Source organism: Salinarimonas sp. (assembly GCF_040111675.1).
Taxonomy (GTDB): Bacteria; Pseudomonadota; Alphaproteobacteria; order Rhizobiales; family Beijerinckiaceae; genus Salinarimonas.
In genome coordinates this window covers 1,892,233-2,347,080 of record NZ_CP157794.1, presented here as the reverse complement: position 1 = coordinate 2,347,080, position 454,848 = coordinate 1,892,233, and the positions used below count along the sequence as shown (strand labels likewise).

Here is a 454,848-nt window from a genome sequence, read left to right as displayed (position 1 = left end):
AGGCGCTGCGCGACATCGCGCTCGAGGTGCGCGCGGGCGAGGTCGTCGGCATCGCCGGCGTCGCGGGCGAGGGCCAGAGCGAGCTCTTCGCCGCGCTCTCGGGCGAGCGGCTCGCGCCCAACGCGGGGGACGTCGTCGTCGCGGGCACGGGCGCCGGGCGGCTGGGCATCGACGCGCGCCGGCGGCTCGGCGCGGCCTTCGTGCCGGAGGAGCGGCTCGGCCACGCGGCGGCGCCGAGCCACGGGCTCGCCGAGAACACCGTGCTCTCGCACCACGCCACGAGCGGGCTCGTGAAGGCGGGCTTCGTCGCCTTCGACGCGGCCGGGCGTCTCGCGCGCTCGGTGATCGGGCATTTCGACGTGCGCGCGCCGGGGGGCGACCCCGCGGCGCGCAAGCTCTCGGGCGGAAACCTGCAGAAATTCGTCGTCGGCCGCGAGATCCTGCGCGGGCCCAAGCTCCTCGTCGTCGACCAGCCCACCTGGGGCGTCGACGCGGGCGCGGCGCGGCTCATCCGCCAGGCGCTGGTCGACCTCGCGGCGAAGGGGGCCGCCGTGCTCGTGGTCAGCCAGGATCTCGACGAATTGTTCGAGATCGCCGACCGGATGGCGGTGATCTCCGACGGGCGGCTCTCGCGTCTCAGGCCGGTGTCGGAGTGGAGCCGCGAGGCGATCGGCCTCGAGATGATGGGCGTCGCCGGGGCCGAGACGGCGCACGGCGCGCCCGCCGAGACCGAGCGGGAGGGCGTGTGATGCGCATGGAGCTGATCCCCCGGCAGGACCCCTCCCCCGTCGCCCGCGCGCTCGCCCCGCTGGCGGCGCTCCTCGTCGCCTTCCTGGTGGCGGGGCTGGTGGTGGCGCTGATCGGGCGCTCGCCGGTCTCGGCCTTCGAGGTCTACATCCTCCAGCCGCTGACGGATCCGTGGTCCCTGCGCGCCATGCTGGTCAAGGCGACGCCGCTGATCCTCATCGCCATCGGCCTGTCCTACTGCTTCCGCGCGGGGCTGTGGAACATCGGCGCGGAGGGGCAATTCATCATGGGCGGCGTCGCCGGGGCGGCGCTCGCGCTCGGCACGCACGGGACCGATCCCGGCCCCTGGCTCCTGCCGGCGATGATGCTCGCGGGCATCGTCGGCGGGGCGGCCTGGGGCGCGGTGCCGGCCTTCCTGAAGACCCGCTTCGGAGTGAGCGAGATCCTCACCTCGCTCTTCCTCGTCTACATCGCCGAGCTCTTCCTCGACTGGCTCGCCCGCGGGCCCTGGCGCGATCCCGGCGGCTTCAACTTTCCCCAGTCCGTCGTCTTCGAGAGCGCCGCGCGGCTGCCCGAGATCCCCGGCCTCGACCGGGTGCATGTCGGCGTCGTCTTCGCCGTGATCGCGGTTCTGGTGACGGCGATCGTGCTCGGGCGCACGCTGTTCGGCTACCGGCTCAAGCTCACCGGCGACGCCCCGCGGGCGGCGCGCTTCGCGGGCTTCGAGGCCAAGCGCACGACGCTGATCGTGTTCCTGATCTCGGGCGGCCTCGCCGGGCTCGCGGGCATCGCCGAGGTATCCGGGCAGATCGGGCGGGTGATCCCGGACATCTCGCCGGGCTACGGCTTCACGGCGATCACGGTCGCCTTTCTCGGCCGGCTCAACCCCTTCGGCATCCTCGCCGCGGGTCTGGTGCTGGCGCTCACCTTCATCGGCGGCGAGAACGCGCAGATCCTGTTGCGCCTGCCCTTCGACCTCACGGTCGCCTTCCAGGGCCTCGTCCTCCTCTGCGTGCTCACGGCGGACGCGCTGGTGAGCTATCGGGTGCGGCTCGTGAAGCCGGCGGGGGCGCGCGCATGACGACGTTCGAGGCGATCCTCTTCACCATCGTGACGGCCTCGACGCCGCTCCTGATCGCGGCGATCGGCGAGCTGGTCGCCGAGCGGGCGGGCGTGCTCAATCTCGGCGTCGAGGGCATGATGGCGATGGGCGCGGTCTGCGCCTTCGCCGCCGCCTTCAGCTTCGATTCGACCCTGATCGGAATCCTGATGGGCATGGCCGCGGGCGGGCTGATGGCGGCTTTGTTCGCGCTGGCGGTGCTCGGCTTCGCCGCGAACCAGGTCGGCGCGGGGCTCGCGCTCACCATCTTCGGGCTCGGCCTTTCCGGCCTGATCGGCGCGCCCTTCGTCGGGCAGACGCGCCCGCGCGTCGAGGAATGGCCGATCCCCGTCCTCTCCGACCTGCCGCTGGTCGGCCACGCGCTGTTCTCGCAGGACCCGCTCGTCTACGTGGCCTTCGGCCTCGTGCTCGGCGTCGCGTACTTCCTCGCGCGCACCCGCTCGGGCCTGCGCCTGCGCTCGATCGGCGAGAACCACGCCTCAGCCCATGCGCTGGGCCTGCCCGTCCTGAAGATGCGCGTCTACGCCGTGATCTTCGGCGGGCTTTGCGCCGGGCTCGCGGGGGCCTATCTCTCGCTCGTCTACACCCGCTTCTGGTCGCCGAACATGACCGCCGGCCGCGGCTGGATCGCGGTGGCCCTCGTCGTCTTCGCCGCCTGGCGGCCGACCTGGGCGCTCGTCGGCGCGCTCGTCTTCGGCGCGGCGACGGTGCTCCAGCTCCACGCCCAGGCGGCCCAGGTCGCGCTGCCCTCCCAGCTCCTGGCCGCCGCGCCCTATCTCGCGACGATCCTCGCGCTCGTGCTGCTGTCGATCAGGCGTGGGAGGGCCGTCGGCGCGCCGGGGTCGCTGGGGACGCCGTTCGTGCCGGATCGGTAGCAGGGAGAGGGACGCCCGCTCCGGACTGCTTGACGAGCGCCGCGGCGAGACTACTCTCTCGCGCAGACGAAAGCTGTCGCAACCTGAGTGGAGCTGAACCGTGCCGGGCGCGATCGATCCGAACGGGCTCCTTCTCCTCGCCGCGATCGCGCGCGCCGGCAGCCTCAGCCGGGCCGCCGCCGCGCTGAACACCGTCCAGCCGAACGTCACGAGCCGGCTGCGCGCCTTCGAGGACGCGGTCGGCGCGCCGCTCTTCGAGCGCCACAGCCGAGGGGTCACGCCGACCCGGACGGGCCGGCTCCTCCTGCCCTTCGCCCATCGGGTCGAGGCCGCCCTGCGGGAGGCCGGGCAGGCTCTCGACGATGCCGAGACGCCGGGCGGGGCGTTGCGGATCGGCTCGATGGAGACCACGGCGGCGTTGCGCCTGCCCGCCATCCTCCCCGACTTCACCCGCGCCTTCCCCGAGGTCGAGCTCGTGCTGCGCACCGGCCCGACCGCCGACCTCGTCGCGGCCGTCCTCGCGGGCGAGCTCGACGCCGCCCTGGTCAGCGGACCCTGCTCGGACACGCGGCTCGTCCAGGAGGTGGTCTTCCGCGAGGAGCTCGTCCTCGTGACCAGCCCCGGCGCCGCGGGAGCGGAGCCCCCGGGGAGCGCGGAGGGCGTGCGGATCGTCGTCTTCAAGGAGGGCTGCTCCTATCGGGACCGCCTGGAGCGGCTGCTGGCCGAGCGGGGCGTCGCCGTGCTGCGCCGGCACGAGCTCGGCACCCTGGAGGGCGTCCTCGCCTGCATCGGGGCCGGTCTCGGGATCGGGCTCCTGCCCAAGGGCGCCGTCGAGACGGCCCGCCGCGCGGGGCTCGTCGCCACGCACGCGCTGGCGCCCGAGATCGCCAGGGTCGAGACGCTCTTCATCCGCCGCGCCGGCGCCTTCGAGCCGCGCACGCTGCGCGCCTTCCTGATGCGGCTGCGGAACGGGTCGACGACGATCCGCGCCGCCGAATAGCGGCCGCGCGATCCCACGCCATCGCTCGGGCCGATGCCCCCTCGCGCTTTCCTATTTCTCGAACCGGGCACGCGACACCTAAGATCGTACGACATCGCCACGCCGGAGATCTCGTGCGTCTTCCCGCTCCAGCACGCCACGTCGCGCCGATCCCCCTGCGGCCCGTCCTCGCCGGCGTCGCCGCGAGTCTCGTCGGCATCGGGCTCGCGCGCTTCGCCTATACCCCGCTCATCCCGGTGCTGATCGAGCGGGGCTGGTTCGCGGCGGAGGACGCGTTCTATCTCGGGGCGGCCAATCTCGCCGGCTATCTCGCCGGCGCGCTGCTGGCGCCGCGGGGCGTCCGAACGATCGGCGCGCGCGCGATGCTGCGCGGCATGATGGCGCTCGCCGCCCTCTCCTTCTTCGCCTGCGCCGCGCCGCTCTCCTTCGCCTGGTACTTCCTCTGGCGCTTCGCCGCGGGCCTTTCCGGCGGGGCGCTGATGGCGATCGCCGCGCCGTCGATCCTGCCGGGCGTCCCTGCCGAAAGCCGGGGCCGTGCCAGCGGGATCATCTTCACCGGAGTCGGGCTCGGCGCCGCTCTCTCCGGCACGCTGATCCCCTGGCTGCTCGGCGCGGGTCTCGCGACGACCTGGATCGCGCTCGGCGCGGCGGCGACGCTCCTCGCGCTCGTCACCTGGCGCAGCTGGCCCGCGAACGCGCCGCCGGCCCCCGCCGACGCCCGGGCGCCGCAGGACCAGGGCCGGGCGTTGCGGCTGCTCTATGCGCAATACGGGCTCAACGCCGCCGGGCTCGTACCGCACATGGTCTTCCTCGTCGATTTCGTGGCGCGGGGATCCGCCGGGGGCTTCGCCGCGGGGGCGATGGCCTGGATCGCCTTCGGTCTCGGAGCGGTCGCGGGGCCTTTCACGCTCGGCGCCGTCGCGGACCGAATCGGGTTCTCCGCGACGCTGAGGGCCTCTCTCGCCGTGCAGCTCCTCGCCATCGGCGCGCTGGCCGTCACGGAGATCTACGCCGTGGTGATCGTCTCGGCGACCCTCGCCGGCGCTTTCACGCCGGGCATCGTCCCCCTCGTCCTCGGCCGCGTCCGGGAGATCCTCGCCGCGGCGCCGGATCGCCAGCAAGCCGCCTGGAGCCGCGCCACCGCCTCCTTCGCGCTGATGCAGGCGGCGGGCGCATACGGCTTCTCCTTCCTCTTCGCCGCCACCGGCGACTACGCCCTGCTCTTCCTCGTCGCCGCCGGCTGCCTGGCGCTCGCGCTGGCGCTGGAGGGCGTGCGGGGCGGGGCGCAGAGGCCTGCATCACGAGAGACCCGCCGATGACGATCCGAGATACAGTCAACGCATTGACGCAGATCGCCATCGTCGGCCTCGGGCCGCGCGGCCTGAGCGTGCTCGAGCGCATCGTCGCTCACCTCCGCGCGGCGCCTCTCGTGCGGCCCGCCGTCGTTCATGTCATCGACCCCAAGGAGCACGGGCTCGGCACGCATCATGTGCGCCAACCCGATCACCTCCTGATCAACACGGTCGCCTCCCAGATCACGATGTTCGCTGACGCGTCGGTCGCCATGGACGGGCCGCTGATCGAGGGCCCCGACCTCGCCAGCTGGGCTCGCGCGCAGGGCTACCGGCGCGTCGGTAGCCGGTTCCTGCGCCTCGGCACCGTGGAGGCCGGGGAGCCTATCGACGACAACGACTACGTTCCCCGGCGTCTGCTGGGGGAGTATCTCGCCTGGGTCTGCGACGGCCTCGTCCGCAGCGCACCGCCCTCTTTGTCGATCCGTTTCCATCGCCAGCTGGCGGTGGACATCGAGCCCCGCCCCGACGGCCGCAGCCGCGTCGTCCTCGACAGCGGATTCCCGCTCGATTGCGACTGGGTTTTCCTGACCATCGGCCACGGCTCGAACCGCCCGAGCGCCGAGGAGCGCGAATTCGTGGAATTCGTGAAGCGAAACGAGGCGCGCAACCCGCACCTCGCCTTCTTTCGATCCTGCTACCCCCTCGCCGACCTCGAAGCGATCGCGCCAGCCACGCGTGTCGCGGTTCAGGGCCTCGGGCTCTCGGCGCACGACGTCATCGCCGAGCTGACGGTCGGACGCAATGGCGAGTTCAGCGAGGAGGACGGTCGGCTCGTGTATCACACCTCGGGGCGAGAGCCGAAGCTGCTGCTCTTCTCGAGGCAATCGCTCCCCTTCGCGGCGCGAGGCGTCAACCAGAAGGGACCGAGCGGTCAGTACAAAGCCGCTTTTCTCACGGACGAGGTCGTCGCAAGCCTGGAGGGCGGCGGGCGGCAGCTCGACTTCATGGAGGAGGTCTGGCCGATCCTCAAGAAGGAGATGGCCTTCGCGTACCGGATCGCTGCGACCGGGGTCGCGGTCGAGCCGGCGGCGTTCGTGCCGACAGCCGAAGAGCGAACCGCCATTGACCGGCTCTTCCAGCCGCTGCCGGAAGGATTCGCGGACTTGGGCACGTTTCGCGACTTCGTGCGCCGCTTCCTGGCCGAGGACCTGAGCGCTGCCGCCGGAGGAAACGTCTCGAATCCTTTGAAGGCGGCGAGCGATGTGCTGCGCGACATCCGCGACACGTTGCGCCTGTGCGTGGACTGGGGCGGGCTCACGCCGCAGTCGCACCGCGATTTCATGGAACAGCTCGTGCCGGTCATGAACCGGATCGCGGTCGGTCCGCCGCTGCGGCGCAACCGAGAGCTGGCGGCGCTCATGGATGCCGGGGTCGTGGTCGTCGGCGGAGCGCCCGGCGCCCGCCTTCGCGCCAACGAACGCGATGCGCGCTTCGAGATCGTATCGTCGCGTCCCGGATGCTCCGACGCCGACATCGAGCCCGCGGACGTCCTGGTGAAAGCGCGGATCGACCATTTCTGGCCTGAGGAGGACGATTCGCCGCTCGTGCGGTCTCTGCTCGCCAGAGGCCTCGTCCGGCCGTACCGCAACGGCTCCTATCATCCGGGCGGCATCGAGATCGACCGAGACTACCACCCGGTGGATGGGTCCGGCTGCGGTCTCGGACGCGTCTTCGCGCTCGGCAATCTCACCGAGGGGCCCAACTTCTACACCTACGTGCTTCCCCGCCCGGGCGTGAACTCGCGCTTCCTGCGGGATTCCGACCGCTGCGTGGCGCAAACGCTGGCGGCGGTCCGCGTGAGCGATGCGGCCAGAGCAACAAAGAGAGGAACCGATCCATGCCCTACGTGAACATCAAGGTCACCCGCGAGGGGGTGACGCCTGCGCAGAAGAAGGCGCTCGTCGAAGGGGCGACGCGGCTTCTCGTCGACGTTCTGGGCAAGAACCCCGCGACCACCGTCGTCGTCATCGACGAGGTCGACACCGACAATTGGGGCGTCGGGGGCGTGGTCGTCACGGAGCGACGCAGGCAGGGGAAGTAGCCGCGCTGTTTAGGGTCGGACAGAAGTGAGACGCTGAGGCCTTGAACGGGATCGGGGATCCCGGAAGCTTGGGTTTGCGACAACACGAGCTTCAGGAGATCCCCGATGCAGGTTTTCGGCCTGCCCCGTCAGGTTATCAGAAACGGTCGGGTCGCGTCGCGTCTCATCGGCGCGAAGACCTTCGATATCGCAGCGACGATGAGACGCGACGCGGTGATGCGCTGGCGTCGTGCGATGCGCGCCGGGCTCGGGGCCGAGGAGGCCGCGCAGGCCGTCGGCGTGCCGCGCTCGACGCTGTATCGCTGGGAGAAGGACCCTCGGCCGCGCAGCCGTCGCCCGCACCGGATGCGAGCCAAGTCCTGGACGTCCGAGCTGGTCCGCGCCGTCGAGCGCCTGCGCGACGACTACCCGATGTGGGGACGCGCCAAGATCGGGCCGCTCGTGCGCCTCGAAGGCTTCGCCGTCTCCGACACGACGGTGGGGCGCATCATCGCCCACCTGGTCGCACGCGGACGCGCCCAGCCCGTCCCGATCGCCCGCAAGGCCGCCAAGACCAAGCGCTGGACCGCCAGGCGCCGTCATGCCCTGCGACTGCCCAAGGGACTGAAGGCCGACGCGCCCGGCGCCATCGTCCAGATCGACACCGTCTACGTCCAGATCGCGCCAGAGTGCCACGTCAAGCACTTCACCGCCTATTGCCCCGTCGCCAAATGGACCGTCGCAAAGGCTTTCCGGCGCGCCACCGCCAAGGCCGCCGCCCTCTTCCTCGACAAGGTCCTCGCCGAGATGCCCTTCCCGGTGAAGGCGATCCAGGTCGACGGCGGCTCCGAGTTCAAGGCCGAGTTCGAGCAGGCCTGCGCCGACAAGAACCTCGTCCTCTACGAGCTCCCGCCCAAGAGCCCCAAGCTCAACGGCGGCGTCGAGCGCTGCAACGCCGCCTGGCGCTACGAATTCTACGCCGTCTACGACCTCCCCGCCGGCGTCGAGGCCCTCAATCCCCATATCGACGCCTTCCAGCACCTCTACAACCACCACAGACCGCATGGAGCCCTTGCCGGACGACCACCCGCCGCGTACCTCTCCAAACCAGCTGCCGGGAGCCCCGCCGCGTCTCATATGTGCTGACCCCGGACACGCGCTTGCGCGGCGGCGGGCCGCGGGCGAACATGGCCCCACGAAGAGGCCCGCCATGCTCCTCCAAGCCGCCCTCAACGGCGCCCGCACCCCCGCCGAGCACCCCGCGGTTCCGCTCACGCCGGACGCGCTCGCCGCCGATGCGGCGGCCGTCGTCGCGGCGGGAGTGGGGGCGCTGCACGTGCATCCGCGGGACGCGTCGGGCGCGGAGACGCTGGAGGGCGCGGCCGTCGCGGCGGCGCTCGCGGCGATCCGGGCGGCCTGCCCGGGCGTGCCCGTCGGCGTCTCGACGGGGGCGTGGATCGCGCCCGGGGGCGCGGCGCGGCGCGAGGCCATGCGGGGCTGGCGGGTGTTGCCGGATTACGTCTCGATCAACCTCGTGGAGGAGGACGCGCCCGAGGTCGCGGCACTTGCCCTCGAAATGGGCATCGGGGTCGAGGCCGGGCTGTGGTCGCGCGGCGACGTCGCGCGCTTCCTGCACGAGCCGTGGGCGGCGCGCGTCCTGCGCGTGCTGGTGGAGATCAACGAGCAGGGCGAGGACGCGGCGCTCGGCGGCTTCGAGGGGGTGCTCGCGGAGCTGGACGAGGGCGGCTATGCCGGCCCCGTGCTCAGCCACGGGCTCGACAGCGGTTTCTGGCCCGTCTTCCGGGCGGCGCGGCGCGCCGGGCACGATCTTCGCATAGGGCTGGAGGACGTGCTCGTCCTGCCGGACGGGTCGCGCGCGGCCGGCAACGCCGCCCTCGCCGCCGCAGCGGCGGCGGAGATGGCGCGGGGCTAGCCGGGCGTTGCGCGGGCGCGGGATGAGTGCCACAGTTCGGGTTCCCATAGAACAAGAGGTCGTCATGAGGACAGGGACTTCGCTGATCGCCGCCGTCGCGGCGCTCGCTTTCGGCGCGACGGGGGCGTTCGCGCAGCAGGAAACCGCCAAGGTGGGCTTCATCTACGTGGGCCCGGTGGGCGACCACGGCTGGTCCTACCAGCACGACCAGGGCCGTCAGGCCGTCGAGGCCGCCTTCGGCGACAAGGTCGAGACCACCTTCGTCGAGAGCGTGCCCGAGTCGGACGCCGAGCGCGCCATCGAGCAGCTGGCCCGCACCGGCCACGACATCATCTTCACCACCTCCTTCGGCTTCATGGAGCCGACGCTGGCGGTGGCCGAGCGCTACCCGGACGTGAAGTTCGAGCACGCCACCGGCTACAAGCGCGCCGACAACGTCGCGACCTACGCCGGCAAGTTCCACGAGGGCCGCTACATCATCGGCCAGATCGCGGCGCGCATGTCGGAGAGCGGCGTGATCGGCTATGTCGGCGCCTTCCCGATTCCGGAAGTGATCGCCGGCATCAACGCCTTCATGCTGGGCGCGCAGTCCGTCGATCCCGACATCGAGCTGCGGGTCGTGTGGGTGAATTCCTGGTACGACCCGGCGCGCGAGGCCGACGCGGCGACGGCGCTCCTCGACCAGGGCGTCGACGTCATCACCCAGCACACCGACTCACCGGCCCCGCTCCAGGCCGCCGCCGACCGCGGCGCGCTCGGCTTCGGCCAGGCCTCCGACATGGAGCGCTTCGCCCCCGAGGCGCAGCTCACCGCCATCATCGACGACTGGGCGCCCTACTACGTGGAGCGCGTGGGCATGGTGCTCGACGGCACCTGGGGATCCACCGACACCTGGGGCGGCCTCGCCGACGGCATGGTGGTGATGGCCGACTACGCGAACATGCCCGAGGACGTCGCGGCGCTGGCCGAGACGACCGAGGCGGCGATCGCGTCGGGCGAGCTGCACCCGTTCGCCTGCCCGGTCTTCATGCAGGACGGGACGGAAGTCCCCTGCGAGGGCGGCACACATCTCTCCGACCCGCAGATCCTCGGCATGAACTTCTACGTCCAGGGCATCGACGCCCAGCTGCCGAACTGAGCCGAAGCCGGCCGGGACACAGCGCGCGCGGCCGCGACGCCGCGCGCGCCCTTTCTCAACGACAAGATTCGAGGGAGGCGCGGCCATGGACACGACGCCGACGGAAGCCGACGTTCTCGTCGTCACCGACGTGCAATACGATTTCCTGCCGGGCGGCGCGCTCGCCGTGCCGGACGGCGATGCGGTGATCGCGCCGATCGACGCTCTCGCGAAGCGCTTCGCCGCCCATCGCGGGCACATCCTGCTGACGCAGGACTGGCATCCGCCGCACCATTCCTCCTTCGCCTCGAGCCATACGGGCAAGGCGCCCTTCGAGACGATCGAGATGCCCTACGGGACGCAGATCCTGTGGCCGGACCATTGCGTCCAGGGCTCGCGCGGCGCCGAGATCTCGCGCGGCCTCGAATGCGCGTATCTCGCCGAGCTCGTCATCCGCAAGGGCTACAACAAGGACGTGGACAGCTATTCCGCCTTCCGCGAGGCGGACCGGCACACGCATACGGGCCTCGCCGGCTATTTGCGCGAGCGCGGCCTGAAGCGCCTCTTCTTCGCGGGGCTGGCCACGGATTTCTGCGTCGCCTGGAGCGCGCTCGACGCCCAGGCCGAGGGCTTCGACACCTACGTGATCCTCGACGCCTGCCGCGCCATCGACACGGACGGCTCGCTGGCCAAGGCGCTCGGCGACATGGAACGCGCCGGGGTGCGGTTCTGCGAGACGGGGGACCTGCTGGCGTGAGGCGCCGTCCCGGGTGATCTGTCATCCCGGGCGCCGAACGACGACCCGGGACCCATACGCGCCGACGCCTGTTTCGCGGCCTTCAGGCCGCGTTTCGCGACATCGCCATGCCGGTTCGTCGTGCAACGAGCGCGCCATGCGCGCTCGGACCGTCGTCGAGCGTATGGGTCCCGGGTCCGCTTCGCGGCCCGGGATGACAGGGCTTCGCTCCGTGCGCCGGGTTCGCGAACTCTCAGGCGTCCGCCATCACCTTCATCGAGACGATCTTGTCGGGCTCGCGCACGGGCTCGCCGCGCTTGATCTGGTCGATGGTCTCCATGCCCTCGGTGACCTTGCCCCAGACGGTGTACTGCTTGTCGAGGAAGCGGGCGTCGCCGAAGCAGATGAAGAACTGGCTGTTGGCCGAGTGCGGGGCCGAGGTGCGCGCCATCGAGCAGGTGCCGCGCACGTGCGGCTCGGCGTTGAACTCGGCCTTGAGGTCCGGCAGGTCGGAGCCGCCGGTGCCGGTGCCCGTGGGGTCGCCGGTCTGGGCCATGAAGCCCTCGATCACGCGGTGGAACGGCACGCCGTCGTAGAAGCCCTGGCGCGAGAGCGTCTTGATGCGCTCGACGTGGTTCGGCGCGACGTCCGGGCGCAGCTCGATGACGACGCGGCCCTTGGTCGTCTCCATGACGATGGTGTTCTCGGGATCGGCCATCGGGCCCTCCTGTCTGTGGTGGATCTGGCTGAGACTACTCGCCGACGCGCATATCGACGATGCGGTCGGGATCGGGAACCATGCCGGAACGGCCGACGCCCTTGGCGAGGCGGTCGATCGCCTCCATCCCGGAGACGACGTCGCCGACATAGGTGTACTGGTTGTCGAGCCATTCGGCCCGGTCGTAGACGATGAAGAACTGGCTGTTGGCCGAGTTCGGGTCCTGCGTGCGGGCCATGCCGATGGAGCCGCGCCGGAAGGGCGTGTTGGTGAATTCCGCCTCGAGGTCCGGCAGGTCGGAGCCGCCGGTGCCGGTGCCCGTCGGGTCGCCGGTCTGGGCCATGAAGCCCTCGATGACGCGGTGGAACGGAACGCCGTCGTAGAAGCCCTGTTCCGTCAGCGTGCGCAGGCGCTCGGCGTGCCGGGGCGCGAGGTCGGGGCGCAGCTCGATCACGACCTCGCCGTGGGGCGTCTCCATGACGAGGGTGTTCTCCTGAGCGGCGGCCGGCAGGACGGCCGCGAGCATCAGGGCGAAGGCGGCGATGAGGCTCTTCATCCTTGTCTCCGGAAAAGGGCCGCAGAAATGTGCGGCGTCACGCGAATTTCGCACTCAAGGGACCGACGACGGGCGCCGGCACGAAGGGGGCGACGTCGCCGCCCATCTTCGCGATCTGCCGCACCAACGTGCCGGAGATGTGGCGGGTCGGGCCCGAGGCGGGGAGGAACACGGTACGGATCTCGGGCGCCATGGCGGCGTTCATGCCGGCCATCTGCATCTCGTAGTCGAAATCCGTGGCGTCGCGCAGGCCACGCAGGATCAGCGTCGCGCCCACCCGGCGCGCGGCGTCCACCGCGAGGCCGTCGAAGGTGACGATCTCGATCTCGGCCGCGACCTTCAGGTCGGCGCAGACGGCGCGCAGCAGGTCGGCCTTCTCGTCGGGCGCGAACAGCGGCGTCTTGCCGGGATGCACGCCGATGGCGAGCACGATCCGGTCGGCCAGAGCCGCGCCCTGGACGATGATTTCGGCGTGCCCGTTGGTCACGGGATCGAAGGAGCCGGTATAGAGGGCGGTGCGCGGCGTCGGCATGGCCGCAAGGGTTAGCGGCTCGCGGCCCGGCCCGCAAGGGCGACGCCCGCTGCGGGGGCCCGGCCGGGATCGCGGTCGCCGGCACGCCGGCGTCCCCGCCGACGACGCGCTTGACCCCCGTGCCGAACCCTCACAGGCTCGCGCCCGGCTGGGGGATGGAGAATCGAATGCGAATCACGGTCCCCGCCGCCTTTGCGGCGTTCCTCGCCCTCACCCTCGCGCTTCCAGCCGGCGCGCAGGAAACAGCTACGGAGTTCAATCTCGCCGACGCGAAAGGCAAAGGCCTGATCGCGCTCTTCGGCATCACCGGCCTGGGCGAGACGACGGACACCCCCGGCGACGATCCCGGAGGGGTCGCGAGCATTACCGGGCGCGATTTCGGCGCCGCCGTTTCGCAAGCGGCGCGCGAAGGCGGCCTCGGGCGCGCAGTATCCGAGGTGGTGTCCGCCGAGGCGAGCGCGGGCGCCGACGCCGGGCCCGCCGGAGACGGGCCCGCCGGAGACGGGCCCGGCAATTCCGGCGGCCGCGGTCGCTGAGGGGCGACGCTCCCGACGCCGGCGGATCGAGGCCGGCGTCGGGCGAGCGGCGCTCACCCGCCGAGCCGCTCACGGACGGTGCGGCCTGCCGTGCTCAGCCCCGCGGCGCGGGGGCTCGGAGCCGCTCCGCCCGCCACCGTGCGAGCGCCTCGGGCCCGCCGAACGCATAGAGATGGATGCCGGCGAGCGGCAGATCCGGGGCGGCGAGGCGGCCCGCGGCGAGATCGGCGAGCACCCCGTCGGGGGACCATCCGCCGACGAGCCGCGCCGCGTCGGGCCGCGCCGTCAGCACGCGCGCGGAGGCGCCGACGCCGCATTGGCGGGCGTAGGAGACGAGCGTGGCGAGCTTCGCCGGGCCCGGCAGTCCGACGCGGACCGGAACGGCGAGATCGCGCACGCGCAGCCGCTCCATCCAGGCGAGGACGGGGGCGGCGTCGAAGACGAACTGCGTCAACAGCCGCATGCGCGCCCCGCTCTCGCGCGCCCAGGCGATCTTGTCGGCGAGCGCGGCGTCCAGCTCCACCGCATCGGCGTGGCGCAGCCCCTCGGGATGGCCCGCGAAGGCGACGTCCGAGAAGCCGTGGCGCGCGAGGAGGCCCGTGGCCAGCACGTCGCGCGTGTCGCGGAAGGGCCCGGCCGGACGCTCGACGTCGCCGGCGACGAGGAGGAGCCCCGCCGCCCCGGCCTCGGCGAGAAGCCGAAGCGCGCGGTCGAGCTCGTCGCGGCTCGCAAGCGTGCGCGCCGGGAGATGCGCGAGAGGCCGCATGCCGTCCGCCGCGAGCCGGGCGCAGGCGGCCGCGCTCGCCTCGACGCCCGCGCCCGGCAGGCGCGGGACGGAGACTTCGGTTCCCGCAGGCAGGCCGAGGCGGGCCAGCGAGGCGCTCGCGATCTGCCGCGGCGTCGCCTCGAGCGAGAGCTCCTCGACGAGGCGCCGCGCTTCGCCGGCGACGGCCTCGCCGGAGCCCGCGGGATCGCCGCGCGCCGCGGCGCGCGGACGGGTGAGGAAGTCGAACATCGCGCGCGCTCCGGTCTCGGGGGGCGTCGGACGGACGCGGCGTGCGCCCGTCCGGGGAGCGAGGGTCAGTACGCGCAGTCGCGCCCGCTCAGCTTCGCCCGTTCGCGGGCGTTCGGGTTGACCGAGGGCCGGAACGGCACCTCGACCACCCGCGCCGCCACCGGCGCGCCGGAGGTCTCGGCATACTCGTCCGGCAGCCACACCGACAGCGGCGTGCCGACCTCCTTCATCCCGACCGGCACGTAGCCCAGCGCGATGTTGGTCTCGAGCTCCGGCGAGTACCAGGGCGAGGTGACGTAGCCGACGGGGTCGCCTCCGTCCTCCCCGGAGATCAGCCAGAAATCCGGCGCGTAGTCGGTGATCGGCCTGCCGCCGAGCGCCATGCCGACCATGGTGAGCGCGAAGGGCGGCCGCCCGGCCTCGATCTCGGCGCGCACCGCCTCGAGCCGCGCCTTGCCGATGTAGTCGGCCGTCTTGTTGCGCGGCACCTGGTAGGCCAGGTTGCACTGGAACGGCAGCGTCTCGCTGTCGACGTCCTGCCCGTAGGACAGGATGCCCGCCGCGATGCGCCGGTGATGCGCCGGGGCGATGACCATCAGGCTGTGCTTGTGGCCGGCGTCCAGGATCGCGTCCCACATGTCCTCGGCGTGGAGCGTCGCGTCCTTCAGGTAGATCTCGTAGCCCTTCTCGCCGGTGAAGCCGGTCTGCGAGACGATCACCTCGTGTCCGGCGACCCGTCCTTCCATCAGCCCGTAATAGGGGATGGCGCGCACCGCCTCGCCGAACAGGTCGACCATCAGGGCTTCCGATTTCGGGCCCTGGATCTGCACCGGGCAGACGTCGATCTCGCCGATGGAGACGTCGAAGCGTTTCGTGGCATTGACCCCGCGCAGCCACAGCTCGATGTCGGAATCCGACAGCGAGAACCAGAACTCGTCCTGGGCGACGCGCAGGAGAACCGGGTCGTTGAGGATGCCGCCCTCCTCGTTGCAGAGGATGACGTACTTGCCCGCCATCGGCTGGATCTTCGTGGCGTCGCGCGTGATCACGTGGTTCACGAAGGCTTCGGCGTCCGGGCCCTTCACCCGGATCTGCCGCTCGACGGCGACGTTCCACAGGGTCACGTGGTTGACGAGCGCGTCGTACTCCACCATCGCGCCCCCGTCCTCGGGACGGACGTAGCCGCGGGGATGGTAGACGCGGTTGTAGACGGTCGCGCGCCAGCAGCCCGCTTCCATGGACAGATGCCAGTAGGGCGACTTGCGCACCCGGGTCGAGATCAGCATCTCGACGGGCGTGCGGCCGGACTGGCGCAGGTTGATCGGCACCCGCCGATCGGACTGGTCGACGGTGAGGCACTGCCCTCCGACGACGTGCCGCGGCCCCTGCGGCATGGTCTGCGGCGCGATGCTTTCGGCGGTCTTCTCGGCGTGTTCTGCGGTGATCATCTGAGACACCCACTCGTTCGATGACCTGCCCCCGTTCGACCAGCCTGCGACCGCCGCGCAGCCGCCGATATCCGCGGATCGACGCGCGCTTGCTGAAATTCGACAGAAAGGCGGCCGCCCGAGCGCGCGGATGAATAAAACCACCGTCGTTCGTACTGTTCGCGCGAAATCGAGCTCGAACCGACGGCAGCTTTACGCTGCGCTGCGGCATAAGGATGATCGCATGTCTTCGGCTCTGCTCGACGCGCGGCGGGTCCGTTACTGAAATGGCCGCGCTTCCTCATGCGCGCCGGCGCGTCAAGCGAGCCATTGCTTGCGGATCGAGGCCGCGAGGGAGAATTTCGGGTCGACCATGTTGCCGACCCGCAGCCGGCCCGCCTGGGTGCACAGCAGATAGGCCTCGATCTCGTCGAAGCCGTAATCCTCCGCCATCCAGCGGATCAGGTCGCGATAGGCCATGCGCGCCGCGTCCTCCATGGGCCGCGCGCTGCCCACCGCCATGATCGCCTCCTCGGTCTCGAGGCGCACGCCCGGGATCGGCCAGCCGCGGATCAGGTCCACCTGCAGGACGACCGTCGCCGGCATCTCGATGGCGACGCCGCCGAGCTCGCCGTCGCCCTGGCGCGCGTGGCAATCGCCCAGGAACAGGTGCGCGCCCGCGCGCTGGACCGGAAAGTAGAGGACGGCGCCCGGCGCCACGTCCGGCAGGTCCATGTTGCCGCCCCAATAGTCCGGCTGGAGCGAGGTCACGGCCTCGATCTCGGGGCTGACCCCGATCGTGCCCACGAAGGGCTCGTAGGGCAGCGTGACCCGGTCCGAGAGGACGACGCCCTCCTCCGTGACGGGGACCTTGCGCACGATCTCCGGCAGGGGCGCGTGCAGCATCGCCGTCTCGCGGGTGGCGACGAGGCCGCCGAAGCCGGGGATCAGCGCCGTCGTGCCGACGGGCTGCGGCCCGCGGGGCGCGACCGAGATCAGGCGCACGCACAAAACGTCGCCCTTCTCGGCGCCCTCGACGGCGATGGGGCCGTTCTGCGGATTGACGAAGGGCGGCGTCGCCACCTGCGAGGGCCGGTCCGCCTCGGTCTTCACCGCGCCGCCGAACGCGTCCAGCGTCTCGACCTCGATCACGGCGCCCGGCGCGACGCGCAGCACGGGCTCGGCATAGGGGCCGTAGACGTACTGGAACGCGCCCTGGTCGGCCTCGCTCAGCCGGTGGCGCGCGGTCTCGGCGCCGCGGGCGAGCCCGCGGCGGGCCATGTGAGATCCGGACAGCCAGGACATGCGATACCCTCCCTCGTGACGCGCGAAGGCTAGGCGCGCAGCGCGGCGGCGTAAACCGCCGGCGTCGGGGCACGAAAACCGCACCGCAGGTGCGGAACCGGGGCCCGACGCGGCGGTCGCCGGCCGGCGCCGCGCCCGCAAGCCGTTGCCCGCCATGGGGAAATCGTCTTTCGCGAACCGTACCGCGCGTTTTCTAGAACGCGCGCCGCATCGGGGTCATGGTCCTGCCCGAACGCGCCACGCGGGCTCCGCCCCGGGCGCCGAACCCCTCTTGCAGCGAGATCGACCATGACCATGAAGACCACCGCCTCGCGCGTGGCGCTCCTCACCTGCGCCGCGCTCTTCCTCGGAACCGCCCCCGCGCTCGCTCACGATGCGGGCGCGAGCCGCCCGAGCGAGCTGTTCGAGCCGGGCGCCGCCTATGTCGGGCAGGACGTCGACACCAGCGCCACGCGCCCGGCCCTGATCGAGGGCCTCGGCGAATACGGCCTGCCGGTGACGACGGCCGAGCCGCTGGCGCGCGCCTATTTCAACCAGGGCGTCGGCATGCTCTGGGGCTTCAATCACGCGGAGGCCGTGCGCGCCTTCCGGGCCGCGCAGGAGATCGACCCGACCTGCGCCATGTGCTTCTGGGGCGAGGCCTACGCACTCGGCCCCAACATCAACGACGGCATGCGCCAGGCGGCCGTCGAGCGCGCCTGGTACGCGGCGAGCCTCGCCCGGATCCTCGCGACGACGGAGAAGGAGCGCGCCCTCGCCGAGGCCATGGCGGCGCGCTACGCGCCGGGCGAGGACCGCGCCGCGCTGAACGAGGCCTTCGCCGACGGCATGACGGCCGTCTCGCAACGCTGGCCGGACGACCCGGACGTCCTGGTCGTGCGCGCCGACGCGGTGATGAACCTGCAGCCCTGGGACTATTGGGAGGCCGACGGGCGCACGCCCAAGGGCCGGGCCGGCGAGATCGTCGAGGCGCTCGAGCGGGCGATGGCGCTCTCCCCGAAGCATCCGGCGGCGCTCCACCTCTACATCCATGCGGTGGAGGCCTCGGCCGATCCGGGCCGCGCCGAGGAAGCGGCCGACCGGCTGCGCGACCTCGCTCCGGCCGCCGGGCACCTCACCCACATGCCGGCGCACATCTACATGCGCATCGGCCGCCACGCGGACTCGATCGCGGTCAACGAGGCGGCGATCGCGGCCGACGAGCGCTACCTCGCCGAGGCGGGCGCGGAGGCGAGCGACGTCTACCGTTTCGGGTATTATCCGCACAACGTGCACTTCAAGCTCGTCTCGGCCCAGATGGCCGGGCTCGCGGAGAAGGGGATCGAGGCCGCCCGCAAGCTCGCGGGGATCACCTCCGACGAGGTCTCCACCGAGGTCGCCTGGGTGCAGGCGATCCAGACCGCGCCCTACACGGCCCACGCCCAGCTCGCCGATCCGGAGGCGACGCTGGCCCTGCCGCCGCCCGCCGAGGACCTGCCCTTCGTCGCCGGCTTTCGGCACTACGCCCGCGGCGTCGCCCACGCGGCGCGGGGCGATCTCGCCGCGGCGGAAGCCGAGCGGCAGGCGATCGCGGCGCTGATCGAGACCACGGACCTCTCCGGGCTCGAGGCGCAGTACCTGCCGGCGAGCGATCTCCTGGCGATCGCCGAGGCCGTGGTCGCCGCCCGCATCGCCCGCGCCGAGGGCGATGCGGAGGAGGCCCTGCGCCTTCTGGAGGAGGCCATCGCGCTGGAGGACGGGATTTCCTACATGGAGCCGCCCTACTGGTACTATCCGGTGCGCCAGACGCTCGGCGCCGTCCTGCTCGAGCAGGACCGCGCCGACGAGGCGGCCGAGGCCTTCCGCGCCGCGCTGGAGCAGTTCCCCGACAACGGCTGGGCCCTGTGGGGCCTCTGGCAGGCCGAGCAGGCGCGCGGCGACGCCGAGGCCGCATCGCAGGCCGAACGCGCCTTCCGCGCCGCCTGGCTGGGCGACGAGGGCATGCCGACCCTCGAGCGGCTGTGAGCCGGAGCGCGCCGGGGCCGCGGGGAGCGCGCCCCCCCTACCCCCGCCGCCCCTCGCGCACGGTCGCCAGCGCCGAGCGCGCCGCGGCTTCGAGCATCATCAGGTCGGGCGTGATGGTGACGAGATCGAAGCCCTCTTCCAGCTTGGCGCGGCCGAAGGCGGGGGCGGCGGTGAAGATGCCGACCTTCTTGCCTGCCGCATGCGCCCGCTCGCGAATGTCGGCGATGGTGGCGACGACCTCCGGGTCGTCGTGGTCGGCGCGGGGGGCGCGGCCCAGCGCCAGCGCCAGGTCGGCGGGGCCGATGAAGATCCCGTCGAGGCCGTCGACGGCGAGGATGGCGTCGAGATGGTCGAGGCCCTTGCGGGTCTCGATCATGGCGAGGGAGACGACGCTCGCGCTCGCGCTCGCCGCATAGTCCTTGCCGTAGCGGATCAGCGGCCGGCGCGGGCCCCAGGAGCGCTTGCCGCGCGGGGGATAGTGCAGGCAATCGGCGAAGGCGCGGGCCTCCTCGGCGGTCTCGATCATCGGCGCGACGATGCCGTAGGCGCCGGCGTCGAGCAGCTTCATGATGGCGGCCGGCTCGTTCCAGTGCATGCGCACGATCGGCTCGACGCCCTGCTTCTCGACGGCGAGCAGCATGGCCGCGCAGGTCGAGAAGTCGATGAGGCTGTGCTGGAGGTCGATCACCACCGTGTCGAAGCCGCAGCCCGCGATGGTCTCGGCCGAGAGCGCGCCGCCGATCTGCAGCCAGGCGCCCACGGCCTGCCCGCCCCCGTCCCAGATCTCCCGCACGCGGTTCATCGACGTCTCCTCCCCGTCTTCGTCTTCGTGGTTCAGGCAGTCTCGCGCATCAGCCAGCCCGGGTCGACCTCGGGCAGCGGGATCGCGTCCATGAGCATGCGGGTATAGGCCTCCCGCGGGGCGGCGAAGACGGCCTCGCACGGCCCCTCCTCCACGATCCGGCCCTCGCGCATGACGACGACCCGGTCGCAGAAGGCGCGGATGACGGAGAGGTCGTGGCTGATGAAGCCGATGGCGAGGCCCATCTCGCGCGAGAGCGAGAACAGGAGATCGAGCACCTGCGCCTGGGTCGAGACGTCGAGGCCGGAGACGACCTCGTCGGCGAGCACGAAATCGGGCTCCAGCACCACGGCGCGGGCGATGCCGACGCGCTGGCGCTGCCCGCCGGAGAGCGCGTGCGGGTTCCGGTCCAGCGCGGTGGCGGGGAGCCCGACGCGGTCGAGCGTGCGCCGCACCCGCCGCTCCGCCGCCGCGCGGTCCGGCTCGAGCCCGTGCAGCAGGACCGGCTCGACCAGGATGCGCCGGATCGTGTGGCGCGGGTTGAGGGAGGACATCGGGTCCTGGAAGATCATCTGCATGCGTCGGCGCAGGCGCCGCAAAGCCTCGTCGGAGAGGCGCGCGAGATCGACGCCGTCGAAGCGCACCGCGCCGGCGCTCGGCGGAACGAGGCCGAGGAGCGCGCGCCCGAGCGTGGTCTTGCCCGAGCCCGATTCGCCGACGATGCCGACGATCTCCCCCTCCCCGATCGTCACGTCGATCCCGTGCAGCACCCGCACGCCCGGCCGCACGCCGCCGAGGAGCGAGCGCCCCGCGCCGTAGGCGACCTCGAGCCGTTCGGCCTCGACCAGCGCATTCATGCCGCCCTCCCCTCGTCGTGGCGCGCGATCTCCGCCTCGAGCCCGGCGATCACGCCCGGCGGCACCGGGTCGAAGCCGTGCTCGGGCCGGTCGTAGCGCGGGCTCGCGGCCAGCAGCGCCCGCGTATAGGGGTGGGCCGGCCCCTCGATCATGTCGCGCACCGGGCCGGCCTCGATCACCTTGCCCTGGTAGAGCAGCGTGACCCGGTCGCAGATCTTGGCGACGACGCCGAGATCGTGGGTGACGAAGATCACGCCGGTGCCGTGGCGCTCCTGCATGCCGCGGACGAGACGCAGGATCTGCTTCTGGACCGTGACGTCGAGCGCCGTCGTCGGCTCGTCGGCGACGACGAGCTTCGGCTCCAGCGCGAAGGCGGCGGCGATGAGCACGCGCTGGCGCATGCCGCCCGAGAGCTCGTGCGGATAGGCGCGGAGCGTGCGCTCCGGATCGCGGATATGGACCTCCTCCAGGAGGCGGAGCGCCCGCGCCCGCGCCTCGGCGCGGCTCATGCCGGCGACGAGGCGCATGCCGTCGGTGAGCTGGGCCTCGATCCGACGGGTGGGGTTGAGCCCGGTCATCGGATCCTGGGGGATCAGCGCGATCTCGCGGGCGACCAGCGCCCGCAGGCTGCGGTGATCCATGGTGGTGAGGTCGCGCCCGCGAAAGGCGATGTGCCCGCCGGTGATGCGGATCGTGGCGGGGAGGATGTCCAGCACCGCTTTCGCGATGGTCGACTTGCCCGCCCCGCTCTCGCCGACGAGGCCGTGCACCTCCCCCTCCCCGACGCGAAGCTCGACGTCGCGCAGCACGCGGGCGCCCTCGCGGGTGGAGACGGCCGAGAGGCCGGCGATCTCGAGGAGAGGCGCGCTCATCGCTTGGCCACCGGGTCGAGGGCGCGGCGCAGGCCGTCGCCGAGCTGGTTGAAGGCCAGCACCGTGAGGAAGAGCATCGCGAGCGGCGCCGCGAGCACCCACCAGGCGTGATGGATGATCTGTCGTCCCTGAGCGATCATCCCGCCCCAGGTCGGCATGTCGGAGGAGACCGAGAGGCCGACGAAGGAGAGGATCGCCTCGACGATGACGGCGATGCCCATCTCGAGGCTGACCAGCGCCACCAGCACCGGCGCGACGTTGGGCAGGATCTCGCGAAACAGGATCGCGCCCTTCGAGAAGCCGATGGTGCGCGCGGCGGTGACGTAGTCCTGCGCCGCCTGCTGCATCGTCTCGGCGCGCACGACGCGGCAGAAGCGGGTCCAGTCGATGATGACGATGGCGATGATCACCGCGGGCAGCCCCGCGCCGATGATGGCGACGAGCAGGATCGAGAGCAGGACCGGCGGGAACGCCATCCAGATGTCGACGAGCCGCGAGACGGCGCCGTCCACGAGCCCGCGGTACCAGCCGGCGAGGAGGCCGAGCGCCGAGCCGAGGATCGCGGCGAGCGTCGCGGCGACGAGCGCGACGGTGAGCGCCACGCGCGCGCCGTAGATCAGCCGCGAGAGCACGTCGCGGCCGAGATCGTCGGTGCCGAGCCAGTAGCCGGGCTCCGAGCCCGCGACGCCGACGGGCGGCAGGAGCGACATCAGGAGGTCCTGCTCCAGCGGGTCGCGCGGGGCGATCCAGGGGGCGAGGATCGCGACGAGGGCGAGGAGGATGAGGTATCCGCCGGCGATCGCGACGCGCGGCTCGGCCGCGAGGTCGCGCCACAGACGCCGCTTCGTGGGTGCCGGGCTCTCGGACGCGACCGGCGCCGGCTCGAGCGCGGCGGCCTCCACGGGCGGAGCGGACGGGGTGGGCCGGGGCATCGCGTCAGCCATGGCGCAACCTCGGGTTCAGGGCGGCCACCGCGAGGTCGACGGCGAGGTTGATGGCGATGAAGAGCGCCCCGAAGGCGAGCACGATGCCTTGGATCAGCGGCAGGTCGCGGTTGATGACGGCGTCGATCGCCATGTTGCCGATGCCGGGATAGGCGAAGATGCGCTCGATGATCACGGTCCCGCCGACGAGGAAGGTGAACTGCACGCCGGTGAGCGCCAGCGTCGCCGGCAGCGCGTTGCGCAGCGCCTCCTGCAGGACGAGACGCAGCTCCGACTTTCCTTTCAGCCGTGCGAGCAGCACGTAGTCCTGCCCCATCGCCTCGATCAGCGCGCCCTTGAGCACGCGCGCGACGATGGCCGCGAGCGGCAGCGCCAGCGCCAGGACCGGCATCGTCATGTGCGAGACGATGTTCGCGAAGACGGCGACTTCCCCGCGCAAAAGGCTCTCCACGAGGAAGAAGCGCGTGGCGAAATCGACGTCGATCGTCGGGTCCATGCGCCCGGTGAGCGGGAAGACGGGGATGAAGACCGCGAAGATCAGCACGAAGGCGAGCGCCCAGATGAAATCCGGCACGGCGAGCAGGAGCCCGTTCGCGCCGTCGACCACCGCCTCGCCCGGGGAGCGACGCGCCAGCGTGCCGAGGATCGCGATCGCGCCGCCGACGAGGAGCGCGACGACGAGCGCCGCGCCCGCGAGCTCGAGCGTCGCCGGAAGTCGCTGGCCGAGGAGGCCAAGAACGTCCGAGCGCAGCGAGATCGAGGTGCCGAGATCGCCGACGACGAGCCCCTGGAGCCAGATGCCGAACTGGGCGAGCAGGCCCTGGTCGAGCCCGTAGCGGGCGCGCAAGGCCGCGATGTCGGCCTCGCTCGCGCCGGGGCCGATCATCATGGCGATCGGGTCCCCCGGCGCGACGCGCAGGAGCACGAAGACGACCACCGCGACGCCGAACAGCGTCACGGCGGCCGTCGCGAGCCGTCTCAGGACCGCGCCGAGGCTCACGCCGCCGGCTCGACCAGGGTCGGCTGCAGCGCGCCGGAGACGTTCGGCGTCACCTTCAGCGTGTCCTTGAAGACGATCGGCTGGACGTATTGCAGCACCGGGATGACGTAGCCCTGCTCGGCGACGTAGGCCGACACGTCCTTCCAGCCCTGGATGCGCTTCTCCTCGTCCGCCTCGCCCCAGAGCGGGCCGATCCTGGCGTCGACGTCGTCCGTCTTCCAGGAGGAATGCGGCGAGGGGCCGAACATGGCGAAGCCGGTGGAGGTCGTCGGGTCGGCGATCGCGTTGCCCCAATTGTAGAAGGCGGCGGGCGCGAGCGCGTGGCCGGCGCGCAGCTCGAAGTGCTTGGCGACCTCGTAGACCTCGATCTCGGCCTCGATGCCGATGCGCCGCCACATCCCGACGATCGCCTGGATCATCTCGTAATCCTTCGGCTTCAAGCCGCGGGTCGTCTGGATGGTGAAGCGCACCGGGTTGTCCGGTCCGTAGCCGCTCTCGGCGAGGAGCGCCTTGGCCTTGTCGGGGTCGTGCGGAACCTCGATCGACGGATCGAAGGCGTCGTATTCGGGCGCCTCCAGCGTGTCGATCGGCACGCCGTAGCCGCGCAGCAGGCGGTCGACGATGGCCTGCTTGTCGATCGCGTGGTGGGCGGCGAGGCGCACGTTCTTGTCGAGCATCGGGTCGGTGTTGCGGATGAAGATCATCCCGATGTCGGAGATCGGCGTCGCGACGCCCTCGAGCCCGTCCTTGGCGACGAGGCGGTCGTATTCCTCGTAGGGCACTTCCAGCGTGATGTCGGAGGCGCCGCTCTCGATCTCGGCGACGCGGCTCGTCGCGTCGGTGACGAACTTGAAGACCACGGTCTCGAAGGCGGGCTTGCCGCCCCAATAATCGGCGTTGGCCTTGAGCCGCAGGAAGGAATTCCCCTCGTAGGCGTCGACCATGTAGGGCCCGGTGCCGATGGGCGCGGCCTCGAAGCCCTCGGGACCGACGCGCTCGTAATAGTCCTTCGGCAGCACGTAGCCGGTGAGGAAGGCCATCCACTTGAAGAGCGTCGGCTCGAAGGAGAGCACGTCCGCGGTGATGCGGTTGCCGTCGACGGAGAAGTTGCCGATCTTCGACCAGACGAACTGGATCGGGTTGCCGGTCTCCGGCTTCGCCGCGCGCTCCAGCGACCAGACGACGTCGGCGGGGGTGAAGGGCGAGCCGTCGTGCCAGGTGACGCCCTCGCGCACCTCCATCCAGACCTGGCTCTTGTCCTCGTTCCAGCCCCAGCCGGTGAGCAGGCCGGGCTCGAAGGAGAGGTCGGGCTTCTGGCCGACGAACTGGTCGAAGATCGAGCGATAGATCGCCTGGATCGTCGGGTTCACCGCCGAGGTCCCCACCGTCGGGTCGAAGGACGGCAGGTTGACGTTGAAGGCGATGGTCAGGGTGTCGGTCTGGGCCTGGACGGGCACGCGCCCGGCCAGCATCGCGGCGACGAAAGCGCCCGCGCCCATGGCCAGCGTCTGCCGGCGGGTGACGGTCGGCATGGAAGTCTCTCCTCGTTCCCCTCGGTCGCCTCCTCCTGGGGAAGCGCCTGCCCTATCGGGCTTGGAAGTACTTCAACCCTAAAATTATGCATTTGCAAGAGTGGGCGCGCACTTTTCCGGATGGGTTCGGGCGCTGCCGCCGAGATGGGCGCGATGCCCGTCCCGTGTGCGCGGCGCCGCTCGCATGGTGGGCAGGAGCCGCGTTATTGCAGTGCAAAACAAGTGCCGGACGCATGCGATCGCGGCGGAGCGGGACCGCCGCGCGCCCGCCGGCTTTGCGCCGCCGCCCGTGCGCGCATCGGCTTTTCAGCCCCCGTGACATTTCCCTCCCGATCCCCTAGGAATATGCAATCGCATCTATTCCAGGGGTGACGCGCCGACGATCGAAGAGGGGACGCGGCGCGGTCTCACGGGAGGCACGAGGACATGGCGGAACGGTCGTTCGCGCGCGAGGTCGAGGATCTCAAGCTCGGAGACGGCGAGGTCTTCCGCGGGGAAGGCATTCTCGCGATCACCAAGGCGCTGCTGCAGGCGGGCGTCTCCTATGTCGGCGGCTACCAGGGCGCGCCGATCTCGCATCTGATGGACGTGCTCGCCGACGCCAAGGACGTGCTCGACGAGCTCGGCGTGCACTTCGAGAGCTCGGCCTCGGAGGCCACGGCCGCGGCGACGCTCTCGGCCTCGGTGATGTACCCGATCCGGGGCGCCGTCACCTTCAAGTCGACGGTGGGCACCAACGTCGCCTCCGACGCGCTCGCCAACCTCGCCTCCGGCGGTGTCACCGGCGGGGCGATGATCATCGTCGGCGAGGATTACGGCGAGGGCTCCTCCATCATGCAGGAGCGCTCGCACGCCTTCGCGATGAAGTCGCAGATCTGGCTGCTCGACCCGCGCCCGAATCTCGAGACCATCGTGAAGATGGTCGAGGAGGGCTTCGAGCTCTCCGAGGCCTCGAACACGCCGGTGATGCTCGAGGTGCGCATCCGCACCTGCCACGTCCACGGCCACTTCAAGACGAAGACCAACAAGAAGCCGGACTTCACGCTGCGCCAGGCGCTGGAGAACCCCAAGCGCGACGTCAACCGAATCGTGCTGCCGCCGGCCTCCTATCTCCACGAGAAGGAAAAGATCGAGAAGCGCTGGCCCGCGGCCGTCCAGTTCGTCAAGGACCGCAAGCTCAACGAGCATTTCGGCCCGGAGGAGGGCGAGACCGGGATCATCGTCCAGGGCGGCATGTTCAACAACACCATGCGCGCCCTCCAGATCCTCGGCCTCGCCGACGTCTACGGCAATTCCGCGGTTCCCGTGCACGTCCTCAACGTCACCTATCCGCTCATCGACGACGAGCTCGCCGCCTTCTGCGCCGGCAAGAAGGCCGTGCTGATGGTCGAGGAGGGCCAGCCCGAGTTCCTCGAGCAGGCGCTCTCCCACATCCTGCGCAAGCGCGACATCCAGACGAAGCTGTCCGGCAAGGACGTGCTGCCCATGGCGGGCGAGTACACGACGCAGGTGCTCCTGAAGGGGCTGAAAGCCTTCTTCGCCGAGCACGACCGCCCGGTTCTGGGCAACGAGCCGCCGATCCCGGACCCGGAGCCCGTCCTCACCGACCCGTCCGTGAAGGCCCTCGCCGACGTCGTGCCGCCGCGCCCGCCGGGCTTCTGCACAGGCTGCCCCGAGCGGCCGATCTTCGCGGCGATGAAGCTCGTCGAGAAGGAGCTCGGCCAGCACCACGTCTCGGCCGACATCGGCTGCCACCTGTTCTCGATCCTGCCGCCCTTCAACATCGGCGCGACGACGATGGGCTACGGGCTCGGGCCCGCCTCGGCCTCCGCCTTCAACGTCGAGGCGGACAAGCGGCCGATCTCGATCATGGGCGACGGCGGGTTCTGGCACAACGGCCTGAGCTCGTCCGTCGGCAACGCCGTGTACAACAAGCACGACGGCGTGATCATGATCGTCGACAACTACTATTCCGCCGCCACCGGCGGGCAGGACATCCTCTCCTCCCGCGCCGAGAGCAAGCGCCGGTCGACGAACAACTCCATCACCGATGCGGTGAAGGGGGTCGGCGTCAAGTGGGTGCGCCAGATCGACCATACCTACGACGTCACGAAGATGCGCGACACCTTGCGCGAGGCGCTCACCACGCAGGAGAAGGGCCCGAAGGTCATCGTGGCCTCCTCCGAATGCATGCTCAACAAGCAGCGCCGGGTGAAGCCGCTCGTCGCCAAGGCCGCGAAGGAAGGCAAGCGCCTCGTACGCGAGCGCTTCGGCGTCGACGAGGACGTCTGCACGGGCGATCACGCCTGCATCCGCCTCTCGGGCTGCCCGTCGCTGTCGATGAAGCACCTCGACGACCCGCTGCGGGACGACCCCGTGGCCTCGATCGACCACACCTGCGTCGGCTGCGGCAATTGCGGCGAGGTGGCCGAGGCCGCCGTGCTCTGCCCGTCCTTCTACCGGGCGGACGTCATCGTGAACCCGACGGGGCTCGACCGCTTCCTCGCGCGGATGCGCCGCTCGGTCATCTCCTGGCTCGCCGCGCGCCGCGACCGGCGCCGCATCGCCTTCCCGGCCTGAGGACGCGCACGATGACCCGTCACGAGACCTTCACGACCGCGCTCTCCACCGACCGGCCGATCACGCTCGCGATCCTCGCCATGGGCGGCCAGGGCGGCGGCGTCCTCGCCGACTGGATCGTCGGCATGGCCGAGGCGCAGGGCTGGACGGCGCAGTCCACCTCCGTCCCCGGCGTCGCCCAGCGTACGGGTGCGACGATCTACTACATCGAGATGGTGAAGGCCCCCGAGGGCGCCGAGCCGATCCTCGCGCTGATGCCGACGCCGGGCGACGTCGACGTGGTGCTCGCCGCCGAGTTCATGGAGGCCGGCCGCTCGATCCTGCGCGGGCTCGTCACGCCCGACCGCACGACGCTGATCGCCTCGACCCACCGCGCCTATGCGGTCGCCGAGAAGCAGAAGCCCGGGGACGGCGCGGCCGATCCGCAGGCGGTGGTGACGGCGTCGGGCGTCGCGGCCAAGCGCGTCATCGCCTCCGACCTCGACAGGCTCGCCGCGCAGCACGGCAGCGTGATCTCCGCCTCGCTCTTCGGCTCGCTCGCCGGCTCGGGCGCCCTGCCCTTCCCGCGCGAGGCCTTCGAGGCCGCGATCGAGGCCGGCGGCAAGGGCGTGAAGGCGAGCCTCGCCGCCTTCGCCGCCGCCTACGCGCGCGCGCAGAGCCCGGACGAGGCAGCGGCCGAGCCGGCCGAGGCGACGCCGGCGAAGGCGGATCCGCTCGCGCCCGTCGGCCATGCCGGCTTCGACGCGCTGTTGGCGCAGGTGAGGGAGAATCTCCCCTCCGAGGTACGGCTTCTCGCGGCGGCGGGCCTGCGCAAGGTCGTCGACTTCCAGGATCTCGCCTATGGCGAGGCCTATCTCGCGCGCCTCTCCGACCTCCTCGCGGCCGACCGCGCCGCCGGGGGCGAGGCGCAGGGCCACGCCTTCACCGCGGCCTGCGCCAAGTATCTCGCGGTCGCCATGGCCTACGACGACGTCATCCGCGTCGCCGATCTCAAGACCCGCGGCAGCCGCCACGAGCGCGTCGTGCGCGAGGTCGGGGTGAAGGAGAGCGAGATCCTCTACACGACCGAGTTCATGCATCCGCGCATGGAGGAGGTGATCGGCACCATGCCCGCCGGCCTGGGCCGCTGGCTCGAGGACCGCCCCGCCCTGGTGAAGCGCCTCGACCGCTTCGTCTCGCGCGGGCGGCGGGTGCGCACGGGCACGATCCGCTGGTATCTCGCGCTCTACGTCGTGGCGGGCTTCAAGCGCATGCGGCTGCGGACCCTGCGGCACGCCCGCGAGGCGGCGCATGTCGACGCCTGGCTCGGGAAGGCGCTCGAGGTGCTGCCGCGCAACTACGCGCTCGCCGTCGAGATCGTCGGCGCGCGGCGCCTGGTGAAGGGCTATTCGGACACCCACGCCCGCGGCGAGGCGAAGTTCGACCGCGTCCTCTCCGCCGTGCCGATGCTGATCGAGCGCCCCGACGGCGGCGATTGGCTGCGGCGCCTGAAGCAGGCGGCCCTGATGGACGAGGACGGCGTCGCGCTCGACGGCGCGCTCAAGACGGTGGCCTCCCTCGACGAGCAGGCGGCGGCCTGAGGGCGCTCACAGCCCGAAGGGCCAGGTCTCCGGCGCGCCGGGGCGCGGCTCCTCCGGGAGCGGAGTGACGGCGCGGGTCTCGGCGAACCAGATGTAGGCGTCGAACTGGTCGGCGAGCGCCGCGTCCATGTAGTGGCTCGTCAGCTCCGTCTCGGGGCGGTAGATCACGCCGATGAAGCGCTCCAGCCGCTCCCGGCGCAGGGCCTCGGCAAGGTCCTCGGGGAGCCGCTCGCCCAGGTCGAGGAGGAGCCGGTCGGCGCCCGAATCGGCGAAGAGCCGCTCGACGCTGTCGGGATGCGAGCCGCGCACCGGCTTCACTTCCATCGGCTCGTCCCAGTTCGACGCGGCGGCGACCGTGCCGCGATCGGTGCCGAATCCGATCAGCACGGCGTCGTCGCCGTAGCGCTCGCGGCAGACCTGGCCGAGCGAGATCTCGTGCTGGACGCGCCCCATGTCGGCGGCGCGGGCGTCGTGGATGTGGGAATTGTGGGCCCATACCACGCCCTTGGCGCCCGGGCCCTTGGCCCGGAGGAGGTTGTCCAGCGTGTCCGCCATGTGCTGGTCGCGCAGGTTCCAGGACTGCGCCCCGCCGTAATACATGATGCGGTAGTAGCGCTCGGCCGACTGGACGAGCCGGGCGTTCTGCTCGGCGTCGAGGAAGGCCTCGCCGTCGGCCCGCAGATAGGCGAGCCGCTTGTCGAGGAGATCCCTCAGCATGGCGGCCACCGCGTCCTCGCAGAGCGGATAGCCGGCGGAAAGCGCCGCGCGGCCGTAGGTCGCCGGATCGTTGCGCCAGCGCATCAGGCAGCCGTAGCGCTCCCGCGCGACGCCCGCGGCCTCCGGGTCGACGTCGTCGAGATAGTCGATCACGGCGCGCATGGAGGCGTCGAGGCTGTAGATGTCGAGGCCGTGGAAGGCGGCGCGCTTCTCGGGCGCGCGGTCGCGATTGAAGGCGTGCAGCCAGTCGACGAAGCCGGACACCGTCTCGTTGCGCCACATCCAGAGCGGAAAGCGCCGGAAGGCGCCGCCGTCGCGCCGGGCGCCGGGGCCGTCCCGGACATGCGCGTCGACCTGCGCGGCGTCCGGCCAGTCGCCCTCGATGGCGACGAAGGAGAAGCCGTGCTCCTCGATCAGCCGCTTCGTGATCGCCGCGCGCGTCTCGTAGAACTCCGCCGTGCCGTGGCTCGCCTCGCCGAGCAGCACGACCCGCGCGTCGCCGTAGCGGTCGAAGACGCGGCCGAAGGCGGCCTCGTCCGTCGGCGGCGGCAGCGTCTCGCCGGCCGCGCGGATGCGGGCGGGCAGATCCTCGCGGCTCGCGGTGAAGAGGGCCATGATGCGTCCTTTGCGGGGTCTGGTGGGCCTTTCCCCGGCAAAGCGTGGCGCGCCGCGCGGTTCCTCAGCGCAGGCGCGGCGCCGCCCACGGCCTGCGCTCGAGGTCCGCCGCGGCGAAGGCGGCGATCTCGTCCCGTCGGGCGAGGGTCAGGTCGAGGTCGTCCCAGCCGTTGAGGAGCTTCTCGCGGAAGACCGGGTCGATCTCGAAGGGGATCGGCTCGCCGGCCTCGGTGATGGTCTGCGTCTCGAGATCCACCGTGAGATGGTCGAGCCCGGCGTCGAGGGCGACGAGAAGGCGCTCGGCGTCCTCCTCGCTCACGATCGCCGGCAGGAGACCGTTGTTCACGGCGTTGCCGGCGAAGATGTCGCCGAAGCTCGGCGCGATCACGCAGCGAAAGCCCGCGTCGACGAGGGCGTAGACGGCGGCCTCGCGCGAGGAGCCCGCCCCGAAATTGCGGCGGGCGACGAGGATCCGCGCGCCCGCCCGCGCCGGATCGTCGAGGGCGAGCGCGCCGGTCGGCGCGCCGTCGGCCCCGAAGCGTAGGTCGTGCAGCAGGAAGCGGCCGTAGCCCTCCGCCCGCGGCGTCTTCATGAAGCGCGCGGGGATCAGCTGGTCGGTGTCGACCGAGGCGAGCGGCAGCGGGCAGGCGACGCCCTCGAGGCGGCGGAACGGCTCCATGGTCAGACCCTCCCCTGGAGCAACGGCCGCGCATCGGCGAGCCGGCCGGCGACGGCCGCGGCGGCGACCATGGCGGGCGACATCAGGTGCGTGCGCGCGCCGGGGCCCTGCCGGCCCTTGAAGTTGCGGTTCGTGGTGGAGGCGCAGCGCTCGCCCGGCGCGACGAGGTCGCCGTTCATGCCCACGCACATCGAGCAGCCGGAGGCGACCCAGTCGAGCCCGGCCTCGACGAAGATCCGGTCGAGCCCCTCCTCCTCGGCCTGGCGCTTCACCAGCGAGGAGCCGGGCGAGACGAGCCCCGGCACGGCGGCCTTGCGCCCGGCGAGCACGGCGGCGGCGGCGCGCAGGTCCTCGATGCGGGCGTTGGTGCACGAGCCGATGAAGACGCGGTCGACGCGGATGTCGGTGAGCTTCTGGCCGGGCGCCAGGCCCATGTAGCGAAGCGCCTCGCGGGCATGGGCGGCGCGGGCGGGATCGGCCATGCGCTCGGGGTCCGGCGCCGCGCCGGTGATCGGCGCCGCGTCCTCCGGGCTCGTGCCCCAGGTGACGATCGGCGCGATCTCGCCCGCCGCGATGACGACCTCGCGGTCGCAGGCCGCGTCCGGATCGCTCGCGAGCGCCAGCCAATCCTCCGCCGCACGGTCGAACAGTGCGCCCTCGGGCGCGAACGGGCGGCCGCGGACATAGGACAGCGTCATTGGATCGGGCGCGATCATGCCGAGGCGCCCGCCGCCCTCGATGGAGAGATTGCAGAGCGTCAGCCGGCCTTCCATCGACAGCGCCGACACGGCCGAGCCCGCATATTCGATGGCGTGGCCGCGCGCCCCGTCGGCGCCGAGCTTGGCGATCCAGGCGAGGGCCATGTCCTTGGCGCCGACGCCCGGCGCCAGCTCGCCCTCGAAGGCGATGCGCATGCGCTTGGGCTTCTTCTGCCAGAGGGTCTGCGTCGCGAGCACGTGCGCCACCTCCGAGGCGCCGATGCCGAAGGCGAGCGCGCCGAAGGCGCCGTGGGTCGAGGTGTGGCTGTCGCCGCAGACCATGGTGAGGCCCGGCAGGGTGAGCCCCTGCTCCGGCCCGACGACGTGGACGATGCCCTGGCGCGGATCGTCGAGGCCGAACAGCAGGATGCCGTGCGCCCGCGTGTTGGCCGAGAGCTTCTCCACCATCGACCGGACGCCCTCGTCGGCGATGGCCGCCTCGCGCCGGCGCGTGGGCACGTAATGGTCCGCGACGCCGAAGGTGAGGTCCGGCCGCGCCACCGCGAGGCCCTTCTCGGCGAGCTTGCCGAAGGCGTGATGCGAGCCCTCGTGCACGAAATGGCGATCGATGAAGAGAAGGCTGGTCCCGTCCCCGCGCGTCGCGACGACGTGCTGGTCCCAGACCTTCTCGAACAGGGTGCGCGGCCTTCCGGCTGACGGCGACATGGACGGCGTCCCCTCGGAATTCGCTCTTGACGGACGGTGCTTGTCTTATACTCTCACCAGTAAGCTGTCTCATTTATAGCGCAAACTCCTCCCCTGAGGAAAGCGCTGCTTTCGGAGGATGCCGGCGCAATGGAGACGGGGGCCAAGGCGACGGCGGATGGGAAGGCGGAGGGGAAGACCTCGGTCGAGCCGTCGAAGACGCGCCGGCTCTATCTCCTCCTGCGGGACCGCATCGTCGGCGGCGCGCTCGCCGCCGGCGCGCGCCTGCCGAGCGAGCCCGAGCTCTCCGCCGCGCACGGCGTCTCGCGGGTCACCGTGCGCCGGGCCCTCGACGGGCTCGAGCAGGACGGCCTGATCCGTCGCCAGCCCGGCGCCGGCACCTTCGTGATCGGCAAGCCCGGGCGCGAGGCGATCGTCGCGGATTTCTCGAACATGCTCGCCCATCTCGTCGAGATGGGCCGCTCGACCAGCGTGCGCCTGCTCTCCTTCGGCTACGAGACGCCCGCCCCCGCGGTCGCGGACGCGCTCAAGCTCGAGGACGGAGCGCGCACGCAGCGCTCCGTGCGGGTGCGCTACATCGACGGCGCGCCCTTCTCGCATCTCACGACGTGGGTCCCCGAGCGGATCGGCGTCACCTATTCCGAGGCCGACCTCGCCACGACGCCGCTCCTCGCGCTGCTGGAGCGCTCCGGCGTCACCACCGAGCGCGCGAGCCAGACCATCGGGGCGACGCTCGCCGGCCCCGAGGCCGCCGAGGCGCTCGAGGTGGACGTCGGCTCCGCCCTGCTTTCGCTCGCCCGCACGGTCTTCGACGAGGCCGGACGCGGGGTCGAGCACCTTCATGCGCTCTATCGGCCGGACCGTTACGCGTTCCGGATGGAGCTCATGCGCATCGGCCGGGACGGCGCGCGCCGCTGGAGCCCGGTCGCAACGACGAACGACGAAAAGACCAGAGAGAACGAGACCGGAAGGGACGACAGAGCCCCGCAACGAGGAGACCTCCAGCCGTGACTACCTCCAGCTTCACGCTCACCCGCCGCACGCTCCTCCAGGGGGCGACGGCGGCCGCCGCGCTGATCGGCGCGCCCGCTTATCTCCGCGCCCAATCCGCGCCGATCAAAATCGGCATCCTGCAGCCGATGACCGGCGCGCTCGCCTTCGACGGCCAGCAGGGCCGCATCGGCGCCGAGCTCGCCATCGAGATGATCAATGCCGGCGGCGGCATCGGCGGCCAGCCGATCGAGCCGGTCTTCGGCGACGCGCGCTCGACGCCCGAGGGCGGCACCGCCGAGGTCGAGAAGATGCAGGCCGAGGGCGTCGTCGCCATCGTCGGCGGCTTCGCCTCGCCGATCTGCCTCGCCTCCTCGCAGGCCGCGGCGCGCTACGAGCTGCCCTATCTCGTCGACGTCGGCGTCTCCGACCAGATCGTCTCGCGCGGGCTCACCAACACGTTCCGCTTCGGCCCGGGCTTCGGCAAGGTGACGCAGCAGGCGCTGGAGAACCTCGTCAAGATCAACGAGGCCGCCGGCAACCCGGCGAAGACCGTGGTGCTCGTCCACGAGGACGGCCTGTTCGGCTCCGGCCTCGCCAAGCTGCTCGAGACCGAGCTGCCCAAGCGCGGCTTCGAGGTGCTGCAGACGCTCTCGCACCCGACGCCGGCGCGCGACATGTCGAACATCGCGCTCCAGATCCGCGCCGCCGAGCCCGATCTCGTCATCCCGTCGAGCTATTACGGCGAGTTCGTGCTGCTCGCGCGCACGATGCAGCAGCAGCGCATCCGGCCCAAGGGCATCTACGCCGTCCTCAACGGCGCGGCCTCGAACTTCCGCTTCGTCAAGGAATTCCCGGACGCGGCCGAGAACGTGATGGACTGCAACCACTGGCACGACCCGCGCAAGGACGAGGCGCTCGCGCTGCGCGAGCGCGTCGAGAGCGACGGGCAGGTGTGGACCTACAACATCCCGCTCAACTACTCGAACGTGAAGCTCTTGGCCGACGCCATCGCCCGGGCGGGCTCCACCGAGCGCACCGCGATCCGCGACGCGCTCGCGGCCTCGACCTTCGAGGATCACGTCATGCCCTACGGCCCGACCGAGTTCGTCGAGGGCCAGAACCAGGGCGCGGCGCCGGTCAACACCCAGGTCCAGGGCGGCGACATCAAGGTGATCTTCCCCGAGGAGTTCGCCGACGCCGACGCGATCTTCCCGGTGACGTGAGGCGCGTTTCCAGGTTCCGCTCGCGGCGTCGAAGGCCGCGAGCGGATCTCTTTCCTTCCCTGTAGGGGAAGGTGGCCCGACGCGAAGCGGCGGGACGGATGGGGCACGCCGGAGGCGTGTTCCGCGAAGCGGAAATCGGGCGTCCCGGCACCCCTTCGGCTTCGCCGAACGCGCGTGCCGCGCGCCCCATCCGTCTCGGCTTCGCCGAGACACCTTCCCCTACAGGGAAGGAGATGAATCCGAACGCCCCACGACCCCGGCCCCTCACCACGAGGGAGCGGGAGACACGAGGCTCCGAGAGAGGCTTGCGCATGTTCTCGCCCGAGATCGTCCTGACCGCCGCGCTCAACGGCCTGATGACGGGCGCCGTCTACGCGCTGATCGCGCTCGGGCTCACGCTCGTCTACGGCGTCCTGCACATCATCAACTTCGCCCACGGCGCGACGCTCACCGCCGCCATGTTCGGCGTGCTGGTGCTGAACCAGGCGCTCGGGCTCGACCCCTATCTCGCCATCCTCGCGCTGGCGCCGCTGTTCTTCGCCGTCGGCTACGCGGTGCAGCGGCTCGTCATCGGGCCGGCGAGCCACGGCGAGGACGTCAACATCCTGCTGGTGACGCTCGGCCTCGCCATCATCATCGAGAACGCGCTGCTGGCGATCTTCCGCTCGGACACGCGCAGCGTCGACACGGCCTACGCCTTTTCGGTGGTGGAGGTGGGCGACCTCTTCCTGTCGACGCCCCGCGTGATCGCCTTCTTCGCCTCGATCGGCGTCGCCGTGCTGCTCTGGCTCGTGCTGGCGCGCACCGACACCGGCAAGGCCATCCGCGCGGTGGCGAAGGAGAAGACCGGGGCGGCGCTGGTGGGCATCGACGTCTCCCACGTCTACGCCATCACCTTCGGGCTCGGCGCGGCCTGCGTCGCCATCGCCGCCTGCCTGCTGATGCCGACCTTCTACGTCAATCCGCGGGTGGGCGGCGCCTTCGTGCTCGTCGCCTTCACCATCGTGGTGCTCGGCGGCATGGGCTCGATCCCCGGCGCGCTCGTCGGCGGGCTCTTCATCGGCGTCGTCGAGAGCCTGTCGGGCCTCTATCTCGGCGAGAGCCTGGGCCAGATCGGCATCTTCCTGATCTTCATCCTGGTGCTGCTGTTTCGCCCGACCGGCCTGTTCGGAGCCAAGGCATGAGCGCGCGCGATCTCGCCTCGGGCTTCGGCCCCATCCTCGCCGTCGTCGCGCTGCTCGCGCTGGTGCCGCTCTTCGTCACCGCCAACACGGTGCTGAACTTCCTCGTCTTCACGCTGATCATCGCGCTCGCCGCCCAGGGCTGGAACCTGCTCGCGGGCTATGGCGGGCAGTTCTCCTTCGGCCACGCCGCCTTCTTCGGGACGGGCGCCTACGCCGCCGCGATCCTGCAGGTGACTCTGGGGATCAACGCCTACGCCGCCTTCGTCGCGGGCGTGGGGCTCGGCGCGCTGGTCGGCTTCGGCATCGGCTTCCTCTCCTTCCGCTCCGGGCTGAGGGGCTCCTATTTCGCCCTCGTGACGCTCGCCTTCGCGGAGGTGTTCCGCATCCTCGCCAACGCGGCGACCTTCACCGGCGGGGCGGCGGGCGTGCTGATCCCGCTCGAGGTCTCCGCGGCGAACTTCCAGTTCGAGAGCCGCGCGGCCTATTACTGGATCGCGCTCGCCCTCGTCGGCACGGTGCTCGTCCTCAATCGCGGCATCGAGCGCGCCCGCTTCGGCGCGCAGCTCGTCGCCGTGCGCGAGAACGAGGCCGCCGCCCGGGCGCTCGGCGTCGACGCGCTGGCGGTGAAGCTCAAGGCCATCGCGCTGTCGGGCGGCATCACCGCCGCGGCGGGCTGCCTCTACGCGCAGTACTTCCTCTATCTCGACGCCACCATCGCCTACGGGCCGTGGATCTCGATCGAGGCGCTGCTCGCGCCCATCGTCGGCGGGCTCGGGACGGTGTTCGGGCCGCTCGTCGGCGCGCTCGCGCTGCACGGGCTCTCGGAGGGCTCGAAGATGTTCACCGGCGAGATCCCCGGCATCGACCTCGTCGTCTTCGGCGTGGTGCTGATCGTGATGGTGGCCTTCGCGCCGGACGGCGTGATGGGGCTCGTCGGCCGAGCGCGTCGGCGGCTCGCCGGCAAGGCCGCCACGGCGAAGGTCCCCTCCCCGGCCGCGGCGCCGGCCCGCGAGGAGACGGCGGCATGAGCCTGCTTCGCGTCGAGCACGTCACCAAGCGCTTCGGCGGCCTCGTCGCCGTCGACGACGCCTCGCTCGAGGTCGCGCCGGGCTCGATCACCGGGCTCATCGGGCCGAACGGCGCGGGCAAGACGACGCTCTTCACCGTCATCTCCGGCTTCGAGCCGGCGACGCAGGGCCGCGTCCTCTACGAGGAGCGCGACGTCACCGCCGTTCCGGCGCACGAGCGGGCGCGGATGGGGATCGCGCGCACCTTTCAGATCGTCCAGCCCTTCGCCGCGCTCTCGGTGGTCGAGAACGTCGCGGTCGGCGCCTTCCTGCACCATGCCCGGCGCGCCGACGCCCTCGCCGAGGCGCGGCGGGTCGCCGCCGAGGTCGGGCTCACGCCGATGCTCGATCAGCCGGCGAAGTCGCTGACGGTGGCCGGCCGCAAGCGGCTCGAGCTCGCCCGCGCGCTCGCCACGAGCCCGCGGCTTCTCCTGCTCGACGAGGTGCTCGCCGGCCTCAACCCCTCCGAGATCCGCGACATGATCCCCGTCATCCGCGGCATCCGCGAGCGGGGGATCACCATCCTCATCGTCGAGCACGTGATGCAGGCGGTGATGAGCCTGTGCGACGACATCTACGTGCTGGCCCAGGGCCGGATGATCGCGCAGGGACCGCCCGCGCGCATCGCCCGCGATCCGGCCGTGGTGGAGGCCTATCTCGGCCACGGCGCTGCGCAGCGGCTGCAGGCGAAGGGCGGGCTTTCGGCAGATGTGGAGGCGGCCCATGCTCGCGGTGCGTGATCTCGTCTCCGGCTACGGCGGCGTCCCCGTCCTGCGCGGCGTCTCGCTGGACGTCGGGGCGGGCGAGGTGGTGGCCGTGCTCGGCGCGAACGGCGTCGGCAAGACCACGCTCAACGCGACGATCTCGGGCCTGGTGCGGGCGTCCGCCGGCGAGGTCGTCTTCGACGGCGCGCGGATCGACGGCCTGAAGCCGCCGGAGATCGTCCGGCGCGGGCTGATCCACGTACCCGAGGGCCGCAAGATCTTCCCCAACCTCACAGTGCGCGAGAACCTCGAGCTCGGCTCCTACGCCCGCGCCCGCGCGGCCCGTGCGGCGAATCTGGAGCGCGCCTTCGACACCTTCCCGCGCCTGCGCGAGCGCGCGGGCCAAGCGGCGGGGACGCTGTCGGGCGGCGAGCAGCAGATGCTCGCGATCGGCCGCGGGCTGATGGGCGAGCCCAGGCTCCTCGTCCTCGACGAGCCCTCGCTCGGCCTCTCGCCGCTCCTCGTCGACGAGCTGTTCCGGCTGATCGCCGACATCGCCAAGGGCGGGCTCGCGGTGATGCTGGTGGAGCAGAACGTGGTGCAGTCCCTCGAGCTCGCCGATCGGGCCTACGTGCTGGAGAACGGCGCGGTGACGATGGCGGGCGCGGCGCGCGACCTCGCCGCGAACCCCGAGCTCGAGAAAGCGTATCTGGGGATGTGATGGCATGCGCGTGATCGCCGAACCCGTCCTGAAGCGCCCCGAGACGCCGGCCTGGGCCGTGCAATGGGGCCGCTTCGCCGAGCGCCTGCGCTACGAGGATCTGCCGGCGGAGGTCGTCGCGCGCACCCGGCTCGTGCTGGCCGATTCGGTCGCCGCCATCGCCGCCGGCGCGCAGGAGCCAGAGACGAAGGCGCTCGCCGAGACGCTGCTGGCGACGAGCGGCATCGGCCCGCATCCGCTGATCGGCGCGCGCATGCGCGGGTCCGCCGCGGCGGCCGCCCTGTTCAACGGCACGGCGGGCACGATGCTCGAGCTCGACGAGGGCAACCAGTACGCCCGCGGCCATCCCGGCATCCACGTCGTCCCGGCGGCGCTCGTCGCCGCCGCGCGGACCGGCGCCGCCGGGCGCGACCTGATCCTCGCGATCGCGCTGGGCTACGAGGTCGGCGCGCGCATCGGCATCGCCTCGAAGCTGCGGGTGAGCATGCATCCGCACGGCACCTGGGGGACGATCGGCGCGGCCGTCGCGGTGGCGAAGCTGCACGGCGCGAGCGCGGCGCAGATCGTCGAGGCGATGAGCGTCGCCTCCTCGCTCGGCCTCACCACGAGCCGGCGGACGATGCTCGAGGGCGGCACGGTCCGCAATTCCTTCGCCGGCTTCGCGAACCAGATCGGGCTCACCGTCTGGGATCTCGTCGCCTCGGGCTTCACCGGGGAGGCGGACGGCGTCGGCACGGTCTACGGCACGATCGCCGCCGAGGATTGGCGCCCGCAGGAGATGGTGGCCGAGCTCGGCCAGCGCTGGGAGATCGCGCGCAACTACTTCAAGCGCCACGCCTGCTGCCGCTACAACCACGCGGCCCTCGACGCGCTGTCGCAGATCACCGCGCGCGAGCGGATCGCGCAGGAGGACGTGCGCGCGATCGAGGTCGAGACCTACGTCTGGGCCGCCCAGCTCGCGAGCCAGGAGCCGCACAACATGCTGGCGGCGAAGTTCTCGCTGCCCTTCTCGATCGCCACGACCCTCGTCCACGGCGCGGCGACCGTGGAGGCCTTCCGCGAGGGCGCGCGTCGGGACGAGCGCGTCCGCGACCTCGCCCGCCGGGTGAGCGTGCGCGAGGACCCCGCCCTCACCGACCGGCTTCCGGCGCAACGGCCCGCGCGCGTGCGCGTCACGCTCGCCGACGGCCGCACGCTCACGGCGGAAGCCTTCACCAATCGGGGCGACACCGAGGATCCCTACGGCCCGGCGGAGATCGAGGAGAAGTTCCTCGAGCTCACGAGCCCCGTCTGGGGCGTGAGCCAGGCGCGCGCCCTCTACGACATGCTGAGCCGGCTCGAGACCGCGTCGGGCCTGGACGAGATCACCGCGCTTCTCGCGCGTTGACCGGAGATCGGAATGGGTTACCCCGCAAGCTTGAAACACCGCCTGAACGAACGCTCGATCGTCGTCGCGCCCGGCGTCTACGACGCGCTCACCGCGCTGCTCGCCGTCGAGGCCGGCTTCGGGACGCTCTACGTCTCCGGCGCGGCCCTCGCCTACACCCGCCTCGGGCGCCCCGACATCGGCCTCGTCTCGATGAGCGAGGTGGCCGAGCAGGTGACGATGATTCACGACCGGGTCGGCGCCGACCTGATCGTGGACGCCGACACCGGCTACGGCAACGCGCTCAACGTCCAGCGCACCGTGCGGCTGCTGGAGCGCGCCGGGGCGCGCGCTCTGCAGCTCGAGGACCAGACCTTCCCGAAGCGCTGCGGCCACCTCTCCGACAAGAGCGTGGTGTCCACGATGGAGATGGTCGGCAAGATCAAGGCCGCGGTCGACGCGCGGGCGAGCGAGGACACGCTGATCATCGCCCGCACCGACGCCGTCGCGGTCGAGGGCTTCGAGGCGGCGATCGAGCGCGCCCACGCCTATGCCGAGGCGGGGGCGGACGTGCTGTTCGTCGAGGCGCCGCGCACCCGCGCGCAGCTGGAGGGCGTCGTCTCCGCGCTCTACGGCGTCGCGCCGCTGATGGCGAACATGGTCGAGGGCGGGCACACGCCGCTCACCGAGGCGGGCACGCTGGAGGAGATCGGCTTCTCGCTCGTGATCTTCCCCGGCGCCATCGTTCGGGTTCTCGCCAAGACCGCACAGGCCTTCTACGGCGCCCTCGCGGCCGAGGGCGCGTCGACGGCGTGGTCGCAGCGGATGTTCACCTTCGACGAGCTCAACGCCGTGATCGGCACCCCGGAGATGCTGGCGCTCGGTCGCGGCTACGAGGGCGGCGGCTCGGATGGAGACGCGTCGTGAGCGCGCTCGATCCCGTCACCTTCGCCGTGCTCAAAGGCCGGCTCGAGCAGATCGCCGACGAGATGGACGCGACGCTCTACCGCTCGGCCTTCAACCCGATCATCGCGGAGGCCCGCGACGCCTGCCATGGGCTCTATCACCGCGAGACCGGCGACACGCTGGTCCAGGGCGCCAAGGGCCTGCCGATCTTCGTCGGCGCCATGGCCTTCGCCGTGCGCGCCGTGATCGAGCACGTGAACCGCACCGGCGACCTCTCGCCGGGCGACGTGTTCCTGTTCAACGATCCCTATGCCGGCGGCACGCATCTCAACGACTTCCGGCTGGTGCGCCCGATCTTCCGCGACGGCGCGCTGTTCTGCTGGCTCGCCTCGGTGGGCCACTGGCTCGACATCGGCGGCAACGTGCCCGGCGGCTACAATCCCCGCGCGGTCGAGTGCTTCCAGGAGGGCGTCTTGATCCCGCCGGTGCGGCTCTACCGGGCGGGCGTCCTGCAGGAGGACATCGTCGCCATCCTGCGCGCCAATTCCCGCGTGCCCGATTCGAACTGGGGCGATCTCAACGGCCAGCTCAACGCGCTCGATCTCGGCGAGCGGCGTCTCCACGCGCTCGTCGACGAATACGGCGAGGCGACGATCGAGACGGCCTTCGAGGCCTTCTCCGCCCGCGCCGAGGCCTTGATGCGCGAGGCGATCCGCTCGCTGCCGGACGGCGTCTACGCCTACGAGGACTATCTCGACAACGACGGCATCGTCGACGAGCGCCTCACCATCGCACTCGAGGTGACGATCGACGGCGACGCGATGCGGCTCGACTTCTCGCGCTCGTCGCCGCCCTGCCAGGGGCCGGTGAACATCGCCCGCTCGACGGCGGTGGCCGCCTGCTACGTGGCGCTCAAGCACGTCTTCACCGAGGTGCCGGCGAACGCCGGCTGCCTGCGGCCGATCGCGTTCGACATCCCCGAGACGACCTTCCTCGGGGTCTCGGCGCCCAGGCCGGTCGCCGGCTACACCGAGACGATCCTGCGCATGATCGGCGTCGTCTTCGGCGCGCTCGCCAAGGCCGATCCGGCGCGAGCGACGGCGGGGCCGTTCGGGACCATCAACGCGCTCTCGCTCTCGGGCCACCGCCCGGACGGCAAGCGCTGGGTGATGTTCTCGTTCTTCGGCGGCGGGCTCGGCGGCAATCCCGCGAGCGACGGGCTCAACCACGCCAACAACCCGATCTCGACGGCGACCATGCCCCCCGCCGAGATCCTGGAGGCGTCCTACCCCGTGATGTTCACGCAATGGGCGCTGCGGCCCGATTCGGCCGGCGCGGGCGCGCATCGCGGCGGCGTCGGCGCGGTCTACGAGGTCGAGGCGCTCTCCGAGGGCGGGGCGGAGGTGTCGCTGCTCGGGGAGCGCGGCAAGTACCCGCCGCTCGGCGTCGCCGGCGGCGCGCCCGCGGCCGCGAACCGCTTCGTCTGGGACGGGCCGGAGGGGCCGCAGGAGCCCCCCTTCGTCTCGAAGGTCACCGGCGTGCGCATCGCGCGAGGCGGGCGCGTGCGGCTGGAGAGCCCCGGCGGCGGCGGCTGGGGCGACCCGATGCGTCGCGCGCCGTCGGCGATCGCGCGCGACGTCGCCAACGGGCTCGTGAGCGTGGCCGCCGCACGGCGGGATTACGGGGTGGCGGTGGACGCGCGCGGGGCGGTGGACGAAGCCGAGACCGCGCGGTTGCGGGAGGGCGCGCGATGACGGACGCAACGCTGTCATCCCGGATTGCGAAGCAAGTCCGGGACCCAGAACCTCCGCCCTCCGGTCGAGCGCGCATGCCGCGCTCGCTGCTCCGCCCCGAACACCGCGGTGGGTCGCGATGCGGCGTATACGCCGCAAGACGCGCGTCGGCGGTTCTGGGTCCCGGGTCCGCTTCGCGGCCCGGGATGACATCACCTCGCACGTCTGACGCTCCCGCGCAGGGCCCCCGTCCATGACCCCCTCCCGCACCCTGGTCGGCGTCGATGTCGGCGGGACCTTCACCGATCTCGCCTGCTTCGACGAGGCGACGCGGACCTTCCGCACCGCCAAGGTGCCGTCCAACCGCGGCGACGAGGCCTCGGGCTTCCTCGACGGGCTGTCCGTCTTCGGAGACGTCGCCGATCTCGGCGCCATCGTGCACGGCACGACGGTGGGCACCAACGCGCTGCTCGAGCGCAAGGGCGCGCGGATCGGCGTGATCACCACGGCGGGCTTTCGCGACGTGCTGGAGATGCGCCGGCGCGACCGGCTGCACACCTGGGGCCTGTGGGGCGACTTCACCCCGGTGGCCGAGCGCCGCTTCCGGCTCGAGGTCGCCGAGCGCACGCTGTCGGACGGGACGATCCGGCAGGCGGTGGACCCCGCGGAGGTCGCCCGCGCCGCGCGCGCGCTGCTGGCGGAGGGCGCGGAGGCGCTCGCCATCGTCTTCGTCAATTCCTACGCCAACCCGGAAAACGAGCGCGCGGCGATGGAGGCGGCGCGCGCCGTGTGGCCGAACCCTCATGTCTGCGCGTCCTCCGAGATCCTGCCGGAGATCCGCGAGTTCGAGCGCGCCTCGACCACGGCGCTCAACGCCTACCTGATGCCGGTCGTCGCCACCTACCTCGCGAAGCTCGAGGAGGCGCTCGCCTCCGCCGCCTTCCCCGGCTCGTTCCACATCGTCCAGTCGAACGGCGGCGTGATGTCGACGGGGACCGCGCGGCGCCTGCCGGTGCGCACGGCGCTCTCCGGCCCGGCGGCCGGGGTCATCGCGGCCGCGGCGATCGCGCGGGCGGCGGGATTCGAGAACGTCATCACGGCGGATCTCGGAGGCACCTCCTTCGACGTGTCGCTGGTCGCCGGCGGCGAGGCGGCGCTGGCGGCGCAGACGACGATCGATTTCGGCCTCGTCGTCCGCACGCCGATGATCGAAATCGCGACGATCGGCGCCGGCGGCGGCTCGATCGCCTCGGTCGACGCAGGGGGGCTGATCGCAGTGGGGCCGGAGAGCGCCGGCTCGCGCCCGGGCCCCGTCGCCTACGGCCAGGGCAACGAGCGCCCCACCCTCACCGACGCCAACGTCGTTCTCGGCCGGATCAACGCCGAGCGCCCGATCGGCGGCAAGCTCGCCCGGCTCGACGTCGAGGCGGCGAAGGCGGCGATCGCGCGCACCGTCGGCGCGCCGCTCGGGCTCTCGGCCATGGAGGCGGCGGAGGCGATCGTGAAGGTCGCCAACGCCAAGATGGCGGGCGCGATCCGCCTCGTCTCGATCGAGCGCGGGCACGATCCGGCGAAGTTCGCCGCGGTGCCGTTCGGCGGCGGCGGGGCGCTGCACGTCGGCGCGCTCCTGACGGACGTCGGGCTCAAGTCCGCGCTCGTGCCCCGCTATCCGGGCGTGACCTCGGCCCTCGGCTGCATCATCGCGGACATCCGCCACGACCAGGTGCAGACCCTCAACCTGATGCTCGACGGGCTCGACGCCGCCGCGCTGCAGGAGCGGGTCGCCGCCGCCGGGCGGGAAGCGCGGGCCGTCGTCGAGAAGGCGGGGCTCGCGACGGAGGCGATCGAGACCGTGACCGAGCTCGACATGCACTATCTCGGGCAGACGCACACGGTGACGGCGCGCCTGCCGGCGGGCGTCGGCGAGGCGCGGCCGGTGACGGCCGAGATCGTGCGCGCGGCCTTCGAGGCCGCCTACGGCGCCGCCTTCAGCCGGCTCCTGCCGGGCATCCCCGTCAAGATCGTCTCGCTGCGAACCGCCGCGATCGGCCGGCGCCCGACCTTCGACCTGAAGGCGCTCGCGCCCGCGTCGGACGCCACGGTCGAGGCCGCCGCGCGGGGCACGCGTCCCGTCTGGTTCGAGGGCGCCTGGCGGGAGGCGGCGATCTACGACCGCCTGGCGCTGCCCGTCGGCGCCGCCATCCCCGGCCCCGCCATCCTCGAGCAGCCCGACGCCACCACCGTCGTCGACCCCGGCCTCGTCGCCCGGGTGGACGATTTCGGCAATTTGATCGTGGAGCCCGAGCAATCCCGATGATCGACCCCCTGCGCACCGCCCTTCTCGTCGTCGACCTCCAGAACGACTTCCTCCATCCGAAGGGCGCGTACGCCCGCGGCGGGCAGACGTCGGAGGCGATCGCCGCCCTTCCCGCAAAGGTGGCGCCGCTCGCGAACGCGATGCGGGAAGCGGGCGGGCTCGTGGTCTCGACGCAATTCACGCTGCAGCCGGGACGGGGCGGCGAGCCGATCGTCTCGCCGCATCTGCGCCAGCTCCGCCCCTTCCTGGGTCGCGGCGACTTCGCCCCGGGCTCCTGGGGCCACGCCCTCGTCGAGGAGCTGCAGCCGGCGGACGTCGTCATCGAGAAGGTGGCCTATTCCGCCTTCTACATGACCCGGCTCGAATGGGTGCTGCGCAAGCTCGGCATCGACCGGCTGCTCGTCTGCGGCATCGTCACCAATGGCGGCGTCGCCTCCACCGTGCGCGACGCCCATGTGCGCGACATCGAGCCGATCGTGCTGACCGACGGCTGCGCCGCCTTCTCGGCGGAGGTGCACGAGACGGCGCTCGCCGCCCTCGCCCCCGTGGCGCGGCTCGCCACCATCGCCGAGGCGATCGCCGCCGTGGAGGGCGCATGAGCCCGGTCGCGTTCGAGACGCCGGCCTACGACGTCGAGACCCCGGTCCTGGTGATCGGCGCCGGCGCGGCGGGGCTCGTCGCGGCGCTGGCGGCGCGGGACACCGGCGCGGAGGTGGTCGTGCTGGAGCGCGACCTCCTGCCCCGCGGCTCGACCGCGCTGTCCGCCGGCCTGATCCCGGCCGCCGGAACGCGCTGGCAGACGGCCGCAGGCGTCGTCGACGATCCGGACCTCTTCGCCCGCGACATCCTGGCCAAGGCCGAGAACGAGCCCGACCCGGGCGCCGTCGCCACCCTCGCGGGCCTGTCGGCGCCGGTGCTCGAATGGCTCGCCGACCGGCACGGGCTCGCCGTCTCGCTCGTCGAGAACTTCCGCTATCCCGGCCATTCCGCCTATCGCATGCACGGGCTGCCCAGCCGCTCCGGGGAGGAGCTGGTCGACCGGCTGCGCGAGGCGGCGGAGGCGGCGGGGGTGGCGCTCGTCTGCGGGGCGCATGTCACGACGCTCTTCGCCGACGCGGAGCGGCGCGTCACCGGCGTCGAGATCGCCCGTCCGGACGGGGCGCGCGAACGGATCGGCTGCGGCGCGCTGGTGCTGGCCTGCAACGGCTACGGCGGCAACAAGGAGCTGGTCGGCAAGCACATCCCGGAGCTCGCGGACGCCCTCTATTTCGGCCATCCCGGCAACCAGGGCGAGGCGGTGCTCTGGGGCGAGGCGCTCGGCGCCGCGACACGCCACCTGTCCGGCCACCAGGGCCACGGCTCGGTGGCGCATCCGCACGGCATCCTGATCACCTGGGCCTGCGTCATGGAGGGCGGCTTCCAGGTGAACGCCGAGGGCCGGCGCTTCGCGGACGAATCGCACGGCTATTCGGAAGCGGCGGCGGGCGTCATCGCCCAGCCGGGCGGGATCGCCTGGACGATGTTCGACGCCCGCATCGCGGGAATCGCCCGCCAGTTCGAGGACTTTCGCAACGCCGAAGCGCAAGGCGCGGTGATCACCGGTGATTCGCCCGAGGATCTGGCCGCCCGCCTCGGCCTGCCGACGGGCGCCCTGGCGCAGACCTTCGCCGAAATCGACCGGCTGAAGGCCGAGGGCGCGACGGACGGCTTCGGCCGCGCCTTCGCCGGCGTCGCGCCCCTCGCGCCGCCCTTCCACGCGGTGAAGGTGACGGGCGCGCTGTTCCACACCCAGGGCGGCCTCCTGGTCGACGGGACCGCGCGCGTGCTCGATACGACCGGCGCGCCGCTGCCGAACCTCACCGCCGCCGGCGGCGCCGCCTGCGGCGTCTCCGGATCGAAGGCCTCGGGCTACCTCTCCGGCAACGGCCTGCTCTCGGCGATCGGCTACGGCTACGCCGCGGGGCGGGCGGCGGCGGCAACAGTCTAGCGGGAGGTCGCCGCCGACGACCTCCCCTCTCCACGAGGGCTACTCGATACACACATCGTCCCGCGCCGTTGGTCGCGATCTGCGAGCGGCGCCAGCCGCTCGTCCTTCTCCCTTGTGGAGAAGGTGCCCCCGAAGGGGGCGGATGTGGGTCGCGGTGCAGCCCGAGACGTCTCGGGACGAGATCGACGTTCCCGGTTCGAGCGGCATCGAGGTCGCGACAGTTCTGCACGACCCACACCCCCGGCCCCTCGCCACAAGGGCGAGGGGAGTCCGGCGGCGCTCTACGCTTCAGGTCGCGACTGCCTGGCGGAACGCCTTCGCCGAGCGAGATGTGTGCATCAGCTAGCCACGAGGGAGAGGGGAACTCAACGACCGAGCGCCGCCAGCACCTGCTCCACCCGCCCCCACGCCTCCGCGTCGCACGGGAGGCCGAAGCGGAGGCGGCGGGGGTCGTCCTGGAAGCGCCTCACCCAGATTCCCGCGCGCCCGAGCGCGGCGAAGATCTCCGGCGCGCGGTCGGTCTCGATCGTGCGGAACAGCGTCGTGCCGACCGCCTCCCCGGCGAGCGGGGCGAGCAGCGCGTCGAGCCGCGCGGCGTCGGCGCGTCGCGCCGGCGCCGCCTTATCCAGCCAGGCCGCGTCGTCGAGCGCGGCGCGGCCGATGGCGAGCGCGGGGCCGGAGACCGCCCACGGCCCGAGCGCCGCGCGCAGCCGCGTTCCGAGATCGCCACGCACGAGGGCGAAGCCGAGGCGCACCCCCGCGAGCCCGTAGGTCTTGCCGAAGGAGCGCAGCACGAGCGCGCCCTCCGGCAGGTCCGCGGCGAGGCTCTGGGCGGCGTCGAAGTCCGCGAAGGCCTCGTCGACGACGAGGAGCCCGCCGCGCGCGGCGAGCCCTCCCGCGAGGTCGCGCAGGGTCGCGCGGGGCCAGAGGCGGCCGTCGGGATTGTTCGGCGAGACGAGGACGAGCGCGTCGGCGTCGCCCGCCGCCTCCGGCCCGCAGACCTCCCGGACCCGCGCCCCCGCCGCGCGCCAGGACCGGGCGTGCTCGCCGTAGGTCGGCGTGACGACGGCGACCTCGCGCGCGTCGACGAGGAACGGCAGGAGGCTGATCAGGACCTGCGTCCCCGGCGCGGCGATCACGCAGGCCGGGTCGGCGACGCCGTAGGCCCGCGCCGCGGCCGCCTCCAGCGCGGCGTGGTCGGCGGGTTCGGGCAGGCGCGTGAAGGCGGAGGCTGGCAGGGCGGGCGGCGGATAGGCTATGGGATTGATGCCCGTCGAGAGGTCGATCCACGGCTCGGGCGCGCCCGGGAACAGCCGGCGCGCCTCGCCGAGATCGCCTCCGTGCCAGATCCGCTCGTCCGCCATCCCGGTCTCCGATGCTCGTCGAATCGCTCGCCCTCGTCACGCTCGCCCTCGTCGTCGAGGCGGCGATCGGCTATCCGGGGCGTGTGTACACGGCCATCGGCCATCCCGTCACCTGGATCGGCGCGCTGATCGCCGCCCTCGATCGCGACCTGAACCGCGAGGACGCCTCCCCCGCCGCCCGGCGCATGGCGGGACTGCTCGCGCTCGTCGCGATCCTCGCCGTTCCCGGCGCGCTCGCGCTGGCGGTCCAGGTCGTGCTCTCCGGGCTCGGGCTCTTCGGCCTTCTGATCGCCGCCGTGCTCGCCTCGAGCCTGCTGGCGCAGCGCTCGCTGTTCGAGCATGTCGCCGCCGTGCGCGACGGGCTGCGGGAGGGCGGCCTCGCCGGGGGGCGAAAGGCGGTCTCGATGATCGTCGGGCGCAACCCCGAGAGCCTCGACGAGGCGGGGGTGAGCCGCGCCGCGATCGAGAGCCTCGCCGAGAACTTCTCCGACGGGATCGTCGCGCCGGCCTTCTGGATCGGGCTCGGCGGGCTGCCGGGCGGCGTGCTCTACAAGGCGGCGAACACGGCCGACAGCATGATCGGCCACCGCACGGCGCGCCACGGCGCCTTCGGCTGGGCGGCGGCGCGGTTCGACGACGTGATCAACCTCCCCGCCTCGCGGCTGACCGCGGTGCTCCTGATCATCGCGGCGGCGCTCCACCCGCAGGCCTCGGCGCGCAAGGCGTGGGCCGCCGTGCGGCGGGACGCCGGCAAGCACCGCTCGCCCAACGCCGGCTGGCCGGAAGCCGCGATGGCGGGCGCGCTCGGGCTGCGGCTCGCGGGACCGCGGACCTACGGCGATGCGGTCGTCGCCGACGCCTGGATGGGGGACGGCCGCGCAGAGGCTGATGCCGAGGACGTCGACCGGGCGCTCGCCCTCTACCGCACCGCCTGCGCGCTTCTGATCGGCCTCGCGGCGCTCCTCGCCGTCACGGCGCTCGCGCTGTCTCGCTGATGGCGAGGAGCCGGTCGCAATCGACATGCGCCGCGAGGTGGTCGGCGAAGCGGTCGAGAACGTCCTCCACCAGCGCCTCGTAGGCGAGAGCGCTCGTACGCGCGCCGAGCCTCGCGAGCCAGGCGGCGCGCTGCGAATCGTCGGCGAAGAGGCCGTGGACGTAGGTGCCGACGACGAGACCGTCCCGCGAGACGGCGCCGTCGGGACGTCCGTCGGCGAGGCGGGCGAACGGGCGCTCGGCGTCGGGGCCCGCGGTCTCGCCGACATGCATCTCGTAGCCGGAGAACGGTGCGTCGTCGGCGAGGGCGGTCCCCGAGACCGCCTCCAGCTTTTTCACGCCGGTGAGCCGGGTCTCGAGGTCGAGGAGGCCGAGCCCCGGCACCACCCGCCCCGCCGGACCCTCGATCCCGTCGGGATCGGCGATGGTGCGCCCCAACATCTGGAAGCCGCCGCACAGGCCGAGCACCCGCCCGCCGCGGCGCACGTGAGCGGCGATGTCGACGTCCCAGCCCTGGGCGCGCAGGAAGGCGAGGTCGTCGATCGTGGTCTTCGAGCCCGGCAAGAGCACGAGCGCCGTCTCCGCCGGGATCGGCGTTCCCGGCTCGACCAGGACGAGCCGCACGCCGGGCTCCTCGCGCAGGGGGTCGAGATCGTCGAAGTTCGAGATGCGCGGCATCACGGGGACGGCGATGGTCACGCCCTGCCCCTCCGAAGCGCGGGGCTCGCGCTCGAGCCCCAGCCGATCCTCCGCCGGCAGGCGCGCGGCGTCGGCGAAATGCGGCACGAGGCCGAGCGCCTCCCAGCCGGTATGCGCGGCGACGATCCGCATGCCCTCGTCGAACAGCGAGGGGTCGCCCCGGAAGCGGTTGACGACGAAGCCGGCGACCATCGCCGCATCGTCCGGATCGATCACCGCCCTGGTGCCCACCAGGCTCGCGATCACCCCGCCGCGGTCGATGTCGCCGACGAGGATCACGGGCGTGCCGGTGGCGCGAGCGAAGCCCATGTTGGCGATATCGCCGGCGCGCAGGTTGACCTCGGACGCCGATCCCGCGCCCTCGACGACGACGAGATCGGCCTCGTCCCGCAGGCGCCCGAACGAGTCGAGCACGGCCTCCATCAGGCGGGGCTTCCAGGCCTGGTATTCCCGCGCCTTGGCCGTGCCCACCATGCGCCCCTGCACCACGATCTGCGAGCCGATCTCGCTCTGGGGCTTCAGCAGCACCGGGTTCATGTGCACCGACGGCGCGACCCCGGCGGCGCGGGCCTGGAGCGCCTGGGCGCGCCCGATCTCCCCGCCGTCGACGGTGACGGCGGCGTTGTTCGACATGTTCTGCGGCTTGAACGGCCGCACGACGAGCCCACGGCGCGCGAAACGACGGCACAGGCCGGCGACGAGCAGCGACTTGCCGACGTTGGAGCCCGTCCCCTGCACCATCAGCGCGCGCGCCATCAGAACTCGATCCCTTCCTGCGCCTTCACGCCGGCCGCGAAATGGTGCTTGACCAGCGTCATCTCGGTGACGAGGTCGGCGGCCTCGATCAGCTCCGGCTTGGCGTTGCGGCCGGTGACGACGACGTGGAGGTCGGGCCGGCGGGCGGCGAGCGTGGCGACCACCTCGTCGAGCGGCAGGTAGGCGTAGCGCAGCGCGATATTGAGCTCGTCGAGGATCACGAGGCGGATCGCGGGGTCGTCCATCAGCTCCTTCGCCTTGGCCCAGGCGCGCTCGGCGGCGGCGATGTCGCGCGCCTTGTCCTGCGTCTCCCAGGTGAAGCCCTCGCCCATCGTGTGCCAGGAGATCTGGTCGTCGAAGCGCGCGAGCGCGAGCTTCTCGCCGGTCTCCCAGGCGCCCTTGACGAACTGCACCACGCCGACCCGGAAGCCGCGGCCGAGCGCGCGCAGCATCAGCCCGAAGGCCGCCGTCGACTTGCCCTTGCCGGGGCCCGTGTTGACGATGAGAAGCCCCTTCTCGAGCGTCTTGCCCGCCACTTCCGCGTCCTGCACAGCCTTGCGCTTGGCCATCTTCTCGCGATGGCGGCGGGCCTCGGCGTCGTCGTCGGTCGTCATGTCGTCCTCACTTCACGCTCATCGGCAGCCCGGCCACCATGAAAATCACCGCGTCCGCCCGCGCCGCGAGCCGCTGATGCAGCCGCCCGGCCTCGTCGCGGAAGCGGCGGGCGAGGGCGTTGTCGGGCACGATGCCGAGCCCGACCTCGTTCGACACGAGCACGACCGGCCCCGGCGCGTCCAGGCATGCGGCTTCCAGCGCCGCGCCGGCCTCGGCGACGTCGCGCTCGGCCAGGATCAGGTTCGTCACCCATAGGGTGAGGCAATCGACCAGGATCGGCGCCCCGGCCGGTCCCTCGCGAATCGCCTCCGGCAGGTCCAGGGGCGCGTCGCGGGTGATCCAGCCCTCGGGACGCCGCGCGCGATGCTCGGCGATTCGCGCCTCCATCTCCGCATCGAACGCCTGCGCCGTCGCCACGTAGATCCACGGCGAGGCCTGCGCCTCGACGAGCGCCTCCGCGTGCCGGCTCTTGCCGGAGCGTGCGCCGCCGAGGACGAAGGTGAGGCGAGGTAGGGGTTTCACCGAGGGCATGAGGAAGGTCGTTGAAGTTCGGGCACGCGGCGGCTAATCATGGTCGCGACGGTGCCCCGGAGACGGGGTGAAAAGGGAATGCGGTGCGATACCGCAGCTGCCCCCGCAACTGTGAGCGGAGAGCCCGTCGCTCTCATAGTCCACTGGGCGCGTCCCGGGAAGGCTGAGCGACAAGAGGGGCGTGGACCCGCGAGCCAGGAGACCTGCCGTCGACCGCTTTCATGGGCTTTCCGGCCGGGGTGCGCCGGGAGGTTTGCCGGCCGATCGGCTTTCGCCGTCGGTCGTCCCTCTCCGTGAAAGCTCGAGAACTGGAGCGCCGAGGGCGCCCGACGGAGAGCGACATGACCGGATCGAACACCCTGAAGACCCGTTTCCTCCTCGCCGCGGGCGGCCTCCTGGCCGCGACGCCCGCGCTCGCCCACCATCCCCTGGGCGGCGCGACGCCCGGCACCCTCGTCGAGGGCCTGCTGTCGGGCCTCGGACATCCGATCGTCGGCGTCGACCATCTCGCCGCGCTCGTCGCGGTCGGGCTGATCGCGGCGCGCTTCGGGCGCGCCTTCACCCTGCCGGGCGCCTGGCTCGCCGCCATGGTCGCGGGCGTCGCGATCCATCTCGCCGCCATCGACCTGCCGCTCGGCGAGACCCTCGTCGCGCTCTCCGTCGTCGCGCTGGGCGTCGTCGCGGCGATCCGCCCGAACCTGCCGCTCGCCGCCGCCGCCGGGCTGTTCGCCGTGGCGGGCCTGATCCACGGCCACGTCCTGGCGGAGATGATCATCGGCGCGGAGACGACCCCGCTCGCGGCCTATCTCGCCGGCCTCGTGGCGGTCCAGGGCGCGATCATGGCCGCCATCGCGCTCGCCGCGCAGCGCCTGTGGGCGGGCGTGACGACCGCCGCCCCCGCGCAGCTGCGGCTCGCCGGCGTCGCGGTGGCCGCGATCGGCCTCGCCTTCCTCACCATCGGCCTGCCGGACCTGATCTGACCATGAGCGCTTCCCCCGCGGAGATCGTGCTGCACGTGTGCACCACCTGTCGTCCGGCCGGCGGGCCGGACGCCAAGGAGGACCGGCCCGGCTCGATCCTCCTGCGCGCGCTGGACGACGCGCTCGCCGCCCGCGCGGCGGCGGGCGCACCCCTCCCCGTGCGCCTCGCGCCGGTCGAATGCCTGTCCGTCTGCAAGCGGCCCTGCACGGTCGCCGCGACGGCGCCCGACCGCTGGACCTACGTCTGGGGCGACCTCGACCCGGCGACTCATGTCGAGGAGATCCTCGAGGGCGTGGCCAAGTACGCCGCCAGCGCCGACGGGATCGTGCCCTGGCGCGAGCGCCCGCAGATCTTCAAGAAGGGCGTCGTCGCCCGCATCCCCCCGTTCCCGCTCCCGACGGCCGACGCCGCCGAGTAGGAGCCGTCAATCAGGAGCCCATGATGGCGAGCCTGTCGAAAATTCCCTGCACGGTCCTCACCGGCTTCCTCGGCGCGGGCAAGACCACCCTCGTGCGCCATCTCGTCGAGAACGCGGGGGGGCGCCGCATCGCCGTCCTCGTCAACGAGTTCGGCGATCTCGGCTTCGACGGCTCCTTCCTCGAGGGCTGTGGCATCGAGGGCTGCACGGCCGAGGACATCGTGGAGCTGCCCAACGGCTGTATCTGCTGCACGGTGGCCGACGATTTCGTGCCGGCGCTGACGAAGCTCCTCGACCGGGAGAACCCGCCCGAGCACATCCTCATCGAGACCTCGGGCCTCGCGCTGCCCAAGCCGCTGGTCAACGCCTTCAACTGGCCCGCCATCCGCTCGCGCGTGACGGTCGACGGCGTCGTCGCAGTGGTGGACGGGCCGGCCGTCGCGTCCGGGCTGTTCGCGCACGATCACGACAAGCTCGCCGCCCAGCGCGCGGCGGACGCCTCCGTCGAGCACGAGAGCCCGCTCGAGGAGGTGTTCGAGGACCAGCTCCTGTGTGCCGACGTGGTCGTCCTCAACAAGGTCGACGCCATGTCGGTCGACGAGCGCCGGCGCGTCGCCGCCGACATCCGCGAGCACCTGCCGCGCGCGGTCGAGATCCTCGAGGTCGCCCACGGCAAGGCGGAGCCGGCGGCCCTGATCGGGCTGGGCGCTGCCGCGGAAGCCGATCTCGCCGCAAGGCCCTCCCACCACGACGACGCCGGCGAGCACGATCACGACGACTTCGAGAGCGTCGCCATCCCGGTCCCCGCGGTGGAGAGCCCCGACGTCCTGCTGCGGCGCGTCGCGAAGGCCGCCGAGGTGGCGGGCGTGCTGCGCATCAAGGGCTTCGTCGAGGTGACCGGCAAGCCGATGCGCCTCGTCGTGCAGGGCGTCGGCACCCGCGTCTCGCAGAGCTACGACCGGCCCTGGAAGCCGGGCGAGCCGCGCGCGGGGTCTCTCGTCGTCATCGGCCTGCACGACTTCGACCGCGACGCCGTCGCGCGCGCGCTCGCAGGCTGAGGGACGCGGGCCGCCCGCCATGCACCTCCTGCCCGCGAGCACGGTCTCCCTCGACGAGGGCGAGAGCGCCGTCGACCTGGCCCAGCCGCCGGGGGACGTCGTCGTTCTCTCCTTCGCCGATTCGGACCTCTCCGCGCTCGCCGCCGCGCGGGCCGCGGCGCCGGACGGGCTCGCGGTGCGGCTCGCCTCGCTCAGGCGGCTGAAGCACCCGCTCTCGGTCGACCTCTACGTCGAGAGCACCGCGGCGAAGGCGCGCTTCGTGCTGGTGCGCTGCCTCGGCGGGCTCGACTATTGGCGCTACGGCGTGGAGCGGCTCGCCGAGACGGCGCGGGCGAACGGCATCGCGCTCGCGGTGATCCCCGGCGACGACCGGCCGGACCCGCGGCTCGCGGATGTCTCCACGGTTCCAGCGGCCTGCTGCGACGCGCTGGAGGCCTACTTCACCGCCGGCGGGGCCGAGAACATGGGCCGGCTGCTGGCGGGCATCGACGCCTGGCTCGGCGGCCGGCGCGCGGCGATCGCGCCGCCGATCCCGACGCCGCGAGGGTTCGCCTGGTCGCCGGAGCACGGGCCGGAGGCGCCCGAGGCGGCGCTGGCCCGGTTGCCGGCGGATCGTCCTCTCGCGCCGATCCTGGTCTACCGCTCGGCCGTGCTCGCGGGCGAGACCGGGCCGGCGAGAGCGCTGTCGGAGGCGCTCGCCGCGCGCGGGCTCGCGCCGCTGGTGCTCGCGGTGTCGAGCCTGAAGGACCCCGAGGCGGTCGATGTGGTCCGCCGGGCGCTGGCCGCCCGAAAGCCGGCCGTGATCCTCGCCACCACCGCCTTCTCCGCCCGCGAGGGCGCCGGCTTCGTCCTCGACGGCGCCGATTGCCCCGTCCTGCAGGCGATCCCGGTCGGGACGACGCGGGAGGCCTGGGCCGCCTCCGAGCGCGGGCTCTCGGCCGCCGACCTCGCCATGCAGATCGCCCTGCCCGAGTTCGACGGACGCATCGTCGCCGGGCCGATCTCGTTCAAGGCCGAGGCCGCGCCGGACCCGGCGCTCGCCTTCGCCCGGCGCGAGAGCGCGCCCGATCCGGCGGGCATCGCCTCGGTGGCGGACCAGGCCGCCGCCTGGGCGCGGCTTTCCGCGACGCCGCGGGCCGAGCGGCGGCTCGCGCTGATCCTGTCCGACTACCCCGCCCGCGGGGGGCGGACCGGCTTCGCGGTGGGGCTCGACACGCCGGAAAGCGCGGTGGCGATCCTCGATTTCCTGACGCAGGCCGGCTACGACGCCGCGCGAGGCATCGACGCCAAGGCCCTGATCCCGCGGCTCCTCTCCGGCCCGGAGACGCTGCGCGTGCCCCTCGACGCCTACGAGGCCTGGCTCGCCCGGCTCCCCGCCGCCCGACGCGCCGAGCTCGCCGAGACCTGGGGCGCGCCAGCGGACGATCCGGCCTGCGAGGGCGACGCCTTCGTCTTCCGCGGGATCCGCGCCGGGAAGGTGCTCGTCGCCCTCCAGCCCGATCGCGGTCGCGGCGACCGCAAGGCCTCCTACCACGACCCGAACCTGCCCCCGACCCACGCCTATTGCGCCTTCTACGCGGCCCTGCAGGACCCGGCGCGGATCGACGCGCTGATCCATCTCGGCACCCACGGCACCACCGAATGGCTCCCCGGCAAGGCGGTCGCGCTCGCCCCCGACGACTGGCCGCGGCTCCTCACCGGCGCGACGCCGGTGATCTATCCCTTCGTCGTCGACGATCCCGGCGAGGCGGCGCCCGCCAAGCGCCGGATCGGGGCGGTGACGATCGGGCACCTCACGCCGGAGGTCGCCGAGGCCGGCCTCGACGGCGAGACCGCGGCGCTGAAGGAACGGGTGGAGGAGTTCTCCTCCGCCCAGGTGCTCGACCCGCGCCGCGCCGACCTCGTCGCCGCCGACATCCTCGAGCGCGCCCGGGCGAGCGGCCTCGCGGCGGGCTGCGGCGTCGACGCCGACACGCCCATGGACGAGGCGCTCACGCGGCTGGACGCGCATCTGTGCGACCTCGCCGAGACCGGCTTCCGCGACGGGCTGCACGTCTTCGGCGTCTCCGGCGATCCCGCCAGCGCCGCCGGCGAGCGGGAAGGCCTGCTCGCCGCCCTCGACGGCCGCTTCGTCGCGCCCGGTCCCGCCGGCTCGCCCTCGCGGGGGCGCGTCGACGTGATGCCGACCGGCCGCAACCTCACGACCCTCGACCCGCGCGCCATCCCCACCCGCGCCGCCGCGGAGCTGGGAGGGCGCGCCGCCGCCGAGATCGTCCGCCGGCATCTGCAGGAGGAGGGCGATCATCCGCGCCGGATCGTCATGGACCTCTGGGCCTCGCCGACGCTGCGGACGGGGGGCGAGGACATCGCCCAGGCGCTCGCCCTGATGGGCGTCGCGCCGGTCTGGGACCACGCCACGACCCGGGTCACCGGCTTCGAGATCCTGCCCATCGCGAGGCTCGACCAGCCCCGTGCGGACGTGACGGTGCGCGTCTCCGGCGCCTTCCGCGACACCTTTCCCGACCAGCTCGCCCTCCTCGACCAGGCCGCCCGCGCCGTCGCGGCGCTGGAGGAGGAGGACGACTGGAACGCCCTCGCCGCCGCCCGCCGCGCAGGCGCCTCGCTCGCGCGCGTCTTCGGCCCGGCGCCGGGGGACAACGGCGCGGGCGTCGCGAGCCTCGCCCTCGACGGCACCTGGGAGACCCGCGCCGACCTCGGCCGCGCCTATCTCGCCAACACCTCCCACGCCTACGGCGCCGGCGGCGTCGGGACGGCGGAGGCGTCCTTCGACGCGCGCGTCGCGGCCGCCGACGCCTTCGTCCACACGACGGACGTCGCCGAGCGCGACCTGCTCGACGGCGACGCCATTCCCGACGCGGTGGGCGGCTTCGCGGCGGCCGCCGAGGCGCTGGGCGCCGCGCCTGCGCTCTACAGCCTCGACACGACCCGCGCCGCCCCGAAGGCCCGCACCCTCGCCGAGGACGTCGACCGGATCGTGCGCGGGCGGCTGACCAACGCGCGCTTCATCGAGGGCTGCCTGCGCCACGGCTGGCGCGGGGCGGCGGAGCTGGCGCAGGGGGTCGATGCGCTCTACGCCTACGGGGCGACGACGGACGCGGTCTCCGCGCACGCCTTCGAGGCCGTGTTCGCGGCGCTGATCGCCGACGAGCGGGTGAACGCGAAGCTGCGCGAGGCGAACGCGCCGGCGGAAGCCGCGATCCGGGAGCGTCTCGCGGACGCGCTGCGGCGGGGCCTGTGGGTCACGCGCTCGAACTCGGTCGCGGCGGCGCTCGCCGGCGAATCCCGGGAGGCCGCGGAATGAGCGCAGCCTCGATGCGACGCGGCTGGTGCCCCGGGGCGCGCCGCCCGATGGAGACGGGCGACGGGCTGCTGGTGCGCGTCCACCCGCCGCGCGGGGCTCTCTCGGCGACGCAGGCCTCCGCGCTCGCGGATGCGGCGGAGGCCTGCGGCAACGGTCTGCTCGATGTGACGGCGCGCGGAAACCTGCAGATACGCGGCGTGAGCGAGGCGACGCATCCTGCTGTTCTCGAACGCCTTTCCGCAGCCGGCCTGCTGGAGGCGGCCGGGGACGGGCCTTATCGCCTGACGCTCGTCTCGCCGCTCGCCGGGATCGATCCGGAGGAGGAGGCGTTCGACGCGGCGGCGCTGGCGGCGGAGATCGAGGCGCGGGTCGGGGATGCGGCCGCTGATTTGCCGGCGAAGTTCCATGTTGCCGTGGACGGCGGCGGAACGCTGCCGCTCCCGCCCGGGGCGGACGTCCGGGTCGCGCCGGCGCAGGGCGGGGTCGCGATCGGGCTCGCGGCGGGGGACGGGTATGTGTGGTATGGGCCCGTTCCGTTGGAGACGGCGGCGGAGACCGTGGCAACCGTCCTCGCCGCCTTCCGCGACAAGCGCGGCGACGCCCGCCGGCTGCGCGACATCTCGCCCGACGCCGCTGAGACGTTCGCCACAGCGATGGCACACGCGACACCTCTCTCCTTCCCTGTAGGGGAAGGTGGCTCGGCGGAGCCGAGACGGATGGGGCGCGCGGGACGCGCGTTCGGCGAAGCCGAAACCGACAGCGCGAACCCGGACACGGCGGTTTCCGCTTCGCGGAACGCGGCGCCGGTGCGCCGCGCCCCATCCGTCACGCCGCTTCGCGGCGCGCCACCTTCCCCTACAGGGAAGGACAGAGGCGTCGCGGGCTTCATCTGCGACGGAGCGCTTCTCCTCGCCCTGCCCTTCGGGCGCGCCACCGCCGCGCAGCTACGTGCGGCGGCCGACTGGGCGCAGGCCCACGGCGGCGGCGAGATCCGCCTCTCCTTTACCCGCGGCGTGCTGATCCCGCACCTCTCCCCTGCCGCCGCCGAGACCATCGGCGGCGAGGCCGAGGCCGCCGGCTTCGTCACGGACCCCGCCGATCCGCGCCTCGCCCTAATCGCCTGCCCGGGCGCTCCCGCCTGCGGACGGGGGAACACTGTCGCGCCGCGGGACGCGCTCGCCCTCGCGGACGCCGTGGGCGCCCTCGCGGCGGCCGGCGCGCGCATCCACGTCTCCGCCTGCCCGAAAGGCTGCGCGCATCCGCGCGCGGCGGATCTCACCCTGGTCGGCCGGCCGGACGGACGCTACGACGTCGTCCCCGGCGGCGCGGCGGGGGATGCGCCCGTGGCCGCCCTGCCCTCGTCCACCATCGCCGCGATCCTGCGGCGAACGCACGACCCGCGCGGCCTCGCCGCCGCCTTCGAAGGACAGACCTGTTGAGCGGCTACGACTACATCCGCGACGGCGGCGCGATCTACGCGCGCTCCTTCGCCATCATTCGCGAAGAGGCCGACCTCGCCCGGTTCGAGGGTGCGGCCGAGCGGGTCGTCGTGCGCATGATCCACGCCTGCGGCATGACCGACCTGCCGAAGGATGTGGAGATGTCCCCCGATTTCACCGAGGCCGGCGTCGCGGCCCTCCAGCGCGGCGCGCCGATCCTGTGCGACGCCAAGATGGTGGCGAACGGCGTCACCCGCGCGCGTCTGCCCGCGGGCAACGAGGTGATCTGCACCCTCGACGACCCGCGCACCCCCGATCTCGCGAAGGCGATCGGCAACACCCGCTCGGCCGGGGCGATGGAGCTGTGGCGCGAGCACATGGAGGGCGCGCTCGTCGCCATCGGCAACGCGCCGACGGCCCTGTTCCGGCTGCTCGAGCTCCTCGACGCCGGCTGGCCCAAGCCGGCGGCGGTGATCGGAATTCCCGTCGGTTTCGTCGGCGCGGCGGAATCGAAGGAGGCGCTCGCTGGTGACGGGCGGGTGCCCTTCGTCGTGGTTCACGGTCGCCGCGGCGGCTCGGCGATGACGGCGGCGGCGATCAACGCGCTCGCGAGCGCGGTCGAATGAGCGCGAATCCCTCCATCGTCGGCATCGGCCTCGGGCCGGGCGACCCGGACCTGATGAGCGTACGGGCCCGCGCGGCGCTCGAAGGGGCCGACCGGCTCGCCCATTTCTGCAAGGCGGGCCGGCGCGGCAATGCGCGGACCATCGCCGACGCGGTGGTCGGCGCCGATCCGGCGCGGGAGATCGCCATGGTCTACCCCGTCACGACCGAGATCCCGGTGGAGGACCCGGCCTATGCGGAGGCTCTGGCCGGCTTCTACGAGGCGTGCGTCGCGCGGCTCCTGGACGAAGTCGCCGCAGGGCGCAGCGTCGGCGTCCTCTGCGAGGGCGACCCCTTCTTCTACGGCTCGTGGATGCATCTGTGGCGGCGGCTGAAGGACCGCACCCCGGTGGAGACCATCCCCGCGATCACCGCCATGTCCGGCGCCTGGACGGCCGTCGAGGCGCCGATCACCTGGGGCGACGACGTGCTCACCGTCCTGCCCGGCACGCTCCCCGCGGCCGCGCTCGCGCGTCGGCTGGCGGACACCGACGCCGCCGTGATCATGAAGCTCGGCCGGAACTGGCCCAAGGTCCGCGACGCGCTCGCCGAAGCCGGGCTTTCGGCGCGGGCGGTCTACGTCGAACGCGCGACCATGGCGGGCGAGCGGGCGATCCCCGTCACGGAGGTGCCGGAGGACCACGTCGCGCCGTATTTCTCGCTCGTGATCGTCCCCGGCGACGGGAGGCGGCCGTGACCGATCCTCTCGTCGGGCGTCTCACCGTCGTCGGTCTCGGCCCGGGCGATCCCGACTGGATCACGCCCGCCGCCCGGCGTGCGCTCGACGAGGCGAGCGACGTGATCGGCTACGGCCCCTACGTCGACCGCCTGCCGGACCGTCCCGGGCGGACGAAGCACGCCTCCGACAACCGCGTCGAGATCGACCGCTCCCGTCACGCCCTCACGCTGGCGGCCGAGGGCCGGCGCGTGGCGGTCGTCTCCGGCGGCGATCCCGGAATCTTCGCCATGGCGGCGGCCGTCTTCGAGGCGCTGGAGGCGGGCGATCCGGCTTGGCGGGCCCTCAACATTCGCGTCGAGCCCGGGATCTCGGCGATGCTCGCGGCCGCCGCGCGGCTCGGCGCGCCCCTCGGCGGGGATTTCTGCGCGGTGTCGCTCTCCGACAACCTGAAGCCTTGGGACGTCGTCGAAAAGCGGCTGCGGCTCGCGCTCGAGGCCGATCTCGCCATCTGCCTCTACAACCCGATCTCCAAGGCCCGCCCCTGGCAGCTCGGCCGCGCCTTCGAGATCGTGCGGGAGGTGCGCGCGCCGGAGCATCTGATCCTCCTGGCCCGCGCCGTCGGCCGGCCCGACGAGCGGCTGACGATCCGCACGGTCGCCGACGCGCGGGCGGAGGAGGCCGACATGGCGACGCTCGTGATCGTCGGCGCCTCGACCACGCGGCTGATCGCGCGCCCCGGCGACACGCGGCCGTGGGTCCTCACGCCGCGCAGCTACGGAGCGGGCGCATGACCGCGCTCCAGCCACGCGAGCGCCTCCTGCGGGGTGGCGACCGTCTCGACGCCCTCCGGGCGCGCCGGGCGCGCGACCACGATCACCGGCAGGGAGAGCGCGCGGGCCGCGTCGAGCTTCGGGCGGGTCGCGGCGGCGCCGGAATTCTTGGTGACGAGCACGTCGATGCGCTCGGCTTCCATCAGCGCGCGCTCGGCCGCCTCGTCGAAGGGCGGGCGGTGGCGGATCTCGACCAGGTCCGGCAGGGCGACCTCGCCCACGGGGTCGATGGTGCGCACGAGATAGGCGTGCTGCGGGGCGGCCTCGAAGGCGGCGAGCTCGAGCCGCCCCACGGTGAGGAACACGCGCTTGGGCGCCACGCCGAGCGCCGCGACCGCGCCGGCCATGTCCGGCACGATCGTCCAGCGATCGCCGGGGCCGGGCGTCCATTCCGGGCGCACGAGGGCGAGGAGCGGCACGCCGGCGCTGCGGCAGGCCTCGGCCGCGTTGCGGGACATGCGCGCGGCGAAGGGATGCGTCGCGTCCACCACGGCGCGGACGCCCTCGCTCCGCAGGAACGCGACGAGCCCCTCAACGCCGCCGAATCCGCCGATGCGCGTCGGCAGCGGCGCAGCCCGCGGGGCGCTGGTGCGGCCGGCGAGCGAGAGGGTCGCGGGCAGGTCCGGGCGCGCGGCGAGGCGATGGGCGAGCGCGGTCGCTTCCGTGGTGCCGCCGAGGAGGAGGATCGTCATGCCTGACGTATCCCCCGCGCGGCGCTGGCTGTCCATCGTCGGCATCGGCGAGGACGGGCGCGACGGCCTCTCCCCCGCCGCCGCGGCTGCGCTCGATGCGGCGGAGCTGGTCGTCGGCGGCGCGCGCCATCTCGCGCTCGCGGCGCCGCTCCGCGCCGAGACCACGACCTGGCCGAGCCCGATCGCGGACGGCTACGCCGCGATCGAGGCCCGCCGCGGCCGGCCGACCTGCGTGCTCGCCACCGGCGACCCGTTCCATTACGGCGTCGGCGCGGAGCTGGCGCGCCGCATCCCGGCCGACGAGATCGCGGCCTATCCGCAGCCCTCGGCCTTCTCCCTCGCGGCGGCGCGGCTCGGCTGGTCCCTGCCGGAGGTCGCCTGCGTGAGCCTGCACGGGAGGAGCTTCGAGCGGATCGCGCCGTATTTCCAGCCGGGCGCGCGCATCCTCGCGCTGTCGTGGGACGAGACCACCCCCGCCCGGCTCGCGGCGCTGCTCGCGGAGCGCGGCATGGGCGGCTCGGAGATCGTCGTGCTGGAGGCCATGGGCGGGCCGCGCGAGCGGGTGCGCTCGGCCCACGCCGAGGGGTTCGCGCTCGAGGGCGTCGACCCGCTCAACACCGTCGCGATCGCGATCGCGGCCGGTCCCGATGCGCGTGTGGTGCCCCTCGCCCCCGGCCGCGACGACGCCTGGTACGAGACCGACGGCCAGCTCACCAAGGCCGAGATCCGCGCCGTCACCCTCGCCGCGCTCGCGCCCAGGGCCGGCGGGCTGCTGTGGGACGTCGGCGCGGGATCGGGCTCGATCGGCATCGAATGGATGCTCGCCCACCCCGCGAACCGCGCCATCGCCGTCGAGGCGCGGGCGGACCGCGCCGCGCGCATCGCCGCGAACGCCGCGCGGCTGGGCACGCCCGACCTGCGCATCGTGGAAGGCCGCGCGCCCGACGCGCTCGCTGGCCTGCCGGCGCCGGACGCGGTCTTCATCGGCGGCGGCGCGACCGTGCCCGGCGTCGTCGAGGCGGCCTGGGCGGCGCTGCCTGCGGGGGGACGGATCGTCGCGAATGCGGTGACGATCGAGACCGAGGCGCGGCTCGCCGCGTTGCACGGGGAGCTCGGCGGAGCCATGCGCCGCATCGCCGTCTCCCGGCTCGAGCCGGTGGGCGGCATGCACGGCTGGCGGCCCGCCATGCCCGTCACCCAATGGATCGGAGTGAAGCCATGATCGTCGCCGGCGTCGGATTGTCGAGCGCAGCGCGCGCGCAGGATATCATCGCCCTCGTGGGCGCGGCCGGGGTGCAAGCCGGCGTGCGCCCCACCCTGCTCGCGAGCGTGGTGGACCGCGCGACGCTGCCCGCGTTCGAGGAGGCCGCCCGCGCCCTGAAGCTGCCCGTGATGAAGGTCTCGGCCGAGACGCTCGCGGCCGCAGCCGAACGGGTCGAGACGCAGTCGCCGCGCGCGCAGGAGGCCCACGGGGTCGGCTCGGTCGCGGAGGCGGCCGCGCTCGCCGCCGCGGGCGCGGACTCGACGCTGCTTCTGGCCCGCATCACGGGCGAGAAGGTCACCTGCGCGATCGCGCGGGGCGAGGAGGCGGCGTCGTGACCGTCCACTTCATCGGCGCCGGGCCCGGCGCGGCGGACCTCATCACCGTGCGCGGCCGCGCCCTCGTCGAGCGCTGCCCGGTCTGCCTGTTCGCCGGCTCGATCGTGCCCCCCGAGATCCTCGCCTGGTGCCCCGCGGGCGCGCGTGTCGTCGATACGGCGCCCCTCGACCTCGACGCCATCCTGGCCGAGATCGAGGCGGCGCACGGCGCGGGGCACGACGTCGCGCGGCTGCATTCCGGGGACCTCTCGGTGTGGAGCGCCATGGGCGAGCAGATCGCGGGTCTCGAGGCGCGCGGCATCCCCTATACGGTGACGCCCGGCGTCCCGTCCTTCGCCGCCGCCGCCGCGGCGCTCGGGCGGGAACTGACCGTTCCGGAAGTGGCCCAGTCCGTGGTGCTCACCCGCACACCCGGGCGCGCGTCGAGGATGCCCGAGACGGAGCGGCTCTCGGCCTTCGCGGAGACGCGCGCCACGCTCGCCATCCATCTCTCGATCCACCGCATCGAGGACGTCGTCGACGACCTCCTCCCCGCCTACGGGCCGGACTGCCCCGCGGCAGTGGTCTGGCGCGCGTCCTGGCCGGACGAGCGGGTGATCCGCGCGCCGCTCTCGGGTCTCGCCGCGGCGGTGCGCGACGCGCGGCTCGAACGCACGGCGCTGATTCTGGTCGGCCCGGCGTTGGCCGGCGCCGGGGCTGCACGTTCGCGGCTGTATGCGGCGGACTACGACCGGCGCTTCCGGCCCGGCTGGGAGGGCGGGGCATGAGGCGCAGCCGTGTCGTCCCCGGCCGGAGCGCCGTCGGGCCCTGCGCCGCTTCGCGGCTCCGGCCGGGGATGCCAGCGCTCCCCCTACATCACCGGGTGGAAGGGCATGCGCCCGACCAGCGCGCCGTTGCGGTCGAAGACCACGATCTCGAGCGCGATCGGCGCGCCGCGCAGCGCCTTGGCGGCTGTCTTCCAGGCGTGGGCGGCGACGATATCGCCGAACGGAAGGCCGAGCGCCTGGGCCGCGCGCAGCACCTCGAGGGCGGTGTTGGCCTCGCGGGCGCGCGCCACGGCGTCAGCCGGCGCGCCGGCCTCCGCCAGGCGCTCGGCGAGCCAGGCGAGATCGACCGGCCCGGCGCGGGAATGCAGGTCGAGCATGCCCTGCCCGAGCTTCGCCATCTTGGCGATGCCGCCCGCGACCGTGACCTGCGGCACGGGATTCTTGCGCAGGTATTTCAGCATGCCGCCGGCGAAGTCGCCCATGTCGATCAGCGCCTGGTCGGTGAGCCCGTGGAGGCGCTTGACCGCCTCCTCGGAGGTCGAGCCCGTCGCGCCGGCGACGTGGACGAGACCGCCCGCACGGGCGACGTCGACGCCGCGGTGGATCGAGTGGATCCAGGCCGCGCAGGAATAGGGCACGACGATCCCCGTCGTGCCGAGCACCGAGAGGCCGCCCACGACCCCGAGCCGCGGGTTGAGCGTCTTGAGCGCGACCCGCTCGCCGCCGGGAATGGCGATCGCGACCTCGACGTCCGGCGGCCCCTCCCCGAGGGCCGCGGCGGCCTCGGCGAGGTTGTCGCGGATCATCTGCCGGGGCATGGGGTTGATGGCCGGCTCGCCGGGCGGGATCGGCAGGCCCTCGCGCGTGACCGTGCCGACGCCCTCGCCCGCGCGGAACGTCACGCCGCTGCCGGGCGCGCCCGGACGGATCGTGGCGCGCACCTCGAGCCCGTGCGTGACGTCCGGATCGTCGCCCGCGTCCTTGATCACGCCGACCGTCGCGGCGCCCTCCCCCAGCGCATGGCGGGCGAGGGCGAATTCCGGCCGCTGGCCCTGCGGGAGGACGATCTCCACGGGATCGGGAAAGGCGCCGGTGCGCAGCGCGACGAAGGCGGCCTTCGCCGCGGCCGTGGCGCAGGCGCCCGTGGTCCAGCCGCGCCGGAGCGCGCCGGCGGGCTTGTCCCCGAGCTCGATGTCGGGATCGGACGGGCTCGCCCCGGTCTCGCGGGATGGATCGCTCATGCGCGGTCCTGTACACGAAGCACAGCTCGAAATCACCGTTCTCACGAAAACCGGAGGCCCGCATGACCGACCTCTCGCGCCTGTCGCCCGTCTTCTCGCCGGGAGAGGTCTGGCTCGTGGGCGCGGGGCCCGGCGATCCGGGCCTGCTGACGGTGCACGCGCTCAACGCGCTGGCCCAGGCCGACGCCGTCGTGCACGACGCCCTGATCGGCGAGGGCGTGCTCTCGCTCGCCCGCGACGGGGCGGTGCTCGAATACGCCGGCAAGCGCGGCGGGCGCCCCTCGGCCCAGCAGGACGCCATCTGCGAGCGGCTGATCGCGCTGGCGCGGGCCGGCAAGCGCGTGCTGCGGCTGAAAGGGGGCGACCCGTTCGTCTTCGGGCGCGGCGGGGAGGAGGCGCTGGCGCTCGCCCGCGCCGGCATCCGCTTCCGCATCGTGCCGGGGGTGTCGTCGGGCCTCGCGGCGCTCGCCCAGCACGGCGTGCCGGCGACGACGCGCGACACGAACCACGCCGTGATCCTCGCCACCGGCCATTGCGCGGCGGACGGCGAGAGCGTCGACTGGGAGGCGCTCGCCCGCGCCGGCGCGCCGATCGTGCTCTACATGGCGGTCGCCAATCTCGGCGGGATCGCCGAGGCGCTGATCCGCGGCGGCCTCGCGCCCACGACGCCGACGCTCGTCGTCCACGGCGCCACGACCGCGCGCGAGACGCTGCTCGAGGCGCCCCTCGCGCAATTGCCGAGCCTCGCGGACGGGGGGGCCATCGCCTCCCCCGCCATCGTCGCGGTGGGCGCCATCGCGGCCTTCCGGCAGGCGATCGCCGAGCACGTCCAGGCCTTTCGGCAGGCGGTGGGGTCATGAGCGGCGCGCCGCGCGGCATCCTCGTCTCGGCGGTGCGCTCCGGCGCAGGCAAGACCACGATCACGCTGGGCCTGCAGCGCGCGCTCGCGCGGCGCGGGATCGCCGTGCGCGGCGTCAAGAACGGGCCCGATTACATCGATCCGGCCTTTCACGCCGGCGCGACGGGCGCGCCGAGCGTCAACCTCGATTCGTTCGCCATGTCCGATACGACGATCGCCGCGATCGCGGCGCGCTCCCTGGCGAGCGCCGAGCTCGTCGTGGCCGAGGGCTCGATGGGCCTCTTCGACGGCGTGCGCGGCGAGACCGGCCGCACGGGCGCGAGCGCGGATCTCGCGGCGCTCTTCGGCTGGCCGGTCGTGCTCGTGCTCGACGTCTCGGGCCACGCGCAATCGGCCGCGGCGGTGGCGCTCGGCTGCGCCTCGCTCGACCCGCGCATCCGCCTCGCGGGCGTGATCCTCAACCAGGTGGCGAGCCCGCGCCACCGGCGGCTCGTCGAGGACGGGCTCGCGCGCATCGGCCTTCCGTTGCTCGGCGCGCTCGCCCGCAACGCCGATCTAAAGCTGCCGGAGCGCCATCTGGGCCTCGTCCAGGCGCACGAGACCGCCGATCTCGAGGCCCGGCTCGAGGCGCTCGCCGACGCGGTGGAGGCGGCGGTCGATCTCGACGCGCTCCTCGCCGCCGCCGCGCCGATCGTCGGCCTCGCGGAGGCGCCGGACGCCGCCGCCCTGCCCCCGCCAGGGCAGCGCATCGCGCTCGCGCGGGACGCGGCCTTCTCCTTCGTCTATCCGCACCACCTCGCCGCCTGGCGCGAGGCGGGGGCCGAGATCGTCCCGTTCTCGCCGCTGGCCGACGAGCCGCCGCCTTCGGACTGCGACGTCTGCTGGCTGCCGGGCGGCTATCCCGAGCTCCATGCCGGACGCCTCGCCGCCGCCGAGCGCTTCCGCGCGGGCGTGCGCGCCTTCGCCGAGACGCGCCCGGTCCATGGCGAGTGCGGCGGCTACATGGCGCTCGGCCGCACGCTGACCGACGCGGAGGGCGCCACCCATCCGATGCTCGATCTCCTCCCCGTCGAGACGAGCTTCGCCAAGCGCAAGTTCAACCTCGGCTACCGGATCGCGACCCTGATCCACGACGGCCCGCTCGGCCCCGCCGGAGCGCGCCTCGTCGGGCACGAGTTCCACTACGCCGCCGTGGTCGCCCGCGAGGAGGCGCGCGAGACCGCCTTCGCCGACCTCGTCGACGCCGAGGGAGCGAGCCTCGGCGCGGCCGGGCACCGCGTCGGGCATGCGAGCGGGACCTTCTTCCACGCCATCGCGCGGCGCTGAGGCGCAGAGCCCGCAGGCGGATTGCGCATTTCCGCCCGGCCGAGCCCCGTCGCGCTGCGGCGGGGCCGTTAACGCAGAAGGTCGGCTGCCGCAGAGGCTTGTCGCGTCGCAGCTAAAACATCCCTAATGCACATGAAATTTCGACTTGCTACATCTCAGTATCGATAAACATAGCCTCGATTGAAATAAGTAAACGCCTCTGCAATAGTCACGCTCCGCGAAAAAAGGCGACCGTCTCCCAACGGCCTCGCGGACGGGGGCAGCATCCGAGGAGGACACGATGAGGCGTCTCAAAGCCTGTCTCGTCGCCGGAGCCGCGCTGCTCGCGCCGTTCGCGGCCCAGACCCACGCCCATGCCCAAGCGACGCCGCCGAGCGACGCGCTCGAGCGGCTCAGCGACTTCAAGACGACCGGCACGACCGAGTTCACCTATATCGACCAGGACACGGAGATGGCGGACAACGTCCGCAAGGTGCTGGAGCGGATCGAGCTGCCGCCGGGCTTCGAGATCTCGCTCTACGCGCTCGTGCCGGACGCGCGCCACATCGCGGTGGGTCCGCAGGGCGTCGCGACCTTCGTCGGCACGCGCAAGACCGACGTCTGGGCCGTGACCGACCGCGACATGAACCGCGTCGCGGACGAGGTGAAGCGCTTCGCGCCCTCCCTCGCCTTCGACATCCCCAACGGCCCGTGCTTCTCGGATGACGGGATGCTCTACATCGCCGAGCGCAACCGCGTGCTCGTGTTCCCGGCGGCGGAGTTCTTCTACGAGAGCCCGGACGTCGCGGCGTTCAACGTCATCCCCCAGGGCGAGCTGATCCCGCCGGAGGAGGAGAGCTTCAACCATTCCGCCCGCGTCTGCCGCATCGGGCCGGACGGCAAGATCTACATCTCGCTCGGCCAGCCCTTCAACGTCTACCCCGAGGAGAAGCACGAGCTCTACCTCGACACCGGCATCGGCGGCATGATCCGCCTGAACCAGGACGGCACCGGGCGCGAGGTCTACACGACCGGCATCCGCAACTCGGTCGGACACGACTTCCACCCGGGCACGGGCGAGCTCTGGTTCACGGACAACCAGGTCGACGGCATGGGCGACGACATCCCACCCGGCGAGATCAACCGCCAGACCGCCGCCGGGCAGAATTTCGGCTTCCCCTGGTACGGCGGCGGCGACGTGCGCACGAACGAGTGGAAGGGCGCGGAAGTCCCGGCCGACGTGATCTTCCCCGTGGTCGAGACCATCGCCCACGCGGCCGATCTCGGCATGACCTTCTACACGGGCGACATGTTCCCGAACGAGTACCGCAACGCCATCTTCTCGGCGCAGCACGGCTCGTGGAACCGCACGACCCCGGTCGGCGCGCGGGTGATGGTCACCGTCATCGACGAGGAGGGAAACGCCACGACCGAGCCCTTCGCGGAGGGCTGGATCAACGAGAACGGCGAGTATCTCGGACGGCCCGTGGACGTGGCGCAGCTGCGCGACGGCTCGCTGCTCGTCTCCGACGACCTCGTCGGCGCGCTCTACCGCATCTCCTACACCGCGCCCACGCAGCAATGAGGCTCCCCGCCGCCGGCGCCTCCGCGCGCCGGCGGCGGATGTCGGTTCATCCAGCGAGGCATCATGATCCGCGTTCTCCCGGCGGCGCTCGTCGCCTTCGCGCTCGCCCTCCCCGCCTCCGCCCAGACCGTCTCCGGCGACCGCGACGCCGGACGCGCCAAGGCGGGCCAGTGCCGCACCTGCCACGGGATCGACGGGATCGCGACGATCCCCATCGCCCCGCACATCGCGGGGGAGAATTTCGTCTACCTGCAGACCCAGCTCCGCGCCTTCCGCTCCGGCAAGCGCGAGCACGAGATCATGTCCGTCGTGGCGAAGACGCTGTCCGACCAGGACATCGACGATCTCTCCGCCTGGTACTCGGCGATCGAGATCACGGCGACGATCCCGGAGTGACGGCCGGGATCAGCGCCCCCCACGCTGGACCAGCACGACGCCCGTGATCGCCAGGGCGATGGCGGCGAGGACCATCGGCGAGGGCAGCGTCGCGAAGGCGATCGCCGTCATGGCCGCGCCCCAGATCGGGACGAGGTTGAGGAAGACGGAGGCCCGCGCCGGCCCGATGGCGGCGACGCCCCGCGACCAGAGCCAGAAGGCGCCGAGGGTCGCGAGCACGCCCATGTAGAGCACGGCCGCGACGTCGAAGGGCCGCATCGCGGCGATCTCCGCCGGCACGTCGGTGGCCAGGGCCGCCGCGGGCGCGAGCATCAGCGCGCCGAGAACGAGGCTCCATCCGGTGACCACGGACGCCGGATGCGCGGCCAGCGCCCGCTTCACCTCGATCGTGTAGACCGACCAGACGATCGCCGCCGCGACGAAGAGGAGGTCGCCGAGGAGCGTTCCCGCCTCCACGCGCCAGCCGCTCGCCCGGGCTTCCGGGACGACGGTGACGAGAACCGCGGCGAAGGCGCAGGCGAAGCCGGCGATCTGCGCCGGCGTCACGCGCGCCCGCAGCATCGCGAGCGAGAGCGCCGCCGTCCAGGCGGGCGTGGTCGCGATGATCACGAGCCCGTGCAGCGGCGTCGACAGGTCGAGGGCGATGGTGAAGAGCACGTTGTAGGCGAAGACGCCGAGAAAGCCGATCCGCGCGAACAGCGCGATCTCGCCGAGGCTCGCCGCGGCGAAGCGCCGGGTCAGCGCCACGACCACGCCCACCGCGAGCGCGCCCACCGCGAAGCGCGCGGCGGCCAGGAAGACGGGGTCGAGGACCTCGAGCGAGATCTTCCCCGCGACGAAGACGCCCGCCCAGAACAGCGTCGCGAGCGAGAGCCGGACATAGGTGGCGAGGTGCGAGGCGGCGCCGGCGACGGCAGGATCGGGCTTCACGGTTGCGTTCTCGTCGGGCATGCTCTCCTCCAGCAAGAACGGGATCGGAGCCTCGCCCATGCCGCACCCCGCCGGGCCGCGTCTTGAACGATCGTGCGCCGCCGCCGCGCCGGACGTGATCCGAACGGGCGCCGGCGCGCCCGGCGTCGAGCGGATCGCCGCGCGTTTCTCGGGGCACGCCTACGATCCGCACCGGCACGACACCTATGCGATCGGGCTGACCCTGGCCGGCGTTCAGAGCTTCGACTATCGCGGCTCGCGGGCGGACGGCCTTTCGGGCTGCGCCCTCGTCATCCACCCCGACGAGCGCCACGACGGCCGCGCCGGCGCCCAGGGCGGGTTCGCCTACCGGATGGCCTATGTCGAGCCGCGCCTCGTCGCCGAGGCGGCGGGGGCGCGGCTCGGCGCCCTGCCCTTCCTGCGCGACCCGGTCTCCCGCGACCCGCGCCTCGTCGCCGCCGTGCGGGCGCTGTTGTGCGATCTCGAGGGTCCGCTCGAGCCGCTGGCCATGGACGCCGCGCTCGCCGAGCTCGCGGAGGCGCTCGTCGCGCTCGACCCGGGCGCCGTGCGCCGGCCGGAGCGGCCCGGGATCGCCGCCGCCGTTGAGAGAGCCCGCAGGCATCTCGCGGCTGATACCGGGGACATCGTCCGGTCGGAGGATCTGGAGGCGCTCACCGGCCTCGATCGCTTCACCCTCGCCCGGCACTTCCGCCGCCGCCTCGGTACGAGCCCCTACCGCTATCTCGTCATGCGCAGGCTCGACGCCGCCCGCATCATGATCCGCGCCGGCGCCGCCCTCGCGGACACCGCCTTCGCCGTCGGCTTCGCCGACCAGAGCCACCTCACGCGGCAGTTCAAGCGGGCGTTCGGGGTCACGCCCGAGCGGTGGCGCCGCCTCGGCATCGCAGCCTGATCCCTCTTCCCCGCCACCTCGCGCCGTGGCATCACCCGCTCCCGTTCGCTCGCCGGAGCCCTCCATGCCCGCCCGCACGAACCACGCCGCGCCCGCCGGCGCCCTCCCGCGCGCGATCCGCGACGCGGTGCTCGGCATCGGGTTTCTCTCCGCCATGGACGCCGCCGTGAAGCTCGCGACCGTCTCGCTGCCGGTGACGCAGGTGACGTTCCTGCGCTTCGCCTTCGGGCTGATCGCGGTAGCGGCGGCGATCGCGTGGACCCGCCCGCGGGTCCCCACCGCCCAGGCGCTGCGGATCAATTTCGTGCGCGCCCTCCTCGTCGTGGCGACGGGGCTCGCCTTCTTCACGGCGCTCTCGCGCCTGCCGCTCGCGGAGGCGACGGCGCTGACCTTCCTCGCGCCGGGCTTCATGGCGCTGTTCGGCGCGCTCTTCCTGAAGGAGCGCGTGAGCGGGCGCATCGTCGCGGCGCTGGCCATCGGCTTCGCCGGCATGCTGGTGATCGTGTTCGGGCAAGGCGGCTTCTCGTCCGGCGTCACCCTCGATCCGCTGGGCGTCGCGGCGGGGCTGTCGGCGGCCGTGTTCTACGCCCTCGCCATGGTCCTGGTGCGCGCCCGCGCGCATCTCGACGGCGTGGTCGTCATCGTGGCGTTGCAGCACCTGTTTCCGGCCCTCGTGCTGGCCGGGCCCGCGGCCTATGTGTGGGAGCCGCTGACGGGCGATCTCGTCTGGCTGTTCTGCCTCGTCGGCACGCTCGGCGTCTGCGGCCACCTGCTGCTCGCCCGCGCCTTCCGCTCGGCCGAGGCCGCCCGCATCGCGCCGATCGACTATACGGCGCTGGTCTGGGCGGCGCTGCTGGGGCTCGTTCTGTTCGGCGAGATCCCCGGCTGGGCGACGCTCGCCGGCGCGGCGCTGATCGTGGCGGGGGCGGTGGTGGCGTCGCGGCGGTGAGGCGGCGGCTCAGGCGACCCGGGATACCGGACCGGGCAGGACCCGCGGCTTCGGCCGCAGCGGCGGCCAGGGATTGAGGTAGATCGCCTCCTCCGGCACCGGAAAGCCGTAGACTTGGCCGAAATCCTCGTGCTCGGGCCCGAGCGGCGCGTCCGTGATGTATCCGAACTCCAGGTTCGGCCAGATCTCGGGCGCGCGCTCCGCGTCGCGCGTGACCTCGGTCGGGACCAGGACGTCGGTGTGGTAGACGGCGCTGTAGAAATCCTGGGAATGATCCTCCGGCACGGTACGCGGCAGGGCGCCGACGGGCGCCCGTCGGGGGCGCAGGGGCGCGAGCCCGCGATTGTGCCAGGTGCAGCTCGCCGCGCCGTCGAGGCCGGTGCCGCCGTTGCCGATCGAGCGCAACGCCAGGTCCATCACCTGGTCGACGGCGTCGGGCAGGCTCGCCGCCTCGCCTTTCGCCACCATCTTGTTCGCCCAGTGGCCGGCCGAGTTGATCGAGATGAGGAGGCCGCCGGGGATACGCCGGTCGTGGTTCCAGGTGCCGTGAGCCGAGCTGTAGAAGAGGTTGGCGCCGGCCTTGTAGAGGCGCACGCGATCCGTGCGCAGCGGCACGGCCTCGGTGTAGAGGATGTCGGCCTCGACCGGTGCGAACTCGACGAAATAGAGGTCGGCGACGTGCCGGCAGATCTCGACGAGCGCGTCCGACGGCGGGCATTCGGCCAGGCGCCGGCTGTTGAGCATGACGAGGAACCCGCTCGGGCCCCCGTCGAGCGCCTGCGCCTTCCAGGCGCGCCGCGCCGCCTGGATGCGGGCGCGCAGGTGCTCGTCGCCCGCGGCGATGTCGACGTCGTCCAGCCAGCAGACCGCGAGGCCGATTCCGCGCAGGCCCCTGGACGCCATCCGTCCGAACAGGCAGGGCTGATGGCGCGCCGCCCAGGCGAGGAAGGCCGCGCAGCGCTCCTCGTGCGACCGCGCGGGGTCGAGGATCGTCTCGTGCGCCGCATCGATGTCGGGGCCGAACGCAGGTGGACCCGCCGCCGGCTCCAGCGCCCGGAGCCGTTCCTCGAGCGAGGGCCGTCTCGGGATGTTTTCATGCAGAAGCATGTTCCAGCAATCTCCGGGTTGATCGACCCGAGATTGCGTCGAGGCGACGCATCCGTCAAGTGCATCCGGCACGCTACGCATTTCTAAGATTGCTAAACGAACGGCGATGCCTTAGAGGCGGTGGATCGAGATCGCGAGAGGCCACACGCATGCAGCCCGGAACGCGGGAGCCCGATGTCCCGGCGCAGGCCGCGTCGCAGCACGGCGATCGGCGGCGGCAGCGCGCCGTGGCGGTCATGGCGATGATCGGCTCGGCGGCGTGCTGGGGCTCGGCCACGGTGATGTCCCGCGACCTTCTCTACGACATCCCGCCGGTGACGCTGCTCGTCCTGCAGCTCTCCGCCAGCGTCGCCTTCCTGGTCCTGCTCGCGGGCCCGCGGGCGCTGCGACGCCATCGCACCCGCGCCTTCGCGCGCGCCTCGTCGATCGGGCTGCTCGAGCCCGGAGCCACCTATGCGATCGGGCTCGTCGGGCTCGCGCTGACGACCGCGGGCAGCGCCTCGGTGATCGGCGCGTCGGAGCCCGTGCTGATACCGCTCGTCGCCTTCCTGCTGTTCGGCCATCGGCCGACGCGGCGTCTCGTCGTGTGCATCGCCGTCGCGACCGCCGGGCTGCTCCTCGTCTCCAGCGCCTCGACGAGCCTGCCTGGGGCGAGCCCGCTCGGCGACGTGCTGATCGTCGTCGCCACGATGACGGCGGCGACCTACGTCGTCCTGTCGGCCCGGATCGCCGCGGACTTTCCGCCCGCGACCCTCGCGTCCGGGCAGCAGGCCGTCGGGCTCGCCTTCGCGCTGGCGATCTTCGCCGCGGTGGTCGCCACGGGAGCGGACGCGAGCGGCTTCGAGGTACTCACGCCCGGGCTGCTGGCCTATGCGGCGGCGTCCGGCGTCGTTCAGTACGCGCTCGCCTTCTGGCTCTACCTGATCGGCCTCAGCCGGGTGTCGGCAGGCGCGGCCGGGTTGTGGCTGACGCTGATCCCGGTCTTCGGGCTGCTCGGGGCCTATCTCGTCCTCGGCGAAGTGCCGACGACGCCCATGCTGCTCGGGGCGACGATGATCCTGGCCGCGGTGACGCTGGGGCGCAACGAGGCGTGACGCCGGAGCGCGCCATCCTTGACACGCCGGCCGCGTCCATCTATCTCGCAGGCACGCTTTGGCACTCTCTCGCATCGAGTGCCAACAGCCCTGAGCAACCCGGACGGCGGGCGTGTTCTAGCCGAGCGCGCCCCGCCTGCATAGAGGACGCCACCCCATGAACTTCCGTCCCCTGCACGACCGCGTCGTCGTCCGCCGTATCGAGGCGGAGGAGAAGACGAAGGGCGGGATCATCATCCCGGACACCGCCAAGGAGAAGCCCCAGGAGGGCGAGGTCGTCGCCGTCGGGCCCGGCGCCCGCGACGAGACCGGTAAGGTCCAGCCGCTCGACGTCAAGGCCGGCGACCGTGTCCTGTTCGGCAAGTGGTCGGGCACCGAGGTGCGCATCGACGGCCAGGATCTCCTCATCATGAAGGAGAGCGACATCATGGGCGTCGTCTCCGCGTAAGCGGGCGGGTCCCATCGTCGACCTCATCCGAGCAAACCCGCCCCCGTCGCGCGCCGGCTCCGCGCCGGTCCCGGGGGCCACGAGACCCGAAGGAACGAACACATGGCTGCCAAGGACGTGAAATTCTCGTCCGACGCCCGCGAGCGCATGCTCCGCGGCGTCGACATCCTCGCCGACGCGGTGAAGGTGACGCTCGGCCCGAAGGGCCGCAACGTCGTCATCGAGAAGTCGTTCGGCGCGCCCCGCATCACCAAGGACGGCGTCACCGTCGCCAAGGAGATCGAGCTCTCGGACAAGTTCGAGAACATGGGCGCCCAGATGGTCCGCGAGGTCGCCTCCAAGACCAACGACCTCGCCGGCGACGGCACCACCACCGCCACCGTGCTCGCCCAGTCGATCGTGAAGGAGGGCGCCAAGGCGGTCGCCGCCGGCATGAACCCGATGGACCTCAAGCGCGGCGTCGACATGGCGACCGCGGCCGCCGTCGCGGACATCCAGTCCCGCGCCCGCAAGGTCGAGGCCTCCTCGGAGGTCGCGCAGGTCGGCACCATCTCCGCCAACGGCGACCAGCTCATCGGCGAGATGATCGCCAACGCGATGCAGAAGGTCGGCAACGAGGGCGTCATCACGGTCGAGGAGGCGAAGACCGCCGAGACCGAGGTCGACATCGTCGAGGGCATGCAGTTCGACCGCGGCTATCTCTCCCCGTACTTCATCACGAACGCGGAGAAGATGATCGCCGAGCTCGACGATCCCTACATCCTCATCCACGAGAAGAAGCTCTCCTCGCTTCAGGCGATGCTGCCGATCCTCGAGGCGGTCGTGCAGTCGGGCAAGCCGCTGCTGATCGTCGCCGAGGACATCGAGGGCGAGGCGCTCGCCACCCTCGTCGTCAACAAGCTGCGCGGCGGCCTCAAGGTCGCGGCCGTCAAGGCTCCGGGCTTCGGCGATCGCCGCAAGGCCATGCTCGAGGACATCGCCATCCTCACCGGCGGCACCGCCGTCTCCGAGGACCTCGGCATCAAGCTCGAGAACGTGACGCTCGACATGCTCGGCCGCGCCAAGCGCGTGCGCATCGAGAAGGAGAACACCACGATCATCGACGGCGCCGGCTCGAAGGACGACATCGAGGCCCGCGTCCAGCAGATCAAGGCGCAGATCGAGGAGACCACCTCGGACTACGACCGTGAGAAGCTGCAGGAGCGTCTCGCCAAGCTCGCGGGCGGCGTGGCCGTCATCCGCGTCGGCGGCGCCACCGAGGTCGAGGTCAAGGAGAAGAAGGACCGCGTCGACGACGCCCTCAACGCCACCCGCGCGGCGGTCGAGGAAGGCATCGTCCCCGGCGGCGGCACCGCTCTGCTGCGCGCCAAGAAGGCGGTCGCGAAGCTCGAGTCCGACAACCCGGACATCCGCGCCGGCATCAAGATCGTGCTGCGCGCGCTCGAGCAGCCGCTGCGTCAGATCGCCGAGAACTCGGGCGTCGAGGGCTCGATCGTGGTCGGCAAGATCAACGAGAACTCCTCGGAGACCTTCGGCTTCAACGCCCAGACCGAGGAATACGTCGACATGATCCAGGCCGGCATCGTCGATCCGGCCAAGGTCGTGCGCACGGCGCTCCAGGACGCCGCCTCGGTGGCGGGCCTGCTGATCACCACCGAGGCCATGGTCGCCGAGGCTCCGAAGAAGGAGTCGGCCGGCGGCGGCGGCGGCGGCGGCATGCCCGACATGGGCGGCATGGGCGGCATGGGCTTCTGAGGCCCGCCGCTCGCGCCAGACGCGAGACGCGAATCGGAGGCCCCCGGGGAGACCCGGGGGCCTCTTTCGTTTCTCCGCTAGCGGCACCCCGTCGAAGGCCGGTGCGGTCGCCGCCGACGTCGAACCGCCGTGCGCCCCTGCCGAGTATTGCCGACCGCTCTGTTGCCTCGAAGCCACGTTGCGAGGAAAGCTGCCGGGAAGCCCTGGATGGTGCTTCGTGATGACGTAGGGTATCGCGAGAAGTCTGTCGTCGCGAGGATGGTGGACGCTGCGGGTGATCGATGGTTTTTCGGCTGCGACAAGAACGGCAAGACGGCAGGCGAGGAATTACGCTGGTCGCTAGCGCCGTACTCATGTCGGTCACCGCGCCCGCATACGCGCAGGTCTCCTGGGACGGCAGCCTTTCGACGGATTGGTTCACAGCCGGCAATTGGACGACCAACACGGTGCCCGGCACGTCCGACGCGGTCTTGCTGAACACGGTCTCACCGAGGCCCACCGTGATCGCCGGCGGCTCGGCGCAGACGGCCGACTTGACCGTCGGGCAGTTCGGCACCGGCCAGCTGAGCGTCGAGACCGGCGGCGCCATCTCCACCACCCGAGGCTATGTCGGTCGAAACTTCGGCGGCTCCGGCACGGTGACGGTCGTCGGCGCGGGCTCCATCTGGAACAGCGGCAACCTCCTGGTCATCGGCGGGTCCGGAACGGGCAGCCTGAGCATCGAGGCCGGCGGCAGCGTCACGAACGCACTGAGCGTCCTCGGCGACAATTTCGGCGGCGCCGGCGTCGGCACCGGCACGGTGACGGTCACCGGGACGGGCTCGACGTGGAACAGCACCGGCAACCTGACGATCGGTGCGTCCGGCACAGGCACGCTGCGCATCGAGGCCGGCGGCAGGGTCTCGAACACGACCGCCCTTCTCGGACTGGCCTCGACCGGCGTCGGAGCGGTGACCGTCACCGGCCCGACCTCGACCTGGGAGAACAGCTCGGATCTGTACGTCGGCTATGCCGGCGCCGGCGAGATGAGCGTCGAGGCAGGCGGCAGCGTGTCGAACGCGGCCGGCTATATCGGCCGCTCGTTCAACGGCGCCGGTGTTGTGACGGTCGCCGACGGCTCGACCTGGACCAGCAGAGACGGGCTGTATGTCGGCTTCTTCGGCAGGGGCACACTGAGCGTGGCGAGCGGCGGCACGGTGTCGAGCGCGGCCGGCTACGTCGGTATGAACCCCAACGGCGTCGGAACGGCGAGGGTTACCGGCGCGGGTTCCACCTGGGTGAACGATACGGATCTGTACGTCGGCTTCGCGGGCGCCGGCGAGCTGATCGTGGAAGCCGGCGGCCGCGTTGCGAGCACGGCCGGCTATCTCGGCGGAACTCTCATCGCCAGCGGCTCGGTGACCGTCACAGGTCCGGGCTCGGCCTGGACCAGCAGCGGCTCCCTGCTGGTCGGTGACTCGGGAAGAGGGTCGCTGACCATCGTGGACGGGGGCACGGTTTCCGTGGCCGCGGGCTCGGGACAGCTCGGCATCGCCGCGAACCCGACCGCCTCGGGAACGGTCTCGATCGGCGGCGCAATCGGCGATCCGGCGGGGGCGCCGGGCGTGCTCGAGGCCGCGCAGGTGATCTTCGGCGCTGGACGGGGCAGCCTCGTGTTCAACCACACGTCGGCGCGCCACACATTCCCGTCTGCGATCTCCGGACCCGGCGCCATCTCGATCCTGGCCGGCGTGACGGAGCTGACCGGCGATTCGAGCGGCTTTACCGGCACGACCACGATGTCGAACGGCACGCTGCTCGTGAACGGCAGGCTGGGCGGGACGCTGAACGTCGCGAGCGGTCGCCTCGGTGGGTCCGGCACGATCGGGTCGACGACGATCGCGGCAGGCGCGACGATCGCGCCCGGCAACTCGATCGGGACGATGACCGTCGACGGCGACCTCGACCTGCTGTCCGGCTCCGTCTTCGAGGTCGAGACCGATCCGGCGAGCGGCGCCAGCGACCGCATCGTCGTGACCGGGACGGCGAACCTCGCCGGAACGGTCTTGCATATCGGCCAGACGGGCGCCTATGCGCCCTATTCAGACTACGTGATCCTGACAGCGTCGAGCCTGAACGGAAGCTTCGCCGGGGCGAGCTCGACCTTCACCTTTCTCCAGCCGCTGCTCGTCTATTCGCCGACGAACGTGACGCTTCGGCTCGTGCGCAACGGCATCTCGCTTGCGAGCGTCGCCCGCACGGACAACCAGATCGCCGTCGCCCGAGCGCTCGACGGCGTGGGGATCGGAAGCGACCTGTACAGAGCGCTCATTCTGCTCGACGCGCCGACCGCGCGAGCGGGCCTGACGCAGCTCGCCGGCGATTTTCATCCCAGCGTGCAGGGCGCCCTCGTCGATGGCGCCGGAACGGTGCGCTCCGTTATGCTGAACCGGTTCCACGGGGGTGCCTATCGCGGGGTTGCGGAGAGCGGGCCCTTCGCCGCCTACAGCGCCTTCGAGAGCGCCGCCGAGGTCCCGGCGGGTCGGGGCCTCGCGGCATGGGGAGAGGTTTTCGGGTCTTGGAGCCGCGTCGGAGGCACGGTGGGAACGCCGAGCATCGAGCGCGACGAAGGCGGGTTCCTCGTCGGCCTCGACGGGATGGTCGGGGAGAGCATCCGCGTCGGCCTGTTCGGCGGCTACGGCCGCTCGACCATCGCGGCGGACTCGCTCAACGCCTCCGGCGAGAGCGACGATGTCCATCTCGGCGCTTATGCCACGGGGGAGCTCGGTCCCTTCCGTATCGGCGCCGGGGCGATCCACACCTGGCACCGAATCGAAACGCGGCGCACGATCGCGTTCCCCGGCTACGCCGACGCGCTCTCGGCCGACTACGATGCGCGCAGGACGCAATTCGCCGGCGAGGTCGGCTATCGCCTCGGAACTGGCGGCTTCGCGCTCGAGCCCTTCGCTGGCCTCGCCTATGTGCATCTCGATACCGACGGCTTCAGCGAGTCCGGCGCCAGTGCAGCGCTTACCGCCCAGGGCAGCACGCTCGCGACCGCCTATTCCACGCTCGGCCTGCGCCTGTCCACGGCCTTCACCCTTCGAGGCTGGCAGGCGACCGCGCGCGCGATGGTCGGATGGCGGCACGCCTTCGGTGACACGCAGCCGACCACGACCTTCCGCATCGCCGGCTCGGACGCGTTCGTCGTGGCGGCTACGCCGATCGAGGAGGACGCCGCCGTCGTCGAGGCCGCGCTCGACTTCGAATTGCGGGAGCAGGTGACGCTCGGTATCGCCTACGGCGGCAGCTTCGGCGACCGCGGTGCGGCGCATGGGGCGACCGGGCGTTTACGGATCGAGTTCTGATCATGCGGCCTGCTCTCGCCTCGATCCTCGTTGTGGTTGGGCTGACCGTTTCTCCGCTCCCGGTGAAAGCGCAGGCGCCCGCGGCGCCGTCGTCCCTGCAGGAAACCTACGGCGACTGGACCGTCGCTTGTGCGACGCGCGCGGGCGCGAGACGCTGCGTCATGGCGCAGCGTCTCGTCCAGCAGGACGGCCGCCAGATCGCCGGCATCGAGCTCGCCGAAACCGACGTAGGCCTGTCCGGCATGCTCGTCATGCCCTTCGGGTTGCTTCTGGATGAAGGGACGGCGCTCTCGGTCGACGGCGCCCTTCTGACGCAGGCGCGCTTCAGCACCTGCCTGCCCGGCGGGTGCCTCGTTCCCCTCGTCCTCGATCCCGTCGCGGTATCGCGTCTCGCCGGAGGCGAACGCCTCGAGATCGCGGCCACCGCGAACGAGACGCGCGAGCCGTTCGGCCTCGGCATGTCGCTCGAAGGCTTCAGCGCCGCGCGCGAGCGCCTGTCGGAGCTGGCGCGATGACGTGACGCTGCCCGGGGGCTCCTCCCGAAGGTCCGCAGCGCCGCGGGTGCTGATGCGCGTTTCCGGCTCCGCGTCAGCGCTCCCGTCCCGCGTCCTCCTCGCGCCGAAAGGCGACTTCGGGCTCGTGCTCCGAATGCGCCATGCCGGAACGGTCGCGCACGCGCAGGCGCGCGAGCAGCGCGCGCCGCCAGCGGCGGATGGGCTTCGCCACGCGCCGGTGCGCGCCGATGATGCCGGGCGGCTGGGCGTAGGTCTCGCGCTCCTCCGGCGTGAACGCCTCGGGGTAGAGGCGGACGTGGTGCTTGCGCACGTGGTAGCTGTCCGTCTCCTGCAGGAGCGCGACGAAGCGGCGGAACAGGCGGCCGTTCCAGGGCCAGCGCGCGCCGATGCCGAGGCTGACCTGGAAATCGATCAGGTTCGGCCGCCCCTCGCCGTCCACGATGACGTTCTCGCGCTTGTGCAGGTCGACATAGGCGATGCCGCGGGCGTGGACCTCGGCGAGCAGGCCCTCGAGCTGACGGGTGAAATCGGGCGCGATGCCGTTGCGGTCCTTGAAGGGCCGGCCGGCGATATAGACCCGCGCCACCGCGTTGTCGGCAACGCGTCCCCCGACCTCGACCGGGCCGAGCACCTCCGGCACGAGCGGCACGTCGGCGAGGCGCGCCAGGAAGCCGGCCTCGCGCCGCGCCAGGGTACGGCCGAGCCAGCGCATCGGCACGATGAAGATCGGCTGGATACGGTTGAACTTTACGGTGATGAAGCGCTCGTCCGCCGCGTAGAGCGCCGTCGCCGCCCAGGAATCGTGCTTGAACACCGTCACGCGCGCGTAGTCGACGCCGTCGACGCGCACCATGGCGGGCGGCTCGGCCGCGCCCAACGCCCGGAAGAGCGGCGGCCTCGGCCGGACCTCGCCGGCGCCGGTTGTCGTCATCGAAGCCCCCTGCCCCCCACGAGCCGTGAGATGCCAAAATGCGGCCAAAGGACGGCTCGCGCAAGGTGAATGCCGCGGACGCGGCGGCGAACCAACGCCGCCCTTCACGGTTGCCCTCGCGGCGTGCGATGCCCTATGCGGGCGGCGAACGAAACGCGACGACACGAAGGCCTGCTCGATGACCGAACTCAAGCGCGACGAGGCGACCTGGTGGCGACACGCGGTCGTCTATCAGATCTATCCGCGCTCCTTCCAGGATTCGAACGGGGACGGCATCGGGGATCTCGCCGGCATCGCCCGCCGGCTCGACCATCTCGTGACGCTCGGCGTCGACGCCGTCTGGATCTCGCCGATCTATCCCTCGCCGATGAAGGACTTCGGCTACGACGTGTCGGATTATCGCGGCGTGGACCCGCTGTTCGGCACGCTCGCCGACTTCGACGCCCTCGTGGCCGCGGCGCACGGGCGGGGGCTGAAGGTGCTGATGGACTTCGTGCCGAGCCACACGTCCGACGAGCACCCCTGGTTCCGCGAGAGCCGTTCCTCGCGCGAGAGCCCGAAGCGGGACTGGTACGTCTGGGCCGATCCGGGGACCGACGGCGGGCCGCCCAACAATTGGCTCTCCGAGTTCGGCGGGCCGGCCTGGAGCCTCGATGCGGCGACCGGCCAGTACTGGCTCCACATCTATCTGCGCGAGCAGCCGGCGCTCAACTGGCGCAACCCGGCCGTCCAGGAGGCGATGCTCGACGTCATGCGCTTCTGGTTCGACCGCGGCGTCGACGGCTTCCGGGTCGACGCGGTGGAGCATCTCGTCCCGGACGCGCGCCTGCGGAGCAACCCGCCGGACCCGCATTGGCGCCCGCCCATGCAGGAGGCCCGCGCGCTCCACCGCGCCTTCACCGCCCACCAGCCGGAAGTCTTCGACGCCGCCCGCGCCATGCGGCGGGTCGCCCGAGAGTACGAGCCCGAGCGGCTGCTGATCGGCGAGGCCTACGGCACGCTGCCCGAGGTGATGGCCTATTACGGCGGCGAGGGCCTCGACGGCTTCCAGCTGCCCTTCAACTTCCAGCTGATCTTCGCCGATTGGCGGGCCGAGACCATCGCGGGCCTGGTCGACGCCTACGAGGCGGCGCTGCCGGAGGGCGCCTGGCCGAACTGGGTGCTGGGCAACCACGACCGGCCGCGCATCGCAGGCCGCGTCGGCCCGGCGCAGGCACGCGTCGCGGCCATGCTGCTGCTCACGCTGCGCGGCACGCCGACGATCTACCAGGGCGACGAGCTCGGCATGGTCGACGTGCCGATCCCGCCGGAGCTGGTCCACGACCCGATGGAGAAGAACGCGCCGGGCCAGGGGTTCGGCCGCGACCCGGTGCGCACGCCGATCCCTTGGGAGGAAGGCCCGACCGCCGGCTTCACGACGGGCGCGCCGTGGCTCCCGATCGGCGGCGCGGCGCCGGTCGCGGCCCAGGCGCGGGACCCCGGCTCCATGCTCGCCCTCATCCGCCGGCTGGCCGCGCTGCGCCGCGCCGAGCCCGCCCTCGCGCTCGGCGCCTACCGCACGCTTTCGGCCGCGGACGACGTTCTCGTCTTCGAGCGCCGGCACGGCGCGCGGCGGATCGTGGTCGCGCTCAACTTCGCCGACGCGCCGCGGCCGCTGGCCGAAGGCGGGCGCGTGCTGCTCTCGACCCACGAAGGCGCGCGGGAGACCGGGCGGCTCGCGCCGAACGAGGGGCGCGTGACGGAGGGGTGAGGCCGCGTCGCGACCTCAGCCGAGGGCGCGCCTCGCCTGGGGAAAGCGCTGGAGGAAGCGCGGCTCCTTCTCGGCGGCGATGCGCACGAGGAAGTCGACGCGATCCTCGGCGTCCGTGCGCCCGAAGATCTCCGCCTGCTCGTAGAGCCAATGCGCGCCCGCCCCGTCGGCCGGGTCGAGCGTCACGGCGTAGGTCGGGCGGCCGCGGGCGATGCGGTCCTCGACCACGCGCAGGAGCTCGTCGATCCCCTCCCCCGTCACGGCGGAAACGAGCGCGGGACGTTCGGCCGGGTCCATGCGCGCGATGATCGCCTCGAGCCGCGCCCGCTCGTCGGCGTCGATCAGGTCCGCCTTGTTCCAGACCTCGACGATGCGCGCACGGTCGTCGGGGTCGATGTCGAGATCGCGCAGCACCTGCCGGACATCCTCGGCCTGGGCCTGCGTCTCGCCGTGCGAGACGTCGCGCACGTGGAGCAGCACGTCGGCCTCGATCACGTCCTCGAGCGTGGCCCGGAAGGCGGCGACGAGCATGGTCGGCAGGTCGGAGATGAAGCCCACCGTGTCCGACAGGATCGCCTTCTCGCCGTGCGGCAGCGCGATGGCCCGCGAGGTGGGGTCGAGGGTGGCGAAGAGCATGTTTTCCGCCATGACCTCGGCGCGGGTCATGCGGTTGAAGAGCGTCGACTTGCCGGCATTGGTGTAGCCGACGAGCGCGATGATCGGGTACGGCACGCGGCGGCGCGAGGTGCGGTGGAGCGCGCGGGTGCGCGTCACCGTCTCGAGGTCGCGCTCGATGCGGGTCATCCGCTCCTGGATCTGCCGGCGATCCGCCTCGATCTGCGTCTCGCCCGGGCCGCCGAGGAAGCCGTAGCCGCCGCGCTGGCGCTCGAGATGCGTCCAGGAGCGCACGAGCCGGCTCTTCTGGTAGTTCAGGTGCGCCAGCTCGACCTGAAGCCGGCCTTCGCGGGTGCGCGCGCGGCGCCCGAAGATCTCGAGAATGAGCCCCGTGCGGTCGATGACCTTGGCGCCGAGCTCCTTCTCGAGGTTGCGCTGCTGCACCGGGGAGAGCGCGCAGTCCATCACCACGAGACGGATCTCGTGGGCGGTGACCACGCCCTTGAGCTCCTCGACCTTGCCCTTGCCCAGGTACGTCGCCGGCCTGAGCGCCGAGAGCGGCGTGACCAGCGCCTCGACCACGGCGAGATCGATGGCGCCGGCCAGGCCCACGGCCTCCTCCAGCCGCGCCTCGAAGGCGCGCGGGTTGACCGGCGCGCTCTCGCCCTCCCCGCCCGCGCGACGGCGCGTCAGGTAGGGGCCGACCACGAGCGTCGGGGTCCCCGAGGCGACCTCCTTCTCGGGCTCGGCCAGCCGCTGGAGCCTCTCCTCGACGGGCGGCTTCGGCTCGCTCACGGCTCAGCCTTTCTCGCCGCCCTCGTCCCCCTGCTCGAACAGCTGGATCGGATGCCCCGGCATGACCGTGGAGATCGCGTGCTTGTAGACGAGCTGTGAGTGTCCATCGCGGCGCAACAGGACGCAGAAATTATCGAACCACGTGACAACGCCTTGGAGCTTCACGCCGTTCACCAGGAAGATGGTCAGGGGGACCTTGTTCTTCCGCACGTGATTGAGAAACGTGTCTTGCAGATTCTGCGCACGCTCGCCCGCCATGAGTTTGCCTCGCCACCCTGCCGCCGCCGGTCTTGGAAGTCAGGAGCCATGGAACTTAGATCGACCGCCTGCTGGCGGCCCTGAACCGGCACGCCCATTACAGATGGGTCCTATCGCCAAGGCAAGTCCCCTTGTCGCCGTCACGCGCGCTTTTTCGCGCGCGACCATGGTCAGGCGTTCACGCCGAGCGACTTCAGCTTGCGGTGGAGCGCCGAGCGCTCCATGCCGATGAACTCGGCCGTGCGCGAGATGTTGCCGGAAAAACGTGCGATCTGGGCCATCAGGTACTCGCGCTCGAAGATCTCGCGCGCCTCGCGCAGCGGCAGGCTCATCAGCTTCTCTCCGCCCGCCCCGCTCGGCGTCGCCGGCACGAGCGCGCCGACCTCGGCGGGGAGCATGTCGGCGGTGATCTCGATCTCGGGATCGCCGCTCGCCAGAATCATCAGGCGCTCGACGTTGTTGCGCAACTGGCGCACGTTTCCGGGCCAGTCGTGCGACTGGAGCACCGCGAGCGCGTCCGAGCCGATGCGACGCGGCGGCAGGCCGGTCGCCCGCGAGATCTGCTCCATGAAGAAGCCGATCAGCTCCGGCACGTCCTCCCGCCGCTCGGCGAGGGACGGCACGCGGATCGGCACGACGCTGAGGCGGTGGAAGAGGTCCTCGCGCAGGCGCCCCGCCGCGATCTCGGCCTTCAGGTCGCGGCTGGAGGACGAGACGATGCGCACGTCGACGTGAACGCGCGTCGAGCCGCCGACGCGCTGGAAATTCTGCTCGACGAGAACCCGCAGGATGCGGGCCTGGGTCTCCTTTGGGAAATCGGCGATCTCGTCGATGTAGAGCGTGCCGCCGTGCGCCTCCTCGAGGGCGCCGACGCGGCGGTCGCGGCTCTCGCCCGATTCGACGCCGAAGAGCTCGGCCTCCATGGTCTCGGGCGTGATCGTCGCCGCGTTGATCACCACGAAGGGGCCGTTGGCCCGGCTGGAGAGCGCGTGCATGGTGCGTGCGACGAGCTCCTTGCCGCAGCCCGGCGCGCCGGTGACGAGAACGCGCGCGTTGGTCGGCGCGACGCGCTCGACCGTCTGGCGCAGCTGGTTCATGACCGGCGACTTGCCGCAGATCCGGCTCGCCTCGGCCGAGCGGGCGCGCAGCTCGCGCACCTCGCGCTTGAGCCGCGAGGCCTCCAGCGCGCGCTCGGCGACGAGCACCAGCCGGTCGGCCTTGAACGGCTTCTCGATGAAGTCGTAGGCGCCGAGCTTGATCGCGGAGACGGCGGTCTCGATGTTGCCGTGGCCGGAGATCATCACCACCGGCAGCTCCGGATGGCTCGCCTTGATCTGCTCGAGGACCTGCAGCCCGTCGAGCCGCGAGCCCTGGAGCCAGATGTCGAGGAAGACGAGGTGCGGGCGCCGGCTCTCGATGGCGGCGAGCGCCTCGTCCGAGCCGCCGGCGGTGCGGCTGCGGTGGCCCTCGTCCTCCAGGATTCCCGCGACCAGATCGCGGATGTCGGCCTCGTCGTCGACGATGAGGATATCGGCGCTCATGGCGTGGTCGCCCCCGAGATGCGCGCCGCGTCGGCGCTTGGTGTGGTCTCGCCCGCCTCGCGGGCGGGCTCGGCCGGGAACCAGAGGCGCACCCAGGCGCCCCGCCCGGCGGGATTGTCGCGAAGCTCGACGCCGCCGCCGTGCTCCTCGAAGATCTTGGCGACGATCGGCAGGCCGAGTCCGGTGCCCTTGTCGCGCGTGGTCATGTAGGGCTCGAGCAGCCGCTGGCGGTTCTCGGTGGGGAAGCCGCGGCCCGTGTCGACGACGTCGATGGCGACGACGCCCTCCTCGAGGCCGACCGCGACCGTGATGCGACCCTCGCCGGGCGTCGCATCCGGCGATTCGGCGATGGATTCCGCCGCGTTCTTCAGGATGTTCGCCACCGCCTGTGACACGAGCCGCCGGTCGAACCGGGCGAGAAGCGGCTCCTGGGGCAGCTCGTCCTCGAAGGCGATGTCGGGGTGGGCGATGCGCATCATGAAGAGCGCCTGGCGCACCGTGTCGGACAGGTCCTCGCGCTCGACGATCTTCGGCTTGGGCATCCGGGCGAAGGACGAGAACTCGTCGACCATGCGCTTGATGTCGTCGACCTGACGCACGATCGTGTCCGTGCACTGGTCGAACACGGCGCGGTCCTCGGTGATGACCTTGCCGTACTTGCGCCGGATCCGCTCGGCCGAGAGCTGGATCGGGGTGAGCGGGTTCTTGATCTCGTGGGCGATGCGGCGCGCGACGTCGGCCCAGGCGGAGGTGCGCTGGGCGGAGACGAGATCGGTGATGTCGTCGAGGGTGACGACGAAGCCCTTCTCGTCGCCGCGCGCCTGCTCGGAGGTGACGCGCACGTCGACGGTGCGCTCGCGCCCGCCGCGCTGGATGGCGATCTGGGCCTGCGTCAGCCGCGTGCGCGCGCTGCGCGCCGTCTCGACGAGGCCCGCGAGCTCCGGCAGGACGTCGGCGGCGGGACGGCCGACGGCGTTCGTTTCGGAGAGGCCGAACAGCCGCTCGGCCGAGGGGTTCATGATGGTGACCGCCCCGTGCGCGTCGAGGCCGACCACGCCCGCGGAGACGCCCGAGAGCACCGCCTCGGTGAAGCGCCGGCGCCGGTCGATCAGGTCGCTCGCGGCGGTGAGCCCGTCGTGCTGGCGGCGCAGCTCCGACGTCATGGCGTTGAAGGTCTGGCCGAGGAAGGCGAGGTCGCCTTCCGTCCGGCGCACCGGTACCTGGACGTAGAAGTTCCCTTCCGCCACCTGCTGCGTCGCGCGGATGAGCCGACGGATGGGAGCGACCAGCCGGTCGGCGGAGCCGAGCCCGAACCAGATCGCCGCGAGCAGGATGATCAACGTGATCACCGCGAGCATGGAGGCGAAGGCGATCTGGATGCCCGAGGAGAGCTGGGCGAGGAGGTTGTAGTAGTTCATGCCCGCTTCCGCTTCCGCCGGGAAGTCGAGGGCGCGCCGGTCGACGAAGCGCGTGACGAAGAGGATGCGGCCGTCGTGCTCCTGAAGCTTGAGGATCGAGCGCAGCACCGAATCCTCGCGCGGCACGAGGCACAGCGCGTCCTCCTCGTCGGCGTCCGCGAGGTCGCGCGGGCCCGGCACCTCGAGGCCCGGGATCGGGACGTTGACGATCTCCTCGACGACGCGCCCGTCCGGCTCCACCACCATGGCGACCGGAAAGCCGAGGAAGGTCGCGCGCGAGCGCATGAACTCGCGAAACAGGTTCGGATCGGCGTCGTAGAGCACCTTGGCGCGGTCGAGATCCGCGGCCATGAGCGTCGTCTCGCGCGCGAGCGTCCGGCACTGCAGCTCGCGGTATTCGTGGGCGATCTCCACCGTGTTCTGCAGGAGCGTGCCGACCCAGCCCGAAAACCAGGGCTCGAGCCCACGCGCCAGCGTGATCGAGGCGACGACGGCGACCACGACGACGGGGACCGTCGCGATCCCGCTGAAGAGGGCGACGAAGCGCAGATGCAGACGCGCGCCGGCCGCGCCGGCCCGGCGCGCCCGGACCAGCCGCTTCGCCTGCACGGCCATGATCGCGCCGAGCGCGAGGATGAAGCCGAGATTCACCGCGAGCGCGTTGACCGTGACCGATTCGGTCGGCTCGATCGGCGTGAGGCCGGACAGGATCAGGAAGGACGCCAGCGCCGAGACGAGCGCGGCCACGACCACGACGAGGCCGACCCAGCCCGGCCCCGTGGCGGCGATCTCGTCGTCCGCGCTCGTCTTGCCCCGCATCTGTTTCACGTCGGCCTCGCCGCGGGGCCCCCGCCCCGATTCGCCCGTTTGCGCTGATGCGTTCACACAACAGTGTGGCGAAACTAATACACTGCCGACGGGGAAGCGAAAGGGGGGCGTGGCGAGCCGCCGCCGTCAGCGGCTCGTGCGGATCACCGGCAGGTCGAGGTCGCGGACCTTCTTGCGCAAGGTGTTGCGATTGAGGCCGAGGAGCTCGGCGGCGCGGATCTGGTTGCCGCGGGTGGCGGTGAGCGCGGCGGCGATGAGCGGCCCCTCCACCTCGCGCAGGATGCGGTGATAGAGCCCCGGCGGCGGCAGCGTATCGCGGAAGTTCGAGAAATAGCGGGTGAGGTGGCGCTCCACCGACCCGGAGAGCGTCTCCGGCGCCTCCGCGCCGTCGCCCCCCGCGGCCACGGGCGACTCGATCGGGCGCACGTCGAGCTCGCCCTCGATGATCGGCGCGGTGATCGTGTCCTGCGGATAGAGCGCGGCGAGGCGGCGGATCAGGTTCTCGAGCTCGCGCACGTTCCCCGGCCAGCGGTAGCGCTTGAGACGGTCCATCGCCTCGGAATCCATCTGCTTGCGGGCGAGGCCTTCCTTCTCGATCTGGGCGAAGAAGTGCCTGGCGAGGTCGGGAATGTCCTCGACGCGCTCGCGCAGCGGCGGCAGGCGCAGGGGCACGACGTTGAGGCGGAAGAACAGGTCCTCGCGGAAGAGCCCCTGCTGGATCGAGATGCGCAGGTCCTTGTTGGTGGCGGCGACGATGCGCACGTTGGTCTTGATCGGCGTGCGCCCGCCCACCGTCGTGTACTCGCCCTGCTGGAGCACGCGCAGGAGCCGCGTCTGCGCCTCCATCGGCATGTCGCCGATCTCGTCGAGGAAGAGCGTGCCCCCCTCGGCCTGCTCGAAGCGCCCGGCCGAGCGGGCGGTGGCGCCGGTGAAGGCGCCCTTCTCGTGGCCGAAGAGCTCCGATTCGATCAGGTCCCGCGGGATCGCCGCCATGTTGACCGCGACGAAGGGGCCGGAGCGGCGCTTGCCGTAATCGTGCAGCGCGCGGGCGACGAGCTCCTTGCCGGTGCCGCTCTCGCCCGTGATCATCACGGTGAGGTCGGTCGGCATCAGCCGCGCCAGCGCCCGGTAGATCTCCTGCATGGCCGGCGAGCGGCCCACCAGCGGGATGTCCTCCCCCTCCCCGTCGGCCGAGGAGACGGGCCCGCGCGGACGCGAGAGCGCGCGGCCGACGACGGCCACGAGCTCCTTCAGGTCGAAGGGCTTGGGCAGGTACTCGTAGGCGCCGCGCTCGGAGGCCTTGATCGCGGTCATGAACGTGTTCTGGGCGCTCATGACGATGATCGGCAATTCCGGCCGCAGCCGCTTGATCCGCGGCAGCAGGTCGAAGGCGTTCTCGTCGGGCATCACCACGTCGGTGATGATGATGTCGCCGTCCCCCTGCGCCACCCAGCGCCACAGCGTCGCCGCGTTGGAGGTGGAGCGCACCTCGTAGCCGGCCCGGGACAGCGCCTGGTTCAGCACGGTGCGGATGGCGGCGTCGTCGTCGGCGAGGAGGATGTGTCCGCTGGGCATGGATCGCACTCTCGGGGATGGGTCGTTAACGCGTCACGAGCCGCGCCCGTCCTCGGCGGCGTGCATCGGCAGGAGCATGCGGAACGTGGTCTTGCGCGGCGCGGGATCGCACTCGACGATCCCGCCGTGGTCGCCCACGATCTTGGCCACCAATGCAAGTCCGAGGCCAGAGCCGTTGGCCTTGGTGGTCACGAACGGGTCGAACAGGTCGGAGACGAGCTCCTGGGGAATGCCCGGCCCATTGTCGCGCACCGCGATCTCGATGGGGAGCGAGACGCGCTCCGCCGAGCCCGGCACGGCGAGGCGCACGCCGGTGCGGAAGGCGGTCGAGAGCACGATCTCGCCCTCGAGCGCGTCCGGGCCGATGGCCTCGGCCGCGTTCTTCACGAGATTGAGCACCACCTGGATGAGCTGGTCGCGGTTGGCGAGCACATGCGGGATCGAGGGGTCGTAGCTCTCGATGATCCGCAAATGGCGCGCGAAGCTCATCTGCGCGAGGCGCTTCACGTGGTCGAGCACGCTGTGCACGTTGACCGGCGCACGCTCGACGGGGCGCTGGTCCCCGAACAACTCGACGCGCTCGACGAGCTTCACGATTCGGTCCGCCTCGTCGCAGATGAGGCGCGTGAGCAGCCGGTCGTCGTCGGCGGCGGATTGCTCGAGCAGCTGCGCCGCGCCGCGGATCCCGGAGAGCGGGTTCTTGATCTCGTGGGCCAGCATGGCGCCGAGCGCGGTCACCGAGCGCGCCGCGGTGCGGTGGGTGAGCTGGCGGTTCATCTTGTCGGCGATGGTGCGCTCCTGGATCATCAGCACCACGACCTCGGGCGCTTCCGCCATCGGCGAGGCGAACACGTCGACGATGCGCTCGAGGCCGAGCCGCGGGCCGCCGATGTCGACCCGGTACTCGCTGACCGAGACGCCGCGGCGGCGCACCTCCTCGATCAGGCTCAGGACCGGCGACCCGAAGGGGATGAAATCGCTCAGCTTCTGGCGCTGGAGGACGCGCTGGCTCGCCTCCAGGAAGGCTTCCGCCGCCGCGTTGACGGCGAGGATGACTTGATCCGGGCCGACGGTGAGGACCGGCAGCGGCAGGGCGTTCATCACCGCCTCGGACGTGGGGGTTCTCATGCGGCGTCTCGGAGGGGATGGGCGTAGGTGGCCTCGATCAGGCGGACGACCTCGGCGGGGTCCTCGCTCGTGACGAGACGGGACCGGAGCGGATCGGGCAGCGCGAAGCCGTCCGTGCGGGCGTGATCGGCGAAGGCGGCGAGGTGCTTGCGGGCGTGGCGCACGGCCATGGCGCGGCCGTAGAGGGCGAGGAGCCCCTGGTAATGGGCGCGCATGGCGGCGACCTTCTCCGCCGGCGCGGGCTCCTCCGCGGGCAGGCCCGCGAGGGCCGCGCCGATCGTGGCGACGAGCCAGGGCCGGCCGAGCGCGGCGCGGCCCACCATCACGGCGTCGGCGCCGGAACGGGCGAGGCAGGCGCGCGCGTTGTCCAGGCTCGCGACGTCGCCGTTGGCGACCAGCGGCAGGCGCGTCGCCTCGCGCACGGGCCGGATCGCATCCCAATCGGCGACGCCCTTGTAGAATTGCCGGCGCGTGCGGCCGTGAACGGTGATCGCCCGCGCGCCCGCGGCCTCCGCCCGGCGGGCGAGCTCCGGGGCGTTCATCGAGGCCTCGTCCCAGCCGAGCCGCATCTTGACGGTCACCGGCACGGCCACCGCGGCGACGGTGGCCTCGATCAGCGTGGTCGCGTGGTCGAGGTCGCGCATCAGCGCCGAGCCCGCCCAGCCGCCGGTGACGCGCTTGGCCGGGCAGCCCATGTTGATGTCGACGATACCCGCCCCGTTCGCCTCGGCGAGGCGCGCGGCCTCCGCCATCCAGCGCGCGTCGCAGCCGGCGAGCTGGACCACGTGGGGCGAGACGCCCTCCCCTTCGGCGCGCAGCCGCGTCTCCTCGTCGCCGTTCACGAAGTCGTCCGAGGCGACCATCTCGGAGACGACGAGGCCCGCGCCGAAGCCGGCCGCGATCCGGCGCAGGTGCACGTCGGTGACACCGGACATGGGCGCGAGCACGGCGCGACGGGGGATCGGCACGGGACCGATACGCCAGGCGGCGGCATTCGCGGGAGAGATCGAAGCGGGGCTCATGGTCGGGCGACTCGTCATTCTGCTCAACAATTAGACAAGCCCGCCAAATTGGCAAGCCTGGGCATGCGCGATCGGACGGGACGGCGCCGATTGCCTCTCGCGGCGGCATTCTCTATCACCGCGATCGTGACAGCCGATCGAGGAAACCGCGTGTCCCAGAGGCCCCGCATCGCCGCCCTGATCGTCGCCGCGGGTCGCGGCTCGCGCGCCGGAGCGGGCGATCCGAAGCAGTACCGGCTCGTCGGCGGCGAGAGCGTGCTCGGCCGGGTGCTCGCGCTCTTCGGCGCGCATGAGACGATCGACCGCATCCTGACGGTGACGCACGCCGACGATTCGGACTTCTACGCCCGAATCGTCGCCGGGCTCGCTCCCGCGGCGCGGGCGAAGCTCGTCGCGCCGGCGCAGGGCGGCGCGACGCGGCAGATCTCGGTGGCGAACGGCCTCGCCCGCCTGGCCGAGGTCGGGGCGCCGGACATCGTCCTCGTCCACGACGCGGCGCGCCCCTTCCTGACGCCGGCCCTGATCGACCGCGCGATCGCCGCCGCCCGCGAGACCGGCGCGGCGATCCCCGGCGTCGCCGTGGTCGATACGATCAAGCGCGTCGACGAGAGCGGACGCGTCGTCGAGACGCCGCCGCGCGCCAGCCTGCGCGCCGTGCAGACGCCCCAGGCCTTCGCCTTCGCGGCGCTGCGGGACGCGCACGAGGCGGCGCGGGCGGCGGGGCGCGACGACTTCACCGACGACGGCGCGCTGATGGAATGGGCGCACCACCCCGTTCACGTCTTCGACGGCGAGCCGGGCAACCTGAAGCTCACCCGGCCGGAGGATTTCGCCGCCGGGACCGGCACGGAGAGCGGCATGATCACGCGCATGGGCACGGGCTTCGACGTCCACGCCTTCACGCAAGGCGACCACGTCTGGCTGGGCGGCGTGCGCATCGCCCACGAGCGGGGCGTGCTCGCCCATTCGGACGGAGACGTCGCGCTGCACGCCCTGACCGACGCCCTGCTCGGCGCTCTCGCGGAGGGCGACATCGGCACCCATTTCCCGCCCTCCGATCCCCGCTGGAAGAGCGCCTCCTCCGACCGGTTTCTCGCTTTCGCCGCCGAGCGCGTGCGCGCCCGCGGCGGCGTGATCGACCTCCTCGACGTGACGATCCTGGCGGAAGCGCCGAAGGTCGGCGCGCATCGCGAGGCCATGCGCGAGGCGATCGCGCGCGCCGCCGACGTTCCGGTCTCGCGCGTCTCGATCAAGGCCACGACGACGGAGAAGCTCGGCTTCACCGGCCGCCAGGAGGGGCTCGCGGCGCAGGCGGCGGCGACCATACGGCTTCCGGAGGACGCGGCGTGATCTTTCCCGACGAGATGCGCGATCGCGCCACCGCGCTGCTCGACGCCTACAAGACCGCGGGGCTGACGATCGCGACCGCCGAAAGCTGCACGGGCGGGCTGATCGCAGGGCTGCTCACCGATATCCCGGGCTCGTCCTCGGTGGTGGAGCGCGGCTTCGTGACCTATTCCAACGAGGCGAAGAGCGAATGCCTCGGCGTGTCGGCCGACACCCTCCTCGCGCACGGCGCCGTGAGCGAGGCGACGGCGCGCGCCATGGCCGAGGGTGCGCTCGCGGCCTCGCGCGCCGACGTCGCGGTGTCCGTCACGGGGATCGCCGGACCCGGCGGCGGCTCGGCCGAGAAGCCGGTGGGCCTCGTCCACCTCGCCTGCGCGAGGCGCGGCGGCGAGACGCGTCACCGCGTCGTGCGCTACGGCGACCTCGGCCGCTCCATGGTGCGCCTGCGCACGGTGGCCGATGCGCTCGACCTGCTCGAGGACGCGTTGCCCGGAAGCTGACCGGCGACCGGCGGCGGGCGACCGGCAGGGCCGACCGAGCGGCCTCACGCAGCGGCCTCAGGCCGTCGCGGCCGACGCGCCCGCTCCGGATGCCCCGGCCGCGCGCTCCGCCCTGGAGCGCGCGCCGCGATCAGGCCTCGCCCTCGTCGAGATCCTCCGCCGTCGGCGTCGCCTCGTCCAGGATGCGATCGGCGAGCACGCCGGAATTCTGGCGGATGGCGGTCTCGATGCGCTGGGCGACGTCGGGATTGTCCTTCAGGAAGGTCTTGGCGTTCTCCCGGCCCTGACCGAGCCGCTGGCTGTCGTAGGAGAACCAGGCGCCGGACTTCTCGACGATGCCGCCCTTCACCCCGAGATCGAGCAGCTCGCCGACCTTGGAGATCCCCTCGCCGTACATGATGTCGAACTCGACCTGCTTGAACGGCGGGGCGACCTTGTTCTTGACGACCTTGACGCGCACCTGGTTGCCGATCGCCTCGTCGCGGTCCTTGAGCGTCGAGGTGCGGCGGATGTCGAGGCGCACCGAGGCGTAGAACTTGAGCGCGTTGCCGCCCGTCGTGGTCTCGGGCGAGCCGTACATGACGCCGATCTTCATGCGGATCTGGTTGATGAAGATCACCATGGTCTTCGAGCGCGAGATCGAGCCCGTGAGCTTGCGCAGGGCCTGCGACATCAGGCGCGCCTGCAGCCCCGGCTGCACCTCGCCCATCTCGCCCTCGATCTCCGCGCGCGGCGTGAGCGCCGCCACCGAATCGACCACGAGCACGTCCACCGCGCCGGAGCGCACCAGCGTGTCGGTGATCTCGAGCGCCTGCTCGCCGGTGTCCGGCTGGGAGATCAGCAGGTCGTCGAGATTGACGCCGAGCTTCCTCGCATAGACCGGATCGAGCGCGTGCTCGGCGTCGACGAAGGCGCACACGCCGCCCTTCTTCTGCGCCTCGGCGATCGTGTGGAGCGCGAGCGTCGTCTTGCCCGAGGATTCGGGCCCGTAGATCTCGACGATCCGCCCGCGCGGCAGGCCGCCGACGCCGAGCGCGACGTCGAGCCCGAGCGAGCCCGTGGAGACGGTCTCGATCTCGACGGGCTGCTGGTTCTTGCCCATCCGCATGATCGAGCCCTTGCCGAAGGCGCGCTCGATCTGGGAGAGCGCCGCGTCGAGCGCCTTCGTCTTGTCCTTGTCCATGGAGGAACCTTCCACCAGCCTCAGCGAGGTCTGAGCCATATCGCGAATCCCTTATTGCACGGGGTGGAGACGAATCTCAACGCGGCGTCGACACCACCAAAGTACCCGATTTGTTCCCCCATGCAAGCACTAAAACGAAATGAGAACGAGAAAGGCCCGTTCATGCGCGGGCGCGCTCCGCGCCGGCGCGAGGCCGGGCCCGCGCGCGCGTTTCGGGCTCGCCGCTTGCGCACAGGCAAGGTCCGGGAGGGCGGGGCGCGACGCGGTCCCGCGCGTCTCGCCGCCTCCCGCATCCACAGGAAAGGCGTCCGCCGCGACGCTTGCGCGCAGGCCGCCGCCGGGAGCCCGCCGGCCGCCCGTCAGCGCGCCATCGTCTCCTTCACCGTCTCGACCAGCTGCTTCAAGGTGAAGGGCTTGGGCAGGAAGGCGAAGTCCTCGCCCTCGGGCAGGTTCTTCTTGAAGGCGTCCTCGGCGTAGCCGGAGACGAACACGACCTTGAGGTCGGGACGGGTCTTGCGCAATTCGCGCAGGAGCGAGGGCCCGTCCATCTCGGGCATCACCACGTCGGAGACGACGAGGTCGACCGGCGTCTCCGCCTCCTCGATCACCTCGAGCGCCTCGACGCCCGAGGCCGCCTCGAGCACGGTGTAGCCGCGGGCGGTGAGGGCGCGGGCGTTGACGGCCCGCACGGGGTCCTCGTCCTCGACGAGGAGGACGACGCCCTGGCCCGTGAGGTCGGCGGCGGGGCGCTTGTAGACGTCCAGGCGCTCGGCGGCGACCTCGGCGGAGGTCTGCACGTGGCGCGGCAGGTAGACCTTGAAGGACGCGCCCTCCCCCGGCTTCGAATCGACGTAGACGAAGCCGTTCGACTGCTTGACGATGCCGAACACGGTCGAGAGGCCGAGCCCGGTGCCCTTGCCGATCTCCTTGGTGGTGAAGAAGGGCTCGAAGATCTTGTCGATCACCGCGGGCGGGATGCCGGTGCCGGTGTCGGCGACCTCGATGAGCACGTAGTCCGCCGCCGGCATGCCTCGGCGCTCGAGCCGGCCGGCCTCCTCGGCGGCGACGTTGGCCGTGCGGATGGTGAGCCGGCCGCCGTCGGGCATGGCGTCGCGGGCGTTGACGGCGAGGTTGATGACCACCTGCTCGAGCTGGTGCACGTCCGCCTTGATCGGCCACAGGTCGCGCCCGTGGCGCAGGTCGAGCTCCACGCGCTCGCCCAAGAGGCGCTTGAGCAGCATCGTCAGGTCGGACATGGTCTCGCCGAGATCGAGCACCTCCGGCCGCAGCGTCTGGCGCCGCGAGAAGGCGAGCAGCTGCCGCACCAGGCTCGCGGCCCGGTTCGCGTTCTGCTTGATCTGCATGATGTCCTGGAAGGCGGGATCGGTCGGCCGATGGTTCGCCAGAAGCAGGTCCGAGTAGCCGATGATGGCCTGGAGCACGTTGTTGAAGTCGTGCGCGACGCCGCCGGCGAGCTGGCCCACGGCCTGCATCTTCTGCGCCTGGGCGAACTGCGTCTCGAGCTGGCGCTGCTCGGTGGTCTCGAGCGCGTAGACGATCGCCGCCTCGCCCTCCCCGTCGCTCTCGCTCACGGGGCTCGTCCAGATCCGGGCGGACCGCTCGCTCGGACCGGCGACCGTGATCTCCACGGGCTCGGCCGCGCGGGATTCGCCGGCCGCGTCGAGAGCGCCGGCGAGCGCCTCGCGGTCGCGCTCGAGCACGCGGTCGAGCAGGCTCGGCTCCTCGCCCCCGGGCTCGGCGCGGGGCATCGTCCCGAACAGCCGCACGAAGGGGGCGTTGGCGCGCAGGATGCGCCCGTCGCGCCCGAGCGTCGCGATCGCGATGGGGGTATTGTTGAAGAAGCGCGCGAAGCGCACCTCCGCCGCCCGCTGGGCGTCGGCCGAGCTCTCCTCGCCGGCGGAGCGGTTCAGCACGAGGGTGCGGGAGGCGCCGCGCTCGCCGTCCATGCCGAAGGCGACCCGGTGGTAGAGGCGCGCCGGCAGCGCCTGCCCGCCGCGCCGCAGCATGTCGATGTCGAAGCTCTCGGTGCGCACCTCGCCCGGCGCGCCGTCGACGGACGCGAGCAGCGTCGCCACGTCGCCGGGCACCATGTCGTCGAGCGCGAGGCCGCCGGAGCCGACCTTGGCGAGGTCGTGATCGAGCCAGGCGGCGAGCGTCGCGTTCATGTAGGCGACGGAGCCGTCGGGCTCGACGGAGAAGAAGCCGGCGGGCGCGTGATCCAGGTAGTCGATGGCGTGCTGGAGCTCCTGGAAGACGTTCTCGTGGCGCTCGCGCTCGTGCGTCACGTCGGCGATGGACCAGAGCACGGCGGGCTTGCCGCCGGGACGCGGCAGCGGGCGCACGCGCACGCGGTACCAGCCGTAATCGGCGCGCCCGCCGAGCGCCGGCGAGAGGCGGATCTCCTCGGCGAGCGCCCGCTCCTCGCGGGCGGCCTGGGCGAGCCGGTAGATCGCCTCGGACACTTCCGGCGCGCCGACGAAGAGCCGCTCGACGGTGCGCACGTCCGAGAGGTCCCCCGCGCCCGCGAACGAGAGATAGGCCTCGTTGGCGTAGGCGATGCGCCCGTCGGCCTCCACGGCGACGAGGCCCTCCGAGGAGGTGTCCGCCATGGCCTTGGTCAGGTCGTTGCGCGCGCCCTGCCCCGCGAAGTGCAGCGCGCCGATGGCGTAGGCGGTGACGAAGAACACGCCGGCCATGGCGAGCAGCGCGAGCAGCGCCGTGATCAGCGGCTGGGCCTGCTCGCTCGTGAAGAAGGAGAGGCCGAAGAACGCCGCCGGCAGGACGAGCGCGAGCGCGACCAGGAGCCAGATGCTCCCCGGCCTGTCGGTGCGCTCCACCGCGCGGAGGGGCTTGTCGCTCGTCTGAGCCATGGCAGTCATCGCCTGTCAACTCTCTCGCTTATGCCCGACGGCGCTTGAGCCGCAAGACGTAACCGATCACTTCCGCCACGGCGGCGTAATGTTCCACGGGGATTTCACGGTCGATCTCCACGGTCGCGTGGAGGGCGCGGGCCAGCGGCGGGTTCTCGACGATGGGAACGTCGTGCTCGCGCGCCTTCTCGCGAATCTTGAGGGCGAGGGCGTCGACGCCCTTCGCCACGCAGACGGGCGCCGGCATGCCGCGCTCGTATCTCAGCGCGACCGCGTAGTGCGTCGGGTTGGTGACGATCACCGTCGCCTCCGGCACGGCGGCCATCATCCGTCGGCGGGCGCGCTCGATGCGGATCTGGCGGACCTTCGCCTTCACCTCCGGCGAGCCTTCGGTCTGCTTGAACTCCTCCTTGATCTCCCGCCGCGTCATGCGCTGGCGCTTGAGCCAGGAGAAGCGCTGGTAGAGCGCGTCGCCGATCGCGACGAAGAAGAACAGCGCCAGGACGCCGCCCAGCAGCTTCACCGAGAGGTCCTTGACCTCGACGAACAGCAGCGAGGGCTCCATCTGCACGAGCGTGTCGATGCGCGCGCGCTCGGCCCAGAGGATCGCGGCCACCAGCGCGCCGATGATGGCGATCTTGAGCAGGCCCTTGGCGAAGTTGACGAGCGCCTCCATGCCGAAGACGCGCTTGAAGCCCGAGACCGGGTTGATGCGCTCGAGCTTCGGGGTGAGCGGCTCGACGGTCCACAGCGGCCGGTGCTGGATGCCGCCGCCGATCAGGCCGGCGACGAGGAAGATGCCGAAGGGCGCCGCGAGCGCGATCAGGATCATCACCAAGGCCTCGCGCATGACGAAGAGGTGGCCCGCGCCCTCGCTCACCTGGTGCGCGTTGGCGAAGAAGCCGGTCATGCCCTCGAGCAGGCGCTCGGCGGTGAAGCCGGACGTCATCATCGCCGCGAGCGCGAAGCCGCCGAGCACGAACAGCGTCGTGATCTCCTGGCTCTTGGCGACCTCGCCCTTCTCGATGGCCTGATCCAGCTTTCGCTGGGTCGGCTCTTCCGTGCGATCGTCCTGCTCGGTGCTCTCGTCGGCCACGGGCGCGCTCCTAGAGGCCGGAGATGAGGGAGAGGAAGGCGCGCAGGTCGCCGAGGAAGACGCTCATCATCACGCCGACCACGACGAGCAGCACGAGGAAGCCGCCGAGGATGGTCGCCGGCAGCGCCAGGAAGAAGACCTGCAGCTGCGGCATCAGCCGCGAGAGCACGCCGAGCCCGAGATTGAACAGGATGGCGAAGACGATGAAGGGCGCCGAGATCTGCACGGCGAGCGCGAATCCGCGGCCCACGGCCTCGATGCCGAGCCGCGCGACGTCTCCGGCCTCGGGCAGCCCGCCGGGCGGAAGCATGTCGTAGCTCGCCCGCACGGCGGCGATGGCGAGGTGATGCAGGTCGGTGGCGAAGATCAGCGTGATGCCGAGCAGCGAGAGAAAGTTGCCGACCGCCGTCTGCTGGCCGCCCATGGTGGGGTCGACGGTCATGGCGAAGCCGAGGCCCATCTGCTGGGCGATGATGGTGCCGGCCGTCTGCAGGGCGCCGATCACCATGCGCACCGCGAGCCCGAGAATGAGCCCGACCAGGATCTCGGAGAGGAGCAGCGCCACGGTGGGGGCGCCCGGCAGGCCGTTCTCGGACGCGACGAGCGGTCTCACCGCGGGATAGACCACGATGGTGAGCAGAACCGCGAAGGCGAGGCGCACGCGCGGCGAGATCAGCTGCTCGCCGATGCCCGGCAGGAGCATGACGAGCGTGCCCACCCGCGCGAAGGCGAGGAGGAAGGTCGAGGCCGTCTCGGGCGAAAGCAGCTCCATGCGCGGCGACGGTATGCGATTCGCGCGTCCCGCGCGCGCCGCGACGAGAGCCCCCGCGCCGGCCATCATCCGCCCGCGACGATGCGTTCGGCGACGCGGGTCATGTAGCCGGCGAGCGCGTCGCTCATCAGGGGGAGCATGATCAGCAGCGACGCGAAGACCGCGATGATCTTCGGCACGAAGACCAGGGTCTGCTCCTGGAGCTGGGTGAGCGCCTGCAGCAGCGAGATCGCGAGGCCCACGGCCAGCGCGATCAGCATCACCGGCGCCCCCACCTTGAAGAAGGTCATGATGCCGTCGCGGGCGATGTCGAGGATGGCCATGCCGGTCATGGGGCGTCGTTTCTCTCGTTGCTGTGACGTGCGGGCGCGCCGATCTCAGATCGGCATGCGCATGATTTCCTCGTAGGCCTGGATCACGCGGTCGCGCACGGCGACGAGCGTGTTGAGCGCGGCCTCGCTCTCGGCGACGGCGGTGACGACGTCGACGACGTCGGCGCGGCCCGCGGCGGCGGCCGCAGCCTGCGCCTCGGCGGCCTGGCCCGCCTCGGCCACGGAGCCGACCGCGCCCTGGAGCATGGCCGAGAAATCCGGGCGCTCGCCCCCGGCGCCGCCGAGGCGGCCGGCGGCGTTGGGCTGCCCGAGCCCCTGCGAGAGGCCCTGGACCGAGGCGTAGGCGTTTGCGGCGAAGAGGTTGCTGGACATGGTTCGCCCTCCGTCTCAGGCGTCACGCGCGCAGGATGTCGATGGTGCGCGAGAGCATGCGGCGCGTCGCGTTCACGAGGTTCAGGTTCGCCTCGTAGCTGCGCTGCGCCTCGCGCATGTCCATCGATTCGACCAGCGAGGAGACGTTGGGCAGCTGCACCTGCCCCTCCTCGTCGGCGGCGGGATGGCCCGGGTCGAACCGGGTGCGGAACTCGCTCTGGTCTTCAACGACCCGACCGAGCGCGACCGTTCGCACGCCCAGCTCGCGGTCGAGCTTCTCGACGAAGGTCGGGACGCGGCGGCGATACGGGTCGACCCCGGGCTGGGACGCGGTGGAATCGGCGTTGGCGAGGTTCTCGGCGATGATCCGCATGCGGCCGGACTGGGCCTTGAGGCCCGACGCCGCGACCGCGATCGTCTTCAGGAAGTCCATGGTCGCGCTCCTTCACTCAGCGCCGGCCGACGGCCGTGCGCAGCATCGCCAGGCTCTTCTCGTAGAGCGAGGCGGCGAGCTGGTAGTCCGCCTGGTTCTGGGCGACCTTCAGCATCTCCTCCTCGAGATTGACCGCGTTGCCCGAGGGCCGCGTCTCGAAGCGCAGGGCGTCCGTCTCGGACACGCCGCGGGCGGGCCCGCCCGCGGCGGCGAGATGCATCGGGCTCGTGCGCGCGGGCTCGAGCCGCTGCGCCACGGCGCGGCCGTCCGCGCCGAAGCGGGGCTCGGCGACGTCGCGGGGCGCGAAGCCCGGCGTGTCGGCGTTGGCGACGTTCTCCGCGAGCAGCTTCTGGCGCGCCTGATGCCAGTGCAGGCGCGTCTTCAGCATCTCGATGAGCGGTAGCCCGGCTGCGCTCATGTCTCGCTCCTTCGACGGTCGGCGTGTCGGCGCTCGGCCCGATTCCGGCCGCGCCTTGGGCAAAAATTGCCGCCAGGATGGTTAACGGCGCGTTAAGGGGAGGACCGTCATCGGTGGTTCCCTGTTAACCGCTCGATGGTTATGGTGCGACCCGCGCTCGCGGGCGCGAAACGGTAGACGCGCCTCCGGCCGGCGCGCGGCGGCTTTCCGGCCGGCGCGCAGCACCGCCGGCGACGCCGTTCAGTAGAGAGCGCGAAGACCTGCCATGCTCGGCTTCGAGAACACGTCCCTCATCCAGTACCTGATCGCCTTCGCCGTCGTGATGGGGCTCCTCGCCCTGTTCGCCTGGCTCGCGCCGCGCCTTCTCGGGCGCCGGGTCGGCGGCCAGGGGCTCGCTTCCGGCAAGGCCAAGCAGCCGCGCCTCGGCATCGTCGACGTCTACGATCTCGACCGCCAGCGTCAGCTCGTCCTCCTGCGCCGCGACGGCGTCGAGCACCTGCTGCTGATCGGTGGGCCCAACGACGTCGTGGTCGAGACCGGCATCGGCCGCGCCCCGCCGCGCCCGATGCAGCGTCCAGGCGGCGCCCAGGCCCCGGCAGGCCCGGCCCAGGCCCCGGCAGGCCCGGCCCAGGCCCCGGCAGGCGCCGCCCAGGCCCCGGCAGGCGCGCCGGCTCCGGCTCCCCTCGCGGCGGCGCCCCCCGCGACGCCGGTTCCGCCGCAGCCTCCGCAGCCGGCCGTGGCCGGGCCGATCGGCGAGCCCGTCCGGGCCGCCGAAGCGCGCGCCGCCTACGTGCCGACGCCCGAGGAGGCGCGGGACCGCAGCCGTGTCTCGGACGCGGCCGTCGCCGCGCAGGCGCCCGAGGTGGTGCTGCCGGAGGCGCCCGAGGCGGCCGCGCCGACACCGCCGCCCGCACCGGAAGCGCCTCGCCCCCTCACCGAGCGTCCTTCTCTCGAGCGGCCTCCGCTGGAGCGGCCTTCGCCCGCCGCCCCGGCGCGGGCCGCGCCTCCCGCACCGCCGACGCCCCCCGCTCCCCAACCCGCCGTCGCGCCCGAGCCGCCGCCTCCGCCGCCCCGCCGGGGGCTGATGGATCTCGCCCGGGCCGCGACGGGCGTCGCGACGCCGTCGCGCTCGCGCGCCACTCCCACCCTGCCGCCGGAGCCGGCGCCGGATGCGCCCACGCGCCGCGAGCCGCGCTTCGAGGGGCCGCCCCAGCGCCCCGCCGCGCCCCCGTCGCCGCCGACGCCGACGCCTCCGGCTCCGCCGCCGCGAGCGACGCCCGAGCCCGCCGCGCCCGAGGACGCGGCGGTCCTCTCCGACATGGCGCGCCAGCTCGAGGAGGCGCTGAAGCGGCCGCTGCCGCCCGGCGCGCAGCCGCGCCGCCCGGCGTCCGAGGCCACGCCCGCCGAGGCGAAATCGACGGCGCGCGCGGCGCAGCGGGAGGGGGCCGGCTCGGAATTCGATTTCGCGAGCCTCCTGCGCCGTCCCGCCGAGGCGCGCGGCCCGCAGGCGGGCGAGACGCAGCCCGCCGAGCCGCCCCCGCGCGCGGCCGGGCCGATCGCGCCGGCGCCGCCGATCCCGCCCGCGCCGCCGCCGCCCGTCGAGGCGCCGGCTGGTCCGGAGCCGAGCCCGGAGCCGACGCCGGAGACGCCCCGCGAGCCTCCCGCGCCGGAGCCGGCGCGCAACGAGCGCGTCGAGGCGGAGCGGATCGCGGCCGACGCCGCCCTGGCGCGCTTCGGGGCCGACGAGCCGTCGGGCGAGCCGGTCCGGACCGAGCCGCCGCGCTTCAGCATGGAGCCCGAGGAGAGCCTGGACACCGGGCCCGAGTCGCCGGCCGATGCGGAGATCGTGCCCCAGGCCGAGCCCTCCGCCGCCGAGCCCGAGCCGGTGGAGGTCGAGCCGGTGGAGGCCGCCGAGCCGGAGGCCGCCGAGCCGGAGCCCGTCGAGCCCGAGCCCGTCGAGCCCGAGCCGGAGCCCGAGCCGGAGCCCGTCGAGCCCGAACGCGAGCCCGAGCCGGAACCGGCGGAGCCGCCGGCGCTGCGTCGCGCGCAGGAGACGGCGGCGGCTCCGCCGCCGGCTCCGGAGGAAGCCGGCGCCGCCGAGGCGGAACCCGACCCGGAGCCGGAGCCCGAACCCGAGACCGCGCGCGAGCCGGAGAAGCCGGCGGCGAAGCCCATCGACCCGTTCTCGGTGGAGGAGATCGAGGCCGAGTTCGCCCGCCTGCTCGGCCGGGCGCCGGGGAGCGACAACAAGACCTGATCTTGTCCAGAGCCTAGGCGGCGGCGCGGCTTGCGTCGCCGCCGTCGATTGCGCAGCGTCGCGAACGTGGCGGCAATCGGCGAATCACCAGGGACATGACAGGCTTCGACCTCGGCGCGACGGTGCGCACCCTGCGTCGCAGGGCTCGGCCCCGCCTTGCGGCGGCCGGCCTCGCTGCGGCGCTCGCGCTCGTTTTGGCGCTCGTGGCCGAGCCGGCGCTCGCGCAGTCGATCACCCTCGATCTCGGCGAGGGCGACGGCGTCACCGAGCGCGCGCTGCAGCTCGTCGCGCTGATCACGGTCCTCGCGCTCGCGCCCTCAATCCTGGTGATGATCACCTCGTTCACCCGGATCGTCGTCGTGCTCTCGCTGCTGCGTTCGGCCATCGGCACGCAGACGGCGCCGCCCAACGGCGTGATCATCTCGCTCGCCCTGTTCCTCACCGCCTTCGTGATGGCGCCGACGCTGCGCGAATCCTATCAGGCGGGGATCGAACCTCTGCTGGCGAACGAGATCGCGGCGGAGGAGGCGTTCGAGCGCGGCATCGCGCCGTTCCGGACCTTCATGCTCGCCCATGTCCGCGAGCGGGATCTCGAGCTCTTCGTGCGGCTCTCGAACGAGCCCGTTCCCGCCACGCCCGAGGAGCTCGGGCTGCACGTGCTGGTGCCCGCCTTCATGATCTCGGAGCTGCGCCGGGCCTTCGAGATCGGCTTCCTGCTCTTCGTGCCCTTCCTCATCATCGACCTCGTGGTCGCGTCGATCCTGATGTCGGTGGGCATGATGATGCTGCCGCCGATCACGGTCTCGCTGCCGTTCAAGCTGATCTTCTTCGTGCTGGTGGACGGCTGGAGCCTGGTGGCGGGCTCGCTCGTGCAGAGCTACGGCGGCGGATAGCCGCGGTCAGAGCACGCTGCGGCCGTCGTCGAGGCGCGCTTCCGGAGCGGGCGCCTCGGCGGGCGGCTCGGCGGCGGGCGGCTCGGGCTCCGGCGCGGGATCGACCACGATCGCCGGCGCCACCGAGAGCGCCTCGTCCGGGTAGCGCGCCTCGAGCGCGGCGAGGAAGTCGGCGAGCGTGTCCTCGTTGGAGATCGCGCGCGCCGCGTCGCGGAAGGCGGCCGTCGCGAGCGCGTCCGGGTCGCCCAGGAGGGCGAAGGCGTCGGCGGAGGCGGAGGCCATCATCTTGTCGGCGAACTTGGCCTTGAGCCGGTCGAGACCGATCTCGTCCTGGCCGAGCGTGAAGGCGAGCGCCGCGCGCAGGACGTCGGTACGCTCGCGCGCCGTCAGCTCGCGATCGTCCTGCCAGCTGGTGCCGGCGAGCGCCTCGTGGGCCTCCCCCGCCTCGCGCCAGCGCCGGCCGGTCCACCAGATGTCGGCGCGCAGCCGATCGATCTCGGGCCCCCGCTCCGCCGCGATCACCTCGAGCGCGAGATCCGTGCGCGAGAGATCGGACAGCGCCCGGGCCTCGATGAGGTTGCGCATCCGGCGCACCGACCGCGGCAGCTCGGCGATCCGGGTGCCCTCGATCGTGCGCAGGGCGTCGGCGGGATGGCGGTTCATGAGGTGGATGGTCGCGAGCCGCGCGGCCACGGCGGCGCGCCCGGCGCCCTCGAGCCGGTTCTCGACCTGGTGGGCCAGGAGCTCGGCCGCCTTGTCGAGGAGGCCGAGCGCCACCAGCCGGTCGGCGAGGCGTCGCACGATCTCGTCGCCGCGCCGCCCGACGGGCAGGAATTCCTTGAAGTCGAAGAACAACGCCAGCGTCTCGACCTCGTCGAGATCGCCGTCGCGCCCCTCGAGAAAGAGCTGGTCGAAGGCGCGCGCCGTCTCCTCGTGCAGCGCGAGCGTGGTCGGGTGGTCGGGGTAGATCAGGTTGGCGGAATGCGCGGTGAAGAAGGCCTCGCGCCACCGGTTCTCCGCGGCGTAGAGACGCCCGAGCAGGCCCATTGCGGCGATCTCGACATCGCCTCCGCGCCAGGCGATGCCGAGCCGCTCGAGCGCCGCGATGGCGTCGGACGGCGTGATCTCGCCCAGCGCGAGGCCCAGCTCGATGCGGGCGAGCTCCGCCTCGGCGGCGATGGGACGGGACGCCTCCTCGGCGAGGCGCGTGAGCTCGGCATACGCGAAATCGGTGCGCCCGGTCTCCTTGTCGACGAGCGCGCGCAGGAGATCCACCTCCTCGGTGGGGACGGCGCCCGGATGCAGCATGGCGATGTCCGAGAGCTGATCGTCGGCATAGCCGAAATCGCGCATGCCGATGGCGGCCCGCGTCGCCGCGAGGCGCATGCGGCCCTGCAGGTCGTCGGCGTAGAGGTCCATCATCCGCCCGGCCCGGCGGAAGCCCGCATGCGCCGCCTGCCAGCGCTCGCGCTTCGCATCGACGTAGGCCTGCCAGAGAACGGCCTCCGGCTTGTCCGCGAGCGCCACGCTCGAGAGCAGCGCCTCCGCTTCCTCGTAGCGCCGGCGGCTCGCGGCGAGGATCGCGTCCAGCAGCTGCACGCGGGTGCTCTCGGCGAGCTCGGGATCTTCCTGGAGGGCGTAGCGGAACACGCCCGCGGCCTCCACCGCGAGGCCGTTGGCGAGAAGCGCCACCGTCATGTCGAGGCGTTCGGCGCTGCGCTCGCGGGCGGGGGCGTCGACGACGGCCGTGAGCCGCTCGCGGTAGCTGTGCAGCACCGAGCCGCGCTGAGCCTCCATCCACGCCTCGCGCGGCAGGACCGGATCGATCGGGGGCTGCCCGCCTCGTTCGCTCTCGAGATCGGGCAAGGCGATCGAGAGCCCGTCGCCACGGGTGACGTGGACGCCGTCGAGATCGGCGCGCACGACGACGTCGTCGGCGAGCGCCGCGACGACGATGCCGTGCGCCGTCGGCAGCAGCTCCAGCTCGGCGAACCGGCGGGTCGCGGGCGTGTTGCGCGCGGGCGCCGGCGCGGTGACGACGGCGAGCCGCTCGCCGCCCTCGTGCAGGCGCATCCAGTGCACGCCGGTGGCGTCGAGGAGGTCGAGCGCGAGCGCGCTGCGGCCCGCGTCATCGACGACCGAGCCGACCGCGACGGGTTCGGGCGCGGCCGCGGCCGGGGCGCCGATGGACAGCGCCCAGCGACCGTTCTCGGGCGCCAGACGCGCGACGCGCGCCTCCGGAAGGCGCAGGCGCGCGGTGACGAAGGGTCCCTCGCGCACGATCTCCTCGACCACGGCGTAGTCGCCGGCGGGGCCGGCGAGATCCGGCCGGTGCAGCGTCCGAGGGGTCTGGAAGACGACGATCACGGAGCCGGCGCGGGCGAAGGCGGCGGCGGGGGTCGTCGCCTCGAACGGAAAGGCGATGCGCAGGCCGTCCTCGTCGACGCCGACCGTGGGAGGGAGATCGCCGGCCGGCGCCGGCGCGGGGTCTGCGCTGGGCTCCTCGGCGGTGGGCTCTTCGGCGCGCGCGACCGCAGGGGTTGGCGCCGGAACGGGCGCGGTCGCGGTGTCCGGCGCCGGAGAGGCGGCCTCCGATGCGCTCGAATCGCGGCGCGGGGGCGGCGTCGGCGCGGTCGGCGGCGGGGCGGCCCGGTCGTTGCCGGGCAGGAACGGCACGAGGCCGAGCGCCGCGCGCACCGGGTCCGCGCCGCCGGCCGCCGCGGTCTCGCCGCGCGGCTCGATGTCGAGCACGAAGCCGTCCGCCTCCTGGAAGCCGCGGGCGCCGTAGCCCTCCTCCAGCACCACGCGCACGTAGAGCGCCTCGCCGGTGTCGTCCTCCTCGACGGCCGCGATCCCGGGGACGGCGGCGAGCGGACGCTCGGGATCGAGGGCGAGGCGCGCGTCGAACAGGAGCGCGATGCGACGGTCCTCGCTGCGCGCCTCGACGGGCACGCCGGCGGGCGTCGCGAAGACCAGTCGCGAGAGGCCCGGAAGCTCGGCGACGCGCACCGGCATCGCGACCGGCTCGCCGGCGCGGCGCTGGGCCTGCTCGGCGGCGAAGCGCGCCTCCGCCTCGCGGGCGCGCCGGGCGAGCTCGGCGACGACGTCCTCCGGCAGGCCCGGCGGCAGGCCGCGCCAGGCCTCGGGCAGGAGATCGATGAAGACGATCTCGCCGGCGGGCAGGACGCTCGCCGTGAAGTTCTGCGACAGCGCCATGCGCAGGCCCGTCCCGTCCGGGTCGCGGCGCACGATGGAGACGTAGGAGGGGATCTCCTCCGCGATCCGCTCGCGGGCGATCGAGACGGGCTCGTCGAAGCCGATCACCAGGACGCCGTTCTCGGACCGGGCGGAGACCGCGACGGGCCGCTGGAAATCGAGGCGGATGCGGCCGTAGCCCGGCTCCTGGCTCGCGCGGGCCTGCGCCCAGGGGCGCTCCGACGGCCTCTCCTGGCCGAAAGCCGGCTGCGGGAGCGCCAGAGCGAGTGCGAGCGGGGAGACGCCCGCGAGGGCGAGCGCGAGCGCCACGCTCGGGCCGGACAGCCTCGCCCGGCGGAATCGCGATTCGGATCGATGCACGCGCAAAACGCCGACGCCTCCGCGGCGCAAACCGCGCGCCGCGCGATCTTTGTAAAGCGTCGCGGTTAACGACCCGGTTAAGGACGTGGCGTCAGCTCTCGGCGAGCAGCGTCGCGTTCAGCGCCGCGCCGTAGAGGAGCGCGGCGGCGCCGACGAAGAAGAACAGCAGCGTCGCGAAGGCGGCCGCGAAGGGGCCGTAGAGCGTCTGCGGCGGAGCGACGTGGGTCTGGTAGAGGGCGAGCAGGTTGACGCTCGCGATCCAGGCGACGACCGAGACCGCGATCCCCGGCGCCGCGGCGCGCGCCGACAGCCGGCCCCGCGCGAGCCGCGTATGGGCGACGAGGAGGCTCGCCGTGACGAGGAGGAGGCCGCCGAGCGTCTGGGCGGCGAAGAGCAGCGGCCCCGCGCCGGGCGGCGGCGTCGCGGGCTCGACCGCCGGCGCGGTCGGCGGCAGATCGACCATCGCGGCGACGAGCAGCGCGGCCCCGAAGGCCGCCGCGGCTGCGACGCCGGCATAGCCGAAGGCGCGAAACCGCTGGCGCAGCGCGTCTTTCGCTGGCGCGTGCGAGGGCGCGTAGAAGCGCTCGAGCCCGCGCCGCAGCACGTCGAGGGCGTTGCCGGCGAGGACGAGGAAGGCGAGCGCCATCAGGGGAAGCGCCGCGACGGAGAGGTCCTCCGAGGCCTGCTCGATCGCCTGCGCGACGGGCCGCGCGATCAGCTTCGGCCACAGCGCGAAGACGCCGCGCTCGGCGGCGTAGAGCACGTCCGGCTCCTCCAGCCAGCGGGCGGCCAGCGCGATCGTGACGAAGAGCGGCAGCACGGCGAAGGTGGCGCTCATGGCGAGGAGCGCGGCATAGGCGGCGCCGTCCCGCGCGCCGAACAGGGCCGCGGCGCGCCCGAGCGGGGCGAGGCGGGCGCGACGAGCGGTCATCCGCCGCCCGCCTCCAGGGTCGCGACCTCCAGGAGCGCGGCGCGGGCCTCCTTGCCCATGGGGCAGCCCCGGGCGAGCCACGAGGCCCGCGCCCGCGCCATGGCGGCGCTGACCGCCGGGCCCTTCGGCACGCCGGCGGCGATCAGGTCGGAGCCGCGCAGCGGCAGGGTCGGCACGCGCCCGGGCTCGGCCTCGTAGGGCGCGAGCGCATCGAGCGCGTCGGGCGCGATCACGGGGCGCGGCTCGCCGGCTAGAGCCGCGAGGGCGTCGCCGACGGCGGCGGGGGGATGGTCGGCGACGAGGCGGCGGATCTCCACCGGGTCGACGGGCGCGGCCGCGTCGTGCAGGCGCTCGATCAGGCGCGCATAGGCGTCGAGGCGCTTGCGCTCGGCGTTCGAGAGCCGCAGCGTCTCACCGATGCGCTCGGCGTCGTCGCGCGAGAAGACCGCCAGCGCGCCGAGGCGGCCGATGGCGTCGCGCTCCGCCGCCGCCGCGCGGGCGAGGCGGGCCGTGTCGCCGATGCCCCCGACGAGGCGCCCGAGGACGCCCGCCTGCGACAGGGTCGCGACCACCTCCGCCGCGCGCCGCGCCGTGAGGAGGCGCAGGAGCTCCGCGCGCACCCGCTCGCGCGAGAGGATGGCGAGGCCCTCGCGCTCGACGATGGCGGCGTGGAAGCCCTCCGCGTCGAGATCGCCGCGGGCGAAATCCGCCGAGAAGCGGAAGAAGCGCAGGATCCGCAGGTAGTCCTCGCGGATGCGCTGGCGCGCGTCGCCGATGAAGCGCACGCGCCCGGCGGCGAGGTCGGCGACGCCGCCCGCATAGTCGTGGAGCTTGCCGCCGGCGTCGAGCGAGAGCGCGTTGATGGTGAAGTCGCGCCGCAGGGCGTCCGCCGCGAAGTCGCGCCCGAAGCGCACGACCGCGTGGCGCCCGAAGGTCTCGACGTCCTCGCGCAGCGTCGTCACCTCGTAGGGCTCGCCCTTGACGACGACGGTGAGCGTGCCGTGGGCGAGGCCCGTCGGCACGACCTTGAAGCCCGCCGCCTCGGCGCGGGCGCGGGTCACGTCGGGGGGCGCGGTCGTGGTGAGGTCGACCTCGTGGACATGGCGCCCGACGAGGGCGTTGCGCACCGCCCCGCCGACGATGCGGGTCTCCTCCCCGTCCCCGTCGAGGACGCCCAGCAGCAGCGAGAGCCGCGCGTCCTCCAGCAGCGCCAGCATCCGCCCGTGGTCGAGGCTCATTCGAAGCTGCCCGGATTGATCACCCCGTCCTCGTAGGACGGCGGCGTGTAGACCCCCGTCGAGCGCGGCGCGACGACGCCGGTATAGATCAGCGCGCCCACCACCATGAGCAGGCCGATGATGGCCAGCGGCGGGATCGACTTCTCCCAATGCTCGAAGGCCAGCGGGTTGCGCTGGCGCAGCAGCAGGTAGACGAAAAAGATCGCGAAAGGCACGAAGAAGAACAGCGCCTGCCCCAGAAGCCCGCGGGTCATCGATCCTCCATCCTTTCGGGCGTCGCACCCCGCACCCGCTCCACGAAATGGCGCAGGATGCCGGCCGTCACACCCCAGACGTACCGACTTTCGTGAGGAAGAGCATAATACCGGCGCAGCCGGCCGTTCCAGTTGCGCACGTGCAGCTCGAACCGATCGTCGTCGCAGACGACGGCGAGCGGGATCTCGAAGGCCTCCTCCACCTCGGCCGGGTTGAGGCGCAGGCGCAAGCCCTCCCCGACGAGCCCGACCGCGGGCGTGACCAGGTAGCCCGAGGTGGAGAGATAGGTGTCCGAATAGCCGAGCGGCTCGACGAGGCGCTCGTCGAGCCCGATCTCCTCGCGCGCCTCGCGGAGCGCCGCCGCCAGCGGCGAGGCGTCGGCGGCGTCGATGCGACCACCGGGGAACGAGATCTGGCCGGAATGGGCGCGCAGCGCCCCCGAGCGGCGGGTGAACAGCAGGGTCGGCCCGTCCGGGCGGCGGATGACGGGAATCAGCACCGCCGCGCGCTTGGGATCCGCCTCGCGCGGCGCGTCGGCGTTGAGGTCGTGGTCGCCCCGGGCCTCCAGCACGTGCCCGATCGGCTCCGGCCCCAGGGCCGCGCGGGCGCGGGCGAGGAACTCGGCTTCGGTCATGGGGCGCTCGCGATGGATGGGGGCGGGACCCTGTCATCCCCGGCCGGAGCGCGCTTGCGCGCGGAGGGGAAGGGGACCCAGCAGATATGTGGCGCCGAAGGCGCTCGATGCGGCGGCGACCAGCCGCCTGGACGGCGGCATGCAGCGCGCCTTCGGCGCACATTCTCGCGCTGGGTCCCCTTCCCCTGCGCCGGCTTCGCCGGCTCCGGCCGGGGATGACAGCCCGTGCGCACGCGGCTAGCCCACATCCGCCGCGTCCATCATCTCGAAGAACGCGCCGCCGGCGGCGACGCCCCAGGCCTCGCGGCCGTCGATGCGGCGCAGCTCCGCCATCTCGGCGAGGTCGTAGGCGAGGGCGCGGGTGACGAGCGCCCAGAGCTCGCCGCGCACCTTGACGTAGGGCTTCACGCCATCGTGATCGTCGCGGGCGAAGACCAGCGGATGCTCCGGCCCCACGGTGACGACGTCGTCGACATTGGTGCGCAAGGCGAGCCGGCGACCCTCCCCCTCGCCCTCGACCGCCATCTCGACGGCGAGGAACGGCGCGTCCTCGACCGCGATGCCGACGCGCTCGACGGGGGTGACGAGCACGAAGCGCTCCGGATCCTTGCGCAGCACGGACGCGAAGAGCTTGACCAGCGCCGGCCTGCCGATGGGCGTGCCCTGGTAGAACCAGGTGCCGTCGGCGGCGATGCGCATGTCGATCTCGCCGCAATAGGGCGGGTTCCAGCGCTCCACGGGCGGGACGCCGCGCCCGCCCTTCGCGGCCGCGATCAGCCGCGAGAGCGCATCCCCACCCTCGGCCTCGCCGCGCGCCGTCCCGATCTCGTGATCCGCCGTTCGATCGACCATTCCGTCTCCTCGGGCTCGCATTCGTCCCGTCGCGCGCCACATCACTCCAGTCCTACACATGGGCCGGCGACGCGCGTTTGTCGACGACCCGGGCGGGACCCGCGGGCTCCCGTGGAACGTTCGTAGAAGTCCGGCCTGCGGCGGCGCGCCTCGCTTGCCACGACGCCGCCGTCGGCTCCAGACTTGCATCCCGGGGCACGGCCGGGACCGGACCCGGCGTCGCCGGGTCCCGCGCGCAGTCGGCGCATGAACACGGAAGGTGGCCGCATGTCTCAGTCATCCGCACCCTCGACGACCGTTCTGGACGAGGCCATCGCCGCGAACGCCGAGCGCACGCTCGAGACGATCGGCCGGGCGCGGGAGGCGATCCATTCGGTCATCTTCGGGCAGGAGAAGGTCGTCGATCTCGCGCTGATCACGATTCTCGCCGGCGGCCACGGCCTCCTCGTCGGCGTCCCCGGTCTCGCCAAGACGAAGCTCGTCGAGACGCTGGGCACCGTGCTCGGCCTCGACGCGCGGCGCGTGCAGTTCACGCCCGACCTGATGCCCTCCGACATCCTGGGCTCGGAGATCCTGGAGGAGACGGCCGACCGGCGCCGGCATTTCCGCTTCATCAAGGGGCCGATCTTCGCGCAGCTGCTGATGGCGGACGAGATCAACCGCGCGAGCCCGCGCACCCAGTCGGCGCTGCTGCAGGCCATGCAGGAGCACCACGTCTCGGTGGGCGGCGAGCGGCACGACCTGCCGCGGCCCTTCCACGTGCTCGCGACCCAGAACCCGATCGAGCAGGAGGGGACCTATCCCCTGCCCGAGGCGCAGCTCGACCGCTTCCTGCTCGAGATCGACGTCGGCTATCCCGACCGCGTCGCCGAGCGGCGCATCCTCATCGAGACCACCGGCGCGGAGGAGGCCCGGGCCGCCGCGGTGATGACCTCCGAGGACTTGATGAACGCCCAGCGCCTCGCCCGGCGGCTGCCCGTGGGCGAGAGCATCGTCGAGGCGATTCTCGACCTCGTGCGTTCGGCCCGCCCCGGCGAGGGCGACGCCTCGGTGACGGACAAGCTGCTCTGGGGGCCGGGCCCGCGCGCCTCGCAGGCCCTGATGTTCGCCGTGCGCGCCCGGGCGCTGATCGAGGGGCGGCTGTCGCCGTCCGTCGAGGACGTGGCGGCGCTCGCCGAGTCGGTGCTCAAGCACCGCATGGCGCTGACCTTCGCCGCGCGCGCCGACGGCGAGACCATCCCGCGGCTCGTCCAGCGCCTGTCGGCGCGGATCGCCGGCTGAGGAGCGGCGCATGGCGCGGGTGCGGGTGCACGAGCCGGAAATCCGGACGCCGGGGCGGACCGTCAGCGACGCGGCGCTCGACCTCGCGCACCGCCTGCCGCGGCTCGTGCTCGAGGCGCGGCGCGTCTCGGCGACCCTCGCCCACGGCATCCACGGCCGCCGCCGCGCCGGGCCGGGCGAGAGCTTCTGGCAGTTCCGGCCCTTCTCCCCCGGCGAGCCGGCGAGCCGCGTCGACTGGCGCCGCTCGGCCCGCGACGATCGGCTCTACGTGCGCGAGCGGGAATGGGAGGCGGCGCATTCCGTCTTCGCCTGGATCGACCGCTCCGCCTCGATGGCCTACTCGTCCGACCTCGCGCAGTGCCCGAAGATCGAGCGCGCCCTCGTGCTCGGCTTCGCGCTGGCGGACGCCTTCGTCGAGGCCGGCGAGCGGGTCGGGCTGATGGGGCTCCTGCCGCCGCGCGCCTCGCGGCGCATCGTCGAGACCTTCGCGGAGGCGATCGCGGCGGACCGGGCGGGGATGGAGGCCGACCTGCCTCCCGAGACGCCGCTGCGCGCGCAGGACGAGGCGCTCCTCGTCTCCGACTTCCTCACGCCGATCGAGACGCTCGCGCCGCGGATCGAGAGCCTGTCCTCGCGCGGCGCGCGCGGGCACCTCCTGATGATCGCGGACCCGGTGGAGGAGACCTTCCCCTTCGCGGGCCAGGCCGTGCTCGAGGACGTCGAGGGCGGCGGGCGGCTGCGCGTCGGCGACGCCGCCGCCTGGGGCGCGGGCTACCGGGCCCGGCTCGACGCGCATCGCGGCGCGCTCGCCGATCTCGCCCGCCGGCGGGGCTGGACGCTGACGCTGCACCGGACCGACCGGCCCGCGAGCGAGGCGGCCTTGCGCGTCCTCACCCTCGTCGGCGCGGCCCGCGCGGGGATCGCGACAGCGGGAGCGGCCTGACGATGAGCTTCGCCTTTCCCCTCGTCCTCACCGCGCTGATCGCGCTCCCCGCCATTTGGCTGCTCCTGCGGGTGACGCCGCCGCAGCCGCGGCTGATCGCGTTCCCGCCGCTGAGGATCATCCGCGACCTCCTGCCCGAGCGCGAGACGCCGGCGCGGACGCCGTGGTGGCTGCTCGCGCTGCGCCTTCTCGTCGCCGCCTTCCTGATCCTCGCCGCGGCCGGGCCGATCCTGAACCCGCCGCCGGCGCTCGAGGGCGATCCCGACGCGCCGGTGCTCCTCGTCGTCGACAACGGCGCGCTCGCGGCCGGAGACTGGCGCCGGCGGGCGGAGGTGCTCATCGAGCAGGGCGAGGCGCTCGCCCGCGAGGGCCGCTCCATCGGCGTCGTCGCGACGGCGGAGGAGACGCCGACGATCCCGCTCCTCGCGCCGGCCGCCGCGCTGGAGCGCCTGCGCGCCATCCGCCCCGCCCCGCATCTCCCGGCGCGCGACGGCGCCCTGCCCGCCGTCGAGGCCTTCCTCGCCGAGCATCCGGACGCGCAGGTCGTGTGGATCTCCGACGGCGTCGCCGGCCCGGGCGAGGAGGGCTTCCCCGCCGATCTCGCGGCGATCGTCGGCGAACGCCCGGTCGTCGTCTTCGCCGAGACCCGCGCCCCGGCGCGGGCGATCGCCGGCACCGAGAACGCCGCCGCCGGCCTCTCCGCCACGATCGTGCGCGCCGAGCCGAACGGCCGCGACGCGGGCGTGCTGCGCGCGGTGGATCTGCGCGGGCTGCCCGTCGGCGAGACGCCCTTCGCCTTCGATCCCGGCGCGACGCAGACGAGCGCGCGCTTCGACCTGCCGATCGAGCTGAGGAACGCCATCGCCCGCGTCGAGATCTCCGGCGAGGGCTCGGCGGCGGCGGTGTCCCTCATCGACGAGCGCTCGCAGCGCCGGCGCGTCGGCATCGTCTCCGGCGCGAGCCTCGACCAGGCGCAGCCGCTGCTCGCGCCGACCTTCTACATCGAGCGCGCGCTCGCCCCCTATGCCGAGATGCGCGAGGCCCGCGGCAGCGCGTCGGAGGGCGTCGAGCGCATGCTGGACGAGCAGGTCTCGGTGCTGGTCCTCGCCGATGTCGGCTCGCTGGAGCCGGAGGTCGCGGCGCGGGTCGAGGACTTCGTGGCGGATGGCGGGCTCGTCCTGCGATTCGCCGGCCCGCGGCTCTCCGCGGGATCGGACGATCTGGTGCCGGTGCGGCTGCGCCGGGGCGGGCGCACGCTCGGTGGCGCGCTCTCCTGGGACACGCCGCGCACGCTCGCGCCCTTCACCCGCGAGAGCCCGTTCCAGGGCCTCGCCGTGCCCGAGGATCTCGGCGTGCGCCGGCAGATCCTGGCCGAGCCCGACGCGACCCTGCCCGAGCGCACCTGGGCCTCGCTCGAGGACGGCACGCCCATCGTCACCGCCGAGCGGCGGGGCGACGGGCTTCTCGTCCTCTTCCACGTCACCGCCGACGCCACCTGGTCGAACCTGCCGCTGACGGGGCTCTTCGTCGACATGCTCCGGCGGACCATCGCCTTCGCCTCGGCGCCCGCCGCCGCGCAGGCCGACGCGGACGAGGCCGGCGGCCAGCCGGTCGCCCCGCGCCAGACGCTCGACGGCTTCGGCGCCTTCGTCTCGCCGCCGCCCAACGCCATGCCGGTGACCCGCGGCTTCACGGGCCGGGCGCAGGCCGAGCACCCGCCGGGCTTCTACGGGCCGGTCGACGCCTCGCTCGCCGTCAACGCGCTCGCGCCCGGGGACAGGATCGCGCCGCTCGACCTCGCGCCGCTGGACGTGCGCGGCGCGGCGCTGGAGCCGGCGGAGACCGTGGACCTGCGCGCGCCGCTGCTCACCGCCGCGCTTCTCCTGCTCATGCTCGACACGCTCGCCGCGCTCTGGCTCGGCGGCCATCTCGGCCGGCTGTTCGCGCGCTTCCGCCGGGCCGGCGCTACGGCGGCCATCGCGCTCGCGGCGTTCGGGATCGCGGGCGCCCCGGATCTCGCCCGCGCGCAGGGCGGGTCCGACGAGCTGCCGCCCCTGTCGCGGGAGATCCTGGAGGGCGCCTTCGAGACCCGCCTCGCCTACGTGATCACCGGGGACGAGGCGGTGGACCGCGTCTCCCGCGCCGGGCTCGAAGGGCTCACCCGGGTTCTGGCCGCGCGCACGGCGCTTGAGCCGGGCGACCCCGTCGGCGTCGACCTCGAGCGCGACGAGCTCGCCTTCTTCCCCCTGCTCTACTGGCCGATCACGCCCGACCGGCCCCTGCCCTCTCTGGAGGCGATCCGCGCGCTCGACGCCTTCATGAAGAACGGCGGAACCGTGATCTTCGACACGCGCGACGCGCTGACCGCCCGCTCGTCGGGCCCGACGACGCCGGAGACCGCCTATCTGCGGCGGATGCTGGCGACCCTCGACATCCCGCCGCTGGAGCCGCTGCCGGCGGACCACGTCATCACCAAGACCTTCTACATCCTGCGCGAATTGCCCGGCCGCTACGACCGGTCGGACACGTGGGTCGAGGCCATGCCCGAGCCGACCCCCGAGGGCGAGATCCGCCCGGCCCGCTCCGGCGACGGCGTCTCGCCGCTGATCATCACCGGCAACGATCTCGCCGGCGCCTGGGCCGTGGGGGATCGCGGCGATGCCCTGTTCCCGGTGACCGGGACCGACCCGCGCCAGCGCGAGATGGCCTATCGCGCGGGGGTCAACATCGTGATGTACACGCTTACCGGCAACTACAAGGCCGACCAGGTCCACGTGCCGGCGCTGCTCGAGCGGCTCGGAAACTGAGAGGCGCATCCCCTTGCTGACGCTGTCCTTCTCGCCCCTCGTCCCCGAGCCCGTCCTGTGGGGGCTCGCCGCCCTCGCGGCGCTCTTCGCGCTCTTGGCGCTCGTCGCCCGCGGCGCGCCGGCGGCGCTGCGGGCGCTCGCCCTCGCGGTGCTGGTCCTGGCGCTCGCGAACCCCGCCCTCGTCGAGGAGGAGCGCGAGCCGGTGGACGACGTCGTCGCCGTGGTGATCGACCGATCGGGCTCGCAGGCGCTCGGCGAGCGCGCCGCGATGACGGAGACCGTCCGCGCCGAGCTCGACCGGCGTCTCTCCGCCATGCAGAACGTCAGCCCACGCTTCATCACGGTGGAGGACGGCGCGGGCGACGACGGCACGCTCCTGTTCCAGGCGCTGGCCAACGGCCTCGCCGACGTGCCGCCGGACCGGATCGCGGGCGTGATCGTGGTCACCGACGGCGTCGTCCACGACGTGCCCGAGACTGCGGGCCAGCTCGGCTTCCGCGCGCCGCTGCACGCCCTCGTCACCGGCCGCGAGAGCGAGAGCGACCGGCAGATCAAGCTCGTGCGCGCCCCGCGCTTCGGCATCGTCGGCAAGGAGCAGACGATCGAGGCGATGGTGGAGGAGCGGAACGGCACCGGCGCCGCGACCGTCACCGTGCGCCGGGACGGCGAGGTGCTCGCCCGCCGCTCGGTGCTGACGGGCCGGCCCTTCGACGTGCCCGTGCGCATCGATCGCGGCGGGGCCAACGTCGTCGAGATCGAGGTCGAGCCGCTCGACGAGGAGCTCACCCGCGCCAACAACCGCGCCGTCGTCGAGATCGAGGGGATCCGGGAGAACCTGCGGGTGCTGCTCGTCTCGGGCGAGCCGCACGCGGGCGAGCGCGCCTGGCGCAACCTGCTGAAGTCCGACGCCAACGTGGATCTCGTCCACTTCACCATCCTGCGCCCGCCGCACAAGCAGGACGGCACGCCGATCGACGAGCTCTCGCTGATCGCCTTCCCGACCCGGGAGCTGTTCCAGGAGAAGATCGACGAGTTCGACCTGATCATCTTCGACCGCTACGCCAACCAGTCGATCCTGCCCTCGATCTATTTCGACAACATCGTGCGCTACGTCGAGGAGGGCGGTGCGGTGCTCTTCGCCGCCGGGCCGGAATTCGCCTCCGTCGCCTCGCTGGCGCGCACCCGGCTCTCCCCGATCATCCCCGGACGGCCGACCGGGGAAATTCTGGAGGAGCCCTACAAGGCGCGGATCACGGCGGTCGGCGGGCGCCACCCGGTCACCCGCGGGCTCGAGGGCTCGGACGTCTCGCCGCCGGCCTGGGGCGAGTGGCTGCGCCTCCTCGACGCCGACGTGCGCACGGGCGCCACCGTGATGTCGGGCGCCGACGACAAGCCGCTCCTCGTGCTGGAGCGCTTCGAGGAGGGCCGCGTCGCGCTCCTCCTCTCCGACCACGCCTGGCTCTGGGCGCGGGGCTTCCGCGAGGGCGGGCCCTATCTCGACCTCCTGCGTCGCACCGCCCATTGGCTGATGAAGGAGCCGGCGCTCGAGGAGGAGGCCCTGCGCGCCGAGGCGAACGGCCGCTCCATCACCGTCACGCGGCAATCGATGGGCGAGCGACCCGGGCCCGTGACCCTCACCGCGCCCTCGGGCGAGCAGGTGCGCGTGCCGCTGGAGGAGCGCGAGCCCGGCCTGTTCGAGGCGCGGGTGACGCGGGCGGAGCTCGGGCTGCACGAATTGCGCGCCGACGGCCTCGTCGCCTTCGTCAGCGTCGGGCCGGCCAACCCCCGCGAGATGCGCGACGTGTTCTCGACGACGGAACGGCTCGCGCCGATCGCAGAGGCGACCGGCGGCTCGGTGCGCCGGGTGGCGGAAGGCGCGAGTTCCGTCGACGTGCCGCGGGTCCAGACCGTGCGCTCGGACACCCGCATGTCCGGCGCCGACTGGATCGGAATCCGCCCGAGCGAATCGGCCATCGTGCGGGGCGTGTCGGTGACGCCGCTGGCGCTGGGCTTCCTCGGCCTCGCGCTCCTGCTCGGCGCGGCGCTCGCGGGATGGCTGGCGGAGGGCGCGCGCAAGCGGGGAGCGTGAGGCGCGGCGCCCTCCCCCCGTGATTCCCCGGATCGACTGGAGCATATTCGCATATTAGAAACTCCTCAGAAACAGAGGAGACCTTCGATGCGACCCGTCTCGAACCTTCGCGAGCGCTACAGCCCGCTCTACTTCCTCGCCGCCCTCGGCGCGGGCGGCCTCGCGGTCAGCTTCTTCATGTACCTGATGTGGATGACGCCGCACGACGGCTCGCCCATCCCGACCTTCGCGAGCCTCGCGGCCGCCTTCCCCGCGGCCTCGCTGCCGATGCAGGCGCTCATCGCCGTCTCGGTGGCCGCGATCGCCGTCTTCGCGGCGCTGCACGTCTGGCTGCTCGTCTGGAACATCCGCGAATACAACGCCTTCAAGCGGACCCCCGCCTACGCCACGCTGCGCGCGGGCAACGGCGAGAGCCAGCTGATGGCCTATCCGCTGGCGCTGGCCATGGCGGTGAACGTCGGCTTCATCGTCGGCGCCGTGTTCGTGCCGGGCCTCTGGTCGGTGCGCGAGATCCTGTTCCCGATGGCGCTCCTCGCCTTCGGCGCGATCGGCGTCTTCGCCTTCCGGATCTATCTCGACTTCCTCGGCCGCGTGCTGACCGAAGGGGGCTACGACTGCGCCAAGTCGAACTCGCTGGGCCAGATGCTCTCCGTCTTCGCCTTCGCCATGGTCGGCGTCGGCTTCTCGGCGACCGCCGCCATGAGCCACGTCCCCGCCGTCTTGGCGATCGGCTTCGTCGGCGCGACCTTCTTCACCGTTGCGGCGGTGGTTCTGGGCCTCGTCAAGCTCGTGCTCGGCTTCCGCTCGATGATGGAGAACCGCGCCGCCGGCGAGACCACGCCGACGCTCTGGATCGTGGTGCCGCTCGTCACGGTCATCGGCATCGCGCTCTACCGGATGAAGATGGCGCTCGCCCACAATTTCGGGGTCGAGGTCGCCGCCGGCGAGGTCTTCGCCCTGCTCTCGACACTGTTCGCCATCCAGATCCTGTTCGGCCTCATCGGCTGGGCGGTGATGAAGCGGGTCGGCTATTTCGGCCGCTGGGTCGTCGGCCCCGAGAAGTCGCCCGGATCGTTCGCGCTCGTCTGCCCCGGCGTCGGCCTGTTCGTGATGGGCAACTTCCTGATCAACCCGGGCCTCGTCGGCATCGGCCTCGTCGAGCCGCTCTCGCTGGGCTACGCGATGCTCTACCTCCCGCTCGTGGCCGTCCAGCTCGCGACCGTGTGGCTGTTCGTCAAGCTCACGGGCAAGCTGATCCTCGCGGCGCCGACCCCGGCGCGCGGCGCGGACGCGCTCACCGCGGCCGAATGATCCCGGTCCGCGCCCGCGCGGAGCACGCCCCGGACCGCAGCCGCGGCCCGGGGCGTTTTTCCGCGACCGAACGAAACCGGCCCGCCCCGCGTTGAGCGACGGCGAAGCTTCGAGACGACGAGTGGAGGAGAGCCGTGGGTCAGCAGCTCGATTGGAGATGGATGTTCACGACGCCCGAGGGCCGGATCGAGCGCGGGCGCTGGTGGATCGGCGTCGCCGTCCTGTTCGTGGCCTGGCTGATCGCGCGCATCCTGTTCGGGACCGACGGGCTCCTCGCGCTGGTCGTCGGCATCGTGATCTTTCTCGCCGGCCTGATGCTGCACATCAAGCGCTGCCACGACCGGGACAAGTCCGGCTGGTGGTGCCTCCTGCTGCTGATCCCCGTCGTCGGCTTCCTCTGGGCGCTGATCGACCTCGGCATCCTGGAAGGCACGCCGGGCGAAAACCGCTACGGGCCGGACCCGCTGGCGCGGGAGAAGGTCTGAGGCGGGTTGACCGCCGACACGCTCGGGGTGTAATCCGACCGTGTTCGCTCATGGAGCCTTGATGTCAGAGCTTGTCGCCGTGCGCTGATCGGGCCGCCGCCGTCGCGGCCCCTCGGCACGCCCGCCTGTCGAACCGGACGAGGCCATGCCCTCCGGCGACGCGGGCGCACGTCCACGCGACGAGAGCTCACGACATCCATGAACGTATCCAAGACCGAGCAGCGCGTGCTTCACGCGCTCGCGCAGGGCGGCTTCATCCGCCATATCCGTAGCGGCAGCCGCATCGTCGGCGCCGATTGCTTCAACCGGGAAGGCCACCGCCTCGCAGGCTTCACCCTCGACCTGTTCGAGCGGCTGCGCCGGCGCGGGCTCATCGCCTCGCGCGGGGGCCGACCCTATCGCATCTCGCAGCGAGGGCTCGGCGCCGTGCGCGCCCAGCTCGACAATCGCTGAGACGGGAGGCGCCCGCCGCGCGACGCGGCGGGCGCGCTCACCACCGGCGATGCCTCACAGCCAGCCCTGCAGCTCGCGGGCGACGACATGGTTGATCACGCGCATGCCCTCCTCCGAATCGTTGAGGCAGGGCAGGTAGGCGAACTTCTCGCCGCCATTGTGCTCGAAGATCTCGCGGTTCTCGCCGTCGAGCTCCTCCAGCGTCTCCAGGCAGTCCGCCGAGAAGCCCGGCGCGACGATGGCCATGGACTTCACGCCGCCCTTGGCGAGGCTCTCCACCGTCTCGTCGGTGTAGGGCTGGAGCCACTCGTCGGGCCCGAAGCGGGACTGGAAGGTGAGCTTCCAGCGCTCCTCCGGCCAGCCGAGCGTCTCGCGCAGGAGCCGCGAGGTCTTGGCGCAATGGCAATGGTAGGGGTCGCCCTGGAGCAGGTACTTGCGCGGCACGCCGTGGAAGGAGGCGAGAATCACCTCCGGCTCGAAGTCGAGGGCGGCGAGGGACTTGCGCATCGAATCGGCGAGCGCGTCGATGTAGACCGGGTCGTCGTGATAGGGCGGCGCGACGCGCACGCTCGGCTGCCAGCGCATGCCCATCAGCGCCTCGAACGCCTTGTCGCAGGCGGTCGCCGAGGTCGCGGCGGAATATTGCGGGTACATCGGCACCAGCAGGATGCGGTCGCAGCCCTGGGAGAGCAGGTTCTCGAGGGCGGGCTTCACCGCCGGCTTGCCGTAGCGCATCGCCCAGTCGACCACGACGCGGTCGCCGGCGACGTCCTTCAGGTAGGCCTGCGCCTGCTCCGCCTGCGAGCGGGTGATGGTCTTGAGCGGCCCCTCGTTCGCGTCCTTGTTCCAGATCAGGTCGTAGTCGCGGCCCTTCTTCTTCGGGCGCGTCTGGAGGATGATCAGGTTGAGGATCGGCCACCACAGCCAGCGCGGGGTCTCGATCACGCGCTTGTCGGAGAGAAACTCCTTCAGGTAGGCGCGCATCGGCCAGTAGCTCGTCGCCTCGGGCGTGCCGAGATTCATGATCAGCACGCCGAGCCGGCCGGCCTTCACCTGCGGATGGTCGCTGGGGAGGCGTACGGCGCGGAACGCGGCCTCGCGCGCGTCCTGCGGCTGACGGGTTCCAAGGTCGAGCATGGCGGGCTGGACGATCTTGTTCATCGAGCGGGGATCCTCGGATCACTTCTGGTCGGCGCCGGCGCGACGACAGGCACGCGCGCACGCCGCGCCCGTCGAGCCCCCTACATAGAGACCCGGCGGCGCATCTCCAACGCATACGCACATTTTAGGAAAGGAGATGGCTGCGCGACAAGACAAAGCGTCCATCGGGCGCTATTGTCGCGCCCGTGCTGCTTTCACAGGGGCAATCCGACATGTTCAAAGCTACCATGCGCGGCCTCCTCGCCGGCGCCGCGGTCCTCGCCACGTTCGGCGCCGCGACGGCCCAGGAAGAGACCAACGTCACGATCAGCTTCGTCTCGGTCAACGACATCGACCGCATGGGCGAGAGCCGCGACGGCCGCGGCGGCGTCGCCCGGCTCGCGGCGGTGCTCGAAGGCGAGCGGGCGGAGAACCCCAACACCTTCCTGATCCATGCCGGCGACACGATCTCGCCCTGCCTGCTCTGCGGCTTCGACGCCGGCGCGCACATGATCGCGCTGTTCAACGAGCTGGAGCCTGCGGTCTTCGTGCCCGGGAACCACGAGTTCGACTTCGGGCCAGAGGTCTATCTCGAGCGCGCCGCCGAGGCGACCTTCCCGATCCTCGCCGCCAACCTGCGCGGGGCCGACGGCCAGCCGCTGCCGGGCCACGAGGACACGCGTCTCGTCGAGGTCGAGGGCGTCACGGTCGGCTTCCTCGGCCTCGTCACCGCCACGACCGTCCAGGTCTCGAGCCCGGGCGATCTCCTGTTCGCCGACGAGCTCGGGACGGCCGCCGCGCAGGCCGCCGCCCTGCGCGATGCCGGCGCCGACATCGTCGTCGCGGTGGCGCATTCCGGACGCGACGTCGACTTCGCGATGTACGACGGGCGCGTCGCGGACGTCGTCCTCACGGGCCACGATCACGACCTGCGCGTCGTCTACAACGGGCGCACGGCGATGGTGGAGAGCTCCTCCCAGGCCGATTACGTCGTCGTCACGCATCTCGACGTCACCGTCGAGGTGGATGGTGACGAGCGCGACGTCTCCTGGCGCCCGCGCTTCGAGATCGTCGACACGGCGACCGTCGAGCCGAACGCCGAGATCGCCGGCCTCGTCGCCGGCTACGAGGCCGAGCTGTCCGAGGCGCTGGACGTCGAGATCGGCGCGACGCAGGTGCCGCTCGATTCCCGCCGCGCCAGCGTGCGCTCGATGGAGACCACGATCGGCAACGTGATCACCGACGCCATGCGCACCGCCACCGGCGCCGACGTCGCGCTGACCAACGGCGGGGGCATCCGCGCCGACCGGACCTACGACGCCGGCACGACGCTCACCCGCCGCGACGTGTTCTCCGAGCTGCCCTTCGGCAACGGAACCGTCCTCGTGACGCTCTCGGGCGCCGACCTGCTCGCAGCGCTCGAGTACGGCTATTCCCGCCTGCCGGAGGCCTCCGGCGCCTTCCCGCAGATCTCGGGGATGACGGTCGTGCTCGACATCACGCAGCCGGCGGGCGCGCGCGTCGTCGCCGCCACGGTCGGCGACGCGCCGCTCGATCCGCTCGCGACCTACCGCGTCGCCACGAACGATTTCCTGCTGCGCGGCGGCGACGGCTACGGCATGCTCGGCAACGGCGAGACGCTGGTCGACGCCGCGGCCGCCCAGCTGATGGCGAGCCAGGTGATCGACTACATCGTGGCGAACGGCGGCATCGGCACCGACGTGATCGGCGACCGGATCGTCGTCCGGCAGTGACGCCCGCCCGATGACGGGACCGATGACAGGGGCGCTCGCGGACTTCCGCGGGCGCCATGAAAGCGCAGCCCACAATTCGGGCTGGACCACCCTGCCCTTCTTCCGCGACGGCGGGGCGGAGCGCGTGGCGCAGGCCGTCGACGCGCGGCTCGCCGAGGGCGCGCGCCTCGTGCCGCCGCCGGAGCAGGTCTTCGCGGCGCTGACGCTGACCCCGCTCGAGCGGGTGCGGGTCGTCGTGCTCGGACAGGACCCCTACCCCACCGTTGGGGACGCCCACGGGCTCGCCTTCTCCTATGTCGGGGCGCGCCGCCTTCCCCCGTCGCTCAAGACCATCCTCGCCGAGTGCGCCCAGAACGGCGCGCGGGTCGCGCCGGGGCGCGGCGATCTCTCGGGCTGGGCGCGCCAGGGCGTGCTCCTCCTCAACACCGCGCTGACCGCCGAGGCGGGAAAAGCCGGCGCGCATCTCAAGCTCGGCTGGGCGCGGCTCGTCGACGACGCGGTGGCCGCGGTCTCGGCAACGCGCCCGCACGTGGTCTTCCTGCTCTGGGGCGAGAAGGCGCGCGCCCGGGCGAGCCTCGTCGACCGCGACAAGCACCTCGTGCTCGAGGCCGGACACCCCTCGCCGCTCAACCGCCACCGGGACTTCCTCGGCTGCGGCCATTTCGCCAAGGCGAACGCCTGGCTGGAAGGCCACGGGCTCGGCGGGATCGACTGGAGCGTCTAGAGGAGCATCATCTCGTCCACCAACCGGATTCCACTTGGTGGGATGATGCTCTAGCTCTTCTCGTCGGCGTTCCGCACGCCGCGGGCGCGGACCTGGTCGGCCGGGAGCAGCGCGATCGCCGTGCCGCGCTCGAGCCCCGAATGGTCGATTTCCTCCCGGCTCTCGAAGACGACGCGGCCCTCGCGCAGGAAGACGAGCCCCGCCCCGTCCTCATGGTCGGCGAGCGCCTCGTCGGCGGGGACCGGCGCGAAGCGCCAGCCCTCGGCGTGGCGGCGCTCGTACTCCGCGAACGGCATGCGCCCGAACAGCTTGCCGCGCCAGTCCCGGTCGAGCTCCTCCTCGAGGTCGAGATCGCCGGCGGCGGGAAGCTGGAACACGCGCTCGCGGCCGAGCTCGGGACCGAGCCGGGCACAGACGAGGGCGTTGTAGACGTCGTCCTTCGTGGCGACGAGGGCGTAGTCGAGCGGGCTCTCGGAGAGCCGCTCCTCGGCCTCCTCCGAGAGAATCTGCGTCTGGATCGCCGCGACGCCGGCCGCCCGCGCGCGGCGGGTCGCGCTCGCATAGGTGTCGATGAGCACGACCTTGACGCCCGTCTGCTTCAACGCCTGCGAGAGGTCCACCGCCCAGGGCGAGGCGCCGATGATGGCGACCGCCGGCTCCTCGCCCGCGGAGAGGCCGAGCGTCCGCGCGAGCGGGCGCAGGGCGAAGCCGTGGATGACGACGGTGGTCGCGATCACAGCGAAGACGACCGGCTCGATGAGCGCCGCCGAGCCCTCCCCGCCCTCGGCGAGCCGATGCCCGGCGAGGCCGGCGACCGCGGCGGCGACGATGCCGCGCGGGGCGATCGCGCCGGTGAGGACCCGCTCGCGCCAGTCGAGATCGCTGCCGATGGTGGCGAGCGCGATGGCGAGGGGGCGCACCAGCAGGAGCATGGCGAGCGTCAGCGCCGCGATGGGCCAGGACAGGGCGGCGAAGATCGCCGGGTCGAGATCGGCGACCAGCACGATGAACAGCGTCGAGACGATGAGGACGACGAGGCCCTCCTTGAAGCGCTTGAGCTCGGAGAGGCCGGGGACCTCGATGTTGGCGAGCGTGATGCCGAAGACGGTGGCGGCGACGAGCCCCGCCTCGCTGATCGCGAGGTTGGCGAGCGCGTAGACGCTCAGCGCCAGCGCGAGCAGCATCGGCGTCTTGAGGATCTCGGGCGTGAGGTCGGCGACGAAGAGGCGGCGCACCAGGAAGGCCGCGCCGACCCCGAGCGCGACGGCGAGCGTCAGCCCGAGGCCGAAGCGCAGGCCGACCTCGACCAGCGCCTCGTCGTCGCCGACGCGCAGCAGGATCAGCAGCTCGAGCACCGCGGCGGCGAGGATCGCGCCGACGGGATCGTTGAGGATCGCCTCCCATTTGAGGAAGGAGGCCGAGCGGCGCTCGAGCCGGGCCTGGCGCAGCAACGGCAGGATCACGGTGGGCCCGGTGACGACCATGATGGCGCCGAACAGGATCGCCGTGCCCCAGTCGAAGCCGCCGATATAGGCGGCGGCGAGCGCGCCGAGGAGCCAGTTCAGCGGCAGCGCCACGACGGTCAGGCGCACCACGCCCTCGCCGGCCGCGCGCAGCTCCTTGAAATTGAGCGCGAGCCCGCCCTCGAAGACGATCAGCGCCACCGCGAGGCCGATGAAGGCGTGCAGGTTCTCGCCGAGCGCCTCGCTCGGATCGATCAGTCCGATGCCCGGCCCGACCGCGAGCCCGGCCGCGAACAGGATGACGATCGCCGGCAGCGCGAAGCGGAAGGCGATCCATTGCGCCGCCACCCCGCCGGCCACCAGAACGACCACGGCGAGCGCGACGTCCTCTTCCATGCTGCGCGAATGCCTCCCGAGCCGGTTGCGCGTGGATGCTGGAACGCGCGGGGCGCGATGTCGGTTCGCATGGACGCTCGCGGCCGATCGCCCTAGCCTGCCGCCGATTCTCGACACCGAAACGGAGCGAACCCTATGGCGAAGGCGATCCACACCATGATCCGCGTGCTCGACGAGGCGCGCTCTGTCGACTTCTACACCCGGGCCTTCGGGCTCGAGGTGGCGGACCGCTTCCCCTTCGACGACTTCACGCTGATCTACCTGCGCAATGCGGAGGCCGACTTCGAGGTCGAGCTGACCGTCAATCACGGCCGCACCGAGCCCTACCAGCTCGGCGACGGCTACGGCCACGTCGCCTTCGCGGTGGACGATCTCGACGCCGAGCACGCCCGCTTCGAGGCGCTCGGCCTTTCGCCGCGCAAGATCGTCGCGTTCGAGCGCGACGGCGCCCTGATGGCGCGCTTCTTCTTCGTGGAGGACCCGGACGGCTACAAGATCGAGGTTCTCCAGAAGCACGGCCGCTATCGCTGAGGCCTGCGCGATCGGCCCCTTGCGCCCCGCCCGCGCCCGCCGCAAGGTGCGGGCATGCTCACGACCTTCTTCGCCGAATTGCGCGCCGCCAAGGTGCCCGTGTCGCTGCGGGAATATCTCACGCTGCTCGGCGCGCTCGAGCGCGACCTCGCCGAGAAGCGGGTGGAGGACTTCTACTATCTCGCCCGCGCCACGCTGGTGAAGGACGAGCGCAACCTCGACAAGTTCGACCGGGTGTTCTCGCGCGTGTTCAAGGGGCTCGGCACCATGGGCGAGGCGCTCGAGGCCGCCGAGATCCCCGAGGAATGGCTGCGCAAGATCGCCGAGCGCTACCTCACGCCCGAGGAGAAGGCCGAGATCGAGGCCAAGGGCTGGGACCGGCTGATGGAGGAGCTGAAGCAGCGCCTCGCCGAGCAGAAGGGCCGCCACCAGGGCGGGAACAAGTGGATCGGCACCGCGGGCACCTCGCCCTACGGCGCCTACGGCTACAACCCCGAAGGCATCCGCCTCGGGCAGGACGGCAACCGGAACTTTCGGGCGGTGAAGGTCTGGGACAAGCGCGAGTTCAAGGACTTCGACGACACGGTCGAGCTCGGGACGCGCAACATGCGGGTCGCGCTGCGCCGTCTGCGCCGTTTCGCGCGCACCGGCGCCGCCGACGAGCTCGATCTCGACGGCACGATCCGCGAGACGGCGAAGCAGGGCTTCCTCGACGTGAAGATGCGCCCCGAGCGGCGCAACGCCGTGAAGGTGCTGCTCTTCCTCGACGTGGGCGGCTCGATGGACTGGCACGTCGAGCGCGCCGAGGAGCTGTTCTCTGCGGCGCGGGCGGAGTTCAAGCATTTCGAGCATTTCTACTTCCACAATTGCCCCTACGAGGGCCTGTGGAAGGACAACCGCCGCCGCCACGCGGAGACGATCCCGACGCTCGACGTGATCCGCACCTTCGGCCCGGACTACCGCGCGGTGTTCGTCGGCGACGCCTCGATGAGCCCCTACGAGATCCTGATACCCGGCGGCTCCGTGGAGCACTGGAACGAGGAGCCGGGGCAGGTCTGGCTCGAGCGCATTCTCGGCCATTTCGGCAAGGCCGTGTGGCTGAACCCGATCCCGCAGGCGCATTGGGGCTACACGCACTCCATCGGGCTCGTGTCGAAGCTCATCGAGGGGCGGATGTTCCCGCTGACGCTGGAGGGGCTCGACGGAGCCATGCGGGAATTGGTGCGGTGACCGGTAGCCATCCGGCGCGGTCGGCATACAATGGAGGCATGATCGCTTTCCCCCCACGTCGGCTCGTCTCCCCGGCGCTCCTCGCGCTGACCCTCGTCATCCTCGCGGCCCCCTCGCCCGCCGCGGCGCAGACGGCGCTGGCGCCGTGCGGGCCGCGCACCTTCGAGGGCACGCGCTTCACCGTGTGCGAGATCGATCTCGACGCGCACCGGCTCGCGCTGTTCGCGGAGAACGGGGACGGGCTGCCCTACGGCCGTTTCGAGAACCTGCCGCGGGAAATCGACGGCGCGCCCCTCGTCTTCGCCATGAACGCCGGCATGTTCGACGCCGAGCTCGACCCGATCGGCCTTCACGTCGAGGACGGCGTCACGCTGAACGAGGCGAACACCAACGAGGGGCCCGGCAATTTCCACATGATGCCGAACGGGGTGTTCTTCGTCGCCGAGGGTCGGGCCGGCGTGATGACGACCGAGGCCTATCTCGCCGCGCGGCCCGATGCGGAGCTCGCGACGCAGTCCGGACCGATGCTGGTCATCCAGGGCGCGCTGCATCCGCGCTTCCTCGCGGATTCCGATTCGCTCAAGCGCCGCAACGGCGTGGGCGTCGGGCCTGGCGGCGAAGTCTATTTCGCCATCGCCGACGAGCCGGTGACCTTCCACAAGTTCGCCCGGCTGTTCCGGGACGGGCTCGGCGCGGACGACGCGCTCTTCTTCGACGGCGGCTTCGTGCCGAGCCTCTACGCGCCGCATCTCGAGCGGGCCGACGGCTGGCTGCCGCTCGGGCCGATGATCGCGGCGTACGCGCGTCAGTAGCGACAAAACCCGCGATTCGGGCGGAATTTCGCATCCGTCTGGGCCGAAAGGCTCGACTTTTGCCCCGTTGCCGCCCGCTTCCCGTCCCGCTAACCTGCGGCGCGCATCGAAGGGCGCGTCCGCGCACCGGGGAGAAGCATGAGCACGACGGACCAGATCGGCGCGGCGGCGCGAGCCGTCGCGCTCGGCTGCATCGCCGACGACTATACCGGCGCGACCGATCTCGCGAACACGCTGGCGCGGGCCGGCCTCTCCGTCGTGCAGACGATCGGCGCGCCCGACCCCGCCTTGGCGCTGCCGGCGACGGACGCCGTCGTGGTCGCGCTCAAGATCCGCTCGATTCCGGCCGCCGACGCGGTGGCGCGCGCGAAGGACGCCTACGCCGCCCTGAAGGCGGCCGGCGCCCGGCACGTGCTCTACAAGATCTGCTCCACCTTCGATTCCACGGACGCCGGAAACATCGGGCCGGTGACCGACGCGCTCCGCGCCGAATCGAGCGCCGGCGTCGCGGCGGTGACGCCGGCCTTTCCGGGCACGGGCCGCACGGTCTACCAGGGTCACCTCTTCGTCGGCGACCGGCTCCTGTCCGAGAGCCCGCTCAAGGACCACCCGCTGAACCCCATGCGCGACGCCGATCTCGTGCGCGTCCTCGCCCGGCAGAGCGCGGCGCCGGTCGGCCTCGTGCCGCTCGCCACGGTGCGCGCCGGCGCGGACGCGATCGCGGCGCGGCTGGACGCGCTCGCGGCCGAGGGCGCGGGCGCGGCGATCGTCGACGCGGTGGCGGACGAGGACCTGATCCCTCTCGGCCAGGCCGCCTTGCGCCAGCCGGTCTCGACCGGGGCCTCCGGCCTCGGCCACGGACTCGCCCGGGCGCTGATCGCCGCCGGCCTCGCGAGCGAGAGCGCGCCGGCGCCGCTGCCGGCCGTCGGCGGACCGGCCGTCGTGCTCGCCGGAAGCTGCGCGGCCGCGACCCGGGCGCAGCTGGCGGCGGCGGAAAAGATCATGCCGGTCCAGCGCATCGACGCCGCCGCTGCGGTGGCGGATCCGGAGGGCGCCCTCGCCGACGCCCTCGCCTTCGCGCGCGAGAAGCTGCCGGCGGGCCCCGTCGCCATCGCGACGAGCGCCGATCCGGACGCCGTCGCCGCCGTTCAGGCGCGCTACGGCGCGGCGCAGGCGGGCGCGGCGCTCGAGGGGCTCCTCGCGCGCATCGCCGAGCATCTCGTCGCCTACGGCCTGCGTCGGCTCGTCGTCGCCGGCGGCGAGACGTCGGGCGCCGTCGTCGACGCGCTCCAGGTCAAGGCCCTGCGCATCGGCCGCGAGATCGCGCCCGGCGTGCCGGCGACCCTCGCGCTCGGCGCCCCGGCCGGGGCGCTGGCGCTCGCGCTGAAATCCGGCAATTTCGGCGACGACGACTTCTTCGCCCGCGCGCTCGAGGCGCTGCCCTGACGCGTGGCGAGATCATCCGGGCGGCGCAGACCGTCCGGCTCGGTTCAACGAAGCAAGACCTCTGGGAGGACCAAGGCAGATGATGCATCAGACCCTCAAGGCCGCGCTCGCCGGCGCGGCGCTCGTGGCGCTCGGCGTCGGCGGCGCGCAGGCGCAGCAGGAGCTCAAGCTCGGCTACTCGCTCGCGCCCACCTCGCATTACGGCGTCGGCGCGACCGCCATGGCCGAGGAGCTCGAGCGGCTCTCCGGCGGGCAGTTCACCATCGCCCAGTTCCCGGCGAACGCGCTGGGCGGCGAGCGCGAGATGGTCGAGGGCGCGCAGATCGGCACGGTGGATCTCGTCATCACCTCGACGGGCCCGGTCGGCAACTTCGTGCCGGACACGCTGATCACCGACATCCCCTTCCTGTTCCGCGACTACGAGCACGCCCATGCCGTGCTCGACGGGCCGATCGGCCAGGAGATCCTCGATCAGTTCCCGAACCACGGCCTGGTCGCGCTCGCCTGGGGCGAGAACGGCTTCCGCAACCTGACCAACAACGTGCGCCCGATCCGCACGCCGGAGGACACGCAGGGCCTCAAGGTGCGCACCATGGAGAACCAGGTGCACATGCGCGCCTTCCAGGAGCTCGGCGTGCTGCCGACCCCGATGGCGTTCCCCGAGCTGTTCACCGCGCTCCAGCAGGGCACCGTCGACGGCCAGGAGAACCCGATCGGCGTGATCCTGTCGGCGAACTTCGCCCAGGTGCAGGACCACCTGACCCTGACCCAGCATGTCTACTCGCCGGCGCTGATCATCATGTCGCCGATGGTGTGGGAAGGCCTCTCCGACGAGGAGAAGGGCTGGTTCGAGCAGGCCGCCCAGGCCGGCGCGGCGGCCATGCGCCTCAAGGTGCGCGAGGACGCCGAGAACGGCGTCGCGACGCTTCAGGAGCAGGGCATGCAGGTGGTCGAGGACGTCGACCGCGCGGCCTTCGAGGCGGCCCTCGCCCCGGCCTTCGCGGAGTTCGCCGAGCGCTTCGGCCAGGAGAAGATCGACGCCATCCGCAACACCGGGATGTGATCGATCGCCCCTCTCCCGAACGGGAGAGGGGCTCCCTCCGCCGGACCTCGGTTCCCTGAAAGGACCGAGCGCCACCTCTGTCATCCCGGATTGCGAAGCAAGTCCGGGACCCATTCCCGCCGAGGTTTGCTTGCGCGCGCATGCCGCGCGCACAGCTCCGCGGCTGCGAGTCGACGGTCGTGCGATGCGGCGTGTACGCTGCAAGACGGTCGTCGGAGGTTCTGGGTCCCGGGTCGCCGTCGGCGCCCGGGATGACAGGCAGATCGGATCGCCATGCTCACCGCCCTCAAGCTCGTCGACCGCACCGTCTTTCACGTCACGCTGACGCTGGCGATGCTGCTCCTCGTCGCCATGGCGAGCGTGTCCTTCTACCAGGTGACGACGCGCTTCGTGTTCGAGCAGCCCTCGACCTGGTCGGAGGTGACCTCGCGCAGCCTTCAGATCTGGATGGTCTATCTCGGCCTCGTCGCGGCCTTCCGGACGGGATCGCTGATGTCGGTGGACATGCTCCAGCGGCTCGCGCCGCGGCGCCTCAAGATCGTCGTGATCTGCGCCATCGCAGGCCTGAACCTCGGCGTGCTCGCCGTGATGTTCTGGTGGGGCTGGGACATGGCCACCCGCGTGCGCTTCCAGACGCTGGCGGGCGTCGACAACCCGTTCACCGGGGGCGGCATCTCGATCGCGCTCGTCTACACCGCCATCCCCGTCGGCGCGGCGCTCTCGATCGTCGCCGTGCTGGCCCGCTTCGCCGAGGACGTGACCCGCGCCAGCAAAGGCGAGCCCGTCTCGGAAGCCGAGGCGGTCGCGCAGCTGAAGCGCCAGGAGATCTGAAGCGCCATGTCGACCTTCATGCTGGCCGGGATGGTCTTCTTCATCGCGCTCGGCGTCCCCATCGCCATCGCGATCCTCGCCGCCTCGATCGGCGGCATCGCCTTCTTCACGCCGCTCCCCCTCGTCGTCGTCGCCCAGCGGCTGATGACGACGATCGATTCCTTCCCGCTGATGGCGATCCCCTTCTTCATCCTGGCGGGGAACCTGATGGAGGCGGGCGGCATCTCGCGGCGGCTCGTCGAGTTCGCCAAGGCGCTGGTCGGCGGCGTGCAGGGCGGGCTCGCGGCCTCGTGCGTGCTCACCTGCATGATCTTCGCCTCGGTGTCGGGCTCCTCGGTCGCGACCACCTTCGCCATCGGCGCGATCATCATCCCGGCGATGATCAAGCACGGCTACCCGAGGAGCTTCGGCGCGAGCCTGCAGGCGACCTCGGCCGAGCTCGGCGTGATCATCCCGCCCTCGATCCCGCTCATCCTCTACGGCGTCGCGGCGGAGGTCTCGATCGGCGAGCTCTTCGTCGGCGGCATCGGGCCGGGCCTCCTGATCGGGGCTGCGCTGATCGCCTTCGTCCTGGTCTATTGCCGGATCAACGGCTGGGGCAAGGAGGACCATGTGGGGCGCCTGCCGCTCCTCGCCGCCACGAAGGAGGCGGCGTGGGCGCTGTTCATGCCGGTGATCATCATCGGCGGCATCTACCAGGGCGTGTTCACGCCGACAGAGGCCTCCGTCGTCGCGGTCGTCTACGCGCTGATCGTCGGCACGCTGGTCTACCGCGCCATCTCCTGGCGCGACCTCGTCGGCGTGCTGCGCCGCTCGGTGATCGCGTCCACCATCATCATGTTCGTCATCGCGGCGGCGGGGCTGTTCTCGTTCCTGATCACCCGCGCCGGCGTTCCGGCGGCGATCTCGTCGTGGATCACCACCGTGGTCTCCGATCCGGCGATGTTCCTGCTCGCCGTCAACGTCTTCCTGTTCCTGGTGGGCATGTTCATCGAGACCTCGGCGGCGATCATCGTGCTCGCGCCGATCCTCGCGCCGGTGGCGATCTCCTATGGCGTCGACCCGGTGCATTTCGGGCTGATCATGGTGGTGAACCTCGCGCTCGGCATGATCACGCCGCCCTTCGGGGTGAACCTCTTCGCCGCATGCCAGGTGGCGCAAGTACCCCTGGAGCGGATCGTCCGGCATCTCGTACCCTTCGTGCTGGTGATCGTCGCCTGCCTGATGATCATCACCTACGTGCCGGATCTGACGCTGTTCTTCCGCAACCTCGCTTACTGAGAGCGCGCATCATGACCGTTCCCGCGCCGAAGCTCCTGATCGGCGGCTCGTTCCACGACGCCGCCGCGGGCGAGCGCATCCCCGTCCTCGACCCCTCCACCGGAGAGCCCTTCGCCGAGCTCGCCCGCGGCCGCGCGGCCGACATCGACGCGGCGGTGAAGGCCGCGCGCAAGGCGCTCGACGGTCCGTGGGGGAAGATGACCGCCACGGAGCGCGGCCGCATCCTCTCGCGGTTCGCCCAGATCGTTCTCGAGCGCGCCACCGACCTCGCCATCCTGGAGGCCCGCGACGTCGGCAAGCCGCACGCCCAAGCCAAGGCCGACGCGCTCGCCTGCGCGCGCTATTTCGAGTTCTACGGCGGCGCGGCCGACAAGGTGCACGGCGACACGATCCCCTACCAGGCCGGCTACCAGGTGATGACCTGGTACGAGCCCCACGGCGTCACCGGCCACATCGTTCCGTGGAACTACCCGATGCAGATCATCGGGCGCTCGGTGGGCGCCGCGCTCGCCATGGGCAACGCCTGCGTCGTGAAGCCGGGGGAGGACGCCTCGCTCACCGCGCTGATGCTCGGCAAGCTCGCCCTCGAGGCGGGGCTGCCGGAGGGGGCCTTCAACGTCGTCACCGGCTACGGCGAGGAGGCCGGCGCGCCGCTCGCCTCGCATCCGGGGGTCGCGCACGTCTCGTTCACGGGCTCCGTGCTCGTCGGGCAGAAGGTGCAGGAGATGGCGGCGCGCAACGTCGTGCCCGTCACCCTCGAGCTCGGCGGCAAGTCGCCCCAGCTCGTCTTCGCCGACGCCGACCTCGACGCCGCCCTGCCCTTCCTGGTGCGCGCCTCCGTCCAGAACGCGGGCCAGACCTGCTCGGCCGGCTCGCGCATCCTCATCGAGAAGCCGATCTACGAGGAGGTGGTCTCGGCGCTCGTCGAGCGCTTCTCGGCGCTCACGGTGGGCCCGGCCCTCGACGATCCCGACGTCGGGCCGATCGTCAACGCCCGCCAGCGGGACCGCGTCGCGGGCTTCATCGAGCGCGCGGAGGCCGGCGGGGCGACGGTGCTCGCCCGCGGCCGCATCCTGGACGACGCGCCCAAAGGCGGCTTCTTCGTCGCGCCCGCTCTGTTCGGGCCGGTGGATCCCGAGGCGGAGCTCGCTCGCGACGAGATCTTCGGGCCGGTGCTCTCGCTCATCCCGTTCGAGGGCGAGGACGAGGCGATCGCCATCGCCAACGGCACCGATTACGGCCTCGTCGCCGGCGTGTGGACCCGCGACGGCGGGCGCCAGCTGCGCATGGCGAAGCGCCTGCGCGCGGGGCAGGTCTTCGTCAACAATTACGGCGCGGGCGGGGGCGTCGAGCTGCCCTTCGGCGGCGTCGGCAAGTCCGGCCACGGCCGCGAGAAGGGCTTCGAGGCGCTGTACGGCTTCGCCAACCTGAAGACGGTGGCGGTGAAGTACGAGTGAGGCTCCGGCGCAAACGGGTGTCATTCCCGGCCGGAGTGAGCGGAGCGAACGAAGGGGAAGGGAACCCAGCGCAACGACTCTGCGCCGAAGGCGCGCTGCATGCCGCCGACCAGGCGGCTGGTCGCCGCTGAAGGAGCGCCTTCGGCGCAGCTGATTCGCTGGGTCCCCTTCCCCTGCGCGCCTTCGGCGCTCCGGCCGGGGATGACACCGGAGCGGTTCCGCGAGAACGAGAGAAGAAAGGAAAAGCACCATGCGTCTTTCAGGCAAGGTCGCCGTCATCACCGGAGCGGGCTCGGGGTTCGGCGAGGGGATGGCGAAGCTGTTCGCGCGCGAGGGCGCGAAGGTGATCGTCGGCGACATCGCCGAGGAGGGCGGGCGCCGCGTCGCCGCCGAGATCGGGGAGGCCGCGCGCTTCGTGCGCGCCGACGTGACGAAGGCCGCCGACGTGCAGGCCATGGTGGACGAGGCGGTCTCCGCCTTCGGGCGGCTCGACATCCTCGTCAACAATGCGGGCTACGCCCACCGCAACCGCCCGATGCTCGAGGTCGACGAGGAGACCTTCGACCGGATCTACGCCGTCAACGTGAAGGCGATCTTCCACGGGGCGCATGCCGCGATCCCGGTGTTTCGGAAGCAGGGCGCAGGCGGCGTGATCCTCAACATCGCCTCGACGGCGGGCGTGCGGCCGCGCCCGGGGCTGACCTGGTACAACGGCTCGAAGGGGGCCGCGATCACGCTGACCCGCTCGATGGCGGTGGAGCTCGCGCCCGAGCAGATCCGCGTCGTCGCGATCAACCCGGTCGCCGGCGAGACCGGCATGCTCGCGACCTTCCTCGGCGAGGACACCGAGGAGCGCCGCGCCATGTTCCGCGCGACGATCCCCATGGGCCGCCTGTCGCAGCCGACGGACATCGCCAACGCCGCGCTCTTCCTGTGCTCGGACGAGGCGGAGTTCCTCACCGGCGTGTGCATGGAGGTCGACGGCGGGCGCTGCATCTGAGCGCCGCCGCCGCTGCGCCGCGGACGATCGTCAGATCGCCGCGGCGGGGTCCTGCGCCTCACCGGCGCCGAGATCCTCGTCGTGCTCGTCGTGCCGGCGGCGGCGCGCGCCGCGCAAGCCCTCGCGGCGCAGGCGCCGGCCGCCGTCCAGCAGCGCGTCGGCGAGCGCCTTGAACGGCGCGAAGGCGCGCTGGGCGTCGTCGGCGCGCTCCATCATCCGCTCCCCGCGCTTCAGCTCGCGGTCGAGCCGCGCCATGGTGCGGGCGAGGTCCGGGCTGTCGTCGTCGTACCAGGTCTCCATCACGTTGGCGAAGACGAGGACGGCGCCCTGGATGCGCAGCGGCCCGAGGGAATCCTCGGTGGGGATGCTCGCGGCCGCCAGCATGAAGCGCTGGGAATTGAGCGCCACCTGGTTGAGCGCGGCCAGCGTCAGCGGATCGCGCCGCACGGCCACGTTGATGCGCTTGAGCGCGGCCTTGTGCGGCGTCAGCGCGTCGATGCGGCGCATGTAGACGTCGAAGAGCCGCTCGCGCGCGGGCTCGTCGGCGAGCTCGTCGGAGGTGCCGGCGAGCACCTCGACGTCGATCCTCTTGGCGAAGGCCCCGAGCACCGCGCCCTTGGAGGGGAAGGCCTCGCGGAAGGCGGCGAGCGTGATGCCGGCGCGCTCGACGATGTCGGAGAGCTCGATGTCGTCCCAGGGCCGCTCGGCGGCGAGCGCCATCAGGGCGTCGATGATCGCGTCGCGGTCGGGCGTCGTCTTCGCGGCTTTGGCCATGGCTCATCTCCTCACGCTGCCGTTTGCGAAGATAACGCGCGAGACGCCACAGTGAAGCATGGTCGATGAGCGAAAAGGCCGCGCCGCGGCAAGGACGGCGCGCAAGTCCCTCAGGCGGCCCGTCGCTCGGGCCCGCCGGCACCGTGCTCCAGGATCGCCGACACGAAATCGTCCACGGCGCGCGACAGCGCGTCCGCCTGACGGGTGAGATCGCTCGCCGAGGACAGCACCTGGCTCGCCGCCGAGGCCGAGGTCGTCGCCGCCTGGTCGACGCCGAGGACGGCGCTGGAGACCTCGGACGCGCCGGCCGAGGCCTCCTGGACGTTGCGGGCGATCTCCCGCGTCGCGGCGCCCTGCTCCTCCACAGAGGCGGCGATGGCGGCGGCCGTGCGGCTGAGGCCGGCGATGGCGCCCGTGACCTCGCCGATGGCCGCGGCCGAGGCGGCGCTCGAGCCCTGCATGCCGGAGATCTGGCCGCGGATCTCGACGGTCGCCTTCTCGGTCTGGTCGGCGAGGCTCTTCACCTCCGCGGCGACGACCGCGAAGCCGCGGCCCGCTTCGCCGGCGCGCGCCGCCTCGATGGTGGCGTTGAGGGCGAGGAGGTTGGTCTGCGCCGCGATCTCCTGGATCAAGGCGACGATGTCGCCGATGCGCTGGGCCATCTCCGCCATCTCGCGCACCTGTGCGGCGGTGCTCTCCGTCTTGCGGCTCGCGCCCTGCGCCATCTGCGTCGACTCGCCCACCTGGCGCCCGATCTCGGCGGTGGAGGCGGCCAGCTCCTCGGCGGCGGCGGCGACGGTCTGGATGTTGGCGGCCGCCTGCTCCGAGGCGGAGGCGACGGCGGAGGCTTGCCCCGACGCTTCCTCCGAGGTCGCGGTCAGCATGCGCGCGGCGCTCTCCATCTCCTTCGCCGCCCCCGCGACGCGGCCGACGATGCCGCCCACGGCAGCGCGGAAGCGCTCGGCGAGATCCGCCATCGCCGCCTCGCGCTCCCGCACCGCCTCGCGCTCGCGCGCGGCCTCGGCGGCGCGCTCCGCCTCGGCGCGGGCGAGCGCGTTGGCCTCGATGCCGGACACCGCATCGGCGAGGGCGCCGATCTCGTCGGGCCGGCCGCGGCCGTAGATGGCGACGCCGGTCTCGCCGTCGGCCAGCCGGCGCAGGGACTCCGCGAAGGCGCGCAGCGCCCGCGCGATGGAGCCGCCGAGCCAGAACGCGAGCGTCGCGCCCAGGACCGAGAACACGACGCCGACGGCGAGCGTCATCGCCGTGAGGCGGGCGACGGTCGCCTCCGTCTGCGGCCCGAGCTCGGCTTGGTAGGCCTGGCTCTCGGCCGCGACGGTCCGCAACATGGTCGCGATCTCGGCGCTGCGCTCGGCGAGGTTTCGGCTCAGCGTTATGCGCATGGGCGCGATCTCGGAGAGCCGGGCCAGGTCGGCTTCGAGCGTCTCGAGAGAGCTGCGCAGCGAGGCGATCTCCTCCCGGGCGCGACCGTCGCGGAGGACCGCCTCCAGCTCCGGCAGCACGGCGATGGCCCGGTCGATGGCGTCGGCGCCGCGGACGCTCTGGGTATCGTCGAAACGCCCCACGAGCCGCTGCGCGTAGAAGCGGGCGAGCAGAAGATCCTCGTTGACCTGCGCCGCCGTGAGCGCGGCCGCCGGCCTGCCTTCGGCCGAGACGCCGTCCGTGAGCGCGGTCAGGCGCTCGCGCGCGCTGCGCCCGATGGCGTACATCTGCTCCTCGAGCGCCGCGATCTCGCTCGCCAGCGCCTCGTAGGTGGCGAAGGCGGTGCGGAAATCCGCGACGCCCTGGTCGGCGAGCGCCAACGTTCCGCGCGCGGGGTGCGCCTCGAAGCGGGCGATCGTCTCGTCCTTGGTCCGGGAGAGCGCGTCGAGGAGGGCGAGCGCGCGCTCGGCCGCCTCAGGCGTCGGCGCCAGGCGGAAGCGCTCGAACGCGACGGCCGCGCGGAGGAAGGCGCCGTCGGCCTCGAGCAGGGAGACGTTGCGGGCGGCGGCCTCGCGATACTGGCCGAACAGGGATTCCACCCGGTTCAAGCCGAGCGTCGCCGTCGCGGCGAGCGCGACCACGGCGAGGACGAGGACGCCGAAGCCGCCGAGGAGCTTCGCGCGCAGGGACAATCGCAGCATCAGGGGCCTCCGGTGCAATCGGAAGGAGGGGCAACACGAGATAAGTTGCCCGACCCTGGCAGATGCACTCTTAAGGCGTTATTAAATTGCTGCGCATTCGTCGGGAGCGGGGCCGGCTTCGCTTGAGCCGTGTCGACGAACGCGATCGGACGGGATGCGGTAGAGCACGTGCGGCCGCAGCCGGTGCCCTTCGGGAAAGGCCGGATGCGCGAAACCGCCACGCCGATCGCGCCGCAGGCCGAGGCGTTCCATCACGGCGACGGAGCGCTCGTTGAGCGGCGTGGTGAAGCTGACGATCTCGGGAAGGCGCAGCCGCTCGAAGCCGAAGCGCAGCGCCGCGCGCGCCGCCTCGGTGGCGTATCCCCTCCCCCAGGCCGCGCGGGCGAGCCGCCAGCCGATCTCCATCGCCGGCGCGAAGGGGAGCGTTTCGGGCGCCGGGTTGAGCCCGGTGAAGCCGACGAAGGCGGGCCCGCCCTTCACCTCCACCGCCCACAATCCCCAGCCGTGGCGATCGAAACGGGCGCGAAAGCGCGCCGCCGCCGCATCGCTGTCGAGCCGGTCGAGGACCGCGGGAAAGAACGTCATCACGGCCGGATCGGCGTTGAGCGCCGCGAAGGGCGCGCGGTCGGCGTCGCGCCACGGCCGCAGGACGAGCCGCTCGGTCTCGAGCGTCGTCGGCGGCGTGACGGGCCAGATCGTCGGGACGCACGGGTCGCCTCGCATGGACGCGAGATAACCGCGCCGATCCGGGCCTGTCCAGATGCGTCCGGACCCTCGGGTCCGGGAACTGCGGCCGACGCTCGCGCGCTGTGCCGTGCGACGACGCGACGGAGGGCATCGCCGTGACGACGACATCCGCGGGGGCGACGCCGCCGCACGTGGTAGTCCTGGTGGAGGAAGAGCAGGACGAGCGCGACGCCATCGCGCGCCACCTGAACGACGCCGGCTTCCAGGTCCTCGCCGCCGACGACACGGCCGGCGGGCTCCAGCTGCTCGAGAGCGCGCGCGCCGTCACGGCCCTCGTCACCGACGCGCACGTGCCGGGACCGATCGACGGCTTCGAGCTCGCGGCGCAGGCGCGCCGGCGCTGGCCGGACGTCGTGGTGATCATGACCTCCGGCCATTCCGACGCGACGAGCGGGCCGCTGCCCGACGGCGCGGCCTTCATCACGAAAGGCTATCTCACCGCGCGGCTCGTGCCGACGATCCGGGAGAAGATCGGCGCGCGGTGAGCTCCCTCACGCGGCCTTGCGGCGCTCCCGGGCGAGGAGGCCGTCGAGGTGGCGGGCGATGGCGCGCATGCCGGACACGCCCGCTGTCGCCTCGGCCTCGGGATTGTAGTTCGTGTTGGTGTTGACGTCGTAGGCGAAGCGCCGCCCGGCCTCGTCGACGATCACCTCGATCCCGGCGATGCCGATGCCGTTCTGCGCGAGAAAGCGCTCGAGGGCCGGGATGTCCGGGTTCTCGTAGCCGGGCACGACCGCGAACTTGGCCGCGGGCGCGACGGCCGGGCAGGCGGCCTCGCCGATCGCGGCGGCCTCCACCGTGCAGGCGTCGGCCGGGCAGAGCTCGAAGCCCTCCGACGTATCCACCCGAACGGCGTAGAGAAAGCGTCCGCCGACGAATTCGAGCCGGGTGACGAACGGCTCCGGCGCCGTCACGTAGCGCTGGACGAGGGTGATCCCGTCGATCGGCTCCTCGAAATCCGGCGAGGCGAGATGCTCGGCGAGCGCCGCCTCGCCGAGGAACAGCCGCACGCCGAGCCCCTTGCCGCCGCGATTGTGCTTGAGGATCAGCGGATAGCCGAGCCGCGCGGCGGCGTCGGGGATGTTCTCGCGGCCGATGACGGCGAGCGTCTCGGGCGTCGCGATCCCGTGGGCGGCCAGCGCCTCGTACTGCGCGACCTTCGAGACCTCGAGCCGCAGCGCCCTCGTGTCGTTCACCACCGTGCGGCCGTGGCGCTCGAGCCAGGCGAGCACGGCGCCCGTGTATTCCGCGGCGAAGCGGTGGTCGCGGGTGTGCGAGGAGGCGCTCATGCGGTTGTAGAACACGCCCTCCGGCGGCGGCGCGCGCAGGTCGAGCACGCCGCGATCGAGGAACCATTCCTCGACGGGCGTCCCGAGCTCCGCGAACGCCTCGCGCAGCGGGACCACCCAGGCGTCGTTCTCGTGGATGACGTGAACCTTGGACATGGCGTGCCTCTCCTCGTGCAGGAGGAGAGATAACGCCGGCCCGACGGGAAATAAAGATATTTCCCGCTCACAAGTGCGTTTAGCTAATTAGACACATGGATCCGCGTGAAATCGGGGCCGGTCGAGCCCGCGATGCAGGCTCTCCCCTCGCCCTTGTGGCGAGGGGCCGGGGGTGTGGGTCGTGCAGAACTGTCTCGACTCGGATGCCCTGCACTTCCGTCGCGAGCCAAAAGAGAAAGGGCTCGCGCTGCCCGACGACCCACCTCCGTCGGCTTCGCCGACACCTCCTCCACAAGGGAGGAGGAAGGGAGCGCGCCGGCGTCGCGGGTCGAAAAGGACCGTCCCGCCGTTGTGTTCCCCCTGCCCTCACCCCTCCTCCAGCGGCTTCATCACCGCATAGAGCGCGCTCTTCGCCTCGAAGCCGATGCCCGGCACGTCCGGCATGGCGATGCGGCTGTCGGAGACCGGGGTGCCGTCGGCGAAGCCGCCGAAGGGGGCGAAGACGTCCGGGTAGCTCTCGTTGCCGCCGAGCCCGAGGCCGACGGCGATGTTGAGGGCGAACTGGTGCCCGCCATGCGGCACGCAGCGCCGCGGCGACCAGCCGTGCGCGCGCAGCACGTCGAGGGTGCGCAGGTACTCGACGAGGCCGTAGGAGAGCGCCGGGTCGAACTGGAGGACGTCCCGGTCGGGCCGCAGGCCCCCGTGGCGGATCAGGTTGCGCGCGTCCTGGTGCGAGAACAGGTTCTCGCCGGTGGCGAGGGTGGGCGCGTAGAGGGTCGCCAGCGCCGCGTGCTCGAGATAATCGAGCGGGTCGAGCGGCTCCTCGTACCAGCGCAGGCCATAGGGCGCGATCGCGTGGCCGAAGCGGATCGCCTCCTCGAGCGAGAAGCGGCCGTTGACGTCGACGCACAGCTTCGACCCGTCGCCGCCGAGCACGTCGAGCACGGCCTCGATGCGGGCGAGGTCCTCCTCCAGCGGCACGAGGCCGACCTTCATCTTCACCGTGGAATAGCCCCGGTCGAGATAGGAGCGCATCTCGTCCTTGAGCTCCGCCACGCCCTTGCCGGGATAGTAGTAGCCCCCCGCCGCGTAGACCCAGGCCGTCTCGTCCGCCCGCCCGCCGTTGCAGCGGTCGGCGAGCAGCCGCCAGAGCGGCACGCGATGCGCCTTGGCGAGGGCGTCCCAGAGCGCCATGTCGAGCACGCCCACCGCCACCGAGCGCTCCCCGTGCCCGCCCGGCTTCTCGTTCTTCATCATCAGGTCCCAGGCCTTGTGCGGGTCGATGAACCCGTCCGCGCCCTGGTAGGCCTCGGGCGCGGCGTCGCGCAGGCGGGGAATGAACCGTTCCCGCAGAATGCCTTGCGGCGCGTAGCGGCCGTTCGAGTTGAACCCGAAGCCCACAACCCGGCGCCCGTCCACCACGACGTCCGTCTCGATCGCGACCACCGAGGCCGTCATCAGGGAGAAGTCGATATAGGCGTTGGCGATGTTCGACTTGATGGGCGCGACGATGTCGCGAATGGCGGTGATCTTCATGGGGGCGGGCTCCGGGCTCGGGACGGGGCGCGGAGGATAGGGGCGCGGGGGACGCCGGGGAAGGCGCGGGGGTGGGGAGACGGTGTTGGGACGCGGGTGCGGCGAGGGTGGAGAGAGGGTCGCAGGATTGTGCGATTCCGCTTGATACCAACCGACGCGCATGTCAGTCTGGTTTCGACGTCAACGATGACGGAGGTTGACATGCCGGGCACGCGCAAGCCGATGACCACGCCCGACGAGCGCCTGCTCTTCGCCACGCCCGAGAGCCGTGCCGCGCGCCACCTCCTCGTGCGCCGTACGATCGCCGGGCGCCCCGTCCCGCGCGACCCCGCCGCCGAGCGCCAGCTCCGGCGCATCAAGGCGGTCGTGGAGGAGGCGTACCGCCGGCGGCCGATCGGTGAGCGTTGAGCGGTGAGCGGTGAGCGGTGAGCGGTGAGGCATGGCGGCGAACGACCGTGACGTCTACGAGCATCTGCTCGCCCGCGAGGATCTACCGATCCCGGTCTCGATGCTCGCCTTCGCCTTCTACGCCGAGGAGAAGCGGGATTGGATCGAGCACTTTCGGCAGCGGAACGGGCGAGAGCCGAGCCAGACCGAAATCGAGGAGTGGATCGTAAACTTGCCGGAAAATCGATTCGACAAGATCAGCGCCGAGGCGATGAGCTTCTTCGACCTGTCGGCACGGGACTACCTCCGCGGCGAGATCGAGCAGATGCGCGAGCATATTCTCCACACCGAGATCGTCCGGCAAGTCCGGGCCGTGAGCGGGTGGTGGCGGCAGCTGGCCATCGCGCTGATGACGGCGATCCTCGCGCCACTGCTGATCGGCGCCGTCATCGTCTCGGCGCTCGCGTACGGCACCGCGCTTCCAAGCCTCGTCGACCTCTCGGCGGGCCTGCGTGAAGTCGCGCCCTTCGGCGGGGAGTGAGGCCGCTGCGAGCGTTGGCCGGACCTGTTCTCCGTCCGGCTGGCGTGGTCCCGAGTCCTGACCGACGGCCGTCGCCCTCATCGGCCGCTCCGCGGTTCTTGCGCGGAAGGGCCGATCGCGGCTACGCGTGCGGCGAACGGAAGGACGAGGGAGAGAAGCGCATGAGGGTGCTCACCGAACGCGAGGCGAGACTGGAGGGTGACCTCGTCCGGCTGCCGGACGGTGGCATGCTGCTCGAAGCCTTCGACGGCTTCGTCGTCGGCCTCGCGCTCTGCCCCGTCGACGTGCCCGCATCGGAATGGCTGCCCTTCGTTTTCGACGCGACGCCCGAGCCGACGTTTCCGGAAGGCCTCGAGATGCCCGACACGCTGCTCGAGGACCTGCTCTGGTATTGCGACCGCATCGCGCGAACGCTCGCGCGCCATCCGGACCGGTACGAGGCGTTGCTGGGCCGTCTCGAGCGGGACGACGTGCCCGAGGACGAGGTTATCTGGGAGCTATGGGCCAATGGGTTCGGGCTCGGCTTGAATCTCCGGCCGAAGGCGTGGACGACCTACACGCTCGATCGTCGAGCCAACCAGGCGCTCCTCGGCCTGATGGCGCTGGCGGGCATCGCCGCCCGTCGGGAGGAAGGGCTGGCCGATGAGGCCGACCCTTCGCTCTTCCCGGAGCTGAACGAGACGATCGACGCCACCGCGCCGGACGTGATCACCACATGGGTTCGCATCATCGCGGAGCATGCGAGGGCCATGGCGGCTCCTGCGGTGCAGCCGGGCCGCAACGACCCGTGTCCTTGCGGTTCCGGGCGAAAATTCAAGAAGTGCTGCGGAGCGGACTGAACCGGACCGCATGCCTCACCCCTCCCCCGCCATCCCCCTCAGCTCCGTCTTCAGCACCTTCCCGTAATTGTTCTTCGGCAGCGCCTCCACGAAGCGGTAATCCTTAGGCCGCTTGAAGCGGGCGATGCGCTCCAGGCAATGGGCGTCCAGAACCGCCGCGTCCACCTGCGTCCCCTCCACCGCCACGATGAAGGCGACGACCTCCTCGCCCCAGTCGGGGTGGGGGCGGCCGACGACGGCGCATTCGGCCACCGCGTCGTGCTCGAGGAGCGCCTCCTCCACCTCGCGCGGGTAGATGTTGGCGCCGCCCGAGATGATCAGGTCCTTCGAGCGGTCCTTGAGGGTGAGGTAGCCGTCGGCGTCGAGGCTGCCGACGTCGCCGGTAAAGAGCCAGCCTTCGCGAAGCGCCTTGGCGGTGGCCTCGGGCGCGTTCCAGTAGCCCGGCATGACGGCGACGCCGCGGGCGAGGATCTCGCCGGTCTCGCCGGCGGGGAGCGGATTGCCGTCGGCGTCGGCGATGCGGATCTCGCTCACGCATTGCGCACGGCCGGCGGAGCCGAGGCGCTCGCGCCAGCGCGGATGCGTGCGCTCGGCGACCTCCTGGCGGGAGAGCGCGGAGATGCACATCGGGCACTCGCCCTGCCCGTAGATCTGCACGAAGACCGGCCCGAAGCGCTCGACCGCCTCGATGATATCGGCGACGTACATCGGCCCGCCGCCGTAGACGATGGTCTTCAGGCCCTCCCCGCGCCGGTCCGCCTTTCGGGCATGGTCGGTGAGCCGACGCACCATGGTGGGCGCCATGAACATGTGCACGCGCCCGATCCGGCCGGCGAGGTCGAGCGCTTCGCCGGGATCGAAGCCGCCGGACGGCGGGCAGGCGTGGCGCGCGCCGACCAGCACGTGGACCATGACGTAGAGCCCCGCCCCGTGCGAGAGCGGCGCGGCGTAGAGCGCGGTGTCGTCCGGCTCCGCCCGGTCGACGTCGACGAGATAGGCGAGGCTCATGGCCGAGAGCATGCCGTGCGTGATCATCACGCCCTTGGGCCGCCCGGTGGTGCCGGAGGTGTAGAACAGCCAGGCGAGGTCGCCGGGATCGCGGGGCGCGGGCGCCACGGGTCCCTCCCTGGAGAGCGCGGCGGCGAAGGGATCCGTGCCGGCGACGAGGGTCTCGACGCCGTCCGGCGCCGCGTCCGCGAGATCGGGCGTGACGACGATCAGCCGCGCGCCCGCGTTCTCGACGATCCAGGCGATCTCGCGCGGATGGAGCTTGGCGTTGATCGGGAGGGCCGCGGCGCCGGCCCACCAGATTCCGTAGAGCGCGACGAGGTAGTCGGGCGTGTTGCGCATCAGGAGCGCCACGCGGTCTCCGGCCGCGATCCCGCGGCCCGCGAGGAAGCCGGCGAAGGCGGCGGCGCGGCGGGCGAAGGCGGCGTAATCGGCGACGACCGCCTCGCCCAGCATCAGGGCCGGCGCCGCCCCGCGCGCCTCGGCCGTGCGCCGCAACCATTCCGCCTGATTCATCGCTCCCCTCCCCTCGGACGCCGCGCCGCCGCGCGGCCGCGTCCGCCCAGTGTGCCGCGGCGCTCGACGGAGGCAAGCGCGCGGACCCCGATCCCATGATGCGCTGACAATTCTCAACGGCCTTTCGGTCGGACGCTCCCAGACTTTCCGCAGGCCCGGCGACGCGCCGGGCGCACGAGAACGAGGAGGGCACGCCCATGACACGCATCTCGCTCATCGCCTGCGCCGCGGGGCTGGGCCTCGTCGCCGGCGCGGCGCAGGCCCAGGACGCCGCCACGGACGGGCGCATCGACATCGGCGCGCGCGAGTACCGCAACAGCTGCGCCGCCTGCCACGGCATGGAGGGCAAGGGCGACGGGCCGCTCGCCGACCAGATCGGCATCGAGATGCCGGACCTCACCACGATCCAGGCCCGCAGCGACGGCGTCTTCCCCTATGCGCGGCTCTACGACATCGTCGACGGGCGCGCGGAGGTGAAATGGCACGGCTCGCGGGAGATGCCGGTCTGGGGCGACGCCTACCGGGCGGAGGCGCCGTGGTATGTCGGCCCCTACATGACGCAGGCGGACGCCGAGGCCTACGCCCGCGGGCGCATCCTGGCGCTCCTCGGGCACATCCACGAGCTCCAGGAGGAGTGAGCCGCGCCGGCGGCGGGCTTTGCGTCGGGCGCGCGGCCGGTCTATGCCGTTCGGCTCACGCCGCCGGAGACCGCCGATGACCGCGCCCGACCTGCTCGCCCTCGACGTCCGCCTCGGCTGGCCGGCCGATCTGCGCGTGCTGCTCGAGCGCTACCCGCGCGAGGTCTGGCCCGACCATCCCAATCTCGGCCACACGGCGCGGTTCTGGCTGCAGCGCCACGCCAAGTTCCGCGAGCTCGGCGGCGCGCTCCAGGCCGGAACCGGCGCGTTGCGGGAAGGCGAGGTCGCGCCGGGCGCCTTCAAGGGCTGGTTCGTGCCCCGCCTGCGCTTCTTCCTCGGCGAGCTCGAAGGGCATCACCAGATCGAGGATCACGCCTATTTCCCGATCTTTCGCGCCGCCGACGCGCGGCTCGCGCGCGGCTTCGACGTGCTGGAAGGCGACCACGAAACCATCCACCACGCCCTCGAGCGCACGGCGGAGCGGGCGGGCGCCTTCCTGCAGGCGCCCGAGCACGACCGCGACGCCGTGCTGCGCGCGGCCGACGCCTATGCCGACGAGGCCGACGCCCTCCTGCGCCGGCTCCTGCGCCACCTCGACGACGAGGAGGACCTCATCGTCCCGATGATCCTCGACCGCGGCGAAGGGGATCTCGGAATCGCCTGAAACAATAGAAACAGTCCTCCCCCTCCGCAGACCGAAAGCAGACATCGACACCCCTTAGGAAAACGCGCCGACACGACCGGTGCGAGGGACCGAACGATGAGCGACGGGACGACCTGCGGAGCGGGGCTCGAACGCATGCTCGACGCCGTGCCGACGCGGATCTGGCTCATCGACGCGGACGATCGCGTACTCTGGTGCAACGCGCGGGCCGCCGAGCTGCTCGGCTGCGCGCCGGGGGCCGTCGTCGGCCTCTCGCTGCCCGAGACCTTCGGCTCGCCCGCCATGCCCGACAGGGAGGCCCGCGCGGCGGCGCTCGCGGGCGAGGAGGCCTCCTGGCGCGGCTGGGCGGACTATGCCGACGGCGTGCGGCGCTACACCGAGCGGCGCTTCACGCCCCATCGCGACGAGACGGGACGCCTCGTCGGCTATCTCGAGTTCACCTCCGACCAGACCGAGCTCATGGCCGCGCGCGACGCCGCCGCCCGCGCCGAGACGCGTCTCGCCGACGCCATCGCGAGCCTGCCCGACGGAGTCGCGGTGGAGAACCCGGACGGGCGGCTCGCCGCATGCAACGGGGTCTATGCCGGCGTCTACGGGCTCCCGGCCGAGCAGCTCGTCGGGATGGATTTCGAGGAGCGCATGCGCGTCATGCGTTCGCGCGTCACCATCGTCGAGGGCACGCCGCTGGATGCCGATCCGAAGGCGGCGCAGGGCCGGCTGCGCCGGCTGCGGCGCGAATCCCTCGACCCGATCGAGGCGAAGCACGTGGATGGCCGCGAGCTCGTGATCCAGCGCGCGCCCACCGCCGAAGGCGGCCGGGTGGTGCTGATGACGGACATCACCGCCCTGCGCGCCCGCGAGCGCGAGGCCTCCGAGGCGCGCGCCCTCCTGGAGGACGCCGTGGAGGCGGTGGCGCTGGGCTTCGCGATCTTCGACGCCACGGGCGCGCTCGGCCTGTGCAACCGCAGCTTCGTCGAGACGCTGGGACCGGAGGCGGCGCGCGTCGGCGCGACCTGGACCGAGATCCTCGCCGCGAGCGCCGAGGCGGGCCGCTTCCTCCCCGGCGAGGGAGAGACGGCGCGCTGCCTGTCGCGGCGGATCGAGGCCCGCCTGCGCTGCGCCTGCGAGGAACGCCTCGCCCATGCGGACGGGCGGCTCTTCGCGGCGTCGCGCTCCGAAACCCGCGGCGGCGGCGTCGTGATCACGCTGCGCGACATCACCGAGACCGCCCGCGCCGAGGCCGTTCTGCGCGACAGCTGGGAGACGGTGAAGAGCGTGCTCGAGGCCTGCCCGACGCCGATCACCATGTCGCGGCTGCGCGACGGGCGCATCGTCTACGTCAATCCGGCGGCCCGGGAGATGATGCGCATGCAAGAGGCCGACGGCTCGACCCTGGCGCACTGGCGCACGCTCGAGGACCGCGCGGATTATGTCGCGCGGCTCGTCGCCGAGGAGCGCGTCGACGGGCTCGAAGCCTGCTTCCGGCGCGGGGACGGCGAGGACATCTGGCTCGCCATCTGGTCGCGGCTCGCGGAGTTTCGCGGCGAGCCGGTGATCGTCACCGCCGCGGCGGACCTCGCCGAGCGGCGCGCCCGCGAGGCCGAGCGCGCCCGCCAGCGCGAGGTGATGCATCAGGCCGAGAAGCTCGGCGCGCTGGGCGAGGTGCTCGCGGGGGTGAGCCACGAGCTCAACAATCCGCTCTCCGTCCTGGTCGGCCAGGCCGCGATCCTGCTGGAGACCGCGCCCGATCCGCATGTCCGTCGCCGCGCCGAGCGCATGGCGGAAGCCTCGGCCCGCTGCGCGCGCATCGTCAAGAGCTTCCTCGCCATGGCGCGCCAGCAACCCGCCGCCTTCGGCCGCCTCGACCTCCGTGCGGTCGTCCGCGAGGCGCTCTCGGCCGCGGGACCCGAGATCGAGGCGGCGGGGGCGCGCGTCGCCCTCGACCTGCCGGAGAGCGGCGCGCCGACGGCGGGCGATCGCGAGCAGCTGCGGCAGGTGATCGTCAATCTCCTGACGAACGCCGCTCAGGCCATGGCGCACGGGCCCGGCCCACGCCGGATATCCCTCGCGCTCGGCCTCGACCCCGCCGCCGGCGTCGCGCGGCTCAGCGTCAGCGACAGCGGGCCCGGCGTGCCGGAGCGCATCGCGTCCCGCATCTTCGAGCCGCTGTTCACGACGAAGGCCGGCAAGGGCTCGGGCATCGGGCTCGCCTTGTGCCACCGGCTGGTCACGGCCCATGGCGGCATGATCGGGCTCGACCGCGCCTTTCGGGAGGGCGCGCGCTTCGTGGTCGAGCTGCCGCTCGCGCCGAGCGCGGACGCGGAAAGGACGCTCTCGCCCGCGCCGAACCGTTCCGTGGGGCGCACGGTGCTCGTCGTCGACGACGACGAGGAGGTGCTGCGCACCACGGCCGAGCTGATCGAGATCGACGGCCACCGCGCGCTCCTCGCCCGCTCGGCGACCGAGGCCTTGCGCCTCCTCGCCGGAGAGGCGCCGGACGTCGTCTTCTCGGACGTGCGCATGCCGGACATCGACGGGCTCGAGCTCTACGCCCTCATGGTCGCGCGCCGGCCCGAGCTCGCCGAGCGCGTGGTCTTCGCCACCGGCGACGCGCTGCGCCCCGACATCGCCCGCGCGCTGGCCCGGATCGGCCGGCCGTGCCTCGAAAAGCCCTTCCTTCCGGAAGACATTCGCGCCATCCTCACACAGGTCGCTCGGCGCCCGGGCGACTGACAGCCGCGGTTCGAGCCCGTGACAGACAAGCCTCGCATCCTCGTCGTGGACGACGAGCGCGACGTTCGCGAGACCCTCGCGGACTACCTCGCCCTCCATGGCTTCTCGCCGGAGCTCCTCGACGGCGGCGCCGCGCTGCGCGCCCGCGTCGCCGACGGCGCGCCCTTCGACGTCGTGCTCCTCGACATCACCATGCCGGGCGAGGACGGCCTGTCGCTGGCGCGCTGGCTGCGCGAGGTGACCACGGCCGGCATCGTCATGGTCACGGCGCACGGCGACCCGATCGACCGCATCGTCGGCCTCGAGGTCGGCGCGGACGACTACATCCCCAAGCCCGTCGAGCTGCGCGAGCTCGTGGCGCGCATCCGCGCCCTGATGCGGCGCATGGCCGACGCCGCCCTCGCGGCGCCGGCGGCGGCGGTCGAGGCCGCCGCGCAGGCCGTCGCGGCGCCTCAGACCCGTCGCATGCCCATCGGCGAGATGATGCTCGACCTCGACGCGCGCCGCCTGCTCGACGCCGACGGGCGCGACGTCGCCTTGACCGCGATGGAGTTCGACCTCCTCCAGGTTCTCGCCGAGCGCCCGGACAGGGTGCTTTCCCGCGAGCAGCTGCTGGAGCTCTCCCACAAGGACCCCGACGAGCCCTTCGACCGCTCCATCGACATCCGCATCGCGCGCCTGCGCCGCAAGATCGAGCGCGACCCGGCCCGGCCGGAGATGATCAAGACCGTGCGCGGCGTGGGCTACGTCTTCGCCAGGCGACCGGGCGATTGAGCATCCGTCGGCGGGTCTCGGCGAGCCGGCCCAGACCCGCCCCGGCCCCGCTCCCGCGTCGGCGAGCGGCCTCTTGCCAAAACCTGAAACATGAACCATGCTTCATGTCAGGCTCGGCGACCGGGCCGGGAGCCGGCGGCAAGACCGGCGCGAGGCGAGGCGAGAGGGCCCGCGACAGGCGGGACCCCAGGGAGGAATCGATGAGATCGAGGGCATTCGTCGCCGGCGCGGCGATGGCGCTCGCGGCCGCGCTGGGCGCGGGCGCGGCTGGCGCGCAGGAAGAGATCCGCATCGCGCACGTCTACGGCAAGACGGGCGCGCTCGAGGCCTACGCCAAGCAGTCCCACACGGGGCTGATGATGGGCCTCGAATACATGACCGACGGCACGATGGAGATCGACGGCCGCAAGATCGTGGTGATCGAGAAGGACACCCAGCTGAAGCCGGAGATCGGCCGCGCCATGCTGGCGGAGGCCTTCGGCGACGACGACGCGCATATCGCGGTGGGGCCGGTCTCCTCCGGCGTGGCGCTGGCGATGCTGCCGGTGGCGGAGGAGTACGAGCGCATCCTGATCGTCGAGCCGGCGGTGGCCGATTCGATCACGGGCGAGAACTGGAACCGCTACGTCTTCCGCACGGGCCGCAATTCCTCGCAGGACGCGATCTCGAACGCGGTGGCGCTCGGCGAGGAGGGCGTGACGATCGCGACGCTGGCGCAGGACTACGCCTTCGGCCGCGACGGCGTCGCCGCCTTCCGCGAGGCGCTGGCGGGGACGGGCGCGGAGCTCGTGCACGAGGAATACGTGCCGACCGACACGCAGGACTTCACCGCCGCCGCCCAGCGCATCTTCTCCGCGCTCGAGGGCGAGGAGGGCCGCAAGATCGTCTTCGCGATCTGGGCCGGCGGCGCCAACCCGCTCGGCAAGCTCGACGAGATGGCGCCCGAGCGGCTCGGCATCGAGCTCGCGACCGGCGGCAACATCCTCGCCGCCATGTCCGCCTACAAGGCCATGCCCGGCATGGAGGGCGCGACCTACTACTATTACGAGATCCCCGACAACGCGATGAACGACTGGCTGGTCGAGCAGCACATGGCCCGCTACGGCGAGCCGCCGGACTTCTTCACGGCGGGCGGCATGGCGGCGGCGTCCGCCGTGGTGACCGCGATCCGCGAGGCGGGGTCGACGGACACCGAGGCGCTGATCGAGACCATGGAGGGCATGGCGTTCGAGACGCCCAAGGGCACGATGATGTTCCGGCCGGAGGACCACCAGGCGCTCCAGTCCATGTACCACTTCGAGATCCGCGTCGAGGACGACGTCGCCTGGGGCATCCCGGAGCTCGTCCGCGAGCTGACGATCGAGGACATGGACATCCCGATCCGCAACCAGTGAGGGGATGCCGCGTCTCTCCCCCTCCCGAGGGAAATCTCTCTCGGAGAGGGGGCGGGGACGAGGGGCGTGCAGGATCGGCGCCGGACGCTCTCCTTCCCTGTAGGGGAAGGTGGCTCGGCGAAGCCGAGACGGATGGGGCGCGGCGCGTGAGCGACGCATTCCGCGAAGCGGAAGGCCCCGGCGGCGACCGTACCCCGTCGAATTCGGCTTCGCCGAACGCGCCTGCGGCGCGCCCCATCCGTCACCGCGCTTCGCGCGGCGACACCTTCCCCTACAGGGAAGGACAGGGCCCTTCATCCACCAGCGAGCACCGGACCATGAGCGAGCATCCCGTCCTCGAGACCCGCGACCTGACGATCCGCTTCGGCGGGCACGTGGCGGTGGACGCGGTGTCCTGCGCCTTCCGGCGCGGGACGCTGACCGCCATCGTCGGCCCGAACGGGGCGGGCAAGACGACCTATTTCAACCTGGTCTCCGGCCAGCTGAAGGCGACGTCCGGGCGCGTGCTGCTCAACGGCGAGGACGTGACGCGGCTCTCGGTGCCGGAGCGCTGCCGGCGGGGGATCGGGCGGGCCTTCCAGCTGACGAACCTGTTCCCGGGCCTCTCCGTGCGCGAGAACGTGCGGCTCGTCGCCCAGGCGCGGGCCGGGCGCGGGGCCAGACTGTTCACGATGGCCGAGGCCGACGTGGCGCTGATCGAGAAGGCCGAGCACGTGCTCGCCGAGGTGGGGCTGCTCGCCCGCGCCGATCTGACGGTGGGCGCGCTCTCCCACGGCGACCAGCGCAAGCTCGAGGTCGCGCTCCTGGTGGCGCTGGGCTCCGACGTGCTGATGTTCGACGAGCCGACGGCGGGGATGAGCGTCGACGAGGCGCCGGTGATCCTCGAGCTGATCCGCACGCTCAAGGCCGACGTCTCGAAGACGATCCTCCTCGTCGAGCACAAGATGGACGTGATCCGCTCGCTCGCCGACCGGATCGTCGTCCTGCACAACGGCGCCCTCGTCGCCGACGGGGAGCCGGCGCGGGTGATGGCCGAGCCCGTGGTGCAGGAGGCCTATCTCGGCGTCGATCTCGAGGAGGCCTCCGATGCCGCGTGAGCCGCTGCTCGAGCTGTCGGGCGTCCACACCCATATCGGGCGCTACCACATCCTCCAGGGCGTCGACCTCGTCGTGCCGGAGGGCGGCGTGACGGTGCTGCTCGGGCGCAACGGCGCGGGCAAGACGACGACGCTGCGCACGATCATGGGGCTGTGGGCGGCGTCCACGGGCGAGATCCGCTTCGCCGGGTCCTCGCTGCTCGCCACCGACACGCCGGGGCGGGCGCAGGCGGGCATCGCCTTCGTGCCGGAGAACATGGGCATTTTCACCGATCTCACGGTACGCGAGAACATGATCCTCGCCGCCCGCGACGGCGCGCCCGATCCGGAACGGCTGGAGCGGATCTTCGCGCTGTTCCCGCCGCTCGAGACGTTCTGGGCGCTCTCCGCCGGCAATCTCTCCGGCGGGCAGAAGCAGATGCTCGCCATCGCCCGCGCCATCGTCGAGCCGCGCCGGCTGATCCTGATCGACGAGCCGACCAAGGGCCTCGCGCCGGCCATCGTGAAGAGCCTCGTCGCCGCGCTCCAGGAGCTCAAGCGCACGGACACGACGATCCTGCTGGTCGAGCAGAACTTCGCCATGGCCAAGGCCGTGGGCGACACGGTCGCCGTGATGGACGACGGGCGGGTGATCCACGCCGGGTCCATGGCCGATCTCGCCGCGGACCGCGCCCTGCAGGAGACGCTGATGGGCCTGTCGCTGGAGACGCACGGATGACGACGACGAGCGCGATCCGCCCCCGCTTCCTCGAGCTCACCCCGGCCGAGCGGCTCAAGGCCGCCGCGCCGGTGCTGCTCACCCCGGCGCTGGCGCTGATCGGCCTCGCGGCGATCGGCGATCTCTCGATCTGGCTGACGCTCACGGTCGCAGGTCTCGCCATGGGCATGATGATCTTCATCATGGCCTCGGGCCTCACCGTCGTCTTCGGCCTGATGGACATCATCAATTTCGGCCACGGCGCCTTCATCGCGGTGGGCGCCTTCGTCGGCTTCACCCTGCTCGCGCGGATGACGGGGATGACCGGGGCGGACAGCGTCACGCTGAACCTGCTCGCCATGTTCGGCGCCATCGTCGTCGCCATGGCCGCCACCGCGCTCATGGGCTACGCCTTCGAGCGGGTGATCGTGAAGCCGGTCTACGGCTCGCATCTCAAGCAGATTCTCGTGACGATGGGCGGGCTGATCGTCGTCCAGCAGCTGATCGTCGTGATCTGGGGCCCGGACCGCATCCACCTCACCCGGCCCGAGACCCTGCGCGGGGCGATCATCGTGGGCGGGGCCGCGATCGAGAAGTACCGGCTGGTGGCGGTGGCGATCGGGCTCGCGCTCTTCGTCGCCATGCGCCTCGTCCTCACCCGCACCAAGGTGGGGCTCCTCGTGCGCGCGGGCGTCGAGAACGGGGAGATGGTCGAGGCGCTGGGCTACCGCATCAAGCGGCTCTTCCTCGTGACGTTCATGGTGGGCTCGGCGCTGGCCGGCCTCGGCGGGGTGATGTGGGGGCTCTACCAGGAGACGATCACGGCCCATATGGGCGCGGAGATCATGATCCTCGTCTTCATCGTGGTGATCATCGGCGGGCTCGGCTCGGTGGAGGGCTGCTTCATCGGCGCGCTGCTGGTGGGGCTGATGGCGAACTACACCGCCTTCCTGGCGCCCAAGGTGGCGCTCGTCTCGAATATCGGCCTCATGGTCGCGGTGCTGATGTGGCGCCCGCAGGGGCTCTATCCCGTCGTCAAGGCGAAGTGAGGAGGCGTCCGTGCTCGTCAAGCTGATCTCCGGCGACCGGCCCGGCAGCCCGCTCCTCGCGCTGGTGCTCGTCGCGATCCTGCTGGGCCTCGCCTTCGCGCCCTTCCTGTTCCCGGGCACGCGCTCGCTCGACACGGCGGCGCGGATCTGCATCTTCATCGTGCTGGTGGCGAGCTACGACCTGCTGCTCGGCTATTCCGGCATCGTCTCCTTCGCGCACACGATGTTCTTCGGCATCGGCGCCTACGGCGTCGCGATCGCGCTCGTCGCCATGGGGCCGACCTTCCCGGCGATCGCGCTCGGGCTCGTCGGCGGCGTCGTCTTCGCCAGCGTGCTGGCGGTGGCGATCGGGCTGTTCTCGCTGCGGGTGAAGGCGATCTTCTTCGCCATGGTGACGCTCGCGGTGGCGAGCGCCTTCGCGGTGCTGGTCTCGCAGCTCTCGACGATCACCGGCGGCGAGGACGGGCTGACCTTCCGCATCCCGCGCGCGCTCTCGCCGGCCTTCCGGCCGTTCGATGGAGAGCTCTTCGGCGTTCGCATCAACGGGCGCATCCTCGCCTATTATCTCGTCTTCGCCGCCGCGCTCGCGGCCTTTCTCGTTCTCCTGCGCATCGTCAACTCGCCCTTCGGGCGCGTGCTGCAGGCGATCCGCGAGAACGCCTTCCGGGCGGAGGCGATCGGCTACCGGGTCGTGCTCTACCGCACGGCGGCGACGGCGCTCTCGGCGGCGGCCGCCGCCTTCGCGGGGGCGCTGCTCGCGATCTGGCTGCGCTACGTGGGCCCGGCCTCGACGCTGTCGCTCGAGATCATGGTCGACATCCTGCTGATGGTGGTGATCGGCGGCATGGGGACGATGTACGGCGCGGTGATCGGCGCGACGCTGTTCCTCTTGGCGCAGAGCTACCTGCAGAACCTGATGGGCGTCGCCTCCGAGGCGGTCTCAGCCGTGCCGCTGGCCTCGGCGCTGATCCACCCCGATCGCTGGCTGATGTGGCTCGGCGTGCTGTTCATCCTCTCCGTCTACTTCTTCCCCACCGGGGTGGTCGGGCGGCTGCGCGGCAAGGCGTGAGATCGTGCATCTGCGCGAGGCGGGGAGCGGCCCGCCGCTCCTCCTCCTGCACGGCTGGACCTGCCACGGCGGCTTCTTCGACGACCTCGCGGCGCGGCTCTCCGCCGACGCGCGGGTGATCGCGCCGGACCTGCCCGGCCACGGGCTGACGCCGAGGGACGCCCATCCGCTCACCATCGAGGGGGCGGCCGACGCCTGCGCCGCGCTTCTCGCCGCGCGGGGGCTGCGGGACGTCGTGGTGGTCGGCTGGTCGATGGGCGCGGCGGTGGCCTGGTCGATGATCGCGCGGCACGGGACCGGGCGGCTCAAGGCGCTCGTCGTCGAGGAGATGTCGCCGCGGGTGCTCAACGACGCGACCTGGCGGCTCGGCATGCGCCACGGCCTCGACGCCGCCGGCAACGCGATCGTGCTGGAGCGCATGCGCGCGCGCTGGGAGGCGACCGCCGCCGCGGTGATCGAGGGCGTCTTCGCGGAAGGGATCGCGCCCGACCCCGCGCTTCTGGCGCCGTTCGTCCGCGACGTCCCGCGCGCCGACCCGGACGCGATGGCGGCGCTCTGGGCCTCGCTGACGGCGCAGGACTTTCGGGGGCTGCTGCCGGAGATCGGGATCCCGGTCGTGGTCGCCTACGGCGAAGGGAGCCGGCTCTACGCGCCGGAGGTGGCGCGCTGGCAGGTGGAGCGCCTGCCCTTCGGGCGATTGGCGCCCTTCGCGCGCTCCGGGCACGCGCCGCATCTGGAGGAGGCGGAGGCGTTCGCGGGGATGGTGAGGGGGGTGCTGAGTTGCTGATCGTGGATTGCCTGTGAAGTCTTCTTGCGCCCCTGCCGCGTTGATGTATGCTTCCGACGGGCGCTTTTCCTGCTCCTTTGGATGAGGCGCCCCCGAAGGCGGGCGGATGTGGGTTGCGACGCAGCGCGAGACGTGTCGAGACGGGCGCGACGCTTCCGGCTCGCATGGCATTCGGGTCGAGCTCGTTCTGCACGACCCACACCCCCGGCCCCTCTCCGCGGGGCAAGTCGATTCACGCGTCGTCCCGGGCCGCCGAGGGCCGGAAGAGCGGCCTCTCGGAAGGGCTCGGCGGGCGCGCCGAGCCTTCTCCTTCCCTGTAGGCGAAGGTGTCTCGGCGAAGCCGAGACGGATGGGGCGCGCGGCACGCGCGTTCGGCGAAGCCGAAACGGACGGTCGAGCCAGACGCCGCCGGGGCTTCCGCTTCGCGGAACGCGCCTTCGGCGCGCCCCATCCGTCACCGCGCTCCGCGCGGCGCCACCTTCCCCTACAGGGAAGGAAAACACGACGCGTCGCTCGCGCACATCATAATCAGGGGATGTGTGCATCGGCTAGCGGACGAAGGCGAGGGCTTCGACATGACTTTCCCGCGCGGCGGCGCGCGCGGCGGCAGGGGAGCGTCTATTTCGGGGATGCGAGCGTCGATCCGGTCCGGTGCGTGCTGGCGGTGCAGGACGTCGCGGCGCGGTGCGCGTGGTTCCGGCTCGCCGCGAAGGATGTGCGCATGCTGCGGATCGAGGAGAACAACGACCTGATGCCGGCGATCGAGGGGCCGGGACGCCCCGTCGCGGCGGAATAGCCGCCCCCCTACCCCACCCTGTCCTTCACGAACACCAGCGCCCGGCCCTCGGCGACCAGCGTCCCGTCCGCGCGGCGGCACTCGGTGGCGAGGTCGACGAGGTGCTTGTCGGGGCGAAGCCGCGTGACGGTGACGCTGGCGGTCAGCGGCTCGTCGTAGGGCGCGGGGGCGAGGAAGCGGGTCTCCTGCTTGAGGTAGTTGGTGCCGAAGCCCGGCAGCTCGACGCCGAGCAGATAGGAGAACAGGGCGTTGATCAGCGGCTCGGGCACGGCGGGCGGGGGCTCGGCCGCGCCGGCGAGCGCCGCGAAGGCGGCGGCGTCGGCGGCGGCGAAGGCGCGGGTGGTCTCGGCGCGGTCCCCTACCTTCATGACGTCTCTCCGACGAAGCAGGTCCCCGTCAGCGTCTCGACGCCGTCGGCGAGGCGGCGCACGACCACGTCGAGGACGTCCGGGTCGTCGGCGCGGAGCGTGACCGCGATGGCGAGGGGCTCGCCCGCATAGGAGGGCGCGGGGAACATCAGGTCCTGGCGGGCGTGCCGGCGGCCGGGATGGGCGGCGGCGATGAGCGCCCAGACCTTGGCGTGGATCAGCATGCCGTGGGAGACGGTGCGGCCGAAGCGGGTGCGGGCCGAGAAATCCGGGTCGACATGGATCGGGTTGTCGTCGCCGGAGAGGCGGGCGAAGAGGTCGAACTCCGCCTGCGTCGGCGTCCAGACGGCGAAGAGCCCGTCCTCGGGGGGCGTGTCGGTCATCGGTGCACCGTCGGGCTCTCTCCACGAAGGACGTGCTTTTGCACCTTGCCGGCGGCGGTGCGGGGGAGGTCCGCGCGCAGGACCACGTCGCGCGGGACCTTGTAGGCGGCGAGCCGCGCACGGCAGAAGGCGCGGATCGCGTCGGGATCGGGGGCGGCGCCGGGGCGCGGCACGAGGAAGGCGCGCCCGCTCTCGCCCCAGCGGGCGTCCGGCACGCCGACGACGACGGCCTCCATGACGTCCGGATGCTCGACGAGGACGCGCTCCACCTCGGCCGGATAGACGTTCTCGCCGCCCGAGATGTACATGTCCTTGATGCGGTCGACGATGACATAGTACCCGTCCGCGTCGCGGCGGGCGACGTCGCCGGAGCGCAGCCAGCCGTCGGCGGTGAAGGCGGCGGCCGTCGCCTCCGGGTTCTCGAAATAGCCCGGCGTCACGCCCGGGCCGCGGATCTGCAATTCGCCGGTCCCCTCCCCTGCGACGATGGAGCCGTCGGCGGCGGCGAGGCGCACCTCGGCGAGGATCTGCGGCTTGCCGACGGAGCCGATCTTCTCGGTCGCGGCGGCCTCGTCGATCAGGAAGACGGTGGGGCCGGTCTCGGTCATCCCCATGCCGTTGCGGACCCTGACGCCGCGCGTCGCGTAGAGGCGGATCAGCGGCTCGGGCAGGGGCGCGCCGCCGCAGCCGAAGGAGCGCACGCGGGAGAGGTCGATGTCGGCGAAGCGCGGCGAGAGCGCGAAGGCCTGATAGATCGCCGGCACGCCGAAGAAGGCGGTGACCTCCCCCGCCGCGAAGAGGTCGAGGCAGGCGTCCGGGTCGAACTTGCGCAGGACGTGGCTCGCGCCGCCGGCGAGGAAGACCGGGAGGGCGTAGAGGTTGATGCCCGCCGTATGGAACAGCGGCAGGAAGTTCACCGTGCGCTCGGCGGAGGTGATGTCCACCGCCTGGCCGATGTTGATCGCGTTCGCCCAGGCCATGCCGAAGGTCTGGATCACGGCCTTGGGCAGGCCGGTCGTGCCGGAGGTGGTGAGCAGGTACCAGGTCTCGTCAGCGCCGCGGGCGCCGTCGCTCGGAGGCTCGGGGCTCTCGGCGGCGAGCAGCGTCTCGAGGTCGTGGTCGGCGGCGCAGCCGGGCTCCAGCGCGATGCGCCTCATCGGGCGCTCCCCCGCGAGGGCGCCGGCGGTCTCGGCGCAGGCGGCGTCGTGCAGGAGGATGTCCATGCCGGCCTGCGCGACGATCGGGCCGAGCTCGGCGGCGGGCTGGCGCCAATTGAGCGGGACGAGGATCGCGCGCGCCTTCTGCGCCGCGAACAGGAGCGCGAAGAAATCCGGGCGATTGTGGCAAAGCACGCCGACGCGGTCGCCGGGCGCCGCGCCGAGGCGGGCGAGCGCCCGGGCGAGGCGGTTGGCGCGCGCCTCGACCTCGGCGAAGGTGATGGCCGCGCCGGTCTCCACGTCGCGGAAGGCGACGGCGCGCCCGGAGAGCTCGGCGCGCTTTGCCGCCATGTCGGTCACGAACCGCATAGGACGTCTCCCTTCGGATCCAACCGATACGGACATCGGCTCGCGCCGTTCGACGCCCGGAAACATGGCCTCGTGGAAGAGCTAGGTGGGCGCGCCGACCCTTCTCCTTCCCTGTAGGGGAAGGTGGCTCGGCGAAGCCGAGACGGATGGGGCGCGCGACACGCGCGTTCGGCGTAGCCGAAATCGACGGTCGAGATGGACGCCACCGGGGGCTTCCGCTTCGCGGAACGCGTCGCTGCGCGCCGCGCCCCATCCGTCACGCCGCTACGCGGCGCGCCACCTTCCCCTACAGGGAAGGAGCGATGACGCGTTGCGCGTGCACGACCCGGAGGGTCAGGCAGTCCACATCCTGCTCGATGAGATGCGTTCATGCGTCCACCCTCGGGCTATGCCGCCGGCCGGCCGCGGCGGGCGAGGAAGGCCTCCATGCCCGCGCGGGTCTCGGGGCGGACCACGAGGGCGAGGAAGGCCTGCCGTTCGGCCTCGAGCCGCAGGGCGAGGGCGGCGCGGCGGGCGTCGTCCCAGACGAGCCGGCGCGCGGCGCGCAGGGTCTCGCGGTCCTGCTCGGCGATGGCCGCGAGCCAGGCCGAGACGGTGTCCTCCAGCGCGGCGGCGGGCGTGACGGCGTCGGCGAGGCCGAGGCGCAGCGCGTCCGGCGCGGCGATGCGGGCGTTCACCGCCTGGGCGCCGAGGGCGCGCTGCGGCCCGATGCGCTCGGGCAGGAGGGCCGTCCAGCCGCCGTCGGGGGCGAAGCCGACGGCGCCGTACCAGGGCTGCAGGAAAGCGTCGTCGGCGAGCGCGACGAGATCGGCGGCGAGGACGAGGCCGGCCGCGCCGCCGGTCACCGCGCCCCGCACGGACGCGATGACGGGCACGGGGGCGGCGACGAGGTCGAGGATCGCGGCGTTGAGCAGCCCGACGATCTCGCCGGCATAGGCGCGCAAGGCCGCCTCGCCTCGCGCGGCCGCATCGCGGAAGGCGCCGACGTCGCCGCCGGTGGAGAAGGAGCGCCCCTCCCCCGCGAGCACGATCGTCCGCGCCGGCGAGGCGCAGGCCTCGGCGAGGGCGGCGCGTAGGTCGGCGAGGAGCTCGGGCACGAGGGCGTTGTGGCGCTGCGGGCGCGCCAGCGTCACCCGCGCGGCGGGGCCGTCGATCGCGAGGGTGGCGAGGCGGCCGGGCGTCACGGGCGCTCCCCCGGCGTGAGCCCGTGCAGGATCATGGCGTGCGCGCCCTCGACGAGCTCCTCGACCGGGCGGGTCTCGCCGAAGACGACGTAGCGCTCGCCGAGGGTGACGGAAATCCCGATCAGCATCCAGGCGCGGGTCTCGTCGTCGCCGGGGCGGATCTCGCCGCGGGCGGCCGCCGCCGCGAGCCCTTCGCGATAGCCGTCGGCGAAGGACTGGAAATAGGCGCGGTAGACGGCGGGGGCGACGAACAAAGCCTCGCGGATGATGCGGTAGAGCGACGGGTGGGCGATGACGAAGGCGAGGAAGGCGCGCAGGCCCGCCTTCTCGGCGGCGAGCCGGTCGGGCGCGCCCTCGGTCGCGGCGGTGAGCGCCCGGCGCAGGGAGCGGCCCATGTCGAGAACGAGCGCCTCGAACACCTCCTCCTTCGAGCGGAAGTAGATGTAGAACGTCCCCGACGCGACCCGCGCCTCCCGCGTGATCGCGGTGATCGAGGCGTCGTTGAAGCCCACCGCCCCGATGACGCGCTGCGCGGCGTCGAGAATGGCGCGGCGTGTGGCCTCGCCGCGGGCGGTTTTCGGGCTGGGCGGCTTGGGGGGCGAGGCGGCTTTGGGGCTCGGGGCGGGCTCGGGCACGGGCGCGTCCACATGAAAGGTGAACCAGTCTTCATATTCGGCCGGAGCGAGGGTTCCGTCAAGCGGGGCTGCGCAGCCGGCGAGACGGAGCGGCGACGCGGTCATCCGATCGGGTGACGCGACGCGACGAAAACCGGCTGAAACAAAAGCGACGCTCCGCGACGTCGTGGGGAAACGCGGCCGTTCCAGGGTGGCGTCCGTCGCGATGCGGCTTTGAACCGAATGCCGGCTCGCGACGACGAAGACCCCAGAGACCAGAGAGACCCCCGATGTCGACCCTGACCGACCGCCACCTCGCCGTCCTCCCCGCCGCCGCCCCGGCCCTGCCGGCGCGCACGCCCTCCGCCCTCGCCCGCGTCGTCGCGACGATCCTCCAGTGGCGCCGCCGCGCCGCCGGCCGTCGGGCCCTCGCCGAGATGTCGCCGCGCATGCTCGCCGACATCGGCGTCAGCCGCTTCGAGGCGGGGGAGGAAGCCTCGAAACCCTTCTGGCGCACCTGAACCAAAGAGGAGACCGCCATGCCCGCCCTTCGCCGCCTCGCCTTCTGTGGCCTTCTCGCCGCCGCCTTCGCCGCACCCTTCGCGCTGAACGCCAGCGTGGCTCCGCAGAAGCACCAGGACCGGCTCCCCGCCTACGGTGCGGGCCCGGCGACGGACAGCGCCGCTCTCGCGGCGTTCGAGCCCGGCCTGAACGGGCGCGGCGACCGGCTCGCGCCGGGCGCGATCGCCCATTGCGATCCGCGTCCCTGGCTGAACGACGCCCCGACCTGCCTGCGTCCCGCGACCGCCGACGAGCCCGCGCGCCTGGTGCGCGTCGTCACGATCGAGCAGCGCGTCGGACCCGCGACCTCCGCCCTCGTGCGCACGACGCTCGAGCAGGTCGCCGCCCGCTGATCCGCCCGCACCCAGGAGGTCCCCGATGTCCGCGACCATCGCCCCCGCCCCGACCGCGCAGCCGAAGGCGCCGTCCTGGCGCGCCGCCACGCTCGGCTTCACGCTCTCGCTCACCGCGACGACCGTCCTCGCCTTCGGCCTCGCCGCCCTCTGATCCCGCCGTCCGGCGGGGTCAGTCGTCGAGCCCGCTCGGATGGTAGATGTAGCCGGCGCCGCGCACCGTCTTGATGTAGCGCGGCCGCGCCGGATCCGGCTCGATCTTGCGCCGCATGCGCGTGATGCGCACGTCGATCGAGCGGTCGAAGGCGTCCGGATCGCGGGCGTCGGCGAGGTCGAGCAGCCGATCGCGCGACAAGACCCGCGACGGGTGATCGTGAAACGCCTTCAGCAGAGCGAATTCCGAGCGGGTCAGCACGAGCCGCCCGCCGTCGTCGTCGCGCAGCTGATAGCTGTCGAGATGCAGCCATTTCGTGCCGAAGCGCACGACGTTCTCCGCCATGTCCGCCGCCGCGCCGTTGCCCGCCGGCGCCGGCCCGCCGGTCGCGCCGCGGCGCAGCACCGAGCGGATGCGCGCGACGAGCTCGCGCAGCTCGCAGGGCTTGGCGACGTAATCGTCCGCGCCGAGCTCCAGGCCGACCACGCGGTCGATCGGGCTCGCGGTCGCGGTGAGCATGATCACAGGAAGGGCGCGCGCGGCCTTGAGCCGGCGCACGATCGAGAGCCCGTCCTCCTCCGGCATGTTGAGATCGAGCACGACGAGATCGGCCGCGCCCCGCTCGAGCGCGGCGAACAGGCTGGCGCCGCCGTCGCACAGGCCGACCTCGAAGCCGTGCATCTTCAGATAGTCGCCGACCATCTCCCGGGCGGCGGGCTCGTCGTCGACGACGAGGATGCGGGCGGCGGCGCTCATGCGGCGGGATTTCCGTTGGACGAGGGAATGCGGATGGTGAAGGTGGCGCCGAGCCCAGGCCCCGGGCTCGTCGCCTGCGCCTCGCCGCCGTGCAATTCGGCGATGCGGCGCACGATGGAGAGGCCGAGGCCGGTGGAGCCCTCGCCGGCGGTGGGCTTGGCGGAGAGGCGCTGGAAGCGGCCGAAGACGCGCGCGACGTCCTCCGGCATCAGGCCGGGCCCCCGGTCGCGCACGGCGACCGCCGCCTCTTCGGTCTCGCCGGTCACCGCGACGGAGATGGGCGCGCCGATCGGGCTGTACTTGATGGCGTTGGAGACGAGGTTCTCGATCGCCTCGCGCAGCCGGTCCTGATCGCCGATGGCCGGCACGGGCGCGGGCGCCTCCAGCGCGATCGCCTGGCCCTTGCGCTCGGCGAGCGGGCGGTTCGCCTCGATCACCTCGCGGGCGAGGGCGGCGAGGTCGAGGGGCTCGCGGCGGATGGAGATGTCGAGGGCGTCGTTCATGGCGTCGGCGACGAGCGTTCCGACCATGTCGGTAAGCTGGCGGGCGGTCTCGCGGATGTGGCCGACCTGGGCGCGCATCGTGTCGCGCGCGGGCTCGGGCATGCCGAGGAGGTCCTCCAGCATCTCGGCGCGGCCGAGGATGACGGCGAGCGGGTTCTTCAGGTCGTGCGCGACGGTGCCGAGGATCTCGCTTTTCAGCTGGTTCGCCCGGCGCAGGTCGGCGCGCTGGTCGGCGAGCCGGCGATTGGCGCGGATCAGCTCGGAGGTGCGCGCCACGACGCGCTCCTCCAGCCGGGCATTGGCCTCCTGCAGCTCCTCGTAGAGAAGCACGTTGTCGAAGGCGACGGAGAGCCGGCTCGAGAACAGCTCGACCAGGGCCCGGTCGGTCTCGGACAGGGGCCGGGCGGATTCGATCACGACGACGACCTCGCGGCCGCTGCCGGTGCGCGAATAGAGCACGGTGCGCACGCCCTCGAAGGCGTGGCCGCGACGCTCCAGCGCGTCGCGCACGCAGGTCCGCAGCTCCTCGCTCAGCGACGAGCCCGAGCCGGAATGGTCGCGATAGCAGCCGGAGCCGGCGAGGACGGCGATGTCCTCCCCCTGCCCGCTCTCGCGCAGGACGAGGATGCCGGCGCAGTCGACGCCCAGCAGCGTCGCGATCTGGGTGAGGACGCCCTGCGCCAGCTTGCGCACGGAGCGCAGGTCGAACAGCATCGAGGCGGCGTCGACGATGATCTCGAGCCCGCGCCGGGTCGCCTCGAGGCGCTCGAGCTGCTGGTAGCCGCGGAGCGCCGCGGTGACGGAGGTGAAGAGCTTGTCGGCGGTGAGCTCGGTCTTCGCCTTGTAGTCGTTGATGTCGTAATCGACGATGACGGCGCGCTCCGGCGCCTGGCCGGGCTGGCCAGTGCGCAGGATGATGCGCACCGTGCGATTGCCGAGCTCGCGGCGGATCTCGTCGACGAGCCTCAGGCCGGCGTCGTCCGTCTCCATCACCACGTCGAGGAGGACGATGGCGACGTCCGGGCGGGCGGCGAGGATCTCCTTGCCCTCGCGCGCCGAGTAGGCGGAGAGGATCTCGAGCGACCGGCCGTCGAGCTCGTAGTCGAACAGGGCGAAGCGCGTGCCCTCGTGCACCGCCGCGTCGTCGTCGACGACGAGCACGGTCCAGGCGCCCGCCTCGGTCGGCTTCCCCTGAGGATCGTCCTCGACGATCTCGACGACGTCTTCGTTCATGACAGATCCCGCACGGTTGGGCGGCTCATCGTCGCCATCATTGTACCAGGTCGACGCCCTTGAACAGATGCCGGCCGAGCGGGTCCATGACGAAACCCACCACTTCCTTACGGGCCGCCATGAACACCACGGAATGGGCGAGCGGGATCCAGGGCCGCTCCCGGGCGACGATCTCCTGCGCCTCGTGGTAGAGCGCCGTGCGCGCGTCCTGGTCGGAGATTTCGCGCGCCCGGGTGACGAGGGAATCGTAGGCCGGGTCGCACCATTTGGCGACGTTGTTGCCGCCGGGGCGCGCGGCGGTGCAGCCGAGCAGCACGTTGAGGAAATTGTCGGGATCGCCGTTGTCGCCGGTCCAGCCGAACAGGCCCATGGGCGCCTCGCCCGCCTGGAGGGTGAGGCGATAGGCGTCCCAGTCGGCGGTCTTCAGCGCGAGGCGGATGCCGAGCTTGGAGAGGTCCGCCTGGATCATCTCGGCGATGCGCTTGCCGTCCGGCGCGTAGGGGCGGCTCACCGGCATGTACCAGAGCGCGCTCTCGAAGCCGTCGGCGAGGCCGGCCTCGGCGAGGAGGCGCTGGGCGGCGTCGATGTCGACGGGATCGGGCGCGATGGCGTCGTTGTAGGCCCAGAGCGTCGGCGGGATCGGGTTCTTGGCGGCGAGGCCGGCGCCGCCGTAGACCGTGTCGATGATCGCTTGCTTGTCGATGGCGTGGCTGATCGCCTGGCGCACGCGCGGATCGTCGAAGGGCTCCATCGTCACGTTCATGGCCATGTAGCCGATGTTGAGGCCTTCCTGCTCGAGCAGGACGAGATCCGGGTCGGCGGCGATGGTCGCGACGTCGGCGGGATCAGGGAAGGCCATGACGTGGCACTCGCCGGCGCGCAGCTTGGCGAGGCGCACGGCCGGGTTCGGCGTGATGGAGAAGACGAGCCGGTCGATGGGCTGGCGCCCGCCCCAATAGTTCTCGAAGGCCCGGTAGCGCACGGCGACGGTCTCGCGATAGTCGACGAGCACGAAGGGGCCGGTGCCGATCGGCCGCGCGTCGAGCGCCTCGGGCGCGCCCGTCTCCAGCAGGGTCGCGGCGTATTCGGCGGAGAGGATGGCGTTGAACGGATCGGCGAGCGTCGCGAGGAACGGCGCGTGGGGGCGCGTGAGCCGGATGCGCACGGTCATGGGGTCGAGCGCCTCGATGGATTCGAGCAGCTCGCCCATGCCGTTGTCCTTGAAATAGTCGTAGCGCCCGCCCGAGACGTGGTGGAAGGGGTGATCCTCCTTCCATTGCCGCTCGAGCGAGAACAGCACGTCCTCGGCGTTCATGGGGCGTGTCGGCGTGAAGTCCTCGCGAGTGTGGAAGGGCACGCCCGCACGCAGGCGGAAGACGTATTCGAGCCCGTCCTGCGAGATCTCCCAGCTCTCGGCGAGGCCGGGGACGAGACGCGCGCCGCCGGCCTCGAACTCGACGAGGGAATCGAACATCGGGCGCGCCGCGTTCATGCCGGTGGTCGTGGTGACGAGCTGGGGGTTGAGCGCTTCCGGCTCGCCCTCCGAGCAGAAGACGAGGGTCTTCGCCGCGGCCGGCGCCGCGGCGAGGGCGAGGCCCGCGAGGAGGAACGAGGCGAGAGCGGCGAGGGTCGGGCGCATCGGTGTCATCCTCATTGGGCGGCGACGTTCACGGGCTCCTCGCCGCGCTCGGGCGAGAGGGGCAGGTCGATGACGAAGCGCGCGCCCTCCCCGGCGCGGGCGTCGAGCTCGATCTTGCCCATCAGCTTGGCGGTGACCAGGTTGTAGACGATGTGCAGGCCGAGCCCCGTGTTTCCGCGCTCGCGGGCGGTGGTGTAGAAGGGCTCGAACACCCTGGCCGCGCTCTCGGGCGCGATGCCGCGGCCGTCGTCGGAGAAGACGATGCGCACGCCGTTCGCGCCGCGGCGCTCCACGACGAGGCGCATGCGGCCGACCTCGCCCTCGGCGAAGGCGTGGTCGACGGCGTTCATGATCAGGTTGGTGAGCACCTGCGCGAGGGCGCCGGGATAGGTGTCGAGCACGAGATCGGCCGGGCATTCGGTCTCGACCTCGTGGCCGCGCTTGCGCAAGGCGGGGCCGAGGCTGGTGAGGAGCTCGCGCAGCCACTCGGCCATGTCGAAGCGGCGGCGGTCCTCGCTCGTCTGGTCGGCGGCGACGCGCTTGAAGCTCTGCACCATGTCGGCGGCGCGGGCGAGGTTCACGTGGACGAGGCCCGCGCCCTCGGTGAGGCGCGCGAGCGTGCGGTCGAGCTCGGAACGCAGGACCCGGCCGCTGGCGACGCTGGTGCGCAGCCGTCCGACCTCGCCCTCGAGCGTCGTCGCCGTGGTGAGCGCGACGCCGAGCGGGGTGTTGATCTCGTGGGCGACGCCGGCGACGAGCTGGCCCAGCGAGGCGAGCTTCTCGGCCTGGATCAGGTCCGCCTGGGTGCGGCGCAGCTCGTCGAGGGCGGCGTCGACCTCGTCCTTGGCGCGGCGCAGGTCGCTCTCGCGCCGGCCGATCTCGGTGACGAAGACGTTGACGGCGTGCGCCATCGAGGTGAGCTCGTCGCGGATGCGCCCGTCGCGGCCGAGCCCCCAGCCCTCCTTGGGCGGCGCGATCACGCCGGCGGTGGGGTCGCGGGCGAGGTGGAGCATGTCCTCGCGCAGGCGCCGAACCGGCCGCGTGATCGAGCGCGCGACGACGAAGGCGGCGAGCGTGCCGAGCAGCAGGCCGAAGGCGGCGCCGAGCACGAGGATGCGCCGCACGGTCTCGCCGATGCGATGGGCGTGACCGGCGAGCACGTCGTTGAGGTCCTGGGCGCCGAGCAGCATCGACTGCGCGGTGCGCCCCATCTCGAGGAGCAGCGCGTTCTGCTCCGAGAGGCCCAGGGCCGTCGTCGACAGCCGCCCGCTCCAGTCCTCGATGGCGTCGATCATCTCGGTCTGGATCAGGGGCGAGATCGGCAGGGCGGCCATCCGCTCGAGCAGCGCCCGGCTTTCGGCGAGGACGGCGTCGACGGTCGCGACGTCGCGGCTCGCCAGGGCGTCGGCGGTGCGCCGGCCGAGCTTGAGGGTCTCGACAGCGACGTTCTGGGTGGCCTGCTCGGTCTCCGCCGCCTCGACGGAATAGGCGAAGAGCTGGCCGGTCTCGTCGTGGAGGGCGCGCTGCTCGCTCGCGTGGATCTTGATCAGGTCGTCGACATAGGCCGTCACCTCGGCCGCGGTCCTGTCGGCGCGGCGCAGGATCCGCTCGGCGCCGCGCGCCTCGACGGCCTCGGCATAGGCCGCGAGCGCAGCCTCGGCGCGAGCGGCCTCCTCGGCGCGCGCCGCCGTCTGCAGGGCGGCGGCGAGATCGAGCGACGCGTTGCGCAGGCGCGCCTGGCCGAAGCGGACGCGGCGGGCGCGCTCCGGATCGAGAAAGGCGCTGGGCGTCGTCTCCCGCGACAGACGCATCGCCTCGAGCGCGAGCACGGCGGCGCGGGCCTCCTGCGCCGCGTCGACGATGTCCCGGGCGAGCCTCATCTGCCGGTCGCCGTCGGCGAGCGTCTCGGCGATGTCGGCGTTGGAGGCGCGCTGACGCTCGCGAGCCTGGTCGGCGAGCGCGATCAGCTCGGAAGCGCGCAGGCCCATCTCCGCGATCAGCGCGTCGGTCCGCGTGGTCAGCGCCACGAGGTCGTCCATCTGCGCGCGATAGGTCCGCAGCGAGTCGCGCAGGCGCCGGGCGGAGGTCTGGCGGCTCTCCTCGACCTCGGCCGAGACGAGGGCGATGAGGGTCGCCTCCGCGCTGTCGGCCAGGATGGAGAAGCGGATCGCGTGCTCCACGCGACGGGTCGGCAGCGCACGGACGTAGTCGTCGCTGGTGCGGGTCAGGTCGGCGATCTCGCGATAGGTCGCGCCGGCGAGCGCCGAGCCGTTGCGGGCGCGCTCCGCCTGGCCCAGCAGCAGCCACGCCGCCACCGCGATCGCCGCCGCGATGGCGATCGGGATGCCGCCGACGAGCGCGATCTTGCTCGATATCCGCATGCTGCACGTCGCCCGTAAGTCGCGCCATCCGAACGAGGCGTGGGCGCGACGCGGACGGCGAGGACTCTTACACCCGCGACGCACACGCTCCAAGCGGCACGACGCGTCCCCTCTCCTACGCGCGCGCGATTGCGTGCGCATGTCGTCGTCGGCGGCGTTTGTTTCGCGGCGCGCGCCCGACGAAACATTTACGCCACACGCGGCGCGTCACGCGAAACGAAGGTTCCGATCTGCCCTTTCGCTACGCAATTCGCAGGAAATCCACGGCTCCTACACATCCCGGGCCACACGACGGAGGCCCGAGCGATGCAAGTCTTCTTCAAGCGCCGAGAGCGAGCCGAGGAACGCCCCGAGGAGGCGCGCGCCCGCCGGCTGCGGGAGGTCGCCGCCCTGATCGAGGAGATCAAGGCGCCCCGCCCGCTCGCGGTCTCCGGACAGCGAACCTGAGCACGAGATCACGAGCCATGATCATCGCCCGTCACACTCTCTACGAAGCCGAGAGCGCGCCGCGCCTGCGCCGGCGCAGCCTGCTCGTCCGCGCGTGGCTTCGGCTTCGCCTGAAGCTGCGCCGGCTCGGCCGGCGCGGGCTGCGCCTCGACGACGACGAGATGCGCGAGCGCGGCATCGCCCGCTTCGACATCCGCCTCGCCAACAAGCCCTGAGCGCCGCGCGCGCGCTCGAAACCAGTAACCGGAAAACAGGACCGAACCCAGATGACCCTCTCCAACCGCTTCTTCCGCGCCGCCTTCGTCTTCTTCGCCGTCGGCGTCGGTCTCGGCGTGGCCATGGGCGCGACCAGCGACTTCACGCTCAGGCCGGTGCACGTTCACGTCAACCTGCTGGGCTGGGTCGGCTTCTTCATCTACGGGGCCTTCTACCGCCTCTTCCCCGCCGCTGCGGCGACCAAGCTCGCGTCGGCGCATTTCTGGAGCGCCCTCGTCGGCTTGCCGCCGATGCTCGTCGGCCTCGGCCTGGTCGTCAGCGGCAACGAGGCGATCGGCGTGCCGATGCTGCTCGCCGGCGAGGCGATCACGGTCGTCTCCGTGGTGCTGTTCCTGATCGCCGGCTTCAAGGCGACCCGCACGCAGGTCGCGACGACCGACGCGACGGCGGACGCGGTCGAGACCCGCGCGCTCTGAGCTCGAGACGAGGAAACGCCCGATGAACGCCCCCTTCCCTCTTTGCGCCGTGACCGGGCCGAGCGACGCGCTCGCCCGCGCCATGGCGGCGGGCCCGCGCCCGCTCGTTCCGGCGACGGCGACCTGCGCCGCCTGCGGCGCGATGCGCCAGATCGCGGCGCCCGTCGCGATCCCGTGCCGCGCCTGCGGCTCTCGATCCATCCGCGCGGCCGCCTGAGGCGCGCACCGCGCCCCGGCCCCAGCGACTCAAGCCGACCACAGGAGATCCACATGGACGGCCAGCAACGGCTCAAGGCTTTCGAGCTGATGACGCTCATCCGCGCCTACGAGGAGGCGCTCGTGTCCCTGCACGCCGACGGCAAGGCCGCCGGCACCTGCACCTCCGTCGGCCAGGAAGCCTGCGCCGTCGGCGTGGTGAGCGCGCTCGCGAAGGACGACACGATCCTGACGAACCACCGCAGCGCCGGGCATCTGCTGGCCCGCGGCGCCGATCCCGGCCGGATGATGGCCGAGGTGATGGGCAAGCGCGACGGCTATTGCGGCGGCAAGAGCGGCTCGCTCCACATCGCCGCCGAGGAGCTCGGCGTCGTGCTGACCTCCACCATCGTCGGCGGCGAGCTCGGCCTCGCGACGGGCGTCGCCCTGTCGCGCTCGATGCTCGGCGGGGCGGGCATCGTCGCCTGCTTCTTCGGCGACGGCGCCGCCGCCCAGGGCCGCTTCCACGAGTCGCTGAACCTGGCGGCCGTGTGGAATCTGCCCATCCTGTACGTCTGCGAGAACAATTCCTGGCAGGCCTTCGTGCACCGCAAGGAGACGACGCTCGCCGAGCGCGTCGGCCCGCAGGCGGCGCATTACGGGATGGGCTGGGCGAGCGTCGACGGCAACGACGTCGAGGCGGTGCACGACGCGGCGGCGCAGGCGGCCGCCGAGATCCGGCGCACGCGCAAGCCCTTCCTGCTGGAGCTTTCGACCTACCGCCTGCGCGGCCATTTCGAGCCGGACGACCAGGCCTACGTCGATCCGGTCGAGCTCTCGACCTGGCGCGACCGCGACCCGATCGCGGCCCTGCGCTCCCGCCTCCTCGACGCCGGCTCCCCGGTCCCGACCATCCGCGCCATCGAGGACGCCGCCGCCCAGCGGATCGCCCGCGCCGTCGCCTTCGCCGAGGCGAGCCCCTATCCGGACGTCGCCGAGACGACGACCGCCGTCTACGCCGCCTGAGGAGAGCCGACCATGCCGACCATGACCGCCAACGACGCGCTCGGCGCCGCTCTCCTCGCCGAGATGCGACGCGATCCCCGCGTGATGATCTTCGGCGAGGGCGTCGCCACCAAGCGCCGCGACCTCCTCGCCGAGTTCGGGGCCGCGCGCGTGCGCAACACGCCGCTCGCCGAGGGCATCGTCGCCGGGACCGCGGCGGGCGCCGCGGCGACGGGCCTGCGCCCCGTCGTCGACCTGCTGTTCGCGCCGTTCCTCTGCTACGCCATGGACGAGATCGTGAACAGCGCGGGCAAGCTGCGCTATCTCTCCAACGGCCAGTTCTCCTTCCCCATGGTGGTGATGACCATGACGGGCGGAGGCTGGGGCGTGGGCTCGCAGCACAACCACGACATCGAGGCTTGGTTCGCCCATGCGCCCGGCCTGAAGGTCGTGATGCCCTCGACGCCCGCCGACACCAACGGCCTGCTCCAGGCCGCGATCCGCGACGACAACCCGGTCCTGTTCTTCAACGACATCGCGCTCGGCTACGTCCCGGGCGAGGTCGCCGAGGACGCCGGGCCGATCCCGCTCGGCGTCGCCGCCGTGCGACGGGAGGGGACGGACGTGACCCTCGTCTCCTACGCCAAGACCATGGGCGCCTGCCTCGCCGCCGCCGAGACGCTCGCGGCGGAGGGGGTCTCGTGCGAGGTGATCGACCTGCGCACCATCAAGCCCCTCGACGAGGCGGCGATCCTGCGCTCGGTGCGCAAGACCGGCCGGCTCGTGGTCGTCCACGAGGCGAGCCGCATCTGCGGCGTCGGCGCGGAGATCGCGGCGCTCGTTGCCGAGGAGGGCTTCGCGGCCCTGCGCGCGCCGATCGTGCGGCTCACTGGCCCCGACGCGCCCGCCCCGGCGAGCTTCCCGCTCGAGCAGGCCTACGCGCCCCAGGCGCACGACGTGGTCGCGGCCGTGGGCCGTCTCCTCGGCGTGGAGCGCCTGCGCGACGCGTCCTGACGATCGCGCGATGCGGGACCGCGGTCGCCTCGGGCCGCGGTCCCGCTACGATTCAGGCCTGCAAGCCATCGGGGTCGGCGATCATTGCGAGCCCTCCGAGCCGGTCAGCCGTAAAAAATCCGTTCCGCAACGAAATTTTTCCGTGTCCGATCGCGGGACGCGACGCCCGCCGCCGGCGGCGGCGATCCGATGCACGCGGCACGTGTGAACCATCGCCCTGATCCGTTACGGCGCGAACATGTGCCGCTGCGAAACGGTCTTACCGGAGCGGGCGATCAGCTGCGATCGTGGGACGGAAGCCGCGGCGCGCCCGTTGCGTGGAGACGCTCCAGACGCCCGTGGCAGGGGCACGCCGCTTCCGCCAGCGCCTCCGGATCGCACAACGTGATCCAGCCGCGGCCCCCGTCGATCGTCCCCGCGCTCTGCAGATCGAGGCAGGCCTCCGTCACCGTCGCCCGACGCAGCCCGAGCGCCTCGGACAGAGCCTGATGGGTGATCTCGATCGACGCGGTGCCGGTGCGCGCGAACGCGCGGCTCAGCCACAGAGCGACGCGGCGGTCGGCCCGATGGAGGCGCAGACAGGAGACCGAGACCATCAACTCGGCGATGAAGCGCTGCGCATATGCGAGCATCGCGTCCTGGATGCACGCGAATCGTGGAAACGCCTCCTCGAGCGCCTGCATCGGAACGAACGCCGCTCGTCCGGAAACCTGGACCGTCGAGCTGCTCAAGGCCCGCCGCTCGCGAAACAGCAGGGCGACGCCGACGAAGCCCTCCCGCCCGATGCTCGCCGCCTCGACCAGGCGATCCTCCTCCGCGATCATCAGCGAGACGACGCAGTCGAGCGGGAAGATCGCCTGCGTGAACGCCGTGTCCCGCGAATAGAGCACCTCGCCCGAGCGCACCGTTCGGATCTCGGCATGGCGGGCGACCTCGACGAGGGCATCCGAGCGGAGCGCCGCGAGCACCGCATTGCGGCGGAGTTCCTCGATCAAGGCGTCGGTCCTTTCTCGCATCAAGGCGGATCGTGTGCACGGACGGCGGTTCGCCGGCGCCCGATCTAAAGATCTAAAGCCGAGCTCGCCGCCTCCCGCAACGCGTACCGGGCGAGGTTGTCCGAAAGTCGTAGTCCGCCTTCAAGCGCCGGACCGGGGCCTCCCCTCGACGGGATAGGCCGGGTCGACGAAATGCGGCGCGGCCGTGGCGCCCGCGGGAACGATCGCCGCGACCACCTTCTCGTCCTCCGGCGTCCAGGCGAGACGCAGCGCTTCCTCGTAGGGCGCGAGCTGGTCGCGCGTGCGCGGCCCGACGATGCAGCCGCCCACCAGCGGATTGGCCAGCACGAAGGCGATCGCGAGGGCGCCCGGCGAGACGCCGCGGGCGGCCGCGTGCTCCGCGAGGCGCGCCGCGGCGGCGAGGGTCTCGGGCCGGAATTCCGTCTCGAGCAGGCGCCTGTCGCGGACGGCCGCGCGGCTGTCGTCCGGCGCGGCGGCGCCCGGCGCGTACTTGCCGCTGAGCACGCCGCGCGCCATCGGGCTGTAGGGAAAGACCGACAGGCCGAGCGCCGCGCAGGCCGGCAGGAGCTCGATCTCGGCCGTGCGGTTGAGGGCGTGGTAGAGCGGCTGGCAGACGACGGGCGTTCCGATGCCGGCCTCCTCGCACAGGGCGACGAGGCGCGCCACGCGCCAGGCCTTGTGGTTCGAGACGCCGACGGCGAGCACGTCGCCCGCCCGCACCAGCCGCTCGAGCCCGCGCACGGTCTCCTCGAGCGGCGCGTGCGGATCCTCCTTGTGGAGGTAGAGCACGTCGATGCGATCGGTCGCGAGCCGCTTCAGCATGCGCGGGACCTCGCGGGACATCCAGGCGGGCGAGAGCCCGCGCTGGTTCGGGCCCGGCCCGACAGGGTTGCCGAGCTTCGAGGCGAGGACGATCTCGTCGCGATGGCCGGCGATCAGGCGCCCGACGATCGCCTCCGAGGCGCCGCCGGCATAGGTGTCCGCCGTGTCGAGGAAGTCGACCCCGAGATCGCGGGCGCGGGCGTAGATGCGCGCCGCCTCGGCCTCGTCCGTGCGGGCGCCGAAGGTCATCGTGCCGAGGCACAGGCGCGAGACCCGCAATCCGCTCCGTCCGAGGGGCACGCGCGGCATAAGGTGTCCGGTATTCACGCTCACGCCCGTCTCCTCGCCGCGCTCCGCCGCGCCAGAGAAGCACGAGCCCGCGGGCGACGGCAAGCCGCCGATCAGCCGGCCTCGAGCGGCAGGACGATGCGACAGCGCAAGCCGGCCGGATCGTAATCGAGATCGACCTCGCCGCGAAGGGACTGGGCGAGCGTGCTCTCGATCACCGTGCTGCCGAAGCCGCGGCGGCGCGGCGGCGCGACCTCGGGGCCGCCGCTCTCGCGCCAGTCGAGCACGAGCCGGCGCGCGCCGTCCGCGCCTTCGATGCGCCAGCAGACGGCGAGGCGCCCGCCAGGGCGGCTGAGCGCGCCGTACTTCGCGGCGTTCGTCGCCAGCTCGTGCACGGCGAGACGCAGCGACGTCGCGAGCGCGTCCGGCAGTGCGACCATGGGGCCGTCGAGGACGACGTTTCCACCCTCCCCGGCCCGGTACGGTTCGAGCTCGGAGAGCAGCATGTCGGACAGGGTCGCGCCGATGCCGCCGCCGTCGAGGTGGCGCTGGGTGTCGGCGAGCGCCCCGAGCCGCCCCTGCAGCGCGCGCCGATAGCCGTCGACGCTGTCGGCGCTGCCGGCGCTGAGCCCGACGATAGCGTTGACGAGGCCGAGCGTGTTCTTCATGCGATGCTCGACCTCGGCCGCCAGCAGATCGCGCTGCTCGTCGAGGGCGCGGCGCTCGGTGACGTCGAAGACGACGCCGAGCATCCCGGGCTTCCCGGCGCCGCTCTCGGGATCGACGGGGAGCACGGATCCTTTCTCGGCGAGCCAGCGCACACCGCCCTCGTCGTCGCGGATCCGGTACTCGCTGCGATAGTCCGCCCCGGTGCGCTCGGCCTCGGCGATGGCGGCCCGGAGGGCGCCGATGTCGTCCGGGTGGACGCGCCGGAAGGCCTCCTCGCGCGTCAGCCGCAGCTCCTCCGGCAACCGCCAGATCCGCCGTGCGGCGGCGTCGAGCAGCAGCTCGCAGGCGACCGGATCCCACTCCCACACGCCCATGCGCCCGCCGCGAAGGGCGAGGCGCAGGCGCCGCTCGCTGCGCTCCAGCGCCTCCGAGCGGGTCTTCAGCTCGGCCTCGATGCGCTTGCGGTCGGTGATGTCGCGCACGACGACGGTGAGAACCGTGCGCCCGTCGATCTCCCGCCGCGACAGGGTCGCCTCGATCGGGAACGTGCTGCCGTCGCGACGCAGGCCGACGACCTCGCGTCGGCGCCCCATCAGCCGCTGGCGCGGCGCGGCGTCTCGCGCGAAGCGCCGCACGTCCTCGGCGTGGCCGTCGCGGTGAACGGGCGGCATCAGCATCTCGACCGATCGCCCGAGCGCCTCCGCCGCCTCGTAGCCGAACATGCTCTCGGCCGCCTGGCTGAAGATCAGGATTCGGCCCGCCTCGTCGGTGGCGATGACGCCGTCGCCCACGAGCGCCAGCACGTCGTCGGCGGACGGGGTGAAGCCGGGGGAATGGAACATGAGGACTCGCGGGTACGACGGAACCTGCTCGATCGGTCCCCACGCGCCGGGTCCGCTCGCCGCCTATACCTAGCCGGCTTTACGGATATCACAAGCCTTTGCCGAAACTGACGATTTTCCTCCCGCCACCGGCGACGCTCAGGCGAGCGCGTCGTCGAGATGGTCGTGCGCCGCCGACAGGTCGATCCCGTCGTCGGACGCGGGGACGAGCGCGGCCGCAGCGGGCCCGGTCTCGTCCTCCGGCTCGAGAGCGGCGAGGAGCGCCGCCGCCGCGCCGGAGTCGAGGCCGCTCCCGTCCGGCGCGGCGCCGGCGAGGACGACGCTGTCGGCGACGGCGAGCGCGTCGTTGTCGGCGATCGAGCCGTTGAGCTGGGAGACGGAGCCCGCCTCGCCGTCCAGCGCGGCGAAGACGCCGAGATTGCCCTGCTCCACGCCCGCGATGTTGAGCGCGGTCGCCGCCGCCTCGCTGTCGCCGAGCACGAGGACGCTGTTCTCCGCCGACCCGATGATCGTGCCGGCGAGCGCCACGGCGATCGCGTCGTTGTCGGTGACCGCGAGGTTGACCTGCCCGCCCGCGCCGACGGCTCCGAGCCCGGCATTGAGCTGGGAGAGCGGCGAGACGTTGACGGCGCCGGCCATCGCCACGTTGGGGCCCAGGAAGACGATGCTGTCGACGATCTCCCCGATATAGGTGATCGAGACGGACAGCGAGACCGCGTCTTGGTCGGAGAAGGACGCGTTCAGCTGCATGGGATCCGAGCCGAGGAGCGCTGCGAGCCACGAGCTCGGCGCGGCGTCCGGCGCGCCGCCTCCGGCATCGCCTGCAGCCGCGTCGCCCTCTCCTGCCGCGACGACGCCGGCGACCGCGCCGCCCGCAGCCCACGACGGCGGCGCCACCGCGCTCCCCGAGAGGCCGAACGCCGCGACGGCGACGCCCGACACCTGCGGAACGGATGCTGCGGCGATTCCGCCGAGCCCGGCGAGGGCGCCGCCCCCGCCCGCCCCGCCGGTCGGCTCGCTTCCGTTGCGGACGAACAGCGGCGCTCCCTCCAGGACGACGAGGAAGGCGCTCTCGCCCGACCCCGAGAGCGGCGCGAAGGCGGGCGGGGCCTGTGCGCCGCCGGCGGCGACCGACACGCCGGCCTGGGCGGCGAGCGTCCCGGCCAGCTGCCCGGCGGCGAGGCCGCTCGCGACGGCGAGACCCACGGGCCACACGCCGCGTGCCGCGTCCTGGCGCTCGTCGCCCCGATGGGCCTGCGCGAGACCCTCGCGGATCGGGATGTCGGCGCGAGCCGCGCCGAGGTTCAGTCGCGTCATGGCGTCAATCCTCCCTGAAGGCACGGTCCAGCGTGTCGAGCAGCGGCCCGAGCGCGTAGACGGCGACGGTGCTCTCGCCCGTCTCGACGAAGGCGGCGACGGGCATGCCCGGCACGAGGCTCAAGTCGGCCCGTTCCGCGAGCGCGGTCGCGTCGAGCGCGATGCGCATGCCGTAATAGGGCTGCTCCGTGCGGCGATCGACGAGACGATCCGCGGAGACGTGCACCACGGTGCCGGGCAGCGGCGGCGCGCGCCGCGCCTTGTAGGCCGTGACCTGCACCTCGGCCTTCTGGCCGACCCGCACGACGTCGACGTCCTCCGGCCGCAGCCGCGCCTCGACCACGAGGCGATCGTCGGAGGGGACGAGGTCGAGGAGCGGCTCGCCGGGCTGGACGACGCCGCCGGGCGTATGGACCCGCAGGTCCGAGACGACGCCGTCCTGCGGCGCGACCACGGCCGTGCGGACCAGCCGATCCTGGGCGGCCTCGATCTCCTCCACGAGGGCGAGGATCCGCGTCCGGGTCTCGTGCAGCTCGCGGGTCGCGGTCTCGCGCAGATCGCTGTCGAGGGTCATCAGCTCGGCCCGGGCTTCGGCGATGGCCTGCCGGGCGCGCCAGGTCCGCGCCTCGATCTCGCCGCGGCGACCGTCGAGCTCCGCCTGCTCGCGGTGCAGCGTGAGCAGGCGCGGACGCGTGGCGAGGCCCCGCTCGACGAGATCGGCGACGGTGGCGATCTCCTCGCCGGCGATGCGCGCGCGCGCCTCCGCGGCGTCGCGCTGGGCGAGGAGGCCGGTGATCTCCTCCTCGATCTGGGCGATCCGCTCGGCGATCACGGCCCTGCGGGCGCGGTGGGTCTCCATGCGGCTGTCGAACTGCGCCTCCTGGCTCGCGACGAGATCCGCGACCGACCGGTCGCGCCTCGCGCGCTGCAGCAATTCCCCGGGAAAGACGATGCGCTGGGCGCCGGCGCGCTCGGCGGCGAGCCGCGCCTCGCGCGTCCGCGCGTCGGCGAGCTGGTCGCGCAGCACCGCGACCTGGGTGCGCGCGCGCGTGTCGTCCATCACGATCAGCGGCTCTCCCGCGCGGACCGTGTCGCCGTCCCCCACCAGGATCAGCCGGACGATGCCGCCCTCGAGATGCTGGATCGTCTTGCGGCGGGTCTCGGATTCGACGATCCCCGGCGCCACCGCCGCGCTGGCGAGGGGCGCATGGACCGACCATCCGCCGAGCCCGACGATGAAGGTCGCGACGACGAGGTTTCCGGCGAGCGCGAGCCTGCGGATGCGCGGATACGGGCTCGGCGGCGCGACGAGGAGCGCGCCCGAGCCGAGGCGCGCCTGCCTGGCGGTCTTGGCGGCCTTCGTGGGCGCCGGCGTCAGAGCCATTGCATCATCCCTTCCGACGTCTTGGGAATCCTGATCCGATCCCGCGCCTGCGTCCGCTCGAGGCGGTCCTCCTTCGCCGCGGGGGTGGGCGGCGGCGCGCCGCGCCCGGTTCCGGCCGCGCTCTGGAGGGTGCTGAAGAAGCGCTGGTAGATCTCCTCGCTCGTGCCGTAGGCGGTGAGCGCGCCCTGGCGCAGGATGGCGACCTTGTCGCACAGGTCGAGGATGCCGAAGCGGTGCGTGACGATCACGATCGTGGCCCCGCGGGCCTTGACCTGCTTCACCGCGGCGTTGAGCGCCTTCTCGCCGGCCTCGTCGAGATGGGCGTTGGGCTCGTCGAGGACGACGACGCTCGGCGACCCGAAGAAGGCGCGGGCGAGCCCGATCAGCTGCCGCTGGCCGCCCGACAGAGGCGCCCCGCCCTCGCCGATGAAGGTGTCGTAGCCGTCGGGCAGGCGCAGGATCGCGTCGTGCACGCCGGCGAGCCGCGCGGCCTCGACGACCGCTTCGGGATCGGCGTCGGCGAGCCGGGCGATGTTGTCGCGCACGGAGCCGTCGAACAGCTCGACCTCCTGCGGAAGGTAGCCGAGGTGGCGCGATCCGCCGCCCTTGATCCACAGCGCGATGTCCGCCCCGTCGAGACGCACGCGCCCGACCGAGGGCGTGACGACGCCCGTCATCAGCCGCGCCAGGGTCGACTTGCCGGCGCCGGAGGGGCCGATCACGCCGACGCATTCGCCCGGAGCGATCTGGCAGGTGAACCCCTGCACGACGAGCTGGCTCGTCCCGGGCGGCACCCAGGTGACTCCCTCCAGCGCCACCGCGCCGCGCGGCGCCGGCAGCGGGAACGGGCGATCGTCGCGCGGCGGCGCGCCGTCGCGCAGGACCGACTGGAGACGGCCGAAGGCGGTCCGCGCCCCGCCGCCGGCCTTCCAGCCCGCCACGACGCCCTCCATCGGCGCGAGCGCCCGGCCGAGCAGCAGGGACGAGGCGAAGATGATGCCGGCGCTCAGGTGCTCGCGCAGAACGAGCCAGGCGGCGGCTCCCATGATCAGGATCTGGACGAGGGCCCGCGTCCCGCGCGAGAGGGATTGCAGCGTCTCCGCGCGGCGCATGGCGGACGCGTGCGCCGCGCCGGCGCCCTCCACGTCCCGGCAGACGAGATCGGCGGCGCCGTCGAGCATGCCCATGGCGCGGATCGTCTGGACGTTTCGCAGGGCGCCGGCGAGGCGCCGATGGGTCGCCGCGTCCGCCAGCTGGGCGCGCGCGGCCGGCGCCTTCGTGAGGATCTCGCCCGCGATCGCGGCCGTCAGCATCGCGACGGCGCCGACGGCGCCGATGGCGCCCAGGAGCGGATGCACGAGGAAGAGGACGCCGAGGAAGACCAGCGCCCAGGGCGCATCGAAGAGCGTGACGCTCGCCGGCGAGGCGATGAACTGGCGCAGAGCCGCGAGGTCGCGCGTCGCCTCGGCCGCGACCTGCGCGTTGCCGCGCCGCGCGTATTCGAAGGAGGCCGTGACCACGCCGGGGCGGAGCCGCTCCTCCAGCCAGGCGCCGATCCGCCCCATCGCCGCGCGGCGGACGTAGTCGAGCGCGGCTCCGACCGCCACCGCCATGACGACGACGAGGGTCAGCATGATCAGCGTCTCGACGCTGCGGCTCGCCAGCACGCGGTCGTAGATCTGAAGCAGATAGAGAGGCGGCGCGAGCAGAAGGAGGTTGTAGCCGCAGCTGAACAGGAACACGAGGAGCAGCGAGCCGCGGCTCGCCGCGAGCGCCTTCTGCAGCTCCGTGGGTGCGGGACCTTCCGACGCGTGCGAGCCGGCTCGGCCCGCGGCGGCGATGGACATGGCGTGCCTCGCTGTCTGGATCGGCCGCTGCGGCAGCGACCCGTCTGGCGCGCCGGGCGCGGTGACCGTGAGGGAACCGGACGCCCGCGCCCGGCGCGTCCGGGACGTTCTCTTGTCAGAAGACGTCCAGGACGATGTCGGTGTCGACGATCGTGCCGATGTCGGTCCCGATGCTCGTCTGGGTGACGGGCGAGACGTCGAGCGCGGTGCCCGTCGCAACCGCCGGATTGCCGGCGTTGACGGCGATGAGGTCGGCCATCACGGTGTTGCCGCCGGTCTCGCTGCCGGCGAGAGCCGCCGTGTTGTGGTCGACGATCGCGGCGTTCAGCTGGCTGATGACCGTGTCGATATCGTTCATGTGCTTGACCCTTCCTCCGGGTCCCGGCGGCGCGAGGCCGCCGGGCCGCTGACGATGCGCCGATCACGCGAGATCGAACACGTCCATGTCGTTGAGGAGGTCGACGTCGACCGCCGTGTTGTCCTGCGTCACGGGGGCGAGGTTGGCGGCGGTCGCCGACGAGTTGGCGCCGGCGCCCACGGCGGCGAGCGCGTTGCCGATGTTGATCGAGGTCGCGGTCGCGGTCGCGTCGAGGTCTTGCAGGTTGATGTTGTCCTGATCGATCAAGGTCCAGTTCATGGTGATCTCCTGTTCCTAACCTCTACTCTGGGAGGGTCCGGGAGCGGTTGACGCCAGCACCGGACGCCATCGAGTCTCGCCGACGCCGCGCCCGCCGGCCAGCCGCCCGTCGGGAGCCCCCCGCTCGCGACGGATCCTCGCCGGTACAGCCTCCCGCAGGTCTCCGGATGTCCGTCGACGGAGCCCGTCCCGATGCCGAAAGGCACCGACGGAGGCGGGACGCCGCGCGGACACCCGAGCGGATGACGCCCGTTCGGACGCGGGGACCCGGACGGAGACCTCCGTTCGGGCCGGAGGCGACCTCCGGCCGGCGGCCCGATCGCCGCGCGCGCCCCCTCGGAGCGCTCCGCCGGCGGGGGTTTCGTGCCGGGATCAAAAGGCGAGAGATGAAGACGCGCGGCACGGCGCGGGGGCTCGGGCCGGGTGCCGCCGGGAGCGAGCGATGCCGCGCTACTTCTTCGACCTGGTCCGCAACGGTGAAATCATCCGGGACTCGTCGGGCGTCGACCTCGCGAACGACGACGCGGCGCGGAGGATCGCGCGCGAGGCGATCGACGACTTTCGTCTCGAGGACGCCGCGCTGGCCCTGGACGGCTGGCGGCTCGTCGTCACCGATGAAACTGGAAGATTCGTAGCCGACATCGCCGTGCTGAAGATGTATTCGTAAGCAACAACTTTCAAAAAACAACAACAAAGACCCGATCGAAAGCCAGGCTTTAACAGCTCGGCTTCGGAAGCGATACTTGTTGGCCTTTAAGGTAAATGTGACGGAACTGCGGATATCGATTAAAGTTTTCGCCCTCGTACCCATCGATAGCTGAACAGCCCGTCGCGCTCTCGGCCGACCGCGGCCGCGGGACCGTGCGCCTGTCGCCTTCAACCGTGGGGGAGACCCGCCGTGCATTCCTCACCGCGCCCGAAACCCGCGATCCTCGTCGTCGACGCCCACGAGCTCTCGCGCGCGCTGTTGACCGAAGCGCTCGCGACGCGGCTCGACGCCGTCGACGTGATCGGACTGGCCAGCCCGGACGCGTGGCGCGCAGACGCGACGGTCGTCGCGCGGCTGGCGATCTTCTGCATGCCGGCGCAGGCCGGCGCCGCGGCGGCGGAACGCTGGACGCGGGAGCACCCGGACGGCGGGACGAGCGAGCCCGCCGTTCCGCTCCTCCTCCTGTGCGAGGAGGACGACGCCCGCGCGGAGTGCCGGGCCCTGGCCGCGGGCTTCAAGGGGCTGATCTCGAGCGAGGCGTCGCTCGAGCTCCTGGTCGCGGCCGCTCGCGTGATCATGGCGGGAGGGATCTACTTCCCGCAGCTCGTCTCGGCGGCGGCGCCGCTCGTGGCCGCCCAGGACGCCGGTGCGCCGATCGACACGGGCGCGCCCCGTCGCGCCGACGCCGCGGCTGTCACCGACGCACCCTCCCCCGCCGGGACTCCGGCGCTGACGGCGCGAGAGACCCTCGTCCTCGCCGAGCTGCGCCGCGGGCATTCGAACAAGGTGATCGCCCGCGCCCTGAACATGTCCGAGAACACCGCCAAGATGCACGTGCGGCGCATCCTCGCCAAGCTGCGGGTGCGCAATCGCACGGAAGCGGCCGTCCTGGTCAATACGCCACGGCAATGAAGCCGCCGCTCTCGGATTCGCCGGCCGACCGAAGACTTGTCGAGCGCGCAGGACCGGCGGCGCAAGGCGGCGGCGCGGCGACGCTTGGCTCCCGTTCATATAGATCGATACAGAAACGAATACTTACTAACAGCTTTGCCAGACAAGAATTTCGGCCTATGGGTAGAGCTTCTACAAATTGACCATCCGGTGGCTAGAAGTTAGTCTTTTGGTAATAAATCGGGCGAACGGGAGACGACGCCGTAATCGGCGTAGTCGTTCCGGACCGACGAAGGTCCCGCCCGAACAAACGGGGGCGACGAATACGTGCGCGCTGCTGCGCGCGCGACGTCGCGGCCACGTCACGCCGTGACCTATCCGAATTCCAGGCTTCGCGTCGGCGCATGCGTCATGCGCCGTGCGAAAGCGCGCGTCGCCGCGTCCCGGCGCCGCGCGAGCCGGCCCGCGTGTCACCGCGGCGCCGAACGCATCCCCTCGCCATGGAGGCGCCTCGAGAGACAGCCCGAACCGAGCATCCCGGCACGCGTGGAGACCCGCCGACCAGCGCGATGCGGAAAGCGCGTCCAGACGACGGCCGAATACACACTTTCCGATACGAACATCACCGTGCATCCGAACGGCGACAGCAGACGCATAGAAGAGCGCTGCCCGCTGCGACGATGCTCCAGATCTTCAGGAGATCATCATGTCGATTCCGATTCAGCTTCAGGGTCAAGGCCAGGGTCAGCTCCAGGCGGAGCTGCAGGCGCAGCTGCAGGCGCAGCTCGAGGAGCAGGCGCAGGATCAGGAGCAGGGCCAGGATCAGGGCCAGGACCAGGGCCAGGATCAGGGCCAGGATCAGGATCAGACGCAGTCCATGACCGCCGTCATGGATCTCGCCAACGACAGCAGCTCGGATTCGGAGGCTGACGCCGACGCCGAGGCTGACGCCAACGCGTCCGGCATCGGCGAGGCCATCGCAACGCTGGACTCCGTGTCCGAGAACACGAACGACAACGAGAACGACAATTACAACGATAACGATAACGAGAATGACAACGAAAACTATAACGACAACTACAACTACAATGAGAACGAGGTGACCGTCGACGTGGACGTCGACCTCGATCTCGGGCTCGACGGGATCGTGCCCCGCGACGACGACGTGATCGACATCGACGGCATCCATCACATCGACGATTCGATCGTGATGGCGGACGCCGTCAATCAGACGACGACGACCGGCAACAACTTCGCCGTCGACCAGGTGAACAACCTGGCGGATCAGGACACGGGGAACGGCAACACGGTGAGCTTCGGCGCCAGCGGCGGCCTCGACGTCGATCTCGCGCTGCTCGAGCTCGGCGGTCGCGAGTCCGACTCCGGCGTGTCGTTCAGCCAGACGGTCCGCGCCGACGGCGGTCGCGCCGACGTGATGGACTCCGATGCCGACGTCGGCGCCAGCGGCTCGGCCGGCGTCAACGGGTCGGCCGATGCGGCCGCCTCGGCGGAGGCGTTCACCCAGACCATCACGATGGGCGCCAACGTGCAGTTCAACTCGGCGACCTTCAACGTGGCCGGCGGCGACGTCGACTTCGACGACGTCGTGATGTGATCGGCCATTCGGACCCGCGCCCGTCGGCGCGGGTCCACGGCGTCTCCGGCCGCGCGCGGCGCCTGCCCGCGCGCGGCCTCCTCTCAGTCCGAGACGCGCGGCCGCCGCCCCGGCGCGCCGCGAGAGGACGGCCGCCATGACGAGCGTCACCACCACCGGCGTCACCGAGGCGATCTGGCACTTCGCCGGCTATCTCCATCTCATCGACGAGGTCGCGCGCAGCTGGGCGGTCTACGACGACGAGCCGCCCTGGCGCCCGGACGAGAACCTGCCGCAGACACCGAGCGCGGCCCCGGTCGCACCGCCCCTCGAGCCCACCTACAGCCTGTCCAGCCCCTGGTGGCTGCCGACTCTCGCACCGCCGATCGAGGCCGAGCTTCTGGCCCTGCCCGGCGCTCGGGATTCCGCCTATCGCCGCCCGGACGGCGAGCGCGACGACGACACGTCGCCTTCGTCCATTCCGGCTCCGCGTGATCCGCTGGCCGCCTTCCCGACATTCGGGCTGCAGCTGCGCGCGCCGATCGAGCGGACCGACGCCGCCGGCGAGACCCTGGCGCAGGTGACGCAGCTCAACCGCATGAACGATTCCGACATCCATGTCTGGGGCGAGAACCTGGCATCGGGGCTGCTGACGGTCGATCCGGCGGCGGCGCTCGACGCGCTGATGAGCGCAGCCCGCGAGGCGGCGCCCGAGGCCCTGATCGCGCCGCAGGGGCACGAGGCGGTCGTCGAGGTCCTCGCCGCCCGCCATGCCGCCTTGGCGGCGGGCGACGGCGACGGGACGCTCGACGCCCACGCGGTGGACGGCCCCGGCAAGTTCGTCGACGGAGAGCGCGTGGCGGACGACTGGACGCTGCCCGATCTCGAGACGCGCGCCGGCATGCCGGAGGGACGCAACGGCCACGAGGCCGTCGGCGCGCACGCCGAGCTCGGCGCCAACGAGGCGACGAACTTCGCCGTCGTCCAGGACCTCAACGAGCTGTCCCTGCAGACGATCGTATTCGGCGACTACTACCGTCTCGACGCGATCGTGCAGATCAACGCCATCATGAACGTCGACAGCGTGCTCACCTTCGGCGCGCAGGGGTCGAGCCTCGCGGCCGGGCTCGCGGGCGCGGCCTGGGACGGCGGCGGCGGCGACAGGCTGACCAACGTGGCGGAGTTCCTCGACGAGGACGTCGATCTCGGCGCGCTCGAGCGCCCCGGCTTCGGCGGCCTGCGCTGGAAGGTCGACGTGCTGGAGGGCGATTTCTGGGACGTGAAGGCGCTCTACCAGACGAATCTTCTGGTCGACAACGATCTCTACTCCAAGACCGAGTACGGCTTTTTCTCCCAGGTGCGCATGGGCGAGAACCTGAGCCTGAACCTGGCCGAGTTCCTGCAGTTCACCGGCAATTACGACCTGATCGTCGTCGGCGGGAACGCCTATTCGGCGAACTGGATCGTCCAGATGAACGCGCTGCTCGACAGCGACGGCGTGGTCGTCGGGCACATGGGCGGCGCCGGCGCGCAGACCATCTCGACAGGGCAGAACCAGCTGACGAACGAGGCGCTGATCGCGCATTACGGCGGCGGCGGATTCACGGCGCTCGACGACGACCTCGGCGCGTTCGTCGGACGCCTGCTCACGGACGACTCGCTCGACCCGGCGGAATGGTGGGCGCTGAACGGGATCGGCTCCGCCGACATGAAGGTGCTCTACGTCACCGGCGACTACCACGACGTCAACCTGGTGCATCAGCTCAACATCGTCGCCGATGCGGACCAAGCGGCGCAGATCCTCCCCGCCTTCGCGGCGCACGGCGAGGAGGGCGCCGAGCAATGGATCGCGACGGGCGGCAACCGGCTGACGAACGTCGCGGCGATCGCCGATACCCAGGCCGCCGTCGCGACGCATGTCGGCGGCGAGGTCTACGAGGAGGATTTCCTCGTCCAGGCCGAGATCGTGATCGACGACGACGGATCGGACGAGTTCGGCCTGGCGCCGGAGCTCGTCGCCTTCACCGGCGGCCCGGAGCTCCAGCAGGACGACGACGAGGTGTTCGGCGGCGCGCCGCTCGCGGGAGACGGCGACGCCATGGGCTCGATGTTGACGTGAACCGACGGGCCGAGCCCGGACGGGGGGACCATTCATGGATCGCCACGACGATTACGAGACGCGCGCCGACCTGCCGGAGCGCGAGGAGGCGTTTGTCGACATCGGCCCCGAGGGCTTCGCGTCGGCGCCGACGGCGGGTTCCCTGGTGGGGAGCCTCAAGGCGCTCGAGGCGCGCTACGCGGCGAGCGCGGGAGCGCGCTACATCGGCCCCGACCGCGCGTCGCCGGAGCCGCGGCCAGTGACGGAGCCGACGCCGGAGCGGCCGGTCACGAAGGCCGCCGCCGCGGCCGTGCCGCTCGTCGAGCAGGCCTTGGCGGCGCCTCCCGCACCGTCCGCACCGCCCGCACCGCCGCCCGAAGCACCGCCGCAGCCCGCGAGGGCGGCCACCGCCCAGCCGGCCTTCCCCGTGCCCGAACGGCTGCGGACGCGCCCCGCGCCGCCGCCGCCGGAAGCGCCCGCCGCGCGCCGCTCGAAGCCCGCCGCCGAGGCTGCGCAGCCGGAGCCGCGCCTGCGCGCTCCGGCCGCCCGCGCCGAGCCGCTCGCCCGGACGCGCGCGCAGCCGCCGGCGACCGCCCCCGGCGGCGGCCGGCCTCCGAAGACGCCGCAGGGCGGCGGCGGCGGCGGCGGAGGCGGCGGCAACGACCGTGGCGGCGGCGTCCAGTCCCGCTCGCGCGACATGGACTTCCGCACGGTGCTCACGACGGGTCTCGCGCAGGCGCGGCGAAACCTCGTCACCGTCGCCCTGTTCTCGTTCGTCGTGAACATGCTCGTTCTCGCGATCCCGATCTACCTGTTCCAGGTCTCGGACCGGGTGCTGACGAGCCGCAGCCTCGATACGCTCGCCATGCTGACGCTCATCGTGGTGGGCGCCATCGCGGCGCACGCGCTTCTCGACATGATGCGTCGCCTGATCCTGGTGCGGATCGCGACGGAGGCCGAGAGCAAGCTCGGCGCGCCCGTGCTCTCGGCGGCGGCGAAGGCCGCCCAGAACGGCTCCTCCCGCGAGTTCCAGACGCTCTCGGACCTGCAGCAGCTGCGCAGCTTCATCACGGGTCCGGTGCTGCTGACCATGCTCGACAGCCCCACCGTGCCCCTCTACATGCTCGTCGTTTTCCTGATCCACCCCGAGCTCGGCTTCATCGTCTTCGCGAGCAGCCTCGTCCTGCTCACGCTCGCGGCGATCAACCAGCGCATGACCGCCCTGTCCTTCGCCAAGGCGAACGCCTACGCCAGCCGCGCCAACCTCCAGGCGGACGCGATGGCGCGCAACGCGCAGGTCATCAACGCCATGGGCATGACCCCCGAAGGCGTGGCGATCTGGGGACGGGAGACGGCTGAGAGCCTGACCGCCCAGGTGATGGCGCAGGACCGCAACATCGTGCTCGCCGGGATCTCGAAGTTCCTGCGCCTGTGCACGCAGGTCGCGATCCTCGGCTACGGCGCCTTTCTCGCGCTCGAGGGCACGCTGACCGGCGGCATGATCATCGCCGCCTCCATCGTGGCGAGCCGCGCCCTGCAGCCGGTGGAGGGGACGATCGAGGGCTGGAAGAACTTCGTCCAGGCGCGGTCGGCCTACGCCCGCATCCGGGCTCTCCTGCAGTCCTCGCCGCTCAACCTGGAGCGCCTGCGCCTGCCGCGACCGCGGGGCAAGCTCGAGGTCGAGCGCATCCTGTACGTGCCGCCGCCGAACAAGAAGGTCATCCTCAACGGCGTCACCTTCTCGCTCGAGCCCGGCGAGAGCCTCGCCATCGTCGGCAATTCCGGCACCGGCAAATCCACGCTCGCGCGGATGCTGGTGGGCTCGATCGTGCCCACGGCCGGGAACGTGCGGCTCGACCACATGGAGCTGCGCAACTGGGACCCGCGGCAATTCGGCGAGAGCGTCGGCTACCTGCCGCAGGACGTGCAGCTCTTCCCCGGCACGATCAAGCAGAACATAGCCCGCATGCGCGAGGACGCCACCGACGCGCAGGTCTTCGAGGCGGCCGAGCTCGCCGACGTGCACGAGATGATCTCGCATTTCGCGCAAGGCTACGAGACGCCCATCGCCATGGACGGCAGCCCGCTCTCCGGCGGGCAGAAGCAGCGCATCGGGCTCGCCCGGGCCTTCTTCGGCGAGCCGCGCTTCGTGGTGCTCGACGAGCCGAACTCCAACCTCGACACCCATGGCGAGCGGGCGCTGGCCAAGGCGCTGGTGCGTGCGAAGGAGCGCGGGATCACGATCGTCGCCATCACCCAGCGCCCCACGCTGCTCAAGAGCGTCGACAAGATCATGATCCTGAACGAGGGCAACGTGAAGGCGCTCGGGCCGCGCGACCAGATGCTGCCCGTGCTGTTCGGCAAGAAGGCGGACGGGTCGCGGCTTCCCGGCGCCGACGCCACCCCGCTGATCGACGAGTGAGGACGAGCCATGAGCGCACCGGCACCGCAATCCACGCCCCCCCGCGACTGGTACGCCGCCGTGCCGCGCAGCGCCCGGGGCCCGACGCTCCTCGGCAGCGTCGTGCTCGGGGCGACCTTTCTCGCCTTCGGCGTCTGGGCGAACGCGGCGCCCATCGCCGGCGCCGTCGTCGCGACCGGCGTCTTCGTGACCACGGGCTCGAACAAGACCGTGCAGCACCTCGAGGGCGGCGTCATCAAGGACATCCTCGTGCGCGAGGGCGATCACGTCACGCCGGGGCAGACCCTGGTCCTCCTCGACGAGGTCGCGCCGCGGGCCGAGCTGCGCCGGCTGCAGCTGCGCTTCGCCCGCACGCTCGCGGCGGAGGCCCGGCTCGTCGCCGAGATCGAGGGCCACCAGGAGGTCGGCTTCCCGGAGGTGCTGCTCGCCAAGGCCTCGGACCCGGACGTGGCGGAGATGATCGAGCGCCAGCGGCTCACCTTCAGCGCGCGTCGCCGCCATCTCGACAGCGAGATCGCCACCCTCACCCGCGGCCTCGACGCGCTCCAGGAGCGCGTGGGCGGCAACGAGGTCCAGCTCGGCGCCGTGCGCGAGCAGATCGCCTTCTTCGAGGAGGAGCTCGCCGACAAGGAGCAGCTCCTCTCGCAAGGGCTCGTGCGCCGGCCGGAGGTGCTCGCCCTGCAGCGGGCCCGCTCCAACATGCACGGCGAGATCGGCCGGCTGATCGGGGATCTCGGAGACGCCAAGGAGCGCATCGCCCGCGGGCAGGAGCAGATCAACGCCCTGCGCAACGCGGCGGTGAAGGCGGCGGTCGAGGAGCTCCAGCACGTCCATGCCGAGATGAGCGATCTGCGCGAGCGGATCCGCTCGGCCGAGAACGTGCTGGAGCGCATCCGCATCGTCGCGCCGGTGGAGGGCGTGGTGGTGAAGATGCGCTACCACACGGCCGGCGGCGTGATCGAGGCCGGCAAGAACGTGATGGAGATCGTGCCCGTGGACGAGCCGCTCCTGATCGAGGCGAAGGTGCGCCCGCGCGACATCGACAGCGTCCGCCGCGGCCAGAACGCCTCCGTACGCCTCACGGCGCTCAACCAGCGCACGACGCCGATGGTCGAGGGCGAGGTGATCTACCTCTCGGCCGACACCCTTCCCGAGGAGCGGCCGCTGTCCGCCGACGAGAGCGACCTCTACGTCGTGCGCATCGCGCTCGACGAGGGCTCGGTCGCGCGCGTGCCGCATTTCGAGCCGACCGCCGGCATGCCGGCCGAGGTGTACATCGAGACGGCCGAGCGCACCTTCTTCGAGTACCTGATGCGGCCGCTGAAGGACAGCATGGCCCGCGCCTTCCGCGAATCGTGAGGACGGTGGGCGCCGTCTCCCGCGAGGGCCGCGCGAGCCGCCCGGCCTATCCGCGCCGGGGGCCCGGCGCAGCCGACCCGCGTCCGCGACGGGCGCGGGCCTCGAGATGGGCCTCAAGCCGGGGCAGGAAGGCCCAGATGTCGCGGTTGAGCACGCCGTGCTCGGCGATCGCGCGGGCGAGCTCGTCGAGACGTTCCCGGCTCATCTCGCGCACGCGGCCGAACGACAGGCCGCCGCCGCGCTGCTCGAGCTTCATGAGCCGGGTGTGGGTGATCTCGCCGCTCTGGTTCACGGTGTACATCGAGTGGTTCAGGTCGTTGCGCAGCTTCGTCTGGCGCGAGAACCGGGAGAGGATCCCGTCGAGCTCGCGGGCGAGCTCGGGGTCGGCGATCTTGGCCTTGGCGAGGCGCTCCACGAGATCGAGGCGGGCGCGCGTCGTGTTGAGCGTGCCGAAGACGATGGCGGCCGAGACCTCGTCCGTCTCGAGCAGGAGCATGAGGACGTAGATGAACAGGCTCTCGTTGTTCGACCAGGCGAAGACGAGGTTGCCGATCAGGGCGAGGACCTCGGTCCGCCGGTCGGCGGAGGACGGCGCCGCGGCGGCGAGCGCGTCGAAATCCGGCGCGCTCGGCAGCCGCGAGCGGCGCGACGGAGGCGTCTCGCTCACCACGACCTCAGGCCCGGAGGCGTGAGGATGGCCCCGCTCGCGCTCGGCGACCTGTGGAGGATTCGGCAGGGACGCCGCGCGGCGGTGGCGGCGCTGGCGCCCTTCGTCGACCGATCGCGCGCACGGCGCGCGACGGCGCTCGCCGCGACCGACGACGCGACGGCGAGCGAAACGGACACGATCGGACGGGCGGCGGGGCTCGATCGGCTCGCGGCCCTCGGCGACGTGAGCGACACTTCCGACTCCGTGTGGCTCGATCCGTACCTGATCGGATATCTCGGGACGCTAATCACGCTCACCGCCAAGCGCAAGACGGGGCCGCTGAACGAAGAAGCCCTCGCCGGCGTGCAGGAGACCGCGTGGACGCGCCTCACCGGCCTCGACGGCTCCCTGTTCGGGACCGAGATCCTGCTCCTGAGCCGCACCCCCACCGGGGCGTTTCGAGCCGGCTGCCGGAACGGGGCCGCCTTCTTCTCCGCGCTGACCGGAGAGCCGGTGCCGCCGAGCGACGAGACGCCGGACTGGGCCGTCGGCCTGTTCCACGTGCCGGCCCCCGAGAGCGCCGCGGAGGGCGCGATCCCCGAGGCGCAGATCGCGTCGACGTCGCCGTTCGAAGCCTGGGACCGGTTCGTGGACGCTCGGCTCATGGACCGAGGCTAGCTCGCCCCCCGGGGCCCGACGCTCTTTCCGTCCGGCCCGATTGAGGCCATTCTTCGCGCGGCCGTGGCTTCCCCTGCCCCGATTCGCGCGACGCTGGCGCGTCTTCGGCCGGAAGCGGACGCGGCCGGCGGACGGCGCTGTCCGCATGCGCAGGACCCGGGCGGGCTGACGATGAAGACGGTGATACTCGCGGGCGGTCTCGGCACGCGCCTGTCGGAAGAGACGCACCTGCGGCCGAAGCCGATGGTCGAGATCGGCGGCATGCCGATCCTGTGGCACATCATGAAGATCTATTCCGCCCACGGGATCGACGACTTCGTGATCTGCTGCGGCTACAAGGGCTACATGATCAAGGAGTATTTCGCGAACTACTTCCTCCACATGTCCGACGTGACGATCGACATGGCCGCCAACGCCATCGAGGTTCACGAGCGCAAGGCCGAGCCCTGGCGGGTGACGCTCGTCGACACCGGCGAGGAGACCATGACCGGCGGGCGCCTGCGCCGCGTCGCCGATCACCTGCGCGGCGAGGAGGCGTTCTGCTTCACCTACGGCGACGGCGTGGCGGACGTCGACATCGGCGCCGAGATCGCCTTTCACCGCTCGCACGGCCGCAAGGCGACGATCGCGGCGGTGCGCCCGCCGGGTCGCTACGGCGCGCTGGCCCGCGACGGCGCGCGGGTCTCCGGCTTCACCGAGAAGCCCCGCGGCGACGGCGGCTACATCAACGGCGGCTTCTTCGTGCTCTCGCCCTCCGTCATCGACCTCGTCGCCGGCGACGAGACGAGCTTCGAGGCCGAGCCGCTCGCGACGCTGGCGGAGGCGGGCGAGCTGATGGCCTTCCAGCACGACGGCTTCTGGCAGCCGATGGACACGCTGCGCGAGAAGAACCAGCTCGAGGCGCTGTGGGCGTCGGGCCGGGCGCCGTGGAGGGTGTGGTGATCCCGAGCCGGCAAGCCTTCGCCGGCGCGGACGTCCTCGTGACGGGGCATACCGGCTTCAAGGGAGGCTGGCTGTCGCTGTGGCTCGATGCGCTCGGCGCGCGGGTGCACGGGCTCGCGCTCGACCCGCCGACGCGGCCCTCGTTCCACGAGGCGGTCGGGCTCGGGCGCGTGCTCGCGAGCGATCGCCGCGGCGACATCCGCGACCCCGCGACCGTGGCGGACGCGCTGGCGGCCGCGCGGCCGCGGATCGTGTTCCACCTCGCCGCCCAGCCGCTGGTGCGCGAGAGCTACCGCGACCCGGCCGGCAGCTTCGCGACGAACGTGATGGGCACGGTCCACGTTCTCGAGGCGGTGCGGCGCACGCCGTCCGTCGAGGCGGTCGTCGTCGCGACGACCGACAAGGTCTACGAGAACCGGGAATGGCCGCATCCCTACCGCGAGCCGGACCGGCTGGGCGGGCGCGACCCCTACAGCGCCAGCAAGGCGGCCTGCGAGATCGCGGCGGCGAGCCTGCGCGCCTCGTTCTTCGGCGCGGGCGGCCATCCGGCGCGGATCGCCACGGCGCGGGCGGGCAACGTGATCGGCGGCGGCGACTTCGCCGCGGACCGGCTGGTGCCGGATTGCCTGCGCGCCTTCGAGGCGGGCGAGCCCGTTCGGCTGCGCTATCCGGGCGCCGTGCGGCCGTGGCAGCACGTGCTGGAGCCGCTGTGCGGCTATCTCCTCCTCGCCGAGCGGCTCCTCGGGCCGGACGGTGCGGAGGCGGCGCAGGCCTGGAATTTCGGCCCGGATCCGGAGGGGGACGCGTCCGTCGGCGCCGTCGCCGAGCGCCTCGCCGCGCTGTGGGGGGCGGAGGCGCGGGTCACCAAGGACGACGGTGAGGATCATCCGCACGAGGCGGGGCTCCTGCGGCTCGACAGCACGCTGGCGCGCCTGCGCCTCGGCTGGCGCCCCCGTCTCGCCCTCGATGCCGCGCTGGCGCGTACCGTCTCCTGGCATCGGGACTTCACCGCTGGCGCGGACATGGAGGCGGCGTCCCGGGCGCAGATCGCGGCCTACGCGGGGGGCGACGCATGAGACACCCCGTGTCCACCTCTGTTTTTCTACGCGGCGCATTTTTGCGCGGCGAGATGGCGTGCGGGTTCGTATTCGGCTCGATCTCGCCAGGCATGCCAGAGGATGCGGATCCAGGCGCGTGCCAGGATACGGACGGCGTGGGGGTGACTGCATCCGCGCTGCCTGGCCCGCATGTAGACGTCGGCGGCCCAGGGGGAGGCATGGCGGGAGTTGTCGGCGAAGCAGGTGAGGGCGGCGCGCAGACGGTGATTGCAGGCCCATCGGAAGACGACGCCCCTGCTTTTTCCGGAGGCGTGGGTGACGGGGCAGACGCCGGCCTCCGCGGCGAGCTGGTCTGCGGTCTGGAAGCGCGCGCGGTCGTCGCCGATCTCGGCGAGGATCTGGGCGGCGTTGATGCGGCCGGCGCGCGGGAAGGACATGACGATGCGGCCGTCGGGCAGCTCGGCGACGTCGTGCTCGATGCGGGCGGTGAGGTCGCGGATCGCGGCGACGATGCGCTCGAGGGCGACGACGAGGGCGCGCACGATCTCGCCCTTGGCCTCGCTCTCGTCCCGGCCGGCGAGGCCGATCGGCGCGGCGCGCAGGCGGGCGAGGAGCTCGGCGGCGCTGCGGCGGCCGCTGTAGCGGGCCTGGGCCATGAAGGCGGCCATGCGCTTCTCGCCGAGTCGTGCGGCGCTCTCGGGCGTGGGGTAGCGGGCGAGGAAGGCGAGGGCGACGGGGCTGTCGACGTCGGCGAAGATCGCGGCGGCGCCCGGCCAGAAGCTTTCGAGCAGGCTGCGCAGCTGGTTTGCGAGGCCGACGCGCGTGGCGACGAGGTCGTCGCGCCCGCGCACGAGGGCGCGCAGCGCCTTGACCGCGTCGGAGGCCTGGCGCAGCGGGGCGAAGCGATGCCCGTCGGTGCGCAGGATGTCGGCGAGCATGTAGGCGTCACCCGTATCGGACTTGCCGCCGGCGGCGCGATAGCGCGGACGGCAGGCCTTCACGACGTTCGGGTGGATCGGCACGACCGGATGGCCGGCGGCGACGAGCGTGTCGACGACGAGGCCGGACGGGCGCTCGATCGCCACCGGCATCTCGCCGACGGGCGCGATGCGCGCGAGCGCGGCCACGAGCTTGGCGAGGCCGGCGGCGGTGTGCGGGACGTCGAGGCGTGCGCGGACCGCACCCGTCTCGTCGAGGACGCAGGCCGCATGGCCCGCGCCGCCCCAGTCGAAACCAACAGTGAAAGGCATAGGCGACGTCTCCCGGTTCGGTGTACCCTCACCCGAGCCGGGAGGTCGTGCGGATCGCTCATTGGAAGGCGCTCCGGCTGGCAGGCTCAGGCGCTACACCCCGTGGTCCGTCCGGTCCTCCCGGCACCTGCCGCGCGGCGGGTCTCATACGGGCCCTCGAAGGGCAAGCGACGCCGGCCGTCGCGGCAGGCGCTCGGGCTGGCGAATACTACGCCGCTCCGCGGCTCCGCATCCGCCAGCCCGAAGGTGCACCAATGAGCGGGCGCTTCGACGTCCTCGCCACCGAGATCGAGGGGCTCGTCGCGCTGCGCCGCAAGCCGATCGGCGACGCGCGCGGCTTCCTGGAGCGGATCTATTGCGCCGACGAGCTGGAGCCGGTTCTCGGCGGGCGGCGGATCGCGCAGATCAACCGCACGCTGACCCGGCGCCGCGGCGCGGTGCGCGGCCTGCATTTCCAGCACCCGCCGCATGCGGAGACGAAGGTCGTCGCCTGCCTGCGCGGCGCGGTCTTCGACGTCGCGGTCGACCTGCGCCGGGGCTCGCCGACCTTCCTCGCCTGGCACGGGCGGGTGCTCGGCGCGGAGAACGCCGAGAGCCTCGTCGTGCCGGAGGGCTTCGCCCACGGCTTCCAGGCGCTCGAGGACGAGTGCGAGCTCCTCTACCTCCACACGGCCGCCTACGCGCCGGATGCCGAGGGCGGGCTCGACGCGACCGATCCGCGGATCGGCATCGCCTGGCCGCTGCCGATCGCCGAGCGCTCCGTGCGGGACGAAGGCCTGGCCCGGGCGGACGGCTTCGCGGGGATCGCGGCATGACCGGGATCTGCCGCCATTGCCGGAGCGCGCTGTCGCGCACCTTCGTCGATCTCGGCGCGGCGCCGCCGTCGAACGCCTATCGGCGGCCCGAGCAGCTCTCGGAGCCCGAGATCTGGCTGCCGCTGCGGGTCCTCGTCTGCGAGCGCTGCTGGCTGGTACAGACGGCGGACTTCACCGCGCCGGAGAGCCTGTTCGACGCCGAATACGGCTATTTCAGCAGCATGTCGGCCTCCTGGCTCGCGCACGCGGAGGCCTATGCGGAGGCGATGGTCGCGCGCTTCGGGCTCGGACCGGCGAGCCGCGTGGTCGAGGTCGCGTCGAACGACGGCTATCTCCTGCAATACGTGGCGGCGCGGGGCATCCCCTGCCTCGGCGTCGAGCCGACGGCGAGCACCGCCGCGGCGGCGCGGGCGAAGGGCATTCCCACGCTGGAGGCCTTCTTCGGCCGGGCGCTGGCGCGGACGCTCGTCGCCGAGCACGGGCCGGCGGACCTGACGGCGGCGAACAACGTGCTGGCGCACGTGCCGGACATCGACGACTTCGTCGGCGGCTTCGCCATTCTCCTCGCCGAGGGCGGGGTCGCGACCTTCGAGTTTCCCTCGCTCCTCTCGCTCGTCGCCGAGCGGCAGTTCGACACGATCTACCACGAGCACTATTCCTACCTCTCGCTGACCGCGGTGGAGCGGATCTTCGCGGCGAACGGCCTCGTCGTCTTCGATGTCGAGACGCTGCCGACGCACGGGGGAAGCCTGCGGATCTTCGCGGAGCGGGCGGACGCGCGCCGCCGCGCGGAGGGCGCGGGCCTCGCGGCGCAGCGCACGCGGGAGGCCCAGGCCGGCGTGGCGAGCGCGGCCTTCTACGAGGGCTTCCAGGCGCAGGCCGAGGCGGTGAAGGACGAGTTCCTGCGCTTCCTCCTGGACGCCAAGCGCGACGGCAAGCGCGTGTGCGCCTACGGCGCGGCCGCGAAGGGCAACACGCTCCTCAACTTCGCCGGCGTGCGGCCGGACCTCCTGCCCTTCGTCGTCGACCGCAGCCCGGGCAAGCAGGGCCGGCACATGCCGGGGAGCCGGATCCCGATCGTCTCCGAGGAGCGGATCGCGGAGACGCGCCCGGACCTCGTCGTGATCCTGCCCTGGAACCTGCGCGCGGAGATCGCCGCGCAACTCGCCTACGTCGGCGAGTGGGGCGGGCGCTTCGTCGCCGCCGTGCCGCGGCTGGAGGTGTTCGGATGAGGGTCGTGGTCGTCGGCGCGAGCGGCTTTCTCGGCCGCCATATCCTCGCGGCGCTCGCGTCGCGGGGATTGGAGACGGTCGCGACGTCGCGCTCGGGCGCGGTGGCGCAGGCGTCGGCCGGCCAGGAGACGCTGGCTCTCGACCTCGCCGCTCCGCCGGCGGACCCGTTCGCGGCGCTCGGGCGGCCGGACGTCGTCGTCCACCTCGCCTGGGGCGGCCTGCCGAACTATCGCAGCCTCCACCATTTCGAGACCGAGCTCCCCGCGCAATACGCCTTCCTGGCCGCCCTGGCGCGTGGGGGCCTGCGCCGGCTCGTCGTCGCCGGCACCTGCTTCGAGTACGGCATGGCGAGCGGGCCGCTCGACGAGGCGCTGCAGCCGGCGCCGGCGAACCCCTACGGCTACGCCAAGAACGCGCTGCGCGAGCAGCTGGGGCACCTCCAGGCGCAGACCGGGCTCGCTCTCGTCTGGGCGCGGCTGTTCTACCTGTATGGCGAGGGCCAGGGCGCGCGCTCGCTCCATTCCCAGCTGCGCGCCGCCGTGGCGGCCGGCGAGCGGTCGTTCCCCATGTCCGGCGGCGAGCAGCTGCGCGACTTCCTCGACGTGCGCGAGGCGGCGCGCCTCCTCGTCGCGCTGGCGCTGCACGCGGGCAATGTCGGCGTGGTCAACGTCTGCTCCGGCCGGCCGGTCTCCGTGCGCGGGCTGGTCGAGCACTGGATCCGCGAGAACGGCTGGGACATCGTCCCCGATCTCGGCCGCTACCCCTATCCCGATTACGAGCCGTTCGCCTTCTGGGGCGACCGCGGCAAGCTCGACCGGCTGCTCGGGCCGGCGGCCAACGAAGAGGCGACCCCATGAGCTCGTTCGACGAGGAGCGCGCGGCGCGCATCGCGGCCAATGCCCGGGACGCGGCGCTCGTGCGCGCGGCGTCCGACTTCATGCTGGCGTCCACGGCGCCGAAATACTCCTACAATTTCGAGTGGCTCGGCCGGCCGATCATCCAGTATCCGCAGGACATCGTGGCGATGCAGGAGCTGATCTTCCGCATCCAGCCGGACCTGATCGTCGAGACCGGCATCGCGCATGGCGGCTCGCTGATCTTCTCGGCCTCGATGCTGGAGCTGAACGCGCTGTGCGGCGGGCCGGCGGACGCGCGGGTGCTGGGGATCGACATCGACATCCGCGCCCACAACCGCGCGGCCATCGAGGCGCATCCGATGATGCGGCGCATCGACATGATCCAGGGCTCGAGCATCGACCCGGCGATCGTCGCGCAGGTGGCGCAGGCGGCGTCCGGCAAGGCGCGCGTCCTCGTCTGCCTGGACAGCAACCACACCCACGCGCACGTGCTCGCCGAGCTCGAGGCCTACGCGCCGCTCGTCACCCCGGGCAGCTATTGCGTCGTCTTCGACACGATCATCGAGCGCTTTCCCGCCGAGACTTATCCGGATCGGCCCTGGGGGCCCGGCGACAACGCCATGACGGCGGTCGACGCCTATCTGGCGCGCCACCCGGAATTCGAGATCGACGAGGCGATGGACGCCAAGCTGATGATCAGCGTGGCGCCGCGGGGCTACCTGAAGCGGGTCGGCTGAGCGCCGCGGCGAACAGCATCGCGATCAGCCCGAGCAGGCACCACCACCAGGCCTGCCAGGCGCCGTGGCTGACGAAGGCGACCGCGTAGGCGCCGGCGGCGGTCGCCGTGGCGGCGGGCAGGAGCGGCCCCGCGTGCCGCTCGAGCGCCCGGAACAAGGCCGCGAGCAACGCCGCCCCGAGAAGCGCGCCGACGAGGCCGAGCTCGAACCAGACCTGGAGCGCCCCATTGTGGGGGTGCCCCCAGTTCAAGAGCGCGCGCTCGGCATCGGCGAGGCGCGCCGCCTCGGGCAGCGCGGCGGCCACGTGGCCGGCCTCGATGCCGAAGCCGAGGAACGGCCGCTCCCAGACGAGCGCGGCGTATTCGCGCCAGATCTCGCCGCGGATCGTCAGGGTTCCGTAGCCCACCGCATCGTGCACGGCCCGGGGGATCAGGTCGTTGATCACGGGCGCGAGGAACGGGATGGCGAGCGTCGCCGCGACGGCGACGACGGCGACGAGCCGGTGCGTCGCCACCGGCGCGGCGAGGGCCACAGCCAGGGTGACGGCGACGACCAGGACGCCGAGCTGCGCGGAGGCGCTCTGCGAGCTGAAGATCGCCGCGAGGCCGGCGAGCCAGACGAGGCCGAGGGCGACCGGGCGCCGACGCTGCCGGAGCAGCATCGTGGCGAGCGGCAGCAGCAGAGCGAGGGCGACCGCGGCGCGGTTGAGGCGGAACAGGTCGGTGGAGAAGCCGAGCGCGCCCCGCAGCCGCCCGTCGAAGGCGACGTCGAGCGCCAGGACGAGCCCGGCGAGGGTCATCGCCGCCGCGAGGCCGACGGCCGAGAGCTTCGGCGCCAGAACGCGCGCGTTCGCCAGGGCGACGCCGAGGAGGGCGAGGCTTCCGGCGACGTGCGCCACGTATTCGGCCCCGCGCGTCGGCGCCGGCGTCCAGGTGAGCGAAGCGCCCGCGAGCACGACGAGCCCGATCGCGAGCGCGCCGGGGGCGCTCTCCACACCGGCGCGCAGCGTGCGCAGAACGGAAGCGGAGCGTCCCGCACGCCACGACGAGAGCGCGAGCAGGCCTGCGGCGATCGCGAGCACCACGGGCGCGATGCCGCGCGAGGCGATCATCAGGACCGGCGTCGCGAGGGCGAGCGCGAGCGCCGTGCGGGCGGTCGCCTCCGGGCTCACCCGTCGTCTCCGGCGGCGGCGCGCCGGGCGAGCCGCGCGAGCCCCTCCGGCGTGGCGACGACCGGCGCCCAGCCGATGCCGCGCAGCGCACGCGCATCGACGACGAGGTCCCCGGTCAGGCGGTCCAGCGCCTCCCCGCGCCCGGCCGCCCGCGCGGCGAGCGCGATCATCGCCTGCGGGACCGGCAGGAGGCCCGGCCGGCGGCCGAGCCCCCGGCGCAGGGACGCGATCATCTCCGGCAGGGTCCAGGCGCCGTCGTCGGCGACGAGGAAGGGGCGCCGCAGCGGCCCCTCGGCCTGGATGGCGGCGCGCACGGCCTCTGCGAGGTTCTCGACCGCGAGCAGCGAGCGTCGCGCGTGCAGGGCGCCCAGCGGCAGCGGCCAGGGGCTCTGCGCCAGGCGCACGAGGGAGGCCATGTTGCCCTTCACGCCCGGCCCGTAGACGAGGACGGGCCGCAGCGCCGTCCAGTCGAGCCCGAGGGTCGCGAGCCCCTCCTCGGCGGCGAGCTTCGAGCGGCCGTAGGCGTCGGTCGGCGCGGGCGCACGGCCCTCGTCGACGACGCCCGCGGCGGACGGGCCCGTCTGGGCGCGCACGGAGGACAGGAAGACGAAGCGCCGCACGCCGGCCCGCTCGGCCGCGCGGCCGAGCGCGATCGTCGCCTCGGTGTTGACCGCGCGGTAATCGTCCTCAGGGCGCCCGGACATGGCGTGGGCGATCCCGGCCGAATGCACGACGGCGTCCACCCCTTCGAGGGCGCGGGCCATGTTCACCGGCCGCGCGAGGTCGCCGATCACGGCCGAATCGGCCTCCGGCGCACCGTCGCTCGGCCGGCGCAGCAGGACGCGCACGCGACAGCCGTGGGCGCGCAGGTCCGCGAGGAGATGGCGCCCGACGAAGCCGGTCGCGCCGGTGAGGGCGACGAGGGGCCCGGTCATCGCGCGGACCTCGCCGTGGCGCCGCCCCGCGAGAAGCGCACGAGCACGCCGGCGACGACCGCCGCACCGGCCGCGAGGACGAGGAGATCTCCGATCGGCCCGTCGAGCGCCACCGCGGTCAGGGCCAGCGCGGCGAGCGCGGCGTTCGCGACGAAGATCGTGCCCGACACCGCGAGCGGGGTGAGGCCGTTGTCCGTGGCGCGTTGGTAGAAGTGCGAGCGATGCGCCTGCCAGACGGTTTCGCCGCGCAGGGCGCGTCGCGCCAGCGTGAGGGTCGCGTCCGTGCACGAATAGAGCGGCAGCAGGATCGCGGCGACGAGATGTCCGCTCGCGGCGAGCCCGTAGAGCAGGAAGGCGACGAGAAGCCCGATCGGCAGCGAGCCGACGTCGCCGAGGAAGAGCCGCGCCGCCGGCTTGTTGAAGGGCGAGAAGCCGAGCATCGCTCCGAGCAGCGCGGCGGCGAGCGCGGTCTCCAGCGTACCGACGACGTCGCCCAGGCCGAGCACGGCGATCGTCGCCGCGAGGGGCACGACCGCCGCCACCGTGAGCCAATCGAGACCGTCCATGAAGTTCGTGAGGTTGACGAACCAGAGCCCGGCGAGCGCCGCCAGACCGATCTCGACACCCAGCGGGATCTCGTCCGGCAGCACCCGGCCCGTTTCGGCGGCGGCGATCACGACGAGCGCGACCCCGACGCCCTGCAGCGCGAGTCGCGGGGAGACCGGCAGCGGGCGGATGTCGTCCACGGCGCCGACCGCCGCGAGGAGCACGGTGGCGACTGCGACGGCGCCGAAGACGCCGAACGCACCCTCCCCCGCGCCGGCGAGCCAGAGCGCCCCGGCGCATGTCGCCAGCGTCGCCGCGACGACCGCGATGCCGCCTCCCTGGGGCGTCGGAACGCGGTGGCTGGAGCGCGCGTTCGGGCGCGCGAGCGCATAGCGTCGCATCAGGGGGAAGAGCGCGCGGACCATTGCGGCGCAGATGACCGCCGAGACGACGGCTGAGAGGAGAGCGAGCATCGCGGGACCGGCGCCGACGCGCCCCGATGCGCGCCGCCGGCGGTTCTAGCCGGTCGCGGCGCACGCCGCAACGCGAACGCGGGCATTCGGGCCATCGGGGCCGTCTTTGCGCGTGGCCGCTCCCGTGCTAAGCGCAACGCGAGCCGCAGGCGCGCGGGAAACCTCGAGGGCGCCGGGCGAGGCGCACGGTCCGTATGTCGAAGAGCAAGCTGCAGATCTCCTGGAAGCGCCTTCTCGCCAGCGTGCACGACGTCGTCATGGCGGGTGTGGCGATGGCGCTCGCCGTCACGGCGCGCTACGGCCTGGACGAGCTGCCGCGCGACCGTCTCGGGCTGTGGGTCGCCGGCTTCATGGCGGTGTGCGCCGTCGCGTTCCGCGCTTTCGGGCTCGGGCGGGGCATGTGGCGCTTCGCCTCGATCACGGATCTGCGGGCCATCGTCGCCGCCGCGACGACGGCCGTCATCGTCTTCGTGCTGCTGCTCTTCGTCACCACGCGCCTCGAAGAGTTCCCCCGCACGGCGCCCGTCATCGCCTGGTTCGCGCTGATCGTGCTCGTCGGCGCGCCCCGCCTGGCCTATCGCGCCCTCAAGGACGGCGGGCTCGCCCACGCGCGCCCGCGCGACCTGCACGCCTCCGGCGTCGAGCAGGTCCTCATCCTCGGCAGCGCCAGCGAGGCCGATACGGTCATCCGCACCTACGGCCTGGAGAGCTCGCCGCGCTACCGCGTGCGCGGCATCGTCGACTACACCTCGAGCAAGCGCGGCCGGAACGTCCGCGGCGTCCCCATCGTGGGCGAGGTCTCGGAGCTGAAGGAGGTCGTCGCCCGGCTGGGGCGGGCCGGCATCGCGATCGACGCGCTGATCGTCGCCGCGCCGCGGGACCGCGCGGTTCTCGCGCCGCTGGCGGCGATGGTCACGGCGCTGGGGCTGCCGCTGAGGCGCGTCGCGCCCGCGAGCCTCGCGGGCGGCGAGGCGGATCTCGAGGCGATCACGCTCGAGGACCTGCTCGGCCGCCCGCCGGTGCGGCTCGAGCTGCAGACCATCCGGGCCCTGATCGCCGACCGCGTCGTCGTGGTGACCGGGGCCGGCGGCAGCATCGGCTCGGAGATCGTGAGCCAGGTCGCGAGCTACCGGCCGGAGCGGCTCGTCCTGGTCGACAGCTCGGAATACGCGCTCTACCAGATCGACATGGCGCTCGCCCGCGAGGCGCCGGCCGTGCGCCGCCGCGCCGTGCTCGCCGACGTGCGCGATCGCGCCGGGATGGCGGCGCTGATGCACGCCGAGCGCCCGGCCCTCGTGTTTCACGCCGCCGCGCTCAAGCACGTGCCGCTCGTCGAGGCCAACGTGTCCGCGGGCGTCGCCACCAACGTGATCGGCACGCGCAACGTCGCCGACGCCGCCGTCGCGGCCGGCGCGGAGGCCGTGGTGATGATCTCCACCGACAAGGCCATCCGCCCGACGAGCGTGATGGGCGCGACGAAGCGTGTCGCGGAAGCCTATTGTCAGGCGCTCGACGTGAGCGGCGTCGCGACGCGGTTCATCACCGTGCGCTTCGGCAACGTGCTCGGATCCACCGGCTCGGTCGTGCCGCTGTTCAAGCGGCAGATCGGCGAAGGCGGCCCGGTGACCGTGACGCATCCGGAGATGAAGCGCTACTTCATGACCATCCGGGAGGCGACCGAGCTCGTCCTGCAGGCGGCGGCCCACGGCGTCACGCGACCGGACCAGCGCGGGCGCATCTTCGTCCTCGACATGGGCGAGCCCATCCGCATCGTCGACCTCGCCCGCACGATGATCGCGCTCGCCGGCCGGCGGCCGGAGGTCGACGTGCCCATCGTCTTCACGGGCCTGCGGCCGGGGGAGAAGCTGTTCGAGGAGCTCTTCGACAAGGACGAGGCGACCGAACCGTCCGGCGCGGAGGGCGTGTTCGTGGCGTCCGCGCGGTTGCTCCAGCTCTCGACGGTAGAGAGGCTGACGGACCAGCTCGAAGCGGCCGCGCGCGCCGAAGACGCGTCGGAAGCGCGGCGGCTGCTCGGATCCTTCGCGGTCAGCCCGGACGCGCTCGGCTGGAGCGCTCCCGACCGCGCGCCCTCGCAACTCCGAGCGTGAACGTGCGCGCCGCAGCGTCGTGCTGCTCGCACGCGGCCCGGCTTCGGTCGCGGATCGCGGCGCGGTCGCCGGCTCCGGCTCATTCGGCGGCCTGCCCAGCCGCCTCCGCGACCCGACGCCACAACGCGGTGTAGAGCTCGATGCTCCGGCCGATCGCATAGGATGCACGAATTCGTTCGCGAGCCCGACTGCCGATTTCAGCACGGCCGGCGTCCCCGAGGCGGATCATGCGTTCGATGGCCTCGGCGAGCGCCGCCGACGTGGCGTCCGTCACCACGAAGCCCGCATCGCCGATGATCGCTCGCGCCTCGCCGACATCCGTCGATACGCAGGGAATCGCCGTTGCCATGGCCTCCGCGATTACGTTTGGGAAGGCCTCGCTCGAGGAGGCGAGCACGACGAGATCCAAGCCGCGCATGAGCCGCTCCACGTCCGTGCGCTCCCCGAGCGCGACGACGCGGTCGCCGAGCTCCGGCGGCGGAGCGATCCGCTCGGTGTCGCGCCCGATCAGCACCGGACGGATCGGGAGCCCGCGTCCCGCGACCACGGCGTTCGCCTTCAAGAAGAGCTCGTGCCCCTTCTGGGGATCCAGCCGCGCGACGAGACCCACGGCCACCTCGCCCGGCGCGATGCCGAGCGCCGCGCGCACGGCGGCGCGATCGCCCGCGTCCGGCCGCCAGACCTCCGTGTCCACGCCGTTCGGCAGCGAGACCCACCGCCGCGGCCGGTAGCCGTAGGCCTCGTGGGCGGTGCGCCCCGCCTGCGAATTGTGCGCGACGGCCGCGGGAAGCCGCGACAGGCGGGCGAGCGCATGCATCACGGCCTTGGTCTTCCAGGAATAATGCGCGAACTCGGTCTGCGCGCAGCGAACGTTCCAGACGACGCGAGAGAGCCCCTGCCCCGCCAAGAGGCTGGCGAGCGAGCCGGCGAGATCGGCGTGATAGAGCCAGGTCATCGTCACGTCGGGGTCGAGCCGCCGCAGCAGCGCCGCGAGCCGAAAGACGGCGCGCGGATCGACGGCGCTGCGCTGCAGTCCGAGAGCGTGCACGGGCACCCCCCGCGCGCGCAGAGCGGCGCCGTAGACGCCTTCGTCCATCAGGGACACGACGATCTGCTCGCAGCCGGCCACATCCGCCGTGGCGATGCGAGTCAGCATGCGTTCGGCGCCGCCCGAGCCGAGCGTCGTGATGATGTGCGCGACCCGGATCGGCCTGGCGTGGCGCGTCATGCGTCGGGCTTGCGCACGAACAGCGAGTGCCGGTGGAAGGCGCCGATCGCGAGCACGTCGCGCAGCTCGAGATCGGGCGCCTTGGCGAGATAGCTCAGCCCGGGCGTGAAGGCGTAGCCCCGCCCCCCCGGATGCCGGCGGATCGCGTCGACCGTCTCGATGCGGCCGTCGACGACGATGGCCCGCGGGAAGTGCCCGGCCTCGAACGCCCGCAGAACATCCTCGTTCGGCGTGCCTTTGCCGTCGCGCTTGGAGACCGACGGCCCGTCGACATAGACGAGATCGATATCCGGCTCGATCGTGAACGCGTAATGGCTGCCTCGTCGGCCCTCGATTCGCCGCGATGCGACCACGTCGATGCGCGGATGCGGCGCGAGGCCGACGGCCTCCAGGCCCGCTCGCGTGAGCCCGGCCCAGTGCTCGGTCTCGTCGACGCTGATCAGCGACGCTCCGTCCCGTTCGCGCACGTACGACGCGAAGATCCCGGTGGAGGTGCCCGAGCCCAGCTCCGCGATGCGCTTCGGCGCCAGCATGCGGAGAACCTTCTCGATGTCGAGGGCGCGCCAGGGGTGCCCCCGTACGCCGACCGCCTCACCCTGCGTGAGAACCTGGAGGAAGGCCGCGTAGGTCGGCTCGCGCGCCGCGAGAGCCGCGATGCGTCCTTCCCGGTCGCGCTGGAACAGACCGACATGAAGCTTGAACAGGATCTTGCGGAACAGCGTCATCAGGCGCCTCCCGGCGCGAAATCGTCGGGTCGCAGCAGCCGGTCGTGCGGGACCGCACGGGCGAGACGACGCCCGATATAGGCGTCGCGCTCGGTCTCCGGGATGCCCGTGCCGGGCTTCTTCAGGGTGAGCATGTCGGCCTCGATCACGGTCCCCATCGGTTGCGGCGCCCGCAGGGCGAGCGAGCGGGTGAACAGGGCGGCGGAACCGGCGAGCGATTTCGCGAGCCCGTCCTTGTCGAGGGGATGCGTCAGCATCGTATGGATCGCGTCGCGCGCGCGACAGACCTCGCGCAGCTGCTCGGGAACCAGGGAGGCTTTCGTATCGGGCCCGAACATCGAGCGGTGGAAAGCGAGATGGACCTCGATCAGGCTCGCGCCCCGCGCCATGGCCGCGATCGAGGGCAGCGTGTCGGCGCTGTGATCCGACAGGCCCACAGGCACGCCGAACCGTCGGGAGAACGCGTCCAGCATGTCGAGGCCGACTTCCTCGAGCGGCGTCGGATACTTCGTCGTGCATTGGAAGACGGCGAGCGCGGAGCGTTCGCCGGCCCGGGCGATGCGGGCGATGGTCCCGTCGAGATCGGCGTAGGTGCTCATGCCCGACGACAGCAGCAGCGGCTTGCCCGTCGCGAGCATCGCATCGACGAGGGCGCCGTGGCCGACCTCTCCCGACGCGACCTTCCACGCGGGCACGTCGAGGGCCTCCAGCAGCGCGATCGCCTCGAGCGAGAACGGGGAGGACAGGAAGACGAGCCCCGCCTCGCGGGCGTGCCGGGCGAGCCCCGCCCATTGCTCCGCGGAGAACTCCATGCGCGTCCAGTAGTCGTAGCGCGTCGCGTCCTCATAGCTGAAGCGGACGCGGAAGGGCTCGTCGCGCGTGCTCTCCGCCTCGGCGATGTGGGTCTGGAACTTGATGGCGTCCGCACCGCATTCCGCCGCGCAATCGATGAACGCATGCGCGGCGCCGAGGGAGCCGTCGTGCGCCTGCGCCACCTCGGCGATGACGAACGGGCGGTGACCCGGCCCGACCGGACGGTCGGCGATCGTGAATGTGCTCGGCAACTCACGTTCCTGCATCGGCATGCTCCCGGGGCGCGCGCACGGCGCGAATGCGGCTCTCGACGTAGTCGGCGAGCCGGCTGACGTCCTCGTCGAAGTCGCCGCTGGTGAAACCGTGGCGACCCGGCTTGGCGAGAAGGACGGAGTAGAGATCGACGGGGACGGCGCCGCCGGCGATCGCGGCGACGAGGCGGCGCAGGGGTCCGTCGTCGGGATCGTGCGTTCGCAGGAGGTCCGCGATCTCCGAGGAGAGGGCGTAGAGGTCCCGGCACGGGCGCATGGCGCTCGGCGGCAGCGCCTGAGCGTAGTCGGCCTCGCCGAGGACGATCACCGGCTTGCCGAGCGCCGCCGCCTCGAGGCCGATATTGCCCGTCACCACGGCGACGAGCGCGGCGTCACGCACCAGGGCGTGGGACGGCGCCTCCGGCGGTGCGATCCGGACGTTGGGAATCTCGAGGAGCTTGCGATAGTACGACAACGGCCGAAAGCCGGCCGCGCGCGGATGCTCCTTCACCAGGAGCCGCATTCCGGCGGGCAGGGACAGCGCGAGCGTCCGCGCGGCCTCGATCTGGTTCTGCAGCGGGCGGGCGTAGATCTGGAGCGCGATCTCCGGCTCGAAATGCAGCGGGAACAGGCAGAACGGGGCGTCGTCTTCGCCCGAACGGCCGCTTTGCGCGTCGATCAGACGCCGCAGCCGGGCCGAGCGCCACGGCTGCTGGACGCGCTCGAGCAGCGCGGGAACGACATAGCCGGGATTGTGCGGGTCGGCGCGCACCACGGGATCCCGCAGGCGCAGGGCCTCGTGCTTGGCCGCGGCGGCGAGCGCACGTGCGGTCCCGCGCCAATCGAACGCGCGGCGCGCATGCTCCGGACGGTGCATTCCCTCGTAGATCGCGCCGCGGGCGCGCGTGCTCTCGAGGTAGCGGTCCGCCACTGCCGCGAGCGCGGGATCGCGCACGGCCGACGGCAGCAGCCGCTCGACGTGGCGCGACAGGCCGAACAGCCTGTCATTGAGCGCGACGAAATTTTCGACCTTCGTCGAGCGGAGGAGGAGGATCGGCACGCCGCGGGCTTCGGCGAGCCGCAGCGCGACGTATTCGTGCAGGGTGACGGGGACGAAGCCGAGCACGAGGTCGGGCCGCACCGCGTCGAACAGCGCCTCGACGCGCGCGACCGCCTCGGTGAGCGCGCCGAGCAGCTGCCGCTCCCCGTAGCGCGGGCGATAGTCCTGCTGGAACTTGCAGTACCGGCCGAAGAACAGCCGCCGATCGGCGAGGAGGCCGGCCCAAAGCGAGGGAGGGCCGATCTCCGCCTCGACGCGCCGCAGGAGTGCGAGGTCGGGCGTGCGGGACAGCCCCGCGGCGAGGGACTCCCATTCGCGCAGCCAGGTGACGGCCGGATCACGCCCGAGCGCGGCCGCCTCCGGAGCGCGCCGCGCATACGCCGCGTCGGCCGCGAAGACGCCGATGCGATCGACGCCGAGGCGCTCGCGCACGATCTCGACGAGCCGTGCGAAGATCTTCAGGTTCGCACCCTGGCAGAGCCCGACGATGTTCATGACGCCCCCGCGCAGTCCTCCTCGAGCAGGCGCAGATACGCTTCCGTCAGCCGCCAGTCGAAGAGGCTGTCGATGTTGAAGCTGCGCTCCTCGGGCATGATGTAGCCGAGCGTCACGTCGCCATAGAGGCTCCCCCGGTTCATCACGACATCGCGCCGCATCGCGTAGACGGCGCCGTTCCTCCACAGAACCTGGCCGAACTGCTGGCGCAGAACGCCGCGCGTATCGGAAGGCAGAAGCGGGCTCAGCCGCCCCGCGGCGTCGGCGCGATAGCACGTGAGCGGATGCCGGCCGCCGACGTCGCAGACCGAGATCACGGAATCGGCGCCGCTCTCCTCGAGCAGCGCGAGCGCCCCATCGATGTCCTCGGCCCGGCGCAGCGGGCAGGTCGGCTGCAGGATCACGATCGCGTCGTAGCGTTCCCCCGCGGCTTCGAGCGCGGCCACCGCGTGACGGACCACGTCGATCTGGATCGCCGTGTCGGTGGCGAGGTCGGCGGGACGCGTGAACGGCACCCGGGCCCCCGAGGCGCGGGCCACCTCCGCGATCTCCGCGTCGTCGGTGGAGACCACGAGGCTCGTGACGCGCGCGGCCCCGAGACCCGCCTCGATCGACCAGGCGATGAGCGGGCGCCCGGCGAGGGGGCGAACGTTCTTGCGCGGCACGCCCTTCGACCCGCCGCGCGCGTTGACGAGCGCGAGCGTGCGCATTAGAGGCCCTCGCGCTCGACGAGGCCGAGCGCAGCGCCGGCAGGCACGAGGAAGTCGCGCTTCTCGATCGTCAGCTCCACCCGCGCGAGTTCCTCCGCGATCCGGACGCCTGCGCGCCCGTCCCCGTAGATGTGGCTCGCCGGATAGCGCCCATGCGCGATCTGCCGCGTGGCCGCCGCGCGGATCGCATCGACGTCGTGAGCTACGTCGGCCACGTTCGGGCCCCTCTCGCGCCCGTTCTGGCGCGTGCCGATGTTGACCACGGGCACGCCCAGGAACGCGCTCTCGCGGATGCCGACGCTCGAATTCCCGATCAGGCAGTCGCTGTTGACGATGAGGCGCAGGAAGTCCTGCGGCAGCATGTTCTTGAAGAAGTGGAACGGGCGATCGCCCTCGCGCTCGCGGAACATGCGCAGCGCCTTGGAGGTGCCGTCCGAGCCGGCGTCGACGTTCGGCCAGAACCAGAAGACCGGCTTGCCGAGCGCGCGCACGGCGTCGAGGCTGATCCGCGCCTGCTCGAAAGCGTCGTCGTGCTCGGTGGTCACGGGATGCTGGAGCACCACGACGTACCCGCCCGACAGATCGAAGCTCGGGCCCGTGCCCGTGTAGCGTTCGAACGGATCGAAATCGAGCCCCGGGTCGCGCGCCACCTCGGCCGCGAGATCGACCGACGGGCAGCCGGTGTTGATCACGTACCGCGGATCCTCGCCCATGCTGACGACGCGGTGACGCGCGAGCTCGGAGGCCACGAGGTGGACGTCGGCCAGCTTGGTGATGGCGTGGCGAACCTTGTTGTCGATCGACCCCGTGAATTCGCCGCCCTGGATGTGAACGAGGGGGAGATTCATGAACGAGGCGGCGATCGCGTTCGCGATCGTCTCGTAGCGGTCGGCGATGGTGACGACGGCGTCCGGCTCCAGACGGCTGAGAACCGAGGCGAGCTCGATCAGGCCGATGCCCACGCTGCGAACCGATTGCGCCACGGCCCCGCCTTCGAGCACGGAGTAGACTTCCGCGGCGACCTCGAAACCGTCCTTGCGAATGACGTCGACGACCCGGCCGTAGCGGTCGAGCAGCGCGGAGGCGGCCACCACGATCTGCAGATCGATGGCGGGGTGGTCGCGCATGGCCTCGAGCGCGGTCTTCACGCGCGCATAGCTCGGACGGGCTGTCACGATGACGCAGATGCGTCTCATCTCGGATCTCTCTCAGGCTCTCGACTTGCGCGTACCCGGTTAGCCCGGATCCGCGAGGAACGCACGCAGCTTCTTCGCGACGAAGCACTCGGTGGCGGCCATGGCGTCGCGGCAGGCGCCGCCGATATGGGGTGTGACGACGAGGTTGGCCGCCTCGCGCGCATAGGCGACGAGCGGATGCGCGAGGCCGAGGGGCGCGCGCGCGACCTCGTCGTCGAGGACATCGACCGCCGCCGCCGCGAGCCGGCCCCCGCGCAGCGCATCGAGCAGCGCCGGCTCGTCGACGAGCTCCCCGCGCGCGGTGTTGACGAAGACCGCGCCGGGGCGCATCCGCGCGAAGGCGGCGGCGTCGAAGAGCCTCGCTGCGCCGGGGGAATGGCTCGCATGCAGAGAGACGACGTCGCTCTCGGCGAGCAGCGCGTCGAAGGAGACGCGCGTGGCGAAGGCGGGCGGGTCGAGCTCCGCGTCGGTGCGCGGATCGCAGAAGAGCACCCGCATGCGCAGCGCCTTGCCATATTCGGCGACGATGGAGCCCAGCCGCCCGAGGCCGACGATGCCGAGCGTGCGCCCGGCGAGCTGGAGGCCGACGAAACGGTCCCGGTCGAACACGCCCTCCTCGACCACGCTTCGATGCGCGCGACCGGTGCGCCGCATGCATTCGAGCATCAACGACAGCGTCAGCTCGGCGGTGGCCGTGATCGTCGACAGGAAGGCCGCCTCGCCGCGCAGGCTGACGACGCCGATTCCGCGCACCGCGCAGGCCGCCGTGTCGACGTGGTTGAGCCCCGTCGTCGCGCTCGCGACCGCGCGAAGCCGCGGCGCGCGGTCGAGGAGATCGGCGTCGATCCTGTGGGCGAGGCGGGTCCAGATCACGTCCGCGTCCGCGAGGAGCGCGTCGAAGCGCGCGTCCCCGCGCCGGACGTCGGGCGGCAGCGGGCGGTAGCGCGCGAAGGTCTCGACCTCGCCGATCGCCTCGGCGCTGAAGCCGTCGGGCTCGAGGTTGAGCACGATCACGATCCGCCCTCCCCAGCGGGACACGCGACGACGACCAGGGCTCGCCGACCGTCGTGGGCGCTGTCCACCGCGATCGCCGCGCCGTCCGGCGACCATCGCGGATGAAGGTCGCAGCGCCTCTCCCCGCCCAGGCGCGGCGGGCTGCTGAACCGCGCCAAGCGCTGCGGCGCGCGCCCGCTCTCGCACAGAAACAGGGCTCGATAGGACGACCGGTCCGGATAGGTGTCACAAACGAACGCAGGCAGATCCGAGCCGGTGCGCATGTCCCCGGGCTTGAACATGGGGTGACCGTCCTCCGCCGGCGCGCCCGGCACGGGCGTGCGCCGGCCGCTCGCGATGTCCACGATCTGATAGCGCGGGCGATCGTCGCCGGGCAAGCGACCGAAGACCAGCAGGGCCGAACCGTCGGGCGTCCAATCGAAGTGGGATACGTGCTCCTGGCCGGGCACGTGGAAAAGGACGGTGCCGTCGAGATCCAGGACGACGAGACGCACGCGCCGCCGACCGTCGGCGGCGAGCCACAGGTGCAGGAGGCAGAAACGGCGGCCGTCCGGGGCGAACGAGAGGTGGTTCAGATAGTGCGTCGCGCCGCGCATCGTCGGATGCGGGTCCAGCGCGGCGATCTCCGGCAGGGCGACGATCCGCTCACGCGCGCCGTCGGACAGGCGCACGCGATCGATTCCGGCGCGCGCCGGACACGGGTCCGCCGCCGTCTCGTCCGGCGCGCGCGCATAGCCGTAGCCCGGGCGCAGCCGCTGGAGACGTGCGAAGTCGAGAGACAGGCCGGTCTCGCCCGACGGAGCGACGTCGTAGAGCGGCGTCGCCAGCCGGGCGAGCTCCCGCCCGCTCTGCGCCTCGACGATCGTCGCGCCATAGACGCCGGGCTCGGCGAGCGCGTTCCACGCGATGCGCCCGCCGGGCAGCCAGCGCAGCCGCGCGCCCATCTGCCACGACCAAAGGTCGCTTCGCCCAAGGGTGCGCATCTCTCCCGTCTCGCGGTCGAGGACGACGAGGTCGACGGGATCGCGCGCCGGGTCCGCACCGATGGCGACGCGGTGCGCGAGCAGGTGCGCACCCGCCTCGTCGAAGGGCGTGATGTCGTGATAGCCGAAGAAGACGTGCGCGTTCGGGGCGCCGTAGGCGCGCCATGGCAGGGCCGTATCGACGACGCCGCGCCCGGCGATCCGGCGCACGGCGACGTTGCGCACCGTCGCTTCGAGCCGCGCGACCCCAGGGCGCCAGGACGTCGGCACGAGACGGCCGAGCGCGCGCATCAGGGCGCCTCCCCGCCGCAGCGCAGGCGCCTGCAGAACGCGTCGAGCCCGCCGTGCACGGCCGCGATGCGCCGGAGCTTGGCCATCACGCCGTCCATGATCATCGTCTGCTTGTCGTCGGCCCGCACGTCCGGCCCCGGCCAGGTCTCCTGGAAGAGATCGGACATGGCCCGGGCGAGCGCCTCGGTGCGGTCTCCGTCGAGATCGCCCCGCACGAGCTCGTCGAAGGCTTGGCGCAGCTCCTGGAGGTGCCCGATCTCGCGCGTGAGGCCCCGCCCCTGAAAATAGCCGTTGGCGAGCGAGATCACGGGCTTGCCTGCCAGGATCGCGTCGACGAAGGCCGTGTTGTTGATGATCAAGACCGCTCGGGCCTTGGCGACGATCGCAGGGAAGGGAGCATCGGAGGAGACGAGCTTGACGTGCGGATGCCGGGTCTGCAGCGCCGCGAGCCGCGCGTGGTCGAGCATGCCGAGGAACGCCGGATGCTCGCGCAGGACGAGGTCGTATCCGTATGGCGTCAGGCCCGCGACGAGCTCGACGAGGCTCAGGAAGTCCCGGTATTCCGGCGCGCGCACCAGGATCTGGCTGTCGTAGGGCGTGTTGAGCGCAAACAGCACGAAGCGCTCGGACAGCTCCCCGGGCGGCAGCGTTAGGCGGCGGTTGCGCCGGCCGTTGGCCAGGACGCGGAGCCGGTCACGGTGCGGGTTCGCCTTGAGCCGGGCGAGCGACCCGCGCGGATGAATCGGCGACGCGAACCAGGCGAGGCGGCCGACGTCTCGCGCGAGTTGTCTCGGCGTCACCGGCATCCGCCGCTGGCGATAGCGCTTGGAGATGTCGTCCAGCTTGAACGCGCGCGACCGCACGGCATCGTGCAGGGCGCGGATGCGCGCCTCGACCGCTGCGGGATCGTAATCGAACCGATCCTCCGGCGACTCCGACAGGCTCATGCGGTTGTTGGCGCAGAACCAGACCCGCTGGCCCTCGTGGTTCAGGTTGAGGTTGAGGTAGCTGTGGATGCGATAGGCTTTCGCCCCCGCCGCGGAGGCGAGGTGGTAGCCGACGCTGTGGACGATGTTCGTCCCGCTGGAGGCGAAGAAGAGGTCCGGCGGCGCCTCGGCGAAGAGCGCCTCCAGCGCCTCCGAGAGCGCCGCTTGCTCCATCGCCAGCATGTCCGCGGTTCGCTCCCGCAGCACGAGGCGCATGTCCGACCGGAACAGATCGAGCGGCACACGGCCGCCGAAGCGGGCGAGACGCGCGTGCAGGGCGGCGAGGTCCTGGACCTGCTCCAGCTTCGTCGGGAAGTCGCGTGGGAGCAGGTAATGCTCGTGTGGCGCCTCGCTCCGCTCCGGGGCCGGTCGCGCGAACAGAACGCGGAGCCGAACGTCCGGAAACTCGCCCGCGGCCCGGGCGGCCAGTCCGGCGAAGGCCGCCCGATAGCGATCGTCGTGAGCGGTCATGTAGACGTTCATCGGCGAGGGCCCTCCTTCGGCAGGATCCACCACCAGCCCTCCCGAAGCGGCTGCGCCGCGAGGTCGGGATAGCCGAGCGCGGCGAGTCGGGCCGTCACGTCGGAGCCGCCGACCTGCTCGAACTTCCGGGCGTGATACGCGGCGCGCGCGGCGCGGCGCGCCGCGTCCTCGCGGACGACGAGGCGAGCGAGCGCCTCCTTGGCGGCGCGCACCCGGGCTCGCGCGACCGCGACCACCCTGCCCTTCTTCCGCGGCAAGCCGGTCTGATGAATTTCCTCGAGAGCGTCGAGCACGATGTCGGTCGCCGACCGGCCGGACCCGTCGCCGACTTCGGCGCGCAGCCGGGTCCAGGCCCGCTCGGCGAGCACCCGGGGATCGGGAGGCGCCGCGATCCGATCCGCGACCACCTCGAAGAGCGCGGATTCACTCGGGCAGATCTCGCTGAGCGCGTTCGGCAGCGCCACGTCGTACTCCGCGGAGACGACGGGCGCGAAGGCGAGGACCGGGCGGCCCAGGAGCGCGGCTTCGAGCCCGGTCGTGCACCCGTTGTGGATCACGACGGCCGCCCGCCCGGCGAGCTCGACCGCGGTGCCTCCGGTCTCGACGGACAGGTTCTGGTGAGCGCGCGCGAGGCCCTCCCAGGTCGCGACCCGCTCGGAGGGATGCGGCCGCACGATGACGGGTCGATCCGGAAAGCGCGCCGCGAGGTGCGCGACCATGGGCAGGAACGCGTCGAACACCGCATGGCTGTGCTCGAGAAATCCGGTGTAGAACGTCGTCTCGTCGGGCCCGAAGCGGAACTTGCGCACCACGTTGCCGAGAACGTCCTTGCGCTCGAGCGAGAAGGGGTTGCTTCGCGAGAAGCGCGACATCACCGCGATCGGCGCGCCCGGCCGCGGCGGCTGCAAGGCTCCTCGAAGCCGCGGGTCGAGAAGATCGAGACGCGGATTGCCGGCGGGTCGTACGCGGCCCGCGAGGTCGGGATGGGCGGCGCGCACCGCAGCCGCGTCGCCGCCCCCGCGGGTGAAGAACAGGTCCGTGAGGGCCAGCGTCTCTCGGGCGACGCGCTGACGCGTGTACCAGCCGTCGTTGAGAACCGCGATCGCTTCCTCGTCCCAGGCGACCAGCCTGTGTCCGAGTTCGCGGGCGCGGCGGGCGAAATCCGCTCCCGCTATGGAGACGTCGTTCTCGACGACGAGCGCGGGAGGAAACAGATCGGGACGATGGTGAAGCGTGCGCGATCGCCCGATGGCCGCGGGAAAGCCACGGCGGACCGCCTCGGCCGCGAACCGCAGCCGGGCGTCGAGCTCGCGCGCCGTGACCTCCACGGGAACGAGCAGCGTCGGCTTCGCATCGGACAAGCGCATCACGAGGCCGCCTCCGCGATGCGAAGCGGCCGCTCGACGCGCAGCCTCCCCCCCTCCAGCGCAACGACCTGGTCCGCCCCCGCCGCGTTCTCGCGCCGATGGCTGATCACCAGCACGGCGAGACCGGGGCGGGCGCGCAGGCGGGCGACGATATCCGCTTCGAGCGCGCCTTCGAGGCCGCCGGTGCTCTCGTCGAGAATCACGAGCGCGGGATCGCGGATCAACGCGCGCGCGATCGCGATCCGGCAGCGCTGGCCGCCCGAGAAATTGCGCCCGCGCTCGGCGAGGCGCGTCGCCAGCCCCTGCGGCAGGCCCTCGACGATCTCCAGCGCCCCGGCTGCGGCGAGGGCGGCCTCGATCTCCGCGCGCGACGCCTCCGGCCGCCCGATCGCCACGTTGTCGGCGAGCGTGCCCGCGAACAGGACAGGCTCCTGCGAGACGTACCCGACGAGCGATCGCCAGACGGCGATCGGCGTCTCGCCCGCGTCGCGCCCGTCGACGAGGAGGCTTCCCGCGGAGGGCTCGTGCAGGCGCGCGAGGAGATCGGCGAGCGTGGACTTGCCGCTGCCGGAGGGGCCAAACAGGTAGGTGACGGAGCCGAGCGGCAGGTCGAGCGCGACGCGATCGAGAACCGGCGCGTCGCCGTGCCGGAAGGAGAGATCGCGCACGAAGAAACCGTGTGCGGGCCGATACGAGGCGATCGCCTCGGGCGTCGGCCTTCCGTGCCGCGGCTCGGACGCGACGACGCCGGCCGTGCTCTCCATCGCGGCGAGAACCGAGACCAGGGACGGCCAGCGTCCGACGAGCTTGACCTGGAGCGCCGACAGCGCCGCCGCATAGGTCGAGAGCCGGAACAGGGCGACGACGAAGAAGAGCAGCACCGGCAGGATCGCCGAGCCGTTGGCGCTCTCACCGACGGACCCGAGCGCGATGCCGGCCGCGAGCAGCACGCCCGCGAGCGCGAGCTCGACGGCATTCGCCGGCACCGCCTGCAGGATGGTGAGCTTGAAATCGTTGTCGGTCGAGCGACCGACGACCTCGTCGACGTCCGCGAGGCGCTTCTCCTCCGCGCGCAGCAGGCGGATGTCGCGCACGCCTTGCATCGTCTCGGCGAGGAGGCCCGCCGCGGCGCGGGCGAGCGTGACGGCCCGCGTGCCGTAGCCCCGGGCCGCCTCGTTCACCTTGCGCATGCCGACGACGTAGACGACGACGCCGACGACGGCCGCACCGGCGACGACGCGCCAGTCGACCAGCAGCAGCGCGACGAGGAGCGACAGCAGGGACAGGAGGTGGGTGGTCGCGCCGATGGCGGTCGTGATCAAGCTCGTCCCGCGATTGAGCTCGTTGCCGACGAGGTTGATCAGCTCGCCGCTGTCCTGGCCTACCCAACGCGCATAGGGCATGCGCAGGAAGCCCTCGACCAGCAGGCGCGCCCAGCGGCGCCAGACGCGACGCCGGACGTGCGCGGTCAATGCGATGCGCCCGAGCGCGACCGCGACCTTCGCCAGGAGCAGCGCCGCGAGCGTCGCGAGCAGCGCCGACGGGTCGTCGCCCACGAGCTCGACGAGGCCGTCCATCGGCCAGGGCGCGCTCGCCGCCGATCCGCCGGGCATCACGGCGCCGCCGACCGGGATCAGCGCGGCGATCGAGACCGCCGCCAGCACCGCCTCGACCGCGGCGAGGACGAGCACGAAGACGAGCGCGAGGCGATCGCCCGCCAGGCGACGCCAGAGCGCGCGCAGCCCCGCAGCGAGATCGAGGCGTGCCAGGTCCCTCACGACGTCGCTCCCGCCGCCTCGAGAATGCGCGCCGCGCGACGGGACCACGTGTAGCGGGCGAGGAATGTCTCGTGCGCCCGGCGTCCCAGCGCCTGCCGCTCGTCGGGGTCGCGCATGAGCCGGCGCAGGGCGTCCGCCCAGGCCGAGACGTCGCTCGCCGGGACGAAGAGCGCGGTGCGGTCCCGCTCGAGGGCCTCGTGCAGCACCGGCAGGTCCGAGACCACGATGGGCTTGGCGTGGGACATGTACTCGAAGATCTTGAGCGGCGACATCCACGCCACCGTGTCGCCGCCGCCGCCGGAGACCGCGACCTTCGCCTGATAGGGCGCCACGACGGCGTCGAACCGGCGCATCAGCGTCGGCACCTCGCTCGGGGGCCTGTGGCCGTGGAAGATCACGTTCGGCGGCGGCGCGAGCCCGCGCAGGCGCGCGACGTCCTCGGGGCGGCCGCCCACAAGGTGGAACTCCGCCTCGGGAACGGTCCGGGCGACGTCGACGAGGAGCTCGCCGCCGCGTCCCGGATAGAGGTGGCCGACATAGCCCACCCGGAACGGCGCGGTCGCGTCTCGCGGCTGCGCGGCGCTCCCGTCCGGGTCGGCGACGGCATCGGCCCCGTCGGGCGCGACCAGGATGCGGCTGGCGATCTGCGGGCGCGCCGCCGCCCACGCGTCGCGCAGCGGCCGGGAGATCACGACGAGCGCCTTCAGGCCGGGATGCTCCAGGACGCGATCGGTGATCAGGCGATCGCGCAACCCGCGCGGGGGATCGTGCGTCTCGAAGACGAAGCGCGAGCGCGGCCGAAGACAGGCGAGGAGCCACTCTGAATTGCGAGCGACGAGCAAGCCGCCCTCGCGGACGCGATGGCGCACGGCGAAGCGTCCGATCGCGAGGCGTTGCGCCGGACCGGTCGGGAGACCGACGCGGCGAGCCTGCGCGATGGCCCGCACGAGCAATCCGTCGTCGCGTCCGTAGCGCTCGATCTCGAACGTCGCCGGCGCATCGTAATGAGCGCGAACGGCGGCGTCGTCGCCACCGCCGCGGAAGGCGTGCAAGGTCACCGCGTGCCCGAGGCCGGCGAATGCGGCACTCATGCGCACGACGTGGACTGAATTGGCCGAATCGGAAATCAGCTCGCTGGCGGAGAGGTAATCGATTCTCATGTTCCTACGCCCGCCGGACCCACGGGGCGCGCAATCGCACCAACGCGGCGCGCGGACACACCGACGCGGCGCGCGCACCCGCCTCGCGCAGCGGTCCTCGTCTACAGAAGCTCGCCCCGCGGGTCAAATACGGCTGGAGCCCGACGCCCAGCGCCGGCGCCAGCTCTCGAAGGCGACCAGGGTCCAGATCTCGTGCGCGCGATCGCGTCGTCCGGAGCGGTGCTCCTCCCAGATCCGGCGTGCGGGCTGCGGTCGCAAGAGGCCGCCGCCGTAATCGGGGGCGGTGAGCAGATCGCCGGCGAAAGTCGCGAGCGGCCCCCTGAGCCAGCTCGCGAGGGGAATGGCGAAGCCCGCCTTCGGACGCTCGAGCAGCCGCGCGGGTACGCGCCGCTCGACGACGCGCCGCAGGAGCCATTTCGAGCGCCCGTCTCGCACGAGCTGACGATGCGGCAGCCGCCAGGCGAAACGCACGACCTCGGCGTCGAGCAGGGGCGGCCGCACCTCGAGCGCCACGGCCATCGAGGCGCGGTCGACCTTTTGCAGGACGTCGTCCGGCAGGTAGGTGAGCGCATCCGCGAGGCGCATGCGCTCGAGCGCATGCGCCCGGGAAGGGAGCATCGCCGCTCGCGGCGGATGCTCGGACGCATCGATATGGGTCCGCGGATCGGGGATGACGCTGGCGAGACGCCGGTAGAACGCCTCGCCGTCGAGCGTGAGCGCGTCCGCGAGCTTCGTCAGCTTGTGCCCCGCCTGCGGCGGCGCGCCCGGCAGAACCCGGGACAGCGCGTCGACGGCATGCGGCGGCGCGGCGCCGAGCACGGAGCCCGCGATGCGGCGCACGCCCTTCGGCACGCGCGCGAGCCGCTCGAGGCGCGTCGCCGCGAAGACGTGCCGGTTGTAGCCGGCGAAGAGCTCGTCGCCGCCGTCCCCCGAGAGCGCCACCGTCACGTCGCGTCGCGCGAGAGCGGAGAGAATGTGCGTCGGGATCTGCGAGCTGTCGGCGAAGGGCTCGTCGTAGAGATCCGGAAGGAGGGGGACGACGTCCAGCGCCCCGGAGGCCGAGACCTCCAGGGCCGTGTGTCGCGTCCCGAGATGGGCCGCGACCGCCCGGGCGTGGGGGCCTTCGTCGAACCCGAATTCCGGAAACCCGATCGAGAAGGTCCTCACCGGTCGCGACGAGGAGGCGGCCATCAGGGCGGTGACGGTGCTCGAGTCGATGCCCCCCGACAGGAAGGAGCCGATCGGGGCTTCCGAGATCGTCTGGCTGCGCACGGCGCGCGCGAGCAGCGCGTCGAGCGCATCCGTCGCGTCCTCGTCCGACAAGGCGAGCGGCGCGGCGAGCCCGGCGCGCGCGACCTCCTCCAGGCTCCAGTAGAGCCGGTGCGTCTGCGCGCCGTCGACGGCGATCGCGACGTGCTCTCCCGGGAGAACCTTGCGCAGTCCCTCCAGGATGCCGTACGGCGCGGGCACGTAGCCGTACCTCAAGAACGCGGCCACCGCGTGAGGGTCGATCGGGGCCTCGAAGCCGGCCGCGCGAAGCGCCTTGAGCTCGGAGCCGAACAGGATGCGCCGCCCCTGCCGTGCGTAGAACAGCGGCTTGATGCCGAGCGGGTCGCGCACGAGATGGAGCCGCTGCTCGCGGCGATCGTAGACCGCGAACGCGAACATTCCGTCGATGTCTGCCAAGGTGGCGTCGAGGCCGCGGCAAGCGATGCTTTCGAGCAGGCTCTCCGTGTCCGATCGGCCTCTCCACGCGAGGCCTCGGAGTTCGCGCGCCGCACGCAGCGTCTCGTGCCCGTAGATCTCGCCGTTGTAGACCAGGACGTAGCGTCCGTCCGCGGAGATCATCGGCTGATCGCCGCCGGGACCGATGCCGAGGATCGCGAGGCGCCGATGAGCCAGAGCGAGACCGACCGAGCCCTCGCAATGGACGCCTGCGCCGTCCGGACCGCGATGCGCGAGCGCGTCGCCCATGGCGCTCGCGGCGCCCGCGAGCGCATCCGCGTCTCCTGCTAGGGCGGGGTCGATCAGGCCGGCTATGCCGCACATCGCGCGAGGCCGGTTCCGATCGGGGCGTATCGAGCGACGATCACAAGCTCCACACCGTGACGCCTCCGGGAATCGAAGCCGGGGAGAGCCGCGACTTGAGGTCGACGAGGATTCCGTCCGGGACGAGCCGGGACGCGAGGCTCTCCGGCCCGAGCGCGAGATAAGACCCGTGCGGAACCGCGAGGACGAGAGCGTCGAGATCGAAGAAGCTCTCCAGCGGGCTCAGCACGAGCCCGTACTCCCCCTTCGCCTCCTCGGGATCGGCGAACGGATCGTGCACCAGCGCCTCGATCCCGAACTCGGCGAGCTCACGCACGACATCGGGGACACGGCTGTTGCGCAGATCGGGAACGTCCTCCTTGAAGGTCAGGCCGAGCACGCCCACGCGGGCACCTCGGATGCGCCCGGACTTGGCGAGCGTCTTCACCAGCTTCTGAGCTACGAACGCGCCCATGCCGTCGTTGGTCCGCCGACCGGCGAGGATGATCTCGGGCCGGTACCCGAGGGCTTCCGCCTTCGCCGTCAGGTAATACGGGTCCACTCCGATGCAGTGGCCGCCGACGAGGCCGGGCGTGAAGCGCAGGAAGTTCCACTTGGTCCCCGCGGCCGCGAGCACGTCCGCGGTGCGGATGTCCAGCCGATCGAAGATCTGGGCCAGCTCGTTCATCAGCGCGATGTTGAGGTCGCGCTGGGTGTTCTCGATCACCTTGGCGGCCTCGGCCACCTTGATCGAGGACGCGCGGTGGATCCCGGCGGTGACCACGGCTCCGTAGGTTTCGGCGACGACGGCAAGCGTCTCGGGATCGGAGCCGGAGACGACCTTGGTGATCGTCTCGAAACGGTGCACCGGGTCGCCCGGATTGATGCGCTCCGGCGAGTAGCCGACGGCGAAGTCGCGCCCGAAGACGAGCCCGCTCTCGGCCTCGAGCACGGGAACGCAATCCTCCTCGGTGGCGCCCGGATAGACCGTCGACTCGTAGACCACGACGTCGCCGCGCTTCAGGGCGCGCCCGACCGTGCGCGAGGCGGAGACGAGCGGCCGCAGGTCGGGGCGGCGCTCCTCGGTGATCGGGGTCGGGACGGTGACGATGTGGAAGTCGGCCGCGGCGAGATCGGCGGGATCGGTGGTGAGGCGCAGCCCCGGGGCGGCGAGGCGGGCCGGATCGACCTCGCCGGTGCGGTCGCGGCCTTCGCGGAGCTCGCCGACCCGGCGGGCGTCGATGTCGAAGGCGACGACCTCGAAGCCCGCGGCGGCGAATGCCGCGGCGACGGGCAGCCCGACATAGCCGAGCCCGGTCACGGAAACGCGCCGACGCCTGCCACCTTGCGCACCGTTCACTGTTCTGCCCCCAAGTCGCGCGCCGCTCGCGGATGTCCGCGCTCGCGCACGCCGATTTCACCGATGACGAGGGCGCCGCGACCATCCGTACGCCCCGGCCGCACGCCGAGGCGGCGGACGCGCGGACGATCCGCGTCGGGGCTCGCGCTGGCAGGGACGACCGCCTGGTTCCGGAAAAGGCGCGGTCCGAGCGTCCGAGCCGTGCGCATCGGTCCTCCGGATGCCCCGGTCTCTTCTGCCGCACTGCGCGCGAAGCGCTCGCCGGCCCGTCGCGCGCGGTCCATAGCCCTTCTCTCTTGCTCGCCCGGCTTCTACTCATGCCGCCCAGGAGCGTCAACCGGGTCTGCGGAGGCAGCACCCTCGCGAACCCTTGCCTGGACGGCGGGGGACGCGATCGCCGCAACAGCGCCTTCCGGCGACGCTCGACGTCTTCGAGGACGAGCTCGCCGCCCGCGAGGCGATCGCGCGGGGTTCCGACGCGCGGCTCCCGACCGTCGCCACGCCCCCCTCCCCTCTTCCCGGCAGCTCGGCGGGAGCGCGTCGTGCCCCGGGGCGGCGCCCGCCGCCCTTTGACGAAGCACCCGGAGTCCTGTAGCGCTTTTCCTGGTTCGATCGCGGCCCAAGCGCCGTTCGTTGAGAGAAGGCTCCGTAGTGACTGCCGCCCGCCTGCAGGGACGCTCGATTCTGTACCTCGTGACCGAAGACTGGTATTTCTGGTCTCACCGCCTGAACCTCGCACGAGCGGCGCAAGCGGCAGGCGCACGCGTCATCGTCGCGGCATCCATGAGCGACTATGCGACGCGCATCGCGGACGAAGGGTTCCTGCCAGTCCACATACCCTTCGACAGGTCGGGATTCAATCCGTTCAAAGACGTCAGTACGCTGCTCAAAATTCTCAAGACGTACCGCAAGTTTTCGCCGGATCTCGTGCACCACGTCGCTGCGAAGCCCGTGTTCTACGGGACGATCGCCGCGCGCCTCGCGCGCACGCCCGCCATCCTGAACGCCATGGCCGGCATGGGCTTTCTCTACATGGACAAAAGCCCGAGGACGTGGCTGGCCCGCCATGCCTTCCAGATCGGCCTGCGCAGCGGGCTCCGGCAACGCACCACACTGGTTACCGTGCAGAACGCCGATGACTTCGCGGCCCTGCGGGGCTTCGGCATCCCCGAGCAGCAGATCGTGACGATCCCGGGCTCAGGGGTGGATCTCGAGGCCTATCCCGTGCGGGAAGCGCCTCCGGCCCCTCCGGTCGTCGCCGTCTTTGCCGCACGGATGCTGTGGTCCAAGGGGATCAAGGAACTCGTCGAGGCGGCGCGCATTCTCGCGGCTCGCGGGGTGCCCATTCGCGTGCGGCTCCTCGGGAGCACGGATGCGAACCCGTCGCGCGTCCCGAGCGATACGATGCTCGCCTGGCGCGAGGAGGGAGTTCTCGAGGTCGTCGGACATTCGAACGACGTCGCGGGAGAGTTCGCCCGCGCTCATATCGCCGTCCTGCCGTCTTACCGTGAGGGCCTGCCCAAGGCGCTGCTCGAAGCCGCGTCGTGCGGGCGCCCCATTGTCGCGACGGACGTTCCGGGGTGTCGCGAGATCTGCCGCGACGGCGAGACGGGGATCCTCGTGCCGGCATGCGATCCGCTCCGTCTCGCCGACGCGCTCGAGGAGCTGGCGGGAGATGCCGAGATGAGGATGCGGATGGGTACGAGAGCTCGTGAGGTCGTCGAAGCGGAGTACGCATCGCAGCGGATCGCCGACCTTACCCTCGGCGCATACCAAAGATTGCTCGATGAGGCGAATCGACACGGATGACATCGCGCGAGTGGACGATCTTCGGCAACTTCCCCGGCGCGTTCTTTTCCTGTATGACCAATCGTCTGCCGCCTCAGCAGCATCAGATGAGATGAGCCTCTCCCTTGGATGACAGCAACGGTCGCCGATTCAAGAAGGTTCTGCTTGCCGCCACGGAGGATTGGTTCATCCTCTCGCACTTCCGTCCGCTCATCTCCGCGCTCCGCCCGCTCTGCTCCGAGCTGGTGGTGGTCACTCGGTGTGCCGGGCGCGAGGGCGAGATAAGGGCGCTCGGCGCACGCGTGGTTCACCTCCCGTTCAGGAGGAAGAGCCTGAACGCCGCCGAGCAGGGATTGGCCGCTCTCCGTCTGGCTCGCGTCCTGGAAGCGGAGAGGCCGGACGTGGTACACTTGGTGGCTCTCAACCCGATCGTGATCGGCGCCGCCGCGATCCGCCTGTTCCACGTCCCGGCGGTTGTCGCACACGTCACCGGTCTCGGGTATCTCGGCACGGCCCGCAATCTGGCGATACGCGCCGCACGACGGATCTCCTTCTCGCTCGTCGACCGCATGCTGAACGAGCGGGTGAGCTGGGTCCTGGCCGAGAACGCGAGCGACCTGATCGACTTGCGCGCATTCGGCGTCGCGGTGGGCGAACACGCGACTGTTCTGGGCGGCGCGGGCGTAGATCCGAACATGTACACGGCAGCGCCGCACCCGCAAAACGATGTGCCCGTGGCCGCATCTGTTTCGCGCCTGATCCACTCGAAGGGCCTCGATGTGCTCGTCTCCGCCCGCGACCTCCTGGTGGCGCGCGGCATCCCCCTGCGAGTTCGGGTCTTCGGCCGCCATGATCCGGACAATCCCGAGACCATCGCGCCCGACCAGCTGCAGAAATGGCTTGCGCGCGGGGCTATCGAAGGCGGTTACGAGACTCGGGACGTTCCCTCCGTCTGGCGCGATGCGGACATCGCGGTCCTGCCCGCGCGGACGCGTGAGGGGATGCCGCGCTCGATGCTCGAGGCGGCCGCTTGCGGCAGGCCGCTCATCGTCACCGATGTCCCCGGCCTGCGCGATTTCGTCCGCGACGAGCAGGAGGGGATCGTCGTGCCCCCCAACGACCCGGTCGCTCTGGCCGACGCGCTCGAGCGCCTGTCCACCGCTCCGGAGCTGCGTGTGCGCATGGGCGAGGCGGCCCGCGCCCGCATTCTTTCGCACTTCACGGAGGCGCACGTGATCGAGTCGATAGAGCGCGTTTACATGGAAATGGCGGCCCGGCTCAGAGCGGAAGAGCGGCGCAGGTGAGCCTCGACGAGCAGACTCGAGCGCGCGTGGCCGAGCGCGTCAGCGTCGTCATGCCGGTCTACAACAGAAGCGAGGGCGTGCGCCGCGCCGTGCGTTCCGTGCTCGCACAAACGACGTCGCCCGCCGAGATCATCGTCGTCGATGACGGGTCCGATCCCCCGCTCACCGCCGCGCAGCTGCGGGACGTCGCTCAGCATGTCCGCCTGATCCGGCACGACGAGAATCGCGGCGCGGCGGCCGCTCGGCAGACGGGAATAGAAGCCGCACGCGGCGACTACATAGCTTTTCTCGACTCGGACGACGTCTGGCTTCCCGACAAGCTGCGCGCGCAGGCTCCGCTCTTGTACGCAGCCGGCGACGATCTCGTGGCCGTCGCATGTGGCTGGCGCTTTTCGGACGAGACCGGGGAGCGCACGAGGCTTCCGATCGCGAGCGCTGATCCGCGCGACTTCGCGAGCGGCTGCTGGTTCGCGCCCGGGGCGACGACGATCGTGCCGCGCTCCGCCTTCGTCACCGTCGGTGGCCTGGATCCCAATCTCCCACGGCTCGAAGACTACGAATGGTTCTTGCGTTTCGCTCTCGCGGGCGGCCGGCTCGAGGTCGCCCCCGTGATCGGCGCGCAGGTCGCAGCCGGGCGTCGTGCGACGGCGAAGGCCGTGGACGAGGCGGCCCTGCGATTGTCGAATGGTCTCGCACGGCGACTGCCGCCCGCGTGCGCACGACGCCTGCGGGCCTACCTTCTGCTGGAGCGCGCCGCCTCGCGTCGCAACGCCGGAGATCGCGTCATGGCCGCCTGGCTTCTGTTCCGCTCGCTTCTCACAGCGCCGCGTGCGACTCTCCACCTTCGGCGCTGGTGGGGCTGACCGCCCGGTCGCTCGTCCCTCGGGCCAGACCGAGCAGATGCTGCGAGGGAGCGAGCCCGATCGACTCGAAGGCCGCGACGAGCTCGGCCGCCTTGGCGCGCCGCGACGCGTCGTAGGCCGCTCCGTCGAAACGGACCCGCTGGAGCGCATCCTCCAGGCTGCCGGCTTCGAGCAAGTCGTCAGCCGCCAGACGGGCGAGACACATGCAATCGGCGAGCTCGTCGGTGCGGGAATCCACGGGAACGACGATTCCCGGCACGCCCGCCGCGAGCGCCGCCATGTTGCCGTGCAGTCGGGCGCCCAGCGCGAACTTGCAGCGCTCGAGATCCCCGATCCAGGTTCGCGCATCGAAATAAAGGCGGGTCGACCGGCCGAACGCATACCCGAACAGGTCCGGCCGCATGTCGGGCGCGAGCGCTCTGTGCGCGGCGCGAAGCTCGTCGGGATCGGCCGCCAGCCCGTCAGAGCCCGATGTGGACATCAGCGGCGTCGGGCCGGACTGCTGGACGTACAGGCCGTCGCGCTCGGCGAGCCACGCGAAGAGACGGCGCTCGATGCGCTCGGTGATCCCGGAGAGTTCCCGCGGGTTCGCTGCGGTCACGGCGAACGGACCCTGCGCGAGCGTCGCCGGATCCGCCAGCGCCCGCGCGGCCGTTGCTCCGACGCGAGGAGACGCGTTGAGCATGAGAGACGGGCAGCCGGTCGCAATCACGCGTTCGAGCCCGAGCCTGCGGCAGACCTGCGCCGAGAACTCGCCGCGCACCGAAACCAGCGCCGCCTTTTCGCGAACGACGGCGACGAATTCGGCGATGTTCTCGTCCGCCTCGAGGGCGGCGGCCACCCGGTCCGCGTCGGCCCCAAGCGCGGCCTGCGCCCCGAGGCCGAGAACCACCAGCGGGACGCGGATCGTCCGCAGGAACTTGACGAGCAGGGTCCAATCCGAGCCGAGCCTCAGGTGATTGGCGGCCGGGAAGACGAAGTGGGTGAGACCCTTGTACGCCTGCGCGTCCCCGTAGGACCGATTGGCGAAGCCGATGTGCCGCTGCTCCCCGCCGATGATTCGAGAGGCGGCGAGCTGGAACATCAAGTTGCCGGAGTTGGCTCCGACGGCCTTCATGCGATCTTCGAGCGTGAACCGCTCGGGCTCCGGGACGAAGCCCGACGTGCCAAGGAAACCGACTATGGACATGAGCGCCGCGCCTGCGGGGTGGGGATGGAACAGTCCAGAGCGCTTATCACGGAGGCCTGCGCCTTGTCATGATCGGATTGAGAGGCCCGCAGCCGGGCACTCCGCGACCGATCCCGCAGGGACCGGGTCCGTCGGACTTGGAGCGGCCGCGTCCGACGTGGTACAGGCGGCTCGCCCGTGAACCGGCGAGGAGGCGCCAGGATGACAGAAGACGACCGCATCGCCCTCGCCGCGGCCTGCCGGGACGCCGATTCCATACCCAAGGTTCCAGAGGCCGGGGCAGTCGTCGACGAGGGCGGACGCCGTGTCCAGATCATGCACAACGGCATGCGTGTGCTCGCCGACGCGTATTACGGCCCATGGATGACGCGACTCATAACCGCGCTTCGGGGCCATCACGAGCCGCAGGAAGAGCTCGTCTTCCACCGAGCGTTGGCCGCGTTGGAGGACGAAGGCCGAACGGCGCCGGTGATGGTGGAGCTCGGCGGCTACTGGTGCTACTACAGCCTTTGGTTCAAGAGCGCTTTTCCCGCCGGCCGTGCGATCGTGGTGGAGCCGATCGAGGAGCGGCTCGCGGTGGGTCGGCTCAACTTCGAGCTGAACGCGCGCTCCGCAGAATTCGTGACCGCCGCGGTCGACGCGGTGGCGGCGCCGCCGGCGCCGTTCCGGACAGGCGCGGAAACGGCGCAGGTCCCCCGAATCAGCCTCGATGCCCTTCGTGGTGCAGCGGGCGTCGACGCCATCGACATCCTGCACATCGACGTCCAGGGGTGGGAGCGGCGCGCACTGCTCGGCGCGCGCGACACGCTCGCGCAAGGTCTGGTAGGCTGGGTCTTCGCCTCGACGCATCGCTGGCTCGAAGAGGGGCGGGATCTCGACCTGCACCAAGCCACGCTTGATTTGCTCACCTCCGCCGGCTACGTGATCGTCGCCGCGCATACTCCGGAAGAGAGCTTCACGGTCGACGGCCTGGTGGTGGCCCGTCATCCGGATCGCCATGGTCCGGAAGCGGTACCCGTATCGACGCGCCGCGGCTGACGATGTCACGAGAGGCCTGCCATTGGAACCCGAGCGCAAACCCGTCCTCGCGATCTTCGATCGACACTCGCTCATCGACGGTCGCGGCGCGAGCTGGACGATCGCGCCGGGAGACGAGCGCGGCCATCCGTTCCTCGGCAGCTGGCCCCACAACATCGGCGACCAGTTCGTGGCCTCCGGGCTCGGCCGCGCCCTCGACGTCGACGAGTTCTACACGATCACGCGCGAGGCGACCCCGGAGCAATTCGCCTTCGTGAACGAGACCTGCAAAGCGGTCATCGTCGTCGCCCAGAATGCGATGCAGCCCGGCTGGTTCGCCCGGCACCTTCCGATCTCGTACCTGCGGCAGCTGAAGATCCCGCTGATCTTCTTCTCGCTGGGGCTGCAGTTCCGGTTCGGCGAGGACATCCTCCTCACTCCCGAGGACGTGGAGGTCTTGCGCTACCTCCACGATCATTGCGTGAGCTCGCAGGTGCGGGGCGCGATGAGCGCCGAGCTGCTCGAGCGCTACGGCATCCGGAACGCCCGCGTCCTGGGCTGCCCGTCGTTGCTGTTCCCGGGCACGCCGAACATCCGGGTGCGGGCTCCGAGCCTCGAGGACGTGTCGTTCACCATCACCGACATGGGGCGCCTTCCGCATCTCCACGCCTTCCAATTCGAGATCATGGAGGACCTGCTCGGCCGCGCCGGGCGCTTCAGCGTCGTCGGGCAAGGCGGCGAATGGGTGCTCCAGGCCTTCGTGGCGGCGCGTGACGGCGTGCATCCCTCGACGCGCATCGATTCGGACGTGCGGCTCGGCCCCGACGGTCCCGTCCTCGCGGCGCGCGGCCCGACGGCGCCGGCGCTAGGCCCGGGAGACATGATGCATTCGCGCCTCGACTGGTACGACCTCGATGAGCTCGGCCGCTCGCTGGACTGGTACTATCGAGACGCATCAGAGTCGCTGCGACGCAACATAAAGGCGCGTGCATTCTTCTCCACGTCGCTGCCCGACTACGTTCGCCGGGCCCGCGACCAGACGCTCTATGCGGGCACGCGGCTGCACGGCAACCTGATCGCCCTCACCCAGGGCACGCCGACCGTGTTCGCCGTGCACGACTACAGGCTCAAGGACATGGTCGAGTTCCTGCGCCTGCCGCACGTGAGCTACGAGGCAGGACCGCGCCGGATCGCGCTCGAGGACTGCGACTTCACCGGCTTCGAGGCGCTGATGCCGGACCTCTGGAACGGTTTCTGCGACTTCTTCGAGGAGAACGGGCTCGCGCATCGCCTGACGCGCACGCCCATCGGCAACGGAACCCAGGACGCGCGATGACGCAGCCGCTACCTCGCATCTCGATCGTGGTGCCGTGCTTCCAGGCGGCCGCCACCTTGGAGGCGACCCTCTTGTCGCTATTCGAGCAGACCTACCCCGACCTGCAGATCATCGTCATGGACGGCGGCAGCACGGACGGCAGCGTCGAGATCATCGAACGCTACGCCGACCGCCTGGCCTTCTGGGTCAGCGCGAAGGACGCTGGACAGGTCGACGCTCTCAACAAGGGGTTCGCGAAGGCCGACGGCGACGTCTTCGGTTGGCTGTGCGCCGACGACCGGCTGCTGCCCGGCGCCCTGCACCGCGTCGCCCGCGAGTTCACGGCCGACCCGACGATCGACGTCGTCACCGGCGGCTGTACCCGCGATTTCGACGGCAAGAGCGTCGTCTACACTCAACCGGCCCCGGACTTCATCGAGCGGCTGTTCATCACCAACACGGTCGAGCAACCTTCGACCTTCTGGCGAGCCGCGCTGCATCGACGGATCGGCGCAGTGGACGGGTCGATGCGCTACGCCTTCGACTGGGAGCTCTGGTGCCGGTTCACCCGGGCCGGAGCCCGTTGGAAGGCGATCCCGGACCTCCTCTCCGTGTACTACTTCTCCACCACGAACCTGACCTCGACCGGCGGCCGCAAGATCGTCGACGAGATGTACCGTATCGTAAAGACCTACGGCCCCTACAAGGGCAAGATCGCGGACGTGTACATGTTCCTGTACAAGACCTTCGATCTGCGCGGCTTCTACGATCCGGGCGCGCGCGAGACCATGCCGGCGTGGAAGCTGGCGATCTTCTACTTCGTCCTGCGCTGGCTCTACAAGCGCTACGATCCGGCATCGATCAACGCGTACAACTGGAATTTCGCGTCGCGCCAGGAGCGGGGGTTGACGTGGTGAGGGAGGAGACCGCAGAAACACGTGGCGAGGGGCGGCTGATCGTCGACTGGGATCGGGTTCGGCTGCCCGGCGTCTTCATGCCCTCGCGGACCGGGCCCTACCGTTTCGTGCTGAAATGCGGGGCAAAGAAGGTGTCGCGCGCGGCCTTCGAGCGCCGCCTCGAGGTCACCAGCTCGGACTACATCAGCTTCGTGCTCTACACGCCGACATCCCGGGCGATGTTTCCGGACATCGTCCGCGGAGACTTCGGCTTCCCGACCGTGTTTCTGCGCAACGAACGTGGTACGTTCTTCAGGTTCGCACGCGGCAATATGAAGGACTTCTTCGATATTCGTCGGCCGAACGAGCCGCAGCGTGTAGTACTTCCGTTTTCATCTTTTGTTTTCGACAGCGATCACACGAAGAACGTGGCGGATGAAGGTGACTTCTTTTCACATCTGCTCGACATGGTTTCGTTCGACTTTCTGTCCCATCCCGACGACGACATCGACATCGTCGTCGACGAGATCGCGATCGAGAAACATGCCGACCGGGCGCGCTTCGCCGTCCAGGACCTGGTCCTGTTCGAGCGCGTCGGCCAGGCTCGCCAGCTGCCCGCGTTCTCGACGGAAGCGGGGGCGATCTCGTTGGGAGTCAGCCTGAGCAGCGCGGGCGTGGCGCTGGGCGCAGCCGGCGCGACGCTCTCGCTGCGCGCCTCGCAGGAGGGCGCGGACGTCGCCGCGGCGCAGGTGACCCTCCGAACGGATCCGTGCTATGCGACCCTCGCCCTGCCGCGGCCGGGAGCGTATCAGCTGGCGGCCGAAGTACGGCGCGACGGCATGCTGCTCGCGGCGTCGGCCTGGCCGGCATGCCGCGTCCTACCCCGCGCAGCGAACGGACCGGCGACGATCCTGGGGATTTCCGACGAGTTCGAGTACGATCGCCTCGCGGCCGTCGGGGGAAGCTTCGATCGAATTCCGGTCGCGCTCCAGAGCGTCGTCGTAGATCCGTCGTGCGGCCATCGATTCGCCGCTGGCGTCGATCCGCTGCCGGTCACGCATCCCGGCCCCGGTCGCGGACGCTTCGTCGCCGCATACGCGATGCCCAAATGGCTGAGCCGCCAGGGTGATCGCCCCGACTATCATCGGTACGCCCCCGGGGATTGGGACGCCTATGAAGCGCTGATGACCTGGATGGCGGATCGTGCCCGCCGCGCGGGCGCGACCCATTACGAGGTCTGGAACGAGGCCTCCGCGCTCGGGCACTGGAACGACGACCTCGGCGCGCTGCTGCGCATGCACGAGGTCACCCAGCGTGTCTTCAAGCGCGTCGCTCCGGAAATCGTCGTGCTCGGCGGCGGCACGCACAGCTGGACGTTCGCGTTCCTCCAGTCCTTCCTGGAGGCCGGCGGAGCCGGCCATTGCGACGGCCTGGCTGTGCACGGCTACACCTACCAACCCTGGGACTATCTCGAGCATTTCGATCGGCTCGATGCGCTGCTCGCGCCCGTCCGGCGCGACAGGCCCGAGTTCAAAGCCTTCATCACCGAGATCGGCTTTCGGCACCCGGCCTTTACGCTGGAGGATCAGGCGCTGTATCTGGCGCTTTATTCCCTCGAGGCGGCGGCGCGCTCGTCCATTGGGGCATGTCTCTGGTTCCGCTTCATGAACAACCGTCCGGAACTGCTGTCCGCCTATCGCCAGAACTCGTCGTTCGGCTATGCGATCGTCGGCGCCAACAACTCCTATTGCCGGCCGAGCTATGCGGCTTTTCGGCACGTCGAGCTGCTGCTGCGGTCGGGACGTGTCGTCGCCCGCGGCCCTGCCGAAGGCCGCCGCTACGATGTCGAGGACGCCGAGGGCAAGCTCGTCGCGCGCGCGTTTTTCGGGCACGCGCCCGACCGGGCGGAGTTGCCGGCGGGATTTCGCCTCTTCGATATCTATGGCGGGCCGATCGCAGCGGATGCGGTCGGGAGGTCGCGGCTCGTGGTCGCGCGGGCGTGAACCGGCCTCGCCCTCGACACGTCGAACGCGCGCTTCGATGAAGAACGAAGCCCGAGGAGTCGAGACATGTCGCAAGCCGCAGCGCCCGGGATCATGCCGGAAGCGGCGGTGGCGTCGCGCTTGCATCGGCTCGTGTATCGTGATTTACCCGCCGCCGTGCGGCGAGTTCGTAGATGTCCGCCGGGACCCCGCGCGAACGTTCTCGAGGCGAGCAGAATGAGCACGCATGCCGATTACGCAGCGCGGGCGAAGGAAGACGCCGCGTCCGGCGAGACCGATGCTCCCAGTGGGAGATCATTCGCAGAGGACATCGCGGACGGGTTTTCGCGCGCGGATCTCGCCTGGCACCTCGCCAATCTGGACTTGAGGAACAGAAATCGGCATTCGCGGATCGGGCGCGGGTGGTTCGCGATCACGCAGGCGATCGGTGTCGCTGGGATCGGCACGGTTTACGGCAAGGTGTTCGGTCTGCCGCTCGACGTGTTCATTCCCTATCTGGCCTCCGGACTCGTCGCCTGGGCCCTGATCGCCGGGTTCATCGGAGAGGCGACCGGAACCTTCGTGGCCAGCGCCCCGTATCTCACCCAGATGCGACTGCCGCTGTCGCTGTTCGCGCTTCGCGCCGTGTTCCGCAATGCGGTGCAATTCAGCTTCCGCGCCACGGTCGTCGTGGCCGCCTTCGCCTTGTTCGGCCATGTGCCGGGGCCCGAGGCGCTTCTCGCGCTTCCCGGCGTGCTGCTCGTCCTCGCCTCGGGTGCGGGGCTCGCGCTCGTCGGAGGAATGCTCGGCGCCCGCTTCCGCGACCTGGGCCCGTTCGTCACCGCCATCTTGCCTTTCCTCTTCCTGATCACGCCCATCATCTGGATGGCCGATCGGCTCGGCGACGCTCGCTGGATCGTCGTCTACAATCCGCTCTACCACTACGTCAAGGTCGTGCGGGGTCCCCTGCTCGGCCACGACGACCTCGTGACGAGCTTCGCGGTGGTGAGCGCTTCGACCGTGCTTCTCCTGGCGGGCGGGGCGGCTGTTCTGCGGGCGGTCGGTCGACGGATCGTGTTCTGGCTTTGAACGCAATGAAGCCCATGCCACGCGTAGCACTACGCCGGGTCAATCTCGCATATCCCGTCGTCGGCGCCAGCAAGCGTCTTCTCGCCGGCGCCGACGCCGATCGGATCGGCGCGATCGGACGTGGGCTCGTCGGCGTCAACGCGCTCCGCGACATCGATCTCGTCGCCGACGACGGGAATAGGATCGGTATCCTGGGCGGCAACGGCTCAGGAAAGACCACGCTCCTGCGTGTCATCGCCGGCGTGTATCCGCCCCAGAGCGGCAGCGTTCGGGTGAGAGGTCGACTCTCCTCCATGCTCGACATCCACACGGGTTTCGACCCCGACGCGACCGGAGCGGAGAACATCGCGGTGCGCGGGCTCTTCCTGGGCGCGGCGCGCGGTGACGTACCGCGCCTGCGCGACGAGATCATCGCCTTCAGCGAGCTCGGCCCCTACATCGACCTCCCGATGCGGACTTATTCGGCCGGGATGCGGATGCGGCTCGCGTTCTCGATCGCGACGGCGGTCACGCCCGATATCCTCGTGATGGACGAGTGGCTTTCAGCCGGAGACGCCGCCTTTCGCCGCAAGGCGGAAGCGCGGATGACGTCGCTCGTCGCCGAGTCGCGCGTGCTGTTCATGGCCTCTCATTCCAGCGCGCTGCTGACCAAGGTCTGCACTCGCGGCATCGTCCTCAACGAGGGCCGGATCGTGTTCGACGGCTCGATCGAGGAGGCCATCGCAATCCACGGCCTCGGCGTCTCGGGGCACGCCGTCAGCGGCGAAGCCTTGCCCCCGCCGCGACGCGAGGCGCTCGATCGCGATGGTATGCACCAGCGGCGCTACGCCGATCTGACGGCTATCCGTGACGCGGTGGACGCTTATCGTGCGGAGACGGGCGCCTACCCGGACACCCAGGGCCGCTGGGTCACCGACCGGATCCGCGTCGGCCTCGGCCGCGAATGGGTGCCGGGCATCGCGCCTCGGTTCATCGCCTCGGTGCCGGTGGATCCCGAGGTTCCCGACGCCGACGACGAGGCGCAGTACCGCTACAAGTCGAACGGCACCGACTTCAAGCTCGTGGCTTTCCGCAGCCGCGACCTGGACTTGCTCGAGGCATCGGGTCGCGCGGACCTGCGCGACCCTGCCCGGCCCGGCTGGGCGTGGGGGTATTGGACCCCGTCCTGGGCCGACACCTGACCAGTCGGCGTCGCACGGACCTCATCGATCCTTGAGGGAGAGGCGCAGATACGACGGATCGTAGGCGACAGGGTCGTGCCTGCGGAAATGCTCCGCCTTCAACGGACCCTCCAGGGGAGCGAGAGCTTCGACGTCGACCGGCAACGGCTTCGAAACCGTTCCCGTCATCTGCGCAGACTCGAAAAGAGGCTTGTAATCGTAGTTGCGGATGATCTCGCCCTTCTCGATCCGACCGAAGAAATCCGGATCGAACGGGCGCTGCTCGACAGCCTTGGCCAGGAGCCCCAAGCGCACCACCTGCAGATCCGACTTCGTCTCCGAACGCACGTAGCAGAAGCCGACCGGCTCCAGGAAGCAGGCCCGGAGAAACAGATCGATCGCGCCGGTGCTCACGAACCAGGAGCAACTGCCGCCGAACACGAAGCTGTCATGCCGATAATCGTGGTGCATCTCGATCTCGTCGTTCACGGCACAGGCCGTTTCCAGCACGAGATATCCACCGTTCTTGAGCAGCCGTCGGCAGGTCATGATGTAGTGCAGCGGGCTGAGGACGTGATACATTACACCCGAAGCGAGTACCACATCGAAACCGAACGGCGGCTGCATCGACGTCTTCATCGGCCGCATCGGCCAATAAGAGAGAGACGACTGGATCTTGAAGAGGTACTCGACGGTCTGGTCCAGGGGCACGTGCGGGAAGTACCGATAGTTGACGCCGTAAGCCTCCTTCAGGAGGTTCACGCGAGCGGTGCTGTCGATGGTGTCGGTCGCGAGCACCTTGGCACCCCGTCGAGACAGCAGCGTGGCGAACATCCCTTCCATGGTGCTCAGGTCGACTATGGACGCGTCCTTCACTTGCAGGGCGTCCAGCACGCGTCGCGCCGCGGCGATGTTCTTGAAATCGAAGCCCCGGGTGAAGCGCCCTGGCTCCAGCTCGACCGAATAGTACCACTTCTCGTCGAAGACACTCTGCGGAATCGCCATCGTGGTAGATCCTTGTCTAACCCTGAACCGCCTGCGGAGTGCCTCGAACGCCATTTTCATCTCCACCGACGGTCAAACTGGAGGAACGCCGCCGCGCTTACCACGCAGTCCGGTGCAAGTCGACTGCCGGATAGAGCGTCCGAAATCGTCGGGTGGACGTTCCTTTTTTCTCTCAAGCCCAGCGATGATGCTTCCGCAGGGGACTATCCTCGCGGGCGAAGACGAGATCGACGTAGCCGAGCGCGTCGTCGAACGGACGAACCTGGTAGCTGACGATGTCGAGCACGGCGAAACCGAGCTCGCGCATCTGCACGACGGTGTCGCCGAAATCGGGCAGCTCCGGGCGCCCGGCCGGGTGGAACAGGTTCGTCTCGCATACGGCGACGTCGACGCGCTTGAGGAACTCGCGCCCGCCGCGCATCACGTGCATGTCGAAGCCCTGGCAATCCGTCTTGAGGAAGATCGGACCCTGGAGAGCGCGCGGCCCGAGCAGCCGATCGAGCGTCTCCACCTTGACGGTGATGGTGCCCGGCCCGCCGGCGGTGGCCAAGGTCGATCCGTCCGCGCCGTTGGCGGGCACGCGCATCGGCATCTCGCCGGGCGCGTCGCTGAGAGCGCAGGTGAAATACTCGCCTCGGTACTTACGCAAGATCTGCTTCATCCGTGGCTCGAAAGACGGCACCGGCTCGAACAAGATGTGGTAGGCCTTCGGGAACGGGTTGAGGATCTCCTGCGTCCCGTATGCCGCTCCGACGTCGACGACCGTCTCGGGCGTCAGGTTCCGCTCATTGAGATAGCGACAGAACTCTTCCAGATCTCGCATCGGGCGGCGCGGCATGGACGGTGACCCTCTTCGCTGAAGCTGGCGGACACAAACACACCCGCCTCTCGATGGCAATCGGGAGGTCGCCGCCGCGCTTGACTTCGTTCAGCCGACCCGGCAAACGTCGCGCTCGTGGGCATTCGACGGAACGAGATCGCAACCGCGCTCCGATTGCGGCAGCGGTCCGCCTTTGCCGTGGAGGACCGATGACGTCTGGAGCACAGCCTCTCATCAGCATCGTCACGCCGGTCCTCGATCGAGCGGAGATGCTGCGCGAGGCTTTGGCGAGCGCCCGCTCCAGCGAGCCGGACCTGATCGAGCACGTGGTGGTCGACGGCGGCTCCTCGGACGGCTCCGCCGACGTCGCGCGGGAGCTGGGATCGCGGGCCACGGTCCTCGTGGCGTCCGGCAGCGGCATCTACGACGCCCTCGAGATCGGCGTCGCGCACGCGCGAGGACGTTACGTCGGCTTCCTCAACAGCGACGATATCTACGCGAACGGCGCGCTCGACGCGGTGATCGCCGCGATCCGCGCCGAGCCGGTGGTCGAGCTTCTCAGCGGCCAGGCCTTCGTGTTCGACGACGGCGGCGGCCCGCCCGTTCCGACGGGCGGACGGGCCGAGCGCCTGCTGAGCCCGAGGGCGCTGGCGCGCGGGCCGATCGCCATCAATGCGCGTTTCTTCGCCCGCGGCTTGCTCGCACGTCTCGGCGGCTTCGATCCCGGGCTGCGCATCAGCGCCGATCGAGAGTTCCTGATTCGGGTTGCGCGCGCGCAACCTTCCCACGTTCTGCTGGAGCGGCCGCTCTATCTCTATCGTCGCCATGCGGGCTCGTGCACCCTCGGGGGCGATCGCGGCCGAGCGGCCCTGACCGCGCGGGAGCATCTCGCACTGTTCGGCGGCCTGGTGGGTGGCGGGCCGCTGCCGCGGAGCTGGCGGCGGGCGTTTCTCGACGCGGCCGCGGTCGAGACCGCCCGGCTGGCGTTCGCCGCGCCTCGCGATGCATTGTCCACCCTGCGCGAAGGCGTCCGCCGCGATCCGTTGCTGCTACCGCGCGTCGTAGCGGCGGCCGCCGGCGCAGCGTCGCGCCGGGCGGCGCGACGGTTCACGGTCAGCGACGCGATAAAGGAGAGGTCGGCGCGATGAACGTCCCCGGCGGCGCGACCGCCCTGTTCCCCGAGATCGAATCGTGCTCGTCATGACGCATCCCGACGACGCCCGCTCCCTGCCGGCCTCCGTGGTCGTGTGCACCCACAACCCCGACCGAGCGCTCCTGGCCAGCGTGCTCGCGGCCATCGGCGCGCAGTCGCTTTCCAGCCGAGACTTCGAGATCGTCGTCGTCGACAACAGATCGTCGCCGGCGCTCGACGCTCACGAGCTGTCGCGCATGGCGGGACGGCCGCTGCGAGTCGTGACCGAGGAAAGGCCTGGGCTGACCTACGCTCGTGTCGCCGGTTTCAAGGCGGCCCGCGGCGACATCGTGGTGTTCGCGGACGACGACAACATTCTCGACGCCGACTATGTGGACCGTGCCGTCGAGGTCGGGCGCGCACACCCCGAGGTGGGCGTCTTCGGGGGACGCTGCCGGGGCGCGTTCGACAGGCCGGTCGGTCGCCGGCGCAAGCGCTTCGCGCCCTTTCTCGGCGTGCGAGACGTCGGAGACGCGGAGCTGGTCGGCGAGGGGCTGGAATGGGGCCCGCACGAGCCGATCGGCGCCGGAATCGTCGTTCGACCCGATATCGGCGCCGCCTACTGCGCCTATGTCGACGCGCAGCAGCAGGCCGGCGCCATGGGCCGTTCGGGTAAGAACTTGATGTCCGGCGAGGACAGCTTCATCTCGCGGATCGCGCATTGCCTGGGCTACAAGGTCGGCTACTTCCCCCAGATGGCGCTCGACCACGTGATCAGCTCGCGACGGCTGGAACTCGGATACCTGCTTCGGTTGATGATCGGGCATGGACGCAGCTACGTCGTCCTGCACGAGATCGTTCACGGTCACAAGCCTGCGCGCTTCGATCGTTTTCCGACGAAGCTCCTGTACAAGGACGTGGTGTACCTGCTGCGCACCTTCGGCCTCGTCGAGGGCGTTATCAAGGGTCTTTGGCAATACGGGTATTACCGCCAGTGCGTCGGGCCCGTGACACCGTCGGGGCACTCGCTCGCGGACGTCATCGCAGCCGGCGTGGAAAGCTCGCCTCGGGGAGGCGAGACGCCCGATGAATCCGGCTGCTCCCGCGTCTGAGGCGCCAGGTCGCCTCGCCCTGTCCGTCGTCGTGCCGACCTGTCGGCCCGATACGGCCCTCGTCGCCGAGGTGTTCCGGGCGATCGCCCGTGCCGCCGAGCGAGCGCCGGGGGCCGAGGTCATCGTCGTGGAGAACGGCAGCGACACGATTTCGACCGAATTGCTCGGTCAGCTCCCTGGGGCGCGGCTGCTGCGTCGCCGGGAGGCGAACCTGGCGATGGCGCGTTGCGCGGGGATCGAGGAAGCGCGTGGCGATTTGATCGTGTTCGTTGACGACGACAACATTCTCTTGCCCGACTACCTCGCGCGAGCGCGGCAGGCGCTGGAGCAACACCCGGAAGTCGGCGTTGCGGCCGGCCGCATCGAAGGGCGCTTCCCCGCTCCGGTGCGAGGAGCGCGGCGCGTCGCTCTGCCTTTCCTGGCGGTGCGCGATCTGGGCGGCGAGGCGATCATGACGAGCGGCCCGCAGTGCGATCCCCGCGACCCCGTCGGGGCCGGCATCGTGGTGCGCCGACGCGTCGCCGAAGCGTTCGTTCAGTTCGTGCGCGCGGGGGGCTCGCGCCTCGGGCGCTCGAGCGGTGGCCTGTCGGCCGCCGACGACGCCGCCTTATGCTTGCTGGCCGACGATCTCGGCTTCAAGCGAGCCTACTTTCCGGATCTGCGGCTCACGCATGTCGTGCCTGCCCAGCGCCTGGAGCCGAGCTATCTCCGCAGGCTCGTGCGGGGCATCGGCGCCAGCGCCGCAGACCTGCAGATGCTACGGGGTGGACACACGACCCTGAGGTCGATCTCGAATGCCGGGGTCACGCTTCGTTTCTTGCGAGATTTCGCGAGACATGGCATGGGAGCGGTCTACTCGATCCAATGGACGATTGGATACAAGTCGAGGGCCGATACTCATCTTACACCGGACTGCAGTGACCGGTCATGACAAAATGAAAGAAATCGTAAAGAGCTTTTATGGGCGCTTCCTCGCGTTCCCGATCGATGACCGTGTCGCGCGGTATCTGCGCGAGGGTTGGTTCGAATACGAGGAGCAAGCCTTCCTCTGGTCCGCGGTGCGCGCGCGGGACGTGTTCATCGACATCGGCGCCCATTGCGGGCTCTACTCGGCGCTTGCGGCGGAGCGCATCACGGAGGGGCACGTAGTCGCCTTCGAACCCAATCGCGAGCTGCACGGATACCTTACGGCGAACGTGCGAGAGGCATGCAATTTCAAAATCGTTCCGATGGCCATCGGGCCGCAGCGCGGCGAGGGCGTCCTCAACCTGGAGGAGGAGGGAGGCCAGGCCGCGTACGGGTTCATCCAGCCGTTGGACGCACCGGCGCCCGACGCGATCCCGATCGCGCGTCTCGAGGACGCCCTCGCCGAGGCCCCCCGCGGCGAGGTCACCTTCGTGAAGATCGACATCGAGGGCCTGGAGCTGGCGACGCTGCTGGCGGCTCGCGATGCCCTCCGGGACAGGGACGACGTCGTCCTGATCATCGAGTTCACCGAGGCGAACCTTCGTCGCACCGGCGAGACCACCGAGATGCTTCGCGACGCGGTGACGCAAACCTGCGGCCTGAACCTCTATTCGATCGACCCGGAAACGCTCGAGCTCGTCCCTTTCGAGGGCCCCTACCCCGTCTGGCACAAGAACCTGTTCGCCAGCCGTAGCGTGGATCTGCTCAACCGGCGGCTCGCGGAAGCGTCCGAGGTCGATCGCGCGACGACGTTCGAGTTCCTGGCGCGCGGGCGCGTCGCCGCCGAGCTCCAGGCGGAGGTGCAGCGCGCGCGGGATGCCGCGCCGCGCCTGCTCGAAGCAGTCGATGCCGTCGGCGACCTGCATGCCTCGCTGACCATGCGGCCACGACCACCATGGCCGAGCGACACCCCGGATGTCTTGGACGCCGCTGCCGCCCTGGAGGAGCGAACGGCCGCGCTGCGCGGCGCCATTACCTCCGTCGCGGCGCGCCTCGCGCAGCAGCAGGCCGAGATCGACGCGCTCGACACGGGCAGGCTCGAGCACGTCGTCGAGCGCCTCGGCGACACGTACCGGTTGCTCGCGTCCGATGACGGCGCGACCCGGGGATCGGCGCGGGGCGATCCGCTCGCGGCTCTCGAGCGGAGCGAAGAGCTGTCGAGCCGGCTCGTCCACGCGGCGCGCGCCGTCGCCGAGCGGACCCGCTCACAGGCCGAGGAAATCGACCGCCTGCGCGGGAGCGACCTCGAGCGGCTGTTCGCACCACGTCTCGCCGAGGCGACGACGCGTCTCTATTCGGCTCTGATCGCGTTGACCCGGAGCGAACCGAAGCCGTTTCCCGCTCGCGGCCCCACTTCACTCGACGCTGCGACGGCGAACCTCGAATGGCTCGCCGGCACCTTCGAAGGGGCATGTCGCGCGGTCGCGACCCGCGTGGCCGAGCAGGCCGACGAGATCGCCCGGCTCCGATATGACGATGCCGCGCTCGAGCAGCGCCTGTCGACGACCGCAGCGGAGCTGCGAGAGACGTTCGTTCGCCTCACGGGCGTAACGAAGCCAGACGGTTCCCCTGCGCAGCTCGGCGACGCAGCGTCGCCGGCCGTCGCCGCCGTCGAGGACGCGGCGGGCGCGCTTCTGGGCGCTGCCGATGCGCTCGCGGCTCGGATCGCCGAGCAGGCGCGAGAGATCGTCGAACGGCGGGCCTCCGAACGGTCGATCCGGCTGGAATCACGCCTTGCAGACGCGAGCGCCCGCCTGCGCGACGCGCTCGAACGCCTCACCGGCGTATCCGGCGATTTCGGTTCGCGCGCCGGCCACGACGATCCGATCGCCGAGCTGGAGAGCGTCGTCGGCGCACTCGCGGGCGTGACCGACGCCATAGCGGCACGGGTTGCGGCTCAAGCGGACGAGATCGTTCGCCTCGAGGCGGCGGCATCGCGCGAGGCGAGCCGCCTCGCCGAGGCGGCGAGCAGGCTCGGCTCGGCGATGGCGGCGTTGACGGCCTCCGCGCCGGGGGAGGCAGAGCGCACATCGTCCGTAACGATCGCCCGGTGCGCCGAGCAGATCGAGTCGTTGTCCGCGGCGGTTCTCGGTGCGGCGCAGGCAGTGGCGGAGCGCACGGCATCGCAGTCCGCGTCGATCGAGGACGCCCGCTGGCGGATCATGACCGCCGTCGCTCGCGCGGACGCGATCACACTGGCTTTCGACCTCGCCGGAACACCGGCTGACGGCCGGCGGCAGACCACGCTCGGCTCCGAAGGCCTGGAAGCCGGTCTGGACGCCCTCTCGCATGTGCTCGACGTTCTGGAGGAGGCTCTCGTGCCGAATGCGGCCCAGCCGCGCCACGCCGCCGAACTTCTCGATCGCCTGTCGGAGGCGGCGAGCATGCTGGAAGAAGCCTGCGGTGTGGCGGCGGTGGCTGCGTCCGGGACGTCCAGTGGGCCTTCCGACGCCGATCTACGCGAACTCGTCGAGCGGATCGAGCGCGCCGCGGCAGGCGCGCGCGCGCGCCTCGGCGAGCTGCAGAAGCGAGCCGAGCAGCTGGGCGCGCTGCAGCCCGCCACGGACGTTCCGGAACGTCTTTCCGCAGCAGCGCTGAGCATCCACGCCAGCTTCGCACGCCTGACCGGCGGCGCGCGCATCGAGCTGCCGCTGGGAGAAGCCGCCGAGGACATGGTTCATCTGGAGCTGCGGCTCATCGAGCGCCTCGCCGGAGCCCTCGACGGGGCCGCGACAGCGGTCTGCGAGCGGGTCGACGATCAAGCGCGGCTCATCGCCCGCCTGCAGCTCGAGGGCGAGACGTCGAACGAAAGGGAGAGCTGACCGATGCCCGTCCCCGGGGGCCCTGCGACGAAATCGGGGGCGATGCGAACGCTGCAGGACTTTGTCGCGTACATGAAGGCGCGTGGCTTTCAGCCGGGCACGGTGGTGGATGTCGGCGCCTGCTACGGCACGCCGGAGCTCTTCCGCACCTTTCCGGACGCGTATCACATTTATTTCGAGCCCGTCCGCGCCCGGGAAGACCGCTTGCGACTGCTGACAACGAAGTATCCCGGCGAGTATCACTTGATGGCGTTGGCCGACAGGCCCGGGATGGCTCTGCTCCTCGTTCCGGAGCAGAGGCCGGAAACGAGCATGTTCATCGAACCGAGCCGGGTGGAAACGCTCTCGGAGGACGAGCGTCGACAGTTGGTGGAGGTGCCGGTGTCGACGCTCGACGACGTTCTCGATCATCGAGACCTCAGGGGTCCCATCCTCCTCAAGACCGACTGTCAGGGATACGACAGGGAGGTCCTGCGAGGCGGGCGTCGATTGTTGAGACGGGTCGATCTCGTCGTCGCCGAAACTTTGCTCTACCGGTTCGACTCGAACACGCCGACGACGATCTTTTCGGAAATCGTCGGCGAGATGGCACAGCAGGGTTTCGAAGTCTTCGACATTGTGAGCTACAATCTTCGCCACAGCGACGACGCGTTGCTCTACGTCGATCTGGTCTTCGCCCGGCGCGACGCGTCGGTTTGGTCTCCCCAGGGCTGGACCTGACGCACCCGTCGCATCGATTGGGTTGACCCCCGAATGCAAGGCACTAAGGTAAAGGGTGCGAAAGCACTGCGTGCCTCGGGGCTGGGGATCGGAACAGCATGTCAGAGCGTCGGTCGGCCAGCGACGTGCTGTCGTGGCGAGATTTCGGCGGCGCGTTAGCGGCCGTTTTCGTCTTCAGCGCCATCGTGAACGTCCTCATGCTCACGGGCGCCGTTTTCATGCTCGAGACGTACGATCGGGTGCTCCCCAGCCGGAGCGTGCCCACGCTCGTCGGCTTGGGCATCATCGTCGTCTTGCTTTACGCCCTGCTGGGGTATCTCGACGGAATCCGTGGGCGGCTGCTCGCCCGAATCGGAGCGCGGCTCGACGAACGTGCGGCGCCCCACGTGTTCCGGATGGCGGGAACATCGTCGCTCCACGGACGCGAGTCGGACGGGATCCAAGTCGTTCGAGACCTCGACACGCTGCGTGGCTTCCTGGCGGGAAACGGCCCGGCTTCCCTGTTCGATCTGCCTTGGCTCCCGTTCTACCTGTTCATCTGCTTCGCATTCCATCCGCTGATCGGGTGGACGGCGACGCTCGGCGCCGCGGTGCTGGTCGTATTCACCGTCGTCATCGAATGGCTCTCCCAGGCTCCGGCCGCGGTGACGCTGCGCTCGGCCGCGCAGCGCAACGCTTTGGGAGACTGGACCCGCCGCAACGCCGATGTGGTCTGGTCGATGGGAATGGCCTCGCGCCTCGAGCGGCGTTGGCTCGACTCGCATCAGGCGGTGGTCGGCGCACAGATCGGGGCGAGCGACGTGACCGGAGGCTTCTCCTCGGCCTCGCGTGCCTCGCGGCTGCTCCTGCAGTCGGCAGTTCTCGGCGTCGGCGCCTATCTCGTGATCCTGGGGGAGATGACGCCCGGCCTCATCATCGCGTCCGCGATCATCGCGGCGCGCGCGCTCGCTCCGATCGAGGGGCTCATCGCCAATTGGCGCGGCTTCGTCGCGGCGCGCCACGCACGCACGCGCTTGCGCGCGAGCCTGAGACAGGCGCAAGCGGAACGGGAGATGGTGGCTCTGCCGCCCCCCCGCCGGAGCCTCTCGGTAAAAGGACTCGCCGTTGCTCCGCCGGGCGTGAGAACGCCTGTCGTACAGGGCGTCGAATTTCGTCTCGAAACCGGGCAGGGTCTGGGTATCATCGGTCCGAGCGGCGCGGGCAAATCGACCCTCGGTCGCGTCCTCGTCGGAGCCTGGAAGGATCGCCGCGGAGAGGTCCGGCTGGACGGTTCGGAGATCAGCCACTGGCGTTACGAGGACCTCGGCCGTCACATCGGTTTTCTGCCGCAGGAGATCGCGCTGTGCGACGGAACGATCGCAGAGAACATCAGCCGCTTCGAGGGCCATCAGGAATCGGAGGCGATCCTCGCGGCGGCGCGCGCGGCTTGCGTTGACGATCTCGTCCAGAATCTGCCGGACGGCTACAACACGCGGATCGGCGAGGGCGGCTACGTCCTCTCCGCGGGTCAGAAGCAGCGCATCGCGCTCGCGCGGGCGCTGTACGGCGACCCCTTCCTCGTGGTGCTCGACGAGCCCAACGCGAACCTGGACGCCGTCGGAGAACGCGCCCTCACGACGGCGATCCGCAACACGCGCGCGCGCGGCGGCATCGTCGTCGTAATCGCTCACCGGACAACCGCGATCGCCAGCGTCGACATGCTGCTGGTCATCGGCGAGGGGCGGATGCAGGCCTTCGGTCCCAAGGACGAGGTGCTGCCGCGCGTGACGCAGCGCGCCGAGCCTCATCCCGGATTGCTGAAGGTCGTCGGAGACGAAGCCTGATGGACCCGGTCATGGCGGCCCGACCCAGCTCGAGGATCGCCCGATCCATTCGCCTCCACGTGTTCGTCGGAAGCCTCACCGCGGTTCTGTTCGGCGGCGGCATCGTCGGCTGGGCCGGCACCACGGAGATTGCCGGCGCGGTCGTGGGAAGCGGAACGCTCGTCGTGGAGAGCGACGTGAAGACCGTGCGGCACCTCACCGGCGGGATCGTTGCCGAAATCCGCGTGCGCGAGGGGCAGGCCGTCCTGCGCGGCGACGTTCTGGTCAAGCTGGACGAGACCGTGGCGCGGGCGAGCCTCGGCATCGTATCGAAGGCGCTCGTCGAACGCGAGGCGCGGCGGGTACGCCTCCTGGCAGAGCGCGACGGCTCGCCGGAGATCGGCTTCCCCAGCGACCTGGTCCGAAGGGCGCAGGACATCGGCCTCGACGCGGCGATCGGGAGCGAGCAACGCTTGTTCGAGCTCCGCCGTCGGGCTCGCGAGGGCTTGAAGGCCCAGCTGAACGAACGTGTCGTCCAGCTGAGCGAGCAGATCGACGGCCTGACCATCCAGGCACGCGCGAAGACGACGGAGATCTCGCTCATCGACCGGGAGCTCGACGGAGTTCGCGATCTCTATGCGAAACAGCTGGTCCCTCTCGGGCGCGTCGTCGGGCTCGAACGGGAACGCGCGCGACTCGAGGGCGAATACGGGCAGCTGGTCGCCGGCATCGCGCAAACCCGCGGTCGTATCGCCGAGATCAACCTTCAGCTGGTCCAGATCGACCAGGACCTGAGCAGCGAGGCGGCCGGCGACCTGCGCGACCTCGACGCGCAGATCGCGGAGCTCGCCGAGCGCGAGGTCGCTGCGCGAGAGGAGCTGCGCCGAACCGAGATACGGGCGCCTCAATCCGGAACGGTCCATCAGCTCGAAACGAGGACCGTCGGCGGCGTGATCAGGCCCGGTGAGGTCGTCACCCGGATCGTGCCCAGTGCCGACGAGCTGTCGATCGAGATCAGGGTGTCGCCTCAGGACATCGAGCAGGTGCACCTCGGTCAGGACGCATTCCTCCGCTTTTCCGCGTTCAGCATGCGCACGACCCCGGAACTGCGCGGCGTCGTGACGCGCATCTCTCCGAACCTGGAGACGGACAGCCGAACCGGAGCGAGCTTCTACGTGGTCCGGGTCGCTCTCGCCGAAGGTCAGACGGATGCCCTCGGCGGCGTGGAGCTGCGTCCCGGCATGCCTGTCGAAGGCTTCATTCGAACAAGCGAACGCAACATCGCTGCCTACCTCACGAAGCCGTTGGGGGACTATCTGGCTCGCGCGTTCCGTACCGACTGACGATAGCCGGCTTCCGCGCGCCGTCGACGCACGCAAGCCATGACGAACACCCACGACAGGTCTTGCTCTTTCATCAAAGATCATTAAGGTCGATTGTCGTCCTGACTTCGGAGACCGCGGGTGGACGTTCAGGTGCCAGCGATCGAGCAACCAGCGGACGGGGTTGAAACCGTGCGCGGTACCCTTGTTCCCGGCGGGGTCGAGTGCCCGCTCCTGCGGACCGACGACGGTCGCGTTTACGCGCTTCAGGGGGTGCGGCCGGCCGATCTACCGGACGGCGAGCTTCTGACCGTACGTGGACGGCCGCTGATGTTCTCGACGTGCCAGCAGGGACAGGGGTTCCTGGTCGAGCAGATCGAGAGGTGAGGCCGACGCATCCGGCAGATAACGGGCTTGGGGGAGCAAGAGCTGATGACACCGAGCGATCCGCTTTTCACGCTGCAGTGGCACCTGATGCAGATCGGCAATATCCGCGAGATCTGGGATGACTACACGGGCAGCGGCGTCATTGTCGGCGTGTACGACGACGGCGTGCAATATGCGCACTGGGATCTCGACGACAACTACGATTCCTCGCTGCACGTCACCGTCGGCGGCGTCGTTTACGACGGCGACACGCACGACGTGCAGAGCGCCGGTCACGGCACGTCGGTCGCCGGGCTGATCGGCGCGGAGGCGAACGGGCAGGGAACGGTCGGCGTCGCGTTCGGCGCGACGATCGGCAGCGTCAACATATTCGATCCCAACAGCAATCTTTTCATCAATGCGTCGAACCCCACTGGCTTCTTCGACGCCGTTCGCGAGTCGGCGACATTCGATGTCGTCAACAACAGCTGGGGCGCGTCCCCGGGATACTTCGATTTCAGCAACGAGAACGTGGCAGGCAGCTTCGCCCAGCAGACGCTCGCGGGCTGGGAGTACTCGGTCGACAACGGTCGCGGCGGGCTGGGGACGGTCGTCGTCAAGTCGGCCGGCAACTCCAACGAGAACTCGAACGGCGATTCGCTGAACGCCTCGCGCTTCACGATCACCGTGGCAGCGTCGCGCGACGACGGCAATCCTTCCTCGTATTCGAGCAACGGTGCCAATGTTCTGGTCAGCGGACACGCGGGCGACTTCGCAAGTCTCGGCGGCCTCGGCATCGTCACGACCGACCTTCTGGGAACGGGTGGATACAATCTCAGATCTGACAACGGCGGCAATTACGACTACACCGACGGGTTCGGCGGCACGTCGGCGGCCGCGCCGATCGTCACCGGCGTCGTGACCCTGATGCTCGAGGCGAATTCCGGGCTCGGGTGGCGCGACGTCAAGGACATCCTCGCCGCTTCCGCGACCCATCAGGGCAGCGCCATCGGCGCGCCGAGCAACCCCTACGAGGACCACACGTGGTTCTTCAACCAGGCCGACACTTGGAACGGCGGCGGCATGCATTTCAGCGAGGACCACGGCTACGGGATGGTCAACGCCTACAACGCCGTGCGCATGGCCGAGGTCTGGTCGCTCTTCGACGCCCCGCAGACCTCGGCCAACGAGCAGAGCGCGTCCGCCTCGGCTTCGCCCGGCATCACGATCTCGGGCACGCATGTCGTCTCGCTCAACCTCGCCGCATCGATCGAGATCGATTACCTGTCCGTCACGCTGACGCTGACGCACTCCTACTTCAACGACCTCGATGTTTTCCTGACGTCCGCGGAGGGGACGCAGATCCAGATCGTGGACCGTCCTCCGACGGCGACCGCGGCGGACTCCGGGCTGACCTGGACCTTCGGCGTCGAGGCCCTTCGTGGCGAGCTGTCGAACGGTGACTGGACCCTCACCATCGTCGACAACTACGTCGCGGCCGACACGGGGACGCTCACGTCCTGGACCGTCACGGCCTACGGCAAGACGCCGGACGCGAACGACGTCTTCCACTTCACGGACGATTTCAGGATGGTGTCCGGCCTGTCCGGCGAAGCCGGGCGGCGCACCGTCAGCGATACCGACGGCGGCACGGACTGGATCAACGCCGCCGCCGTGAGCACGGACGTCATCATCAATCTGCATTCCGGCTTCTACTCGTCCGTGGCCGGATCGTTCTTCCGGGTGGACGTCGGGACGGTCATCGAGAACGTCGTCAGCGGCGATGGCGACGATTACCTGATCGGCAACCAGTGGGCGAATGAGCTGCGCGGCATGCGTGGCGACGACCTGATCGACGGCAGATCCGGCGCGGACTTGATGTACGGCGGTCGCGGCAACGATATCTACATCGTCGACGACGCCGGAGATCAGGTTTTCGAGGTCGTGAGTGAAGGCGTCGACACGATCCGTACGTTCGTCAATCTCACGCTTGCAGACAACGTCGAGCGGCTGGAGATGCTCGGGACCGCTTCCTTGCGGGCCAACGGCAATAGCGCGAACAACACGATGGTCGGGAACGTCGGTGACAACCTGATCAACGGCGCCGCGGGCAACGACTACATGGTCGGCGGCGCCGGGAACGACATCTATATCGTCGGGAGCCTCGGCGATCGCGTCGTGGAGTTCGTCGGAGAAGGCATCGATACGGTCCGCAGCTGGATCGACTGGGTTCTCGGTGACCACCTGGAGCGTTTGGAGCTGTTCGGGACTGCAGCGAGTGCGACCGGCAATGCCCTGAACAACACGCTCGTCGGCACGAGCGGAGCGAATCTCCTCAACGGCGGCAGCGGAAACGACTATATGGCCGGCGGTGCGGGTAACGATATCTACATCGTGGGAAGCATCAACGACACGGTCATCGAGATGGCTGGTGGCGGTGTCGATACCGTTCGCGCTTGGGTCGACTTGACCCTGGCCGACAATGTCGAGCGCCTGGAGCTGATGGGCTCGACGGTCAGCGGCACGGGCAACGCTCTGGACAACACGATCGTCGGCAACGACGCAAACAATGTACTCAATGGCGCCACCGGCGACGATTACATGGTCGGCGGTGGAGGGAACGACCTGTATGTCGTCGGCAGCATCGGCGATCGCACGATCGAAGCGGCCGGGCAGGGAATCGACACGGTTCGCAGCTGGATCGACTGGACGCTGAGCAACCATGTGGAGCGACTCGAGCTCCAGGGTAGCGCCTCCACCAGCGCACGAGGCAATGCGCTGAACAACACGATCGTAGGCAACAGCGCCGCGAACGTGATCGACGGCGAGTGGGGCAACGATTTCCTCGTCGGCGGCGGCGGAAACGACGTCTTCGTCTTCGACACGCCCCTGAGCCCCTCCGCCAATGTCGACCGCATCGCCGATTTCACCTCGGGGCAGGATCGAATCCTTCTGGACGACTCGGTGTTCACGACGCTGGCCGTCGGATCGCTCGACCCGAACGCATTTCGAATCGGAACGAGCGCCGCGGATGCGAGCGATCGCATCATCTACGATCAAGCCAGCGGATCGATCTTCTACGACGCGGATGGCGTCGGCGGGGCTAGCGGTCTCCTGTTTGCCAGGGTGAACGCCGGCTCGGCCATGAGCGCATCGGACTTCCTCGTCGCCTGAGCGAGATCGAGATCACACCCCTCGCCTCGCGAGCCCATGGTGGGTTGCTTTGCGAGGGGCCCCTTCATCGGGCAGACGCGCCGGGCGCTGTGACGCCGTGCTCCTGGCAGCGCACGTCGTCCGCCACGGCATCGGCCGACTGCGCTCGGCGGCCCGCCTCGGCTCTGCTGTCACGACGCGGCCGACCGGCTCCTGGTCGACACGGCTACCTCGGGCCCAAGCACGAAGCCCGAGATCGCGTGATCGTCGCTGAAACCGCGTTCCGCTGCTCGTCGAGGCGAGGTTCTTCCCCGACGGCTTCCCGGCGATGATCCGGTTTGACGCCGCGGGCGATTTCGACGCCAGGTTCGAGAGAGCCGCAGCGATCCTGGTCGCGTATTTCGCCCCGGCGTCGCAAAGGGCGTCGCCGCGGTGCACGCCGCCATCGACACAGCCGGCGGCCGAAACGGCCGCCCCATGCAGGTGGACCGGCTGAAGCTGGTCGAAGCCCAGATGTGCGGCCGCGCCACGGGTCGACCTGCTCGAGCGAGGCTGATCGGCGCCTGACGGCCAGCAGATCATCAGACCTGCGTCGGCCCCCTTTTCCATTCCACCCGACAACCGGCTCAGGGATGCCACGTCGGCGCACTGAAGACGTACGTCGTCCCCCGGCCTTACGGCGGACGACGCGTCGAGACTTCACTCCCGGCGCTCGAGTTCGCTTGCGTGCCGGCGAGAGGCAGAGCCTAGCCGGCTTCGTGCTTCAAGAACCAGTCGTAGTAGCTCACGAGCCCCTGCTCGAGCGGGATGCAGGGCCGCCAGCCGAGAGCGTTGATCCGGCTCGTATCCAGGAGCTTCCGCGGAGTTCCGTCGGGCTTGCTCGTGTCGAAGACGAGATCGCCTTCGAACCCGACGACGTCGGCGACGGCACGCGCGACATCGCCGATGGCGATGTCTTCGCCCCAGCCGACGTTCAGCGGATCTGGTGCGCTATAGCGTCGAAGCAGAAAGATGCAGGCATCGGCGAGGTCGTCGACATGCAGAAACTCGCGGCGAGGCGTGCCTGTGCCCCAAACCGTCATCGTCGAGGCGCCGGTCTTCTTGGCGATATGCGCCTTGCGCAAGAGAGCCGGAAGAACGTGGCCCGTCTCCAGATCGAAATTGTCGAACGGGCCGTAAAGGTTCGTTGGCTGGCACGAGATGAAATCCCGACCGTGCTGCCTGCGATAGGCCTGACAGAGCTTGATGCCGGCGATCTTGGCGATAGCATACCATTCGTTCGTCGGCTCGAGCGGACCGGTGAGCAGCGAGTCCTCGCCGATCGGTTGCGGCGCAAGGCGTGGATAGATGCAGGACGATCCGAGAAACAGCAGCTTCTCGACGTCGCACGCATGCGCCGCATCGATCAGGTTCGCGACGATCATGAGGTTGTCGTAGATGAAGTCTGCAGGATAGGAGTCGTTCGCGTGTATCCCTCCGACCTTCGCCGCTGCGATCACCACGACGTCGGGGCGCGTGCGCTGCATGTAGGCCCGAACCGCTGCCTGGTCCCGAAGATCGAGCTCCGCGCGGTTCGCGACCAGCGTCTCGCAGCCCTCGCCGGCGAGGCGACGGACCACAGCAGTGCCGACCATCCCGCGGTGACCTGTGACGAAGACGCGCTTGCCGGCGAGCTCGAAAGCCATGGTGCCCTCACTCGGCGGCGCGCGGGCGGACGGCCTCGCCGCCCCGGCGCGTCCCGTCGCGCTCGAAAGCCGCCAGATCGGCGTCCACCATCTCGACGACGAGCTCCTCGAAAGTGGTCTGATGCTTCCATCCGAGCTTGGCGTGAGCCTTGGCCGGGTTGCCGAGAAGCAGGTCGACCTCGGTCGGCCGGAAGTAGCGCGGATCGATCTTCACGAGCGCTTTCCCGGTCTTCGCGTCGAGCCCCTCCTCATCGACGCCGGCGCCGCGCCATACGATCTCGGTGCCGACCCGGGCGAACGCGCGCTCGATGAACTCGCGGACCGTGTGCGTTTCCCCAGTCGCGAGGACGTAATCGTCCGGTTCGTCCTGCTGTAGGATCCGCCACATGCCCTCGACGTATTCCCGCGCGTGGCCCCAGTCGCGCTTGGCGTCGAGATTGCCGATGTACAAGCACTCCTGCATCCCGAGATGGATCGCAGCTACAGCGCGCGACACCTTGCGCGTGACGAATGTCTCACCGCGGATCGGGCTCTCGTGATTGAACAAGATGCCGTTCGAGGCGTGCATGCCATAGGCTTCGCGGTAATTCACCGTAATCCAATACGCGTAGAGCTTGGCAGCAGCGTAGGGCGAGCGCGGGTAGAAGGGCGTGCTCTCGTCCTGCGGCACCGCCTGCACGTTTCCGTAAAGCTCGGACGTGGAAGCCTGATAGAAGCGCGTCGTCCGCTCCAAGTTCAGCATTCGCAGCGCCTCGAGGATGCGCAAGGTCCCGATAGCGTCCGCGTTGGCGGTATATTCCGGAGTCTCGAAGCTGACCTGGACATGGCTCTGAGCCGCCAAGTTGTAGATTTCGGTCGGACGAACCTCAGCAACGATGCGGATCAGGTTCGTCGCATCGGTCATGTCTCCATAGTGAAGGTGGAAACGCACGTTCGGATCGTGCGGATCCTGATACAGCCCATCGATCCGACCGGTATTGAAGGACGACGATCGCCGCTTTACACCGTGGACGATGTACCCCTTGTCGAGCAGAAGCTCGGCCAGGTACGCCCCGTCCTGTCCGGTAACGCCGGTGATGAGAGCGATTTTGTCCGCCATGAGGTCTCTCCGAGTGTGCGACCGGCCGGTCACCGCTGAACCGTACATGGTGGCTTCGACCTGGCGATGACGACAGGCGACCCGCGTACCGCGATTGAGGGGCCGTTGCAAGCTTCTGTTCGGGGGCTGCCACGTCGATCGAGCCCGCACGGTGCAGACTGTCGACGGAAGGTCGAACGCCCCGCACACCGCGCGCGGCGCGCGCTTACCGCCGCAGTCTCGAAGCCGTGGGTCCGCGGCAGGATGCTCGACCGGCGGCATCCGCTCACGCCGTGACACAACTCAAAGCACTGATGACCGATTTGGCAAGGCGATTCAAGCGTCATTCAGCTTGTAAATCTTCATGTGGAATCGTTCGGTTCGCGTGAGAAGTTGTGCGAACGTTCAACGGCCGGCAGCGGCGAGCCTGCACGGCGTTACGGAAGGGTTCGAAGCACATGGCGATCTTCTCCGGGTGTCTCTGCCCGCTCTGCATCGCGGACGGGAACGCGCTGGCCGCCGATGAGGTGCAGACCGCGTCAGAGCACGACAGCAGCACGAACGAGACATCGCACAACGATCGAGCGCCGACCGTCGGTTTGGCCGAGACGCTTTTCCTCGGCGGCGAATGGACCGATGATCGCTCCGCAGGGCCAAGCGGCACGCCCGAAGCGCTCCCGGCCCTCCAGGCCGCGGGGCCGCTAGCGGCCCGCGCGAGCGGCCCCGCGGACGGCGCGAGCTGGCAGGCGCCGTCGGGCGGCTCGCTCGAACCCGTCGGCACGCTCGCAGCCGTCCTTCGCCCGGAACACCCCACGTCGCTGCTGCAGGCCGCTGCCGAGGTCGTACGCGATGCATGCCGTGACGACGATGCGTCCCCCTGGCCGGACGTCGCGAGCGTCTTCGCCCCCGCGCTCGAGCGCGTGCAATCCCCCGGTCTGGAGCCGCAGACGCCGGAAGGTGTCGGACGATCGGAAAGCTTCGGCTCGCAATCCGCGCCTGCGCCGGAGGACGTCGCCGCGGCAGCATCGACAGCGGGTGATGCACTGTCGCCGGTTCGGCTGCTCGAGCAGGTGACGGACATCGCGAAGCTGGGCGCGGCTATCGCGGCGGGCGCCGCTTCTCCGGACAAGCCGCACGTCGCCGGGGACATCGCCGGCGGTAGCGACGCGTTCGTCTGTGGATGCGCCCTCTGCGCCGGCGCCGACGCGCCGCTGCAGACCGCAGGAAGCGGCTACTCGACCGACGACGCCGAGACCGTGCCCGGTTCCGGCTACGGCAGCGAGTACGTGGACACCCTGATCATGGGCACGCGCTGGGCCGGCGGCACGGCGACATACACCTACGGAAGCGAAGCCGGACAAGCGTGGTCTTATGCGGAATGGCAGGCCTTCGAAACGGTCGTACGGCTCTACGAGGAGGTCTGCGATTTTGATTTCGTCTACGTTCAATCATACGACGTGGATATCGTCTGGCGCGAGAAACCCGCCTCCTATTTTTCCGACCCGAGCACGCTCGGCAGCCACGACTTTCCCGGGATCATGACCTTCGGCACGTCCTACGGCAGCTTCAATGCCGAGCACGAATCGTGGAGCAACCTGAACCAAGGAAGCAAGGGCTTCGTCACCCTTCTTCACGAGATCGGGCACGGTCTGGGCCTGGCGCACCCTCACGACGGAGCGTACCTGTTCGACGCAGGCGCGCTTCCGTTCCCCGGCGTGGACAATCCCTACGACTCGGGCACCAACGGCCTCAACCAGGGTATCTGGACGACCATGTCCTATCTGCGCGGATGGTCGGAGGCGCCGGCCGTGCATGTGATCGGGGGTGAGTCGTATGGAAACCAGGGCACGCTCATGGCCTTCGACGTCGCGGCGCTGCACGCCCTCTACGGGGCCAACATGCAGACGCGAACCGGCGACGATGTCTACGTCCTTCAGAATGGCAACGCCACCGGCACGTTCTGGTCGTGCATTTGGGACGCGGGCGGCGTCGACGCGATTAGCAACGCGGGATCGGATCTGGCGTGCACGATCGATTTGCGCGCCGCGCCCCTGACCGGGGCGAACGCGGGTGGTTACGTCTCCCGTGCGGAGGGCGTGAAGGGCGGCTTCACGATCGCCAATGGGGCCGAGATCGAGAACGCGATCGGCGGCGAGGGGGCCGACGAGATCGTCGGCAACGATCTGAGCAACGCCCTCGTCGGTAACGGCGGCAACGACACGCTTACGGCGCTCGCTGGCGACGACTGGCTCTACGGTGGCGGGGGGAACGACAAGCTCAACGGCGGGACCGGCACCGATCGGCTCTACGGTGGAGCCGGAAACGACTGGTATTTCGTCGATCGCGCCGACGATCTCGTGGACGAGCAAGGTCACGCGGACGCCGCGGACGCGGTGATCGTCAGCGGAATCACCAGCTACACACTTCCGACGGGGATCGAGCTTCTCGTCCTGCTCGACGGCGCGACGGTCGGCTGGGGCAACGAGCTCGCGAACGTGATGGTCGGAAACGGCGATGGGAATGCGCTGTATGGGCGCGCTGGGAACGACAGGCTTTTCGGCAAGGACGGTGGCGATTCGCTATTCGGAGGCGAGGGCGACGACGAGCTGGACGGTGAGCTCGGGAACGACACGCTGAGCGGCGGCGCGGGCGTCGACAAGATGTCGGGAGGCAACGGTGACGACGTGTACTTCGTCGACGACCCGCTCGATCGATTGATCGAGTTCGTGAACCATGGATGGGACCTCGTCTACGCCGAAGCGCACTTCATTCTCCCGGAGAACGTCGAGGATCTCGAGATGCTCGGCAGCGGCGACTTCCGCGCCACGGGAAATGCTTTGGCGAACAAACTCGTCGGAAACTCCGGGAGCAACCTCATCGATGGTCGCGCCGGCGCCGACTACCTCGTCGGCGGCGGCGGGGACGACGTCTTCGTCGTCGGCAGCGTCGGCGACCGGACGATCGAGCTGGCGGACGGGGGACGGGACACCGTTCGCGCCTGGATCTCCTGGAGCCTCGGCGACAACGTCGAACGCCTCGAGCTGCTCGGATCGGCCGCTCGGGGCATCGGCAACGAGCTGAGCAACACCATCGTCGGCAATTCGGGAGCCAACCTCATCGACGGTCGCGCCGGCGCCGACTACCTCGTCGGCGGCGGCGGGGACGACGTCTTCGTCGTCGGCAGCGTCGGCGACAAGACGATCGAGCTGGCGGACGGGGGACGGGACACCGTTCGCGCCTGGATCTCCTGGAGCCTCGGCGACAACGTCGAACGCCTCGAGCTGCTCGGATCGGCCGCTCGGGGCATCGGCAACGAGCTGAGCAACACCATCGTCGGCAATTCGGGCGGCAACACACTCGCGGGCAAGTTCGGCAACGACTACCTCGTCGGCGGCGCCGGAGACGACGTCTTCGTCTTCGATACCACCCTGGATGCGGGCGCCAATACCGACAGGATCGCCGACTTCACGTCCGGCAGCGATCGATTCCTGCTCGACAGCGAGGTGTTCGCGGGCCTGTCCGTGGGACAGCTGGCCGCCGACGCGTTCGTCGAGGGCGCGCCCACGACGGAGCTCCACCGTATCCTCTACGACTCCGAAAACGGATGGCTGGCCTTCGACGCAGATGGGACCGGAACAGCCTTCGAAGCCACCGTATTCGCGCGGGTCGCGCCACAGCTGGCCCTCGCAGCATCGGATTTCGCCGTCGCATGACACATGCGGAGGAGGATGCGCCGGCGCGGCGCAACGCCGCCAGCCGAACAGATCGACGCTCGCCCGGCCCGGTCCCGATAGACGGTTCAGATCCCGGGTCGGCGCCGATCGTCAAATCGTTTGGTTGTACGCCCCCACCTCCGGGCTCTCGCGCAGCACACCGTCGAGTGCCGCGAACATGGCCCGCTTGCGTTCCTCGGAGACCGGGCTCTCCACCACCACGACCAGCTCGGGCTTGTTCGACGACGCGCGCACGAGGCCCCAGGTGCCGTCGTCCAGCGTGACCCGCACGCCGTTCACGGTGACGACGTCGGCGATCGCCGCGCCGGCGAGAGGCTCCCCGGCGTCCCGCATCGCCTCGATCCGGGCGGTCACGCGGGCGACGACGTCGTACTTCACCTCGTCCGGGCAGTGCGGGGACATGGTCGGCGAGCCCCAAGTCTTCGGAAGCGCGCCGTAGAGATCGCCCATGGTCCGGCCGGGGTTGCGGTCGAGCATCTCGAGGACGGCGATGGCGGTGAGGAGCCCGTCGTCGTAGCCGCGCCCGATCGGCGCCCCGAAGAAGAAGTGCCCCGACTTCTCGAAGCCGGCCAGCGCGCCGAGCTCCTTCACCCGCGCCTTGATGTAGCTGTGACCCGTCTTCCAGTAGTCCGTGGTCGCGCCGAGCCTCCGCAGCTCGGGGTCCGTCATGAACAGCCCCGTCGACTTGACGTCGACGACGAAACGCGCGGCCGGGTGGAGCGCGGCGAGATCGCGCGCGAGCATCACCCCGATCTTGTCGGCGAAGATCTCCGCGCCGGTCTCGTCGACGACGCCGCAGCGGTCGCCGTCGCCGTCGAAGCCGAGCCCCACGTCCGCCCCGGTCTCGCGCACGGCGTCCGCCAGCGCATGGAGCATCTCCATGTCCTCGGGATTGGGGTTGTAGCGCGGGAAGGAATGGTCGAGCTCGCAGTCGAGCGGCACCACCTCGCAGCCGAGCCGCTCGAGCAGCCGCGGCGCGAAGGCGCCGGCGGTCCCGTTGCCGCAGGCCGCGACGACCTTGAGCCGGCGCGAGAGCACGCGCCCGCGGGCGAGATCGTCGAGGTAGCTCTCGGCGAAGCCCTCGACGTACTCGTAGCCGCCGCCCGCGCGCGTCGGCGCCGCGCCTGAGAGCACGATCTCCTTGAGCCGGCTCATCTCGGACGGGCCGAAGGTGAGCGGGCGGTCGAGCCCCATCTTCACCCCGGTCCAGCCGTTGTCGTTGTGCGAGGCCGTGACCATCGCGACGCAGGGGCAGTCGAGCGCGAACTGCGCATAGTACGCCATCGGCGAGAGCGCGAGCCCGACATCCCTGACGCGCATGCCGCCCGCCATCAGGCCTGCGACCAGGGCGAGCTTGATCGCGGCCGAATAGGAGCGGAAATCGTGGCCCACCACGATCTCGGGCGCGACACCGCGCTCGTGCACGAGCTGCGCGATCCCGAGGCCCAGCGCCTGGACGCCCATCAGGTTCAGCTCCGAGCCGAACAGCCAGCGCGCGTCGTACTCGCGAAAGCCCGTGGGCTTCACGAGCGGGGTCGTCTCGTAGGCGTAGGTGTTCGGCGCGAGCGCCGGAGCGGGTCGGGGAAGCATGGGACGGGTCAGGTCCTGTTGTAGACGTCTTCGAGGCGCACGATGTCGTCCTCGCCCAGATACGATCCCGACTGGACCTCGATCAGCTCGAGGGGGATCCTGCCCGGGTTCTCGAGGCGATGGACGGCGCCGAGGGGGATGAAGGTCGATTCGTTCTCGTGCACCGTCTTCTGCGTGTCGCCCACGGTGACGAGCGCCGTACCGCGCACGACGATCCAGTGCTCGGCGCGGTGGAAATGCTTCTGCAGCGACAGGCGTCCGCCGGGCTTGACCACGATGCGCTTGACCTGGAAGCGCTCGCCGCGGTCGATGCCCTGGTAGGAGCCCCACGGTCGGAACACCTCGGTGTGGTCGTGCACCTCGGTCTTTTTGCGCCGCTCGAGCTCCTTCACCAGAGCCTTGACGCTCTCCGGCTTCGTGCGGTCGAACACGAGCGTCGCGTCCCGCGTCTGGATCACGGCGAGGTTGGAGACGCCGACGAGGCAGACGAGATCCTCGGCGCGAACGTAGTTGTCGGACGAGTCGAGGAACACGGCCTCACCGCGTTCGGACAGGTGTGCGGCATTGCCGGCCTCGTCGCGCTCCGACAGCTCCCAGACCGCGTGCCAGGAACCGACGTCCGACCAGCCCATCGAGACCGGGGCGACGGCGGCCTTGTCGGTCTTCTCCATGACCGCGTAGTCGATCGAGAGCGCGGTGGCGCGGGAGAAGGCCTCCGCGTCGAGCACGTGGAAATCGAGGTCGCGCGTCGCCCGCGCCACCGCCTCGCGCGCGGCCTCGACGGTATCGGGATCGAAGCGGGCGTATTCGGCGAGCAGCGCATCGGCGCGGAAGAGGAAGTTGCCGGAGTTCCAGAGATAGCCGGAGGCGACGTAGTCCGCCGCTCGTGCCGCGTCCGGCTTCTCGACGAAGGCCTCGAGCGCATGGACCCCGCGATGCGCGGTCGCGTCGCCCGGCGCTATGTAGCCGTAGCCCGTCTCAGGCCGGTCCGGGCGGATGCCGAAGGCGACGATCGCGCCGGCCTCCGCGGCGGCGGCCGCGGCGCGGGCCGCCTCGCGGAAGGCCGCCTCATCGCGCACGACGTGGTCGGCGGCGAGGACGAGGACGAGCCCGCCCTCGGCGCGGCTCGCCACGAAGCTCGCTCCGGCCGCGATGGCCGGGCCGGAATCGCGGCGCATCGGCTCGAGCAGGATATCCCCCGGGACGCCGAGGGCGGCGAGCTGATCGGCGACCATATGCCTATAGTCACTGCCGGTTATCACCACCGGGGGCCCGAACAGGTCGGGGTCCGAGACCCGCAGGATCGTGTCCTGGAAAGTCGAGCGCGCCCCGAGCAGCTCGATGAACTGCTTCGGCGCGGCCGAGCGCGACGCGGGCCAAAGCCGCGTGCCTGCGCCGCCGGCCATGATGAGAGGCGTGATCCGAGCCATCTTCGAACGCTCCCACTTTCGTTTCGAGGTCCCTCACACATCCGGTCCGCGGCGGCAAGCCGATTCGCAGATTGCGACGTCCACCGAGGCCGAGGCCTGCATCGGCAGGGTGGGCTTGCACCGAAGCACGACGCGGAGCGATGCGACAGGCACGTTGCTTCGTCACTGTGGAGAGCGGCCGACGCCGATGGTTTCAGCATCGATGCCGTCCTGCCCACTGCCAGATCTCTGGAGGAGATCCCGCGCAGACTAGGCTCTGGCCCCATAAACGGCAAAGCGGATTTGATCGCTCGAGCGTAGGATGATTCAACCTTCCTGATCGAGGGAGGATTCGATGCGCCGCCATGAGCTGACCGACGAGGAATGGGCGATCATCCAGCCGCTTCTGCCGAACAAGGTGCGCGGCGTGCCCCGGGTGGACGACAGGCGGGTGATCAACGGGATCGTCTGGCGCTTCCGGACGGGTGCGCCCTGGCGCGACGTGCCCGAGCGCTACGGCCCGCGCACGACGCTCTACAACCGCTTCGTCCGATGGCGGAAAGCAGGCGTCTGGGACCGAATTCTGGACGCCGTCTCAGAGGCTTACGACGGCGACATCGTGATGATCGACAGCTCCTGCGTCCGCGTCCACCAGCACGGGGCCGCGGGAAAAAGGGGGATTCGGAGGCCGCCGGAGATGGTCGCATGGGACGTTCCCGCGGCGGCCTGACGACCAAGATCCACGCCCTCGTCGATGCGGAAGGGCGGCCGGTTCGCCTCCTGCTCACCGCAGGGCAGGCAAACGACGCACCGGCCTGCGAGCAGCTCCTTCCGCTCGTCGCGAAAGACGCCATCCTGATCGCCGACCGCGCCTACGACACGAACGCGATCCGCGCGACGGTGACCGAACGCGGCGCCTGGGCGAACATCCCGCCCCGCGCGATCCGAAAGGGCAGCTTCCCGTTCAGCTCCTGGCTCTACCGCCAGCGAAACCTCGTTGAGCGCTTCTTCAATCGCATCAAGCACTTCCGCGGCCTCGCCACGCGCTACGACCGCTCGCCCGACAACTTCCTCGCCGCGCTCAAGCTCGCCGCGATCCGGATTTGGCTTGCCGCGAAATGAGTCCGCATCCTAGCCCTTTCTTAGCCTGATCCCGCTCGCCGCGATAGCACCGCCCCCTACGCGTCCGCCCCACCGCCCGAGCGCGCTCTCGAGCGTCCTGCCGTCATCCTGCTCGACGACGATGTCGTCGGCTCCGGCATCGGCCGCTCGCCCCGGACCGGCGCCCGGCGGGCGCCTCCATCGACGCTTCCCTCGGTGCCTTCCTGCCCCTCCGCTCGCGAGCGCAGAGCAGAAGAAGCCGAAGCAGCCTCGGAGGCGTAGGCAAATCCGGTTGCGCTGGGCGGCAACGCCCTGTTACCACACGACCTTGGCCATTCGGAGAGCAGCCGATGACGCGATCAGCGCTGATTACCGGGATCACGGGTCAGGACGGCGCCTACTTGGCCAAGCTGCTGCTCGACAAGGGCTACAGGGTGACCGGCATGGTCCGGCGTTCCTCGCACGGGGACGTACCCGATCATCGGATGCGCTGGCTCGGCGTGGCCGACCGTGTCGCGCTCATCGACGGAAACCTGCTCGACCTCTCGAACCTGGTCCGCGTCGTATCGGACGTGAAGCCTGACGAGGTGTACAATTTGGCGGCCCAGTCCTTCGTGGCCACCTCCTGGCAGCAGCCGTCGCTCACCGCCCAGGTGACGGCGGTCGGCGCGCTGAACATTCTCGAGGCCGTTCGGATCGCGGCGCCGCAGGCGCGCTTCTACCAGGCATCGTCCTCGGAGATGTACGGCAAGATTCAGGAGCCGGTGCAGAAGGAGACCACTCCCTTCTACCCGCGCTCGCCTTATGCGGTGGCGAAGCTCTTCGCGCACTGGAGCACGGTGAACTATCGGGAGAGCTTCGGGATGCACGCCTCCTCGGGGATTATGTTCAATCACGAGAGTCCTCTGCGCGGGATCGAATTCGTCACGCGCAAGATCACGTGGACCGCCGCCAGGATCAAGCTCGGGCTCGCCGAGGAGCTGCGGCTCGGCAATATCGACGCGAAGCGCGACTGGGGCCATGCGCGCGACTACGTGCGCGCCATGTGGCTGATGCTCCAGCAGGAGACGCCGGACGACTACGTCGTCGCCACCGGACGCACGACGACGGTGCGCCGCACGGTGGAGATCGCCTTCGCCCATGCGGGCCTCGATCCCGACAAGCACCTCGTCATCGACCCGGCCCTGTTCCGCCCTGCCGAGGTGGACGTGCTGCGCGGCGATCCGTCGAAGGCGCGCCGAAGGCTCGGCTGGGACCACGAGGTCTCCCTCGAGGAGATGATCGCCGAGATGGTCGACGCCGATCTCGCGCGCTTGACGTCGCGCACGTGAGGTCGCGATGCGGGCTGCCGCCGTATCCTGCTGATCGGGACGGCGGCGTCGTCGCCAGGCCTCTGGCGCGGGCGCTCCTGGCGACCGCGCCGCAGGCCAGGGGGGCGCGCTCGCCGTCGCGGCGTAGACGAGCCCGCTCGAGGGGTTCGAGACCGCGCGCGCCGACATCACCGACGCGGACGCGGTCACGGCGGTGGTCGCCTCGCTGCGGCCGAACCCGGCGCTTCACCTCGCGGCGCAATCGTCCGTCGGCGAGGCGGCGGACGGCGCGGCCGAGACCGGGCGCGTGAACGCCCTCGTAGCGCAGGCGCGCGTTTCGTTGGAGATCGTGCGGGACCCGGCGCGGATACGGCCCTCGGACATAGCAGGGCGGCGTAGAAATCCCCCATGGTCCGGCCCGCGGTGCGGTCGAGCATCTCGAGGACGGCGCCGGCGGCGAGGAGCCCGCCGTCGGGTTCGCGTACGTCGCCATCGCGGTCGGAAGGTGTCGCGCTGCTGCGGGAGGACGATCGTCGGATGATCGCGGCGGCGCTCGCCGCAGCTCGTTCGGCCTTGTACCGTCCCTTCGTCTGCGGGAATATTCGTGCATGCCCGACACCGTTCACCACGCCATGCTCGTGGCTGCGCTCGCCGCGGCGGCCGCGATCCTGCCGATCTACGCACGCGGCGACCTCGGGCTTCGCGCCAAGGCGGACGACAGCCCGGTGACCGAGGCGGACCTGGCCGCCGAGCGGGCGATCGTCGCGCGGCTGGCCGCGGCGGCGCCGGACATTCCGATCGTCTCGGAGGAGATGGCGGCCGAGGGGCACGTCCCGCCGCCGTCCCGGCGCTTCTTCCTCGTCGACCCGCTCGACGGCACGAAGGAGTTCATCCGCCGCAACGGCGAGTTCACGGTCAACATCGCCCTCGTCGAGGACGGCGCGCCGATCGCCGGGATCGTGCTGGCGCCGGCGATCGGACGCGCCTTCATGACGAGCGCCGACGGCGGCGCGCTGCAGTCGCGGCTCTCGGACGGCGCTCCCGAGCCCTGGTCCGCGATCCGCTGCCGCGAGGCGCCCGCGCACGGTCTGACGGCCGTGGCGAGCCGATCCCATGCGGGCCCGGAGACCGACGATTTCCTGCGACGCTACGACGTCGCCCGGCGCACCTCGGCGGGCTCGTCCCTGAAATTCTGCCTCCTCGCCTCGGGGGAAGCGGACCTCTACCCCCGGCTCGGCCGCACGATGGAATGGGACACGGCGGCGGGGCACGCGATCCTGGCTGCGGCCGGAGGCCGTGTCACGACGCTCGACGGCCGCCCGCTCCGCTACGGCAAGCGCGGCCAGGCGACGGATATCGACTTCGCCAACCCGGATTTCGTCGCCTTCGGGCCGGGCGTCGATCTCCCGCTCGAATCGGCGTCTCCGGGAGGCCCGCGATGAGCCGTCAGGTCCATCGCCTCTCCCGCGCGCCTCGTCCCGGCGCGGTTCACTCCAGCGTCGCCAGCAGCCCCGCCATGATCCGCCCGCGGCTCGCCAGCGTGTCCACCAGGATGAATTCCTCGAGCGTGTGGAACTTGTCGCCCTCCACGCCGAGCCCGTCGAGGGTGGGGACGCCCAAGGCGCCGGTGAAGTTGCCGTCCGATCCGCCGCCGGCGCTGCGGTGGGTGAGCGTGACGCCGATCGTGGCGGCGAGATCGCGGGCGCGGTCGAACAGGGCGAGCGTCTCGCCGGAGGGCTCCCAGACGGGGCGGGTCACCGTGCGCCGCACGCGGGTCTCGTCGTCCGCGATGGCGAGGAGCGCGGCGACGCCGCGGTCGAGGTCCTCCTGGCGCTTGGCCATGCTGAGCACCTCGGCGCGGGCCCGGCTCGGGACGCAGTTCACCCAGGTCCCGGCGTGCACCACGCCGACGCTGAAGGTGCAGTCCGGCGTGGTCATGTCCTCGATCTCGAGGATGCGCTTCGCCATGGTGCGCACGGCCGAGCGCCCCTCCGAGAGCCGCGCTCCGGCGTGGCTGGGGCGGCCGATCGTCTCGACCTCGAAGCGGGCGATGGCGTAGCGCCCGCTCGTCGTCTCCCCGCCGATCCCGCCGGGCTCGGGCACGAGCACGACCTTCGCCTCGCGGGCCTTGGCCTCGATCAGCTCCCGCGTCGACGGGCTGCCGACCTCCTCGTCGGAGGTCAGCAGCACGCGCACCGGCAGCGGCGTGGCGAGGCCGGCCGCCTTCAGGACGCGCAGGGCCTCGAGGGCGAGATAGTTGCCGCCCTTCATGTCGCAGATGCCGGGGCCGGTGCAGCGCTCGCCCGCGCGCCGGAACGGCAGCGTCTCGAGCGTACCGACGGGGTGCACGGTGTCGAGATGGCCGAGGATCAGGATGCCCGGCTCCGGCCGGTCCGGGTCGAGGTCGGCCCAGACGCAGCCGCCGAAGCCCATGCGCCCGGGGATGCGGGTGAGGGTCGCGCCGAGCGCGGCGAGGTCGGCGGCGGCGAGGTCCATCATCCGGTCGACGGCGGCGGCGTCGAAGGTCGGGCTCTCGCATTCGACCCACGGGCGCAGGCCCACGAGCATGGTCTCGGCGTCGAAAGGCAGGCCGGCGATGTCCATCGGCGGGTCTCCGGATCAGGCGAGGCGGGTCTCGACGAGGCGGGCGAGCAGGCTCGCGCCGATGGGCAGGATGGCGTCGTCGAGGATGAAGGACGGGTTGTGGAGGGGCACGTCGCCGCCGTGGCCGACCCAGAGATACGCGCCGGGCACGACCTTCAGCATGTCGGCGAAGTCCTCGCTGGCGAGGCTCGGGGGGTAGCCAGCGTCGACGCCGCCCTCCCCGACGACCTCGCGCGCGACCGCGGCCGCCGCGGCGACGGCGTCCGCGTCGTTCTCCAGCACCGTGAAGATGTCGCGGATGTCGACGTCGATCGCGACGCCGTAGGCCTGGGCGAGGCCGGCGGCGAGGGCCTCGATCCGCTCGCGCAGGCGCGCCCGCGCGGCGTCGTCGAAATAGCGCAGCGTGCCGGCGAGCTTCGCCTCGTCGGGGATGACGTTGTAGGCCGCGCCGGACTCGATGCGCGTGATGGAGAGCACGGCGGGCTGGAGCGGGTCGACGTCGCGGGCGACGACGCTCTGCGCCGCCTGCGCGAAGGCGGTGGCCACGAGCACCGGATCGCGGGCGAGATGCGGCAGCGCGCCGTGGCCGCCACGGCCGCGCACGACGATGTCGAAGAAGCTCGCCCCCGCCATGCCGGCGCCGGGCGTGACGCCGACCGCGCCGAGCGGCAATTCGGGAGCGTTGTGAAGGGCGTAGATCTCGTCGCAGGGAAAGCGCTCGAACAGGCCGTCGGCGATCATGGCGCGGGCGCCGCCGAGCCCCTCCTCCGCCGGCTGGAAGATCAGGACCGCGGTCCCGGCGAAGTCGCGGGTCTGGGCGAGATGGCGCGCGGCGCCGAGCAGCATGGTCGTGTGCCCGTCGTGGCCGCAGCCGTGGAACAGGCCCGGCCGCGTCGAGCGCCAGGGCAGGTTCGTCGCCTCGTCCATGGGCAGCGCGTCCATGTCGGCGCGCAGCCCGATCCGGCGCTCCCCGGGCCGCGAGCCGCGGACGATCCCGACGATTCCGGTGCCGCCGACGCCGACGTGGGTCTCGACGCCCCAGTCCCGCAGCAGCGCCGCGACGCGGCCGGCGGTGCGGGTCTCCTGGAAGCCGATCTCGGGATGGGCGTGGAAGTCGCGCCGGATGGCGGTGAGCTCGTCGGCGAAGCCGGCGATGGCGGGAACGACGGTCACGAGGCGTCTCCTCGGGTCGGGGGAACGAAGGGCGGCCCGCCCGGCTCGAGCCGTAGGCCCGGGCGCAGGCGGGTGAAGGGCAGGTCGCGCGGGCTCACCGGCATCGGGCCGGGTGCGGCGCAAACGAGGATCTCCCGGGCGATGGGAGCGAAGTCGGCGCGGAAATGCACCGAGCTCTTCACGCAGACGACGTCCGCCGCCTCCGGATCGATGCCGACGAAGCGGAACATGGCCTGGTCGGCGGTCTGCGCCTTCTCGGAGACGACGACCACGCGCACGCCGCCGATGCGCAGGGCCGCGCTCGGGCCGAGCCGCATGCGGGTGCCGCCGTAATACGGGCCGTCGGCGGTGAAGACGCCGTCGGAGAGGCGCTCGACCACGGCCTCGGCCGCGAAGGGCGCATCGCCCGGCAGGCCGGAGCCGGGGAGCCGGAGCGCGATGCGGGCGCCCTCCCCGGCCGCGTGCGCGGCCTGCGCCGCCGCGCGGTCGACGAGGCAGCCGATGGCGGCGTTCTCGGCGCCCGCGGCGACGAGGGCGGCGAGGAGGCCCGTCGTGTCGGCGTCGCCGCCGGCGCCGGGATTGTCCTGCGTGTCGGCGATGACGACCGGGCCGCCGGACGAGCCACCCTCGGCGGCGACGATGGCGCGGGCGCGGGCGACCGCCGCGTCCGGGGCGAGCGCCTCGCCGGCGAAGGACGTCTCGGCCGCGAGGAAAGCGGCCTCCAGCGCGTCCGCCGACGCGTCCGCGCTCGCCTGGTCCGTGGCGTAGGCCAGGATGGTGGGCGCGCAGTCCGGGATGTCGGCGGCGGGAAAGCCGGTGAGGATCGACAGCGAGCGCACGGCCGCGTTCGCCTCCAGCGCCTCGAGCCCGGCATAGAGGGTGCGCGCGGGCTCGATCTCCGAGCATTGCCACGGCACCGGAACCAGGAACGGCAAGCGCCTGAACGCCCTGACGAATCGCTCGCCGGCGAGGAGCCGCGCGAGGAGCGTCGCCGCCCGCTCGCCGGTGCGGGCCATGTCGACATGGGGATAGGTGCGATAGGCGACGAGCGCGTCGGCGGTCTCGACCAGGCGCTCGCCGATATTTCCGTGGAGGTCGAGGCTCGCGACGATGGGGACGTCCGGCCCGACGAGATCGCGCACGCGGGCCGCGATCTCCCCCTCGCCGTCGTCGAGATGCTCGGTCACCATCGCGCCGTGCAGGTCGAGGAGCACGCCGTCGAGCGGGCCGGCCGCGGCGATGCGGGCGAGGAGGCGCGCGGCGATGGTCTCGTAGGCCTCCCGCGTGACGTGGGCGGAGGGGCTCGCGGCGGCCCACACGGTCGGCACGATTTCCCAGCCGGCCGCCTCCCCCGCCGCGACGGCGCCGGCCATGCCGACATTGACGCCCCGCGTCGCCGAAAGCGCCTGCGCGCCCTCCGAGAGCGGCGGCCAGCCGCCGCCGTGGCGGAAGGCGTCGAGCCCGGCCTTCGTCGCGGCGAAGGTGTTCGTCTCGTGCATGAAGCCGCCGATGGCGACGCGCGGCCTCTTCGGTGCGGCGCTCTGCGACATCGCGTCGCCCTCCGTGTCGATGGTCGCGGAAGCCTAGCGGCGCGGCCCTTGCGCGTCGACGGGCCGGGGGTCGCGCATGCGCCCATACCCCTTCCGCATGGCGCGTATTCCGTCGACGCGGCCCAGCGGACTAGCTTACGTTACGAACGCGCGACGCAGCCGACCCGAGGGGAGGACCCCGCGATGGCCGAGATCCACGAGATGACCGCAGCGGAGCTGACCGCCGCCTATGCGGCCGGCCGGCTCTCTCCGGTCGAGGTGATCTCGGCGACCATCGCGCGGCGCGATCGCTTCGAGGGCGCGATCAACGCCTTCGTCCATGTCGACGACGCCGCCGCCATGGAGGCCGCCCGCGCCTCCGAGGCGCGCTGGCACGCCCGCCAGCCGCTCGGACCCGCCGACGGCGTGCCCGCGACCATGAAGGGCAACGTCGCCGTCGCCGGCTGGCCGATGCACCGCGGCTCCGTCGCGCTCGATCCGGTGACGCCCAATCTCGACGCGCCGGCGACCCGTCGGCTGAAGGAGGCGGGCGCGATCCTCGTCGGCTGCACGTCCATGCCCGAGCTCGGCTGGAAGGGTCTGGGCGACAGCCCCGCCCACGGGATCACGCGCAATCCGTGGGATCTTTCGCGCACGTCCGGCGGCTCGTCGGCGGGCGCCGCCGCGGCGGCGGCGCTCGGGATCGGGGTGATGCATGTCGGCTCGGACGGGCTCGGCTCGGTGCGCATCCCCTGCTCGTTCTGCGGGCTCGCCGGGCTCAAGCCGACGTCGGGCCGCGTGCCGGCCTGGCCGGCCTCGGCCATGGGCGTTCTCGCGATCCTGGGGCCGATGGCGCGCCGGGTCGCCGACGTCGCGCTGCTGTTCGAGCTGATCGCGACGCCGGACCCGCAGGACACGCTCGCGACGTCGGAGCCGCCGCCGGCGGCGCGCGCGCTCCTCGACCGCTCGCTGTCGGGCCTCGGGGCCGCCTTCAGCCCGACCCTCGGCTACGCGAAGGGCCTCGACCCCGAGGTGGAGGCCGCCTGCCGCGCGGCGCTGGCGCCGCTCGCGGCGGCGGGGGTGCGGGTGGAGGAGAGCGATCTCGCCATCGAGGACGTGCTCGACACCTGCAACGTCTTCTGGCTCGCGGGCTCGGCGAGCGTCTACGGCAGGATCCCGCCGGAGCGCCGGAGCCTCTGCGACCCCGGCTTCGCCCGCTGCGGGGAGGAGGGCCTCGCCCTCCCGGCCTCGGCCTACGTCGACGCGCTCGCCACGCGCCAGGCCTTCGCCGAGCGCATGCGGCGCTTCCACGAGAGCGTCGATCTCCTGATCACCCCGACCATGCCGATCGGCGCGCCGCCTGTGGACGGCCGGCCCGCGGGAGACGCCTTCGGCGAGGACTGGACCGACTGGTCCCCCTACACCTACCCTTTCAACCTTTCCGGCCAGCCCGCCGCGACGGTGCCCGTGGGGCTCACGCGGGACGGCCTGCCGATCGGCCTCCAGATCGTCGCGAAACGCGGCGATGACGCGCTCGTCCTCGCGGCGGCCGCGGCGGTTGAAGCGGCCATGAACTTCCCGGCGCTCGACGCGCCGCGAGGGGGCGGCGATGGCGTGCGCCTTGCATGATCGTCGCCACCGGATCGACGGCTCTGCGCATGGGGAGGACATCGCGCTGGTCTTCGATCCACATGCGGATCGTCCGCACACGAAAGACCAAGAGGGGAACCGACGATGACCTTCAAGCTGACCAGGCGTGATCTTCTCGCGGGCGCTGCCGCGACTGCGGGCATGAGTGCCTTACCTTTCGGCATGGGCCGCGCCCGCGCCGCCCCGAGCGGGATTCTCAAGGTGATTCCGCACGCATCGCTGACGATCCTCGATCCCGTGGCGACCACCGGCTACATCGTCCGCAATCACGGCTACCTGATCTACGACACGCTGTTCGCGCAGGACGCGAATCTGCAGGTTCAGCCGCAGATGGCGAGCGGGGTCGAGATCTCGGACGACAAGCTCACCTACCGCATCTCGCTGCGCGACGGTCTGTCCTGGCACGACGGCAGCCCCGTCACCGCCGAGGATTGCGCGCTCTCGCTGATCCGCTGGGGCCAGGTCGACGGCATGGGCCGACGGCTGTTCTCCTACATGGAGAGCTGCACCCACGACGGCACGGACACGATCGTCCTCAAGCTGAAGAACCCCTACGGCCTCGTGCTGCAGTCGATCGGAAAGCTGTCGACGAACGTGCCGTTCATGATGCCCAAGCGCATGGCGGAGAAGCCGACCTCCGAGCGCCTCACCGCCGAGGAGCAGATGGGCTCGGGCCCGTTCCGCTTCGTGGCGAGCGAGTTCCGCCCGGGCGCCCGCGTCGTCTACGAGCGCAACCCGAACTACGTCCCGCGCGACGAGCCCGCCTCCAACGCCGCCGGCGGCAAGGTGGCGCATCTCGAAGGCGTCGAGTGGATCAACTTCCCCGACCCGAACACGCAGCTCAACGCGCTGATGACGGGCGAGGTGGACTATTGGGAGCAGGTCCCCGCCGACCTCGCGCCGATCGTCGCCGGCATGCCGGGCGTGAAGGTCGAGAACTTCAACCCGCTCGGCAACATGGGCATGGCGCGCTTCAACAGCCTCCAGGGCGCGAGCGCCAATCCCGGCGTGCGCAAGGCGATCGTGCGGGCGCTCGACCAGACGGCGCTGCTCCAGGCGGCGGTGGGCTCGCCGGACTTCTACAAGGAGTGCTACTCGGTCTTCCCCTGCGACACGACCTTCGCCAACGACGCGAGCGCGGACTTCATCCAGCAGCCGGACCTCGAGGAGGCGAAGAAGCTCCTCGCCGAATCGGGCTACGACGGCGAGCGCTTCGTGGTGCTGGCGACGACCGACATCCCGGTCCAGACCAACTACATCCAGGTCATCGTCGACACGATGCGCCGCATGGGCATCAACGTCGACGCCCAGGCCATGGACTGGGCCACCGTGCTCCAGCGCCGCGCCAGCAAGAACCCGATCGAGGACGGCGGCTGGAACATGTTCGTCACCTGGTGGGAGGGCGCGGACCTGCTCGACCCGGTGGTGCAGTTCGCCATGTCGGCCGCGGGCGACACCGCCTGGGTCGGCTGGGCCGACGACCCGATGATCGAGGGGCTGCGCACGGAATTCGCCGAGGCCGGCTCGATCGACGACCAGAAGGCCATCGCCGAGAAGATCCAGGCGCGCTTCTTCGAACAGAACTTCCACGCGGTGCTGGGCCAGTTCTTCACGCCCACCGGCTACCGGGACAACGTCTCCGGCATCCTGGAGGCGCCGCCGTTCTTCTGGAACATCCAGAAGAGCTGATCCCGCGGCTCCCCGGCATCGCGCCGGGGAGCCTCCCCTCTCCACGAGGGAGAGGGGAATGCGCGAGCTCCCGGCTCAACGTAGCGAAGGACCACCATGCCCCTCCTCGTCGTCCAGCGTCTTCTCTCGACGGTCCCCGTCCTCCTCGTGGTGGCGGTGATCGTCTTCCTGATGCTGCGCGTGTCCGGCGACCCGGCGGCGATCATCGCCGGCGACACCGCCACCAGCGAGCAGATCGAGGCCGTGCGCAAGGCCTTCGGGTTCGACCGGCCGATCTGGGAGCAGTTCGTCACCTGGATGGGCCAGGTGCTCCAGGGCGACCTCGGGGAATCGCTGTTCACGGGGCTTCCCGTCACCACGCTGATCGCCCAGCGCATCGAGCCGACGCTGATGCTGGCGCTGACCACGATCGTGTTCTCCGTCGTCGTGGCCGTGCCGCTCGGCGTGCTCGCCGCCTGGCGCTCGGGCACCTGGATCGACCGGGCGGTGATGGTGTTCGCCGTGCTCGGCTTCTCCGTGCCGGTCTTCGTCTTGGGCTACGGCTTCATGTACGCCTTCGCCATCGAGCTGCGCTGGCTGCCGGTGCAGGGCTACACCAGCCCGTTCGAGGACCCGGCCGCCTTCGCGCAGGCGATCATCCTGCCGACGTTGACGCTCTCGTGCATCTACATCGCGCTGATCGCCCGCATCACCCGCGCGAGCGTGCTGGAGACCCTGAACGAGGACTACATCCGCACCGCCCGCGCCAAGGGGCAGATCGAGCGCATGGTGCTCTTCCGCCATGCTCTGCGCAACGCCGCGGTGCCCATCGTCACCGTGATCGGCCTCGGCGTCGCGCTCCTCATCGGCGGCGTGGTGGTGACGGAGAGCGTGTTCAACATCCCCGGCCTCGGCCGGCTCGTCGTCGACGCCATCACCCGGCGCGACTACCCCATCATTCAGGGGCTGATCCTGTTCTTCGCGTTGATCTACGTGGTGCTGAACCTGATCATCGACCTCACCTACACCCTGCTCGACCCGAGGATCCGCTATTGACCGTCGTCGCCGAAAAGACCGTCGAGAAGGCCCTCCCGCCGGACGACGAGCCGACGCCGGCTCACGCCGCCCCCGAATCCGGCTGGCGCGGCGCGATCGTGCGCTATCCGCTCGCGGCGCTCGCCGCCCTGGTGCTCGCCGTGATCGCGCTCGGCGCGATCTTCGCGCCGCTCGTGGGCACCACCGACCCGACGGCGCTCGACCCGGCGAGCCGGTTGCAGGGCCCCTCCCCCGCCTATTGGCTCGGCACCGACCATCTCGGCCGCGACATCTGGAGCCGCCTCGTCTACGGCGCGCGCGTCTCGGTCGTGGTGGGCCTCGCCGTCGCGGTGCTGGCGGTGGTGATCGGGCTCGTCATCGGGCTGTTCACCGGCTTCATCCGCTGGCTCGACCCGCTCGTGATGCGCGTCATGGACGGGCTGATGGCGATCCCCGGCATCCTGCTCGCCATCGCGCTGGTCTCGGTCTCGGGCGCGAGCATCGTCACCGTCATCGCCGCGATCGTGGTGCCCGAGGTGCCACGGGTCGTGCGCCTCGTGCGCTCGGTCGTGCTCTCGGTGCGCGAGGAGCCCTATGTCGAGGCGGCCGTGTCGGTCGGCACGCCGCTGCCGAAGCTCCTGTGGCGCCACGTGCTTCCCAATTGCGTGCCGCCGCTCATCGTGCAGGCGACCTACGTCGCGGCCTCCGCCATGCTCACCGAGGCGATCCTGTCGTTCCTCGGCGCCGGCACGCCGCCGATCGTGCCCTCCTGGGGCAACATGGTGGCGGAGGCGCGCCTCCTCTTCCAGATCGCGCCCTGGAACCTGCTCTATCCGGGCATCGCGCTCGCGATCACCATCCTCGCGGTGAATATCCTGGGCGATGCTTTGCGCGACCGGCTCGACCCCAAGCTCGCCAAGCGCGTCGGCCAGCGCTGAGGAGGAGGACGGCATGACCACCCATCAGGGCACGACCACGCACGAAGACTCGCGCCCGGTCCTCTCCATCCGCGACCTCGCGGTGGCGCTCCCCGCCGGCGCCGACCGGCGCTACGCCGTCGAGGGCGTGAGCTTCGACGTCGGCCCGGGCGAGATCGTCTGCGTCGTGGGCGAATCGGGCTCCGGCAAGTCGGTCACCGCCTTCTCGGTGATGGGCCTCCTGCCCAAGGGCGAGCTCGCGGCCGAGCGCGGTGAGATCCTGCTCGAGGGCGAGAACGTCCTGGAGGCCAGCCCCGAGCGGCTGCGCGACCTGCGCGGCACGCGCATGGCGATGATCTTCCAGGAGCCGGCGACCGCGCTGAACCCGGTGATGACCATCGGCGACCAGATCGACGAGGTGCTCCAGATCCACACCGGTCTCTCGCCGGCGGAGCGGCGGGAGAAGGTGATCGCCATCATGGAGGCCATGCACCTGCCCGATCCGCAGGCGCTCTACGACCGCTATCCGCACCAGCTCTCCGGCGGCCAGCGCCAGCGCGTGATGATCGCCGCCGCGATGGTGCTCGACCCCGTCATCCTCATCGCCGACGAGCCGACCACCGCGCTCGACGTGACGACCCAGGCGCAGATCCTCCAGCTGATCAAGGAGATGCAGGAGCGCCGGCGCACGGGCGTGCTCTTCATCACCCACGATTTCGGCGTGGTCGCGGAGATCGCCGACAAGGTGGTGGTGATGCGCCACGGCAAGGTGGTGGAGCAGGGGCCGGCGCGGGAGATCTTCCGCAATCCGAAGGTCGACTACACCAAGATGCTGATCGCCTCCGTGCCGAGCCTCGAGCCGCCGGCGCGCAAGGCGGCCTCCGGCGAGGTGGCGGTGCGCACGCGCGATCTCGTCAAGGGCTACGGCGGCAAGAGCTGGCTCGGCCGCGCGACGCAGCCCTCCGTTCTCGCGGCCAAGGACGTGAACCTCGTCGTGCGCCGGGGCGAGACGCTCGGCGTCGTGGGCGAATCGGGCTCGGGCAAGTCCACGGTGGCGCGCTGCATCGTGCGCTTGGTCGACCCGACCAGCGGGGCGATCGAGATCGCCGGCGTCGACATCGCCGGCCTCTCGACGCGCGCGCTGACCCCCTATCGCCGGCGCGTGCAGATGGTGTTCCAGGACCCCTATCGCTCGCTCAACCCGCGCCGCAGCGTCGGCGCCTCGGTGATGGAGGGGCCGATGAATTTCGGCCTGCCGCGCGAGGAGGCGCTCGCCCGCGCCCGGCGGCTGATGAGCCTGGTAGGCCTCTCGCCGGACGCGCTCGACCGCTATCCGCACCAGTTCTCCGGGGGCCAGCGCCAGCGCATCGCCATCGCCCGCGCGCTCGCCATGGAGCCGGACGTGCTGATCGCCGACGAGGCGGTCTCGGCCCTCGACGTCTCGGTGCAGAAGCAGGTGCTGGAGCTCCTCGACCAGGTGAAGCGGGAGTTCGATCTCGCGCTGCTCTTCATCACCCACGATCTGCGCGTCGCCGCCCAGATCTGCGACCGCATCGCGGTGATGCGCCGTGGCGAGGTGGTGGAGGAGGGCCCGACCCGGGAGCTGTTCCTCGACCCGAAGCACGAATACACCCGCGCGCTGCTCGCCGCCGCGCCGGGCCGGCATCTGGGGGACCCGCAGGCGGCGGAGTAGGGGCTCGGGCGCGATCGTCGACGGCGGCGCTGCGTGAAGGTCAGCTCCCGATGAAGCCCGGCGAAGCGGCGTTCGGCATGTCGTCTGCCACGTCCTCCTGTAGAGCCAGCTCAGGCGACGCAGCGAGGTCACGCACCAGGGCCACCATGCGGTGAATGGCGGCGGGATTGACCGTCGTCTGCAGGTCGCCATGAGCGACGGCGTTCCGCGAGGCGGCCATCTCACGAAGGAATGCCGCGTCGCCAGGCAATACGATGCCTTCGGCCGCGAGATGCTCGACGATCCGGGCGGGCGATTGCGGTCGGGCGAACGTCTCGGGCCTGCGCCTGCGCACGAGGGCTTCGAGAGCAGACCAGGCGAGCATGACCGCCGCGGCCGGCGCCACACCTGCGATCTGCGAGACGCTTTGCAGCACGGCGTGAATTTCGTCGTCGGCGACACTGGGCATGGTCGAGGCCGGCGACGTGCGGTCGAGCACCACATGCAGCTTCCAGCCCGGTGCGGCTTCGAGAGCTTCCCTCAGCGCCGCCATGCGCGACGCGCTTTCCGAGCGCTCGCTCACGATTTCGATCACGAGCTTCGGGTCGCGACCGACGGCGATCGCGTCTGGGCGCCGGGCGCGTAGCGCCGCGGGCAGCAGCGAATTGTCGGGCCCGACGATCACGTCGTAGCCCTCCGCCGAGAGCCGCCGGCCCGCGGCGGCCAGCAGCTCGGCTTGCGTGCGCGAGCCAATCGTCACCGGTTCAGCTCCTCGTTCAGATCGGTCGATATCCGTATGTAGAGTGCGGGCTTGGGGCCGGCCATGCAAGCTGCGAGCGTTTCGCTCGGATCGGTGAACGCGAAATCACGATCGCGCTCGAATTTCTGGATGACGATGCGCTCGACCTGATCGTCGTCGAGATAGACGTGCCTCCGCAGAGCGTCGAGCGTGAGCTTGATGATGTTGTCGATGTCGCCCACCATGCGGTCTTCAGGAAAATAGTACATCGTCACCGCAAGAGGTTGGTCGGTGGCGAAATGCCCTTCCGGGAGCTTCCGGGCGCTCGCGGCACGCACCTGCTCCCGCCACGCCTGCCGCGCAGCGGAGTTTGCGCGTTGAAAGGAAACGGGGGTTCCGAGCACGATGAACTCGAATGGAAACTCGGGCTCCACCCCTGCTGTCCTGTGCTTCTTCAGTCGGCGGTTTATCCTATGTTGCACCTCAAGCCCGATGTCAACCTGAACCGGGCTTCGCGCCTGTGACGCCGTCTCAGTCGGTCGCCGCCGGCCCATACCCGAACGGAAACACCGGCTGCGCCGCGGTCTCGATCCACAGGCTCTTCGCCTGGGTGTACTCGGCCAGGACCTCGGCGCCCGACGAGCGGCCGAAGCCGGAGCCGCGCATGCCGCCGAAGGGGGCCTGGACGGAGAGCGTGCGGTAGCCGTTCACCCAGACCGAGCCCGCCCGCAGGCGCCGCGCGACCCGCAGGGCCTTCGCGCCGTCGCGGGACCAGACGGCGCCGGCGAGGTCGAACTCCGTTCCGTTGGCGAGGGCGAGCGCCTCCTCCTCGCCCTCGAAGGGGATCACGGCGAGGACGGGGCCGAAGATCTCCTCGCGGGCGATCGCCGTGTCGGGCGCGACGTCGGCGAAGATCGTCGGCGCGACGAAGAAGCCCGGCCCCTCGCCGAGCGCGGCGGGCCGCCCTCCCCCGAGGACGAGCCGCGCGCCGGCCTCCCGCGCGGCCGCGATGGCGGCGCGCACGCTGGCGTGCTGGCGGGCGTTCTGGAGCGGGCCGATCTCGGTCTGCGGGTCGAGCGGATCGCCGACGCGCAGCTTCGCGGCGCCCTCGGCGAGCCAGCCGAGAACGCGCTCGTAGACGGGGCGCTCGACGAGGAGCCGCGAGCCGGCCGTGCAGCTCTGCCCGGCGGCGGCGAAGATCGCGCCCTGGGCGCAGGTGGCGGCGCCGGCGAGATCGGCGTCTGCGAAGACGACCATGGCCGACTTGCCGCCGAGCTCGAGCAGCGACGGCCGTCCCGCGCCGGCGGCCAGCGCCGCGACCCTGCGGCCGCTCGCGACCGAGCCGACGAAGACCGCCTTGCCGCAGCGCGGATCGGCGACGAGCGCCGCGCCGGCCGTGCGCCCGAAGCCGGCGATCACCGCGATCGCGCCGGCCGGCACGCCGGCCTCGATCAGGAGGCGGCCGAGCATGAGCGAGGTGACGGGCGTCCATTCGGACGGCTTCAGGATCGCCGCGTTGCCCGCCGCCAGCGCCGGGGCGAGCTGCCAGCCGGCGGTGAAGAGCGGCGCGTTCCAGGGCGTGATCTGCACGATGGTGCCCAGCGGCTCGGGCGTCACCAGCGTGAGGTGCCCCGACGCGACCGGGACGACCCGGCCCTCGATCTTGTCGGCGAAGCCCGCATAGTAGCGGAACATCTCGGCGACGCGCCCGGCTTCCGCCCGCGCGTCGCGGATCGGCTTGCCGGCGACCAGCGCCTCGACCTCGGCCAGCGGCTGCGCGTCCCGCACGACGAGGTCGGCGGCGCGGGCGAGGATCGCGCCGCGGGCGGAGGGCGCGAGCGCCCGCCAGGCGGCGCCGCCGCGCTCGGCGCTCGCATGGGCGCGCTCGCCGATGCCGGCGCCGGCATCGGCGTAGACGGCGAGGGTCTCCTCGGTCGCGGGATCGATCAGCGCGATCGGCTCGCCCTCCCCCGGCACGATCGCGCCCTCGATCAGGCTGCCGATCGCCTCGGGCCAGTGCTTATGCAGGATGTCCGCGCGCATCACGATTCTCCCCGTCCGAGATCGACCAGACGGTTGAAATCCGCCCCCGCGCCGAAGCGCCCCTCGCCCTCGGCGACCAGCGTCGCCACGGCCTCGGCGAGCGGCCCGAGCGCCGCGACCTCGCCGGCGAGCCCGCGGGCGAGGCGCACGTCCTTCGCCATCAGGCCCATGGAGAAGCCGCTGTCGTAGGCGCCGGAGAGCACCCAGGCGGGCAGGTTGGTCTCGGTGGCGGCCGAGCGGCCGGAGCCGGCGGCGAGCACCGCGGCGAGCGCCTGCGGGTCGATCCCCGCAGCCTCGCCGAGCCTGAGCGCCTCGCCGGCGATCAGGAGATGGGCGGCGCAGAGCAGGTTGTTGACGAGCTTGGCGACGTTCCCCGCGCCCGGGCCGCCGCAGCGCACGACCTGGCGCGTCAGCGGCGCGAGCAGCGCCTCGGCGCGGTCGAGATCGGCGTCCGCCCCGCCGAGCATGGCGAGGAGCCGGCCCTCGGCCGCGCCCTTCGCACCGCCGGAGACCGGCGCGTCGACGAAGCCGACCCCGCGCTCGGCGGCCTGCGCCTGCAGGCGACGGGTGGAGAGCGGATCCGCGGTCGAGGTGTCGACGACGAGGAGCCCCGGGCGCGCCTTGGCGAGGACGTCCCCCGTCACCGTTTCCACCGCGGGCGAATCCGGCAGCGACAGGAGAAGCGCCTCCGCGCCGTCGAGAACGTCGTCGAGGCTCCGCGCCGGCGCGACACCCGATGCGGACCGCGTCCCGTCGCGGTCGTAGCCGCTCACCGCGTGGCCCGCCGCCGCCAGCCGCTCGGCCATCGGCCGCCCCATCGCGCCCAGCCCCACACATCCGATGCGCATGCGGATCGCTCCCCTGCCGGTCTCGCCGTACGCGTAGCCTAGCAGAGCCCGTGCCCGGCGCGCGTCCGCGCCCTCGAACGCCGTATCGGCGCCTGCACACGAGGGCTAGGAGGCTGTCCGAGTAATTTTCTGGACGTGGGAATCCGGTCGTGATTCTCTTGTTTCATGAGCACGAGCAAGACGTTTCGCCCCTGGGATGTCGAGCAGAGCTGGCTTCTGCCGCCGTCCATTCACGACTTCGTCCCGCCTGGGCACGCGGCGCACTTCGTGCGCGAGACGGTGCGTGAGGGGCTGGATCTGCGGGATATCCTGAGCGCCTACATCGAGCTGCGAGGCTATCCGCCGTATCATCCGGCGATGATGGTGGCGCTTCTGCTGTACGGCTACAGCCGCGGGGTCTACTCCTCGCGCCAGCTGGCGCGAGCCTGCGAGGAGCGGGTCGACTTCATGGCGGTGACGGGCCTGCAGCGGCCGGACTTCCGCACGATCGCGGACTTCCGCAAGCGCCATCTCAAGGCGCTGGGGCGCCTGTTCGAGCAGGTGCTGCGCCTGTGCCGGGCGGCGGGACTGGTGCAGCTCGGGCACGTCGCTCTGGACGGCACGAAGATCAAGGCGAACGCCTCGCGGCACAAGGCGATGAGCTATGGCCGCATGAAGAGCGCGGAGCCGGCGCTGGCCGATGCGGTGGCGGGCTGGCTCGACCGGGCCGAGACGGCGGACCGCGAGGAGGATGCCGCGCACGGCGAGCGGCGCGGGGACGAGATGCCGGACTGGGCGGCGGACAAGCTGCGCCGGCTGGAGCGGATCCGGGCGGCCAAGGCCGCGCTGGAGGCCGAGGCGGCGGCGCCGGCGGGCGGCGAGGACGAGGACGGCCCCGGTCCCTCCAGCGGCATGCAGGATCGCGGGCGGCCCAAGCGCGCGCCCGACGGCGGCCCGCCGGACAAGGCGCAGCGCAACTTCACCGACCCCGACAGCCGCATCCAGCCGACCCGCGACGGCTTCATCCAGGGCTACAACGCCCAGATCGCCGTCGACGCCGCCCACCAGGTGATCGTCGCCCACCGCCTCCAGAGCAATCCGGGCGACGTCGACGCCCTCGTCCCCCTGGTGGACGCCGTGCGCCGCAATCTCGGAGCCAAGCCCCGCGAGATCTCGGCGGACGCCGGCTTCTGCTCGGAGGCGAACCTCGGCGCCCTGAAGGCGCGCCGCATCCGCGCCTACGTCGCCGTCGGCCGCGCCAAGCACGCCACCGGGGTCCCGGCGACCGAGCGGCGCCTCTCGAAATCACCCCTGACCCGGGCCATGGCCGAGACGCTCGCCCGCGCCGGGCGGCGCAGCCGCTACAGGCTGCGCAAGCAGGTCGTCGAGCCCGTCTTCGGGCAGATCAAGCAGGATCGCGGGATGCGCCAGCTCCTCTTGCGCGGCCTCGGCGCCGTCAGGGCCGAATGGGCGCTCGTCTGCACCGCTCACAACATCGCGAAGCTCGTCGCCGCTCACAACCGACCGAGGCCGGCCGGATGAGACGGGGCGAACGCGTCCCGCGAACGAAACGCACTCGCGTCGCAGAACGAATTAGCTGGACAGCCTCCTAGACCGCCTGGACCGGTGGTGGACGGCCGGCAGCCGTCCGACGCCGACCGCATGCGAGCCGGTCACCGCCACCTCGCGGCAGCCGTTCTCGAGGAGCGCACAGGCATAAGTCCGGTGGACTCAGTCTGGTCGATGGCGGCGTTCGAGTCGGGTTATCAAGTCTCGTTGATCTCTCATACCTCGGCTTTCCGCCCGTGTTCCCGTCGTCTAGATTGCCCGCGTCGGCTCGCCGAAGGCCGCGCCATGCAAGGACGAAAATGTCGAGACGCACCCTCATCACCGGCGGCGCCGGGTTCATCGGCTCGGCGCTCGCGCGCCATCTGGTCCGGGAGACGACCGACACGGTGCTGGTGCTCGACGCGCTGACCTACGCGGGCAACCTCGATTCCCTCGAGCCGGTGGCGCGGGATCCGCGCGTCTCGTTCGTCCGGGCGGACGTCGCCGACGAGCGCGCGGTCGACGAGACGGTGGAGAGCTTCTCCCCGGATCTCGTGGTCCACCTCGCGGCGGAGACGCATGTCGACCGCTCCATCGACGGCCCCGCCGCCTTCGTGCGCACCAACGTCGTGGGAACCGTGGCTCTGCTCGAGGCGGCCCTGAGGCACTGGCGCAGGCTGCCGGAGGCGCGGCGCGCGCGTTTTCGCTTCCACCACGTCTCGACGGACGAGGTCTTCGGTTCGCTCGGACCCGAGGGCGCCTTCAGCGAGACCACGGCCTACGACCCGCGCTCGCCCTATTCGGCTTCGAAGGCGTCGAGCGACCATTTCGTGCGGGCGTGGGCGCACACCTACGGGCTGCCGACGCTGGTCACCAACTGCTCCAACAATTACGGCCCCTACCAATTCCCGGAGAAGCTGATCCCGCTGATGATCCTCAACGGGCTCGAGGGCAAGCCGCTGCCCGTCTACGGGCGGGGCGAGAACGTGCGCGACTGGCTGCACGTGGAGGATCACGTCGCTGCGCTCGCGACCGTCGCCGCGCGCGGCCGGCCGGGGGAGACCTACTGCATCGGCGGGGGCGCGGAGCGGCGCAACATCGACGTCGTGCACGCCGTCTGCGCCGCGCTCGACAGGCTCGCGCCCGATCCCGCCATCGGCCCGCGCGAGCGGCTGATCACCTACGTCGCCGACCGTCCGGGACACGACGCCCGCTACGCCATCGACGCCGGCAAGGCCGCGCGCGAGCTCGGCTGGGAGCCGACGCGTCGCTTCGAGGACGGCGTCGTCGAGACCGTGCGCTGGTATATCGAGAACCGCGCCTGGTGGGAGCGGGTGCGCACGGGCGTCTATCGCGGCGAGCGGCTCGGGGCGGGAGCGGGAGCGGGCTGATGCGCATCGAGGCGACCGAGATCGCGGCCGTGAAGATCATCATCCCGAAGCGCCACGGCGACGCGCGGGGCTGGTTCGCCGAGACCTGGAAGCGCGAGGCGCTGGTGGAGGCCGGCATCGCGATCGACTTCGTGCAGGACAACGAATCCCTCTCCGCCGAGACGGGCACGCTGCGCGGTCTGCATTTCCAGAGCCCGCCCTTCGCGCAGGACAAGCTGGTGCGGGTCGTGCGCGGGCGCATCCTGGACGTCGCCGTCGACATCCGCCGCGCGTCGCCCACCTACGGGCGCCATATCGCGGTGGAGCTTTCGGCGGAGGACGGCCGCCAGCTTCTCGTGCCCGTCGGCTTCGCCCACGGCTTCGTCACGCTCGAGCCGGGCACGCAGGTGCTCTACAAGGTGAGCGCGCCCTACGCGCCTGCCCATGACCACGGCATCGCCTTCGACGATCCCGCGCTCGGCATCGCCTGGCCTCTGCCGCCGGAGCGCCTGATCCTGTCGGACAAGGACCGCCGGCATCCGCTCCTCGCGGACCTGCCGGCCTATTTCCGGTGAGGCGCGCCATGCGGGTCGTCGTCACGGGGCGGGACGGACAAGTGGCTCGGGCGCTTCAGTGCCTCGCGACCGCCGACGTCGAGATCGTCGCCATCGGGCGGCCGGAACTCGACCTCGAAGAGCCCGCGACGATCGCCCCGGCGCTGGCGCGCGCGCGCCCCGACGTCGTGATCAACGCGGCCGCCTACACGGCGGTCGACGCCGCGGAGGCCGACGAGGCGCGGGCCCTTCGGATCAACGCCGACGGCGCGGGCGCCGTCTCCGCGGCCGCGGCGGAGCTCGGCGCGCCGGTCGTCCAGATCTCGACGGATTACGTCTTCGACGGGCGCCTCGGCCGGCCCTACCGCGAGAGCGACGCGATCGCGCCGCAGAACGCCTACGGCCGGTCCAAGGCCGCGGGAGAGGCAGCCGTGGCGGCGGCGAACCCGCGTCACGCGATCCTGCGCACCGCCTGGGTCTATTCGGCGGGCGGGCGCAACTTCCTGACGACGATGCTCCGGCTCGCGGCCGAGCGCGAGGAGGTCGCGGTCGTGGCCGACCAGCGCGGCGCGCCGACGCCGGCGTCCGCGGTGGCGGAGGGCGCGCTCGCGGTCGGCCTGCGGCTCGCCCGCGATCCCGCTCCCGGCCTCGTCGGCGTGTTTCACACGACCTGCCGCGGCGAGGCGACCTGGGCGGATTTCGCCGAGGCGATCTTCGCGCAGAGCGCCGCGCGCGGAGGGCCGCACGCCCGCGTGCGCCGCATCGCGACGGCCGAGTATCCGACGCCGGCGGCGCGTCCCGCCGACGCGCGGCTCGACACCGCCCGGATCGCGCGGGCCTACGGCGTGGCGCTGCCCGATTGGCGCACGCCGATCGGAGAGGTCGTCGCGAGCGCCCTCGCCGCGCGCGCCGACCCGGAAAAGGAGCGGACATGAAGGGCATCATCCTCGCCGGCGGTTCCGGAACGCGGCTCTACCCGATGACGCACGTCGTCTCGAAGCAGCTGCTGCCGGTCTACGACAAGCCGATGATCTACTACCCGCTCACGACGCTGATGCTGGCCGGCATCCGGGAGATCCTCGTCATCACCACCCCGCCCGACGTCGAGCGCTTCCGGGCGCTCCTCGGCGACGGGACGCAATGGGGGCTGTCCCTGTCCTACGCCGCACAGGAGCGGCCGGAGGGGCTGGCACAGGCCTATCACATCGGGGCGGACTTCGTGGCCGGCGGACCGTCGGCCCTGATCCTCGGCGACAACGTCTATTTCGGGCACGGCCTGCCCGAGGAGCTCGCCCGCGCGCGCGCCGCGGCGGAGTCGGGCGGCGCCGTCGTCTTCGCCTATCGCGTCAGCGACCCCGAGCGCTACGGCGTCGTCGAGTTCGACGCGCAGGGCCGGGCGCTCTCCATCGAGGAGAAGCCGAAGGCGCCGCGCTCGTCCTGGGCGGTGACGGGGCTCTACTTCTACGACGCGGACGTCGTCGAGATCGCCCGCGGCATCCGGCCCTCGGCGCGCGGCGAGCTCGAGATCACGGACGTCAACAGCGCCTATCTCGCGCGCGGCGACCTCCGCGTCGCCCGCCTCGGCCGCGGCTACGCCTGGCTCGACACCGGCACCCCGGACAGCCTGCTCGAGGCCTCCGAGTTCGTTCGCGCGCTGGTGAAGCGCCAGGGCCATCGGATCGCCTGCCCCGAGGAGGTCGCCTATCAGCTCGGCTGGATCGGCCGCGAGGACGTGCTGGCCATGGCGCGAGCGCTCGGCAAGTCGGAATACGGCGCCTATCTGGAATCCGTGGCGCGGGAGTGAGCCGCCACGGCTGCGACATTGCGCCGGCGTGCGCCATCCCGTACAGCCGGGGCGGGCCGCATCCCCGACGGAGCCGAGATGGATCGCCGCTACTACGCCACCGCGCGCACGGAGATCGCGCCGCATCTGCCGGCGCGGGTCTCGCGCATGCTCGACGTCGGCTGCGGCGACGGCGCGACGACGGCCTTCGTGAAATCGCAGCGGGAGGTCGCCTGGGCGGGCGGCGTGGAATACGTGCCGGCCTCCGCCGAGGCGGCACGCTCCGTCTGCGACGCGATCTGGACCGGGGACGTGCAGGGCCTTCCGCTGGAGGAGCGCATCGCGCCCGAGAGCCTCGATCTCGTCCTGTGCCTCGACGTGCTGGAGCACCTCGTCGATCCGTGGACCACGGTGTCCCGGCTTTCCGCCCTGATCGCGCCCGGCGGGCGGCTGATCGTCAGCGTGCCGAACGTCCGGAACTGGAAGTTCATCCGAAACCTCGCCCTGCGCGGGGATTTCCACTACCGCGACGCGGGCCTGCTCGACCGCACGCATCTGCGCTTCTTCGTGCGCGACACCGCGATCGCGCTCGCGGAGAGCGGCGGGCTGCCCGTGATCCATGCCGGCAACGCCCACCCTTGGAAGCCGCTCAGCGGGCGCGCGCTCCTCTCCCGGCTGACCTTCCGCGGCCTCGACGAGCTGATGATCAAGCAGCATCTCGTCGTCGCCGAGCGACGCTGAGGCCGGGATGGCGGAGACGTTCGCCCATGGGGAGACGCTCACGGCGATCGTCGTGAGCCACGACAGCGCCGGCGTGCTCGGCGCCTGCCTCGCCTCGCTCGCCGCCGAAGGCGTGCCGGCGATCGTCGTCGACAACGCCTCCCTCGACGCGTCCCGCGAGGTGGCGGAGGAGGCCGGCGCCCGGGTGATCGCCAGCCCGCGCAACGAGGGCTTCGGCCGCGCGATGAACATCGGCGTGCAGGAAGCGGCGACGCCCTTCGTGCTCCTCGTCAACCCGGACCTGACCTTCGAGCCCGGCGCCGTCGCGGCGCTCCTGGCCGCCGCCCGCCTCTATCCCGACGCCGGCCTTCTCGCCCCGCGTCTGATCGAGCCGGACGGACGCCATTTCTTCGCCATGCGCTCGTCGCTCTCGCCCTTCCTGCACAATGTCCGCGGCCGCAAATGGACGATCGAGGGGGATTGCTGCGCCCCCTTCCTCTCCGGCGCCTGCCTGCTCGCGCCGCGGGACCTGTTCCTCGCGCTCGGCGGCTTCGACGCGGACATCTTCCTCTTCTACGAGGACGACGACCTGTGCGCCCGGGTCGCCGCGCGCGGGCGCGCCCTCGTCCATGTCGACGGCGCGGTGGCGCGGCACCTGCGGGGACGATCCTCCAGCCCGCGCCCCGGCCGGACGTTCAAGGTCCGCTACCACATGGCCTGGTCGCGCCTCTACGTCGCCCGGAAATGGGGACGCCGCGAGAGCCCGTGGCCGTGGATCGCCCGCTCGGCCGTGAAGCTCGCCCTCGCGGCGCTGGTTCGCAACCGCAAGCGCATGGAACGGCACGCCGGCACGCTCGCCGGCGCCCGGGACTTCCTGCGCGGCAAGCGGGCGATCGCGCGCGAAGGATTGGAGTGAGGCGGCGACCTACTCCGCCGCCTCCGCTTCCGCGCCGCGCCGCCGGAAGCGCTCCGCCAGCCGATCCCCCGCTGCGCCGACACGGGCGCCGAGCACCAGCATCGCCGGGGTGAGGACGAGGGTCAGCACGGTGGCGAAGGCGAGGCCGCCGGCGATGGCGCTCGCAAGCTCGGTCCACCATTGCGTCGAGGGCGCGCCGACGAGGATCTCGCGGCCGACGAGGTCGATGTTGACGCCGAGCACCATCGGCGTCAGGCCGAGGACCGTCGTCGCCGAGGTGAGCACCACCGGCCGCAGGCGCTGCGCGCCGGTGCGCAGCACCGCCTCGACCGGGTCGAGGCCGCGGCGCAGGAGGTCGTTGTAGGTGTCGATGAGGACGATGTTGTTGTTCACGACGATGCCGGCGAGCGCGATCACGCCGATGCCGCCCATCACCACGCCGAAGGGCCGCCCGGTGACGAGGAGCCCGATCAGCACCCCCGCCGTCGAGAACACGATCGCCGAGAGCACGAGCGCGGCCTGGTAGAGGCTGTTGAACTGCGTAACGAGGATGATCAGCATCAGGAAGATCGCCGCGCCGAAGGCCTGGAACAGGAACGAGGCCGCCTCGCGCTGCTCCTCGTCCTGGCCGGCGAAGACGAGGCTCACCCCCGCCGGCAGGTCCGCGCCGTCGAGGGCCGCGCGCAGGGCGGCGGTGCGCTCGGAGGCGAGCAGGCCCTCCGTGACGTCGGCGGTGATCGTGATCACGCGGCGCGCGTCGACGCGCTGGATCGTGCCCGTCCGCGGGGTGGGGCGGAACTCGACGAAATTGCGGATCGGCACGAGACCCTGGCCGGTGGGGATGCGCAGCTGCTCGAGCTGGGCGAGGGAGCGGTCCGTCGCCGGGAAGCGCACGCGGATGTCGACCTCGCCTTCCGCCGTCTCGGGCCGGTATTCGGCGACCTGGAGACCGGTCGTGAAGAGCTGCACCACCTGCCCGAGGAGGGCGATGTCCGCCCCGTAGCGCGCGGCCTCGGTGCGATCGACCACGAGCTCCCACTCGACCCCCGGGAGCGGGCGCGTGTCCGCGACGTCGACGAAGCCGCCGAGCTCGACCATGGTCTCGCGCACGATCTCTGTCGCGCGCGCGAGCCGGCCGTCGCCGTCGCGGCCGGTGACGCGCAGCTCCACCGGCTTGCCCTGGCCGGGGCCACCCTGCTGCTCGCGGATCTCGAGCTTGACGCCCGGGATGTCGGCCGTCAGCTCCCGGATGTCGGCCAGGATCTCGGCCGCGGGCGGGCGCACGTCCCATTCGTGCAGGTCGAGCTGGATGACGCCGATGACGTCCTCGGCGAGCTGGCGGCCCTGGGAGCCGCTCACCGTGCGGGCGTAGACGTGCTCCAGCGCCGGCAGGTCGAGCACGCGCGTCTCGATGCGGCGCACCAGCGCGTCCTTCTCCCAGACGGAGAGGTTGCCGCGCGCCTGGACCTGGATCTGCGCGAAATCGGGCTCGACCTCGGGGAAGAACTCGACGCCGCGCCCGTAGGCGCCGTAGGCGGCGATGGCCCCGACGAGGAGCGCGAAGGCGAGGACGAGGGTGAGCGCCGGGCGCGCCACGGCCCAGCGCAGGCCGCGCAGGTAGGCGCCGGTGGCGCCGCCGATCTCGTCGAGATCGCCGCCCTCCGCCGCGCGCAAGGCGGCCAGCTGGCGCTCGCCCTGGGCGCCGGGCCGGCCGAACATGCCGCCGAGCACGGGGATGAAGACGAGCGCCATGGCGAGCGAGGCGGCGAGCGTCAGCATCACCGTGATCGGCAGGTATTTCATGAACTCGCCGACGACCCCGCCCCAGAACAGGAGCGGCAGGAACACGGCGAGCGTCGTCGCGGTGGCAGAGATGATGGGCCAGGCCATGCGCTTGGCGGCGTGGGCATAGGCCTCGCGGGGTCGCGCGCCCTCGGCCATGCGCCGGTCGGCGAGCTCGGTCGTGACGATGGCGCCGTCGACGAGCATGCCCACGACGAGGATCAGCGAGAACAGGACGACGATGTTGAGCGTGTAGCCGAGGAAGTAGATCGCCACGATCCCGGCGAGGAACGCGCCGGGGATGGAGAGACCGACGAGGAAGGCCGTGCGCAGGCCGAGCGTCGCGATGATCACGATCATCACGATGACGATCGCGGAGAGGACGTTGTTCTGCAGGTCGCCCAGCATGGTGCGGATCTGCTTCGACTCGTCCTGCAGGTAGGAGACGGAGAGCGCCGCGGGCCAGGTCTCCTGCCGCTCGGCGACGAGGGCGCGCACCGCCTCCACCGTCTCGATGATGTTGGCGCCGATGCGCTTCTTCACCTCGAGCGCCACGGCCGGCTGGCCGTCGATGCGCGCGAAGCCCTCCGGGTCGCGGAAGGTGCGCCGGGGCACGGCGACGTCGGCGAAGGTCACCACCGTGTCCCCGACGACCTTGACGGGGAGCGAGAGCACGTCCTCCACGTCCTCGATGACGCCGGGCACCTTGAGCACCACGCGCCCGGCGCTGTTCTCCAGCGCGCCCGCGGCGATGAGGCGGTTGTTGCGCTGGATCTGCTGGACGAGACCCTCGAACGAGATGCCGTAGGTCTCCAGCGCCACGGGGTCGATCAGCACCTCGAGCAGCTCGTCGCGGTCCCCGCCGATATCGACCTCGAGCACGCCGGCGAGGCCCTCGATCCGGTCCTGCAGGTCGTTGGCGATGGAAACGAGCGCCCGCTCCGGGATCGGGCCGGAGAGGACGACGGTGAGGATCGGGAAGAGCGCGATGTTCACTTCCTGGACGACGGGCTCCTCCGCGCCCGCCGGCAGCTCGGGCTGCGCGCGGTCGACGGCCTCGCGCACGGCGTCCAGCGCCTCGTCGGAATCGTAGCCCGCCTCGAACTCGAGCTGGACGGAGGCGTAGCCCTCCGCCGCCGTGGCGCTCATCTCGTCGAGGCCTTCCAGCGACTGGAGCTCGCTCTCGAGCGGGCGCACGAGGAGCCGCTCCGCGTCGTCGGGCGCGATGCCCTCGTAGGCGACGGAGACGTAGACGATGGGAATCGGGACGTCCGGCGCGCTCTCCTTGGGGATGACGACGTAGGACACGGTCCCGAGCGTGAGCACGAAGGCCAGCAGCATCACCACCGAACGGGTGCGCGAGAAGGCGGCGTCGATGATGGCGTTCATCGGACCGGCTCCCCGAGGGCGCGGTCCCCGAGCCCGCCGCCTCCGAGCGCGCCGGTCTCGTCCGGCTCCCCCGGCTCCGGCGTCGGCCGAGGCGCGGGCGGCGGGGCCGTGGGCGACGGCAGGGCGCCGAGGGGGAGCGGGTCCTCGGGCAGCGAGGCGCCGGGCTGCGGCGCGGCCTCGACGGCCTGCGCCTCGACGATGCGCACCCGCTCGCCGGCCTCGACGAAGCCCTGCCCCACCGTGATCAGGGCCACCTCCTCCGGCAGCCCCGCGACGTAGACGCCCTGGGCGCGGGCCTGGACGATGTCGACCGGATGGAAGGCGACGACGCCCTCCTCCGTGACGGTCTTGACGCCGAGCTGGCCCTCCGCGGAGAGCGAGAGCAAAGCCGGCGAGAAGAAATGCGCGGGCACCTCCTCGATGGGGATGCGGGTCTCGGCGCTGATGCCGGACGGCGTCTCGCCCTCCGCGTTCGGCACCGTCACCTCGACGCGGAAGGTGCGCGTCTGCCGCTCGGCGGCGGCGGAGACGTAGGAGACCGCCCCCTCTGCGACCCGGCCCGTGACGAAGGTCACCCGCGCCGGCTGGCCGACCCGCACCTGCCCGATCGATTGCTGCGGCACGTCGATGCTGACGATGAGCGGATCGTTGTCGATGAGCGTCGCGATCTCGCCGTTGACCGGCACGAACTCGCCCTCGTCCAGCGCGACGGCGTTGACGATGCCGCCGAAGGGCGCCTCGATCGTGGCGTCCTCGATCTGTCGGCGGATGCGCTCCAGCGTGGCGCGGGCGGACTGGAGCGCGGTGAAGCGCTCGCGCAGGCGCTGGGCGGTGGAGACGCCGCGCTCCTCGAGCTCCAGCGCCGCTTCGTAATCCGCCTCGGCCTGATCGAGCAGCGCCTGCGCCTCCTCGCGCCGCGCCGGCAGATCGCCCGGATCGATGCGCGCCACGAGATCGCCCTCGGAGACCCGCGTTCCCTCGGGCGCGGCGATCTCGGCGAGGCGCCCGGCGACCTCGGCGCGCAGGGTCACCTCCCGGTTCGGCAGCACCTCGCCCTGGTTGATCAGCGCGCGGGTGACGGGCTCCGCCGTGAGCCGCCGGACCTCGACGGGGAACGGCTCGCGCGCCGCCGAGGGCGCGGCCGGCGGCGGGGCGGGCTCGGCGCCGTCGAGGAGATAGCCCGAGGCGATCCAGGCGACGAGCGCCGCCGCGACGGCCGCCGCGATGAGGGTCGACTTGGTCATGAAATCGTCCGGTTCGCATTATCGCGCCGCCCGTCGGCGGCGCGCGGCATGGTCGTGTCTCGCCGCGCGCCGGGTCAAGAGCGAGACCCCTCCGGTGGTTCACCGATGCCGGGGGCGTCGATGCGCGGCTCGTCGATCCCCGGCAGGGCGCCGTCGCCGTCGCGCGTGCCCTCGCGGCGCTCGACCGCCTCCTCCTCCGCCACCGCCTCGCGGCGGGAGACGACGCCGGCGGGGTCCGCCTTGCGCTCGCCGAGCCGGGCGATCTCGCCGGCGCGGCCGTAGAGGACGAGGATGTCCCCCGCCCGCACGGGCGTGGCGCCGCGGGGCGCGCCGAGATAGGTCCCGTCGGGATGCGCGACGCCCAGCACGAGCACGCCCTCGTCGGGCAGCGCGAGATCGCCCAGCGTGCGCCCGGCGAGCCAGGAGCCCTCCTCGACCATCAGCTCGATGATGGCGTACTCGCCGGCGAGGTGGAGGAGCCCGGCATAGTCGCGCACGTCGATGTCGGTGCGCTTCTTGAGCTCGCGGGCGATGACGCGCGACATCCAGGCCTCGATGGCGGCCGAGCGCGAGATCAGCCAGACCGCGACGATCCCCGCCGCGAGCACCGCGATGCGCAGGAAACCCGTGTCGCGGTCCTCGACGCCGACGAAGGAGAGGATCAGCGTCGAGGCGGCGGTGAGGAGACCCGCCCCGCGCGCCACCATCAGCATGCCGATGATCCGCCGCCGCACGGGATGGCGCACCACCTGCTCGGCCTCGGCGGTGGTGAAGCCGGTGCCGGTCCAGGCCGAGCGCGCCTGGAAGCGCGCCGCCTCCCGAGCCATGCCGGTCAGGACCAGCGCCTCGGCGGCGATGCGCACGACGATGAGGGACAGGAACAGGACGACGATGAGGGTCGTGACGGCGATCATGCCGGGGACGACGGCGCGGCGGCGGCTCAGGTTCCCGCGCCGGAGGGTCGCGCCGCTGTCCCGGCGAGCGGGCGCGCAGGCGAAAGCCGCCTTCCGGTTCGCGCGCTGGCACGGCCCGTGCGAGGCCTGTAAGCCTTCGCCCCACGCATCGCATCCGGGAGACGCCCCCATGAGCCATCACCGCCTCGACGCCGCGCCCGAGACCGTCCACTGGGGCTATTTCGACGCCGCGCTCGCGCCGCGCCTGACGATCGACAGCGGCGAGACGGTGACGATCTCCACCGTCTCGGGCGCACCGGAGGTGATGCCGGGCGCGCCCTTCGCCATCCCCCCGGCGCTCTCGGCGATCCACTCCGCGCTCGCCCCGAAGCTGCCGGGCCACATCTGCACTGGGCCCGTCGCCGTGCGCGGGCTGAAGGCGGGCGGCGTGCTGGAGGTGCGCATCCGAGCGATCGACCTGCACTACGACTGGGGCTACAACACGCTCGGCCCCCAGCGCGGCGCCCTGCCGGAGGATTTCGAAACGCCGCGCTGCGTGCACATCCCCCTCGACCGCGAAAAGAACGTCGCGCGCCTCTCCTGGGGGCTGGACTTGCCGCTCTCGCCCTTCTTCGGCGTGATGGGCGTCGCCCCGCCGACGGCATGGGGCGCGCTCTCGACCCTGCCGCCGCGCCGCAACGGCGGCAATCTCGACAACAAGGAGCTCGTCGCCGGCACGACGCTCTATCTCCCCACCTTCGTGGACGGCGGAAACTTCTCGGTCGGCGACGGGCACGGCGCCCAGGGCGACGGCGAGGTCTGCATCACCGCGATCGAGACGGGCCTCGTCGGCACGTTCGAGCTCCACGCCCGCAACGACATGCGGCTCGCCTGGCCGCTCGCCGAGACGCCGACGCACTGGATCACCATGGCCTTCGACCCCGACCTCGACGATTGCGTGGTCATCGCGCTGCGCGAGATGATCGACCTGATCGTGGACCGTGCCGGCATTTCGCGGGAGGACGCCTACATGCTGGCGAGCCTCGCCGCGGACCTGCGCGTCACGCAGGTGGTCAACGGCAACAAGGGCGTCCATTGCATGCTGGCCAAGGATCTGCTCGCCCGGGGCTGAGCACGCGGTCGAACCGCTACGCTTTCCGGAACCACCCCGTTCCGCCTCTCGTTGCCCCGCCGCGAGAGGAGAGCGGATGGCGGACGAGAGCCCGCGCACACATCCCACGAGACGACTCGGCCCGGGCGCCCGCCCGGCCCATCCGCGCGGCTTCGCCGGCGCGGAGACGCCGTTCGTGCGCAAGGTTCTGATCGTTCTCCTCGTCGCGGCGCTGGCCTTCGCGGTCTACCAGTTCGCCTACGTTCTGGTGCTCGCCTTCGGGGCGCTGCTGCTCGGCATCATCATCCGCGCCTTCGTCGACCAGGTGGCGCGCCTGCCGGGCCTCTCGGGCGATGCGGCCTTCTATGTCGGGCTCGTCCTGCTCATCGCCCTCATCGCCGGCTTCGGCTACTTCTTCTGGGCGACGATGCAGGGCCAGGTGCGCGACGTGATCGAGCGGCTGCCCGAAGCGATCCGCACCCTCGGCGACCGTTTCGACATCGACAACCCCGTGGAGCGGCTGGAGGAGCGCTTCACCGCCGCGGGGGGCGACGGCTCGACCCTGATGAGCCGGGCGGCGAATATCGGCTTCACCGTGCTCGGCGGCCTCGTCGACGCGCTGATCGTCATCGTGGCGGGGATCTATCTCGCCTACGACCCGGCGCTCTACAGGCGCGGGATCGTGCACCTCTTCCCGCACGAGCACCAGGAGCGGATCGACTCGGCGCTGCTCACCACCGGCAACGCGCTGAAGCTCTGGTTCTTCGGCCAGCTGGTCTCGATGGCGCTGGTGGGAATCCTCACCGGGCTCGGCTTCTGGTGGGTGGGCCTCCCCGCCCCCGCGGCGCTCGGCCTGATCGCGGGGATAACGAACTTCATCCCGTTCCTCGGCCCCTTCATCGGCTCGGCGCCGGCGGTGGTGTTCGCCTTCAACGAGGGGCTGAACGCCGTGCTGTGGACCATCGTGGTGGTGACGGTGGTGCAGCAGCTCGAGGGCAACGTGTTCCTGCCGCTGATCCAGCGCGCGGCCGTGCGCCTCGCCCCCGCCTTCGCCCTCTTCGCCATCGTCGGCTTCGGCCTGATCTGGGGCTTCCTCGGCGTCTTCCTCGCCGTGCCCATGGCGGTGGCGATCATGGTGCTGGTGAAGATGCTGTGGATGCGCGAGGCGCTCGGCGAGGAGACGAGCGTGCCGGGGGAGGACACCGGGGAGGAGGACGAAGGGGACGAGGAGAGCGAGGGCGAGGAGACGCGGGAGACGGTGGAGGAGGACGAGCGGGAGACGGGGAAGACGCCGGGGTGATCGGGGCGGGGTGATCAGGGCGGCGCGTGGGCGCCCGAGCGCGCGTGGCGCGCGGGCGAGGCTTCGGCGACGCGGGCGAGGGATCGGCGGAACGCCGTCCAGCCATCCGGGAAGAGGGCAGCGTCCGCGGGCGGGTTCTCGATCGCCCAGCGCAGCGCCTGGCGCATGGGCGCCCCGACCTCTTCCGGCGCGAGCCGCACGCAGCCGGGCTGCCCTCCGATATCGAGCCCGTCCGGCGCGAAGAAGGCGGGCTCGCCCGACCAGGAGATCTCGACGGCGTCGCGGAAGCGACGCATGAAGAGATCGGGAAAGATCCCGCCTGCGGCGGCGTTTCGAAGCCCATGCCGCGCGTACCAGTCGTGCGCCTGCGCGAAGAGCGCGCGATCCGCCGCGTCCTCGGCCCCGAGAAGCCTATCGAGAGCGCGGCCGCAGGCGAGCGCGGCGGGCGTCTCCGCCGCCTCCGGCCAGGGATAGGCTTCTTCCCCGAGCAGGCTCTCCCATTCGTCCGCGAGCCAGCCGAGGACCGGCGCGAGGTACCAGCGAACGGCCGGCGCCGATCCCGAGGGCGTCGTCGCGGCGGTCACCGGTCGCCCCGCGACCGTGAGCGACAGCTCGCCCATGGACCAGCCGTATCCGGCCGGCCGGTCGCGCACGGGGTCCGGGTCCGCGATCCAGCGGATCGCGATCTCGAAGGCGTCCGGGTCGCCGGCGCGGAAGGCGTCAGTCATCGTCGGTCGAAGCCCGGAAGCGGTCGCGCGGATCGGGGCGTGCCTGCCGCCTCAGATCACGCCGGGTCGCCTGCCCGGCATCGATCAACGCGTCCTGGATTGCCGGCGGCACGTCGATCCAAGGGATCGGATAGCCGTGCCAGGTTCCATCATTGCTTATCTGCGCCTCGAACGCGATGCCTTTCGCGGCAGCGTAACGACGCCCGCGAGAATCACGGAGGCTGACGCCAAGGAGCTGATGCGCGATCGTCGACCGCCAAGGATGCCGATCCGGATCTCCCGCGAAGCCGCCGCCGATGCTCTGATGCGTCCAGGCGGGGCAGATCGTTCCAAACCCGCCGTCCGGACGCCACAGCTTGTGCTTCTTGCTTCCGCGATAGACTAGGTTCTCGCTCTGCGGAACGCCGCTGTCGACCTGCATCTCTCAGGCGCTCGAACGCTGTCTCTTCTACCGAGAGTCTTTAGTCCGAAGAATGCCGAAATGCAACCCGACCGCTGACGATGCCCCCTCACTCCCCCCAAGGCCACCCCACCACCCGCTGGAGCAGCTCCTGCACCCCCACCTCCGTCTCCACCGCGGACACCCGGCCGCGCACGGAGATCCCCGCCTCGTGCACGGTCTCGGGCGTGCCGGAGACGAGGGGGTGCCACCAGGCGAGCCCCCTGCCCTCCGCCACGCGGCGATAGGCGCAGGTCTCGGGGAGCCAGTCGATCGTTTCCACGGCCCGGGGCGTGAGGCGCACGCAGTCGGGGACCTCGGCCTGGCGGTTGGCGTAGTCGCGGCAGCGGCAGGTTCCGGCGTCGAACAGGCGGCAGGAGACGTCGGTATAGGCGATCTCGCCCGTATCCTCGTCCTCGAGCTTGACGAGGCAGCAGCGCCCGCAGCCGTCGCACAGGCTCTCCCATTCCTCGGCGCTCATCTCGGTAAGGCTCTTGACGGCCCAGAACGGGGCGTCGGCGTCGTCCTGTACCATCGTGGCTCCTCGGGCGGTCGTTCACCGACCGTCAACCTCAACGAAATCTGAACCGGCCCGTACCGTTTCGCGACAAAAGCGAGCGGCACGGCCCTTGCGCCGAAGGCGGCGCGATCGCGGCGGACGCGGGGCGAACTAGAGCCGGGCTTCGCCGTTGTCGATGCTCCGGCGGTCCGTCATCGGACGGCCTTGCCAGGGCGCGCGGAAGGCGTCAACTCGCGAGCCGCGCGCGATACGATTCGCCGCGTCGGGGCGGGTCTGCTAGAACGGCTTAACCGAGCGTTAAGCAAAGGTTGGCCGGGCGACTGGGCGGAAAGGGGGGACGGGCGGTGCGCTTCGATCGGACGACGAGCCTGTGGACGCGCCTCAAGCGCTGGGCGCTCGGCGTCGACGCCTGGCTGTCCGCCTCGGCCTTCGATTCCTCGGAGGACTTCAAGGCGATTTGGAGGCGCTACACCGCCTTCACCGATCTTTTCCGCGCCCGCGGCGCCGCGCGCGTCGTGCTCGATCTCGCCTCGGAGGGCGTGACGCTCGGCCTCGCCGGCGCCGTGGTGATGCTCGCCCTCGCCATCCCCGCCTTCTACGAGACGCAGGAGAACTGGCGCACGACGGACGAGCTCGCCGTCACCTTCCTCGACCGCTACGGCCAGGAAGTCGGCCGCCGCGGCATCCGCCACGACGACTCCGTGGCGCTCGACGAGATCCCCGAGGTGGTGATCAAGGCCGCGCTCGCGACCGAGGACCGGCGCTTCTTCTCCCACTGGGGCATCGACCCGATCGGCACCGCGCGCGCCCTCGTGACCAACTCGCGCGAGGGCGCCGTCGTGCAGGGCGGCTCGACAATCACCCAGCAGCTGGCCAAGAACCTGTTCCTGACGAACGAGCGCACGCTCGACCGCAAGATCAAGGAGGCCTTCCTCGCGCTCTGGCTCGAGTTTCAGCTGTCCAAGAACGAGATCCTCAAGCTCTATCTCGACCGCGCCTACATGGGCGGCGGCAATTTCGGCGTCGTCGCGGCGGCGGACTTCTATTTCGGCAAGCCGATCCAGGAGGTGACCCTCGCCGAGGCGGCGATGCTGGCGGGCCTGTTCAAGGCGCCCTCGCGCTTCTCGCCACACGTCAACCTGCCGGCCGCCCGCGCCCGCGCCAACGACGTGCTCACCGCCATGGTGAATGCCGGCTTCATGTCGGCGGGCCAGGTCGAGATCGCCCGGCGCAACCCCGCGAGCGCCATCGACCGCGGGCGCGAGACCACGCCGGACTATTATCTCGACTGGGCCTTCGAGCAGGTGCGCGACATGGCCCGGGACGGCGCCTTCGGCGACGAGCGGGTGCTTCTCGTCAAGACGCCGCTCGATCAGGCCATGCAGCGCCGCGCCGAGCTCGCGGTGGAGGACACGCTGCGCCAGCACGGCGAGCGCTATCGGGTGAAGCAGGCGGCCGCCGTGCTGATGGAGCCCGACGGGGCGGTGCGCGCCATCGTCGGCGGGCGCGATTACGGGCAGAGCCAGTTCAACCGCGCGGCGCACGCGCGGCGCCAGCCCGGCTCGTCCTTCAAGCCCTTCGTCTACGCCACCGCCCTCTCCTACCTGCCCTACCGGCCGGATTCGCGGGTCGTCGACCGGCCGATCTGCCTCGGGAACTGGTGCCCGAACAACTACAACCGCTCCTTCGCCGGGGCGATGCCGATGATCACGGCGCTGGCGCGCTCGATCAACACCATCCCCGTGCGGCTCTCGGTCGAGATCGGCGAGGGCAACGCCAAGCGCGGGCGCGCGCGCATCATCGAGACGACGCGGGCCATGGGCGTCGAGACGCCGCTCGCCGACACGTCCTCGCTGCCCATCGGCGCCTCCGAGATGACGGTGCTCGACATGGCGGCGGGCTACGCCGTCTTCGCAAACGGCGGCGAGCGGGCGCGGCCCTATGCGGCCGTCGAGGTGACCACGGCCGACGGGGCGCTGCTCTATTCGCACGACCGCGACGCGCCGCGCGAGCGGGTGCTCTCCACCCGCGTCGTCTCCGACATGAACACCATGCTCGTGGCCGTCCCCGAGCGCGGCACGGGGCGCCGCGCGGCGCTCGACGGCATCCGCTCGGCGGGCAAGACCGGCACCACCAACGCCTATCGCGACGCCTGGTACGCCGGCTATACCGGCAATTTCGTCACGGCGGTGTGGTTCGGCAACGACGACTTCACCTCCACGAACCGCATGACCGGCGGCTCTCTCCCGGCAATGACCTTCAAGGAGATCATGAGCTTCGCCCACCGCGACGCGGAGCTGCGGGCGATCCCCGGCCTCGAGGAGGACGGGCCCGCCATCGCCGGGACCGATCCCGCGACGACCGCGAGCGTCGACCCGGCCGTGCTCGCGCTGTCGCGCAACACGCTCTCGCGGCGCTCCTTCGAGGTGATCAGCGGGATCGGCAGCCTGTTCGAGGAGGCGCGGCGCCCGGCGGCGCCGCCCGGCTTCCACGAGAGCCGCGCCGCGCCGGGCCGCCTCGCCGAGCAGCGCCGTCCGGAAGCGGGCTTCACCGCCGTCACCCGCTGAGGCCCGGCTTCGATGCTCGACGCCCTGCGCCGCGCGCTCAGGAACCTCTACCATCTCGTCCTGATCGCCTGGGCCGCCGCGCTCGGCGCGGGCCTCGGCCTCGGCTCGGCCTGGCTGACCCTGGAGGGCGACTATCCGTTCGGCGAGCGGCGGGCCCAGGCCTGGACCGCCTGGCCCTCCGTCGGCTCGCCCGAGAGCGACCCCTACGCCCGCGCCATTCTCGCCCGCTCCGGCGACGTGCCGCTGGCGCTCGGAGAGGGCATCGCCTTCCATGCGCTGGCCGACGAGCTCGGCCGCCCCCTCGACGCCGCCTGCGACTACGAGATCGCGGGCGAGACGCCGGCGGCGCGCGTCTGGACCATCGCGCTCTACGACGAGGCCGGCCGGCTGGTCGAGACGCCGCAGCGGCGGGCGGGGCTCACCTCGGCGGAGGTCCTGCGCGACGAGGACGGGGCCGTGACGATCACGCTCTCGCCGCGGCCGAAGCCCGGCAACTGGCTGCAGACGCCCGGGCGCGGGCGCGTCCAGGCCGTGCTGCGGCTCTACGACAGCCCGGTCTCGGGCGCGATCGGCTGGCTCGACGAGGGCGCGATGCCGCGGGTCGTGCGCACCGGATGCGGGAGGGCGACCTCGTGAGCCTGCGCCGCGCCGCGATCCTCGACAGCCTCGCCCGCAATGCCGGCAAGCTCGTCCTCGCCACCGTCACCGGGCTCGTTCTGGCGGGCATGACGCATATCGCGGCGATCCTGATGCTGCCCTGGCTGTCGCACAACGACGCCTTCTCGCGGCTCTCCCCCACCGCCACGGCCGACGCCGCCGTGCTGATCGCCCCCGCCCGCGGCGACGCCTTCGCGGAGCCGCGGGAGGACGGCGCTCGGACGGGGCCGGGCGACACCTGGATGCCGCTGCACGATCCGGCGGTCGCGGTCGGCGCCTGCGCCTACGATCTGGCCGAGGGCCCGCTGCGGGTGAGCGCCGTCGACGGTCCGCTGTTCCAGACGCTGTCGCTCCACGCCCGGGGGGCCGGCGCCTACTACGCCGTCACCGACCGCGCCGCCGTGCGCGGCCGGCTCGAGCTCGTCGTCGCCACGCAGGCGCAGCTCGACGCCCTCGTCGCGGCGGAGGCCGACGAGGAAACCGAGCCCGTCGACGGCTTCGGGGACCTGCGCGTCGTCGCGCCCACCCGCGAGGGCTTCGTCCTGGTGCGGACGCTCGCGACCTTCCCGAGCGAGGCGGAGCTGGCGCAGACACTGGTCGAGGCGGTCTCCTGCAGGATCGAGCCGCTCTGAAGCCGGCGCGGCCAACGACGAAACCCCTTTGCGCCCCGCGTGTTGGCGTCGCGAAACCGAACAGCGACACGACACGAGGCGAACGCCATGGCGCACGAGACCTCCCATTCCAGCGACGGCACGCTCACCAACCGGCAGGGCCATGCGGTCTCGAACAACCAGTCCCAGCGCACGGTCGGGCCGCGAGGCCCGGCGACGCTGGAGAACTACCAGTTCCTGGAGAAGATCAGCCATTTCGACCGCGAGCGGATTCCCGAGCGCGTGGTGCACGCGCGCGGCTTCGTCGCCTACGGCGAGTTCGAGGCGACGGGGAAGATCGGGGACGAGCCGGCCTCGAAGTACACCCGCGCCAAGCTGTTCCAGGAGGCGGGCAAGAAGACACCGCTCGCCATCCGCTTCTCCACCGTGATCGGCGGGCGGGATTCGTCCGAGGTCGCCCGCGACCCGCGCGGCTTCGCGGTGAAGTTCTACACCGAGGACGGGAACTGGGACCTCGTGGGCAACAATCTCGCGGTGTTCTTCATCCGCGACGCGATCAAGTTTCCCGACGTGATCCATTCCCTCAAGCCGGATCCGGTGACCTTCCGCCAGGAGCCGAACCGGATCTTCGACTTCATGTCGCAGACGCCGGAAGCGATGCACATGCTCACGCATCTGTTCAGCCCGCGCGGCATCCCGCGCAGCTATCGGCACATGGAGGGGTTCGGCGTCAACACCTACAAGATGGTCAACGACGCGGGCGAGACCGTCATCGTCAAGTACCACTTCCACCCGCGCCAGGGCGTCGAGAGCCTGACTGCGGCGGAGGCGGCGAAGGTCCAGGGCCAGGATCTCGGCTCGGCGTCGAAGGATCTCTACACGGCGATCGCGCGCGGCGACCATCCGCAATGGGACATGTCCGTGCAGATCATGTCCGACGACGAGCATCCCGAGCTCGACTGGGACCCGCTCGACGACACCAAGATCTGGCCGGAGGAGGACTTCCCGCTGCGGCATGTCGGCGTCATGACGCTGAACCGGAACGTGGAGGACGTCTTCAACGAGAACGAGCAGATCGCCATGGGCACGGGCGTGCTCGTCGACGGGCTCGACTTCTCCGACGACAAGATGCTGGTGGGCCGCACCTTCTCGTACTCGGACACGCAGCGCTACCGGGTCGGGCCGAACTATCTGCAGCTGCCGGTGAACCGACCGCGGACCGAGGGCGTGCACACCAACCAGTCCGGCGGGCAGATGTCGTACTCCCGCGACATGGGGCCCGGCCAGAACCCGCACGTCAATTACGAGCCCTCGATCCATAACGGCCTGCGCGAGGCCGAGGGAGACCGCGAGAGCCGGCCGCCGGAGCTGCACGGGCGGCTCGTGCGGGAGGTGATCGAGCGCCGCAACGACTACGTCCAGGCCCGCGGCCGCTTCTGCACCATGATGGATTGGGAGCGCGACGACCTGATCGCCACCATGGGCACGCTCCTCTCCGAGTGCGAGCGCGACGTCCAGGAGCGCATGGTCTGGCACTTCTTCCTGGTTCACGACGATTACGGCAGGCGCGTCGGCGAGGCGATCGGCGTCTCCGTGGACGACGTGCGCGGGCTCGCCCCGCTGAAGGACCAGGTGCTCACCGAGGAGGACCAGCGCCGGCTGAAGAGCCTGGGCGCCAACGGCGACCGCATCGATCCGAAGGACTGGCGCGGCTGGACGAGCTCCGTCACCAACCGCAAGGCCAGCGCCGAGGACGTGCTCGGGTCGTATCCGTCGGCGGGCAAGCAGGCGGCTGAGTGAGGCCTCGCTCGAGACCCCTCTTCCGAAGGGGCACGAACGGGAGAGGGGCAGGGGTGAGGGTATACCCCCAGCTGTCATCCCGGATTGCGAAGCAAGTCCGGGAGCCAGAACCGCGCAGGCCGATTTCAGCGTGCGCGGAGCGCGCGCGTCCCGCGACCGTGACGCCGCGATCGATGTCTCGGGACGCGGCGTTGAACGCCGCTCGACGAATGTCGGCGGTTCTGGGTCCCGGGTCCGCTTCGCGGCCCGGGATGACGCGCTCACCACCGCGTTGCCGTCCCGGGCTCGGAACGAGTGTCACCCCTCCAGCACCGCCAGGAAGCGCTTCGCCCAATCGCTCGTCGAGTTCGCCTCCACGCGCGCGAGCATGCGCTCCCAGCGCTCCTGGCGCTCCTCGAGCGGCATCTCGAGCGCGCGGGCGATGGCGGCGGCGGTGGCGTCCGGATCGTAGGGGTTGACGATCAGGGCGCAGTCGAGCTCGTGCACCGCGCCGGCGAAGCGCGAGAGGATCAGCACCCCGGGATCGTCCGCGGGCTGGGCGGCGACGAACTCCTTGGCGACGAGGTTCATGCCGTCGCGCAGCGGGGTCACCAGCCCGACCTTGGCCATCCGGTAGAGGCCCGCCAGCGAGGCGTGCGGGATCGGCGAGTTCACGTAGCGGATCGGCACCCAGTCGACGTCGCCGAAGGCGCCGTTGATCCGGCCCACGTGCTCGGCGACCTCCTGCTCCATGTCCTGGTACTCGGGCACCTCCGAGCGCGAGCGCGGGGTCACCTGCAGGAGGCTGACCTGGTTGCGCTGCTCGGCATGGGTCTCGAGATAGCGCTCGAAGGCCTCGAGCCTCTGGCCGATGCCCTTCGAATAATCCAGCCGGTCGACGCCGATGATCAGGTCGCGCCCGCGCATGCTCTGGCGCAGGCGCACCGCGAGCTCGTCCTGCGCGCCCTCGCGGGCGAGCTCCATGAAGGCCTCGGCGTCGATGCCGATCGGGAAGGCGTCGGCGCGAGGCGGATGCACCGCGCCCAGCGGCAGGTCGCGGGCGAGGCAGGTGAGGAAGTTCTCCGCCCCGAGCGGCGTCTGGAAGCCGACGACGTCGTAGGCGGCGAGCCCGCGCAGCAGCCGCTCGTAGGCCGGCAGCGCGCTCGACACCTGCGAGGGCGGCCAGGGGATGTGGAGGAAGAAGCCCATCCGGTTCTCGACCCCGCGGTCGCGCAGCATCGCGGCGAGCGGGATCAGGTGGTAATCGTGGATCCAGACGATGTCGTCGGGCTCGATCAGCGGCGCCAGCGCCCGGGCGAAGCGCTCGTTGACCTCGAAATAGCCCTTCGTGTCCTCGGCGCTGATCTGGATCAGGTCGAGCCGGAAATGGCAGACGGGCCACAGCGCCCGGTTGGAGAAGCCGGCGTAGTAGCGCTCGTGCTCCACCTCGTCGAGGTCGATCGTGGCGTAGGTGACGTTCCCCTTGGTGCGCGTGTGCGGCGTGTCGGAGGCGCTCCCCTCCTCCACCGTCTCGCCGGACCAGCCGAACCAGAGCCCGCCGCGCTCCTTCAGCGCCGCGCCGAGCGCGACGGCGAGGCCGCCGGCCTGGGTCTTGGTCGGGTCCGGGACCCGGTTCGAGACGACGACGAGGCGGCCCGTCGCCCCCGTCCCGTCCGTCTCGCCCCCTCGGCGTGCATCGCTCACGGCGCGTCCTTTCTCGTTCTCGGCCCCGAACGTCAACGCGCGAACGCGGCCGTGATGTTCCTGCCACTGTGCGGGAAGGCGGGGGCGGGCTCAAGCGGGGGGCGGCTGCGCGGAGCCTGCAGCTTCAACGAAGCAGCTTCAGAAATGTCTCCCGACATAGCCGATCAAGACAAAGGGCCGAGCATCTTGTTTTTGAAAATAAATGCGCACACACTGGTCTGGAGAGACGCCATCCGCCGGCTTTGCGTGCAGCTCACAATGGACTTCACGCCCGCCCGAGAATGGGAAGGTACGCTCTCGCTGTGCAGCTTTGCTTGCCTTTGTCGTTTCTGACTCGATGCTCGCCTCGACACCGTTTTCGCGCAACCAAGTTACAACCGTTCGGCCCAGCGGTCCAGCGTCTAAAGCTTTTGCCAATTCGCCGAGCGTAAGAAGATACCTCAGCACCTTTTCTGGAGGGCCTGCCTTCGCATTAAGCGACTCTGCTTGGTCAAATATCTTCAGAGAAAACTCGACTCTGTCGCCCAATTCATCCATCGCCATCTCGATAGCTTGCCTGATCGTTTCGGGCTCCCCGCGAGGATCAGCCAGCGCTGGTTCGATTGTCTCCGCCCGCTGCGCAAGATAAAGAGCCGCAACATTCTGTTGTAAAAGCTCGATCTGGTTCTCAAGGTCAGTGATCCTCTTCTTTTGCTCGCGATTCTCGACAGCGAGTCGTTTATTTTCCTGTTCATAAAGCGTCATCAACGCTGCGTCGTCACCTTCTTCAGCAGCACCTCTTACGCTTTTCTCGAATTCTGCGACGAAGAAATCTTTTTCGAAATCTTCTATCCGCGGATCGTCAGCAACAAATGCGGAAGCCTCTAGCACCGTGGATTGTATAATACGCCTTATCCTCTTTGACGCCGAATCCTCGTCTTCTCCCTGTCTCATCATGTTGTCCAAGGTAAAAAGCTTATGTTCAAAGGGGCTGGAATCTGCTCCTCTAAACGGCCAGTATATTCGCGCCGCGCCATTATAGCATGACCACTGCTGCCCCCTCCACTGCGAAAGGGACCAAGTAGCTTCATTATCGATCATACATACATGACAGAGACCACAAATATCCTGTGATAACGTCTCATGTAGATCCCCGAACACCTTGCCATCGAAATCAGAAATAAGGAAAATGGGCAGCCTTCTGGCCGGAGAGGCGATGAGATCTGTTAGGGTTGCTACATTGCCGGCGTCGACACGAAACCAGCGGGCAAACACTCGCTCGTCATTGCCCGATACACGCCATTCCTGCCTGGTTTCGAGGATCTGGCGGATGAACCGGGGGGAGTGAAGGTCGAGTTTCGGCGGCGCGAGCCCGACCTCCGACGTGACGGCGAGACGAACCCGGGTGAGCAAATTGCCAGCATCCAGAAGGACGCGTAAACTTGTGTGGAGGGCTCCCCCCGAAACCGGCTCGGCCAAATCCATTGAAAACATCAGGCGACTGTCGACGCTCTCGAGCTTACGCACGAATTGCGCTTCTTTGCCGCTCCGTTTAATTCTGTAATTTTCGGTTTCGAAGCCGTCAAGCTTGCGGCTGGCCCACCTGTCTAAGATTGTAAACACTTCCTCGAAGTGCGCTTCGGCTGCAGAGGGCGCCTCGAATTGAAACTTCGCAACGGTTTGCACGATTCACCCCCACAGCCTTTGGTTAAGATTGCCCGCTTCCGCAGCTCGGCGCAAGAGTTGCGGCTATGTTCCTACCTTCCCTCGCCCCTCCCTTCCCCTCGCCTTGCCGCCCTTCCCTTCCCCTTGCCCCTTCCCCGCCCCGGCGCTAAAGCCTGCCTGCGAGGTGCGAGGCATGAGCGAGAGCGTCACCGCGGCGATCCTGGTGATCGGCGACGAGATCCTGTCCGGGCGGACGAAGGACAAGAACATCGGCTACATCGCCGAGTACCTCGGGGCGCTCGGGGTCGACCTGCGCGAGGTGCGCGTCGTCCCCGATATCGAGGCGGAGATCGTCGCCGCCGTCAACGCGCTGCGCGGGCGCTACGACTACCTCTTCACCACCGGCGGCATCGGGCCGACGCACGACGACATCACCGCCGATTCGGTCGCCGCGGCGCTCGGGCGCGCCATCGACGTCGATCCGCGCGCGGTCGCGATGATGCGCGAGCGCTATTCGGAGGGCGAGCTCAACGCGGCGCGCCTGCGCATGGCGCGCATCCCGGAGGGCGCGGAGCTGATCGAGAACCCGATCTCGAAGGCGCCCGGCTTCATGGTGGAGAACGTGATCGTGATGGCCGGCGTGCCCTCGATCATGCAGGCCATGCTCGACGCCGTCGCCCCGCGGCTGCGCACCGGCGCGAAGATGGCGGTCGAGACGCTCGACGCCGGCGGCCTCGCCGAGGGCAGCTACGCCGAGGCGCTCGGCGCGCTGGCGGCCGAGCATCCGGGCGTCTCGATCGGCTCCTATCCGTCCTTCACCGGGGCCGGCTTCCGCAACCAGATCGTCCTGCGCGGGCGCGATCCCGCCGCCATCGCCACGGCGGCCGAGGCCGTGCGCGCGCTGCTCGCCCGCCTGACGTCCGACAACGCCCCGATCTGACCCCACCCGCCGCAGAGGTCCGCCGCCATGACGCCCACCACCCCCAAGGCCTTCCCCGTCTCCTGGGACCAATTCCACCGCGACGCCCGCGCGCTCGCCTGGCGCCTCGCCGAGAGCGGGCCGTTCGAGGGGATCGTCTGCATCACCCGCGGCGGCCTCGTGCCGGCGGCGATCGTGGCGCGGGAGCTCGAGATCCGCATGATCGAGAGCGTCTGCATCGCGAGCTATCACGACTACAAGAACCAGGGCGGGCTCCAGGTGCTCAAGGAGATCGCGCCCGCGGTGCGCGCGCTGGGCGACGGCCAGGGCAAGGGCGTGCTCGTGATCGACGACCTGGTCGACACCGGCAAGACCGCCCGGGTGGTGCGCGAGATGCTGCCGAACGCGCATTTCGCCACCGTCTACGCCAAGCCCGCGGGCCGGCCGCTGGTCGACACCTTCATCACCGAGGTGAGCCAGGACACCTGGATCTACTTCCCCTGGGACCTCGGCTACGCCTTCCAGCCGCCGATCCGCGACGGCGCGCCGGGGTAAAACCGGGGATCGCATCGACCTCCCCGCACCTACATCCTTGAGGCGTAGCGTCCCAAGTCCGCCTACTTTTCCGATATGATTCACGTATCATTTAGGATGTTCCTCTAGAGATTGCAGGAGGGCCGCGCGCGACGCCTTCGTGGCCGGCCCGGCATTTCTCGAGGGGGTCACGATGCTCACGGTTCCACGCGGGATCGCCGCGCGCCTCGCTTTCGGCTTCGGATTTCTCATCGTCCTGATGGGCCTGCTCACGTGGACTTCGGTGAGCGAGATCAATCGGCTGGACGACAACTTGAGGCAGATCAACGAGGTCAACAGCCGCCTGCAGCGGTTCGCCATCAACTTCCGCGGCAGCGTTCACGACCGCGCCATCGCCATTCGCGACGTCGTTCTCGTCGAGGATGCGGCCGAGCGTCGCGCCGCCGTCGACCTGATCGCGGCGCTGGCCGCGACCTATTCCGAGAACGAGCGCGCCATGGACACGCTCGTCGCGCAGGTGAACGCCTCCGTCGAGGAGCGCGCCATCCTCGCCGACATCGCCGCGATCCAGTCTCGCACGAATCCGCTCGTGGCCGAGATCGTCCGCTTGCAGCAGGCCGGGGAAGCGGGCGAGGCGCGCGCGATCCTGCTGCAGCAGGTGAGCGGGCTGTTCACCGAATGGCTCGCCGCCATCAATCGCTTCATCGATTTCCAGGAGGCGGCGAACCAGCGCATCGGCGCGGAAGTCAACGCGGCCGCGAGCGGCTTCCAGACCACCGCCGTGATCGCGCTCCTCGTCGCGGCGGGCCTCGCCGCCGCGGCCGCGATCCTCGTCGGTCGCTCGATCACCGTCCCGGCGGGTCGTCTCACCGCCGCGATGCAGCGCCTCGCCGCGGGCGACAACGACGTCGCCATTCCCGGCGACAGCCGCCGCGACGAGATCGGCGACATGGCCCGCACCGTGGTCGTCTTTCGCGACAACGCGATCGAGCGGGCGCGCCTCCAGGAGGCGGACGCCGAGCGGGAGCGCGCCGAGGACCGTCAGGCGCAGCTCGAGACCCTGATCGCCCGCTTCCGCGAGGTGGTGCAGCGCACGCTCGCCAGCGTCAACGACGGCACGCGCACCATGCGCACCACCGTCGGCTCGCTCACCGACGTCGCCGGCACCGCGGCGGGCAAGGCGAGCGCCGCGCGCGACGCCTCGACGACCGCCGCATCCGAGGTGCAGGCGGTGGCGAGCGCCGCCGAGCAGCTCTCTGCATCCATTCGCGAGATCGCGACCCAGGCGGATCGCGCCTCGGAGGTCGTCGCCCGCGCCACCGCCACCGCGCAGTGCACCAACGGCAAGGTCGCGAGCCTCGCGGAAGCGGCCGAGCGCATCGGCGCGGTGGTCGACATGATCCGCACCATCGCCGAGCAGACGAACCTCCTGGCGCTCAACGCCACGATCGAGGCGGCGCGCGCCGGCGAGGCGGGCAAAGGCTTCGCCGTCGTCGCGGCGGAGGTGAAGACCCTCGCCTCGCAGACCGCCAAGGCCACGGACCAGATCGCCGAGCAGATCACGGCCGTGCAGGGCTCGACGCGCGAGAGCGTCGAGGCGATCCGCGAGATCGGCGGCGCCGTGCACGAGATCGAGAGCTTCATGCAAGCGGTCGGCACCGCCGTGCAGGAGCAGGACGGGGCGACGAGGGAAATCTCCCACTCCATCTCGATCGCCTCCAAGGGCTCGACCGACGCGACGCTCAACGTCGAGACCGTCGCGTCCGCGATCCACGAGACCTCGGGGCAAGCCCGCAACCTGCTCGACGTCTCCGACGAGCTCGCCGGGGTCGCGGCCGAGCTCTCCGAGGCCGTCGAGGCCTTCCTCGACGGCGTCGCGGCCGGCCGCGGCGTGGACGCGCCGCCTCCGCCGACGCGCCGCGCCGCCTGACCGGGCCGGGCGGCGGAGGACACCCTCGGCCGCCCTCGCCTCCCGCGACGGGCGAAATCGGAACCGTCCACGCGTTTTCCCGGTTGTCGGACGACGCCCGGGCCATAATATCGCCGCATGCCGCATTCCGATCCCCTCCGCCATCCCGAACGCCTTCGCCGAACCCTTTTCGGCGCGCTGGTGGATGCGCGCGACCGGTTCGGCAAGACCTTCGTCATCCTGGAGGACCCGCAGCGCCAGCCGCTGACCTACGCGCGGCTCGTGCTCGGCGCGCTCGTGCTCGGTCGCAAGCTGATCGAGGAGACGCAGCCGGGCGAGCGCGTCGCGCTGTTCATGCCGAGCGTGCAGGCGACGGCGGTCGCGCTGTTCGGGCTCAACGCCTTCGGGCGCGTGGCGGCGATGCTGAACTTCACCGCCGGCGCGCGCAACCTCGTCTCCGCCTGCGAGACGGCGAAGATCCGCACCATCGTCACCTCCCGCAAGTTCATCGAGGAGGGGCGGCTCGAGGAGCCGCTGGCCGCAATCGCCGAGGGGCGCCGGGTGGTCTACCTCGAGGACGTGCGCGCGCGCCTCACCAGCCTCGACAAGATCAGCGGCCTCCTCGCGAGCTTCCGCGCCAAGGCGATCGCGAAACGCGCCGGCGGGCCGGACGACCCGGCGGTGATCCTGTTCACCTCGGGCGCCGAGGGGGCGCCCAAGGCGGTGTGCCTGACCAACGCCAACGTCATCGCCAACGCCGTGCAGATCGCCGAGCACGCCGGCGACGCGCTGACGACGGCAGACACGATCTTCTCGCCGCTGCCGGTGTTCCACTCCTTCGGCCTGACGGCGGGGCTGGTGCTGGGGCTCCTCAACGGCTTCAAGGTCGTGCTCTACCCGAGCCCCCTGCACTACCGCATGGTGCCCAAGCTGATCGGCGCGACGAACGCCACCTTCCTGCTCGCCACCGACACCTTCCTGCAGGGCTACGCCCGGGCCGCGGGCGAGGGCGACCTCGCCGGCCTGCGCTACGTCATCGCCGGCGCAGAGCGGATCAAGGACGAGACCCGCCGCCTCTACGAGCGCAACGGGACGGAGATCATGGAGGGCTACGGCGCCACCGAATGCGCGCCCGTGCTCTCCTGCAACCTCCCCGGCCGCAACCGGCACGGCTCGGTCGGCCCCTTCCTGCCGTCGATCGAATGGCGGCTCGAGCCGGTGGAAGGCATCCATCAGGCCGGGCGGCTCGTGGTGCGCGGCCCGAACGTCATGGCGGGCTATCTCGCGCCCGACGACGCCGGGCGCCTGATCGCGCCGCCGGGCGGGTGGTACGACACGGGCGACATCGTCTCGGTGGACGACGGCTTCGTCACCATTCGTGGACGCGCCAAGCGCTTCGCCAAGATCGGCGGCGAGATGATCTCGCTCGCGGCGGTGGAGACGATGGTCCAGGAACTCTGGCCGGAGTACAACCACGTGGTCGTCTCGTTCCCGGATCCGCGCAAGGGCGAGCAGCTCGTCCTCGTCACCGACAAGCCGGAGGCGGACCGCGAGAGCGTGCTCGCCTTCGCGCGCGAGCGGGGCTTTCCGGAATTGTGGGCGCCTCGCGCGCTCCTCGTCGTCGCCGGCATCCCGGTGCTCGGCTCGGGCAAGATCGACCAAGTGGCCACGGTGGAGATGGCGCGCGGGCTTCTGCCGATGCTCTGACGCCGGGACGCGTCAGGCGCCCGGCTCGACGGCGGAGGCGGGAACGTGCTCCTCGATGGCGAAACGCGTCTCGCAGGGCCGATCGCGCGCGCCGCGTCCCCAGAACCCGCGCGCGCGATCGAAGCCGTGAGCCGGAAACGCGGCGAGCTTCTCGAGCACGAAGGCGACGGCGTCCTCGCGCCGCGCGAAGGCGTGCGGAAAAGCGTCCCGATCGAGCGTCCGCTCGCCGGGCCCGACAACGCGCCATGAGACGTGATACGCCATGCCGTCCTCCATGCCGACGCGGCGCAGGATAGTGCGTCGCGACAGACCGTCCATAGCAAAGTCCATTGATGGTTTAGGACGCCTCGCAATGGTCTCGTATACCGCCGCGGTATTGCTTGACCGAGGGAACGATGCACGCGGAGAGGGAACCGGCACATCGACCCATACTCGTGGATGTTGGCGCGTCGGTGGCCGACTCGCTAGCGTCGGGCGCCGATCCTTTCGCAGCACGCTGGCTTCCATGTTCGACGAGGACCCTCCGCACTATCACGGACACCGCGATCGCCTGCGCGCGCGCTTCGTCGAGGTGGGCGGCGACGTCCTGCCCGACTACGAGCTGCTCGAGCTCGTGCTCTTCCGCTCGATCCCGCGCCGGGACGTGAAGCCGCTGGCGAAGGACCTGATCCGCCGGTTCGGCGGCTTCGCCGAGGTGATCGGCGCGCCGCCCGCGCGCCTCGCCGAGGTGGGCGGGCTCCGCGAGGCGACGATCGTCGACCTCAAGGTCGTCGAGGCGGCGGGCCGGCGGCTCGCCAAGGGCGCGGTCGCCAAGCGGCCGATCCTGTCCTCCTGGGCTTCGGTGATCGACTATTGCCGCACGGCCATGGCCTTCGCCGAGAAGGAGCAGCTGCGCATCCTCTTCCTCGACAAGAAGAACGGCCTCATCGCCGACGAGGTGCAGCAATCCGGCACCGTGGACCACACGCCGGTCTACGTCCGCGAGGTGGTGAAGCGCGCGCTCGAGCTCTCCGCGACGGCCATCATCCTCGTCCACAACCACCCCTCCGGCGACCCGACGCCCTCCTCCGCCGACGTGCGGATGACGCGGGAGATCGTCGACGCCGCCCGCCCCCTCGGCATCGTGGTGCACGACCACATCATCGTCGGGCGCGACGGGCACGCCAGCCTGAAGGGCTTGAAGCTGATCTGAGGAGGGGCGGCGCGGCGGGCCGAATCACGCGGTCCGGTACGGGCGCGGAGGCCGGCTCGGCGTTGCCGGGAATGCAATCTCTAAGATCTTTACCTCTGAAATTCACTCTCTGGACGCAAAGACGCCTGTTCGTTCGGCCGCGAAGGAGAAAGATCAGAGCGCGCATGCGGCAAGAGATTGCACCCGTCGAGGCACAACCTATGCTGCGGGTCGCTTCACAACCCTCGGAGGAAGCCCCATGCCCACCCGCCGTGACGCCCTGCTCATGGGCTCCGCGCTCGCCGCCTTCACCCTCGCGCCGGGCGCGAACGTGATGCGCGCCTTCGCCCAGAACTCGGTCCCCGTCCGCCGCAGCCTGGCGACGATGAAGCCCGATGATCCGGACCTCTCCGCCTTCCGCGAGGCGGTGGGCATTCTCAAGGGCCGCAGCAGCGGGCCGGTGACCTGGCAGACGCTGTACAAGATCCACGGCGACGGGCAGGTGTTCAACCATTGCCCACACGGCAACTGGTACTTCCTGCCCTGGCATCGCGCCTTCGTCGTGACCTACGAGCGCGTGGTGCGCGAGGTCACCGGCAAGGCCGATTTCGCCATGCCCTATTGGGACTGGTCGGCGGACCGGAACTTCCCGGCGGTCTTCGCCGCGGAGACCTACGACGGACAGCCCAACCCGCTGTTCGACCAGGGCCGGACGCTCGCCAACATCAGCCAGCCGCTTCCGGACCAGTGGGTCGGGCCGCAGGTGATGGACCAGATCGCCAACGAGCCGACCTACGACCTGTTCGGCTCCTTCATGCTGCCGGGGCAGGACTCGCTCGACCTGAACTGGGTGTCGCCGCACCCCTGGAAGTCGAGCACGCAGGGCCTCCTCGAGAATACGCCGCACAACCAGATCCACAATTGGATCGGCGGCGACATGCCCACCGCCCAGTCGCCGCGCGACGCCATCTTCCAGATGCACCACGGCAACATCGACCGCATCTGGGCCGAGTGGAATCATACCGGCCATCAGAACCCGTCCGCCTATGCGCGGGACCCGAACGGCGATCCCATCTACCCCGCCGCCTATTGGGCGGACATGGTCTTCACCGACAACTTCTTCTATCCGGACGGCACGCCCTGGTCGCCGAAGGTCACCGATCTCGAGGACACGGAGGCGCTCGGCTATCGCTACGATTTCCCGCAGGTTCCGCAGGAGGTGCTGATGGCGATCGGCCCGCGCGGCGACGCGGCGCGCACGCAGACGCTCGCTGCGCTCGCCGATCGGGCGACGGGCGCGGCCGCCGGCACGACGGTGACCCCGGTCGAGGGCACGGCGCGCCTCTCCGAGCCGCTCTGGATCACGGTGCCGGTGGCGCGCGAGACCATCGCGGCGATCGCCGCGGCGCCGCGCGGATCGAGCCGCCTCCTCATGCTCGCCGCCCCGCCGCCGCGCCCGCGCGTGCTCGCCATCATCCGCGACATCGCCTACACGAACCAGGAATCCACGAGCTTCAACGTCTTCCTCGACCGCCCGGGCCTCGACCCGAGCGCCTCGACGGACGACGCGCACTACGTGGGCTCCGTCTCGTTCTTCGGCCCCTCCGGCCATGCCGGGCACGGCGGAGGGACCGGCGACGGCATGGCCGGGCCGGGCGTCGTGCTCGACCTGACGGACGCGATCGCTCGGGTCTACGGGCCGCGCACGGAGGTCCCGGAAGATCTCACCCTGCAGGTCCAGCCGGTGCCGCTCGGGCCGGCCGACGATCTCGGCGAGGTGGGCACCTTCACGCCGACGAGCGTGGAGATCGTCACCGTTCCGGCGTAATCGCACGCCAGGATCGTGCGCTCGCGGGGCAGGTCCCGCGAGCGCACAGGATCGAGAGCATGACCCGCTCCGGACGACGCCCGTCCCGTCTCGCCGCCATCGCCGTCCTCGGCGGCGCCGTCGCCTCCGCCGCAGCGGGCGCCGCCGCCGCGGACGCCACGGCGCGGGTGGGGGCGCCGGCCCGTATCGCGCTCGCGCCCGCGGCGGCGCAGGCCCTGCCGCCGGACGCCGGGGCGATCGTCACGGTCTCGCTCGCCGCCTACGAGCCCGCGGACGAGGGCTTCGTCTCCGCCGAGGTGGCGGCCCGCGGGCCGTCCGGGGAGACGGTCGCGCTCGGCGCCTTCTCGGTCTTTCCCAACGCGCCCTTCGGCGCGGACGACCCGGCATCCGGCATGAGCTTCGCCTTCCCGCTCGCCGCCGACGATCTCGCGCGCCTCGGCGGGGCGCCGAGCGAGATCGTGGTCCGGCTCGAGCCCGTCGGCGGCGCCGCGCCGGAGGCGACCATGACGATCGGCGGCGTCGAGATCCGCCCGCGCTGAGGGGCGGCTTGCCTTTCGCGCGGGAACGGGGCTTTCTTCCGCGGGAAAACCAGGACGACCCAGCCGATGACCTTCGAGACCTGGGCGGCCTTCGCCGCCGCCTCCGCCGTGCTGCTCGTGATCCCGGGCCCGACCGTGCTGCTCGTCGTCTCCTACGCGCTGGGGCAGGGCCTGCGCGTGGCGCTGCCGATGGCGATCGGCGTCGCGCTCGGCGACTTCACGGCGATGACGCTCTCGATGATCGGCGTCGGCGCGCTGCTCGCCGCCTCGGCGACCGCCTTCACGGTCGTGAAATGGCTCGGCGCGGCCTACCTGATCTATCTCGGCGTCCGGCTCTGGCGCGCCGGAGGCGGAGGCGGAGAGGAGCCGCAGCCGCGCACGGCCGCGACCCGGCCCGGCCGCATGCTCGCCCACGCCTGGCTGGTGACGACGCTCAATCCGAAGAGCATCGTCTTCTTCGTCGCCTTCCTGCCGCAGTTCCTCGATCCCGCGGGCGACTTCCTCGCCCAGCTTCTGATCTTCCAGGCGACGTTCCTCGTGCTCGCCTTCGCCAACGCCTTCGGCTACGCGGCGTTGGCCGCTCGTGCGCGCCGCCTCGCGCAGCGTCCGGGCGTGCTGCGCGCCGTCAATCGCGTGGGCGGGACGGCGCTGATGGGGGCTGGCGTCGCGAGCCTCGCGATGCGCACGAGCTGACCGGTCGCCGCATCCGCCTTTCGCCGGGGCTTTCCCTGGCGTGGCTTTTGCCTCTAGGCTCTCCACATGCGACCCGCGACGCAACGCGGGCGCGACGGGAACGGCGAGGGAGTGTATGGCGGCGTTCGACGAGATGGATGGCGGTCACGAGCCGGGCGCGTGCCGTGCGGCCTACGGCAAGCTGAAGCGCTGGCTCGACACCACGCCGCGCGAGGTGTTCGACGCCCGGCGCAGCCAGGCGGAGCTCTTCTTCCGGCGCATCGGCATCACCTTCGCCGTCTACGGCGACGAGGAGGCGACCGAGCGGCTGATTCCCTTCGACATCATCCCCCGCCTCATCACGCGGGACGAATGGGAGCGCGTCGAGGCGGGGCTCAAGCAGCGCGTGAGGGCGCTGAACCTCTTCCTCGCGGATCTCTACGGAAAGCAGGAGAGCCTGAGGGCGGGCATCATTCCCCAGGACCTCATCTTCCGAAACGAGCACTACCGGCTCGAGATGCAGGGGCTGAAGGTCCCGCACGACGTCTATTGCCACATCGCCGGCATCGACCTGGTGCGGGTGGACGCCGACACGTTCTACGTCCTCGAGGACAACGCGCGCACCCCGTCGGGCGTCTCCTACATGCTGGAGAACCGCGAGGTGATGATGCGGCTCTTCCCGGAGCTGTTCGCCAAGCACCGTGTCGCGCCGGTGGAGAACTACCCGGACGCGCTCCTGGCGACGCTGCGCTCGGTGGCGCCCAACGCCGGCAAGAAGGACCCGACGGTCGCGCTGCTCACGCCGGGGCAGTACAATTCGGCCTATTACGAGCACTCCTTCCTGGCCGACCAGCTCGGCGTCGAGCTGGTGGAGGCCTCCGACATCTTCGTGCGCGAGGACCGCGTCTACATGCGCACGACGGAGGGGCCAAAGCGCGTCGACGTGCTCTACCGGCGCATCGACGACGAATACCTCGACCCGCTGGTCTTCCGCCCGGATTCGGTGCTCGGCGTGCCGGGCCTGTTCGCCGCCTATCAAGCGGGCAACGTGACCCTCGCCAACGCCGTCGGAACGGGCATCGCCGACGACAAGGCGGTCTACACCTACATGCCGGAGATCATCCGTTTCTTCACCGGCGAGGAGCCGATCCTCAAGAACGTGCCGACCTGGCGCTGCCGCGAGGAGGAGTCGCTCAGGTACGTGCTCGACCACCTGCCGGAGCTCGTGGTCAAGGAGGTCAACGGCTCGGGCGGCTACGGCATGCTGGTGGGACCGCACGCGACCAAGGACCAGCTCGAGACCTTCCGCAGGAAGCTGCGCCACGACCCGTCGGGCTTCATCGCCCAGCCGACGCTGGCGCTCTCCACCTGCCCGACCTTCGTCGCCTCCGGCGTCGCGCCTCGGCACGTCGACCTGCGGCCCTTCGTGCTCACCGGCGCCGACGAGATCCGCGTCGTCCCGGGCGGGCTCACCCGCGTCGCGCTGAAGGAAGGCTCGCTCGTCGTGAACTCCAGCCAGGGCGGCGGCACCAAGGACACCTGGGTGCTCGACGGCTGAGCCGTCGGGCGCCTTCCCCCGCGTATCCGCGTCACCACGGACGAACGAGGCCATGCTCTCACGCACCGCCAACAGCCTGTTCTGGCTCTTCCGCTACACCGAGCGCGCGGATTTCGTCGCCCGCATCCTCGACGCCACGGTGCGCCTGGCCGCGCTGCCGACGAGCTACGGGGAGCGCAACGAATGGGAGAGCGCGCTCGAGGCGGCGGGCTCGGCGGAGATCTTCCGGCAGCATTACGGCGCCGTCACCGAGGATACGGTGCGCGACTTCCTCGCCTTCTCGCCGCACAATCCCTCCTCGATCCGCTCGTGCCTGGAGCGGGCGCGCACCAACGCGCGCTCGGTGCGCACGGCGCTGACGCTGGAGATGTGGGAGACGATCAACGGCGCCTGGCTCGAGCTCGCCAAGCGCCGCAACGCCGACATGAGCCGGGAGGACTTCGCCCGCTTCCTGGAATGGGTGAAGGGCGTCTCGCTGGAGTTCGACGGCTCGGCCTACCGCACGATGCTGCGCAACGACGCCTATTACTTCACGAGGCTCGGCGTCTCGATCGAGCGGGCGGACAACACGGCGCGCATCCTCGACGTGAAGTATCACGTGCTGCTGCCGCCGACGGAGCGGGTGGGCGGCTCGCTGGACTATTTCCAGTGGACCACGATCCTGCGCGAGGTCCAGGCCCACACGGCCTACCATTGGGTCTACCGCGAGAGCGTGAAGCCGTGGCTGGTGGCCGACCTCCTGATCCTCAATCGCCAGATGCCGCGCTCGCTCGCCTGCTGCTACGAGAGCCTGGTGCGCCATCTCGACCTCATCGCCGATCTCTACGGACGGCGCGGGCCCGCGCAACGCCACGCCAGCGACTGCGCCGCCCGGCTCTCCGCGATGCGGATCGAGGAGGTGTTCGGGCGCGGGCTGCACGAATGGGTCACGGAATTCATCATCGACAACAACAAGCTCGGCGCCGCCATCGCGGACCAGTACCTCACCTGAGGCCGGGCGACGGGGGGAGGCGCGCCCGATGCGCATCCGGATCGAGCACGAGACGACCTATACCTACGAGGAGCCGGCGAAGGGCCTGATCCAGGTGCTTCGCCTGACGCCCCGCGCGCATATGGGCCAGCACGTCTTGCGCTGGCGCATCGAGCCCTCGCTCGACGGCGCGCTGCGCCAGGGCGAGGACGCGCTCGGCAACATCGTGCATCGCTTCGCGGCGGAGACCGCGGGCGACGAGCTGACGATCCGCGTCGTCGGCGAGGTGGAGACCGACGAGACGCACGGCGTCGTGCGCGGCGCCGTGGAGCGAGCGCCGGAGCTCTACTTCCTGCGCACGACGCCGATGACGGCGCCCTCGGATGCGCTGATCGCCTTCGCGGAGGAGCATGCGGGCGCGGCCGCGTCCTCCGATCCGCTGGCTGCGCTGCACGCGCTCGGCACGGCGCTGCACGAGCGGCTCGCGATGGAGCGCGGCCCGGCGGACACGGCGGTGGGCGGCGCGGAGGCCTTCGCCCGCGGGCGCGGCCTGCCGCAGGACATCGCCCACGCCTTCGTCGCGGCGGCGCGCCACTTGGGCATTCCCGCCCGCAACGTCTCGGGCTATCTCTACGCCACCGACGAGGACGCGGACGACAGCGGAGGGGACGCCGGTGGTGAGCCCGAGGGCCAGGGCGGGGGCGAGGGCGCGCGCGGCCATGTGCATGCCTGGGCGGAGGCCAAGGCGGCCGGGCTCGGCTGGGTGGCGTTCGACCCCTCGCGCGGGGTCTGCGCCGGCCCGGCCTACCTGCGGGTCGCGATCGGCCTCGACGCGCCGGGCTGCGCGCCGGTGCGCGGCGCGCGCTACGGCGGCGGCGCCGAAGCGCTTTCCGTGCGCCTCAGCGTCACCGACGCCCGCGGCGGTGCGCCGGATCGCGAGCCCGCTTCCGGCTCCGGCTCGGGGCAGAGCCACTCCCAGTCCCAATCCTGACGCGTCTCCCCGCAACGCCGCCCGGCGCGGCCCGACCCGGACCCACTCGCCATGACCTATTGCGTCGGCCTCCTCGTCGAGCAGGGCCTCGTGATGATCGCGGACACGCGCACCAACGCGGGCCTCGACAACGTCTCGACCTTCCGCAAGCTCACCGTCTACCGCCGCCCCGGCGAGAGCGTGATGGCGCTCGCCAGCGCGGGGAACCTCTCCGTCTCCCAGACGGTGGTGAGCCTCCTCGACGAGGGGCTGGAGGACCCCGAGACCGGCGCGATCGCGCGGCTCGAGGACCAGCCGACCCTGTTCAAGGCGGCCGAGCTCGTCGGGCGCGCCATCCGCGAGGTGCGCGCCGTTCACGGGGAGGCGCTCGCGGCGGCGGGCGTCACCTTCGACGTCTCGTTCCTGTTCGGCGGGCAGGTCCGCGGCGGGAGCATGCGGCTCTACATGATCTACGCCGCCGGCAACTTCATCGAATGCGGGCAGGACGCGCCGTTCCTGCAGATCGGCGAGCACAAATACGGCAAGCCCATCCTCGATCGCGCGGTACGCTACGAGGGCGATCTCTACGACGCGCTGAAGATCGGGCTGATCTCGATGGACTCGACCATGCGCTCGAATATCGGCGTCGGGCTGCCCATCGACGTCATGGTGCTGCGCCGGGACGCGCTGGAGCCGGAGGTGCTGCACCGGATCGACGCCGGCGAGCCCTATTTCCACGACCTGCGCGAGCGCTGGTCGGCGGCCTTGCGGGCGGCCCACATGGCGATCCCGCGCCCGCCCTACGGGCCCAAGCGCGGGACCTGAGCCGCAGCGGCGCGCGCGTCACGCCGCCTGGGCGGTGATGATCCGGGGAAGCGCCTTCTGGCCTTCGTCGAAGACGTGGCAGAGCGCGCCGTCGAAGCCGAGCGTCACCTGATCGCCCTCCTTCTGGTGCGCATCGCCCGGCAGCTTCGCGGTGACCATCGAGCCGTCGGCGAGGCGCACGTGCAGGAGATACGCCTCCCCGAGCTGCTCGATCACGTCGATCTTGCCGGTGACCTCCGAATCGGAGGGTTCGAGCACGATGTGCTCGGGGCGGATGCCGAGCGTCACCTTCTGCCCGGGCCTGGCGCGCGCGCCGTCGACCTTGGCGACGGCGCGCCCCCCGCCGGGCAGGCCCATCGTCACGGTGTCGGCGCTGGCGCTGTCGACCGTCGTCTCGATGAAGTTCATCCGCGGCGAGCCGATGAAGCCCGCCACGAAGAGGTTCTGCGGGTTGTGGTAGAGCTCGAGCGGATGCCCGACCTGCTCCACGTTCCCTGCGTTGAGCACGACGATCTTGTCCGCGAGCGTCATCGCCTCGACCTGGTCGTGCGTGACGTAGATCATCGTCACGCCCATGTCCTTGTGGAGCTTGGCGATCTCGATGCGCATCTGGACGCGCAAGGCCGCGTCGAGGTTGGACAGCGGCTCGTCGAACAGGAACACCTTGGGCTCGCGCACGATGGCGCGGCCGATGGCGACGCGCTGGCGCTGGCCGCCGGAGAGCTGCTTGGGCAGGCGCTCGAGCAGCGGGGTGAGCTCCAGGATGTCCGCGGCCTTGCGCACCGCCTCGTCGATCTCCTGCTTGGAGGATTTCGCGAGCTCCAGGCCGAAGGCCATGTTCTCGTAGACCGTCATGTGCGGGTAGAGCGCGTAGGACTGGAACACCATCGCGATGCCCCGTTCCTTGGGGCTGAGCGCGTTCACCCGCTTGTCGCCGATATACATGTCGCCGGCGGTGATGTCCTCCAGCCCGGCGACGAGGCGCAGCAGCGTGGACTTGCCGCAGCCCGACGGGCCGACGAAGACGACGAACTCGCCGTCCTTGATGTCGAGATCGACGCCGTGGATGATCTCCACGCCACCGAACCGCTTGATCACGTTCTTCAGGACCACTTCGGCCATCGCCGGGTCTCCTCCGCTCGTCGGCGCGGCGCGCGCGCCTCAATCAATGTCGGAATGGAGGGCGCGGGCGCCGCGCCCCCTGCTCGACGGGCGCTTCAGCCCTTCACGGCGCCGGCGGTGAGGCCGGAGACGATGCGGCGCTGGAAGATCAGCACCAGGATGACGACGGGCACCGTCACGATCACGGACGCGGCCATGATGTTGCCCCAGGGCAGCTCGAACTGCGTCGCGCCGGAGAGGAGCGCGATGGCGACGGGCACCGTGCGCTGCTCGGACGAGAGCGTGAAGGTGAGCGCGAACAGGAACTCGTTCCAGGCCGCGATGAAGGCGAGGAGCCCCGTCGTCACCATGGCGGGCCACATCAGCGGCAGGAAGATGCGCCGCACCACGATCCAGGGCGAGGCCCCGTCGACGAAGGCGGCCTCCTCGAGCTCCTTGGGCAGCTCCCGCATGAAGGTGGTGAGCACCCACACCGTGAAGGGCAGCGTCAGGATCATGTTGGAGAGGATCAGGCCCCAGAGCGTGTTGTAGATGTTCAGTGCCCGGATCAGCTCGAACATGCCCGACAGCACCGCCACCTGCGGGAACATCGACACCGACAGGATGGTGAGGAGCAGGAGCCCCCTCCCCCGGAAGGTGACGCGGCCGAGCGCGTAGGCGGCGGTGACTCCGAGGAAGAGCGACAACGCCACGACCGAGACCGCCACCACGATCGAGTTGAGGATGTTGCGCCCGAAGGGCTGGCCGGTGAAGACCGAGACGTAGTTCGCGATGTCGACCGCGTCCGGCCACACGGCGGTTGAGAACAGCGCCGATCCGGAGCGGAAGCTCGAGATGATCGCGTAGTAGAACGGGAAGATCGAGAAGATCACGATCGCCACGATCAGGGCCCAGAAGGCCACCTTGGCGTAGACGGGCGTTCTCATCGGGCGTCCTCCCCGAGCCGGACGCGGCCGGCGGTCAGCGTGATGATCACCAGGATGGCGATGATGAGGAAGAGCAGCGTCGAGGCGGCGGAGCCGTAGCCGACGTCCTGGAAGTCGACGAGCTGCTGGCGGGCGTAGACCGACATCGACATCGTGTCGCGCGAGTTGGAGGTCAGGACGTAGATCAGGTCGAAGATGCGCAGCGCGTCGAGCGCGCGGAAGATGATCGCCACCATCAGCGCCGGGCGGATGAGCGGCAGGGTAACCTTGAAGAAGACCTTGACCGGGTTGATGCCGTCGACCCGCGCCGCCTCGTAGCAGTCGGAAGGCAGCATCTGCAGCGCGGCGAGGATGAGGAGCGCCATGAACGGGGTCGTCTTCCACACGTCGACCATGACCACCGCCCAGAGCGCGGTGTCCGGCGAGGCGGTCCAGGCGACGGGCGAGGAGATGATCCCGAAGGTCATCAGGATCTCGTTGAGGACGCCGAACTGGTCGTGCAGCATCCAGCCCCACATCTGCGCCGAGACGATGGTCGGGATCGCCCAGGGGATGAGGATCGCGGCCCGGAGCATGCCGCGGCCGGGGAAGGCGGCGTTGAGCGTCAGCGCGATGATCATGCCGAGCACGAGCTCGAGCGAGACCGACATCACGGTGAACCAGAGCGTGTTGTAGACGGCCCGCCACCAGTCTGGATCGGCGATGACGCCGTACCACTCGCCCTCGTAATATTCGAGGAAGTTGGCGAAGCCGATGAACTGGTAGTCCGAGATGCTCGACAGGCTGGCGTCGGTGAAGCTGAAATAGATCGTCCGGAGCAGGGGCCATCCGGCGATCAGCGCCAGGACCACGAGCATCGGCGACAGGAAGAGCCAAGCCGAGCGCACGCGCGCGCGGGTCAGCTCCGAGGACTTGGCGGGCATCGCCATGAGACGGACCTCTCCGTGTCTCCCCCCGCCGCCGAGCCCCTGAGCCGGCTATGGTCTTTCGGGCACGCGACGACGCACTGGGACGCGAGGGGAACGCGCCGCCCGGGCCGGAGGGCTCCGGGCGGCGCATTGGCTTCGGTCACGCTCCGGGCGGGAGCGAGGCGCGACGCGCGGCTCACCAGCCGCGGCGGCTCAGGCGGTTGAGCGAGGACTCGAGGCTCTCGATCGCCGGCTCCGCCTCGGCGGTGTCGGAGAGGACGTTGTGCACCGCGTTCCAGAACTCCGAGGAGACCCGGTTGTAGCTCTCGCCCGTCGGACGCGAGGGACGCGCCACGGCGTTGACGAACGTGTCGTAGAGGTCGCCGAAGAACGGGTTGGCGGCGAGCACCTCTTCGTCGTCGTAGAGCGCGGCGATGGTCGGGTTGTAGGAGGCCTCGATGGCGCGGCGCTTCTGCTCCTCGTAGGAGGTCAGGAACCGCACGAGGTCGGCCGCGGCCTCGGCATTGGCGGAGTACTTCGACACGGCGAGGTTCCAGCCGCCGAGCGTGCCGGTGTTCTTGCCGTCCTCGCCGCCCTTGGGCAGCGCCGCGACGCCGACCTTGCCCTTCACCGGGCTGTCGTCCGAGTTGGCCAGCGCCCAGGCGTAGGGCCAGTTGCGCATGAATACCGCATTGCCCGACTGGAAGACGCCGCGCGCCTCCTCCTCGGCGTAGTTCAGCACGCCCTCGGGGGAGATGTTGCCGACCCAGGTGCCGGCGAGGCGGATGGCCTCGATGGCGTCCTCGTTGTTGACGGTGACCTCGCCCTCGGGATCGACGATCGAGCCGCCGCCATACGCGTCGATCCACTCGAGCGCGTTGCAGGTCAGGCCCTCGTAGGCGCGGCCCTGGAAGACGAAGCCCCAGAGCTGATCGTTACCCTCGGCGCGCTCGGCGTCCTGGATCATCTGCGCCGTGTCGGTCAGCTCCTGCCAGGTGGTCGGCACGGAGGCGCCGTGCTTGTCGAGCAGATCCTGGCGATAGTAGAGCACGCCCGCGTCGGTGAACCAGGGCATGGCGACGAGCCGGCCCTCGATCGTGTTGTTCTCGACGATGGCCTCGAAGTGCTCGTCCTGCTGGCCCTCCATGTAGGGCGCGAGATCGATGAAGTGCTCGCCCAGGATGCCCGGCCAGATCACGTCGATCTGGAAGACGTCGATGTCGGCCGCGCCGGCGGCGAGCAGCTGCTGGTAGAGGGCCAGGCGCTCGGTGGAGGAGTTCGGGGTGGAGACCACGGTGACCGAGTTGCCGGTCGCCTCCGCCCACGCCTCGGCGCCCTCGCGGCAAAGCTCGAGCTCCTGGCCGACCGCGCCGCAGGAGATCGAGATCGACGCGCCCTGCGCCTGCGCGCCGCCCGCGGCCAACGCCGCCGTGAGCCCGACGACCGACGCGCCGATGAGAGTGCGGAATTTCATGCCTGTCTCCCTCCCGTTTTCGCGGCCGGGTCGATTCGCCCGCCGCCTGGATGTCCACTTCCTGAAATGCCGGGCGTCGCCCGAAATCACATATGCAAAGTCTTCGAAGCGCCCGTCCGGTCGGCGACGACGGCGTCGACCACCGAAGGCCCTCGAGGGGCGACGGCGGCCCAGCGCCCGTTGCCCTTCCAAAGCGCTTTGGGAAAGAGGTAGAACGGGTATGAGCATTCTGTCAAGGAAGCAGCGCAGCAATTTCTTTTGTGCGCCGCAACAATGCATCTCGATAGAACAGCACACCTTGCATGTTACTGTAAAGCCCCTCAAAATGCCCTTCCAAAGCGCTTTGGGCGAGGTCGATGAATCTCAAGGAATTGGCCGCACATCTGGGCTTGTCGCAGACCACGGTCTCGCGCGCGCTCAACGGCTATCCAGACGTCGCGGAGGCCACGCGCCGGCAGGTGCTGGAGGCCGCGCGGCGCTTCAATTACCGCCCCAACCCGGCGGCGCGCCGGCTCGCCACCGGGCGCGCCGGCACGGTCGCGATCCTCTTTCCCATCGACCGAAACCTCCTCGTCGACCCGCATTTCTTCGAGCTGCTCGCCGGCCTCGCCGAGATGATCGCCCGCACGGAGATGGAGCTGTCGCTGCGTGCGACGCCGGTCGAGGAGGAGCTCGAGACCTATCGCCGCCTCGCGGCCGCGGGGCGCGTCGACGGCTTCGTCCTCTCCTCGCCCGTCCTCGAGGACCCGCGCATCGCCGAGCTGACCGCGCGCGGCGCGCCCTTCATCGTGCACGGGCGCACCGATGCGAGCGAACCCTACGCCTTTCTCGACATCGACAACGAGGGGGGGTTCCGAAAGGCGACGGCGCTGCTGCTCGATCTCGGCCATACCGACATCGCGCTGCTCAACGGGGATGCGGCGCTGACCTTCGCCCAGGACCGCGAGCGCGGCTTCCGGGCGGCGCTCTCCGCGTGCGGGCTCGCGCCGGGCCCGGACCGCGTGCGCAACGCGCCGATGACGGAGGAGAGCGGCTATCGCGCCGCCCGCGCCCTGCTCGAGGAGCCCAATCGCCCCACCGCCTTCGTGGTCTCGAGCGTGCTGCTGGCACTCGGCGTCTATCGCGCCGCACGCGACCTCGGCCTGACGATCGGGCGGGACGTCTCGGTCATCGCCCACGACGACGCCCTGCCCTTCCTCAAGGCCGAGACCTTCGACCCGCCGCTCGCCACCATGCTCTCGCCGATCCGCCAGGCGGGCTATCGGCTCGGCGAGATGCTGATCGAGCGCATCTCGGGCACGCCGCCCGAGCGGCTGCAGGAGGTCTGGCCGGTGGACGTCGTGTTCCGCGGCTCGATCGCGCGGCCGGAGTCGCGGGAGGGCCCGCGGGCCCGCTCGCGGCCCACGGGCGTGCGCGTCAAGCCCGCGGCGGAGCGGCGGCCTCCGCGATGAGCGGCTCCGGCTCGATCGCCTCGGCGGCGGGCGCCCCCGGGGCGGCGGCCAGCCAGACGGCGAGCGCCGCGACGACGAGCCCGACGACGCCCGCCACCGTGACCGTCTCCCCGAAGACGAGCCAGGCCATCACCATGGTCACCGGAGGCGACAGGTAGGTGAGGCTCGCCACTCGCGAGGCCGAGATCCGACGCAACAGCACGAACATGAGGCCGAAGGCTGCGAGCGAGACCACGAGCGCCAGCCAGACCACCGAGAAGACGAAACCGGCCGTGACCTCCGCCGCGAGGCCTTCCAGCCCGATCGCCAAGGGCGCGAGCACGAGGAGCGAGGCGACGCAGTGCCAGAACGTCACGAGCATCAGCGGGGCCGGAGGCTGCTCGCCGAGATTGGCGCTCCGGTCGATCAAGGTCGCGACCGTGATCGCGGCGACCGCCAGGAACGGCAAGGCGTAGGCGAGCGGCGCGCCGCCGAGCGAGATTCCGTCGCCGATGACGACGGCGACGGCGATCAGCCCGAGGACGAGCCCCGACCATTCGCGGCGGGTCACCGGCTCGCCGGTCATGCGCGCGGAGAGCGCGCCGGTCATCATCGGCTGCAGCGCCGTGATGAAGGCGGCGAGCCCGGCCGAGAGGCCGAGATCGATGGCGCCGAGCACGGCTGCGAGCCAGCCTGCATGCGCCAGGACGCCGACGACGGCGTGCCGCGCCAGGACGCGTGGCGGCAAGCGCCGCCACTGGCCCATCAGGGTCACCAACCCGGCGAGGACGGCCGCGACCAGCACGTAGCGCCAGAACAGGAGCGTGAAGGCGCCCGAATGGCCGAGCCCGTACTTCGCGCCCACGAAGCCGGAGCTCCACAGGACGACGAACGCGCCGCACAGGACGGGAAGGGAGGCGAGACGCGCGATCATCGCGCCCCTCCCATGCCCCGAACGACACGGCGGAAGCCGGAGAGGTCGTCCCGCTCCATGTAGACCTGCTGGAAGTGCCGGACGCCCTCCTCGACGTCGAAGGCGTCGCGGCCGTGGAGCACGCGATGATTGTCGATCAGAAGCACCTCGCCCGGCGCGCACCGGATCCGCACGCCGTTCTCCGGAGCGTTGACGCGCTCGGCGAGCGCTCGCCAGGCGTCGTACCAGCGCGGCACCAGGTCGAACGGCATCGTCCGCAGCGGCTGAACCGCCCAGTTCGCGTAGCGGATGATCTCCAGCTCGCCGTCGTCGTCGAGGATGATCGGCGCGCGGCGCGAGAGCGTGTCGGCCTGCTTCGACCAGAGGCGGAACTCGACGGGATAGCGCGTCAGCATCCGCAGCGTCTCGGGATCGCGCTCGCGCAGCTCCTCCACGACGCGGGCGCCGTCGACGAAGCGCGACGCCCCACCGGCGACCTGGTTGCGCAGGCAGTGGAACACCATGACGTTCGGCGGCCAGGAATATCCGGAGCAGTCCGTGTGCAGCGGCAAGGCTTCGTTCGTGAAGCCGAGCGTGTAGGGATCGGCCTCGACCCTGATGTCGGCGATCCGGTCGAAGACGATCTCGCGCACGTAGGCGAGACGCGACGCGAAACGCTCGACCTCGCCCGCCGCCGTGGGGGCGCCGACCAGCTGCACGAGGCCGAAGGTCTCGAAGGCGCCGATCATGTCGGCGGCCGCGGCGTCGTCCCGCATGACCTCGTCGTAGGTGAAGCGCGCGACGGCGTCGGCATAGCCGGCGTCCCAGGTCGTGCGGACCCTCGCCGGCGCGGCCGGCGCGTCGTAGGCGTTTCGACGCAGCCAATCGGGCGCGAAGCGGCTCTCGGCGGCCCCGTCCGACCAGACGATCCGGATCGAGCCGTCGCTCACCTCGACGCTCTGCGCGCCGAGGCCGGCCGGGACGGACTCGATCAGCGCCTTCCGCTCGCCGGTGCGGAGGTCGAAACGCTCGCTGGACCGGCAATTGTCGCGCAGCCATTGGTAGTGGAATCGCGAAACCTCGCCGGAGCCCCAGCGAACGGAGAGGTGATCGGCCTCAGGCCGGACCTCGACGACGGCCTGGGCCGTGAAATTGCTGTCGTGCAGTCCCATCTCGCACCTCTTCATTGCGTTCACGCTCGATAGGATGGGGCGAGTACGTATTCTCGGAATACGCCGAACGTGCGAGAGGGCTTCGCGTACAACGCAAAGCCTGGGGAGTGCGCCGATGAGCCTGATCCCGGACCTCGCGCTGATGCTCGAGCTGGCGGAGCACGGCAGCTTCTCCGTCGTCGGCCGCCGGCAGGACCAGGCGCCGTCGAGCATCGCCCGCCGTCTGGACCGGCTCGAGGCCCTGGTCGGCGAGCGGCTCTTCAACAGGACACCGAAGGGTCTGTTCCTCACCGCGACCGGCGCGCGCAAGCTCGCCGAGGCGCGCGAGCTCGTCGCGGCGGCGGACGCCTTCGTCGCCGAGCGCCCGCGCGACGGCGCGCTGAGGGGGGCGGTCGCCCTCACGGCGCCATCGCGACTTGGCGCGGTCTGCGTCGCCCCGATCGTGGCGGGCTTCCTCGCGGAGCATCCCGAGGTCTGCGTCGACCTGCACCTGACCGACGCTTTCCAGGATCTCGATCGCGAGCGGATCGACATCGCCGTTCGTGTCGGCGGGGATGCGCCGGGCCATCATCGGGTGCGGCGCATCGCCGACAACAGGCGTGTCCTCGTCGCCTCGCCCGCCTATGTCGCGACGCGCCCGCCGATCACGACGCCCGAGGATCTCCGGGCCGCCGACGGCGTCCTCCTCGGGGCCGCGCCGATCTGGCGTCTGCGCGACGCCGCCGGCCGGCGGATCGACGTGGCGCCGCGCGCCCGGGTGCGCTGCGTGGCGGGCGACGCGGTGACCCCGCTGTGCGAGGCCGGGCTCGGCGTCGCGCTGAAGTCGTACTGGGACGTGCGCGGCTCGTTGGTGGCCGGCCGCCTGGTCCAGGTCTTGCCGGACTGGGCCCAGGCCGACGGCTCCGAGATCCTCCTGACGACGCCGTCGAACCGTCTCGTCTCGCCGGCGGCGCGGGCCATGGCGCAGGCGCTCGAGCGCGGATTGCGCCCCCTGATCACCGCATAGGCGCCGGCGGCGCCTCGGCGATCGCCGCGCCGATGCGTGCGCGCAGGTCCGCGCCGGTGCGCTGGAAGCCGAGGAGACGCGCGATCGCCGTGATCATCTCGTCTTCCGCGAGCGCGCCGTTCTCGGCGAGGGCGCGCCGGCCGGCGGCGCGGATCTCGAGCGGCGCGATCATCGCCGCGTCCCGCACCGTCGTGGGCGCCTCCGCACGATCGCGCACAGGAGGGTCCGCGTGCTGGACGGCGGTGAACCAGAAGCCGTCCTCCTCCGCCAGCGCCGCCTCGCTGTGGCGCGCCCAGGCCAGCGCCTTGTCGACCGTCTCCAGGATGCGCGCGCCGGTCCGCTTCGCGCCGAAGGCGGCGGCGTAGCGCCTGGCGATCTCGTCGCGATGGATCGGCCCCTCTGCCTCGACGATCTCGACGACCATGCGATGCGCCTGCGCGAGCTTCGCCTCGTGGGGCTCGATCCCCTTGGGCGGGCGCACGGAGGCGAGGACGTAAGGGTCGCCGGCCGGGGTCGGGGGCGCCTCGAACAGGTCGCGCGGCGGCTCGGGCACGAAATCGATTCGCGGCGGCGGCGGCGCGGCCGCCGGGGGCGCGTCGCCCGACCGGGCCGGGGCCTCTTCCAGCGCCGCGCGCAGGCGGGCGATCTCCGCCTCGCGGCGATAGTACCAATCCGTCGACCAGATCCGGTGGAAGCGCCAGCCCATGCCCTCCAGCACCTCCTGGCGCAGGCGGTCGCGCTCGCGCGCCCAGAGCGCGCCGTGATAGGTGGCGCCGTCGCACTCCACCGCGAGAAGGTAGCGGCCCGGCGCCTCCGGGTCGCGCACGCCGAGATCGATGCGAAAGCCCGCCTGCCCCACCTGCGGGTCGGCCGTGTAGCCGAGCGCCGCGAGTGCGCGCGCCACGTCCTCCTCGAAGCCGCTCTCGAAGTCGCGCCCGGTGGGGCGCGCCTCCTCCAGCACGCCGCTTTCCGCGTAGGTCAGGAAGCGCTTGAACGCGCGCGGCCCCGCGCCGCTCGCGCGCTTCGGGTCGATCTCGGCGGGGTCGAAGGAGAGGAAGACCTCGCAGCGGAAGCGGGCGCGGGTGAAGAGAACGTTGAGCCGACGCTCCCCGCCCTCGGCCGAGACCGGGCCGAAATTCATGGAATCGAGCCGCCCGCCCGCCTCGCGCGGGCCGTAGCCGACGCTGATGAGGATCGCGTCGCGCTCGTCGCCCTGCACGTTCTCGAGGTTCTTGACGAACAGCTCCTCCCCGCTCTCGCGGGCGGCGATGAAGCCGTCGAGGACGGGATCGGTCCGCCGGGTCTCGTCGAGGAGCGCCGAGACGAGGTCGCGCTGGGCGGTGGAGAAGGTGACGATGCCGAGCGAGCGCTCCGGCCGCTCGGCGGCATGGCGCGCCGCGGCCTCCACCACCGCGCGGGCCTCGATCGCGTTCGTGCGCCGTCCGCCGCGGTCGTAGGCGCCGGCGACGCGGGTCGCGACGAGACCGTCGACGTCGCGGGTCGCCGCGGGCGAGGGCGGCATCAGGAGCCGGCCGTCGTAGAATTCCTCGTTCGAGACCGCGATCAGCGACGGGTGGCGGGAGCGATAGTGCCAGAGGAGCCGCGTGCGCGGGAGGCCGCGGGCCTCGCACAGGGTGAGGATCGACTCGAGCTCGGTCGCCTTGGCGGCCCCGGCGAGCGGGGCGCCCTCCTCGGCATCCTCGCCGTCGTCCTCCGCCGCGCCGTCGGCCGTCAGCCGGTCGAAGAAGCTCGTCGGCGGCAGCTGCTTCGCGTCGCCGACGACGACGATGCGCTTCGCCCGCGCGATCACGCCGAGGGCGTCCTCCGGGCGCACCTGGCTCGCTTCGTCGATGACGACGAGGTCGAAGGCGAGCCGGCCCGGCGGCAGGTACTGCGCCACCGAGATCGGGCTCATCAGGAAGATCGGCTTGATCCGGCGCACGCTCGGGCCGGCGCGGGTCATCAGCCTGCGGATCGCCATGTGGCCGCGTCGCTTGGCGGCCTCGCCGCGGATCACGCCCATCTCGCCCATCGCGCCCCGCGGCATCGCCTCGGCGTGGCGGGCGCGGACGAGCGCGGCCACGGCGCCGCGGCGCGCGTGCTCGAGGCGCTTGAACGCCTCGACCAGCGCGGTGCGCTCCTGTCCGTCGAGCCGGCCGAGTTGCGGATCGCCGGCGATCGCGGCGCGCCAGACCGCCTCGGCGCGGGCGAGGCGCAGCTCCTCGGCCACGGCATCGGGCGCGAGCCGCCCGTCGGCGAGCCGCCGGGCGACGTCCCGCGCGCCGAGCCGGTCGAGCGTCTCCTCGGCCTCGGCGAGGGCGACCCACGCGCGGAAGCGCCCGCCCTCGCGCGACCAGGCCTCGAGCCGCGAGACGAGATCGCCCATCCCGACGGACCCGAGATCCGCCGCCCCGAAGGCGCGATCGAGATCGAGGCGCAGGCGCTCGCGGAGCGCGTTCGCACGGGTCGCGGCCTCGCGAACCGCGACGGCGAGCGCACGCCCGGCGTCGCGCGCGGCCTCGGATCCGGCATGGTCGCGCAGGCGCGGCCACTCCTCCCGAAGCGCCCCGAGCCGGGGGCCGGCGGCCGCGATCCAGTCGAGGGCGGCGAGGAGGCCCGCGACGTCCGTGCGTCGCCCGGCCCAGAGCGGCCCGAGAAGCCCGCGCGCCTCGGCGCCGAGCGCCTCGAGATCGGCGAGGCGGCTCTTCAGCGCGATCAGCCGGTCGGCGAGCTTCAGCCGCGCGGCCGGATCGCGCGGCGCCTCCGCCGCGGCCCAGGTGGCGAGCTCGGCGGCGGCGCGGCGGTAGGTCCCGCCGAGCCGGGCGAAGAAGGAGCCCGCCCCCCGCGCCAGAGCGGCGCGCACGGCGCTCGTCTCGGCCTCCAGCGCCGCGGGGGCGAAGAGGGACGCGTCCGCCTCGATCGCGGCGAGCGTGTCGCGCGCCTCGGCGAGAAGGCGTGCGGCGCGCGCCCGGTCGGCGTCGGCGAGCGTCACGAGCGCGTCGAGAACGCGGGCGTCGGGGGGCGCCTCGCCGATGGTCGTGAGCGCGAGCGCGACCCCGGCGACCTCGGCGAGCGTCTCGGGCGCGCGCCAGCCCAACGCCGCCGCCGCCTGCCCCGCGCGGCCGGCGAGGCTCCCGAGCGCCTCCGCCGAGGCCGCGCAATCGGGCGCGAGCCGCTCGACGTCGAAGGGCTGGAGCGCGAGATCGCCGACGCCGCGCCAGGGATGCGCGTCGGCCCGGCCGTGCTCGGCGGTGCGCTCCGCGAGCCGCCCCGCGGCCTCGACCACGGCGGCGAAGACGTCTTCGGGCCAGGTTCCGAGAGCCGGGCAGTCGAGCTGCGGCGGCTCGAGCCCGAGGCCGGCCGCGCGGGCGAGGTCGCCGAGGGCGCGGTAGGGGCTCGTTCCGGTGTCGCCCACCGGCCGGTGCAGGTCGCGGGCGATGGCGTTGAGCCGATCGCGGATCTCGCGCAGCTTGGCGTCGCTCGCGGCGAGATCGGGCGCGCGGGCGACGCCGTCGAGCGTGCGGCCGAGTTCCTGCGCCACGAGGCGCTTGTTCGCCGTGCGCGAATGCAGCTCGAGGCACAGGGGCCCGAGGCCTGCGCGCTCCAGCCGGTCGTGCACGACCGAGAGGGCGACGAGCTTCTCGGCGACGAACAGGACGGACAGCCCGTCATGCGCCGCCGCGGCGAGGATGTTGGCGATCGTCTGCGACTTGCCGGTGCCGGGCGGGCCCTGGACGACGAGGTCCGTTCCCGTCCGCGCCGCCTCGACGGCGAGCGTCTGCGAATGGTCCGCGTCGACGACGTGGACGAGGTCGGAGGGGGCGTAGCGCTCGTCGAGCCGCGCCGCGGCGTCGTCGGCGACGGGCTTCTCCGCGCCGTCGAAGCCCTCCGCCAGCAGGCCCTGCAGCAGCGGATGGCCGAGCAGCGCGCCACCCGGCCACTTGTCCGGCTCCAGATCGTGGAACATGAGCAGCTTGGCGAAGGAGAACAGGCCGAGCTCGACGCCGTTGCGATCCACGCCCCAGCGCGGCTTGCCGGAGACGGCCGCGGCGACGGCGTCGAAATAGGCCGAGGGCTGCCACTCGTCGCCCTCGGGGATCGCCGGCAGCGTGATCCCCTGCTCCTTCAGCCGCTCGGAGAGCGGCAGGTTGAGGCCGATGTCCTCCTCGCGCGCCTTCAGGTCGAAGGTGGAGCGACGGGCGTCGCGCACCAGCGTCACCGGCGCGAGGACCAGCGGCGCCTCGCGCATGACCTCGGAGCGCTCGTCCTCGTACCAGCGCAGGAAGCCGATCGCGAGATAGAGGATGTCGACGCCCTGCTCCTCCTCGGTGAGGCGCGCGTCCCGCCAGAAGCGCAGGAGCCGCTTCTCCAGCGCGTCCGGACCCAGACGCGTGCGCAGTCGATCGACGCGATCCGTGTCGGCGTCCATCTCGGCATCCGCGTCGGGCGCGGCGAGGTGAGCCACCGGCGTGCGAAAGGCGCCGCCGCCTTCCTCGGTCTCCTCCTCGTCGAGCACCTCCCCCGCGGCGGCGCGGGCGGCGAGAACGGGGTCGGGCGCGAAGCGCAGGGCGGCGCCCTCGCGGACGAGCCGGGCGAACAGGGCGTCCGTGTCGGGCGTCAGGACGCCGAGCGTCGTCGGCCGCTTCGCGCCGCGATTGGTGTGGACGAGGCGATTGCGGGTCCCCGTCTCGATCAGGCGGGCGCGCGCCTCGGCGAGGCGGGCTTCGAGAACGGACTGGAGGCGGCCGGCGGACCGGTTCGGCGAAGCGTCGGGCGTCACGGTTGTCTCGTCGCGATGGCCCGGGAATCGGGCGTGGCTCGGCGGGCGTTGCCCGTCACGCGTTATTCCCATCTCGGGGCGTAAAGGCAACCGTCCGCACGCATGCGGCGTATCGCGAATCGCCGGCTCGGCGCCGCCCCGCGACCTCTGGGACCGCATTCCCAGGACGCTCCGCGAGCGGCGAAGCGACGCAAGCTCGCCACACCTGCGCATTATTCGACAGGCAGGCCCCATCCTCGCCGCAAAGTCGCGCGACCGGAGGCCGGCAAAGGGTTCACGAAGCGGCACGCGCGTGCTCGAATGTGCGAGCCGCCGACTCCCGCTTCCGCGGCGCCCTGCCGGAGACAACGAGAGACCATGTCGGACGCCTTCACCGCACTCGCCGCGCTCGTCGCGCTCGGAGCGCCGGTCGTGGCGGGACCGGTCGGCGTCGTCAGCGCCGAGCCGGTTCTCGCCCTGCACGGCACGGAGGAGGCCGGCGCCTCGCGCTCCGTGCCCGTCGTCTACCGCGACGGCGAGCCCGCCGGGCGCCTCGGCGTGGATCGCGCCACGATGCGCCGCGCCGAGATGCCGGACGATTTCGTGCAGGCGCTCGTCGCGGTGGAGGACGCCAGCTTCCAGCGCCATATGGGCATCGATCCCGCCGGCCTCGGCCGCGCCGTCGTCGGCGCGCTCAGCGGGCGCACCGATACCGGCGGCGGCTCCACCATCACCCAGCAGCTCGCCAAGAACGCGCTCGTCGGCGATCGCGCGACGCTCGACCGCAAGGTGGCCGAGGCGATCTCGGCCGTCATGACCGAGAGCGTCGCCGACAAGGACCAGATCCTCGAGAGCTACGCCAACGCCGTCTATTTCGGCCGGCGCTCGGACGGCGGCGCCACCGCGGCCCAGAACTGGTTCGGCCGCGACTGGGCCGCGCTGGATCTCGGCGAGAACGCCTTCCTCGCCGGCGTGCTGCGCGCGCCGTCGGGTCTCGACCCGGCCCGCAGCGTCGAGCGCGCCATGCGCCGCCGCGACCACGTGCTCGACCGCATGGCCGAGGTCGGGTTCATCACCGCCGAGGAGCGCGATCGGGCCAAGGCCCGGCCGATCCCGACGATCGCGCCGCCGCCGCCACCGCGGCCCGGCTCGGCGCCGCCGGACCCGGACTATTGGGCGATCTCGGAGGCCCGCCGCTTCCTCGGCAACGGCCCCTACCTGAGCCAGCCGGAGAACGAGCCCTTCCGCGTGACGCTCGACGCCGACGCGCAGGCGATGGCTCAGCGTGCGCTCGACTCCGTCCTGGAGCCGATGAACCGCCGCCTGCCGGACGCGCCGCTGGGCCGCCTCGCCGAGACCGCGATCGACCGCGCCGCCGCGAACCCGGAGGCGCTGTGGCTCGCCGCCGACCAGATCGCCGCCCGCATGCCGGAGGGCGTCGCCCGCGTCGTCGTCGGCCGCGACGGCCTCGTCGTCGAGCCGAACGGGGCGGTCGTTCCGCCGGAGCCGGCCGCGGACGGGACCCGTCCGGAGGCGCCGCGCGTGCCGTCCGGCGCACGTCTCGGGGACATGTACGCCCTCTTCCCGGACGGCACGGTCCGCGGGCGCCCCCGCGTGCAGGGCGCGCTCGTCGCCATCGACCTCGACACCGGCGAGACCGTCGCCTCCGTCGGCGGCACCGAAAGCTGGGCGAGCGGCTTCGATCGCACCCGCGCCCAGCGCCAGCCGGGCTCGTCCTTCAAGCCCTTCGTCTGGCTGGCCGCCCTCGACAACGGCGTGGGCCCGCAGGACTGGGTGCTGAACGGGCCGATCGCCGTCACCTACGGCGACGAGGTCTGGACGCCGCAGAACTACGATGGCGGCGGCGGCTCCTACGTGCCGGTCTTCACCGCGCTGGAGCGCAGCTACAACCAGGTCGCCGCGCGGCTCGCCATGCATGTCGGCATGGAGGAGGTGCGCCGCGTCGCGGTCTCCTCCAGCCTCTACCCGCCCGACGAGCGGGGCCTGCTCTTCCCGTCCGCTTCCATCGGCGCGGTCGAGACCTCGCCCTACCGCATGGCGCTCGCCATGCAGGCGCTCGACCCGCGCCGGAGCGACATCTCGAGCCCGCAGAACCTCGAGGATCTCGAGAGCATGATGCGCGGCGTCGTGCTCCGGGGAACGGCGGCCGGCGCCTTCGCGAACGGTCCGGAGGGCGTCGTCGGCAAGACCGGCACCTCCCAGGACCATCGCGACACCTGGTTCGTCGGCCGCACCGGCGATCTCGCCTTCGCGGTCTGGGTCGGTCGCGACGACGACGACCCGTTGCCGACCGTGAACGGACGGCGCGCCACCGGCGGCTCCACCGCGGCGCCGATCGCCGCGTCCTTCCTGAAGGAAATGCGCGCGGCGGCCCTCAGCACCGAGACCGTCGAGGCCGGGCTCTTCGCCCGCGAGGAGGCCCCGTTCTGGATCGAGACCGAGCAGTCACAGCCGCAGCCGGAGCCGGAACCGCGCGGCTTCGGCAATTGGTGGGCGAACCGCGGCTCCGACCGGGGTCGGCAGCCGCAGGGGCCGGCGCCGGAGCAATGGCGGCCGGGATGGGCGCAGTGATGACCGGATTTCTCTCGCGCGGGCGCCTGGCGGCGCTCGCCTTCGCGCTCCTCGCCTGCGCGTCCGGCGTCGCCGCGGCGCAGACGCTGCCGCCGCCCCGCGCCGGCGCGCCGAGCGAGGCCCTGGAACGCTTCCTGATCGACGCCCATCCGGTGTTTCAGCGCGCCGAATGGCGCGACGCGGCCTGGGACGGCGACGCCGTGGCGACCGAGCTCCCGGCCGGGCACGCGCTCGCCGGCGAGGGCCGCGCGGGCGCCGCCGTGCGGATCTCTCCGGAGGTCACCGCCTCGGGCGTATCGCTGCTGCTGCCGTGGCGGGAGACGCGGATCGAGGCGGCGCGCGCCCATCTGGTCGCGGACTGGCTGGTGCTCGAAGGGTTCACCCTCGCGAATGCCGGCGGCACGCTGGGCGCGGACGCGCTCGTGCTCTCGGCCGACGCCCTGCGCGCGCTGGGCGCCGCCGTCGCCGGCGAGGCGCCCGCCGCCTTCACGCCCTCGGACCTGTTCTTCGACAATCTCGCCATCGAGGTGCGACGGCCCGCGCCGAACGGGGCGCAGCGCGAGTTCGCCTCCCGCTTCTCCGCCGACGCGCTGACGCTCGTCGGGCTCACCGCGCGCGACGTCGCCGAGGACGGCGCGACCGTGCTCGACCTCGCCGGCATCGACGGCAGCAACGTCTCGGGAGCCGCCCGCTTCGCCGGCTCGGCCGCCTTCGCGCTCGGCGAGCTGTCGTTCCGCGGCTCCCCCCGGCGCGTGACGCAGGCGATCCAGGCGGCGATCGGCCTCGCGGAACCGCCCGCCGACGCGGGCGCGCGCGCGATCACCTTCGACATGGAGGACTTCCGCTTCGAGGCCCGCCGACCCGGCGCCGAGCCGGCGACCCTGCTGGCCGCCGAGATCGCCCTGCGCGGTCACGTGGGCGACGCCGCCTCGCGGGTCTCGCTCGTGATCGACGGCGTGCGGGCCGACACCGCCCTGTTCGCCGGCTCGCCGGCGGAGCCGATCGTGGCCGAGGTCGCCGCCCGCGCGGATGCGCAGGCTCCAGGGACGCCGGACACGTTGACCTTCGATCTCGACGCGGACGCCGCGGTGCGGCCGGGCCGCGCCCGCGTGCGCCTGTCCTGCCTCGCGGTTCCCGGCGTGATCCAGGCGAGCGGCGAGGTCGACGTGTCCCTTCCGGAAGACGCCGACCTCTCCGAAATGTCGATGCGCGAGCTGATCGGGGCCCAGGTACGCGACATGCGTATCGCCGTGATCGACCAGGGCTTCGGCGACCTCGTCGAGCAGCTGACGGGGACGACGGTGCGCGCTCTGGTGGAGGACGCCGCGTCCTCCGTGCTTCAGGCCCGGCTCGGGCTGCCGGCCCCGGTGGCGCGGCTGACCCTGCCGCCGCTGCTCGGCGCGGTCGAGATCCTGGAGACCCAGGGATCGCTCGCCGCGGCGTCGAGCGCGGCCGGTCCGCTGCCGCTCGCCGCCGCCTCGCTGCTCGGATCGGCCGCGCCGGCCGAGGGCGCCGCCTGCGAGTGAGGACGCCCGCCGCGGGAGGCGGCGAGCGTCGGCCGTCTCAGCGCGTCGCGCCGATGTAGCGCTCGAGCGGGGCGACCTCGTCGATGAGGCCGCGCTCCTTCATGAAGGTGGCGAAACGGGCGTAGCGCTCCGGGTCCACCGCCGCCGGGCTCGCCTGGAAGCGGCGCAGCGTGTCGGTCCAGGCCTGGCGGTTGAGCGCGTCGTCCGCGCGCGGATAGGCGGCGACGAAGGCCTCCCAGCTCTCCTCCGGATGGTTCAGGAGGTGCACCGTCGCCTGCTCGATCGCGTCGAGGAAGCGGGCGAAGACGGCTTCGTCGGCGCGGTCCCGGCGCACGACGTAGATCAGCTCGTCGTAGGTCGGCACGCCGTGCTCCTCGGGATAGAAGGCGCGGCCTTCCGAGCCCTGCAGAGCGAGTTCGGTGAGCTCGAAATTGCGGAAGGCGCCGATCACGGCGTCGACCTGGCCGGACAGAAGCGCCGGGGTGAGCGCGAAGTTGACGTTCACGAGCGAGACGTCGTCGAGCGTCAGGTCGGCCTGCGCCAGCATGGTCGAGAGCAGGGCCTCCTCGAAGCCGGCGATGGAATAGCCGATCGTGGCGCCCTTCAGGTCGGCGAGGGTCTCGACCGGCCCGTCGGCGAGCGTGACGAGGCTGTTGAGCGGGGTCGAGACCAGGGTGCCGATCCGCACCAGAGGCAGCTCCTCGGCGACGTGCAGGTAGAGGCTGGGCTGGTAGGAGATGGCGATGTCGCCCTGCCCCGACGCGACGAGGCGCGGCGGCGCGGAGGGATCGGCGGGCTCGATCAGGGTGACGTCGAGATCGGCGGCGTCGAAATAGCCCATCTCCTGAGCCACCACGAGCGGCGCGTGGTCGGGATTGGCGAACCAGTCGAGCAGGACGGTGAGCTCGTCGGCCGCCTGCGCGGGCGCGGTCGCGGCGGCGGCGAGGAGGAGCCCGGCGAGAGCTGCGGGGATACGCTTCATGGACGGGAGACTTTCACGGTCGGAGTGTCGAGCCGCGGGCCGGGCGCGCGTAGCGTCGCGCCTCAGCCCCGCAACGTCTCGGGCGCCCAGTGCAGCGCGCGCGAGACGGCCCAGTCCGTAGCGCGCCAGAGCGCGAGAGCAAAGAGCGCGAGCACGATCAGGCAGGCGAAGACGAGATCCGTCTGAGCGCGGGCGTTGGCGTGCAGCATCAGATGGCCGAGGCCCGCCGCGCTGCCGACCCATTCGCCGACGACGGCGCCGATCGGCGCGACGCCGGCCGCGACGCGCAGGCCCGCGCCGAGGGACGGGAGCGCGGCGGGCGCGCGGATCATGAACAGCAGGCGCAACGGACCCGCGCCGTAGAGACGGGCGAGCTCGACCAGGTTCTCGTCGACGCGGCGCAGGCCGTCGTAAAAGGCGCTCGCCACGGGGAAGAAGATGATCAAGGCCGCCATCGCGATCTTCGGCGCGAGCCCGAAGCCGAGCCAGGTGACGAGGAGCGGCGCGATGGCGAAGACGGGGATCGCCTGCGCCATCGGCAGGAGCGGGCCGATCGTCGTGCGCGCCCGTCGCGACCCGCCGATGAGCAGGGCCGCGCACACGCCGACCGCCGCGCCGACGGCGAGCCCGATCAGCGTCTCGGCGGCCGTGACGAGCGCGTTCTCGAGGATCAGCTGCCAGCGCGCGAGGAGCGTCGCGCCGATCCGGCTCGGCGCAGGGAGCATGTAGGCGGGAAGCGCGAAGAGGCGCACGGCGCCTTCCCAGAAAACGAGCAGCGCGACCGCCGCTGCCGCGCCGCCCGCCGCGCGTGCGACGCCCGAAGGGCCCATCGTCTCCTCGTCGTGCTCGCGCATCGTCGCTCCTGCTCGCCGCTCCTCGCGGCCCTCCGCCGCCCGTCCCGGCCCGCATCGCGCGCATGAAGCCAGATCATGCCATCTCTGCGGGCTTCGAGATTTTGCCGGGATCGAAAAAATCAAAAGTCCATCGCATTTGAACGAAATGTCTCAAGCTTCCGCAAAGGAACTCGGTCTTCCTGTGGGCGACCGATGGAGGCAGCTGTCATGCGAGTTCGGGATCAGCTTCGTCGTGCGCGGGACGACCGCTCGGGTGCGGTCGCGATCATCTTCGCCCTCGCGCTCGTGCCCGTTGTCGCCATGGGCGGCGCGGCAGTGGATTATTCGCGGACGCAGCAGGCGGCCTCGGTCCTCCAATCCGCGCTGGACGTCGCTGCGATCGCGGCCGCGAACAAGGGCCCGGACCTGACCGAGGCCGAGATCGAGGCGCTCGCGCGGACCACCGTCGAGCAGCGGCTCGGGTCGGAGACGGCCGCGGTCCTCACGGGCCTGAAGGCCGTGCGCGCGGACAAGACGATCTCCCTCACCGGCCAGGCGCGGATCTCGACCGCGTTCATGCGCGTCATCGGCGTGGGCGTGATGGACGTCCACCGCGAGGCCCAGTCGACCTACGGCATGCAGCACATCGACGTCGCGCTCGTGCTCGACAACACGGGATCGATGGGCCAGAGCGGCAAGATCACCGAGCTCAAGCGCGCGCTGTGCGGCGATACGCGATGCTCAAACCCGAACAACGAGCAGGGTTTCGTGGGAATCATGCGCGAGGCGGCGCGCGAGGAGGATCGGATCCGGGTCGGTCTCGTGCCGTTCGACACGACGGTGCGCATGCCGCTCGACGTCCAGGAAGCGACCGCCCGCGCGACCGCGACCGCGGACACCTTCGCCGCACCGCGCAACGACGGCTACTGCGCCGGCGGCGCCGGCAGCGACGACGCGCAACGCGTGGGCATCTTCCGCTTCGCGGGACGCGACCGCAACGCCCAGCGGGGCAATCCCTGCGGCTCCCCGCGTCCCGCGCCGGCGACCTGGAACGGCTGCGTCTGGGACCGCGACCAGAACCGCGATCTCGACATCGTGGACGATGGGCAGGTGCTCACGGACATCCGCACGCTGCACCCGGCGGTGACCTGCCGCTCCAACTCGCTCGCGCGCATCTTCCCGCTCGCTGACGTCTGGACGCAGAACGCGCGCCTGGTCGGCGCCCTCGCGGACATGTCCCCGTCGGGCAACACCAACCTGACGATCGGCGTGAGCTGGGGCCTCGCCCTGCTCACCGCGCGCGAGCCCTTCACCGAGGCGGGCGCGCTGCCCAGGGGCGTCGATCAGGGCGACGTCCTGCGCTACATGATCGTTCTCACGGACGGCGACAACACCGAGAACAAGAGCAGGGGCAGCCGCGGCGCGATCGACGACCGGACGCTGCGCGCGTGCCGCAACGCCAAGGACGCGGGGATCACCGTGATCACGGTGCGCGTGATCGCCGGCAACCGCAACCTGCTGCGGGACTGCGCGAGTGGGCCCGAACACTACTACGAAGTCTCCCAGGCCGCGCAGCTGACGGCCGCCTTCCGCGAGATCGCGGACCGTATCGGATCGGTGCGCCTCACCCAGTGACACGGCCGCGGGCGGCGCCTCGACGCGCCGCCCGGCGCGAGCCGCCCTCACATCACCGCGCCGATCTGCCAGGGCACGAACTCCGCCCCGCCGAAGCCCAGCGCCTCGCTCTTCGTGCGCTCGCCCGAGGCGACGCGCAGGAGGAGCTCGAAGATCTCCTCGCCCTTGGCGGCGACCGGTACGCCCGCGGAGACGATGTCCCCGCAATCGACGTCCATGTCCTCCTCCATGTGCCGGTACATCTCGGTGTTGGTCGCGAGCTTGACGCAGGGCGTCGGCTTGTAGCCGGAGACGGAGCCGCGGCCCGTGGTGAAGGCGACGAGGTTCGCGCCGGACGCGATCTGGCCCGTGACCGAGCAGGGATCGTAGCCGGGGCTGTCCATGTAGACGAAGCCGCTCCGCGTGATCGGCTCGGCGAACCTGTAGACGTCGACGAGCGGCGCCGTGCCCGCCTTCGCCACCGCGCCGAGCGACTTTTCCAGGATGGTCGAGAGCCCGCCGCGCTTGTTGCCCGGGGACGGGTTGTTGTTCATCTCGCCGCCGACCCGCGCGACGTAGTCCTCCCACCAGCCGATGCGCGCCATCAGCTTCTCGCCGACCTCGCGGGAGACGGCGCGGCGGGTGAGCAGATGCTCGGCGCCGTAGATCTCCGGCGTCTCGGAGAGGATCACGGTGGCGCCGTGCCTCACGAGGAGATCGGAGGCCGCCCCGAGGGCCGGGTTCGCGGTGATGCCGGAGAGCCCGTCCGAGCCGCCGCATTGCAGGCCGAGCGTCAGCGCCGAGACCGGCGCCGGCGCGCGCCGCGCCGCATCCGCGACCTGCGCCATCTCCCGCAGCATGGCGAGGCCACGCTCGACGGTCTTGCGGGTGCCGCCGGTCTGCTGGATCGTCATGTAGCGGAAGTTTCCGTCCGGCCGCATGCGGCCCGCGGCGAGGAGGTCGGGCACCTGCATCACCTCGCAGCCGAGCCCGACGAGCAGGATGCCGCCGAAATTCGGGTTCTGCGCATAGCCCCTGAGCGTGCGGTAGAGCGTCTCGTAGCCCTCGTCCTTGCCGGACATGCCGCAGCCGGTTCCGTGCACGATGGGCACGACGCCGTCGACGTTCGTGAAGGCGCGGATCGTCGGGTCCGCCTCCGCGGCCTCCGCGATGAAGCGCGCCACGGAGCCCGAGCAGTTCACGGAGGTGAGGACGCCGAGATAGTTGCGGGTGCCGACCTTGCCGTCCTCGCGGTGGAAGCCCTGGAAGGTGCGGGGCGCCTCGACCGGCGGCAGCGGACGGGCCTCGGTGGCGTAGAGGTGCTCCCGCCGGTTATCGCCCATGCCGAGATTGTGGTCGTGCACGTGCGCGCCCGGCTCGATCGGCCGCGTCGCGGCCCCGATCACCTGGCCGTAGCGCACGGCGTTCTCGCCCTCCCCGATCGGGGCGCAGGCGACCTTGTGGCCGCGCGGGACCGCCTCGCGGATCGGGGCCGGAACGCCCTCGACCGTCGCCCCGGGCGCGAGCGCCTCGAGCGCGATCAGGACGTTGTCGGACGGGTGCAGGCGCAGCACGCTGCCCTTCGGCTCGGTCATCGCCGACGCTCCTCTTCTCGCGGCCGGCCTCGGGCCGCGCCGGCGCGATGCTACAGGCCGCCGCGCGCGCCCTGCAAGGACGCGGATGCCGAGCCGGGCTTGCGCGAACCGCCACGGCGGGCGCGCGATCCGATGAGATCAGGTCGCACGCTCCAGCGCTTCCTCCCTGGAGCATCGTCTCGTCCACCCACCCGATTCCCCTCGGTGGGATGATGCTCTAGGCTCTCCGCCGCCAGACCCCGAACCCGGAGCCGCCCGACGTGAGCGAGCGCACCATCCTCTGCTTCGGCGATTCGAACACGCACGGAGCGATCCCTCTGACGAGCCTCGCCGTGCGGCGGCGCCATCCCCGGGACGTGCGCTGGCCCGGGCGGCTCGAGGCCGCCCTCGGTCCCGGCTACCGGATCGTCGAGGAAGGTCACCCAGGCCGCACCACCGTGCACGACGACCCGATCGAAGGCGCCCACAAGAACGGGCTTTCGGTCCTCCCCGCCCTGCTCGAATCGCACCGGCCGATCGACCTCGTCGTCCTGATGCTCGGAACCAACGACCTGAAGGCGCGCTACTCGGTGACGGCCATGGACATCGCCCTCGCCGTCGAGCGGCTCGCGCTCGTGGTGCGCGCCTCGCCCGCAGGGCCGGACGCGACGCCGCCGGCCCTCCTCCTGGTGGCGCCGGTCCCGATCCTCGAGGCGGGCTGCCTCGCGGAGATCTTCGCCGGCGGCGCGGAGACGAGCCGCGCCCTCGCCCCGCGCCTGCGCGACGTCGCCGAGCGGCTCGGCTGCCCCTTCGTCGACGCCGGGCGGGTCGCCGCGGTCGATCCGCTCGACGGCGTCCATCTGGGCGCGGAAGCTCACGCGGCCATCGCCGACGCGGTCCTGGACGGCGTGCGCACCGCCCTGCCCTGAGCGCGACGATGGATCTCTACAAGGCGTCGGAGCGCCTGATGGCCATGGACGAGGCGGCGTGGGAACGGCACGCCCACCCGATCAGCGTCTATTCGCGCATGATTTTGGGCCTGCCGCTCGCGGTGCTCGCGATCTGGTCGCGCGCCTGGATCGGCTGGTGGGCGCTGGCCGCGCTCGCGGCGGTGGCGCTGTTCGTCTGGGCCAACCCCCGCCTCGCGCCGCGCCCGCGCTCGACCGACACCTGGGCCTCGAAAGCCACTTTCGGCGAGCGCGTGCTCCTCGCCCGCGAGACGATCCCCGTGCCCGCGCATCACGTGCGGATGGCGCACCGCCTCGCCGCGGTCTCGGCCGCGGGCGTGCCCTTCCTGGCGTGGGGCCTGTGGGCGCTCGAACCCTGGCCCACCGCCTTCGGCATGGCGCTGGTCTATGCCGGCAAGCTCTGGTTCCTCGATCGCATGGTGTGGCTCTACGAGGACATGCGGGAGAGGGAGCCGCGCTACGCAGCCTGGCTGCGCTGACCCTCAGCGCCGGTGCATCACGGCGTGCGGGCGCCGCCCACGCGGGCCGGTCGCCGGCCGTGATCCGCCCTCGCCGCGGGCGTAGACGAGCGCCGCGAGCCCCGCGCCGGCGGCGGCGAGGGCGGCGGTGGTGAGCGCCGGGTGCATGACCGCCTCGGTATAGGCGGCCGTGTTCGACGTGTAGGGATAGGTGCTGCGCTCGGCGCCGTCCCGGCCGTGGCGGTAGAGGCTGTCGCCGCTGCGGGGATCGTGCGGCTCGCTCGTCTTCTGCAGCCGCGGCATGACCCGCGCCATGACCCGGTCCGCCATGCGCGGGGCGAGGCTGGAGGCGGCGGCGATCGCTCGCCCGCCGCCGCCGACGACGAGATCGCGCGCGTCGTGCTCGCAGGCGTGGAGGATCGCGCGGGCCACCGTCTCGGGCGCGTAGACCGGCGGCGGGTTCATCGGCGCGCGGTCGAGATAGTTCCTGGCGTGCTCGCGATAGGGCGTGTTGATGGCGGAGGGCTTGATCAGCGTGATCGAGACAGGCGCGTCGATCGCGTCCATCTCCATCCGAAGCGCCTCGGTGAAGCCGCGGATCGCGGACTTGGAGGCCGAATACGGGCCCTGGAGCGGGATGGCGCGATCGCCCAGGACCGAGCCGATGTTGACGATCTTGCCCGGCCCGCGGCGTTTCTCGAAATGCCGCACGGCGGCGAGGCAGCCGTAGACGGTGCCCCAGTAGTTCGTGTCGAACAGCCGACGCATGTCCTCGACGGAGACCTCGTCGATGCGCCCGTAGATGGCCACGCCCGCATTGTTGATCCAGGTGTCGAAACCGCCGTAGGTGCGGATCGCCTGGTCGGCGATGCGGCCGACGTCGCGCTCCTCGCCGACGTCGGCGACGCAGGTCGCCACTCGCGCCCCGCCCTCGCGCAGCTCCCGCGCGAGCCCCTCCAGCGCATCCCCGTTGCGCGCGGCGATCACGAGGTTGGCGCCGTGCGCCGCGAGGCGCCGCGCGGTGACGAGGCCGATGCCGCTCGTGGCGCCGGTGAGGACGATCGTCTGCTCGTCGAGCGGCTTCAGGCGGGTCATGGGGCGTGCTCCTGTCCGTGAGATCGGGACGGGAACGGAGCGCCCGGCGGGAGGTTCCGGGGGCGCGGCGGGAGGCCGCCTCACCGATGCGCCTTCACCCACCCCGCCGCGCGGGCCTCGCGCTCGTCGCAGAACCAGCGCTCGCCCCTGGAGAGATCGATGCGGGTGCGGGCCCAGTCCGGGCTCTCCGGCGTGTGGTAGAGCCGCCGGCCGGAGCGGGAGACGTTGCCCTTGATGACGCAGCCGTTCGGCCCGGCCTCGGCCACGTCGAGCCCGCCGCCGCGGCGGTGCTCCCAGGGCGGGACGGAAGCGCCGGCGAAGACGCCGAGCTCCTCGCGCCGGGCCGCGACCTCCGCCTCGACGTAGCGGTCGCTGTACTCCCGATAGGCGTAGGCGAGCCCCTCGCGCACGAGGACGTGGTTCAGGTTCATCCGGCCGAGCCGGCAGATCGCGACGATGCGCTCGTAGCGGTCGCGGTCGCGCTCCTCGCAGACGAGCCGCTCCCCCGCCGCCAGCTCCGCGAGCCGACGCGTGGCCGCCCGGCCGCAATCGTAGGCGCTGCCGCTCGCGCCGCGGCAGGTCTGGCCCGCCTCCGGCGCGTCGATGCCGAAGAGGCGGATGCGCACGGCGCCCGCGCCGCTGCCGAGGTCGAGCGTGTCGCCGTCGACGATGCGGGAGGCGACGCCCTCGAGCCGGTCGCCCGGCGCGGCGCGGGCGGGCACAACCGTGAGAAGGCAAGCGGCGAGAATCGAGACGACGAGCGGGCGCATGCCCGCGACTTGGCCCGAATCGCCGCCGCTTTACAACTTGCAAACGAAACGCACCCGCCACCCGAGCGCGAGCACGCACCCCGCGGTAGAGCAGCGTCAGCGCAACCGCGCCCCGCTCTCCGGGTCGAACAGGTAGAGCCGTGCCGGGTCCACCCGGACCTCCACCTGCGCTCCGGGCCGCGGCGCGCGCACGCCCTTGGTCTCGACCACCACCCGCTCGCCGTTCGGCGCGTCGCAATGGACGTGGCAATGCCCGCCGAGATTCTCGACGAGATCGACCGTCAGCGCCGTCCCCTCGACGAGCTCGAGGTCCTGCGGGCGAAGCCCCGCCGTGACGACGCCGGAGGCCGGCAGCCGTGCGCCCGTCGAGAGCGTGCGGCCGAGCGCCGGGACGACGACGCCGCCCTCCCCCGCCCGGCCCTCGAGGAAGTTCATCGACGGCGAGCCGATGAAGCCCGCGACGAAGCGGTTGCCCGGATCCTCGTAGAGGGCGAGGGGCGAGCCCACCTGCTCGATGCGCCCGGCGCGCAGCACGACGATCTTGTCGGCGAGCGTCATCGCCTCGACCTGGTCGTGGGTCACGTAGATCATCGTCGCGCCCATGGACTTGTGCAGGTGGGCGAGCTCGACGCGCATCTCCACGCGCAGCTCCGCGTCGAGGTTCGACAGCGGCTCGTCGAACAGGAACACCTTCGGGTCGCGCACGATGGCGCGCCCGATGGCCACGCGCTGGCGCTGGCCGCCCGAGAGCGCCTTCGGCTTGCGATCGAGATAGGGCTCGAGCCGCAGGATGCGCGCCGCCTCGGTCACCCGCTGCGCGATCTCCTGGCGGGGGTGGCCGGTCATCTTGAGGCCGAAGCCCATGTTCTCGGCCACCGTCATGTGCGGATAGAGCGCGTAGGTCTGGAAGACCATGGCGACGCCGCGCTCGGACGGATCTCGACGCGTGACGTCCTCGCCGGCGATGGCGATGGCGCCGTCCGTCGTCTCCTCCAGGCCCGCGATCATGCGCAGCAGCGTCGACTTCCCGCAGCCGGAGGGCCCGACGAAGACGCACAGCTCGCCCTCCTCGACGGCGAGATCGACGCCGTGGATCACCTGCGTCTCGCCGTAGCGCTTCACCACCTGTTGCAGGACCACGCCGGTCATGAGTCGGGCTCCATCGGGATCAGGCCCCGCCGTCGGCGGGGCGATGGTCCGGGCGCGTCGCGCCGGAAAAGGTGTAGGCCGCCGCCTCGCGCGCGACCGCCTGCGCCGTCTCGCGCAGCCGCGGCGCGAACGCCGCGAGGTCCGCGAGGGAATGCCGCAGCGTCGAGGAGGTCACCGACATCGCCCCGAGCGGACGCCCGCTCGCGTCGAGGATCGGGGCGGCCACGCAGATGATCTGCGGCTCGTGCTCCTCGCGATCGAAGGCGACGCTCTCGGCGCGGATCGCGGCGAGCTCGGCGCGCAGGCTCTGCGGGCTCGTGTGCGTGTGCGGCGTGTGGGGGAACCAGCTCTGCTGCGCCAACGCCCGCTCGAGCGCCGGCTCGTCCAGGAAGGCGAGCATCGCCTTGCCGACGCCGGTGCAATAGGCCGGGCCGATCTTGCCGGCGTCCGAGAACATCGGGATCGGGCGCGCCGCGTTGCGCTTGTCGACGTAGAGGACCTGCCCGTTGTCGAGCTTGGCGAGGTGCACCGTCTCGCCGATGGCCCGCGACAGCCGGTCGAGGTGCGCGCGCGCGAGCGGGGCGAGCGTGGTCTGCTGCCAGGAGGCGTGGGCGAGCCGGATCAGCCGCGATCCGAGCGCGTAGGCATGGCTCGCTTCGTCGTAGGCGAGCATCCGCTGCCCGACGAGGGTCTGCAGCAGCCGGTAGAGCGTCGCCTTCGGCAGGTCGCTGCCCGCGAGCAGCTCCGCGAAGCGAACCGGGCGGCCGTAGGCGGCCACCTCGTCGAGCAGCCCCAGCGCCTTTCCGACCGTACCGCCGGCGGGCTTGTCCATCCTCTCGCGTCTCCATCCCCCGGCGCAGGATCGGGACGCGAACGGCCGCCCTGCGCTCTTGTGATTGACAAGCGTAACGACGAGGGGCATCGTTTTCAATAATCAAAACAAGGTTTCAATATGTGAAACCGAGTTCCGGGAGAAAACCAGATGCCCATCGCCAAGACCACCCTCGCCGCCCTCGCCGCCGCGACCATGCTCGTCGGCCTCGCCGGGCCGGCCTCGGCGCAGCAGGAGCCGCTCACCGGGGATCTGCGGATCTTCCTCGACACGTCGAACCCGGCGCCTCGGGCGACGATGGAGGACATGATCGCGCGCTTCCAGGAGATGCATCCGGATCTCGCCATCGAGACCACGATCATCGATCGCGAGGCCTACAAGACCCAGCTGCGCAACTTCCTCTCCGCCAACGCCCCCGACGTCGCCACCTGGCACGCCGGCAACCGCATGGCGCCCTATGTCGAGGCGGGCCTGCTCGAGGACGTCTCGGACCTGTGGGACGAGGAGACCTCGCGCCTCCTCGCATCGAGCAAGGCCTCGATGACGATAGACGGCAAGCAGTGGGGCGTACCGTACACCTACTATCAGTGGGGCGTGTACTATCGCGAGGACTTGTTCCAGCAGTACGGCCTGTCCGAGCCGGAGACCTGGGACCAGTTCAAGGACAACTGCCAGACGCTGCTCGACAACGGCGTCAAGTGCTTCGCCATCGGCACCAAGTTCCTCTGGACCGCCGCCGGCTGGTTCGACTACATCAACCTGCGCACCAACGGCTACGAGTTCCACATGGACCTCACCGCCGGCCGGGTGCCGTGGACCGACGAGCGCGTGCGGGCGACCTTCGCCAATTGGCGCGAGCTCATCGACATGAACGCCTACATCGACAACCACACCTCCTATTCCTGGCAGGAGGCGCTGCCCTTCATGGTCCAGGGCGACGCGGCGATGTACCTGATGGGCAATTTCGTGGTCGCGCCGCTGCGCGAGGCGGGCCTCACGGACGACCAGATCGGCTTCCATCAGTTCCCGGCGATCGACGACAGCATCCCGATGGCCGAGGACGCGCCGACGGACACGTTCCACATCCCCGCCCAGGCGCAGAACAAGGAGGCCGCCCGCGCCTTCCTGCGCTACGTCGTCGATGCGGAGAACCAGTCGATCATCAACGCCCAGCTCGGCCAGCTGCCGATCAACTCGGCTGCGACGATCGAGGACGACGAGTTCCTCGCGGAGGGCTTCGAGATGCTCTCGAACGCGCACGCGCTCGCCCAGTTCTTCGATCGCGACGCGCCGGCCGAGATGGCGAAGGCCGGCATGGAGGGCTTCCAGGAGTTCATGGTCCGCCCGGACAACCTGGACGCCATCCTCCAGCGGCTCGAGCGCGTGCGCCAGCGGGTGTACTGAGCCGGCTCGCCTGCCGTCCCGGGCCGCGAAAGCGGACCCGGGACCCAGATCCTCCATCGGCTCTCTCGCGGCGTTCACGCCGCGTCGCGGAACCGCCGATGGAGGGAGCCGCCGGTGGGGGACCGCGATGCGGCCTTTCCGGGCCGCAAGGAGCACGTCCGCTGTTCCGGGTCCCGGGTCGCCTTCGGCGCCCGGGACGACCTCCGAGCCGCCCGCCCCCCTCGTCCGCCGCACCGCTCCGGGAGTGATCCGATGGTCGCCGTCGCGACGCCGCCGAAGGAAGCCGCGCGCAAGGCCGAGGCGCCCACGGCCTTCGGCGGCTACTGGCGGCGCAATCAGCTCAAGCTCGCGCCCTGGCTGTTCCTCGCGCCCGGCGCGGCGATGTTCCTGCTCTACGTGATCTTTCCCATCGTCCAGTCCTTCCAGATCTCGTTCTACGAGTGGGACGGGCTCGGGGCGAAGGAATGGGTGGGCCTGCGCAATTACGAGGAGCTCTGGTGGGACGACGCGTTCTACACCTCGCTGCGCAACAACGTGATCTGGCTGGTGCTCTACCTGCTCGCCATCCCGGCCGGACTGTTCATCGCCTTGTTCTTGAACCAGACCGTCGCCGGCATCCGGATCTACAAGTCGCTGTTCTTCTTTCCCTTCGTGATCAGTCAGGTCGTCGTCGGCCTCGTCTTCGCCTGGTTCTACGATCCGACCTTCGGCCTGTTCAACGAGCTCCTCGGCGTGTTCGGGCTGGGCCCCGTCGCGGTGCTGGGCGACCCGGACCTGGTCACCTACGGCATCATCGCCGCGGGGCTCTGGCCGCAGACGGCCTATTGCATGATCCTCTATCTCACGGGCCTCAACGCGGTCGATCCCGAGCAGATCGAGGCCGGGCGGCTCGACGGCGCCAAGGGCTGGCGGATGCTCTGGTACGTCGTGCTGCCGCAGCTGCGTCCCGCGACCTTCATCGCCTTCGTCGTGACCATCATCGGCGCGCTGCGCTCCTTCGACCTCGTGTCGGTGATGACCGCCGGCGGCCCCTTCGGCGAGAGCCGGGTGCTCGCCTACTACATGTTCGAGGTGGCGCTGTCCGAATACGGCTTCCGCATGGGCTACGGGGCGGCGATCGCGGTGGTGCTGTTCCTGATCATGATGATCTACATCGCCTTCTTCCTCACCAAGATGTATCGCGACGAGAAGGGGGTGTGATGAGCGGACCCCTTCGCCAGCGCGTCGCCGCGATCTGCGAGAGCCTCCCCGGGGCCGAGGCCTCCGATCCGTGGGGCGGCGGGCACGAGGCCTGGAAGGTGGGCGACAAGATGTTCGCCTGCTTCGGCTCGGTCACGCCCGGCGTCGCCGTGAAGTGCGCCGACGTCGAGACGGCGCAGATGCTGATCGAGGCGGGGGTGGGCGCGCGGGCGCCGTACTTCCACCGCTCCTGGCTGCTGCTCCCGGAAGACGTCGCGCAGGACGAGCTCGCGCACCGCATCGCGATCTCCTACGACCTCGTGCGCGCCAAGCTGCCGAAGAGGGTGAGCGCGGCCCTGCCCGCGCGGGAGGGCGCCTGACATGTTCCCCACCCCCGTCCAGAAGGCCTCGCCGGCCGCGCGCCTCTCCTATCAGGCGCTCTTGCCGTTCGCGCTGATCCTGTGGCTGCTGCCGCTGATCGCGGTCGCGATCTTCTCCATCCGCCCGGACGCGGACTTCGCCAACGCGAACTATTGGGGCTGGCCGTCTTCCTTCGACTTCGTCGAGAATTACGGCGCGGTGTTCTTCCAGTCGGACATGCCGCGCTACCTGCTCAATTCCGTGCTGATCACCGTTCCGACCGTGATCGGCGCGGTCGGGCTCGCCTGCATGACGGGCTTCGCGCTCGGCGTGTACAAGTTCAAGGCGAACCTCGCGGTGTTCTTCGTCTTCGTCGCCGGCAACTTCGTGCCCTTCCAGATCCTGATGGTGCCGGTGCGCGAGCTCACCCTCGGCCTCGGGCTCTACGACACCAAGACCGGGCTCGTGCTCTTCCACGTCGCCTTCCAGGCGGGGTTCTGCACGTTGTTCATGAGGAACTTCATCCGTGCGCTGCCCCGCGAGCTGATCGAGGCGGCGCGGGTGGAGGGCGTCTCCGAGATCCGGATCTTCTGGTACGTGGTGCTGCCCCTGATGCGTCCGGCCATCGCGGCGCTTTCGGTGCTGATCTTCACCTTCGTCTGGAACGATTACTTCTGGGCGATCGTGCTCACCCAGGGCGTCGACTCGCAGCCGGTGACGGCGGGGATCACGGCGTTCAACTCGCAATATCGCGCCGCCTATCACCTGATGAGCGCCGGCTCGATCGTGGCCGCGCTGCCGCCGGTCCTGATGTTCTTCCTGATGCAGCGCCACTTCATCGCCGGCCTGACGCTCGGAGCCGTGAAATGAGGCATGTCTGGCGTCTCGACACGCCGGCGCAGACGCTCGTTCTGGCGAGCCGCGAGGGCGGCCTGCCGGAGGTCGCCCATTGGGGTGCGCCCCTCCCGGCGGACGAGGAATGCGCGGCGCTCGCCGCCGCGTTGCTGCCGCTCGAGGTGACCGGCGGCATGCGCGACGTGCGCGCGCCGCTGACAATCTGCCCGCTCGCCGGCGACGGGACCTCGGGCGTGCTCGGCGCGGATCTCGGGTCGGCCGCCCCGCGCCTCGCGCTGGAGGACGTGGCCTACGAGGAAGGCCGGCGGCTGGACGCCGTCTTTGCGGGCGACGGGGTGCGCTACACGCTGAGCGTCGAGGCCGACGCGGAAACGGACGTGCTCGTCCTCTCGGCCCGCATCCAGGGCGCGCGCGTACGCTTCCTCGCCGCGCCTGCCCTCCCCGGCCCGCCGACGGGCGCGGCGGCGATCGCCTTCGGCGGCCGCTGGATCGGCGAGTTCCGGCGCCGGGAGCTCGCCTGGGAGGCCGGGCCGCACGCCGTCGAGGTGCGCGAGGGGCGCACCTCGCACGAGGCCTATCCGGGCCTGCTGATGCCCGCGGGGCCGTTGCGCAACAGCGAGGGCGAGGTCTTCGCCCTGACGCTCGGCCAATCGACCGGCCACCGGCTCGTGGCCGAGACGCTCGCCGACGGGCGCCGCCAGGTGCTCATCGGCCCGATGCTGCATCCCGACGGCGCGGAGGACGTCGTCGCCGGGCCGCTCTACGTCACCCGGTCGGCGCAGGGCGTGAACGGCGTCACCGACGCCTTCCACCGTCACCTGCGCCGACGCGTCGTGCGTTTCCCCGATCCCGCGCGGCCCCGGCCGGTCCACGCCAACAGCTGGGAGGCGGTCTATTTCCGCCACGACGTCGCCGAGCTCCAGGCGATCGCGACCCGCGCCGCCGCGCTCGGCGCCGAGCGCTTCGTCCTCGACGACGGCTGGTTCAAAGGCCGGAACGACGACACGACGAGCCTCGGTGACTGGGAGGTCGACCGGGCGAAATACCCGGACGGGCTCGACCCGCTGATCGCGCATGTCCGCGCGCTGGGGATGACCTTCGGCCTGTGGGTCGAGCCGGAGATGGCGAGCCCGGATTCCGATCTCGCCCGGGCGCATCCGGACTGGATACTGGGACCGCCGGACCAGCCGCTCGCGCGCCATCAGCTCGTCCTCGACGTCGCCCGGGAGGAGGTGTGCGATCACCTGTTCGCGCGGCTCGACGCGCTGCTCGCCGCCCACGACATCGACTACTTGAAATGGGATCACAACCGCGCCCTCCCCGGCCCGGACCACCGGCAGGCGCAGGGCTTCACCGCGCTCGTCGAGCGCCTGCGCGCCGCGCACCCGCATGTCGAGATCGAGAGCTGCGCTTCGGGCGGCGGGCGGCTCGACTGGGGGGCGCTCGCGCGCACGCAGCGGGTCTGGCTGTCGGATTCGAACGACGCGCTGGAGCGCCTGCGCATCCAGCACGAGGCCCTGCCCTTCCTCGTTCCGGAGGTCACCGGCAGCCATGTCGGCCCGCGCACCTGCCACACCTCCGGCCGCACCTTGCCCATGAGCCTCCGCGCCTGGACCGCGGCGCAGCGCCATCTCGGCTTCGAGATGGATCCACGCTCCCTCGATTCGGGGGAGGCGGAGACGCTCGCGCGGGTCGTCTGCTGGTGGAAGGGGCGGCGCGACTGGCTGATGCCGGCGCGGCGGCTGCGGCTCGACACGGACGACCCGGCTCGCCTCGCCGAGCTGGCGATCGCGCCCGATGGCGACCGGTTCGCCCTGTGGCTCGCGCAGCTCGGGGCGCCGGCGCGAATTCTCCCGTCCCGCCTGCGCCTCCTGGGCCTGGAGCCCGCGGCCCGCTATCGGCTATGGCTCGCGAATCCCGAGGACGTCTCGCCGCTGTCCCGCGGCGACCACCCCCTGAAGGGGGGGCGCGCGATCGAGATGTCGGGCGCGGCGCTGACGGGCGCGGGTCTCGCGCCGCCGCTGCAGGGACCCGAGAGCGTCCTCGTCGTCGAAGGAGAGCGTCTGCCATGAGCGAAGCGACCGCCGTCTATCCCGACCTGAAGGGCGCCTCGGTCTTCGTCACAGGCGGCGGCTCCGGCATCGGGGCTGCGATCACGGAGGGCTTCCTGCGCCAGGGCGCGAAGGTCGCCTTCGTCCAGCGCTCGGACGCCGCCGCCTTCTGCGAGGCGATGGAGCGCGAGACCGGCACGCGCCCGCTCTTCATCCGCTGCGACCTCACCGACGTCGCCGCGCTCGAGGCGGCGGTCGCCGAGGCCTCAGCCGCGCACGGGCCCGTGACGGCGCTCGTGAGCAACGCCGCCAACGATGCGCGCCACACCACCGAAGAGATGACGGTCGAGGCCTGGGACGCCAACCAGGCGATCAACCTGCGCCCCTATTTCTTCGCGACGAAGGCGGTCGCGCCCGGCATGCGCGCGGCCGGCGGCGGCGCGATCGTCAACATGTCGTCCATCAGCTACATGATGGGGAATGCCGGCTACCCGGCCTATGTCGCCGCCAATGCCGCGATCACGGGCCTGACCCGGGCGCATGCCCGCGAGCTCGGGCCGGACCGCATCCGCGTCAACGCCCTGATGCCGGGCTGGGTGCTGACGGAGCGGCAGCGGCGGCTGTGGGCGACGCCCGACGACCTCGCCGCCCATCTCGACAAGCAGTGCCTGAAGGCGCATCTCTCGCCTGAGGACATCGTCGGCGGCGTGCTCTTCCTCGCCTCGAAGGCGAGCCGCATGATGACAGGCCAGGCGCTCGTGATCGACGGCGGGGTGGTGGTGACCGGATGAGCCAGGAGCTCCATGACGGCTTCGCGGACTGGATCGCCCTCGACTGGGGCACCACGCATCTGCGCGGCTGGGCGATGGTCGGCGAGACCGTGATCGGCGAGATCCGCTCGGAGGCGGGCATGAACGCGCTCGCCGACCGCGACGCCTTCGAGCAGGCGCTGTTCGAGGCCATCGGGCCGTGGGTTCCGATCGATGACGGCGCGAGAAAGCTTTCCGTCGTCGCCTGCGGCATGGTCGGCGCGCGCCAGGGCTGGCGCGAGGCGTCCTACCTGCGGGTCCCGACGGCGCCGCGCGGCGAAGCGCGGTACGTGCCCACCATGCTCGACTTCGTCGACGTCGCGATCCTCCCCGGCGTCGCCCAGGACGACCCGCCCGACGTGATGCGGGGCGAGGAGACGCAGATCGCCGGCCTCCTCGCCGCCGAGCCCGATTTCGAGGGCCTCGTCTGCCTGCCCGGCACGCACACGAAATGGGCGCGCATCGCCGACGGGCGCATCGAGGCTTTCCGTACGGCGATGACGGGCGAGCTGTTCGATCTCCTCTCCACCCGCTCCGTGCTGCGCCACAGCGTCGACCCGTACTGGGACGAGGGCCTCTTCGCCGCGGCCGTCGTCGAGGGCGCGGCCGCACCCGAGACCCTGCCCGTGGCGCTCTTCGGCATCCGCGCGGGTCAGCTGCTCGAAGGCGCGATCGCCGGCGAGTGCCGGGCGCGGCTCTCCGGGCTTCTCATCGGCGCGGAGCTCGCCGCGATCGCTTCCCTGCGCGAGGGGGTCGCCGCGGTGCGGATCATCGGCGCGCCGGCTTTGGCGGACCATTACGCGAAGGCGCTCGGCGCGCTCGGCCAGGGCGCCATCCTCCACGACGGGGCCGAGACCACCCGCGCCGGCCTCCTCGCCGCCTACCGGGAGATCGGCCGATGCTTCTGAACGTGCGTCCGCTCATCGCCATCCTGCGCGGGATCACGCCGGAGGAGGCCGCACCCGTGGCGCGCGCGCTCGTCGCCGCCGGCGTCGCGCGCATCGAGGTCCCGCTCAACTCGCCCTCCCCGCTCGCCTCGGTCCGCGCCATGATCGAGGCCGTCGGCGACGATGCCGCGATCGGGGCCGGGACGGTGCTGACGCCCGACGACGTCCGCGCCGTCGCGGAGACGGGCGCGACCTTCGTGGTCTCGCCGAATACCGACGCGGCGGTCATCAGCGAGACCAAGCGCCTCGGCCTGTCGAGCTATCCCGGCGCCTTCACGCCGAGCGAATGCTTCGCCGCTCTCAAGGCGGGCGCGGACGGGCTGAAGATCTTCCCCGCCTCGCTGATGGGGCCGGCGGGCCTCGCGGCCCTGCGCGCCGTCCTTCCGGCCGGCACGCGCGTCTACGCGGTCGGCGGCGCGGGGGCGAACGATTTCGCCGCCTGGCTCGCCGCCGGCGCCGACGGCTTCGGGATCGGCTCGGCGCTCTACAAGCCCGGCCTCGAAGCGGACGCGGTCGCGGCGCGGGCGCGCGCGATCGTGACGGCCTACGACGCGGCGGCGGCGCGCTGACCCCCTGTCTCACCGGCTCGAGGACCCTCATGCCCACCCCCCAGCTCGGCGTCTGCTACTATCCCGAACATTGGCCCGAGACCCTCTGGGCCGAGGATGCGCGGCGGATGCGCGAGGCCGGGCTCTCGCTCGTACGCATCGGCGAGTTCGCCTGGTCGCGGCTCGAGCCGACGCCGGGAGATCTGCGCTTCGGCTGGCTCGACCGGGCGATCGAAACCCTCGCCGAGGCCGGGCTCGGGATCGTGCTCGGCACGCCGACCGCGACGCCGCCGCGCTGGATGCTCGCGCGCCATCCCGACATGCTGGCGGTGGACGCGCAGGGCCGCACGCGGAAATTCGGATCGCGGCGGCACTATTGCTTCGCGCACGAGGGCTATCGCGCCGAGGCCGTGCGGATCGCAGGGCTGCTCGGGGAGCGCTACGGGCGCGACCCGCGCGTCGTCGCCTGGCAGATCGACAACGAATACGGCTGCCACGACACGGTGGAGAGCTATTCCCCGGCCGCGGCGGCCGGCTTCCGGCGCTGGCTCGCGACGCGCTACGGCACGATCGCGGCGCTGAACGACGCCTGGGGGAACGTGTTCTGGTCGATGGACTACGCGAGCTTCGACGAGATCGACCCGCCGAACCTCACCGTCACCGAGGCGAGCCCCTCCCACCGGCTCGATTATCGCCGCTTCCTGTCGGACGAGGTCGTCGCCTTCAATCGCGCGCAGGCGGAGGCGCTGCGGGCCCACACCGACGCGCCGCTGATCCACAATTACATGGGCCGGATCGTCTCCTTCGATCATTTCGCGGTGGGCCACGATCTCGAGATCGCCTCGTGGGACTCCTATCCGCTCGGCTTCCTGGAGGACCGGGTCGACACGCACGAGGAGCGCCGCCGCCGCTTCGCCCGGCAGGGGGACCCGGATTTCCAGGCCTTCCACCACGATCTCTACCGCGCGGTGGGGCGCGGGCGCTGGTGGGTGATGGAGCAGCAGCCCGGCCCCGTGAACTGGGCCCCGCACAATCCCGCACCGCTGCCCGGCATGGTGCGGTTGTGGACCTGGGAGGCGATCGCCCACGGCGCGGAGGCGGTGTGCTACTTCCGCTGGCGACAGGCGCCGTTCGCGCAGGAACAGATGCATGCGGGCCTGCTCCGGCCCGACAGCGCCCCCGCCCCCGGCCTCGCCGAGGCGGCCGAGGTCGCCGCCGAGCTCGGCGATCTGCCCGAGACGGGGGTGTCCCCGGTCGGGCTCGTCTTCGATTACGCAGCCGCCTTCGCCTGGGAGATCGAGCGGCAGGGGACGGAGTGCGACTATTTCCGGCTCGTGATGGACGTCTACCGAACCCTGCGCCGGGCCGGGCTCTCGGTGGACATCGTCCCGCCCGACACCGCCGATCTCTCGCCCTGGCGCATGGTGCTCGCGCCCGGTCTCGTGACCTGGCCGGCGGCCCTGCGCGATGCCCTCGCGGCCTATGACGGCGCCGCGCTGATCGGCCCGCGCACGGGCGCCAAGACGCGCGACTTCCGCATTCCGGACGCCCTCCCGCCGGAGGTCCCCGGCCTCGACCTCCGCGTCGCGCGCGTCGAGACGCTGCGCGCGGATTGCCCGGTTCCGCTGGCGGACGGCGGCGCCTTCCGGTTCTGGCGGGAATACGTGGAGGGCGACGCGCCCGTGCTGGAGCGCTGCGCCGACGGCGCGCCGGCGCTCGTCGGGTCGCAGAAGCGCGCCTATCTCGCGGGCTGGCCGGACGATGCCGCGCTCGACCGGATCGTGAGGCGCTTCGCCCAAGCCGCTGGCATCGAGACGCTTTCCCTCCCGGATGGCCTTCGCGTGCGCGACCGCGGCGGGATGCGGATCGTGACGAACTACGCGGGAGAGCCGATGGCGCTCGACGGAATCGTGCCGGGCTTCACGGGGACGCTGCCGCCGGCGGGGGTGGCGTGGGGGACGCGCGTGGGGTGACGCCGACGCCCCCGAGCTCTGCCCGCAGGGGAGGGAGTCGGCCGAAGGCCGGCGGGTCGGGAGCGCGAGGCGGCACCATCCCCTCCGGACCGGGCTTCGCCCGGCCCACCTCCCCTGCGGGGAGATGTCGGCGTCGCGCGTGTCGCCTCACGCCGCGCTCGACGCGCCCTCTTCCGGCTCGTCCGCGCCGCGCCCCTCGGACGCCCCGAGAACCCCGTCGTAGAGCTCCTTCTCGCCGAGCACGCCCACCGCGCGGCCGTCTTTCTCGACGACGAGGAGCGCGCCGGTGCGGCGGCGGATCTCGATCGCCTCGCGCAGGGTGACGTCGGGCGGCACGACGACCACCGCGCCCCCGGCGGCGTCGAGGCCGTCCGGCCCGTCGTAGACGTGGACCGCCGCCGGCCCCTTGCCGTCCACCGCCGCGCCGGCGACCGCGCCGTCGGCGCCGAGCTTGAGGGTCACGCCGCCCTGCGGCTCGGCGACGACGCGCCCGTCGCGCAGGCGCGCGAGCGCCTCCAGCGGCGTCATCAGGCTCTGGCCGCGCAGCACGTTGACCGGGTTCATGTGCGCCACGAACTCCGCGACATAAGCATTTGCGGGATTGAGCGCGATGTCCTCCGGCGTGCCGGTCTGGACGATCCGCCCGCCCTCCATGATCGAGATGCGGTCGCCGATCTTCATCGCCTCGTCGAGGTCGTGCGAGACGAAGAGGATCGTCTTCTTGAGCTCCTTCTGCAGCTGCACGAGCTCGTCCTGCAGCTTCGAGCGGATCAGCGGATCGAGCGCCGAGAACGGCTCGTCCATGAGCAGGATCGGCGCGTCCATGGCGAAGGCGCGGGCGAGGCCGACGCGCTGCTGCATGCCGCCCGAGAGCTCGTGGCCGTAGGCGTTCGCCCAGTCGGAGAGGCCCACCAGCGCGAGCTTCTCCGCGACGACCTCGGCGATCTCCGCCTTCGAGCGCCCGTTCACCTCGAGCCCGAAGCCGACGTTCTGCGCCACAGTGCGCCAGGGCAGAAGCGCGAATTGCTGGAAGACCATGGCGACGCCCTTGCCGCGCAGGCGCTTCAGGTCGGCGGGCCGGCAATGGGCGACGTCGATCTCCTCGCCGTCGACGGAGACGATCACCCGCCCGCGGGAAACCGTGTTCAGGCCGTTGACGCAGCGCAGCAGCGAGGACTTGCCGGAGCCCGAAAGCCCCATCAGCACCGAGATCTCGCCCTCGGCGACCTCGAGATTGGCGTCGGCGACGCCGAGCACGGCGCCCGTCTCCTTCTGGATGGTCTCGCGGTCGCGGCCCTGGTCGAGGAGCGCCAGCGCCTCGCGCTGGCGGCCGCCGAAGACGAGGTCCACGTGCTCGAAGCGCACGGCGATCTTGCGGGTCATCTCTTGGCCCTTCATCGGGTCGCCCTTCATCGGGTAGCCTTCTGCGGCTGCTTGCACAGGCGATCGAGCACGACGGCGAGGAGCACGATGGCGAGCCCGGCCTCGAAGCCCATGGCGATGTTGACGGTGTTGAGCGCGCGCACGACCGGCTGGCCGAGCCCGCCCGCCCCGACGAGGGCGGCGATCACCACCATCGAGAGCGAGAGCATGATGCACTGGGTGAGACCGGCCATGATGGTCGGCAGCGCGTGGGGCAGCTCGACCTTCCAGAGGATCTGGCGCCTCGAGGCGCCGAAGCTCTCGCCGGCCTCGATCAGCGCCCGCGGCGTCGAGGTGACGCCGAGATAGGTCAGGCGCACGGGCGCCGCGACGGCGAAGATCACGGTGGAGATCAGGCCGGGCACGACGCCGAGCCCGAACAGGATCAGCGTCGGGATGAGATAGACGAAGGTGGGGATCGTCTGCGTCAGGTCGAGCATCGGGCGCAGAACCTGGTAGAGCCAGGCCCGGTGCGCCGCCGCGACGCCGAGCGGCACGCCGATGAGCATGCACAAAGCGGTGGCGAAGACGACGAGGGAGAGGGTCTCCATCGTCTCTTCCCAATAGCCCAGATTGATCACGAGCAGGAAGGAGACGACGACGAGGGCGAGGAGCTTCCAGTCCCGGTGAATGATCCAGGCGAGCGCGCCGAACAGGGCCACGATCGCGAGCGGATGCGCCCACAGGAGCGCGTCGGTGACGCCGTCGATGACGAAGCCGAGCCCGTCCGAGATCGCGTAGAAGACGAAGGCGGCGTGGTCGTTGAGCCAATCCACGCCGTCGCCGATGGCGCGCCCGAGCGGGATCTTGTTGTCGGTCAGCCAGGCGACGGGGTCCATGGCGGGGGATTCCTTCTCGTGTCTTCGCCGCAGGTCGTAGCCGGTCGCCCGCGACGGTCGGGACGCGCGAGCGGCGATTGCCCTCCCTCTCGCGGTGAAGGGCTAGGGGCGTCTTGCAGTGCGCCACCCTACCGGTGTCGGCGCCAGCCGCGTGCTCGGCGGGTGCGCCGAACCTTTTCCTTCCCTGTAGGGGAAGGTGTCACCGCGCGAAGCGCGGTGACGGATGGGGCGCGCCGGCAGGCGCGTTCGGCGAAGCCGAATTCGACGGGGGAGACGGATGCCGCCGGGGGCTTCCGCTGCGCGGAACGCGTCGCTCGCGCGCCGCGCCCCATCCGTCTCGGCTTCGCCGAGCCACCTTCCCCTACAGGGAAGGAAGCAACAGGCGTCGAGCCTGCAAACTCCACACCCTCAGCCGCCGGCGTCCTGCCGCACGAAATGCGTGCATCAGCGCGCCACGAGGAAGAGGGGAGCATCCCGGTCGCCTCACTGCGCGAGCGCGGCCCGCACGGCCTCGGCGCCGTCCTCGCCCTCGACGGTGGTGACGCCCTCGACCCAGGCGAGCGCGGTGTCCACGTTGCTCTCGAGCCAGGCGCGGGCGGCGTCCGCCGGCACGGCGCCCTCGTCGAGGATCGCGCCCATGATCTCGTTCTCCATCGCGAGGGTGAACTCGAGGTTGGTCAGGAGCGTGCCGAGGTTCTCGCACTCCTGCATCAGCCCGGCGCGCACGTTGGTGTAGACCTCGGCGCCGCCGAAGTTCGGCCCGAAGACGTCGTCGCCGCCGGAGAGGTAGACGAGGTCGAAATTGGCGTTCATCGGGTGCGGCTCCCAGCCGAGGAACACGATCGGCTCCTCGCGCGCTTCGGCGCGGCGCACCTGGGCGAGCATGCCCTGCTCGGAGCTCTCCACCACCTCGAAGCCGGACAGCCCGAACATGTCCTCGTCGATCATCATCTGGATGAGGCGGTTGCCGTCGTTGCCGGGCTCGATGCCGTAGATCTCGCCGTCCAGCGCCTCCTGGAACTCCGCGATGTCGGCGAAGTCCGTCAGGCCCTGCTCGGCGAGATAGGCGGGCACCGCGAGCGTGTACTTGGCGCCGACGAGGTTCGGCGTCTCGATCACCTCGACGGTGCCGGCCTCCCGGTAGGGCGCGATGTCCGCGGCCATGGTCGGCATCCAGTTGCCGAGGAAGACGTCGACGTCGCCGTTGGCGAGGGAGGCGTAGGTCACCGGCACGGAGAGCAGCTCCGCCTCCGGCGCGTAGCCCAGCGCCTCGAGCACGACCGAGACCGCGGCGGTGGTCGCCGTGATGTCCGTCCAGCCGACATCGGCGAAGACCGGGGCGCGGCAGGCGTCGGGGACCTGCGCGAGGGCCGGTGCGGTCGACAGCGCGAGCATGCTCGCGGCGGCCAGGGCGGGAAGGCGGATCGTCATCGGGTCGTCTCTCCTGGTCGGGCCCTCGTGTGGCGCTCCGCGAGCCGCGAAGCAGCCTGCGGATGCGCCGCCGCCGCCGAGACGCCGCGGAGGCGCCTCGACGAATGCGGCCGTTTGGCTGGGCCGAAATTGATTGACCATTCAATTAAGATCGGGCACGGTGCCGATGTCAACCCGCTTCGAGACTTTTCGCGAGAGTGACCCAGATGCCGCGTGTCGGCGTGTCGAAGATCCGAAGGAAACAGCTCATCGACGCCACGGTTGCGGCGATCCACGCGCATGGCTACGACGCGACGACCATGGCGAAGATCGCCAAGCGCGCGGGAATGTCTCCGGGGCTCATCGCGCATTATTTCGGGTCGAAGGACGAGTTGCTCGAAGCGACCATGCGCTCGATGCTCACCGAGCTGCAGAGCCTGGTCGCGCAGCGCCTGCGGGAGGCGAGCGACGCGCCGCGGGCGCGCCTTTCCGCCATCGTCGCCGGCAATTTCGACGAGAGCCAGTGCGTGCCCGAGACGGTTTCCGCCTGGCTCGCCTTCTGGGGCCAGGTTCCCCACGTGCCCGAGCTCGGCCGGCTGCAGCGCATCTACCGCCGCCGGCTGCACTCGAACCTGAGGCGCGAGTTCGCGCGGATGGGGATCGCGCCCGGAGAGACCGACCATCTGGCCGAGGTGATCGGCAGCCTCGTCGACGGCGTCTGGGTCCGGGCCGGACTCGACGGCGGCGGGCTCGACACGCGCGCGGCGCGCGCGCTGATCGACGAGACGATCGACCTCCATCTCGCCGCCCGCGGCGTCGCCGTAGCGCGAGCGAGCGAAAACCGAGCCGCGACAGCCAAGAAGAGGAAGACGGCGTGACCCCCCACCTCCCCCTGTTCATCGGCGGCGAACGCCGCCCCGCGACCTCCGGCGAGCGTTTCGAGACCCGCGATCCCGCCGACGGCAGCGTCCTCGCCACCGTCGACGTCGCCGGCGCGGCGGACATCGAGGCCGCGGTCGCGGCCGCGCGCGAGGGCTTTCGCGTCTGGTCGCGCATGACCGGCGTCGAGCGCGGGCGCATCCTGATGCGCGCCGCCGCCCTGCTGCGCGAGCGCAACGACGCGCTCGCCAGGCTGGAGACGCAGGACACCGGCCGGCCGATCTCCGAGACCTCCGTGGTCGACGTGATCTCGGGCGCGGATTGCCTGGAATACTACGCCGGCATGGCGCCGACGCTCACGGGGCAGCACATCCCGCTCGGCCCGGAGGCCTTCGCCTATACGCGCCGCGAGCCGCTGGGCGTCTGCGCCGGCATCGGCGCCTGGAACTATCCGATCCAGATCGCCTGCTGGAAGTCGGCGCCGGCGCTGGCCTGCGGCAACGCGATGATCTTCAAGCCGGCCGAGCTGACCCCGCTCACCGCCATGGCGCTCGCCGAGATCTACGCCGAGGCCGGGTTGCCGGCGGGCGTGTTCAACGTCGTCCAGGGCTTCGCCGATACGGGGCGGCTCCTCACGCGCCACCCGGGCATCGCCAAGGTCTCGCTCACCGGCGAGGTCGGCACCGGCAAGGCGGTGATGGCGGACGCGGCCTCGACCCTGAAGCACGTCACCATGGAGCTCGGCGGCAAGTCGCCCCTCGTCGTCTTCGACGACGCGACGCTCGACAACGCGGTCGGCGGGGCGCTGCTGGGCAACTTCTATTCGCAAGGCGAGATCTGCTCGAACGGCACCCGCGTCTTCGTGCACCGCCGCGTGATGGACGCCTTTCTCGACAAGCTCGTCGCACGCACCGAGCGGATGGTGATCGGCGATCCGAAGGATCCCGCGACCCATGTCGGACCTCTGATCTCGCACGAGCACATGGGCAAGGTGCTGGCCGCCATCGAGCGCGGCAAGGCCGCCGGCGCGCGCCTGCTGACCGGCGGCGACCAGGTCACCGCGAACGGGCTCGACAAGGGCTTCTACGTCGCTCCGACGATCTTCGCCGAGTGCACCGACGAGATGGACGTGGTGCGCGAGGAGATCTTCGGCCCGGTGATGACGGTGCTTCCCTTCGACGACGAGGAGGAGGTGGTGGCCCGCGCCAACGCGACGCCCTACGGCCTCGCGGCGGGCGTCTTCACCAACGACCTCACCCGCGCCCATCGCGTCGCCGCGGCCCTCGAGGCGGGGACCGTGTGGATCAACGCCTACAACCTCACGCCGATCGAGATGCCCTTCGGCGGCGTCAAGCAATCGGGGCTCGGCCGCGAGAACGGCCACGCCGCGATTCAGCACTACACCCAGGAGAAGAGCGTCTACGTCGCGCTGGGCGACGTGGACGCGCCGTATTGAGAGCGGAAGGCCGCACGCCGTCATCCCCGGCCGGAGCGAGCGAAGCGAGCGCAGGGGAAGGGGACCCAGCGCAAGAACTCTGCGCCGAAGGCGCTCCATAGCCGCCGTCCAGGCGGCTGGTCGCCGCCGATAGCCGCCGCTTCGCGGCGATCGAGTCGCGCTGGGTCCCCTTCCCCTCCGCGGGCTGCGCCCGCTCCGGCCGGGGATGACAGGGTGGCGTCCTTCGCGAAGCCTCGAGATGAATGTGGAAGCAGACATCATGACCAAATCCCACGACTACATCATCGTCGGCGCCGGCTCCGCCGGGTGCGTGCTGGCGAATCGGCTCTCCGAGGACCCGGACGTCACGGTGCTGCTGCTCGAGGCCGGGCCGAAGGACCATTGGTGGGACTGGCGCATCCACATGCCGAGCGCGCTGTCCTACCCCATGCAGGGCAAGACCTACAATTGGGACTACTGGACCGAGCCGCAGCCGACGCTGGCCGGGCGGCGCATGCACTGGCCGCGCGGCAAGGTGCTCGGCGGCTCGTCCTCGATCAACGGCATGGCCTATGTCCGCGGCCACGCGCTCGACTACGAGCGCTGGGCCGAGGACCCGGCGCTGGCGCACTGGTCCTACGCCAACGTGCTGCCCTACTTCCGCAAGGCGGAGGCGCGCGGGACGGGGCCGGACGCCTATCACGGCGGCGAGGGGCCGTTGAAGGTCTCGACCGGCGTCGCGCAGAACCCCCTCTACCGGGCTTGGGTCGAGGCGGGGGTGCAGGCGGGCTACGACCGCACCGAGGACCAGAACGGCTACCAGCAGGAAGGCGTCGGCACGATGGACATGACGGTCCACGAGGGCCGGCGCTGGTCCACCGCGCAGGGCTACCTGCGCCCGGCGATGGGCCGGCCGAACCTCACCGTGCGCACCGGCGTCTCGACGCTGGAGATCATCCTGGAGGGGAGCCGCGCGCGCGGCGTCGTCGTCGCGGACGCGACCGACGGGATGGAGCGGCTCTTCGCCGAGCGGGAGGTGATCCTGTGCGCCGGCGCCATCGGCTCGCCGCAGCTGCTGATGCTGTCCGGGATCGGCAACGCGGACGAGCTGAAGGCGGCGGGCGTGACGCCGCGCCACGACCTGCCGGGCGTGGGCGAGAACCTGCAGGACCACTTGGAGATCTACGTCCAGCAGGAGAGCCGCGAGCCGATCACCCTCTATTCGGCGCTCAACCCGGTCGCGAAGGTGAGGATCGGGCTCGAATGGTACCTGAGGAAGACCGGGCTCGGGGCCACCAACCATTTCGAGACGGGCGGCTTCATCCGCTCGCGCGCGGGCGTGCGCCATCCCGACCTGCAATACCACTTCCTGCCGATGGCGGTGCGCTACGACGGCCGCAACCCCTCCGACCGGCACGGTTACCAGGCCCATGTCGGGCCGATGCGCTCGAAGAGCCGGGGCAAGATGCGGCTCGCGAGCGCCGACCCGGCGGCGCATCCGATCATCGATCCGCGCTACATGTCCCACCCCGAGGATTGGGAGGAGATGCGCGCCGCCGTGCGGCTCACCCGCGAGATCTTCGGGCAGCCGGCCTTCGACCGCTTCCGCGGCGCGGAGCTCGCGCCGGGTCCCGACGTGCGCACGGACGCGCAGATCGACGCCTGGGTCGCGGCGAATTGCGAGAGCGCCTACCACCCGTCCGGAGGCTGCAAGATGGGCTCCGACCCGATGGCCGTGGTCGACGGGGCCTGCCGGGTGCACGGGATCGCGGGGCTGCGGGTGGTCGATTCGGCGATCATGCCCTCGATCGTCTCGGGCAACCTCAACGCCCCCACCATCATGCTCGCCGAGAAGGCGGCGGACATGATCCGCGGCCGCGAGCCCCTGCCGCCGTCGAACGCGGACTGGCACGAGGACGCGGAATGGGAGACGCGGCAGAGGCCGCGGGCGCCGGACGTGGGGGTGCGGGAGGCGGCGGAGTAGGCCTCACCCCGCCTTCCGGCACCGCACCTGCAGGAAGATCGGCGCGTTGCGGGTGTCCGCCACGACGGGCTCGGCGGCGGCCTCCTCCTCGGTGGCGCGGGGCTCGGCCATGGCCTCGACCAGGAAGCCGGCCGCGACGACCATCTCGACCCAGCGCGAAAGCGTGCGGTGGTAGCGGGGCGTGCGGAAGGGCGGCGTCGTCGCGCGCTCCTCCGGCGGGACGGTGGAGAAGATCCAGGTCTCGATCTCGCCGTCCAGCTCCTCGAAATAGCCGCCGATCTCGAGCGCGACCACCCGGCCCTCCGCGTCGCGGACGTTGCGGTGGCGCGGGGGGACGAAGCAGGGGTGCAGGATCGAGAACTGGAGGAACCCGCCGGGCGCCAGGACCCGGTGGGCCTCCGCGAGGGCGGTCGGCTGATTCGGCATGTCCATCAGGGACATGAAGGCGGTGGCGAAGGAAAAGCTTCCATCGGCGAAGGGCAGCGCGGCGGCGTCCGCGATGCGGTAGGCGATCCCCAGCGGCTCGGCCGCCTCCGCCTCGAGCGCGTGGCGCACGAAGGTCGGCGCGACGTCGATGCCGGTCATGCGCGCACCGAGCCGCGCCAGGGCTCGGGTGTTGGCGCCCTCCCCGCAGCCGAGGTCGAGCCCGGGAAGGCCGGCGACCGGGGGGAGCATCGCCAGGAAGGCCGGCGTATTGAGCGCGTCGCGGTAGCGGTCGTGGCCGGCGCGGACGAGCCGCGTCCAGGTCTCGGCGTTGCCTTCCCAGCAGGCGGCGACGTCCTCGGGCTTCATGGGGCGGTTCCTCGATGCGATGAGAGGTCGTCATAATCGACCCTGCGCGATGCGCAAGCGCGCCGCGACGCCTTGGCGAGCGCCCTCCCCGTCCCCAGCTTCTCTCCCATGCCCCATGCCCTCACCCGCCGCGCCGTCCTCGCCCTCGCCGCCGCCGCGGCGCTCGCGCCCGCACGGGCCCAGGACGAAGCCGCACCCGATACGATGGGCGCCCTGCTCGACGAGGCCGCTTCGCTCGATGCGCTCGAGACCGTCCTCGTCTCCCGAGACCGCGCGCTCCTGGCTGAGCGCGGCTATGGCGGCGCCTCCCCGGATCGGCCGACGAACATCAAGTCCGCCTCGAAGGCGATCGTCACGGCGCTCGTCGGGATCGCCATCGAGAAGGGGTTCATCGCGGGCGTCGACCAGCCGATCGCGCCACTCTTGCGCGATAAGCTCCCCGCCGACCCCGACCCGCGGCTCTATCGCATCACGATCGGCGATCTGCTCACCATGCGCGCGGGGCTCGAGCGGACGTCTGGGGCGAACTACGGCTCGTGGGTCGCGAGCCGCGACTGGACTCGCGACGCGCTCGCGCGTCCCTTCGTCGACGAGCCCGGCGGGCGCATGCTCTACTCCACCGGCTCGACCCACCTCCTCTCGGCGATCCTCGCTCGCGAGACCGGCCTCTCGACGCTCGCGCTCGCCAACGACTGGCTCGGCGCGATTCCGGGCTTTCGCATCGCGGACTGGGAGAGGAGCCCCGAGGGCGTGCATCTGGGCGGCAACCAGATGGCCGTGACCCCGCGCTCCCTCCTCGCCTTCGGCGAGACCTGTGCCGCCGGCGGGCGCGCGCCCGACGGGACGCAGGTGATCCCGGAGGACTGGATCGAGGCGAGCTGGCGCCCGCGCACGCGCTCGCGCTGGACCGGGGACGGCTACGGCTATTCCTGGTTCGCCCGCGAGATCGGCGGGCGGGACGTGCGCTACGCCTGGGGCTACGGCGGGCAGATGCTCTACGTCGTGCCGGACCTCGCCCTCGTCGTGGCCGTGACCTCCGACGAGAGCCGCCCCTCCGCCCGCACGGGATACCGCGACCGGCTGCACGATCTCCTGGCGGGGATCATCGGCATCGTCGAGGTGGCGTGACCTTTCGAGGCTCTGGCGCTGTCATCCCGGATTGCGAAGCAAGTCCGGGACCCAGATCCTCCGACGTGTCCCTCAGCGGGCGCGGGAGCGCGCGCGTCCCGCGCCCGTGAGGGCGGCCTCACGGACGGCGGGACGCGGCGTGAACGCCGCTCGGGAAACCTCGGCGGTTCTAGGTCCCGGATCGGCTTCGCCGTCCGGGATGACGGCTGATCACAGCGCAGTGCCTGCTCGTCACCCCCGCTCCGCCACCGCGGCGAGCGCGAAGGCGTAGCCGAGCGCGACCTCCTCCAGATGCTTGAAGCGCCCCGACGCGCCGCCGTGGCCCGCGCCCATGTTCATGTGCAGCACCACGGGGCCGCCGCCGGTCATCGTGGCGCGCAGGCGCGCCACCCATTTCGTCGGCTCCCAATAGGTCACCCGCGGGTCGGTGAGGCCGCCCATGGCGAGGATCGCGGGATAGGCCTGCGGCTGGACGTTGTCGTAGGGCGAGTAGCTCAGGATGACGTCGAAGGCCTCGGCGCTCTCGATCGGGTTGCCCCATTCGGGCCATTCCGGCGGGGTGAGCGGCAGGTCGGCGTCGAGCATGGTGTTGAGCACGTCGACGAAGGGCACCTCGGCGACGATGCCGGCGAAGAGGTCCGGCGCCATGTTGGCGACGGCGCCCATCAGCATGCCTCCGGCGCTGCCGCCATGCGCCACGATCCGCCCGCTTCTCGTATAATCCTCTTCGATCAAGGTCTCCGCGCAGGCGACGAAGTCCTGGAAGGTGTTGACCTTCTTCTCCCGCTTGCCGCCCGTGTACCAGGCCCAGCCCTTCTCCGTGCCGCCGCGGATATGGGCGATGGCGAAGACGAAGCCGCGATCGACCAGCGAGAGAATATTTGTGCGGAACGAGGCCGGCATGGCGATGCCGTAGGAGCCGTAGCCGTAGAGCAGCGCCGGCGCCGAGCCGTCGCGCGGCGTGTCCTTGCGGGCGAGGAGCGAGATCGGCACGCGGTCGCCGTCGGGCGCGGTGGCGAACAGCCGGCGGGTGACGTAGGCGGCCGGGTCGTGGCCGCTCGGCACCTCCTGGCGCTTGCGCAGGGTCCGCTCGCGGCTCGCCATGTCGTAGTCGTAGGTCTCGCCGGGCGTCGTCAGCGAGGAATAGACGAAGCGCAGCCGCGTCGTGTCGTATTCGGCGCCGGCGCGCATGGCCAGCGAGAAGGCCTCCTCCTCGAAGCGGATGGCGTGCTCCTCGCCGGTGGCGAGGTCGAGGAGGACGATGCGCGGATGGGCGTCCTCGCGCTCCAGCCGGGCGAGATGGCCGGCGAAGGCGGCGTGCGAGAGGATCATCACGCCGGGACGGTAGGGCACGAGATCGCGCCAGTTGGCGCGCGACGGCTCGGACAGCGGCGCGGTGACGAGCTTGAAGTCCTCCGCCCCGTCGGCGTTGGTGAGGATGATCAGCGCATCGCCCCGCTGCTCGACGTCGTAGCGCACCTGATTCTCGCGCTTGGCGACGAGACGCGGCGTCGCCTCGGGATCGTTCAGGTCGAGGAGCCAGGCCTCGGAGGTCTCGTGGTCGCCGAGCCCGATCACGCCGAAATCGCGCGAGCGCGTCTCGGCGAGATTGACGAACCAGCCCGGATCCTGCTCGGCGTAGACGAGGACGTCCGCCTCTTGCGGCGTGCCGAGGAGATGGCGCCGCACCCGGGCCGGACGGTGGTTCTCGTCACGCTCGACGTAATAGAGCGCCCTGCCGTCGGCGGACCAGACGAGCCCCCCGGCGACGTGCTCGAGCCGGTCCTCCAGCTCGACGCCCGAGGTGAGCTCGCGGATGCGAACGACGTAGCTCTCGGACCCCTCCGTGTCGCAGCACCAGGCGAGCCGGGCGTGATCGCGGGTATGCGCGATGTCGCCGAAGGCGAAGTAGCCGTGCCCCTCGGACAGCGCGTCGCCGTCGAGCAGGATCGCCTCCTCGCCCCCGTCGCGCGGGATGCGGCACACGAGGGGATGCTCCCCGCCCTCGCGGTAGCGGGTGAAGTAGGCGAACGGCCCGTCCGGCTCGGGGACGGAGCTGTCGTCCTCCTTCATGCGCCCGCGCATCTCCTCGACGAGCCCCCGGCGCAGGTCCGTCGTGCCCGCCATCACCGCCTCGCCATGGGCGTTCTCGGCCTCGATGTAGGCTCGGACGTCCGCCGGCAGCGCGCCCGGATCGTCGAGCACCTCACGCCAGTTCCCGGCCTTGATCCAGGAATAGTCGTCGCGGACCTCGCGGCCGTGAGCGGAGACGACGTGCGGGCGCACGGGCGCGACCGGCGCCGCCGCGGCGGGCTTCTGGAAGCGGGACATTCAGGCCTCTCCGGACGGGATGAACGGCGGGCGCGCACGGCTCGCGGCCGAGCGCGGCGCCCGAGACGGTGATGCGGTCGACGCGATCATGCGGCCCCCTCGCTCTCGCCGCAACAGATGGCGCGGCGCGGCGAGGGAGGCAAGCGGTAAAGGCGGGGGGTCAGGACGCGCGGTCGGCGGAGCCGTTGCCGGGCTTGGCCGGCCGCGTCGGCTCCATCGGCTCGAACAGGGCCTCGTCGGGAGCCTGGGCGGCGCCCGCGGGAGCTTGCGCCGCAGGCGCGGGCGCTTGCGCGGCCGCGGACTTCGCGGCGGCCGGCTTCGGCACCGGCTGCGCGACGCCGTTCGCGGGCTGGGGCGCGGCGGTCGCCTGCTGGGGGGCCGCCGTCTCCGTGCGCGCGAGCCGCTTGAGGGCGCTCAGGACGGCGTCGTCTCGCCCCCGGCCGGCATAGCGCGGCGCGCGGCTGTCGAGGAGGTCGAGCAGCGATTCGAGCGCGAGATCCGCGATCGGCCCTTCGAAGGTCTTCGGCCGTGCGCCGAGCGCGAGCGCACGCGGCTCGATCACGTCGTCGGGCGCGAGCTCCGGCCCGCACCAGGCCGGCGCCTTGAAGGCCTTGGCCTCGTCCGGTCCGTCGAAGACGATCCGCACCACGGCGGCGGTGGTGGGTGCGAGATAGCGGTCCACCACCATGATCGGCCCCTCCCCCGCGTCCAGCCGGATGCGCTCGTAGGAGACCTTGCCCTCGCAGACGTCGAGCAGCACCTCGCCCTGGGCGCGGGAGACCTCGGCGCGCTCCTCGCCGGTGACCCCGCCGTCGGAGAGCGTCTCGAGCACGAGCTCGCAACGCTCGCCCTCCAGTCGCACGTGCGAGCGCCGGTCGGGCTGATCCGGAAAATGACCCTCGACGATGCGCACGCCCGGGCGCTCACGGCGGATCAGGCGCACGAAGGACGGCGCGATGGCGAATCGACGTTGCTGCTTCATCAGGATGTCTCGACGCTGGCTCGTTCTCGGATCCGAAGGAGCCCCCGCTGCCGCGCAGGGGCGTTCTCCGCCCGCTTTTCGTTGGTTGGCACCGCCTGGAACGTCCGGCGATTCTCCGCCGAACGTTCCCCCACCATTGCGTCGAATTTGTGCGCAGGTCGATAAAGTCAGTTAGACTCGTTCCCACTTTCCGCAGCGTCCATCTCTACGGGATCGCCGCTCGCGCTCTCGTCTTCCGAGCCGTTGTCGTGCTCGTGCCCCTTCAGCAACTGAAGGACCTCCAGCGCGACGGGCCAGGGCGCGGGCATGGCGATGCGCAGCATGGCGCGCCCGTTGCCGAGATCGTCGACATGGACGCCGGTGAAGCTCTCCTCGGCGCCGGCCGCGGGAGCCGTCAGCTCGCTCGTGCCGAGCAACTCCTGCGTGTCCACGCCCAGAACCCGGCCCAGCGCTTCGACGTGCGTCATCCGGCGCGGGAGGCTGCGCCCCTTGGCGTAGGACCAGACGCTCACGTCGCTGATGCGCATGCCCGGCGGAAGGTGCTCCTGCGCCCGCCGGGCGGTCTCCTTGTAGGTCAGCCCGCTGCGCTTGATCGCCTGCCAGAGGCGCTGCGCGAAGGCGTCCTTGTCGATGGGGAGCGTGCGCTCCTTGGCCGGCTTGGCCGGCGTCTCGGGGGCGGGAGGACGACCCTGCATCACTGACATCCTTACGAGCGTTGACCGACCGTCCGACGCGACGTCGCCGGCGCCGCGGACGCCCCGATCCACCGCGCGGGCGCGGCAACCAGAGAAGCGTATCCATCGAAGATGGGGTGAAGAGTGTTTAAGTTATGGCGCACCCTGAGGGATCTCCCGTGAAGACGGGCACGGACTCGCCGTCGCGCGCCGTCGGACGCCCCCATCGCCACCCGACCGAAGCCATAATGCAGGGTGAATGGTTTTCTCAATCTTAAACGGCCTTCGCACGTCTTCGCCATATCGAAACGCCTCCGTATTAACGATTGTCAAGGTAGCCCTCCGGTCGTTCCCAAATGGAACCGAACAAGCCACAGGCCTTACCTCCTGCGAAGACCGTACCGGACAAATCGAGTAAAGCCAATTCGTCGTTTTTTATGCAACTTGATACGTTCTTACTTCATGGGCCCCAGCAGAAAGTCGAAAGGACAGAGGATCGTCGCGGCGGTCGCGAAAAATTTCGTAGCGAAATGCTGTGAGGATCGCGCCGCGGCGACAGCGGTGGTGGCCCCGGCCGGACTCGAACCGGCACGCCCTGCGGGCTCCGAATTTTAAGTTCGGTGCGTCTACCGATTTCGCCACGGGGCCGTCGCGCGCACGCGTCAGCCCTCTAGCACACGTCGCGCGCGTAGCGAAACGCCCTTCTCACGATCGGCGATTCGCCGGTCATCCCGCGGAGCCATTCGGTCCGGCGGACGTTGGCGTCGGGTCCGCAAGCACAGCCAGGAGCGTCCGCGATGCGCCGTCTCGCCTTTCTGCTCGCCGCCGGCACCCTCGCCGGTCCGACCCTCGCCGCCGAGCCGGCCTTCACGCCCGACGCCGTGAACGGCGCCGCGCTCGGCGAGGGCGGGGGCTGGCAGGACGGGCAGAGCGCGCTCGTGATCCGGATGCAGACGCTGCTCGATCGCGCCGGCGTCTCGCCGGGGGTGATCGACGGCTATCTCGGCGAGAACGTCCGCAAGGCGCTGGCGGCCTACGAGGAGATCGAGGGCTTTCCCGTCGACGGCGAGCTCGATCCGGAGGTGTTCCGGGCGCTGACCGAGGGCGACCCCGCGCCGGTGCTCGGCGCCTACACGATCACCGAGGACGACGTCGACGGCCCCTTCGTCGACGCGATTCCCGAAGACTACGCCGAGCTCGCCGAGATGGAGCGCCTCGCCTATCACGGGCCGATGGAGCTCCTCGCCGAGACCTTCCACATGGACCAGGAGCTCCTCGCCGCCCTCAATCCCGACGTCGATTTCGGCGCGGCCGGGACCGAGATCGTGGTCGCGCAGACCGGCGACCCGATCGCGAGCGCCGAGATCGCCCGCATCGAGGTCGACCGCTCCATCGGCGCCGTGCGGGCGCTGGACGCCGACGGCGCGCTGCTCGTCCATTATCCGGCGACGATAGGCAGCGAGGAGACGCCCTCCCCCTCCGGCACGCACGAGGTCGTCGCGATCGCGCCGGACCCGGTCTATTACTATCGGCCGGACGTGAACTTCCAGCAGGGCGGTAACGAGAAGCAGCTCGAGATCCCGCCTGGACCGAACAACCCGGTCGGCTCGGTCTGGATCGACCTCAGCGAGCCGACCTACGGCATTCACGGCACGCCCGAGCCGGCCCTCATCGACAAGACCTACAGCCACGGCTGCGTGCGGCTGACCAATTGGGACGTGGAGGAGCTGGCGGAGCTGGTCGACAAGGGCATCACCGTGGCCTTCGTGGAGTGACGCGGATGCGCGGCGCCCTCCCCCTCGCCGCCCTCGCCGCCTTGGCGGGCGTCCCGGCGCTCGCGCAGCAGGAGGCCCCGCCCCGGCCGCCGGAGCGCCCGCCGGGCCTGTCCCACATCGAGATGGACCCGCCGATCCCGATGACGCGCCCGGTCTTCCCGGACGATCCCGAGGGGCTGGAGGAGATCGAGAGCCCGGCGCTCGACGCGCGCACCGAGACCACGCCCGGCCCGCCACCGCGCCCCGCCCCGGACGAGCCGGAAGCGGTCCTTCCCGACGAGGAGCGGGCCCCGCTCGAGGTGACGCAGGCCGAGCGCGAGGCCCACCGCGCCTGCCTCGCCGACCTCGACCGGCTCGACGTCGCATACGAGGCGCGCGAGGCGATCGACGGCGAAGGCGATTGCGGGGCGGCCTTCCCGCTGCGGGTCACCGCGATCGGCGACGTCGCGCTCGAGCCGGCGATCACCGTGCGCTGCCCCGTGGCGCGCGCCCTCGCCGGCTGGCTCGACGAATCCGTCATCCCCGCCGCCGACGCGCATCTCGACGCCGAGATCGCGACCGTCTTCACGGCCGGCGCCTATGTCTGCCGCGGGCGCAATCGCCAGGAGGGCGCGCGGCTCTCCGAGCACGCCTTCGCCAACGCGGTCGATATCACGGGCGTCGATTTCGTCGCGCGCACGGCCGTGCCGGTGGAGCCGCGGGACGGGCGCGAGACGCCGGAGGCGCGCTTCCAGCGCGAGATCCGCGCGGAGGCCTGCGCCCATTTCCGCACGGTGCTCGGCCCCGGCTCGGACGCCTACCACGACGACCATCTGCATTTCGACCAGCGCGAGCGCACGAACGATTACCGCCTGTGCGAGTGAGGCTCGGCCTCAGTCGCGGTCCTCGCGCGGCTTCTTCAGGTGCAGCTTCAGCTCGATGACCCGCACGACCGACATCATGATCATGCCGAAGACGACGGCCACCGCGGCGAGCGTGTACTGACCCGCGCCGAGCGCGATGCCGAAGGCCGCGGCGAGCCAGAGATTCGCCGCCGAGGTGAGGTTGCGCACGTCCCCCTTGGCCACGAAGATCGCGCCCGCCGCGATGAAGCCGATCGCCTGGGCGAGGCCCTGGATCGCGCGCAGCGGATCGACCGTCACCTGATCGCCGGTCGCGATGGCCTGCTCGTAGACGAGAAAGGCCGAGATCGTGATCACGCACGAGGAGAGGCTGACCATGCCGTGGGTGCGCAGCCCGGTCGCCCGCCCGCGCAGCTCCCGGTCGAGACCGAGCAGCATGCCGCCGATCGCGGCCGCGAGCAGGCGCCCCACCACGTCCCAGAGCGGGATCTCGCCGGAATAGATCAGCTCCTCGAGCGCCATCGACCTGCCTTTCGCACGTTCCGTCGGGCAGGTTGAACGCGCGAGGGCGGCGGAACGGTCCTTGGGCGGCGCTGACAGCCTCAGAGCAGCGAGCCCTGCCCGTCCTCGTCGGAGGAGCGCGTCGCGCTCCCGCGCGCGGTCTTGCGCGGCGTCTCCGGTGCGGGCGCCTCCTCGCGCAGAGGCGCGATGTTCTCCGGATCGTCGTTGGCGACCTTGTTCACCCGCGGCGAGACCGGGACCATGTCGAGCCACGCGTCCGGGCAGGGCTTCGTCAGCTCGCGCGCCTCAACGTCCGAGACACCCTCGACGTCGAGCCAGCGGGCGACGCCCTCGCGGCCGAGGATCACGGGCATGCGGTGATGGATCGCCGCGACCGTGCCGTTGGCGTCGGTGGTGACGATGGCGGCGGTGTCGATCTCGCCGCCGACGGGGTCGCTGTAGGTCTCCCACAGCCCCGCCATCGGCATCGGCCCGCCCGACGCCATGCGCACGAAGTACGGCGCCTTGACCCGGCCCTCGCGCCGCCACTCGTAGAAGCCGTCGGCGAGGAAGACGCAGCGCCGGCGCTTCGTCGCGGCCTTGAAGGTGGGCTTCTCGAGCAGGGTCTCGGCGCGGGCGTTGATCACGAGGGGGAAGTCCTTCGGGTCCTTCACCCACGAGGGCAGGAAGCCCCAGCGCACCAGCTTGAAGCGGGGCCGGCCTTGCTCGCGCACGACGATCGGCACCGGCTGGGTGGGCGCGACGTTGTAGCGGGGCGGGAAGTTCGGCTGGTCCTCGTAGCCGAACGCCTCGCGGAAGACCTCGGGGCTGAGCGTGATCACGAAGCGGCCGCACATGACACCATCCCACCTCTCGCGCGCCGCCGGCGCGGCGCGCTCCGTAAGTAACGCTTTTTTCGCGCCTCGCCGCCACCATGCGCACGAGAATCGGAGGGGCGACCGCACGACGCGCATGCGAGGCTCGAGCGACGAGATCGAGGCGACGACGCCTGCCGGCGCCGGCGCGGAGCCGGCCGCGGGCGGGCTGTCGAACGATTACCTCAACCATTTCAGCGAAGTGCTGATGCTCATCGAGCTCGCGGCCGGCGATCCCGACGCCGCAGCCGATCTCGCCGATTGGCGCCCGATCGACTATCCCGCCTATTTCGCCGCCTCGCAGCTGCGCCGCGCCCCCGCGGCGCGCGCGGCCTACGACGCGCTTGCGGCGGAACGCCGCGTCGCCTTCGAGGCGCTCGTCGCCGCCATGGACCGCCTCGCCACGACCGCGATCCGCGCGCTGCGCCCGCCCTGCGGGCCGCAGGAGGCCGCGACCGTCGCCGAGGTGACCGGCCCGGCGCTTCGCCGCCTGATCGCGCAGGCGAGCGCGTTCCTGAATTCCGGCGGGGTCGAGCTGCCCGAGGAGGCCGACGTCGAGGCCGCGCAGGCCGCCATCGACAGCCTGCTCGAGCGCGCCTCCGCCGAGGCCTGACCCGTGGCCGTTCGCCCCATCCTCCGCTGGCCCGACCCGCTGCTCTCGACGCCTGCGGAGGCCGTCGGCGCCCCGGACGAGGCGACGCGGCGCCTCGCCGACGATCTCCTCGAGACGATGCGCGCGGCGCCCGGCGTCGGCATCACCGGGCCGCATGTCGGGGCGCTGCGGCGGATCGTGGTGATCGAGTTGCCGGGCGATCCCGCGCCGACGATCTATTGCGACCCGCGCGTCACCTGGTCCTCCGCCGAGACCGCGCGCTTCACCGAGGGCTCGGTCTCGACGCCGGGCGTGACCGAGGAGGTGGAACGGCCGGCGCGCGTGCGGGTGGCCTTCGCCGACCTCGACGGCGTCGCCCGTGAGGAGGCGGCGGAGGGCTTCCGCGCCGCCTGCCTGCAGCACGAGATCGACCAGTGCGACGGGATCTTCTGGCTGCGCCGGCTCAGCCGCGTGCGTCGCGAGCGCGCGGTCAAGCGCTGGGACAAGCTGCGCCGGGCGTGAGCGTGGCCGCGCGGCGTTGACCCGGGGCGGCCCGGCGCTTATGTCCCATCGAGATTTCCCGAAGCCCGAAGCGTCCCGAGCCCGCCGCCGTGAGCAAGATCGTCAAGCTGCCCGACCCCCGCCTGCGCCTCGTCTCCACGCCCGTGGCGCGCATCGACGCCGAGACGAAGGCGCTCGCCGAGGACATGCTCGACGCGATGTACGCCGCGCGCGGCATCGGGCTCGCGGCGATCCAGATCGGCGTCCCCAAGCGCCTCGTCGTCATCGATCTCGGCCGCGAGATCGAAGGCGAGACCGTGCTCTCCGAGGACGGTGAGGAGGAGCCGAAGATCGAGGCCGATCCGCAGGTGCTGGTCAATCCCGAGATCCTCTGGACCAGCGACGAGCGCAGTCTCTACGAGGAGGGCTGCCTCTCGATCCCGGACTACACGGAGGAGGTCGAGCGCCCGGCCCGCATTCGCGTGCGCTGGACCAATCTCGAGGGCGAGCTCGTCGAGCGCGAGGCGGACGGGCTCCTCGCCACCTGCATCCAGCACGAGATCGACCACCTCGACGGCAAGCTGTTCATCGACTACCTCTCGAAGCTCAAGCGCGACCGCGTGGTGAAGAAGTTCGCCAAGGCGGCCAAGCGCGACATCGAGACGGCGTGACGCGATGAGCCTGCGCGTCGTCTTCATGGGCACGCCCGACTTCGCGGTGCCCACCCTCGCCGAGATCGTCGGCCAGGGCCACGAGGTCGTCGCGGCCTATACCCGCGCGCCGGCCCCCGCGGGCCGCGGCATGGCCGAGCGCCCCTCCCCCGTCCACAAGATGGCCGACGGCTTCGGCATCCCGGTCTTCACGCCGAAGACGCTGCGCAGCGAGGAGGCGGCCGAGATCTTCCGTTCGCACGGGGCGGACGTCGCGGTGGCGGTCGCCTACGGCATGATCCTGCCGCGGCCGATCCTGGAGGCGCCGGACATGGGCTGCCTGAACCTGCACGCCTCGCTGCTGCCGCGCTGGCGCGGCGCGGCGCCGATCCAGCGCGCGATCATGGCCGGCGATCCGGAGACCGGCGTCGCGGTGATGCGCATGGAGGAAGGGCTCGACACCGGCCCCGTCGCCATGGTCGAGAAGACGCCGATCGGCCCCAACGAGACCGCCGGCGCGGTGCACGACCGGCTCGCCGCGCTCGGCGCCGACCTGATGGCGCGGGCGCTCGCCGCCCTCTCCCGCGGCTCGCTCGCCTTCACGCCCCAGCCCGACGCAGGCGTCACTTACGCCGCCAAGATCACCAACGGCGACGCCGAGATGGCGTGGACGCTGCCGGCGACGCGCGTCCACGACCAGGTGCGCGGCCTCTCGCCCTTCCCAGGCGCGTTCTTCATGGCCGATCTCGGCCGCGGGCCGGAGCGCATCAAGGTGCTGGAGACGGAGATCGCGGACGGCGACGGCGCGCTCGGCACGCTGCTCACCGCCGACGGCGTCGTCGCCTGCGCCGAGGGCGCGGTGCGGCTCCTCACCGTCCAGCGCCAGGGCAAGGCCGCCATGAAAGCCGCCGAGTGGCTGCGCGGGGCGCGGCTCGCGCCCGGCGCGGTCCTCGCCGCCTGACGCGATGCCCCGCTACAAGCTCGTCGTCGAATACGACGGCACGCCCTATTCGGGCTGGCAGTACCAGGAGAACGCCGCCTCGATCCAGGCGGTGGTCGAGCGCGCCATCGAGGCCTTCTGCGGGCATCCCGTGCGGCTGCACTGCGCCGGGCGCACGGACGCGGGTGTCCACGCGACCCATCAGGTCGTGCATGTCGACCTCGAGCGGGAGTTCCGCACCGACACGATCCGCGACGCGACCAACGCCCACATGCGCGACGATCTCGTCGTCGTGGTCTCGGCGACCGCCGTCTCCGAGGCCTTCCACGCCCGCCTCTCGGCGGTTAAGCGGCACTACACCTACCGCATCCTCAACCGCATGGCCCCGCCGACCTTCGACCGCACCCGCGTCTGGCACGTGCGCCAGCCGATCGACGTCGCGCGCATGCAGGAGGCGGCGGACACGCTCGTCGGCCATTACGACTTCACCACCTTCCGAGCGAGCCAGTGCCAGGCCAAGAGCCCGATGAAAACGCTCGAGCGGCTCGCGGTCGAGCGCCATGGGGACGAGGTGCAGGTCCACGCCGCCTCGCGCTCGTTCCTGCACAACCAGGTCCGCTCGATGGTGGGGACGATCATGCTCGCCGGGATCGGCCGCTGGAGCGTCGACGACGTCCGCGCCGCGCTCGAGGCCCGCGACCGCACCCGCTGCGGTGCGCTGGCCCCGCCGTGGGGGCTGTATTTCGTCGGGGTGGATTACCGCGAGGATGCGACCTGAGCGGAAGGGCACCCCCGCTCGTCTTCCCGGGGGCCGAGCAGCTCCGGGCGGTCCGACGGCCAGTCCGGGCCATCCTTCAAGTGATCGAAGCAATCGTCGGGCAGCGCATCGAGCCGGCGGTGAGCCTCAGCGAGTTCGACGGCCGTGAGATTTGCCGTCGGCAGGACGTGCTCTTCCCGGCCGAGTTTGTCGCTGGTCGATCCCTCACTCACCGGCCCGCACTCCGTCGGCGCTCGATGCATAGTCGATAGATGGCGCAAGTGCAACGCGCGCGAAGGGGCGAGCTCAAGCCCCGAAGAACCGCCCCATCACCCGCTCGTAGATCCCCGACAGCCGCTCGAGATCGGCCACCGGCACGCGCTCGTCGATCTGGTGCATGGTCTGGCCGACGAGGCCGAACTCGATCACCGGGCAATGGTCCTTGATGAAGCGCGCGTCCGAGGTGCCGCCGGTGGTCGAGAGCGCGGGGCGCAGGCCGGTCTCGGCCTCGATCGCCTCCTGCACGAAGCCGACGAACGCGTTCGGCTCGGTGAGGAAGGCCACCGCGTTGGTCTCCTCGAAGGTCGCGTCCCAGCGCACGGCGTTCCCCGCCGCGGCCTCCAGCCGGCCGCGGATCTCGGCTTCCAGGGTCTGCGGCGTCCAGAGGTCGTTGAAGCGGATGTTGAAGGCGGCGCGCGCCTCGCCCGGAACGACGTTCGTCGCCGGGTTGCCGACGTCGAGCGTCGTGATCTCGAGGTTCGAGGCGTCGAAGCGCTCGGTCCCGTGGTCCAGGGGCGTCGCCTTCAGCGCGGCGAGGAGGCGCACCATGCCGTCGATCGGGTTCTCGGCGAGGTGCGGATAGGCGACGTGGCCCTGCTTGCCGTGGACGACGACGGAGCCCGAGAGCGAGCCGCGCCGGCCGATCTTGATCATGTCGCCGAGCCGCTCGGGGTTGGTCGGCTCGCCCAGGATGCAGGCGTCGAAACGCTCTCCGCGCACCTTCGCCCAATCGAGCAGCTTCACCGTGCCGTTGATCGCCGGCCCCTCCTCGTCGCCGGTGATCAGGACGGCGATGGAGCCCGCGAAGCCCGGGTTCTCGGCGGCGAAGCGGAGCGCCGCGGCGAGCATGGCGGCGATGCCGCCCTTCATGTCCACCGCGCCGCGCCCGTAGAGCACGCCGTCCACGATCTCGCCGGAGAAGGGCGGATGCGTCCAGCGGCCCTCGTCTCCCGGCGGCACGACGTCGGTATGGCCGGCCAGCACGAGGACGGGCGCCTGCGTGCCGAGCCGGGCGTACAGGTTCTCCACGTCCGGCGTGCCGGGGGCGGAGAAGACCGGGCGCTCCACCGAGAAGCCCGCCTCGCGCAGCAGGTCGGCGAGGAGCGCGAGGGCGCCGCCCTCCGCCGGCGTGACGGAGCGGCAGCGGATCAGCGCCTGGGCGAGGTCGATTGCGGAGCGCGGGTCCATTGGGGCGCTCAGTCGCGCAGGAGCTCGTTCACCGCGGTCTTGGCGCGCGTCTGCGCGTCGACGCGCTTGACGATGACGGCGCAGGCGAGCGAGGGGCCGGGCGAGCCGTCGGGCAGCGGCTTGCCGGGCAGCGCGCCCGGCACCACCACCGAATAGGGCGGCACCTTGCCCCGGAAGACCTCGCCGGTCTCGCGGTCGATGATCTTGGTCGAGGCCGAGATGAACACGCCCATCGAGAGCACCGAGCCCTGGCCGACGATCACGCCCTCGACCACCTCGGAGCGCGCGCCGATGAAGCAATCGTCCTCGATGATGGTCGGGTTCGCCTGGAGCGGCTCCAGCACGCCGCCGATGCCGACGCCGCCGGAGAGATGCACGTTCTTGCCGATCTGCGCGCAGGACCCGACGGTGGCCCAGGTGTCCACCATCGTGCCCTCGTCGACATAGGCGCCGAGATTGACGAAGGAGGGCATCAGCACGACGTTCTTGGCGACGAACGCCCCGCGGCGCACGACGCAATTCGGCACGGCGCGGAAGCCGGCCTCCTTGAAGCGGCCGGCGTCCCAGCCGTCGAACTTCGAGGCGACCTTGTCCCACCAGACGGCGCCGCCGGGGCCGCCCGCGATCACCGCCATGTCGTTGAGGCGAAACGAGAGCAGCACGGCCTTCTTCAGCCACTGATGCACCACCCAGTCCTCGCCGACCTTCTCGGCGACGCGGGCGCGGCCGGAATCGAGGGCGGCGAGGGCCTCCTCGACGGCCTCGCGCACGGGGCCGCCGGTCTGGGCGTCGATCGCGGCGCGATCCTCGAAGGCGGCGTCGATGGTGCGCTCGAGCTCGGCGAGGGCGGTCTGGGACGTGGTCATGGCGGCGCGGGCTCCCGGCGAATGGTTCGTCGGGTCTCTACCAACGCCCGCGCCTCAGGTGAAGCCGAAAACCGCCGCTTTCCGCTCCCGGAGCGACCTCGTCAGAAGGAGCGCTCCGCCTGCTCGGCCACCGGCGGGCCCGCCAGGACGCCGACGCCCGCGCCGACGGGGCCGGCCACCGCGGCTCCGGCGGCCGCGCCGCCGATCCGCTCCTCGGTGGTGGTGCAGGCGGCGAGGCCGAAGCCGAGCGCCGCGACGAGCGCGAGCCAAGCCGCTCGGGTCGGGGTCGTTCGCATGACGATCTCCTCTCGAAGGTGCGGCGCAGGCCGCGGGATCGCTCGGAACGTGCGAGCCCCGAGGAAGTTCTAGCCACGCTCGTCGCAAGGGTTCGACAGCGGACGGGCATCCCCGTACGACTCCGTACCCCCGAACGATCTAACGTATGTTGTGGAACGCTTCCGTCAGTTCTCTATCAATCGAAACGCACTGGGGGCGCGATGTCTACGGCGGTGGGGAAGATGAACGTCGTCTCTTTTTCTTTAACAAAGCGCAATACTTCGCAAAGTCGCGATCAGCTGGCGTACAATTTGTTCCGGCGGCGAAATGAGCCGGATTTGTACTGCGCGGTGCCGGAACACTACCCGGTCCCGGCCTTCATCATCGGCGATGCGTGGGATTTCGGCGGTCGGCTGGACAATCCGGCGGGTGCGCCGCGCGGTTTCGATCCGGATGCCGCGCGTCACGGCGTGCGGCTCACAGGCTACTACCTCTTTCTGGCCGATGCCGGGATCGCACCCCCGTTGCGGGCGATCGACACAAGAACGCGCGAAATACGTGTATAAACAACAAGTATTCGACCATAAGCCTGATTGCAATCGATTTAGTTCGGACCGACACTACGAAAGGGAGGCGTGGCGGGTCGGCGAGGTCGGACCACCCCAGAAGCGGAGGCGGCGTATGCGTATGGTCGAAACTCGTGGCGAAGCACTCGGCGCTCCGGCGGTGGCCTCATGAGCAATCCGCTCGTCAGACGCCTCGCGCATTACGCGCCGCTGACCCGCGAGGACGAGCGGCTGCTCGACGACGTCTCCCGGGAACGCACGCGGCGCGTCGGCCCGCGCGAGGACGTGTCGCGGGAGGGCGATCGCACACGCGGCCTCAATCTCCTCCTCGACGGCTGGGCGATGCGCTACAAGTCGCTCGAGGACGGACGCCGTCAGATCCTCTCCTTCGCCCTGCCCGGCGATCTCTGCGAGCAGCAGGCGCTGCTTCTCGCCCGCGCGGATCACAGCCTCGGCGCGATCACGGCCGTCACCGTCGCCGAGATCGCGCCGGCCCGGCTGGCGGAGCTGCTTCGGGCGAGCCCCCGTCTGGCGCAGGCGTTCGCCTGATCGGATCTCGCGGGCCACGCCCTGCAACGGGAATGGACCGTCAATCTGGGCCAGCGCACGGCGCTCGAGCGCATGGCCCACCTGATCTGCGAGCTCTACTTCCGCCTGCGCGCCATCGGGATGTCCCACGGCCGCAATTGCGAGCTGCCGGTCACCCAGGCCATGCTCGCGGACGCGATCGGCATCTCCGCCGTCCACGTGAATCGGACGCTTCAAGAATTGCGGGCCTCCAACCTGATCACCTTGCGCGGCAAGCACCTGACGATCCATGATCTCGAGGGTCTGCAGAGCGTCGCGCTGTTCGCGCCCGGCTACTTGCATCTGGAGGAAGCGTCGCGCGCGACGCAGACGGATGCGGAGCAGCCGCCCTTCTTCCTCGGCGCGCTCGCCGCGGGCGGCGAGAGCTGAGGAGGGCTTGATGGCGGAACGCCGGCAGGACGACACCGAGGCGAGGCTGAAGGTTCTCCTCGAGAACCTTCCGCAGCTGGTCTGGCGCGCCCGAGGTGCGGGCGAGTGGACCTGGTGCGGCCCGCAATGGATCGCCTTCACCGGCCTGTCGGCGGAGGAGAGCCAGGGCCGCGGCTGGCTCGCCGCGGTTCATCCAGACGACCGAGAGGCCGTCGAGCATGCCTGGGATACGGCTCCGCAGGCGGGCGCGCTCAGCGTCGAGCACCGGCTGCGCGAGGGCGGCACGGGCGCGTATCGCTGGTTCCAGACGCGGGCGACGGCCATCTCGGACGACGCGAGCGGCGAGCCGGAATGGTTCGGCGCCTCGACCGACGTCGACGACCTGCGCCGCCTGCAGGAGCACCAGAAGATCCTGATGGGCGAGCTGCAGCACCGCGTGCGCAACATGCTCTCGATCGTCCGCTCCATCGCCCGGCGCACCGGGGAGACGGCGGAGACCGTCGCCGACTTCGCCTCGCACTTCGAGGGGCGGCTCAACGCCTTCGCCCGCACGCAGGCGCATCTCACCCGCGATCCGGCAGGCGGCGTGGACCTGGAATACCTCGTGGCCGAGGAGCTGACCGCCTGCGCCGCACGGGAAGGCGGCCGCGTGAGGATCGGCGGGCCGAAGGTCAACCTGCGCTACAAGGCGGCGGAGGCGCTCACGCTGGCCATCCACGAGCTGGCGACGAACTCGGTGAAGTACGGCGCGCTCGCGGGCGGCGGCGACGGCGCGGTCTCGGTGACCTGGTCGATCGAGCGCCGCAAGGAGCCTGCGGTGCTCACCCTCGTGTGGCGGGAGACCGGTGTCGCGCCCGATCCCGAGCGTCCGGTCCGCGACGGCTTCGGCACCGAGCTCCTCACCCGCACCCTGCCCTACGAGCTCGAGGCCGAGGTGACGTTCGAGGTCGGGCCGCAGGGCGTCGTCTGCCGGATCGTCATGCCGCTCGGGCGGCGCATCCTGGCCTGAGACCCCGGCGCGACCGGCCTCCGAAGACGAGGCCGATCGCCGCCCGAGGCGCTCACCAGCGCAGCCAGCGCTTTCCGGCGAGCGCGCCGACCCCGGCCGTGATCAGAGCCGCGCCCGTGTACCAGGTGGCGACGAAGAGCGGGCTGTCGTCGGGGCAGTAGGTGGCGTAGAGGCTCGCCGCGAGACCTGCGGACGCGAGGCCGGCGACCGCCCCGGCGAGTCGGGGACGCAGCGGCGCGCCCCGCCGCAGGGCGTAGATCAGCCCGGCGAGCGTCGGCATCGCCAGGACGGGAATGGCGACGAGGCAGAAGACGGCGTTCTGGCCGATCCAGGCCGCGCTCCAGAGGCTCGCGGGCAGGACGGAGAGCTCGACCGCCGAGAACAGGATCGCGGCCACCGGCGCGGCGAGGAGCGCGAGCCCCCAGCCGGAGGCGGGCGCGCCCGGCCGGGCGAGGCGCGCGGCGAGCCCGAGCGCGGCGGCGGCGAGAAGCAGGGCGACCGTCGGCTTCGCCAGGAAGCGCGCGCTCTCCAGGGCCGCGACGAAGTCGGGACGCGGCCCGAGCATCGTCAGGAACAGAGCGGCGCTGACGGCGAAGCCGAGCGCGAGCGCGGGGGCGAGCGCGGCGGCGAAAGGCTTCTGCGGCTTGAGGTCCGCGGCAAGCGTGTCGATCAGGTCCTGGGTTCGCATCTCGATCGTCCTCATCCCACCATGCTCGCTCGTAGATCGGCCAGCTTGCGCAAGCCTCTGTGCAGGGCGACCCGCACCGCGCCCTCGGTCATCCCGAAGCGCTGAGAGGCCTCCGCGACGCTCGCGCCCTCCATGCCGATGGCGCGGACGATCTCGCCCGCACGGCCCGAAAGGCGCCCCACGACGCGATCCATGTCGGAGGCGACGGTCGGATCCTCTTCGGCCTCGGCCGGCAGGATCTCGGTGAAGTCCGAGATGTCGACTTCGGCGTGCCGATACCGGCGGCGCATCTGATCGACGATCTTGTAGCCGGCGATGGCGAACACCCAGGGACGGATCGGCTCGTCCTCGCGCCAGGTCTGGCGCTTGACGTGGATTGCGAGCAGGGTCTCCTGCACCGCGTCCTCGACGTCCGCCCCCGACAGGCCGTAGCGCGCCCCCTTCGCCCGGATCTTCGCCCGGATGGCGGGAGCGAGCTCGGCCAGGAGCCGGCGGTACGCACCCTCGTCGCCGCGATTGGCGGCGCGCATGAGGGACGACCAATGTGTCTCGACCGGATTTGTCATGGCTGACCCCTCTTCGTGACGAGAGGTCTCCCTGTTACACCCGAAACCGGTCTTGGTGTCCTCACACGACCGTGGGGAGCGCGCACATCGGCGTGAGCGCGCGCGTGAGCATCGCTCACGGCGTCGGGAGCGCGGCGTCAGGAACGACCGTTGCCGTTGCCGCCGCCGTTGCCGTTGCCGTTGCCGCCGCCGCCGTTGCCGTTATCGCCGGCGCTGCCGTCGTCGCCGGCGTCGGCCGTCTCGGCGGCGCCGGACTCGTCGGCGCCGTCGCGGCTGCCGCGGCCGTTGCGAGAGGACGCCGCTTCGGACACCGTATGACCGAACGCGCCTCCGCTCAGATCGCCCCGGTCCCGGGCGAGCGCGGAGACGGCCTCGCCGAATTCGGCTCCGAACAGGCCCGCCAGCGGGTTCTCCGCGGCCGGCTCGCTCGTCGGCGCGGTCGGCTCGGCCGTGGCCGCTCGATCCATCAGGATGAAGCGCAAGGCGTCGGACGCCGACGCCGGGCCGGCGAGGGAGACGGCGAACGCAGCGGCGAGAGCGGTTGCGATGACGGTTTTCACGTGAGCCTCCTGTCGAAACCCACGCACCGTGCGCGCGACCTCTTATCGTCCGGTTCGCGCCGCCGCGACAGTTCGCGACGAAACCGCGCGAAATCGCGCTCAATCGAAATCGCTGGACCCGTCGCTCGAGAAATACGGATCGAACGGCACCAGCCGATCGCCGTCCCCGACACCACGCGACGCGGGGAAATACGGATCGTAGGCCACGACCGCGGGGCGCTCGGACTCGGTCTCGGCACGGGCCCGGTCGTCCCGGCGGTCCGTCTCATCGTCGTTCATGAGTCGCCTCCTGTCAGGCCGGAGGCGTAGCACGGTCAGGCCGCGACGTGTGTTGCTCGCCGGCAACAGACGTCGCGAGACGGCGCCGAGATCAGCGGACCCGGAAATCCGCCTCCGTCACCGTCTCCGGCGCGCGCGCCTCCACCGACAGGTCCGAGACACGCGCCGCCGGCGGGCCGGACCGCAGCGCGGCGAGAAAGGCCTCGACCGCGCCCGCAGGACCGGCCGCCACGCTCTCCACCGTCCCGTCCTCGACGTTCCGGACGTAGCCGCGCAGCCCGAGCTCGCGGGCGCGTTCGGCGGCATGGGCGCGAAAGCCCACGCCGTGGACCTGTCCCGAGACGACGACGCGTACGGCGCTGTTGGGCATGGCGGTCTCTCCTCGCTCGATGTCCGGCCGGTGGGACATAGGGCGTCCGCCACCCTCTCGGAAGGGGACGTCCCCGACCTCAGCCGCGCGCCCTGCGCCGGAACGGGCCGGGCACGGCGAAGGCGGGGACGCGCTCGGCATAGGCGCGCCAGGCGGAGCCGAAGCGGGCGTCGAGGGCGCGATCCTCCACGTGCGCCTGGATGCGCAGCACGCTGATGCCGACGAGAAGCGCCACGAGCGAGAAGACGCTCGGCAACGCCAGGAAGAACCCGATCTGCCCCAACGCCACGGCGACGAAGAGCGGATGACGCATGGCCGCGAACGGACCGCCCGTGAGGAGCTGGCGCGGACCCTCGGCGCTCGTCCCGGTCATCCAGTCCTCGGCCATGTAGGAATGGGTGTAGACGACCAGCGCCAGGGAGGCGACGAGGAAGAGCAGGCCGCTCGCCACGACGGGCGCCGTGTAGAGCGCATCGAAGCGCCCGACGAGGACGTCGACGCGCGGGTCGATCACGCGGGCGACGCACACGCCCCAGATCGCGAGCCGGAAGACGTTGAAGAAGGTGCGCCCGACGGCCTGCGCCGAGCCGCGCGGGCCTCTCGCCAGGTGCGAGCGCCCGGTGCGCGCGCGCAGCGCGAAGAGCTTCGCCGTATAGAAGACGGCGATGAAGGTGAAATAGCAGGCGAGCGCCGCGCGCCCGAAAGTCAACAGGTCCACGTGAGCGGCCTTTTCGCGCCAGACGAGCCCCAGCCGGCCGAGCCGGCTCGGCCCGGGCGTCGCGTTCCGCACCGAGCCGCACACACTTCCCGCGCGCTCCGGGGGGCGGCTCTGACGGCACGCTCTCTCCTGCGCATCGACAGTACAACACGGGCCCGATGTTTTTTGAAGCCCTGACGCAACGTGATCCGGGTTCGTACCGGGGCGCTCCGCACGAACGAGAACGCGCCGCGCGGGCAGCCCGCGCGGCGCGTTCTCGTTCGAGCCGACGTCTTGCTCAGTGCAGGATCTGGCCCAGGAAGAGCTTGGTGCGCTCGTGCTGCGGGTTGGAGAAGAACTCCTCGGGCGTGTTCATCTCCACCACCTGGCCGTAATCCATGAAGATCACGCGGTCGGCGACCTGACGGGCGAAGCCCATCTCGTGGGTGACGACCATCATGGTCATCCCCTCCTCGGCGAGGGAGACCATGGTGTCCAGCACCTCCTTCACCATCTCGGGGTCGAGGGCGGAGGTGGGCTCGTCGAAGAGCATGATCTTCGGGTTCATGCACAGCGAGCGGGCGATGGCGACGCGCTGCTGCTGCCCGCCGGAGAGCTGGCCCGGGTACTTGTGCGCCTGCTCGGGGATCTTCACGCGGGTGAGATACGTCATCGCGATCTCCTCCGCTTCCTTCTTGGGCATCTTCTTCACCCAGATCGGCGCGAGCGTGCAGTTCTCGAGGATCGTCAGGTGCGGGAAGAGGTTGAAGTGCTGGAACACCATGCCGACGTCGCGGCGGATCTCGTCGATCCGCTTCAGGTCGTTCGTGAGCTCGATCCCGTCGACGATGATGCGCCCCTTCTGGTGCTCCTCCAGGCGGTTGATGCAGCGGATCATGGTCGACTTGCCGGATCCGGAGGGGCCGCAGACCACGATGCGCTCACCGCGCATGACGCGCAGGTTGATGTCGCGCAGCACGTGGAACTCGCCGAACCACTTGTGCACGCCCTGCATCTCCACCGCGACCTCGGTGCGCGAGGCCTGGCTGGCCGCCACCTGCGGCTTCTCGAGGTTCATGCTGTCCATCGCTTCCGTTCCCATCATCGTTTCTCGCTCGCCGCGAGCCTGCGCTCGACGGACTGCGAATACCAGGACATTCCCCAGCAGCAGAGGAAGTAGAAGATCGCCGCGAAGGCGTAGCCGGAATAGTTCACCGAGGGCGCGGCCCAATTGGGGTCGACGCGCGCGGACTCGATCGTGCGGATCAGGTCGAAGATGCCGACGATGGAGACGAGCGTCGTGTCCTTGAACAGGCCGATGAAGGTGTTGACGATGCCCGGGATCACGATCCGCAGCGCCTGCGGCAGGATGATGAAGTACATCATCTTCGGATAGGACAGGCCGAGCGACATGGCGCCCTCGTACTGCCCCTTCGGGATCGCCTGCAGCCCGCCGCGGATCACCTCGGCCATGTAGGCCGAGGCGAAGAAGGCGACGCCGATGAGCGGGCGCACCAGGCGATCCACCGTCATGCCCTCCGCCAGGAACAGCGGCAGCATGGTGTTGGCCATGAACAGCACCGTGATCAGCGGCACGCCGCGCGTGAACTCGATGATGATCACGCACACGAGCCGCACGATCGGCATCCTCGATCGTCGGCCGAGCGCGAGCAGCACGCCGAAGGGCAGCGAGACGACGATGCCGACCGCCGAGACGACGATCGTCACGAGGATGCCGCCCCACAGGCCGGTGGGCACGTTCTGCAGCCCGATCGCCGGAAAGCCGGCGAGGAGCCAGTAGGAGAGGAGCGGCACCACGATGAAGAAGTAGATCGCGCCGAGCCCGCGCCTGGGCGCGTCGAGCCAGAGCATCCAGACGATGCCGATCGCCAGCGCCAGGAAGAACAGGTTCGGGCGCCAGCGCAGGTCCGCCGGATAGGAGCCGTAGATGAAGTAGTTGATGCGGTCCCAGACGAAGGCCCAGCAGGCGCCGACCTCGCGGCCGGTGACGTCCTCGCGGCAGGCCGAGCCGTCGGTCCCCTGCCAGACGGCGTCGCCGATCATGTAGTCGAAGATCGGCGGGAGCACCCAGAACAGGAACCAGGCCACCACGATGGTGAAGGCCGTGTTCACGGGACCGGAGAACAGGTTCTCCTTGATCCAGACCAGGGGGCCGCTGACGCTGCGCGGCGGCGCCATGGCGGCGACGTCTTCGGTGCGCACGAAGCGCTTGGCGTCGGCCGGATCGGGACGGGTCATGACGGTCACGGCGCGCCCCTCAGCGTTCCACCAGCGCGATGCGCCGGTTGTAGATGTTCATGAAGAAGGAGGTCGTCAGCGAGATCGTCAGGTAGACGAGCATCGTGATCACCACCACCTCGACGGCCTGCCCGGTCTGGTTCAGCACCGTGCCCATGAAGACCTGCACGAGATCGGGGTAGCCGATGGCGACCGCGAGCGAGGAGTTCTTCGTCAGGTTGAGGTACTGGCTGGTGAGCGGCGGGATGATCACCCGCATGGCCTGCGGGATGACGACGAAGCGCATGGTCTGGCCGGGCTTGAGCCCGAGCGACGAGGCGGCCTCCGTCTGGCCGCGCGAGACGGCGAGGATGCCGGCGCGCACCACCTCCGCGATGAAGGCGCCGGTGTAGATCGCGAGGCCGAGAACCAGCGCCACGAATTCCGGATAGAGCTGCATGCCGCCCGTCAGGTTGAAGCGGCCCTGCTCCGGGATGTCGAAGGCGATGGGGTTGGCGCCGAACAGCGCGAGGACGATCCAGGCCAGCGCCGGCAGCCCGACGACGAGCCCGAAGGTCGTCCAGTTCACCGGGAACTGCGCGCCGGTGGCCGCCTGGCGACGCTTCGCCCAGCGGCGGATCACGAGGCTCGCCACGAGGCCGATCGCGGCCGCGAGCGGGATCGCGAAGGCGTCCCAGTTGTAGACCGGGGCCGGCATCACGAGGCCGCGGACGTTCAGGTAGAAGCCGGCGCCCATCGAGATCGAGTCGCGGGCGGAGGGCAGCGTCGCGAGAACGGCGTTGTACCAGAACAGCAGCTGCAGGAGCAGCGGCAGGTTGCGGACGATCTCGACGTAGGCGGAGGCGACCTTGGCCAGCAGCCAATTCTTCGACAACCGGGCGATGCCCATCGCGAAACCGATGATCGTCGCGAGCACGATGCCGATCACCGCGACGATCAGCGTGTTGAGCAGGCCGACGACGAAGGCCTCGCCGTAGGTCGAGGTGGCGGACGAGTAGGTGATGAAGGCCTGGTTGATGTCGAACCCGGCCGGCTGCTCCATGAAGCCGAAGCCCGAGGCGATGTTCGCCCGCCGCAGGTTCTCGGCGGCGTTCGTCACCGCCTCATAGGCGAGGAACCCTATGACCAGGACGAGAACCGCTTGAAAGAAGAGACCCCGCACTCTCGGATCGTAGATCAACGATCCGCGCGGTGGCGTTTGCTCGACGACGCTCGCCACGTCCGACCCTCCACTTGCCGGCTGTACTCGCCGGAGAGACGCACCCGATCGCGGACGTCCCGACCGCGATCTCCCAGCCTTGGCGGCTTTCGTATTCTACGGATGCAAGAAGAGCGCCGCGCTTCTCGCGCGACGCTCGCTTTTCTTCGCCGATCAGCGGATCGGGTGGCCGTACTGCAGGCCGCCCTCGGTGTAGAGAGCGTTCAGGCCGCGGCTGAGGCCAACCGGCGAGCCCTCGCCGATGTTGCGGTCGAAGACCTCGCCGTAATTGCCGACCATCGAGATCGCGTTGAACGCCCAGTCGTTCCCGAGCCCGACCATCTCGCCGAAATTGCCCTCGGCGCCGAGCAGGCGGCGGATCGCCGGCGCCTCGCTGGTGTCGCGCATCTGCGCGGCGTTCTCCGAGGTGATGCCGTACTCCTCGGCCTCGAGCATGGCGTAGTGCACCCAGCGGACGATGTCGGCCCACTGGTTGTCGCCGTGACGCACGACCGGGCCGAGCGGCTCCTTCGAGATGATCTCCGGCAGGATGATGTGATCCGCCGGGGTCGGGGCGCGCAGGCGCTCGGAGGCGAGGCCCGAGGCGTCCGTCGTGAACGCGTCGCAGCGGCCGTTGAGGTAGGACTCGACGGCCTCGGCCGAGGTCGCGAACGCCACCGGCTCGTAGGCCATGTCGTTGCGGCGGAAGAAGTCGGCGAGGTTCAGCTCCGTCGTCGTGCCCTGCTGCACGCAGACCGAGGCGCCGTCGAGCTCGAGCGCCGAGGTCACGCCGAGGTCGGTGGAGACCAGGAAGCCCTGGCCGTCGTAGTAGTTGATGCCCGGGAAGTCGAGGCCGAGCGAGGTGTCGCGCGACATCGTCGAGGTCGAGTTGCGGAACAGGACGTCGATCTCGCCGGCCTGGAGCGCGGTGAAGCGGTCCTTGGCCGAGAGCGGGATGAAGGAGACCTTGTTCGGGTCGCCGAAGATGGCCGCGGCGACGGCGCGGCAATAGTCGACGTCGAAGCCGGTCCAGTTGCCCTCCGCGTCCGGAACGCCGAAGCCGGCGAGGCCCGGGTTCGAGCCGCAGATCAGCTCGTCGCGCTCGAGGACCTGAGCGAGAGTCTCCTGCGCCGAGGCGACGCCGGTGAAGGCGACCGTCGCGGCGAAGCCGAAGGCGATGGTGGTAAGCGCTTTCTTCATGCTTTTTGCTCTCCCAAGGAAGGTTTTCTGCGCCGACCCGTTAGTCAAGTCAGCCCCAACGTGTGTCGGGCGCCCGCGCGAGCCATGGCCACGCTTCCGAGCGCGCCGTGATCTCTGGCAAAATGCGTATTGTGCGTCAATGCCAGATCAGCCTTTGGGATAATGCCGCGCTCGCCCGGGTACCGTCACGCCCGCATCTCAGGGCAGCGTGCGAATGCGGTCAAGTGTCCATGCGCGAATCCGCTTCGTTCGAGAGAGGGTTTTTTCGTGCGAACGCGGCGGCCTCGAGTACCATGCCCACCGCATACGCAAGCCGAGGATGCAAATGACGCAGGATAATGCAGCAGACCGCTGGAGAGATCGCACCCGCCTCGTTCACGCCGGGCGCGACCCTGAACTCCAGCACGGCTTCATCAATACGCCAATATACCGTGGATCGACTGTTCTTTATCCGACCTACGACGACCTCGTCCATCGTCGGGGGCGCTACAGCTACGGGACGAAGGGCACGCCGACGACCGATTCCCTCGAATCCGCCTGGAGCGAGATCGCCGGGGCGGCCGGGACGGTGCTCGCGCCGTCGGGCCTCTCGGCCGTCGCGCTCGCGCTCTTGAGCGCGGTGAAGGCGGGGGATCACGTTCTCGTCACCGACAGCGTGTACCGGCCGACGCGCGAGTTCTGCGACAAGATGCTCGCACGCCTCGGCGTGGAGACCACCTATTACGATCCGCATCTCGGCGCCGGCGTCGAGAGCCTGATGCGGAAGAACACCTCCGTCGTGTTCACCGAGGCGCCCGGGTCCCAGACCTTCGAGATGCAGGACGTCCCGGCCATCGCCGAGGTCGCCCACGCCCACGGCGCGCTCGTGATCATGGACAATACCTGGGCGACGCCGCTCTACTTCCCGCCGCATGCGCGCGGCGTCGATCTCGCCGTCGAGGCGGGCACCAAGTACCTCTCCGGCGGCTCCGACCTGCTGATGGGTGTCGTCTCCGCGAACGAGCGCGCCTGGCCGCAATTGCGGCGGACCTACGATCTCTTCGCCAACTGCCCGGGCCCGGAGGACGTCTTCCTGTGCCTGCGCGGGCTGCGCACGATGGCCCTGCGGCTGAAGGAGCACGAGGCGCAGGCGTTGGAGATGGCGCGCTGGCTGCGGCAGCGACCCGAGGTACGGCGCGTTCTGCATCCCGCCCTGCCGGACGATCCCGGCCACGCCATCTGGAAGCGCGACTTCCTCGGCGCCTCCGGCCTGTTCTCGATCGAGCTGCTGCCGGCCTCGCGCGACGCGCTCGCCGCCATGCTCGACGGCCTGTCCCTGTTCGGGATGGGATATTCCTGGGGCGGGTTCGAGAGCCTCGTCGTTCCCTTCGACTGCGCCAGCTACCGCACGGCGACCACCTTCCGTCACGAGGGCCCGATGCTGCGCTTCCACATCGGGCTCGAGGACCTCGAGGACCTGAAGGAGGACCTCGACGCCGGCTTCGCGCGGCTGAAGACGGCGGGGTGAGCGGTCACGGGACGAGCCAGCAGGCCTCGTGCCGCCCGGCGCTCGTCCCGTTCTCCTGCAGCCCGAACCGCGCCCGCCTGTGGCCGTCATGGGCGAGATAGAGGGTCTCGAGCGTCTGGGCGACCACCTCGACCGCACAGAAATGCGCGCGGCCGGCGAGGATCTCGCCCTCGTCGGCGGGAAGGCGGAAGGCCCCGCCCTCGCCGATCGCGCTCCCCGGCGCGGGCTCGGTGGCGTAGCAGGCGCGGCTCGTCATGCGCGAGGCGCGCCAGGCCTGCTCGGCGAGCGCGTCGTCGCGGTGCACGATCGCCCGCCCCTCGATCCGGATCTGGAACTTCCCCTGCGGGTCGTAGGCGTGGAGCGCGATGCGCGGATCGGCGGCGAGCTCCGCCACCTTGTCGGCGCGTGCGTCGGTGTGGAAGCGCAGCCGCGCCGTCGCGGGCTCCACGCCGCGCAGCACGACGGTGCGCAGCCGCGGGCGTCCGTCGAGCCCGATCGTGGCCACGCTCGGCGTGTGGAAGGGCGAGCGCCGGTCCTTCACGCCGCGCGCGAGCTGCCGCCAGGAATGGGCGAGCGTCTCGTCGAGATCGTCGGCGAAGGCGGGCTTGTCGCGGCGCTCGGGCATGGTCTCCGCTTCCCGGCTCAGGAGGTGAGCGTCTTGGTCTCGCGCTTCGATTTGGCGATGAGCATCAGGTTGCGCATGTAGATGAACGAGCCCAGCGCCTGGCCGACGATGAAGACCGGGTCCTGCCGATAGACGGCGTAGCCGAGCAGGATGAAGCCGCCGCCGAGCGAGAAGAACCAGAACGAGATCGGCACCACGCTCTTGCCGGCCCGCTCGCTGGCGATCCACTGGACGAGAAAGCGCGCGGTGAAGAGCAGCTGGCCCAGGAGCCCGATCAGCACCACCACGTCGAACCCGTCGATGAAGATGGTGTGCAGGCGCCCGCCGAGGTCGTTGAGCAGGTTCGCGATCATCGAGACGATCCTTCGGGGGTGGCGACGCGCTCGGCGGCGCGCGGCTCGACGGTGATTTCGCGCGCCTGCGCGACGCGCCGGCGACGCCGGATCAGCCACCAGACGCCGGCGAGGTCGAGGATGCCGACCCAGAGCCGGTCGAACATGCCGTATTTGGAGGCGCCGGCGAGCCGCGGCCGGTCCTTCACGTCGACATGGACCACGGAATAGCCCTCGCGGGTGACGAGGGCCGGCATGAAGCGGTGCAGGGCGTCGAAATAGGGCAGAATGAGGTAGACGTCGCGGCGCACGACCTTGAGCCCGCAGCCGGTGTCGCGCGTCGCGTCCTTCAGCACGCGCCGGCGCACGCCGTTGGCGACGCGGGACTGGAAGGCCTTGAAGCGCCCCTTGCGGCTGGTGCGCTGGCCGGCGCAGAGCCCGCAGGCCGGACCCGCCGCCTCGAGCGCCGCGACGAGGGCGGGGATGAAGGCGGGATCGTTCTGCCCGTCGCCGTCGATCGTCGCGATCAGCGGCGCGCGGGCCGCGCGCGCGCCGGAGCGCACGGCGGCGCTCTGCCCGCAGCTCGTCTCGTGGCGGATGACGCGAAGATGCGGGCGCGTCGCCTGCGCGGCGGCGAGCTCCTGCGGGGTGGCGTCGTCGGAGCCGTCGTCGACGTAGAGGATCTCGAAGGAGCCGAGCGGCGCGCAGGCGGCCTCGATCTCGGCGATGAGCGGCAGGACGTTGCCGGCCTCGTTCTTCACGGGGACGACGACGGAGAGGACGGGCGCGCTCATCGCACGCCCTCCCCGGCCCGGACGTAGACGCCGATGCCGAGCGGGTCGCCGCCGTTGATGTTGAAGCCGATCACGCGATCCGCCTGGGCCGCGGCGACGCCGGCCTCCGCGAGGGCCTGGCCGAAGCCGACCTCGAACCGATCGGTGACGAAGACGGCGCGGCAGCCGCCCGCGGCGAGGAAGGCGGCGGCGTCGGCCGGCGTATCGAGCATCGCGAGGTTCGTGCCGCCGAGGAAGACGAGGCTCGGCTCGCGATAGCCGAGCGTGCCGAGGCGCGGGTCCTCGCAGGCGAGCGCCCGCTCGGACGCCGTGGCGAGGCTCGGCGAGAGCTTCAGGGAGACGAGGTCGCGCTGCGCGAAGCCGAACACGGCGACGGCGAGCGCCATGGCGGAGGCGATCCCGGCGAGCGCCGCGTCCTCCACCCGCGCCTTCGCCCACAGCCGCCAGGCGTAGAGCGCGATCGCGGCGGCGACCCCGAGCGCCGCGAGCGCAGGCCAGCCGAGGCGGTCGCCGAGGACGTGGGCACCGATCGGCAGGCCGACGAGCAGCGCCACCGGCACCAGCGCCAGCAGCCATCCGAAGAGCTTGAAGCGCAGCCGGTAGGGACCGACGAAGCCCCGCCCGATCCCCAGCGCGGCCGCGATGGCCAACGCCGGGTAGAGCGGCATCGTGTAGTGGGGCAGCTTGGTGGGCACGAGCTCGAGCACGAGCCAGGCCGGGACCACCCAGGCCAGGAGGAAGGCGGCCTCCCGCACGCGCCGGTTCAGCCAGGCGAACTCGATCCCGATCGCGGCCATCAGCGCGCCGGGCCAGAAGGTCGCGAAGAAGGCGGCGAGATAGAAGCCGGGCGGGGCCCAGTGATAGGTCTGGGCCGTGCCGACCTTGCCGAGCAGGTCCTGGCCGGCCGACGCCGCGAAGAAATCCGCGCCCGAGCGCAGGGCGATCATCACGAACCAGGGCGCTGCGATCGCGAGCGCGAGCGCGATCCCCGGCAGCGGCCGCAAGGCCCCGAGCCAGCGCGCCGAGCGCTCGTGCAGCGCGAGAGCGGCCGCCGCGAGCCCGGTGAAGAACAGGATCAACGGCCCCTTCACCAGGACCCCGACGCCGATGCCGACCCAGAAGATCAGGAAGACGGAGGTGGGCAGCCGCCCCGCGCCGCGCGCGAGCCAGGCGCGGGCGAGCCCGCCCATGGCGGCGACGCAGGTGGCGAGCAGAACGGCGTCGGTCTTGGCGAGCCGGGCCTCGACCATCAGGATGACGCTCGCGCCCAGGAAGGCCGCGGCGAGGAAGGCTTCCCGCCGTCGCGCCAGGGCGAGCGCGGCCCAGTAGGTGAGGAGCGTCGCCGCGATCGCTCCGAGGAGCGAGGGGACGCGGTAGGCCGCGATCGTGGTGCGGGCTGCCTCGAGCCCGAGCGCGTCGGCGGCGGAGACCGCGGCGCTCTGCATCCAGTAGATCCCCACCGGCTTCTTGTGCCGAGCCTCCTCCTGGAAGCGGATGTCCACGAAATCGCCGGTCTCGAGCATCTGCTTCGTCGCCTGCGCGTAGCGCGGCTCGTCGCGATCCATCGGGTGGAGCGAGACGAAGCCCGGCAGGAAGCAGACGAGGCAGATCAGGACGAGGAGGAAGGCCGCGCGTCCGTGCCCGCCCTCCGCGAAGGCGAGGATTCGGCCGCCCGCGGAGCCGCGGTCCGGCTTCGGAAAGCTTCCGTCGCGGTTGAGGGAGAGTGTCGTCATGAAGGGCTCCGGCGGCGCGGGTCATCTCCGCAATCCGGCCTGAAATGTCAAACGGCGAAGGCGCTCCCCGTCGCGAGCGGGTGTGGAGCGGACGGCCGGCGAAATCAAGGCGACGGCACGGCGCAGAGGCGCGGCGGGGCCGTCGAAGGGGCGCGGTGGGCGTTGTCGCCGACGGCGGACGTGCTACATTGGGTTTCGGAGTGAGAGAGGAGAGTTTCCCCTCCCCTCTCTTTTTCGTCAGGCTCCGAGCGAAATGCGGAAGACGAGGTGCCAGCTCGTCTTCCGCACGCTGCGGAAGCTGACGGACAAGCTCAGGCGTGGAAACCACGTCATCGCTCATCCTCCGATCGATCGAGCAAGGCTTTTGCCCCAATTTTCTTCCATTGGGGCGCGGGAGCCCATCTCCCGACACGGGGCCCTGGCCCGCCCTGACTTCTGCCCGATCGACTCCGTTGGCGCGCCTGGCGCACCGAACCCGTTTTGCGCGCATCTCCGCTAGCGAGCCGACCGCCGGTCGACAACCGCCATCGGCGCGCACGATCCGGCGCGGTCGCGCTCCGGTGGCGGCGCTTCGGCGCGCGATCGCCTGTGGCCAGCGGCCCGCCTCCCGTGCGACGGTGGCCGGAACAAACCGCCGCGCGATCCGGTTCTGGCGGCGGGCGGGGGTCGAGGACGGAATGAGCGAATCGGATCAAGGCGCGGCGCCTTACGCCGTCGGCTTCAGGAGCGTGCCGCGCGAGCTCGAGACGACGCAGCTCGCCGTGAAGGGTCGCTTGCCCGACTGGCTCTCCGGCGCGCTCCTGCGCGTCGCCCCGGCCCAGTTCGAGGTGGGCCGCCAAGCCTACGCGCACTGGTTCGACGGCCTCGCCCGGCTTCACCGGTTCGGCATCGCCGACGGGAGTGTGACCTACCAGAGCCGCTTCCTGCGCTCGGAGGCTTACACGCAAGCCAAGCGCCAGGGCCGCATCGTCCATGCCGAGTTCGCGACGGACCCCTGCCGGAGCCTCTTCGGCCGCGTGCAGGCGATCTTCGCGCCGACCATCACCGACAACGCGGTGGTGAGCGTCAACCGGATCGGCGACGACCTCGTCGCTCTCACCGAGACGCGGCTGCCGGTGCGGTTCGACCCACACACGCTGGAGACGCTCGGCATCCATGATTTCGGCGCGTCGGTGGAGGGCTCGGTGTCGACCGCGCACCCGCATCACGACGGGCGCCTCGCCTACACCTACCTGATCTCCTTCGGGCGGCAATCCTTCTACCACGTGCACGTGGTCGACGGCGCGCAGGAGCGCGAGATCGCCCGCATCCCGGTCGAGCGACCGTCCTACATGCACTCCTTCGGCATGAGCACGCGGCGCATCGTGCTCGCCGAGTTCCCTTTCGTGGTGAACCCGCTCGTCCTGTACCTCTCGGGCAAGCCCTTCATCCGCAACTATCGCTGGGACCCGCGGCGCGGCACGACGCTCACCGTCCTCGACAAGGAGAGCGGCGCGCTGGTCGGCCGCTGGACGGCGCCGCCGCTCTTCGCCTTCCACCACGTCAATGCGGTCGACCGCGAGGACGGCGGGCTCGAAATCGATCTCGTCGCCTACGACGACGCCTCCGTCATCGACGATCTCTACCTCGCGCGCCTGCGCGGCGCGGAGCCGGTGCGCGCCGTCGGCCGGCTGGTGCGCCTGACGCTGCCGCCCGACGACGGGCCGGTCGAGACGCGGCTCCTGTCACACACGCCGATCGAGCTGCCCCGCATCGACTATCCGCGCCGGCAGGGGCGGCCGTACCGCTTCGTCTGGGGCGCCGGGCAGGCCGGCGAGGACTTCCTCGATTCCATCGTGAAGCTCGACCTCGACGGCGATCCGGCCGACAACGCCCTGGTTTGGCGCGAGGACGGCGCCTGGCCCGGCGAGCCGGTCTTCGTGCGCCGGCCCGGCGCCGCGGCGGAGGACGACGGCGTGCTGCTCTCGGTCGTGCTCGACGCGGGGGCGGAGCGCTCCTTCCTGCTGGTGCTCGACGCCGCGACGCTGACCGAGATCGCCCGGGCCGAGGCGCCGGAAATCGTCACCTTCGGCTTCCACGGCAACTTCCTCGGCGACCCGGAGGACGGGCCGCTGCACGCCTGAGGCGCGCGGCGGAACCGCGCGGGCGCTCGCCCATTGCCCTGTCTGATCGCAGGCCCGCCGCTGCGGCGGGCGCACGGACAGGGAGGTTCGCCATGGCCGAAGCCACGACCGACCACGACACGATCCGCAAATGGGCCGACGGCAAGGGCGGCAAGCCCGCCGCCGTCGAGCGCACGCATGGCGGGGATAATGTCGGCATCATCCGCATCATGTTTCCCGACGCACAGCAATCCGAGCACGAGGCGCTGACGGAGATCTCCTGGGACGAGTTCTTCCGGCAGTTCGAGGAGAGTAATCTCGCCCTCCTCTACGAGCCCGACAGCATGTTCTCGAAGATCGTCGGGCGCGACACGGTGGAAAAGCGCGAGCACGGGGAGCACGGCGCGCACCGGTGAGCGGGCGCGCACGAGACCGAGCCACTCCCGAAGGAGGCCATCCGATGAAGATCGACCTTTGCAGGACCCTCGCCGGCGGCGCGTCCGTCGCGACGCTCGCGGCCGCGCTCCTCCTCGCGCCCGCCGCGATGGCGCAGGACGCGACCGCGCCGGAAGCCACGGGCGCGATCGGCGGCTACGCCCAGCTCGACGCGAACCAGGACCAGGCGCTCGACGCGGCCGAGTTCCGGCCGTTCGTCGACCAGACCTACGACGCGTGGCAGACGGACGCCGACGACCTGCTCGGCGAGGGGGAATTCTACGCCGGCCTGTTCGGCTCGTGGGACCGGGACGCGAACGCGATCCTCACCCGCGAGGAATACGAGCGCGGCTACGCCTCCTGGTTCGAGGACATCGAGGTCGAGGGCCCCGCCTACGACGCGATCGCCGCGCGCGAGAACGAGCTGATGGAGGACGCCTTCACCACGGCCGCTGGCGAGGCCGGCATCTACGAGGCCTGGGTGGGCCAGGGCGAGCCCGTCGACCGGGAGACCTTCGCCGAGATCATGTTCGGCCGGATGGCCGGCGACGACGCGCAGCTCAGCGAGGCGGAGTTCGAGCTGATCTATCCCGGCTGACGTCACTCGGAGACGGCCGCGCGAGCGCCGCCCGCTCCCGAAGAGCACGCGGCGTTCTCGTGCGCGTTGCCCCGATGGCGGCGCCCTGCTCCGCGGCGCCCTACTCCGCGGCGGCCTGCATCTCGACGGCTGCAAAGGCGGACTCGAGCGAGCGCACCAGGTGGTCGATGTCCGCGCTCGTGTGCAGCGGCCCCGGCGTGATGCGCAGCCGCTCCGTGCCGCGGGCGACGGTGGGGTAGTTGATCGGCTGGACGTAGACGCCGAAGCTGTCGAGCAGCAGGTCCGCCATCGCCTTGCAGCGCACGGGGTCGCCCACCATCACCGGCACGATGTGGCTGTCGTTCATCATGTGCGGGATGCCGACGGCGTCGAGCTTCGCGCGCAGCTCCGCGACGCGGGCGCGCTGGGCCCGGCGCTCGTCGTCGGAGACCTTGAGATGGCGGATCGCGGCGCGCGCGCCGTCGGCGAGGGCCGGCGGCAGGGCGGTGGTGAAGATGAAGCCGGAGGCGAAGGAGCGCACGAAGTCGCAGGCCGCGGCCGAGGCGGCGACGTAGCCGCCCATGACGCCGAAGGCCTTGCCGAGCGTCCCCTCGATGAAGGTGAGCCGGTGGGCGAGCCCGTCGCGCTCGGAGACGCCGCCGCCGCGGGGGCCGTAGAGCCCGACCGCATGCACCTCGTCGAGATAGGTGAGCGCGCCGTAGGCGTCCGCCACATCGCAGATGTCGGCGATGGGCGCGACCGTCCCGTCCATCGAGTGGACCGATTCGAAGGCGACGATCTTGGGACGCGCCGGATCGATCGCGGCGAGCTTCGCCTCGAGATCGGCGACGTCGTTGTGACGGTAGACGATCTTCTCCGCCTTCGAGTGGCGGATGCCCTCGATCATGGAGGCGTGGTTTCCGGCGTCGGAGAGGATGACGGCGTTCGGAATCTTGGCGCCGAGCGTCGAGAGCGCGGCCCAGTTCGAGACGTAGCCCGAGGTGAAGAGCAGCGCCGCCTCCGTGCCGTGGAGATCGGCGAGCTCGCGCTCGAGCAGGACGTGGGCGTGCGTCGTGCCGGAGATGTTGCGGGTGCCGCCGGCGCCGGCGCCGCAGCGGGCGATCGTCTCCTGCATGGCGGCGATCACGTCCGGGTGCTGGCCCATGCCGAGATAGTCGTTCGAGCACCAGACCGTGACCTCGCGGGCCGAGCCGTCGCGGCGGAAGGTGGCGCGCGGGAACGAGCCCGCCCGGCGTTCGAGGTCGGCGAAGACGCGATAGCGTCCCTCCGTGCGAAGGCCGTCGAGCTCGGCGCGGAAGAAGGACTCGTAATCCATCATCGTCTCCCCAGACTGTAAGCGGCGTTGTCGTTGTCGATCTTGGACGTCGGCGCCGGCCGGACGGCGGCGAGCGGCTCGCGCGCCGGCTCGCGCGCCCCGTCCCTCGCGGCGTCCCTCGCGCTCGGCGCGCGCGGCCCCTCCCCGGCGGGCAGCCGCCAGAGCGCGATCGATTCGAAGGGCAGGACCAGGAACCAGTGCTCCAGCACCGCGAGCGCGAGCAGCGTCGCGACCAGGGCGGCGGAGGCGGCCTCGAAGGCGGTCGCGCTCGCCGAGAAGGCGGGCTCGGCCACCAGCACGGTCGCGACCAGGGCCGCCGAGACCGAGACCGGGAAGAAGACGTTCATCGGCTTCTTCGTGAACCAGGACTTCAGATAGGCGAGGTGGTCAGGCAAAAAGCCGTCGGCGTGGTTGGGCACGCCGAGGAAGATGTTGATCTTGGCCGAGAGCCGCATGACCCACAGCACCGCGTAGCTCATCGTCGCCGTCTGGTTCTCGCCGCCCCAGGAGACCGCCAGCACGACGAGGAAGCCGGCGAGGATCGCGAGCTCGTGCCAGATGATCGCCGCGATGGCGTGGCGCAGGCGGGTGAGCCCGCGCGTGCCGGGGGGCGAGGCGGTGGTGCGCGGGCCCGTGATCCAGCCGGTGAGGAAGGACACCTCCGTCCAGCCCCAGACCACGAGCGCGCAGGCGAAGGCGCAGAGCGCCGCGGCGATCGTCGTCTCCCCCGCCGACCAGGAGAGCCCCAGCAGCGCGAGCACTGTCAGCAGCGTCGCGCCCCCCATGGTCCACGGGAAGGTCCAGCGCGGCAGCCGGTCGAGCACGAGGATGAGCCCGGTGGACGCCCACCAGGCGAAGAGCGCGAAACCGGCCGCTGCGAGGACCATGGTCATGACGCGCGCGTCTCCCTCACCACGCCGGCTCGAGGCGCACCGAGGCCGGGACCTCGTTGCGCTTGACGGGCACGAGATAGAGCCGCGCGAAGGTCGCGGCCGCCGCGACCGAGAGCGCCGCCTTGCGCATCTTCCCCGCGATTCCGCCGTGCGCCTCGGCCTTCTGCATCGAGCGGGAGATCCGCACGAGGCGGTCGAGCCCCGCCTTGAAGGCCGGATGATCGATGTCGAGCACGACGGGGAAGACCTGGCGCGAGACTTCCGAGGTGATGCGGAAGACGCGGTAGTCGTATTCGTCCGGGTCGATGCCGAGCGCGGCGTGGAAATGCGGCCGGGCATGGTCGCGCACGTACATGGTGGCGTAGACCGCCAGCAGGAAGAAGCGCACCCAGTACTTGTTCAGGCCGGTGACGAGGTGCGGATTGGCGCGCATGAGCAGCGCGAAAGCCTCGCCGTGGCGGAACTCGTCATTGCACCACTTCTCGAACCACTTGAAGATCGGATGGAAGCGCAGCTCCGGGTTCCGCTCGAGGATCCGGTAGATGGTGATGTAGCGCGCGTAGCCGATCTTCTCCGACAAGTAGGTCGCGTAGAAGATGAACTTCGGCTTGAAGTAGGTGTACTTCTTCGCCTTCGTCAGGAAGGCGAGGTCCACCGCGATGTCCATGTCCTTGAGCGTGTCGTTGATGAAGCCGGCGTGACGTCCCTCGTCGCGGGCCATCAGCGCGAAGAGCTCGCGCACGTCGGGGTTCTTGATGTGCTTCTTGAGCTCGACGTAGAGCACGCAGCCGGAGAACTCGGCGGTCACCGAGGAGATCAGGAAGTCCTTGAGCTCCTCCTGCAGGCCCTCCGGCAGGGCGGAGAGGTCGAAGTCGTCCCACTCGTCGGTGCGCTTGAAATGGCCCTTGTTGGGGTCGTCGCGCATCTCCTTGATCAGCGCGTCCCAGTCCTTGCGCACGGGCTCGACGTCGATCGCGTCCATCGCCGCGTGGTCGGTGGTGTAGAAGCGCGGGGAGAGCATGGTGCTCTCCTGGGCGCGGCGGGTCGATTCGCTGACCTCGGCCGCTCCGGCCCGGCCCTTGCGGGGCTTGGGCGTCTCGCCGACGCCGCCTTCCATGGTGATCATGTCGTCCTCCTCGGGGGATCTCAGACGTCGGATCTCAGACGTCGCGCGCCGGTCCGGCCGGCGCCGCGCTCTTGTGGATTTCGGGAGGATGCCCTTCGAAGCCGACCTCGAACAGGTCGGTGAGTTCCGCATATCCTTCGGCCCGGGCGAAGAGCCGGTCGAAGAGCGTGCCGCGGATCACGGTCGCGCGGCGCTCGAAGACCTGCCGCTCGCCGTGGGGCACGATGGTCGGCGCGCCGTGGACGACGACGGAATCGCCGGGGGCGACCTTGACGCCGTGCAGGTCGACATGGGCGTGCAGGCTGTCGAAGGTGTTCTCGATCTCGACGGTGCAGGGCACCTCGATGGTGCGGCGGAAGATCATGACGCGTCTCCGGCGGCGCTGAGGATGCGGGCGAAGGGCGCGAAATTGTCGGGCCCGAATGCGGAGAGATCGATCGAGGCGTTGGTCGCCCGGTCCTCGATCGAGAGATGGCCGGTGGGCCACAGCACCAGGACGAAGGGCGTCTGCGGCCCGATCTCACGGCGCTTGCGCTCGCGGGCGAGCCCGCGCATGGCGCCGCGGACGAAGCCGTTGGTGCCCGGATCGAACACCTCGACCACCTCGCCGGTCGTGGCCTGGCGCACGACGACGGCCCCGTCGGCGCGGTCCTCGAAGAGCAGCTCGACGACGTGGTGCGCGCCCGAGAGGTCGCGGGGCTGCGGATCGGCCTCGCCGAACAGGGCCGCCGACGAGACGGTGACCAGGAGGAGCGCGCCGGCGCCCACCAGCGCCGCGCGCGGGAAGTGTGGGCGCCGCGGCGCGTCGCCGGAAGGCGCGCTCTCGGGGCCGGGCCGGGGAGGTTTCGCGTGAGCGTTCATCGGGGGATCTCCGCTCGGTTGCCGGTCATGCGGTGGCGGGCTTCAGGCCGCCCGCGCGCCGCTCGCCCCCGCGCGTGTCGGAGGAGGTCTTCGCCGCGGCCTCCGCCGCCGCCGCGTTCTCGCCGTGGGCGGCGGTGAGCCGCTCGGCCAGGATCGCGGCCACGCGCTCGGCCTGGGGGACGCAGCGCAGCATCGGCTCGACCTTCGAGAAGCGCCAGGGCCGCACGTAGGGCCAGAACAGCACGTAGGAGAGCCGCCGCTCGCTCTTGATGGTGAGCGGGATGTCGCCCGTCCCGTTCGGCCAGGCCTTCAGGGCGACGTTCTCGATGAGCTTGTAGGGCACGTTCATGCTCATCGGCAGCGCGACGCCGAAGGAGAGGATCACCCGCTCGTTCGTGATGGTGAACCAGGTCGAGCGGGCGGACAGCCAGCCGTAGAGGGCGAGGAGGCCGATCGCCACCGCGCCGATGGCGAGGAGCCAGGTGGCGGAGACGAAGGCGGACAGCGGCCCCTCCCCGCTCACCAGCGCGTCGCCCGCGGCCCACACGGCGAGGAAGCCGAAATAGAGGCTGATGCCGCGCAGATGCATGGCGCGCCGCGCGAGCGTGCGCCAGGCGGGCTGGCCCTGCCATAGGATGGTCTCGCCCTCGGGCAGCGGCGCGGGCAGGCCGCGCGGGGTCACGGGCTCCGCGTCGGCCGCCTCGCGGGCGGCCGCGGCCAGAGCCTCCTCGGACTTCTTGACGATGGCGACGGTCATACGATCGGCTCCGAGCGCTCGGGGGTGGCGTAGATGGTGCCGCCGCCGAAATAGCCGGTGATCTTGTCCTCCTCGCGCGCCGTGATCTGGTCGGGCGAGGCGATAGCCGGCACGTCGGCGAACTGCGAGGCGAGGATGGCGGCGACGTGAACCTCGCCGCGGTTCTTCTTCATGCGGCAGAAATTCATCGGCACGAGAACGGCGCGCGTTCCCGCTGCGGTGGGCACCTCGGTCTCGAGGTAGCGGATCATCGGCTCGGACCGGTCGATCCAGATCTCGGTGACCGTCCCCGCCTTGATCCCGTCGGCGCCGTAAACGGCCATGCCGATCGGAGAGACGTCCTCGGCCGAGACCGCCCAGTCGGTGGCGACGCGCAGCGGAACGGTGCGGGCCTCGTCCTCGGCGGTGAGCTCGGGTACGTCCTCGCGCAGCGCGTAGGAGGCCGCGCCGATGCCGTCGATCATCGGGTTCCCGGTGGGCTTGAGCGGCGCGCCGAGCCAGGGCTCGGCCGGGACCGCCTTGAGCTCGCGCTCGTCGACGTGGCCGGGAGGCGCCTGGTAGGTATGGCCGTTGCGCAGGAGAAACGTCTTCGGCTTGGGCATGGACGGGAAGCCCTGCACCAGCACGTGCTCGGAGCGCTCCGAGACCAGCGGATAGCCCTCGCGCTTGTCCTCGCGCCGCAGATAGAAGATCAGCCCCGCGAAGAAGAACCAGAAGACGTAGAGCGTGACCTGCGCGACGTCGATGTAACCCGTGATGGCTCCAGTGCCCATGGAAGCCTCCTGTTTCAAGCTGGCATGTCGGCGAGACCGAACCGCTCGCGGGGCGCCGAACGGCCGACCGAAGCGGGTGCGACCAGCGGACCGATCGCGACGAGGGATATGAAGAGGACGAGGATCTCGAGGTGGTAGACGACGTGGTAGCCGATTTCCGGCCCCGACAGGGCCACGCCGAGCGCGCCCGAGGAGGCGAGCGCGTCGACGCCGTCGCGGACGGCGCCGCCGAGCGCGATGCCCACGCCCGCCGCCGTCGCCTGCACCGCGCCCCAGGCGCCGAGCGCAAGGCCCGAGCCGCTCTCGTCGGCGAGCGCCATGGCGCCGGTGAGCGTGCCTACCGCGAACAGGCCCGCGCCGAGCCCGATCAGGACCGCGCCGACGCGCAGCAGGAACGCCGAATCGAACGCGCCGGCCACGACCACGCAGGAGAAGGCGGCGATGCCGACGAGGACGCCGAGCGCGGCGAGCCGATACGGGTTGCCGCCCAGCGTGAGCCGGCGCGCAGCGTAGGCGAAGCCGACGAGCGAGCCGCCGGCGAGGAGCGCGGTGAGCGCCGTCGTCTCCGAGACGGACATGCCCAAAGCCTCGCCGCCATAGGGCTCGAGCAGGATGTCCTGCATGGAGAAGCCGGCCGTGCCGAGGCCCACCGCCACCAGTGTGCGGGTGGCCCGCCCGCCGGCGACGAACTTCGCCCAGCTCTCGCGGAAGGCGGGGCGGGCCACGTCCTTGCGGGTGCGGGAGGGATCGCGCGCCTCCTGCTTCCACAGAGCGATGGCGTTGAGCACCATCGTCACCACGGCCGCCCCCTGGACGACCTGGATCAGCGCCAGGTGGCTGTAGGGCTCGAGCAGGAAGGAGAAGAAGAAGGCGCTCACGACCATGCCGGCCAGCAGCATCACGTAGAGGAAGGCGACCACGCGCGGGCGCGTGTCCTCCGGCGCGAGGTCGGTGGCGAGCGCGAGGCCCGCCGTCTGCGTGGTGTGCAGGCCCGCGCCGACGAGGAGGAAGGCGAGCCCGGCCCCCAGCTGGCCCACCCAGACGGGCCCCTGCCCGTCTCCGGAGAGGACCAGCAGCGCGAAGGGCATGATCGCGAGCCCGCCGAACTGCAGCAGCGAGCCGAACCAGATGTAGGGCACCCGCTTCCAGCCGAGCAGCGAACGGTGATGGTCCGAGCGGTGCCCGATCAGCGCGCGCACCGGCGCGAACAGGACGGGCAGCGCGATCATCGAGGCGACGAGCCAGGCCGGCACGTTGAGTTCGAGGATCATCACCCGGTTGAGCGTGCCGTTGAGCAGCACGATCGCCATGCCGACCGAGACCTGGAACAGCGACAGGCGGACGAGCCGCCCGAGCGGCAATTCGCGCGTCGCCGCGTCCGCGAACGGCAAAAAGCGCGTGCCGATCAGCGTCCAGAAGCTCGAGAGGGCCGGGCGCGGGCTCTGCATCAGCGAACGAGCTCCAGCGCCTGCGAGGTGTAGAAGCCGCGCGCGACCCGGCGCATGCGCCCGATCCGCCAGGCATCGACGCCCTCCTCGCGGTGGAAGAGGCGCGTGATCTCCCGCTCGGAGACCGGCTCGATGGCGGGCGAGCGGTCCGAGCGCGGGAAGAGCTTGCCGGCGGCGTGCATCATCGAGAGCGCCGGCGTGCGCGGAGCGAAGGTCGCGAGCACCGCCCGCTCCGTGCGCCGGGCGAGGGAGGCGAGCGCGCCCGCCATGTCGCGCGGGCGATAATGGATCAGCGAATCCATCGCCACCACGTAGTCGAAGCGGCCGAGGCCCTCGTCCATCATGTCCCCGGCGCGGAAGTCGATCAGGCCGTGGTCGATGTCGGCGGGGAGCCGCTCGCGGGCGATGGCGACGAGGCTCTCGGCCACGTCGATCGCGGTGACGCGGGCCCCGCGCCGCGCCGCCTCGGCGCTGAGCGCGCCGGTGCCGCAGCCGGCGTCGAGCAGGGTGAGACCGGTCATGTCGGCGGGCAGCCAGGAGAGGAGCGTCGCACGCATCTCCTCGCGCCCGGCGCGGACCGTGGCGCGGATACGGCTCACCGGCGCGTCCGAGGTCAGCCGCGCCCAGGTTTCCGACGCGGTGCGGTCGAAATAGGTCTGCAGCTGGTGCCGACGGGCGATGTAGCTCTGGGTGTGCATCGTCAGCGGGTCCCGTCTCAATCGAAGCCGAGAAGGTCGAAGATCTCGCGGTCCTTCAGCGAGTCGACGACGAGCGGCTCGGTGCCGTCGAGCATCGTCTGCGCCAACCGAAGGTACTCGTCCTGCGCCGCGATCACATCGGGTTCATCCCCCATCTCGAAGAGCGTGCGCTTGCCGAGCCGCGAGCGGCGGATGGCGTCGAGGTCGGGAAGCCGGCCGAGGATGTTGAGCCCCACCTTGTCGGTGAAGCGCTCGATCTGGTCGGTGGCCGCGGAGCGGTTGGCGATGACGCCGCCGACGCGCACCTCGTAGTTCTTCGACTTCGCCTTGATGGCCTGCACGATGCGGTTCATCGCGAAGATCGAGTCGAAGTCGTTGGCGGTGACGATGATCGCCCGCTCCGCATGCTGGAGCGGCGCCGCGAAGCCGCCGCAGACCACGTCGCCGAGAACGTCGAAGAGGACGACGTCGGTGTCCTCGAGGAGGTGATGCTCCTTGAGGAGCTTCACCGTCTGGCCGACGACGTAGCCGCCGCAGCCGGTGCCCGCGGGCGGGCCGCCGGCCTCGACGCACATCACGCCGTTGGTGCCCTCGAAGACGAAGTCCTCGATGCGCAGCTCCTCGGAATGGAAGTCCACGGTCTCGAGCACGTCGATGACGGTCGGGATCAGCTTCTTCGTCAGCGTGAAGGTCGAATCGTGCTTGGGATCGCAGCCGATCTGCAGCACCCGCTTGCCGAGCTTGGAGAACGCCACCGACAGGTTCGATGAGGTGGTCGACTTGCCGATGCCGCCCTTGCCGTAGACGGCGAAGACCTGGGCCTTCCCCATGTCGAGGCTCGGATCCAGGTGGACCTGCACGCTGCCCTCGCCGTCCGAGCGGCCGAGAGCGGGGCGCCGGGGGACAGGCGCACGGATGTTCAAGGCGGTCACGGGGTCGCTCCTTCGGTGATGCCTTCCAGGCGGTCCTCGAGGGCCTCGCCCGCGGCGCGCAGCGCGGCGAGCGTGGCGGCGTCGGGCGTCCAGTAACGGCGCTCGTGCGCCTCGATGAGGCGGTTGGCCATCTTCACGGACGCCTTCGGGTTGAGCGCGGCCATGCGCTCGCGCATCGCCTCGTCGAGCACGAAGGTCTCGGTGAGGCGCTGGTAGACCCAGTCCTGGACCTGGCCGGTGGTGGCCGACCAGCCCATCGTGTTGGTGACGGAGGCCTCGATCTGGCGCACGCCCTCGTAGCCGTGCTGGAGGAGGCCCTCGTACCATTTGGGGTTCAGCATGCGGGTGCGGGCCTCGAGCGCCACCTGTTCGGTGAGCGTGCGCACCACGTTCTTGCCCTTGGTCTGGTCGCCGATATAGACGGCGACCGGTTTCGCGCCGGGCGCATCGCGGCCGGCCTCGCGGCGGGCCCGGCCGATGGCCTTCGAGATGCCGCCGAGGCTGTCGTAGTATTGATCGACGGTGGTGACGCCCAGCTCCACGGATTCGAGGTTCTGGTAGGCGAGATCCGCCCCCGAGAGCATGGTCTCGAACAGGGCCGGCTCGCGCGTCGTCTTACCGGAGCGGCCGTAGGCGAAGCACTTGCGCCGCGAGAAGGTCTCGGCGAGCTCGTCCTCGTCGTCCCAGGCGCCGGCGTCGATCAGCTGGTTGACGTTGGCCCCGTAGGCGCCGTCGGCGTTGGAGAAGATGCGGAGCGCCGCCGTCTCCAGGTCGCAGCCCTTCTCGGCCATGTAGGCGCGGGCGTGCTTGGCGACAAAGTTCGCCTCGTCCGGCTCGTCCGCGGAGGCGGCGAGCCAGGCGGCCTCGGCCAGCATGCGCGTCTGCAGCGGCATCAGGTCCCGGAAGATGCCCGACAGCGTCGCGACCACGTCGATGCGCGGGCGGCCGAGCTCGGAAAGCGGCTTGAGCGTCGCCCCGCACAGCCGACCGTAGCTGTCGAACTTCGGCAGCGCGCCGATCAGCGCGAGCGCCTGGCCGATGGGGGCGCCCTCGGTCTTGAGCGTGTCGGTCCCCCACAGCACCATCGCCACCGTCTCGGGCATGGCGTTTCCGTCGGCCACGTGGCGGCGGATCAGCTCGTCCGCCTGGCGCGCGCCGTCCTTGACGGCGTAGGCGCTCGGGATGCGGAAGGGGTCGAAACCGTGAATGTTGCGGCCCGTGGGCAGGATCGCCGGCGTGCGCAGGAGATCGCCGCCGGGCGCCGGGCGGACGTAGCCGGCGTCGAGCGCGTGCAGGATGCCGGGCAGCTCGTTGTCGGCGACGAGCGCCGCGTTCACCGCCGCGAGGCGGGTGAGCACGGCGAGATGCTCGGGCGTCACCTCGCCGCGACCGGGCTCGCCCGCCTGGTAGGAGGCCGCGGGCGTCGCGCCGGCGGCGAGCGCCTCGGCGGTGGCGCGCGGCAGGACGATGCCGTCGGAAGCGTCCGCGACGGAGACGAGGAGGTCGGCGCGCTCCGCCTGCGAGGGCGCCCGGCCGACCACGTGCAGGCCGTAGGGGATGAGTGTCGTCTCGTATTCGAGCACCTGCTCCCACAGGCCCGCGATGTCCTCCTCCCCGCTCTCGCCGGGATCGGCGAGGACGAAGTCGAGCTCGCCCGCCTGGGAGCGGATGCTCTGCGCCAGCTCGGAACGCTCGGCGACTTCCTCCGGCGGCAGGGAGCGCCAGCGCTCGACCGAGCCCTTCAGCTCGATCAGCCCGCGATAGAGCCCCGCCTGGGCCACCGGCGGCGTCATGTAGGAGATCAGCGTCGCGGCGGCGCGGCGCTTGGCGATGGTGCCCTCGGAGGGGTTGTTCGCCGCGTAGACGTAGAGGTTCGGCAGATCGCCGATGAGCCGGTCGGGCCAGCAGGCGCCGGAGAGGCCGGACTGCTTGCCGGGCATGAACTCGAGGGCGCCGTGCGTGCCGAAATGCAGCACCGCGTGTGCGCCGAGATCCTCGCGCAGCCAGCGGTAATAGGCCGAGAAGGCGTGCGTCGGCGCGAAGCCCTTCTCGAACAGGAGCCGCATCGGGTCGCCCTCGTAGCCGAAGCCGGGCTGGACGCCGACGAAGACGTTCCCGAAATGCGCGCCGAGAATCAGGATCGAGGCGCCGTCGGAGAGCTGGCGGCCGGGCGCCGGCCCCCATTGCGCCTCGATCTCCGCCAGATGGCGCTCGCGGCGCACGTGGTCGTCGGCGGGGATGCGCGCCGCGACGTTGGCGTCCGCGCCGTATTGCGCGGCGTTGCCCTCGAGGATCGCCGTGCGCAGGGCGTCGACGGTCTCCGGGACCTCGACGGCGTAGCCGGCTTTCTTCAGCGCGCGCAGGGTGTTGTGGAGCGATTCGAAGACCGAGAGGAAAGCGGCCGAGCCCGTCGCGCCGGCATTGGGCGGGAAGTTGAAGAGCGTGATCGCGACCTTGCGGGCGGCCCGCGCGCTGCGGCGCAGCGCGACGAGCTTGCCGACGCGCGCGGCCAGCATGGCGACGCGCTCGGGCTGCGGGCGCATGCAGTCGCCGCACTCGCCCGCGTCCCGCTCCGCCTGCGTGCGGCGGCAATTGGAGCACGCGCCCCCGGCCCCGCGCCCGGCGAAGAGGATCGGCCCGGTCGCGCCGTCGAGCTCGGGGAGCGCCACCGTCATGGTCGCCTCGACGGGCAGGAGGCCGCGATCCGAGCCCTCCCAGGCCGAGAGCGACTGGAACTCGCTCGCCTGCGCCGCGAGGTAGGGCACGTCGAGCCGCGCCAGGATCTCCTCGGCGGCCTTCGAATCGTTGTAGGCCGGCCCGCCGACGAGGGAGAAGCCGGTCAGCGAGACGACGGCGTCCACGGTCGGGCGGCCGTCCGCGTCGAAGAAGAAGCGCTCCATCGCAGGCCGCGCGTCGAGGCCCGCGGCGAAGCAGGGCACCACGTTCAGGCCCTTGGCCTCGAGCGCGCGCACGACGCCGTCGTAATGCGCCGTGTCCTCGGCGACGATGTAGGAACGCAGGCAGACGAGCCCGACCGTGCCGGCGCTCCCCTTGCGCGGCAGCGCCTTGACGCCCTCGCCGATGCGCCCGGCGATGTCCGGATGGTAGACGCCGACCTCGGCCACCTCGACCGGGTCGCCCACCGTCAGCTTGCCGCGCAGCACCTTGCGCGGGCCGTCGGCGTAGCGGTCCACCAGCATGCGGACCAGGTTGGCGACGTTCTCCTCGGAGCCCGCGAGCCAATATTGCAGGCACATCAGGTAGGCGCGCAGGTCCTGCGCGGTGCCGGGGATGAAGCGCAGAATCTGCGGGATGCGGCGCAGGAGCTTGAGCTGGCGCGCGCCCGAATCGCCGGCGCCGGGTGCGCCGTCCTTCTTCGAGCTCTTGGGCCGGAGCTTCTTGAGGAGCGCCATCGGGCCCGAGGCGGGCTTGCCCATGTCGAGCCCGCCCATGCGGGTGAGCTTCGTCACCTCGCCCGCCGACATGCAGGCGACGAGGGCGTCGCAGCGCTCGCGGCGCGCCTCGAGCGCGGGCATCACCGCGCGGATCTGATCCTCCAGGAACATCATCGCGCACAGCACGATGTCGGCGCGAGCGATGTCGTCGCGGGCGCGAGCCACTGCGGCGGGATCGCCCTCCCAGTCAGTGGCGCAATGGACCGTGAGCGACAGGCCCGGCATGTCGCGCGCCAAGGTCTTGCGGGCGCGCGCGATCGGCCCGGCGAGGTGGTTGTCGAGGGTGACGATTGTGAAGCGCAGCGGCACCGCCCCGGGCGGAGCCGCCGCGGCGGCCCGCTCCGGGCAGGACGGGGCCGGCGCCTCGAGCGCCGGAACCGTCAGGTCGTTGCGTTCAGCGACTGAAGTGAGCCTTAGCATCGTAGATCGTCTCGACGGTGATCGACGCGAGCCCGCGCTCCTGCGCGAAGCGTTCCGTGTTGCGGCGGGCCTTGCCGCGCACGAAGAAGGGGATCTTGCCGAGCTCCTTCTCCGCCTCCGGCGTCCAGCCGACGCCCGCCTCGGCCGGGCGCTCCAGCACGGCCGTATCGGCCGCGGAAGCGGGCGCGGCGGCCTCGGCGACAGCGGGCGCCGGCTCGGGGCGGGCGACGGCGTGCTCGGAGGCGAGGTGCGAGGGCACGGCGGAGTCGTTGAACTCGAAATCGTCGCGGAACATCGCGAGCAGGTGCTCCTCGAGCCCCATCACGAGCGGGTGGACGAAGGTGTCGAACACGACGTTCGCCCCCTCGAAGCCCATCTGCGGCGAGTAGCGGGCCGGGAAGTCCTGGACGTGGACGGGCGCGGAGATCACCGCGCAGGCGATGCCGAGCCGCTTGGCGATGTGGCGCTCCATCTGCGTGCCGAGCACGAGCTCCGGCGCGAGCGCCGTGATCGCGTCCTCGACCTCGAGATGGTCGTCCGTGATCAGCGCCTCGAGGCCGAGGCGTTCCGCCTGCGCGCGCACCTCGCGGGCGAGCTCGCGGGAATAGGTGCCGAGCCCCACCACCTCGAAGCCGAGCTCCTCGGCGGCGATGCGCGCGGCGGCGATGGCGTGCGTGGCGTCGCCGAAGACGAAGACCCGCTTGCCGGTGAGATAGTTCGAATCGACCGAGCGCGACCACCAGGGCAGCCGCCCGGCGCCCTCGGCGAGCACGTCGGCGACGTCGAGGCCCGACAGCGCGCCGATCTCGGTGATGAACTCGCGCGTGGCGTTCACGCCGATAGGCACGGTCTTGGTGAAGGGCTGCCGGCAGACGCGCTCGAGATGGCGCGCCACGGGGCCCGCGATCTCGGGATACATGACGACGTTGAAGTCCGCCTCGCCGAGCCGCGCGATGTCGCGGGCGCGGGCCGTGAGCGGCGCCACCGCGTTGACCCGCACGCCGATTCGCGCCAGCAGCCGGCGGATCTCCTCGAGATCGTCGCGATGGCGGAAGCCGAGCGCGGTGGGCCCGAGGATGTTGCAGGAGGGCTGAGCGTCCGGATCGCGGGCGCCCTCGCGGGGCCGCGCCAGGGCGCGCACCAGCTGGAGGAAGGTCTCCGCCGCGCCCCAGTTCTCCTTGCGCTGGTAGGAGGGCAGCTCCAGCGGCACGACCGGCACCGGCAGGTTCAGCGCCTTGGCGAGCCCGCCCGGATCGTCCTGGATCAGCTCGGCCGTGCAGGAGGCGCCCACCAGCATCAGCTCGGGGTCGAAGCGCTCGTAGGCCTCCCGCGCCGCGTCCTTGAAGATCTCGGCCGTGTCGGCGCCGAGGTCGCGCGCCTGGAAGGTGGTGTAGGTCACCGGCGGGCGATGGTCGCGCCGCTCGATCATGGTGAAGAGCAGGTCCGCGTAGGTGTCGCCCTGCGGCGCGTGCAGCACGTAGTGCACGCCTTCCATCGCGGTGGCGACGCGCATCGCGCCGACATGCGGGGGAGCCTCGTAGGTCCAGACCGTGAGCTTCATCGCCTCACACCTTCAGCTTTTCGCGGCGCACGAGCGGGCGGGCGAAGAGGCCGGAGAGATCGGCCGCCTGGTCGTAGCCGTGGATCGGGGTGAACAGGAGCTCGATCGACCACTTGGTCGCGAGCCCCTCCGCCTCGAGCGGGTTGGCGAGGCCGAGCCCGCACACCGTGATGTCGGGGGCGGCCTCGCGGCAGCGGTCGAGCTGCCGGTCGACGTGCTGGCCCTCGACGATCGAGAGCCCGTCGGGCAGGAGCGCGAGCTCCTCGGCCATGTGCTGCCGGTGCAGGTAGGGCGTGCCGACCTCGACGAGCTCCATGCCGAGCTCGCGGTTCAGGAACCGCGCGATCGGCACCTCGAGCTGCGAATCGGGGAAGAAGAAGATCCGTCTGCCGGCGAGCCGCGCGCGGTCGCGCTCCAGCGCCGCACGGCCGCGGGCGATCATCGGCGCGGTGACGCGCTCGAACAGGGCGGGGTCGACGCCGAACTCGTCCGCCGCCGCCTTCAGCCAGGCGGTGGTGCCCTCGACGCCCAGCGGGAACGGCGCGGGAAGCCGCGTCGCGCCGCGAGCCTCGAGCGCGCGGGCCGTGTCCGCCAGGAAAGGCTGGGCGAGGAGCATGCGCGTCCCCTCCCCCACCGGCGGCAGGTCGCCCGCCTTGCGCATCGGCAGGAAGCGCGCGGGAATGCCGAGCGCCGCGAAGCTGCGCGCGAACTGGTCCTCGACCACGTCCGCCAGGGCCCCGACGACGAGGAGCTCCTTCGTCTGCGGCTCCGCCCGCGGCAGCGTCGGCACGAGGGACGCGAGGCAGGCGTCCTCGCCCTGCGTGAAAGTGGTCTCGATGCCCGACCCCGAATAGGCGAGCACCCGCACGTCGGGCAGGAACTGCGCGGAGAGCCGCTGGGCGGCCCGCGCGAGATCGAGCTTGATCACCTCGGAGGGGCAGGAGCCCACGAGGAAGAGCATCTTGATGTCCGGCCGGCGCGCGAGCAGCCGCTCGACGCAGGCGTCGAGCTCGTCGTTGGCGTCGGCGATGCCGGCGAGGTCGCGGTCGTCGATGATGGCGGTGGCGAACCGCGGCTCGGCGAAGATCATCACGCCCGCCGCCGACTGCATCAGGTGCGCGCAGGTGCGCGAGCCGACGATGAGGAAGAAGGCGTCCTGGATCTTGCGGTGCATCCAGATGATGCCGGTGAGCCCGCAGAAGACCTCGCGCTGGCCGCGCTCGGCGCGTACGCTCGGCCCCGCGCCCGGCGCCGCCGGAGCGTCGGCGCAGCCGGCGGGAGCCGGACGACGCGTCTCGTCGACGAGGACGTGGCTGGACGGAACGTGACGATTCATCGTGCGGCCTCCCCGATGGCGGCGGTCCCGGCGAGGGCGGCGCCCTCGCGCGCCTCCTGCAGCCGCGCCGCACGCAGCTTCAGGACGAACTGCACGGCGTTGACGACGTAGGCGGCATAAGCAGCGAGCGCGAGCAGCATTTCGCCGCGCGATCCGAGCAGATCGGTGAACAACGCCAGAAGATAGAACGTGTGCAGGGCGATAACGCCGAACGAGACCACGTCCTCCCAGAAGAACGGCTCGGCGAAGAGGTACACGCCGAAGACTTCCTTCTCCCAGATAGCGCCCGTGATCATGATCGTGTAGAGCGTAAATGTCTTCACCACGATCGAGATCGTCGCCAGCCAGTAACCCTCACCCGTCATCAAGTAACGCGCGATGAGCGCGATGCTGGCGAGGCACACGAGGAACTGTACCGGGGCCAGGACGCCCTGCACCGTCGTCCACGGCGAGGAGTCGCGGCGGCGCCGCTCTTCCGGCGTGTACAATCCCCGTCGGCGCATCTCGGCGTCGGGGCGACGCATGGCGGTCCTCCCTGGAACGGCGCGTTTTCTTACCATCGGAGGCTAGGGAGGGGCTCCAAAAGTGTCAACCTAAATTGACGTCAATCCCGCCTCACAACAAACACGGTCAGGTTAAGTGCGTAGCTTCGACCCTCTTGCGTCCGTTGTGTCGAGGGCCCTATGATCTGCGCCAGTTCAGCGAAGCTCTTCGACCCGAAAAAGCATAAGAAAACAGAGGTTTTCGAGCCTCACCGTGTTGGACGCCGAGACAGAGGGAGGGTGTCCATGGCCATCCTGAAGGAGGCGATCGCTTCGGCGAAGGAGGCTTCCGCCGACGGCGGCGGGGCCGTCGAAGACCGATCCGCGCGTCGCGGTCCGGGCGAGAAGCGCGGGCAGACGGGCCGGTCGGAGGCGGGGCGCAGGGATGCGCTGTCGCGCACGATCGAAGCCGAGATCATCCCGCGCCTGATGCTGGTCCACGCGTCCGAAGAGTGCGATTCGCGCTCGGAGCGGGACGCGCTGCCCACGCGGGAAGAGGTGTCGGAGCTCGCCGCGCTCGTCCTCGAGCACGAGGTCGAGGTCGCCGCCTCCTACGTCGCGGTGCTGCGCGCCCGCGGCGTCACGCTGGAGACGGTCTTCCTGCATCTGCTCGCCCCGGCGGCGCAGCGGCTCGACGAGCTCTGGCGGGAGGACAAGGCGGATTTCTGCGACGTGACGATCGCGCTCTCGCGGCTGCAGCAGCTCCTTCGGGAGCTCAGCGCGCCCTTCGAGGCCGAAGGCGAGCCCTCGGCGGAGGAGAAGCGTGCGCTCCTCTGCTCGGCGCCGGGCGAAACGCACACGTTCGGCGTGGCCATCGTCGAAGAGTTCCTGCGGCGAGCGGGCTGGGACGTCGCCTGCGCGCCCGGAGCGAACGTAGCGGAAATCGGCCGGCTCGCAGGTCGAGACTGGTTCGACGTCGTCGGTTTCTCGTTGAGCTGCGAAGGCTTGCTCCCGGAGCTTGCCTCGGTTATCGACGTCGTCAGGCGCCGTTCCCGAAATCCGCGTGTCGGCGTTCTCGTGGGGGGCCGATACTTCAACGAACACCCAGAAAGCGCCGCGCTGGTCGGCGCGGATCACGTGGCGTTCGATGGCCTGGACGCAGTCAGGAAGGCGCAACGCTGGGCGGGAGGCGTGGCGCGGGCTCGGTGAGGACTCGGCTTGGAACAAGGATCGCAGCGCCCGATGGACACTCCCTTGGCTTCCGAGGGCCTGCGACAGTTCCGGGCCCCTCAGACGTCGCTCGGCGACGTCGACGCCGCGAGCGCGGCGCGGCTGATCGCGGCCACCAGCGATCTCGCCCTCGTCCTCGGCCCGGACGGCGTGATCGAGGACGTGGCCGTCGGCTCGCGCGAGCTCGAGGCCGAGGAATGCGGCCGCTGGGTGGGCCGGCGCTGGATCGAGACCGTCACTCCCGAGAGCCGCGAGAAGATCGAAGCGCTTCTGCGCAACGCGTCCTCGGACAAGGACCGGCTCTGGCGCCAGGTCAACCACCCGCTGCCCACCGGCCCCGACCTGCCGATCCTCTATTCCGCCGTGGATTTCGGGCACAACGGCCGCATCGTCGCGGTGGGCCGCGACCTGCGCGGCGTCGCCGCCCTGCAGCGCAAGCTCGTCGACGCCCAGGCCGCGATGGAGCGAGAATACGCGCACCTGCGCAGCGCCGAGACGCGCTACCGCCTGCTGTTCCAGATCGCCTCCGAGGCCGTGCTCGTCGTCGACGCCGCGACGCGGCGCGTGAGCGAAGCGAACCCCGCCGCCACAGAGCTCGTCGCCGCCGCGGGCCCCCTCCCCGGGCGGCCGCTGGCTCAGCTCTTCGCGCCGGAGAGCGCCGGCGCGCTCGAGGATCTGCTCACCTCGGCACGCTCCGCGGGCCGCTCGGACGAGGCCCGCCTGCGCCTCGCCGACGGGCGCGAGGCGACCGCCTCGGCCTCCGTCTTCCGGCAGGACCGCGTCACGCACTTCCTGCTGCGGCTCTCGCCGCCGGCCGGTGCGGCGGGCGCGCTCGCGGCCTCGCGCCGGCGGGTGCTGCGCGTCGTCGAGCGCCTGCCGGACGCGATCGTCGTCACCGATTCGGACCGGCGCATCCTCACGGCCAACGCCGCCTTCCTCGATCTCGTCCAGCTCGCCACCGAGGAACAGGCCCGCGGCGAGCCGCTCGATCGCTGGCTCGGCCGCTCGAGCGTCGACTGCAACGTGCTCGCCGCGAGCGTGCGCGAGCACGGCGCGGTGAAGCGATTCGGCACCGTGGTGCAGGGCGAGTACGGCCTCGTCGAGGACGTCGAGGTCTCGGCCGTGCTGGCGCCGGAGACGGACGATTCCTATTACGGCTTCGCCATCCGCCCCACCGGCCCGCGGCCGATGGCGACGATCGGGACCGGCGCGCCCGAGCTGCCGCATTCGGTGGCGCAGATGAAGGAGCTCGTCGGGCGGGTCTCGCTCAAGGAGCTCGTGCGCGAGACGACCGACGTGATCGAGAAGCTGTGCATCGAGGCGGCCCTCGATCTCACCGGCGACAATCGCGCCTCCGCCGCCGAGATGCTGGGTCTCTCGCGCCAGAGCTTCTACGCCAAGCTGCGCCGCCACGGCCTGGGCGACCTCGACCACGAGGATTGAGGCCGCACCCGAGTTGACACACGTAAGTGTCAATTCTGATTGACGCGGCGCGCGACCGGACTAGCATCTCCGGCATGACGCGACCGGCCATCCTCTCCTTCACCGAGCTCCTGAAGCCCATCACGTGGTTCGCGCCCATGTGGGCGTTCGCCTGCGGGGTGGTCTCCTCCGGCGTCGCCGCGGACACGCGCTGGCCCGTGATCCTGGCCGGCGTGGTGCTGGCGGGGCCCCTCGTCTGCGCCGCGAGCCAGGCGGTCAACGACTGGTACGACCGCCACGTCGACGCCATCAACGAGCCGAACCGGCCGATTCCCTCCGGGCGCATTCCCGGTTCCTGGGGCTTCTACATCGCCGTGATCTGGACGGCCTTGTCGTTCCTCGTCGCCTTCATGCTGGGGCCCGTCGTGCTGCTCGCCGGGGTGATCGGTCTCGCCCTCGCCTGGGCCTATTCCGCCCCGCCCTTCCGGCTGAAGCAGAACGGCTGGTGGGGCAATTCCGCGGTGGCGATCTCCTACGAGGGCCTGCCCTGGTTCACCGGCGCCGCCATCATGGCCGCGGCCTTCCCGGACTGGCGCATCGTCGTCGTGGCCCTGCTCTATTCCTTCGGCGCGCACGGCATCATGACGCTGAACGATTTCAAGTCGGTGGAGGGCGACAAGCGGGAGGGCGTCGATTCGCTCCCCGTCATGCTCGGCGTCGACCGCGCCGCGCGCCTCGCCTGCGTGGTCATGGCCGCGCCGCAGGTCGTCGTGATCGCGCTGCTCCTCGTCTGGGGCGCGCCGTGGCACGCCCTCGCGGTCACGGCGCTCCTCGCCGCTCAGGTGGCGCTGATGGGCAAGCTCGTCGCCAACCCGCGCGAGAAGGCCGCCTGGTACAACGCCACCGGCACGACGCTCTACGTGCTCGGCATGCTCGTCACCGCCTTCGCCCTGCGCGGGCTCGGCCCGGTCGGCGCCTGAGGAGAACGCCCCCATGATCGCCTCCTCCGGCAGCGCCCCCCTCTCCTGGCTCGGCATCGTCCGGCTCGGCCTCGTCCAGGCCTCCCTCGGCGCCATCGTGGTGATCACCACCTCGACGCTCAACCGCGTCATGGTGGTGGAGCTCGCGCTCGCCGCGACGCTGCCCGGGCTGCTCGTCGGCCTGCACTACGCCGTGCAGCTGCTGCGCCCGAAATGGGGCCACGGCTCCGATATCGGCGGGCGGCGCACGCCCTGGATCGTCGGCGGCATGGCGGCGCTCGCCGCGGGCGCCGTCCTCGCCGCGCTCGCGACCGCGCTCGCGGCGACGAACCTCGTCGGCGGCATCGCGCTCTCGACCCTCGCCTTCGGGATCATCGGCGTCGGCGTCGGCGCGTCGGGCACCTCGCTCCTGGCCCTTCTCGCCGAGCGCGTCGCGCCCGCGCGCCAGGCCTCGGCCGCGGCGATCGTCTGGATCATGATGATCGCGGGCTTCATCGTCACGGCCGGCACGGCCGGGCACTTCCTCGATCCGTTCTCGATGACGCGCCTCGTCGCGGTGACGGCGGGCGTCTCGGGAATAGCCTTCGTCGTCACCTGCCTCGCCGTCCTCGGCGTCGAGGGCGCGCGGGCCTCCCGCAAGGCGGCCGACGGCGCGCCGAAAGTCCCGTTCCGTCAGGCCCTGGCCGAGGTCTGGGCCGAGCCGACGGCCCGGCGCTTCACCGTCTTCGTCTTCGTCTCGATGCTGGCCTATTCGGCGCAGGACCTCATCCTCGAGCCCTTCGCGGGCGCCGTCTTCGCGATGACGCCGGGCGAATCGACCCAGCTGTCCGGCGTCCAGAACGCGGGCGTGCTCGCCGGCATGATCCTCACGGGGCTCTTCGGCGGCGGCTTTCGCGAGGGCGGGCCCTCGCGCCTGCATCTTTGGGCCATCGGCGGCTGCCTGATCTCCGCGGCGGCGCTCGTCGGCCTCGCCTTCGGCGGCGCGCTCGGGACGGTCTGGCCGCTCCACGCCAACGTCGCCGTTCTCGGCTTCGGCAACGGCGTCTTCGCGGTGGCCGCCATCGGCTCGATGATGCGCCTCGCCCGAGACGGCGCGGCCAATCGCGAGGGTACCCGCGTGGGCCTGTGGGGCGCGGCGCAGGGCGTCGCCTTCGGGCTCGGCGGCCTCGTCGGCACCATCGCCGTCGATCTCGGACGCCTCGTCGCCGATACGGCGGCGGGCGCCTATTCGAGCGTGTTCCTCGGCGAGGCGGTGCTGTTCCTCGTCTCCGCCGTCCTCGCGGCGCGCGTCATGAGCGGGCGCGCGACCATCGCCCCGGCCCCGCGCCGCATCGCAACCCCCGCCGTCGCCCCGCGCGGCGAGGCGCTCACCGAACGGGAGATCGCGCCGTCATGACGACAGAGACGAAGACCGAGACCCTCGGTGCGCCCGCCGCGGCGCACTCCGCCATTCCCTCGGCGGAGCGCACCTACGACGTCGTCGTGGTCGGCGGCGGGCCCGCCGGCGCGACGGCCGCGACCGACCTCGCCCGCGCCGGGCGCGACGTGCTCCTGCTCGACCGCGCGGGCCGCATCAAGCCCTGCGGCGGCGCGATCCCGCCGCGGCTGATCCGCGACTTCGCCATCCCCGACGGCATCCTGTGCGCCCGCATCTCCGGCGCGCGGATGATCGCGCCCTCCGACAGGCGGGTCGACATGCCGATCGAGGACGGCTTCGTCGGCATGGTCGATCGCGAGGTCTTCGACGAATGGCTGCGCGAGCGCGCCGCGGCGAACGGCGCCGAGCGCCGGGCGGGCACGTTCGAGACCCTCACCCGCGATCCCGACGGGACGGCGCGGGTGCACTGGAAGCTCCCGACCAAGGACGGCGGCGGCGCGGTCAGCGTGCGCGCCCGCGCCGTGATCGGCGCCGACGGCGCCAACTCGGCGGTGGCCCGCGAGGCCGTGCCCCAGCGCGGGCCGATTCCCTTCGTCTTCGCCTATCACGAGATCGTCGAGGCGCCCGAGGAGGGCGCGGCGGACTACGAGGCGAACCGCTGCGACGTGTTCTACCAGGGCAAGCTCTCGCCGGACTTCTACGCCTGGGTCTTCCCGCACGGGAAATCCGCCTCGATCGGGGTGGGCTCCATGCACAAGGGCTTCGGCCTGAAGGAGGCGGTGGCGGAGCTGCGCGGCAACACGAAGCTCGACGGCGTACGCACCATCCGCAAGGAGGGCGCGCCGATCCCGCTCCATCCCGCGAAGAAGTGGGACAACGGCCGCGACGTGATTCTCGCCGGCGACGCCGCCGGCGTCGTGGCGCCGGCCTCGGGCGAGGGTATCTACTACGCCATGGTGGGCGGGCGCCTCGCGGGCGAGGCGGTCGAGGCCTATCTCGAGACCGGCCGCTCCAAGGCGCTGGCGGGCGCGCGCAAGGCCTTCATGAAGGCGCATGGCCGGGTTTTCTTCATCCTGGGGATCATGCAGCGCTTCTGGTACGTCAACGACAAGCGTCGCGAGCGATTCGTCTCGATCTGCCGCGACGCGGACGTGCAGCGCCTGACCTGGCAGGCCTACATGAACAAGGAACTCGTGCGCCGCGATCCGATGGCGCATATCCGCATCTTCTTCAAGGACCTGGCTCACCTGTTCGGCCTCGTGCGGCCGTGATCGACTTCGTCGCGTCCGGCCGGGTCTTCGATCTGGTCTTCGCGATCCTGGCGCTGGAAGGGATCGCGCTACTCGCGCTCTCGCTGCTCCCCCGGGCGAGGGCGCGTATCCTGCCCGAGGGCCGCGCCCCGACGCCTCGCGATCTCGCGGGGTTCGTGGTCGCGGGCCTCGGGCTTTCGATCGCGGCGCGGGCCGCGATCCAAGGTCAATCCTGGACGATCGTCGCCGCCGGGCTGACGATCGCCTTCCTCGCGCATGTCTACGACCTGCGAAGACGCTGGCGCGCGCGGTCGTGATCGCGCCGCGACTTCCCGCGCGCGGGGCCGATTTCGCCCATGACTAAGCGTGATCCCGGACCTGCCGCATTTTTATGCGCGGACGACTTGTCGCATGCGTGTGTCAAGCTATAGTGACACTGGAGCGACATCCCCCGCGCTCCCTCCCCCGGTCCTGAAGGAGGCCGCCATGCCGAGCCGCCCCGACACCCCCCTCCTCGACACGATCCGCGACGCCGCCGACCTGCGCGGGCTCAGCGACCCCCAGCTGCGGCAGGTGGCGGACGAGCTGCGGGCGGAGACGATCGACGCGGTCTCGGTGACGGGCGGGCATCTCGGCGCGGGGCTCGGCGTCGTGGAGCTGACGGTGGCGCTGCATTCGGTCTTCGACACGCCCTCCGACCGGGTGATCTGGGACGTCGGGCACCAGGCCTATCCGCACAAGATCCTGACGGGGCGGCGCGAGCGCATCCGCACGCTGCGCCAGGGCGGCGGGCTCTCGGGCTTCACCAAGCGCGCGGAGAGCCCCTACGACCCCTTCGGCGCGGCCCATTCCTCCACCTCGATCTCGGCGGGGCTCGGCATGGCGGTGGCCCGCGACCTCGCGGGCGCGAGGAACAACGTGGTGGCCGTGATCGGCGACGGGGCGATGTCGGCGGGCATGGCCTACGAGGCCATGAACAATGCCGGCGCGATGCATTCGCGCCTCGTCGTCATCCTCAACGACAACGACATGTCGATCGCGCCCCCCGTCGGCGCCATGTCGGCCTATCTCGCCCGGCTCGTCTCCGGCAAGACCTACCGGGGCTTGCGCGAGACGGCGAAGCAGCTGACGAGGCGCCTGCCCAAGGGCCTCTCGCAGAAGGCCGCGCGGGCGGAGGAATACGCGCGGGGCTTCTGGACCGGCGGGACCATGTTCGAGGAGATGGGCTTCTACTACGTGGGCCCGATCGACGGGCACAATCTCGACCATCTCCTGCCCGTGCTGCGCAATGTGCGCGACACGGAGGGCGGGCCCGTCCTCGTCCACGTCGTCACCCAGAAGGGCAAGGGCTACGCCCCGGCGGAGGCCTCCTCCGACAAGTATCACGGCGTCGTCACCTTCGACGTGGTGACGGGCGCGCAAGCCAAGCCCAAGGCTAACGCCCCGGCCTATACCAAGGTCTTCGGGCAGTCGCTGATCAAGGAAGCGGAGGCCGACGACAAGATCGTCGCCATCACCGCGGCGATGCCGTCGGGCACCGGCATCGACCTGTTCGGCAAAGCCTTTCCGACCCGCACCTTCGACGTCGGCATCGCCGAGCAGCACGCGGTCACCTTCGCGGCGGGCATGGCCACCGAGGGCTACAAGCCCTTCTGCGCGATCTATTCCACCTTCCTCCAGCGCGCCTACGACCAGATCGTCCACGACGTCGCGATCCAGAACCTGCCCGTGCGCTTCGCCATGGACCGGGCCGGGCTGGTCGGCGCCGACGGGCCGACGCATGCCGGCTCCTTCGACGTCGCCTATCTCGGCTGCCTGCCGAACTTCACGCTGATGGCCGCCGCCGACGAGGCCGAGCTCGTCCACATGGTCGCGACCGCGGCGGCGCACGATGCGGGCCCGATCGCCCTGCGCTATCCCCGCGGCGAGGGGGTCGGCGTCGACATGCCCGAGCGCGGCGTGCCGCTTCCCATCGGCAAGGGCCGGGTGGTCAAGGAGGGCACGCGCGTCGCGATCCTGTCCTACGGCACCCGCCTCGCGGAGGCGCTCCAGGCGGCCGAGGAGCTCGACGCGCGCGGGCTCTCCACCACGGTGGCGGACGCGCGCTTCGCCAAGCCGCTCGACGTCGAGCTCGTCGCCCGCCTCGCCCGCGAGCACGAGGTGCTGATCACGGTGGAGGAGGGCTCGATCGGCGGCTTCGGCTCCTTCGTGCTGCACGCGCTCGCCGAGGCCGGCCTCCTCGACCGCGGGCTGAAGGTCCGCCCGATGGTGCTGCCCGACCTGTTCATCGACCAGGACAAGCCCGCCAAGATGTACGCCAAGGCCGGCCTCGACGCCGCCGGCATCGTCGCCAAGGCGTTCGAGGCGCTGGGCGGCGCGGAGCCGGTGAAGGCGCGAGCCTGATCGGGCGGGGGGCGCGCGCCCGGCGGGCCTCGCGCGCCCGGCACAGGGGAATCGCCTCAGGTTAACGGCGGGGCCTGACGAACCATCGCCTCCATGTAATCCTCGTCGATGGCGGCGACCTTCTTGCGGACCTTGAGTGAGTGCTTGTCCTTCGGGTTCCGGAGCATGATCATGGCCATGTGCTTGACGATGGCCATGTTTTGGGGGCCGTGGCCGGTCCTCAGCCGTGCGAGGTCGTCATGGAAGACGACGTCGAGGACCCAGTGGAGGCGGTTCTCGATGCCCCAGTGCGCGCGCACGGCGGCGGCGAAGGTCTTGGCGTCGAGGAGGGCGGAGGAGAGATAGTAGCGCCGCTCGACGCGGGTCTTCCCTGCCTGCTCGACACGGCTCTCGACCATGGCGATGGCGGCGAGATCGGGGAAGCGCGGCTCGTCCGCGTAGCGGCGGTCGGAGAACAGCCAGTCGACCTCGCGGCAGACGCTGTGGCGGCGCTCCTCGATCCGCCCGTGATCCCCGTCGACGGTGACGTGGCGATCGACGGCGATCTCCGGCGGCGGATCGGCGAAGAAGGCCTCGACGTCGCCGTGCAGAACGGGCCTATTGGCCTTGAGCGCGAGCAGGTAGTCGCCGCCGCGCCCCACGATGATCTCGGCGATCGCGTCCTGCGTGCCCATGGCGTCGATGGTGACGAGCGCTCCCGTGAGCTCGAGCCGCTGGAGCAGCAGCGGGATCGCCACGATCTCGTTGGACTTGTCCGCGACCGCCTCCTGGCCGAGCACCAGGCGTTGGCGCGTCGCCCAGGCCGAGACGAGGTGCAGCGGCTCGCGGCCCTTGGACCGCGCATGCGTGCGCCGCGAGGTCTTGCCGTCGATGGCGATGACCTCCTTCTCCTCGTCGCGCAGCGTGTCGACCCACTCCAGGAAGCAGGCCTTGAACAGCTCCGGGTCGAGCGCATTGACGACGTCGTTGAGCGTGTCGTGCGAGGGGATGCCGCGCTCGAACGGCAGGAAACGGCGCAGAAAATCGAGCCGGAGCTTCCCCCAAGCCCGGATCTCGACGAAATCGTCCATCCCCGCGATGGTGCCGCACAGGACCAGGAGCAGGATCTCCCGAAACGGATAGGCCACCTTCCAGGACTGGCGCGGGTCCTTCAGCGCCGAAAAGTGGTCGAGCAGTGAGCGGGAGGACGACGGGGTGGACATGGCTGGCTCCGAATCGAAGGAGCCCTCTAGGAATCACGCCACGTCAAGAGATGCACGCCCGTTAACCTGAAGCGATTGCCCTGGCCCGGCACATTTCCCGTTGACCCCGCACGCGCCTTCCCCTAACGTCCCCGCGCACGAAACGCGACGAGATCCGCACCCCATGCGCAAGATCATTCTCGTAATTGGAGCGCCATCGACGGAGCGGGGCTGACCCCCGCACGATCCGGCGATGGCGCACGAGGGCCCCCCGACGGGCCCTTTTTTATTGCCTTCAAGACACCGAGCCCCCACACCACGCAGACCACGACACGAAGGACGAGTGCGATGAGCGAGATGATGACCGGCGCCGAGATGGTCGTCCGCGCCCTGCAGGATCAGGGCGTCGAGCATGTCTTCGGCTATCCCGGCGGCGCAGTGCTGCCGATCTACGACGCGCTCTTCCACCAGGAGACGATCCAGCACGTGCTCGTGCGCCACGAGCAGGGCGCGGTGCACTCCGCCGAGGGCTACGCGCGCTCGTCCGGCAAGGTCGGCGTCGTGCTCGTCACCTCCGGCCCGGGCGCGACGAACGCGGTCACCGGCCTCACCGATGCGCTGATGGATTCCGTCCCCCTCGTGTGCATCACCGGCCAGGTGCCGACGCATCTGATCGGCTCGGACGCGTTCCAGGAATGCGATACGGTGGGCATCACCCGCCATTGCACCAAGCACAATTACCTCGTGAAGGACATCGCCGACCTGCCGCGCATCCTGCACGAGGCCTTCTACGTCGCCGCCAACGGCCGTCCGGGCCCCGTCGTCATCGACCTGCCCAAGGACATCCAGTTCAAGACGGGTCTGTACGCCCGCCCGCGCGACAACCAGCACAAGACCTACCGTCCCAAGGTCAAGGGCGACATGGACAAGATCCGTCAGGCGATCGAGCTGATGGCGGCCGCCAAGAAGCCCGTCTTCTACACCGGCGGCGGCATCGTCAACGCCGGGCCGCACGCGGCGGAGCTCCTGCGCGAGCTCGTCCGGCTGACCGGCTTCCCCATCACCTCGACCCTGATGGGTCTCGGCGCCTACCCGGCCTCGGACGACCAGTTTCTCGGCATGCTCGGCATGCACGGCACCTACGAGGCGAACCTCGCCATGCACGGCTGCGACCTGATGATCAACATCGGGGCGCGCTTCGACGACCGCATCACCGGGCGCCTCGACGCCTTCTCGCCGCACTCGCGCAAGATCCACGTCGACATCGATCCGTCCTCCATCAACAAGAACGTCAAGGTCGATCTCGGCATCGTCGGCGATTGCGGCCACGTGCTCGAGGACATGGTGCGCCTGTGGCGCTCGATGTCGCCCGTGGTCGACAAGGACGCGCTGGGCTCCTGGTGGGGCCAGATCGGCGAGTGGCGCGCGCGCAAGTGCCTGGCGTTCCGCAATTCCGACAGCGTCATCAAGCCGCAATACGCCGTCCAGCGCCTCTACGAGGCGACCAAGGCGACGGGGCGCGACACCTTCGTCACCACCGAGGTCGGCCAGCACCAGATGTGGGCGGCGCAGTATTTCGGCTTCGACGCGCCCAACCGCTGGATGACTTCCGGCGGGCTCGGCACCATGGGCTACGGCCTGCCGGCCGCCATCGGCACGCAGCTCGCCAACCCGCACGGGCTCGTGGTCGACATCGCCGGCGAGGCCTCGATCCTGATGAACATCCAGGAGATGTCGACCGCCGTGCAATATCGCCTGCCGGTGAAGATCTTCATCCTCAACAACGAGTACATGGGCATGGTGCGCCAGTGGCAGGAGCTGCTGCACGGCGGTCGCTACTCGCAATCCTATTCGGAGTCCCTGCCCGACTTCGTCAAGCTCGCCGAGGCCTACGGGGCGGTGGGCATGCGCTGCGACGATCCGGCGAAGCTGGACGGGGCGATCGAGGAGATGCTGGCCGTCGACCGCCCGGTGATCTTCGACTGTCTCGTCGACAAGGCCGAGAACTGCTTCCCGATGATCCCCTCGGGCAAGGCGCACAACGAGATGCTGCTCAACGACTATCTCGGCGAGACCGGGGCGGACATCGGCTCGGTGATCGACGAGAAGGGCAAGATGCTGGTGTGACGAGCCCCGCAGGAAGCGGTTGAACGGCAACCCACAGGAGGGGATGATGGGAAGGCGCTATTTCGGCGCCGTCCCCTGCGAGGTTCGCCCCGCACCTGCGGCCCAGTCCCACCGAGGCACCCATGAAACTCCTCATCGGCAACAAGCTCTACTCGTCCTGGTCCCTGCGGCCCTGGATCCTGATGCGCCATCTCGGCCTCGCCTTCGAGGAGGTGCTGATCCCGCTCGACCTCCCGGACACGAAGGCGCGCATCCTCGCGCATTCCCCCGCCGGCAAGGTCCCCGTCCTCGTCGACGGCGCCGCGACCGTCTGGGAATCGCTCGCCATCATCGACCATCTCGCGGATCTCTATCCCGAGGCGCCGATCTGGCCGCGGGAGGACGCGGCCCGCGCCTATGCGCGGTCGATCGCAGCGGAGATGCACGCCGGCTTCCAGCCGCTGCGCGCGGGCCTTCCCATGAACCTCGGCAAGGGCTACGCGCACAAGGACCGCGGCGCGGCGGTCGCGGCGGACGTCGCGCGCGTCGTCGCCATCTGGCGCGAGGCGCGCTCGCGCTTCGGGGCGGGCGGACCGTTCCTGTTCGGCGCGGACTTCGGCGCGGCCGACGCGATGTACGCGCCCGTGGTCACCCGGCTCGACACCTATTCCTGGCCGGTCGATCCCGACACCCGCGCCTACATGGACGCCATCCTGGCCCTTCCGGCCTTCGTCGCCTGGCGCGAGGCGGCGCTCGACGAGGAATGGGTGGTCCCGGGCGACGAGCTGGACGAGGAGCCGATCGCGGTCTATCGCAGGCGCGGCGCCTGACAGGAACGGACGAGATGAACCAGACCCATTACCCGGATTCCACCGTCGTCGAGGCCGTGAACCGGCACACGCTCGCGGTCATCGTCGACAACGAGCCGGGCGTGCTCGCGCGCATCGCCGGCCTCTTCTCCGGCCGCGGCTACAACATCGAGAGCCTCACCGTCTCGGAGACGCAGCACGAGACCCACGTCTCGCGGATCACCATCGTCACCGCCGGCACGGCGGGGGTGATCGAGCAGATCAAGGCGCAGCTCGAGCGGCTCGTCCCGGTCCACCGCGTCGACGACCTCACCGTGCGCGGCGAGGCCCTCGAGCGCGAGCTGTGCCTCGTCAAGGTGGTCGGCGAGGGCGAGCACCGGGTCGAGGCCCTGCGCCTCGCCTCCGCCTTCGGCGCGCGCACGCTCGACGCGACGCTCACCTCCTTCGTCTTCGAGCTCACCGGCGCCTCCGAGGACATCGAGCGCTTCGTCAAGCTGATGGCGGGCGTGGGGCTGGTCGAGGTGGCGCGCACGGGCATCGCCGCGATGAGCCGCGGGGCCGAATCGATCGACGCGTGACCCCGGTCACGGTCCGGGCGGCTCTCCCGCCAGCGCGAGGAGCCGCGCCGGGTTCTCCACCACGACATGCGCCGGGCCGAGCAGCCTGATCACCTTCTGCGCGCGCAGCTTGGTCATCGACCGGCAGACCGTCTCGACGGTGAGACCGAGATGATCGGCGATGTCCGCGCGGGGCATGGGCAAGGTCAGCTCCAGCCCAGCGCGCGGCTCCCCGACGAGGCGGCGCGCCATGGCGAGGAGAAAGCGGGCGAGCCGCTCGTCGGCGCATTGGTGGAGCAGGATCAGGAGCTGCTCCTGAGCGGCGCAGATCTCGTCGCGCATGCGATCGACGAAGGCGGGCCTCAGCTCCGGCAAGCGCTGCACCATCCCCTGCAGCGCGGCGCGGGGCGCCCGGCGGACCGCCGTCTCGGTCACCGCCTCGGCGGTGAACAGATAGGTGTCCGAGAAGCACAGCCCGAGCACGTCGCCGGGTCCGAGGAACCCCGCGACCGCGCGGCGACCGTCGAAGAGGATGCGCTGGACGCGCACCATTCCGCGCACGACCTGCAAGAGATCGCGGGCCGGGTCGCCTTCCCAGAACAGCGCGCGGCCCGGCGGCGCCAGCTCCAGCGGGCGACCGTCGAACAACGACTCGACGCTCGGCTCGGGGGGTTCCGGAGACGTCGCGAGATGAGCGGACTTGAGGACGTACATCGCCACGCTCCGCTGATCCTGCCTCATGCGCCAAAACGCATGTGATCGGCGTGCGTTCTCCTGGATCACGCAAATAAACGGTGCTCTGCGCCAGGGCGGAACGCGCGCACCGCATCGGCCCGACGGCCACGTTGACGAAAGTCAGGGCCGGCGCCCCCGACGGGACTTTTCCTCGTCGCGACCGGTCTTCCGGAGGCCCGCGATGAGGACGCGTTCGCGCGCCGCGCCCGGGACGCCCTACGCCGTCGGTCCGCTCGACGCACAGGCCGTCGAGCGCGCCTTCGCGCTCGTTCGTCCCGCGACGACGCATCTCGATCTCGAGCGCTGGCGCGCGTTCTGCGCGCGCCGCGATCCTGCCGGACGGGACATGCGGCTCCTCTGCGCCCGCGACGAGTCGCGAACCGTCCGCGGGCTGAGCGGCGCCCGCGCGCTGGTGCACAGGCGACGGGGGCCGATCCTGTCCTGCTCGCTCCTCGTCGTGGCGAGCCCGCTCGACCCGACGGGCGTGGCCGAGGCGCTGGTGAACGCGCTCCTGGCGGCGGCGCGCCGCCAGGCCCATGCGGGTCTCCTCGTCACGACCCGCCTCGTCGAGCCGGCGGTGGCCGGGGCCATCGCCTCGCGTGGCGAGGCCGATGGCGACGGCGCCGTCTTCCTCGCCGCGCACCCCCCCGATCCGCCGCCTCGCTGAGAAAAGTCAATCCGCCGGAGCCGGGCCTGCCTCAGGCTCCCCGCCAGACCCGCCGCCGAGAGAATAAGCCGAGGGGACGCCCGATGGACCGGATACTCGTCGCGACCGACGGGTCGGATCATGCCGACCGCGCCGTCGATCTGGCCGGCGCGCTCGCCGGCCGGTTCGGGGCCGAGCTGATCGTGCTGCACGTGGTCCCGCGCACCGCGCTGACGCCGGGCGAGCGCGAGCTGATCGAGACCGAGTACGCGCACGAGCTCGCCAGCCGCATGCATCGGCGCGACCCGACCCTCGATCCGCGCCTCACACCGGCGAGCTTCCTCGATCGCGAGGCGGACATCACCGAGGACCTGCGCGGCATCGTCGGCGCGCGCCTGATCGAGGCGGCCGAGGAGCGCGCCGGCAAGGCCGGCGCGACCCGCGTGCGCGGGCTGATCGCGCACGGCGATCCCGCCCGGATCATCCTGCAGACGGCGGAGGGCGAGCAGGCCGACGCGATCGTCGTGGGCAGCCGCGGGCTCGGCGACTGGCGGGCGCTCCTCCTCGGCAGCGTCTCGCACAAGGTCGCCCAGCTCGCGAGCGCCTCCGTGATCACCGTGCGCTGAGATCCTGGAGGGTGCGCGTGACGCATTTCGCGCAGACGCCTGCGCCGCTGCGGCGGCTGTTCGAGCGGCTCGATTTCGCGCCGCGGCCGAGCGCGGCGGCGCTCGCCGATCTGCTGGCCCGCTGGGAGGCGGCGCGCGGCGCATCCCTCTGCCCCGCCGCTGCTTCCCTGGAGATGCCGGAGGGCGAAGCGAGCGCGATCCTGCGCCCTTCCCCCGACGCCCACGACTACGTGGTCGCCGCGGGCGCGCCGGCGCTCGCGCCGCTGCTCGGCCGGCTCGCGCCCGGGGCCCGGCTCGGCGAGGCGCCGCAGCGACGCGACGCGGTGCGGCTGCGCCGGCTGCTCGACGAGACGATCCGCGCCGGCGAGCCGGTTCTCGCCGCCTTCACCGAGGCGGTGGCCGGCGCGCAGGCCGCGCATGTGGAGATCCTCGCCGCGCCCCTGTCGGAGGGCGGCGGGAGGGTCGACGCCGTCCTCGTCGGCCTCGACCGACGCGCCCCGGCGGGCGCGGTGCGCGCCCGTCCGGCGCCGGCGATCGCCCGCGGGGAGCACGCGCCGCCGCTCCTCTTCGCCGTCGGCGCGAGCGCCGATCTCGGCGCGCGGATCGCCGCGCGGCTCGGGCTGTCGCGCGCCGTCCACGAGGAGCGCGTCTTCGTGGACGGCGAGCGCAAGCTGCGTCCCCTCGTCGATTGCCGCGCCCGCGACGTGGTCGTGATCGACGCCCTCGCCGCGCAGGCGGACGCCCGCCCGGACGAGGCGCTGATGCGCCACCTGATCCTGGTCGACGCCCTGCGCGGGGCCGGCGCGCGGCGGATCACGTCGTGCCTCGCCTATCTCTGCTACGCCCGCAAGGAGCGGCGCACGCAGGCGAACGACCCGGTCTCGAGCCGCCTCGTGGCGCGGCTGATCGAGGCGGCGGGCGTCGACCGCATCGCCGTCCTGGAGCCGCACGTCCCCGCCGCCTTCGAGAACGCCTTGCGCATCGAGACGCGGATCCTCGATCCGGACCCGCTGCTGGCGGAGCGCGTCGCGGCCCGGATCGGCGACGCGCCGATCGCGGTGGTCTCGCCCGATCTCGGCGGGGCGAAGCGGGCGGAGGCGTTCCGCCGGCGGCTCGAGGCGCGGCTCGGGCGGCCGGTGGCGAAGGGATTTCTCGAGAAGGGGCGATCCGCCGGCGAGATTACCGGGGACCTCTTCGCCGGCGACGTCGACGGGCGCGTGGCGATCGTGCGCGACGACCTGATCGCCGGCGGCGGCACCGCGGCGCGCGCGGCGGCGATGTGCGCCGAGCGCGGCGCGCGGGAGGTGATCGTGTGCGCGACGCACGGCCTGTTCTCCGGCGGCGCGCCGGGGCTGTGGGACGCGCCGGCGCTCGCGCGGGTGATCGTGACGGAGAGCGTGCCGCGCCCGCCGCTCGACGACGCCGCCGTCGCAGGCCGCCTCGAGATCGCGCCGCTCGACGGCCTCCTCGCCGAGGCGATCGTGGCGCTCCACCCGGCGGCCGGCCTCCACGCGCGGAGCGCATGATGAAGATGGACGACCCGACGGGGCTCGCGCTCTTCACGGACCTCTACGAGCTGACCATGCTGCGCGCCTATTGGGCGAGCGGCATGGAAGAGGAGGCGACCTTCAGCCTGTTCGTGCGCTCGCTGCCGACGGGGCGTGGCCATCTCCTCGCCTGCGGCCTCGACGACGCGCTCGCGGCGATCGAGCGCCTCGCCTTCACCCATGCCGACTGCACCTGGCTCGCCGAGCACGGCTTCCCGGCGCCGTTCCTGAAGCGGCTGGGTCGCCTGCGCTTCTCGGGGCGCGTGCGCGCCGTGCCGGAGGGCACGCCCGTCTTCCCCGACGAGCCGATCCTGGAGGTGACGGCGCCGATCGGCGAGGCGCAGCTGCTCGAGACGCTCCTCGTCAACCAGATCGGCCTGCAGACGCTGCTCGCGACCAAGGCGGCGCGGGTGGTGCGCGCGGCGCGCGGCCGGCCGGTGGTGGATTTCGGCGGCCGGCGCGCGCAGGGCGTCGACGCCGCGCTGAAGGGCGCGCGGGCCTTCGCCGTCGCCGGGGTCTCCGCCACCTCGAACGCGCTGGCCGGGCGGCGCTACGGCCTGCCCGTGGCCGGAACCGTGGCGCACTCCTTCGTCGAGGCCTGCCCGTCGGAGCGCGAGGCCTTCCGGCGCTTCGCCGAGGTCTTCCCCGAGGCGACGCTTCTCGTCGACACCTACGACACGCTCGACGCCGTGCGCGCGGTGGCCGCCCTGGCGCACGGGATCGGGCCCTCCTTTCGGCCCAGCGGCGTGCGGCTCGATTCCGGCGATCTGCTCCGCCTGTCGCGGGGGGCGCGGCGCATCCTCGACGAGGCGGGGCTGTCCGAGATCCGCATCTTCGCCTCGGGCGGGCTCGACGAGCGGGAGATCGACCGGCTGGTGCGCGCCGGCGCGCCAATCGACTCCTTCGGGGTCGGCACCGACATGAGCGTCTCCGGCGACGCGCCGGCGCTCGACATCGCCTACAAGCTCGTCTCCTACGCGGGGGCGGGCCGGATGAAGCTCTCGGAGGGCAAGCGCACGCTGCCGGGGCCGAAGCAGGTCTTCCGGGAGATGTCCGGCGGGCGCGCGATCCGCGACGTGATCGCCCGCGCCGACGAGACGCGTCCCGGCCGCGCGCTGCTCGAGCCGGTGATGGAGCGCGGCCGACGCCTGCCCTCGGCGATGCGCACCATCCCGGAGATCCGCCGCTTTGCCGCCGCGCGGCAGGAGGAATTGCCGGAGCGGCTGCTCGCCCTCGACCCCGGCGCGCCGCCCTATCCCGTGTCGCTGAGCCCCTATCTCGCGGAGGACGAGCGGCGGCTGCGTGAGCGGCTGATGGCTCAGGTGTCGGCCAGCGCCTCCTCGGCGATGGAGAGGTAGGTTCGCGTCAGCGGCCGCCAGGCGCGGGCGCGGCGCTTGCGGCGGGGCAGGAGATGCGCGAGGCATTGGCGTGCGCGCAGAAGCGCCCGCGCCGCCGTGTAGAGCGCGACGAGCCGCGGCGGCGCGTCGTCCCCGAGCCGTTCCGCCACGGCCGCCTCCACCGCCGGCCCGACGGCCGGCGCGCCGAGCCGCCGGCATTCGAGGGCGAGATACGCGATCTCGTCCAGAGGATCGACGATGCGAAGCGCGTCCGAGAACTCGAGGCAGTCGAAGATCGCGATCGGGTCGGTCAGGCAGACGTGCTCCGGGCGCAGGTCGCCGTGGCCGTCGACGAGCGCGCCTTCGAGAGCCCGCGCCTCGAGCAGCGGCCGGTCGGCGGCGAGGCGCGCCTCGAAGCGGCCGAGCGCGGCGGCGAAGGGCGCGCGCGCATCGGCGACCACCGGCTCGGCGAGGAGCATGCGCGCCTCCGAGATCTGCCGCGCGAAACGGGCGGGGTAGTGCGCCGGGTCCACCCTCGGACGCTGCGCCCGCGCGTAGAACGCCGCCAGCCGCTCGCCGAGCGTCGCGATCTCGCCTCGCGTGACCCGCCCGGCGCGGATCACCCGGTCGAGCATCCGGTTCGCCGGCAGGCGGCGCATGGCGACGAGCCAGTCGACCGTCTCCCCCTCCCCGCCGATCGCGAGCCCGCCGGGCCCGCGCGTCAGCGGGACTACGCCGAGATAGACGCCCTCCGCGAGGCGCGCGTTGAGCGCGGCCTCGGCCCGGCAATCGGCCTCGCGCTTCTCCAGGGTGGAGAAGTCGAAGACCGAGGAGACGAGCGGCTTCTTGAGCTTGTAGACACGCGGCCCGGCCAGGAAGACGAAGGACAGCGTCGTCTCGATCACGCCCACCCGCGAGGGCCGGTGCGCATAGGCCTCCGGGCGCGCGAGGAAGCGCGCCTTCGCCGAGAGCGGCGGGTCCTCGGCGGCCGCCGCGGGCGCAGGGCGCGGGAGCGAGGCGAAGGGCATGGGGCGGCGCGGTCCGGAACGCGGGAGGGCGGCGCGCCAGCGTGCCGGAGGGCAGCGTCGCGCGGGTTGCGAAATGTCAATCCGGGTCTCGCCGGCGGGCGCATCATGCCCCGCCGCAGCGGATGAGGAAACGCCCATGGACCCGAACCTGCGCGCCGACATTTCCGCCATGCTCGCCGAGGCGAAGGACCTGACCCTCGCGACCCTTCGCCCCGACGGCTGGCCTCAGGCCACCACCGTCGGCTTCGTGCCGGACGGGCTGATGCTGTATTTCGCCTGCTGGGAGAAGGGCCAGAAGGCGCGCAACATCGCGCACGACGAGCGCGTGTCCTTCACCATCGACCTGCCCTACGAGACCTGGCAGCAGATCCGCGGCCTCTCCGGCGCAGGCCGCGCCGAGCGCGTGTCCGACGCGCAGGAGCTGCGCCGGATCGGCGCGGCCATGGCGGAGCGCTTCCCGGAGCTGAACGAGGCGGCGCCCGGCGGGATCGACGCGATGACGGAGACGGCGATGTTCCGCATCCGCCCCGTGGTGCTCTCCGTGCTCGACTATTCCAAGGGCCTCGGCCACACCGAGCTCGTCGGCGACCTCGGCGACGAGGTGCCGCCGGACGTGGTGGAGGAGGCCGACGAGGAGAGCTTCCCGGCGAGCGACCCGCCCTCGTGGACGGGGACGCATCTGCGGTAGGACCGTTCAGCGCGCCGCCCGGCGGCCCTCCATCGGCTGCGCCGCGTACCACGCCGACACGGCGGCGATCTCCGCGTCCGTCAGACGCTCGGCGGCCATGTGCATCACGTGCGCGAAGGCCGTGCCGCCGCGGGCTCCCTCGCGCCAGGCCTCGAGCTGCAGCTTCAGGTATTCCTCGTACTGCCCTGAGACTAAAGGATAATAGGGCGAGCTTTCCGGACCGTGGCAGCTCTCGCAGGCGGGGACGCCGCGCTCGGGCACGCCGATCCGCGCGACCCGCTCCCCGAGCGCGATCTCGCCTTCATCGGGCGCGGGACCGGCCGGCGATCCGGCGGGGAGACCCGCGTAGTAGGCGGCCAGCGCCCGCATCTCGTCGTCCGTGAGCCCCACCGCGATCGGGCGCATGAAGCCGCTCTGGCGCTCGTCCTCGGCATAGGCCCTGAGCGAGGCGTAGAGGTAGGTCTCCTTCTGGCCGGCGAGCCGGGGGAAGGCCCCCTCCCCGCGCCCGCGGCCGTCGGCGCCGTGGCAGCGCGCGCAGCTCTCGGCGACGATCTCGCCGATCGGCGGGTCGACGAGCCGGCGAATGCGTGTCCCGCCGCCCTCCGCCCCCGGCTCGCCGGGCGCGAACGCCGCCTCGGCGACGGGGGCGGCCGCGGCCTCCTCCAGCCCGGCGAGGCGGCTCCATTCGTCGGGCGTCATCCCCGGGAGGCGGCGCAGGAAAGCGACCATGGACCAGACCTCGTCCTCGCGACCGTCGGCGGGCCAGGCGGGCATGGCGGAGAACTTGATGCCGTTCTGCAGGATCCAGAACAGCTCCTCGTCCTCCCAGTCGGGGACGCGGTCCTCGAGCCGCGGCGGCTGCGGCGTCATCCACCGGGCGATGGCGGAGCGCGCCTGCCCCGGCGCGCCATGGCAGGGGGCGCAGCCGCTGGCGAAATGCGGGGCGCCGCGCAGGGCGAGCATCGGATCGGAGACGTCGACGTCCTGCGGCGTCTCGACGAAGACCGCCGCGCGGGTCTCGACGCCCTGGCGCATGGCGAAATGCAGGAACCAGGCGGTGATCTGCCAGTGCCCCGCCCGCGCCGAGATCGGCGCGAGCCCGGCCCAGGCATAGACGAACCCGCCGATCGCGGCGAGGACGAGGAAGGCGCCGATCGTGGTCAGGCGCCGCCGCCAGGAGAGGCGCCTGGCGACCTTGTACGCGCGGAACTTCATGGCCGCGCCTCCTCGCGGAGCAGCGTGGAGAGGAGCGCGAGACCGCCGGCGAGATACACGGTCCCGCCCACCGCCAGCATCATCACGCCGCCGACCTGCTGGTCGAAGAGGCCGAGGCAGGCCTCGTAGAGCGGGCGCGGCGCGAGGGCGAGGAGGACGCCGAGGAGGCCCATATGCATCGAGGTGAGGAGCAGCGCCCCGACGCCGCCGGCCGCCCGCTCGCGCCGGCGCGCGGCGCTCCCGCCGAGCGCCGCGATCCAGACGAGGAGGCCCACCGCGAGGAAGGAGGCCTGCTCGGCGACGAAGATTTCGGGGCGCAGCCGCGCCGCGTCGTGCGCGGCGGGCGCATGCCAGCCCCAGATCACGACGAGCTCGAGGAAGGCCGCCGGCAGCGGCGCGAACAGGAGCGGCGCGCGCGCCGCCGGATCGGTGCGGCTCCCGGCGAGCGCCGCGGCGATCAGCGGGGCCGCCAGCGCGACGACGGCGAGGTGCATCGTCATGTGCGCCCAGAACCGCGTCATGGCGAGCGCCGGCAGCGGGCCGGTCCAGGCGACGGCGAGGACGGCGAGGCCGGCGCCCAGGAGGAGGAGACGCCGCGCATTCATCGGCAGGTCTCCGTGAAGACCACCACCATGCCGACGAAGAGCACCGCGACGAAGCTCAGCGCCGAGAGCAGCAGGGTCGAGAAGCCGAGGAAGCGATGCCGGTCTGCGGGCGTGTCGAAATCGTGCGGCACGGTGGCGTCGCCGTAGGCATGGTGCCGCCAGCCCCAGATCCCGACGATGGTGATGGCGAGGAGCGCGACGCCCGTATAGCCCGCGACCAGCCAGCGCGCGCCGTCGAGCGAGCCCGTGCGCCCGGCGATCTTCGCGCACCAGACCGCGGCGGTGACGTATGAGGCGAGGAAATGCGCCGCCCAGATCGCGGGCGCGGCGGGGATCATGAAGATCGTCTCCCGCCGGGCCTGCAGCTCGTCGGGAACGTCCTCGCGCCGTGCGGCGTCTGCTCTCTCCTCCATGGCGGGCCTCACGAGACGAGCGGGAAGCCGCCGATCGTGGCGACGGTGATCACGACGGTCGCGAGCATGAAGTGCCAGTAGAGCGTCGTGTTGCGGATATCGATGTCGCGCCGTGCGGTGAGCTGCCCGGCGAGCGCGCGGGCGAGGCAGTAGCCGTGGGCGATGAAGCCGACGCCGAGATGCACCCCGGTCCAGAGCACCAGCACCCAGACGGTCGCCGGATAGGCGTGCGCCGTCGGGTCCATGCCCGTGAGGTACGGCCCCGCCGCGAGCGCCGCCGCGCCGGCGGCGCCGAGGGCGAGGCACAGGGCGAGGAGCCCGATCCCGAGCCGCTGGCGGCCGCTGCGGATCGTGCGGTCGGCCGCCATCGTCGCGGCCCAGGCGAGGAACAGGGTCGCGAGCGCGACCGTCGGCCATTCCCAGCCCGGCCCGCGCGCCCCCGGCGGCGGGAACTCGGGATGCACGGTCCAGAAGAAGAAGTAGCCGAAGACGAGCCCGCCGAAGGCCGCCATGTCGCCCAGCATGGTGATGAACATCGCCCACCAGCCCACCGACGCCGGGCCCGACGCGTAGAGCGGCAGGGTCTGGCCGCGCCCGATGCTCTTCGCCTCCTTCTCCGGGTGGACGGCCGTGCCGGTCCAGAGCCAGACCAGGATCGTCGCGACCGAGAGGCCGCCGCTCAGGAGCGCCAGCGCGTAGAGCTTGAACGTGCCCAGGATGAAGAACGCCCCCGCGAAGCCCGCCGCGATCATGGTCAGCCAGGTCGGGCCCGGCACGCGCAGGCACTGGATGGGCCGGGCGTCGATCACGGTGGTGATGATGGTCTCGCGCTTCACCTCCTCCGCGTCGGGCAGGTAGAAGCGGCCGGCGTCGTAATCCTCGACGAAGTTCTCCTGCTGCCAGAGCGGGTAGCGGCTCTGCACCTCGGGGATGGAGCGCGCGCCCCAGGGCGGCGGCGGGATCTTGGTCACCCATTCGAGCGTGCCGGCGTTCCACGGATTGCGCGGCGAGATCGGCTGGTTGCCCTTGGGCCGGATCACGTCCCACAGGAACACGGCGAGGCCGGCGGCGAGCGTGAAGGCGCCGATCGTCGAGAGCAGGTTGAGGAGCTCGAGCCCCATCCCCGGCTCGTAGGTGAAGACGCGGCGCGGCATGCCCCGCAGGCCCGAGATGTGCATCGGCCAGAAGGCGAGGTTGAAGCCGAGGAAGGCGAGCCAGAAGGCGATCTTGCCCAGCGTCGGCGAGAGCGACTTTCCGCCCACCAGCGGGAAGAAGAAGTGGATCGCGCCGAGGATCGGGAACACGACGCCGCCGACGAGCACGTAATGCAGGTGGGCGACGACGAAATAGGTGTCGTGCGCCTGGAAGTCGAAGGGCGCGAGCGCGACCATCACCCCGGTGAGCCCGCCGAGGACGAAGACGGCGAAGGCGCCCGAGACGTAGAGCATGGGCACGTTCGGGGTCGCGCGCCCGACCAGCAACGTCGCGATGAAGCAGAAGATCTGCACGCCTGTGGGGATCGCGACCGCCACCGACGCCGCCGAGAAGAAGCCCAGCGAGACGTTCGGCAGCCCGGTCGTGTACATGTGGTGGACCCACAGGCCGAACGAGATGAAGCCCGTTCCCACCGCCGCGAGCACGATCCAGGAATAGCCGACGAGCGGCCGCTGCGCGAAGGCGGGGATCATCGCCGCGACGAGCGCGATGGCGGGCAGGAAGATGATGTAGACCTCCGGGTGGCCGAAGATCCAGAACAGGTGCTGCCAGAGCAGCGGGTCGCCGCCGCGATCGGGGTCGAAGAAGGGCCAGTCGAAGGCCCGCTGCATCTCGAAGAGCAGGTCCCCCGCGATGAGCGGCGGGAAGGCGAACAGGATCATGCCCGCCACCACGAGCACGTACCAGGCATAGAGCGGCATCAGGTTGATGCGCATGCCGGGCGGGCGGGTCTTCAGCGTGCCGACGATGAGCTCGACCGCCGCCGCGATCGAGGCGATCTCGATGAAGGAGAGGCCGAGCAGCCAGATGTCACTGCCGATCCCCTCTTGGTATTCGGTGGCGAGCGGCGGGTACATGAACCAGCCCCCGCGCGGGGCGGCGTCGAAATAGATCGAGCCCAGGACGAAGACGCCGCCGATCAGGAAGCACCAGAAGCCGAAGGCCGAGAGCCGCGGGAACGGCAGGTCCCGCGCGCCGAGCAGCTGCGGCAGGATCATGATCGAGAAGGCCTCGAAGCTCGGCACCCCGAACAGGAACATCATCGCCGAGCCGTGCAGCGTGAAGAGCTGGTTGTACTGGTCGGCGGTGACGAGGTCGTTCTCCGGCACGGCGAGCTGGGCGCGCATGATCAGCGCGAGCACGCCGGCGAAGAGGAAGAACAGGAAGGCCGAGACCAGGTACCAGAGCCCCACCTCGGTGTTGTTGACCGCCGACCAGTAACGCCAGCCCGTCGGCGTCTCCCAGGCCTTCGAGAGGCGGCGCTCCTGCGCCTCCTCGACGCTTTCGCCGGGGCGCGTCTTCGCCCATTCGAGGAGCTTGTCGCGCCCGCTCATGTCAGGCCGTCCAGGTAGAGGGCGAGCGCGGCGAGGTCGTCCTCCGCCAGCATGCCGAAGGGCGGCATGTTGGCGTCGGGCTTCACCTCGTGGACGTTCGCGATCCAGCGGGCGTAGTCGTCGGGCGTGTTCGGCAGGGCGCCGGCCGCGAGGGTGCGGCGCGAGCCGACATGGGTGAGATCGGGCCCCACCACGCCGTTGGCCTCGGTGCCGCGGATCGCGTGGCAGGCGCCGCAGCCGTACTCGAAGAAAACCGCCCTGCCCCGCTCGGCCGCCGCGCTCGTCGGAGGCTCGGCGGGCGCGGCCTGGCGCGCGAGCCAGGCCTCGTAGTCGGCTGGCTCCTTCACCAGGACGGCGAAGTTCATCAGCGCGTGCGAGGTCCCGCAATATTCCGCGCAGGCCCCGCGGAACACGCCGGTGCGCGTCGGCTCGAGCACGATCACCGTCTCGCGGCCGGGGATCATGTCGGTCTTGCCGGCGAGCGCGGGCACCCAGAACGAGTGGATCACGTCGGGGCTGCGCAGGCGCAGCACGGCGGGGCGGCCGACGGGAAGCGCGAGCTCGTTGGCGACGGGCACGGGGCCGGCCTCGGTCGCGTAGCGCACGCGCCACCACCATTGCAGCCCCTCGACCTCGATCTCGACCGCGCCCTCCGGCAGCGGCGGCTTCACCTGCGGCATCAGCCACAGCGCGTAGGCGAGCACGCCGGCGAGCACCACGGTCGGCACCGCCGCGCCGCCGCCGATGATGAGAAGCCGCGTCTTCGCCTCGTCGTGCGCCCGCGGGCGGTAATAGGCGGCGTAGATCGACAGCCCGATCACCGCGATCCAGACGATCGTGGCCCCGCCGAACAGCCACCAGGACAGCTCCGCGATCCGCGCGGCGCTGCGACCGGCGGGGTTCAGGACGGAGGTCTCGCCGAGAAGCGCGGCGATGGTATCGTCTGGAGGCGAGGCCATGCGGCGCCAGGGACGGTGACGGTTCGGGTTCGACCGTCAAGCCGCGAGCCGCGCGAACCGTTCCGCCGCGCCTTTCGCGCGAACGGTCCGTCAGAACCGCATGGCGGAGGCGTTGATCAGGCCCGCGGCGACGGCGGCCGCGCCGAGGAAGAGCGCCGGCGCGATCTCGCCCTTGGCGATGCGCGGGGAGAGATCCGGCATGACGATGCGCACGAGGCCGTAGACCACGATCTGCACGACGAGCGCGACGAGCCCCCAGAGGACGAGCCCCACGAAGGTCGTGGCGAACACCATGGCGCTCGACAGCGGGATCGCGAATCCGACAAGGCTCAGGCCCAGCGCGAGGGCCGCCGAGGGGACGTTGCGCCGGATGAGGGCGAACTCGTTGTGCGCCGTCGCGAATGTGTAAACGGCAAGATAGAGGGCGACGAGCGCCGTCGCGACGGCGAAATCGAGGAGGAAGTCCGGCAGGACGGTCAGAATCGGCATCATCGCGTTATATCCATCATCCCGCCTGATTCGCGGTCCGAGCCAGCATAGAGGCGAGCCCGCGCATCGAAAGCCCTTCCCCGCCGCGCGCCAGGAGAAACGAAAAGTGCGTCACCGCCGCATCGCGCCCCTCATCGTCGCGACCGCGCTCTTCATGGAGACCACGGATTCGACGGTGATCGCGACGGCGCTGCCAGCCATCGCGGCGGATCTCGGCGAGGACCCGATCGCGCTCAAGCTCGCCATCACCTCCTACCTGATCGCGCTGGCGATCTTCATCCCCGTGTCCGGCTGGATGGCCGACCGCTACGGCGCGCGCACGATCTTCCGCGCGGCGCTCGGCGTGTTCACGGCAGGCTCGATCGCCTGCGCCTTCGCGGATTCCCTCGGCTATTTCGTGGGCGCGCGCTTCTTCCAGGGCATGGGCGGAGCGATGATGGTCCCCGTCGGGCGGTTGGTGATCCTGCGCGGCACACCCAAGCACGAGCTCGTCGGCGCCCTCGCCTTCCTCACCGTGCCGGCGCTGGTGGGCCCGGTGATCGGCCCGCCGCTCGGCGGCTTCATCACGACCGCCTTCTCCTGGCGCTGGATCTTCCTGATCAACGTGCCGATCGGGCTGCTCGGCATCGTGCTCGCCTCGCTCTACATCGAGAACCTGAAAGAGGACGGCGTGCCGCCCTTCGACTGGCGCGGCTACCTGATGCTGTCGATCGGGCTCGGCAGCCTGATGCTCGGCCTCGCCACCGCGGGCCGGCACCTGCTGCCGCTCTGGGCCTCGCTCGGTTGCATCGGCGCCGGCGCGGCCCTGCTCGCGGCCTACTGGCGGCACATGCGCCGGGTCGCGCACCCGGTGATGAGCGTCGCGCTGATGGCGGTGCCGACCTTCCGCGCCGGGGTGATCGGCGGGGCGCTGTTCCGGCTGGGGGTCGGGGCGATCCCCTTCCTGCTGCCGCTGATGCTGCAGATCGGCTTCGGCCTCGACCCGCTGCAATCGGGCGCGATCACCTTCTCCGCCGCCGCCGGCGCGCTGTTCATGAAGGCGCTCGCCGCGCGCATCCTGCGGGCGTGGGGCTTCCGGTCGATCCTGTTGTGGAACAGCCTCGTCTGCGCCGCCTTCATCGCGGTGATGGGCGCCTTCCGGCCGCAGACGCCGGAGGCGGTGATGCTGCTCCTCCTGCTGGTCGGCGGCTGCTTCCGCTCGCTTCAGTTCACGGCGCTCAATGCGCTGTCCTTCGCCGACGTGGTGCGGCGGGACATGAGCCAGGCGACCGCGCTCACCAGCGTCGTCCAGCAGGTGGCGCTGGCGCTCGGCGTGACGATCGCCGCCTTCGCGCTCGAGGCGGCGAGCGCGCTGCAGGGCCATGCGACCATCGTCACCGCGGACTTTACGCCCGCCTTCCTGTTCATGGCCGCCCTGTCGGGGCTGAGCGTGCTGGTGATGCGCCGCCTCGACCCCGGCGCCGGCGCGGAAATGTCCGGTCACGGACGGCGCATCGAGCCGGCCGGCTCGGCCCCTGCCGCGGCTCCGGCGGAGCCCGCCGGCAAGCCGTGAAGCTCAGCGCCGCTCCTCGTCGGCGCGGAACCAGACGTAGCCGTGGGCGGGGATGGCGACGGGCTCGCCCGCATCCTGGGTGAGCCGCCCGCCCGAGTCGCACAGAATCGGCCGCAGCCGCTCGTGCCGGTCCGCCACGCGCGGCGTCACGGTGACGTGACGGGGCGACAGGTTATGGAGCGTGACGACGGCGCCGCCGCGCCAGGAGGCGTGGAGCGCGAGCACGGCGGGCTCGTCCGTCTCCAGGATCTCGGTGCGTCCCCAGCCGATCTCGGGGCAGGCGCGCCGCGCGCGCACGAGCCGGCGGATGCGCTCCAGCAGGCTGTCGCCGTTCTCGCCCTGCTCGGCGACGTTCACGGCCCGGGGCGCGAAGTCCGGCGCGGAGACGAGCGGGCGCACGAGATCCTCCGGCGCGGCGGGCGAGAACCCCGCGCTCGCGGACTCGTTCCACTGCATCGGCGTGCGCACGGCGTCGCGCTCGGGCAGATCGAGGTTCTCGCCCATGCCGATCTCCTCGCCGTACCAGAAGACGGGCGTGCCCGGCAGCGCCAGCATCAGGCTGGTGGCCATCGCGATCCGGCGCGTGTCGCCGCCTAGCATGGACGCCAGGCGTCGGCGGATGCCGCGGTCGTAGAGGCGCATGCCCTCATCGGGGGCGAAGGCGGCGAAGACCTCAGCGCGCTCCGCGTCCGACAGCCGGCCGAGGTCGAGCTCGTCGTGGTTGCGCAGGAAGGTCGCCCATTGCGCCACCTCGTGGATGGGCGGGCGCTCGCGCATCAGCGCGGCGATCGGGCGCGCGTCCTCGCGGGCGAGCGCCAGGGAGGTCGCCTGGTTCAGCAGGAAGTCGAAGACCATGGTCATCCGGTCGGCGTCGTCGCCGAAATAGGCCGGGATCGTCTCCGAGGGCACGTTCGCCTCCGCGAGCAGGATCGCCTCCGCCTTCCGCCAGGACATAAACCGCCGCAGATAGGTGAGGAAGGCGTGCGGATCGGGCTCGGCGTCGGCGGTTCCGTTCCTCTGGCCGGCGGTGCGGAAGGGCGAGCGCGGCTTGTCCTCGATGATGAAGGGCACGGCGTCGAGCCGGAAACCCGAGACGCCGAGCTCGAGCCAGAAGCCCATGATCTTCTCGATCTCCTCGCGCACGGCCGGGTTGGCGAGGTTGAGGTCGGCCTGATGGGCGTAGAAGCGGTGGAAATAGTAGGCCTGCGCCGCCTCGTCCCAGGTCCAGGTGGTCTCCTGCACGCCGGGGAAGACGACCCCCGATGCGGCGTCCTCGGGACGCTCCTCGGACCAGAGATAGAAGTCGCGGTAGCGCGAATTCGGGTCCGCGCGCGCCTTCTGGAACCAGGGATGGTCGATCGAGGTGTGGTTGACCACGAGATCGACGATGACGCGGATGCCGCGCCCGCGCGCCTCCCGGGCGAAGCGCACGAAGTCGCCGAGCGAGCCGAGCCGCGGGTCGACCTGGTAGTAATCCGAGACGTCGTAGCCGTTGTCGCGGTTCGGCGAGGCGTAGAACGGCAGGAGCCAGATGCAGGTGGCGCCCAGCGCCTCGATGTGGTCGAGCCGGTCGGCGAGGCCCTGGAAGTCGCCGCATCCGTCCCCGTCGGCGTCCATGAAGGTCTCGACGTCGACGCAATAGACGACGGCGTTCTTGTACCAGAGATCGAGCATCGTGGCCTCCCGTTTCGTCCCCGTCTGTCATCCCCGGCCGGAGGTCGCGCAGCGACCGGAGGGGAAGGGGACCCAGCGCAAGAGTGTGCGCCGAAGGCGCTCCGTCGGCCGCCGGCCAGGCGGCTGGTCGCTGCCGGAAGGAGCTTCTTCGGCGCGACAAGTCGTGCTGGGTCCCCTTCCCCTCCACGCCTGACGGCGCTCCGGCCGGGGATGACACCGCTCCTCCGCGCCCCGCCTCTCACGCCACGATGATCACCCCCTCGTTCGGCCGCAGCACCACCCCCGGCCCGACGGCCTCGTCGTCGCGGTCGAGATGCGTCGAGAGCGCGATCCGGCCCTGGCCGCCGGCGAGATGCAGGTTCGGCACGGCCTCCTCCTGTGTTCCGAAATTGAGCACGATCGTCAGCTCGTCGCCCCCGTGACGGCGCTTGAAGGCGAAGACCTCGCCCGCGGTCTCGATGCCGGACCAGTCGCCGATGGCGAGCGCCGGCGAGGCGCGCCGCATGGCGATGAGGCGCCGGTGGAGGGTCAGCATCGAGCCGGGATCGCGATCCTGCGTCTCGACGTTTCGCGCCGCGTGGTCCGGCGAGAGCGGCAGCCAGGGCTCCACCGTCGAGAAGCCTGCGTGTTCGGAGGCGTCCCACTGCATCGGCGTGCGCTGCGGATCGCGCGTGAAGCCCGCCTCGTGGCGACCCCAGGCGTCCTCGCCGCGCCCCGGCGGGATCTCGACGTTGGGCATGCCGATCTCGTCGCCGTAATAGAGAGTGGGCGTGCCGCGCAGGGTGAACAGCAGCATCGCCGCGATCCGCGCCTGCGCCGCGCCGACGCGGGCGGCGACGCGGGCCTGGTCGTGGTTGCCGAGCACCCAGTTCGGCCAGCCGCCCTGCGGCAGCAGCCCCTCGTACTGCTCGACCAGCGCCCGCACCTCGTGGGCATTCCAGGGGGTGAGGATGAGCTGAAAGTTGAAGGGCAGGTGCGCGCCCGAGAGGTCGCGCCCGTAATAGGCCATCAGCCGCTCCAGCGGCAGGTAGATCTCGCCGATCAGGAGCCGGTCCTCGTATTCGTCGACGAGGCGGCGCATCTCGCCGATGACGATGGCCATGTCCTCGTGGTCGTTCGAGTGCGTCTGGAGCAGCGTGTCGATCTCCGGCATGCCGGGCTTCCAGCCGGGATTGGGCGGATTGTCCCGCAGCTTCGGATCCTTCATGCAGTAATACACGACGTCCACCCGGAAGCCGTCGACGCCGCGGTCGAGCCAGAAGCGCATGGCGTCGTACATCGCCGCGCGGACCTCCGGATTGCGCCAGTTCAGGTCCGGCTGCTCGGTGAGGAAGGAGTGCAGGTAGTACTGCCCCGTCGCCTCGTCCCACTCCCATGCCGAGCCGGAGAAGACCGAGATCCAGTTGTTCGGCGGCGAGCCGTCGGGCTTCGCGTCGCGCCAGACGTACCAGTCGCGCTTGGGACTCTCGCGCGAGGAACGGCTCTCCAGGAACCAGGGATGCTGGTCGGAGGTGTGGTTGGGCACGAAGTCGAGGATGACCTTGAGCCCCAGGCTCTTCGCCTTGGCGACGACCCGGTCGAAATCCTCCAGCGTCCCGAACAGCGGGTGGATGCCGGTATAGTCCGCGACGTCGTAGCCGTGGTCCTTCATCGGCGAGGGATAGATCGGGCTGATCCAGAAGGCGTCGCAGCCGAGCCCCGCGATGTGCTCGAGTCGCTCCTCGATGCCGCGCAGGTCCCCGATGCCGTCGCCGTCCGTGTCCTGGAACGAGCGCGGGTAGATGTGATAGATGATGCCGTGCTGCCACCACGACGTCCCGCCGACCATGGCGTCCTCCTGCTGTGGAGGGTGACGAACGAAGCCGGCTCCCGGGATGTTCCGACGGCGCGGGGTCGGGCGGCGCGGCGGACGGCTTCATCGCTTCGTCGGATTTCGCCGGACATGCGCGGCGCGAGCGCGTACCCGGTTGTCATTTCGGGCCGGGATGCTATCTTGCCGGAGTGAGCGGGGAAGGGTCTCCCCTCCCCCACTCTTTCGTCAGCCGCCGAGGCTAAAGCGGAAGGCGAGGTGTAGGCTCGCCTTCCGCACCCAGCGGAAGCTGACGGACACGCTCAGGCGCGGAAATCTCCACGACATCGTCATGTCTCTCCGTCGATCGAGCGGCTCCTCCGCCCGAGGGCGCCGGGAGGATGCCCGGCACGGGGCGCCTGCACAGCCCTGGCGTTTCGCTCGATGGCGGCTCGCAACCTATCTGGCGGAACTCGGCGCTGCAATCCGAAAACGCGAACATGCGTCGTTTGCCTGACATGACGCTGTCACGTCCAGCCTTGCCCTCCCCGCCCGGATCGGCCACTTTCGCACCCCGTCGACCCCGAGAAAGTCGCCCCAGGTGCGCCCGTCCATCCTCGATCCGCTGTTCGCCCCCGCGACCTCGCTCCCCGGCGTCGGGGCGAAGATCGCGCCGCTCGTCGACCGGCTCGTCGGCGAGCCGGGGCAGCCGGCGCGGATCGTCGATCTCCTGTTCCATCTGCCGACCGGCGGCGTCTCGCGGCGGGTCGCGGGCAAGATCACGGACGCGCCGATCGGCGAGCCGGTCTCCCTCGTCGTCACGGTCTCGCATCACCAGCCCGGCCCGCTGAACCGCTCGAAGGCGCCCTACCGCGTCGTCGCCGACGACGAGAGCGGGGACGTGGCGCTCGTCTTCTTCAACATGCCCCGCGCACGGATCGAGCGGCTCCTCCCCGTCGGCGCGCGCAAGGTGGTCTCCGGCAAGCTCGAGCTCTACGACGGGCGCCGGCAGATGGTGCACCCCGACCGGATCGTGGACCTCTCCGAGATCGACAAGCTCCCCGCCGTCGAGACCATCTACGGCCAGACCGAGGGCCTCACCTCGCGCATGATCGCGCGCCTCATCGGGGCGGCCTTGGAGCGCGTGCCGGAGCTGCCCGAGTGGCAGGACCCCGCCTTCCTCGCCCGCGAGAAATTCCCCGCCTTCCGCGAGGCGCTGACGACGCTGCACAGGCCGCCGGACGTCGAGGCCGTCGCCGGCGAGGCCGCCGAGGACCACCCGGCGCGGCGCCGCCTCGCCTACGACGAGGCGCTCGCCTCGCAGCTGGCCCTCGCGCTGGTGCGCGCCCGCGCCCGCCGCAAGCCGGGGCGCGGCAACGCCGGCGACGGGCGGCTGGTCGAGGCGATCACGCGCGGCCTGCCCTACGCGCTCACCGGCGCGCAGGCCCGCGCCATCGCCGACATCCGCGGCGACATGGCCTCCGACAAGCGCATGCTGCGTTTGCTCCAGGGCGACGTCGGCGCCGGCAAGACCGTGGTGGGCCTCCTCGCCATGGCGAGCGCCATCGAGGCGGGGCGGCAGGCGGCGATGATGGCGCCGACCGAGATCCTGGCGCGCCAGCACTACGCGCGCCTCAAGCCGCTGGCCGTGGAGGCCGGCCTCTCGATCGCCCTTCTCACCGGGCGCGACCGCGGGGCCGAGCGCCGCACGGCGCTCGCGGGCTTCGCGGACGGGTCGATCCAGATCGCGGTGGGGACGCACGCGCTGTTCCAGGAGGAGGTCGTCTTCCACGACCTTGGGCTGGCCGTCGTCGACGAGCAGCACCGCTTCGGCGTGCACCAGCGCCTCGCGCTCGGCGCCAAGGGCCGGGCCGTGGACGTGCTCGTCATGACCGCGACGCCGATCCCGCGCACCCTGGCGCTCACCTGGTTCGGCGACATGGACGTCTCGATCCTCGACGAGAAGCCGCCGGGCCGCCAGCCGATCCAGACGAAGCTGATCGCGCTGGAGCGCATCGACGAGGTGGTGAAGGGATTGGGGCGCGCCATGGAGGCCGGCGCGCGGGTCTACTGGGTCTGCCCGCTCGTCGAGGAGAGCGAGACCATCGACCTCGCCGCCGCGGAGGACCGCGGCGAGGACCTGCGCCGCTGGTTCGGCGCGCGCGTGGGCGTGATCCACGGCCGCATGCCGGGCCGCGACAAGGACGAGGCCATGCGCCGCTTCCAGACGGGGGAGACGACGCTGCTCGTGTCCACCACGGTGATCGAGGTCGGCGTCGACGTGCCCGAGGCGACGATCATGGTCATCGAGCACGCCGAGCGCTTCGGGCTGGCGCAGTTGCACCAGCTGCGCGGGCGCATCGGGCGCGGCTCGGGGGCCTCGACCTGCCTGCTGCTCTACAAGGGCCCCTTGGGCGAGACCGCCCGCGCGCGGCTCGAGATCATGCGCGAGACGGAAGACGGCTTTCGCATCGCGGAGGAGGATTTGAAGCTCCGCGGCGAAGGCGAGGTGCTGGGCACGCGGCAATCCGGCCTGCCGGGCTTCAAGCTGCTGCGGCCGGAGCGGGACGGGCGGCTGCTGGAGACGGCCCGGGACGATGCACGGCTGATCGTGGAGCGCGACCCGGGGCTGGAGGGGGAGCGGGGGGCGGCGCTCAGGGTGCTGCTGTATTTGTTCTCGCGGGATGCGGCGGTGCGGACGCTGGGAGCGGGGTGAGATGCTGGCCAAAAAGCCATCGAGAATCAAATACTTGCCAGCGCATTCCCTCTAGCGACGCCTAGACCGGCCCGCGTCACCGGCCCGGGCGCATACCGTGCGAGCCTTCGAACGGGCGGCTCGGCTCCTTGCCCGCCGCATGGCAGGTCGCGAGGTAATCCTCGACGAGATCCGCAAAGGCCTCTTGCGCCGCCGCGGTGTCTCCGACCTCGTCCAGCACGGTGTCCTCGATGTCGAGGATCTGCACGATCCAGCGCCCGTCCTCGTGCTCCAGCGAGCCGCGGAATTCCTTGTAGGTGAGCATCGTCATAGAACGCCTCGCTCCATCAGCTCGCGCCGCAGCCGCCGAACCATGCCCGGCTGCATGACGTCGTCGTGCGGTTCGTGCAGCATGATAATATGCCCGCTCTCTCGATGCACGTAACGTCGCCGCGAACCACCTGTTCGGCCAGCGGGCTTCACCAGCACGTAGCCCGCATCGCGCAGGATCGCTTCGAAGGTGCGGAACGAGAACGGTCCTTCGCAGGCCCGGAAAGCCTCCCTGGCTCGCTCCACCCGACCCATTGATACGGCCCCACCGCACGCACGCCGCGCACCGCGCCTCATGCGACTGATTTCGCACCGGCATCGAACCCGACGTCCTCTACTTTCTCAGGCCTGCATCTGAGCATGAAGCTCAACCGACGACAACCGATCAGGCCTTCACGCTCACGGCTCGTCCGGATGAGCCCTCAGGATGCGCCGGATCATCTCCGCCCGCCCAGGCTTCGGCTCGGGTTCCCGCGCGATCGCCTCGTCCAGCGCCTTCAACAGGTCCGAGCGCAGGCGCACGCCGATCAGCGTGCCGACCTCGCTCGACGAGATCGCCGCCCTCGCGGAGGGGCTCGAGGCGGCGCGCGCGCCTTCGCCGTAGAGGCTCTGGGCGGGTGCCGCCATTCCGTATGATGCGATCCAAGATCGCTATCACCCACCAATGCGACGTTCCGCCGCGCCCCTGCTGCGCCGTTGACAGCCGCGCTCAGGCTTGCGTAAAAACACGTAGGATGCAATCTCGACGTGAGATTTCAGAAACCTGAGGTTAGCGGAAGGAACTAGAACCATGGTCGATCGATACTCCGGGGTCGCCCTTCCGGGCGCCTCGACTCTCACGCGGATCACCGGCCTGCAATCCGCGGTCGCTACGCCGCTGGCGCTGCTGGGCGATCCGGCGGCGCGCCGTCTCTTCGCCACCGCGCCGACGCCCGCTTTCGTGCATGCGCCGCACATCGCCCGGGCGCGGCTCGCCCGGTTCCGCGATCTCCTGCCGGGGATCGAGGTGTTCTATTCCGTCAAGACGCAGCCCGACGAGCCCCTGCTCGCCGGCTTCGCCGAGGACGGGACCGGCTTCGACGTGGCGAGCGACGGCGAGCTCGCGCTGGTGCGGGCGCTGGGCGTGCCGGGCGAGCGGATGCTGTTCGGCAACCCGATCAAGACGAGCGACTCGATCGCCCAGGCGCGCGACGCGGGCCTGAGCCTCTACGCCGTCGACAGCGAGGAGGAGATCGCCAAGATCGCGGCCATCCATCCGGGGGCGCAGGTCCAGATCCGTCTGCGCGCCACGCCAGGCCGGGCGGCCTGGCCGTCGGGGCCGAAATTCGGCATCGAGCCGGATGGCGCCGTCGACCTGATGCGCCGGGCGGTCGCGGCGGGGCTCGTGCCCGCCGGCATCTCGCTGAACGTGGGCTCGCAGCAGGTCGATCCCCAGACCTGGCGCGCCGGCATCGGCACCGCCGCGGAGGTGCTCGGGCGCGCCGAGGCGGAGGGCTTCACGCCGTCGCTGCTCAATCTCGGCGGAGGCTTCCCGGCGCCCTACGCCATCGGCGAGGACCCGCTCGCCGACGTCGCCGCCATCGTCCGCGAGGCGCTCGCCGCCGCCTTCGGGGAGCGGCTCGCTCGCTACCGTCTCCTCGCCGAGCCCGGGCGGGCGCTCTCGGCCGAGGCCGGCGCGGTCGTCGCCTCCGTCGTGCTCGCGACGCGGCGGGCGGGGTCGCGCTGGCTGATGATCGACGCCGGCCTCTATCGCGGCCTGATCGAGGCCATGGGCGAGACGATCCGCTACCCGATCCTGGTGCCCGACCGCGGGGCGCCGCTCGAGCGCACCAGCATCGCCGGCATGACCTGCGACAGCGTCGACGTGCTCTACACCAACACGTCGTACATGCTCCCGGTCGATCTCGCGGAGGGCGACCGCCTGGTCTTCCTCGCCGCCGGGGCCTATTCGACGACCTATTCCGCGGTCGCCTTCAACGGCCTGCTTCCGCCCGCCATCCACGTGGCGGCGACGGGTGTCGACGCCGAGGCCGATCAGAGGGCCGCCGGCTGAGCGCCGCCGACGGCGACGGGCGGCGCGATCCGCCCGTCGCTCAAGCGATCCGGACGTTCGCCGTTCGTTCGGAGAACCCGCACGCATCGCTAGTGTTGGCTCGTCAACACGCGCGGTTTCCGCGGTCCCGAGGTCGCATCCCGACGTGGCGGTCTCGTTTTGTTCGCGGTGCGCGTAGCCGCGTCTCGCAATTCCTGGATCGTGGCGCGAGCATGGCGAGCCTTCAGCGGCGGCGCGCGACGGCGGAGCGAAACACGCCGACGAGCTCGAGATGCGCCGTGTGCGCGAACTGGTCGACGGGGGTGACGCGCTCCAGCCGGTAGCCGGCGCCCGTGAGAATCGCGGCGTCGCGGGCGAAGGTCGCCGGGTCGCAGGAAACGTAGGCGACCGTCGCGACCTCGGTCTCGGCGAGGCGGCGCGCCTGCGCCTCGGCGCCGGCGCGGGGCGGGTCGAGCACCACGGCGTCGAGGGCGGCGAGCTCGGTGGCGAGCAGCGGACGGCGGAAGAGGTCGCGCGCCTCGGTGGTGACCCGGCGCAGGCCCGGCGTCGTGCGCGCGGCGCGGTCGAGGGCTGCGAGAGCGGCGGCGTCGCTCTCCACCGCATGGACCTGCGCGCGTTCGGCGAGGCGCAGTGCGAACGGCCCCGCGCCGGCGAAGAGATCGCCGATCCGCTTGGCTCCGGCGCAGGCCTCGACGACCAGCGCCGCGAGCGCCGCCTCGCCCGCCCCCGTCGCCTGGAGGAAGCCCCCCGGCGGGATCGCCACCGCGCCGGGGCCCATGCGCACCAGGGGCGGGCGCCGCTCCACCAGGATCTCGCCATGGAGCGAGAGCCGGGCGAGGTCGAGCAGGTTCGCCGCCCCGATCAGCTTCGCCCGCAGCCCCTCGTCCACCTTGCCGTGGCCGCGGATGTCCACGTCGAGCCCGGCCTCGGTGAGGGTCGCCTGGATGTCGAGGGGCTTCGCCGAGCCGCGCATCAGGTGGGCGAGGGCCGCCGCCGCCTTCGGCGCGGGGGCGGGCCCGCCGTCGGCGGCGCGCGCGCCGAGCGCCGGCTCGGCGACGGGGCAATGCGCGACGGCGACGAGATCGTGCGAGCGCGCCGCCATGAAGCCGACCCGCGCCTTGCCGTCGCGATAGCGGGCATGGAAGGTCAGCCGACGGCGGCCGGCGCCGCGCGCGTCGACCATCGGCGCGATCGCCTCGGGCGTCACGCCCGCGGTCTCGAGCGCGCGGGCGAGGATGCCGGTCTTCCACGCGCGATAGGCGGGCTCGGCCATATGCTGCGTCAGGCAGCCGCCGCAGGCGCCGAAATAGGGGCAGAACGGCGCGATGCGCTCCGGCGCGGGCGTCTCCACCGCGACGAGCCGCGCCCGGTCGCCCTCCCGCAGCGCCACGCGCACCCGCTCGGCGGGGAGCGCGTAGGGCACGTAGAGCGGCCCGCGCGGCGTCTCGGCGATGCCGTCGGCCCGCGCGCCGAGGCGGTCGATCACGACCTCGACGATGTCGGTCTCGCCGGGGCGGAGGGTCTCGTCGCGGAGGGTCTCTTCGTCAGCCACGCACGGCTCCGATCAGCTCTTCGAGGTTGCCGTCGCCGCCGGCGATGGGGGACGGCACGCGCCCCTGCACGCGCCAGCCGCGGGCGGCGAGGAAGGCGGCGATCTCCGTCCCGACCCGCTCCCGCACCGCGGCGTCGCGCACGATCCCGCGCTTGTCGAGCGCCGCGCGGCCGGCCTCGAATTGCGGCTTGATCAAGGCCACGAGCCGCGTCCCCGGCCGCGCCTGATCGAGCACCGGCGCGAGCGCGATCCGCAGCGAGACGAAGCTCAGGTCCGACACGATCAGATCCACCGGATGCGGCAGGGCGGCGAGGTCGAGGGCGCGGGCGTCGCAGCCCTCGCGGCCGTCCACCCGCGGATCGGCGCGCAGCCGCGGGTGGAGCTGGTCGCGCCCGACGTCGACCGCGACGACGTGGCGCGCGCCGCGGGCGAGGAGGACGTCCGTGAAGCCGCCGGTCGAGGCGCCGACGTCGAGGCAGGCGAGGCCGGCGGGGTCGAAGCCGAAGGCGTCGAGCCCCGCCTCGAGCTTCAGCGCGCCGCGCGAGACGTAGGGGTGCGGCGCGGACGCCTCGATGGCAGCGGTCTCGGGCAGAGCCTCGGAGGCCTTGCGCACCGGCGCGCCGTCGGCGCTGACGAGGCCCGCCGCGATGGCGGCCTGCGCCTTGGCGCGGCTCTCGAACAGCCCGCGCGCAACGAGGAGCGTGTCGGCGCGGGTCTTCGTCATGCGGTCTCCATCGACATGCGGGCCGCCTCCCTAGCACGCTCCGGCCGGGTCGGCGAGGGATGGGAACAGGAGCCGGCGCGCGCCGTTTTCCGGCGATCCATTCCTCGACAGCGGAGACATGTCATGCACCGCCCCACCTCGCTCGCCCTCGCCGCACTCCTCGCCGCCGGCGTGCTGGCCACGCCCGCCGCGGCGCAGGACCAGGCGCAGATCGAGACCTTCGAGACGCCGATCCTCGGCCAGCAGGGCGACGAGATCGGCCTCCTCGTCCTGCGCGGCGGGCCGAACGGCGTCGTCGGCCGCTTCACCATCGACCAGGGGCAGCTCGAGACGGGCTGGCACGCGGCGCATTTCCACCGCGTCGGCGACTGCTCGGACGCCCCCGACTTCCAGGCCTCGCAGGGCCACATCACCTCCGAGGGCGCCATGCACGGCCACCTCCACGCCGAGGGTCCGGAAGCCGGCGACCTGTCGAACTTCTACGTCGGCGAGAACGGCGCGGCCGTGACCGAGTTCGCGACGACGCTGGTCACCTTCGACGGCGATCCGGCGCTCTTCGACGAGGACGGCTCGGCGCTCGTGATCCACGTCAACCGCGACGACCACGTCACCCAGCCGATCGGCGGCGCCGGGGACCGCCTCGCCTGCGCGGTGATCCAGCGCCAGCAGTGAGGACGGCGCGTCAGAGCCGCAGCGCGACGTCGGGCGCCTCGCGCGGGTCGATCCATCGCCACCCGGGCATGGAGTTCCGGAACCAGGTCACCTGCCGCTTGGCGTAGGCCCGCGTGTCCGCCTGTCCCTTGGCGATCGCCTCGCCGAGGGACATCCGCCCGTTCAGATGGGCGATCAACCCCGGCACGCCGTGGGCGCGCATCACCGGCAGGAGCGGGTCCAGCCCGCGCGCGGCCAGAGCCCGCACCTCGTCCAGCGCGCCCTCGTCCATCATGGCGAGGAAGCGCGCGTCGATGCGCGCGCGGATCTCCGCGCGGTCGGGCGCGAGGAAGATCGTCTCCACCCCCTCCCCGGAGAGCGGGCCCGGCGCGCGGGCGTCCCAGAAATCCGAGATCGAGCGCCCTGTCGCGGCGTGCACCTCGAGCGCACGCATCACCCGCAGCCGGTCGGAGGGGCGAAGCCGCGCCGCGGCCGTCGGGTCGCACGCGCGCAGCCAGGCGTGCAGGTCGGCCGTCTCGCGGCCCTCGCATTCGGCCCGCACGCGAGCGCGGACCTCGTCCGGCACCGAGGGGATGTCGGAGAGGCCCTCGGTCAGCGCCTTGAAATAGAGCCCCGTGCCGCCGCAGAAAATCGGCAGCCGCCCTTCCGCCTCGACCTCCGCCAGCACCGCCGTGGCGTCCGCGAGCCAGCGCGCGACGGAATAGTTCACCGCCCCGTCCACATGGCCGTAGAGCCGGTGGGGGGCCGCCGCCTCCTCCTCCGGCTTCGGGCGCGCGGTGATCACCCGCAGGTCGCGGTAGACCTGCATGGAATCGGCGTTGACCACCACGCCGTTCGTCCGCCGGGCGACGTCGAGCGCCAGCGCCGACTTGCCGGATGCGGTCGGGCCTGCGATGAGAAGGGCCCTCACGGCCGTCAGTCCTCCATCTCCGAGCCTCCGCGGATCGCACGCCATGACACACGTCGCAACCCTGATCGCCGGCCACGACGCGCGCCTCGACGCCTCGACGGTGGAGCGGGCGCTGTCCGTCCTGCCCGGCGGCGCGGCGCGCACGCTGGCCGAGGGCGTCGCCGTCGACGTCGCCTTCTCGCCCGGCCCGTTGGAGGACCCGAACGTCGCACCGCTCGGCGAGGCGGTGCTCCTCTCCGACTACCGCAACGCCGTCGCCGACGCGATCGGCGCGGGCGAGGCCGGCATCGACGTCGTGGTGCAGCCGGCGGCGGGACGGCGCAAGAAGCTGTTCCTCGCCGACATGGATTCCACCATGATCGGCCAGGAATGCATCGACGAGCTGGCCGATTACGTCGGCCTCAAGCCCCAGGTCGCCGCCATCACCGAGCGCGCCATGCGGGGCGAGCTGCCCTTCGAGCCGGCCCTGCGCGAGCGCGTGGCGCTGCTCGCCGGCCTCTCCGAAACCATCGTGCCGGACATCGTCGCCGAGCGCATCGTGCTCACGCCCGGCGGCCGCGAGCTCGTGCGCACCATGCGCGCCAACGGCGCGTATGCCTGCCTCGTCTCCGGCGGCTTCACGCTGTTCACCGGCCCGATCTCGGCGATGATCGGCTTCGACGAGCACCGCTCGAACCTTCTCCTCGTGGAGGACGGCAAGCTCGTCGGCCGCG

General features: G+C 71.4%; 402 protein-coding genes, 1 tRNA gene, 1 pseudogene and 1 riboswitch (2 of these 405 cut by a window edge). Of the genes and pseudogenes, 220 read left to right on the top strand and 184 right to left on the bottom strand.

The window, feature by feature from the left end; all coding sequences use genetic code 11:
• From ABL310_RS10840 to pncA, 11 genes are all read left to right on the top strand, one after another.
• Positions 1-749, top strand: partial view of an ABC transporter ATP-binding protein gene (locus ABL310_RS10840; protein WP_374730386.1) — the final stretch only. 841 nt of this gene lie to the left of the window's left edge; only the last 749 of its 1,590 coding nucleotides appear in the window; the start codon falls outside the window, past its left edge; it ends in the stop codon at positions 747-749.
• Entirely contained in the window at positions 749-1,828 is a 1,080-nt protein-coding gene (locus ABL310_RS10835) for an ABC transporter permease (protein WP_349371688.1), read from the top strand. Before ABL310_RS10840 ends, ABL310_RS10835 begins: the two co-directional genes overlap by 1 nt.
• On the top strand, positions 1,825-2,742 hold the full coding sequence (locus ABL310_RS10830) for an ABC transporter permease (RefSeq protein ID WP_349371687.1): 918 nt from the start codon (positions 1,825-1,827) through the stop codon (positions 2,740-2,742). The genes ABL310_RS10835 and ABL310_RS10830 overlap by 4 nt, the downstream gene beginning before the upstream one ends.
• A gap of 100 nt (positions 2,743-2,842) precedes the next feature.
• Positions 2,843-3,742 (top strand): LysR family transcriptional regulator, encoded by a 900-nt coding sequence (locus tag ABL310_RS10825; protein ID WP_349371686.1) that lies wholly within the window; start codon positions 2,843-2,845, stop codon positions 3,740-3,742.
• A 113-nt stretch (positions 3,743-3,855) separates the two neighbouring features.
• Positions 3,856-5,061: a YbfB/YjiJ family MFS transporter gene (locus ABL310_RS10820; protein WP_349371685.1), complete on the top strand. Its 1,206-nt coding sequence runs from the start codon at positions 3,856-3,858 to the stop codon at positions 5,059-5,061.
• On the top strand, positions 5,058-6,947 hold the full coding sequence (locus ABL310_RS10815; protein ID WP_349371684.1) for an FAD/NAD(P)-binding protein: 1,890 nt from the start codon (positions 5,058-5,060) through the stop codon (positions 6,945-6,947). The genes ABL310_RS10820 and ABL310_RS10815 overlap by 4 nt, the downstream gene beginning before the upstream one ends.
• Complete coding sequence (locus ABL310_RS10810) at positions 6,935-7,138, top strand: 4-oxalocrotonate tautomerase family protein (RefSeq protein ID WP_349371683.1); 204 nt, start codon at positions 6,935-6,937, stop codon at positions 7,136-7,138. Before ABL310_RS10815 ends, ABL310_RS10810 begins: the two co-directional genes overlap by 13 nt.
• 198 nt (positions 7,139-7,336) lie before the next feature.
• Entirely contained in the window at positions 7,337-8,263 is a 927-nt protein-coding gene (locus ABL310_RS10805) for an integrase core domain-containing protein (RefSeq protein WP_349371682.1), read from the top strand.
• A gap of 64 nt (positions 8,264-8,327) precedes the next feature.
• The gene (locus ABL310_RS10800; protein WP_349371681.1) at positions 8,328-9,050 is read left to right on the top strand and encodes a 3-keto-5-aminohexanoate cleavage protein; all 723 of its coding nucleotides are present in this window, start codon (positions 8,328-8,330) and stop codon (positions 9,048-9,050) included.
• 64 nt (positions 9,051-9,114) lie between these two features.
• Positions 9,115-10,188, top strand: coding sequence for a BMP family ABC transporter substrate-binding protein (locus ABL310_RS10795; protein ID WP_349371680.1), 1,074 nt, complete (start codon positions 9,115-9,117; stop codon positions 10,186-10,188).
• An 85-nt stretch (positions 10,189-10,273) separates the two neighbouring features.
• A complete protein-coding gene (pncA, locus tag ABL310_RS10790) occupies positions 10,274-10,924 on the top strand; it encodes a bifunctional nicotinamidase/pyrazinamidase (RefSeq protein ID WP_349371679.1) in 651 nt (216 codons plus the stop codon).
• 232 nt (positions 10,925-11,156) lie between these two features.
• On the opposite strand, the gene ABL310_RS10785 is transcribed toward pncA, so the two are convergent.
• The 3 genes from ABL310_RS10785 to coaD are packed head-to-tail and all read right to left on the bottom strand — an operon-like array spanning position 11,157 to position 12,709.
• Positions 11,157-11,621 (bottom strand): peptidylprolyl isomerase, encoded by a 465-nt coding sequence (locus tag ABL310_RS10785; protein ID WP_349371678.1) that lies wholly within the window; start codon positions 11,619-11,621, stop codon positions 11,157-11,159.
• Between the two features lie 34 nt (positions 11,622-11,655).
• A complete protein-coding gene (locus tag ABL310_RS10780) occupies positions 11,656-12,177 on the bottom strand; it encodes a peptidylprolyl isomerase (protein WP_349371677.1) in 522 nt (173 codons plus the stop codon).
• Positions 12,178-12,214: 37 nt separating this feature from the next.
• On the bottom strand, positions 12,215-12,709 hold the full coding sequence (coaD, locus tag ABL310_RS10775; RefSeq protein WP_349371676.1) for a pantetheine-phosphate adenylyltransferase: 495 nt from the start codon (positions 12,707-12,709) through the stop codon (positions 12,215-12,217).
• A 110-nt stretch (positions 12,710-12,819) separates the two neighbouring features.
• Between coaD and ABL310_RS10770 the strand changes: the two genes are divergently transcribed.
• Positions 12,820-13,245: a hypothetical protein gene (locus ABL310_RS10770; RefSeq protein ID WP_349371675.1), complete on the top strand. Its 426-nt coding sequence runs from the start codon at positions 12,820-12,822 to the stop codon at positions 13,243-13,245.
• A gap of 94 nt (positions 13,246-13,339) precedes the next feature.
• Here ABL310_RS10770 and ABL310_RS10765 read toward each other — a convergent pair whose 3' ends face one another.
• From ABL310_RS10765 to ABL310_RS10755, 3 genes are all read right to left on the bottom strand, one after another.
• Entirely contained in the window at positions 13,340-14,260 is a 921-nt protein-coding gene (locus ABL310_RS10765) for a methylenetetrahydrofolate reductase (RefSeq protein WP_349371674.1), read from the bottom strand.
• A gap of 65 nt (positions 14,261-14,325) precedes the next feature.
• On the bottom strand, positions 14,326-15,708 hold the full coding sequence (locus ABL310_RS10760; RefSeq protein ID WP_349371673.1) for a glycine cleavage T C-terminal barrel domain-containing protein: 1,383 nt from the start codon (positions 15,706-15,708) through the stop codon (positions 14,326-14,328).
• Between the two features lie 297 nt (positions 15,709-16,005).
• Positions 16,006-16,992, bottom strand: a complete 987-nt coding sequence (locus ABL310_RS10755; protein WP_349371672.1) for an acetamidase/formamidase family protein — start codon at positions 16,990-16,992, stop codon at positions 16,006-16,008.
• A gap of 288 nt (positions 16,993-17,280) precedes the next feature.
• On the opposite strand from ABL310_RS10755, the gene ABL310_RS10750 reads away from it, so the two are divergent.
• Positions 17,281-18,996 carry a hypothetical protein gene (locus ABL310_RS10750; RefSeq protein ID WP_349371671.1) on the top strand — a complete coding sequence of 572 codons (1,716 nt, stop codon included), beginning with the start codon at positions 17,281-17,283 and terminating at the stop codon, positions 18,994-18,996.
• Positions 18,997-19,033: 37 nt separating this feature from the next.
• On the opposite strand, the gene ABL310_RS10745 is transcribed toward ABL310_RS10750, so the two are convergent.
• From ABL310_RS10745 to ABL310_RS10720, 6 genes are read right to left on the bottom strand one after another with little or no spacing between them, the layout of a single operon-like run.
• Positions 19,034-19,798, bottom strand: coding sequence for an aldolase/citrate lyase family protein (locus tag ABL310_RS10745; protein ID WP_349371670.1), 765 nt, complete (start codon positions 19,796-19,798; stop codon positions 19,034-19,036).
• A gap of 32 nt (positions 19,799-19,830) precedes the next feature.
• A complete protein-coding gene (locus ABL310_RS10740; RefSeq protein WP_349371669.1) occupies positions 19,831-20,655 on the bottom strand; it encodes an ATP-binding cassette domain-containing protein in 825 nt (274 codons plus the stop codon).
• Positions 20,652-21,527 (bottom strand): ABC transporter ATP-binding protein, encoded by an 876-nt coding sequence (locus tag ABL310_RS10735; protein WP_349371668.1) that lies wholly within the window; start codon positions 21,525-21,527, stop codon positions 20,652-20,654. Before ABL310_RS10735 ends, ABL310_RS10740 begins: the two co-directional genes overlap by 4 nt.
• A complete protein-coding gene (locus ABL310_RS10730; RefSeq protein ID WP_349371667.1) occupies positions 21,524-22,471 on the bottom strand; it encodes an ABC transporter permease in 948 nt (315 codons plus the stop codon). Before ABL310_RS10730 ends, ABL310_RS10735 begins: the two co-directional genes overlap by 4 nt.
• Positions 22,464-23,471, bottom strand: coding sequence for an ABC transporter permease (locus ABL310_RS10725; RefSeq protein WP_349371666.1), 1,008 nt, complete (start codon positions 23,469-23,471; stop codon positions 22,464-22,466). Before ABL310_RS10725 ends, ABL310_RS10730 begins: the two co-directional genes overlap by 8 nt.
• Positions 23,468-25,003: an ABC transporter substrate-binding protein gene (locus tag ABL310_RS10720; RefSeq protein WP_349371665.1), complete on the bottom strand. Its 1,536-nt coding sequence runs from the start codon at positions 25,001-25,003 to the stop codon at positions 23,468-23,470. The genes ABL310_RS10725 and ABL310_RS10720 overlap by 4 nt, the downstream gene beginning before the upstream one ends.
• Positions 25,004-25,429: 426 nt before the next feature.
• Here ABL310_RS10720 and ABL310_RS10715 point away from each other — a divergent pair, with 426 nt between their 5' ends.
• Positions 25,430-27,583, top strand: a complete 2,154-nt coding sequence (locus ABL310_RS10715; protein WP_349371664.1) for an indolepyruvate ferredoxin oxidoreductase subunit alpha — start codon at positions 25,430-25,432, stop codon at positions 27,581-27,583.
• A gap of 11 nt (positions 27,584-27,594) precedes the next feature.
• Positions 27,595-29,163 carry an indolepyruvate oxidoreductase subunit beta family protein gene (locus tag ABL310_RS10710; protein ID WP_349371663.1) on the top strand — a complete coding sequence of 523 codons (1,569 nt, stop codon included), beginning with the start codon at positions 27,595-27,597 and terminating at the stop codon, positions 29,161-29,163.
• A 6-nt stretch (positions 29,164-29,169) separates the two neighbouring features.
• Here ABL310_RS10710 and ABL310_RS10705 read toward each other — a convergent pair whose 3' ends face one another.
• The 3 genes from ABL310_RS10705 to leuC form a co-directional block, all read right to left on the bottom strand.
• Positions 29,170-30,495, bottom strand: coding sequence for an erythromycin esterase family protein (locus tag ABL310_RS10705; protein ID WP_349371662.1), 1,326 nt, complete (start codon positions 30,493-30,495; stop codon positions 29,170-29,172).
• A gap of 64 nt (positions 30,496-30,559) precedes the next feature.
• Complete coding sequence (gene leuD / locus ABL310_RS10700; RefSeq protein WP_349371661.1) at positions 30,560-31,174, bottom strand: 3-isopropylmalate dehydratase small subunit; 615 nt, start codon at positions 31,172-31,174, stop codon at positions 30,560-30,562.
• Positions 31,175-31,176: 2 nt separating this feature from the next.
• Positions 31,177-32,598, bottom strand: a complete 1,422-nt coding sequence (gene leuC / locus ABL310_RS10695) for a 3-isopropylmalate dehydratase large subunit (RefSeq protein ID WP_349371660.1) — start codon at positions 32,596-32,598, stop codon at positions 31,177-31,179.
• Between the two features lie 129 nt (positions 32,599-32,727).
• On the opposite strand from leuC, the gene ABL310_RS10690 reads away from it, so the two are divergent.
• From ABL310_RS10690 to ABL310_RS10635, 12 genes are all read left to right on the top strand, one after another.
• Positions 32,728-33,609 (top strand): GntR family transcriptional regulator, encoded by an 882-nt coding sequence (locus ABL310_RS10690; RefSeq protein ID WP_349371659.1) that lies wholly within the window; start codon positions 32,728-32,730, stop codon positions 33,607-33,609.
• The gene (locus ABL310_RS10685; RefSeq protein ID WP_349371658.1) at positions 33,606-34,814 is read left to right on the top strand and encodes an ABC transporter substrate-binding protein; all 1,209 of its coding nucleotides are present in this window, start codon (positions 33,606-33,608) and stop codon (positions 34,812-34,814) included. Before ABL310_RS10690 ends, ABL310_RS10685 begins: the two co-directional genes overlap by 4 nt.
• A gap of 311 nt (positions 34,815-35,125) precedes the next feature.
• Positions 35,126-35,998, top strand: a complete 873-nt coding sequence (locus tag ABL310_RS10680) for a branched-chain amino acid ABC transporter permease (RefSeq protein ID WP_349371657.1) — start codon at positions 35,126-35,128, stop codon at positions 35,996-35,998.
• Complete coding sequence (locus tag ABL310_RS10675) at positions 35,995-37,026, top strand: branched-chain amino acid ABC transporter permease (protein ID WP_349371656.1); 1,032 nt, start codon at positions 35,995-35,997, stop codon at positions 37,024-37,026. Before ABL310_RS10680 ends, ABL310_RS10675 begins: the two co-directional genes overlap by 4 nt.
• Positions 37,023-37,805, top strand: a complete 783-nt coding sequence (locus ABL310_RS10670) for an ABC transporter ATP-binding protein (RefSeq protein ID WP_374730385.1) — start codon at positions 37,023-37,025, stop codon at positions 37,803-37,805. The genes ABL310_RS10675 and ABL310_RS10670 overlap by 4 nt, the downstream gene beginning before the upstream one ends.
• A complete protein-coding gene (locus tag ABL310_RS10665) occupies positions 37,789-38,490 on the top strand; it encodes an ABC transporter ATP-binding protein (RefSeq protein WP_349371655.1) in 702 nt (233 codons plus the stop codon). Before ABL310_RS10670 ends, ABL310_RS10665 begins: the two co-directional genes overlap by 17 nt.
• Before the next feature lie 4 nt (positions 38,491-38,494).
• Positions 38,495-39,877 (top strand): MmgE/PrpD family protein, encoded by a 1,383-nt coding sequence (locus ABL310_RS10660; protein WP_349371654.1) that lies wholly within the window; start codon positions 38,495-38,497, stop codon positions 39,875-39,877.
• A gap of 12 nt (positions 39,878-39,889) precedes the next feature.
• On the top strand, positions 39,890-40,783 hold the full coding sequence (locus ABL310_RS10655) for an isocitrate lyase/phosphoenolpyruvate mutase family protein (RefSeq protein WP_349371653.1): 894 nt from the start codon (positions 39,890-39,892) through the stop codon (positions 40,781-40,783).
• Positions 40,780-42,516 carry a hydantoinase B/oxoprolinase family protein gene (locus ABL310_RS10650; RefSeq protein ID WP_349371652.1) on the top strand — a complete coding sequence of 579 codons (1,737 nt, stop codon included), beginning with the start codon at positions 40,780-40,782 and terminating at the stop codon, positions 42,514-42,516. Before ABL310_RS10655 ends, ABL310_RS10650 begins: the two co-directional genes overlap by 4 nt.
• Before the next feature lie 232 nt (positions 42,517-42,748).
• A complete protein-coding gene (locus tag ABL310_RS10645; RefSeq protein WP_349371651.1) occupies positions 42,749-44,812 on the top strand; it encodes a hydantoinase/oxoprolinase family protein in 2,064 nt (687 codons plus the stop codon).
• A complete protein-coding gene (locus ABL310_RS10640; RefSeq protein ID WP_349371650.1) occupies positions 44,809-45,411 on the top strand; it encodes a cysteine hydrolase in 603 nt (200 codons plus the stop codon). The genes ABL310_RS10645 and ABL310_RS10640 overlap by 4 nt, the downstream gene beginning before the upstream one ends.
• A complete protein-coding gene (locus ABL310_RS10635) occupies positions 45,408-46,799 on the top strand; it encodes an FAD-dependent oxidoreductase (RefSeq protein ID WP_349371649.1) in 1,392 nt (463 codons plus the stop codon). Before ABL310_RS10640 ends, ABL310_RS10635 begins: the two co-directional genes overlap by 4 nt.
• A 365-nt stretch (positions 46,800-47,164) precedes the next feature.
• Here the strand turns inward: ABL310_RS10635 and cobD are convergent, their stop codons facing one another.
• Positions 47,165-48,163, bottom strand: a complete 999-nt coding sequence (gene cobD, locus ABL310_RS10630; protein WP_349371648.1) for a threonine-phosphate decarboxylase CobD — start codon at positions 48,161-48,163, stop codon at positions 47,165-47,167.
• 11 nt (positions 48,164-48,174) lie between these two features.
• On the opposite strand from cobD, the gene cbiB reads away from it, so the two are divergent.
• On the top strand, positions 48,175-49,158 hold the full coding sequence (gene cbiB / locus ABL310_RS10625; RefSeq protein ID WP_349371647.1) for an adenosylcobinamide-phosphate synthase CbiB: 984 nt from the start codon (positions 48,175-48,177) through the stop codon (positions 49,156-49,158).
• On the opposite strand, the gene ABL310_RS10620 is transcribed toward cbiB, so the two are convergent.
• Genes ABL310_RS10620 through cobU form a run of 3 tightly spaced genes read right to left on the bottom strand, consistent with a single transcriptional unit; the run spans position 49,133 to position 51,757 of the window.
• A complete protein-coding gene (locus ABL310_RS10620; RefSeq protein ID WP_349371646.1) occupies positions 49,133-50,611 on the bottom strand; it encodes a cobyric acid synthase in 1,479 nt (492 codons plus the stop codon). The genes cbiB and ABL310_RS10620 overlap by 26 nt on opposite strands.
• A complete protein-coding gene (cobO, locus tag ABL310_RS10615) occupies positions 50,611-51,225 on the bottom strand; it encodes a cob(I)yrinic acid a,c-diamide adenosyltransferase (protein WP_349371645.1) in 615 nt (204 codons plus the stop codon). The genes ABL310_RS10620 and cobO overlap by 1 nt, the downstream gene beginning before the upstream one ends.
• Positions 51,226-51,232: 7 nt before the next feature.
• Positions 51,233-51,757: a bifunctional adenosylcobinamide kinase/adenosylcobinamide-phosphate guanylyltransferase gene (cobU, locus tag ABL310_RS10610; RefSeq protein WP_349371644.1), complete on the bottom strand. Its 525-nt coding sequence runs from the start codon at positions 51,755-51,757 to the stop codon at positions 51,233-51,235.
• A gap of 32 nt (positions 51,758-51,789) precedes the next feature.
• Positions 51,790-51,983: riboswitch (cobalamin riboswitch) on the top strand.
• A 115-nt stretch (positions 51,984-52,098) separates the two neighbouring features.
• On the opposite strand from cobU, the gene ABL310_RS10605 reads away from it, so the two are divergent.
• The 8 genes from ABL310_RS10605 to cobJ are packed head-to-tail and all read left to right on the top strand — an operon-like array spanning position 52,099 to position 61,108.
• A complete protein-coding gene (locus tag ABL310_RS10605; RefSeq protein WP_349371643.1) occupies positions 52,099-52,737 on the top strand; it encodes a HupE/UreJ family protein in 639 nt (212 codons plus the stop codon).
• A gap of 2 nt (positions 52,738-52,739) precedes the next feature.
• Positions 52,740-53,156, top strand: a complete 417-nt coding sequence (locus ABL310_RS10600) for a DUF1636 domain-containing protein (RefSeq protein WP_349371642.1) — start codon at positions 52,740-52,742, stop codon at positions 53,154-53,156.
• Positions 53,157-53,179: 23 nt separating this feature from the next.
• Positions 53,180-54,214, top strand: a complete 1,035-nt coding sequence (gene cobW, locus ABL310_RS10595) for a cobalamin biosynthesis protein CobW (RefSeq protein WP_349371641.1) — start codon at positions 53,180-53,182, stop codon at positions 54,212-54,214.
• Positions 54,215-54,233: 19 nt separating this feature from the next.
• Complete coding sequence (cobN, locus tag ABL310_RS10590) at positions 54,234-57,536, top strand: cobaltochelatase subunit CobN (protein WP_349371640.1); 3,303 nt, start codon at positions 54,234-54,236, stop codon at positions 57,534-57,536.
• Positions 57,533-58,975: a precorrin-3B synthase gene (gene cobG / locus ABL310_RS10585; protein ID WP_349371639.1), complete on the top strand. Its 1,443-nt coding sequence runs from the start codon at positions 57,533-57,535 to the stop codon at positions 58,973-58,975. Before cobN ends, cobG begins: the two co-directional genes overlap by 4 nt.
• Positions 58,969-59,601 carry a precorrin-8X methylmutase gene (locus ABL310_RS10580; protein ID WP_349372039.1) on the top strand — a complete coding sequence of 211 codons (633 nt, stop codon included), beginning with the start codon at positions 58,969-58,971 and terminating at the stop codon, positions 59,599-59,601. Before cobG ends, ABL310_RS10580 begins: the two co-directional genes overlap by 7 nt.
• The gene (locus tag ABL310_RS10575) at positions 59,598-60,335 is read left to right on the top strand and encodes a precorrin-2 C(20)-methyltransferase (RefSeq protein ID WP_349371638.1); all 738 of its coding nucleotides are present in this window, start codon (positions 59,598-59,600) and stop codon (positions 60,333-60,335) included. The genes ABL310_RS10580 and ABL310_RS10575 overlap by 4 nt, the downstream gene beginning before the upstream one ends.
• On the top strand, positions 60,332-61,108 hold the full coding sequence (gene cobJ / locus ABL310_RS10570) for a precorrin-3B C(17)-methyltransferase (protein WP_349371637.1): 777 nt from the start codon (positions 60,332-60,334) through the stop codon (positions 61,106-61,108). Before ABL310_RS10575 ends, cobJ begins: the two co-directional genes overlap by 4 nt.
• On the opposite strand, the gene ABL310_RS10565 is transcribed toward cobJ, so the two are convergent.
• On the bottom strand, positions 61,090-61,839 hold the full coding sequence (locus ABL310_RS10565) for a cobalt-precorrin-6A reductase (RefSeq protein ID WP_349371636.1): 750 nt from the start codon (positions 61,837-61,839) through the stop codon (positions 61,090-61,092). The genes cobJ and ABL310_RS10565 overlap by 19 nt on opposite strands.
• Between ABL310_RS10565 and cbiE the strand changes: the two genes are divergently transcribed.
• The 3 genes from cbiE to cobM are packed head-to-tail and all read left to right on the top strand — an operon-like array spanning position 61,838 to position 64,205.
• Complete coding sequence (cbiE, locus tag ABL310_RS10560) at positions 61,838-63,061, top strand: precorrin-6y C5,15-methyltransferase (decarboxylating) subunit CbiE (protein ID WP_349371635.1); 1,224 nt, start codon at positions 61,838-61,840, stop codon at positions 63,059-63,061. The two genes, ABL310_RS10565 and cbiE, sit on opposite strands and share 2 nt — an antisense overlap.
• Entirely contained in the window at positions 63,058-63,438 is a 381-nt protein-coding gene (locus ABL310_RS10555; RefSeq protein WP_349371634.1) for a cobalamin biosynthesis protein, read from the top strand. The genes cbiE and ABL310_RS10555 overlap by 4 nt, the downstream gene beginning before the upstream one ends.
• Positions 63,435-64,205 carry a precorrin-4 C(11)-methyltransferase gene (gene cobM / locus ABL310_RS10550; protein ID WP_349371633.1) on the top strand — a complete coding sequence of 257 codons (771 nt, stop codon included), beginning with the start codon at positions 63,435-63,437 and terminating at the stop codon, positions 64,203-64,205. Before ABL310_RS10555 ends, cobM begins: the two co-directional genes overlap by 4 nt.
• 83 nt (positions 64,206-64,288) lie before the next feature.
• Here cobM and ABL310_RS10545 read toward each other — a convergent pair whose 3' ends face one another.
• Positions 64,289-65,446 (bottom strand): cobalt-precorrin-5B (C(1))-methyltransferase, encoded by a 1,158-nt coding sequence (locus ABL310_RS10545; RefSeq protein WP_349371632.1) that lies wholly within the window; start codon positions 65,444-65,446, stop codon positions 64,289-64,291.
• Between the two features lie 62 nt (positions 65,447-65,508).
• On the opposite strand from ABL310_RS10545, the gene cobA reads away from it, so the two are divergent.
• The 4 genes from cobA to ABL310_RS10525 all read left to right on the top strand — a co-directional run bounded on the left by cobA (position 65,509) and on the right by ABL310_RS10525 (position 69,591).
• Entirely contained in the window at positions 65,509-66,306 is a 798-nt protein-coding gene (gene cobA / locus ABL310_RS10540; protein ID WP_349371631.1) for a uroporphyrinogen-III C-methyltransferase, read from the top strand.
• Complete coding sequence (locus ABL310_RS10535) at positions 66,303-67,631, top strand: cobyrinate a,c-diamide synthase (RefSeq protein WP_349371630.1); 1,329 nt, start codon at positions 66,303-66,305, stop codon at positions 67,629-67,631. Before cobA ends, ABL310_RS10535 begins: the two co-directional genes overlap by 4 nt.
• A 280-nt stretch (positions 67,632-67,911) precedes the next feature.
• Positions 67,912-69,195, top strand: coding sequence for a PQQ-dependent sugar dehydrogenase (locus tag ABL310_RS10530; RefSeq protein WP_349371629.1), 1,284 nt, complete (start codon positions 67,912-67,914; stop codon positions 69,193-69,195).
• Positions 69,196-69,258: 63 nt separating this feature from the next.
• Positions 69,259-69,591 carry a cytochrome c gene (locus tag ABL310_RS10525; protein ID WP_349371628.1) on the top strand — a complete coding sequence of 111 codons (333 nt, stop codon included), beginning with the start codon at positions 69,259-69,261 and terminating at the stop codon, positions 69,589-69,591.
• Positions 69,592-69,600: 9 nt separating this feature from the next.
• Here ABL310_RS10525 and ABL310_RS10520 read toward each other — a convergent pair whose 3' ends face one another.
• Entirely contained in the window at positions 69,601-70,542 is a 942-nt protein-coding gene (locus tag ABL310_RS10520; RefSeq protein ID WP_349371627.1) for a DMT family transporter, read from the bottom strand.
• A 37-nt stretch (positions 70,543-70,579) separates the two neighbouring features.
• Here ABL310_RS10520 and ABL310_RS10515 point away from each other — a divergent pair, with 37 nt between their 5' ends.
• Both ABL310_RS10515 and ABL310_RS10510 read left to right on the top strand, forming a co-directional pair.
• Entirely contained in the window at positions 70,580-71,434 is an 855-nt protein-coding gene (locus ABL310_RS10515; protein ID WP_349371626.1) for an AraC family transcriptional regulator, read from the top strand.
• 64 nt (positions 71,435-71,498) lie between these two features.
• Complete coding sequence (locus tag ABL310_RS10510) at positions 71,499-72,383, top strand: DMT family transporter (RefSeq protein ID WP_349371625.1); 885 nt, start codon at positions 71,499-71,501, stop codon at positions 72,381-72,383.
• 9 nt (positions 72,384-72,392) lie between these two features.
• Here the strand turns inward: ABL310_RS10510 and ABL310_RS10505 are convergent, their stop codons facing one another.
• Positions 72,393-73,490, bottom strand: coding sequence for a hypothetical protein (locus tag ABL310_RS10505; protein WP_349371624.1), 1,098 nt, complete (start codon positions 73,488-73,490; stop codon positions 72,393-72,395).
• Between the two features lie 149 nt (positions 73,491-73,639).
• Between ABL310_RS10505 and ABL310_RS10500 the strand changes: the two genes are divergently transcribed.
• The 5 genes from ABL310_RS10500 (at position 73,640) to ABL310_RS10480 (ending at position 80,649) form a co-directional block, all read left to right on the top strand.
• The gene (locus ABL310_RS10500; RefSeq protein WP_349371623.1) at positions 73,640-74,584 is read left to right on the top strand and encodes a DMT family transporter; all 945 of its coding nucleotides are present in this window, start codon (positions 73,640-73,642) and stop codon (positions 74,582-74,584) included.
• Positions 74,585-74,741: 157 nt separating this feature from the next.
• On the top strand, positions 74,742-75,032 hold the full coding sequence (gene groES / locus ABL310_RS10495; RefSeq protein ID WP_349371622.1) for a co-chaperone GroES: 291 nt from the start codon (positions 74,742-74,744) through the stop codon (positions 75,030-75,032).
• A 102-nt stretch (positions 75,033-75,134) separates the two neighbouring features.
• On the top strand, positions 75,135-76,787 hold the full coding sequence (groL, locus tag ABL310_RS10490) for a chaperonin GroEL (RefSeq protein WP_349371621.1): 1,653 nt from the start codon (positions 75,135-75,137) through the stop codon (positions 76,785-76,787).
• Positions 76,788-77,140: 353 nt separating this feature from the next.
• Complete coding sequence (locus tag ABL310_RS10485; RefSeq protein WP_349371620.1) at positions 77,141-80,134, top strand: autotransporter domain-containing protein; 2,994 nt, start codon at positions 77,141-77,143, stop codon at positions 80,132-80,134.
• 2 nt (positions 80,135-80,136) lie between these two features.
• A complete protein-coding gene (locus ABL310_RS10480) occupies positions 80,137-80,649 on the top strand; it encodes an invasion associated locus B family protein (protein WP_349371619.1) in 513 nt (170 codons plus the stop codon).
• A 73-nt stretch (positions 80,650-80,722) separates the two neighbouring features.
• Here ABL310_RS10480 and ABL310_RS10475 read toward each other — a convergent pair whose 3' ends face one another.
• Entirely contained in the window at positions 80,723-81,580 is an 858-nt protein-coding gene (locus tag ABL310_RS10475; protein ID WP_349371618.1) for a hypothetical protein, read from the bottom strand.
• Positions 81,581-81,758: 178 nt separating this feature from the next.
• On the opposite strand from ABL310_RS10475, the gene ABL310_RS10470 reads away from it, so the two are divergent.
• Positions 81,759-83,330 (top strand): alpha-amylase family glycosyl hydrolase, encoded by a 1,572-nt coding sequence (locus ABL310_RS10470; protein ID WP_349371617.1) that lies wholly within the window; start codon positions 81,759-81,761, stop codon positions 83,328-83,330.
• 15 nt (positions 83,331-83,345) lie between these two features.
• Here ABL310_RS10470 and hflX read toward each other — a convergent pair whose 3' ends face one another.
• From hflX to dusB, 7 genes are all read right to left on the bottom strand, one after another.
• Positions 83,346-84,740: a GTPase HflX gene (gene hflX, locus ABL310_RS10465; protein ID WP_349371616.1), complete on the bottom strand. Its 1,395-nt coding sequence runs from the start codon at positions 84,738-84,740 to the stop codon at positions 83,346-83,348.
• A gap of 3 nt (positions 84,741-84,743) precedes the next feature.
• A complete protein-coding gene (gene hfq, locus ABL310_RS10460) occupies positions 84,744-84,998 on the bottom strand; it encodes an RNA chaperone Hfq (protein ID WP_349371615.1) in 255 nt (84 codons plus the stop codon).
• A gap of 170 nt (positions 84,999-85,168) precedes the next feature.
• Positions 85,169-86,539 carry a sigma-54 dependent transcriptional regulator gene (locus tag ABL310_RS10455; protein WP_349371614.1) on the bottom strand — a complete coding sequence of 457 codons (1,371 nt, stop codon included), beginning with the start codon at positions 86,537-86,539 and terminating at the stop codon, positions 85,169-85,171.
• On the bottom strand, positions 86,536-88,776 hold the full coding sequence (locus ABL310_RS10450; protein ID WP_349372038.1) for a PAS domain-containing sensor histidine kinase: 2,241 nt from the start codon (positions 88,774-88,776) through the stop codon (positions 86,536-86,538). The genes ABL310_RS10455 and ABL310_RS10450 overlap by 4 nt, the downstream gene beginning before the upstream one ends.
• Before the next feature lie 135 nt (positions 88,777-88,911).
• Complete coding sequence (ntrC, locus tag ABL310_RS10445; RefSeq protein WP_349371613.1) at positions 88,912-90,360, bottom strand: nitrogen regulation protein NR(I); 1,449 nt, start codon at positions 90,358-90,360, stop codon at positions 88,912-88,914.
• Between the two features lie 33 nt (positions 90,361-90,393).
• Positions 90,394-91,488, bottom strand: a complete 1,095-nt coding sequence (locus ABL310_RS10440; RefSeq protein WP_349371612.1) for an ATP-binding protein — start codon at positions 91,486-91,488, stop codon at positions 90,394-90,396.
• Entirely contained in the window at positions 91,485-92,510 is a 1,026-nt protein-coding gene (gene dusB / locus ABL310_RS10435) for a tRNA dihydrouridine synthase DusB (protein WP_349371611.1), read from the bottom strand. Before dusB ends, ABL310_RS10440 begins: the two co-directional genes overlap by 4 nt.
• 150 nt (positions 92,511-92,660) lie before the next feature.
• Here dusB and ABL310_RS10430 point away from each other — a divergent pair, with 150 nt between their 5' ends.
• Positions 92,661-93,860, top strand: a complete 1,200-nt coding sequence (locus tag ABL310_RS10430; RefSeq protein WP_349371610.1) for a bifunctional 2-C-methyl-D-erythritol 4-phosphate cytidylyltransferase/2-C-methyl-D-erythritol 2,4-cyclodiphosphate synthase — start codon at positions 92,661-92,663, stop codon at positions 93,858-93,860.
• A 14-nt stretch (positions 93,861-93,874) separates the two neighbouring features.
• Positions 93,875-94,357 (top strand): nicotinamide-nucleotide amidohydrolase family protein, encoded by a 483-nt coding sequence (locus ABL310_RS10425; protein WP_349372037.1) that lies wholly within the window; start codon positions 93,875-93,877, stop codon positions 94,355-94,357.
• A 130-nt stretch (positions 94,358-94,487) separates the two neighbouring features.
• On the opposite strand, the gene recA is transcribed toward ABL310_RS10425, so the two are convergent.
• From recA to flgB, 8 genes are all read right to left on the bottom strand, one after another.
• Positions 94,488-95,579, bottom strand: coding sequence for a recombinase RecA (recA, locus tag ABL310_RS10420; RefSeq protein ID WP_349371609.1), 1,092 nt, complete (start codon positions 95,577-95,579; stop codon positions 94,488-94,490).
• A gap of 320 nt (positions 95,580-95,899) precedes the next feature.
• Entirely contained in the window at positions 95,900-98,431 is a 2,532-nt protein-coding gene (gene cckA / locus ABL310_RS10415) for a cell cycle histidine kinase CckA (protein ID WP_349371608.1), read from the bottom strand.
• A 28-nt stretch (positions 98,432-98,459) separates the two neighbouring features.
• Complete coding sequence (flhB, locus tag ABL310_RS10410) at positions 98,460-99,527, bottom strand: flagellar biosynthesis protein FlhB (RefSeq protein WP_349371607.1); 1,068 nt, start codon at positions 99,525-99,527, stop codon at positions 98,460-98,462.
• Positions 99,528-99,537: 10 nt separating this feature from the next.
• Positions 99,538-100,299: a flagellar biosynthetic protein FliR gene (gene fliR, locus ABL310_RS10405; RefSeq protein ID WP_349371606.1), complete on the bottom strand. Its 762-nt coding sequence runs from the start codon at positions 100,297-100,299 to the stop codon at positions 99,538-99,540.
• 65 nt (positions 100,300-100,364) lie between these two features.
• Complete coding sequence (locus ABL310_RS10400) at positions 100,365-100,631, bottom strand: flagellar biosynthetic protein FliQ (protein ID WP_349371605.1); 267 nt, start codon at positions 100,629-100,631, stop codon at positions 100,365-100,367.
• Between the two features lie 45 nt (positions 100,632-100,676).
• A complete protein-coding gene (locus ABL310_RS10395; RefSeq protein ID WP_349371604.1) occupies positions 100,677-101,003 on the bottom strand; it encodes a flagellar hook-basal body complex protein FliE in 327 nt (108 codons plus the stop codon).
• A gap of 22 nt (positions 101,004-101,025) precedes the next feature.
• A complete protein-coding gene (gene flgC, locus ABL310_RS10390) occupies positions 101,026-101,436 on the bottom strand; it encodes a flagellar basal body rod protein FlgC (RefSeq protein WP_349371603.1) in 411 nt (136 codons plus the stop codon).
• 16 nt (positions 101,437-101,452) lie between these two features.
• Entirely contained in the window at positions 101,453-101,854 is a 402-nt protein-coding gene (gene flgB, locus ABL310_RS10385; protein ID WP_349371602.1) for a flagellar basal body rod protein FlgB, read from the bottom strand.
• Between the two features lie 265 nt (positions 101,855-102,119).
• On the opposite strand from flgB, the gene ABL310_RS10380 reads away from it, so the two are divergent.
• Together ABL310_RS10380 and fliP are read left to right on the top strand one after the other, a co-directional pair.
• Positions 102,120-104,111, top strand: a complete 1,992-nt coding sequence (locus ABL310_RS10380; protein WP_349371601.1) for a hypothetical protein — start codon at positions 102,120-102,122, stop codon at positions 104,109-104,111.
• A 95-nt stretch (positions 104,112-104,206) separates the two neighbouring features.
• Positions 104,207-105,004 (top strand): flagellar type III secretion system pore protein FliP, encoded by a 798-nt coding sequence (gene fliP / locus ABL310_RS10375; protein WP_349371600.1) that lies wholly within the window; start codon positions 104,207-104,209, stop codon positions 105,002-105,004.
• Between the two features lie 6 nt (positions 105,005-105,010).
• Here fliP and ABL310_RS10370 read toward each other — a convergent pair whose 3' ends face one another.
• The 6 genes from ABL310_RS10370 to ABL310_RS10345 all read right to left on the bottom strand — a co-directional run bounded on the left by ABL310_RS10370 (position 105,011) and on the right by ABL310_RS10345 (position 112,490).
• Positions 105,011-108,529 (bottom strand): hypothetical protein, encoded by a 3,519-nt coding sequence (locus tag ABL310_RS10370; protein ID WP_349371599.1) that lies wholly within the window; start codon positions 108,527-108,529, stop codon positions 105,011-105,013.
• 142 nt (positions 108,530-108,671) lie between these two features.
• Positions 108,672-109,511: a YhjD/YihY/BrkB family envelope integrity protein gene (locus ABL310_RS10365; protein ID WP_349371598.1), complete on the bottom strand. Its 840-nt coding sequence runs from the start codon at positions 109,509-109,511 to the stop codon at positions 108,672-108,674.
• Positions 109,508-110,749, bottom strand: a complete 1,242-nt coding sequence (locus ABL310_RS10360; protein WP_349371597.1) for a CCA tRNA nucleotidyltransferase — start codon at positions 110,747-110,749, stop codon at positions 109,508-109,510. Before ABL310_RS10360 ends, ABL310_RS10365 begins: the two co-directional genes overlap by 4 nt.
• On the bottom strand, positions 110,746-111,003 hold the full coding sequence (locus tag ABL310_RS10355; protein WP_349371596.1) for a DUF6111 family protein: 258 nt from the start codon (positions 111,001-111,003) through the stop codon (positions 110,746-110,748). Before ABL310_RS10355 ends, ABL310_RS10360 begins: the two co-directional genes overlap by 4 nt.
• Entirely contained in the window at positions 111,000-111,638 is a 639-nt protein-coding gene (locus tag ABL310_RS10350; protein WP_349371595.1) for a CoA pyrophosphatase, read from the bottom strand. Before ABL310_RS10350 ends, ABL310_RS10355 begins: the two co-directional genes overlap by 4 nt.
• Positions 111,639-111,875: 237 nt before the next feature.
• Positions 111,876-112,490, bottom strand: a complete 615-nt coding sequence (locus tag ABL310_RS10345) for a DUF1285 domain-containing protein (protein ID WP_349371594.1) — start codon at positions 112,488-112,490, stop codon at positions 111,876-111,878.
• Positions 112,491-112,757: 267 nt separating this feature from the next.
• On the opposite strand from ABL310_RS10345, the gene ABL310_RS10340 reads away from it, so the two are divergent.
• The 7 genes from ABL310_RS10340 to ABL310_RS10310 all read left to right on the top strand — a co-directional run bounded on the left by ABL310_RS10340 (position 112,758) and on the right by ABL310_RS10310 (position 121,859).
• Positions 112,758-113,771 carry a MoxR family ATPase gene (locus tag ABL310_RS10340; RefSeq protein ID WP_349371593.1) on the top strand — a complete coding sequence of 338 codons (1,014 nt, stop codon included), beginning with the start codon at positions 112,758-112,760 and terminating at the stop codon, positions 113,769-113,771.
• 10 nt (positions 113,772-113,781) lie between these two features.
• Positions 113,782-114,714, top strand: a complete 933-nt coding sequence (locus ABL310_RS10335; protein ID WP_349371592.1) for a DUF58 domain-containing protein — start codon at positions 113,782-113,784, stop codon at positions 114,712-114,714.
• 2 nt (positions 114,715-114,716) lie between these two features.
• On the top strand, positions 114,717-117,521 hold the full coding sequence (locus ABL310_RS10330; protein WP_349371591.1) for a DUF4159 domain-containing protein: 2,805 nt from the start codon (positions 114,717-114,719) through the stop codon (positions 117,519-117,521).
• A 13-nt stretch (positions 117,522-117,534) separates the two neighbouring features.
• Positions 117,535-119,610, top strand: coding sequence for a hypothetical protein (locus ABL310_RS10325; RefSeq protein WP_349371590.1), 2,076 nt, complete (start codon positions 117,535-117,537; stop codon positions 119,608-119,610).
• Between the two features lie 87 nt (positions 119,611-119,697).
• Entirely contained in the window at positions 119,698-120,921 is a 1,224-nt protein-coding gene (locus ABL310_RS10320) for a hypothetical protein (protein WP_349371589.1), read from the top strand.
• Positions 120,922-121,082: 161 nt separating this feature from the next.
• Positions 121,083-121,406, top strand: coding sequence for a DUF805 domain-containing protein (locus ABL310_RS10315; RefSeq protein ID WP_349371588.1), 324 nt, complete (start codon positions 121,083-121,085; stop codon positions 121,404-121,406).
• A 198-nt stretch (positions 121,407-121,604) separates the two neighbouring features.
• A complete protein-coding gene (locus ABL310_RS10310; RefSeq protein ID WP_349371587.1) occupies positions 121,605-121,859 on the top strand; it encodes a YjhX family toxin in 255 nt (84 codons plus the stop codon).
• Positions 121,860-121,913: 54 nt separating this feature from the next.
• Here the strand turns inward: ABL310_RS10310 and hemH are convergent, their stop codons facing one another.
• Positions 121,914-123,020 carry a ferrochelatase gene (gene hemH / locus ABL310_RS10305; protein WP_349371586.1) on the bottom strand — a complete coding sequence of 369 codons (1,107 nt, stop codon included), beginning with the start codon at positions 123,018-123,020 and terminating at the stop codon, positions 121,914-121,916.
• Between the two features lie 212 nt (positions 123,021-123,232).
• Here hemH and ABL310_RS10300 point away from each other — a divergent pair, with 212 nt between their 5' ends.
• Positions 123,233-124,753, top strand: a complete 1,521-nt coding sequence (locus ABL310_RS10300) for a bifunctional UDP-sugar hydrolase/5'-nucleotidase (protein ID WP_349371585.1) — start codon at positions 123,233-123,235, stop codon at positions 124,751-124,753.
• Between the two features lie 10 nt (positions 124,754-124,763).
• Positions 124,764-125,477, top strand: a complete 714-nt coding sequence (ung, locus tag ABL310_RS10295) for a uracil-DNA glycosylase (protein ID WP_349371584.1) — start codon at positions 124,764-124,766, stop codon at positions 125,475-125,477.
• A 50-nt stretch (positions 125,478-125,527) separates the two neighbouring features.
• On the opposite strand, the gene ABL310_RS10290 is transcribed toward ung, so the two are convergent.
• Complete coding sequence (locus tag ABL310_RS10290; protein WP_349371583.1) at positions 125,528-127,336, bottom strand: sodium:proton antiporter; 1,809 nt, start codon at positions 127,334-127,336, stop codon at positions 125,528-125,530.
• 135 nt (positions 127,337-127,471) lie between these two features.
• On the opposite strand from ABL310_RS10290, the gene ABL310_RS10285 reads away from it, so the two are divergent.
• The 9 genes from ABL310_RS10285 to ABL310_RS10245 all read left to right on the top strand — a co-directional run bounded on the left by ABL310_RS10285 (position 127,472) and on the right by ABL310_RS10245 (position 136,987).
• A complete protein-coding gene (locus tag ABL310_RS10285; RefSeq protein WP_349371582.1) occupies positions 127,472-127,867 on the top strand; it encodes a VOC family protein in 396 nt (131 codons plus the stop codon).
• Between the two features lie 54 nt (positions 127,868-127,921).
• On the top strand, positions 127,922-129,097 hold the full coding sequence (locus tag ABL310_RS10280) for a VWA domain-containing protein (RefSeq protein ID WP_349371581.1): 1,176 nt from the start codon (positions 127,922-127,924) through the stop codon (positions 129,095-129,097).
• Between the two features lie 38 nt (positions 129,098-129,135).
• On the top strand, positions 129,136-129,909 hold the full coding sequence (locus tag ABL310_RS10275) for a phosphodiester glycosidase family protein (protein ID WP_349371580.1): 774 nt from the start codon (positions 129,136-129,138) through the stop codon (positions 129,907-129,909).
• Between the two features lie 138 nt (positions 129,910-130,047).
• Positions 130,048-131,355 carry a 3-oxo-tetronate kinase gene (gene otnK / locus ABL310_RS10270; protein WP_349371579.1) on the top strand — a complete coding sequence of 436 codons (1,308 nt, stop codon included), beginning with the start codon at positions 130,048-130,050 and terminating at the stop codon, positions 131,353-131,355.
• A gap of 79 nt (positions 131,356-131,434) precedes the next feature.
• A complete protein-coding gene (locus tag ABL310_RS10265; RefSeq protein ID WP_349371578.1) occupies positions 131,435-132,418 on the top strand; it encodes a TRAP transporter substrate-binding protein in 984 nt (327 codons plus the stop codon).
• A 273-nt stretch (positions 132,419-132,691) separates the two neighbouring features.
• Positions 132,692-133,249 (top strand): TRAP transporter small permease, encoded by a 558-nt coding sequence (locus ABL310_RS10260; RefSeq protein WP_349371577.1) that lies wholly within the window; start codon positions 132,692-132,694, stop codon positions 133,247-133,249.
• A 6-nt stretch (positions 133,250-133,255) separates the two neighbouring features.
• Positions 133,256-134,530, top strand: coding sequence for a TRAP transporter large permease (locus ABL310_RS10255; RefSeq protein ID WP_349371576.1), 1,275 nt, complete (start codon positions 133,256-133,258; stop codon positions 134,528-134,530).
• An 11-nt stretch (positions 134,531-134,541) separates the two neighbouring features.
• The gene (locus ABL310_RS10250) at positions 134,542-135,987 is read left to right on the top strand and encodes an aldehyde dehydrogenase family protein (RefSeq protein ID WP_349371575.1); all 1,446 of its coding nucleotides are present in this window, start codon (positions 134,542-134,544) and stop codon (positions 135,985-135,987) included.
• Between the two features lie 250 nt (positions 135,988-136,237).
• Positions 136,238-136,987: an SDR family oxidoreductase gene (locus tag ABL310_RS10245; RefSeq protein WP_349371574.1), complete on the top strand. Its 750-nt coding sequence runs from the start codon at positions 136,238-136,240 to the stop codon at positions 136,985-136,987.
• Between the two features lie 30 nt (positions 136,988-137,017).
• Here the strand turns inward: ABL310_RS10245 and ABL310_RS10240 are convergent, their stop codons facing one another.
• From ABL310_RS10240 to ABL310_RS10230, 3 genes are all read right to left on the bottom strand, one after another.
• Entirely contained in the window at positions 137,018-137,761 is a 744-nt protein-coding gene (locus ABL310_RS10240; protein ID WP_349371573.1) for a TetR family transcriptional regulator, read from the bottom strand.
• A gap of 110 nt (positions 137,762-137,871) precedes the next feature.
• On the bottom strand, positions 137,872-139,905 hold the full coding sequence (locus ABL310_RS10235; RefSeq protein ID WP_349371572.1) for a methyl-accepting chemotaxis protein: 2,034 nt from the start codon (positions 139,903-139,905) through the stop codon (positions 137,872-137,874).
• An 81-nt stretch (positions 139,906-139,986) separates the two neighbouring features.
• A complete protein-coding gene (locus ABL310_RS10230; RefSeq protein WP_349371571.1) occupies positions 139,987-140,628 on the bottom strand; it encodes a GNAT family N-acetyltransferase in 642 nt (213 codons plus the stop codon).
• Between the two features lie 119 nt (positions 140,629-140,747).
• On the opposite strand from ABL310_RS10230, the gene ABL310_RS10225 reads away from it, so the two are divergent.
• Positions 140,748-141,137 carry a response regulator gene (locus ABL310_RS10225; protein WP_349371570.1) on the top strand — a complete coding sequence of 130 codons (390 nt, stop codon included), beginning with the start codon at positions 140,748-140,750 and terminating at the stop codon, positions 141,135-141,137.
• A gap of 6 nt (positions 141,138-141,143) precedes the next feature.
• On the opposite strand, the gene ABL310_RS10220 is transcribed toward ABL310_RS10225, so the two are convergent.
• Both ABL310_RS10220 and ABL310_RS10215 read right to left on the bottom strand, forming a co-directional pair.
• Entirely contained in the window at positions 141,144-142,097 is a 954-nt protein-coding gene (locus tag ABL310_RS10220) for a hypothetical protein (RefSeq protein WP_349371569.1), read from the bottom strand.
• A 366-nt stretch (positions 142,098-142,463) separates the two neighbouring features.
• Positions 142,464-143,633, bottom strand: coding sequence for an enolase C-terminal domain-like protein (locus ABL310_RS10215; RefSeq protein WP_349371568.1), 1,170 nt, complete (start codon positions 143,631-143,633; stop codon positions 142,464-142,466).
• Positions 143,634-143,834: 201 nt separating this feature from the next.
• On the opposite strand from ABL310_RS10215, the gene ABL310_RS10210 reads away from it, so the two are divergent.
• The 3 genes from ABL310_RS10210 to ABL310_RS10200 all read left to right on the top strand — a co-directional run bounded on the left by ABL310_RS10210 (position 143,835) and on the right by ABL310_RS10200 (position 145,400).
• On the top strand, positions 143,835-144,041 hold the full coding sequence (locus ABL310_RS10210) for a hypothetical protein (protein ID WP_349371567.1): 207 nt from the start codon (positions 143,835-143,837) through the stop codon (positions 144,039-144,041).
• Positions 144,042-144,072: 31 nt separating this feature from the next.
• Positions 144,073-144,561, top strand: a complete 489-nt coding sequence (locus tag ABL310_RS10205; protein ID WP_349371566.1) for a hypothetical protein — start codon at positions 144,073-144,075, stop codon at positions 144,559-144,561.
• Positions 144,562-144,722: 161 nt separating this feature from the next.
• Positions 144,723-145,400: a UPF0149 family protein gene (locus ABL310_RS10200; protein WP_349371565.1), complete on the top strand. Its 678-nt coding sequence runs from the start codon at positions 144,723-144,725 to the stop codon at positions 145,398-145,400.
• Between the two features lie 15 nt (positions 145,401-145,415).
• Here the strand turns inward: ABL310_RS10200 and ABL310_RS10195 are convergent, their stop codons facing one another.
• Positions 145,416-146,924 (bottom strand): AMP-binding protein, encoded by a 1,509-nt coding sequence (locus tag ABL310_RS10195; RefSeq protein ID WP_349371564.1) that lies wholly within the window; start codon positions 146,922-146,924, stop codon positions 145,416-145,418.
• A 197-nt stretch (positions 146,925-147,121) separates the two neighbouring features.
• Here ABL310_RS10195 and ABL310_RS10190 point away from each other — a divergent pair, with 197 nt between their 5' ends.
• From ABL310_RS10190 to ABL310_RS10140, 11 genes are all read left to right on the top strand, one after another.
• A complete protein-coding gene (locus tag ABL310_RS10190) occupies positions 147,122-147,562 on the top strand; it encodes a c-type cytochrome (protein ID WP_349371563.1) in 441 nt (146 codons plus the stop codon).
• Positions 147,563-147,638: 76 nt separating this feature from the next.
• Positions 147,639-148,226, top strand: coding sequence for a hemerythrin domain-containing protein (locus ABL310_RS10185; protein ID WP_349371562.1), 588 nt, complete (start codon positions 147,639-147,641; stop codon positions 148,224-148,226).
• Between the two features lie 96 nt (positions 148,227-148,322).
• Positions 148,323-150,959 (top strand): PAS-domain containing protein, encoded by a 2,637-nt coding sequence (locus tag ABL310_RS10180; protein ID WP_349371561.1) that lies wholly within the window; start codon positions 148,323-148,325, stop codon positions 150,957-150,959.
• Positions 150,960-150,977: 18 nt separating this feature from the next.
• Entirely contained in the window at positions 150,978-151,733 is a 756-nt protein-coding gene (locus tag ABL310_RS10175; RefSeq protein WP_349371560.1) for a response regulator transcription factor, read from the top strand.
• A gap of 200 nt (positions 151,734-151,933) precedes the next feature.
• Positions 151,934-153,127, top strand: coding sequence for a substrate-binding domain-containing protein (locus ABL310_RS10170; protein WP_374730384.1), 1,194 nt, complete (start codon positions 151,934-151,936; stop codon positions 153,125-153,127).
• A gap of 317 nt (positions 153,128-153,444) precedes the next feature.
• The gene (locus ABL310_RS10165) at positions 153,445-154,224 is read left to right on the top strand and encodes an ABC transporter ATP-binding protein (RefSeq protein ID WP_349371559.1); all 780 of its coding nucleotides are present in this window, start codon (positions 153,445-153,447) and stop codon (positions 154,222-154,224) included.
• Positions 154,214-154,942 carry an ABC transporter ATP-binding protein gene (locus ABL310_RS10160; protein WP_349371558.1) on the top strand — a complete coding sequence of 243 codons (729 nt, stop codon included), beginning with the start codon at positions 154,214-154,216 and terminating at the stop codon, positions 154,940-154,942. The genes ABL310_RS10165 and ABL310_RS10160 overlap by 11 nt, the downstream gene beginning before the upstream one ends.
• A complete protein-coding gene (locus ABL310_RS10155; RefSeq protein WP_349371557.1) occupies positions 154,939-155,970 on the top strand; it encodes a branched-chain amino acid ABC transporter permease in 1,032 nt (343 codons plus the stop codon). Before ABL310_RS10160 ends, ABL310_RS10155 begins: the two co-directional genes overlap by 4 nt.
• A 10-nt stretch (positions 155,971-155,980) precedes the next feature.
• Positions 155,981-157,039 (top strand): branched-chain amino acid ABC transporter permease, encoded by a 1,059-nt coding sequence (locus tag ABL310_RS10150; RefSeq protein WP_349371556.1) that lies wholly within the window; start codon positions 155,981-155,983, stop codon positions 157,037-157,039.
• A 4-nt stretch (positions 157,040-157,043) separates the two neighbouring features.
• A complete protein-coding gene (locus ABL310_RS10145) occupies positions 157,044-157,826 on the top strand; it encodes an alpha/beta fold hydrolase (protein WP_349371555.1) in 783 nt (260 codons plus the stop codon).
• A gap of 664 nt (positions 157,827-158,490) precedes the next feature.
• Positions 158,491-158,622: a hypothetical protein gene (locus ABL310_RS10140; RefSeq protein WP_349371554.1), complete on the top strand. Its 132-nt coding sequence runs from the start codon at positions 158,491-158,493 to the stop codon at positions 158,620-158,622.
• Positions 158,623-158,630: 8 nt separating this feature from the next.
• Here the strand turns inward: ABL310_RS10140 and ABL310_RS10135 are convergent, their stop codons facing one another.
• From ABL310_RS10135 to ABL310_RS10115, 5 genes are all read right to left on the bottom strand, one after another.
• The gene (locus ABL310_RS10135; RefSeq protein WP_349371553.1) at positions 158,631-158,990 is read right to left on the bottom strand and encodes a phosphate acetyltransferase; all 360 of its coding nucleotides are present in this window, start codon (positions 158,988-158,990) and stop codon (positions 158,631-158,633) included.
• Entirely contained in the window at positions 158,987-159,373 is a 387-nt protein-coding gene (locus ABL310_RS10130; protein WP_349371552.1) for a MaoC/PaaZ C-terminal domain-containing protein, read from the bottom strand. Before ABL310_RS10130 ends, ABL310_RS10135 begins: the two co-directional genes overlap by 4 nt.
• Complete coding sequence (locus ABL310_RS10125; protein WP_349371551.1) at positions 159,370-160,899, bottom strand: AMP-binding protein; 1,530 nt, start codon at positions 160,897-160,899, stop codon at positions 159,370-159,372. The genes ABL310_RS10130 and ABL310_RS10125 overlap by 4 nt, the downstream gene beginning before the upstream one ends.
• A 386-nt stretch (positions 160,900-161,285) precedes the next feature.
• Positions 161,286-162,083, bottom strand: a complete 798-nt coding sequence (locus tag ABL310_RS10120; protein ID WP_349371550.1) for an enoyl-CoA hydratase/isomerase family protein — start codon at positions 162,081-162,083, stop codon at positions 161,286-161,288.
• Positions 162,080-162,718 (bottom strand): TetR/AcrR family transcriptional regulator, encoded by a 639-nt coding sequence (locus ABL310_RS10115; protein WP_349371549.1) that lies wholly within the window; start codon positions 162,716-162,718, stop codon positions 162,080-162,082. Before ABL310_RS10115 ends, ABL310_RS10120 begins: the two co-directional genes overlap by 4 nt.
• A gap of 269 nt (positions 162,719-162,987) precedes the next feature.
• Here ABL310_RS10115 and ABL310_RS10110 point away from each other — a divergent pair, with 269 nt between their 5' ends.
• The 3 genes from ABL310_RS10110 to ABL310_RS10100 are packed head-to-tail and all read left to right on the top strand — an operon-like array spanning position 162,988 to position 163,765.
• Positions 162,988-163,218 (top strand): DUF1127 domain-containing protein, encoded by a 231-nt coding sequence (locus ABL310_RS10110; RefSeq protein WP_349371548.1) that lies wholly within the window; start codon positions 162,988-162,990, stop codon positions 163,216-163,218.
• An 18-nt stretch (positions 163,219-163,236) separates the two neighbouring features.
• Positions 163,237-163,611 (top strand): hypothetical protein, encoded by a 375-nt coding sequence (locus ABL310_RS10105; RefSeq protein ID WP_349371547.1) that lies wholly within the window; start codon positions 163,237-163,239, stop codon positions 163,609-163,611.
• Between the two features lie 25 nt (positions 163,612-163,636).
• Positions 163,637-163,765 (top strand): hypothetical protein, encoded by a 129-nt coding sequence (locus ABL310_RS10100; RefSeq protein WP_349371546.1) that lies wholly within the window; start codon positions 163,637-163,639, stop codon positions 163,763-163,765.
• Between the two features lie 18 nt (positions 163,766-163,783).
• Here ABL310_RS10100 and ABL310_RS10095 read toward each other — a convergent pair whose 3' ends face one another.
• The 4 genes from ABL310_RS10095 to ABL310_RS10080 are packed head-to-tail and all read right to left on the bottom strand — an operon-like array spanning position 163,784 to position 170,277.
• Positions 163,784-164,521, bottom strand: coding sequence for a response regulator (locus tag ABL310_RS10095; protein ID WP_349371545.1), 738 nt, complete (start codon positions 164,519-164,521; stop codon positions 163,784-163,786).
• The gene (locus tag ABL310_RS10090; protein WP_349371544.1) at positions 164,518-166,257 is read right to left on the bottom strand and encodes a DUF3369 domain-containing protein; all 1,740 of its coding nucleotides are present in this window, start codon (positions 166,255-166,257) and stop codon (positions 164,518-164,520) included. Before ABL310_RS10090 ends, ABL310_RS10095 begins: the two co-directional genes overlap by 4 nt.
• A 37-nt stretch (positions 166,258-166,294) precedes the next feature.
• Entirely contained in the window at positions 166,295-167,896 is a 1,602-nt protein-coding gene (locus ABL310_RS10085; protein ID WP_349371543.1) for an ABC transporter substrate-binding protein, read from the bottom strand.
• Between the two features lie 11 nt (positions 167,897-167,907).
• Positions 167,908-170,277: a HAMP domain-containing sensor histidine kinase gene (locus ABL310_RS10080; RefSeq protein WP_349371542.1), complete on the bottom strand. Its 2,370-nt coding sequence runs from the start codon at positions 170,275-170,277 to the stop codon at positions 167,908-167,910.
• 306 nt (positions 170,278-170,583) lie between these two features.
• Between ABL310_RS10080 and ABL310_RS10075 the strand changes: the two genes are divergently transcribed.
• From ABL310_RS10075 to ABL310_RS10050, 6 genes are read left to right on the top strand one after another with little or no spacing between them, the layout of a single operon-like run.
• The gene (locus tag ABL310_RS10075) at positions 170,584-170,724 is read left to right on the top strand and encodes a hypothetical protein (RefSeq protein ID WP_349371541.1); all 141 of its coding nucleotides are present in this window, start codon (positions 170,584-170,586) and stop codon (positions 170,722-170,724) included.
• 17 nt (positions 170,725-170,741) lie between these two features.
• On the top strand, positions 170,742-170,939 hold the full coding sequence (locus ABL310_RS10070; RefSeq protein ID WP_349371540.1) for a hypothetical protein: 198 nt from the start codon (positions 170,742-170,744) through the stop codon (positions 170,937-170,939).
• Between the two features lie 51 nt (positions 170,940-170,990).
• Positions 170,991-171,416, top strand: coding sequence for a hypothetical protein (locus tag ABL310_RS10065; protein ID WP_349371539.1), 426 nt, complete (start codon positions 170,991-170,993; stop codon positions 171,414-171,416).
• Positions 171,417-171,438: 22 nt separating this feature from the next.
• Positions 171,439-171,633 (top strand): hypothetical protein, encoded by a 195-nt coding sequence (locus ABL310_RS10060; RefSeq protein ID WP_349371538.1) that lies wholly within the window; start codon positions 171,439-171,441, stop codon positions 171,631-171,633.
• Positions 171,634-171,686: 53 nt separating this feature from the next.
• Positions 171,687-172,637, top strand: a complete 951-nt coding sequence (locus ABL310_RS10055) for a thiamine pyrophosphate-dependent dehydrogenase E1 component subunit alpha (RefSeq protein ID WP_349371537.1) — start codon at positions 171,687-171,689, stop codon at positions 172,635-172,637.
• A 12-nt stretch (positions 172,638-172,649) separates the two neighbouring features.
• Positions 172,650-173,630, top strand: coding sequence for a pyruvate dehydrogenase complex E1 component subunit beta (locus tag ABL310_RS10050; protein ID WP_349371536.1), 981 nt, complete (start codon positions 172,650-172,652; stop codon positions 173,628-173,630).
• A 275-nt stretch (positions 173,631-173,905) separates the two neighbouring features.
• On the opposite strand, the gene ABL310_RS10045 is transcribed toward ABL310_RS10050, so the two are convergent.
• From ABL310_RS10045 to ABL310_RS10010, 8 genes are all read right to left on the bottom strand, one after another.
• Positions 173,906-174,625, bottom strand: a complete 720-nt coding sequence (locus tag ABL310_RS10045) for a Crp/Fnr family transcriptional regulator (protein WP_349371535.1) — start codon at positions 174,623-174,625, stop codon at positions 173,906-173,908.
• A 141-nt stretch (positions 174,626-174,766) separates the two neighbouring features.
• Positions 174,767-175,777, bottom strand: coding sequence for an aldo/keto reductase (locus ABL310_RS10040; RefSeq protein ID WP_349372035.1), 1,011 nt, complete (start codon positions 175,775-175,777; stop codon positions 174,767-174,769).
• 92 nt (positions 175,778-175,869) lie between these two features.
• Entirely contained in the window at positions 175,870-177,267 is a 1,398-nt protein-coding gene (locus ABL310_RS10035; RefSeq protein ID WP_349371534.1) for a PAS domain S-box protein, read from the bottom strand.
• Between the two features lie 138 nt (positions 177,268-177,405).
• Positions 177,406-178,584: a hypothetical protein gene (locus ABL310_RS10030; protein ID WP_349371533.1), complete on the bottom strand. Its 1,179-nt coding sequence runs from the start codon at positions 178,582-178,584 to the stop codon at positions 177,406-177,408.
• 4 nt (positions 178,585-178,588) lie between these two features.
• Positions 178,589-179,968 (bottom strand): HlyD family type I secretion periplasmic adaptor subunit, encoded by a 1,380-nt coding sequence (locus ABL310_RS10025; protein WP_349371532.1) that lies wholly within the window; start codon positions 179,966-179,968, stop codon positions 178,589-178,591.
• Complete coding sequence (locus ABL310_RS10020; RefSeq protein WP_349371531.1) at positions 179,959-181,815, bottom strand: type I secretion system permease/ATPase; 1,857 nt, start codon at positions 181,813-181,815, stop codon at positions 179,959-179,961. Before ABL310_RS10020 ends, ABL310_RS10025 begins: the two co-directional genes overlap by 10 nt.
• A 115-nt stretch (positions 181,816-181,930) precedes the next feature.
• Positions 181,931-182,173, bottom strand: a complete 243-nt coding sequence (locus ABL310_RS10015; protein WP_349371530.1) for a hypothetical protein — start codon at positions 182,171-182,173, stop codon at positions 181,931-181,933.
• Positions 182,174-182,236: 63 nt separating this feature from the next.
• Positions 182,237-182,452, bottom strand: coding sequence for a hypothetical protein (locus ABL310_RS10010; RefSeq protein ID WP_349371529.1), 216 nt, complete (start codon positions 182,450-182,452; stop codon positions 182,237-182,239).
• A 442-nt stretch (positions 182,453-182,894) separates the two neighbouring features.
• Between ABL310_RS10010 and ABL310_RS10005 the strand changes: the two genes are divergently transcribed.
• The 6 genes from ABL310_RS10005 to ABL310_RS09980 all read left to right on the top strand — a co-directional run bounded on the left by ABL310_RS10005 (position 182,895) and on the right by ABL310_RS09980 (position 191,525).
• Positions 182,895-183,119 carry a DUF6894 family protein gene (locus tag ABL310_RS10005; RefSeq protein WP_349371528.1) on the top strand — a complete coding sequence of 75 codons (225 nt, stop codon included), beginning with the start codon at positions 182,895-182,897 and terminating at the stop codon, positions 183,117-183,119.
• A 231-nt stretch (positions 183,120-183,350) separates the two neighbouring features.
• On the top strand, positions 183,351-184,073 hold the full coding sequence (locus ABL310_RS10000; RefSeq protein WP_349371527.1) for a response regulator transcription factor: 723 nt from the start codon (positions 183,351-183,353) through the stop codon (positions 184,071-184,073).
• A gap of 685 nt (positions 184,074-184,758) precedes the next feature.
• Positions 184,759-185,667, top strand: a complete 909-nt coding sequence (locus ABL310_RS09995) for a hypothetical protein (protein WP_349371526.1) — start codon at positions 184,759-184,761, stop codon at positions 185,665-185,667.
• 136 nt (positions 185,668-185,803) lie between these two features.
• Positions 185,804-187,765 carry a hypothetical protein gene (locus tag ABL310_RS09990; protein WP_349371525.1) on the top strand — a complete coding sequence of 654 codons (1,962 nt, stop codon included), beginning with the start codon at positions 185,804-185,806 and terminating at the stop codon, positions 187,763-187,765.
• A 34-nt stretch (positions 187,766-187,799) separates the two neighbouring features.
• The gene (locus tag ABL310_RS09985; RefSeq protein ID WP_349371524.1) at positions 187,800-190,166 is read left to right on the top strand and encodes a type I secretion system permease/ATPase; all 2,367 of its coding nucleotides are present in this window, start codon (positions 187,800-187,802) and stop codon (positions 190,164-190,166) included.
• 9 nt (positions 190,167-190,175) lie between these two features.
• Positions 190,176-191,525 (top strand): HlyD family type I secretion periplasmic adaptor subunit, encoded by a 1,350-nt coding sequence (locus ABL310_RS09980; protein WP_349371523.1) that lies wholly within the window; start codon positions 190,176-190,178, stop codon positions 191,523-191,525.
• A 46-nt stretch (positions 191,526-191,571) separates the two neighbouring features.
• Here ABL310_RS09980 and ABL310_RS09975 read toward each other — a convergent pair whose 3' ends face one another.
• Positions 191,572-192,192, bottom strand: coding sequence for a hypothetical protein (locus ABL310_RS09975; protein WP_349371522.1), 621 nt, complete (start codon positions 192,190-192,192; stop codon positions 191,572-191,574).
• 27 nt (positions 192,193-192,219) lie between these two features.
• On the opposite strand from ABL310_RS09975, the gene ABL310_RS09970 reads away from it, so the two are divergent.
• The 3 genes from ABL310_RS09970 (at position 192,220) to rfbG (ending at position 194,870) form a co-directional block, all read left to right on the top strand.
• Positions 192,220-192,852, top strand: coding sequence for a hypothetical protein (locus ABL310_RS09970; protein WP_349371521.1), 633 nt, complete (start codon positions 192,220-192,222; stop codon positions 192,850-192,852).
• 171 nt (positions 192,853-193,023) lie between these two features.
• Entirely contained in the window at positions 193,024-193,794 is a 771-nt protein-coding gene (rfbF, locus tag ABL310_RS09965) for a glucose-1-phosphate cytidylyltransferase (protein ID WP_349371520.1), read from the top strand.
• Positions 193,791-194,870 carry a CDP-glucose 4,6-dehydratase gene (gene rfbG, locus ABL310_RS09960; protein ID WP_349371519.1) on the top strand — a complete coding sequence of 360 codons (1,080 nt, stop codon included), beginning with the start codon at positions 193,791-193,793 and terminating at the stop codon, positions 194,868-194,870. The genes rfbF and rfbG overlap by 4 nt, the downstream gene beginning before the upstream one ends.
• A 26-nt stretch (positions 194,871-194,896) precedes the next feature.
• On the opposite strand, the gene ABL310_RS09955 is transcribed toward rfbG, so the two are convergent.
• The gene (locus ABL310_RS09955) at positions 194,897-196,102 is read right to left on the bottom strand and encodes an IS110 family transposase (RefSeq protein ID WP_349367535.1); all 1,206 of its coding nucleotides are present in this window, start codon (positions 196,100-196,102) and stop codon (positions 194,897-194,899) included.
• Positions 196,103-196,356: 254 nt separating this feature from the next.
• Between ABL310_RS09955 and ABL310_RS09950 the strand changes: the two genes are divergently transcribed.
• Genes ABL310_RS09950 through ABL310_RS09935 form a run of 4 tightly spaced genes read left to right on the top strand, consistent with a single transcriptional unit; the run spans position 196,357 to position 199,743 of the window.
• A complete protein-coding gene (locus ABL310_RS09950) occupies positions 196,357-196,917 on the top strand; it encodes a dTDP-4-dehydrorhamnose 3,5-epimerase family protein (protein WP_349371518.1) in 561 nt (186 codons plus the stop codon).
• Positions 196,914-198,149 carry a class I SAM-dependent methyltransferase gene (locus ABL310_RS09945; protein WP_349371517.1) on the top strand — a complete coding sequence of 412 codons (1,236 nt, stop codon included), beginning with the start codon at positions 196,914-196,916 and terminating at the stop codon, positions 198,147-198,149. Before ABL310_RS09950 ends, ABL310_RS09945 begins: the two co-directional genes overlap by 4 nt.
• Positions 198,146-199,006, top strand: a complete 861-nt coding sequence (locus tag ABL310_RS09940) for an NAD(P)-dependent oxidoreductase (RefSeq protein WP_349371516.1) — start codon at positions 198,146-198,148, stop codon at positions 199,004-199,006. Before ABL310_RS09945 ends, ABL310_RS09940 begins: the two co-directional genes overlap by 4 nt.
• Positions 199,003-199,743 (top strand): cephalosporin hydroxylase family protein, encoded by a 741-nt coding sequence (locus tag ABL310_RS09935; RefSeq protein WP_349371515.1) that lies wholly within the window; start codon positions 199,003-199,005, stop codon positions 199,741-199,743. The genes ABL310_RS09940 and ABL310_RS09935 overlap by 4 nt, the downstream gene beginning before the upstream one ends.
• On the opposite strand, the gene ABL310_RS09930 is transcribed toward ABL310_RS09935, so the two are convergent.
• Genes ABL310_RS09930 through ABL310_RS09920 form a run of 3 tightly spaced genes read right to left on the bottom strand, consistent with a single transcriptional unit; the run spans position 199,703 to position 202,868 of the window.
• Complete coding sequence (locus ABL310_RS09930) at positions 199,703-200,914, bottom strand: O-antigen ligase family protein (protein WP_349371514.1); 1,212 nt, start codon at positions 200,912-200,914, stop codon at positions 199,703-199,705. The two genes, ABL310_RS09935 and ABL310_RS09930, sit on opposite strands and share 41 nt — an antisense overlap.
• Positions 200,911-201,849, bottom strand: coding sequence for an NAD-dependent epimerase/dehydratase family protein (locus ABL310_RS09925; RefSeq protein WP_349371513.1), 939 nt, complete (start codon positions 201,847-201,849; stop codon positions 200,911-200,913). Before ABL310_RS09925 ends, ABL310_RS09930 begins: the two co-directional genes overlap by 4 nt.
• Positions 201,846-202,868 carry a glycosyltransferase family 4 protein gene (locus ABL310_RS09920; protein WP_349371512.1) on the bottom strand — a complete coding sequence of 341 codons (1,023 nt, stop codon included), beginning with the start codon at positions 202,866-202,868 and terminating at the stop codon, positions 201,846-201,848. The genes ABL310_RS09925 and ABL310_RS09920 overlap by 4 nt, the downstream gene beginning before the upstream one ends.
• Before the next feature lie 194 nt (positions 202,869-203,062).
• Between ABL310_RS09920 and ABL310_RS09915 the strand changes: the two genes are divergently transcribed.
• Entirely contained in the window at positions 203,063-204,976 is a 1,914-nt protein-coding gene (locus tag ABL310_RS09915; protein ID WP_349371511.1) for a nucleoside-diphosphate sugar epimerase/dehydratase, read from the top strand.
• A gap of 79 nt (positions 204,977-205,055) precedes the next feature.
• On the opposite strand, the gene ABL310_RS09910 is transcribed toward ABL310_RS09915, so the two are convergent.
• From ABL310_RS09910 to ABL310_RS09855, 12 genes are read right to left on the bottom strand one after another with little or no spacing between them, the layout of a single operon-like run.
• Positions 205,056-206,204, bottom strand: coding sequence for a glycosyltransferase (locus ABL310_RS09910; RefSeq protein ID WP_349371510.1), 1,149 nt, complete (start codon positions 206,202-206,204; stop codon positions 205,056-205,058).
• Positions 206,201-206,929, bottom strand: coding sequence for a hypothetical protein (locus ABL310_RS09905; RefSeq protein WP_349371509.1), 729 nt, complete (start codon positions 206,927-206,929; stop codon positions 206,201-206,203). Before ABL310_RS09905 ends, ABL310_RS09910 begins: the two co-directional genes overlap by 4 nt.
• Complete coding sequence (locus tag ABL310_RS09900; RefSeq protein WP_349371508.1) at positions 206,929-207,993, bottom strand: N-acetylneuraminate synthase family protein; 1,065 nt, start codon at positions 207,991-207,993, stop codon at positions 206,929-206,931. The genes ABL310_RS09905 and ABL310_RS09900 overlap by 1 nt, the downstream gene beginning before the upstream one ends.
• A 1-nt stretch (position 207,994) precedes the next feature.
• On the bottom strand, positions 207,995-209,548 hold the full coding sequence (locus ABL310_RS09895; RefSeq protein WP_349371507.1) for a hypothetical protein: 1,554 nt from the start codon (positions 209,546-209,548) through the stop codon (positions 207,995-207,997).
• Positions 209,545-210,258 (bottom strand): acylneuraminate cytidylyltransferase family protein, encoded by a 714-nt coding sequence (locus ABL310_RS09890; RefSeq protein WP_349371506.1) that lies wholly within the window; start codon positions 210,256-210,258, stop codon positions 209,545-209,547. The genes ABL310_RS09895 and ABL310_RS09890 overlap by 4 nt, the downstream gene beginning before the upstream one ends.
• Entirely contained in the window at positions 210,258-211,454 is a 1,197-nt protein-coding gene (neuC, locus tag ABL310_RS09885) for a UDP-N-acetylglucosamine 2-epimerase (protein WP_349371505.1), read from the bottom strand. The genes ABL310_RS09890 and neuC overlap by 1 nt, the downstream gene beginning before the upstream one ends.
• 39 nt (positions 211,455-211,493) lie before the next feature.
• Positions 211,494-212,468, bottom strand: a complete 975-nt coding sequence (locus tag ABL310_RS09880; protein ID WP_349371504.1) for an NAD(P)-dependent oxidoreductase — start codon at positions 212,466-212,468, stop codon at positions 211,494-211,496.
• The gene (locus tag ABL310_RS09875; RefSeq protein ID WP_349371503.1) at positions 212,465-213,742 is read right to left on the bottom strand and encodes a hypothetical protein; all 1,278 of its coding nucleotides are present in this window, start codon (positions 213,740-213,742) and stop codon (positions 212,465-212,467) included. Before ABL310_RS09875 ends, ABL310_RS09880 begins: the two co-directional genes overlap by 4 nt.
• Positions 213,742-215,211: a hypothetical protein gene (locus ABL310_RS09870; protein ID WP_349371502.1), complete on the bottom strand. Its 1,470-nt coding sequence runs from the start codon at positions 215,209-215,211 to the stop codon at positions 213,742-213,744. Before ABL310_RS09870 ends, ABL310_RS09875 begins: the two co-directional genes overlap by 1 nt.
• On the bottom strand, positions 215,208-216,578 hold the full coding sequence (locus ABL310_RS09865) for a surface carbohydrate biosynthesis protein (protein WP_349372034.1): 1,371 nt from the start codon (positions 216,576-216,578) through the stop codon (positions 215,208-215,210). Before ABL310_RS09865 ends, ABL310_RS09870 begins: the two co-directional genes overlap by 4 nt.
• The gene (locus ABL310_RS09860; protein WP_349371501.1) at positions 216,578-218,356 is read right to left on the bottom strand and encodes an ATP-binding cassette domain-containing protein; all 1,779 of its coding nucleotides are present in this window, start codon (positions 218,354-218,356) and stop codon (positions 216,578-216,580) included. The genes ABL310_RS09865 and ABL310_RS09860 overlap by 1 nt, the downstream gene beginning before the upstream one ends.
• Entirely contained in the window at positions 218,353-219,225 is an 873-nt protein-coding gene (locus ABL310_RS09855; RefSeq protein WP_349371500.1) for a glycosyltransferase family 4 protein, read from the bottom strand. The genes ABL310_RS09860 and ABL310_RS09855 overlap by 4 nt, the downstream gene beginning before the upstream one ends.
• On the opposite strand from ABL310_RS09855, the gene ABL310_RS09850 reads away from it, so the two are divergent.
• The gene (locus ABL310_RS09850; RefSeq protein WP_349371499.1) at positions 219,217-219,465 is read left to right on the top strand and encodes a hypothetical protein; all 249 of its coding nucleotides are present in this window, start codon (positions 219,217-219,219) and stop codon (positions 219,463-219,465) included. The two genes, ABL310_RS09855 and ABL310_RS09850, sit on opposite strands and share 9 nt — an antisense overlap.
• A 174-nt stretch (positions 219,466-219,639) precedes the next feature.
• On the opposite strand, the gene asnB is transcribed toward ABL310_RS09850, so the two are convergent.
• Both asnB and ABL310_RS09840 read right to left on the bottom strand, forming a co-directional pair.
• On the bottom strand, positions 219,640-221,565 hold the full coding sequence (gene asnB, locus ABL310_RS09845; RefSeq protein ID WP_349371498.1) for an asparagine synthase (glutamine-hydrolyzing): 1,926 nt from the start codon (positions 221,563-221,565) through the stop codon (positions 219,640-219,642).
• A 40-nt stretch (positions 221,566-221,605) separates the two neighbouring features.
• Positions 221,606-222,865, bottom strand: a complete 1,260-nt coding sequence (locus tag ABL310_RS09840; protein ID WP_349371497.1) for a nucleotide sugar dehydrogenase — start codon at positions 222,863-222,865, stop codon at positions 221,606-221,608.
• 690 nt (positions 222,866-223,555) lie between these two features.
• Here ABL310_RS09840 and ABL310_RS09835 point away from each other — a divergent pair.
• From ABL310_RS09835 to ABL310_RS09825, 3 genes are all read left to right on the top strand, one after another.
• Positions 223,556-224,713 carry a glycosyltransferase family 4 protein gene (locus ABL310_RS09835; protein ID WP_349371496.1) on the top strand — a complete coding sequence of 386 codons (1,158 nt, stop codon included), beginning with the start codon at positions 223,556-223,558 and terminating at the stop codon, positions 224,711-224,713.
• A 104-nt stretch (positions 224,714-224,817) separates the two neighbouring features.
• Positions 224,818-225,996, top strand: a complete 1,179-nt coding sequence (locus tag ABL310_RS09830; protein WP_349371495.1) for a glycosyltransferase family 4 protein — start codon at positions 224,818-224,820, stop codon at positions 225,994-225,996.
• Complete coding sequence (locus tag ABL310_RS09825) at positions 225,993-226,859, top strand: glycosyltransferase family 2 protein (RefSeq protein ID WP_349371494.1); 867 nt, start codon at positions 225,993-225,995, stop codon at positions 226,857-226,859. The genes ABL310_RS09830 and ABL310_RS09825 overlap by 4 nt, the downstream gene beginning before the upstream one ends.
• Here the strand turns inward: ABL310_RS09825 and ABL310_RS09820 are convergent.
• Entirely contained in the window at positions 226,813-228,048 is a 1,236-nt protein-coding gene (locus tag ABL310_RS09820) for a polysaccharide pyruvyl transferase family protein (RefSeq protein ID WP_349371493.1), read from the bottom strand. The genes ABL310_RS09825 and ABL310_RS09820 overlap by 47 nt on opposite strands.
• Before the next feature lie 201 nt (positions 228,049-228,249).
• On the opposite strand from ABL310_RS09820, the gene ABL310_RS09815 reads away from it, so the two are divergent.
• From ABL310_RS09815 to ABL310_RS09790, 6 genes are all read left to right on the top strand, one after another.
• On the top strand, positions 228,250-229,086 hold the full coding sequence (locus ABL310_RS09815) for an FkbM family methyltransferase (RefSeq protein WP_349371492.1): 837 nt from the start codon (positions 228,250-228,252) through the stop codon (positions 229,084-229,086).
• A 22-nt stretch (positions 229,087-229,108) separates the two neighbouring features.
• A complete protein-coding gene (locus tag ABL310_RS09810; RefSeq protein ID WP_349371491.1) occupies positions 229,109-230,401 on the top strand; it encodes a polysaccharide pyruvyl transferase family protein in 1,293 nt (430 codons plus the stop codon).
• Positions 230,398-231,297 (top strand): glycosyltransferase family 2 protein, encoded by a 900-nt coding sequence (locus ABL310_RS09805; protein WP_349371490.1) that lies wholly within the window; start codon positions 230,398-230,400, stop codon positions 231,295-231,297. The genes ABL310_RS09810 and ABL310_RS09805 overlap by 4 nt, the downstream gene beginning before the upstream one ends.
• On the top strand, positions 231,294-233,279 hold the full coding sequence (locus ABL310_RS09800; RefSeq protein WP_349371489.1) for a hypothetical protein: 1,986 nt from the start codon (positions 231,294-231,296) through the stop codon (positions 233,277-233,279). The genes ABL310_RS09805 and ABL310_RS09800 overlap by 4 nt, the downstream gene beginning before the upstream one ends.
• A 66-nt stretch (positions 233,280-233,345) precedes the next feature.
• Positions 233,346-234,347 (top strand): ABC transporter permease, encoded by a 1,002-nt coding sequence (locus ABL310_RS09795; RefSeq protein ID WP_349371488.1) that lies wholly within the window; start codon positions 233,346-233,348, stop codon positions 234,345-234,347.
• A gap of 14 nt (positions 234,348-234,361) precedes the next feature.
• Positions 234,362-235,528, top strand: a complete 1,167-nt coding sequence (locus ABL310_RS09790; protein WP_349371487.1) for an ABC transporter ATP-binding protein — start codon at positions 234,362-234,364, stop codon at positions 235,526-235,528.
• A gap of 21 nt (positions 235,529-235,549) precedes the next feature.
• On the opposite strand, the gene ABL310_RS09785 is transcribed toward ABL310_RS09790, so the two are convergent.
• Positions 235,550-236,512, bottom strand: a complete 963-nt coding sequence (locus ABL310_RS09785; protein WP_349371486.1) for a methyltransferase domain-containing protein — start codon at positions 236,510-236,512, stop codon at positions 235,550-235,552.
• 172 nt (positions 236,513-236,684) lie between these two features.
• Entirely contained in the window at positions 236,685-237,350 is a 666-nt protein-coding gene (locus ABL310_RS09780) for an FkbM family methyltransferase (protein WP_349371485.1), read from the bottom strand.
• A 191-nt stretch (positions 237,351-237,541) separates the two neighbouring features.
• On the opposite strand from ABL310_RS09780, the gene ABL310_RS09775 reads away from it, so the two are divergent.
• From ABL310_RS09775 to ABL310_RS09735, 9 genes are all read left to right on the top strand, one after another.
• A complete protein-coding gene (locus ABL310_RS09775; protein WP_349371484.1) occupies positions 237,542-238,480 on the top strand; it encodes a glycosyltransferase in 939 nt (312 codons plus the stop codon).
• A gap of 52 nt (positions 238,481-238,532) precedes the next feature.
• Complete coding sequence (locus ABL310_RS09770) at positions 238,533-239,576, top strand: glycosyltransferase (protein ID WP_349372033.1); 1,044 nt, start codon at positions 238,533-238,535, stop codon at positions 239,574-239,576.
• Entirely contained in the window at positions 239,551-240,507 is a 957-nt protein-coding gene (locus tag ABL310_RS09765; protein ID WP_349371483.1) for a glycosyltransferase, read from the top strand. Before ABL310_RS09770 ends, ABL310_RS09765 begins: the two co-directional genes overlap by 26 nt.
• A 4-nt stretch (positions 240,508-240,511) precedes the next feature.
• Complete coding sequence (locus ABL310_RS09760) at positions 240,512-243,364, top strand: FkbM family methyltransferase (protein WP_349371482.1); 2,853 nt, start codon at positions 240,512-240,514, stop codon at positions 243,362-243,364.
• A gap of 42 nt (positions 243,365-243,406) precedes the next feature.
• The gene (locus tag ABL310_RS09755; RefSeq protein WP_349371481.1) at positions 243,407-244,084 is read left to right on the top strand and encodes an FkbM family methyltransferase; all 678 of its coding nucleotides are present in this window, start codon (positions 243,407-243,409) and stop codon (positions 244,082-244,084) included.
• 98 nt (positions 244,085-244,182) lie between these two features.
• On the top strand, positions 244,183-245,907 hold the full coding sequence (locus tag ABL310_RS09750) for a type I secretion system permease/ATPase (protein WP_349371480.1): 1,725 nt from the start codon (positions 244,183-244,185) through the stop codon (positions 245,905-245,907).
• Positions 245,907-247,229, top strand: a complete 1,323-nt coding sequence (locus ABL310_RS09745) for an HlyD family type I secretion periplasmic adaptor subunit (RefSeq protein WP_349371479.1) — start codon at positions 245,907-245,909, stop codon at positions 247,227-247,229. The genes ABL310_RS09750 and ABL310_RS09745 overlap by 1 nt, the downstream gene beginning before the upstream one ends.
• A 120-nt stretch (positions 247,230-247,349) precedes the next feature.
• A complete protein-coding gene (locus ABL310_RS09740) occupies positions 247,350-247,595 on the top strand; it encodes a DUF5818 domain-containing protein (RefSeq protein ID WP_349371478.1) in 246 nt (81 codons plus the stop codon).
• A 45-nt stretch (positions 247,596-247,640) separates the two neighbouring features.
• Complete coding sequence (locus tag ABL310_RS09735) at positions 247,641-250,748, top strand: S8 family serine peptidase (RefSeq protein ID WP_349371477.1); 3,108 nt, start codon at positions 247,641-247,643, stop codon at positions 250,746-250,748.
• A gap of 725 nt (positions 250,749-251,473) precedes the next feature.
• Here the strand turns inward: ABL310_RS09735 and ABL310_RS09730 are convergent.
• Both ABL310_RS09730 and gmd (ABL310_RS09725) read right to left on the bottom strand, forming a co-directional pair.
• Positions 251,474-252,412, bottom strand: coding sequence for a GDP-L-fucose synthase (locus tag ABL310_RS09730; protein ID WP_349371476.1), 939 nt, complete (start codon positions 252,410-252,412; stop codon positions 251,474-251,476).
• Between the two features lie 7 nt (positions 252,413-252,419).
• Complete coding sequence (gmd, locus tag ABL310_RS09725) at positions 252,420-253,511, bottom strand: GDP-mannose 4,6-dehydratase (protein ID WP_349371475.1); 1,092 nt, start codon at positions 253,509-253,511, stop codon at positions 252,420-252,422.
• Between the two features lie 437 nt (positions 253,512-253,948).
• Between gmd (ABL310_RS09725) and ABL310_RS09720 the strand changes: the two genes are divergently transcribed.
• Entirely contained in the window at positions 253,949-257,203 is a 3,255-nt protein-coding gene (locus tag ABL310_RS09720; protein ID WP_349371474.1) for a M10 family metallopeptidase C-terminal domain-containing protein, read from the top strand.
• Between the two features lie 111 nt (positions 257,204-257,314).
• On the opposite strand, the gene ABL310_RS09715 is transcribed toward ABL310_RS09720, so the two are convergent.
• Together ABL310_RS09715 and ABL310_RS09710 are read right to left on the bottom strand one after the other, a co-directional pair.
• Positions 257,315-258,814 (bottom strand): phosphomannomutase/phosphoglucomutase, encoded by a 1,500-nt coding sequence (locus ABL310_RS09715; RefSeq protein ID WP_349371473.1) that lies wholly within the window; start codon positions 258,812-258,814, stop codon positions 257,315-257,317.
• An 8-nt stretch (positions 258,815-258,822) separates the two neighbouring features.
• Entirely contained in the window at positions 258,823-260,244 is a 1,422-nt protein-coding gene (locus tag ABL310_RS09710; RefSeq protein ID WP_349371472.1) for a mannose-1-phosphate guanylyltransferase/mannose-6-phosphate isomerase, read from the bottom strand.
• A 334-nt stretch (positions 260,245-260,578) separates the two neighbouring features.
• On the opposite strand from ABL310_RS09710, the gene ABL310_RS09705 reads away from it, so the two are divergent.
• From ABL310_RS09705 to cysQ, 4 genes and pseudogenes are all read left to right on the top strand, one after another.
• A protein-coding gene (locus tag ABL310_RS09705) for an IS5 family transposase (protein WP_349368304.1) occupies positions 260,579-261,345 on the top strand; the annotation gives its coding sequence in 2 pieces (ribosomal slippage) (positions 260,579-260,888 and positions 260,888-261,345; 768 coding nt in all).
• A gap of 329 nt (positions 261,346-261,674) precedes the next feature.
• Positions 261,675-262,655 (top strand): GDP-mannose 4,6-dehydratase, encoded by a 981-nt coding sequence (gene gmd, locus ABL310_RS09700; RefSeq protein WP_349371471.1) that lies wholly within the window; start codon positions 261,675-261,677, stop codon positions 262,653-262,655.
• Positions 262,656-262,812: 157 nt separating this feature from the next.
• A pseudogene (locus tag ABL310_RS24910) lies at positions 262,813-263,175 on the top strand (GDP-mannose 4,6-dehydratase); the annotation flags it as partial.
• 67 nt (positions 263,176-263,242) lie between these two features.
• Positions 263,243-264,076, top strand: a complete 834-nt coding sequence (gene cysQ / locus ABL310_RS09695) for a 3'(2'),5'-bisphosphate nucleotidase CysQ (protein WP_349371470.1) — start codon at positions 263,243-263,245, stop codon at positions 264,074-264,076.
• Between the two features lie 46 nt (positions 264,077-264,122).
• Here the strand turns inward: cysQ and ABL310_RS09690 are convergent, their stop codons facing one another.
• From ABL310_RS09690 to ABL310_RS09680, 3 genes are read right to left on the bottom strand one after another with little or no spacing between them, the layout of a single operon-like run.
• On the bottom strand, positions 264,123-265,238 hold the full coding sequence (locus ABL310_RS09690) for a M20/M25/M40 family metallo-hydrolase (protein ID WP_349371469.1): 1,116 nt from the start codon (positions 265,236-265,238) through the stop codon (positions 264,123-264,125).
• Positions 265,239-265,253: 15 nt separating this feature from the next.
• Complete coding sequence (locus ABL310_RS09685; protein WP_349371468.1) at positions 265,254-266,411, bottom strand: M20 aminoacylase family protein; 1,158 nt, start codon at positions 266,409-266,411, stop codon at positions 265,254-265,256.
• Positions 266,408-267,961, bottom strand: a complete 1,554-nt coding sequence (locus ABL310_RS09680) for a M81 family metallopeptidase (RefSeq protein WP_349371467.1) — start codon at positions 267,959-267,961, stop codon at positions 266,408-266,410. The genes ABL310_RS09685 and ABL310_RS09680 overlap by 4 nt, the downstream gene beginning before the upstream one ends.
• 183 nt (positions 267,962-268,144) lie before the next feature.
• Between ABL310_RS09680 and ABL310_RS09675 the strand changes: the two genes are divergently transcribed.
• The 5 genes from ABL310_RS09675 to ABL310_RS09655 all read left to right on the top strand — a co-directional run bounded on the left by ABL310_RS09675 (position 268,145) and on the right by ABL310_RS09655 (position 274,903).
• A complete protein-coding gene (locus tag ABL310_RS09675; RefSeq protein WP_349371466.1) occupies positions 268,145-269,569 on the top strand; it encodes an amidase in 1,425 nt (474 codons plus the stop codon).
• Between the two features lie 162 nt (positions 269,570-269,731).
• Positions 269,732-271,279, top strand: a complete 1,548-nt coding sequence (locus ABL310_RS09670; protein WP_349371465.1) for an ABC transporter substrate-binding protein — start codon at positions 269,732-269,734, stop codon at positions 271,277-271,279.
• Between the two features lie 96 nt (positions 271,280-271,375).
• Positions 271,376-272,314: an ABC transporter permease gene (locus ABL310_RS09665; RefSeq protein ID WP_349371464.1), complete on the top strand. Its 939-nt coding sequence runs from the start codon at positions 271,376-271,378 to the stop codon at positions 272,312-272,314.
• Entirely contained in the window at positions 272,311-273,231 is a 921-nt protein-coding gene (locus ABL310_RS09660) for an ABC transporter permease (RefSeq protein WP_349371463.1), read from the top strand. The genes ABL310_RS09665 and ABL310_RS09660 overlap by 4 nt, the downstream gene beginning before the upstream one ends.
• Positions 273,232-273,244: 13 nt before the next feature.
• Complete coding sequence (locus tag ABL310_RS09655) at positions 273,245-274,903, top strand: ABC transporter ATP-binding protein (RefSeq protein ID WP_349371462.1); 1,659 nt, start codon at positions 273,245-273,247, stop codon at positions 274,901-274,903.
• A 40-nt stretch (positions 274,904-274,943) separates the two neighbouring features.
• Here ABL310_RS09655 and ABL310_RS09650 read toward each other — a convergent pair whose 3' ends face one another.
• The 4 genes from ABL310_RS09650 to ABL310_RS09635 all read right to left on the bottom strand — a co-directional run bounded on the left by ABL310_RS09650 (position 274,944) and on the right by ABL310_RS09635 (position 278,512).
• A complete protein-coding gene (locus tag ABL310_RS09650; RefSeq protein ID WP_349371461.1) occupies positions 274,944-275,642 on the bottom strand; it encodes a hypothetical protein in 699 nt (232 codons plus the stop codon).
• Positions 275,639-276,055: a RusA family crossover junction endodeoxyribonuclease gene (locus ABL310_RS09645; RefSeq protein ID WP_349371460.1), complete on the bottom strand. Its 417-nt coding sequence runs from the start codon at positions 276,053-276,055 to the stop codon at positions 275,639-275,641. The genes ABL310_RS09650 and ABL310_RS09645 overlap by 4 nt, the downstream gene beginning before the upstream one ends.
• A 97-nt stretch (positions 276,056-276,152) precedes the next feature.
• On the bottom strand, positions 276,153-277,664 hold the full coding sequence (locus ABL310_RS09640; RefSeq protein ID WP_349371459.1) for an aldehyde dehydrogenase family protein: 1,512 nt from the start codon (positions 277,662-277,664) through the stop codon (positions 276,153-276,155).
• Positions 277,664-278,512 carry an NAD(P)-dependent oxidoreductase gene (locus ABL310_RS09635; protein WP_349371458.1) on the bottom strand — a complete coding sequence of 283 codons (849 nt, stop codon included), beginning with the start codon at positions 278,510-278,512 and terminating at the stop codon, positions 277,664-277,666. The genes ABL310_RS09640 and ABL310_RS09635 overlap by 1 nt, the downstream gene beginning before the upstream one ends.
• A gap of 165 nt (positions 278,513-278,677) precedes the next feature.
• On the opposite strand from ABL310_RS09635, the gene ABL310_RS09630 reads away from it, so the two are divergent.
• From ABL310_RS09630 to ABL310_RS09600, 7 genes are all read left to right on the top strand, one after another.
• Positions 278,678-280,033 (top strand): IS1182 family transposase, encoded by a 1,356-nt coding sequence (locus tag ABL310_RS09630; protein ID WP_349368221.1) that lies wholly within the window; start codon positions 278,678-278,680, stop codon positions 280,031-280,033.
• A gap of 326 nt (positions 280,034-280,359) precedes the next feature.
• A complete protein-coding gene (gene rfbB / locus ABL310_RS09625; protein WP_349371457.1) occupies positions 280,360-281,430 on the top strand; it encodes a dTDP-glucose 4,6-dehydratase in 1,071 nt (356 codons plus the stop codon).
• Positions 281,430-281,984 carry a dTDP-4-dehydrorhamnose 3,5-epimerase gene (gene rfbC, locus ABL310_RS09620; RefSeq protein ID WP_349371456.1) on the top strand — a complete coding sequence of 185 codons (555 nt, stop codon included), beginning with the start codon at positions 281,430-281,432 and terminating at the stop codon, positions 281,982-281,984. The genes rfbB and rfbC overlap by 1 nt, the downstream gene beginning before the upstream one ends.
• A gap of 8 nt (positions 281,985-281,992) precedes the next feature.
• On the top strand, positions 281,993-282,898 hold the full coding sequence (gene rfbD, locus ABL310_RS09615) for a dTDP-4-dehydrorhamnose reductase (RefSeq protein ID WP_349371455.1): 906 nt from the start codon (positions 281,993-281,995) through the stop codon (positions 282,896-282,898).
• Entirely contained in the window at positions 282,895-283,767 is an 873-nt protein-coding gene (gene rfbA / locus ABL310_RS09610; RefSeq protein WP_349371454.1) for a glucose-1-phosphate thymidylyltransferase RfbA, read from the top strand. Before rfbD ends, rfbA begins: the two co-directional genes overlap by 4 nt.
• Positions 283,768-283,845: 78 nt before the next feature.
• On the top strand, positions 283,846-284,487 hold the full coding sequence (locus ABL310_RS09605) for a methyltransferase domain-containing protein (RefSeq protein WP_349371453.1): 642 nt from the start codon (positions 283,846-283,848) through the stop codon (positions 284,485-284,487).
• 7 nt (positions 284,488-284,494) lie between these two features.
• Positions 284,495-285,382 carry a glycosyltransferase family 2 protein gene (locus ABL310_RS09600; RefSeq protein ID WP_349371452.1) on the top strand — a complete coding sequence of 296 codons (888 nt, stop codon included), beginning with the start codon at positions 284,495-284,497 and terminating at the stop codon, positions 285,380-285,382.
• Positions 285,383-285,391: 9 nt separating this feature from the next.
• Here the strand turns inward: ABL310_RS09600 and ABL310_RS09595 are convergent, their stop codons facing one another.
• The 3 genes from ABL310_RS09595 to ABL310_RS09585 all read right to left on the bottom strand — a co-directional run bounded on the left by ABL310_RS09595 (position 285,392) and on the right by ABL310_RS09585 (position 290,711).
• Positions 285,392-288,553, bottom strand: a complete 3,162-nt coding sequence (locus ABL310_RS09595; RefSeq protein ID WP_349371451.1) for an efflux RND transporter permease subunit — start codon at positions 288,551-288,553, stop codon at positions 285,392-285,394.
• Entirely contained in the window at positions 288,550-289,797 is a 1,248-nt protein-coding gene (locus ABL310_RS09590; protein ID WP_349371450.1) for an efflux RND transporter periplasmic adaptor subunit, read from the bottom strand. The genes ABL310_RS09595 and ABL310_RS09590 overlap by 4 nt, the downstream gene beginning before the upstream one ends.
• Before the next feature lie 74 nt (positions 289,798-289,871).
• Positions 289,872-290,711, bottom strand: a complete 840-nt coding sequence (locus ABL310_RS09585) for a TrkA C-terminal domain-containing protein (RefSeq protein WP_349371449.1) — start codon at positions 290,709-290,711, stop codon at positions 289,872-289,874.
• 169 nt (positions 290,712-290,880) lie between these two features.
• Between ABL310_RS09585 and ABL310_RS09580 the strand changes: the two genes are divergently transcribed.
• Both ABL310_RS09580 and ABL310_RS09575 read left to right on the top strand, forming a co-directional pair.
• Positions 290,881-291,822 carry an acetamidase/formamidase family protein gene (locus tag ABL310_RS09580; protein WP_349371448.1) on the top strand — a complete coding sequence of 314 codons (942 nt, stop codon included), beginning with the start codon at positions 290,881-290,883 and terminating at the stop codon, positions 291,820-291,822.
• Between the two features lie 76 nt (positions 291,823-291,898).
• The gene (locus tag ABL310_RS09575) at positions 291,899-293,101 is read left to right on the top strand and encodes an AI-2E family transporter (RefSeq protein ID WP_349371447.1); all 1,203 of its coding nucleotides are present in this window, start codon (positions 291,899-291,901) and stop codon (positions 293,099-293,101) included.
• Between the two features lie 14 nt (positions 293,102-293,115).
• On the opposite strand, the gene ABL310_RS09570 is transcribed toward ABL310_RS09575, so the two are convergent.
• The 3 genes from ABL310_RS09570 to ABL310_RS09560 form a co-directional block, all read right to left on the bottom strand.
• Positions 293,116-293,829: a hypothetical protein gene (locus ABL310_RS09570; protein ID WP_349371446.1), complete on the bottom strand. Its 714-nt coding sequence runs from the start codon at positions 293,827-293,829 to the stop codon at positions 293,116-293,118.
• Positions 293,822-294,250 carry a hypothetical protein gene (locus ABL310_RS09565; RefSeq protein ID WP_349371445.1) on the bottom strand — a complete coding sequence of 143 codons (429 nt, stop codon included), beginning with the start codon at positions 294,248-294,250 and terminating at the stop codon, positions 293,822-293,824. Before ABL310_RS09565 ends, ABL310_RS09570 begins: the two co-directional genes overlap by 8 nt.
• Positions 294,251-294,338: 88 nt before the next feature.
• Positions 294,339-294,803, bottom strand: coding sequence for a YcgN family cysteine cluster protein (locus tag ABL310_RS09560; protein WP_349371444.1), 465 nt, complete (start codon positions 294,801-294,803; stop codon positions 294,339-294,341).
• Between the two features lie 329 nt (positions 294,804-295,132).
• Between ABL310_RS09560 and ABL310_RS09555 the strand changes: the two genes are divergently transcribed.
• From ABL310_RS09555 to ABL310_RS09540, 4 genes are all read left to right on the top strand, one after another.
• Positions 295,133-297,355, top strand: coding sequence for a PBP1A family penicillin-binding protein (locus tag ABL310_RS09555; protein ID WP_349371443.1), 2,223 nt, complete (start codon positions 295,133-295,135; stop codon positions 297,353-297,355).
• A gap of 12 nt (positions 297,356-297,367) precedes the next feature.
• Positions 297,368-297,991: a DUF1214 domain-containing protein gene (locus ABL310_RS09550; protein WP_349371442.1), complete on the top strand. Its 624-nt coding sequence runs from the start codon at positions 297,368-297,370 to the stop codon at positions 297,989-297,991.
• Positions 297,988-298,644 (top strand): hypothetical protein, encoded by a 657-nt coding sequence (locus tag ABL310_RS09545; RefSeq protein ID WP_349371441.1) that lies wholly within the window; start codon positions 297,988-297,990, stop codon positions 298,642-298,644. The genes ABL310_RS09550 and ABL310_RS09545 overlap by 4 nt, the downstream gene beginning before the upstream one ends.
• An 87-nt stretch (positions 298,645-298,731) precedes the next feature.
• The gene (locus tag ABL310_RS09540) at positions 298,732-300,423 is read left to right on the top strand and encodes a catalase (RefSeq protein ID WP_349371440.1); all 1,692 of its coding nucleotides are present in this window, start codon (positions 298,732-298,734) and stop codon (positions 300,421-300,423) included.
• A 297-nt stretch (positions 300,424-300,720) separates the two neighbouring features.
• Here the strand turns inward: ABL310_RS09540 and otsA are convergent, their stop codons facing one another.
• Complete coding sequence (otsA, locus tag ABL310_RS09535; protein WP_349371439.1) at positions 300,721-302,106, bottom strand: alpha,alpha-trehalose-phosphate synthase (UDP-forming); 1,386 nt, start codon at positions 302,104-302,106, stop codon at positions 300,721-300,723.
• A gap of 138 nt (positions 302,107-302,244) precedes the next feature.
• The gene (locus ABL310_RS09530; RefSeq protein ID WP_349371438.1) at positions 302,245-303,771 is read right to left on the bottom strand and encodes a hypothetical protein; all 1,527 of its coding nucleotides are present in this window, start codon (positions 303,769-303,771) and stop codon (positions 302,245-302,247) included.
• Positions 303,772-303,943: 172 nt separating this feature from the next.
• Here ABL310_RS09530 and ABL310_RS09525 point away from each other — a divergent pair, with 172 nt between their 5' ends.
• The 4 genes from ABL310_RS09525 to ABL310_RS09510 all read left to right on the top strand — a co-directional run bounded on the left by ABL310_RS09525 (position 303,944) and on the right by ABL310_RS09510 (position 308,819).
• On the top strand, positions 303,944-304,690 hold the full coding sequence (locus ABL310_RS09525; protein WP_349371437.1) for a molybdopterin-binding protein: 747 nt from the start codon (positions 303,944-303,946) through the stop codon (positions 304,688-304,690).
• Between the two features lie 27 nt (positions 304,691-304,717).
• Positions 304,718-305,224, top strand: a complete 507-nt coding sequence (gpt, locus tag ABL310_RS09520; protein WP_349371436.1) for a xanthine phosphoribosyltransferase — start codon at positions 304,718-304,720, stop codon at positions 305,222-305,224.
• Positions 305,225-305,396: 172 nt separating this feature from the next.
• Positions 305,397-307,133, top strand: a complete 1,737-nt coding sequence (locus tag ABL310_RS09515; RefSeq protein ID WP_349371435.1) for a methyl-accepting chemotaxis protein — start codon at positions 305,397-305,399, stop codon at positions 307,131-307,133.
• A gap of 117 nt (positions 307,134-307,250) precedes the next feature.
• Positions 307,251-308,819, top strand: coding sequence for an AMP-binding protein (locus ABL310_RS09510; protein ID WP_349371434.1), 1,569 nt, complete (start codon positions 307,251-307,253; stop codon positions 308,817-308,819).
• A 12-nt stretch (positions 308,820-308,831) separates the two neighbouring features.
• On the opposite strand, the gene ABL310_RS09505 is transcribed toward ABL310_RS09510, so the two are convergent.
• Complete coding sequence (locus tag ABL310_RS09505) at positions 308,832-309,083, bottom strand: hypothetical protein (RefSeq protein ID WP_349371433.1); 252 nt, start codon at positions 309,081-309,083, stop codon at positions 308,832-308,834.
• A gap of 241 nt (positions 309,084-309,324) precedes the next feature.
• On the opposite strand from ABL310_RS09505, the gene radC reads away from it, so the two are divergent.
• From radC to ABL310_RS09465, 8 genes are all read left to right on the top strand, one after another.
• On the top strand, positions 309,325-310,011 hold the full coding sequence (gene radC / locus ABL310_RS09500; protein ID WP_349371432.1) for a DNA repair protein RadC: 687 nt from the start codon (positions 309,325-309,327) through the stop codon (positions 310,009-310,011).
• Positions 310,012-310,249: 238 nt separating this feature from the next.
• Positions 310,250-311,818: a tyrosinase family protein gene (locus tag ABL310_RS09495; RefSeq protein WP_349371431.1), complete on the top strand. Its 1,569-nt coding sequence runs from the start codon at positions 310,250-310,252 to the stop codon at positions 311,816-311,818.
• Between the two features lie 59 nt (positions 311,819-311,877).
• The gene (locus ABL310_RS09490) at positions 311,878-312,357 is read left to right on the top strand and encodes a hypothetical protein (RefSeq protein WP_349371430.1); all 480 of its coding nucleotides are present in this window, start codon (positions 311,878-311,880) and stop codon (positions 312,355-312,357) included.
• A gap of 66 nt (positions 312,358-312,423) precedes the next feature.
• Positions 312,424-313,050: a LysE family translocator gene (locus ABL310_RS09485; protein ID WP_349371429.1), complete on the top strand. Its 627-nt coding sequence runs from the start codon at positions 312,424-312,426 to the stop codon at positions 313,048-313,050.
• Between the two features lie 115 nt (positions 313,051-313,165).
• On the top strand, positions 313,166-314,587 hold the full coding sequence (locus tag ABL310_RS09480; RefSeq protein ID WP_349371428.1) for a circularly permuted type 2 ATP-grasp protein: 1,422 nt from the start codon (positions 313,166-313,168) through the stop codon (positions 314,585-314,587).
• Positions 314,588-314,639: 52 nt separating this feature from the next.
• Positions 314,640-315,578 carry an alpha-E domain-containing protein gene (locus tag ABL310_RS09475; protein ID WP_349371427.1) on the top strand — a complete coding sequence of 313 codons (939 nt, stop codon included), beginning with the start codon at positions 314,640-314,642 and terminating at the stop codon, positions 315,576-315,578.
• 28 nt (positions 315,579-315,606) lie between these two features.
• Entirely contained in the window at positions 315,607-316,548 is a 942-nt protein-coding gene (locus tag ABL310_RS09470; protein WP_349371426.1) for a transglutaminase family protein, read from the top strand.
• 51 nt (positions 316,549-316,599) lie between these two features.
• On the top strand, positions 316,600-317,352 hold the full coding sequence (locus ABL310_RS09465; protein ID WP_349371425.1) for a peptidase: 753 nt from the start codon (positions 316,600-316,602) through the stop codon (positions 317,350-317,352).
• Positions 317,353-317,370: 18 nt separating this feature from the next.
• On the opposite strand, the gene ABL310_RS09460 is transcribed toward ABL310_RS09465, so the two are convergent.
• The 4 genes from ABL310_RS09460 to ABL310_RS09445 form a co-directional block, all read right to left on the bottom strand.
• On the bottom strand, positions 317,371-318,474 hold the full coding sequence (locus ABL310_RS09460) for a sn-glycerol-3-phosphate ABC transporter ATP-binding protein UgpC (RefSeq protein WP_349371424.1): 1,104 nt from the start codon (positions 318,472-318,474) through the stop codon (positions 317,371-317,373).
• A 95-nt stretch (positions 318,475-318,569) separates the two neighbouring features.
• Complete coding sequence (locus tag ABL310_RS09455; protein ID WP_349371423.1) at positions 318,570-319,400, bottom strand: carbohydrate ABC transporter permease; 831 nt, start codon at positions 319,398-319,400, stop codon at positions 318,570-318,572.
• Complete coding sequence (locus ABL310_RS09450; RefSeq protein ID WP_349371422.1) at positions 319,397-320,329, bottom strand: sugar ABC transporter permease; 933 nt, start codon at positions 320,327-320,329, stop codon at positions 319,397-319,399. The genes ABL310_RS09455 and ABL310_RS09450 overlap by 4 nt, the downstream gene beginning before the upstream one ends.
• 175 nt (positions 320,330-320,504) lie before the next feature.
• Entirely contained in the window at positions 320,505-321,782 is a 1,278-nt protein-coding gene (locus tag ABL310_RS09445) for an ABC transporter substrate-binding protein (RefSeq protein WP_349371421.1), read from the bottom strand.
• 356 nt (positions 321,783-322,138) lie between these two features.
• Here ABL310_RS09445 and ABL310_RS09440 point away from each other — a divergent pair, with 356 nt between their 5' ends.
• Positions 322,139-323,233, top strand: coding sequence for a substrate-binding domain-containing protein (locus tag ABL310_RS09440; RefSeq protein ID WP_349371420.1), 1,095 nt, complete (start codon positions 322,139-322,141; stop codon positions 323,231-323,233).
• Here ABL310_RS09440 and ABL310_RS09435 read toward each other — a convergent pair.
• The gene (locus ABL310_RS09435; protein WP_349371419.1) at positions 323,199-324,146 is read right to left on the bottom strand and encodes a DMT family transporter; all 948 of its coding nucleotides are present in this window, start codon (positions 324,144-324,146) and stop codon (positions 323,199-323,201) included. The genes ABL310_RS09440 and ABL310_RS09435 overlap by 35 nt on opposite strands.
• A complete protein-coding gene (locus ABL310_RS09430; RefSeq protein ID WP_349371418.1) occupies positions 324,143-325,297 on the bottom strand; it encodes a TauD/TfdA family dioxygenase in 1,155 nt (384 codons plus the stop codon). Before ABL310_RS09430 ends, ABL310_RS09435 begins: the two co-directional genes overlap by 4 nt.
• Before the next feature lie 115 nt (positions 325,298-325,412).
• Between ABL310_RS09430 and ABL310_RS09425 the strand changes: the two genes are divergently transcribed.
• Positions 325,413-326,303, top strand: coding sequence for a LysR family transcriptional regulator (locus ABL310_RS09425; protein WP_349371417.1), 891 nt, complete (start codon positions 325,413-325,415; stop codon positions 326,301-326,303).
• On the opposite strand, the gene ABL310_RS09420 is transcribed toward ABL310_RS09425, so the two are convergent.
• Positions 326,293-331,083: a DUF3320 domain-containing protein gene (locus ABL310_RS09420; RefSeq protein ID WP_349371416.1), complete on the bottom strand. Its 4,791-nt coding sequence runs from the start codon at positions 331,081-331,083 to the stop codon at positions 326,293-326,295. The two genes, ABL310_RS09425 and ABL310_RS09420, sit on opposite strands and share 11 nt — an antisense overlap.
• A gap of 357 nt (positions 331,084-331,440) precedes the next feature.
• Here ABL310_RS09420 and ABL310_RS09415 point away from each other — a divergent pair, with 357 nt between their 5' ends.
• Positions 331,441-333,654 carry a transglycosylase domain-containing protein gene (locus ABL310_RS09415; RefSeq protein WP_349371415.1) on the top strand — a complete coding sequence of 738 codons (2,214 nt, stop codon included), beginning with the start codon at positions 331,441-331,443 and terminating at the stop codon, positions 333,652-333,654.
• Positions 333,654-335,180 (top strand): hypothetical protein, encoded by a 1,527-nt coding sequence (locus ABL310_RS09410; RefSeq protein WP_349371414.1) that lies wholly within the window; start codon positions 333,654-333,656, stop codon positions 335,178-335,180. The genes ABL310_RS09415 and ABL310_RS09410 overlap by 1 nt, the downstream gene beginning before the upstream one ends.
• Before the next feature lie 37 nt (positions 335,181-335,217).
• Here ABL310_RS09410 and ABL310_RS09405 read toward each other — a convergent pair whose 3' ends face one another.
• Together ABL310_RS09405 and ABL310_RS09400 are read right to left on the bottom strand one after the other, a co-directional pair.
• Complete coding sequence (locus tag ABL310_RS09405; protein ID WP_349371413.1) at positions 335,218-336,162, bottom strand: ABC transporter substrate-binding protein; 945 nt, start codon at positions 336,160-336,162, stop codon at positions 335,218-335,220.
• A 62-nt stretch (positions 336,163-336,224) separates the two neighbouring features.
• Entirely contained in the window at positions 336,225-337,016 is a 792-nt protein-coding gene (locus ABL310_RS09400; protein WP_349371412.1) for an ABC transporter permease, read from the bottom strand.
• 75 nt (positions 337,017-337,091) lie between these two features.
• On the opposite strand from ABL310_RS09400, the gene ABL310_RS09395 reads away from it, so the two are divergent.
• Entirely contained in the window at positions 337,092-338,630 is a 1,539-nt protein-coding gene (locus ABL310_RS09395) for a VWA domain-containing protein (protein ID WP_349371411.1), read from the top strand.
• A 47-nt stretch (positions 338,631-338,677) separates the two neighbouring features.
• Here ABL310_RS09395 and ABL310_RS09390 read toward each other — a convergent pair whose 3' ends face one another.
• Positions 338,678-340,204, bottom strand: a complete 1,527-nt coding sequence (locus tag ABL310_RS09390; protein ID WP_349371410.1) for an altronate dehydratase family protein — start codon at positions 340,202-340,204, stop codon at positions 338,678-338,680.
• 260 nt (positions 340,205-340,464) lie between these two features.
• Here ABL310_RS09390 and ABL310_RS09385 point away from each other — a divergent pair, with 260 nt between their 5' ends.
• Together ABL310_RS09385 and ABL310_RS09380 are read left to right on the top strand one after the other, a co-directional pair.
• Positions 340,465-341,112 (top strand): SGNH/GDSL hydrolase family protein, encoded by a 648-nt coding sequence (locus tag ABL310_RS09385; RefSeq protein WP_349371409.1) that lies wholly within the window; start codon positions 340,465-340,467, stop codon positions 341,110-341,112.
• Between the two features lie 8 nt (positions 341,113-341,120).
• Positions 341,121-341,630 (top strand): DUF6653 family protein, encoded by a 510-nt coding sequence (locus ABL310_RS09380; RefSeq protein ID WP_349371408.1) that lies wholly within the window; start codon positions 341,121-341,123, stop codon positions 341,628-341,630.
• Between the two features lie 3 nt (positions 341,631-341,633).
• Here ABL310_RS09380 and ABL310_RS09375 read toward each other — a convergent pair whose 3' ends face one another.
• From ABL310_RS09375 to ABL310_RS09360, 4 genes are all read right to left on the bottom strand, one after another.
• Complete coding sequence (locus ABL310_RS09375) at positions 341,634-342,704, bottom strand: SDR family oxidoreductase (protein WP_349371407.1); 1,071 nt, start codon at positions 342,702-342,704, stop codon at positions 341,634-341,636.
• A gap of 80 nt (positions 342,705-342,784) precedes the next feature.
• Entirely contained in the window at positions 342,785-343,474 is a 690-nt protein-coding gene (locus tag ABL310_RS09370) for a thermonuclease family protein (protein ID WP_349371406.1), read from the bottom strand.
• Positions 343,475-343,570: 96 nt separating this feature from the next.
• Positions 343,571-344,623 carry a sn-glycerol-3-phosphate ABC transporter ATP-binding protein UgpC gene (locus ABL310_RS09365; RefSeq protein WP_349371405.1) on the bottom strand — a complete coding sequence of 351 codons (1,053 nt, stop codon included), beginning with the start codon at positions 344,621-344,623 and terminating at the stop codon, positions 343,571-343,573.
• A gap of 19 nt (positions 344,624-344,642) precedes the next feature.
• Complete coding sequence (locus tag ABL310_RS09360) at positions 344,643-345,455, bottom strand: IclR family transcriptional regulator (protein WP_349371404.1); 813 nt, start codon at positions 345,453-345,455, stop codon at positions 344,643-344,645.
• Positions 345,456-345,605: 150 nt separating this feature from the next.
• Between ABL310_RS09360 and ABL310_RS09355 the strand changes: the two genes are divergently transcribed.
• The 9 genes from ABL310_RS09355 to ABL310_RS09315 all read left to right on the top strand — a co-directional run bounded on the left by ABL310_RS09355 (position 345,606) and on the right by ABL310_RS09315 (position 355,581).
• Positions 345,606-346,859, top strand: a complete 1,254-nt coding sequence (locus tag ABL310_RS09355) for an extracellular solute-binding protein (protein WP_349371403.1) — start codon at positions 345,606-345,608, stop codon at positions 346,857-346,859.
• A 252-nt stretch (positions 346,860-347,111) separates the two neighbouring features.
• Positions 347,112-348,059, top strand: a complete 948-nt coding sequence (locus tag ABL310_RS09350; RefSeq protein WP_349371402.1) for a sugar ABC transporter permease — start codon at positions 347,112-347,114, stop codon at positions 348,057-348,059.
• The gene (locus ABL310_RS09345; protein ID WP_349371401.1) at positions 348,059-348,418 is read left to right on the top strand and encodes an MmcQ/YjbR family DNA-binding protein; all 360 of its coding nucleotides are present in this window, start codon (positions 348,059-348,061) and stop codon (positions 348,416-348,418) included. The genes ABL310_RS09350 and ABL310_RS09345 overlap by 1 nt, the downstream gene beginning before the upstream one ends.
• A 1-nt stretch (position 348,419) precedes the next feature.
• Entirely contained in the window at positions 348,420-349,268 is an 849-nt protein-coding gene (locus tag ABL310_RS09340) for a carbohydrate ABC transporter permease (RefSeq protein ID WP_349371400.1), read from the top strand.
• Positions 349,265-351,325, top strand: a complete 2,061-nt coding sequence (locus ABL310_RS09335; RefSeq protein WP_349371399.1) for an alpha-galactosidase — start codon at positions 349,265-349,267, stop codon at positions 351,323-351,325. Before ABL310_RS09340 ends, ABL310_RS09335 begins: the two co-directional genes overlap by 4 nt.
• On the top strand, positions 351,322-352,095 hold the full coding sequence (locus ABL310_RS09330; RefSeq protein ID WP_349371398.1) for an SDR family oxidoreductase: 774 nt from the start codon (positions 351,322-351,324) through the stop codon (positions 352,093-352,095). The genes ABL310_RS09335 and ABL310_RS09330 overlap by 4 nt, the downstream gene beginning before the upstream one ends.
• Positions 352,092-353,021 (top strand): 2-dehydro-3-deoxygalactonokinase, encoded by a 930-nt coding sequence (locus tag ABL310_RS09325; protein WP_349371397.1) that lies wholly within the window; start codon positions 352,092-352,094, stop codon positions 353,019-353,021. Before ABL310_RS09330 ends, ABL310_RS09325 begins: the two co-directional genes overlap by 4 nt.
• The gene (locus ABL310_RS09320) at positions 353,012-353,629 is read left to right on the top strand and encodes a 2-dehydro-3-deoxy-6-phosphogalactonate aldolase (RefSeq protein ID WP_349371396.1); all 618 of its coding nucleotides are present in this window, start codon (positions 353,012-353,014) and stop codon (positions 353,627-353,629) included. Before ABL310_RS09325 ends, ABL310_RS09320 begins: the two co-directional genes overlap by 10 nt.
• A 29-nt stretch (positions 353,630-353,658) precedes the next feature.
• Positions 353,659-355,581, top strand: a complete 1,923-nt coding sequence (locus ABL310_RS09315) for a beta-galactosidase (RefSeq protein ID WP_349371395.1) — start codon at positions 353,659-353,661, stop codon at positions 355,579-355,581.
• A 147-nt stretch (positions 355,582-355,728) separates the two neighbouring features.
• Here ABL310_RS09315 and choV read toward each other — a convergent pair whose 3' ends face one another.
• The 3 genes from choV to ABL310_RS09300 form a co-directional block, all read right to left on the bottom strand.
• Entirely contained in the window at positions 355,729-356,994 is a 1,266-nt protein-coding gene (gene choV, locus ABL310_RS09310) for a choline ABC transporter ATP-binding protein (RefSeq protein ID WP_349371394.1), read from the bottom strand.
• Positions 356,991-357,842 carry a choline ABC transporter permease subunit gene (gene choW / locus ABL310_RS09305; RefSeq protein WP_349371393.1) on the bottom strand — a complete coding sequence of 284 codons (852 nt, stop codon included), beginning with the start codon at positions 357,840-357,842 and terminating at the stop codon, positions 356,991-356,993. The genes choV and choW overlap by 4 nt, the downstream gene beginning before the upstream one ends.
• Positions 357,843-358,325: 483 nt before the next feature.
• Positions 358,326-359,273, bottom strand: a complete 948-nt coding sequence (locus ABL310_RS09300; RefSeq protein WP_349371392.1) for a choline ABC transporter substrate-binding protein — start codon at positions 359,271-359,273, stop codon at positions 358,326-358,328.
• Positions 359,274-359,479: 206 nt separating this feature from the next.
• On the opposite strand from ABL310_RS09300, the gene betI reads away from it, so the two are divergent.
• The 3 genes from betI to betA all read left to right on the top strand — a co-directional run bounded on the left by betI (position 359,480) and on the right by betA (position 363,550).
• Positions 359,480-360,130: a transcriptional regulator BetI gene (gene betI / locus ABL310_RS09295; protein WP_349371391.1), complete on the top strand. Its 651-nt coding sequence runs from the start codon at positions 359,480-359,482 to the stop codon at positions 360,128-360,130.
• Entirely contained in the window at positions 360,127-361,587 is a 1,461-nt protein-coding gene (gene betB / locus ABL310_RS09290; RefSeq protein ID WP_374730383.1) for a betaine-aldehyde dehydrogenase, read from the top strand. The genes betI and betB overlap by 4 nt, the downstream gene beginning before the upstream one ends.
• A gap of 259 nt (positions 361,588-361,846) precedes the next feature.
• A complete protein-coding gene (gene betA, locus ABL310_RS09285) occupies positions 361,847-363,550 on the top strand; it encodes a choline dehydrogenase (protein WP_349371390.1) in 1,704 nt (567 codons plus the stop codon).
• A 3-nt stretch (positions 363,551-363,553) separates the two neighbouring features.
• On the opposite strand, the gene ABL310_RS09280 is transcribed toward betA, so the two are convergent.
• The gene (locus ABL310_RS09280; protein WP_349371389.1) at positions 363,554-364,342 is read right to left on the bottom strand and encodes a class I SAM-dependent methyltransferase; all 789 of its coding nucleotides are present in this window, start codon (positions 364,340-364,342) and stop codon (positions 363,554-363,556) included.
• A gap of 108 nt (positions 364,343-364,450) precedes the next feature.
• Here ABL310_RS09280 and ABL310_RS09275 point away from each other — a divergent pair, with 108 nt between their 5' ends.
• Positions 364,451-365,470: a serine hydrolase gene (locus ABL310_RS09275; protein ID WP_349371388.1), complete on the top strand. Its 1,020-nt coding sequence runs from the start codon at positions 364,451-364,453 to the stop codon at positions 365,468-365,470.
• Positions 365,471-365,701: 231 nt separating this feature from the next.
• On the opposite strand, the gene ABL310_RS09270 is transcribed toward ABL310_RS09275, so the two are convergent.
• The 4 genes from ABL310_RS09270 to ABL310_RS09255 form a co-directional block, all read right to left on the bottom strand.
• Positions 365,702-367,801, bottom strand: coding sequence for a S9 family peptidase (locus tag ABL310_RS09270; RefSeq protein ID WP_349371387.1), 2,100 nt, complete (start codon positions 367,799-367,801; stop codon positions 365,702-365,704).
• A 160-nt stretch (positions 367,802-367,961) separates the two neighbouring features.
• Positions 367,962-368,783, bottom strand: a complete 822-nt coding sequence (locus ABL310_RS09265; RefSeq protein ID WP_349371386.1) for a hypothetical protein — start codon at positions 368,781-368,783, stop codon at positions 367,962-367,964.
• Between the two features lie 167 nt (positions 368,784-368,950).
• Positions 368,951-369,478, bottom strand: a complete 528-nt coding sequence (locus tag ABL310_RS09260) for a hypothetical protein (protein WP_349371385.1) — start codon at positions 369,476-369,478, stop codon at positions 368,951-368,953.
• Positions 369,479-370,019: 541 nt separating this feature from the next.
• Positions 370,020-370,105 (bottom strand) — tRNA-Leu (locus ABL310_RS09255).
• 149 nt (positions 370,106-370,254) lie between these two features.
• Between ABL310_RS09255 and ABL310_RS09250 the strand changes: the two genes are divergently transcribed.
• A complete protein-coding gene (locus tag ABL310_RS09250) occupies positions 370,255-371,232 on the top strand; it encodes a L,D-transpeptidase (RefSeq protein ID WP_349371384.1) in 978 nt (325 codons plus the stop codon).
• Positions 371,233-371,237: 5 nt separating this feature from the next.
• Entirely contained in the window at positions 371,238-372,095 is an 858-nt protein-coding gene (locus tag ABL310_RS09245; protein WP_349371383.1) for an extensin family protein, read from the top strand.
• 9 nt (positions 372,096-372,104) lie between these two features.
• On the opposite strand, the gene ABL310_RS09240 is transcribed toward ABL310_RS09245, so the two are convergent.
• Together ABL310_RS09240 and ABL310_RS09235 are read right to left on the bottom strand one after the other, a co-directional pair.
• Positions 372,105-372,596 (bottom strand): MgtC/SapB family protein, encoded by a 492-nt coding sequence (locus ABL310_RS09240; RefSeq protein WP_349371382.1) that lies wholly within the window; start codon positions 372,594-372,596, stop codon positions 372,105-372,107.
• Positions 372,597-372,676: 80 nt separating this feature from the next.
• A complete protein-coding gene (locus ABL310_RS09235) occupies positions 372,677-373,432 on the bottom strand; it encodes an SOS response-associated peptidase (RefSeq protein WP_349371381.1) in 756 nt (251 codons plus the stop codon).
• A gap of 115 nt (positions 373,433-373,547) precedes the next feature.
• Between ABL310_RS09235 and ABL310_RS09230 the strand changes: the two genes are divergently transcribed.
• The 5 genes from ABL310_RS09230 to truA are packed head-to-tail and all read left to right on the top strand — an operon-like array spanning position 373,548 to position 376,911.
• The gene (locus tag ABL310_RS09230; RefSeq protein WP_349371380.1) at positions 373,548-374,063 is read left to right on the top strand and encodes a hypothetical protein; all 516 of its coding nucleotides are present in this window, start codon (positions 373,548-373,550) and stop codon (positions 374,061-374,063) included.
• 3 nt (positions 374,064-374,066) lie between these two features.
• Entirely contained in the window at positions 374,067-374,564 is a 498-nt protein-coding gene (locus ABL310_RS09225; RefSeq protein WP_349371379.1) for a peptide deformylase, read from the top strand.
• 53 nt (positions 374,565-374,617) lie between these two features.
• On the top strand, positions 374,618-375,214 hold the full coding sequence (def, locus tag ABL310_RS09220) for a peptide deformylase (RefSeq protein WP_349372031.1): 597 nt from the start codon (positions 374,618-374,620) through the stop codon (positions 375,212-375,214).
• A 4-nt stretch (positions 375,215-375,218) separates the two neighbouring features.
• Positions 375,219-376,154, top strand: a complete 936-nt coding sequence (fmt, locus tag ABL310_RS09215) for a methionyl-tRNA formyltransferase (RefSeq protein ID WP_349371378.1) — start codon at positions 375,219-375,221, stop codon at positions 376,152-376,154.
• 4 nt (positions 376,155-376,158) lie between these two features.
• A complete protein-coding gene (gene truA, locus ABL310_RS09210; protein ID WP_349371377.1) occupies positions 376,159-376,911 on the top strand; it encodes a tRNA pseudouridine(38-40) synthase TruA in 753 nt (250 codons plus the stop codon).
• A 285-nt stretch (positions 376,912-377,196) separates the two neighbouring features.
• On the opposite strand, the gene dapE is transcribed toward truA, so the two are convergent.
• The 3 genes from dapE to ABL310_RS09195 form a co-directional block, all read right to left on the bottom strand.
• Positions 377,197-378,357 (bottom strand): succinyl-diaminopimelate desuccinylase, encoded by a 1,161-nt coding sequence (gene dapE / locus ABL310_RS09205; RefSeq protein WP_349371376.1) that lies wholly within the window; start codon positions 378,355-378,357, stop codon positions 377,197-377,199.
• Between the two features lie 8 nt (positions 378,358-378,365).
• Positions 378,366-379,223, bottom strand: a complete 858-nt coding sequence (dapD, locus tag ABL310_RS09200; RefSeq protein WP_349371375.1) for a 2,3,4,5-tetrahydropyridine-2,6-dicarboxylate N-succinyltransferase — start codon at positions 379,221-379,223, stop codon at positions 378,366-378,368.
• Between the two features lie 101 nt (positions 379,224-379,324).
• Positions 379,325-379,519 (bottom strand): hypothetical protein, encoded by a 195-nt coding sequence (locus ABL310_RS09195; protein WP_349371374.1) that lies wholly within the window; start codon positions 379,517-379,519, stop codon positions 379,325-379,327.
• Between the two features lie 222 nt (positions 379,520-379,741).
• On the opposite strand from ABL310_RS09195, the gene ABL310_RS09190 reads away from it, so the two are divergent.
• From ABL310_RS09190 to ABL310_RS09175, 4 genes are all read left to right on the top strand, one after another.
• A complete protein-coding gene (locus tag ABL310_RS09190; protein ID WP_349371373.1) occupies positions 379,742-380,065 on the top strand; it encodes a hypothetical protein in 324 nt (107 codons plus the stop codon).
• Positions 380,066-380,233: 168 nt separating this feature from the next.
• The gene (locus ABL310_RS09185; protein WP_349371372.1) at positions 380,234-380,614 is read left to right on the top strand and encodes a cyclic nucleotide-binding domain-containing protein; all 381 of its coding nucleotides are present in this window, start codon (positions 380,234-380,236) and stop codon (positions 380,612-380,614) included.
• 72 nt (positions 380,615-380,686) lie between these two features.
• The gene (locus ABL310_RS09180; RefSeq protein WP_349371371.1) at positions 380,687-381,022 is read left to right on the top strand and encodes a helix-turn-helix domain-containing protein; all 336 of its coding nucleotides are present in this window, start codon (positions 380,687-380,689) and stop codon (positions 381,020-381,022) included.
• A gap of 10 nt (positions 381,023-381,032) precedes the next feature.
• Positions 381,033-382,031, top strand: a complete 999-nt coding sequence (locus tag ABL310_RS09175) for an HWE histidine kinase domain-containing protein (RefSeq protein WP_349371370.1) — start codon at positions 381,033-381,035, stop codon at positions 382,029-382,031.
• Positions 382,032-382,083: 52 nt separating this feature from the next.
• On the opposite strand, the gene ABL310_RS09170 is transcribed toward ABL310_RS09175, so the two are convergent.
• The 10 genes from ABL310_RS09170 to ABL310_RS09125 all read right to left on the bottom strand — a co-directional run bounded on the left by ABL310_RS09170 (position 382,084) and on the right by ABL310_RS09125 (position 389,848).
• Positions 382,084-382,719 carry a DUF1109 domain-containing protein gene (locus tag ABL310_RS09170; protein WP_349371369.1) on the bottom strand — a complete coding sequence of 212 codons (636 nt, stop codon included), beginning with the start codon at positions 382,717-382,719 and terminating at the stop codon, positions 382,084-382,086.
• Positions 382,720-382,730: 11 nt separating this feature from the next.
• Positions 382,731-383,285 carry a sigma-70 family RNA polymerase sigma factor gene (locus tag ABL310_RS09165; RefSeq protein ID WP_349371368.1) on the bottom strand — a complete coding sequence of 185 codons (555 nt, stop codon included), beginning with the start codon at positions 383,283-383,285 and terminating at the stop codon, positions 382,731-382,733.
• 137 nt (positions 383,286-383,422) lie between these two features.
• Positions 383,423-383,845: a hypothetical protein gene (locus tag ABL310_RS09160; protein WP_349371367.1), complete on the bottom strand. Its 423-nt coding sequence runs from the start codon at positions 383,843-383,845 to the stop codon at positions 383,423-383,425.
• A gap of 99 nt (positions 383,846-383,944) precedes the next feature.
• Complete coding sequence (locus tag ABL310_RS09155; protein WP_349371366.1) at positions 383,945-384,124, bottom strand: hypothetical protein; 180 nt, start codon at positions 384,122-384,124, stop codon at positions 383,945-383,947.
• A gap of 91 nt (positions 384,125-384,215) precedes the next feature.
• Positions 384,216-384,494, bottom strand: coding sequence for an acylphosphatase (locus ABL310_RS09150; RefSeq protein ID WP_349371365.1), 279 nt, complete (start codon positions 384,492-384,494; stop codon positions 384,216-384,218).
• A 79-nt stretch (positions 384,495-384,573) separates the two neighbouring features.
• Positions 384,574-385,212: an isoprenylcysteine carboxylmethyltransferase family protein gene (locus tag ABL310_RS09145; protein ID WP_349371364.1), complete on the bottom strand. Its 639-nt coding sequence runs from the start codon at positions 385,210-385,212 to the stop codon at positions 384,574-384,576.
• Positions 385,213-385,489: 277 nt separating this feature from the next.
• Positions 385,490-386,293, bottom strand: coding sequence for an amino acid ABC transporter ATP-binding protein (locus ABL310_RS09140; RefSeq protein WP_374730407.1), 804 nt, complete (start codon positions 386,291-386,293; stop codon positions 385,490-385,492).
• Positions 386,293-387,450: an amino acid ABC transporter permease gene (locus ABL310_RS09135; RefSeq protein ID WP_349372030.1), complete on the bottom strand. Its 1,158-nt coding sequence runs from the start codon at positions 387,448-387,450 to the stop codon at positions 386,293-386,295. The genes ABL310_RS09140 and ABL310_RS09135 overlap by 1 nt, the downstream gene beginning before the upstream one ends.
• 19 nt (positions 387,451-387,469) lie before the next feature.
• Positions 387,470-388,669, bottom strand: coding sequence for an amino acid ABC transporter permease (locus tag ABL310_RS09130; RefSeq protein ID WP_349371362.1), 1,200 nt, complete (start codon positions 388,667-388,669; stop codon positions 387,470-387,472).
• Between the two features lie 153 nt (positions 388,670-388,822).
• Positions 388,823-389,848 (bottom strand): amino acid ABC transporter substrate-binding protein, encoded by a 1,026-nt coding sequence (locus tag ABL310_RS09125; RefSeq protein ID WP_349371361.1) that lies wholly within the window; start codon positions 389,846-389,848, stop codon positions 388,823-388,825.
• A 325-nt stretch (positions 389,849-390,173) separates the two neighbouring features.
• On the opposite strand from ABL310_RS09125, the gene metC reads away from it, so the two are divergent.
• Positions 390,174-391,355, top strand: a complete 1,182-nt coding sequence (gene metC, locus ABL310_RS09120; protein WP_349371360.1) for a cystathionine beta-lyase — start codon at positions 390,174-390,176, stop codon at positions 391,353-391,355.
• Between the two features lie 4 nt (positions 391,356-391,359).
• On the opposite strand, the gene ABL310_RS09115 is transcribed toward metC, so the two are convergent.
• The 4 genes from ABL310_RS09115 to ABL310_RS09100 are packed head-to-tail and all read right to left on the bottom strand — an operon-like array spanning position 391,360 to position 394,839.
• Entirely contained in the window at positions 391,360-391,980 is a 621-nt protein-coding gene (locus ABL310_RS09115; RefSeq protein ID WP_349371359.1) for a pyridoxamine 5'-phosphate oxidase family protein, read from the bottom strand.
• A 17-nt stretch (positions 391,981-391,997) separates the two neighbouring features.
• Positions 391,998-392,333, bottom strand: coding sequence for a lipid-A-disaccharide synthase N-terminal domain-containing protein (locus tag ABL310_RS09110; protein WP_349371358.1), 336 nt, complete (start codon positions 392,331-392,333; stop codon positions 391,998-392,000).
• Entirely contained in the window at positions 392,330-393,106 is a 777-nt protein-coding gene (locus ABL310_RS09105) for a glycosyltransferase family 2 protein (protein WP_349371357.1), read from the bottom strand. Before ABL310_RS09105 ends, ABL310_RS09110 begins: the two co-directional genes overlap by 4 nt.
• Positions 393,103-394,839: a glycosyltransferase family 39 protein gene (locus ABL310_RS09100; RefSeq protein WP_349371356.1), complete on the bottom strand. Its 1,737-nt coding sequence runs from the start codon at positions 394,837-394,839 to the stop codon at positions 393,103-393,105. Before ABL310_RS09100 ends, ABL310_RS09105 begins: the two co-directional genes overlap by 4 nt.
• Before the next feature lie 677 nt (positions 394,840-395,516).
• Between ABL310_RS09100 and ABL310_RS09095 the strand changes: the two genes are divergently transcribed.
• The 3 genes from ABL310_RS09095 (at position 395,517) to ABL310_RS09085 (ending at position 397,974) form a co-directional block, all read left to right on the top strand.
• Positions 395,517-396,962 carry a carotenoid oxygenase family protein gene (locus tag ABL310_RS09095; protein ID WP_349371355.1) on the top strand — a complete coding sequence of 482 codons (1,446 nt, stop codon included), beginning with the start codon at positions 395,517-395,519 and terminating at the stop codon, positions 396,960-396,962.
• A gap of 92 nt (positions 396,963-397,054) precedes the next feature.
• Positions 397,055-397,357 carry a hypothetical protein gene (locus ABL310_RS09090; RefSeq protein WP_349371354.1) on the top strand — a complete coding sequence of 101 codons (303 nt, stop codon included), beginning with the start codon at positions 397,055-397,057 and terminating at the stop codon, positions 397,355-397,357.
• A gap of 44 nt (positions 397,358-397,401) precedes the next feature.
• Positions 397,402-397,974: a hypothetical protein gene (locus ABL310_RS09085; protein WP_349371353.1), complete on the top strand. Its 573-nt coding sequence runs from the start codon at positions 397,402-397,404 to the stop codon at positions 397,972-397,974.
• Positions 397,975-398,074: 100 nt separating this feature from the next.
• Here ABL310_RS09085 and hemA read toward each other — a convergent pair whose 3' ends face one another.
• From hemA to bchF, 14 genes are read right to left on the bottom strand one after another with little or no spacing between them, the layout of a single operon-like run.
• Positions 398,075-399,289 (bottom strand): 5-aminolevulinate synthase, encoded by a 1,215-nt coding sequence (gene hemA / locus ABL310_RS09080; protein WP_349371352.1) that lies wholly within the window; start codon positions 399,287-399,289, stop codon positions 398,075-398,077.
• On the bottom strand, positions 399,289-400,182 hold the full coding sequence (gene puhE / locus ABL310_RS09075; RefSeq protein ID WP_349371351.1) for a putative photosynthetic complex assembly protein PuhE: 894 nt from the start codon (positions 400,180-400,182) through the stop codon (positions 399,289-399,291). The genes hemA and puhE overlap by 1 nt, the downstream gene beginning before the upstream one ends.
• A gap of 16 nt (positions 400,183-400,198) precedes the next feature.
• On the bottom strand, positions 400,199-401,308 hold the full coding sequence (gene acsF, locus ABL310_RS09070) for a magnesium-protoporphyrin IX monomethyl ester (oxidative) cyclase (RefSeq protein WP_374730382.1): 1,110 nt from the start codon (positions 401,306-401,308) through the stop codon (positions 400,199-400,201).
• 34 nt (positions 401,309-401,342) lie between these two features.
• Positions 401,343-401,672: a hypothetical protein gene (locus ABL310_RS09065; RefSeq protein ID WP_349371350.1), complete on the bottom strand. Its 330-nt coding sequence runs from the start codon at positions 401,670-401,672 to the stop codon at positions 401,343-401,345.
• Positions 401,669-402,169 (bottom strand): photosynthetic complex assembly protein PuhC, encoded by a 501-nt coding sequence (puhC, locus tag ABL310_RS09060; protein ID WP_349371349.1) that lies wholly within the window; start codon positions 402,167-402,169, stop codon positions 401,669-401,671. Before puhC ends, ABL310_RS09065 begins: the two co-directional genes overlap by 4 nt.
• Positions 402,170-402,194: 25 nt before the next feature.
• Entirely contained in the window at positions 402,195-402,926 is a 732-nt protein-coding gene (puhB, locus tag ABL310_RS09055) for a photosynthetic complex putative assembly protein PuhB (protein WP_349371348.1), read from the bottom strand.
• Positions 402,923-403,699, bottom strand: coding sequence for a photosynthetic reaction center subunit H (puhA, locus tag ABL310_RS09050; RefSeq protein WP_349371347.1), 777 nt, complete (start codon positions 403,697-403,699; stop codon positions 402,923-402,925). The genes puhB and puhA overlap by 4 nt, the downstream gene beginning before the upstream one ends.
• Positions 403,700-403,713: 14 nt before the next feature.
• Positions 403,714-405,147, bottom strand: a complete 1,434-nt coding sequence (locus ABL310_RS09045) for a BCD family MFS transporter (protein ID WP_349371346.1) — start codon at positions 405,145-405,147, stop codon at positions 403,714-403,716.
• A complete protein-coding gene (gene bchM, locus ABL310_RS09040; protein WP_349371345.1) occupies positions 405,147-405,845 on the bottom strand; it encodes a magnesium protoporphyrin IX methyltransferase in 699 nt (232 codons plus the stop codon). Before bchM ends, ABL310_RS09045 begins: the two co-directional genes overlap by 1 nt.
• Positions 405,846-405,862: 17 nt before the next feature.
• The gene (gene bchL, locus ABL310_RS09035) at positions 405,863-406,777 is read right to left on the bottom strand and encodes a ferredoxin:protochlorophyllide reductase (ATP-dependent) iron-sulfur ATP-binding protein (protein ID WP_374730381.1); all 915 of its coding nucleotides are present in this window, start codon (positions 406,775-406,777) and stop codon (positions 405,863-405,865) included.
• On the bottom strand, positions 406,774-410,652 hold the full coding sequence (locus tag ABL310_RS09030; protein WP_349371344.1) for a magnesium chelatase subunit H: 3,879 nt from the start codon (positions 410,650-410,652) through the stop codon (positions 406,774-406,776). The genes bchL and ABL310_RS09030 overlap by 4 nt, the downstream gene beginning before the upstream one ends.
• Positions 410,627-412,213, bottom strand: a complete 1,587-nt coding sequence (gene bchB / locus ABL310_RS09025) for a ferredoxin:protochlorophyllide reductase (ATP-dependent) subunit B (protein WP_349371343.1) — start codon at positions 412,211-412,213, stop codon at positions 410,627-410,629. Before bchB ends, ABL310_RS09030 begins: the two co-directional genes overlap by 26 nt.
• Positions 412,214-412,217: 4 nt before the next feature.
• On the bottom strand, positions 412,218-413,549 hold the full coding sequence (locus ABL310_RS09020; RefSeq protein WP_349371342.1) for a ferredoxin:protochlorophyllide reductase (ATP-dependent) subunit N: 1,332 nt from the start codon (positions 413,547-413,549) through the stop codon (positions 412,218-412,220).
• Positions 413,546-414,073 carry a 2-vinyl bacteriochlorophyllide hydratase gene (gene bchF / locus ABL310_RS09015; protein WP_349371341.1) on the bottom strand — a complete coding sequence of 176 codons (528 nt, stop codon included), beginning with the start codon at positions 414,071-414,073 and terminating at the stop codon, positions 413,546-413,548. The genes ABL310_RS09020 and bchF overlap by 4 nt, the downstream gene beginning before the upstream one ends.
• Positions 414,074-414,337: 264 nt before the next feature.
• Between bchF and ABL310_RS09010 the strand changes: the two genes are divergently transcribed.
• The 7 genes from ABL310_RS09010 to dxs all read left to right on the top strand — a co-directional run bounded on the left by ABL310_RS09010 (position 414,338) and on the right by dxs (position 422,694).
• Positions 414,338-415,240, top strand: a complete 903-nt coding sequence (locus tag ABL310_RS09010; protein ID WP_349371340.1) for a cobalamin B12-binding domain-containing protein — start codon at positions 414,338-414,340, stop codon at positions 415,238-415,240.
• Between the two features lie 33 nt (positions 415,241-415,273).
• Positions 415,274-416,704, top strand: a complete 1,431-nt coding sequence (gene ppsR, locus ABL310_RS09005; RefSeq protein WP_349371339.1) for a transcriptional regulator PpsR — start codon at positions 415,274-415,276, stop codon at positions 416,702-416,704.
• Between the two features lie 74 nt (positions 416,705-416,778).
• A complete protein-coding gene (gene chlG / locus ABL310_RS09000) occupies positions 416,779-417,663 on the top strand; it encodes a chlorophyll synthase ChlG (RefSeq protein WP_349371338.1) in 885 nt (294 codons plus the stop codon).
• 13 nt (positions 417,664-417,676) lie between these two features.
• Positions 417,677-419,059 (top strand): BCD family MFS transporter, encoded by a 1,383-nt coding sequence (locus tag ABL310_RS08995; protein ID WP_349371337.1) that lies wholly within the window; start codon positions 417,677-417,679, stop codon positions 419,057-419,059.
• Positions 419,060-419,112: 53 nt separating this feature from the next.
• A complete protein-coding gene (locus ABL310_RS08990) occupies positions 419,113-420,312 on the top strand; it encodes a geranylgeranyl diphosphate reductase (RefSeq protein WP_349372027.1) in 1,200 nt (399 codons plus the stop codon).
• Entirely contained in the window at positions 420,309-420,608 is a 300-nt protein-coding gene (locus ABL310_RS08985; protein ID WP_349371336.1) for a hypothetical protein, read from the top strand. Before ABL310_RS08990 ends, ABL310_RS08985 begins: the two co-directional genes overlap by 4 nt.
• A gap of 169 nt (positions 420,609-420,777) precedes the next feature.
• Positions 420,778-422,694, top strand: a complete 1,917-nt coding sequence (gene dxs / locus ABL310_RS08980) for a 1-deoxy-D-xylulose-5-phosphate synthase (RefSeq protein WP_349371335.1) — start codon at positions 420,778-420,780, stop codon at positions 422,692-422,694.
• A gap of 56 nt (positions 422,695-422,750) precedes the next feature.
• Here dxs and ABL310_RS08975 read toward each other — a convergent pair whose 3' ends face one another.
• Positions 422,751-423,896: an ISAs1 family transposase gene (locus ABL310_RS08975; protein ID WP_349371334.1), complete on the bottom strand. Its 1,146-nt coding sequence runs from the start codon at positions 423,894-423,896 to the stop codon at positions 422,751-422,753.
• Between the two features lie 327 nt (positions 423,897-424,223).
• Here ABL310_RS08975 and ABL310_RS08970 point away from each other — a divergent pair, with 327 nt between their 5' ends.
• The 3 genes from ABL310_RS08970 to ilvN all read left to right on the top strand — a co-directional run bounded on the left by ABL310_RS08970 (position 424,224) and on the right by ilvN (position 427,368).
• The gene (locus ABL310_RS08970) at positions 424,224-426,002 is read left to right on the top strand and encodes an acetolactate synthase 3 large subunit (RefSeq protein WP_349371333.1); all 1,779 of its coding nucleotides are present in this window, start codon (positions 424,224-424,226) and stop codon (positions 426,000-426,002) included.
• A gap of 122 nt (positions 426,003-426,124) precedes the next feature.
• The gene (locus tag ABL310_RS08965; protein ID WP_349371332.1) at positions 426,125-426,811 is read left to right on the top strand and encodes a glutathione S-transferase family protein; all 687 of its coding nucleotides are present in this window, start codon (positions 426,125-426,127) and stop codon (positions 426,809-426,811) included.
• Between the two features lie 14 nt (positions 426,812-426,825).
• A complete protein-coding gene (ilvN, locus tag ABL310_RS08960; protein ID WP_349371331.1) occupies positions 426,826-427,368 on the top strand; it encodes an acetolactate synthase small subunit in 543 nt (180 codons plus the stop codon).
• A gap of 6 nt (positions 427,369-427,374) precedes the next feature.
• On the opposite strand, the gene ABL310_RS08955 is transcribed toward ilvN, so the two are convergent.
• Positions 427,375-428,061, bottom strand: coding sequence for a helix-turn-helix domain-containing protein (locus ABL310_RS08955; RefSeq protein WP_349372026.1), 687 nt, complete (start codon positions 428,059-428,061; stop codon positions 427,375-427,377).
• Between the two features lie 202 nt (positions 428,062-428,263).
• On the opposite strand from ABL310_RS08955, the gene ABL310_RS08950 reads away from it, so the two are divergent.
• The 4 genes from ABL310_RS08950 (at position 428,264) to ABL310_RS08935 (ending at position 432,259) form a co-directional block, all read left to right on the top strand.
• Complete coding sequence (locus ABL310_RS08950; RefSeq protein ID WP_349371330.1) at positions 428,264-428,749, top strand: hypothetical protein; 486 nt, start codon at positions 428,264-428,266, stop codon at positions 428,747-428,749.
• Positions 428,750-428,832: 83 nt separating this feature from the next.
• Positions 428,833-429,354, top strand: a complete 522-nt coding sequence (locus ABL310_RS08945; protein WP_349371329.1) for a universal stress protein — start codon at positions 428,833-428,835, stop codon at positions 429,352-429,354.
• Between the two features lie 17 nt (positions 429,355-429,371).
• The gene (locus ABL310_RS08940; protein ID WP_349371328.1) at positions 429,372-430,880 is read left to right on the top strand and encodes a ribose-phosphate diphosphokinase; all 1,509 of its coding nucleotides are present in this window, start codon (positions 429,372-429,374) and stop codon (positions 430,878-430,880) included.
• A gap of 5 nt (positions 430,881-430,885) precedes the next feature.
• Positions 430,886-432,259, top strand: coding sequence for a nicotinate phosphoribosyltransferase (locus ABL310_RS08935; protein WP_349371327.1), 1,374 nt, complete (start codon positions 430,886-430,888; stop codon positions 432,257-432,259).
• Here ABL310_RS08935 and ABL310_RS08930 read toward each other — a convergent pair.
• Positions 432,220-433,266: a hypothetical protein gene (locus tag ABL310_RS08930; RefSeq protein ID WP_349371326.1), complete on the bottom strand. Its 1,047-nt coding sequence runs from the start codon at positions 433,264-433,266 to the stop codon at positions 432,220-432,222. The genes ABL310_RS08935 and ABL310_RS08930 overlap by 40 nt on opposite strands.
• Positions 433,267-433,402: 136 nt before the next feature.
• Between ABL310_RS08930 and ABL310_RS08925 the strand changes: the two genes are divergently transcribed.
• Positions 433,403-433,954, top strand: coding sequence for a pyridoxamine 5'-phosphate oxidase family protein (locus ABL310_RS08925; protein WP_349371325.1), 552 nt, complete (start codon positions 433,403-433,405; stop codon positions 433,952-433,954).
• 6 nt (positions 433,955-433,960) lie between these two features.
• Here the strand turns inward: ABL310_RS08925 and ABL310_RS08920 are convergent, their stop codons facing one another.
• From ABL310_RS08920 to ABL310_RS08895, 6 genes are all read right to left on the bottom strand, one after another.
• Positions 433,961-435,169, bottom strand: coding sequence for a c-type cytochrome (locus tag ABL310_RS08920; protein ID WP_349371324.1), 1,209 nt, complete (start codon positions 435,167-435,169; stop codon positions 433,961-433,963).
• Positions 435,166-435,774 carry a cytochrome c oxidase assembly protein gene (locus ABL310_RS08915; RefSeq protein WP_349371323.1) on the bottom strand — a complete coding sequence of 203 codons (609 nt, stop codon included), beginning with the start codon at positions 435,772-435,774 and terminating at the stop codon, positions 435,166-435,168. The genes ABL310_RS08920 and ABL310_RS08915 overlap by 4 nt, the downstream gene beginning before the upstream one ends.
• Positions 435,771-436,187 (bottom strand): hypothetical protein, encoded by a 417-nt coding sequence (locus ABL310_RS08910; protein ID WP_349371322.1) that lies wholly within the window; start codon positions 436,185-436,187, stop codon positions 435,771-435,773. Before ABL310_RS08910 ends, ABL310_RS08915 begins: the two co-directional genes overlap by 4 nt.
• Before the next feature lie 8 nt (positions 436,188-436,195).
• On the bottom strand, positions 436,196-438,736 hold the full coding sequence (ctaD, locus tag ABL310_RS08905) for a cytochrome c oxidase subunit I (protein WP_349371321.1): 2,541 nt from the start codon (positions 438,734-438,736) through the stop codon (positions 436,196-436,198).
• A complete protein-coding gene (coxB, locus tag ABL310_RS08900) occupies positions 438,733-439,695 on the bottom strand; it encodes a cytochrome c oxidase subunit II (RefSeq protein WP_349371320.1) in 963 nt (320 codons plus the stop codon). The genes ctaD and coxB overlap by 4 nt, the downstream gene beginning before the upstream one ends.
• 90 nt (positions 439,696-439,785) lie before the next feature.
• Entirely contained in the window at positions 439,786-440,184 is a 399-nt protein-coding gene (locus ABL310_RS08895; protein ID WP_349372025.1) for a DUF350 domain-containing protein, read from the bottom strand.
• Between the two features lie 106 nt (positions 440,185-440,290).
• On the opposite strand from ABL310_RS08895, the gene ABL310_RS08890 reads away from it, so the two are divergent.
• Entirely contained in the window at positions 440,291-441,736 is a 1,446-nt protein-coding gene (locus ABL310_RS08890) for an MFS transporter (RefSeq protein ID WP_349371319.1), read from the top strand.
• 3 nt (positions 441,737-441,739) lie between these two features.
• Here ABL310_RS08890 and ABL310_RS08885 read toward each other — a convergent pair whose 3' ends face one another.
• Together ABL310_RS08885 and ABL310_RS08880 are read right to left on the bottom strand one after the other, a co-directional pair.
• Positions 441,740-443,410, bottom strand: coding sequence for an alpha-amylase family protein (locus ABL310_RS08885; protein WP_349371318.1), 1,671 nt, complete (start codon positions 443,408-443,410; stop codon positions 441,740-441,742).
• A 238-nt stretch (positions 443,411-443,648) separates the two neighbouring features.
• Positions 443,649-445,238, bottom strand: coding sequence for an alpha-amylase family glycosyl hydrolase (locus tag ABL310_RS08880; protein WP_349371317.1), 1,590 nt, complete (start codon positions 445,236-445,238; stop codon positions 443,649-443,651).
• A 517-nt stretch (positions 445,239-445,755) separates the two neighbouring features.
• On the opposite strand from ABL310_RS08880, the gene recG reads away from it, so the two are divergent.
• Complete coding sequence (recG, locus tag ABL310_RS08875) at positions 445,756-447,915, top strand: ATP-dependent DNA helicase RecG (RefSeq protein ID WP_374730406.1); 2,160 nt, start codon at positions 445,756-445,758, stop codon at positions 447,913-447,915.
• Between the two features lie 76 nt (positions 447,916-447,991).
• Here recG and ABL310_RS08870 read toward each other — a convergent pair whose 3' ends face one another.
• From ABL310_RS08870 to ABL310_RS08860, 3 genes are all read right to left on the bottom strand, one after another.
• The gene (locus ABL310_RS08870; protein ID WP_349371315.1) at positions 447,992-448,225 is read right to left on the bottom strand and encodes a hypothetical protein; all 234 of its coding nucleotides are present in this window, start codon (positions 448,223-448,225) and stop codon (positions 447,992-447,994) included.
• Positions 448,222-448,479: a type II toxin-antitoxin system HicA family toxin gene (locus tag ABL310_RS08865; RefSeq protein ID WP_349371314.1), complete on the bottom strand. Its 258-nt coding sequence runs from the start codon at positions 448,477-448,479 to the stop codon at positions 448,222-448,224. The genes ABL310_RS08870 and ABL310_RS08865 overlap by 4 nt, the downstream gene beginning before the upstream one ends.
• A 144-nt stretch (positions 448,480-448,623) precedes the next feature.
• The gene (locus tag ABL310_RS08860) at positions 448,624-448,851 is read right to left on the bottom strand and encodes a hypothetical protein (RefSeq protein ID WP_349371313.1); all 228 of its coding nucleotides are present in this window, start codon (positions 448,849-448,851) and stop codon (positions 448,624-448,626) included.
• A 163-nt stretch (positions 448,852-449,014) separates the two neighbouring features.
• Here ABL310_RS08860 and ABL310_RS08855 point away from each other — a divergent pair, with 163 nt between their 5' ends.
• Positions 449,015-450,277, top strand: coding sequence for a type III PLP-dependent enzyme (locus ABL310_RS08855; protein ID WP_349371312.1), 1,263 nt, complete (start codon positions 449,015-449,017; stop codon positions 450,275-450,277).
• Positions 450,278-450,500: 223 nt separating this feature from the next.
• On the opposite strand, the gene ABL310_RS08850 is transcribed toward ABL310_RS08855, so the two are convergent.
• Complete coding sequence (locus ABL310_RS08850; RefSeq protein ID WP_349371311.1) at positions 450,501-451,829, bottom strand: RNA methyltransferase; 1,329 nt, start codon at positions 451,827-451,829, stop codon at positions 450,501-450,503.
• Positions 451,822-452,553: a TlyA family RNA methyltransferase gene (locus ABL310_RS08845; protein ID WP_349371310.1), complete on the bottom strand. Its 732-nt coding sequence runs from the start codon at positions 452,551-452,553 to the stop codon at positions 451,822-451,824. The genes ABL310_RS08850 and ABL310_RS08845 overlap by 8 nt, the downstream gene beginning before the upstream one ends.
• A 123-nt stretch (positions 452,554-452,676) precedes the next feature.
• Between ABL310_RS08845 and ABL310_RS08840 the strand changes: the two genes are divergently transcribed.
• Complete coding sequence (locus ABL310_RS08840; protein WP_349371309.1) at positions 452,677-453,225, top strand: superoxide dismutase family protein; 549 nt, start codon at positions 452,677-452,679, stop codon at positions 453,223-453,225.
• A 10-nt stretch (positions 453,226-453,235) separates the two neighbouring features.
• On the opposite strand, the gene miaA is transcribed toward ABL310_RS08840, so the two are convergent.
• Positions 453,236-454,180 (bottom strand): tRNA (adenosine(37)-N6)-dimethylallyltransferase MiaA, encoded by a 945-nt coding sequence (gene miaA, locus ABL310_RS08835; protein WP_349371308.1) that lies wholly within the window; start codon positions 454,178-454,180, stop codon positions 453,236-453,238.
• On the opposite strand from miaA, the gene serB reads away from it, so the two are divergent.
• A protein-coding gene (gene serB / locus ABL310_RS08830; RefSeq protein WP_349371307.1) for a phosphoserine phosphatase SerB crosses the window boundary here: on the top strand, positions 454,179-454,848 show its 5' portion. The gene runs 263 nt beyond the window's last position; the window shows 670 of its 933 coding nt (coding positions 1-670); it begins with the start codon at positions 454,179-454,181; its stop codon lies beyond the right edge, outside the window. The two genes, miaA and serB, sit on opposite strands and share 2 nt — an antisense overlap.

Excerpts from the sequence above, each read along its gene's own strand:
- ABL310_RS10835 (WP_349371688.1), top strand. The coding sequence starts at position 749 with ATGCGCATGGAGCTGATCCCCCGGCAGGACCCCTCCCCCGTCGCCCGC.
- ABL310_RS10830 (WP_349371687.1), top strand. The coding sequence starts at position 1,825 with ATGACGACGTTCGAGGCGATCCTCTTCACCATCGTGACGGCCTCGACG.
- ABL310_RS10815 (WP_349371684.1), top strand. The coding sequence starts at position 5,058 with ATGACGATCCGAGATACAGTCAACGCATTGACGCAGATCGCCATCGTC.
- ABL310_RS10810 (WP_349371683.1), top strand. The coding sequence starts at position 6,935 with ATGCCCTACGTGAACATCAAGGTCACCCGCGAGGGGGTGACGCCTGCG.
- ABL310_RS10805 (WP_349371682.1), top strand. The coding sequence starts at position 7,337 with ATGAGACGCGACGCGGTGATGCGCTGGCGTCGTGCGATGCGCGCCGGG.
- ABL310_RS10800 (WP_349371681.1), top strand. The coding sequence starts at position 8,328 with ATGCTCCTCCAAGCCGCCCTCAACGGCGCCCGCACCCCCGCCGAGCAC.
- ABL310_RS10795 (WP_349371680.1), top strand. The coding sequence starts at position 9,115 with ATGAGGACAGGGACTTCGCTGATCGCCGCCGTCGCGGCGCTCGCTTTC.
- pncA (WP_349371679.1), top strand. The coding sequence starts at position 10,274 with ATGGACACGACGCCGACGGAAGCCGACGTTCTCGTCGTCACCGACGTG.
- ABL310_RS10785 (WP_349371678.1), bottom strand. The coding sequence starts at position 11,621 with ATGGCCGATCCCGAGAACACCATCGTCATGGAGACGACCAAGGGCCGC.
- ABL310_RS10780 (WP_349371677.1), bottom strand. The coding sequence starts at position 12,177 with ATGAAGAGCCTCATCGCCGCCTTCGCCCTGATGCTCGCGGCCGTCCTG.
- coaD (WP_349371676.1), bottom strand. The coding sequence starts at position 12,709 with ATGCCGACGCCGCGCACCGCCCTCTATACCGGCTCCTTCGATCCCGTG.
- ABL310_RS10765 (WP_349371674.1), bottom strand. The coding sequence starts at position 14,260 with ATGTTCGACTTCCTCACCCGTCCGCGCGCCGCGGCGCGCGGCGATCCC.
- ABL310_RS10760 (WP_349371673.1), bottom strand. The coding sequence starts at position 15,708 with ATGATCACCGCAGAACACGCCGAGAAGACCGCCGAAAGCATCGCGCCG.
- ABL310_RS10755 (WP_349371672.1), bottom strand. The coding sequence starts at position 16,992 with ATGTCCTGGCTGTCCGGATCTCACATGGCCCGCCGCGGGCTCGCCCGC.
- ABL310_RS10750 (WP_349371671.1), top strand. The coding sequence starts at position 17,281 with ATGACCATGAAGACCACCGCCTCGCGCGTGGCGCTCCTCACCTGCGCC.
- ABL310_RS10745 (WP_349371670.1), bottom strand. The coding sequence starts at position 19,798 with ATGAACCGCGTGCGGGAGATCTGGGACGGGGGCGGGCAGGCCGTGGGC.
- ABL310_RS10740 (WP_349371669.1), bottom strand. The coding sequence starts at position 20,655 with ATGAATGCGCTGGTCGAGGCCGAACGGCTCGAGGTCGCCTACGGCGCG.
- ABL310_RS10735 (WP_349371668.1), bottom strand. The coding sequence starts at position 21,527 with ATGAGCGCGCCTCTCCTCGAGATCGCCGGCCTCTCGGCCGTCTCCACC.
- ABL310_RS10730 (WP_349371667.1), bottom strand. The coding sequence starts at position 22,471 with ATGGCTGACGCGATGCCCCGGCCCACCCCGTCCGCTCCGCCCGTGGAG.
- ABL310_RS10720 (WP_349371665.1), bottom strand. The coding sequence starts at position 25,003 with ATGCCGACCGTCACCCGCCGGCAGACGCTGGCCATGGGCGCGGGCGCT.
- ABL310_RS10715 (WP_349371664.1), top strand. The coding sequence starts at position 25,430 with ATGGCGGAACGGTCGTTCGCGCGCGAGGTCGAGGATCTCAAGCTCGGA.
- ABL310_RS10710 (WP_349371663.1), top strand. The coding sequence starts at position 27,595 with ATGACCCGTCACGAGACCTTCACGACCGCGCTCTCCACCGACCGGCCG.
- ABL310_RS10705 (WP_349371662.1), bottom strand. The coding sequence starts at position 30,495 with ATGGCCCTCTTCACCGCGAGCCGCGAGGATCTGCCCGCCCGCATCCGC.
- leuD (WP_349371661.1), bottom strand. The coding sequence starts at position 31,174 with ATGGAGCCGTTCCGCCGCCTCGAGGGCGTCGCCTGCCCGCTGCCGCTC.
- leuC (WP_349371660.1), bottom strand. The coding sequence starts at position 32,598 with ATGTCGCCGTCAGCCGGAAGGCCGCGCACCCTGTTCGAGAAGGTCTGG.
- ABL310_RS10690 (WP_349371659.1), top strand. The coding sequence starts at position 32,728 with ATGGAGACGGGGGCCAAGGCGACGGCGGATGGGAAGGCGGAGGGGAAG.
- ABL310_RS10680 (WP_349371657.1), top strand. The coding sequence starts at position 35,126 with ATGTTCTCGCCCGAGATCGTCCTGACCGCCGCGCTCAACGGCCTGATG.
- ABL310_RS10675 (WP_349371656.1), top strand. The coding sequence starts at position 35,995 with ATGAGCGCGCGCGATCTCGCCTCGGGCTTCGGCCCCATCCTCGCCGTC.
- ABL310_RS10670 (WP_374730385.1), top strand. The coding sequence starts at position 37,023 with ATGAGCCTGCTTCGCGTCGAGCACGTCACCAAGCGCTTCGGCGGCCTC.
- ABL310_RS10665 (WP_349371655.1), top strand. The coding sequence starts at position 37,789 with ATGCTCGCGGTGCGTGATCTCGTCTCCGGCTACGGCGGCGTCCCCGTC.
- ABL310_RS10660 (WP_349371654.1), top strand. The coding sequence starts at position 38,495 with ATGCGCGTGATCGCCGAACCCGTCCTGAAGCGCCCCGAGACGCCGGCC.
- ABL310_RS10655 (WP_349371653.1), top strand. The coding sequence starts at position 39,890 with ATGGGTTACCCCGCAAGCTTGAAACACCGCCTGAACGAACGCTCGATC.
- ABL310_RS10645 (WP_349371651.1), top strand. The coding sequence starts at position 42,749 with ATGACCCCCTCCCGCACCCTGGTCGGCGTCGATGTCGGCGGGACCTTC.
- ABL310_RS10640 (WP_349371650.1), top strand. The coding sequence starts at position 44,809 with ATGATCGACCCCCTGCGCACCGCCCTTCTCGTCGTCGACCTCCAGAAC.
- ABL310_RS10635 (WP_349371649.1), top strand. The coding sequence starts at position 45,408 with ATGAGCCCGGTCGCGTTCGAGACGCCGGCCTACGACGTCGAGACCCCG.
- cobD (WP_349371648.1), bottom strand. The coding sequence starts at position 48,163 with ATGGCGGACGAGCGGATCTGGCACGGAGGCGATCTCGGCGAGGCGCGC.
- cbiB (WP_349371647.1), top strand. The coding sequence starts at position 48,175 with ATGCTCGTCGAATCGCTCGCCCTCGTCACGCTCGCCCTCGTCGTCGAG.
- ABL310_RS10620 (WP_349371646.1), bottom strand. The coding sequence starts at position 50,611 with ATGGCGCGCGCGCTGATGGTGCAGGGGACGGGCTCCAACGTCGGCAAG.
- cobO (WP_349371645.1), bottom strand. The coding sequence starts at position 51,225 with ATGACGACCGACGACGACGCCGAGGCCCGCCGCCATCGCGAGAAGATG.
- cobU (WP_349371644.1), bottom strand. The coding sequence starts at position 51,757 with ATGCCCTCGGTGAAACCCCTACCTCGCCTCACCTTCGTCCTCGGCGGC.
- ABL310_RS10605 (WP_349371643.1), top strand. The coding sequence starts at position 52,099 with ATGACCGGATCGAACACCCTGAAGACCCGTTTCCTCCTCGCCGCGGGC.
- ABL310_RS10600 (WP_349371642.1), top strand. The coding sequence starts at position 52,740 with ATGAGCGCTTCCCCCGCGGAGATCGTGCTGCACGTGTGCACCACCTGT.
- cobW (WP_349371641.1), top strand. The coding sequence starts at position 53,180 with ATGGCGAGCCTGTCGAAAATTCCCTGCACGGTCCTCACCGGCTTCCTC.
- cobN (WP_349371640.1), top strand. The coding sequence starts at position 54,234 with ATGCACCTCCTGCCCGCGAGCACGGTCTCCCTCGACGAGGGCGAGAGC.
- cobG (WP_349371639.1), top strand. The coding sequence starts at position 57,533 with ATGAGCGCAGCCTCGATGCGACGCGGCTGGTGCCCCGGGGCGCGCCGC.
- ABL310_RS10575 (WP_349371638.1), top strand. The coding sequence starts at position 59,598 with ATGAGCGCGAATCCCTCCATCGTCGGCATCGGCCTCGGGCCGGGCGAC.
- cbiE (WP_349371635.1), top strand. The coding sequence starts at position 61,838 with ATGCCTGACGTATCCCCCGCGCGGCGCTGGCTGTCCATCGTCGGCATC.
- ABL310_RS10565 (WP_349371636.1), bottom strand. The coding sequence starts at position 61,839 with ATGACGATCCTCCTCCTCGGCGGCACCACGGAAGCGACCGCGCTCGCC.
- ABL310_RS10555 (WP_349371634.1), top strand. The coding sequence starts at position 63,058 with ATGATCGTCGCCGGCGTCGGATTGTCGAGCGCAGCGCGCGCGCAGGAT.
- ABL310_RS10545 (WP_349371632.1), bottom strand. The coding sequence starts at position 65,446 with ATGAGCGATCCATCCCGCGAGACCGGGGCGAGCCCGTCCGATCCCGAC.
- cobA (WP_349371631.1), top strand. The coding sequence starts at position 65,509 with ATGACCGACCTCTCGCGCCTGTCGCCCGTCTTCTCGCCGGGAGAGGTC.
- ABL310_RS10535 (WP_349371630.1), top strand. The coding sequence starts at position 66,303 with ATGAGCGGCGCGCCGCGCGGCATCCTCGTCTCGGCGGTGCGCTCCGGC.
- ABL310_RS10530 (WP_349371629.1), top strand. The coding sequence starts at position 67,912 with ATGAGGCGTCTCAAAGCCTGTCTCGTCGCCGGAGCCGCGCTGCTCGCG.
- ABL310_RS10525 (WP_349371628.1), top strand. The coding sequence starts at position 69,259 with ATGATCCGCGTTCTCCCGGCGGCGCTCGTCGCCTTCGCGCTCGCCCTC.
- ABL310_RS10520 (WP_349371627.1), bottom strand. The coding sequence starts at position 70,542 with ATGCCCGACGAGAACGCAACCGTGAAGCCCGATCCTGCCGTCGCCGGC.
- ABL310_RS10515 (WP_349371626.1), top strand. The coding sequence starts at position 70,580 with ATGCCGCACCCCGCCGGGCCGCGTCTTGAACGATCGTGCGCCGCCGCC.
- ABL310_RS10510 (WP_349371625.1), top strand. The coding sequence starts at position 71,499 with ATGCCCGCCCGCACGAACCACGCCGCGCCCGCCGGCGCCCTCCCGCGC.
- ABL310_RS10505 (WP_349371624.1), bottom strand. The coding sequence starts at position 73,490 with ATGCTTCTGCATGAAAACATCCCGAGACGGCCCTCGCTCGAGGAACGG.
- ABL310_RS10500 (WP_349371623.1), top strand. The coding sequence starts at position 73,640 with ATGCAGCCCGGAACGCGGGAGCCCGATGTCCCGGCGCAGGCCGCGTCG.
- groES (WP_349371622.1), top strand. The coding sequence starts at position 74,742 with ATGAACTTCCGTCCCCTGCACGACCGCGTCGTCGTCCGCCGTATCGAG.
- groL (WP_349371621.1), top strand. The coding sequence starts at position 75,135 with ATGGCTGCCAAGGACGTGAAATTCTCGTCCGACGCCCGCGAGCGCATG.
- ABL310_RS10485 (WP_349371620.1), top strand. The coding sequence starts at position 77,141 with ATGTCGGTCACCGCGCCCGCATACGCGCAGGTCTCCTGGGACGGCAGC.
- ABL310_RS10480 (WP_349371619.1), top strand. The coding sequence starts at position 80,137 with ATGCGGCCTGCTCTCGCCTCGATCCTCGTTGTGGTTGGGCTGACCGTT.
- ABL310_RS10475 (WP_349371618.1), bottom strand. The coding sequence starts at position 81,580 with ATGACGACAACCGGCGCCGGCGAGGTCCGGCCGAGGCCGCCGCTCTTC.
- ABL310_RS10470 (WP_349371617.1), top strand. The coding sequence starts at position 81,759 with ATGACCGAACTCAAGCGCGACGAGGCGACCTGGTGGCGACACGCGGTC.
- hfq (WP_349371615.1), bottom strand. The coding sequence starts at position 84,998 with ATGGCGGGCGAGCGTGCGCAGAATCTGCAAGACACGTTTCTCAATCAC.
- ABL310_RS10455 (WP_349371614.1), bottom strand. The coding sequence starts at position 86,539 with ATGAGCGCCGATATCCTCATCGTCGACGACGAGGCCGACATCCGCGAT.
- ABL310_RS10450 (WP_349372038.1), bottom strand. The coding sequence starts at position 88,776 with ATGCGGGGCAAGACGAGCGCGGACGACGAGATCGCCGCCACGGGGCCG.
- ntrC (WP_349371613.1), bottom strand. The coding sequence starts at position 90,360 with ATGCCCAGCGGACACATCCTCCTCGCCGACGACGACGCCGCCATCCGC.
- ABL310_RS10440 (WP_349371612.1), bottom strand. The coding sequence starts at position 91,488 with ATGAGAACCCCCACGTCCGAGGCGGTGATGAACGCCCTGCCGCTGCCG.
- dusB (WP_349371611.1), bottom strand. The coding sequence starts at position 92,510 with ATGAGCCCCGCTTCGATCTCTCCCGCGAATGCCGCCGCCTGGCGTATC.
- ABL310_RS10425 (WP_349372037.1), top strand. The coding sequence starts at position 93,875 with ATGCGCGATCGCGCCACCGCGCTGCTCGACGCCTACAAGACCGCGGGG.
- recA (WP_349371609.1), bottom strand. The coding sequence starts at position 95,579 with ATGGCTCAGACCTCGCTGAGGCTGGTGGAAGGTTCCTCCATGGACAAG.
- cckA (WP_349371608.1), bottom strand. The coding sequence starts at position 98,431 with ATGGCTCAGACGAGCGACAAGCCCCTCCGCGCGGTGGAGCGCACCGAC.
- fliR (WP_349371606.1), bottom strand. The coding sequence starts at position 100,299 with ATGGAGCTGCTTTCGCCCGAGACGGCCTCGACCTTCCTCCTCGCCTTC.
- ABL310_RS10400 (WP_349371605.1), bottom strand. The coding sequence starts at position 100,631 with ATGACCGGCATGGCCATCCTCGACATCGCCCGCGACGGCATCATGACC.
- ABL310_RS10395 (WP_349371604.1), bottom strand. The coding sequence starts at position 101,003 with ATGTCCAGCAACCTCTTCGCCGCAAACGCCTACGCCTCGGTCCAGGGC.
- flgC (WP_349371603.1), bottom strand. The coding sequence starts at position 101,436 with ATGGACTTCCTGAAGACGATCGCGGTCGCGGCGTCGGGCCTCAAGGCC.
- flgB (WP_349371602.1), bottom strand. The coding sequence starts at position 101,854 with ATGAGCGCAGCCGGGCTACCGCTCATCGAGATGCTGAAGACGCGCCTG.
- ABL310_RS10380 (WP_349371601.1), top strand. The coding sequence starts at position 102,120 with ATGCTCGGCTTCGAGAACACGTCCCTCATCCAGTACCTGATCGCCTTC.
- fliP (WP_349371600.1), top strand. The coding sequence starts at position 104,207 with ATGACAGGCTTCGACCTCGGCGCGACGGTGCGCACCCTGCGTCGCAGG.
- ABL310_RS10365 (WP_349371598.1), bottom strand. The coding sequence starts at position 109,511 with ATGACCGCTCGTCGCGCCCGCCTCGCCCCGCTCGGGCGCGCCGCGGCC.
- ABL310_RS10360 (WP_349371597.1), bottom strand. The coding sequence starts at position 110,749 with ATGAGCCTCGACCACGGGCGGATGCTGGCGCTGCTGGAGGACGCGCGG.
- ABL310_RS10355 (WP_349371596.1), bottom strand. The coding sequence starts at position 111,003 with ATGACCCGCGGGCTTCTGGGGCAGGCGCTGTTCTTCTTCGTGCCTTTC.
- ABL310_RS10350 (WP_349371595.1), bottom strand. The coding sequence starts at position 111,638 with ATGACCGAAGCCGAGTTCCTCGCCCGCGCCCGCGCGGCCCTGGGGCCG.
- ABL310_RS10345 (WP_349371594.1), bottom strand. The coding sequence starts at position 112,490 with ATGGTCGATCGAACGGCGGATCACGAGATCGGGACGGCGCGCGGCGAG.
- ABL310_RS10340 (WP_349371593.1), top strand. The coding sequence starts at position 112,758 with ATGTCTCAGTCATCCGCACCCTCGACGACCGTTCTGGACGAGGCCATC.
- ABL310_RS10335 (WP_349371592.1), top strand. The coding sequence starts at position 113,782 with ATGGCGCGGGTGCGGGTGCACGAGCCGGAAATCCGGACGCCGGGGCGG.
- ABL310_RS10330 (WP_349371591.1), top strand. The coding sequence starts at position 114,717 with ATGAGCTTCGCCTTTCCCCTCGTCCTCACCGCGCTGATCGCGCTCCCC.
- ABL310_RS10320 (WP_349371589.1), top strand. The coding sequence starts at position 119,698 with ATGCGACCCGTCTCGAACCTTCGCGAGCGCTACAGCCCGCTCTACTTC.
- ABL310_RS10315 (WP_349371588.1), top strand. The coding sequence starts at position 121,083 with ATGTTCACGACGCCCGAGGGCCGGATCGAGCGCGGGCGCTGGTGGATC.
- ABL310_RS10310 (WP_349371587.1), top strand. The coding sequence starts at position 121,605 with ATGAACGTATCCAAGACCGAGCAGCGCGTGCTTCACGCGCTCGCGCAG.
- hemH (WP_349371586.1), bottom strand. The coding sequence starts at position 123,020 with ATGAACAAGATCGTCCAGCCCGCCATGCTCGACCTTGGAACCCGTCAG.
- ABL310_RS10300 (WP_349371585.1), top strand. The coding sequence starts at position 123,233 with ATGTTCAAAGCTACCATGCGCGGCCTCCTCGCCGGCGCCGCGGTCCTC.
- ung (WP_349371584.1), top strand. The coding sequence starts at position 124,764 with ATGACGGGACCGATGACAGGGGCGCTCGCGGACTTCCGCGGGCGCCAT.
- ABL310_RS10290 (WP_349371583.1), bottom strand. The coding sequence starts at position 127,336 with ATGGAAGAGGACGTCGCGCTCGCCGTGGTCGTTCTGGTGGCCGGCGGG.
- ABL310_RS10285 (WP_349371582.1), top strand. The coding sequence starts at position 127,472 with ATGGCGAAGGCGATCCACACCATGATCCGCGTGCTCGACGAGGCGCGC.
- ABL310_RS10280 (WP_349371581.1), top strand. The coding sequence starts at position 127,922 with ATGCTCACGACCTTCTTCGCCGAATTGCGCGCCGCCAAGGTGCCCGTG.
- ABL310_RS10275 (WP_349371580.1), top strand. The coding sequence starts at position 129,136 with ATGATCGCTTTCCCCCCACGTCGGCTCGTCTCCCCGGCGCTCCTCGCG.
- otnK (WP_349371579.1), top strand. The coding sequence starts at position 130,048 with ATGAGCACGACGGACCAGATCGGCGCGGCGGCGCGAGCCGTCGCGCTC.
- ABL310_RS10265 (WP_349371578.1), top strand. The coding sequence starts at position 131,435 with ATGATGCATCAGACCCTCAAGGCCGCGCTCGCCGGCGCGGCGCTCGTG.
- ABL310_RS10260 (WP_349371577.1), top strand. The coding sequence starts at position 132,692 with ATGCTCACCGCCCTCAAGCTCGTCGACCGCACCGTCTTTCACGTCACG.
- ABL310_RS10255 (WP_349371576.1), top strand. The coding sequence starts at position 133,256 with ATGTCGACCTTCATGCTGGCCGGGATGGTCTTCTTCATCGCGCTCGGC.
- ABL310_RS10250 (WP_349371575.1), top strand. The coding sequence starts at position 134,542 with ATGACCGTTCCCGCGCCGAAGCTCCTGATCGGCGGCTCGTTCCACGAC.
- ABL310_RS10245 (WP_349371574.1), top strand. The coding sequence starts at position 136,238 with ATGCGTCTTTCAGGCAAGGTCGCCGTCATCACCGGAGCGGGCTCGGGG.
- ABL310_RS10240 (WP_349371573.1), bottom strand. The coding sequence starts at position 137,761 with ATGGCCAAAGCCGCGAAGACGACGCCCGACCGCGACGCGATCATCGAC.
- ABL310_RS10235 (WP_349371572.1), bottom strand. The coding sequence starts at position 139,905 with ATGCTGCGATTGTCCCTGCGCGCGAAGCTCCTCGGCGGCTTCGGCGTC.
- ABL310_RS10230 (WP_349371571.1), bottom strand. The coding sequence starts at position 140,628 with ATGCGAGGCGACCCGTGCGTCCCGACGATCTGGCCCGTCACGCCGCCG.
- ABL310_RS10220 (WP_349371569.1), bottom strand. The coding sequence starts at position 142,097 with ATGTCCAAGGTTCACGTCATCCACGAGAACGACGCCTGGGTGGTCCCG.
- ABL310_RS10215 (WP_349371568.1), bottom strand. The coding sequence starts at position 143,633 with ATGAAGATCACCGCCATTCGCGACATCGTCGCGCCCATCAAGTCGAAC.
- ABL310_RS10210 (WP_349371567.1), top strand. The coding sequence starts at position 143,835 with ATGCCGGGCACGCGCAAGCCGATGACCACGCCCGACGAGCGCCTGCTC.
- ABL310_RS10205 (WP_349371566.1), top strand. The coding sequence starts at position 144,073 with ATGGCGGCGAACGACCGTGACGTCTACGAGCATCTGCTCGCCCGCGAG.
- ABL310_RS10200 (WP_349371565.1), top strand. The coding sequence starts at position 144,723 with ATGAGGGTGCTCACCGAACGCGAGGCGAGACTGGAGGGTGACCTCGTC.
- ABL310_RS10195 (WP_349371564.1), bottom strand. The coding sequence starts at position 146,924 with ATGAATCAGGCGGAATGGTTGCGGCGCACGGCCGAGGCGCGCGGGGCG.
- ABL310_RS10190 (WP_349371563.1), top strand. The coding sequence starts at position 147,122 with ATGACACGCATCTCGCTCATCGCCTGCGCCGCGGGGCTGGGCCTCGTC.
- ABL310_RS10185 (WP_349371562.1), top strand. The coding sequence starts at position 147,639 with ATGACCGCGCCCGACCTGCTCGCCCTCGACGTCCGCCTCGGCTGGCCG.
- ABL310_RS10180 (WP_349371561.1), top strand. The coding sequence starts at position 148,323 with ATGAGCGACGGGACGACCTGCGGAGCGGGGCTCGAACGCATGCTCGAC.
- ABL310_RS10170 (WP_374730384.1), top strand. The coding sequence starts at position 151,934 with ATGAGATCGAGGGCATTCGTCGCCGGCGCGGCGATGGCGCTCGCGGCC.
- ABL310_RS10165 (WP_349371559.1), top strand. The coding sequence starts at position 153,445 with ATGAGCGAGCATCCCGTCCTCGAGACCCGCGACCTGACGATCCGCTTC.
- ABL310_RS10160 (WP_349371558.1), top strand. The coding sequence starts at position 154,214 with ATGCCGCGTGAGCCGCTGCTCGAGCTGTCGGGCGTCCACACCCATATC.
- ABL310_RS10155 (WP_349371557.1), top strand. The coding sequence starts at position 154,939 with ATGACGACGACGAGCGCGATCCGCCCCCGCTTCCTCGAGCTCACCCCG.
- ABL310_RS10135 (WP_349371553.1), bottom strand. The coding sequence starts at position 158,990 with ATGAAGGTAGGGGACCGCGCCGAGACCACCCGCGCCTTCGCCGCCGCC.
- ABL310_RS10130 (WP_349371552.1), bottom strand. The coding sequence starts at position 159,373 with ATGACCGACACGCCCCCCGAGGACGGGCTCTTCGCCGTCTGGACGCCG.
- ABL310_RS10125 (WP_349371551.1), bottom strand. The coding sequence starts at position 160,899 with ATGCGGTTCGTGACCGACATGGCGGCAAAGCGCGCCGAGCTCTCCGGG.
- ABL310_RS10110 (WP_349371548.1), top strand. The coding sequence starts at position 162,988 with ATGTCGACCCTGACCGACCGCCACCTCGCCGTCCTCCCCGCCGCCGCC.
- ABL310_RS10105 (WP_349371547.1), top strand. The coding sequence starts at position 163,237 with ATGCCCGCCCTTCGCCGCCTCGCCTTCTGTGGCCTTCTCGCCGCCGCC.
- ABL310_RS10100 (WP_349371546.1), top strand. The coding sequence starts at position 163,637 with ATGTCCGCGACCATCGCCCCCGCCCCGACCGCGCAGCCGAAGGCGCCG.
- ABL310_RS10095 (WP_349371545.1), bottom strand. The coding sequence starts at position 164,521 with ATGAGCGCCGCCGCCCGCATCCTCGTCGTCGACGACGAGCCCGCCGCC.
- ABL310_RS10090 (WP_349371544.1), bottom strand. The coding sequence starts at position 166,257 with ATGAACGAAGACGTCGTCGAGATCGTCGAGGACGATCCTCAGGGGAAG.
- ABL310_RS10085 (WP_349371543.1), bottom strand. The coding sequence starts at position 167,896 with ATGCGCCCGACCCTCGCCGCTCTCGCCTCGTTCCTCCTCGCGGGCCTC.
- ABL310_RS10080 (WP_349371542.1), bottom strand. The coding sequence starts at position 170,277 with ATGCGGATATCGAGCAAGATCGCGCTCGTCGGCGGCATCCCGATCGCC.
- ABL310_RS10075 (WP_349371541.1), top strand. The coding sequence starts at position 170,584 with ATGCAAGTCTTCTTCAAGCGCCGAGAGCGAGCCGAGGAACGCCCCGAG.
- ABL310_RS10070 (WP_349371540.1), top strand. The coding sequence starts at position 170,742 with ATGATCATCGCCCGTCACACTCTCTACGAAGCCGAGAGCGCGCCGCGC.
- ABL310_RS10065 (WP_349371539.1), top strand. The coding sequence starts at position 170,991 with ATGACCCTCTCCAACCGCTTCTTCCGCGCCGCCTTCGTCTTCTTCGCC.
- ABL310_RS10060 (WP_349371538.1), top strand. The coding sequence starts at position 171,439 with ATGAACGCCCCCTTCCCTCTTTGCGCCGTGACCGGGCCGAGCGACGCG.
- ABL310_RS10055 (WP_349371537.1), top strand. The coding sequence starts at position 171,687 with ATGGACGGCCAGCAACGGCTCAAGGCTTTCGAGCTGATGACGCTCATC.
- ABL310_RS10050 (WP_349371536.1), top strand. The coding sequence starts at position 172,650 with ATGCCGACCATGACCGCCAACGACGCGCTCGGCGCCGCTCTCCTCGCC.
- ABL310_RS10040 (WP_349372035.1), bottom strand. The coding sequence starts at position 175,777 with ATGCCGCGCGTGCCCCTCGGACGGAGCGGATTGCGGGTCTCGCGCCTG.
- ABL310_RS10035 (WP_349371534.1), bottom strand. The coding sequence starts at position 177,267 with ATGTTCCATTCCCCCGGCTTCACCCCGTCCGCCGACGACGTGCTGGCG.
- ABL310_RS10030 (WP_349371533.1), bottom strand. The coding sequence starts at position 178,584 with ATGACGCGACTGAACCTCGGCGCGGCTCGCGCCGACATCCCGATCCGC.
- ABL310_RS10025 (WP_349371532.1), bottom strand. The coding sequence starts at position 179,968 with ATGGCTCTGACGCCGGCGCCCACGAAGGCCGCCAAGACCGCCAGGCAG.
- ABL310_RS10020 (WP_349371531.1), bottom strand. The coding sequence starts at position 181,815 with ATGTCCATCGCCGCCGCGGGCCGAGCCGGCTCGCACGCGTCGGAAGGT.
- ABL310_RS10015 (WP_349371530.1), bottom strand. The coding sequence starts at position 182,173 with ATGAACGATATCGACACGGTCATCAGCCAGCTGAACGCCGCGATCGTC.
- ABL310_RS10010 (WP_349371529.1), bottom strand. The coding sequence starts at position 182,452 with ATGAACTGGACCTTGATCGATCAGGACAACATCAACCTGCAAGACCTC.
- ABL310_RS10005 (WP_349371528.1), top strand. The coding sequence starts at position 182,895 with ATGCCGCGCTACTTCTTCGACCTGGTCCGCAACGGTGAAATCATCCGG.
- ABL310_RS09995 (WP_349371526.1), top strand. The coding sequence starts at position 184,759 with ATGTCGATTCCGATTCAGCTTCAGGGTCAAGGCCAGGGTCAGCTCCAG.
- ABL310_RS09990 (WP_349371525.1), top strand. The coding sequence starts at position 185,804 with ATGACGAGCGTCACCACCACCGGCGTCACCGAGGCGATCTGGCACTTC.
- ABL310_RS09985 (WP_349371524.1), top strand. The coding sequence starts at position 187,800 with ATGGATCGCCACGACGATTACGAGACGCGCGCCGACCTGCCGGAGCGC.
- ABL310_RS09980 (WP_349371523.1), top strand. The coding sequence starts at position 190,176 with ATGAGCGCACCGGCACCGCAATCCACGCCCCCCCGCGACTGGTACGCC.
- ABL310_RS09970 (WP_349371521.1), top strand. The coding sequence starts at position 192,220 with ATGGCCCCGCTCGCGCTCGGCGACCTGTGGAGGATTCGGCAGGGACGC.
- rfbF (WP_349371520.1), top strand. The coding sequence starts at position 193,024 with ATGAAGACGGTGATACTCGCGGGCGGTCTCGGCACGCGCCTGTCGGAA.
- ABL310_RS09955 (WP_349367535.1), bottom strand. The coding sequence starts at position 196,102 with ATGCCTTTCACTGTTGGTTTCGACTGGGGCGGCGCGGGCCATGCGGCC.
- ABL310_RS09950 (WP_349371518.1), top strand. The coding sequence starts at position 196,357 with ATGAGCGGGCGCTTCGACGTCCTCGCCACCGAGATCGAGGGGCTCGTC.
- ABL310_RS09945 (WP_349371517.1), top strand. The coding sequence starts at position 196,914 with ATGACCGGGATCTGCCGCCATTGCCGGAGCGCGCTGTCGCGCACCTTC.
- ABL310_RS09940 (WP_349371516.1), top strand. The coding sequence starts at position 198,146 with ATGAGGGTCGTGGTCGTCGGCGCGAGCGGCTTTCTCGGCCGCCATATC.
- ABL310_RS09935 (WP_349371515.1), top strand. The coding sequence starts at position 199,003 with ATGAGCTCGTTCGACGAGGAGCGCGCGGCGCGCATCGCGGCCAATGCC.
- ABL310_RS09925 (WP_349371513.1), bottom strand. The coding sequence starts at position 201,849 with ATGACCGGGCCCCTCGTCGCCCTCACCGGCGCGACCGGCTTCGTCGGG.
- ABL310_RS09920 (WP_349371512.1), bottom strand. The coding sequence starts at position 202,868 with ATGCTCGCTCTCCTCTCAGCCGTCGTCTCGGCGGTCATCTGCGCCGCA.
- ABL310_RS09915 (WP_349371511.1), top strand. The coding sequence starts at position 203,063 with ATGTCGAAGAGCAAGCTGCAGATCTCCTGGAAGCGCCTTCTCGCCAGC.
- ABL310_RS09910 (WP_349371510.1), bottom strand. The coding sequence starts at position 206,204 with ATGACGCGCCACGCCAGGCCGATCCGGGTCGCGCACATCATCACGACG.
- ABL310_RS09905 (WP_349371509.1), bottom strand. The coding sequence starts at position 206,929 with ATGACGCTGTTCCGCAAGATCCTGTTCAAGCTTCATGTCGGTCTGTTC.
- ABL310_RS09895 (WP_349371507.1), bottom strand. The coding sequence starts at position 209,548 with ATGAACATCGTCGGGCTCTGCCAGGGTGCGAACCTGAAGATCTTCGCA.
- ABL310_RS09890 (WP_349371506.1), bottom strand. The coding sequence starts at position 210,258 with ATGCGCACGCTCGCGCTCGTCAACGCGCGCGGCGGGTCGAAGGGCGTG.
- neuC (WP_349371505.1), bottom strand. The coding sequence starts at position 211,454 with ATGAGACGCATCTGCGTCATCGTGACAGCCCGTCCGAGCTATGCGCGC.
- ABL310_RS09875 (WP_349371503.1), bottom strand. The coding sequence starts at position 213,742 with ATGCGCGCGCTCGGCCGTCTCGTGCCGACGTCCTGGCGCCCTGGGGTC.
- ABL310_RS09870 (WP_349371502.1), bottom strand. The coding sequence starts at position 215,211 with ATGAACGTCTACATGACCGCTCACGACGATCGCTATCGGGCGGCCTTC.
- ABL310_RS09865 (WP_349372034.1), bottom strand. The coding sequence starts at position 216,578 with ATGCGCTTGTCCGATGCGAAGCCGACGCTGCTCGTTCCCGTGGAGGTC.
- ABL310_RS09850 (WP_349371499.1), top strand. The coding sequence starts at position 219,217 with ATGGCGCACGGCGAAGCGTCCGATCGCGAGGCGTTGCGCCGGACCGGT.
- asnB (WP_349371498.1), bottom strand. The coding sequence starts at position 221,565 with ATGTGCGGCATAGCCGGCCTGATCGACCCCGCCCTAGCAGGAGACGCG.
- ABL310_RS09820 (WP_349371493.1), bottom strand. The coding sequence starts at position 228,048 with ATGTCCATAGTCGGTTTCCTTGGCACGTCGGGCTTCGTCCCGGAGCCC.
- ABL310_RS09815 (WP_349371492.1), top strand. The coding sequence starts at position 228,250 with ATGACAGAAGACGACCGCATCGCCCTCGCCGCGGCCTGCCGGGACGCC.
- ABL310_RS09805 (WP_349371490.1), top strand. The coding sequence starts at position 230,398 with ATGACGCAGCCGCTACCTCGCATCTCGATCGTGGTGCCGTGCTTCCAG.
- ABL310_RS09795 (WP_349371488.1), top strand. The coding sequence starts at position 233,346 with ATGTCGCAAGCCGCAGCGCCCGGGATCATGCCGGAAGCGGCGGTGGCG.
- ABL310_RS09790 (WP_349371487.1), top strand. The coding sequence starts at position 234,362 with ATGCCACGCGTAGCACTACGCCGGGTCAATCTCGCATATCCCGTCGTC.
- ABL310_RS09785 (WP_349371486.1), bottom strand. The coding sequence starts at position 236,512 with ATGGCGATTCCGCAGAGTGTCTTCGACGAGAAGTGGTACTATTCGGTC.
- ABL310_RS09780 (WP_349371485.1), bottom strand. The coding sequence starts at position 237,350 with ATGCCGCGCCGCCCGATGCGAGATCTGGAAGAGTTCTGTCGCTATCTC.
- ABL310_RS09775 (WP_349371484.1), top strand. The coding sequence starts at position 237,542 with ATGACGTCTGGAGCACAGCCTCTCATCAGCATCGTCACGCCGGTCCTC.
- ABL310_RS09770 (WP_349372033.1), top strand. The coding sequence starts at position 238,533 with ATGACGCATCCCGACGACGCCCGCTCCCTGCCGGCCTCCGTGGTCGTG.
- ABL310_RS09765 (WP_349371483.1), top strand. The coding sequence starts at position 239,551 with ATGAATCCGGCTGCTCCCGCGTCTGAGGCGCCAGGTCGCCTCGCCCTG.
- ABL310_RS09760 (WP_349371482.1), top strand. The coding sequence starts at position 240,512 with ATGAAAGAAATCGTAAAGAGCTTTTATGGGCGCTTCCTCGCGTTCCCG.
- ABL310_RS09755 (WP_349371481.1), top strand. The coding sequence starts at position 243,407 with ATGCGAACGCTGCAGGACTTTGTCGCGTACATGAAGGCGCGTGGCTTT.
- ABL310_RS09750 (WP_349371480.1), top strand. The coding sequence starts at position 244,183 with ATGTCAGAGCGTCGGTCGGCCAGCGACGTGCTGTCGTGGCGAGATTTC.
- ABL310_RS09745 (WP_349371479.1), top strand. The coding sequence starts at position 245,907 with ATGGACCCGGTCATGGCGGCCCGACCCAGCTCGAGGATCGCCCGATCC.
- ABL310_RS09735 (WP_349371477.1), top strand. The coding sequence starts at position 247,641 with ATGACACCGAGCGATCCGCTTTTCACGCTGCAGTGGCACCTGATGCAG.
- ABL310_RS09730 (WP_349371476.1), bottom strand. The coding sequence starts at position 252,412 with ATGGCTTTCGAGCTCGCCGGCAAGCGCGTCTTCGTCACAGGTCACCGC.
- gmd (WP_349371475.1), bottom strand. The coding sequence starts at position 253,511 with ATGGCGGACAAAATCGCTCTCATCACCGGCGTTACCGGACAGGACGGG.
- ABL310_RS09720 (WP_349371474.1), top strand. The coding sequence starts at position 253,949 with ATGGCGATCTTCTCCGGGTGTCTCTGCCCGCTCTGCATCGCGGACGGG.
- ABL310_RS09715 (WP_349371473.1), bottom strand. The coding sequence starts at position 258,814 with ATGCTTCCCCGACCCGCTCCGGCGCTCGCGCCGAACACCTACGCCTAC.
- ABL310_RS09710 (WP_349371472.1), bottom strand. The coding sequence starts at position 260,244 with ATGGCTCGGATCACGCCTCTCATCATGGCCGGCGGCGCAGGCACGCGG.
- gmd (WP_349371471.1), top strand. The coding sequence starts at position 261,675 with ATGACGCGATCAGCGCTGATTACCGGGATCACGGGTCAGGACGGCGCC.
- cysQ (WP_349371470.1), top strand. The coding sequence starts at position 263,243 with ATGCCCGACACCGTTCACCACGCCATGCTCGTGGCTGCGCTCGCCGCG.
- ABL310_RS09690 (WP_349371469.1), bottom strand. The coding sequence starts at position 265,238 with ATGGACATCGCCGGCCTGCCTTTCGACGCCGAGACCATGCTCGTGGGC.
- ABL310_RS09680 (WP_349371467.1), bottom strand. The coding sequence starts at position 267,961 with ATGTCGCAGAGCGCCGCACCGAAGAGGCCGCGCGTCGCCATCGGCGGC.
- ABL310_RS09675 (WP_349371466.1), top strand. The coding sequence starts at position 268,145 with ATGGCCGAGATCCACGAGATGACCGCAGCGGAGCTGACCGCCGCCTAT.
- ABL310_RS09670 (WP_349371465.1), top strand. The coding sequence starts at position 269,732 with ATGAGTGCCTTACCTTTCGGCATGGGCCGCGCCCGCGCCGCCCCGAGC.
- ABL310_RS09665 (WP_349371464.1), top strand. The coding sequence starts at position 271,376 with ATGCCCCTCCTCGTCGTCCAGCGTCTTCTCTCGACGGTCCCCGTCCTC.
- ABL310_RS09655 (WP_349371462.1), top strand. The coding sequence starts at position 273,245 with ATGACCACCCATCAGGGCACGACCACGCACGAAGACTCGCGCCCGGTC.
- ABL310_RS09640 (WP_349371459.1), bottom strand. The coding sequence starts at position 277,664 with ATGCGCGCGGACATCCTGCATAAGCACTGGCCCGAGGCGATCGGCAGC.
- ABL310_RS09635 (WP_349371458.1), bottom strand. The coding sequence starts at position 278,512 with ATGCGCATCGGATGTGTGGGGCTGGGCGCGATGGGGCGGCCGATGGCC.
- ABL310_RS09630 (WP_349368221.1), top strand. The coding sequence starts at position 278,678 with ATGAGCACGAGCAAGACGTTTCGCCCCTGGGATGTCGAGCAGAGCTGG.
- rfbB (WP_349371457.1), top strand. The coding sequence starts at position 280,360 with ATGTCGAGACGCACCCTCATCACCGGCGGCGCCGGGTTCATCGGCTCG.
- rfbC (WP_349371456.1), top strand. The coding sequence starts at position 281,430 with ATGCGCATCGAGGCGACCGAGATCGCGGCCGTGAAGATCATCATCCCG.
- rfbD (WP_349371455.1), top strand. The coding sequence starts at position 281,993 with ATGCGGGTCGTCGTCACGGGGCGGGACGGACAAGTGGCTCGGGCGCTT.
- rfbA (WP_349371454.1), top strand. The coding sequence starts at position 282,895 with ATGAAGGGCATCATCCTCGCCGGCGGTTCCGGAACGCGGCTCTACCCG.
- ABL310_RS09605 (WP_349371453.1), top strand. The coding sequence starts at position 283,846 with ATGGATCGCCGCTACTACGCCACCGCGCGCACGGAGATCGCGCCGCAT.
- ABL310_RS09600 (WP_349371452.1), top strand. The coding sequence starts at position 284,495 with ATGGCGGAGACGTTCGCCCATGGGGAGACGCTCACGGCGATCGTCGTG.
- ABL310_RS09595 (WP_349371451.1), bottom strand. The coding sequence starts at position 288,553 with ATGAACGCCATCATCGACGCCGCCTTCTCGCGCACCCGTTCGGTGGTG.
- ABL310_RS09590 (WP_349371450.1), bottom strand. The coding sequence starts at position 289,797 with ATGACCAAGTCGACCCTCATCGCGGCGGCCGTCGCGGCGGCGCTCGTC.
- ABL310_RS09585 (WP_349371449.1), bottom strand. The coding sequence starts at position 290,711 with ATGATCGCCGTCACGACCCTCATCGTCGTCCTGTTCCTGTCCCTCATC.
- ABL310_RS09580 (WP_349371448.1), top strand. The coding sequence starts at position 290,881 with ATGAGCCATCACCGCCTCGACGCCGCGCCCGAGACCGTCCACTGGGGC.
- ABL310_RS09575 (WP_349371447.1), top strand. The coding sequence starts at position 291,899 with ATGGCGGACGAGAGCCCGCGCACACATCCCACGAGACGACTCGGCCCG.
- ABL310_RS09570 (WP_349371446.1), bottom strand. The coding sequence starts at position 293,829 with ATGACTGACGCCTTCCGCGCCGGCGACCCGGACGCCTTCGAGATCGCG.
- ABL310_RS09565 (WP_349371445.1), bottom strand. The coding sequence starts at position 294,250 with ATGCAGGTCGACAGCGGCGTTCCGCAGAGCGAGAACCTAGTCTATCGC.
- ABL310_RS09560 (WP_349371444.1), bottom strand. The coding sequence starts at position 294,803 with ATGGTACAGGACGACGCCGACGCCCCGTTCTGGGCCGTCAAGAGCCTT.
- ABL310_RS09550 (WP_349371442.1), top strand. The coding sequence starts at position 297,368 with ATGCTCGACGCCCTGCGCCGCGCGCTCAGGAACCTCTACCATCTCGTC.
- ABL310_RS09540 (WP_349371440.1), top strand. The coding sequence starts at position 298,732 with ATGGCGCACGAGACCTCCCATTCCAGCGACGGCACGCTCACCAACCGG.
- ABL310_RS09525 (WP_349371437.1), top strand. The coding sequence starts at position 303,944 with ATGAGCGAGAGCGTCACCGCGGCGATCCTGGTGATCGGCGACGAGATC.
- gpt (WP_349371436.1), top strand. The coding sequence starts at position 304,718 with ATGACGCCCACCACCCCCAAGGCCTTCCCCGTCTCCTGGGACCAATTC.
- ABL310_RS09515 (WP_349371435.1), top strand. The coding sequence starts at position 305,397 with ATGCTCACGGTTCCACGCGGGATCGCCGCGCGCCTCGCTTTCGGCTTC.
- ABL310_RS09510 (WP_349371434.1), top strand. The coding sequence starts at position 307,251 with ATGCCGCATTCCGATCCCCTCCGCCATCCCGAACGCCTTCGCCGAACC.
- ABL310_RS09505 (WP_349371433.1), bottom strand. The coding sequence starts at position 309,083 with ATGGCGTATCACGTCTCATGGCGCGTTGTCGGGCCCGGCGAGCGGACG.
- radC (WP_349371432.1), top strand. The coding sequence starts at position 309,325 with ATGTTCGACGAGGACCCTCCGCACTATCACGGACACCGCGATCGCCTG.
- ABL310_RS09495 (WP_349371431.1), top strand. The coding sequence starts at position 310,250 with ATGCCCACCCGCCGTGACGCCCTGCTCATGGGCTCCGCGCTCGCCGCC.
- ABL310_RS09490 (WP_349371430.1), top strand. The coding sequence starts at position 311,878 with ATGACCCGCTCCGGACGACGCCCGTCCCGTCTCGCCGCCATCGCCGTC.
- ABL310_RS09485 (WP_349371429.1), top strand. The coding sequence starts at position 312,424 with ATGACCTTCGAGACCTGGGCGGCCTTCGCCGCCGCCTCCGCCGTGCTG.
- ABL310_RS09480 (WP_349371428.1), top strand. The coding sequence starts at position 313,166 with ATGGCGGCGTTCGACGAGATGGATGGCGGTCACGAGCCGGGCGCGTGC.
- ABL310_RS09475 (WP_349371427.1), top strand. The coding sequence starts at position 314,640 with ATGCTCTCACGCACCGCCAACAGCCTGTTCTGGCTCTTCCGCTACACC.
- ABL310_RS09470 (WP_349371426.1), top strand. The coding sequence starts at position 315,607 with ATGCGCATCCGGATCGAGCACGAGACGACCTATACCTACGAGGAGCCG.
- ABL310_RS09465 (WP_349371425.1), top strand. The coding sequence starts at position 316,600 with ATGACCTATTGCGTCGGCCTCCTCGTCGAGCAGGGCCTCGTGATGATC.
- ABL310_RS09460 (WP_349371424.1), bottom strand. The coding sequence starts at position 318,474 with ATGGCCGAAGTGGTCCTGAAGAACGTGATCAAGCGGTTCGGTGGCGTG.
- ABL310_RS09455 (WP_349371423.1), bottom strand. The coding sequence starts at position 319,400 with ATGAGAACGCCCGTCTACGCCAAGGTGGCCTTCTGGGCCCTGATCGTG.
- ABL310_RS09450 (WP_349371422.1), bottom strand. The coding sequence starts at position 320,329 with ATGGCGATGCCCGCCAAGTCCTCGGAGCTGACCCGCGCGCGCGTGCGC.
- ABL310_RS09445 (WP_349371421.1), bottom strand. The coding sequence starts at position 321,782 with ATGAAATTCCGCACTCTCATCGGCGCGTCGGTCGTCGGGCTCACGGCG.
- ABL310_RS09440 (WP_349371420.1), top strand. The coding sequence starts at position 322,139 with ATGAATCTCAAGGAATTGGCCGCACATCTGGGCTTGTCGCAGACCACG.
- ABL310_RS09435 (WP_349371419.1), bottom strand. The coding sequence starts at position 324,146 with ATGATCGCGCGTCTCGCCTCCCTTCCCGTCCTGTGCGGCGCGTTCGTC.
- ABL310_RS09430 (WP_349371418.1), bottom strand. The coding sequence starts at position 325,297 with ATGGGACTGCACGACAGCAATTTCACGGCCCAGGCCGTCGTCGAGGTC.
- ABL310_RS09425 (WP_349371417.1), top strand. The coding sequence starts at position 325,413 with ATGAGCCTGATCCCGGACCTCGCGCTGATGCTCGAGCTGGCGGAGCAC.
- ABL310_RS09415 (WP_349371415.1), top strand. The coding sequence starts at position 331,441 with ATGTCGGACGCCTTCACCGCACTCGCCGCGCTCGTCGCGCTCGGAGCG.
- ABL310_RS09410 (WP_349371414.1), top strand. The coding sequence starts at position 333,654 with ATGACCGGATTTCTCTCGCGCGGGCGCCTGGCGGCGCTCGCCTTCGCG.
- ABL310_RS09405 (WP_349371413.1), bottom strand. The coding sequence starts at position 336,162 with ATGAAGCGTATCCCCGCAGCTCTCGCCGGGCTCCTCCTCGCCGCCGCC.
- ABL310_RS09400 (WP_349371412.1), bottom strand. The coding sequence starts at position 337,016 with ATGCGCGAGCACGACGAGGAGACGATGGGCCCTTCGGGCGTCGCACGC.
- ABL310_RS09395 (WP_349371411.1), top strand. The coding sequence starts at position 337,092 with ATGCCATCTCTGCGGGCTTCGAGATTTTGCCGGGATCGAAAAAATCAA.
- ABL310_RS09390 (WP_349371410.1), bottom strand. The coding sequence starts at position 340,204 with ATGACCGAGCCGAAGGGCAGCGTGCTGCGCCTGCACCCGTCCGACAAC.
- ABL310_RS09380 (WP_349371408.1), top strand. The coding sequence starts at position 341,121 with ATGGATCTCTACAAGGCGTCGGAGCGCCTGATGGCCATGGACGAGGCG.
- ABL310_RS09375 (WP_349371407.1), bottom strand. The coding sequence starts at position 342,704 with ATGACCCGCCTGAAGCCGCTCGACGAGCAGACGATCGTCCTCACCGGC.
- ABL310_RS09370 (WP_349371406.1), bottom strand. The coding sequence starts at position 343,474 with ATGCGCCCGCTCGTCGTCTCGATTCTCGCCGCTTGCCTTCTCACGGTT.
- ABL310_RS09365 (WP_349371405.1), bottom strand. The coding sequence starts at position 344,623 with ATGACCGGCGTGGTCCTGCAACAGGTGGTGAAGCGCTACGGCGAGACG.
- ABL310_RS09360 (WP_349371404.1), bottom strand. The coding sequence starts at position 345,455 with ATGGACAAGCCCGCCGGCGGTACGGTCGGAAAGGCGCTGGGGCTGCTC.
- ABL310_RS09355 (WP_349371403.1), top strand. The coding sequence starts at position 345,606 with ATGCCCATCGCCAAGACCACCCTCGCCGCCCTCGCCGCCGCGACCATG.
- ABL310_RS09350 (WP_349371402.1), top strand. The coding sequence starts at position 347,112 with ATGGTCGCCGTCGCGACGCCGCCGAAGGAAGCCGCGCGCAAGGCCGAG.
- ABL310_RS09345 (WP_349371401.1), top strand. The coding sequence starts at position 348,059 with ATGAGCGGACCCCTTCGCCAGCGCGTCGCCGCGATCTGCGAGAGCCTC.
- ABL310_RS09340 (WP_349371400.1), top strand. The coding sequence starts at position 348,420 with ATGTTCCCCACCCCCGTCCAGAAGGCCTCGCCGGCCGCGCGCCTCTCC.
- ABL310_RS09335 (WP_349371399.1), top strand. The coding sequence starts at position 349,265 with ATGAGGCATGTCTGGCGTCTCGACACGCCGGCGCAGACGCTCGTTCTG.
- ABL310_RS09330 (WP_349371398.1), top strand. The coding sequence starts at position 351,322 with ATGAGCGAAGCGACCGCCGTCTATCCCGACCTGAAGGGCGCCTCGGTC.
- ABL310_RS09325 (WP_349371397.1), top strand. The coding sequence starts at position 352,092 with ATGAGCCAGGAGCTCCATGACGGCTTCGCGGACTGGATCGCCCTCGAC.
- ABL310_RS09320 (WP_349371396.1), top strand. The coding sequence starts at position 353,012 with ATGCTTCTGAACGTGCGTCCGCTCATCGCCATCCTGCGCGGGATCACG.
- ABL310_RS09315 (WP_349371395.1), top strand. The coding sequence starts at position 353,659 with ATGCCCACCCCCCAGCTCGGCGTCTGCTACTATCCCGAACATTGGCCC.
- choV (WP_349371394.1), bottom strand. The coding sequence starts at position 356,994 with ATGAAGGGCGACCCGATGAAGGGCCAAGAGATGACCCGCAAGATCGCC.
- choW (WP_349371393.1), bottom strand. The coding sequence starts at position 357,842 with ATGGACCCCGTCGCCTGGCTGACCGACAACAAGATCCCGCTCGGGCGC.
- ABL310_RS09300 (WP_349371392.1), bottom strand. The coding sequence starts at position 359,273 with ATGACGATCCGCCTTCCCGCCCTGGCCGCCGCGAGCATGCTCGCGCTG.
- betI (WP_349371391.1), top strand. The coding sequence starts at position 359,480 with ATGCCGCGTGTCGGCGTGTCGAAGATCCGAAGGAAACAGCTCATCGAC.
- betA (WP_349371390.1), top strand. The coding sequence starts at position 361,847 with ATGACCAAATCCCACGACTACATCATCGTCGGCGCCGGCTCCGCCGGG.
- ABL310_RS09280 (WP_349371389.1), bottom strand. The coding sequence starts at position 364,342 with ATGAAGCCCGAGGACGTCGCCGCCTGCTGGGAAGGCAACGCCGAGACC.
- ABL310_RS09275 (WP_349371388.1), top strand. The coding sequence starts at position 364,451 with ATGCCCCATGCCCTCACCCGCCGCGCCGTCCTCGCCCTCGCCGCCGCC.
- ABL310_RS09270 (WP_349371387.1), bottom strand. The coding sequence starts at position 367,801 with ATGTCCCGCTTCCAGAAGCCCGCCGCGGCGGCGCCGGTCGCGCCCGTG.
- ABL310_RS09265 (WP_349371386.1), bottom strand. The coding sequence starts at position 368,783 with ATGAAGCAGCAACGTCGATTCGCCATCGCGCCGTCCTTCGTGCGCCTG.
- ABL310_RS09260 (WP_349371385.1), bottom strand. The coding sequence starts at position 369,478 with ATGCAGGGTCGTCCTCCCGCCCCCGAGACGCCGGCCAAGCCGGCCAAG.
- ABL310_RS09250 (WP_349371384.1), top strand. The coding sequence starts at position 370,255 with ATGCGCCGTCTCGCCTTTCTGCTCGCCGCCGGCACCCTCGCCGGTCCG.
- ABL310_RS09245 (WP_349371383.1), top strand. The coding sequence starts at position 371,238 with ATGCGCGGCGCCCTCCCCCTCGCCGCCCTCGCCGCCTTGGCGGGCGTC.
- ABL310_RS09240 (WP_349371382.1), bottom strand. The coding sequence starts at position 372,596 with ATGGCGCTCGAGGAGCTGATCTATTCCGGCGAGATCCCGCTCTGGGAC.
- ABL310_RS09235 (WP_349371381.1), bottom strand. The coding sequence starts at position 373,432 with ATGTGCGGCCGCTTCGTGATCACGCTCAGCCCCGAGGTCTTCCGCGAG.
- ABL310_RS09230 (WP_349371380.1), top strand. The coding sequence starts at position 373,548 with ATGCGAGGCTCGAGCGACGAGATCGAGGCGACGACGCCTGCCGGCGCC.
- fmt (WP_349371378.1), top strand. The coding sequence starts at position 375,219 with ATGAGCCTGCGCGTCGTCTTCATGGGCACGCCCGACTTCGCGGTGCCC.
- truA (WP_349371377.1), top strand. The coding sequence starts at position 376,159 with ATGCCCCGCTACAAGCTCGTCGTCGAATACGACGGCACGCCCTATTCG.
- dapE (WP_349371376.1), bottom strand. The coding sequence starts at position 378,357 with ATGGACCCGCGCTCCGCAATCGACCTCGCCCAGGCGCTGATCCGCTGC.
- dapD (WP_349371375.1), bottom strand. The coding sequence starts at position 379,223 with ATGACCACGTCCCAGACCGCCCTCGCCGAGCTCGAGCGCACCATCGAC.
- ABL310_RS09195 (WP_349371374.1), bottom strand. The coding sequence starts at position 379,519 with ATGCGAACGACCCCGACCCGAGCGGCTTGGCTCGCGCTCGTCGCGGCG.
- ABL310_RS09190 (WP_349371373.1), top strand. The coding sequence starts at position 379,742 with ATGAACGTCGTCTCTTTTTCTTTAACAAAGCGCAATACTTCGCAAAGT.
- ABL310_RS09185 (WP_349371372.1), top strand. The coding sequence starts at position 380,234 with ATGAGCAATCCGCTCGTCAGACGCCTCGCGCATTACGCGCCGCTGACC.
- ABL310_RS09180 (WP_349371371.1), top strand. The coding sequence starts at position 380,687 with ATGGCCCACCTGATCTGCGAGCTCTACTTCCGCCTGCGCGCCATCGGG.
- ABL310_RS09175 (WP_349371370.1), top strand. The coding sequence starts at position 381,033 with ATGGCGGAACGCCGGCAGGACGACACCGAGGCGAGGCTGAAGGTTCTC.
- ABL310_RS09170 (WP_349371369.1), bottom strand. The coding sequence starts at position 382,719 with ATGCGAACCCAGGACCTGATCGACACGCTTGCCGCGGACCTCAAGCCG.
- ABL310_RS09165 (WP_349371368.1), bottom strand. The coding sequence starts at position 383,285 with ATGACAAATCCGGTCGAGACACATTGGTCGTCCCTCATGCGCGCCGCC.
- ABL310_RS09155 (WP_349371366.1), bottom strand. The coding sequence starts at position 384,124 with ATGAACGACGATGAGACGGACCGCCGGGACGACCGGGCCCGTGCCGAG.
- ABL310_RS09150 (WP_349371365.1), bottom strand. The coding sequence starts at position 384,494 with ATGCCCAACAGCGCCGTACGCGTCGTCGTCTCGGGACAGGTCCACGGC.
- ABL310_RS09140 (WP_374730407.1), bottom strand. The coding sequence starts at position 386,293 with ATGGGAACGGAAGCGATGGACAGCATGAACCTCGAGAAGCCGCAGGTG.
- ABL310_RS09135 (WP_349372030.1), bottom strand. The coding sequence starts at position 387,450 with ATGACCCGTCCCGATCCGGCCGACGCCAAGCGCTTCGTGCGCACCGAA.
- ABL310_RS09125 (WP_349371361.1), bottom strand. The coding sequence starts at position 389,848 with ATGAAGAAAGCGCTTACCACCATCGCCTTCGGCTTCGCCGCGACGGTC.
- metC (WP_349371360.1), top strand. The coding sequence starts at position 390,174 with ATGACGCAGGATAATGCAGCAGACCGCTGGAGAGATCGCACCCGCCTC.
- ABL310_RS09115 (WP_349371359.1), bottom strand. The coding sequence starts at position 391,980 with ATGCCCGAGCGCCGCGACAAGCCCGCCTTCGCCGACGATCTCGACGAG.
- ABL310_RS09110 (WP_349371358.1), bottom strand. The coding sequence starts at position 392,333 with ATGATCGCGAACCTGCTCAACGACCTCGGCGGGCGCCTGCACACCATC.
- ABL310_RS09105 (WP_349371357.1), bottom strand. The coding sequence starts at position 393,106 with ATGAGCGCGCCCGTCCTCTCCGTCGTCGTCCCCGTGAAGAACGAGGCC.
- ABL310_RS09100 (WP_349371356.1), bottom strand. The coding sequence starts at position 394,839 with ATGACGACACTCTCCCTCAACCGCGACGGAAGCTTTCCGAAGCCGGAC.
- ABL310_RS09095 (WP_349371355.1), top strand. The coding sequence starts at position 395,517 with ATGAGCGAATCGGATCAAGGCGCGGCGCCTTACGCCGTCGGCTTCAGG.
- ABL310_RS09090 (WP_349371354.1), top strand. The coding sequence starts at position 397,055 with ATGGCCGAAGCCACGACCGACCACGACACGATCCGCAAATGGGCCGAC.
- ABL310_RS09085 (WP_349371353.1), top strand. The coding sequence starts at position 397,402 with ATGAAGATCGACCTTTGCAGGACCCTCGCCGGCGGCGCGTCCGTCGCG.
- hemA (WP_349371352.1), bottom strand. The coding sequence starts at position 399,289 with ATGGATTACGAGTCCTTCTTCCGCGCCGAGCTCGACGGCCTTCGCACG.
- puhE (WP_349371351.1), bottom strand. The coding sequence starts at position 400,182 with ATGACCATGGTCCTCGCAGCGGCCGGTTTCGCGCTCTTCGCCTGGTGG.
- acsF (WP_374730382.1), bottom strand. The coding sequence starts at position 401,308 with ATGATCACCATGGAAGGCGGCGTCGGCGAGACGCCCAAGCCCCGCAAG.
- ABL310_RS09065 (WP_349371350.1), bottom strand. The coding sequence starts at position 401,672 with ATGATCTTCCGCCGCACCATCGAGGTGCCCTGCACCGTCGAGATCGAG.
- puhC (WP_349371349.1), bottom strand. The coding sequence starts at position 402,169 with ATGAACGCTCACGCGAAACCTCCCCGGCCCGGCCCCGAGAGCGCGCCT.
- puhB (WP_349371348.1), bottom strand. The coding sequence starts at position 402,926 with ATGACCGTCGCCATCGTCAAGAAGTCCGAGGAGGCTCTGGCCGCGGCC.
- puhA (WP_349371347.1), bottom strand. The coding sequence starts at position 403,699 with ATGGGCACTGGAGCCATCACGGGTTACATCGACGTCGCGCAGGTCACG.
- ABL310_RS09045 (WP_349371346.1), bottom strand. The coding sequence starts at position 405,147 with ATGCAGAGCCCGCGCCCGGCCCTCTCGAGCTTCTGGACGCTGATCGGC.
- bchM (WP_349371345.1), bottom strand. The coding sequence starts at position 405,845 with ATGCACACCCAGAGCTACATCGCCCGTCGGCACCAGCTGCAGACCTAT.
- ABL310_RS09030 (WP_349371344.1), bottom strand. The coding sequence starts at position 410,652 with ATGCTAAGGCTCACTTCAGTCGCTGAACGCAACGACCTGACGGTTCCG.
- bchB (WP_349371343.1), bottom strand. The coding sequence starts at position 412,213 with ATGAAGCTCACGGTCTGGACCTACGAGGCTCCCCCGCATGTCGGCGCG.
- ABL310_RS09020 (WP_349371342.1), bottom strand. The coding sequence starts at position 413,549 with ATGAATCGTCACGTTCCGTCCAGCCACGTCCTCGTCGACGAGACGCGT.
- bchF (WP_349371341.1), bottom strand. The coding sequence starts at position 414,073 with ATGCGTCGCCCCGACGCCGAGATGCGCCGACGGGGATTGTACACGCCG.
- ABL310_RS09010 (WP_349371340.1), top strand. The coding sequence starts at position 414,338 with ATGGCCATCCTGAAGGAGGCGATCGCTTCGGCGAAGGAGGCTTCCGCC.
- ppsR (WP_349371339.1), top strand. The coding sequence starts at position 415,274 with ATGGACACTCCCTTGGCTTCCGAGGGCCTGCGACAGTTCCGGGCCCCT.
- chlG (WP_349371338.1), top strand. The coding sequence starts at position 416,779 with ATGACGCGACCGGCCATCCTCTCCTTCACCGAGCTCCTGAAGCCCATC.
- ABL310_RS08995 (WP_349371337.1), top strand. The coding sequence starts at position 417,677 with ATGATCGCCTCCTCCGGCAGCGCCCCCCTCTCCTGGCTCGGCATCGTC.
- dxs (WP_349371335.1), top strand. The coding sequence starts at position 420,778 with ATGCCGAGCCGCCCCGACACCCCCCTCCTCGACACGATCCGCGACGCC.
- ABL310_RS08975 (WP_349371334.1), bottom strand. The coding sequence starts at position 423,896 with ATGTCCACCCCGTCGTCCTCCCGCTCACTGCTCGACCACTTTTCGGCG.
- ABL310_RS08970 (WP_349371333.1), top strand. The coding sequence starts at position 424,224 with ATGAGCGAGATGATGACCGGCGCCGAGATGGTCGTCCGCGCCCTGCAG.
- ABL310_RS08965 (WP_349371332.1), top strand. The coding sequence starts at position 426,125 with ATGAAACTCCTCATCGGCAACAAGCTCTACTCGTCCTGGTCCCTGCGG.
- ilvN (WP_349371331.1), top strand. The coding sequence starts at position 426,826 with ATGAACCAGACCCATTACCCGGATTCCACCGTCGTCGAGGCCGTGAAC.
- ABL310_RS08955 (WP_349372026.1), bottom strand. The coding sequence starts at position 428,061 with ATGTACGTCCTCAAGTCCGCTCATCTCGCGACGTCTCCGGAACCCCCC.
- ABL310_RS08950 (WP_349371330.1), top strand. The coding sequence starts at position 428,264 with ATGAGGACGCGTTCGCGCGCCGCGCCCGGGACGCCCTACGCCGTCGGT.
- ABL310_RS08945 (WP_349371329.1), top strand. The coding sequence starts at position 428,833 with ATGGACCGGATACTCGTCGCGACCGACGGGTCGGATCATGCCGACCGC.
- ABL310_RS08935 (WP_349371327.1), top strand. The coding sequence starts at position 430,886 with ATGGACGACCCGACGGGGCTCGCGCTCTTCACGGACCTCTACGAGCTG.
- ABL310_RS08930 (WP_349371326.1), bottom strand. The coding sequence starts at position 433,266 with ATGCCCTTCGCCTCGCTCCCGCGCCCTGCGCCCGCGGCGGCCGCCGAG.
- ABL310_RS08925 (WP_349371325.1), top strand. The coding sequence starts at position 433,403 with ATGGACCCGAACCTGCGCGCCGACATTTCCGCCATGCTCGCCGAGGCG.
- ABL310_RS08920 (WP_349371324.1), bottom strand. The coding sequence starts at position 435,169 with ATGAAGTTCCGCGCGTACAAGGTCGCCAGGCGCCTCTCCTGGCGGCGG.
- ABL310_RS08915 (WP_349371323.1), bottom strand. The coding sequence starts at position 435,774 with ATGAATGCGCGGCGTCTCCTCCTCCTGGGCGCCGGCCTCGCCGTCCTC.
- ABL310_RS08910 (WP_349371322.1), bottom strand. The coding sequence starts at position 436,187 with ATGGAGGAGAGAGCAGACGCCGCACGGCGCGAGGACGTTCCCGACGAG.
- ctaD (WP_349371321.1), bottom strand. The coding sequence starts at position 438,736 with ATGAGCGGGCGCGACAAGCTCCTCGAATGGGCGAAGACGCGCCCCGGC.
- coxB (WP_349371320.1), bottom strand. The coding sequence starts at position 439,695 with ATGGCCTCGCCTCCAGACGATACCATCGCCGCGCTTCTCGGCGAGACC.
- ABL310_RS08895 (WP_349372025.1), bottom strand. The coding sequence starts at position 440,184 with ATGCCGATTCTGACCGTCCTGCCGGACTTCCTCCTCGATTTCGCCGTC.
- ABL310_RS08885 (WP_349371318.1), bottom strand. The coding sequence starts at position 443,410 with ATGCTCGATCTCTGGTACAAGAACGCCGTCGTCTATTGCGTCGACGTC.
- ABL310_RS08880 (WP_349371317.1), bottom strand. The coding sequence starts at position 445,238 with ATGGTCGGCGGGACGTCGTGGTGGCAGCACGGCATCATCTATCACATC.
- ABL310_RS08870 (WP_349371315.1), bottom strand. The coding sequence starts at position 448,225 with ATGACGATGCTCACCTACAAGGAATTCCGCGGCTCGCTGGAGCACGAG.
- ABL310_RS08865 (WP_349371314.1), bottom strand. The coding sequence starts at position 448,479 with ATGGGTCGGGTGGAGCGAGCCAGGGAGGCTTTCCGGGCCTGCGAAGGA.
- ABL310_RS08860 (WP_349371313.1), bottom strand. The coding sequence starts at position 448,851 with ATGGCGGCACCCGCCCAGAGCCTCTACGGCGAAGGCGCGCGCGCCGCC.
- ABL310_RS08855 (WP_349371312.1), top strand. The coding sequence starts at position 449,015 with ATGGTCGATCGATACTCCGGGGTCGCCCTTCCGGGCGCCTCGACTCTC.
- ABL310_RS08845 (WP_349371310.1), bottom strand. The coding sequence starts at position 452,553 with ATGACGAAGACCCGCGCCGACACGCTCCTCGTTGCGCGCGGGCTGTTC.
- ABL310_RS08840 (WP_349371309.1), top strand. The coding sequence starts at position 452,677 with ATGCACCGCCCCACCTCGCTCGCCCTCGCCGCACTCCTCGCCGCCGGC.
- miaA (WP_349371308.1), bottom strand. The coding sequence starts at position 454,180 with ATGGCGTGCGATCCGCGGAGGCTCGGAGATGGAGGACTGACGGCCGTG.